The following is a 459625-nucleotide window of genomic DNA, read 5'->3' as shown; positions in this document are numbered from 1 at the left end:
GATGCGGCGGCGAAAGCCGCTTCTCCATTCCCCAGACGCGAGGTACCTGATGCGCATCTCTATCTTCACCGACAATTTCCTGCCGAAAGTCGACGGCATCGTCACCAGGCTCACGATGACGGTGCAGCAGCTCACCGCCGGCGGGGATCAGGTGCAGATCTTCTGTCCAAAAGGTGCGCCTGCCGACTACCACGGAGCCGAAATCGTCGGTCTGCCGTCTGTTCGATTGCCGTCGTACCCAGAAGTGAAACTGGGGCTGCCCACCCGCACCGTCTCCGCTGCACTGGAACGTTTTCAGCCGGATGTGATCCACGTTGTCAACGCATTCGGCTTGCTGGGCGTCGGGGGTATCTGGTTCGCCAAACGCCGGAAGATACCACTGGTCGCCAGCTATCACGTCGATCTGCTCAAGTACGCCGACTTCTACGGGTGGCCCGGGCCGGTGAAGCGAGCCAGCTGGGAACTGCTCAAGGCGGCCCACAATCAGGCGATGCTGACCCTTTGCACCTCGACACCACTGGAGGCGGACCTCCGCGGCAGAGGCGTAAAGCGCGTGGCGATGTGGCAGCGCGGCGTGGACACCGAATTGTTTCACCCACAACGGGCATCGTCGGAATGGCGTAATCGATTGCTGGGGAACCATAGTGACAACGGCGCCCTGCTGCTCTACGTCGGCCGGCTGGCCGTGGAAAAAGAGATCGAACACATGCGCGCGGTGCTTGATGCGTTGCCCGATGCCCGGTTGGCCGTGGTTGGCGACGGCCCGCACCGAAGGCAGCTGGAGAAATTTTTCGCCGGCACCGCAACCACGTTTCTGGGGTACCTGGAGGGTGAACAACTGGCAGCCGCCTATGCCAGCGCCGACGCCTTCGTGCTGACCTCCTGCACCGAGACTCTTGGCCTGGTGCTGCTGGAGGCGATGGCAGCGGGCTGCCCCGTGGTCGCTGCCGACCGAGGCGGCATACCGGACGTAGTCGAAAATGGTGTCACCGGTTTCTTGTATGACCCAGACCGTCCTGGTGACCTACTCGCGCAAAGCAAACGGCTGCTGACCAATGGCGCTTTGCGCCAGGCAATGAGCTGGGGTGCACGGCAGGAGGCGGAGCGATGGAGTTGGACGTCAGCCACCGAACAGTTGAGGCGCAGTTATGTCCGCGCTATCACCGAGGACACCGCGGTCGGGCGCTTGATCGGCAGCCGCGCCGCGTCGGGAACGTGAGGGCCCCGACTACTGCATCCGGGGGCGTCGAGCGTCACCGCTCAGGTGGGGACAGCAGGCGGTTGGCGGCGCTATAGGGGTCGTCATGTCCGTCGACCACGGACTCGGCGAGCAGATCCAGATCCGTCCGGCCCCTTAGCAATGTCTGCGCCAGCGAGAGGATCTGCGCCCGGGCGCGGGCCAGCCGCCGGGCACGGTTGTCAGAGCGGTGGTGGGCGTCGATGGCGGCCACCAGATCCTGGAGTCCGTCGCCACGGGCCGCGACGAGGCTGACGATCGGCGCGCTGGTCTCGGCCCTCAGGTCGCGGACGGTCTGCTCGGCGCCATCGCGGTCGGCCTTGTTGACGGCCACGATGTCGGCGACTTCCAGCAGTCCGGCCTTGGCGGCCTGCACCGCGTCGCCCGCTCCGGGATTGAGGATGACGACGGTGGGGTCGGCGACGGCGGCGATCTCGATCTCGGACTGGCCTACTCCGACGGTCTCCAGCAGGACGACGTGGTAGCCAATGGCGCCGAGCAACAGGATGGCGGCGGGGACGGCGGCAGCGAGGCCGCCGAGATGGCCCCGGCTGGCCACCGAGCGGATGAGCACGTCGGAGTCGTTGATGTGTGCGGTCATTCGGATGCGGTCGCCCAGCAGGGCACCGCCGCTGAAGGGCGACGACGGATCCACGGCCAGTACGGCGACCCGCTGGCCCTGCTCCCGGTAGGCGCCGACCAGCGCGCCGATGGTCGTGGACTTGCCGGCGCCCGGAGGGCCGGTGATGCCGATCACGCGCACCGGCACGGCCGGGCCGATGGCGGTCAGCACCTCGTCCCGGCGTCCACTCTCGACGAGGCTGAGCAGCCGGCCGGCGGCACGCGGAGAACCGTTGCGCGCCTTGATGATCAGATCGGAGACGTCCAGGATTGCGTCCGTTCGGCGGGGCGTGTTTGTTTCGCGAGAACCCCATTCTCGCATCTCTCTCACGCCCCCCGCGAGCAGACGCAAGATCGCACGTTTCCGAAGGAAACCGTGCGATCTTGCGTCTGCTCGCGCCACCATAATGGCACCGTGGACACAATCGAGGTGCCCGGCGGCAGAGTGTGGTTCAAGCGGGTGGGCTCCGGCGACGGCCTGCCCCTGCTGGTGGTGCACGGCGGCCCCGGCCTGCCGCACTACTACCTCAGCTCACTGGAACGCCTGGCCGACGAGCGCGAAGTGATCTTCTGGGATCAACTCGGCTGCGGCAATTCCGAACACCCGTCCGACCCGGGTCTGTGGACCATGCAACGCTCGGTGGCGGAAATGGACGCCGTAGTTCAGTCATTGGGGCTCAGCGCTTTTCACATTTTCGGCAACTCGTGGGGCGCCATGCTGGCACAGCAGTACGTGCTCGATATGCCCTCGGGCGCCGTCAGTCTCACCATCTCCAACAGCGCCGCGTCCATCCCGGTGTTTGCGGAGAATGTGATCCGGCTGAAGTCACAATTGGACCCCGCCACCCAGGACGCGATCGACCGCCACGAAGCCGCGGGCACCACCGATTCCGCGGAATACCAGGCGGCGATCACCACCTGGAACCAGACTTATCTGTGCCGCTCCCAACCCTGGCCCCGAGATCTCTACCTGGCCTTCCAGAACATGGGCGCCGAGATCTTCCACACCATGTTCGGGCCGAGCGACTTCAATATCGTCGGCACCATCCGGGACTGGGATGTGATCGACCGGCTCACCGAGATCACCTTGCCTACCCTGCTGCTCGCCGGCCGCTTCGACGAATGCTCACCGGAGCACATGCGGGAAATGCACGAGCGCATCCCAGGGTCGCGCTTCGAGTTCTTCGAGAACACCGCCCACCTGCCGTTCATCGAGGAGCCGGACCGCTTCGACGAGGTGATGCGTGACTTCCTCGCACAGCACGACCGAGCTTGATCGCCAGCGAATGCGGGTATAGGCGAGCTGTGGTTGGCTACAAACGATGAAGTTGCGGCGTGATCGTAAGAAGGGGGACGCGTTGATGAAGCGTGAGGTCGGGGCCAGCCTGCGCGTCGCCGTAACCGATCCCACGGCTCTTGAGTTCCAGATCGCGGTCGCATCGCTGCCCGGTTTACAGATCAACGAGTCTTTGACAGTGCAACTGGACGGCAAACCGGTCTCGGTGCGCGAAATTCCCGGCGAACACGGAACCCGCATCCACACCGCCGATGTCGGGACGGGTGATCTGCAGGTCACCTACGAGGCGACGGTAACGGGCCGGTCCGATCCGATTGCGGTGCAGGATCTGGACGTGTCGACCTATCTGCGGCCCAGCCGCTACGCCGAGGCCGACAAGTTCTTCGGCTTCGCGGCAACCGAATTCGGTCAGTACACCAACTCGGTGACACTGCTGGAGAAGGTGTCCTCCTGGGTGGGAACCAGGCTCAAATACGTTCCGGGATCAAGTGATCCGATCGACGGCGCGACCGACACCCTGCTAGCCGGCGCCGGGGTGTGCCGCGACTACGCACATCTGGTAGTCGCGTTGCTGCGCGCGGTGAATGTGCCCGCCCGCCTGGTCGCGGTGTACGCACCCGGTTGCGATCCGATGGACTTCCACGCCGTGGCCGAAGCGCTGATCGACGGCCAGTGGCAGGTGGTGGATGCGACATGCCTGGCGCCGCGCCAGACGATGCTGCGCATCGCCACCGGACGCGACGCAGCAGACACCGCCTTCCTGGATAACCATGGCGGCTCAATCGAATTGACAGAATCGGTGATCACGGCGGTGACTACGGACCCGCTGCCCCGCGATTCGGTGGAAGAACTCGTCTCGTTGGGCTGACAGCCGGGGTCAGCGCGCTTGGGCCGTTCGCGCTCGGCACTCGTGAGACGGACCACCGAGTGACAGTCGCCACATTAGGACTGTGCGGAGGGTCCGGCGGGGTACGCGATACAGGACCGCTTCCGAACGAAAGGAGCACAACCATGGCCGACAGTGGACCTGTGGCAGGCATCAAGGGCGTCATCGAGGACGTCATCGGTAAAGCCAAGGAAATCATCGGGATCATCATCAGCAACGATGGTTTGCGCAACGAGGGCCGCGCCCAGCAGGACAAGGCGGAGGCGCAGCGCAACGTGGCGAAGAAAGAGGCGCAGGCTGAGGCCGCTCGTGGCGCCGCCAGCGCCGCCGAAGCGCGGCAGAAGGCCAAGACCTCCAAGTAGAAATTCAGCACCCGGCGTGGGGCGCCTGCTCAGCAGGCGGTCCCCACGCCGGGTGTTGATCAATTCTTGCCGGCGTTGAGCTTGCTGACGATCGCCCGGAAGTCCTCGGTGACGAACGACTGGTGTTCGGCCGACAGCGCGTAGTCCAAGCTGGCGAGCACGGCACGTTCCAGGTGGATGTTGAGCACCCGCTTGGTGCTCTCCACCGCCTGCTGCGGTAGTTCCATGATCTTCTCGGCGCACTCCACCGCCGCAGCTAACGGATCGTCGGCTATGTGATTGGCCAGGCCCAGTTCGACTGCCCGTTGGGCGCGAATCCTGGTGCCAGTCAACGCATATTCCTTGGCCAGCAACAGGCTGATATGCAACGGCCAGGTCAGCGGTCCGCCGTCAGCGGCCACCAGACCCACCTGCACGTGCGGGTCTGCCAGAAACGCATCCGGGGCGATGAAGACGATGTCGCTCAGCGCCACCAGACTGCAGCCCAACCCGACGGCCGGGCCGTTGACGGCCGCCACCACCGGGATCCGGCACCGCGCCATTCCCAGCACGATTTCGCGTCCATCGCGAATAGTCTTGGCGCGCAAGGCGGCATCTTCGGCGAGTTCGGCCAGATATGTGAAATCCCCGCCGGCCGAGAAGGCCTTCCCGCTGCCGGTGATCACCGCGGCGCGCGCCGAGGCGTCGTCCGTCAACCGTTGCCACAGCCGAGCCAGCCCGACGTGCAGGCTGTCGTTGACGGCGTTGAGGTCATCCGGGCGGTTCAGCGTGATGATCCGCAGCGCCCCCTCGGCACGGACGTCGATTTCGCTTGGCATGTCGTACATGTCAGACTCCCAATCCCAGGATTCGCGAGGCGATGATGTTCTTCTGAATCTGTGATGTCCCGCCCATCACGCTCTGCGCACGGCTGTACAGATAGGCGTTGAAAAGGCTCGAGTCACGGGTGCCGCCGACGGCCAGTGCGGCGTGCCCGACGGACTGTTCCACCCACGTCATCAGCAACTTGTCCAGTGAGCCTTCGGGACCGTGGGATACGCCGTCGAGTTGCTCGGACAGCCGGCGCCGGACGTGGTGCGTCAACATCTCGGCCTGCACCGCCGCCCACGCCGCCTCATCACCGACGTCTCCGTCACTTCGCGCCACCAACTCGGCGACCAGCTTGTTGTAGCGGGCCGCGTAACCCAGCGTGGACGGTTCGCGTTCGTGCCCGACGACCGTCATGGCCACGGCCCATCCGTCACCGGGCGCGCCGACCATGCGGTGCGCCGGGACGATGGCCCCGTCGAAGAACACCTGACCGAACTCGTTGGTGACGCCGTTGATCATCTGCAGCGGACGCTGTTGCACGCCAGGCTGTTTCATCGACAAGACAAACGCAGACAGACCGCGGTGCCGTTTGGCACCCGGATCGGTGCGGGCCAGCAGCAGGCACCAGTCCGCGACGTCGGAGTAGCTCGTCCAGATCTTGTGCCCGTGGATCACGTAGTCGTCGCCGTCGCGGGTCGCGGTGGTGGTCAGCGACGCCAGGTCTGAACCCGCACCCGGCTCGCTGAATCCCTGACACCAACGCTCTGAACCGTTGATGATGCCGGGCAGGAAGCGCTGCCGCAGAGCGTCGCTGCCGTGGTGGCCGATGCCCATCACCAGATACCCGACGCTGGGGCGCGGCGGGGCGCCGGCACGCGCGATCTCCTCGTCGACGATCACGTCATAGACCGGCGGCAGTTCCAGCCCGCCGTAATCGCGCGGCCAGGACAGCCCGAAGAACCCCTCTTCGTAAAGGGCACGGTGCCAGTCCGCCTGCTTCGCCCAGTACTCGTCACCCGATCCGCCGAACTCCTGGGCGTGCAGGGAAAGCCAGGTGCGCAGCCGCTGCCGGAACTCGGCCTCCTGCGGAGAGTCACGAAAGTCCACGGCCGACCTCCTTCAGGGTGACCGGCCACAGCTCGGTCGATGTCAACGCGCGGCGCAGATACACATGCGCCAGGCATTCCCACGTGTTGCCGATCCCGCCATGCACCTGGATCGACGCTTCGCACACTGTTCGGGTGGCGCGGGCGCAGTAGAGCTTGGCCACCCGCGCGGCCTGGATCGCGTCGGCCGGCTCGAGTTCGTCCACTGCCCAGGCGGCGTGGCGCAACACGCTCACCGAGCCTTCGATCAGCGCCAGGCTCTCGGCCAGCAGATGGGCGATGGCCTGGTAGGACCCGATCGATTTGCCGTACTGCTCGCGGATTTTCGCGTAGTCGCACGCCAGCGCGTGAGCGCCGCGCGCCGTGCCGACCAGGTCCGCCGCCGTGCCGACCAGTGCCAGGGCAAGCCATCGATCGGCTGTTGGGGAGGACACTTCGCCTAAAGGTGATGGCGTCGAACCGATTTCAGTGCAGGCGCGGGTGAGGTCCGCACCGCAGCCCGCGTCGCCGTCCGCGCCGCCGATATCGGCCGTCAGCACCGTGGTCCCCGAGAGCAGCACAGCGCGCTGATACCCACGGGAGTCGAAGGCCAGCCCGTTGACGCCGACCGTCGCGGCGCCGATGCCGGATTCCAGATACCTTGTCAGGTCGTCGGCAAGCACCGGCCCCAGAAAGGGAGCGTCGACGAGTCGTCGGCCGAATTCCTCTGCAACGAGAGCGACTTCGACCCCCGAGGCCCCGTCCGATCGCAGCGACCGCCACCCGGTCTGGTCGATCTGCTTGTCCAGACGCATGATCCGGCTCTGGTCGGTGAGTTCTTGCACAGCGGCCGGACCGAGATCATCAGCCATCTTGGCCGCGGCGTCGCGCAGTTGCTGTTGTTCAGCGGTCAGGCGTACATCCATAGCTCTCCTTGAGCACTCTGCGCAGCACCTTGCCGGAGGGCAGGCGGGGGATCTCGGTCACGAACACCACCCGGCTCAGGTGCTTGTAGGAAGCGAGTTTCGCATCCACCCGGGCAATGAGTTCCCCGGCGTCGACCGGGATGTGGGTGGTGACGGCGGCGACGACGGCCTCGCCGTTGGCGCCGTCCGGAACGCCGAAGACCGCGCAGTCCTTCACCGCCGGATGGCCGTGCAGCACGGTTTCGATCTCCGCGGGCGCGACCTGGAAGCCCCGCACCTTGATCATCTCCTTGAGGCGGTCGGTGATCCGCAACCAGCCTTCGGCGTCCAGCCACCCGATGTCCCCGGTGCGGTACCAGCCGTCGTCAGACACCTCAGCGGTGGCCGCGGCGGGCAGGTAGCCCGCCATCAGCGAATCGGACCGTGCCTGGATCTCGCCGGCCTCACCAGGACCGGCCGGTTCGCCGGTGTTTAGCGACACCACCCGCAACTCGACGCCGGGCACCGCCCGGCCGACCGAGTCCAGGCGGGCCCCGCTCAGCGGGTTGCAGGTGATGACGGGTAGTTCGGTGGTGCCGTAGGCCGGCACCCAGCCGATGCCGGTGCGCCGGGTCACCGTCTCGGCGATGCTGCGGGTGACTGGCGTGGCACCCCACATGATGTAGCGCAGCGACGACAGGTCGTAGGACTCCAGGTCCGGGTGCGACGCCAGCGCCAACGCGATGGGGGCGACGGCCATTTCGACTGTGATGCGGTCGGTTTCGATGTGCCGCAGCAGCCGGTCGATGTCGAAGCGCGGGTGCAGCCTGACCAGAGCCCCGGTACGCAGCGCGGTGAGGATGTTGAGCAGACCAAGGATGTGTGACGGCGGGGTGGTGACCTGTAGGCGGTCCCGTGCGGTCAATCCCAGTGCGGCACGCCAGTGCCGCACCGCCGCGTCCAGCGACGCGTGGGTGTGCCGGACGGCCTTCGGCAGCCCGGTGGTACCGGAACTGAAGACCAGCGCCGCGTCGCCGTCCGGCCGCACCGCCGTGCTCCCGGCTTCGGCCGGGGTGAGCGGTTCGTCCAGGTGCAGCATGGGTGACAAGCCGTCCAGCACCGGATGGTCCCCAACCGCGTCGGCCGGATCCGTCAGCGCCAGTGCGTGTTCGACCTCGTCGCGTTTCCAGGCCGGGCTGATCAGAACGGCCGCTGCGCCGAGTCGCCAGACTGCGTGCACCGCGGCGATGAACTCCGGCCGGTTGGACGCCATGAGCGCGACTCGCTGCCCGGCCTGGACTCCCCTCTTCCGCAGGGTCGAGCCCAGACTCTCGGTCATCGCACCGAGCTCAGGCAGGCTTAAGTGCCGATCCTCGAACACGAGCGCGGCCGGCTCGGTCACGTCTCGATCCCTCCGGCGGTCTTGAGAAGGTCCTATCGTCAAGTGAGAATACTATTCTCTATAGTGAAGAATACAAGTGCGTGGAAGGTGCGTATGACGGAGGCCGCCGTGGTGACGATTCACCTCGACCGCAGGAAAGTCTCGGTGCCACTGGTGCCCGGTGAGACGTTGCTGGAGACTGCGCGGCGGGCCGGGTTGGACCCGCCGTTCAACTGCGAGGCCGGCAACTGCGGTACCTGCATGGCGCGGCTCACCGAGGGCAGCGCGACCATGCGCGTCAACGATGCGCTCGACGACGACGAGGTGGCCGACGGTTACGTTCTGACGTGCCAGGGCATTCCGGACACCACACCGATCACCGTTCACTACGAGTAGCCAGGAAAGGCCAGCGATCATGGCGAAAGGCATCATCTACGTCGAGACCTATCCGAGTTCGCCGGACCGCGAGCAGGAGTACAACACCTGGTACGACGAGATCCATCTGCCGGAACTGGTGGCCATCGAGGGGATCGTCTCCGCCCGCCGGCTGCGACCGGCCAACGGCGAAGGACCCTATATCGCGCTGTACGAGATCGAAGGCGACGATCTGCAGGCCGTCCTGCAGGGCATGAGCGGAGCCAAGCTGACGATGTCCAGTGCGCTGCAACTGGATCCGCCGCCCATCCCGCGGTTACTCGAGGTGATCACCGAGCACGAAGGCTGACGGCTCACTCCAGCAGTCGTCTGCGCATCGCCTCGGCCACAGCCGCGCCGCGATCCGAGACACCGAGCTTTTCGTAGAGGTTCTGGACGTGGGTACGAACGGTGGTGGGCGCCAGGTGCATCGTCTTCGCCATCTGCGGTACGGAGAGTCCCTCGGCGATCATCCGCACCACCTCCAGTTCCCTCGGGGAGAGTAGCGGCGCATCGCCACGGGCGCGCTGGTGTACCTCTCCCGCCAAACCCCCGACCAACTGGGCGGCGACGTATCTTTCGCCACGCGCACACCGGCACACCGCATCGGCGATCTCGCCGCGCTCGGCCTCCTTGGTCAGGTACCCGCTGGCGCCCGACGCGAGCGCCTTGTAGAGCAGAGCGGTGTCATCGAATGCTGACAGGATGACGAGGCGGGTCGGCAGGCCGTCGCGTTCGACGGCCTGTATCACTTCGAGCCCGTCCAGCCCCGGCATCTTGTAGTCCACCAACGCCACATCGGGGCGGTGTTCCCGGATCGCGGCCAACACTGCCAGACCGTCACTCGCCTCGGCGACGACGCTGATGGTCCCGGTTTCCTTCAGAGCGCGGACGATTCCCTCGCGGTACACCGGGTGATCGTCACCAACCACCACCTTCACCTGGGGCGTGGATCCGGCCATGATGCGCTTCCGCCTTTCCCGAACCCGCAAAACACATAGCCGGCTCACGGCGATTATGGCACCACGGCTCGCGCAACCAAGTCCGCGACCACGTGTTCGAGGCCGCATCCTCCGATCGCATGGTGCGAACATCGTCGGCGAAAGGCTCGATCGGCGGATGGCCGGGCCGTGACTCCCGCTCCTAGCGTCGGAGGGTGTTTCAGACAATCCCCGAGATCGATCCATTCGAGTCGCAGACCGATGGCTATGCGGCAGAACGCGGTTCGCCGGGCAATCGGTGCCGCCAGTTGCTGACCTACGGTTGCGTATACGGAAGTTCGATACAGCTCTGCAGTGTGTCGGCGGTGCTGCCGATCCTGTGCGCAAAGTTCGGCAGCGCCTGGGCCGCCGGCCTGGTCTTCCCCCTGTTCAGCATCGCAATGGTCGCCGGGTTCGCCGCGTCCCCGCTGGTTGTCGGACGGGCGCGCCACCTCAGGCATCTCGTCTTGGTGGGCGGATGCGCATCGATGGGTGCGCTGATCGCCTGCGCCGCCTTTTCGGCAGAGCAGCGGGTGTTCGTCGATGCGGTGTTCCTTATTGTCGCGACGGGTATGGGTGTGGTGCGGGGAATCTGCGACGGCACGTATCGCGAGTTGGTGGCGGCCATGTTGCCGGCGCATCGGCAGGGCGCCCTGATCCTGACCGAGTGCGCGGTGAGCGCCGTGATCATCGTCTTGGCAACGCTTTTGGTGGTACCTGCGTTGTCCGGACCGGGTGATCGCGAACTGACCGTGCTGTCGATCGGCGCGGTGAGCATGTTCGCGGCCTCCGCAGCCGGGATGCTGATCGGCGCGCTCCCTGTCCGTTCCGGCGCCGTCGTGCCGCGATTCGGTGGCGCGATACGCCGAACGTCTGTGATCGTCACGTCGCAGCCGGCGTTTTGGAAGTACGCGATCGCGCAGGCGATCTTCATTCCCATCTCCCTCAGCCCGACGTTCTACGCACTCCACGCGCCGACCGTCGGCGGTCACAGCAACCTGTCCGCCGTTATCGCCAGCAGCGCAGTGGGACTGTTGGTCGGCGCCGTGCTGTGGCGGGTCGTTCACCGCGCTGCGGGGATACGGGGAATGCTCATCGGCAGCACGGGGATGGCGGTGGCCGCCGGCGTCGTCTGCGTAGCGGCCCACCCGCTCGAATTATGTTCGCAGACTTGGGTTCACGGACTCGTCTTCGCGCTTACCGCCGCAAGTAACCAGGCTCTGCTGGCCGCATCCACGGAATGGCTCGGCACCATCGCGAAAGAACGTGATCGCGCCGTTCTCATCGGGTTCACCGCAGCGCTCGCCGCACTGCTCAGGCTGGTGCTCGGCGCGGGAATGTATGCGGCGGCGCAGCAGACGAACGCCTCCTGGCCGGTGATGATGCTGCTGGCGCTCGAGGTCGTCGCCGTCGCCGCGGCACTGCAGGGAACTGGCCGCCGCCGGCCGGCCTCCTCCGATCGTAGGAGGGCGTCCGTCATCTGAACCGAGGATCAACAATCGCCCACCGCGTCACAGCATCGTCCGATACTGCGAAGCGCCGGCGCGACCGACGATCGGTGCATGGATCTCACTCTCACACTGCTTCTTTGGACGATACCCGCCTTCATCCTGTTGTCGATCGTGGAATGGATCGACGACCGGGCCGACGCCGAAAAGGCCACGGAGACCTTTTCGACCCGTGACACCGTCGGCAACTGGATGACCTACCTGATCAACACCGCCGTCAGGATGTTCGGCCACTACTTCCTGCCGTTCTCGACGATCATCGTGGCCAGCGCGCTGACTCCGGTGCACCTTTCGCCGCGCCACTGGTGGGTGTGGGTGGCCTGCCTGGTGGTCACCGACTTCTGCTACTACTGGGCCCACCGCGGCGACCACCGCATCCGGCTGCTCTGGTCGGCACACAGCGTGCACCATTCCAGCACCTACTACAACATCTCGACCAACCTCAGACTCCCCTGGTTTCACCCGGTGGCATACACCATCCGCAGCCTGGCCTGGCTGCCGGCGGCGCTGCTCGGATTCCCGGTGTGGATGATCTTCCTGCTCAACACCGTCGGCCTTCTCTTCCAGATCCCGTTCCATACCGAACGTATCGGAAAGCTCTGGCGGCCTTTCGAGTTCATCTTCAACTCGCCGTCGCACCACCGCGTGCACCACGGCTCCAACCAGGCGTATCTCGACAGGAACTACGGCGGCATGTTCATCATCTGGGACCGGATGTTCGGTACCTACGCCGAAGAAGGCGAGCAGGTCCGCTTCGGTCTGACCCACGAGGTCACCACCCAGAACCCGCTGAAGTTCAACTACTACGAGACCGCGGCGATGGTGCGCGATGTTGCCAAGGCCCGGACGTGGCGGGCCCGCGTGGGGTACGTCTTCGGCCCGCCCGGATGGTCGGACAGCCGGGTTGCCCACGCCGAGACCACCGTCAGTGCTTGAGATCTGGTAGAACGATGGACTTCGGGGCGCTCCCGCCAGAAATCAATTCCGCACGGATGTACACCGGGCCGGGCGCGGGGTCAATGGTGACCGCCGGGGCCGCCTGGGAATGCCTCGCCGACGAGATATCACTGGTGGCGGACTCGCACAGCCGGGTGGTGTCAGGGTTGCTCGCCGGACCGTGGCAGGGAGCGGCGGCGCAGTCGATGGCTGCGACCGCCACCAGCTACGCCGGCTGGCTCAACGCCACCGCCGCGCAGGTCCGTCAGACGGCGGGCCAGGCGCGGGCCGCGGTCTCGGCATACGAGACGGCTTACGCGATGACCGTGCCGCCGGCGGTGATCGCTGCCAACCGTGCGCTGCTGGCCGCGCTGGTGGCCACGAACGTCCTGGGTCAGAATGCCGCGGCAATCTCGGCCGCCGAGATCGAGTACTGCGAGATGTGGGCGCAGGACGCCACGGCCATGTACGGCTATGCCGCGGCGTCGTCGGCGGCGGCCACGCTGACCCCGTTCGCCCCGCCCCCTCGATTCGTTGATCCAGGCGGCCTGGGTGGCCTCGCCGCCGCTGCTGCCCACTCGGCAGCCGCTATAGCCGGGACGCAGACTCGGTCTGATGTTTCGTTCCTGATCCTCTCGGCCATCAGGGAATTGGCCTCACTGGCCACGCCCGGCGCAGTCATACACGCCGAGACGATGGTGCTCAACGAAGTGCGGTCTGGACTGACCTTCGCCAATCCCGCACTGACAACGGTGAACTCGTTGTTCAGCGCGGCGAAGAACTTGGTTCCCGGAGCGGCTGCGGCCAAATCGGCTGCCGCGGTGACGTCGACGGCGAGCAAACTGGCTTCGGCTCCGGCCGGGCTGGAGCGCATGTCGGTGTCGGCTGAACTCGGCGGGGCAACGAGGATCGGAGCCATGTCCGCGCCGCCGAGTTGGGCCGTGGCGACCCCGCCGGCCGGCTCTGTGGTGAACCTGGCCGACGGCGCAGGTGCCGCGGCGGCCGCTGAAGCCGGCGCGACGGCCGGTGTGCCCGCCGGAGCGCCCATGCCGATTGCACCGCGCACCGCCGCGGGAAGTACCGGCGGGCCCCGCCGGTTTCAGCCGGACCGCCCGATGCTGGGCCGCCTGATCTGCGTGCTGTAGCCGCGCGCCACGGCTGTTCCGCCCGGAAATGAGCCCCGGGTTCGCGTCGCCGGCTTGATGTGGCGCGGCAACGAACGAGCCTTGACACATCCTGAATGATGATGTGAGGTCTTGCTTTCGGGGTGGAGGAGCCACGATGACTTCTTGGGCCGCAGGAAGCCCGGCTGCGCCCGGGCACATCGTGTTTGGGCCGGGGCACGGTCGGAATGAGTGACCAGGATCTGGACCGGGTCCGCCGAACCCGCCAACTCAGTGCACTGAAGATCCAGTCTGCGCTGCGCGCGGGACTGGTGGCCCTGATGTTCGTCGCCGTCGAAGTAGGGGTGACACCGCACTGGCGCGAGCAACTCGCGCTGACAATCGGGTACGGCGTTCTGGCAGTGTGCGCGGCGATTGTTGCGTTCTTCGTGCTGGGACCACCCGGGACACCGCAGCGGCTGCAAGCGGTGTACTCGATCGTCGACATCGGCGCGGTGTTCGGGTACAAATTGCTCTCGCCGCCGGGTGCGTACCTACCGCTGATGATCCTGGCCCTGCTGCCGATGATGGTCGTGCTCGATGTGTCGCTGAAGCGTGCCGCCGCGGTACTCGCCGTCGCCGCGGTCGCGTTCAGCATTTCGGTGTACACCGACAACGTGTTGCTACATAAAGTCGGTTGGACCCGGCCGACGCTGGTCGTGCTCATGTTTCTGTTTCTCTGCTGCACCGCGATCTGCGTGGTGTACCTGCAAGTCAGGCATGTGAACGAGATTGCGACGCTGAGCACCTCGCGCGAGCGTCTGCTCGCTCAGACCATGACCGCGTCCGACGAGCAACAGCGCAAGATGTCGGAGTTCCTCCACGACGGGCCGCTGCAGTACCTGCTGGCAGCTCGCCAAGACATTGCCGAACACCTCGGCAAGCATCCGGACGAGCGATTGAGCGATGCCCTGGCGAGCCTGAAGACCGCATCGGATCAGTTGCGGGAAGCCACCTTCGAGCTGCATCCCGCGGTCCTTGAACACTCCGGGTTGGCCGCCGCCATCACACAGCTGACTTCGGTCATGGCCGAGCGCAAAGGCATCGAGGTGACCGCCGACATCGACTACCCGGCATCAAATGAGCGGGATCCCTTACTGTTCGGCGTGGCACGGGAGTTGCTCTCCAACGTCGTGCGTCACTCTCAGGCCACCGAGGTCACCGTGACACTGAACGTCGCCGACCACACCTGCCGGCTCGCCGTGATCGACAACGGCGTCGGCCTGTCGCCGGAACGGGCCGCCGAGCGGCTGGCGCAGGGCCACATCGGCCTGGCCTCCCACCGCACCCGGGTGGAGGCGACCGGCGGCACCATGGAAACGATTGCTACGCAGCGAGGTACCCACATCGAAGTCGTGGTGCCACTGAAGGACGAGTGAGGTCAGGTCAGCCGATATTCATAGTGGGAGGCGGCCGGTATCGAGGTTCATAGTCCGAAACCCGGACCGGGCTGCCGACCAACCGGAAGTCGCCGGCCTGCACAACCACTTCCGGTGTCGCCTCGAGCGCCTCGGGCAAGGTCCGCACGGCCGCAGCCGGCACCCCCAGAGGGCGCAAGCGTCGTTCCCAGCTCGCCGCGGTGTCCGTCGCAAGAGCCGACGTGACCGCCGCCAACACCTCATCGCGCCGCGCAACCCGTTGCGTCATCGTCTCGAATCCGTCGATACCGGCCTCGGCGGCAAAGGATTTCCAGAATCCGTCATGCGTGACGAACAGCGCCAGATATCCGTCCGAAGTCGGAAAGAGTTGAGCGGGAGCGTAATAGGAGTGGGCGCCGAAGGGACGGCGCTGCGGCTCGATGCCGTCGTTGAGGTAGGCGGCCGCGTGGTAGTTCAGCTGCGACAACATCACGTCGCGCAGCGACACGTCCACCTGGCCCCCGCTGCCGGAGACGATCTTGGCCAAAAGACCTAGCGCCGCGCACATTCCGGTGGAGTTGTCTGCCGACGAATAGCCCGGCAGAGTCGGCGGACCGTCGGGATCACCGGTCAGCGCGGCGATGCCGACGCCGGCCTGCACCACGTAGTCGAACGCCGGGTCGTCGCCGCCGTCGAGCCCGAAACCGGTGATGGCGACACACACGATCGTGTCGTTGTGCCGTCGCAGAGCCTCGTAGGTGAGGCCCAGCCGGCGGATGGCCGACGGTTTCAGATTCACCAGCAGCGCATGCGAATTGGCGGCGAGCTCGCCGAGGCGCCGTTGCCCCTCCGGCGAATTCAGATCCAGGCAGATGCTGGACTTGTTGCGATTCAGGCTGGCGAAGTAGCTGTCGGAGACACCCCGGGAGATCTCGCCGCCGACCGGCTCGATCTTGGTGACCTCGGCGCCCAGGTCCGCGAGCAGCATGGTGGCATACGGCCCGGCCAGCATGGTGCCGACTTCCAGGATGCGAATGCCGTCCAGTGGGCCCGTTCCCCCGCTCACCGGAGCTCCGCGGCCAGTTCGGCGATCATCTCCCGCGTCCGGCGTTTCGACGCGATCAGTTCGTCGCGGTTGTCACCGATCGGCAGCAGCCGCACCGAAAGGTCCGTCACGCCGGCATCGGCGAAACGACACATCCGGGCCAGAATCTGTTCCGGGTCTCCGGCCGCACACAGATCGCCGACGTCGCGGGCATCGCCGCGCTCGAGGAGTCGCTGATAGTTGGGCGACACCTCGGCCTCACCCAGGATGCGGTTGGCCCGTTCCTTGGCCGCGTCGACTTCTGAAGGCGCACAGAGACATACCGGGATTCCCGCGACGATCCGCGGCGCCGGGCGCCCGGCATCGGCGGCGGCCTTGGTGATCTTCGGTGCGATGTGATCGCCGATCGCACGTTCGTCGGCCATCCACAACACGGTGCCGTCGGCCAGTTCACCGGCGATCTGCAGCATTACCGGCCCCAGCGCGGCCACCAGCACCGGCATCGCCGGGTCGGCGGAGAGCACTGTCGGATTGTGCACGGCGAACGAATCGTTTTCGACATCAACCGGTCCCGGCCCGGCGATGGCGGCGTTGAGCACCTGCAGGTAGTCGCGGGTGTAGGCGGCAGGCTTCTCATAGGGCAGGCCGAGCATGTCGCGGATGATCCAGTGGTGCGACGGTCCGACGCCCAGCGCCAGCCGGCCGGCCGCCACCGCATGCGTCGAGAGCGCCTGGCGGGCAAGGGCAATCGGATGTTGAGCCTGCAACGGCACCACCGCCGTACCCAGCTCGATGCGTGAACTGTGCGATGCCATCAGCGACACCATGGTGAGGCAGTCGAAATCGTCGGGAACCTGCGGCATCCAGGCGGTATCCAGTCCCGCCGCTTCGGCCCATTCGATATCAGCGACCAGCTTGGCCACCTTGCGGGCCATGTCGCCGCGCTCGGCGCCGATCATCACTCCGACGCGCACGGTTCCTCCTGCGCGGGTTCGGCAGTACCGGTGAGCGCGCGGATGTCGCGCACCAGAACGTCCAGTGCGGTTCCGGTGGGAAAGACCGCGGCCGCCCCGGCGGACAGCAGCTTGGGCACGTCGGCGTGCGGGATCGTGCCGCCGACCACCACCGCGATGTCCGCGGCATCGGCCGCGCGCAGAGCCTCGACGGTGCGTGCGGTGAGGGCCAGGTGGGCTCCCGACAGAATGCTCAATCCCACCACCGCGACGTCTTCTTGCACGGCAATGGACGCGATGTCTTCGATGCGCTGCCGGATGCCGGTGTAGATGACCTCGAAACCCGCGTCGCGCAGGGCGCGGGCGACGATCTTGGCACCCCGGTCATGACCGTCCAGACCGGGCTTCGCGACCAGTATGCGGGCGGCCATCTAGAACACCACCGGCTGCTGGAATTCGCCCCAGACCGTCTTGAGCGCGGAGACCATTTCGCCCACCGTGCAGTAAGCGTTGGCGCAGTCGATCAGCTTGTGCATCAGGTTGTCGGTTCCCTCGGCGCTGCGGGACAGTGCGGCCAGGGCGGATTCGACCGCGGCGCTGTCTCTTTCGGACTTCACCTTGGAGAGCCGTTTGAGCTGGAGATCGCGCCCCTCGGCATCGAGTTCATAGCTGACGACGTCGGGCTCCGGCTCTTGCGACACGAATCGGTTGACCCCGACCACCGGGCGGGCGCCCGACTCGATGTCCTGGTGGATCTTGTAGGCCTCGTCGGCGATCAGGCCTTGCAGGTAACCGTCTTCGATCGCGCTGACCATGCCTCCGTGCTGCTCGAGGTCGGCCATGATCTCGACGATGCGGGCCTCGGTGGCATCGGTCAGGGCCTCGACGAAATAGGAGCCACCGAGCGGGTCGGCGACCTGGGCGACGCCGGTTTCGTAGGCGAGGATCTGCTGGGTGCGCAGCGCCAAAGTGGTGGATTCCTCCGACGGAAGCGCGAACGGCTCGTCCCAGGCGGCGGTGAACATCGACTGGACCCCGCCGAGAACCGCGGCCATCGCCTCGTAGGCGACCCGAACAAGGTTGTTCTGGGCCTGCGGCCCGTACAGCGACGCTCCGCCGCAGACGCAGCCGAACCGGAACATCGACGCCTTGTCCTTGCTGGAGCCGTAGCGCTCCCGCACGATCGTGGCCCAACGCCGCCGTCCCGCACGGTATTTGGCGACCTCCTCGAAGAAGTCGCCGTGCGTGTAGAAGAAGAAGGAGATCTGCGGCGCGAACTCGTCGATGCTCATACGTCCGCGTTCCACCACGGTGTCGCAGTAGGTGACGCCGTCGGCCAGAGTGAAGGCCATCTCCTGTACCGCGGTGGCGCCGGCGTCCCGAAAGTGCGCCCCCGCCACCGAGATGGCGTTGAACCTCGGCACCTCCGCCGCACAGAATTCGATGGTGTCGGCGATCAGCCGCAGCGACGGCTCGGGCGGCCAGATCCAGGTCCCGCGCGAGGCGTACTCCTTGAGGATGTCGTTCTGAATGGTCCCGGTGAGCTTGGCGCGGGGTATCCCTTTCCGCTCTGCCGCGGCGACATAGAAAGCCAGCAGGATGGCCGCCGTGCCGTTGATGGTCATGCTGGTGCTGAGTTTGTCCAGCGGGATGCCGTCGAACAGGATCTCGAAGTCCGCCAGCGTGTCGACCGCGACGCCGACCCGCCCGACTTCCTCACCGAAGTCGGGATCGTCGGAGTCGTAGCCACACTGGGTCGGCAGGTCGAGCGCGACCGACAACCCGGTGCCCCCCTGGTCCAGCAGGTAGCGGTACCGGCGGTTGGATTCCTCGGCCGTGCCGAACCCCGAATACTGCCGGAACGTCCACAACTTGCCGCGGTACCCGGACGCGAAGTTGCCCCGGGTGAAGGGATACTCCCCCGGCGGCGGAGGCTCGGTGCGCCGATCTGCCGGGCCATACACCGGCGCGAGCGGGATGCCCGATGGGGTCTGGGCTGCGTTATCCATCAGTGCATAACGTACTTGCAAAAAAAGAGAATGCCAATACCATAGTCTGAGCTGGCAAAATGCCCCTGTCGCCCGCGCTGATACGCCTGCGCGAATGGTCAGAGACGGGTTTTCGCGGGTCCGGCGCGGTCTGCTGGCGATCGTGTGAACATGAGCACACCGGCCGGGTCCGGAGGGATCAATCCGAGGCTGCCCGACACCGTCGGCCACGTGCATAAACGCCACCGCACTGACCCGGCGAACGCCGGTGGCGGGACCGTCGCGCGAACTGCGGCGGGTCGCAGCGTGATTTAGGCTCAGCACGCGCCTGAAGAAGACGGGCCCGGACGGCGGAACAAACGACCAAGCCGGAACAAACTCCGCCCGCGACAGGTTCGTAATCGGCGGTACCGCCCCTTCTCCCGACGAACAAGCCCGACGAAAAGAGCCGACCTTGAGCTGCAGCAGATTGCCCGCCCCCTCGTCACCCCGGGTGGCGCCGTGGCTCGCCGCGATCGTCATGTCCGTGGCGGCCCTGGCCGGATCACTGGGAGCCGCGCCGCGAGCGTCGGCCGATCCCGGTTGTCCCGACGTCGACGTGGTGTTCGCGCGCGGAACATTCGAGGCGCCCGGCGTCGGTGCCACGGGTCAGGCGTTCGTCGACGCCCTCAACGCGCGCCTGGCCGGCAAGACGGTGGGCGTCGACCCGGTCAACTACCCGGCGTCACTCGACTTCGGCCGAGCGGTCGACGGTGTCGCCGATGCCAGCAGCAAGGTCGAGGCCACCGCGGCCAACTGCCCGAACACCAAGATCGTCCTGGGTGGCTATTCCCAGGGAGCGGCCGTCGCGGCCTACACCACCACCGATTCCGTTCCCGACGGCGTTGCCCTTCCCGACGGGATCGGGCCCATGCCGCCCGGCGTGGCCTCCAAGGTCGCCGCCGTGGTGCTCTTCGCTCCCCCCTCGGACGGGTTCCTGCACCTGGTCGACCGCAGCGCGCCGCCCATCAACATCGGCCCTCTGTACGCCGCCAAGACCCTGCAACTGTGCGCCGACGGGGATCCGGTGTGCGCGCCCGGCGGGCGCGACCGCGCCGCTCACAGCTCCTACCGGGACAACGGGATGGCCAATCAGGCCGCGGACTTCGCCCGCAGCAAGCTGTCCCGGTAAAACCGGCAAAACCTAAACGCGGCAGAGGATCTCACCATTGGGGATCCCCAGCCAACCGTCGGGTGTCGCGGCCCACGCTCGCCAGGCCGCCGAAATCGCCTCCAGCTCATCGGTATCCGCCATGCCCGTGTTCAGCAGCTGGCGCGCCAGATCCGATTGCAGTATTCGATCCGCCCACATTCCGCCCCACCACTCCCGTGTCTCCGGCGTCGCGAAGCACCACATGCCGGCGGTCGGAGTGATGTCGACGAAGCCTGCCTGCTGCGCCCAGGACAACAGGCGTCGGCCCGCGTCTGGTTCGCCGCCGTTCGCACGCGCCGCCGTCTGGTACAACTCGAGCCAGCGGTCCAGCAGCGGAATGCGCGGAAACCAGACGAACCCGGCGTAGTCGGCATCGCGAATTGCCACCACACCGCCCGGCACGCAGACCCGTCGCATCTCGCGCAGCGCCTGCACCGGATCGGCCACGTGCTGCAGCACTTGGTGCGCGTGGACGACGTCGAAGGTGTCGTCGGGAAAGTCGAGCGCGTGCACGTCGGAGGTGACGAATGAGACGTTCGATACGTCGCGTCGCCGCGCCTCCTCACGCGCCAGGTCCAGCGCGTCGTCGGTGAGTTCGACGGCCGTCACCGATCCACCGGGCGCCACCCGGGTGGCCAGGTCCACGGTGATCGTTCCTGGGCCGCAACCGATATCGAGCAGTGACAGCCCCGGTCGCAGATGCGGCAGCAGGTAGCCCGCAGAATCCTTTGCGGTCCGCCGCCGATGGCTCCGCAGCACCGACTCGTGATGCCCATGGGTGTAGACGGCTTGGTGATGCTCGCTCATAGCGGCTCAGCTTAGCGTGCGAATTCATATATCGAGACATATGTCTCAAAATATGAGACGCCTAGTCGAGTGGCACATTCAAGATCGGGCGTTGCACACCGGCGCCGGGACCGTCGAAATGCCACCACTCGCCGGAATAGACGTTCAGCCCCCCGTAGTTCATCGCGTCGCGCAATCGCTTTCGGTTGGCCTGCGCTTCGACGCTGACATCCTGGGTGGCGAAAGCGGTTGCCCGCGCGGTGAAGTCGTCGAAGTCGGTGCCCATGTCGGCCAGGCAGATCCCGCTGACCAGCTGTTTCGCCGGGCATTGCGGTTGCCCGCCGGCGTAGGTGACATCAACCGAGCGCCCGGCCTCGTGACTGGTCGCGTACGGACCGGGCCGTGCCACCCAGGCCGGGTTCGGAACGACCTGGAACATCTTGACCTGGACGTCATGCGGCCGGTAGCAGTCCCAGAACACCAGCACGTGACCCTGCGCACGCAGCGCATTGGCCGCGGCCGCCAACCCGGGCGCCATGGACTGGTGCACCAGGCATCGCGCGTCGGCGGGATACAACTGCGTCTTGGTGAAGTTGTTCGTCGTCGCGTATCGCAGGTCGATGAGCGCGTCCGGGACCACGGCCCGGACGTCGACGAACTCGGCGGCATGCGCCTCCTGGCTCAGCGGCGGCACGCCGGGACCGGACGGGGCCGTGGTATTGACCGGCCGCACGGGCATGGACGCAGTGCGCTCGGCCTGGCAGGCACTCGACGGCGCGACGAGCGCGGCCGCGGCCATCACCACGAGCAGAGGCTTCCGGCAACGCATCACGCCATTCTCCCGGTCCGTCGCGGGGCACCGGGCAGCGCCACGCCCGCCGCCGAACCCCGCGCACCAGTTTCCTCTTGCGTTGAGATTAATTTCAACGTAGCGTGAAACTATGACGAAGGCGCTGAACGGGCCCCAGACCACCGGCCGCGAATACCGCAACCTCAGCGAGCCGCGGCACCGCCGCCGCAGCGAGAACAACGTGCCGGCCACCATGCGGGACGGCGTCACGCTGCTCGCCGACGTCCACCGGCCCGACGCGCAGGGCCGGTTCCCCGCACTGCTCGCGGCGTCGCCGTACCCGCGCCAGATGCAGGACTTCGGCGCCCCGGCGGGGTTCATCGAAGCCGGCGTCACCGACTTCTGGGTGCCGCGCGGTTATGCGCACGTGATCGCCAATCTGCGCGGCACCTGCGGCTCCGGCGGAACTTTCGGCTTCCTCGACGCGCAGGAGCGCCGGGACATGTACGACCTCGTCGAGTGGGTCGCCGCCCAGCCGTGGTGCGACGGAAACGTCGGCATGATCGGCATCAGCTACTTCGCGATGTCTCAGCTCGAAGCCGCCGTCGAGCGACCACCGCACCTCAAGGCGATCTTCCCGGTCGCCGTGACGGCGGACCTCTACGAAGCCGCCAGCCACCACGGCCTGTTCAGCTCGTCCTTCGTCACCCCGTTTCTGGCGATGACCGGCCTGACCGCCGAACGCAGCGACAAGCTGTGGCGCAGTCTGCCCGTGAGCCTGGTCCGCCGGGTGCTGCACACGCCGCGGCTACACAAGAAGTTCGCCACCATGAACGGCGAGTCCGCGGTCACCATGTTGCGCCAGCTGATCAAGCTGCCGCACAACCCTCACCCATGGGATGAGCTGTGGCTCGACGCGGCGGTCAACCACCCCACTCACGACGAGTGGTGGGATGAGCGAAACCTGTTGCCGTTGCTCAAGGAGATCGACATCCCGGTGTATCTGGGGTGCGACTGGGAAAACGTGCCGCTGCACCTGCCGTCCACGTTCGCCGCGTGGAAAGGGTTGTCGGACAACGCCTGCGTGCGGATGGGCATGCTGGACAAATTCGGTTTGACCTGGCCGTGGGAAAGCATGCACAGCGAAGCGCTGGCCTGGTACGACCATTGGCTGAAGGGCCGCGACACCGGCATCGTCGAAGGTCCGCCCGTCCGCTACTTCCTGCCCGAGGCCGGCGAGTGGCGGACCGCCGAGTCCTGGCCGCCGCCGGAAGCCACGCACCGTGAGTTCGCGCTGCGCGCCGACGGGACCCTCGGTGAGGACGAAGGCGAGCCGGGCTCGCGTGACTACCTGGTCTTGGGTTCCGGGCTGGGTCGCGCCAAGCCCAGCGCGATCGACCCACCCGCACTGCTGGCCTGGACCAGCGCCCCACTCACCGACGACGTGGATATGGTCGGGGACATCGAACTGCGCCTGGTCGCTTCCGCAACGGCCATGGACACCGCCTGGATGGTGACGCTGCAGGACGTCGCGCCCGACGGTGAGGTCACCGACGTGACGGCGGGGTGGCTGCGCGCCAGTCTGCGAGAGGTCGACGAGGCGGCCAGCCGTCCCGGCGCTCCGGTGCTGCCGTGCCGAAACCCGCAGGCGGTGCCGATCGGCCAGGACGTGGACTATCGAATCCCGTTGGTTCCCAACGCTCGACGGTTCCAGTCAGGCCACCGCATCCGGCTGGTGCTCACCAGCGACGACCAGGACCCGTCGATCCCGGCGATCATGGGCTTCCGTCACGCCAGCGTCGGCACCAGCAGCCGCAACACCGTCCGCTCATCGTCGCGGCTGCTGGTGCCGGTGTTGAACTAGTCGATGCGCTCGGTGGCCGTCTGCAGGATGGTCCGCGCGATCTGGTCGGCCGGTTCGAGTCCCAACACCCCCACCGACATCAACACCGCTGACTTCTCCCGGTAGATGTGGCTCCACGCGCGGGCATTGATCCGCACGGTCCCCGAATCCGGCCGGTCGATGGTGAAGTCGTAGCGCGGGTCACCCAGTGCGGCACACGCCTGCAGCGAGTTATCGAGCTGGTGCAGAACTCCGCGGGCGGTGCTCGAGTCGGGATAGACGGCGACGGCCTGACTGACGGTCTGGATCATGGCGGGCCCGCCGGGCTTCAGGTCGTCGGTGATGCCGTGATAGCCCGCGCTGCGGAACTCCGACCAACCGGTACCGAATGTGACGTCGCTGATTCCCGCGGCCCGGCACGGCCCCGGCGCATTGATGTCGCCTGCCGGCGGCTGCCGTAGATCCGCGTGCGAATGTGCGGTGAGTTCCTCGTAGTTGGCGATGCGGCGGACTTCCTCGATGCTGACGATCAGCGCATCGGCCCGAGAGACAGCCGGGGTGTCGGGGTGAGCCGATGTGCCGCCATGCGAACACGCTGCGACCACCAAGAGCGCGCAGCCGGAAAGCAGGCCTCGTAGTGGCCTCATCATCGATGACGTCATCACAAGCCGTTCTCTGCGGACTGCAATCCGCGGTCGGCGACGCATTGACTGCGACGATTCCCCGGGCGAGCGCACCCGCCCCTGTCCCCTGCTGTTCGTTGCCGCTGTCCATCCTACGTCGGGGCTCCTACGTTGGGGTTAGAGTCGCCGCGTGCCCAAGATCAGCGCTTCGTCCGTGGAGGAGCACCGCGAGCAGGTACAGCGACGCGTCTTCGAAGCGTTCGCCAGCCTGATGGCACAGCACAGCTTCGACGCCATCACCATGGCCAAGCTCGCCGCAGCGGCCGACATCGGCCGCACCGCCATCTATCACCACTTCGCCGATAAAGACGCAGTGGTGGTCGCTTTCGCTTCGCACGAGACCAGCCGCTACATCGAGGGCCTGCGAGCTGAACTGTCAGGAGTCGACGACCCGGTGACGCGCCTGGCCATCTACATAAGGCATCAGCTCAATGCCGGCGAGCAGTTCCATATGGGACTGGGGCCGCGGCTCTACGGAGCTCTGTCGCACGACGCCATGCACGCCATCCGGGAGCACGTCCTTGCTATCGAGGATGTGCTGCGTGAAATTCTGGCCGACGGCGTGGCCGGCGGCCAGTTCGTCATCGAGGATCAGGACGCCACCATCTCACTGATCCATGCCTGCCTGGGTCCGCGAGACCTCCCGACTGCGACGATCGAGCAATTTGTGCTGCGGGCACTCGGTAGGACACCTTAGGACGAGCGAGGACGGGAGACCTGTGGTAAGTTTCTGACAGGTTGTCAAAATCTTTGACCGTGATGTACCGGGATGTGGAGCCGAGATGCGACGGAAAACCGCCGAGGCCGTCCGCGCCTTCTCCGTTGCGATGAAGGAAGGGTCGACGGCCGAGCACGAGGCCGCAGAGAACTCTCCGTTTGTGTCCGAACTGCTGTCCGGCCGGGTCAACCGCCGCGGCTACGCCGATTACCTGTTGCGGCTGCGGGTGATCTACGAGGCGCTGGAGACCGCGGTGCGGGCTCGCCGCGACGATCCGTTGGTCGCCGCCGTCTACGACCCGTCTCTGGAGCGACTGACGGCCATCGATGCCGACCTGGACTACTGGGCACCCGGCGCCGCGCGCCAGGTCGAATCCCCCGCGGCGCGTATGTATCGGGACCGGCTCGCCGGAGCTTCGTGGGGCGGCGCGCTGGTGGCGCATCACTACACCCGCTACCTCGGCGATCTTTCCGGCGGACAGGCGATCGGCAAGATTCTGGACCGCACGTTCGAACTCGACGGAGCAGGCTTGGCGTTCTTCGACTTCCCGGTGCGGCCGAAGCCCTACAAGGACGCCTACCGGGCAAGGCTCGACGATCTCGGCCTCGGGGACGACGCCATCGATCGCGCGGTGGACGAGGTCCGTGTGGCCTTCAGCCTCAATCAGGCGGTGTTCGCCGAGCTCGCGGAGAACCTGCCCGCCTATCGGGACTGAGACCGGCTGCTCAATTACGCTCTTGTACAGCCATTTTCGCCGCCGCCCGGTGGACCGGCGGGTAACCGACCAGGATGGCCGCCGGTCGTCCTGACGGCGGCGTCTGGGCAGCGCACCGGCGACACCGGCCCTAGCATCGGGCCACTCTGCGACCAATCGATAATTACTAGCGATATAGCAACATCGCCATGAAAAGCGGGTGACGGCGAGGCGTTTGGACTTACCTCACCGGGGTAATACGGTGGCAGCGTTCAACACACGTCTAGAGAGAGGGCCACGGCTGGTGAGCACCAACGTATGCCCCGCGTGCGGATACCCCACGCTGAGCCCCGCATTGTGCGCGTTCTGCCAGCCGGGTGACGTTGCCGCGAATTCTCGCTCACTGCCATCGGTGTTCTCGGGCTACCGCTACACCACGCCTGCCACTACTGACGCTTGGTCTGGTCCCCTGGCCAGTTGACCTTTGCGTCCCGGGTCGATCAAGCCAAACCGATGCTGCCCTGGCGGCGGCTTCCGCCGGCGATTTCTCCGGGGCCGTAGCAACCGGATGGCTCTCATTCATACGTACGACCATTCATACGTTCGACCCCGACCCGGGCCCCTGTCGAGGAACGAAGCCCATCGACAGGGGCCGGGTTTTGCGGCGAGGATCAGCGCAGCGTCCCGGTCCGGGTGCGGCGACCGGTGACCGCTTCGTAAACCGCGATGAAGATGACAGCCAGACCCACGCCGATAAAGAACGGAATCCAGGCGATTCCGCCATTGGCATTGGAGTATCCGAAATGGCTTGCGATAGCCGATCCGAGTAATCCGCCCGCGGCGCCGAGCAGAACCGTCACGATCATGCCGACATTTTGTTTACCCGGCATGACCACTCGTGCCACCACACCGATGATTGCGCCGACAACAAGAGCCAAGACAATTGTTCCGACCATTTCAGTCTCCTGACCTAAGGGCGCCCCGAGCGGGCGCCGCTGTGATGCGGGTTCCCGGATTCTGCGGGCTTATAACCACCCTTTTGGGTGTATCCGCCGATTGCGTTTGATGCATGCCACAGCCGGGTTTACCGGCCCCGACACCGGGGTAGACCGCGACTTGTCCGTCTACACCCGTTCGAGGAGTTCCCGCACATGACCACCAGCATCTGCCCCGCGTGCGGCTACCCCACCCTGCACCACGCCCTGTGCGCGTTCTGCTGTCCGAGCGACGCCCATACCGGCAACCAGGCAATTGGGCGGATGACCTTCACGAGGATGCCCGAGTACGAACAATCTTGGATCACCGTGCGAGACTCCGACTCGTATTCGACTGCGCGTATCGGCGCCTGGCCGGGGCCCATGGCAAGCTGAGCCATCGCACACACATTGCGACCAATAGCCGCGATTAAAAGCGGTCAATTACCCTCGTCTTGCCGGATTAGAATCCCGCATACGAAGCGGATATCGGTAAACCGAACAGCCCGGTATCTCTTCGTGTTGCTTTGTGCCAGCTGAGAATTGGCTGGATGTAGCTTAGGTAACCGCCGATCCACCGGCTTGAGACGCCCCACACGTGGCAGTGTGCTTGTGGTGGGGGAGACGACCGAGTGACGCACGTGCAGACACACCCGCAGATCCTGGCGTCCGCGGCCGCGGACGTGGCGTCCATACGCACGGCGATCAGCGATGCCGCCGAGGCGGCGGCGCGGGCGACAACGGACATGGCGGCTATGGCGGCCGACGAAGTATCAGAAGCGATCACCGGGCTGTTCAACGGCTTCGCCAGGCAGGGTCAGGCGGCCATGGCGCAGGCCGCAGTTTTTCATGACCATTTCGCCCAGCTGCTGGGCGCGGCCGGAGATTCCTACGTCAGTGCGGAGGCCGCCAACCTGAGTGCGCTCGCCGCGCCGCTGACCGGAAGCCCGACAGCGCTGACCCACGCCCTTGCCGCCGGCCCGTACGTCACCTGGGTGATGGACGGCAGCGGAACACCCATCCCATCGCCGGAATTCGTCGCCAACGTCGTCAGCAGGTACGTCGCGCCCAACTTCCCCGCCGGGCTCGTGCGAGCGCTCTACCTTCCGGCGGGCGAGTATCCCGACAGCGGTATCAAGGATCTGACCTCGGATGTGTCGATAGCCCGCGGCGTCGACATACTCACCACCACCATCCGCGAGCAACTCGCCGCTGGCATGGCCGTGAATGTGGTCGGCTACTCGCAGAGCGCCAACATCGCCGCGTTGGCGATGCAGCAGCTGAACCCTACCGGGTCGCCTAGCTCACTACCGATAAACTTTGTGCTGCTGGGAAATTCGATGAATCCCAACGGAGGTTGGGACGCCCGCTTCCCCGGAATCAATTTTCCGAGTCTGGGCTTCACGGCCCTGGGCGCAGCGCCGAGCAATTCTTTCCCCACCACGGCGTACACGATCGAATACGACGGCTGGGCCGACTTTCCGCGATACCCGATCAATCCCCTGTCAACCCTGAACGCGCTGTTCGGCATGGTGACCGTGCACGGTGGATACGACAGCCTCACGGCCGCGCAACTCGCCTCCGCCGTGGTCCTGCCGACGCAGGGGCCGACCACAACCACCTACTACATGATCCCGACCCAGAACCTGCCGCTGCTGGAGCCCCTGCGCTACCTGCCGATTGGCGGGGATCCCATTGCCGATGTCCTGCAACCGATTCTGCGGCCCCTCGTCAACTGGGGGTACGGCGACCCGAACTACGGCTGGTCCACCGGACCCGCCGATGTGCCCACACCATTCGGGTTCCTGCCCCCACCCGAGACCACCGTCGCCCTCGGACCGGCCCTGGTCAACGGATTTCAGGAGGCGGTAACCGCCGGAGCCGCGCACCTGTCCACACCGCCCACTTTGCCTGCGCTGCCGTCCTTTCCGGATGCCCTTTCGTCGTTCTCCGAAGGGCCCGGCACGCTGGCGGTGCCCAGCGTCACCGACCTGCTGCGCGAAATACAATCCGCGAACAGCCAATTCGTCGGGTCGTCGACGACGGCGCTATCGACCGCGTACTCGACGCTGCTGCCGACCGCGGATATCGCCACTGCCGCGCTGATCTCGTTGCCGTCCTACGACTACAACCTGTTCTTGGACGGGCTGATTCAGATGGTCAACGGCCAGCCCGTCGAAGGACTAATGAACGCGATCGGTAACCCGATCGCCGCGAACATGGGGTTGCTCCCGTTCCTGGCGGGGTTGGGACTGGCAAGCTACGCGCTGGCGGGGGATTCGATCCTGACCGGCACTCCCTTCCCCAGTCCCTGATCAAAGGTCAAGCCGCCGAACGATTGCCGCGCCTGCGCGACGAGGTGACCTCCGGGCGCCGGGGCAGCGGACGCAGCCGATGGTCGGACGTGAATATCTGGCGCAGCAGTCCCAGCGCGATGACGACGGTGGTGGTCGCGGTCGAGCCGAGGACGAGAAACATGACCACCGCCTGCACCAGGACGGCCTGCAGCGGCGGCACACCGGCAAGGATGAGACCGGTCATCGCACCGGGCAGGAAGACCAGCCCGGTGGCTTTGGTCGACTCGATCTGCGGGGTGAGCGCGGAGCGCAGGGCGACGCGGACGTAGGGAGTGGCGGCCTGGCGTGACGGTTGGCCGAGTGCGAGCCGAGTTTCCACCTCGTCGCGTTTGTCGCGCAACTCGTCGACCAGACGCCGGGCCACCAGCACCACGGCGGTCATCGAGTTGCCGATCATCATGCCGACGATCGGTACCAGGGTGCGGCTCTGCAACGGAAAGACCCGCAGTCCGAACACCACTCCCAGCGTGACCACCGCGGCGGCGGCGAACGCGACGATGGCAAGCCTGCCGAGCCGGGGCACCTCAGGGACGCGGCGGCGGGCGACGTCGCCGGCGTAGAAAACCATGCCCGCGGTCCAGGCCCACGACCACAACAGCGAGCGGCCCGGCTGCAACAGCCAGGCCAGCACCACCCCGACGATCAGCAGCTGGACCAGGGCACGAGTCGCGGCCCAGAGCACCTGCCGCTCCAGGCCCAGCCGTTGCCACAGCGAGATCCCGGCAGCGAAGGCAACCAGCGCCAGTGACATGACCAACCCGACCCAGGAAACCTGGCCGTTCATTGCGACACCTGCCCCGGGCCGGCGGCGACCGAGGTGATGCCGAGGCAGCGTCCGCGCTCGATGCGCAGCACCCGGTCGGCGATTCGTCCCACTTGTTCGGCGTTGTGGCTGACCCACAGCGCGGTCAACCCCGCGTCCGCCAACTCCCGCACCGCCTGCTCGATTACCCGGGCGGCCTCGGCGTCCTCCGACGACGTGGGCTCATCCAGCAGCAACACCTCGGGCCGGGCAATCAGGGTGCGGGCCAGGCACATTCGCTGCGCCTCACCTCCGGAGAGCGCAGTCGCGTCGCGGTCCAGCCATGACCCCGTCAGCGCTACCCGGGCCAGGACCTCTTCCATCTGCGCCTCCGTTGCTTCCGGGTCGGCGACGTGCAGGTTGTCGGCCACCGTGCCGGGAAACGGGGTCGGGCGTTGAAAACACATCCCGACCTCGCGGCGCAGCCGCAACGGATCCAGATCGGCGATGTCCGCTCCCCGGAACAGCACCCGGCCACCGGTGGGCACCTCCAGGCGATTGCACAGCCGCAGCATCGTCGACTTGCCCGACCCTGAGGGCCCGAACACTGCGGTCACTCCCCCTTCGGGCACGGCCGCGTCGAACCCGTCGAGGGCACGCACTCCGTCGCGCTCAACCTCGACGCCCTCGAAGACGAACAGGGCACGCTCGGGTCTCACTTACGCCAGCTCCGTTCAGTTGATGTTCAGCAGCGACATAAGGCCGTAGTCCATGTGGATCTGCTGGTGGCAGTGCAGCAGCGACAGGCCGGGTTGGTCGGCGACGAAGTCGACCTCCATGGTCTGGTAACCGCCGAGCATGGCGACGTCCTTGCGCACGCCACCGGTGGGTGTCCCGGCGAAGCGGGTGATCTCGAAGGTGTGCCTATGCAGATGCATGGGGTGCAGGTCGTCGGTGGCGTTGCGGAAGCGCAGACGGTACCGCTGGTTCAGTTTCAGATCGAGCATCGGTCCGTCCATGGAGAACGGCGTGCCGTTGAATGTCCAGACGTTGAAGCCGTTGTCGGCGGCGTTGCGCTTCTCGATCAGCAGATCGATCGTGTGGTCCGGCGGGACGCCCGGCGCCGAGCCTGGTTTGGCGAACAGGCGGTAGTCCCAAGTGAACGCGGGAGGTGGCAGCCACCGCGGCTCCCCGCTCTGCCCGGCGTATTCCACGATGATGCCCATTCCGTGACCTCGGTCGTCGTCGGACAGATCACCGAGCACCCACACTCCGGGATTGGTCATCGTGACGAGCGCCGAGATCCGTTCGGCGGCACCGAGCCACAGCACCGGCACCATTGTGGGGTTGGGCACCGGGTTGCCATCCAGGGCGATGACCTCGAATGCATGCCCGGGCAGGGCCAGGCTGCGGGTCTCGGTGGCGCTGCCGTTGAGCACATGCAACAGCACTCGCTGACCGTTCTGCACCCGGATCGGGTCGCCGTGGCCGAGCATGCGTCCATTGACGGCGAACGCGCCGTAGCTGACCTCGTAGCCGTGCGGATCGCCCCGGTTCAGCGACGCGTCCATGGCGGATTCGCCTTTCTGCCTGAGGTCGGGGTCCTCCTCGCCGGCCAGGAAGTCGCTGGCCATGTCTCCCCCGCGGCTGAAGACCGGCTCAAATTCCTTGAGCGTCAAGAAGATCTCCTGGTCGTAGCGGCCTGGATTCTGTTTGGGTTCGATGTAGACCGGACCCACCAGCCCGCTGTACTGACCTCCGGAGAGATCGGCGCGCGGCACCACGTGGGTGTGATAGAAGCGGAAGCCCGCCGGGCCGGGGACGAAGGAGATGCGCCGCATGCCGTGTGCGGGAATGTAAGGGGTGCCCTCCTCGGCGGCGCCGTCGACATCGACACCCACGTGCTGGCCGTGCCAGTGCAGCTGCTCGGGCGTGCCGGTGTCGTTGTAGATGTCCACCCAGGTTCGCTGGCCCTCTTTCAGCCGCAGCAGCGGGCCGGGGAACTGGCCGTTGTAGAGCAGGGTCGACACGATCTGGTCGGGGGCCAACTCAACGGTGCCGGTGCCGATGCGCAGGGTGTGATCGGCCTTGCCGCCGGGTGGAGACGAAGGGGCGGGCCGCGAACAGCCCGTCGTCGCCGTGATCGTCGCCACGGCCGCGGCGCCGCTCCATTTCAGGAAGTCACGCCGACTGCCGCTGCTCATCTCGGCCCGGCGGGGGTGAACAGTTCGACCGGATTGCCGGCCGGGTCGTCGAGCACGATCTGGCGCCCCCCGGGCCCGGCAATGACGTCGCTGCGGAACCTGACCCCCGCAGCGCGCAGCCGCGCCGCCTCTGCATCCACGTCAGGAACGATCAAGTGGATGCGGTTCCAGCCGCCGGGACCGGGTGTCGTGCCGTCCGACATCGGACGGCCCGCCGAACTCGCGGGTCCTGCCAACAACAGTCGCAGGTTGCCGCGGGTGACGTCGGCGAATGCCGGCAGGTGTGCGCTGCGCAGGTTGAAGCCGAGGTGGCCGGTGTAGAAGTCAACGGCGGCCGCTACGTCGTCGACGAGATAGCGGACGCTGACCAGACCTTCATCGAGACTCACGAGCAATCACCTTCTCTGCATGTGTGACAGGGCTTGGGCGAGATAGCCGACCCGCGAGTGCAGATCTGCGGCCACCGCGCGGAACGCGGGATAGCTGGCCCGTCCGGCACCCGCGGCTGCCGGGTCCGCAATGCTCCAGTGAATGGCCTGCCCACCGCCGGGAAACTCCGGGCATATCTCGCGGACCTTGTCGCACACCGTGACGACGCAGTCGAATCGCCGCCTGCGCATCTCGTCGAGGTGCTTGCTGCGCAGTCCGGCCGCGTCGATCCCGTACTCGCCAAGCACCCGCGCGGTGTTGGGGTGTACCGGCTTCGGGCTGCTGCCGGCGCTGGCCACTCGCACGCGCCGCCCGGCGGCCTTCCGCAGCAAGGCCTCGGCGATCTGTGAGCGGCTGCTGTTGCCGGAGCACAGGAACAGCACCCGTACCGGCGCGGACCTACGGATGTCAGCCGCCGGAGGCTCGGAAGCCAAACCCGGATGCAGCGCGGCACCCGTCGCGGCGAGCAGCTGGGCACACTGAACCAGCTCGATGCGGTAATAGCTGTCGCGACCGTCGGCCGAGCTGCGCCGCATCGACACCAGCCCACCGGCGCGCAGCCGGCCCAGGTGATACGACACCGCGTTCTGGGGCTGTCCGACCAACTCGGTCAACTCGCCCACCCGCCGGTCGCTGCGCGCCAGCTCTGACAGCAGCCGCCACCGCAGTGGCTCGCCGGCCAGCCGCAAGAACGCGGGCGGCGAGGCGCCGGCCGCTGCGATGCTGTTCTGCACCAGACCCAAATTACATCAATCAGGATTGATACGTATTCTGCCGGCATGCCAAGACTCAATTTGGCCAACGGAAGTTCGCGCGCGCCAACTCATTCGGCGCCGGCCGGTTTCACAAGGCTGGGATTCCCGCAGCACCGCTCTTCGCCGACCTGAATGGTGTGTTCGAAATAGGTTGCGGTGCTTTGATTTTAGTGGGCCTGCTGACGCGCCTGGCGGCGGTGCCGATGATCGTCGACATGCTGGGCGCGCTGCTGATCACCAAACTGCCGAGTTCGTGGGGCGACACTGTTTCAGGGCGAGCACGGCTGGGGCGACTTCCTCCACGAAACCCGGCTGGATTTGGCGCAGCTGTGCGGCAGCCTGTTCTTGCTCCTCGCGGGGCGGGCGCCTGGTCCCTGGACGCCTACCTGAGGCGCAACGCCCATACGGCGGCGCAGTGAAGAAGTGGCCAGGGGCGGGATCGAACCGCCGACCTTCCGCTTTTCAGGCGGACGGATTAGCCGCTGACCTGCGGTTTATCTGATTCTGTTCGTCGTATGCGCCGCATTGAGCTGCGCTGACGCATTCAGCCTGTCCGGCGAACGGACATAAACCGGACACGGTGCTTGCACTCCCTATCAGGAGCTTCCGTGCTGCCGCCTGAGTTGTGCGCGGTTGCGCGGGCTCCGGGGAGCAGGCATCCCGATGCCCAGCATCGCATCGTCAGCCGTCGTACCGACACCCTCCACGCGGGACTCGACATCGGCATCACAACATCCGCCTTCGCGGCACGGTTCTGCCGGTGCCTCGGTTGACGGTAGGTCGCGAGCGCCCGAGGCCGCCGAGGCCGCAGGGCGCGAGAGCGACAGTGGTCGGCCGGACGTTGACCGCGGCACCGGATTCAACCCGGCCCGGGCCGGCGGGCTTGTTATATGTGCCGAAAATGTCCGCGACCCAATCGTCGACGGGGTCGCGACTGGCGATCTGCGGGCGATCGACGCTCTGGGGCTGCGGTTCCCAAGTCCCGAGATGGTCACCGCAGCTGCTGCACTGTTCGAGCCGGCAGCACCGTGGGCTTCCGGTCCTGACCGTCGAGGCACCGAACCTGAATCGGGGCGTTTTCACATCACCGTCGGACCCGGCGTCGTGCGCCTCGGGTGGACCAATCCCGTCCGCGCAGAGAAAGCCGCCGAGCGGGCCGTCGGTCATCACCAACGTGACGTCGAGTATGCCAAGCTGCAAATCAGAGACGACCTTGCCCGCACGGGCGGGAACGATGATCAGGCCGTCGTGTCTTCGACACGACGGAGTCCTACGGCACGCGACCAGGGGACTGCTGGAGGTGTTATCACCGAGTGGTCCCGCAAATCACGCTCGGCAATGTGCCGCACCTTCGCTGAACTCGATTACAGCCCCCTTGTGGAGTCCGGCCGGGTCCCAGCCATGGTCACTCTCACCTATCCCGGCGACTGGGAGGATGTTGCCCCCGACGGGGCCAGCGTGAAGCGCCACATGGTGGTGTGGCGCAAGCGCTTTCAACGTGAATACGGTGAGCCTGCTCGCTATATCTGGAAACTAGAGTTTCAGCGACGCGGCGCCCCGCACGTTCATCTCTGGATGGCTCCACCGGTATCACCGGGCCGCTCGGGCCGAGCATTCGCTCAATGGCTATCCGAGACTTGGGCACAGATCGTCGACCACCCTGACCCGGTGCAGAAAGCTCGTCACCGGCTCGCCGGAACCGCCATCGACGTGCGGAACGGGCTGAAGGCCTGCGACCCCAAGCGGTTGGCCATCTACTTCACCAAGCACTCATCGCCGAACCTGCACGGCGACAAGGAGTATCAGCACATCGTTCCGGACCTTTGGCGGCGGCCCGGTCACGGCCCCGGCCGCTTCTGGGGTGCGTGCGGACTCAAGAAGGCCGTTGCCGTGGTAGAGATCGCTCAGGACGCGTACCTCACGGCTCGCCGTATCGTCCGGCGCTGGTCGCGCAACCAAGCGGTGTACGGCGATTCTGGCAGCCGCTTCCCCACTTCGGTTGTGCCGCGTACGGCTACGCGCCTCGTCGCCCGGATCGATCGTGACACCGGCGTTGTGGCGTGTCGGAGGGTTCGGCGACGGCGAACACTCTGCAATCAAGGCGGCCTTGCCGGCGGCTACGCGCTGGTCAACGACGGACCATCGTTCGCCTCCCAGCTCGCGACCGCCCTACTCGGTAGGGCCACGACGGCTCACCCGTCGCCTCAGCGCGGGATCTGCGTGTGATTGCGCATGACCTCGGCGGCTGCTTGCGCTGCTCCATTGGCCTCATGAAAAGCACGCTTGGCGCCATCGAACGCCTCCAATACCTCAAGCCAATGATCGTGGTCGATCATTGACCGGTCCAGCTTGCCCGACAGCGAGTGGACAATGTCGGCGATATGCGAGCCCACGAATGCCAGCCGATTGACGATGTGATTGACCACCGCGGGATCGCTGACGCGGGTGCCGAAGTCATCGATATCGCTGGCCAACGTGCACGTTTTCGAGTAAAGGCGTTCTGATAGTGCGACAAAGGGCGCCGCTTCGCCCCATCTTGCGAAGTCGGGCACACCTGGTTCAAGGTCTCCGCTCGGAGCTGTGGGCCAGAGTTGTTTATCCATGGTCCAACCGTATGGGCGCGAGTACGCATTTCGCGACGCCCGGCGGGTTTCAATTTCCCGACGAGTGGATTCTCTGGTAACCCGGGGGGTGCTGCACTGCTCGGCATAATTCAACCCGGTCACTTTTCGTAACTTTCGCAACTTTGCTACGATTGGATGGGCTCCGACGGTGAGATGAGAGGAAGTGAGACCCATGAGCACCGCCTCCGCGGAGATTGTGAGCCCGGTTCCGGCCGATGCCGATGGGCTTGCCGATGTCCTCAGCTTCATGGAGACGCACGAGGCCCGTCACGGGTCCTCTCCTGAGCCTGCCTTCTTCCTATCCGGCGCGGGCGAACACGACCGTGTCGAACTGACCGAGCAGCTTTACGAAGTCCTCAAGCGTGTCGCCCACGCCCTCAGCCACGGCCAGTCAATCAGCATCCTGACTCGTGACCGAGAAATCTCCACCCAGCAGGCCGCCGAGATCCTCGGCCTGAGCCGTCCCACGGTGGTTCGCCTTATCGAGGACGGCGAATTGCACGCGCACGTACCCGGTGCAGTGCGTCGCAAGCTCCGGCTTGCCGATGTTCTCGCCTACCGCGAGGAGCTTCGCGCCCGGCGCAACCGGTTCATTACCGAGAGCTCGGCGGAGTTCGCGGATGCCGACGCCGACGAGGTGACCGAGTTGCTCGCCGAGGCGAAACGCAAGCGTTGACCGTCCGCAGCGTCTGAAAGACTCGCCCACGTGTATCGCGCTGTCCTCGACACCTGAGCACTTGTGCCGAGCCTTCAGCGCGACTTCCTGTTGCAGCTGGCCACCGAGGAAGCTTTGGCGGTCATGGGAGCGGATTCATGGGCTGTCCGCTGTCCGGGCACACCCAGCCCACCCTTTGCGCAGTGTCGGCAGATTCGGCTATGCTGGTCCCAATCGACCCCCTCCCAAGCCTCTCCACGATGCTCAAATGGGAGGGGCCTTTTCGTTCTGGGGTGCCTGTTGAAGCCGAGCCTGTCATGGGATGCACAGGTTGACCTGCTTGTGGAGCGGGGGCTCATCATCGGTGATCAGGAAGCGTGCGCGGCGTTCCTCGCAGCGCACAACTACTACCGGTTCTCCGGATACATGCGCTATTTCCAGATAGCACCTCACCGTGGCGACAACAACTTCAAACCCGACACAGCGTTCGACGACATCCGCGCGATCTACGACGCCGACGAAGCGTTGCGGTCGGTATTGTCACATCGTCTCGGCCGAGCCGAAGTTCTTCTCCGCACCCACACCGCATACGTCATCGCGAATGATCACGGCCCGTGTGGCCGGTACCTTGAAGAGGACTTCTTCACCGACGCCAGCAACTCGGACCCGACCGTCGAGTCGTGCTTGAAGGACATCGAGCGCAGCAGGGAGCGGCATATCCTGCGCTACACGAATGCCGGCAGAGGCGCAGCCGACTTCACCAGCCTGCCCGTCTGGTCGGCCGTCGAGGCGTTCTCGTTCGGCACGTTGTCCAAGTGCATCGAGCGCGGCGGCCAAGGGACCGTGGCTGAGGCGGTCGCTAACAGTCTCGGCGTCGCCAAGGCCGGGTTCCCCTCCCGCGTGCGAGCACTCGTCTACCTCCGCAACCGCTGCGCACACCACAGCCGGTTGTGGAACCACTCCGTCATCGACGCCGGCCCGACTCCGAACAACGTGCGCAACAAGGCCAAGAGGCAAGCGGGGCAGTTCGAGCCCAGGTCGGTGCTCGATGTCATTGCCTCACTCGACGACATCCTCGTTCGCGGGAAGGCCGCCGAGCCTGTGCTGCCCGAACTTCTAGAGCAGCACGACGTGAAGTCAGCGTTCTGGAAGGGTCTGGGTCACCCGGTCAACCCTCGCGATCGTGAAACGTAGCCACGAATCCCACGCGCTGAAGGCGACTGCGGGAGAGTCGTCCTCGGTTACGAAGACCCGCACACGAATCCGTCGCGAGGAGGACACGTTTCCGCAATTGATGCTCTGGCTGTGCTGGTCTCGTAGGCTCGGCAAGTGAGTGCACAGAAGTTCGAGGAGGTTGTCGTGACTTCGCCGACCTTGCCGGCTGAGGTAGAGCGGTTGGTCAAGTCCAGGCAACGGGTGGCTGACCACGGTGAGGTGTTCACCCCGGCTTGGATGGTCGAAGCCATGCTCGACCTAGTCAAGGAGGAATCCGAGCGGATCGACTCCAGGGTGCTCGAACCTGCGTGCGGTGCCGGCAACTTTCTGATCCCCGTACTCGTTCGCAAACTCGCCGCGGTCCAGTACCGGTACGGGAGGAACGAGTTCGAGAAAAGGCATCACGCCCTGTTTGCCCTGATGTGCACCTACGGGATAGAGCTGCTGCCGGACAACGCCCAAGACTGCCGCGACAACCTGGCGTCTGTCTTCAACGGCTTCCTCGGCTTAGATGCCAGCGACGAGTGGGCGCGATCCGCGCGAACAGTGCTTGCCGCGAATATCGTTCAGGGCGACGCGCTGACGATGACCGACCCCGCCGGGACGCCCATCGTGTTCCCCGAGTGGGGCTATCTCGGAAAGGGCAAGTTCCAGCGCCGGGACTTCCGTTACGACTCGCTCACCCAGCGCGCCTCGTTCGAGGGCACACTCTTCGGCGAGCTCGCCCACGAGGACCTGTTCACACCCGTCAAGACGTACCCACTCATGACCGTCGGCCAGATCGCCGAACAACTGAACCTATGAGCCAGGCTGCCTTCGCCCTACGGGCACATAACCCAGATGTTCTGACCTGCATCGCCAACCTCTCCAACGACGAGGTCTTCACCCCACCTGAGATGGCAAACGCCATGCTCGACTTGCTGGCCAAGTCGTGGGCCGCGGCTCACGACGGCGCAGACCTCTGGGCTGATCCGACGGTGACATTCCTCGACCCCTTCACCAAGTCGGGGGTGTTCCTTCGCGAGATAGTCCGCCGCCTCACCGATGGCCTAGCCGGCCGACTCCCTGACCTGGACGAGCGCGTTGACCACATCCTCACCAAGCAGGTATACGCCATCGCAATCACCCGGCTCACCGGGATGCTCGCCCGCCGCAGCGTGTATTGCTCGAAGTACGCGAACGGTCCGCATTCCATCGCCAAGTCCTTCGATACCGAGCACGGCAACATCTGGTTCGAGCGGACCGAGCACACCTGGGCTGGGGGTACACGCGAGTTTCGGGTCGATCCGTTGACTGGTGATGAAATCGCCGTATACACCAAACGCAAGTGCGCCTACTGCGGTGCGGGTGAAGAAGACTACGCACGCGGCAAGGATCTCGAGACGCACGCCTACGCGATCATCCACACCGACGACATCAAGGCTCGGATCACCGAGCTGTTTGGAGAAGACGTGCACTTCGACGTGATCATCGGGAACCCGCCGTACCAGCTCAGCGACGGGGGCTACGGCACCTCGGCTGCGCCGATCTATCAACTGTTCGTCGAGAAGGCCCTCGGTCTCGACCCGCGCTTCGCGGTGTTCGTCACACCCTCGCGATGGTTCGCCGGAGGCAAAGGTCTCGACGAATACCGCAAGTCGATGCTCAGCGACCATCGGATGCGCGAGATTGTCGATTATCCGAAGCTGTACGAGGCGTTCCCCGGGGTCAAGATCCGGGGTGGCGTCTCGTACTTTCTGTGGGACCGCGACTACGACGGACCCTGCACCGTCCAGACGATGTGGGACGGTAAGCCTGTGGGTGAGCCCGCTGCCCGCTACCTCGATGAATACGACGTTCTTGTCCGCCGTAACGAATCCGTTCCGATCCTACAGAAGGTGCGCGCCCAAAAGGAGCCCACCCTCGCAGCGCGGATATCCAGCCGAAAGCCCTTCGGACTACCCACCAACTTTCACGGCAAGAGCGCGCCGGGGGGGCTGCGGAGCCCTGTACAGCTCTTCGGATCTCGGAAGATCTCGTGGGTGAACCGAAGCCAGATCCCCCAGAACGATGCGTGGATCGACGAGTGGAAGGTGCTGATGACGGCGGTTCAGGGCACGAGCGCGGCGGTTGAGACGAAGTTCCTGTCGAAGCCAATCATCGCTGGACCTGGGACAGCATGTAGTGAGACGTACCTCGTAGCCGGGAGATTCTCCAAAGAGGAGGACGCCACGCGATATGCCCGGTACCTGCGTACCCGGTTTGTGCGTTTCCTCGTGTCGCTGCGTAAGTCCACACAGCACGCCACCCGCGACGTCTACGCGTTCGTTCCCGACGTCCCACTGGACCGGGACTGGACCGACGCGCTGCTCTACGAGCGCTACGAACTGACCCCGCAAGAGATCGCGTTCATCGAATCCCAGGTCGCAGAGCACGGTGACACTGACGACGGCACAGAAGATGAAGGCACTGATGACGGCGACGAGTAAGTCCGTCGAGGAGCTTCTCCCCGAGAGACCCGCAGCTCGACTGCGAATCTACGCCTGGACTCCGAACGACCCGCCGAGCGGTTACGCCGGACTCATCAAGGTCGGCCAGACCACGAAGGCGGATGTGAACGACCGCATCCGGGAGTCACAAGGACAGATGCAGCAGGCGTACACACTCCATGTCGACGAGCTCGCCGAGCGCGACGACGGCAGTGTGTTCCGGGATTCGGATGTGCGTCAGCGACTCATCGAGAAGGGCTTCGAGAACCCGGCATTCGGGTCCGCGCGAGAGTGGATGCGGTGTACGCCGGCCGATGTGCTCACGGCGATAACGGAACTCCGCACCGGGCAGCAGCTCTCCGGTACCCACCACCAGACCTTTGCGCCGCGGCTCGAACAGAAGCAGGCGGTCGAGAAGACCTTCGAGTATTACCAGTCGATATGGACCGCAGAGCCGGATAGGGTGCCGCGGTTCCTGTGGAACGCGAAGATGCGGTTCGGCAAGACCTTCGCCTCCTACCAATTGGCGAAACGCCTTGACGCCAAACGGATTCTCGTCGTCACCTTCAAGCCGGCGGTCGCGGACGCGTGGCAGACCGACCTTGAATCACACGCCGACTTCGATGGCTGGCAGTTCCTCTCCGCGGCAGCCGGCGACCTTACCTCCGTGGACCCCACCCGCCCGCTGGTGTACTTCGGCTCGTTCCAGGACCTGATGGGGCGAGACCGGCAAACCGGACTCATCAAGGCGAAGAACGAGTGGGTGCACACCACCAACTGGGACCTGGTGATATTCGACGAGTACCACTTCGGCGCGTGGCGCGATAGCGCGAAGGAGCTGTTCGAGGGGGAAGACGAGGCGGTCAAGCAGAAGGAGATCGCCGCCGAGTTCAACGAGGGCCTCGACTCATTCGAAGAGGAGCTCGACGAGCTAGGTAACAGCGAAGACGACTTCCTCCCGATCACCACCCGCGCCTACCTGTATCTGTCGGGCACCCCCTTCAAGGCGCTCGCGACCGGTGAGTTCATCGAGGAGCAGATCTTCAACTGGACCTACACCGACGAGCAGCGAGCCAAGGCGGAGTTCGCCCGGGACTACCCCGGTGAGTGGAACCCCTATGGCGCGCTACCCGAGATGCGCCTGATGACGTATCAGATGCCCGACGAATTGATCGCTGTCGCTCGCCAGGGCGAGTTCGACGAGTTCGACCTCAACGCGTTCTTCGACGCCACCGGCTCCGGATCCACCGCCGAGTTCATACACAAGACCGACGTCCAGAAGTGGCTCGACATCATCCGGGGCGGGCACTTCCCAACCCAGATCAGTGCTTTGAAGAACGGAACCCGGCCACCGTTCCCCTATTCCGATGCGCGCCTGCTCCCCTACATGCAGCACTCGTTCTGGTTCCTGCCGAACGTCGCGGCGTGCGAGGCGATGGCGAACCTGCTCGCTGAGTCGCAGAACACGTTCTGGCACGACTACAAGATCCTCACCGTCGCCGGGCCGCAGGCCGGGATCGGGCGCAACGCTCTGCCGCCGGTACGCGACGCCATCCGGGACGGCAACGACACCAAGACCATCACCCTGTCGTGCGGCAAGTTGACGACCGGCGTCACGGTCAAGCAGTGGGCGTCCATCCTGATGCTGCGTAACCTCAGCTCGCCCGAGACGTACTTCCAGGCCGCGTTCCGTGTGCAGTCACCCTGGTCGATCAAGAACCCTGAAGGCGACAACCCTTCCGCAGAAACCGTTCTCAAGCCCGTGTGCTTCGTATTCGACTTTGCACCGACCCGCGCGTTGCGGCAGATCGCCGACTACGGGGCAGGTCTGTCGCCCGAGACACCGAACCCCGAACACGCCGTCGAGGAACTAGTCAGCTTCCTCCCGGTGCTTGCGTACGACGGGTCGAACATGACCCAGGTTGATGCCGCCGCGATCCTCGACATCGCAATCGCCGGAACCTCAGCGACGTTGTTGGCGCGCAAGTGGGAGTCCGCGATCCTGGTCAACGTCGACAACGAGACCCTGCGACGGATCATGAACAGTGAGGCCGCGATGGCTGCGGTCATGAACATCGAAGGTTTTCGTGCACTTGGGAGCGCGATCTTCGAGACGGTGGTCAACAAGAGTGAGGCAGTCAAGAAGACGAAGAAGGAGAAGGGCGAGGCGCTTTCCCAGGCCGAGAAGAAGGAGCTCACCGCCGAAGAGAAGGAATACAAGTCCAAGCGGAAACAGATCCAGGAGAAGCTGATCAAGTTCGCTACGCGCATTCCGGCGTTCATGTACCTGACTGACTTCCGCGAGAACACCCTTCAGGACGTCATCACCAAGCTCGAACCGGATCTGTTCAAGGCTGTGACCGGCCTCGGTGTCGGCGACTTCCACCTACTCGTGAACCTCGGAGTCTTCAACGCTACGCACATGAACCAGGCGGTGTTCGCCTTCCGCCGCTACGAGGATTCCTCGCTGGCGTACACCGGCATCGAGTCCCACGAAGGCCTCACACACTATGGCCTCTACGACACAGTGGTGGCGGCTGACGAGGTGGTCTAGGTACGACGCGCGGTTCGACTCGGCGGGCGCAGTAGACAAGCGGAATTCACCGCGGCGAGGCTGGCGGACCGCGCCTTCCCCCGTAGTTACGCTGCATTTGACGGGGAGGAGCACCGGGATGGCGCACTTCAATCCACCGCAAGTTCTGAACGTACGGGGCACACTCTGGTGACGCGCAAGGAGGAATTGCGCAAGCAGGTGGACTACCCGTCGGACCCGCACACCCGCCTCAAGCATGCCTTCTACCGCCGGTACATCGCGTGCTGGATGGGTAAGGTTCTGCAGGGCAGGTGGGCCAAGCCGGGGACCATCATCGACGGGTTCGCTGGCTCAGGGATGTACTCCGATGGTCTCGACGGCAGCGCAATCATGATCGCGAAGTTGTTCCGCGACCACGTCTGCCGCCCAAACTTCCAGCCGCTTACCTATGTGACGAACGACTTGGACCCGCGCCGCTGCGAGGCCCTGGACGGGCGCATGAAAGCTCTTCCGGCAGACGACCGGATTTATCATGTAGCGGTCGGACCGAAGAAGTTCGAGAACATCTTCGCCGCGGCGCGGAAGCAGCACGCGCCGGCAGGGACGCAGACGCTGTGGATCATCGACCCCTATGGGCTCAAGCAGATCCCGTGGTCCATCATCGCGGAGATCGTGAAGGTCCCCAAGAACGACGCCGTGATCACGTTCATGGCCGACGAAGCTCACCGTTACCGCACCAACCCGGCGATGGTCTCAGTCATGAACGGCCTCTACGGCGACGACTCCTGGCAAAACATTGAGGACGGTCTCAGCACAGCGCAGTCCAAGGCCGCGCTCGTTAGGCTCTACTGCGACAAGCTGGAAGCGCTCGGGTGCCACACCTCGTCGTTCGACGTCGACGTCGCTCGCCGGTACACCCGGTACTCGCTGATCTTTGCAACGCACCATCAGGCGGGGCTTGAATGCTGGAACTCCGCCAAGTGGTCTGCGGACCCCACCAGCGGCCGCGGGGCCAGCGCCGCCACAGCGTTTCAGCCGAGCCTGCTCGAACCCGACATTCAGCCCCTGATCGACGACTTTCGGAAGCGTGTCGGTGTTAACGACTTCACTGATCTGGTCAACCAGGCGCAGATCCTCGGTCACACGGAAACTCACGTGCGCAGCGCGCTAGACGAGCTATTCCGAGAAGGGCTTGTAGTCCGGCTGTCTCCGGCCGAGGCTCCGAAGAAGGCCCCGTGGCCAGCGACGAGCCGCATCCGGATCTTCGAGGAAGGACCTGATGAAGGAGACGGCAACGAGGCTTAGCCTGTTGCCGCGCCGGGCATCTCGTCCCACACCTGGCCGTCGAGTTCTCGCCCCGCGGCCTTCGGAGTTCGACCTCCCCACTGCTTGAAGAAGAACGGCACCTCGGCGTCGGTGCACGCATCGCGGATGCCGCGGGCCCAGGACAGCTGCATGGGGCGGTACCCCGGCCCGCTCTCGCCACCGGCGATCACCCAACCGATGCCAGTCAGGTCAATCCCTTCGAGCGGCCCCAGCAGCGGTTCACACGACAGGAACCGGACGGCGGCTGGCACCTCACGGAGATGGTCGACTCGACTCAGGACATCCGAGCTCTCCACCGAAACCCCCATCCAGAGGTTCTGCGGCCAGTCCAGCTTGTCGGCCACGCGCCGCAGCCTCAGACTCCGCTTCGTGAGCACCTGGTAGGTGTGCCGCGGAGTGTCACGGCAGACGTCGAACACGTCGCGGATGAAGTCGATTGGCACCTTCGCGTGGAATAGGTCGGACATCGAGTTGACGAACACCACACGCGAGTGACGCCACCGCCGCGGCTCGTCGAGGGCTTGTGGGTGGACCGTGACGCCGAAGCCGAGGCCGGAGGTGCGCGGGTCGCCGTCCTGCTGGTACTTTGCTGAGCCCATCGCCTTGAGCCGCTTGGCCAGGGTCATCGCGTAGCAGTGGTCACAGCCGGCGGAGACACGGTCGCAGCCGGTGACGGGATTCCAGGTTGCCTCGGTCCACTCGATCGCCGAACGATCCGCCATCGCATGCTCCCCTCAGCTGCGGCTTCTTGCTGCCGACGCCACTCTAAGGTCAGCTGCCGACGGGCCGCGCGGGGCCACTGTTGCCGGTGTGTAGGAAGTGGCTCGCACGTAGGTGTCGGCACGGTATTCGGAGAGGTTTCGCACCAGAAGGTGTGAGGGGCGCGTCCATGTCTCTCAAACCTCAAGGAATCCTCACGGAATCAGGAGAGCCAGGCCATGGCGATCTGCGGCTACTGCAACCATCCCGGATACCACATCCAGTTCCTCCCGCTGGGCGTTGCACCCTCCCAGCTGTGTGGGGACTGCCCGCGCTGCCGTGAGGAACCGGACCCGCGCACAGACCGGTAGCTGAACGCGCTGACCCCGGGACCGATCGATCGGCCCCGGGCTTAGCAGGCGGTCTTGGTCATGGAAACGGTTCTGCACCCCTGCCGCGTAGCGTCCGCGACATGAACCAGAAGAAGACGAACGGTAGCGACCTCAAGACGGTGTTCCCGGAGGTGAACCGTGCGGCGCGCGCCCTCATGTACACGCTGGCCTCAGCCCTGGCCTCCGACTTCGATGAGGCGCGGCGACTCGGATGCACAGACCTCCTGCTGATGACTACCAACATCGTCACCCGCCGCGGCGGCGATCAACACCGCTGAGCTCGGACCTACTCCCCGAACAATTCCGCCGACCATGCTGCGACGGTGGGTTCGAAGCGCTCGGGGAGGTAGGACTCTTCAGGTCGTATGGCGCCGGGCGCGCGTGAAGCTGCCTCGAACAGACACACCGCGCATTCGGCCATGTTGAGCGTCACCGCCAGGGCGTCTGCGGTCAACGGGAACACCGTGCCACTGCGGCCGTAGTCCGTCATCCACTTGTAGCCGTGGATGAAGCTGGAGCCGTAGGAGTAGAACTGCCGGGCGACGTTCTCCACACCGCTGTTGGCGATCTCGCCATCGTCGTGTGCCGGTACGTGGGAGTCGACCCACTGCGCCGACTCCCGGATCATCTTCGTAAATGGCGGGGTTTTCTCGAAGGTGTAGGCGGCCCTCGCCGCGTCTAGCATCGCGTTGTACTTGCGGCGGTGCACCGCGTTCTCCACGAGCATCTGCTTCGGGTAGCGGGACGCGCGGGCGGTCTCGTCCTGTTCACCGATCAGCAGGAACCGGCGCCTCTGCTCCAGTTGCTCCATCTCCTCGGCCATGCACCGGTCCCTGCGGACTTCGCGATTAGGGTCGCCCAGCAGCCAGATGGTCAGCGCCGCGCACTCGATTGCCACCCTGCAGAGTTGGAAGATCTCGGTGACGTGCGGCTGGCGGTGCGACTTGCGTCGGGCAACCAGAATCCCGACGGTGTGCAGACTCTCCGCGGCGCTCATCGCGGGGAATATCGCGTGCTCGGTGACGGCCTGCGGTCCGGCCAACGTCAGCGGATACGCCGCGGCGAAGGCCTCGTCGTCGACGGCGAGTGCGCTCCCCGGTTCCGCGGTACGCGGGTTCAGGCCCCATTGGAAAAGTTCGCCGGCACGCTCACCTCGTTGATCGATGCGCGTCAAGACCCCGTTGTTGGCGAGGTTGAACAATGCCTCTGCTTGCTCAACGTTCAGGCCAAGGTTCGGGATGCTCATGCGAATCACGGTACGAGCTGCCCCCGACAACTCCGACCTAACGACTCAAACCCGTGCAGCGTTCGGTGACTGGATAGTCGCACGTCCGGGCCACGCGAAGAGCGACCGGTAGAACAGATCTCGCCCGTGGGGCTCGGGTGTCGGCGGACATGAAAAACTGCCCACTGGCGGACATGAAAGTGCCCGTTCGCGGCCAATAAGAACTGCCCACCGGCGGATACGAAAGTGCCCGCAGGCGGCCATGAATCTGCCCAGACCTACTTGATGTCGTTCGGCGCGTCTGCGCTGGGGCGGCCTCTCCTGCGGTTTCGATGTCGATGCCTAGTCGACCCGACAACCCCAGGAGAGACCTACTTGAAGTCTGACGGAGAACTCATGGAAATACTCAATGCCTACGACCTGACCGGGTCCTACCGCGCCGCGGCCGAGCTGTGTGGGTGCTCGCACCACACCGTGAAGAAAGCGGTCGAGGATCGCAACGCTGGGCTGCCCCCGGCCACGCGGCGGGCCCGGATGATCGATGATTGGCGCGACCTGCTGGAAACCTGGGTCGCTGATTCGAAGGGCAAGATCCGCGGCGACAAAGCCCACGACAAGCTGGTGGCGTTGGGCTACACCGGCACCGACCGCACCACCCGCCGTTCGTTGGCGGAGATCAAAGCGCAATGGCGCCTTGGCAATACACGCGTGCACCGGCCCTGGATCACCGAGCCAGGACTGTGGCTACAGTACGACTTCGCCGACGGCCCCCTTGTCGCCGGCCGCAAGATCGTGCTGCTCGTGGCGTGGCTGGCGTGGAGCCGCTACCGCGTCGTGGTGGCTTTGCGGGACCGCACCGCACCCAGTGTCTTCGCCGGCCTGGACCGCATCTTTCGCATCGTCGGTGGTGCTCCGACCTACCTGCTCACCGACAACGAGAAGACCGTCACCACTGGACACATCGCCGGAGTTCCGGTCCGCAACCGGGCCGCGGTCACCTTCGGCCGCTACTACGGCCTTTCGGTGCTGACGTGTGAACCCGCCGACCCAGCCACCAAGGGTGGGGTGGAGAACGCGGTGAAGCTCGCCAAAGCCGACATCGTGCCTACTGAGACCAACCTCCTGCCGCAGTACGACTCGTTCGCCGACGTCGAAGCCGCATGCGCCGGTTTCACCACCGAGATCAACGCCCGCGTGCACCGGATCACGGGACGCCGGCCGGCCGAGATGCTCATTCAGGAACGCCCGGCCCTGCACGCGGTTCCTGACCTGCCCCACACCGCCGCGTTGGGGGTGACCCGCCGGGTTCCCGACAACACCCCGATGGTCACCTTCGACCACTGCCAATACTCGCTGCCCGCAACTCTTCTGGGCCAGACAGTGTGGATCCGTGACCACGACGGCACCGATGAGGTGGTGATCTGCGCTCTTGATGGCGGCGGCCCGGTGGAGGTGGCGCGGCATCGCCGCGCCGCCCCCGGTAGTCCCGCCATCAACGATGACCACTTCCCTGAGCATCGGGACAAGGTGCCCGGTGATTACCGGGTGCGGGCCCGCACTGTCAGTGAGCAGACCTTCCTGGCGCTGGGGCCGGGTGCGGCGGTGTGGCTCAAAGAAGCCGCCGCCGTCGGCACCGAACGGATCCTGCAGAAGATGGCCCACGCGGTGGAACTGTCGGCGTTAACCGGCCGCGCCGATGTCGACTGGGCGCTCGGGCATGCTGGCGTGCACGGTCGCTTCGCCACCGGTGACCTTGATTCCATCCTCGCCAGCAAGGGCATGGACACCACTCGCCGCGGCGCCGACGAAGACACCTCCCTGGCGCAAGGAACCAGTGGGTGGAACTTATTCGGCCGCAACGTTATCGACGCTGACGAGGCAGGCATCGCGTGACTACCACCACGACCACCGCGTCGCTACCCGCCGACGTCGAAGCGCTGATGCGTGGGCTGCGGTTGCCGCACGCCCGCGCGATCGCCGCCGACGTGCTGGCCACTGCCCGAGCTCAACGCTGGGACCCCACCGAGGTGATCAAAGCGCTGCTGACCGAGGAGTCCGCCGGCCGGGCCCGGTCCATGCTGGCCGCCCGCCGCAAAGCCGCCGGCTTCCCGACCGGGAAGACATTCGACGTGTGGGACCCCAATGCGTCGTCGATCCCGTTACCGACCCAGCAGGCGCTACAGACCCTGGAGTGGGTGGGTCGTCGGGAGAACCTGGTGGTCTGCGGGCCCGCTGGCACCGGCAAGACGTTCTTCCTCGAAGCGTTGGGGCAGAAGGTCATCGAAGCCGGGATGCCGGTGGCGTGGTTCACCCTCGAGCAGATCGGGGTCCTGGTTCGGGCGCACCGCGCTGACGATTCGTTGGGCAAGGCCGTGGCCAAGATCGTGCGTGCCGAGCTCGTGGTGATTGACGACGTTGGACTGTTGCCCGTCGGTGCCGATGCCGCTGAAGGGCTCTACCGCATCGTCGAGGCCGCCTATGAACGGCGCTCGGTGGCGATCTCATCGAACCTGCACCCCAGTGGTTTCGATGAGCTGATGCCCAAGACGTTGGCGACTGCCACCGTGGACCGGCTGCTGCATCACGCGCACCTGTGCCAGACCAGCGGAGACTCCGTGCGGCTGGCCCAAGCCCTGCACGGGAAGGGAGTCAAACCCTTGAGCTGACAACGGCCTCAACCACCGGTGGCGGACACACCCTAATGGGCAGATTCGTGTCCGCCACTGGGCAGTTCTTATTGGCCACCTACGGGCAGTTCTCATGTCCGCCCACGGGCAGTTTCAGCTGTCCATTGACACTCGGGTTCGGGCGCACCGGGCGGCGTCTGCACGCACCGAGGATCGCATGCGAGCGGTCGCCGCCAGCGACTTATTCCGCAGAATCAGCTCCGTGGATGCCTCGATCAGCCCCGCGCCAGCGCTCATCAACGTTCGGGGAACCGCTCGGCGCTTCGTCACACTGAATCCGTCTTCTCCCTTATAGGGAATCGGCGTTGTAAAGGATCGGCGAATGCGGCGTGAGATGCGTTTCTCGGATGCCGTGGAATGTGAACTCACACGCAAACAGACAGAGTTCACCGGGTAATGAGATCGACCCCATCGTGCGCCCGCGACTGAGGCGCATCCTTGAAGGCATCCAGCACACGCACACCAAACGCTGGAACCATCGCCGACTGCACTTCTTCCGTTGTCATCCAACGGAATTCACTTGTCTCGTCTGTTGCATGGGGCTCGCCAGCGGCAGGCCGACAGCGGTACACCAATGCGACGATCCCGCGGGCCAGATTCTTATAGACACCCGTGAGCCGCTCGACGGTGACCTCAAGGCCGGTTTCTTCCAGCACCTCACGTCGAACCCCAGCCTCGAACGACTCGTCGAGTTCCAGGACTCCCCCCGGCGCCTCCCAGTGGCCGTTGTCTTCGCGCTTGATCACCAGGACGCGGCCATCGTCGCGGACCACGATGCCGGCGACGCTGACCGAGTGCTTCGGTGTGGCTGCCATGCGCAAGACTCCTCTGCGGCCGACTCGATGTGACAAGGGACGTGTCGTGTCCCTAGACTAGTCGCCTAGACATGTACGAGAAGGCTCTCAGGTGCTGCAACTTGGTCAGATTGACCGGGCGGACGATAAGCCGCCGTATCGGCAGATCGCCAGCATGTTGCGTGACGCCATCATCTCTGGCCAGCTAGAAGCTGGCGGACGTCTGCCCTCCGAGGCCGAGTTAATCGAGCATTTCGGGGTCGCGCGGATGACAGTCCGCCAGGCAGTGCAAGAACTGCGCACCGAAGGCTTGGTGATCTCCGAGCACGGTCGCGGGGTGTTTGTGCGCCCCTCTCCCCCAATTAGGCGGCTCGCATCCGATCGCTTCGCCCGGCAACATCGCGCCAACGGCAAAGCGGCATTCACCGTCGAAGCGGAGAAGTCCGGCTACACACCTCAAGTCGACAACATCAGCGTTTCCCGCGAGAGGCCGGATTCGGTTGTGGCCGAACGGCTTCGACTGACTGCAAATGACGAAGTGGTGGTTCGGTCCCGACGTTACCTCGCCGACGGCAAGCCGGTCGAAACGGCAACCTCATACATTCCTGTCGCATTCGCCAAGGGCACCAAGATCGAACAGACCGACACGGGGCCAGGTGGCATCTACGCGCGCCTTGAAGAGGCTGGTCATAGCCTCGCGCGGTTCACCGAGGAGGTCGGCGCCCGAATGCCCACTCCCGAAGAACGCCGTGCCTTGCAGCTCCCGCCAGGGGCGCCTGTTCTAACAGTGGTGCGGACTGCCTATGACACCAAGGACGTGGCCGTTGAAGTCTGCGACACAGTGAAGGTGGCGTCGGCCTACCTGCTGGAATACGACTTCTCAGCGCGCTGAAGCGTCTCGAAACGACCGAATGTGTCAGACGCTTGACTTACTCCTCTAGACGACTAGGTTGAGTAGTCATCTAGTCCAATCCACAAGGAAGGTTCTGCAATGTCTATCCCCAAATGGCTCCAGATCGGTCACGAACAGGTGTTCTCCCTCGGTGCGTTCCTCGTATCCGAGGTGACGCCGATGATCGACTTCGACAAGTCCTCCGGCGAGAACCGCGTCCAAGCGAGGGATCGCGATACCGGCTTGCCGATGTGGCAGGTCGAAGTGCTTGACGGCGACCCGGCGGCACCGAAGCGCAGTCGGACGGTGACAGTCAAGTTCGCTGCACCGACGCAGCCGTCTGCGCCCGCCAAACCCAGTGGGACACCCTTTACCCCAGTGGTTTTCGACGGGCTCATGGCGCTGCCGTACGTTGAGCGGTCGGGCGACTTCTCCCGGATCGCCTGGTCGTTTCGAGCCTCTGGCATGAGGGCACCAGGCAAGCCATCCGCCAGCGCAACGGCCAGCCGGGAATCGGCATGAATCCCGATCCGTACGCACCGCTCGATCCCGACACCCCATTCCGGCTCTACCACGTCCTGAATTTCTTCACCAGTCTCGGCCTCTGGGTGGCGATCGTCGTAGGAGTCACCGCCGCCGCCCTCATCTCCTGGCGACTGCACTCTCCCGAGACGTATGAGGAACGATTCGCAACACCGGCCCGACTTCTACGCTGGCGACTCTGGGCTTACGTCTCCTGGCACAGGCTCTGCAAGCGCTGCGGCCTATCCGCCTCCGAGCAGATCACTCGCCGCAACAAAGAAGGCCAGCAGGTCACCTCCACCCGCTGGTTTCATCCAAAGCTGTTGGGAACAGACGTGTCTCACACCACCCTGCGGCTCACAGTACGGGCACGGATGGGACAGACCGTGGAAGACCTGGAGCGGGCCGTTCCTGCCATCCGTGACGCTGCTGGTGCATATTCGGCACGGGCGGTTGTCGTCTCGCCCGGGACGCTGCGCATCGAGCTGGTCATGCGAGAGCAGTTGTCGACGGTAGGTCACGCAGCGCCGCCAACGGCGGTCGCAACAACACGTATCACGCTCGGACGACGCGAGGACGGTTCCGCCTGGACCCTCCCACTGAGCGGGCGACACACACTCACCGTGGGCTGCTCGGGCGCAGGCAAAGGTTCCGTCTTCTGGGGCATCGCCTGCGGACTCGGTCCTGCTGTGGCCGCCGGGTTTGTTCACCTGATCGGAATTGACCTGAAGTACGGCATCGAGTTGTCAACCGGCGCCGGGCTATTCACCAAGATCGCCACCACAGAGGCCGACGCCGTCCAAACCCTTGCTGGGCTGGAGAAGCTGATGGACAAGCGCGGCCACGAGATGGCGGGCCACACGCGCGAACACAGGCCGACCACGGCCTCACCCCTTGTCGTGCTGCTGATCGACGAGCTGGCCGGGATAACCGCGTACATGAGCGACCCGGCCCTTCGTAAAGAAGCCGCCGCTTCGTTCTCACGGATCCTCACCAAAGGTCGAGCGCTGGGAATCGTGGTTGCCGCATTCCTGCAGGACCCTCGCAAGGAAGTGCTGCCTATGCGAGGACTGTTCACGCAGACCATCGCGCTTCGACTGCGTTCCCGCGACGAAGTCACGATGGTCCTCGGCGATGGGCTGGCCGACAAGGCTCCGGCACACCGAATCAGCCCCGACAGACCGGGTACCGGCTACGTCATCGCCGAGGACGGCCACGCGACGAAGGTCCGATCCGACTTCTGGTCCGACGATCAGATCCGCACCACTGCAAGGCAATACGGGAAATCAAGGACCACCGGAGGGCGGAGCAGTGAATGACTGGTCCATTTCCGAATCAGCTAACGGGTTGCCCCGCAGCCGCACGCGGTACGAGTCAATCCACGCAACGAGGTGACGCCATGGTGATTCACGACCTCCGGGAGGCCCTCGTCGCTAGCGGCAATTTCCCAGAATTGCTTACCGCCGAACAGGTTTCAGCGCTATTAGGCGTTTCCGCTGCAACACTCAACCGCTGGGCCGCACTCCGCGAAACCACCGGCGAACAGATCGGCCCGCCCTGCTACACACTGTCAGAGCGGGTACGCCGCTGGGACTGCGCAGAAGTCCGATCCTGGCTGAAGCAGGTGCGCCGGTAATGGCCGGCAACACCCCTCGCGGCATTCGAAAGCGCCTCAACGCAGCCGGCCAACCCCGCTACCAAGTCCGATACCTGATCCGAGATCCGAACGCTCCATCGGGCTGGGTTGAAACGTCAGCCACCTTTCCGACCCTGCGCGAGGCGAAGGCGTTCAAATCCGAACGTGACAACGAAGCCGCGCTCGGTGCACGTCGATTCGACCCACGCCTCGGACGCACGCCGCTGAACCGGATCTGGACGCAGTTCTCCGGTTCCAAGAAGCCCGCGGTGTCGCCGAAGACCTGGAGCGGGTACGTCCAACACTGGGATCTGCGAATCGCCCCCCGGTTCGGTCACATCCCCGTCGACGAGATCACCCGCGCCGACGTCCAGGCGTTCGTTGACGGCCTGACGGTTGGCCCGTGGGCAAAGGTTTCCACGCTGCGGCTGATGCGCTCAATTCTCGATGTCGCCCACCAAGACGGGCGCATCCACCGCAACCCCGCCCTTGGTGTCTCAGCGGGCCGCATTCCCGAGCGGGATCGCCATCGCTACCTGTCCGCACAAGAAATCCAGACCCTGGCTACCGCATGCGGAGACCAGGGCGACGTCGTGACCATCCTCGCCTACACCGGCTTGCGTTGGTCCGAACTCGTCGGCCTCCGCGTCAAGGACATCGACCTGGCTGCCCGTCGGCTCTACGTCCGACGGGCAGCGCCCGAAGTCGAAGGCCGCATCATCATCGGGCCACCCAAGACCCGCGCCGGTATCCGTACCGTCCCGCTCCCCCAGGTCGTCGTCGACATCCTCAAAACACGGATCGGCGGTCGGGCGCCCGACGAGCCTGCCGTCACCTCATCGAACGGAACAATGTTGCGCTCCAACAACTGGCGCCGCCATACGCACTGGAACAGGGCACTCAAGAAGACTGACCTGGCCCCGCTCACTATCCATGATCTACGTCACACGTACGCCAGCCTGGCCCGAAAATCTGGGGCTGACCTTCGCTACGTCCAGAAGACCATGGGACATTCCACGCCCACCGTCACCGCGAATATTTACAGCGATCTCTACGCCGACGAACTGGACCAGGTGGCAACAAATCTGGATCAGCTTCACGCGGCCGAGACGCAACCACCCAAGACCGGACAAGAACCGGACAAAGAAAACTGACAACCGAGTGCAAGAGCCGTGTCAATGCAGGTAGATCGTGGTGGCCAGGGGCGGGATCGAACCGCCGACCTTCCGCTTTTCAGGCGGACGCTCGTACCGACTGAGCTACCTGGCCGGAAGCCGGCAGGCAGCGTGTGCCTCGCCGTGCTGGCGACCCTGACGGGACTCGAACCCGCGACCTCCGCCGTGACAGGGCGGCGCGCTAACCAACTGCGCCACAGGGCCTTGCTCTACTGCTCTGCTCCGCGGGTAGCCGCGTAGCCAGTACCCCCTACGGGATTCGAACCCGCGCTACCGCCTTGAAAGGGCGGCGTCCTAGGCCGCTAGACGAAGGGGGCCAGAACCGAATCTCTCCGGGGCACTCGCAACGCGATTACTGTTGGGAGCCAAGCCAGCTTAGGTCACCCCGGCCCCAATCCTCAAACGAGCCCTCCGCCGGCACCCAGTATTGTGATTCTCCGCTGCCCCTATAGCTCAGTTGGTAGAGCTACGGACTTTTAATCCGCAGGTCGTAGGTTCGAGTCCTACTGGGGGCACTGAACCCGCCTCGAATCGGCCTCAAACCGCTATGACCTGGTATGCCGGGCCTCCGCAGCCGCAACAAACAGACGAGATCGGACGCTCCGGGTGATTGCCGTCACGCTTCGTTAAGCTCGCGGCTATGCTTCCGGACGTGAATCCCGCTGAGGTACAACCCAACGCCCCCGTAGCCCTGGTGACGCTGGAGATCCGTCACCCGGCAACAGACTCTCTCACCGAGACGGCAAGCCGCGAGCTCAAGCATCTGCTGCTCAACGACCTGCCCATCGAACGCCAGGCCCAGGATGTCCAGTGGGGCATGACCGCCCCCGGTCAGCCGCCACAACCCGTCGCGGACCGCTTCGTGCGCTACTCCAACCGCGAGAACACCACCGCCGCGTCGCTCAAGAACCAGGCGATCGTCGTCGAGACCAGCGCATACAGCAACTTCGACACCTTCCTGGAAATCGCCATGCGGGTGGTCGACGCGCGTTCGGCGGTCTCGTCGATCGTGGGCATCGAGCGCATCGGTCTGCGCTACGTCCTGGAGATCCGCGTCCCCGCCGGTGTCGACGGCCGGATCGAATGGACCAACTGGATCGACGAGAGCCTGCTCGGCCCCCAGCGTCTGGCCCCGGGCGGGCTGACCCTGACCGAATGGCAGGGCGCCGCCGTCTACCGTGAGGCCCAGCCGGGTAAGTCACTCATCGTGCGTTACGGACCGGGCGTCGGTCAGGCACTCGACCCGAGCTACCACCTGCGTCGCGTCACGCCCCCCCAGACCGGTCAGTTCTTCCTGATGGACATCGACAGCTTCTGGACCCCGCCCACCGGCGCTATCCCGGAGTACAACCGCGAGGCCCTGCTCTCGACGTACCGGGATCTCTACGCCCCGGCACAGACGGTGTTCCAGGACATGCTCACCAGCCGGCTGAAGGACGAACTGCTCCGCAGCCAGTAAAGGCGGCCAGCAGGGCCGCTATGGCTGGTACACCGCGCTGGTGTACGTGACGTCGGCGAATGCTTCCGCCAGTTCGTCGTCGGGGTAGTCGAACCCGTTGGCCGCGTGCAGTTCGGCGGTGGTGCGGGGCGTGGTCTGCCAACCGGTACCAGTCAGATGGTCCAGGAGGTGGCTGCGCTCGGCGTGGTAGACGAGGTCGTTGAAGTCGAGTTCGAACCCGAGCGCAGCCATCTTTTCGTGATGGGCGCGCCAGCGCTCGTCCTGGAAGATCCGGGTGTCCGGCACGAACTCGAACGCAAGTCGGCTGCCGGGCGCGCTCAGCGCGGTGATGTTGTCGAACAGCGCATCCTGGGCGTCGTCCGGCAGATACACCAGCAGGCCCTCGGCACTCCACGCCGACGGGGCGGCAGCGTCGAACCCGGCCGCCCGCAGAGCCGAAGCCCAGTCGTCACGCAGGTCGATGGCGACGGTCCGGCGCTCGGCGGTCGGCTCGGCGCCCAGGTCGCTCAGCGTCAGCGTCTTGAACTCGATCACCTCCGGCATGTCGACCTCGTAGACGACGGTGCCGGCCGGCCAAGGCAAGCGGTAGGCGCGCGCGTCCAGGCCCGACGCCAAGATGACCACCTGCGTGACACCGCTGCGGGTGGCGTCCAGGAAGAACTCGTCGTAGAACCTGGTCCGGCAGGCCATGCCCCGGGCCATCCGCTGCGGATCGAACTCGGAGTCGTCGTCAACGGGAATCTGACCGTTCACCAGGCGGGTGTAGACGTCGATGCCCACCGCGCGCACCAGCGGCGCCGCGAAGGGGTCGTCGATCAGCGCGTATTCAGGGTCGGAAGCCAGCGCCCGCTGGGCGGCGACCATGGTTGCCGTCGCACCGACACTCGTCGCAAGGTCCCAGCGATCCCGATCGGTACGCACCATTGCACTCCCTCGACTTCAGAAATATAGATAACCTAGTTACTATCACAGAACCGCCAATGAATCTGCGCGGCTACTCTGCCGGGTGTGACCGACTTCGCACAGCGAACCATCGACCTCGCCCGTCAGAACGTCGCCGAAGGGGGGCGCCCGTTCGCGACGGTCATCGTCCGGAACAGCGAGATCCTCGCTGAAAGCGCCAACAAGGTGGCGCAGACCAGCGATCCCACCGCTCACGCGGAGATCCTGGCGATCCGCGAGGCGTGCACCAAGCTCGGCACCGAGCATCTGGTCGGCACCACCATCTATGTCCTGGCCCACCCCTGCCCGATGTGCCTGGGTTCGCTCTACTACTGCTCCCCCGATGAGGTCGTCTTCCTGACGTCACGCGATGCCTACGAGCCGCATTACGTCGACGACCGCAAGTACTTCGAGCTCGCCACTTTCTACGACGAGTTCGCCAAGGACTGGCGGGACCGCCGCCTGCCGATGCGCGAGGAAACCCGTCCCGCGATCAGAGCCGCGGCGGTGGACGTCTACCGGGCCTGGCAGGAGCGCAACGGAGGGCAGCGCCGGGCGACTGACGTTCCCGGCTGACCCCAACTCACCTTGACACCACACCGGTGATTTAACCTATTATCTACGTATGCACGCAGATAACAGAGCTGGCAGGTTGCCGGACGACCAGGTCGGACTGGTGGTCGAGGTGTTCCGGATGCTGGCCGACGCCACCCGCGTGCAGGTGTTGTGGTCACTGGCCAAGCACGAGATGTCGGTCAACGAACTCGCCGAACACGTGGGCAAACCCGCCGCCTCGGTCTCTCAACACCTGGCGAAGCTGCGCATGGCGCGCCTGGTGCGCACCCGGCGCGACGGCACCACGATCTTCTACAGCCTGGAGAACGACCACGTGCGCCAGCTCGTCATCGACGCCGTCTACAACGCCGAACACGCCGGGCCCGGCGTTCCCGGTCACCATCGGGGCGACAGCGCCGTGAAGGCGATCAAAAGCTAGTCTTCACAACAATTTTCGCGATAAGGAGAAACAAAATGTCCGACCACACCCATGATGAGGCGCACGCCCACGAACACCAGCACGGGGACGTGCACCACAGCCACGCCCACACCACTCACGAGCATGAGCACGTCGCGCACGAGCACGCACATTCACACAGCGACGGCACCGAACACACTCACGAGCACGTGCACCAGTCCGGCCTCGAAGAGGTGCACAGCCACACGCACTGAGCGCTCAGACCTGCGGGCAGTAATGCTTGGGATCGCCCCGCTCATCCAAGGGCGGCAGGTTCCGGGCCGGCGTCTGCGGCAGCGGTGCGTCGGCCGCAATGCGCCCGGACGCGCGGTCGAGGCCGGCACGGGCCCGCGGGTGCTTCCGGTACCGGGGAGGCACGAACGCGAAGATCGCCCGCACCACGCTGCCGAAGCGCCGGTGCAGCCACTCGTCGCGGCCTGACCATCGATAACCCAAGCGCTCCCGGACGGCCGGGTGATACAGGCCCACGGTCAACCACAGAAAGAACGGCGCGGACAGCTTGGTCATGGCCGACCACAGCCAGTCCGGAAGCCACGGCGCGATCGGCGGCTTGCCGTAATTCGTCAGATCGAGGACCACCCGGGTCGCGAAATTATCCTCTAAAACGTTGCGGCACATGTGGTCCCAGTAGGCCTGGAACTCTTCCCAGGACTTCGGCACCGGCCGCATACTCATCCCGTACATCCGGTACCACTGGACGTGTTCGTCGAACAGCTGCCGCTTCTCCGCTTCGGTCAGACCGCCACAGAACCACTCGGCCACGTGCAGCGTCCCGACGAAGAAAGTCGAGTGAGCCCAGTAGAAGACGTCAGGGTTCAGAGCGTGGTAGCGCCGGCCCTGGTCGTCGACGCCCTTGATGTCGATGTGGTAGTCGCGCACCTCGGCCCCCGTGGTCGGGGCCCGGTCACCGTCGAAGACCACCCCGCCGATCGGGTACAGCGACCGCATCACCCGGGGCAGCGGCTCGCGGAGGAAGGTCGAGTGATCCTTTACCGCGGCGCCCAGCTGAGGGTGCATGTTCTGCATGGATCCGGCGAACGGCCCCTGCAGCATGCCGCGCCAGTCGCCGAAGTACTTCCAGGTAAGCGAGTCGGGACCGAGCGGCTGCGGCGGTGCCTCGTAGCCCAGCGGTGATACCGGGCAACCGACGGCCATATCGGCCGGCCGGTCATCGGGGGCGGCCGGCTCGGCGCTGGTCACCGGGCACGTCGCGGACGTATCTTGAGTCACTGGTGTCATTCCTCAGCTGTCGGAAATCTGACTACACGCGTTGTCAGAATCAATTCTAGGAGCGAAGTGCAGGCGGGTCAACGACGAGGCCGCTGGTCAGGCGTCCCTCTGGAGGACCGCCACGCGTTGCGTCGCGACACCCTCATAGCGGCCGGCGTCGAATTGCTCGGAGGCGAAGGCGGCCCCGCACTCACGGTGCGCGCCGCCTGCCGCCAGGCCAACCTGACCGAGCGGTACTTCTACGAGAGCTTCGACGATCGCGAGCATTTCGTTCGCGCGGTCTACGACGATGTCTGCACCCGGGCGATGGCGACGCTGACGTCAGCGAAAACTCCCAGAGAGGCCGTCGAGCAGTTCGTGGCGCTGATGGTCGACGACCCGGTCCGCGGGCGGGTGTTGCTGCTGGCTCCCGCCGTCGAGCCGGTACTGACCCGCTCCGGGGCCGAGTGGATGCCCAACTTCATCGATCTGCTGCAGCGCAAGCTCTCCCGCATAGTCGACCCGGTGACCCAGAAACTGGTCGCGACCAGCTTGATCGGCGCATTGACCGCACTGTTCACCGCGTACCTGAACGATCAACTGGGCGCCACCCGCCAGCAGTTCATCGACTACTGCGTCAACATGTTGCTCGGCACCGCCGCCACCTACGTCGAACAGGGCTCGGCCGAAATCACCGTCGCGTCGCTGCCGCACGATTAACCGACGCAACCCTCGGGCACCCTCTCCGAGGTGGCCGATCAACCTTGACCGCACCGTGATGCGCCACACCGGCGGCAAACTTGATGCTACTGATAGGCACAGATAACATTGACTGCAACCAACAGACACAGATAACTGGAGTTGCCATGTCAGGCGAGCTGACCAATCTGCAGCTGCTACAGGAACTCGAGCCGATGGTCGAGAAGTACCTGAACCGGCACGAGAGCATGCACAAAGACTGGAACCCGCACGACTACATCCCGTGGTCGGACGGGAAGAACTTCTATGCGCTGGGCGGCCAGGATTGGGAGCCCGGACAGTCCAAGCTGTCCGACATCGCCCAGGTGGCGATGGTGCAGAACCTGATGACCGAGGACAACCTGCCGTCCTACCACCGCGAGATCACGATGAACTTCGGGCTGGACGGCGCCTGGGGCCAGTGGGTCAACCGCTGGACCGCCGAGGAGAACCGGCACGGGATCGCACTGCGCGACTACCTCGTGGTCACCCGCGCCGTCGACCCCTACGAGCTGGAGAAGCTGCGCGTGGAGGTGGTGAACCGCGGCTTCAGCCCGGGCCAGAACCACCAGGTGCGCGATGACCTGTTCGCCGAGAGCCTGTTCGACTCGGTCATCTACGTGACTTTCCAGGAGCTGGCCACCCGGATCTCGCACCGCAACACCGGTAAGGCCTGCGACGAACCGATTGCCGACCAGATGCTGGCCAAGATCTCGGCGGACGAGAACCTGCACATGATCTTCTACCGCGACGTCAGCGAAGCCGGGTTCGAGATCGCACCCAACCAGGCGATGAAGTCGCTGCACAAGATCCTGCGCAACTTCCAGATGCCCGGATACCAGGTGCCGGAGTTCCGCCGCAAAGCAGTGCTCATTGCCGTCGGCGGCGTGTACGACCCCCGGATCCACCTCGATGACGTCGTCATGCCGGTACTGAAGAAATGGCGCATTTTCGAGCGCGAGGACTTCACCGGCGAGGCCGCGGCTCTGCGCGACGACCTGGGCGTGCTGGTCAAGGAACTCGAGGCGTCCTGCGACAAGTTCGAGCAGTCCAAGCAACGCCAGCTGGACCGGGAAGTTCGCACCGGCAAGAAGACCACCGCGTTCGAGCTGCACCAGACCGCGGGCAAGCTGACGCTGAGCGGGCGGTAGCGCCCATTGCGCATCGGCACGATCGAGCTCGCCAGCCCCGTCGTGCTGGCACCCATGGCCGGTGTGACGAACGTCGCATTCCGTTCGCTGTGCCGTGAACTGGAGCTGTCGAAGGTAGGCACGGTCAGCGGACTGTATGTCTGCGAGATGGTGACCGCGCGGGCGCTTGTCGAGCGGCACCCGGTCACCATGCACATGACGACGTTCGCGCCGGACGAATCGCCGCGCTCGCTGCAGCTCTACACCGTTGACCCGGACACCACCTTCGCCGCGGCCAAGATGATCGCCGACGAGGGACTGGCCGATCACATCGACATGAACTTCGGCTGCCCGGTTCCCAAGGTGACCAAGCGCGGCGGCGGAGCGGCGTTGCCGTACAAGCGGCGGCTGTTCGGCCAGATCGTCGCCGCGGCGGTGCGCGCCACCGCCGGCACCGACATACCGGTGACCGTCAAGTTCCGCATCGGCATCGACGACGACCACCACACGCACCTGGACGCCGGGCGCATCGCCGAGTCCGAGGGAGCCGCGGCCGTCGCCCTGCACGCCCGAACCGCCGCACAGCGCTACTCCGGCACCGCCGACTGGGACCAGATCGCCCTGCTCAAGCAACAGGTGCGCACGATTCCGGTGCTGGGCAACGGCGACATCTACGACGCCAGCGACGCGCTCGCCATGATGGCCGCCACGGGATGCGATGGCGTGGTCATCGGCCGCGGCTGCCTGGGCCGTCCCTGGCTGTTCGCCGAACTATCGGCCGCGTTCACCGGCATACCGGCCCCGGAACCGCCCGCCCTCGGCGAGGTGACCGACATCATCCGGCGGCACGGCGCGCTGCTGGCCGCCCATTTCGGTGAAGACAAGGGCATGCGCGACATCCGCAAGCACGTCGCCTGGTACCTGCACGGCTTCCCCGCAGGATCCGACCTGAGGCGCGCATTGGCGCTGGTCAAGACACTTGACGAACTCGACGAGCTGCTCGACCGGTTGGACCGTGACGTTCCGTTCCCGGAGGCCGGCAACGGCCCGCGCGGCCGCCAGGGTTCGCCGGCGCGGGTGGCTCTGCCCGACGGCTGGCTCAGCGATCCCGACGACTGCCGGGTGCCCGAAGGCGCCGACGTCATGCACTCCGGCGGCTGATCCGCAAGCCGCGGTGGCTCAACCGAGACACTCTCGAAATCGCGTCTCAGCCGAGAAATCAGTACGATGTGAGCCTTAATGCAATTCCGCGGCGCCGAGTTCGGCGGTGCTGCGTTTATGTGTGCGCGTTGTGCCCGAAAAACCACCCCATCGGTGGGGACGTCCGCATAGTGACATTCGGAGGCCGGTAGGACATGAGTGACGGCGGGAAAGACGCCACTCCTGACCATCGGCGCGCGCGGAGCGCCGGTGATGCTGCTGACTTCCTTACCGCAAACGCACAGGCATTGCCAGGCGCCGCGCCGTGGGAGCGCTTCACGGCGACGTCGGCCGATGACGAACTGAGTCGTTGGTCCGCCGGTTCCGTCACGAAAGCCGAGACTCCCGCCGAACCCGAGGACGGCCCGGCGGGCAGCCACAACGACGGGGTCCTGAGCGTCGCGGACCTGATCGCAAAACTCGGTGCCACCCTTCCCGAGCGCCCCACTCACCATCACGTGGCCGACGAACCAGAGGTGGACGACGAGCCGGCACCCGCCGAAGAACGCGAGCGTGACGACCTGCTCGACACCCAGGTCATCCCCACTCCCGCGTATTCCTTGCAGTTGCTCTCCGAAATCCCCGACCTCGGGGCGGCCAACTATCCGGAGGATTCCGGAGCGGACGAGAAGGCCTCGCGCCGGAAGCGGCGCCGCGCCACCGCACCGGCCAACGTCTCGACTACCCCGAAGCGGAAGTCCCACCGGCGGCCGATGCTGATCGCGGGCCGCTCCGTGGTCGCGGTCGTCGCGCTGCTGTCGCTGGTGCTGACCGGCGGCGCGTGGCACTGGAGTTCGTCGAAGAACAACCAGCTGAACACCGTCAGCGCCTTGGACCCCGGGTCCGCCGACATCGTCGACCCCAACGCCCAGTACGGCGACGAGAACTTCCTGATCGTCGGAATGGACTCCCGCCTCGGCGACAACGCCAATGTCGGCGCCGGCGACACCGAGGACGCCGGTGGCGCCCGTTCGGACACGGTGATGCTGGTCAACATCCCCGCTGACCGCAAGCGCGTGGTCGCGGTGTCGTTCCCCCGTGACCTGGCGATCAACCCCATCCAGTGCGAAGCCTGGAATCCCGAGGACGGCAAGTACGGACCCATCTACGACCCGAAGACCGGCAAGACGGGTCCCCGGATGGTTTACACCGAGACCAAGCTGAACTCCGCGTTCTCCTTCGGCGGCCCCAAGTGCCTGGTGAAGGTGATCCAGAAGTTGTCCGGTCTGAGCGTCAACCGGTTCATCGCCATCGACTTCGTCGGGTTCGGCCGCATGGTCGAGGCCCTCGGCGGGGTCGAGGTGTGCAGCACCACGCCGCTGAAGGACTACGAACTGGGCACGGTGCTCGCCCATGCCGGACGCCAGGTCATCGACGGCCCCACCGCGCTGAACTACGTGCGCGCCCGGCAGGTCACCACTGAGAGCAACGGCGACTACGGCCGCATCAAGCGGCAGCAGCTGTTCCTGTCCTCGCTGCTGCGGACGATGATCTCCGAGGACACGTTGATGAACCTCAACAAGCTCAACAACGTCGTCAATATGTTCATCGGCAACAGCTACGTCGACAACGTCAAGACCAGAGACCTGGTCGAGCTCGGCCGCTCCCTGCAGCACATGGCGGCCGGGCACGTCACGTTCGTCACCGTGCCCACGGGCATCACCGACCAGGACGGCAACGAGCCGCCACGGACCGCGGACATGAAAGCGCTGTTCACCGCGATCATCAACGACGATCCGTTGCCCAAGGAGAACGACCAGAACGCACAGAGTCTGGGTAGCTCGCAGACTTCCGGGTCGGGCGCCAGTACCACCAAGAAGCCGCCGCAACCTCAGCCCCAACCGGCCCCGGCCAATGACACGCACCGCGAGCAGGTGACGACGACCTCCCCGCAGGAGGTTACGGTCCAGGTGTCCAACGGCACCGGCACCGAGGGCCTGGCCGCGACCGCCGCGAGCCAACTCAAGCGCAATGGCTTCAACGTGATGACTCCGGATGACTATCCGAATTCACTGAAGACGACGACGGTGTTCTTCTCACCCGGCAACGAACAGGCCGCCGCTACCGTGGCCGCGGCGTTCGGTAACTCGAAGGTCGAGCGGGTGACCGGGATCGGCTCGGTGGTCCAGGTGGTGCTCGGGCCGGACTTCAGCGCGGTCACCTCGCCGCCGCCCAGCGGTTCCTCGGTGAGCATGCAGGTCAGCCGGAACACCAGCAGCACGCCGACCAGGCTGCCCGAGGATCTGACGGTCACCAATGCGGCAGACACCACCTGCGAATAGCGAGACAACGTTTGTGAACAGGACGTGCCGCTGCACGCCATCGGCTATGTGCAGAACGTAGGCTTTACACATGAGAACCGCCTACCATGAGCAGCTCGCGGAATTATCCGAGCGACTCGGCGAGATGTGCGGGCTGGCCGGGATTGCGATGGAGCGGGCTACCCAAGCCTTGTTGCAGGCCGATCTGGTGCTGGCCGAGCAGGTCATCACCGACCACGAAAGAATATCGGCGCTCAGCGCCCAGGCGGAGGAGAGCGCATTCGTCCTGCTGGCCCTGCAGGCACCGGTAGCCGGTGATCTGAGGTCGATCGTCAGCGCGATTCAGATCGTCGCAGATATCGACCGGATGGGCGCCCTGGCGCTGCACGTCGCCAAGATCGCCCGCCGGCGCCACCCCCAGCATGCGCTGCCCGAGGAGGTCAACGGCTACTTCGCCGAAATGGGCAGCATCGCAGTCGAATTGGGTAACAGCGCCCAAGAGGTGCTGCAAACCCGCGACCCGGAGAAGGCCGCCCGGATCCGCGAAGAAGACGATGCGATGGACGACCTGCACCGGCACCTGTTCAACGTGCTGATGGACCGGGAGTGGAAGTACGGCGTGGCTGCCGCGGTGGACGTCACCCTGCTGGGCCGGTTCTACGAACGCTTCGCCGACCACGCCGTCGAGGTGGCCCGCCGGGTCATCTTCCAGGCCACGGGCAAGTTTGCCGAAGGCGAGCCGAGCCCTACCTCGCACTGACGGGTCGCACGAGGGCGGACGCCGTGTTACCGCCGAGCCCGCATCCGGCGGCTGCCACTCCAACTTTCGCTGCAAATCCGCAGCCTCGGCGCGCAACCCCCGCCGAGCGGGGACGCTCACCCGAATCGGCCGGAGATGTAGTCCTCGGTGGATTTCTGGCTGGGGTTGGAGAAGATCTTCTCCGTGTCGTCGATCTCGATCAGCCGCCCCGGCTTGCCGACGGCCTCCAGGTTGAAGAACGCCGTCTGATCGCTCACGCGCGCCGCCTGTTGCATGTTGTGCGTGACGATGACGATGGTGTACTCCTGCTTCAGCTCGCTGATCAATTCCTCGATCGCCATCGTCGAGATGGGGTCCAGCGCCGAGCAGGGTTCGTCCATCAACAGCACGTCGGGTTGCACGGCGATGGCGCGGGCGATACACAACCGCTGCTGCTGACCACCGGAGAGGCCGCCGCCGGGCTTGTCCAACCTGTCTTTGACCTCGTCCCACAAGTTCGCGCCGCGCAGCGAGTGCTCGGTGGTCTCGTCGAGCACCTTGCGGTTGCGTACGCCCTGCAACTTCAGACCGGCGACCACGTTGTCGCGAATCGACATGGCGGGGAAGGGGTTCGGCCGCTGGAACACCATGCCGATGGCCCGGCGTACGCCGACGGGATCGATGCGCGCGCCGTAGATGTCCTCATCGTCGAGGAGCACGCTGCCTTCCACCCTGCCCCCGGGGACCACCTCGTGCATGCGGTTGAGGGTGCGCAGCACCGTGGTCTTGCCGCAGCCGGACGGGCCGATGAAGGCAGTCACGCTGCGGGGTAGCACCGACAGGGTCACGTCGGCGACCGCATGAAACGACCCGTAGTAGATGTTGACCTCTTTGAGGTCCAACCGTTTGGCCAACTGATGCAGCTCCTGGCTAAGTCTTCTTCGGGGCAAAGGCCTTCGCGACCATCCTGGCCCCGATATTGATGATTGCAATCAACAAGATCAGAGTAAGCGCGGCACCCCACATCCGCTCCGTGGGAACCGGGTCGGCACCGGCGCCGGCGGTCGTCTGGTCATACATCATGCCGGGCAACGACCCCATGAACCCACTGAACATGTCGAAGTTCATAGCGCGCGAATAGCCGACCAAGATCAGCAGCGGCGACGTCTCACCGAGCACCCGCGCCAGCGCCAGCAGAATCCCGGTGAGGATGCCGGACAGGCCGGTCGGAATCACCACTCTGGCGATGGTCTTCCACTTCGGTATCCCGAGCGCGTAACTGGCCTCCCGAAGGTCCACGGGCACTATCCGCAACATCTCCTCGGTCGCCCGCGCGATCACCGGAAGCATCATCAGTACCAACGCCAACGACACCGCGAACTGGGAGCGTGGCAGACCCAGCGCCGCGACCCACACCGCGTAGATGAACAGTGCCGCGACGATCGAGGGCACTCCCGCGAGGATGTCCACCGTGAAGGTGACCAGCCTGGCCAACGGGCTGCGGCCGCCATATTCCACCAGGTAGATGCCCACCAGTACACCGATCGGAATGGAGATCGCCGCGCACGCCAATCCCAGCAGCAGCGTGCCGACGATGGCGTGGTATGCACCCCCGCCGGAATTCAGAGCCGTCGTTCCCGCCTGCGAATGCGTCCACCACGTGCTCGACGCCAGCGCCCTGAACCCATTGACCGCCACCGAACAGAGCAACCAGAGCAGCGGCGCCAGAGCGACCAGCATCGCCAGCGTCACCAGGATGGTGGCGACGGCGTTGGCGATGCGACGACGCAGGCCGCGCCCGGCGAGCGTCCGCCATTTCAGCGGGCGGTCCAGCATCGAGGTCACGACCGCGGCCTTACGGCTCTGGTGCCGGCCACGGCCGCTCGGGCCAGCGCGTTCACCACGAACGTGAGTAGGAAGAGCACCAGCCCCGCGGCCAGGTAGGCCCCCGCCTTGTACTGATTGTCGAATTCGGGTGCGGCGGCGGCGATCTTGGTGGCGAAGGTGGACCCGCCGTCGAACAGCGACCAACCGAACGCCGTCTGCGTGCCGCGCAGGATGATCAGCAGAGCGACCGTCTCACCCAGGGCCTGACCCAACCCCAGGATCGACCCGCTGATGAATCCGGACCGCCCGAACGGCAATACCGTCGTCTTGACCACTTCCCAGCGGGTGGCGCCCAGTGCGAGCGCGGCTTCGATCTCTTCCTGCGGGGTCTGGACGAACACTTCACGGGTGACCGCAGTGATGATCGGCAGGATCATCACCGCCAGGACGATTCCGGCGGTGAAGATGGTGCCGCCGCCGGCCGCCGACGCATTACCGGTCGAGAACAGGAACAGCTGCCCGAGGTGGACGTTGAGCCAGACGGCCACCGGCCGCAACCGGGGCGCCAGCACGTACAGGCCCCAGACCCCGTAGATGATCGACGGCACCGCGGCCAGCAGGTCGACCGTGTACGACAGCGGCGCGGCCAGCCTGCGCGGCGCGTATTGGGTCAGATAGAGCGCCACCCCGAGCGCCACCGGCATCGCCAGGGCCAGCGCGAACACCGAGACGAAGATCGTCACGTGCAGCTGTTCGAGAATTCCGAACCGCATCGCCGAAGGGTCGGTGGTGACCCAGTTGCCGCGGTAAGTGAAGAAGTTGACCTGATTTCGCGCCAGCGCCGGCATGGCATGCCACAGCAGGAAACCGCCGACGCCTGCGATCAGGGCCACGACCGATAAGCCCGCCCCCAGCGAGAGGCGGCGAAAAATCCGGTCCGCCGGCGGCGGCCGGCCATAGCCCCACGGGCTGATCGGGACCACCGGCGGCTCGGGGAAGGGCGCGGCGACGACTTCACCCGAACCCGCGTCGGCTGGGTTTGGCTGTCGGTCCATCAAGTCACTGTTGATCCCGTCGGTGTCCGGTTACTGCAGTGCGTTGATCGCGGTGATCAGGCGCTCCTTGACCTTATCCGGCAACGGGACGTACCCGGCGGAGGTGAGCACGGCCTGGCCCTTGTCGACGGCAGTGGTGAGGAACGCCTTCACCGCGGCGGCCGTATCCGGGTCGTAGCCCTGGGAGCACACGATCTCGTAGGTCGCGAGCACCAGCGGGTAGGCCGTCGGCTCCTGGATGGCGTACATCGAGCCCAGCTCCAGCACCAGATCGTTCCCGCCGGCCGCGAACGTAACGGCGTTGACGGCGTTGCGGGCGGTCTCCTCGGTCAGCGCGACGACGCCGTTGCCCGTGTCGATCTGCGCGAACGGCACCCCGGCGCGATCGGCGAAACCCTTCTCGACATATCCGATTGCCCCCAGAGTGGTCTGCACCGCCTCGACGACGCCGGCCGACCGGGGGGCGCCCTCACCCACGCCGCCCTGGAACTCGGTTCCGATGCCCCGGGACCAGCTCTGCGGCGCCGCGGTGGTCAGGTACTTCTGGAAATTGTCGGTGGTTCCCGACGAGTCCTTGCGGTAAATCGGAGTGATCGTCGTTTTGGGCAGTTCCACACCGGGATTGAGCGCAACCAGCAGCGGGTCGTCCCAGCGCCGGATGCCGCCGCTGAAGATCTTGGCCAACGCATCGGCGTCAACGGCCAGCTTGGGGACACCCGGCAGGTTGTACACCAACGCGATCGGCCCGAACACCAGCGGCAGATCCCATGCCGAACTTCCGTTGCACCGCTGGGCAGCCGGGCCGATCTGGGAGGCGACCAGCGGCGAATCAGATCCGGCGAAGTCCACATGGCCGGCGATGAACTGCTCGCGTCCGGCGCCCGAGCCGGTGGGGTTGTACGCCACCGCCTTCCCGGGACACAGCTGGCCCCACACCTGATTGAACAGCGCGATCGCGATCTGCTGGGCCGTCGAACCCTCAGCGGTCAACGCGTTCTTACCACCGCACGAGCCCTCGCCGGAAACCCTCGAGCTCTGCGTCAGGGCGCCGCGGTTGTCGTCGCTGCCGCAGGCGGTCACGACCGCACCGCAGATGGTCAGCGCCACAGCCGTCGCTCGCAGCACCGACCGGGATTTCACCCACGGGGACATTGCCAGGTAGCGCGGAAACTATGCTTCGCCCGCAAGAAAACATCCGCGGAAAATGCTCAGCCGGCGGCGTACGCGGTGTCGACGCTGTAGACGGCGAACCCCGTCTTCTCATAGGTCCGCACCGCGGCCGCGTTGTCGGACTCCACGTAGAGCATCACGCTGGCGTCGGGCATCTCGGCCAGCCGCGCCGCCAGCGACACCAGACCGATCGAGGTCAGCAACTGCCCCAGGCCGCTGCCCTGGGCCGACGGGTCGACGCCTACTACGTAGACCTCGCCCAGCCCGTCGGGGTCGGGGTGCACTTTGGTCCAGTGAAAGCCGAGCAGTCTGTCGTCACGGTCGAAAGCCAGGAACAGGCCGGCCGGATCGAACCAGGACTCCCCACGCCGCTCTTCGATTTCGCGTTCGGTCCAACCACCCTGTTCCGGATGGTAGGAGAACGCGGCGTTGTTGACCCGCAGCAGTTCGGCGTCGTCCGAAGGGCCCGCGTAGGTGCGGATCCGCACCTCACGCAGCCGCTCAGGTGTCAGGGGCTCGGCGATATCGCGCAGCGGACGCCGCATCTGCAGCAGTTCGCGCACCGCGACCAGGCCCAGCGCAGACGCGGTGGCGCGGGCGGGCTCCAGCGTGCGGTGCGCCCAGAACCGGGTCTGACCGCCGGTCTTGGCGAGTGCCGCGCGCGCCAGTGCCGTGCCGACACCCCCGCGCCGGGCTTGCGGGTGCACCACCAGTTCCGACATGGCGCCGGCCTCGTCTCGGGGCGGGGTGAGGTTCAGATAACCCGTGACTCCGGCGCTGGGATCCTCGGCCACCAGGTGCTCGGTGCGGTCCTGCGACAATTCCCGCAGCACCTGCTCACCCACTGGCGCTACGCCGTCGAATTCGGTTGCGGCCGTTACGAGCTCACGGACCTGACGCTGCTCATCGGGGGTGAGGGCCGGGCGCCATTGCGGCGCGGTCACTGACTGCGCAACGGGTCGGCCAGCGGGTCCATATCGGCGTCGGATTCGTCGTCGTCAGATTCGCGCTCGTCGGGCTCGGCGGCCTGGGCCCGGCCGCGCGCCGGCCGGACCGCCTTGTAGCCCACATTGCGCACCGTGCCGATCAGAGCCTCGTGCTCAGGGCCGAGCTTGGCACGCAGCCGACGTACGTGCACGTCAACCGTGCGGGTGCCGCCGAAGAAGTCGTACCCCCACACCTCATGCAGCAGCTGGGCGCGGGTGAACACCCGGCCCGCGTGCTGGGCCAGGTACTTCAGCAACTCGAATTCCTTGTACGTGAGGTCGAGCGGACGACCGCGCAACCGGGCGGTGTAGGTGCCCTCGTCGATCACCAGTTCGCCCAGGCTCACCTTGCCGACGCTTTCCTGGTCGGCCAGACCACCCCGGCGGCCCACGACGAGGCGCAGCCGCGCGTCGATTTCGGCAGGCCCCGTACTGGGCAGCAGGATCTCGTCCAGGCCCCAGTCGGCGCTCACGGCCACCAGTCCGCCTTCACTCACCACCGCAAGCACAGGTGCGGACCGGCCCGCCGTGCTGAGCAAACGGCACAGGCCGCGTGCCGCGGAGAGATCGTTTCGCGCGTCGACCAGCACGGCGTCCGCGTTACCAGCCTCCAATAGAGAGGACGCCTCCGGCGGCGCGGTCCGCACGCTGTGCGGCAGCAGGGACAACGAGGGTAGGACCGGGTCGGGATACAGCTCCGAGGTCAGCAGTAGTAGCTCCAACACGCCCCTCCAGCGTCGTGGGCAAGGCCTCCCAGATCATCGCGACATATGACGTTAGCGGCAAGATCATCTAACGATAACTTGCCGCGTGTTATTCGGCCTGGCGACGAGGCCTTCCGCGATGCAACGACCGCAAGCCGGACGATTAGCCGATGCCCCCGCCACCTGCGGGCGGGCGCTGCCGGCCGCAAGACCACTGTGAGCAACCCAACACGGCCCGGCGATGTCAGAATGTCCGCGTGCGCAAAGTCCTGACGGGTGCCACCGCGGCGGCGATCGCCGTCGGCGTCATCGCGCTGGGCGCTGTCGGCGTCGACTACGGCGCGAGCATTTACGCCGAGTACCGGCTCTCGACCAGCGTGCGCAGAGCCGCGAATCTGGGGTCTGACCCGTTCGTGGCCATCATCGCCTTTCCCTTCATCCCCCAAGCGATGGCCCACCACTACGACGAGCTGGAGATCAAGGCCGGGGCTGTCGATCACGCGACGGTCGGCAAGGCCACCCTCGAGGCCACCATGCACTCGATCGACCTGACCGATGCCTCGTGGTTGCTCAGACCGGAGGCAAAGCTGCCGGTCGGGAAGCTGGAGAGCCGCATCATCATCGACTCGGTGCACCTGGGCCGATTCATGGGCATCACCGACCTGATGGTCGAGGCGCCTCCTCAGGAATCCAACGACGCGACCGGAGGAACCACCGAGTCCGGTATATCGGGCAGCCACGGACTGGTGTTCAGCGGGACGCCGCAATCGGCCGGCTTCGACCACCGGGTCAGCATCTCGGTGGATCTGGCCATTGCCCCCGAGGACCCCGCCACGCTGGTGATCAGCCCGACCGGGGTGCTCACCGGCCCCGACACCGCCAACCAGGCGGTTCCCGACGACAAACGCGACGCGGTGCTGCGGTCATTCGCCGGCCGGCTGCCCAACCAGAGGCTGCCGTTCGGGGTGGCGCCTAACACCGTCGGAGCGCGCGGGTCCGACGTCATCATCGAGGGCATCACCCGCGACGTCACCGTCACGCTGGAGGGTTTCAAGCAGTCGTGACCTTCGTCAGCTGTGAGCTGTCTGCGGCTGTTGGCTTGATCACTGTTTCATTAGGTAAGCTGACCGACGTGTCAGCCCGCATCGAGCCTGTGCTCACCAAGCGCCGCGCAGTTCAACTGTGCCGCGTCGCGGGTTGTTGCTGTTGCTGTTGCTGCTGAGTAGCCGCGCCTATCTGCGCTGTGCTCGAAGCGGTCAGGGTCCTCACCGTGGCATGTCTTCCTCGCGCAATAGCCGTACCCAGCCCCAAAGCTGTTCATCAGAAGAAATCGAAAGGATCCCCCATGGCACGCTCCGACGTCCTGGTCTCCGCCGACTGGGCTGAGAGCAATCTGGATGCCGAAAACGTCGTTTTCGTCGAGGTGGACGAAGACACCAGCGCTTACGACGGAGGCCACATCCCCGGCGCGATCAAGCTGGACTGGCGAGACGACCTGCAGGACCCGGTCAAGCGCGACTTCGTCGACGCAGAGCAGTTCTCCAAGCTGCTGTCCGACCGTGGCATCGCCAACGACGACACCGTGATCCTCTACGGCGGCAACAACAACTGGTTCGCGGCGTACGCCTACTGGTACTTCAAGCTGTACGGCCACCGGGACGTCAAGCTGCTCGACGGTGGCCGCAAGAAATGGGAGCTCGATGGCCGGCCGCTGTCCAGCGATGTCGTGAACCGGCCCGCCACCTCTTACACCGCGTCGGCGCCGGACAACTCCATCCGCGCCTTCCGTGACGAGGTGATCGCCGCGATCGGCACCAAGAATCTGGTCGACGTGCGCTCTCCCGACGAGTTCTCCGGCAAGATCCTGGCACCCGCGCACCTGCCCCAGGAGCAGAGCCAGCGTCCCGGCCACGTCCCCACCGCCATCAACGTGCCGTGGAGCAAGGCCGCCAACGAGGACGGCACCTTCAAGTCCGACGAGGAGCTGGCCAAGCTGTACGCCGACGCGGGACTGGACGGACAGAAGGAAACGATTGCCTACTGTCGGATCGGGGAACGTTCGTCGCACACCTGGTTCGTGCTGCAGGAATTGCTCGGACACAAGAACGTCAAGAACTACGACGGCAGTTGGACGGAATACGGCTCCCTGGTGGGTGCCCCGATCGAGTTGGGAAACTGACATGTGCTCTGCACCAAAGCAAGGGCTGACGTTGCCGGCCAGCGTCGACCTGGAGAAGGAAACGGTGATCACCGGCCGCGTCGTGGACGGTGAGGGCCAGGCCGTCGGCGGCGCTTTCGTCCGGCTGCTGGACTCGTCCGACGAGTTCACTGCCGAGGTCGTGGCGTCGGCGACGGGTGACTTCCGGTTCTTCGCGGCGCCCGGCTCGTGGACGCTGCGGGCGTTGTCCCGAGTCGGCAACGGCGACGCCGTGATCGCGCCGTCGGGTGCCGGCATCCACGAGGTGGACATCAAGGTCGCCTGACCGGCAGCGGTTCACTCTGCGTTGAGGGCGACGAAGTTCGAGTGCTCGCCACCCTCAACGCAGAGTCAACGACAATCGTGATCGCATAGACTCGTCCCCGTGGTGCTGTTCTTCGAGATCATGCTGGTCCTTGCGACTGTGGTCATCTCCTGGTTCGCGCTCTATGCGCTCTATCGGTTGATCACCGACGAGTCGTGACCTCCAGTGAGGGCGCAGACGCCCCAGACGCCCCCGACGAACTGTCACAGGCGGCCGAGCGGGCGAAACTGACCGCTGCCCGGAATATCCCCGCCTATGACGACCTGCCGCTGCCGGCCGACACCGCGAACCTGCGCGAAGGCGCAAACCTCCACGACGCCTTGCTGGCGCTGCTGCCGCTGGTCGGCGTGTGGCGCGGCGAGGGCGAGGGTCGTGCCCATGACGGCGATTACCGGTTCGGCCAGCAGATCGTGGTCTCGCACGACGGCGGCGACTACCTGAATTGGGAAGCACGCTCCTGGCGCCTCGACGAGGCCGGCGAGTACCACCAGCCGGGGTTGCGGGAAACGGGATTCTGGCGGTTTGTGCCCGACCCCGACGACCCCAGCGAATCACAGGCCATCGAACTGCTGCTGGCGCACTCGGCCGGTTATGTCGAGTTGTTCTACGGGCGCCCGCGTAACCAGTCGTCGTGGGAACTGGTCACCGATGCGCTGGCACGGAGCCGGTCGGGCGTCCTGGTCGGCGGCGCCAAGCGGCTCTACGGCATCGTCGAGGGCGGCGATCTGGCCTACGTCGAAGAGCGGGTGGACGCCGACGGCGGCCTGGTCCCCCATCTGTCGGCGCGGTTGTCCCGTTTCGTCGGCTGAGAGCAACCTCCGTAACGAGTTCTCGCTGTTGCCTTCCCGTGCGCTTGCGCGTGTACTGTTCGCGTCCGAGTGGGCCGCAGGACGGGAGGTTTGATGGGCCAGAAGAGAATCGCCCCGCCCCCGGTGCGCTGGGCCATGTCGGTCCTCGCCGTCCTGTTGATCGCCTATCTGGCCGCGGTGGCGGCCCAGCCGGCGATCCTGGACCTGCTGCCGTCCGGGGTGGGTTGGTTCGGCCGGCCGGGATCGATGCCGACGACCGCGATCGTCGTCGCCGTCCTGGCCGCGGTGTGTGTGATGACCTTCCGGTCCAACGCCAGCCACCGCCTGGTGGGCGTGTCGTTCACCGTGATCGCCGTGCTCATCACCATGAGCGCCATTCTGGGCCTCAGCTCGTACTGGAACTGCCACGACGAGAACCATCCCGCGGTCTTCACCCCGCTGATGCTGACCGCCCAGCTGATCAAAGGCAGCAGCGGCGACTACTCGCTGGGAGGGCATGTCTGCCCCAGCCCGACGCCGGTGGGCCTCGAATTGGCCCGAATGGCAGCCGTTTCGGCGATCTTCACGGGCCTGGGCGGTGTGGTGGTCGGCGTCTTCCGGTCCCAGGTGGACCGGCTACGCGCAAACTTCGCCGATTCCGTCACCGCGATCGTGGGGGTCGACGACGACACCGAATCGATGATCAGCGGCGTCGCGCGGACGTTAGACCGGCGCGGCACCCTGGTCGTCATCACCAGCACCAATGACGACCGTGTACAGCGGGTCCGCCGAATGGGTGCCCGCGTCGTGCTGGTGGACTTCAACACGCCCGCCACGATGGTGACGCTGCGGCTGTGGCGCCACCTGAGCCGGCTCTACCTGATGGCACCCGACCCCGCGATCAACCTGCTGTGGCTGGACCTGATCAGCCGCCGGTTGTCCGAAGTCGCCAACAAGCGACGGCTACCGCTCATCGTGCGCATCGACGATCCCTGGCTCGCCGAGGCCTGGCGTGCCCAGCAGTTCGGCGGCTCCGACACCCGTTGGGCGGCCGACGTCGTCGGCAAGTATGAAGTCACGGCGAGCCGGTTACTGGACGGGATCGTCGCAACCGGCCGGACTAAACGTGTATTCGTCTGTGGCACTTCACAACTGACCTTGGCGCTATGCGCGGACCTGACCCGGCGCGCGCTGGAACGCGACTTCTACACGCCCCCGGGGGCGGTCGCGCTGCCGTCGCTGACACTGGTGGAACGCGACGCCGAGGAATACCTCAAGGATCACGAGTTCTACCGGCAGCAAGCAGGATTCGCTTCCAACGGACCGACGATCGACGCAGTGTCGGAGGGTCCGACGATACCCACCATTCTGCGGCTGATCGGCGACACCGACCCCCACACGAGCGCGGTGATCCTGGTCGACACGCACACCGCGACCACCGGCACCAGGCTGGCCGCCCGTTTCCCCGAGATGCCCGTCTACACCTCCGACCTCAACACCAGCATCGCCGACGACTCGATACAGGTGGTCGGCATGCTGCAGTCGTACTCGCTGGTGCTGGACAGCCGCGAAGGCCAGGTTCAAGACGCCTGGGAGCGGGCGGCCCGGCTGATCCACGAGCGGTACGTCGCCACCATCGACCCCAGTTGGCCGCGGGGCCCCGCCTCGGTGCCGTGGGTCGAACTCGACGAGTTCTACCGCGGCTCGAACCGGCGTCAGGTGCGAAACGCGCTGTGGATGGTCGAACAGATCGCCGGCCACACGTGGAACACGTGGGGCAGCCCCCCTACCCAGCTGTCCGGCCGAGACATGGCGGATTCGCCGCCGCTGGAACAGCTTGCGCTGATGGGCTTCGACCAGCACTCGGCACTGGCCATGGCACAGGCGGAGCACGAGGACTGGTGCCGTTACTACCGCCGCAACGGCTGGAAGTACGGCACGCCGCGCGACGACGCCCGCAAGATCCACGACAAGCTGGTCGACTGGTCCACCGTCGAGAACAACCCCGACCTGCTCAACGCCGCCGTGCGCAGTCTGGCGGCCACGCTGTGGAGCCTTCGTCAGCTCGGTTACCGTTCCCGCCCGCTGTGGCGCACGTTCACCCGCGTCGGGACGGTCTCCGCCGGGCAACGCACCGCGCCGTGGACCTGGACATCGGATTCGGGGCACACCATGCATGCCGACGCCGGCGACTGGGAAGTGCGCTCGGACGGCAAGACCTGGTCGGTGCGCGACGACATCTTCCACGCCACCTACGAACCGGCCGGTGACGGACTGTGGCGCCGGAAGGGACGCGTCCAGGCCCGTCCGGCGCAGCCTGGCGAGTCGATCAACACCTTGGAGGGCCCGACGAACGCAGCCGACGGCGACTGGGTGGTGCGGGGCGCGGAGGGAGAACAGTGGCCCGTGCCCGGTCATGAGTTCGCGAGGCGCTACGCCGAGTTCCAGCCACCGGACGAAGCGCACGTGCCGGCACCGGAATGACCCCGCGGCGGGTTTGCCAGAGTCGATTGCTGCGACCCTTACCATGCGCTACCGTCGCATGACGGATTCGCCGTATCTACTTCCCCCCGCCCTCAATTGAGGAGACAGCCGTGGCCATATTCATCAGCTATTCGAGCCAGGACAGGACGTCGCTCGATGCGCTGACGACCGCGTTGAAGCGGGCCCAGCAGAAGGTCTGGTTCGACCAGGAACTCGGTGGCGGCGACGCGTGGTGGAACGCGATCCTCGAGCAGATCCGCTCTTGCGAGGTGTTCATCGTCGCGCTGTCCAACAACTGGCTGCAGTCCAAGCCCAGCCAGGCCGAGCTGCGCTACGCGCAAGCCCTGAACCGCCCGATCCTGCCGGTCAAGGTGGGGCCGGTAGACAGCGTCCGGGTCAATCCCGTCTCCACGCTGCAGATCATCGACTACCAGAACCCGACCGTCGACGCCGGCATCCAGTTGGTCACCGCGATCCATGCGATGCGCGACAAGGCCGCGCCGCTGCCGTCGCCGTTGCCCGAGGAGCCGCCGCTGCCTTTCGGCTACATCATGCGTCTGGGCAACGACCTGTCCGAGAAGGAACTCACCCCCGCCCAACAGCTGCAGCTGTTGATCGAGCTGCGCACCGGGCTCGACGAGGACGGCGACGACCCGAGCGCGCGCAGCGACATCGCCCAGCTGCTGCGGATGCTGCGGATGCGCCACGACGTCACCTACCGCACTCGGACCGAGATCGACAACGTGCTGGCCGAGATCGAGGCCAAGGATGGTGCGGCGAAGGGCGCGCCGAGTGGGGCGCCGGCCAAGGCGCCGGCTGCCCCTGCGGCGGCACCGGCGGCCGCGGCGGCCGCACCACAGGCCCGCCCCGCCACCGGCCACGCCGCACCCGCGCCCAGCTCCGGAGGGTCGAACAAGAAGCTGCTCATCATCGGCGGCGCCGCGCTGGCCGCTGTGCTGGCCATCGTCCTGATCGTCGTCTTCGCCTCCGGCGGCAATACCCGCAAGCCGACGGCGGCCAACCCCGGCGGCGCTGCGACCGGCGCCTCCAACGGGGCCTCGGCTCCGGCCGAAACCGGGTCCATCCTGCTCGGCGCCGCCGACATCGGAAATGTGCTCGGCGACCCCAACATGAAGGAAAGTGCACACAGCGACCAACTACGCGCTCCGCAGGGCACCTTGTCCGATCAGGAGTGCCTGTCGGCATTCGAACCGTTCCAAGAGTCGGTGTACCGGCCGCACGACCCGACCGCGATCCACACTCAGGTCGTGCAATCGTCCGGTGACGTTCACCGGGTCGTCGAGGCCGTCGCGAAGTTCCCGTCGGCCGAGAAGGCCCGCGCGTTCGTGGAGGCATCCGAGGGGAAATGGCGGGCGTGCGCCAACAAGACCGTCACATTCACCGGTCCGAGCAAGAGCACCGAGTGGAGCTTCGGCGAAGTCAACGGCGCTGCGCCGAAGATCACCATGACCCGCGCGGAAACCGACAACAACACGCGGACGTGCCAGCATGTGCTCGGCGCGGCGGGCGACCTGGTTATCGAGGTTCAGGCGTGCGGTAACGACATCACCGACGGGGGCGCGAAGTTGGCCGACCAGATCATGGCGAGGGCGAACAAGTAGCGGGCCTGAAGAGGGTCCCCAGAAATGGAGCGGCCCCCGAGCGACGCTCCGGTTGGACAGACCGGACGCTCGAGGGCCGGGTGGCTGCGGGAAATTCGCCAGCGCGCGTAAATCGCTGACTCTTCCGAGCCAATGCAGCTAGCGCGCAGCCACCTCACATGTCCATGGAGCTATCAATTTCGCGGACCACCTCCTTCCTTGTGTAAAGCCGACGCTACCGCGACTGTCGCCCGGCGACAACAGATTTAAGCGCTCAGCGATCAATGACGATCGCCGCGTCGACCAGTTCGGCGAAGGTGTCGGTGAACGAAGCCCGCGGCAGCCACCGCCCGTCGAGGGTGTGCACCCGGGCGGCCAGCGTCATGCTCGACACCAGCCAGATGCCTTGCGCCGCGGCCAGATCGGCGGGCCGCAGCGCGCGGTAGTCACAGTCGTACCCGCGGGCGCGCGCGACTTCGAACAGTGCCTGCTGCGTTGTTCCCCGCAGGATCGGATACCAGGGCGGCGGGGTCAACAGGCAGGGGCGGCCGCCATCACCGTCGACGGCGATGACCACCGTGGAGCGCGGACCTTCCAGGATGTAGCCGTCGGTGCTGACGAAGATGACGTCGCCCGCGCCCTGCCGGGCCGCATGGCGTAGGACGGCCATGTTGACGGCGTAGGACAGCGTCTTGGCGCCGGCCAGCAGCCAGGGCATGGTGTCGATGCCGTTGGCCGGCAGCCCGCGATCGAGCGTGATCGCTGCGACGCCGTCGCGGCGCACCGCGGTCACCCGGTCCGGGACGGGATTGACCATCACATAGGCCGTGGGCGCCGCCGGTTCGCTCTCCCGGCCGCGGCTGTACACCAGACGCATCGCGGCCTCATCGTCGGTGATCGTCAGCCACTGCCTGGTCGCGGCCTCAATCGCGCGACGCCAACCGGCCAGGTCCGGTTCGGGCAGGTCCATCAACTTCGCGGAGTGGGTCAGTCGCTGCAGGTGCGACTCGATCAGGCACGCTCTGCCGTCGCGTACCAGCACCGTCTCGAAGACTCCGTCGCCGCGCACCGCTGCGAGGTCATCGGCGTGCAGCAGGGGCGTGTCCGTATCGAGAACCTCGCCGTCCAGAGTGACGACCACACCAGCCATGGGGAGTGAGCCTAATCGGCCGGGCATTCGCCGAGCGTGCGGCTGGCTTCACGGCCGTCGGCGAACGTGCGGCCTGCTTCACGCTCGGCGGGGTGAACGGCGCGCCCGCCGTAGAGTTGATGTGTGAATCCAGTCCCCGCCCCCGATCCCGGGCCCGACGCAGGCGCAATCTGGCATTACGGCGACCCCCTCGGCGAGCAGCGGGCGAGCCAGACCGACGCGATTCTCGTCGACCGCTCACACCGCGCGGTGATCACGCTGACCGGATCCGACCGCCGGGCCTGGCTGCACAACATCTCCACGCAGCACGTCAGTGAGCTACCCGAGGGTGTCAGCACGCAGAACCTCAGCCTGGACGGTCAGGGCCGGGTCGAGGACCACTGGGTGCAGACCGAAATGGGCGACACCACCTACCTGGATACCGAGCCGTGGCGCGGCGAACCCCTGCTGGGCTACCTGCGCAAGATGGTTTTCTGGTCGGACGTGGCCCCAGCCGCCGCCGAGCTGGCGGTGCTGTCGCTGATCGGGCCGGGCCTGGCTGACGCTCCGGTGCTGGCCGCGTTGGGTGTGGACGCCCTGCCGCCGGAATGGTCGGCCGTCCCGCTGCCCGCGGGGGGATTCCTGCGCCGGATGCCGAGCACCACGAACGGCCCGATTGAGCTGGATCTGGTGGTGCCGCGCGACAAGGCGGCCGACTGGCGGCAGCGGCTGACCGGTGCCGGCGTGCGTCCGGCCGGGGTGTGGGCCTACGAAGCCCACCGGGTTGCCGCCCTGCGTCCGCGGCTGGGCGTCGACACCGACGAGCGCACCATCCCGCACGAAGTGCGCTGGATAGGGGGGCCCGGCGAGGGCGCGGTGCATCTGGACAAGGGCTGCTACCGCGGCCAGGAGACGGTGGCCCGCGTGCACAACCTGGGCAAGCCGCCGCGGATGCTGGTGTTGTTGCACCTGGACGGCTCGGCGGACCGGCCGTCGACCGGCGCCGCGGTGCTCGCCGGCGGTCGTGCCGTGGGACGGCTGGGCACAGTGGTCGAGCACGTCGACCTCGGACCGGTGGCGCTGGCGCTGGTCAAGCGCGGCATCCCCGCCGACACGCAACTGACGACGGGGACCGAGGGCGAGGTCGCCGCGGTGATCGACGCGGACTCGCTGCCACCGACGGATGAGGTCGGTGCCGGACGGCTGGCGGTCGATCGGTTACGCGGCGGCGCCCGGTGAGTCAACGTGACATCCGCCATGCGCGGCTGGGCAGGGCGCGCCCACCTTCGGCCTCGGGGCACGGTAAGCTGTCGACAGGACAATAACGACACTAGAGATCGGAGCCGCCTACTCGTAGGCCGCTCCGTTATTTCGCGAGGGGGTCCCCCCATGGGCCGCGGCCGGGCTAAGGCAAAGCAGACCAAGGTTGCTCGAGAACTGAAATACAGCTCCCCGCAGACCGACTTCACGCGGCTTCAGCGCGAGTTGTCAGGTACGAGCACCAGCACCGATGAATCCGACAGCGTCGAGAGCGATTCATGGGACGACGAGGACACCTGGCGTCGCTGATCTGACAGCACCGACCGCGCCAGCCGCGCCTAGCTCCGCAGCTGTTCAGAATCTCGGATGCTGCCCGACGAGCGTCGCGCGCGGGCCTTCCTTTCCACCCTTGCAGATCGTGCCCAGGACCCAGCAGTCCAGATGCCGCGCGGTCAGAATCGCCAATGCGCGGTCGGTGTCTTCGGGCGCGACGACGGCGATCATCCCCACGCCCATGTTGAAAGTCTTCTCCATCTCGGGCCGGGCGACGCGGCCGCGCTGGGCGATCATCGCGAACACCGGTGCGGGCGTCCACGTGCCCCGGTCCACCTCGGCGACCAGACCGTGCGGGATGACGCGTTCGAGGTTTCCGGCCAGTCCTCCCCCGGTGACATGGCAGAAGGTGCGGACCTGGGTCTCCGCGGCGAGCGCCAGGCAATCCTTCGCGTAGATCCGGGTGGGCTCGAGGAGTTCCTCACCCAGCGTGCGCCCGAACTCCTCGACGTAGCCGGCGAGATTCATCCGGTCGATCTCCAGCAGCACCGTCCGTGCCAGCGAGTACCCGTTGGAGTGCAGTCCCGAGGAACCCATCCCGATGATGACGTCGCCGGGTTTGACGCGGTCCGGTCCCAGGACGTCGTCCGCTTCCACGACGCCGACACCGGTGGCCGAGATGTCGTAGTGGTCCGGTTCCATCAGGCCCGGGTGCTCGGCGGTCTCCCCGCCGAGCAGCGCGCAGCCGGCGCGCACACAACCCTCGGCGATGCCGCCGACGATGGCCGCGACCCGCTCCGGGACCGTGCGGCCGACGGCGATGTAGTCCTGTAGAAACAGCGGTTCGGCGCCACAGACGACGAGATCGTCCACCACCATCGCCACCAGGTCGAGGCCGACGGTGTCGTGCTTGTCCATCGCCTGGGCGACCGCCAGTTTGGTGCCGACGCCGTCGGTAGAGGCAGCCAGCACCGGTTCGCGGTAGTCGCCGCGGAGCGCGAACAACCCGGCGAAGCCGCCGAGCCCTCCGCGCACCTCGGGTCTGGTGGCCTTGGTCGCCAGCGGCTTGAACAAGTCGACAGCGCGGTCACCGGCTTCTATGTCCACCCCGGCCGATGCGTAGGTGATGCCCTGGTTGCCCGCGCCGCGTTTGGCGCTAAGTTCGGGATCCGTCATCGCGATAAAGGCTACCGGTCCTAGGCACCGACGGTGACGGTTACCTATGCAGAGCCCGCGTCAGCGTCCGACCGGAACTTCCGGCGCGTCCTGGCCGGCCAGGTCGCCCAGGCCGGCGCCGCGCGCCGCATTGGCCAGCATGTGCTCGATGACGTTCTTGCCCAAAGCGCTCTCGCTGGGCAGTTCGATCGGGTACGTGCCATCGAAGCACGCCGTGCACAACCGCGACGCCGGCTGCTCGGTGGCCGCAATCAGGCCGCGCAGCGAGATGTACCCAAGCGTGTCGGCGTTGATGGCGTGCCGGACGGCTTCGAGCATCTCCCCCTCGTCCTCGACGGCGTTGGCGATCAACTCGGCCGGCGACGGGAAGTCGATGCCGTAGAAGCAGGGCCACTTGACCGGCGGCGACGCGATACGGACGTGCACCTCGACAGCGCCGGCCTCACGCAACATGCGCACCAGCGCGCGCTGGGTGTTGCCACGGACGATCGAGTCGTCGACAACGATGAGCCGCTTGCCGCGGATCACCTCTTTGAGCGGATTCAGCTTCAGGCGGATGCCGAGCTGACGGATGGTCTGGGACGGCTGGATGAACGTGCGCCCGACGTAGGCGTTCTTCATCAGGCCCTGCCCGTACGGGATGCCGGATTCCTGCGCGTATCCCACCGCAGCCGGGGTACCGGACTCCGGGACCCCGATGACCAGGTCGGCGTCGACCGCGCATTCGCGGGCCAGCTGGCGACCGATGTCCAGTCGGGCACCGTGGATCGACCGTCCGCCGATGGTGCTGTCCGGGCGCGCCAGGTAGACGTACTCGAAGATGCACCCCTTTGGCGTGGGGTTGGCGAAGCGGGTGGACCGCACCCCGTCGGCGTCGATGGCAAGCAGCTCACCCGGCTCGATGTCCCGGACGAACGACGCGCCGACGATGTCCAGAGCAGCGGTTTCCGACGCCACCACCCAGCCGCGGTCCAGCCGTCCCAGTGACAGGGGGCGCACCCCGTGCGGGTCGCGGCATGCGTACAGGGTGTTCTCGTCCATGAACGTCAGGCAGAACGCGCCGCGGACGGTCGGTAGCAGTTCCAGTGCGGCCTGCTCGAGGCTGGAGTCGGCGGCTCCGTGGGCCAGTAGCGCACCGAGAATGTCGGAGTCCGTGGTGGCCGGGGCGGGTGCCCGCTTCGCGATCAGCCCCTCGTCCCGGGCACGCGCCATGAGTTCGGCGGCGTTGACCAGATTTCCGTTGTGCCCCAACGCAACCCCGGTGCCCGCGGCGGTATTGCGGAAGACCGGCTGGGCGTTCTCCCAGGTGGTGTCGCCGGAGGTGGAGTAGCGGCAGTGCCCGATGGCGACGTGGCCCTCCATGGCGGCCAGCGTCTGCTCGTCGAAGACCTGACTGACCAGGCCGAGGTCCTTGAAAACCAGCACCTGGGATCCGTCGGCCACCGCGATGCCTGCGGCTTCCTGGCCGCGGTGCTGCAAGGCGTACAGGCCGTAGTAGGTGAGTTTGGCGACGTCTTCACCGGGGGCCCAGACCCCGAATACGCCACACTCTTCACGAGGCGAACTGAAGTCTTCTTCGGGCTGCTGCGCGGTCACGGTGTGGCGGCTCCCTAGGGCGCGGTTGGTGACGCTACGGAGTCTACGGGCACCGCGGGCCGGCCGCGCAATGCCGAACCGCGTGTTGCGCCGGGAAGAATCGGCGTGTCGCGCACGTAACTCCAGGTCAATAGTGGTCAGGGCGCTAAACGCAACAACGGCAGCCAGTGTTCTATTTCACAGGCGCGCGAGCCCGAGAGGGACAGCGCGCCACTGGCCGATGCATCGCTGAACCCCATCAGTCCCGTTGCCACCAACAGCCACGTGCGCGGGTCGGTTTCCACCACGTTGGGCGGCGTCCCGCGGGTGTGCCGCGGACCGGACACGCACTGAACGGCGACGAACGGCGGGATCCGCACTTCCACGCTGGCGCCGGGGGCCAGGTCGGCCAGGGTGCGCGCGGTGAGCCGGACGGCGCCTGCCAGGGCGGCCCGGTCGGGTGCCGGAACGGTTTCGTCACGCAACCAGTCCGCGATAACCGACACGGCCTGCCGTGTCTTTGCCGGATCGGCTTTGGGACGGGCGACCATACCTTAGGGTCTCAGAATCATGGAGCGTCGTCGTTCGGGCGCGCGGCCACCCTACCGAACCATCGGTCTTGTCGCGCTGGTGGCGCTGACGCTCGTCCTGGGCGCGCTCTACTGGCAGTTCCGCGGGAACTTCACCCCGAAGACGAAGCTGACGATGGTCGCTCCGCGCGCGGGCCTCGTGATGGACCCCGGCGCGAAGGTCACCTACAACGGCGTTCAGATCGGCCGGGTGGCCGAGATTTCCGAAATCACCCGCGACGGCGTCCCGGCGGCCCAGTTCGTCCTCGACATCTTCCCCAGGTACATCCCGCAGATCCCGGCGAATGTGGCCGCCGAGATCAAGGCCACCACCGTGTTCGGCAACAAGTACGTGTCGCTCAGTTCGCCGAAAATACCTGTGCCGCAACATATCACGCCAGCAGTCGTGATCGACGCGACCCAGGTGACCACCGAATTCAACACGCTGTTCCAGACTTTGACCGCGATCGCGGAGAAGGTCGACCCGGTGAAACTCAACCTGACGCTCAGCGCGGCCGGTCTGGCGCTGGCCGGCCTTGGCGACAAGTTCGGCACCTCGTTGACCAACGGAAACGCGATCCTGGACGACCTGAACCCGCGGCTGCCCGCGGCCCGCGTGGACGTGCAGCGGCTGGCGGCCCTCGGTGACGTCTACGCCGACGCCGCTCCGGACCTGCTGACGGCACTCGATGCGGCGACGACCACGGCGCGCACCCTCAGTCAACAGCGCACCGACCTCGACGCCGCACTGCTGGCGGCGGCCGGGTTCGCGGCCACCGCGACGCCGGTGTTCGAGCGGTCGGGGCCCTACCTCGCACGGGGGGCCGCCGATCTTCTTCCCACGGCCCAGCTGCTCGATGAGTACAGCCCACAGATTGCGTGCACCATCCGCAACTATGACGAGGTGGCGCCCAGAATCCGAAACGCACTGGGCTTCAACGGCTATGCGCTCGGAGCGACATCTTCGGGCGCGATCTCCGGGGCACCTAACCCGTATATCTGGCCGGAGAATCTGCCACGGATCAACACCAGGGGTGGCCCCGGCGGGAAACCGGGTTGCTGGCAGAAGATCACCAGGGATTTGTGGCCCGCCCCCTATCTGGTGATGGACGCCGGCTACGACCTGGCGCCGTACAACCATTTCGAGCTGGGTTCACCGATGTTTCTCGATTACGTGTGGGGCCGGCAAATCGGTGACTACACAATCAATCCATGACGTCAGTGCCGCGCGCGCTCACCGCTCTGATCGCAACCCTGCTTCCGACGGCAGCGTCGTGCCCGACCAGCAGGACCGGGTTCACTGATCGGGCTCCGACATGACATCAACGTGAACTGACAGTTAAGTCCAGGTATCGGTATTCGACTGAAGCGACTGTCCTGCAACAGTTGTCGTCTCACCGCGCGGTCCCGGCCCAAGTATGCAATTCTGCGGTTGACGAGGTGACTTCAACCTGAGGCGGTGTCCGATGCCAGAGCCCTTTCCCAGCGTCGGTGATCGTTCCGCCGAAGGTGCACCGGTGGTGGTGACCCGCCGCGGCAAGATCGCACGGATGGAGGCGAGCCTCACGCCACACGAGGCACAGATCGAGGATCTGCTATTCCTCCGAAAAACGTTGAACCGCGCCGATATTCCCTACCTACTGGTTCGCGATCACAAGGACCGGCCCATCCTGGCTGTCGACATCCGCTTGCGCGGCGCCGTCGAGCGGGCCCTGGCGGCCGCCTGTGTCGCAGAACCGATGTACGCGAAAAGTGTTGACGGACATCATCTTTTGGCCGAGGGACGGCTGTCCACCGCTGCCGACACGCGCACCCTGCGGTTGTACCGGCACCGGATCGCGCCGGGCGGATTCCGGTACGGTCCGGCGTTCGGTGTCGATCTGCAATTCTGGGCATTCGACGACACCGTGATCGGATGCCCGGTGCCGAACTCACTGACCCGCACGGTCTTACCCCGAGCCGAAGTCACGCCGGCGACCGTCAAGCTCCACGGCTACAAGTGGCCGACCCTGGAAGGAATGTTCACCCCGCACGCCAGCGACGTGGCGTTCGACATCGACCTGGTCTTCTCCTGGGTCGACGGCAGCGACCCGGAATTCCGGGCCCGGCGGGCAGCTCAGCTGTCCGGTCATGTGGTCGGTGAAGGCGACGACGCGGACGCCCGTATCCGTCAGATCGACGAACTGAAATACGCGCTGCGTTCGGTCAACATGTTCGCCCCCTGGATCCGTCGCATCTTCATCGCGACCGATTCGGCGCCGCCGGCGTGGCTAGCCGAACATCCCAAGATCACCATTGTCCCTGCGATCGAGCACTTCTCGGACCCTGCCGCACTGCCGACCTACAATTCACATGCGGTGGAGAGCCAGCTGCACCACATCGCCGACCTCAGCGAGCATTTCCTGTACTCCAACGACGACATGTTCTTCGGCCGGCCGCTGCGGGCCGGCATGTTCTTCTCCCCCGGTGGAATCAGCAAGTTCATCGAAGCCAAGACCCGAATCGGCCTGGGCACCAACGACCCCGGCCGCAGCGGGTTCGAGAATGCGGCGCGGGTGAACCGGCAACTACTCAATGAGCGGTTCGGGCAGCTCATCACCCGTCATCTCGAGCACACCGCCGTCCCGCTGCGCAAGAGCGTGCTGCTGGAGATGGAGCGTGAATTCCCGGCCGAGTTCGCCCGCACTCAGGCCAGCCCGTTTCGCGCCAGCACCGATATCTCAGTGACCAATTCGCTCTATCACTACTACGCGTTGCTGACCGGACGCGCCGTACAGCAGGAGAAGGCCAACGTCCGATACGTGAACACGACCACGCGGGCGGGCCTGGACCTGTTGCCCGAGCTTCGCAAGAGACGCCGCCACCACTTCTTCTGCCTCAACGACAGCAGCTTCCCCGAGGTCTCGGCGGCCGAACGCGCTGCACGGGTCATCGACTTCTTGGAGCGATACTTCCCGATTCCGGCGCCCTGGGAAAAGGTTGCCGGCGGGGTCAGTCCGCCGACTCTCGCGGTGCCGTCGACGTCAGCGCCATCGGAGGGTGCCTGAAAAGTGAGTCGCGACGGGAGGGCTCGATGAAGATGCCCGCCTCGGCGAGGTTTCGTTGCGCCTGACCGGGAGAGACGAACGTGCCTACGGTGTTGCCGCCGCCCAGCGGAATCACGGAGTGCACAACGGTTTCCGGGTAGATGTGCACCAGGTTGCAGGCCTGGGCCCCGTCCCTGCCGCGCGTTCCGCCGACCGCGACCGTGAGGTCCTGGGTGTAGCAGGTAGCGGAGGCGACCGACACCGGAATCCCGACGAAGGTGGCGTTCGTCGAGTAGTGCAGGTGGCCGGCCAGGATGGCGCGAACGTCACTCCCCTTCACCACCCGCCCCAACGGGGCCTGGTCGCGCAGTTCCACGGTGACGGCCATGTCCAGCACGCTGGGGATCGGTGGATGATGCAGGGCCAGTATGGTGCCGTCGGGGGCCGGTGTCGCCAGTTCTTCGGCGAGCCAATCCAATTGAGCCTGCCGGAGCTCACCATGATGGTGGCCCGGCACCGAGGTGTCCAGCGTGATGATGCGCAGTCCGTCGATTCGGCGCACCCGGTCCAGCGGCGCCATGGACGGCACTTCGTCCAGCAGCATGCGGCGCAGTTGCGCCCGGTCGTCGTGGTTGCCCATCACCCAGATGAGTTCGGCGCCCAACTCGGCCGCGAACGGCTCGACCAGGTCGCGGAGCTTGCGGTACGCGGCGGGCTCACCCTTGTCGGCCAGATCACCGGTGAAGACGATGGCGTCGGGGCGCACCCCGGAATGGTTCAGCTGCCCAAGCAGCTCACCCAGCCGGCCGTCGGCATCCACGTCACCGTAGAGCGCACCGTCCCCACCGACGAGGTGGGTGTCGCTGATGTGCAGGAGTACATAATCCGGCCGCGGGTGCTCCGCGGCCCTGAGTCTGTGCACCGCCGGTGCCGCCCTCTCTAGCTGGGGTTTTAACAAGTAATTAACAAGTGTAGGGCGTCAGCCGCCAGATCGCGCGCCATGTGAGCTGTTCCACTGCCGGCGCTGCACGGCGACCACCGCCGCCGCGGCCGCCTCGTTGATGGCAAGGTGCACCAGGATCGGCGCCAACAGACTCCCGCTGCGCTCGGCCAACCAGCCGAACACCCAACCGGCCAGGCAGGTGACCACCGCGATGGGCAGCAGCGGCTCACCCAGCGCGCGTGCGTCGGCGACATGTGACAGACCGAACGCGCCGGCCTGCAGCAACCGCCCGCCGGTGACGCCGAAACCCTCGGCGGCCGTGCGGCCCAGCGCGCCACGAAAGGCGGCCTCCTCGGCCCATACCGTGCCGACCGGTATCTGCCAGCCCAGCCAGCCCGGTACCGACGCGGGCAGTTCGCGCGCTGACATCGACAGGCGCACCTTGGGCACCGGCGTCGTCGCCAAGATGGTGACCGTGACCAGTGCCGCTGCCGTCGAGCCCAGTCGCAGTCCCGTCCACACCTGTGGTGGGCGGAATCCCAACGGCGCGCGGGTCGTCAACACCAGCACGCTGCCGGCGGCGGCCTGCGCCGGCGTCCGGTACGCCGACGGAAGCCGCGGACTGACGAAGCTCCAGCCCACCAGAGCGGCCGCCAGACCCAGTGCGCGAAGCCTTAACCGAAGAATCGCGGCAGCACCGCCTCGGACGTCTCGCGCAACTCGGCCAGCGACACCGTGAACAGCCCCTGCACCTCGACCGCGTCAGACTCCTGATCCACGACGCCGATGCGGACAGCCGGCAGGCCCCGCGCCTCGCACATCGCCCGGAAGCGACTCTCCTCGGTCCGTGGCACCGCGACCAGCGCCCGCCCGGCAGACTCGGAAAAGAGCATGACAAACGGGTCCATTCCCTCGTGCGTTCCTTCGGGAAGCACGATGCGGCAACCGGTTTCACCGGCCAGAGCCGACTCCACAATCGCCTGTGCCAGGCCGCCCTCGGACAGGTCGTGGGCCGCGGTGATCAGTCCGTCGCGCGACCCGGCGGCCAAGACCTCGGCCAACAGCTTCTCGCGCTGCAGGTCGACGGCAGGCGGTAACCCGCCCAGATGATCAGCGGTCACCTGCGCCCAGATAGAGCCGTCGAATTCGTCCCGGGTGTCACCGAGCAGCAGCAGGCTTTCTCCCGGCTCGGTACCCAGGCCGGTGGGGATGCGCCGGCCCACGTCATCGATGACCCCCAGCACCCCGACCACCGGCGTCGGCATGATAGCCGTCGATCCGGTCTGGTTGTAGAAGCTGACATTGCCGCCCGTGACCGGAATCCCCAGAGCCGCACAGCCATCCGCCAGGCCGCGGACCGCCTGGGAGAACTGCCACATGACGCCGGGGTCCTCCGGCGAGCCGAAGTTGAGGCAGTTCGTCACCGCGACCGGGGTGGCCCCGGTGACGGCCACATTGCGGTACGCCTCGGCGAGCGCGAGCTGCGCACCGGTGTACGGGTCCAGCTTGGTGTAGCGCCCCGATGCGTCGGTGGACAACGCGATGCCCCGGCCCGTCGCCTCGTCGATGCGCAACACACCGCCGTCGGCGTGCTCAGCGAGCACCGTGTTGCCGCGCACGTACCGGTCATACTGTTCGGTGATCAACGCGCGGCTGCACAAATGCGGACTGTCAAGCAGCGCAAGCAGAGTCGCACGCAATTCGTCCCCGGTGACCGGCCGGGGCAACTTCTTCGACGAGTCTGCGTTCAACGCGTCCTGCGTGTCGGGACGAGCGACCGGACGCTGGTAGACCGGGCCCTCGTGGGCCACCGTCCGCGGCGGCACGTCGACGACGGTCTGGCCGTGCCAGGTGATGCGGAGCCGATCACCATCGGTGACCTCGCCGATGACGGTGGCCAGCACTTCCCACTTACGGCATACCGCCATGAACGCCTCGACGTTCTCCGGCGCGACCACCGCGCACATCCGCTCCTGAGACTCGCTGCACAAGATCTCGGCGGGAGTCATCTCCTTGGCGCGCAGCGGCACCGTGTCCAGGTCGATCGCCATGCCGCCGTCCCCGGCGGACGCCAACTCAGATGTGGCACAGGACAATCCGGCACCACCGAGGTCCTGAATGCCGATCACCAGGCCGCCGGAATACAGTTCCAGGCAGCACTCGATGAGCACCTTCTCCATGAAGGGGTCACCCACCTGCACCGACGGCAACTTCTTGCGCGAATTCTCAGCGTCAAAGGTGTCCGAGGCCAGCACCGATACCCCGCCGATTCCGTCCAGCCCGGTGCGCGCCCCGAACAGGATGATTTTGTTGCCGGTGCCGGAGGCGAACGCCAGATGCAGGTCCTCCTGCCGTAATACACCGACGCACAACGCATTCACCAACGGGTTGCCGGCATAACACTCGTCGAAGACGGTCTCGCCACCGATGTTGGGCAGTCCCAGTGAGTTGCCGTAGCCGCCGATGCCGCGGACCACCCCGTCGAGGACCCGGCGGGTGTCGGGCGCGTCGGCGGCGCCGAACCGCAGCTGGTCCATCACCGCGACCGGGCGCGCTCCCATCGCCATGATGTCGCGGACGATGCCGCCGACGCCGGTGGCCGCACCCTGGTAGGGCTCCACGTACGACGGGTGGTTGTGCGACTCGACCTTGAAGGTGACCGCCCACCCGTCGCCGATATCGACGACGCCCGCGTTCTCGCCGATGCCGGCAAGCATCCCGGTGCGCATCTCCTCGGTGGTGGTCTCGCCGAAGTAGCGCAGGTGGACCTTGGACGACTTGTACGAGCAGTGCTCGCTCCACATCACCGAGTACATGGCCAGCTCGGTGTCGGTGGGCCGGCGCCCCAGAATCTCGCGGATCCGCTGGTACTCGTCGTCCTTGAGGCCGAGCTCGTGAAACGGCTGCGGCTGGTCGGGGCTGTTCGCGGCGTGCTCGACGGTGTCAGTCACGTGGGGGCTCGTCACGGACCACAGTCTAGGTTCCCGCCGGAAAACCAGCTGACTTCGATCGCTGCGGTCCAGATAATGGGCGGGATGTCTCGCCACTGGCCCCTGTTCGACCTGCTGATCACCACGCCGCGGCTGCAGTTGCGGCTGCCCACCGAGTATCTGATCGACCAGTTGATCGATACCGCACTCGACGGCGTGCACGACCCCACCCGGATGCCGTTCGCGGTGCCCTGGACGCGGGCGCCGCGCGAGCAGCTGCCGTTCAACACGCTGTCGTTCCTGTGGCGGGAACTGGCCCGGTTCAACCCGGATGACTGGCATCTGCCACTGGCTGTGATCGTCGACGGAGCGGCGGTCGGCGTGCAGGGACTCATCGCCAAGGACTTTCCGGTGACGCGCCAGGTGGAAACGGGATCCTGGCTGGGCCTGCGCCACCAGGGAAAGCGTTACGGCACGGAGATGCGTTCAGCAGCACTTTATTTCGCGTTCAGCACGCTGGGTGCGGAAGTCGCGACGTCCGCGTCTTTCGTCGACAATCCGGCCTCGATCGCCGTCTCGCGCCACCTCGGTTACCGAGACGACGGCTCGGAGCAGATGGCGCGTGAGGGCATCACGGTGGAGCAGTTGCGGTTCCGGCTGACCCGCGATGACTGGCAGCGCCGTCACGCGGACAACGTGCGGGTCGAAGGGTTCGACCGCTGTCGAGCATTGTTCGGTTTGAGTTACTGACTCACGATGCAGAACTGGTTGCCCTCCGGGTCGGCGAGCACCACCCAGTGGAAGTTCTCGCCGAAGCTGTGCCGTTCGATCTCGCTGGCACCGGCCGCGGTAAGTCTGGCGACTTCCGACTCGAGATCCTGAGTGTCGAAATCGAGATGGACGCGGTTTTTGCCCGGGGTCGGATCGGGGACCTTCTGAAATCCCAACCGCGGCCCTTCGGCGGTGGCTACCGCGATGAATTCCCCGGGCAGCAGCTCATGTGTTGTGCCGCCGAATTGCTCGGCCCACCAACCAGACAGCGTCGCCGGGTCGGTGCAGTCGAATGTGACCATCTCAAGTTTGAGCGCCATAGGCTCGACACTATGCCTGCGGCGCGAGAAACGCCTGCAGGGCAGCCGCGTACGCAGCGACATCGTGCGCGCCCATCAACTCCCGCGCCGAGTGCATGGCGAGTTGCGGAGCGCCGACGTCGACCGTCGGAATGCCGGTGCGCGCCGAGGCCATCGGTCCGATCGTCGACCCGCAGGGCAGGTCGGCCCGATGTTCGTAGCGTTGCAGCGACACCCCCGCCTGCTCGCAGGCCAGGGCGAACGCCGCGGCTGTGCGTCCGTCGGTGGCGTACCGGAGGTTGGGGTGCACTTTCAGCACCGGGCCTCCGTTGACCGCGATCTGGTGACCCGGTTCGTGGCGTTCCGGATAGTTGGGGTGCGTGGCGTGCGCCATGTCGGCCGACGCCAGCAACGATGCGGGCAGCAACCTCAGAAAGTCCTCGCGGCTGCCGCCGGCGGTCAGCACGATCCGTTCCAGAACGGTGCCCAACAAGTTGGATTGCGCGCCGTGGTCGGATGTCGAGCCGACCTCTTCGTGATCGAACAGCACCAGCACCGGCAGGAACTCGGCGGGCGCCGCGTCCAGGGCCAGCAGCGCTTCCAGTCCCGCGTAGCAGCTCGCCTGGTTGTCCAGCCGCGGAGCGCTCAGCAGGCTGCCGTCGGCGCCGACCACCGACGAGGGCGTCAGGTCGTGCGCCATCAGGTCGGCGGACAGCACATCGTCCGGGACCACTCCGGAATGCTCAGCGACGTAACCCACAAAAGACTCGGCCACGCTACCCACGCCCCAGACCGCGTTCAGGTGTCGTTGCGGATCCAGCGTGAGCGACTTGCGATCCTCCGCCAGGTGGATGGCCAGCTGCGGCACCCGCAGGATCGGCTCGTCGATCCGAACCAGCCGATGACTGATCCCGCTGCCGTCACGCACCGACAAGCGCCCGCTGATGCCGAGGTCGCGGTCCAGCCAGGAGTTCAGCCAGGCGCCGCCGTACGGCTCCAGCGCCACCACCTTCCAGCCGGCCACACAGCGGTCCGGGTGTTGCTTGACGCGCAGGTTCGGGCTGTCGGTGTGCGCTCCGACGATCCGGAACGGGGTGAGACCGGCGCGCCCGCTCCAGGCGACCAGCGATCCAGCGCGCAGGATGAAGTGGCGCCCGGGTTGCTCCGGCCAGCGATCGAACTCGCTGAGTTCGGTGTAGCCGGCGTCGCGCAATCGGGCGGCCGCCGTAGCGCACGCGTGAAACGGCGACGGGGACGCATCAACGAATTCACCCAGGCCCGGGGCGGTGGCCACCATACAGAGAGGTTAAGCACCGCCCCCCGCGCAGGGGCGTTAGGGTCTTGCCTGTGCCCGCTGTTCAGCCGCAGCCCATACTGGCGCCGTTGACGCCAGCCGCGATCTTTCTGGTGGCCACCATCAACGACGGTGGCGAGGAGGCGGTCCACGCCGCGCTGCCCGACATCTCCGGTCTGGTGCGGGCGATCGGCTTCCGCGACCCGACCAAGAGACTGTCGGCGATCGCCTCCATCGGATCCGACGCCTGGGACCGATTGTTCTCCGGCCCGCGGCCCGCGGAGTTGCATCCGTTCACCGAGTTGACGGGCCCGCGCCACTCCGCACCCGCGACCCCCGGCGACCTGCTGTTCCATCTTCGGGCCGAGTCCATGGACGTGTGCTTCGAACTGGCCGGTCGCATCCTCAAGGCGATGGCCGGAGCGGTGACGGTGGTCGACGAGGTGCACGGCTTCCGGTTCTTCGACAACCGCGACCTGCTGGGATTCGTCGACGGAACCGAGAACCCGGACGGTCCGATCGCGGTCAGCGCGACCACGGTCGGCGACGAAGACCCCGACTTCGCCGGCTCGTGCTACGTGCACGTGCAGAAGTACGTGCACGACATGACGTCCTGGGATTCGCTCTCGGTCACCGAGCAGGAACGGGTGATCGGGCGAACCAAGTTGGAGGACATCGAACTCGGCGACGACGTCAAGCCGTCCAACTCTCATATCGCGCTGAATGTGATCACCGACGAAGACGGCACCGAACTCAAGATCGTCCGGCACAACATGCCTTTCGGCGAGGTGGGCAAGGGCGAATACGGCACCTACTTCATCGGCTACTCGCGCACGCCGGCGGTGACCGAGCGCCTGCTGCGCAACATGTTTCTCGGCGATCCACCCGGCAACACCGATCGGGTCCTCGACTTCTCGACCGCCGTTACCGGCGGGCTGTTCTTCTCTCCCACCGTCGACTTTCTCGATGACCCACCGGCGTTGCCGCAATCACCCGCGCCGGCCGCCGCACCGCCTTCGACGTCGCATGACGGCTCACTTTCGATCGGCAGCCTGAAAGGAATCTCCCAATGAACAACCTGTACCGCGACCTGGCGCCGATCACCGAAGCCGCCTGGGCGGAGATCGAAGTGGAAGCGGCGCGGACCTTCAAGCGGCACATCGCCGGCCGCCGGGTCGTCGACGTCAGCGAGCCGGGCGGTCCGGTGACGGCGGCCGTCAGCACGGGGCGCCTGATCGACCTGGAGTCGCCCACCGACGGCGTCATCGCTCATCTGCGCGACAGTCGTCCCCTGGTGCGGCTGCGCGTCCCGTTCACCCTGTCCCGCAACGAGATCGACGATGTCGAGCGCGGCTCCAACGACTCCGATTGGGAACCGGTCAAGGTGGCCGCCAAGAAACTGGCGTTCGTCGAGGACCGCGGGATCTTCGAGGGGTACGCCCCGGCGTCCATCCAGGGCATCCGCAGCTGCAGCTCCAACCCTCCCCTGACCCTGCCGGACGACCCGCGCGACATCCCCGACGTGATCACCCAGGCTTTGACGGAACTGCGCCTGGCGGGCGTCGACGGCCCGTATTCGGTGCTGTTGTCGGCCGACGCCTACACCAAGGTGAGCGAGACCACCGAGCATGGTTATCCGATCCTCGAACATCTCAACCGGCTGGTCGACGGCGACATCATCTGGGCGCCGGCCATCGACGGCGCGTTCGTGTTGACTACTCGCGGTGGTGATTTCGACCTGCAATTGGGCACCGACGTGTCGATCGGCTACCTCAGCCACGACGCCGACACCGTGCAGCTCTACCTGCAGGAGACTTTGACGTTCCTGTGCTACACCGCCGAGGCCTCGGTCGCGCTGACGCCCCCACGGGACTGAGTAGCGTGACGACGTTCGGCGGGTACACGGCCCTGGTCACCGGCGCCACTTCCGGAATCGGCCGTGCGGTAGCGCTGCAACTGGCCCAGCGGGGCGCCGACGTAGTGGTGCACGGGCGCAACGCGGAACGCGGCCGCGAGGTGGTGCAGGAGATCCAAAGTGAGGGCGGCAGCGCACGATTCGTCGCCGCGGAGCTCAACGACGCCGCCCAGGTCCGGCGACTGGCCGCCGCGGCCGGCGACGTCGACATCCTGGTGAACAACGCCGGCGTCTTCATATTCGGCGATACCGTCGACACCGACGACGCCGTCTTCGACGAACATGTGAACGTCAACATGCGCGCCCCGTACCTGCTGGTGCAGGAACTCGCGCCGGGGATGGCGCAGCGGGGCCGCGGTGCGATCGTCAATATCAGCACGCTGGCCGCCTCGGCGCCGAAACGCAAAGGCGGGATCTACGGTGCCACCAAGGCCGCCCTGGAACTGCTGACCAAGGTGTGGGCGGACGAATTCGGGGAATCCGGCGTCCGCGTCAACGCGGTCGCGGCCGGACCCACCGACACTCCCGGAACGGAGGCCACCCCCGGCCTCCTGGAGAAGCTGGCCGGTGTCACCGCACTGCGCCGCATCGCTGATGCCAGCGAAATAGCAAGCGCCGTGGTCTTTCTCGCATCCCCGGATGCCAGCTATGTCAACGGTGCGATCTTCAACGTCACCGGCGGAGAGACGTCGTTCGCCCGGTAGCTACAGGTCCAGCACCAGGTCGGTTTCGGGAGCGGCAGAGCAGATCAGCACTTCACCCGGCTTCGGCGACTCCAGCGGTGGTTGGACATAGGTCGTCGTCCCGGAGACGACGCTGGTGACGCACATGTGGCACACCCCGCTGCGGCACGAGTAACGCGTTGGCACATCGCAGGATTCGGCCATGTTGAGGATGCTGCCGTAGCGCGGTGACCAGTTGACCGTCAGCCCGCTGCGCGCGAAGGTGACGGCCGGGCCCGCGCCCGGAACGCCCGCCGGCTGGTGCGGCGGCCTGGCCACCACACCGACCACACCGGGGTTGATCGCCGCCCGCGCACCGAAGAGTTCACTGTGGATGCTGCCGGGATCGAATCCGAGCCCGGTCAGGGCGGTGCGCATATCCGCCATGAATGACGCCGGTCCACACAGGTACGCGGTGGCGCCGGTCGGCAGGCCCAGCGCGGCGATCGCCTGCCGATTCAGGCGATTCTGGGTTTCGGTGTAGTAGACACGCCGGACCGCTTGCGGCATAACCGCTATCAGCTTGTCGACCTCTGCGGCAAACGCCTCGGTATCCGGGTTCCGGGTGGTATGCAGCCACCAGATACCGGTGCCGCCGCCCGCGGCGGACAGTGCGTGCAGCATGGCCAGCACCGGCGTCACGCCGATCCCCGCCGAGATCAATATCACCGGCTTGTCGTCCTCGATGAGGTAGAAGTCGCCCCGGGGACCGGCTGCTTCGATGACGGCACCGGGTTCGACGTGGCTGTGCAGCCATCGACTCACGACACCGTGTTCCTCGCGTTTGACGCTGATGCGGTACTCGGCGGCGAGGGGATTGCCGGACAGCGAGTAGCTGCGTACCTGAGCGGTTTCGCCGGGTATCCGCACGGTCAGGTACTGACCGGGAAGCGCCGGCAGCAGCGCGGTTCCATCCTCGGAGGTCATAGTGATCGACAGCACGGAGGGTGATTCACGTCGGGTGGCGGTCACTCTCAGTCGACGAAACCCGCTGGGCGTAATCGGCGCAGCGGCCGCAACGCCCGGTGCCGCCAGCATCTCGGTGAATGATTGCTGCCACCCGGGACTCAGCTCGGGGACATCGACGACTTTGCGCAACTGCTCGGGGTTGCGATCCGGAAGGTAGAGCAGCGCGTCGACGTCGGCCACCGTGAGCTCATGCCGGCCACGGCGGGTCCGCACGATGTCGTCGCCGGCCTGCACGCCGCCCTCGGAGATGACGCGGCAATAGAAACCTGGTCGATGCTGAGAGACAAGAAGATTCGGCATTCGCGGATCGCCCAGGCGCATCCCGACCCGAAAACAGGTGACGCGCGGCTGGGTGACCTCGAACTCGGCGTCGCCGATGCGGTAGCGGTCGCCGATACACACCTCGTCGTCCGGGAGCCCGGAGACGGTGAAGTTCTCGCCGAAATAACCCGGTCGCAGGTCATCACGTCCGAGGTATCCCGCCCAGTACTCATAGGACTCCGTCTGGTACACCAACACGGCGCGCTGCTCACCGCCGTGGCCGCCGAGGTCTCCTTGGCCGTCGCCGTCAATGTTGAGGCGGCGCACCATCACCCGCCCGTCGACAGGCGTCTTCCAGATTCCGGTGCGAACCGTCCTGTCGTTCCATTGCACATCTTTGGGCATGCCCACGTTGACCGAAACCAGCTTGGCCATCTGCACTCCTCGCGGGCACCGGATCGGGTGCCGTCACCGACTGACCCTAGTGCCAGCAGGCCATAGTGTGCATAATGGGTTGAGTAACCCAAAATATCTGTCGAGGAGGTCGCCATGCCGACCGTTCACCATCGCTATGCCACCATCAACGGTCACCGCCTGTTCTACCGGGAGGCCGGCGATTCGCACTTGCCTACAGTGGTTCTGCTGCACGGGTTTCCGACCAGTTCGTACATGTTTCGCAACCTCATCCCCGAACTCGCCGACCGCTTCCATGTCGTGGCGCCGGACCACCTGGGCTTCGGATTGTCCGACGCGCCGTCCGTCGACGAGTTCGACTACACCTTCGATGCACTGTCCGACCTGACGGCCGGGCTGCTGAGTACGCTGGGCGTCGACCGCTACGCCGTATACGTACAGGATTACGGCGCACCCATCGGCTGGCGCCTGGCGCTGCGCAACCCGTCCGCGATCACCGCGATCATCAGCCAGAATGGCAATGGTTATGACGCCGGTTTCGTCGAAGGCTTCTGGAAGACGGTCTGGGCATACCAGGACGCCCCGACCGCCGACAACGAGGCGGCCGTGCGGCAGTTTCTCACCCTGGAAGCCACCCGCTGGCAGTACCTGACCGGCGTACCGGATGAGACGCTGGTAGACCCGGAGTGTTGGCATCACGATTTCGCGCTGATCTCCCGGCCCGGCAATGATCTGATACAGCTCAAGCTGTTTCGCGACTATGCGACCAACGCCCCGCTGTACCCACGCCTGCACGAGTACTTTCGCGCGTCCGGCGTTCCGCTGCTGGCAGTGTGGGGCCGCGGTGACGAGATATTCGGCCCGGCCGGAGCCACGGCCTTCACCACAGATCTGCCGCATGCCGAAGTCCATCTGCTCGACGGCGGCCACTTCCTGCTGGAGTCGGCACACGCTGAGGTCGCCGAACTGACCCGTACGTTCCTGGCAGGCAATTGCGCGGCCGCATGACGCGGTCAATGGGCTGAATATCCCAGAACTGCGGCCTGCCACGGGTTAGCCTGGCGCGATGGCCGAACCGGAGGTCGAACAGCGGCTGACCGCCAAGGGGCGCGCCACCCGCGACCGGATCGTGCTGGCAACCGCCGAACTGATCGTCGCGGAGGGCCTGGCGGCGTTCAACATGGACAACGTGCGCAAGGCCGCTTCGGTGAGCGGTTCCCAACTGGCGCACTACTTCACCGACAAGCGCGCGTTGATCCGTGCCGTCATCAGCCGCCAGATCGGAGTCGTCCTGGACTTCCACCGCCAGCCGAAGCTGGGCAATCTGGCGACTTTCGACGACTACGAGCGCTGGCTGGATCTCAACATGCGCTACCTGCGCCGCATCAAATACACCGGCACACCCACCTATCACGCCCTCGCCGCCCAGCTGGCCAAGTCCGATGACTCGACGCGCGCGGCTCTGGCCGCCGGCTATCAGGAGTGGATCGAACTGTTCGAGCAGGCGATCCGGCGAATGAAGGACAACGGTGTGCTGGTGGCCGCGGCGAAACCGCGCGCTCTGGCATCGGTGATGGTGTGCGCACACCAAGGGGGTGGCACCCTGGCGTTCACCTATCGGGAGGAATGGCCGCACGCAGATGCGACCCGGTTTGCCGTCAACTACCTGCGCATGTTCGCCACCGACCCCGCCGAACGCGCGCCCCGACCGCCCCGGCGTCGCCGCGTCCAGCGCGCACAACAACCGACCGACCATGCGGCCCCGCGGCTCACCCAGAAAGGAATGGCCACGCGAGCCCGGATCGTCGACACCGCGGCCGGCCTCGTCTTCGAACGCGGGGTGGCCAACACCAGCATCGACGAGGTGCGCACCCGCGCCGAGGTGAGCGGATCGCAGATCACGCACTACTTCCGGGACAAACGCGATCTCATCCGTCAGGTCATCGCCAACCGCCGCCGAGACTTACGAACGTTTCACACGCAGGACCGGATGGGTGCGCTCGACAACGTCGATGCCTTGCGTGCATGGGCCGAGGCCTGCATGGCCGACGTGGACACCGTATATCGACTCGGCGGATGTGTGTACGGATCACTGGCCGGTGAACTGATCGACGCCGACAGCGAGATTCACAACGACGTCGCCCGTGGTTACGACGAGTGGATCGAAATCTTCTCGACCGGACTGACTTCCATGCTCCGACGCGGAGATTTGCGCTCCGACGCCGACCCGCGCCACCTGGCGGTGTCGTTGGTTGTCGCCCACCAGGGCGGCGCGATGATCACGCACGCTACCGGTCAGGCAGAACCGATGCGCGCCGCACTCACCGCTGCGGTCGATTATGTGTGTTCTTTCGCACCCGACGCGAAACAGGGGCCGGCGCGACGCCGCGCCAAGTCCTGATACCCCTGGGCGTCTCGACTTTATGGGATGAACCGCCCATAATAGTGGGACGAATAGCCCATTTGTCTCGGGAGGGAGACGCCGATGGAGACCATCTCGCGGGGGACCGGCACACTGCCCACGGCACCGGCCGTCGTACGTGAGACGCGTAGCGAAACAACGATGCGCGCAATCATTTTGGACGGCTTCGGCGGACTCGACAGTCTGGTGTACGCCGACATTCCCAAGCCGCTGCCCAAGGACGGCGAAGTGGTCATCGAAGTCAAGGGTTTCGGCATCAACCACGCGGAGATGCACATGCGGCGCGGCGAATGGGCTGAAGCCGCCGAAGTGAGCGGTATCGAATGCGTCGGCGTCGTCGACGCCTGCCCGGGCGGCGAGTTCCCGGTCGGCGCGAAAGTGGCGGCGCTGATGGGCGGCCTGGGCCGCACCATCAACGGCAGCTATGCCGAATACACACGGGTCCGCGCGGCCAATGTCGCGCTGATCGAATCCGACCTGCCCTGGTCGCAACTGGCCGCGCTGCCCGAGACCTATGCCACGGCCTGGACCTGCCTGTTCCGCAACCTACAGGTGAAGGCTGGACAGACGCTGCTGATACGTGGCGCGACATCGTCTTTCGGCCAGGCTGCGCTGAAGATGGCGGTCGCTGCCGAAGCCCGCGTCATTGCCACCACCCGCAGCCGCGGACGCATCCCGATGCTGGAGGAACTCGGTGCCGCGCGCGTCGAGCTGGAGCGAACCGATCTCGCCGCCCACCTGCCGGAATCCGCACAGCTACACGCCGTCCTCGACCTGGTGGGCAACAGCACCATCCTCGACTCCCTGGACATGCTGCGTCGCGGCGGCACAGCCTGTCTCGCCGGATGGCTGGGCGGCCTGGACCCGATCGGGGATTTCAACCCGCTGCTGCGCATGGCCAGCGGTGTGAACTTGAACTTCTTCGGCAGCTTCGTCTTCGGCACGCCCGGCTTCCCGCTCTCCGACGTGCCACTACAGGGCATCGCGAAGCAGGTGGCCGACGGCGAACTCGACGCGACACCGTCGCGGGTCTTCTCCTTCGATGAGATTCACGATGCGCACCGCGTCATGGAAGCCGGTGAAGCCGGCGGCAAGATGGTGGTAGTCATGGATCGTGAGTGACGCAGAGGAGGCTGTCGGGTGGCCGCACCGCGCGTGCTCGTGTTCGACGTGAATGAGACTCTGCTCGATATCGAGTCGATGGCGCCGTTGTTCGACGACCTGTTCGGCGACCGACGGGTATTGCGGGAATGGTTCAACCAACTCGTCATGTATTCGATGACGGCGACGCTGTCCAACAGCTACGTCGACTTCGCGACTCTCGCCGGCGGGGTGTTACGGATGCTCGGGGCCGTCCACCGTGCTCAGGTCACCGACGGCGACGTCACCCGCCTCACCGCGAGCATGGTTGTCATGCCCGCCTACGCGGACACGCTCGATGGACTCAACCAACTGCGCGACAACGGTTTTCGGCTCGTCACACTGACTAATTCGCCCCACCCGCCGGGCACTCCGACCGCATTGGAAAACTCCGGGCTCGCCGGCCTCTTCGAGCGGCGGTTCACCGTCGACGCCTGCCAGGCTTTCAAGCCGGCACCACCGGTTTACCGCTACGTGTGCCGGGAACTCGGGGTTACACCAGCCGATTGCCTGATGGTGGCCTCACACGTGTGGGACCTGTTGGGCGCCCGGAACGTCGGTTTCGGCACCGCACTGATCACCCGTCCGGGCAATGCACCACTACCGGTCGAAGGGCTGCCGCAACCGGACTTCGTGGCCGCCGACCTGCCCTCGCTCGCCCGGCAACTGACACCGAGAGGACCCGATTGACCATGCCAGTAGACGAATACGACGTGATAGTGCTCGGCGCCGGCCCGGTGGGGCAGAACGCCGCGGACCGGGCGCGGGCCACGGGGTTGAGCGTCGCGGTCGTCGAACGCGAACTCGTCGGGGGCGAATGCTCCTACTGGGCCTGCGTCCCGAGCAAGGCGCTGCTGCGTCCGGTCCTCGCCGTCGCTGACGTCCGTCGGGTGGACGGCGCACGCGAGGCGGTGGCCGGTCAGATCGACGCCGCCGGCGTGTTCGGCCGGCGCAATCGGTATGTGAGCGACTGGGACGACGCCGGCCAGGCCGACTGGGTGGACGGCATCGGCGCCACGCTGATCCGCGGCCACGGGCGATTGGCAGGCCCCCGCCGCGTCACCGTCACCGCTTCGGGCGGTGAGCAGATGTCCCTCACTGCACGACACGCGGTCGTCATCTGCACCGGCACCCGTCCGGCGCTCCCCGACCTGCCCGGCATCGGTGAAGCCCGGCCGTGGACCAATCGTCAAGCCACCGACAGCAGTTCGGTACCGGGCCGGCTCGCGATCGTCGGCGCGGGCGGTGTCGGCGTCGAAATGGCCACGGCATGGCAGGGATTGGGAGCATCGGTGACCCTGCTGGTCCGGGGCTCCGCGCTGCTGGGCCGGATGGAACCCTTCGTCGGTGAACTCGTCGGTGAGGGACTGGCCGCGGCCGGAGTCGACGTGCGCCTGGGCGTTTCGGTCCGGGCACTGAGCCGGCCGGACGCGGAAGGGCCCGTGCGTCTCACACTTGACGACGGCAACGACCTGGAGGTCGACGAAATCCTGTTCGCCACCGGACGGGCGCCGTTGACCGGCGACATCGGTTTGGAATCAATCGGTTTGGACCCAGGCAGCTGGCTCGAGGTCGACGACACCTGCCGGGTGACGGCAGTCGACGACGGATGGCTCTACGCCGCCGGCGACGTCAATCACCGCGCGCTGCTGACCCACCAGGGCAAGTACCAGGCCCGGATCGCCGGCGCGGCCATCGGCGCCCGCGCCGCCGGACGGCCCCTCGACACCGCGCCGTGGGGTGAGCACGCCACCACTGCCGATCACCATGCCGTGCCGCAGGCATTCTTCACCGACCCCGAAGCGGCAGCCGTCGGACTCACCGCGGAGCAGGCCGCCCAAAACGGCCTTCGCGCCAAGATCATCGATGTCGAGATCGGCGAGGTGGTGACCGGCGCGAAATTGTTCGCCGACGGCTACACCGGCCGGGCCCGCATGGTGGTCGACGTCGACACGCGCCACGTGCTGGGCGTGACCATGGTGGGCCCCGGGGTCACCGAGCTGTTGCACGCGGCCACCATCGCCGTTGCGGCTCAGGTTCCGATCGAGCGGTTGTGGCACGCCGTGCCGTGCTTTCCCACGATCAGTGATGTGTGGCTGAGACTGCTTGAGGCGTATCGAGACTCGTTTATCGTGGTGGTCTGAGGAGAAGGAGCCACGATGGACGGATTCCATCCCGACTTCACCGCCCATGATGTCGACGAGCGTCGTAAACGCGTTCATCACATCCGGGCGTCCGAACTCGATTCGGACACCGCCCAGACAGCCGGCTTGCAACGCTTCGCCGCCATCAGCGGCAAATCGGTTGGCGCGCAGCAACTGTGGATGGGCGAGACCTACATCGAGCCGGACACGGCGTCGGGCAACCATCACCACGGCGAGTCCGAGACAGCGATCTATGTGCGAAGCGGCCACCCGGAGTTCGTCTTTCACGATGGCATGGAGGAAGTGCGCATCAAGACCGGACCCGGTGACTACATCTTCGTGCCACCGTTCGTGCCGCACCGCGAGGAGAACCCGGACCCGACCACGCCGGCCGAGGTGGTCATCGCCCGAAACAGCCAGGAGGCGATCGTGGTGAACCTGCCGGAGCTCTACCCCCTGTGAGATGCGCTCAGTAGACGGCTATCTCGATCAGATTGCCGTCGATGTCCCGGCAGTAGTGCGACGTCATCGGTCCTGATGCGCCGGTTCTGGTCACCGGTCCCGCCACGATGTCGACGCCACAGGCGCTCAGGTGCGCACGCACCTCGTCCGGGCTCGCTCGGGTGATCAGGCACAGGTCTTCGGATCCTGCCGCTTCAACCGAGCCGGTAACCCACTCGGGATCGTCGGCGAGCGCGCCGACCGGGCGCAGGTTGATCTTCTGATCGCCGAAACGCAGCGCCGTTCTGCCGGACTCACCGAACGTCTCGCGCGTCATGCCCAGCACCCGCTCGTACCACCGCGCGGTGGCCTCGACGTCGCGGCAATTGATCACCACATGGTCAAAGCGTTCTATGGTGATGCCCACCCTCCCATTACAGCACTTGACGCGGGCCCGTATAAGACGTTTTAATACGTCCTATGACATCTGGCTCGGACCGACTGGACCTCGATGCTGCCGAGCTACGAATTTCGCGGGGTAGCGTCCCGGCGACCACCCAGCTCGCCGAGGCCCTGAAGGCGCAGATCCTCGCACAACGCCTACCCGAGGGCGGGCGGCTGCCCAGCGAGAAGGAATTGATCGATCGAACCGGACTGAGCCGGGTGACCGTGCGGGCCGCGGTGGGAATGCTGGAGAACCAGGGATGGCTGGTCCGGCGCCAGGGATTGGGCACGTTTGTCGCCGAGCCTGTCAAGCAGGAGCTCACATCCGGCGTCCGTACCATCACCGAGGTGTTGTCCGACTCCGGCATCACGCCGCTGGTGGATGTGCTTTCCCACGGCATCACCGCTGCACCGCAACGGATCTCAGACATCCTGGGTGCCCACGAGGTGCTCTGCGTGCGCCGGCGCTTCCGGGCCGGAGACGAACCGCTGGCCGTCGTCACCGCGTACCTGCCGACTGGATTGGGCCAGGCCGTCGAGCCACTACTCGAAGGCACGCCGCCGACCGAGACCACCTACTCGATGTGGGAGCAGCGACTGGGCGTGCGCATCGGTCGCGCGACCTACGAGATCCATGCCGCGGGCGCGTCGGACGACATCGCCGCCGCGCTGGGCCTCCCGGCCGGCGCTCCCGTCCTCGTTGTCGACCGGATCACCTACGCCGAGGACGACAAACCCCTCGAAGTCGTGGTGTTCCACCATCGTCCCGAGCGGTACAGGTTCTCCGTCACATTGCCACGAAGGATCGACGGTCCCGGGGCCGGACTCGTCGAAAGTGGGCACTGACCAATGACTTCCGATACCCGATTCGGGCTCATCCTGGCGCTCACCGTCAACGGCCTGGCAGTTAGCTCCTATCCCGACATGGTCGCCGTCTCGCAGAAGGCGGAACGATACGGCTTCGATTCGGTGTGGTTGTGCGACCACTTCCTCACGATCAGTCCCGACGATTACGTCAAAGATGCCGGTTTTACCGGCGAATCGGGCGAGGCGCAGTCCGGCCCGCCGCCCACCTCGCTTCCGCTGCTGGAGTGCTGGACGGCGCTCAGCGCGCTGGCACGCGACACCACCCGGCTACGGCTGGGCACCAGCGTGCTGTGCAATTCCTACCGCCACCCTTCGGTGCTGGCGAAGATGGCCGCGACGCTCGACGTCATCTCCGGTGGACGCCTCGATCTCGGGATGGGCGCCGGTTGGTTTAAGCGCGAGTTCGATGCCTACGGGATTCCGTTTCCGCCGGTGCGCGAACGGGTCTCGGCGCTGGCCGAGGCGCTGGAGGTGATGAAGGCGGTGTGGACGCAACCCAATCCCAGCTTCACGGGCGAGTTCTACAGCTTGAACGGCGCGATCTGCGATCCGCCTCCGGTTCAGCGGCCACATCCGCCGCTGTGGATCGGCGGGGAGGGCGATCGGGTGCAACGGATCGCTGCCCGGTCCGCCCAGGGTCTCAACGTGCGGTGGTGGTCGCCTCAACAAGTGACCCGGCGTCGCGACTTTCTGGACCGGGCCTGCGAGTCGGCGGGCCGGGACCCGGCAACGCTGTGCATGTCGGTCACGGTGCTGCTCGCGCCGACTGACTCCGCGGAAGAGGAGGCACGCATCCGTACCGAGTTCGCCTCCATCCCCGAGTCGGGTCTGATCGTCGGATCACCCCAGCGCTGCATCGAGCGTCTCGGTGAGTATCGACGCTGCGGTATCGACCGGTTTCTCGTTACGATCCCGCACGTCGTCGAGTCCCAGTACCTGGACATCGTCGGCAGCGACATCATGCCGCGGTTTGCAGCCGGCTGAGCCGAGTCGCTCAGCGAATTCTCAACTGATTCTTCGGATTCCCTGGCCTTGGCTCAAGGATCCACATAGTCGGCTCCCGGAGCATGGGACCATGTCTGAGCCCATGGGCGAGCCGCTGAACACCAACCTGATCGAACGCTACCTGTGCACCCGGGCGCGGCGTTACTTCCGCGGCCGGCACGATGGCGAGTTCTTCTTCGTCCTCAACGCCGCCCTGCGCTTGCATATCCATCTCGAGATCCCGCCCATGCACCCGGACGTGTTCACCATCCGCGTCACCCCCGCGTGCTTCTACCCCGCCTCCGAACGCCCCCGGTTGGCAGCGCTCGCCGGCGCCTGGAACGAGCAGCATCGCGACGTCACCGCGATCGTGCACGGATCGTCCGACCCGCAGCGCATCGGTGTCATGGCCGAGCAGTCCCGGTGGATCGGGGAGCGGGTTCGCTTCGACGATCTGGCGGCGTTCGCGGACCGGGCCACCGCGGCGGCCATCGATCTCTTCAGCCGGTTGACCGTCGCCGCGGAATTACCCTCGCCCCCTTTGCTACTCGACGCGAGCTGACCCGGTCAGGCGGTCAGGACCGCGTCGAGCGCCGAGTAGAACAGCCCCAGGCCGTCGTCGGAGGGGCCGGTCAACGCCTCGATCGCGTGTTCGGGGTGCGGCATCAAGCCCACAACGCGCCCGTTGGCCGAGCTGATGCCGGCGATGTCGTGCAGTGAGCCGTTGATGTTCTCGCGGTAGCGGAAGACCACCCGCCCGTCGCCTTCCAGCTGTTCGAGCACCTGCTTGGGCGCGACATAGCGGCCTTCGCCGGACTTCAGCGGTATCAGCAGGTCGGCGTCGGACTCGAAACGCGACGTCCAGGCGGTCGAGGTGGAAGCGACGCTCAACCACACGTCACGGCAGACGAAGTGCAACCCGATATTGCGCGTCAGGGCACCCGGGAGCAAACCCGCCTCGCAAAGAACCTGAAAGCCGTTGCAGATTCCCAGCACGGGCATGCCACGGCCGGCGGCCGCTACCACTTCCCCCATCACCGGAGCGAATCTGGCGATGGCGCCGGCGCGCAGATAGTCGCCGTAGGAGAAGCCGCCGGGAACCACCACGGCGTCGACGCTCTTGAGATCGGCATCCGCGTGCCACAGGCTGACCGCCTCGGCGCCCACCATGCGTGCGGCTCGCGCGGCATCGACGTCATCGAGGGTGCCCGGGAAGGTGATGATGCCGATCCGTGGCGTCACTGTGGGTCCCGGCTGATGGTCCAGTCCTCGATCACCGTGTTCGCCAGCAGCGATTCGGCGATTTCGGCGAGCTGGGAGTCATCTACCGTGTCGTCGACCTCTAACTCAAATCGCTTGCCCTGACGGACATCTGAGATTCCGGGGTGGCCCAGCCGCCCCAGAGCACCGACAATCGCCTGACCCTGCGGGTCAAGGATCTCCGCTTTGGGCATCACATGCACGACCACCCGGGCCACTGCGTTCCTCCTCAGCTCTGACGCCTCCGCGTCCGGGCCAACTCTACCGACCCCCGCGACACCTAGGCGACCAGAACCAGGCCGTCGCCGCCCAGCTCGGTGACGCGGCGCTGCGGGTCCCCGTCCGGATCCAGAGCGGCGTCGCTACGCGCGGTCCAAGCGTTGACCTCGAATTCGCGGCCGGCCAGGTCAGACGCGGCGCGGGCGGCGCGGGCCGCCGCGATGAATTCCTCGATCCGGGGATGGTCGAGCGCGACATTCATGGCGTCGCATCGTTCGCCGGCGATCCTGGCCAGGCTCAAGCTGTTGACCCCCAGCAGCACCGGCGGACGAGGGGAAGGGAGCGGGAAGCCAACCCAGCGGTCGGCCCGATCGGGGTCCCACTGAGCATCGCACAGGTCCAGAACGTGGACCAGGTGGCGGTGGCGCTCGCGTATCGAGTCGTACAGCGGGATGTTGAGCAGATCGTGCTCCCGGGCCCACGAGCTGCCGGGAGCGGCGCCCGCGCCGAGGCCGAAGACGAACCGACCGTCGCTGATCTCCTGCACCGACGCGGCCGCTGCGACCGCGACTCCGGCCGGCCGGTTCGCGGAGTTGACCACCAGGGTGCCGATGCCGATGGTGGAGGTCGCGGCCGCCAAGGCGCCGGCCAGCGTGAAGCACTCCAACATCCGGGTTCCAGACAACATGGCACCGGATATGTGGTCGAAAACCCACGCCCTGCCAAAGCCTTCGGCTTCGGCCCGCCGGACCTGGTCGCGAAGTTGCGGCCAGGGGTGGTTGGCCGCGCTATAGAGGACGTCGAGTTTCATTGGCTCCGTCGGCTTTTCAGTTAGGGGCAGGAGGCGATGTAGGCCTCGCACAGCGGTGCGGTCAGGGCGTCGAGGATGGCGGCATCGCTGAGCACCGGCCAGTCCACCCGAGGGGTCCCGGCCGCCCAGAGTGTGAGTTCGCTGATCGTGCTGCTCGCCACGTGCGCGACCAGGTAGGTGTGCATGATGACCGGACCGCTGATGACGGCGGCCATCCGGGCAGGTTCGTCGTCGGTCACCGACGGCGACTGCGCGGGAGCTCCCAGCTGGCATCCGCGCAACGCGGCGACGGCGGTGCCGAACACCGACGCGGCGAGCGCACCCCCGCGGGCGGTGTCCCCACGCCAGTGCAGGATCTGCGCGTGTAGCTGCCACTGCCCCTCCGGTCGGGCCACCGTGGCCCGCGCCGCCACCGCGGAATTGCGGCTGTCCTGCGGAAACGCCATGGTGTTGCACACCTGCTCGAACTTGAACTGTGGGGTTGCTCCGCCCGTCATCGCGGTGTCGACACCGGCCAGCGCCGGCCAGTTGTACACCGAGTGCAGGGGTATCGACCGCTGACCGATCCAGGCGCTGCCCGGGATCTGATCGCATACCGGCGGGCAGGTTTCCGGCTCGGAATGGGCAGGGGTCGCGGCGACGAGCGCGATCGCGAAGCTGCCGGCGACCATCATGGTCGCCAGAAACACCCTCAGCTGTACAGCCCCCATCAAGGCACAATCGTAGACATGCAACTGACGCATTTCGGACATTCCTGCTTACTCGCCGAGTTCGGTCAGACCAAAATTCTTTTTGATCCCGGCACTTTCGCGCACGGCTTCGAAGGGATCACCGGGTTGTCGGCCATTCTGATCACCCACCAGCATCCCGACCACGTCGACGTCTCGCGGCTGCCCGCGCTGCTCGAAGGCAACCCGAACGCCGTGCTGTATGCCGACCCGCAGACCACCGAGCAACTCGGCGAGCCGTGCCGGGCGGTGCACGTCGGTGACGAGCTCTCGGTCGGCCAGCTCAGTATCCGGGCGGTGGGCGGACGGCACGCCGTCATCCATCCGGAAATACCGGTGATAGAGAACATTTCGTTTCTGGTGGGCGACGGCGAACACCGCGCCCGGCTGATGCATCCCGGTGACGCATTGTTCGTTCCGGAGGAACCGGTCGACGTCCTGGCCACGCCGGCCGCCGCCCCGTGGATGAAGATCTCGGAGGCCGTCGACTATCTGCGCGCCGTGGCGCCTGAGCGCGCGGTACCCATTCACCAGGGGGTGATCGCGCCCGAGGCACGGGGTATCTACTACGGCCGGCTCACCGAGATGACCACCACCGATTTCCAGGTGCTGCCGGAAGAAAGCGCAGTCACGTTCTGACGCCGAGCAGACGCAAAATCACCCGGGAGCGTATGCTCCACGGTGATTTTGCGTCTGCTCGCGCGAGGAAGGTCAGGTGATGTCGTCGGCGACACGGCGGCCGGCGGCGCGACCGGAGAAAATGCAGCCACCCAGGAAGGTCCCTTCCAAGGCTCGGTAACCGTGCACCCCGCCGCCACCGAAGCCCGCGGCCTCGCCCGCCGCGTACAACCCGGTGATCGGGGTGCCGTCGGACTTCAGCACCCGGGAATCCAGGTCGGTCTCGATGCCGCCCAACGTCTTTCGAGTCAGGATATGCAGTTTGACGGCGATCAGCGGCCCGGCTTTGGGGTCGACCAGCCGGTGTGGCGCCACCACCCGGCCCAGCCGGTCGCCGAGATAACCTCGGGCGGCGCGGATCGCGGTGATCTGACCGTCCTTGGTGAACTTGTTGGCCACCTCACGATCGCGCGAGGTGACCGCGGCCTCGACAGTCTCGTAGTCCAGCGGCTCCACATCGGGCAGCCCGTTCATGGCCTCGACCAGTTCCGGCAGCGTCGCGGCGCTGACGAAGTCCACCCCGCGGTCGATGAACGCCTGCACCGGCGCCGGCGGGCCGGACCGGGCCCGCGCCCGCACCAGACGACGCACGCTCTGCCCGGTCAGGTCGGGGTTCTGCTCCTGACCCGAGAGTGCGAACTCCTTCTCAATGATCCTGGCGTTCAACACAAACCACGTGTAGTCGTAGCCGCTCGCGGCGATGTACTCCAGCGTCCCCAACGTATCGAAACCCGGGAAAAGCGGCACCGGCAAGCGATTTCCCCCGCCGTCCAGCCACAGCGACGACGGACCGGGGATGATCCGGATGCCGTGCTGCGGCCAGATCGGGTCGTAGTTGGTGATGCCCTCGGTGTAGTGCCACATCCGGTCGGGGTTGATCACCCGCGCACCGGCCTTCTGGGCGATGCCGATCATCCGGCCGTCGACGTGGGCCGGCACGCCGCTGAGCAACTGCTTGGGCGCCCGTCCCATCCGGCGCGGCCAGTTCTTTCGCACCAGGTCGTGGTTGCCCCCGATGCCCCCACTCGTCACCACTACCGCTGAGGCCCGAAACTCGAACTTGCTCACAGCCTTTCGTGACGATGCCACCCCGCGTGGCTCATCGGAGGGCTCCAGGACGGTGCCCCGAACCCCGGTCACCGCGTCGCCCTCCACGATCAGCCGGTCGACCTGGTGGCGATGCGCGAACCGCACGTTCGGCCGGTTGCGCAGCTGCCGCGCGAAAATCTCCACCAGAGCGGGACCGGTGCCCCAGGTGATGTGGAAACGCGGCACCGAATTGCCGTGTCCCTGCGCGTCATAGCCACCGCGCTCGGCCCAGCCGACCACCGGGAAGATCTTCAGCCCGCGGGCCCGCAGCCAACTGCGCTTCTCCCCCGACGCGAAATCGACGTAGGCGTGCGCCCATTGTTCCGGCCAATAGTCCTCGGGACGGTCGAAGGCGGCCGTCCCCAGCCAGTCCTGCAGGGCGAGTTCGTGACTGTCGCGGATTCCGAGCCGGCGCTGCTCGGGGCTGTCGACGAAGAACAGGCCGCCGAATGACCAGTAGGCCTGACCACCGAGGTTGGCGCTGTTCTCCTGATCCACGATGAGCACCCGCAGGCCACGGTCCACCAGTTCGCACGCCGCCACCAGCCCGGCGAGGCCGGCCCCCACGATGATCGCGTCAGCAGTGAAGGCATCCGAACCCGCATCGCTCATGTCGAAACAGGGTAGTGCCCCCGCTGCGGTGCCACCGGCCGAGCGTCAGGCGGCGTCCAGCACCGCTCTGCCGGAACGCCAGCTGTACACCGAAGGCACGCAGTCCTGCAGCAGCGCCAGGTCGACGGCATCCAGCATCGCCTGCCGGGGCCCGGGCTTGCGCAGGTGACGGGCCGCCACGGCGATCCGTACCACGCCCCCGCGCCGCGCGATCCGGTCGGCGGACAACACCACCATCCGGCACCACCACGGCTCCGCCAGGAACCCTTCGCCGATACCGAGCACCCGGGCCCGCACCGTGTGATCGCGGACCAGGTCGGTCATTCCGTACGCGTCGGCGACGAAACGAAAACCGTTGTTCGGCAGTGCCTTGACGACTCCCGGGGAGACGAGCCAGCCGGGTGCCGCAAACAGCCGGGTACGCAGGCCGAGATGCTCGAGTACCCGGTCGGCGGCCTTGATGCGCAAGTTGGCTTCGTGGGCGTGCAGCGTGGCGAACTCACCACGTCGCTTCTTGGTGGCGGCCTCGTTGTAGCCGTGCAGCACCAGGGCATCGCCGCGGGCACGCCGCTCGGTCAACCACTCCACGGTTCGCGGGTCGCGGTCGAGCCGGTAGTCACTGCCCAGCCGCGGCGCCACAAGCAACGACACCGGCACCGAACGGGCATCCATCTGCGCGCAGAAGTCGGCGACATCGCCCAACGTTTGCTCGCCGATCCCTGAAACCGAGACGATCAGTTTTCCAGACATATTTGCAGTTTGCCGAGCACAAGTGTCGAAGCGGTGAAGGACACACGGACGGCAGACGTATATCCGGCCTTTGATCTGCTCGAACGGGCCTCCCCATGAGGCGGGCGTCACAATCAATTAGATATGCTCAGCAACGCCATGGAAAAGGCGCCATCCGCACCGGCCGACGCCGCGTTGCCCACCACCGCGACGGGAAAGTCGACGGCAGAGTCGACCGCGCCCGACTATCCCGACAAGCTCGACGCGGCGACCCTCCGCGTCGCCGGGGTGTGCATCCTGGCCTCGGTGATGATGTCGGTGGACACCACCGTCGTCAGCGTCGCGCAGCGCACGTTCATCGTTCAGTTCGAATCCACCCAGACCGTCGTCGGCTGGACCATGACCGGCTACACGCTGGCCCTGGCCACCGTGATTCCGCTGGCCGGCTGGGCGGCCGACCGCTTCGGCACCAAACGCCTGTGGATGGGTTCGGTGGTGGCGTTCATGGTGGGGTCTCTGCTGTGTGCGATAGCGCCGAGCATTCTGCTGCTGAACATATTCCGGGCGGTCCAGGGGATGTGCGGCGGCATGCTGATGCCGTTGGGGTTCACGATCTTGACGCGCGTCGCGGGCCCGAAGCGGCTGGGACGTCTGATGTCGGTGCTGGGCATCCCGATGCTGCTCGGCCCCATCGGGGGACCGATCCTCGGCGGCTGGCTGATCAACGCCTTCAGTTGGCCCTGGATATTCCTGATCAATCTGCCAATCGGGTTGTGCGCGTTCATCCTTGCCAAGTTCCTGTTCCCGCGGGACGATCCGGCGCCTTCGGAGACGTTCGACGTCATCGGCGTGCTGTTGCTGTCACCCGGGCTCGCCACGTTTCTGTTCGGGGTGTCCTCGATCCCTGGCCGCGGCACACTGGCCGACCGCCATGTGCTCATACCGGTGATCATCGGCTTGGCGCTGATCACGGCCTTCGTCATGCATGCGTGGTACCGGGCAGATCACCCGCTCATCGACCTGCGACTCTTCCGGGTTCCAGCGGTCACCCAGGCCAATGTCACCGCGTTCATCTTCTCGATCGCCTTCTTCGGGTCCATGCTGCTGCTTCCCAGCTATCTGCAGCAGGTGATGGGACAGACTCCGATGCAGTCCGGGTTGCACCTGATTCCGCAGGGGCTCGGCGCCATGCTGACCATGCCGTGGGCGGGCGTCTTCATGGACCGCAAAGGGCCCGGGAAGAGCGTGCTGTTCGGCATCTCGCTCATCACGGTCGGGTTGGCCTTCTTCACCTTCGGGGTCGCCCGGCAGGCCGCTTTCTCACCCGTCCTGCTGCTGGGACTGGGCATCATGGGCATGGGCATGGGTTGCACGATGATGCCGCTGTCCGGGGCGTCGGTGCAGGCACTGAACCCGCACCAGATAGCCCGCGGTTCGACGCTGATCAGCGTCAACTTCCAGGTGGGCGGCTCGATCGGGACCGCGTTGATGTCGATGGTGCTGACCAGCCAGTTCAATCGCAGTGAGAACATCACCGCGGCAAACGAATTCGTGCGCCGCAAGCAGGAGGCCGCGCGGCGCGGGGTGCCGCTGGACCCGTCCGCGGTGCCGCAGCGGACCCTGAGCGCTGACTTCGCCACCAATCTGCTGCACGATCTGTCCCACGCCTACACCGTGGTGTTGGTGATAGCGGTCGCCCTGGTGGCCACCACGTTCGTCCCGGCATCGTTTCTGCCGAAAAGACCGGCCGTCTAGTCCTGCGCAGTCGTCAACAGCCACGAGTACTGGAAAGCGGTTTCCTTCCACCGTTCATAGCGGCCGCTGATTCCACCGTGTCCGGCTTTCATCTGGGTCTTCAACAGCACCGGACTGCCTTGCGAACCGGCACCGTCAGTGTTCGCGTGGCGCAGCGCGGCCACCCACTTGGCGGGTTCGACGTAGTAGACCCGGGTGTCGTTCAGCGACGTCATCGCCAGGATCGCCGGATACCGCTTGGCCTCCACGTTCTCGTACGGCGAATAGGACTTCATATACGCGTAGACATCGCTGTCGGCCAACGGGTTTCCCCACTCATCCCATTCGGTGACAGTCAGCGGCAGCGAGGGATCCAGGATGGTGGTCAACGGGTCGACGAAGGGCACCTGCGCCAGGATGCCGGCGAACAGTTCCGGCGCCATATTGGCCACCGCGCCCATCAGCAACCCACCGGCACTGCCCCCCAGCGCCACCAGTTGCCGCGGGGTGGTCAGCCCGGTGTCGACGAGATGCTGTGCCACCGCGATGAAGTCGGTGAAAGTGTTCTTCTTTTCCAGCAGCTTGCCGTGCTCATACCACAACCGGCCCATCTCACCGCCGCCGCGGACATGGGCTATGACGAACACCATGCCGCGGTCCAGCAACGAAAGCCGGGCAATCGAGAACCGCGGGTCCTCGCAGATCTCGTAAGCGCCGTAGCCGTAAACCAGTGCCGGAGCAGGAAATTCGATGCCTGCCCGATAGACGATCGAGATCGGCACCCGGGTGCCGTCTGCCGTCAGCGCCCAGTCGCGGCGCTCGACGTAGTCCTCACGGCGGTAACCACCCAACACCGGTTGTTCTTTGAGCAGGGTGCGTTCCCCGGTGGCCAGGTCGAGGTCGTAGATCCGCACCGGTGTGACGAACGATCCGGCTCCCACCCGCAGCCTGGGTGAGCGCCAGTTCGGGTTGGCCCCCAGCCCGGCCGACATCAGTTCGGAGTCGAACGCGATCTCCTGCGGCTCATCGTAACTGCCGTCGGAGCTGAACGGCCACAACTGGATTCGCGGCAGCGCTGCCCGGCGATAGCTGACCACCAGGTGGTCGGCGAAGGCATCCACGCCGTCGAGACGGACATCGTCGCGGTGCGGGATGAGGGTGCTCTGCCGGGTCGGGTCGGCGACGGGCGCCTCGACCAGGGTGAAGTTCACCGCGTCCTCGTTGTGCAGGATCAGGAACCTGTCCTGTCCGCCCACCACGGCGTGCTCCACCGAGTACTCGACGCCCTCGCGCCGCGGCAACACGACGGTGAACTCGGCGTCAGGTTCGGCCGCGTCGGCGTAGCGCACCTCCGAGGTGACCGACGAGCCGGCCGCGATCAGCACATAGGCATTGCTGCGGGTGCGGCCCACGCCCACCCAGAACCGTTCGTCGGGTTCGTGATAGACGCGCTCGGACGGCGCGCCCGAACCGAGCCGGTAACGCCACACCGTGTCGGGACGCCAGGCCTCGTCGACGGTGCTGTAGTAGACGGTGCGGTTGTCGGCCGCCCAGGTAGCACCCGCGCCGATATCGGCGATCTCGTCGGGATATACCTCGCCGGTGCGTAAGTCCTTGAATCGCAACGTGTATCGTTCGTCGCCCTTGACGTCGACGGAGTAGGCCAGCAGATTGGCATCGAGGCTGACACTGGCGGCACCCAGTGCGAAGAAATCGTGACCGTCGGCTTCGATGTTCTCGTCAAGGAGGACCTGCTCGCCGGGAATCTCGGTGTGCTCGTCGAACTGCGGAGGTGTCCAGTCGTCGGGATCACTGACCGGGCAGCGGCAATGGACACCGTACTGCTTGCCTTCGAAAGTCCGGGCGTAGTACCACCAGTCGCCGCGCCGGGTCGGGACCGACAGGTCGGTCTCCTTGGTGCGCGACTTGATCTCGTCAAAGATCTGCTGCCGCAGGGACTCCAGGTGGGCGGTGCTCTGGTCGGCGTACTCGTTCTCGGCTTCGAGGTAGCCGATGACCTCAGGGCTGTCCTTGTCCCGCAACCACTCGTACGGGTCGATGAAGACATCGCCGTGGAATTCGCGGCGTGTCTCTACCCGTTTGGCGACGGGCGGCACCGGCGCGTCGGTCATGCACCGATCCAGTCTTCGAAACGTAGGCCCGAAATCCGTTCGTAGGCTTCGATGTAACGCCCGCGGGTGGCTGCGACGATGTCGTCCGGCAGCGGCGGCGGCGGTTCAGTGCCATGTCGGTCCCAGCCCGACTCGGGGCTGGTGAGCCAGTTACGGACGAACTGCTTGTCGAAGCTGTTCTGCACCACGCCGGGCCGGTATTCATCGGCCGGCCAGTACCGCGAAGAGTCGGGGGTGAAGATCTCGTCGGCCAGCAGCAGGTTGCCGTTGCGGTCGGTGCCGAACTCGAACTTGGTGTCCGCGATGATGATTCCCCTGGTCAAGGCGTGGTCGGCGGCCTGTACGTAGATCTGCAGCGTGCGGTCCCGCAGTTCGTTGGCCGCCACGGCGCCCACCAGTTCGATCACCCGGTCAAACGAGATGTTCTCGTCATGGCTACCCAGCGCCGCCTTGGTGGCCGGGGTGAACAACGGCGCGCTGAACTTGCTGGCTTCGACCAACCCGGGCGGCAACGCGATACCGCAGACCTTCCCGGTGGCCTGGTAGTCCAGCAGTCCCGAGCCGGTCAGGTAGCCGCGGGCAACGCACTCCACCTCGAGCATCTCCAGCCGGTGCACCAGCAGCGCCCGACCGAGCACCTCCTCGGGGATGCGGGGGTCGTCGGGCGGGCCGGCCAGGTGATTGGCCGCGTCCACGAGCCCGAAGAAAAAGACGCTCATCGCGGTCAGGATGCGGCCCTTGTCGGGAATCACGCTGTCCAGGATGAAGTCGTAGGCGGAGATCCGGTCGCTGGCGACCAGCAACAGGTGGTGGTCGTCGACCCGGTAGATCTCCCGAACCTTGCCACTGGCCACATGCTGGTAATCGGACAACGGGGGTCGCATCGGGTCAGCCTATCGGGCGAGCCGGCACCATTTGGGGCCGAGCTGTGCTGGTATCGGAGACATGACGAGGTACCTGCCGTACTCCACCCGGCCCTTCCGCCTGTTCGGTCAACTGATCAGCGACATCACCATTTCGCTGTGGACCGTGATCTGGGTATTCGTCGGCATCGCGGTGCACGACGCGATCGCGACGATCGCGGAGGCCGGCCGACAAGTGGAGAGCGGCTCCAAGGACCTGGCCGGCAACCTGGCGTCGGCGGGGCACGGTGCGCACAACGTCCCGTTGCTCGGGGATGCGCTCGGCAAACCGCTCGACGCGGCCAGCCAGGCGGCGCTGGACGTGGCCGGCGCTGGTCACAGCCTCGATTACACCGCGAGCTGGCTGGCCTGGGTGCTGGCGCTGGCGGTCGCGTCGCCCCCGATTCTGGCGGTGACTGTGCCGTGGCTGTTGCTGCGGTGGCGATTCTTCCGGCGCAAGTGGGTGGTGACCGCGTTGGCGGCGACGGCGGCGGGACAGCAACTGCTGGCGCTGCGGGCGTTGGCCAACCGGTCGCCGGCGAAACTCGCGGCGGTCAGTGCCGACCCGGTCGGCGGCTGGCGCCACGAGGACCCGATGGTCATCCGCGGCCTGGCCGCACTGGAACTGCGCGCCGCCGGGATCAGGTTGCGAATGCCCTGAGCCGGCCACGAACACGTCGGGTGGCGGCCTCCCTAACCCTGGTGCAATTCCACGACCAGGTGCCGGATGCCGGTGTGCCGGTTGCTGCGGGTCCACTCCGGCGGTTCCACCAGCCGGACTGCCCCGAACCGTGACAGCAGCTCCTCGTAGAGCACGCGGAGCTCGAGCCGGGCCAGGTTTGCCCCGAGACAGTAGTGCACCCCCTGCCCGAAGCCCAGGTGCGGATTGGGTTTACGGGTGATGTCGAATTGGGCCGCGCGCTCGAAGACGGCGTCGTCGCGGTTGGCGGAGCCTTCCCAGATCTGCACTTTCTGACCCGCCGCGATCGCGTGTCCCCCGAGGGTCACGTCGCGGGTGGCGGTGCGCCGCTTGGACGGTGACGGCGAGGTCCACCGGATGATCTCCTCAACTGCCGTCGGCAACAACCCGAAATCGGCTCGCAGCGCGCGTAATTGATCGGGATGCTCCGCCAGTGCCAGTAGCCCGCCCGCGACGGCGTTGCGCGTCGTCTCCGCTCCGGCGCTGAACAGCAGACTGAAGAACAGGTAGACCTCGAGATCGGAAAGAGCCTGGGAGTCGTCGTCTTCGACCATGGCGTTGGCCACCACCGACAGCATGTCGTCGGTCGGCTGCGCACGCTTGGCGGCGATCAACTCCTGACCGTAGGTGTACATCCGCGACCCGGCTTCCTCGATCGACAGCTGCGACAGCGACGCTTTGCGCGAGCCGCCGAAGTCGAATTGCGGCTCAATGGCCTCGAACAGCCAATGTCGTTCGCTCTCGGGAACTCCCAGCAGAATGCAGATCATCTGCATCGGCAACTCGGCGGCGATGTCGACCAAAAAGTCGAACGGCTCGCCGGGCACCACCTCGTCCACCAGACGGCGGGCCCGGGCCCGCAGGTCGTCCTCGACGCGACGGATCATCCGGGGCGTGAGCCCGGAGCTGACCAGTCGCCGGATCTGCGAATGCCTCGGGTCGTCCATCATGTTGAGCACCTGACCCGCGATCGCCAGATCCTGCAGCAGCGTGCCCCCGAACGGACGGGCACCACCCGTGACGGACGAGTAAGTCACCGGATCACGCAGCACCTCAAGGGTTTCCGCGTGGGTGGCCACCGACCAGAAGCCTTCCTCGTCGGGCGTGTTGTCGGTGGGCTCGTGCCAGAACACCGGCGCCTCGCGGCGGTGGACGGCGAACAGATCGTGCGGGAAGCCGTGGGCGAAGTTGTCCAGATCGGTGAAGTCGATGCTGGTTACCGCGGCGGTCACAGGATCGCCCCCGGCGTGTATTTGGCCGCCTCCGGATGGCGTCCCACCAGTTCCTCCACCAGCGCGGCCACCGCGTCGACCTGGTCGCCGGCCGCGCCGACGAAAGCCTCCTTGTCGGCCAGTGCGGCGTCGAGCGCCGTGCGGTCCAGCGGCAACCGCTCGTCGGCGGCCAACCGGTCCAACAGATCCGGCTCCGCGCCGCGTTCCCGCATGGCCAGTGCCGTGGCCACCGCGTGTTCGCGGATCACGTGGTGCGCGGATTCGCGTCCCACACCCGCACGCACTGCGGCCATCAGCACCTTGGTGGTGGCCAGGAAGGGCAGGTACCGGTCCAGTTCACGCTGGATCACCGCCGGGTAGGCCCCGAACTCGTCAAGCACCGTCAGGAATGTCTCGATCTGACCGTCGATGGCAAAGAAGCTGTCCGGCAATGCAACTCGACGCACTACCGAGCAGAAGACGTCGCCTTCGTTCCACTGCGAGCCGGCCAGCTCGGCGGCCATCGAGGCGTACCCGCGCAGCACCACCTGCAGTCCGTTGACCCGTTCGCAGCTGCGGGTGTTCATCTTGTGCGGCATCGCCGACGAACCGACCTGACCTTCGGCGAATCCCTCGGTGACCAGCTCATGCCCGGCCATCAGCCGGATGGTGTGCGCCAGCGAAGACGGTCCCGCGCCCAGTTGGACCAGCGCGGACAGCACGTCGTGGTCCAGCGAACGCGGGTACACCTGACCGACGCTGTGCAATACCGTTGTGAAGCCGAGGAATTCGGCCACCTGTTGCTCAAGCTCGGCGAGTTTGCCCGCGTCGCCGCCGAGCAGGTCGAGCATGTCCTGGGCGGTGCCCATCGGCCCCTTGATACCGCGCAGCGGGTAACGGTCGATCAGTTCCCGCAGCCGGGTCAGCGCGATCAGCGTCTCCTGCGCGGCCGAGGCGAACCGCTTGCCCAGGGTGGTGGCCTGAGCGGCGACGTTGTGGCTACGCCCGGCCATCACCAGGTCGCGGTAGGCCACAGCCCGCTCGGCAAGCCGCGCCACCACCGCCACCCCGTGGCCGAACACCAGTTCCAGCGACTGCCGAATCTGCAGCTGCTCGACGTTCTCCGTCAGGTCCCGGCTGGTCATGCCCTTGTGCACGTGCTCGTGGCCGGCAAGGGCGTTGAATTCTTCGATACGGGCCTTGACGTCGTGGCGCAGCACTCGCTCACGCGCCGCGATGGAGGCCAGATCGACGTTGTCCAGGACCCGCTCGTAGTCGGCGATCGCTTCCTGCGGCACGTCGACTCCGAGCCCCGCCTGCGCCCGCAGCACCGCCAGCCACAGCCGCCGCTCGGCTACCACCTTGGCCTCGGGCGACCAGATTGCCACCATCTCGGCGCTTGCGTACCGGTTGGCCAGCACGTTCGGAATGCTCACGAACACACAGCTTACGGTCGGGCCGGGGACGGACCGAGTCCCGCTCCGGCGGGGTTGGGGAGTTGCGGGAGTGCCATGATGCGGACATGTACTTCGCGGGCGTCGACCTCGCCTGGGCCGGCCGAAACCCGACCGGCATCGCGGTGGTCGATGACGACGGGGTCCTGGTCAGCGTCGGCGCGGTCCGCACTGACGATGACGTGCTGGACACGTTGCGTCCGTGGGTGCGCGCCGAGTGCTTGGTGGGTTTCGATGCACCGCTGGTGGTGACCAATCCGACCGGTCAGCGTCCGGCCGAGACGGCGCTCAACCGGGATTTCCGCAGGTTCGAGGCGGGGGCGCACCCATCCAATACCGGCAGACCCGAATTCGCCGACGGACCACGTGCAGCGCGGCTGGCGGCGGCGCTGGACCTGAACCTCGACCCGTATTCACCCGCGCCGCGACGGGCCCTCGAGGTGTATCCGCACGCGGCGACGGTCGCCCTGTTCCGGCTGCCCCGCACGCTGAAGTACAAAGCCAAGCCGGGCCGGGACCTCGGGCAGCTCCGGTCGGAGTTGCTGCGGCTGATGGATCTCGTCGAGACACTGGCCGACGCGCCGCTACCACTGCACGTCGGTGACCACCCCGACTGGGTCCGGCTGCGTCACGCCGTGGTGACGGCGCAGCGCAAAAGCCACCTGCGGCGCGCGGAGGACCCCGTCGATGCCGTGGTCTGCGCCTATGTGGCGCTCTATGCGCAGCGTCGCCCCGACGACATCACCATCTACGGAGACGCGGCAAGCGGCTATATCGCGACGCCGTCGTTGTCCAAAGACGTGCTGACGATCCGCACCGGGGGTTGATCGACCGGCGCCAGCACTTCGATCAGGTCGATCACCGTCGCCATCGCCGCGGCGCGCGGGTCGCGTCCTTCCACCAGCGCGGAGACCACCGAACCGTCAACGGCGCAGATCAGGGTGCACACCAACTCGATCTGGACCGATCTGCCCGATCGTTCGATGGCCTCGGCGACCGCCTCGGCGCGCTGCCGCAGGCTGCGCCGCATGCTTTCCCGCAAGGCGGGAAGACGGGTACAGGCAATATGACGCTCATATCGCGATATCAGCTGCTCGGCGAGCCCCGGTCCGGATACGTCCCCCACCAGCAGATCGACCAGCACGTCCGCGGTGGTCTCCGGCCCCCGGCGGCGCCGGGACAGGCCGTTGACCCGGGCCCGTAACTGCGCCACCTCGATCATCCCGATGTGCTCGACCGCGCGGGCGATCAAATCATCGAGCGACGAGAAATAGTAGGTAGTAGACGCCAGTGGCAGGCCGGCTCGCCGGGCGACCGCCCGGTGGCGTACCGCTTCGAACCCGCCTTCGCCGAGCAGCTCGGCGGCGGCGCTCACCAACGCGTACCGCCGTCGTTCTCCTTTAGGAGTAACTGCTGCTGCTGTCACGCCCACCCATGCTGCCAGCCAAAGTGGTACTGCATTGCCATTTTCGCGAAACGAACATGGCATGATTGCCCGCATGCCAGACATCAGCCGCCGCGCCGTACTGCGCCTCGGCGCTGCCGCCGCATGCGGTGCGGGCGGCGCATATGCGCTCGACGTGCTGTTTCAGCCGCGCAAGTCGGGCGCCGCCCCGGTTTCCTGGACTGGGACAAACGTTCCATTGGCGCCGGTACGGCCACTGGATCCGGCACCACCGGCGCAGGCGGCTCCGACGATGCTGACGGGCTCGTTCGTCTCGGCAGCCCGGGGGGGCATATCGACCAACTGGGCGATCGCGCGTCCGCCCGGACAGACCAAGCCGCTGCGACCGGTCATCGCGTTGCACGGTAAAGGTAACGACGCCGCCGCCGTGATGGCCGGGGGTGTCGAGCAAGGCCTGGCGCAGGCGGTCAACGCCGGGTTGCCGCCGTTTGCGGTCGTCGCCGTCGACGGCGGCGGCGGTTACTGGCACAAGCGGGCCGACGGCGACGACGCCGGGGCGATGGTGCTCAACGAGTTGATCCCGATGCTGGACAGCCATGGCCTGGACACCTCCAGGGTGGGATTTCTGGGTTGGTCGATGGGCGGCTACGGCGCGCTGCTACTCGGTGGCCGGCTCGGCGCCGGTCGCACCGCGGCGATCTGTGCGGTGAGCCCCGCGCTGTGGACGTCCTCGGGCGCGGCGGCGCCCGGCGCCTTCGACGGGCCCGACGACTATGCAGCCAATTCGGTGTGGGGTATGCCGGCCCTGGGTTCCATCCCGATCCGCATCGACTGCGGCGACAGCGACCCGTTCTATTCGGCGACCAAGCAGTTCATCGCTCAGCTACCGAATCCTCCGGCCGGCGGTTTCTCGCCGGGCGGACACGACGGGGGGTTCTGGAGCTCGCAGCTGCCGGCCGAGATGACGTGGATGGCGCCGATATTGACGGCGTAGCCCCGCGGCGATCGCAAGCGCGACGACGCCGGGCGACGCGGGTCGCCGCCATCTGCCGTCGCGTGGATACCGTCGTCATGTGAACGCACCGTTCGGCTGGCACAATCCGTACCCCTGGCCTCGCACGCCCGTACTCGGCGCCAACGTCGTCTGCACCTCCCAACCGCTCGCCGCTCAGGCCGGCCTGTCGATGCTGGCCGCCGGCGGCAACGCGGTCGACGCGGCCATCGCCACCGCGATCACCCTGACGATCGTCGAACCGGTGTCCAACGGCATCGGATCGGACGCTTTCGCGATCGTTTGGGACGGCAAGGAGTTGCACGGACTCAACGCGTCGGGACGCTCACCCGCGGCGTGGACACCGGAATACTTTGGTGGTCAGGGTGTTCCGGCCTTCGGCTGGAATTCGGTGACGGTCCCCGGAGCCGTGTCGGGATGGGCGCAGCTGCACGAGCGGTTCGGCAGGCTGTCGTTCGATCGGCTGTTCGCGCCCGCTATCTCCTACGGCCGCAACGGCTTCCTGGTGTCTCCGATGGTGGCCTCGCAGTGGCGGGCGCAGGTTCCCGTCTTCGCATCGCAGCCCGGGTTCGCCGCCGCGTTCCTGCGGGGTGGACGAGCACCCCAAGCCGGGGAATTGTTCACTCTCCCGGACCATGCGACCACGCTGGAGAAGATCGCGGCATCTGGCGGCGAGGCGTTTTACCGGGGCGAGTTGGCCGCCAGGCTCGAGGCACACTCAACCGCGCACGGCGGCGCGATGCGGGCCAGCGACCTGGCGGCACACCAGGCCGACTGGGTCGGCACCATCAGTGGTCAGTATCGGGGCTATACGCTGCATGAGATACCGCCCAACGGTCAGGGCATCGTCGCTCTGATCGCGCTGGGCATTCTTGAACACTTCGACATGTCCTCGTTGCCGGTCGATTCCGCCGATAGCGTCCACCTGCAGATCGAGGCGTTGAAGCTGGCGTTCGCGGACGCTCACGCGTGTGTCGCCGACATCGACCACATGACCGTGCCCACTGCACGACTTCTCGATGAGGAGTATCTCAGTCAGCGGGCCGCGCTGATCGACCCCCGGCGTGCACAGCCCGTTTGGACCGGAACACCCAGGGGTGGAACGGTTTATCTGACCGCCGCCGATGCCTCCGGAATGATGGTGTCGATGATCCAGTCGAACTACCTGGGATTCGGCTCCGGCGTGGTGGTGCCGGGCACCGGCATAGCGCTGCAGAACCGGGGCGCGAATTTCGTTGCGACTCCCGGACATCCCAATCAGATCGGTCCGGCCAAGCGTCCCTTCCACACGATCATCCCCGGCTTCGTCACCAGAGACGGAACACCGGTGCTGAGTTTCGGGGTGATGGGCGGGCCGATGCAACCGCAAGGTCACCTGCAGGTGCTGGTGCGCATCGCCGATCACGGCCAGAACCCGCAGGCAGCCTGCGACGGCCCGCGCTTTCGCTGGGTGGATGGCATGCAAGTGGCCTGCGAGAACGGATTTCCCCGGGCGACGCTCGACGACCTGCGGCAGCGCGGGCATGATCTGCTCACCGTCGACGACTACAACGCGTTCGGTAGTTGCCAGGCGATCTGGCGTCTGGGCGAAGGGTATCTCGCGGCCAGCGACCCACGACGGGACGGGCAAGCTGCCGCATTCTGATTCGCCACTCGGACTGACGGCAAGCTCACAGGAAACGATGAGCCAATCGTCGGTATGCGCTGGGTAATCTCGAGTCCGGTTGTTTCCGTTAAGGGGCGGTGCGGTGGTGGGCTCAGTTCATCCGAGGCCCGGAGATGTGTTTGCCGGGTACACAATTGACCGGTTGTTGGGGTCTGGAGGCATGGGCGAGGTGTATCTCGCCCAGCATCCACGGCTGCCGCGCCGGGAGGCGTTGAAGATCCTCAACGACGACATCTGCGCCGACCCGGCCTACCGGCAGCGATTCATCAAAGAAGCCGATCTGGCTGCGGCGCTGTGGCATCCGAACATCGTGCGCATCAACGACCGAGGCGAATCCGACGGGCAACTGTGGATCGCGATGGACTTCGTCGACGGCACCGACGTCGCCAGCCTGCTGCGCGAACAATATCCGGCCGGCATGCCCGTCGATCAGGTCGACGTGATCATCACCGCGATCGCCGCCGCACTCGATTACGCCCACCACCACCATGACGTGGTGCACCGCGATGTCGGGCCGGCCAACATCCTGCTCGCCGCCCCGGGCACCGACGAACAACGAATCCTGCTGGGCGACTTCGGTATCGCCCGCACCATCGGCGACACCGGCGGGCTGACCGCGACCAACATGATGATCGGCACCTTCCCCTACGCCGCGCCCGAACAACTCACCGACGAACCCATCGACGGCCGCGCCGACCAATACGCCCTGGCCGCCACCGCCTACCACCTGCTGACCGGCGCCCCACTGTTCCCCCACACCAACCCCGCCGTCGTCATCAGCCGCCACCTCAACACCCCACCGCCGGCACTGGCCGAAACCCGCCCCACACTGGCCGCCTTCGACCCCGTCTTCGCCACCGCCCTGGCCAAAGACCCCACCGACCGATACACCCGATGCAGCGACTTCGCCCAGGCATTCAGCCGCGCCGCCCACACCCTGACCCCGGCCACCAACACAGCACGCACCATGCCCAGACCCCTGGCCGTCAGAACACCCACTACGACAACCCCACCACCGCGACGACGACCCCGCGCCCTCGCCGCCGCGGCGGTAATCATCGCCCTGGCCGGCGTCAGCGCCGGTGGCTATGAGCGCGCTTCTTCCGGCGGCAGACCACTCGCCTCATCCCCGGGGGCTTCTCAACATGCCGTCGCGCTGGCGTCACCGCCGGTTGCCCCCGCACCGCCGCAACCGCCCTCCCCGGCACCGGTTCCCGCCACTCCTCGCGCGGCGGCAGCTGCCGCCGTGCCCGCTCCGGCCGCGCCGCGAGTCAAAGCACCCGCTCCCGCGCCGCAGCGGGCAGCGGTCGATCGCGACCAGACATTCGTCAACCAGCTTTCCAGCATTCCCGGCCTCACCGTCACCGACCCGGCGACGGCCGCCGCAACGGGCCGCGCCATCTGCAAGAGTCTGAAGAACGGGTCCACCCCCAACGATTCCGTGCAGGCCACCGTGAACGGCAACAGTGGCCTCACGCCCGCACAGGCCGCCGCGGGCGTCAACGCCGCCATCGGCGTCTATTGCCCGCAGTATCCGCATTAGGCCTTCTAATGCGTTGAGCCGTTTCGTCTCTCGCGGACACCGGTCCGATCCCGCAGCGCGCAGGCCGCTGTCGCCACGGCAGCCCCAAGGTGAACTAAAGGTAAACTCATAGGAAACTAAGCGTGACTGCACGGTGAATCGGCGGGTAATATCGAATCGGCAATTGCGGGCTGACGCGGGTGCCGCGTCGGCATTCCTGTAACGGATGGTGCGATGATTGGCTCAATTCCCTCCGGCATGGGCTTGAGTGCCGGAGATGTGTTTGCCGGGTACACAATTGACCGGTTGTTGGGGTCTGGAGGCATGGGCGAGGTGTATCTCGCCCAGCATCCACGGCTGCCGCGCCGGGAGGCGTTGAAGATCCTCAACGACGACATCTGCGCCGACCCGGCCTACCGGCAGCGATTCATCAAAGAAGCCGATCTGGCTGCGGCGCTGTGGCATCCGAACATCGTGCGCATCAACGACCGAGGCGAATCCGACGGGCAACTGTGGATCGCGATGGACTTCGTCGACGGCACCGACGTCGCCAGCCTGCTGCGCGAACAATATCCGGCCGGCATGCCCGTCGATCAGGTCGACGTGATCATCACCGCGATCGCCGCCGCACTCGATTACGCCCACCACCACCATGACGTGCTGCACCGCGATGTCGGGCCGGCCAACATCCTGCTCGCCGCCCCGGGCACCGACGAACAACGAATCCTGCTGGGCGACTTCGGTATCGCCCGCACCATCGGCGACACCGGCGGGCTGACCGCGACCAACATGATGATCGGCACCTTCCCCTACGCCGCGCCCGAACAACTCACCGACGAACCCATCGACGGCCGCGCCGACCAATACGCCCTGGCCGCCACCGCCTACCACCTGCTGACCGGCGCCCCACTGTTCCCCCACACCAACCCCGCCGTCGTCATCAGCCGCCACCTCAACACCCCACCGCCGGCACTGGCCGAAACCCGCCCCACACTGGCCGCCTTCGACCCCGTCTTCGCCACCGCCCTGGCCAAAGACCCCACCGACCGATACACCCGATGCAGCGACTTCGCGCACGCATTCAGCCGCGCCGCCCACACCCTGACCCCGGCCACCAACACAGCACGCACCATGCCCAGACCCCTGGCCGTGAGAACACCCACAACGACAACCCCACCACCCGCGACACCACCACGGCGACGCCGGCGCATCTTCGCCGCTGCCGCAACGGCAGTGGCTCTCATCGGCGTCGCCGCCAGTGACTACCAGATCGACGACAGATCCGACACCGGCGCACCCGCCGCGTCTGCCGCTGCCGCGCAACCTCGGCTGGCGGTCGAGAACGTGCCACCCCCCGCGGCACCCGCGCAGCCGGCGGCATCACCGCCGAATGAGGCTGCCCCAAGCCGGCTTCCCGCCCCGTCCCCCGCTCCGCCAGTTGCTCCGCCGCGACCGCCCCTACCGGCCGCTGCATCAGCGCCGGTCGCTTCGGCGCCCGCTCTGCCGTCACCGCCGAAAGCGCCGGCACCTCCTCCGCAACGGCCGCCGGACCCGGACCAGGCCTTCGTCAACATGGTGTCCGGCATTCCCGGCCTCACCGTGACCGACCCGGCCACGGCCGCCGCGACCGGCCGCGCCGTGTGCACGAGCCTGCAAAACGGCGCGACACCAAACGATTCCGTTCAGGCGACCGTGAACGGCAACAACACCGTGACCCCCGCCCAGGCCGCCGCCGGGGTCAACGCCGCGATCACCGTCTACTGCCCGCAATATCAGCAATAGGCACGCCTGCTACTGGAGGCTGATCTCGCCTTCAGCCGCGCGCCGACCGATGTCGGTGCGAAAGTGGCCGCCGGGCAACCGAATCGAACCCAGGATCTCGTACGCACGGGCACGCGCTTCGGCCAGGTCCGCTCCGGTACCGACCACTGACAGCACTCGTCCCCCGGACGAGACGATCGCTCCGTCGTCACGGCGTGCGGTGCCGGCGTGCAGGATCCCGTCGGCTTCGGAGCCCACGATCACGTCGCCGACCCGCGGCCGCCCGGGATAGTTCTCGGCCGCCAGCACCACGGTCACTGCCGCGCCATCGCGCCAACGCAACTGCTCGAAGTCAGCCAGCTTTCCGCTGCCGGCGGCATGCAGTAGCTGGCCGAGCGGCGATTCCAGTAGAGCCAGCACCGCCTGAGTCTCCGGATCGCCGAAGCGGCAATTGAATTCGACCACAGCTGGACCGCTGGAGGTGATCGCCAGACCGGCGTAGAGCAGGCCGTTGAACGGGCTGCCGCGCCGGACGAGTTCGGCCGCAACGGGTTCGACGACCCGGCTGACGATCTCGCGGTAGACGTCGTCGGGCAGCCACGGCAGCGGCGCGTAGGCACCCATGCCACCAGTGTTGGGGCCGGCATCGCCGTCGCCGACCCGTTTGAAGTCCTGGGCAGGCAGCAGTGGCACCACGGTCGCGCCGTCGAGCACGCAGAACAACGAGACCTCGGGTCCGTCCAGGAACGACTCGAGCAGCACCGGATGACCCGACTCCAGCAGGCCGGCGGCGTGGGCACGAGCGGCGTCGCGGTCCGCGGTCACCACGACGCCTTTGCCGGCAGCCAGCGAGTCGTCCTTGACCACCCAGGCCGGGTCACCCGCAGGTGGCCCGAAACGTTCGAGGGCGGCGTCCAGATGCGCCGGGTTGTCGACGATCTCACTGGCCGCTGTCCGGACCCCGGCCGCGGCCATCACCTCCTTGGCGAAGGCCTTGGACCCCTCGATCCGCGCCGCGTCCTTGCCGGGACCGAAGCACACGATGCCGGCGGCGCGCAGGGCGTCCGCCACCCCCAGCACCAACGGCACCTCGGGTCCGATCACCACCAGGTCGGCCTCGACCTTGCGCGCCAGGCCCACGACCTGATCAGCGGAGGTGACATCGACGTCGTACTGCTCGGCCAGCCGGGCGGTGCCCGCATTGCCAGGGGCAACGATCAGCCCTGTGACCTGCGGGTCTCTACTGAGCGCCAGCAGGAGGGCATGTTCACGGGCACCGGAGCCGATCACCAGGACGCGCACGACAGGTCAGACTATCTGACGCCGAGCAGACACAAAATCGCACGTTTCGCGAAGCGAACGTGCGATTTTGTGTCTGCTCGCCAGGCTTCGGGACATCCCGCTAGACAATCTTTTCCAGCAGGTCCCTGAGGTCGTGCTGCTGCCTCACGGTAAGCCGGCCGAGGCGCTTGTCGAACTCCTCCGACAACAGCGCCAGACCCTTGGTGGCGGCCCGGCGTCCCTCCGGGGTGAGCAGCAGGCGATGGCGCCGCAGGTCGGTGGGGTCGATTTCGCGGCGCACGAATTTCGCCGCTTCCAGCCGTTTGAGGTAGAGCGTGACGGTTGCCTTGGGCATGCTCAACGCTGTCGCGAGTTCGGCCGGGTAAGGGTGCTCGTCGATCTCGGCGAGCAGGAACAACTCTTTGGACTCCAGCCCCAGCGCGCTGATGCGGGGTTCCGCGCACGAGATGACGGACAGCAGGACCCGATAGTTGAGCGACCAGATCTTGGCCGCGTCGACTGCAGACATCGACTTGCCAGATCGTTCAGTCGTGAACTAGTTTATTGATGAACAATCGCATAGTCGAACAACTTACCAGAAAGCGGGCGCTATGCCTCTGGATCAATACGTGACACTCGGTCGATCGGGATTGCGGGTCAGCCCGTTGTGCCTGGGCGCGATGACCTTCGGTGAAGATCTCGGCTGGGGCACCAGCGTCGAAGAGTCTCAACAGATCATCGACCGGTACCTCGAACTCGGCGGCAACTTCATCGACACCGCCAACTTCTACACGCGCAGCCACTCCGAGAAGATCATCGGCGATCACATCGGGCGGCATCCGGAACGGCGCGACCGCGTGGTGATCGCCACCAAATTCAGCGGCAATCTATACCCTGGCGACCCCAACGGCGGCGGGTCCGGCCGCAAGTCGGTGATCAAGGCCTGCGAGAACTCGTTGCGACGCTTGCAGACCGACTACATCGACCTCTACTGGCTGCACATGTGGGATCAGAACACGCCCATCGAGGAGACCATGGCCGCACTCGACGACCTGGTTCGGGCCGGCAAGGTGCGTTATCTCGGTGTGTCGGACACCCCGGCGTGGAAGATCGTGGAAGCCAACCTGATTGCCCGCTTCCGCGGCTGGTCCTCGTTCGTCGGCTTGCAGATCGAGTATTCGTTGCTGGAACGCACCGTCGAGCAGGAACTCGTCCCGATGGCTGCGGAGTTCGGGCTCGGCATCACTCCCTGGTCGCCACTGAAAGGCGGTGTGCTGAGCGGAAAGTACACGCGCGCCAATGCCGACCGACAAGAGTCCGGCCGCGGTGCCATGGTCGACACCTTCCTCAACGAGGAGACGTACGCCCTGATCGACGAACTCGAGGTCATCGCCCGAGCGCACGACACCGCGGTTTCCAGCGTTGCGCTGGCGTGGCTGCAGGCAAGGCGCGCGGTGACGTCCATCATCATTGGGGCACGCCGGCTTTCGCAGTTCGACGAGAACGTGCGGGCGGTGGACGTGAACCTCACGGCCGACGACATCGCGCGGCTGGACGCTCTGACCAGGCCGGCTTTCGGTTTTCCGCAGAGCATGATCGAGATGGCGCCGGGCATCCTCAACGGCGGCACGTCGGTCAATGGCGTGTCGGCGCCGATCTCGGAGTACGTGATGCCGGCGGGAGGTCGCCCCTACTGACAGCTAGTCGCCCGCGTTCATCTTCAGGGCGCGCTCGACGTTGGCCTTCTTGTCTTCCTCCGCACCCTTGGCCGCGGCCTTACGCCGCCTCGCCACGACCGTGTCGACGGCGCCATTGAGCGCCGAACCCAGCGGGAAACCAAGGTAATGCGTGAGGAACAGAGCCATCTCCTTCAGCTCGGTCTCGCTGAGTTCCTCGTTGAGCAGTGCGGCGTTGATCTGGATCTCGGCCAGGTCGCGATTGCCGACAGCGGTGACCGCGGTCAGGGTCATGATGCGCTTGTCCCGCATCGACAAGCCGGGCCGGGTCCAGATGGAACCGAACAGGTGGTCCACCGTCAGGTCGAAGTAGGGGTCGCCCTCGATGTTGGGCATCTCCCAGCCGTAGACCTCGTTCATCTTGTCCAGGCCCTTACGGCGCAGTTCGTCCATCACGCGTCCTTCTCTTCGTCGTGCGGTACTCCGAGGCCCGGGGCCAGCCGTTCCAGCGCCAGCTCAGCCAACGGCAGGTTGACCGAAACCGATTCGGCCAGGGCCAGTGCCAGACTCAGGTCCTTCTCGCCCAAACCACGGGTGTGCATGAACCCGTCGTACAGAAAATGTCCTGGCTCAAGATCTTTCGTGTCGTCGCGATACATGATCGAACCGGCTCCCCCGGTCAGCTTGTCCGTGTGACGCACCACGTTGCCTAAGTCCTGCAGATTCAAGCCGGCGGCTTCGGCCAGCTTCCACGCCTCTCCCACCGCCGCGTACGTGGTGAAGGTGAGCATGTTGCGCGCCAACTTCATCCGCGTGCCCGCTCCGGGCGGCCCGGCATGTACTACCAGCTCCGCCCAATGCTCGAAAGGTTCCTTGACACGGGCGAATACCTCATCGCTGGCCCCGACCATGGTTGCCAGCTGACCGAAACGCGCGGCCCGACCGCCACCGCTGACGGGCGCATCGATGACATGAATGTCCTGCGGTTGCAGCTCACGCGCCAACTCCTCAGCGGTGGTGTCGCTGATCGTGGAGTGGATCGCGATGATGGTGCCAGGCTTGGCGCCGGCAACCAGCTCACGCACCACGTCGCGGACTTGTTCATCGTTGAGCACCGTCACGCTGATGATGTCGGCCTCGGCGACGGCGGTAACGCTATCGGCGAGGTGGGCACCCCGTTCAGAGAAGGGGGCCATCGCTTCGGCACGGATGTCGTAGACCGTTAGTCCGCCCGGCCACTCGCTCATCTTCTTGGCCATCGGGGCGCCCATGTTCCCCAGACCGATGTATCCCAGCTTCAGATGAGAGCTCATGACCGGATGATCTGTCCGCCGTCGACGTTGAAGATCTGCCCGGTGATCCAGCGGGCCTGATCACTCAACAGGAACAGGCACATGCCCACCAGGTCCTCCGGAGTTCCCATGCGCGACAAAGGAAGACCCTTGACGATGTCGTCGACGATCTCCTTGGGCGTGGTGGTCCGATTGGCCTCGGTATCGATCGGTCCGGGTGCGATCGCGTTGATCCGGATGTTCTGGCCGCCCAGTTCCCGGGACAGTTGTTGGGTGAGGCCGTTGATCCCGACCTTGGCCAGGCCATAGAAGTTGGCGTACAGCCACGCCGCCGTGGACGACTGGTTGACGATCGCCCCTCCCCCTCGCTTGGCCATCTTCTTGTAGACCGCGCGCGTGCACCACAGGGCGCCATCGAGATTCACGCTCATGAATCTCTTGTAGTACTCCGGGTCCACGGTGAGCAGGAAGTCCAGTTTCATCCCACCGAAGATCGCGGCGTTGTTGACCAGGTAGTCGATGCCGCCGAACTCGGCCAGGGTGCGATCGGCCATCGCTTTGGCCGAGGCCGGGTCGGACACATCCACCGGGACGCTGATGGCGGTACCGCCGTCGGCGACGATCTGCTTGGCCACCCCCTCGGCCGCTTCGGCATTGATGTCGGCCACCACCACCGCGGCGCCCGCACGGGCCAGCGCCTCGACGTATGCCTGGCCGATACCGCCGCCGGACCCGGTGACGATGGCTACCTTGTTTTCGAACTGCACGCTGGTCTCCCTAATTCACTTTCAAATAGCCGAAGTCGCAATGGTTTTGATTTCCAGGTATTCTTCGAATCCGGCCAGGCCCATTTCGCGGCCGTTGCCGGACTGCTTGTATCCGCCGAATGGCGCGTCCGCGGAGTACCAGACACCGCCGTTGACATTGACGGTGCCAACCCGCATCCGCGACGCGAACCGGGCGGCCCGGTCTGCGTCCGCACTGAAAACGGTGCCGGACAAGCCATATGGCGAGTCGTTGGCAATGCGCAGCGCGTCCTCGTCACCGTCGTGCGCGATCACGGTGAGCACGGGCCCGAAGATCTCCTCCCGGGCGACCCGGGCGTCGTTGCCCAGACCCGCGATCACGGTGGGTTCGATGAAGTAGCCGACATCGCGTGACGCCGGCCGGCCACCACCGCAGGCGAAGGACCCGCCCTCGGCGATCGCCGAGTCCAGGTAACTCTGCACGCGGTCCCGCTGGCGCGCGGAGATGACTGGGCCGCAGACGGTTCCGGGGTCGTTAGGATCGCCCGGTTTGATTCCCCCCATGGTTCCCGCTGCAGCCGCGACGGCGTCGTCGTAATGCGCTCGCGGAACGACCAATCGGGTGGTGATCGCACAACCCTGCCCGGCGTGCATGGACGCGGTGAACCCCGCCATTGCGCACGCACCGGCCAGATCGGCGTCGTCGAGCACCACAAACGCCGACTTCCCACCCAGCTCCAGGAACACCTTCTTGATGGTGGCGGCCGCGTCACTCATCACGCTACGGCCGGTGGCGGTGGAGCCGGTGAACGAAATCATGTCCACCCGAGGGTCCTTGGCGAGCAACGCGCCCACGCTGTGGTCGCTGGAGGTGATGATGTTGACCACGCCCGGCGGAATGTCGGTGTGCTCGGCGATGAGCTCGCCGAGTACCGCCGCGCACCAGGGAGTGTCGGGCGCCGGCTTCAACACGATCGTGTTGCCCGCCGCGAGAGCCGGACCCAACTTGGCAAGGTTGATCTGATGCGGGAAGTTCCACGGCGTAATGGCGCCGACGACACCCACTGCCTCCCGGGCGATGGTGCGCCGGGTCGGGATGCCCATCGGGGCCGCCTGCCCGAGATCCTGGTTCCAGACATAGTTTTCGGCGGTGTCGGCCGCGAACGCCAGGTCGTTGACCGGACCCTCCAGCTGGGCCATCGAGGTGAGCATCCGCGGCGCGCCGACTTCGGAAATCGTCAGCTCGCGCAACTCTTCGGTGTGCTGCTGCATCGCTTCGCGCAACTGCCGGATGCACCGCACCCGCAGTTCGGTGTTGCGTGACCAGTCGGTGTCGTCGAAGGCACGCCGCGCCGCGTCGATGGCGCGGCCCATGTCTTGAGCGTTGGCGTCCGCCGCTACGCCCAGCACCTCCTCGGTAGCCGGATTGGCAGTGGGGAAGGTGCCCGCGCTGCCTTCCGAGAACTTGCCGTCGATGAACAGTGCACTCACGCCGTCGGCCAACAGGGCCATCTACCACTCCCACCACATGCGCTCAGCCGTCCGCAGCCGAGTCCTCATCCTGAATGGACAACTGTCCGATATCGTTCCTTCGAACCATAGCGCCGCAGTCGCCACGGGTGCAAGAGCCGATCCGCAGGCCAACGGCAATTCGCCAGCTCTATGTACTTGACGTGCATATTCGCGTACGGGGCTTGCTTCACGCCGCGGCCATCCTCTAGTTTGGACATGTGTCCAGTGATGCTGTGGTTTCGGTAGCCGACCAGGCTCAGCACCCGGCCGGCAGGACCCCGCGGAACCGCCGCCAGGAGGAAACCTTCCGCAAGGTGCTGGCCGCCGGCATGGAGACCATGCGGGAGAACTCCTACGCGGACCTGACCGTCCGCATGGTGGCCGCCAAGGCGAAAGTGGCGCCGGCCACCGCGTACACGTACTTCTCGTCCAAGAACCACCTGATCGCCGAGGTCTACCTCGATCTGGTGCGGCACGTGCCGTTCTTCACCGACGTCAACGTCGCGATGCACACCCGGGTGGACCAGGCGTTGCGGCACCTGGCGCTGGTCGTCGCCGACGAACCCGAAGTGGGCGCGGCGTGCACGGCCGCGTTGCTGGGCGGCGGCACAGACCCCGCGGTACGCGCCGTCCGCGACCGGATCGGCGCGGAGATCCACCGCCGCATCGCCTCGGCCATCGGACCCGGCGCCGAGGCCGGCACGGTGTCCGCGCTGCAGATGGCCTTCTACGGCGCTCTGGTCCAGGCCGGCAGCGGCGAGTTCACCTATCACGAGATCGCCGACCGGTTGGCGGACGTGGTGAGCCTCATCCTGACCGGAGCCGAGAAAGGCGGTGATGCATGACGATTCACGTGGGGGATCCGGAATTGATACTGGACCCATACGATTACGACTTCCACGAGGACCCGTACCCCTACTACCGGCGGTTGCGCGACGAGGCCCCGCTCTACCACAACGAATCGCTCGGTTTCTGGGCCGTGTCGCGGCACACCGACGTGCACCAAGGCTTCCGCAACAGCACCACGCTGTCCAACCGCGACGGCGTTTCACTGGACCCGGTGTCCCGGGGGCCGCACGCGTCGAAGACGATGTCGTTCCTGGCCATGGACGATCCGGCCCACCTTCGGCTGCGAACCCTGGTGTCTAAAGGGTTCACCCCCAGGCGAATTCGCGAACTCGAGCCCCGGGTAACCGAACTCGCCGTGCAGCACCTCGACGTCATGCTGGACAAAGCCGCCTCCGGCGGCACGGTGGACTACGTCGCCGAGTTCGCCGGCAAGCTCCCGATGGACGTGATCTCGGAACTGATGGGCGTGCCGCTGGAAGACCGTGACCGCATCCGCGCCTGGGCCGACGGCGTCATGCACCGCGAGGACGGCGTCACCGACGTGCCGGCCTCGGCGATCGAGGCGTCGATCAACCTGATCGTTTACTACCAGAGCATGATTGCCGAACGCCGCAAGAAGCTGACCGACGACCTGACTTCGGCGCTGCTGGAAGCCGAGATCGACGGCGACCGGCTGACCGACGAGGAGATCCTCGGGTTCATGTTCCTGATGGTCATCGCGGGAAACGAGACGACCACCAAACTCCTTGCCAACGCCGCTTTCTGGGGCCACAAGAACCCCGGGCAACTGACGCCGGTCTATGACGACCTGTCTCGGATCCCGCTGTGGGTCGAGGAAACGCTGCGGTACGACACGTCCAGCCAGATCCTGGCCCGTACCGTTTCCGGTCCGCTGGAGTTATATGACACCACCATCCCCGAAGGCGACGTGTTGTTACTGTTGCCCGGTTCGGCCCATCGCGACGAGCGCGTGTTCGACCAGCCTGACGATTTCCTGATCGGCCGTGACATCGGCTCCAAGCTCTTGAGTTTCGGCAGTGGCGCCCACTTCTGTCTGGGGGCCCATCTGGCCCGGATGGAGGCGCGGGTGGCGCTGACCGAGTTGTTCAAGCGAATCCGCGGATACGAGGTGGACGAGGCCAACGCCGTCCGCGTCCACTCCAGCAATGTCCGCGGATTCGCTCACCTGCCCGTCACCGTGGAGGTTCGCTGATGCCCCGCTTTGAGCCGCATCCCGCACGCCGACCCGCTATCGTCGCGGGCGCGTCCTCGGGTATCGGTGCCGCGACCGCGATTGAGCTTGCCACTCATGGCTTTCCGGTGGCGCTGGGAGCGCGGCGGGTGGAGAAGTGTCAGGAACTCGTCGACAAGATCCGCGCAGCGGGCGGCGAAGCGGTGGCACTGCCACTGGACGTCACCGACCCGGAATCGGTCAAAGACTTCGTGCGGCAAGCTACCGAACAGCTCGGAGACATCGAGGTGCTGGTCGCCGGCGCCGGTGACACGTATTTCGGCAAGCTGCACGAGATCGACAGCGAGGCTTTCGAATCGCAGCTGCAGATCCACTTGATCGGGGCGAATCGGCTTGCCACGTCCGTGCTTCCGGGGATGCTCGAGCGCCAGCGAGGCGACCTGATCTTCGTGGGTTCCGATGTCGCGTTGCGGCAGCGCCCGCACATGGGAGCCTACGGGGCGGCCAAGGCCGGACTGATCGCCATGGTCACCAACCTGCAGATGGAACTGGAGGGCACCGGCGTGCGTGCGTCGATCGTCCACCCCGGCCCGACCAAGACGGGAATGGGCTGGAGCCTGCCTGCCGAGTTGATCGGCCCGGCGCTCGAGGACTGGGCCAAATGGGGCCAGGCACGGCACGACTACTTCCTGCGGGCTTCCGATCTGGCGCGGGCGATCACCTTTGTCGCCGAGACGCCGCGGGGCGGGTTCGTGGTGAACATGGAGCTTCAGCCCGAAGCGCCGTTGACGACCACCAAAGAGCGCCAGCAACTGAAAGTCGATGAGAAAGCCCTGAATTCATGACCACCACACTTAACGTGCCGCGGGTGTCCGGCGGCGAAGAAGAACACGGCCATCTCGAAGAGTTCCGCACCGACCCGATCGGCCTGATGCAGCGGGTGCGCGACGAATGCGGCGACGTCGGCTGGTTCCAGCTGGCCGGCAAGCACGTCATCCTGCTCACCGGCGCCGGCGCCAACGAGTTCTTCTTCCGTTCGGCCGACGAGGATCTGGACCAGGCCGAGGCCTACCCGTTCATGACACCGATCTTCGGCAAGGGCGTGGTGTTCGACGCCAGCCCGGAGCGGCGCAAGGAAATGCTACACAACTCGGCGCTGCGTGGCGAGCACATGAAGGGCCACGCCGTAACCATCGAGGGCGAAGTGCGAAAGATGGTGGCCGACTGGGGTGACGAAGGCGAGATCGACCTGCTCGACTTCTTCGCCGAGCTGACCATCTACACCTCGACCGCCTGCCTGATCGGGTTGAAGTTCCGCAACCAGCTGGACTCCCGGTTCGCGCACTTCTACCACCAGCTGGAACGGGGCACCGACCCGCTGTGCTACGTCGATCCCTATCTGCCGATCGAGAGCTTCCGCATCCGCGACGAATCCCGCGTGGGCCTGGTGGCGCTGGTGCAGGAGATCATGGACCAGCGAATTGCCAACCCGCCCACGGACAAAAGCGATCGCGACATGCTCGATGTGCTGGTGTCCATCAAGGACGAGGACGGCAACCTCCGGTTCTCCGCCGACGAGGTCACCGGCATGTTCATCTCACTGATGTTCGCCGGCCACCACACCAGTTCGGGCACCTCGGCCTGGACGCTGATCGAGTTGATGCGCCACCCCGAGGCCTACGCGGATGTCGTCAAGGAACTCGACGAACTGTACGCCGACGGCCAGGAGGTGAGTTTCCATGCGCTGCGCCAGATCCCGAAGCTGGAGAACGTGCTCAAGGAGACACTGCGGCTGCACCCGCCGTTGATCATCCTGATGCGGGTGGCCCAGGGCGAGTTCGAGGTGGAGGGATACCCAATTCACAAGGGCGACTTCGTCGCCGCGTCCCCGGCGATCTCCAATCGGATCCCGGAAGACTTCCCCGATCCCGACGCTTTCGATCCCGACCGTTATGAGAAGCCCCGGCAGGAAGACCTGGTCAACCGCTGGACCTGGATTCCGTTCGGCGCCGGTCGGCACCGCTGCGTGGGCGCCGCGTTCGCCCAGATGCAGATCAAGGCGATCTTCTCGGTTCTGTTGCGCGAGTACGAGTTCGAGATGGCGCAGCCCGCCGACAGCTACCACAACGACCACTCCAAGATGGTGGTGCAGCTGGCCCGGCCCGCCAAGGTCCGCTACCGCAAGCGCGCTCAGGCATAACCGCAAGGGAATCCAAGATGGCATTCAGGATTGAAGCGGATCTGGACCTGTGCCAGGGGCACGCCATGTGTGAGCTCGAGGCACCGGACTACTTCCGGGTGCCCAAGCGCGGCAAGGTCGAGATCATCGACGCCGAGCCGCCGGAAGACGCCCGCGACGAGGTCGAGCGGGCCGTCGAATCTTGTCCCACCCAAGCCCTGTTCATCAAAGAGAAGGAAAGCTGATGGCGTCACACCCGCGCGAGGTCCTGGAAGACTGGGTAGAACGCTGGCTGGAGGTCAACCGGGAGGCCGAGCGGAACGGCGACTGGAAACCGCTGGCCGACTTCTATGCCGACGACGCGACCTACGGCTGGAACATCGGCCCCAAAGAGGACGTGATGTGCGTCGGCATCGACGAGATCCGCGACATCGCCCTGGGCCTGGAAATGGAGGGGCTGGAGAACTGGCAGTACCCGTACCAGAAAGTCCTCATCGACGACAAGCAGGGCGAGATCGTCGGGTTCTGGAAGCAGGTCGCCATCGACTCCGACGGCGGCCGCTCGGAGATCTACGGCATCGGCGGTAGCTGGTTCCGGCTCAACGCCGACGCCAAGATCGAGTGGCAACGCGACTTCTTTGACTTCGGCCACGTCCAGGCCCTGTACCTGGACCTGATGAAGGCCGGAAAGCTGTCCCCGGGGATGCAGAAGCGCATCGAGCGCAGCCTGGCCGGCGAGAAATTGCCGGGGTACTACCCCCTGGGTGAGGCGCCGGCACCCATCTGGTGAGCCGGCCCAACCGTCAGCCGCACCCAACCAAGCATTTGATTTGTTAAACGCGCTATGCTGACACCTCAGGAGTGCCCTGTGGCACTCATCACCACCGTGCCGGGCATCATGGGGCCAGGCACTACTCAATTCAAAGGCGAAATGGGGTCAGGTCCACCGTGAAGACAAAAGGCGCACTGATCTGGGAATTCAACCAGCCGTGGTCCATCGAGGACATCGAAATTGGCGACCCCGCCAAGGACGAGGTCAAGATCCAGATGGAAGCGGCCGGCATGTGCCACTCGGATCACCACCTGGTGACCGGCGGCATCCCGATGGCCGGCTTCCCCGTACTCGGTGGCCATGAGGGCGCCGGCATCGTCACCGAGGTCGGCCCCGGCGTGGAGGACATCGCCCCGGGCGACCACGTCGTGCTGTCCTTCATCCCGTCCTGTGGGCAGTGCCCGACCTGTCAGTCGGGCATGCGCAACCTGTGCGACCTGGGCGCCGGACTGCTGGCCGGCGCGGCCGTCAGCGACGGCACCTTCCGCATCCAGGCCCGCGGCCAGAACGTCTTCCCGATGACGCTGCTCGGGACCTTCTCCCCGTACATGGTCGTGCACCGCAGCTCGGTGGTGAAGATCGACCCGTCCGTCCCGTTCGAAGTGGCCGCGCTGGTCGGTTGCGGCGTCACCACCGGTTACGGCTCGGCGGTCCGCACCGCTGACATCCGGCCGGGCCAGGACGTCGCGATCGTCGGCGTCGGCGGAGTCGGCATGGCCGCCCTGCAGGGCGCGGTCGCCGCGGGCGCGCGCTACATCTTCGCGATCGACCCGGTGGAGTGGAAGCGCGACCAGGCGCTGAAGTTCGGTGCCACCCACGTCTACCCCGACATCAACGCCGCTCTGATGGGCATCATGGAGGTCACCTACGGGCTGATGGCCCACAAGGTGGTCGTGACCGTCGGCGAGCTGCACGGTGCCGACATCGACAACTACCTCAACATCACCCAAAAGGGCGGCACCTGCGTGCTGACCGCCATCGGCAGCCTGCTCGACACCAACGTCAACCTCAATCTCGCGATGCTGACGCTGATGCAGAAGAACCTGCAGGGCACCATCTTCGGCGGCGGGAACCCGCAGTACGACATCCCGCAGCTGCTGTCGATGTACAAGGCCGGCAAGCTGAACCTGGACGACATGGTCACCACCCAGTACCGCCTCGAGCAGATCAACGAGGGCTACCAGGACATGCTGGAGGGCAAGAACATTCGCGGCGTCATCCGCTACACGGACGCTGATCGGTAACCCTGGTCCTGAGTGACCAGCTTTCCGCACCTGTTGGCGCCGGGGCGAATCGGCGCCATGACGGTGCGCAACCGGGTGGTCATGTCTCCGATGGAGACGATGTACGGCACCCCGGACGGATTACCGTCTGAGCGCACCCGTGACTACTTCGCCGCCCGCGCCAGGGGCGGTGTCGGTCTGATCACGCTGGGCGCCACCGGAGTTGACCCGCAGCACCCGGAAACGCCGGGCGGTCTGCACCTGGGCACCGACGACGCTGTGCACGCGCACCGGGCATTGGTGGACGAGGTGCACGAACACGGCGCCAAGATCCAACCGCAGATCGTGCACGCCGGGCCCGACGGACTGGGACCGGAGATGTTCGGCGCGACGTCGCTGGGGCCGTCGGTAATTCCGTCGTACCTCACCGGCCGTCCGTCGGTGGAGATCACCAGCGCGCAACTCACCGCGGTGCTCGATCTGTTCAAAGCCGCCGCGCGGCGGGCCGTCGAAGCGGGCTACGACGGTATCGAGCTGCACGCCGCACACGGCTACATGCTGCTGGGATCCTTCCTTGCGCCGCAACGAAATCGACGCACCGACTGCTACAGCGGCCACACCGCGCACGGCAGGCTGCGGGTGGTGCTGGAGGCGCTGTCCGCGATCCGCTACGAAATCGGCGACGCCCTGCCGATCACCTTGCGCATCTCCGGGTACGAACGCGTCGCGGGCGGGCGGCCCATCTACGAAACCGCCCGGATGGCACCGGAACTCGTCGCGGCGGGAGTCGATGCGTTCCACGTCAGCGGCGGTGTGATCGACCGGCTGGTCACCGGCATGGTCAACGGCGCCGACGACGGTGACGAGGTCAACGTGGGCGCCGCTGCTGCCGTCAAGCAGGTCGTCGACGTCCCGGTGATCGCCGTCGGCCGCATCCACGACCCCGTCCGGGCTGAGCAGATCCTGGCCGACGGGCGCGCCGACTTCATCGCCATGGGCCGGCCGTTGCTGGCCGATCCCGACCTGCCGGCCAAGCTCGGACGCGGACAGCCGGAGCGGGTTCGCAAGTGCATCTCCTGCGAAAACTGCATCGACGCAATGGAACAACGCTTCTCGGTCGACTGCGCGGTGAATCCCCGGACCGGCAGGGAACGCGCGCTCGCGGCGCCTGCCGCGGCTCGCGCCAAACGGGTGGCGGTGATCGGTGGTGGACCGGCGGGGCTGGAAGCGGCGCGGGTGGCTGCCGAACGCGGGCACCGTGTGACACTTTTCGAGCGTGGCCGGCAACTGGGCGGAGCACTGCGCTGGGCAAGCATGCTGCACCCCGAGAACCAGCCATTCCTGCGATACCTGCGCCGGGAGATCGAACTGAGCGGCACCGAAGTGCTTCTGGGGCGCAATGTTTCGGCATACGACGTCGCCGCGTCGGCACCGGACGCGGTCGTGGTGGCCACCGGTGGCCGGGTCGCCGTGCCGGCCCTGCCGGGCGCCGACCTACCGCATGTGCACACCGGCCCAGGTCTGCGGAAAATGCTTGACGGCCGGCGGTTTGTGCGGCCAGGCGCGGTGCGGATGGCCAGCCGCGCGTGGATGCCGTTCGGTCGCCGGGTGACCATCATCGGTGGCGACCTGGTGGCCCTCGAGTTGGCTGAATTCCTTGCGGCGCGTGGACGATTGGTGTCGATACTGGAGGGCGGCAAGGACATCGCCCCCGAGATCGGCACCAAGCGCAAGACCGAACACACCGACCGCCTGGACCGGTTGGGCGTCACCGTCCACGTCCGCGCCGAGGTCGAGCGAATCACTCGGGACGCGGTGGTGTTCACACCGGCCGGCGGCGTCAGGCGACAACTGGCCACCGACAGCGTCGTCATCGCGGGCAGCGTCGAACCGGACACCGGAATGTTCGACGCACTGACTGACGCCCTGCCCGGTACCCCTATTCACGCCGCCGGTGACTGCACCGGGCTGGGCCTGATCCGCAAAGCCACCGAAGACGGCGCTCGCGCCGCGTGTGCAATCTAGAGAAGGAGATCCGCAATGACGCAAACCACCCAATCCCCCGCACTGACCGCGTCGCAGTCGTCCTGGCGCTGCGTGCAGGCCCACGACCGGGAGGGCTGGCTGGCGCTCATGGCCGACGACGTGGTCGTCGAGGACCCGATCGGCAAGTCCGTCACCAACCCGGACGGCACCGGAGTTAAGGGCAAGGAAGGCGTCGCCACCTTCTACGACACCAACATCGCGGCGAATCAGCTGACGATCACCTGCGAGGAGACCTTTCCCTCCAGCTCGCCCAACGAGATCGCCCATATCCTGGTGCTGCACAGCAAGTTCGAGGGCGGCTTCACCAGCGAGGTGCGCGGCGTGTTCACCTACCGCGTCAACGACGAAGGGCTGATCGACAGCATGCGCGGGTACTGGAACCTCGAGATGATGAAGTTCGCGCAGGAGTGAGGCCACGCTCGGCAATCAGCCGATGCGCCCGATTCCGGTGATGTTTCCCTGCATGATCTTGCCGCCCATCAGCACCATGCACGCCGTCTGAATCGGGTCGCTGAGGATCGTGGCCGACTTCGGCTGCTGATGCACCACTCTGCCGGTGGACGGGTCGATGACCGCGTAGGCGAACACGTCCAACGGCGTGGTCTGGTCGAACCCGATCCGGGTGATCGTGTAGATCAGGCCGTCGCCGGTGGACAGGTGCGGCAGCGCGGCGCTTCGAACCTTGCTCTCCCACACGGTATGACAACCCGGACCCGGACTGTCCATGTCCACCCGGGTCATCCCGCCGACGAACGGCGCCGTCGGCGGCACCGCCGGACCCGCGCCCGGCGGGACGGCCGGATAGGGGTAGCCGTACGTGCTGGCGATGAACATCGAGTTGCCGGCTCCGATCGGCGAGTTCTCGCTGCCCGGTCCACCCTGCGTGAGAACGGTCTGCTGGCAGACCACGTTGCCGGTGCCGGATTGGTAGACCATGGCGTGCACCTGCGGCTCGGCGTTATCGACGATGGTCACGTAATCGGCACCGGTGGGACCGAAATAGGTTGGGGTGGAACCGGTTCCCCAGCTCAATTGGCCGGGCTTGCGGGCGGGTCCGCGGTCGTAGTTCTGGCTCCACATGACCTGGGGATTGCCACCGCCGTTGAGGTTGATCTCGTAGATCGCGAAGGTCGTGGCCACGGCGATGCGGTTGAGCGGCGATGCCGAGATGCTGTTGGCCACTTGCTGTCCGGCGGGCAGCTGCAGACTGGCAACGCCCCCAGCGGCTTTCGCGACGCCGACCACGCCGCCGGCGGTCGCGAACCAGACATTGCCCTGATAGTCGGGCACGACGCCGACGGAGCTGTCGCCGGGCGGTATGACGCTGGACAGGTCGGTGTTCTGGGTGACGCCCAACTGCCAGCGGCCCCGTTCATCCTTCGCATGCGTGATGCGCAGCAAGCGGTTGTTGCCGTCGATCAGCACCATCTCGTTGTTGTTGTCCAGGTAGGCATAAACGCCGCCGAGCAGGCCGCCTTTGACAATGTCCATGCTGGCCAACGGAATTATCTGCGGGAGGATGCCGCCGGGATCGATCAGATGCAGCACCGGAGCCTGCTGGGTGATCGTGGTGCACAGCGCCAGCACCAGACCGTCGGTGCCCTGGGTGATCGTCGGGCAGGCGGCCAACAACGGGTAGGCGAAGACCGGCGCCAGGCGTGCACCGGGACCGGGAAGCGGTCCCGCATCTGCCGATCCGGCGTCGTTGTGCATCGAGGCCAGGCCGTTCGGCGCCATGTACGGGTTGGGCGGGCCCAGCGGCCCGAACGCATCGGCGGCCCGGGCCGGCGTGATTGCGGGTACCAGGGACACCGCGCATGCGGTCAGCACCGCCACCGGAATCGCCAGCAGCGCTTTGGGAAAACGCACCAAGGTCGCCTCCCGTTAATTAGGTCACCTGGGATTTTGGCGGTCCTTGAACACGACACGGCAACGGTGCGTTAACAATTCGGCTGCGCCGCCGCGCGGCGCTAGACCCGGTCGGGGATGTACACCCCGGTTCCCTGCGCCATGTTGGCCAGGGTTTCATAGGCCATCCACATGAATCCTTCGTCGCCCCAATGCTTTCCGAAGCTGTTCTGGATTCGCACGGCGCCGGAACTCTTGTTGTCGTCGTACGCGGTGATGACCATGACGTGACCGGCCTTCTTGCCGGAGGCGTTCAGCATCCACTGCCCGTTGCCGACGTACGGGGACGGAGTTCCGCGATAGCGCGGGAAGTCGGTGTACAGGTTGACGCCGAACGCGACCGGCGAGCCCTTTGCGATGACCGCCCTCAGGTGGTTCAGCCCGTCGGGTCCGGTGATCCTGATCAGTTTGTGCCCCGGAATCCGAAACATCGGGTCCGGGTCGATGGTGCGCGCACCGTAGTCGGACCAGTTGGCCTCACACGACGTAGTGGACTTTCGCCTGCCGATGTTGGGCGCCACCGCCAGGGACGGCGTCCCACCGTTTTCCTGTAACCAGTTCAGGCACTTGACCATTTGGCCGCCCTTACACGTGTTCTCGGTGAGCTTGTTCGCCAGCTGATACCGGATGTAGGCGTAGTCGGGGCCGGCGCGGCGGGCCGGAGTGCTTGGCGGAGTGCTGCTTTCGCGCGCGGCGTGGAACGTCGTCAGGCCGTACACCGTGGCCCACACGAAACAGTTCGGCATGGTCTGCCTGCCCACTGGCGGCAACCACTCCGCTTTCACCGACGCCTGCGCCGGGAGGGTGCCAGGAGACTTGGGCGTCTCGGGGGTTCCTGGCTCCGAGACGTCGGAATCGTAGCCGTAGGAGGTCAGCTCGTAGGGCTCGTCTTCTTCGGCACCGCAGGCCGGCAGCGACGCACCGAGGGCGCCGGCCGCCGCCAGCGCGAGCATGGTGCGTCGCGCGATCCGTACCTGCACGCGGATGACCTTATTGCCTGGGCCGAACCTATGCTGGGGCAATGGCATCGATCTTCACCAAGATCATCAACCGTGAAATCCCCGGGCGCTTCGTCTACGAGGACGACGACGTCGTCGCGTTTCTGACGATCGAGCCGATGACGCAAGGCCACACCCTGGTGGTGCCGCGCGCGGAGATCGATCAATGGCAGAACGTGGACCCGCCGGCATTCGCCCGCGTCATGGAGGTGAGCCAGCTGATCGGGAAGGCCGTGACGAAGGCCTTCTCGGCCGACCGGGCCGGTGTGATCATCGCCGGGCTGGAGGTGCCGCACCTGCACGTCCACGTCTTCCCCGCCCGCAACCTCAGTGACTTCGGGTTCGCCCACGTCGACCGCAACCCCTCACCCGAGTCGCTGGACGAGGCGCAGGCCAAGATCAAGGCGGCGCTGGCTGAATTAGTTCGTCACTGATTCTGCGTCCAGGGCGCGGCCGTGCGGCGTGTCGTCACCCTCAGCGCAGGCTCAACGTGTTCAGCGCAGGCTCAGACGGCCGTCAGCTGACCTGAGCGACCACTTCGCTGACCCGGGGCAGCTCCACACGGAAGCAGCATCCCTCCCCCGGCGCCGTCGTCACGCGGACGGTGCCGCCGTGGGCTTTCACCAACGAGTCGACGATCGACAATCCCAGCCCGGTGCCGCCGCTGGCCCGCGCCCGCGACGAATCCGTCCGGTAGAAGCGCTCGAAGATCCGGTCCGCGTCCTCCTGGCTCATGCCGGGCCCCTTGTCGACGATCTCGAGGACCGCGTCATCGCCGTCGGTGCCGACCCGGATGGTGACGTCAGCCGTCACCGGCGTGTGCTGGATCGCGTTCGCAATGAGGTTGCTCAGCACCTGACGCAGGCGCGGCTCGTCGCCCAACACCTCCGGGGTGCCGGGCCCGTCGAACACCTCCAAGGTGATGGCGCGCTGGGGGTCGATGGCGCGCCCGTCGTGCACGGCATCGCTGGCCAGCGCCAGCAGGTCCACCCGGTTGTGTTCCAGCGGACGCTGCACATCCAGGCGGGCCAGCATCAGCAGGTCGTCGACCAGCAGGCCCATTCGGCTGGCCTCGCTCTCGATCCGCGACAGCAGCATCGAGACGTCGCGCGCTGCGCCCTGGCGGTACAACTCGGCGAACCCGCGGATGGTGGTCAACGGGGTGCGCAGTTCGTGGCTGGCGTCGGTGATGAACCGCCGCATCCGTTCCTCGGAATCGCGCGCGGTTTCGGCTGACGATTCCGAGGACGCGACCGCTTCCTGAATCTGCGACAGCATTCCGTTGAGCGCCGAGGAAAGTCGGCCCACTTCGGTGCGCGGGTCACGTTCGGTGACGCGGCGGTCCAGCTGTCCCCCGGCGATCGCCGCCGCGGTCTGCTCGACTTCGGCGAGTGGCCGCAGACTGCGGTGCACCACCACGAAGCTGGCGATGCCGACCACGATCAGCACCGCGGTGCCGATCCCGGCCTGCAACCAGACCAGCGACCGGACAGTGTGGTCGACGTCGGACAGGTCTATGGCCACCGTCGTGATGCCGCCCTGTGGCCCGCGCACCGTCACCGCGCGCCACTGGATGTCCGAATCGCTGACCGAGGGCAGCGTCGTCGGATAGGGGCCGACGTCGTTGTTGGCGGGCAACGCGGGCTCGGCGTTGCGGTCGTTGATCGCCGTCATGGGGTGGCCATCGGGGCTGATCGCCCGCACGTAGAACTTCGACGGCGGCCGGGCCGGATCGAAACCCTGCCCGTTGGACGTCGTGTGCTTCCACGGAGCCTGCGCCCAGGTGCGGGTCGCGTCCATCAAGGTCGAATCGATGCGGCTGACCAGGCTGTGGCGCAGGATCGAGGTCACCGCGATCCCCGACCCCAGCAGTCCGCACAAGACCAGCACCAGGGTTGCTGCTACCAGGCTTACCCGTAAGGGCACGCCGCGGCGGTACCGACCGGCCATCTCAGCGCGGTTCGCGCAGCACGTAGCCCACCCCGCGCAGGGTGTGCAGCAGCCGCTTCTCCCCGGTGTCGATCTTGCGACGCAGATACGACACATACGACTCCACGACGTTGACGTCACCGCCGAAGTCGTAGCGCCAGACGTGGTCGAGGATCTTCGGCTTGCTTAACACGGTGCCGGCGTTGATGACGAAGTAGCGCAGCAGCGTGAACTCGGTGGGCGACAGCGAGACCGGCTGGCCGGCCTTCCACACTTCGTGGGTTTCCTCATCGAGCTCGATATCGGCGAACGTCAGCCGGGCATTGCGCGGTTCGTTGGTGCTGCCCTTGCCGGCGCGGCGCAGGATTACCCGCAATCGGGCGACCACCTCTTCGAGGCTGAACGGCTTCGTCACGTAGTCGTCGCCACCGAGGGTCAGGCCGGCGATCTTGTCCTGCAACGAGTCTCGTGCCGTCAAGAACAGCGCGGGGGCATCGATGCCGTCGGCGCGCAGCCGGCGCAGGACTCCGAACCCGTCCATGCCGGGCATCATCACGTCGAGAATCACCGCGTCGGGCTTGGCTTCGCGGGCCCGGTCCAGGGCCTGAGCGCCGTTGGTGGCGGTGATGACCTCGAATCCCTGGAACTTCAAGCTCACCGAGAGCAGCTCGACGATGTTGGCCTCATCGTCCACGACAAGGATGCGAGCCTCCGGCTTGGTGGTCTCGCCGCCGGGGTGTCCCAGTGTCACGTCAATCTCCCGAACTTGAGTATTAGCTTCCGAATCATTGAAAACTTCCTGAAAGGTCGGTGCAAGTAATCTGCTAGCAGTCTGCCAGGAGTCGCCGGGTGGCCTTGGGACCTGCGCGGTGTCGTCCGGGCTTTGGACGCGAATAGACTCTCAGAATGAACCTCGTCAAAGCCCTCATGGGTGTTGCGACCGCTCCGGCGCGGGCCGGGTTGGCCGCCGCGGAAGCGAGCCTGAACCTAGCCGGGGTGGGGGTGAGCCTGGCCAAGCAGGCGCTGGGCGACACCAGCGGCCCGAGCGGTTCGAGCTCTTCGAACGCGATGGCCCACATGCTGGGCATCGACGACACGCTGGCGCGCGCCAACCGGCTCGCAAGCCTGCTGGACGACGACATGCCATTGGGGCGAGCGATTGCGCCCAACGGTCCGATGGACCGGATGCTGCGTCCGGGCGGCGTAGTCGATCTGCTGACCGCCGAAGGCGGGCTGATCGATCGGTTGACCGCCGAGGGGGGTGGACTGCAACGCGCGCTGCAGCCGGGCGGCCTGGCCGATCAGCTGATGGGCTCCGACGGAATGATCGAGCGGGTGCTGGCCGAGGACGGGCTGGCCGACAAGCTGCTCTCCGAGGGCGGCCTGATCGACACCCTGACAGCGAAGAACGGGCCACTGGAGCAGTTGGCCAATGTGGCCGACACCCTGGCCCGTCTGGCACCCGGGATGGAGGCCTTGGAACCGGCCATCGCCACCCTGCAGGACGCGGTCATCTCGCTGACCATGGTGGTCAATCCGTTGAGCAGCATCGCCGACCGCTTCCCGCTCCCGGGTCGACGGCCACGTTCGTCGTCGCGACCGGTGCGCTCGCAACGCATCGTCGAGGGCGAGCCGTGACCGGTTAGGCTGGCACCGGTTTTACCGGCCTCCTTAGCTCAGTGGTAGAGCACTCGCCTTGTAAGCGAGCGGTCGTCAGTTCAATCCTGACAGGGGGCTCCATTGCCGCACGGGGTTTGCCGTGCGCGTTGACGTCGGCGAAGATAAATCCGGAAAACCGGGGTTATCTCGCCGGGGGTGACACGACGTGGACGATCGGGACGGGCCCGCATTGATCGACGCGCTGCTGGATCGCGCGGTGGCGGCACTCGGCACCGGTGATCACGCCGCGGCGACGGCGTTGGCGGGGCAGGTACTTGCCGCCGACGAGGGCAATGCCGACGCCGAGGAACTGCTCGCCGCTCCGGCCCGCGGTGGCGAGATTCGGCGGCTGACAATCCTTTTCGCCGATCTGGTGGATTCCACCGCGCTGTCGACCCGAGTCGAGCCGGAGACGTACCGCCTCGTGGTGGGCCGGTATCGCGAACAGGTGCTGAACATCGTCAACCGCTTCGGGGGTCACATCGGCTCCACCGCGGGTGACGGTTTGCTGGCGGTGTTCGGCCACCCGGTGGCACATGAGGACGATGTGCGTCGCGCCGTCCTGGCCGGCTTGGAGATCACCCGTGCCGTCCCCCGATTGAGCGCTAAGGCGAAGGCGCGCTTCGGCTTTGAGATCAGCGTGCGAGTCGGTGTGCACCGCGGCGTGGTGTATCTGGACACCACTCAGGCCGACGTCTACGGGTTGGGCGCCAACCTGGCGGCCCGAGTGTGCAGCCTGGCGACGCCGGGTACGGTCGTCATCTCCGATCCGGTCGCCCGCCTGGTGCACGACGCGTTCGACCTGGAGGCCCGCCCCGCCGCTCCGGTGAAGGGCGTCGAAGGCCTGATCGACCACCACCGGGTGCTCGGCGAAAGGTCTTCACCGGCGCGGGTTGCGCCCGGCCCGTTCGTCGGCCGGTCCGGCGAATGGCAGCACCTGCAGACGAGCTGGGCGCGGGCCCAGGCCGGACAATTGAGCACGCCCGTGGCTTTCTGCGGTGAGCCCGGCATCGGCAAGAGCAGGCTGGCGGCCGCGGCTCAGGCGCTGGTCAGTCAAACCGGGAACACCGTGATCGAGCTGATCGGCTCGCCCTTCCACGCCGAAGCCGGCCTGTATCCGGTACGCGCCCTGATCGAACGCCGTTGCGGCATAGGCCGTCTCACCGATCCGGCGGACCGCCTGGCGCTGCTGAACGCCGAACTGGCCAGACTCGGACTGGATCCCGGGCGTTTCGTTCCCTTGCTGGCGCCGGTGCTGGGCATCGACGCCCAACACGGCTACCAACCCGCTGCCGACGAAGGCCGCGAGCTCTACGATCTGATCGCCGAGGCGGTGCAGGACTATCTTCTGGCCTGCCTGGACGGCGCGCCCGGACTGGTGATCGCCGAGGACGCGCACTGGTTCGATCCCACCAGCCTCGAGGTGCTCGGCGGGCTGCTGGATGCGGCAGGCGGACACCTTCTGCTGGTCGTCACCGGACGGGACAAAGGATGGTTGCCGGACAGCTGGCGAGCGACGGTTTTCGACCTCGAACCCTTGACCGAGCAGGAGTCCGATGAGCTGATCGTCGCACTCAACCCGGGCCTGACGCCGCAGGAGCGGGCCACCGTCCAATCCCGCTGCGACGGCGTGCCTTTCTACATCGAGCAGGTGGTGTCCGGAATCACCCAGGTCGGCGTGCCGGAGGCGCTCTACGAGCCGTTGTTCGCCCGGCTCCGGGCAAGTGCCGAGGTGGTGCCGGTGGTCGAAGCAGCGGCGGTCATCGGTCGCTACATCGATACCGGCCTGCTCAGAACCGTGGTCGACATGGACGCCGACGACCTGCAACGCGTCATTGACGAGCTTGCCGACGCTCGGGTGCTCGAACGGTGGAGTACCGACGGCTGGCGCTTCCGCCACGAGCTGCTGCGCGAGGTCGCCACCGAGTTGGCACCACCCAGCTTGCGCAGGACGCTGCACGCCCGGGTCGGCGACGCCCTGTGCAGCTTCGGCGGCGAGCCGGACTGGGGCCTGGTCGCGGGCCACTACCGGCAGGCCGAACGCTTCGACGACGCCGCCTCCGCATACCAGCAGGCCTCGGCAGCCGCGCGGCGCCGCGGCGCCCTCACCGAGGCGCGCTCCCACCTGAGCCAGGCCCTCAACCAGCTCGACCAGTGCCCGCCCAGCCCTGACCGCGACCGCCGTGAGATCGCGTTCCGGTTAGGGCGGGGATTCCTCGCCGGCAGCGCGGTCAGTCCGTCGAGTCCCGTGGTAGCCCCTGACCTGGAGCGATGCCTGGAACTGATCGGGGCCGACGTGCCGGTCAACAATCAGGGGAAGACGTCGACCGCGGAAGAACTGTTCTCGACCTTGGGCGTGCTGACCGGCTACTACACCGGCCGCGCCGATCTGAGCCGCGCGACCAAAGCACTTGAACTGCTGCGCGCCGCCTTGGAGCAGTGGCAGCCGGGATCCTGGCCACGCACCCACGCGTGGGCCGGGGTGCTGGCGTTTCTGCGTGGTGAATTCGATGCTGCGCGAGAACAATTGGAGTTGGCCACCGACCCGGGCCAGGCCAACGATCGCAGCACGGAGACGGTGGGCTACCTGCCGATAGACCCGATCGTGGCGGCACACATTCACCTGGCTCTGGTCCGACTGGTACAAGGCAGCCTGCCGGCGGCCGAGGCGGAGTTGGCGCACGCCGCGCGATCGGTCGAGGGCATGGGATTCCCGCAAGGCCCCTACAGCCTTGCGTATCTGCGGTTCGTGGAGATCTGGGTGCGGATCGAAACCGGCCAGTTCGAACGTGCCTCGACGCTCGCGGCCCAACTGGTCGAGGACGCAGCACGGCACGGTTTCAATCAATGGCGCCTCCGTGGCACCATTCAGCAAGCCGTGGCGAATGCTCTGGCGACTTCGGAAATCAACGACCGGATCGCGGAGATCACCGGCTTCGTCGACGAATTGCGCTCCGCGGATCTCAACGTGTATCTCACCTTCTTCGAGGGCGCGCTCGCGCGGTTGATGATCGCGGCAGGACGCCCGGACAGTGCGCGGCTCGACGCCGCGCTGGCGATGGCCCGCGAGACCGGCATGTCCTTTTACGACGCCGAGCTGGTGCGGCTTCGATCGCGCACTCAGACCGATCCCGCGGCGCGTCGTGCCGACCTGGAGAGCGCCCTGCGGCTGGCCCGCCACCAGGGCGCCAGTCTATTCGAATTACGCTGCGCCCTGGACTATTTCGAACTTCGTGGGCCGGACGCCAGCGTCGCCCTCGCCGATGCGATGAGCCGCGTGCCGGCCGACAGCGAGTTGTCCGAATCGCTGCGGGCCAACGATGCACTCGCCGCGAACCCGCGATGAACTGACGAACGGCTGTTGCCCCTGGCAAGATGCTCCTGTCTCCGGTCACCGAGCAAGGGGAAGTCGGCATGTCGTTCGTCATCGCTGGTGCTGAGCAGATTGCGGCCGCGGTCGCAGACGTGTCGGGCATCGAGGCGGCGGTCACGCGAGCCAATGCAGCGGCGGCCCTGCCGACTACCGCGTTGTTGGCGGCCGCTGATGACGAGGTGTCGGCGGCGATCGCCGAATGGTTCGGTGAGTATGGCCTGCAATATCTTTCGGTAAGCAGTCGGGTGCTTCAGGCGCAGACCCGGTTCGCACAGCTGTTGAGCGGTGCGCAGATTTCCTACAGCACCGCCGAGGCGGCGATCACCGCGTCATTGGCGAGCTCGGCCGGAGTGCCGAGCCTCGTCGACGACGTCCTGGGCGTAATCAATGCGCCCGCGAACTTCCTGCTGGGGCGCCCGTTGATCGGCGACGGCGTCGACGGCACCCCGGGCACCGGGCAAGCAGGTGGGCCGGGCGGGCTCCTGTGGGGCAACGGCGGGGCCGGCGGGTCAGGTGCGGTTGGCCAGCGGGGCGGGACCGGCGGCAGTGCCGGGTTGATCGGCAACGGTGGCGTGGGCGGTGAAGGCGGTCTCGGAGGCGGCGCCGGGGGCACCGGCGGCACCGGCGGCTGGTTGCTGGGCAATGGCGGGTCCGGCGGCGCCGGCGGTGTCGGACTGGGCCCCCTCGCCGCCGGGCCGGGCGGGTTGGGCGGGCGCGCGTTGTCGTTCTTCGGTGCGCCGGGGGCAACCGGCAGCGTCGGCGAGCACCCGGCCGTACTGCAAGTGTCTCAGCAGCAGGCACTGGCTCTGCTCACTACGGCGCCAGACGTGAACTTCCTGCTCATCGGCACCGACGGCACGAACCTGGCCGCGATCCTGGCCGACCCCGCCGGGACCCCCAACTTCCACGCGTTCATGAAGCAGAGCGTCACCTCCGCATCCACGATCGTCGGGCACACCACCATCTCCAACCCTTCCTGGACGACCATTCAGACCGGCGTCTGGATGGAGACCGCCGGCGTGAGCAACAACGTCTTCACCCCGTGGACCTACGACACCTGGCCGACCGTGTACAACCAACTCGAGGCCACCTGGGGCGACCTGGTCAACACGACGGTCATCGCCAACGGCGAGGGCACCACGAGCGGCATCAACACCCGGATCGCCGGCGCCGGATCGCATCCCGCCGACCACATCGAATTCGTCCCGCAGGTCCCGGGCGACACGGATTGGATTGCAACGCAGAACCTGGTCGGCCAGAAGGCGCAGGCCGCAATCCTGGCCGCCGACCCCACCAAGGGCAATCTCATCTTCGCGTCCTTCGCCGGAGTCGATAACAACGCGCACCAGTACGGCGGTGACTCACCGCAGTACGCTGCGGCGCTTCGAAACCTGGACTACAACCTCGGTGAGCAAACCATCGGCGGTGGCGGCCTGCTGGGAGCGGTGGCGCAGTGGGAGCACGACAACGGCGAACAGTGGTCGACGCTCATTGTCACCGACCACGGTGAGATCGGCCCCGACCAGTTCGGACGTGGACACGGTTTCCAATCTCCGCGTGAGACAGCGACTTTCCTCATCTTCGATCAGGCCGGCAACGATCTGCTCGACGGGTGGATCAACAACTCCTGGCAGACCGTCAGTGTGACGCCGACGATCATGGATGACTTCGGCCTGTCACCCCTGTCGTACATGCAGGGTGCGCCGCTGACGTCGCCTGCTTTCCAAGGCACCTACGCAAATCCCGGCCCCAACCTGTTCAGCGTGCTCAGCGCCTCCTTCGCCGCACAGGGTTATCCCGATCCCGTGACCAACTACGTTCTCGACTCGCGCACGGTCGCGGCCACGATCCCCTATCTGGCGTACGGCCCGATTCAGAACATCGTCGATGCGGTGCCAGAACTCTTGAAGGTGCCCGTCTCCTGGATCGGCGCCGGCATTTACCAGTCGCTGAACATCCCGGCACAGATCTGGTGCCGGTTCACCGGCGTGACCGGCAACCAGATCATCCCGCCGGTGCTCAACCCCTTCCTCACCTAGGCATTGGCAGGGCATCACCTAGGGATTGCCAGGGCATACGCAGGCACGCTTGCTGCACCGCGGCTCGCACCCCAGCAGTCCTAGTTGGTGGTGGGCGGTGGTTGGGGTTGGAAGGGGGTGTACCACTTCCATTGGGCGCGTTCGCCGGTGGGCCCGGGGTAGGGGGCGACGTCGGGTGGGGGGCTGGTGGGTGGTCGGGCCAGGGAGCCGGGGAGCAGGATGTCGCCGTCGCGGTCGGTAATGGTGAGGTGGTCGGCGTCCCCGGAGATGGTGATCTCGCCTCGGTGGTGTAGGCGGTGGTGATAGGGGCACAGCAGGATCAGGTTGATCAGTTCGGTGGGGCCGCCGTGTTCCCAGTGCCGGATGTGGTGGGCGTGCAGGCCGCGGGTGGCCCCGCAGCCGGGCACCGCGCAGCAGGGGTGGCGGTGTTCCAGGGCGCGGCGCAGCCGCCGGTTGATCGTGCGGGTGGTGCGCCCGGCGCCGATCGGGCGGCCGTCGCGGTGAAACCACACCTCATAGGAGGCATCACAGGTGAGGTATTGGCGGTCGCCCTCGGTGAGTAGCGGGCCCAGGTGCAGTGCGGCGGCGGGCTTGTCGACGTCGAGGTGCACCACCACCGTGGTGTGCGCGGCGTGTGGGCGGGCGGTGGCCTCAGCGTCCCAGCCGGCCTCGATCAGCCGCAGAAACGCATCCATGGTGTCGGGCATCGGCGGCGCGGACTCCGAAGCAACCTCGGGGCGGTCGTGTTTCCACTGGGTGATTAGGGCCTCGCGATGGGCGGCCAGTGCGGCCTCGAATTTCGCCGCTTCGGTGTGCGGCAGGGTGATCCGCCAGCACGTGGAATCTTCGGTGCTGGTTTTGCTGATCGCCGGGGGCGGGCGCCGATCCGGTTTCGGGCGCGGCTCGCCCTTGATCGCGGTGCGCAACTGGCTGACCGTGGCATAGCGGGCCAACTGCTCATAATGGGCGTCCGAGCCGTCCCCGGCGCGGGCGGCGATCACCCCGACCTGATCCAGCGACAACCGTCCTTCGCGCAACTGGGACGCACACCGCGGAAACTCCCCCAGCCGGCCAGCCACCGTCGTGATCGTCTGCGCGTTCCCCGGAGAGCATCCCAGCTTCCAGGCCACCACCGCGGCCACCGAACGCGCCCCGGTCATCCCACACAACCCGTCGCGATCCACCTCCGCGACGATCTCCACGATCCGCCCGTCGATCGCGTTGCGCTGACCCGCCAACTCCGCCAACTCCTCGAACAACACATCCACACGCTTCACCGCAGGCACTTCCATGGGCGCTGGCGGGTAGGTCACCGACATAACCCCATCCTCCCACCGGGGTATGACAACTTTCGGCCACCGAACCGACTCCCCAAGCGGGACAGCCGGATTGACCAACGCAGCTACGTCATTCGTGCCCGAGCGACCTGCGCGGCACCGTTGCCGGTGATCAGCCACAGCGTGGCGAGCTGACCGATCAACTCGTCCACCGACAGGTCGACGTCACCGTTGACGAAGGCCAGGATCGCCTCGGCCGTCCCGCCGACGATGAACGACGGCGCCACCTTGGCCAGCGGGTCTGCCTCCAGCTCGACATCGTGCACCGCGCGACCGTGGGCGACCAACACCTCGGTCAGCCGGCGCATCACCGTGTTGCGGTGAGCCTGCAGCTCGGGTGAGGAAGCGACGCCACCGAGCAGCACCCGGGCCCGTCGGGGATCGTCGACCAGGACGCGCACGGCCGCCGCCACCCCGGCCAGCGCCTGGGCCTCCAATGGCTGCTCGATCACCGCCCCGACGGCCGCCAGGGTTGCCGTGCGCACCTCGTCCGCGATGTCGTCGACGACCGCAGCAGACAGCGCATCAACATCGCCGAAGCTTTCGTAGAAGTACCTCTTATTCAAACCGGCTGCGGCGCAGAGCTTGTCGACTGTGACGCTGCGCCATTCATTGCGTGCCATCGCGTCCATCGCCGCGTCCAACAGTCGCCGGCGGCGCTGCCGTCGGCGTTCCGGCGCGGACTGCCCACCGTAGGCCCGCTGAGTTGACTCGGACACCGTCAAATCCTCGCAGGCGTTGACAACACCGACAAACTCTGGCACGTTTTCGTACCAGATATTTGGCACCATTTCGTACCAGAATTGCGGGACCGGAGGATCATGACGAAACCAGCAGCCACCAACACCAAGACGCCCGAACGCAACACGTCGGTACTCAACGACCTCCGGCAGCTGGCACGCACCTCCCCCGTGCTGGCGCGCCGCCAGGGATGGGACTACCTGCGCGAACTCGGCAACAGCGGTCGGCGCGAGCAGCTGGCCACCCTGTTCGCCCGCGGCGAGGCCCCCGACGGACCGCACGGGGCGCTGGAAGGACTGATCGTCGGCAGCCTGTTCGGCATCCCGGAGGCCTACCTGGCCAACCCGCTGCTGAAGATCGATCCGACCTGGCGCGGCAAGACATTCACGGCAGACACCGGTTTCAATCGCCTGGCCCCGCTGGCCAGGTACGCGATGCCGGTGATCGCCCCGCTCTACCGGGGCTTGCACCGACAAGGTTCCGAGATGGTGGGCTTCGGCTTCGATCACCGCATCGAAACCGCCGCGATCTCGCCCTACAACACCGTGCGAGCACTCGACTACAGCCCCGAGAAATACTGCAATCCCAGCGTGCGGACATTCCCCATCAAGCGGACCCGCGACGAGATAGTGGAACTGTTACCCGGTCTGTACCTGGGGCGGGCGCTGCTGACGATGCACAGCGGCGAGGTGCGGCTCATCGCCTATTTCGCGTTGCGGGAATTCGCCGATGAGAGCGCAACCCGATGATCAAGCTCAGGGGCGCGGTCGTCTGCGTCACCGGAGGCGCACGCGGGATCGGTCGTGCCACCGCCAATTCGCTTGCAGCGCGCGGAGCGACCGTATGGATCGGTGACCTGGACGCCGACGAGTGCTTCCGCACCGCCGGCGAGATCGGGGTCCGGGCGGCACATCTGGACGTTACAGACGAAGCCAGTGTCGCCGCGTTCCACCGCGCCGCATCCGCGGACGGGCCGGTGGCGATGCTGGTGAACAATGCCGGCATCCAGTACATGGGTTCTTTTGTGGAACAGAAGCTTTCGGCTTACCACCGCGAGGTGGCGGTGAACCTGGTGGGCGTCATCAATGGGATGCACGAATTCCTGCCCGAGATGCTCGAGCGCAACTACGGTCACATCGTCAACGTGGCGTCGATGGCGGCCAAGGTCACCACTCCCGGAATCTCCGTCTACTGCGCCACGAAGTATGCGGTGGCCGCCCTTTCGCGCGCGGTGCGCGCCGAGATCGCCGACACCGACGTCACCATCACCACGCTGATGCCGACAGCCGTGCACACCGAGTTGACTGCGGGGGTGTCGCTGAACCTGCTGCCTACCAGGCAACCCGAGCAGATCGCCGAGACCATTGCGGACAGTGCGCGGCGACCCGGGCGGGAGGTTACCGTGCCGTGGTGGCTGGCGCCCTTCGGAGCCATCGAAGAAGTGACACCCGAACCGTTGATGCATCGCCTCAAGCGGATTGCGACCGGCAACGAGCCGCCGGGCCACTTCGACGAACAACGCCGCCGCGGTTACCTGGACCGGATCGGCTAGAAAGCTTTTAGAAGGACGCAAGAAAGGCACAAGGCCTGCCCCACAAACTCACTTCACCAGGAAATATCCGTCCACACCGAAGTGACCAAGCAGGCCAACATGACCACTCTCCGAACGATCGATCTGCACGGCGAACGTGTCGCATACCGCGACGAAGGCGCCGGCGAGGTGCTGCTGCTGATCCACGGGATGGGCGGCAACTCGAACAACTGGCGCGAGATGATCCCCGCGCTCGCCAAGAAGTATCGCGTCATCGCACCGGACCTGCTGGGCCACGGCCAGACCGCCAAGCCGCGGGCCGACTACTCGCTGGGTGCCTTCGCGGTGTGGTTACGGGATCTGCTTGACGCTCTTGGCATTCCGCGGGTGACGATCGTCGGCCACTCGCTGGGCGGCGGCATCGCGATGCAGTTCGCACACCAGCACCGCGACTACTGCGAACGGCTGATCCTGATCAGCAGCGGCGGACTGGGCAACGAGGTGAACCGGACATTGCGGCTCGCTTCACTGCCCGGTTCGGGGGTCCTGCTGCAATTGGCGTCCGCCAAGCCGGTGATCAAAGCCCGGATGGCGCTTGCGGCCGTCGGCAACCGATCCGACCTCAGCCACCACTGGGAGGCCCACGCCGCACTGGCCAACCGGGAAAACCGGCAGGCGTTCCTGCGCACCCTGCGCGCCGTGGTCGACGGCCGCGGACAGGCGGTCTGCGCGCTGAACCGCCTGCACTTCAACGCCGACCGGCCGGTGCTGATCATCACCGGTGATCAGGACCCCGTGATCCCGGTCGCCCACGCACACGCGGCCCACCAGGCCATGCCGCACAGCCGGCTGCACGTCATCCCCGGCGCCGCCCACCATCCCCACACCGAGTGCGCCCAGACGGTGGCACGGCTCATCCACGACTTCATCGGCTCCGACAAGGAGCACGCGGAGGCTGCCGTGTCGCTGGCCGACTGGTCGGCCGCCGGGCCGCGCATCAGCCGGCGGCGCCCGAGGCGACACCTGCGGGCGGTGCCGAACACAGACGAATCCCTCTGTGGCTGAGAACCTGCAATCCCTGGTCGGCGGCAGCCGGACTTGTGTGAAACATATGACTATTCTCTGAGTCTCGTCGGCCACGGCCCAGTCGCTTCACTTTGCGGCTTCAATCTGTTGGCAAGATCGTGACGTTCGGCTCAGGGAGGGTTGTGGACGACGAGGGCACGCCGTTCGGCCGTTATCGGCTGATCGAGCTGATTGGCCGCGGTGGCATGGGTGAGGTCTGGCGGGCCTTCGACACAGAGACCCAACGCGTGGTCGCCGTCAAGGTGCTGTCGGCGAACCTCGCCAACGACCCGACCTTCGTACAGCGGTTCCGCCGCGAGGCGCTGGCCGCCGCGGGGCTCAACGACCCGCATGTCATCCCGATCCACCACTTCGGCGAGATCGACGGCCGCCTGTACGTCGACATGCGCCTGATCAACGGCCGCGATCTGCAGAGCATCATCGCCGAGGGCCTCATGGATCCGGGACGCGCAGTCAAAATCATCGAGCAGATCGCCTCGGCACTGCACGGCGCGCACCAGATCGGGCTGGTGCACCGGGACGTCAAGCCGTCCAACATCCTGGTCACCCCCAACGACTTCGCGTACCTGATCGACTTCGGGATCGCCAGCGCCGCAGGCGAAGCACGGATGACCCATACCGGCAGCGTGATCGGCACCTGGGCCTATATGGCCCCCGAACGGCTCAACCAAGGCCAAACAGACCCGCGCAGCGATACCTATTCGCTCGCCTGCGTGCTGCACGAGTGCCTGACCGGCAGTCAGCCATACCCGGGGACCAGTATCGAACAACAGATCGGCGGCCATCTCGGGTTGCCGACGCCGCGGCCCTCAGCTGTCCGCAGAGGCCTGCCTATCCAACTCGACGGCGTGATCGCGATCGGGATGGCCAAGAATCCCGACCAGCGCTACTCGACTCCCGTCGAGATGGCCGCGGCGGCCCGTGCAGCGATCAACCAACCGGGCGCGGCGCCCGCCCACCACCACACGCCGCCACCGGTGCAGGCCAGCGTGCCGCGGAACTACTATCCCGCGGCGCCGGTTTCCAACGCCGATGCGACCCAGTACCGGCAATATGTGCCGCCGGGCGGTTCCGATGTCCCGCCCAGCACCAGTCCGCCGCCCGTCAGCCCGCACCGGCCTGCGGCGACCACATCGTCCCCACCGAACCGGAAGCGTCGACGCGTCCTGGTGGCGAGCGGCATTCTCGCGGCGATCGCCGTCATCGCCCTGGTCGCCGTCTTCGCGCTGATCCCGGGCGACAAGACTGGTCCCACGACTACCCCCCTCGCCAATTCCGGGCCCATAACCGGTTCCTACGCCGTCAGCTTCGGCCCCAGCATCGGCCTGTCGGGTAAGCCAGAGCCGGGCATGGAACCACCCGGCCAGGAGACGTGGAAGCTGCGGTCGGTGTGCGGCGCGAAGGGGTGCGTGGCTACGGCGGCCAGAAGTGACGGCTCCTTCAAACACCCGACGAACCTGGTATTCGACGACATCAACGGACGCTGGATCGCGGTGGCGCTCGACACCGAGAGATGCGGCAACGAAGACATCGAAGAGTGGCATTGGATCTACCTGTTACCGCGTCCGGACGGCAGCCTGGCGGGCGAGTGGATCGACGACTCCGTCAAGTGCTACAGCAAACGAAGCGTGACATTCACCCGCACCGGCGACGCTGACATCGCCGGCCTGCCCGACCCGGCCACGCTGCCCGCCCGGGTGGCGTCCCCGGCGCTTGGATTGCGCGGTTTCTACCGATCGCGCGTCACAACTGCGACCGGCCAGCCCAAGCTAGGCGACCAAGACTTCAGCGTGGACACGTTCTGCCTGCGCGCCGGGGACCGATGCCTGAGCCGGTTCGTGCTGACCGATTTCACCGACCACCAGCTGTTCATCTTCGCCAACAACGCCTGGACGGAGAACTCCGAGGAAGACGCCCCCTGCCCGGCCGGCGGAACGAGTCACGTCCGGATGACCGGTGTCTTCCCGCTTCCCAAACCGGCTCAGGACCCGATCACGTCGCTCTCCGGCCACGGCATGGAGGACGTTTCGGGTAGCGCGTGCAAGGGCGGCCCCTACGACCAGGTCTTCACCCGGATCAGGGACTGAGCCGGCTAGACCGGGACGGGCAGCCCGGTCAGATCGCTGAGGCTGGGATGCATCAGCGAGTCGATGAAGTCCTCGGCCACCGCCAAGGGGAAGTTGGCGGTGGCGGTGCCGACCCCTTCGAGGCCGTCGCGGACCGCGATCGCGAACGTCGTCGGATCGCCGGAAAGCAAGCCCGCGAAGGCATTCCACGCCGCCACCTGCGGCGGCACGATCAGGTTCCGGAAGTCGACGAACAACTTGGTCGGCAGATTCGCCGGTCCGACGGGCACGCCGTCCCAGCTGACCAGGTTCCAACCACCCTTGGGATCGCCCTGCATGACGACAACGCTGGTGTTGTTGAGCTGATGGGTGAGCAGCAGTAAGGGGTTCGGGTTGTTGACGTTCATCAACGTGCCGACCTCGATCGTGAAGGCGCTCGAGTACGCCGCCTCGGTGATGTGACCGGTCACCGGCGAGACGACCGGGTTGCCCATCGCGGTGTTGTACATCGTCTGCACCGACTGGGTGAAGGCGTTGTTGAACAAGATTCCGTTGACGTTCGTGGAACCCGGCGCCAGCATCGGCACCAGGGGGAAGCCGAGCGTCCACGCGACCGGGCCGATCAGATAGAGGATGCCCGCGGGGCTGATCTGCGGCAGGCCCTCGAAGATGCCCGCGTTGATCTCGTTCAGTCCGGCAAGAATCTGCGGGTTGGCGGTCAGGTAACTCGCGGTCTGCTGCGTCCGCAGCAACTCGGACGCGAATATCCCAGCGTAATTGTTCGGCGGCGCAAGCACATTCGCGATGGCCTGGGCCTGCTGCTGACCCAGCGCGGTGAGCGCCACGCCTGGGACCGCGGTGTCGATCCAGCCCTGGGCATTGGCAATCGACTGGGCATGGCGCACGAAGTCGATCTGGATGAGCGTGCCCGGCCCCGCGGTGGGCAGCGCGCCCGTGCCGGGGACGCCGACGAACAACCCGCCACGACCGGCGAAACCACCGCCTGCGGCGTCGCCGCCGTTGCCGAAGAACAGCGCCTGCCCACCGCCGCCTCCGGTACCGCCCGCCCCGCCCAGACCGCCGTTGCCCATCAGCCAGCCGCCGACACCGCCCGTGCCGCCGATCGCCCCACCGAACCCGGCGCCGCCGGCGCCGCCATTGCCGATCAGGCCGGCGTTGCCGCCGGTGCCGCCCGGCGTCACGCCTGCTGTCGGCGAGTAGCCCGTGCCACCGTCACCGAACAGGAAGCCTCCGGCCCCGCCGGTGGGGTGTGCCGCGGTGCCGGCGGCACCGTGGCCGATCAGCCCCCGTCCGAACAACAGAGTCGTCGGCGTGTTGATGATCGGGTCCAGCGTCTGACCCAGCGGACTGGCGATCCAGGCGTCGCCGGCCAGGTGGACCGGACCATAGACCAAGGTCTGAAACCCTTTCGCGACAACCGAATCCAGTGCACCCAGCGCAGCGGCGGCCGCGGCCTCGGCACCCGAGTACGACGCCGCGGCGACGCCCAGGTTTTGCACGAATTGCTCGTAGTACGAGGCCGCCTCAACGGCCGCCGCCTGGTACTGCGAGCCGTGCGTGCCGAACAATGCCGCGACAGCCGCCGACACCTCGTCAGCGGCCGCTGCCGCCAACTCGGTCGTCGGCAGTACCGCCCCGAGATTTCCGGCCCGCAGTGCCTCGCCGATCTGAGCCAAATCCGTTGCCGCCGTCGTCAACAAGCCCGGCCCCGTGGTCACATATGACATCGCCCACCCTCGTTGGTATCGCGCTTAGCCTCATCATCGCGCCCCGCGCCGGGAAATGAGCGCATATCAGAAAACTGGGTGAACAAACGGTGATCGAGCGGTTGCCGCTACGCTTTTCGGCTCTTTCGGTCAAGAAACGCCTGCATGTGCCGCTGCGGTTCGCCGGTCAGGAACGCCGTTCCGAACTCCGCCACGCTGTCTTCGACAGCTGCGTGCAGCGACATGTCGAACCACTTGTTCAGTAACCGCTTCTGTTGCCGAACCGCGGCCGGCCCGAATCCGCCGAGTCTTGTTGTGAGCTGGGCGATGCGGGCATCCAACGCGTCGGGCGCGACGGCCTCGTGGACCAGGCCCCAGGCCAGTGCCGTGGCGGCGTCGATCGTCTCGCCGGTGAGCAGCATCCACGCCGAATGTCCGGCGCCGATCAGCGCCGGCATCAGGGCCGCGTGGATCACCGAGGGGATTCCGACGGCCACCTCCGGCATGCCGAACCGGGCGCCGGTTTCGGCGATTCGCAGATCGCAGGACATCGCGACCTCCAGACCACCGCCCAGGCAGTAGCCCGCGAGGCGGGCGATCACCGGGACGGGGCATTCGCGAATCGCCTCGCACAGGCCGGCGAGCCGGCGGATGAACACCTGGCCGCTGTCCTGGTCGAGCTTGACCATCTCGTTGATGTCGGCGCCGCCGATGAACGCGCTGTCACCCGAGCCGCGCAGCACCACCACGCGCACGTCAGGATCTTGACCGGCCGTTTGCAGCGCTTCGGTGAGCGCCGAAATGGCTGGACTGCCAATGATATTCAGCGTTTTGGAGTTGATCAGCTCGATAGTGGACACGCCACCCTCATGTCTGAGCCGGACGTAGCTGGTTTCCGTCATGGTCACGCGCCGGAGCTGGCGTCCTCCAACTCGTCGAGCGCCTCCCCGGTGTAGACGGCCAGTCGCTGTAGGTGTGGCAGCGTGTCGCGGCAGCCGATGAACCCGAAATTCAGCGTGCTCGCGTAACTCTGCAGGGTGATGTTGAGCGCCTGGCTGTGCGCGACGAGGGAGACCGGGTAGGACGCCTCCATCCGACTGCCCCGCAGATACAGCACGTCCTGCGGGCCGGGCACGTTGCTGACGCAGAGGTTGAAGGCATGCGGCAGAGGCGTTTTCACCCCGCTGAGCGCGCTGGCCAACTGCATGGTGAACGGTGCCATCAACGCTGCGGTGTAAGCCAGGATCGCGTCCCGGTTCATCTTCGCCAACTCGGCCTTGGCCATGCGGGTCGTCGCGGTCACCGTTGCCAACCGCTCCAGCGGATCTTCGATGTTGGTGCCCAGCGAACCAAGGATCGCGGCGACGGCGTTGCCGCCGCCCTCGTCGTCCTTCGGGCGCACGTTCACCGGCAACATCGCGATCAGCGACTTCTCCGGCAACTCCCCCAACTCGTCGAGAAAGCGCCGCAGGCTGCCGCCGCAGATGGCCAACGCGACATCATTGACCGTCGAATCATTAGCTGCGCCAATCTTTTTGAGACGATCGAGCTCGTACTGCTGAGTGGCGAAACGACGGTTGCGGCTGATCCGGGTGTTGAGGATGCAGTGCGGTGCCTGCACCGAGCCGATCAGGTTGCGGTACTCGTTGTCGCTGCGCAGCTGGGTGTTGATCAGCGCCTTGGTGAGATCGAATGTGGACCGTCCCGCACCCGCAACCGAACCGAGCGCGCTGCCCACCCCGCTGACCATCCCGCCGAGGTTGCCCACCACACCGCCGAGGCTGTTGAGCAGACCGCCCGCGATACCGCCGGCGGAATCCTCCTTGGTCGGCGAGACCCGGCCAGGGGTGGGGATGTTGAAGAACAACGGATGCGTGGTGTCGTGCGGGTCGGTCGACAGACTGCGGGCCAGCATCTTCTGCCCGGTGTAACCGTCGATCAGCGCGTGGTGCATCTTGACGTAGATCGCGAACCGTCCACCCTCGAGGCCCTCGATGAAGTGCATCTCCCACGGTGGACGACGCAGGTCCAGGGCGTTACTGTGCAAGCGCGACACCAGGATTCCGAGTTCGCGCTCGTCACCGGGACTGGCCAGAGCGGAACGCCGGACGTGGTAGTCCAGGTCGAACTTGTCGTCATACACCCAGGACTGGATCGGGCTCAGCAACAGGTCCGGATGGCTGAGCTTCAGATTCCACGGCGCGACGACTTCATTCGCCTTGCTCTCGTCGACGAGCTGACGCAGGAAGTCGCGCGGCGCATCGGGCGGCGGGGTGAACGGCATCAGCCCACCGACGTGCATCATCGTGCTGGACGTCTCGCCGTAGAGGAACAACATGTCTTGCGGGCCCAGCCGCCGGGCGGTCTTGCTCACGGGCTACTCCTTCTCGGTGTCACCGGTGATTGTGACCGTAGCCCAAAGTCAGCCCGCCGGACCCTCCGATTTCACTTCGCGCCGCTTCCAGGGGCGGCGCCGGGAGCGGTCACCGACCCGAGCATCACGCTCGCGTCGGCGCAATCATGTTCTGGCGCAACCAGATACCCGCTGGAAGAAGCGTCAGTACAGCGGGACCCAGACGCCGAAGAACCAGTAACCCCAGCCGCCGTACTGCCAGTTGAACACGGGTAGGACGGTGAAGGTGTTGTAGTTGAACTGGCCGAAGTCATTGCGCCCGTAGTTGACGTCGCGCGCCGGACCGTCCCACGGACGGTTCCAGCCGCCGGGGGGCGGCGCACCGTTCCAGCCTCCGGGCGGCGGCGGGCCTTCCCAGTTGGGCGGCGGGTGGCCGGGGGCCGGGCCGTCGTTCCAGCGGTAGCCGCGCAGCGGCGGCGGTGGCGGCGCGCCCCGTCCCGGGAAGGCGAAGCCGGCGGGGAGATCGGTGGGACCGCCGAACTGGTTGCTGGCCCGCACCAGGTTCTCTCGCGGAATGAAGGGCGGGTGCGGCGGTTGAGTGGGCGGCGCGTTGATGATCACGTTGATCTGGATCTGCGCCGCGCTGGTGGTGGTGGTCTGCCCCGCCGCGGTGGTGGTGGCTGAACTGCCCGAAGTCGAGCTCTGGCCGGCCGGCGTCGTCGTCGTCTGCCCGCTCGTCGTCGTCTGACCGGTGGTGGTGGTCTGACCGGTGGTGGTGGTTTGTCCACTCGCCGTGGTGGTGGTGGTCACGGCGGCCGAGGTCGTGGTCTGCGAAGCCGGTGGCGTCGTCGTGGTTGCCGGCACCGTCGTGGTCGCGGCCGGCGGCGTCGTCGTGGCCGGTGCCGCGGTGGTGGCGGGCGGCGCGGTGGTAGCCGGTGGCGCGGTGGTGGCAGGCGGTGCGGTGGTGGCGGGGGCCGCGGTCGTGGCGGGAGCCACGGTGGTCTGCGGCGCCGGCGCGACGGTAGTCGCCGGACCCGGTGTGTCCGGCGCCAGCGGCAGCGGTCCCAGCGGAGCAGAGTTTGCGAGCCCGGAGTCCAGCATCACCGCGGCGAAGCTGAGGCTTACCGCCATCGCCGCCGCACCGGCAACGCGTTTTACATCCATGGCTGGGTCCTTTCTTGGGTCCTTTCTTGGGTCCCTTTTCGGGTCCTACTAGGTCCCTTCCCGGGCTTCGCAAACCTGCACTATGGGCAGGTCACGCTCATTTCAAAAGTCTTGGACACCGGCTTCGGGTCGGTCGGATTGGACATGTCGACGCCGGAGGCAGTGCCCTTGATGCCATAGGCCTTGCCGTCCACCGCGGCTCCGGCGTTGGTGGCTTGATTGGGCGCCGCGTCCGAGAAGCCCATCGTGATCCCGTTGACGTTGCCCAGGCCCACGGAGTGGACGATCGGCGGGTTGCCGGTGCTGACCACCGCGCCGACGCCGTTCGCCACGTCGCCGATACCGATGTTGATGTTGGAACCCGCCGTCGTGCAGGTCACGGGTCCCGACACATTCAGCGTCTGACCGTCGACGACCACCTTTGGGGCGGGCGGACCCGCCGGTGGAGAACTCGGTTGGCCCGTGTCGGATTTGTTGCTCGAGCATCCGGCGCAGGCCGCCGCCGCGATCGCCACGCTGGTAACACCAACCCAGATCTCTCGCTTCACCACTGTCTCCTTGCGACCGGTGCAACGACGTCGACGCGCTTCGCGACGACGCGTGGCGGCCGAGTACCCGCAGGTCACAATTTGCAAACAAGGTCATTCGGTGTTCACAAGAAAGTCAGCAGCCGCCGTCAGTCGGTGATGTGACGCTCCAGGAAATCCAGCACGGCCCCGGCGAAGATGTCGTTGCGGTCGCCGGCAACCATGTGTCCGGCACCGCGGACGTCGGCGAACTCGACCTGTGGGAAGCGCTCGAGGAACTCCTCGGCGCGCTCCTGGCTGACCAGGTCACTCATTTGGCCTCGAATCAGCAACATGGGCAAGCCATTTCGCAGGATGACCGCGACGGCGGCGTGCATGCGATCGGCGTCGGTGACCTCGAACGGCGGGAAAGCCGCAGTGCCGCTGATGAATTGGGGATCCCAGTGCCAGTACCACCGATCGCCGCGACGACGCAGATTGGTGGTAAGACCGTCCAGGTCGGTGGGCCGCGGCCGGTGCGGGTTGTACTCGGCGATCGCGTCGGCCACCTCTTCAAGCGACCCGAAACCCGACTCCACCCGGTCGGACATGAAGGCGTGAATCCGGTTGGCTCCCGACTGCTCCATGTTGGGCACGATGTCGACGAGCACGACGGCACTGGCCAGTTCCGGCGCGATCTCGCCGGCCAGGAGCATCGAGGTGAATCCACCAAGGGAGGCGCCCACGAGCACCGGCCGCGGCGGCAGGGTGCGCAGCACCTCAACCACGTCGGCGGCGAAGCTGGTCACCCGGTAGTCGCCTTCGGCGGACCAGTCGGATTCACCGTGGCCGCGCAGGTCAACGGTGACTGCTTGGTACCCGCGACGGGCGACGGCGGCGGCGGCCCGGCCCCACGATCGGCGGGTCTGCCCGCCGCCGTGCAGAAACACCACCGCGCGGGCCGCTTGATCACCTTGGCGATCGGCAACGATACGAACGCCACCCATCCCCTCGATGGCGAGCGGCTCGGGTTCGGTGGACATCAGTGGGGATCCTACGGTCATCGCAGCAGCCCCCTGATTTCACCTGGACGCGACCGGCTGGCGGGCAAGCCGGCACGTCCCGTTCTCAGCCTCGGGAACCGCCTGGCACCAGCTTCCGCAGCCGGCCGACGATGCGCGTCAGCGGATTTCCCCCCGCGCGCCGCGAGTCGTTGATCCTGTCCAGCGTCTGCTCACCTTTGACGGCGTAGTCCTTGACGCTTTCGTCGCCTTCTTCAGCGCGCATACCTGGCTCCGTTCTTGATCAGCTTCGTTCGGCGCAAACCGCTCCGGTGGTCAGCACCTCGCACGGCGTGCCCGGTCCCAGCTCGGCAGGGACACCCCAGTCGCCTACCCGCCGTGCCGGTGCGTCCAAACAAACCGGCGGCCAACGCGCGGCGTTTCAATCGGTCGCGTTCCGCCCGGATTCGCCGCGCTGATCGCCAACCGGCTTGGCAGAAGGGTCACCCGACCCGAACTGCAGGACCGCGTTGGCCAGGGGGTAGTCGCCGCCGTCGGTGCGCGACTGGATGTAGCGACGGACTCTCTCGTTGCCGAACAACGCCGCGCCGGCCTGGTCCATGAACTGCCGGATCTCGTCGGTGTCGAGCAAGACCAACTCGTCCTCGCCGCGCCAGCCGAAGGCGATCTGCAGTGCCCGGGCAGAGAGGCCGAAGGCCTCGCCCATGACGGTCAACTCGGCGAAATTGGGGAAATCGTCGGCTTCCTTGCGCCGCGAGTAGGTGGCTTTGGCCAGGTTGAGGGCAGTGGCGATCTCGCCGTCGGGAACATCCCGGTTCAGCAACCACTCCAGGACACGGCGAAGATCCCGGCCGGCCTTGTTCGTCCTGGGCATCTCAAAAACGCTACCCGGTGACCGGTAGACAGTCAAAGTACAGCGCTAACGGTCTGAACTTCTGATATTCGGTATCTTAGACTAATTTTGAGAAGATGTTTCATTTTTGAAACTCACGAGTTAGATTGGGGCTGAGCAACTGCTTCGTCACACGGGACCAGATCAGCGGGAGACACCATGCACAACCGTTCGGGCGACGGCCGCACCCAGTCATCTTCACGACGTTCTACCGGTAGGCGTTCTACCGGTAGGCGGCTGGCGATTATCGCCATCGCCTCGGTGGGGGCCGCGGTCATGGTTGCCGGCAGCGCCTACGCCGACCCGGTGGAAAACGCCCCTGTCGACGGCGTCGACACGAGCAGCCCCTCCTACCAGCTGGGCTACCACCAGACATTCAGCGACTACGAGATCGTCGCCAGTCGGATGCGCGCGGAGGGATTCGGCCTGGAAGACATCGAGATCTCCAGCCGAGTCGATGCCGTGTGCGCCAACGAAGGGCAGTCCGTGCAGAGCACCCCAGAGCTGACCGGCCCCGAATTCATGCGGGGCTGCGCCGACGCGGTGGAAAGCCTGGTCCAGGCCAAAATCGCGTCCTGAGGCGAGCTCTCGGCGTCAGCCCCCGGTGCGGTTGAACTTCATGTCGTAGGGGCCGCCCTTACAGGCGCTGCCCGACTCATCTTTGGTGCCGCCGCCGGTGAGCAACATGATCGGGTCCTGCTCCGGCTCCGGGAGCGGGAAGGTGCCCTTGATCCTGACGTGCGACGTCCCGCCGGCCGGACAGGACGCGTCGTACTCGTCGTCCCGCGTCCATACATTGTTGGCAAACAACAGCAGTTGGGTGCCGCTACTGCCGTTTCGGACGAACCGGCTCAGACAGCGGTCACCGGTGCGGAGACAGATGGTGTCGACGTTGTAGTCGGCTTCCTGCGGCTTGGGCGCGTTGGCGCCGGTGTAGGTCGTCACCAGATGGTAGAAGCCGTGCAGCGCCTCCGCCGGCGAGATCTGGCGCGCGGACTGCTCGGCAGGGTTGGGCAGGCTATTGAGGTCGGCGTCTCCGACCCGGGTGAACGTCACCGACCGCTTGCTGTAGCAGTCCAGAGAATCGGTGATCCATTCGCCGACCATGGTGCCGTCGGCGTGTGGCTGCAGCCAGACGTAGTTCCACTTCTCGATCGGCTTGTCATTGCAGTTTCCGCCCTCGAGTGCCACCGCGATCCAGCGCCCGCGAACGTCGTCGAACACCAGTTTCGGGATGTGGTTGTAGGGCCCGTCGGTACGCTGCGCGGTCGCGACGCACCCACTGTTGTTGTTGCCGGTGCAGGCCGACCGCAGCACCCAGGTTTCCTTGGCCGGCGGTTCGGAGTTGGCCACCTCTTTCCCCGCCAGGGACAGCTTCGGGCCGAAGTCAGCGGTGTAAGTGCCGGTGAATGGACCGCCAGTGCTCGGCGCGCCGGAGGGCTCCGCCGTGCCCGAATGCTCGGTGGATTGATTGTCGCCACTCTTGCCACCACCGCTCAGCGCGATGCCGGCGACGACGGCGATGACCACCAGCAACACGCCCGCGCCCGCGAGGATCAGCGGGGTGCGGCGCTTCTTGCCCGGTTTGGCGGGCGGGCTTTCCACGGAAGACGGTGGCGGGGCCGTTAGCTGCGGCTCGCCGCTCAACCGGAACTGGGTCGGCTCCTCGTTGCCGTGCCGAGGCTGGCTGGGGTCGAAGTTGGGCCGGCGCTGGGTCGGGTCGGTGGGCGGGCGCTGCGGGCTGGGCTCGGCAGGCGGCCGGTACAGCTTCGGATCCGACGACGGTCGATAGGGACTCGGCTCCGGAGGCGGTCGGCGCTGCGGCTCGGGCGGCGGCCGGCGCTGCGACGGGTCGACATAACCGGGGCCACCGCGCCGCGGCGGGGGTTGCCTGGGTGGCGGCGGACCGGGCGGCGGCTGCTTGGGCGGGGGCGCCAGCTGGGTTCGCTGCTGCACGGGCTCGGGCCGCCGCAACGGGATCGGCCGGGTCCCGGTGACCGCTTCCCGGGCGGCCGCGGCCATGTCCGTCACCGTCGGATAGCGCTGCTGAGGGGTCTTGGCCATCGCGGTGGCGATGACATTGTCGAGTTCTTCGGGTATGCCGCGCCTGATGGTGGACGGCCGCGGCGGCGGCAGGCTGAGGTGCCCACCGATCTGCTGTTCCAAGCTGCCGCCGGGGAACGGTTGACTGCCGGTGAGGCATTCATGCAGCACGCAACCCAGGGCGTAGGTGTCGCCGCTCGGGTCGGTCTGACCGGTGGTCACGCGTTCGGGTGCCATGTAGGCCCAGGTGCCGATGACGTTGCCGGTACCGGTCATGTGCGAATCCCCCGAGGCGCGGGCGATGCCGAAGTCGATCAGGTAGGCGAAGTCGTCTTCGGTGACCAGGATGTTGGACGGTTTGACGTCGCGGTGCACCAGGCCGATCCGGTGGGCGGCCCGCAGCGCCGAGGCGATCTGCTCAATGATGTTGACCGCGCGCTCGGGCTCCAGCGGGCCCTCGGAGATGATGGCCTGCAGGTCTCTGCCGACGACCAACCGCATGTCGACATACAGCCGGCCCTCGATTTCGCCGAAATGGTGGATCGGCACCACGTGGGGGTCGTTGAGCCCGGCGGCCGCCAGCGCTTCCCTACGGAACCGCTGCTCGAATGTCGGGTCATTGGCCAGGTTTGCGGGCAGCACTTTCACCGCAACGACACGTTGGGTCTCGGTGTCGTAGGCACGCCACACCTCGCCCATACCGCCGCGGCCCAGCAACTCGATGAACTGGTAGCGGCCGAATGTCGTACCTTGCACTCCGCCCCCCTCAGCGAAAGTCTCGGTGGATACTCAGCAAAAAACATTAGAGCCGCACCAGCGGGGATGCACGGCCGTATTGACTAGCTAATCACGAAACGATTGCAGCCGGGATAGCGAGGCGCGGCACGGCCGGAAAAGCGCAGACTGAAACGTAGAGCCAGGAACTCCCGATGTAGGTCCAGGGGGTGCGCACATGCCATTCGAGACACCATCGCCGGTCACCGAACTGACGCAGGAACTGCGCCTTGCCACCACCATGACCGGAGGGGTCAGCCTGGCCATCTGGATGGCCGGGGTAGCCCGCGAGATCAACCTGCTCACGCAGGCGTCGCAGTGGCGCCGGGAGGGCGGCCCGTTTCCCGCCGACAGCCGACTCAGCAAGGAGTCGGCCGCGTCGCTGCGGCTCTACGCGAGCCTCATCGATCTGCTCGACGTGATCGTCGACGTCGACATCCTGTCCGGGACGAGCGCGGGCGGCATCAACGCGGCGCTGCTGGCGTCGTCGCGGGTGTCGGGGTCGGACTTGGGTGGGTTCCGTGAGCTCTGGCTCGACCTCGGAGCCCTGACCGACCTGTTGCGCGACCCGCGCGACAAATACACCCCGTCGCTGTTGTACGGCGACGAGCGCATGTTCGCCGCACTGGCCACGCAGATCCCCAAGCTGGCGCCAGGGCCTTTTCCGCCGGCGGAGTTTCCCGGCGGCGCGCGTATCCCGTCCACCACGCTGTATGTCACCACCACGCTGCTGACCGGCGAGGCCAGTCGGTTCACCGACTCGTTCGGAACCCTTGTCCAGGACGTCGACCGGCGCGGCCTGTTCACCTTCACCGAAAGTGACCTGGCCCGACCCGGCACCGTCGGGGCCCTGGCGCTGGCCGCGCGCAGCTCCGCGTCGTTCCCCATCGCGTTCGAACCGTCGTACCTGCCCTTTAACAGGGGCACCCCGGCCAAGGGGAAGGTGCCGGCGCGGCCGCCGATGGCGCCGTACACCAACATCACGCGGCCGCACTGGGCCGCCGACGGGGGCCTGCTCGACAACCGGCCGATCGATGTGCTGCTCAAGCGCATCTTCGATCGGCCGGCCCGCCGTCCGGTGCGCCGGGTGCTGCTGTTCGTGGTGCCGTCGGCGGGCCCGGCGCCGGATTTGGTGGCCGAGGCGGCACCGGATGACGTCGACGAACCCCTGGGACTCATCGATGGGCTGCTGAAGGATTTGGCCGCCATCACCACGCAGTCGATCGCGGCCGACCTGCGTGCCATTCGGGCTCATCAGGACCGGATGGAAGCCCGCACGGACACCAAGCTGCGGCTGGCCGAGCTGGCGGCGGCGCTGCCGCACAGCTCGCGATTGCTCACCCCTCGCCTGATGGCCGACTACACGGCGCGGGAAGCCACCCGGCTCGCACAGACGCTGACGGATGCGTTGCTGCGCCAGCTGGGTACCTGGCCTCCCGCGCCGGCGACGATGCGGAACGCGGAGCGTTCCGAGGAGGAGCGGCGCCATCAGACCGCGCCGGCGACGATGCGGAACGCGGAGCGTTCCGAGGAGGAGCGGCGCCATCAGACCGCGCCGAGTGATCTCGCCGAGAGCATTCCGAAGAACTGGGAACCCGAGCTCGCCGTCGGCGGTGACTCCGACCGGGCCTGCCGGCAGCGGATCACCACGGCGATCGTGAGTCGCTGGACGCTGCCGAAGGACCAGGCACTGCCGCGCGGGCCCGCGGACCTGGCCCGGTATGGCCAACCGGCACACGACCTCGCGAAGTCGTGTGCGATCGCCGTCGTACTCGCCGCCTACCAGCTGGCGCGGTCCGATGACGACGTCGCGGCCCTGGCCGAACTCACCAAGGGGATACACGCGGCGTGGCCGCCCCCGGCGCCGGTTGAGCTGGGAACGCTGGTGCGCGAGGTGTGCACCGATGCGACGGTCCGGCACGGATCCCTGACGGACGCCGCGGCCTTGATCGCCGCGGAATATCTGCACCGGATCACGGTGCCGGCCGTCGGCTGGAGCAACCTCGGCCAAGTCCTGTTCGACAACTTCGGCACGCTGAATATGTTGGCGGCCAACGGTTCAGCCGCCAGCGACGCGGCGGCCCCGCTGCGCACCTACCTGAGGTATCTGGACCTGGCGGAGGACGGGGACACCACAGCATTGGCGCTGTTCGACCTCGCTGCGGCGCAGCGCGCGATGCTTCCCGCCGAGGCGGACATCGAACAGTCCGTGGAGCTCGTCCAGGTGAGCGCGGACTCGCGCAGCCTGCTCGCACCGGACTGGCAGACCGCGCAGCGCAAGCTCACCGGTATGCAGTTCCACCACTTCGGCGCGTTCTACAAGCGGTCGTGGCGGGCCAATGACTGGATGTGGGGTCGGCTCGACGGCGCCGGCTGGCTGGTTCATGCGCTGCTGGACCCGCGGCGGGTGCGGTGGATGGTGGGGCACCGCGCAGCGGTGCGAGGAGAAGCGGCGCCGGTAAAAGGCGCCGGCGGCGCGCAATGGTTTCTCGAGCGACTCAAAGAGCTTGGGGCACCGGCCTTTCCGAAAGCCGGTTATCGGCTGCCGACGGTCGGCGAGGAATCGGAGCGGCTGACCGAGGACATGTTGCTCGCCGAACTGGCCTTCCTCGACGACCCGTCTGCGGACCTACCGCCCAGCCTGCCCCGGACCTCGCTGTGGTTGGCGCAAGCGTGGCAGCAACGAGTTCTCGACGAGGAACTCGATGAACTGGCCGCCACCGTGATCGACACCGAACCGGGCGAACGGCCCGACTGGAGCCCGGCCACCTCGCGCAAGTGGGCTCAGCAGGTACTGGCCGCCGACCCCGGGCCGGCGAAATATGCTCTGCTGAACGAGGATCCGGTGGCGGCCGAGACCTTCGCCACCGACAAGGGTTCGCCGCTGATGGCGCACACGGTGGCCAAAGCGGCCGCGACGGCATCTGGGGCGGCGGGCTCGGTCCGGCAGCTGCCCGCAGTGGTCAAGCCACCGTTGGCCACCCTGCGGACGGTGGCCCTCGGCGGGTACCGGGTGGTGTCGCTGACCCGCGGGGTGGCCAAGTGGACGTTGATGGCCGGCGCAGCGCTACTCGTGCTGGGCACGGCGGCGGCGATCGCATCCGACGGTACGTTCGGCGCGCTGGGCCTTGCCGCGGCCGGCATCGGCGCCTACCTCCTGGTCCTGGGAACCTGGCAGTTCTCCACCCGGCTGCTGTTCGCGCTGCTGTCGACAACGCTTGTCAGCGCGGTACTTTCGCTGGCCACGCCGACGGTGCGCCACCGGCTTTTCGGCGACGCGACGCATCCCGGCTGGGTGGGCGCCCACGCCTATTGGCTGGGCGCGCAGTGGTGGCACCCCCTTGCCGTCGTCGGCGCGCTGGCACTCAGCGTCACCCTGGCGGCCGTCGCCAAGCCGTCAAAACCCTCGTCGCGCCGCCGCCGGGCCCGGTAGCCGGGTCACTTCAGGGCGCTGATTCCGTTGTAGAGCACCATTAAGCCGATCAGCACCAGGACGGCGGCGAGCATCGCGGCGTGGTTCTTCTGCATCCATTCCTTGAGACGGTTCAACGGCTCATCGAGACGGTCGCCGGCGGCGGCATATCCCAGGATGGGGATCGCCACCGTCGACCCGGACAGCACGATGAACACCGCGGCGAAGAGCCATTTGCCGCCGATCCCCAGCCCGCTGGTGCCGATGGCCAGCCCGCCCGCCAGACAGAGGATCGACACCTCGAGCCGGACCACCGTGAGCACCAACGCCGTAATGCCGGCCCGCTTCGGAGTGATGGTGTCGAACGCCCGCATCCACCGCGGCGCCTCGCCGTGACCGTGGCGAGTCAGCCACCGATAGATGCCGAACAAAATCAGTGCCGAACCCATCACGACGCGCAGCCAGGACGCCCACGCCGGTGGCGACTTGTGCAGGCCGGCGAACAAGCCGGATCCGGCCACGAAGAGTGCCGTGAGCGCGGTCAGCCCCAGCATCCAACCACCGAGAAACGCCAGGCTCGTCGGCCGTGGCCGCGGCGAATGCAAGACCAGCACCGCCGGGATGATCGTCAGCGGAGAAACGGCGATGACCAGAGCCAGCGGAATGAGGGTGGCAAGCAGTGAGCCCCAATTTCCTGTCACGGGCAGCAATCTTCGCATTCAACACGCGTGCTCACCCGTCAAACGGGGCGCGTGCGCACGATCGGATCCTCCTTATGGGCTTTCACCGGGGCCGAGCTCGGCGGCAGCGTGAGCAGGTTGCCCCGCAGGCTGCCGCGGGCGGTACGGACGGTGACCAGGATCCAGGTCAGCAGCAGACCCAGGTAGGCGACGGCGGCCGCGACCTTGAACGCCGGAAGGTGAGTGTGCGCGGCCAGTTGAGAGGTGCCGGTGACAAAGGTGCCCACCGGAAAGGTGAGACTCCACCACGTCAGGGCGAAGGGCATCCCGCGCCGCAACGTACGCACCGTCAGCGCGGTGGCCAGCGATATCCACAACACGGCGAACCCCCACACCGGCACCCCGAAGATGACGGCGAAGTCGTTCATCGCCGCCGCAAGTTGGTGATCGACCGCACCGGTTGCGGCCGCCGTCGCGAGAAGCCCTGCGGCCGTGATGGATTGGCCGAGCGGACCCAGCACGATCCACAGCGTCGGCACCCGCGCCGAGCCGGAGGTGCCGTACAGCACCAGCCTGCTCCAAATCATCGCGATGATGTTCAACGAGGCGATCAGGGACAGGCCGAACATCGCGTAACACCCGTAGAGCATGGTCTCGCGGCCGGTTCCCGGCGGCATGTGTGGCAGTAGCAGCGCGCCCGTCGCGGCCGACACCATCGGCGGCACCACCGGCATCAGCCAGCCGCCGAACGCGGCGTCGGGTTCGACATGCAGTTGGGTGAACATCAGGAACGGGATACTGACGGCGGTGAACAACCCGCCGGCCGTGCCCGCCGTCCACAGCACCCAGTCCAGGTCGACGGCAACCCGCCGGCCGATCAGGTCCCCGCCCACCAGCACCGCGCCGGCGCCGACGGTCATCAACGCCATCGGCGCGGCACCGTAGAAGTGGGCCATCTGCGGATTGCGGGCATGCGTGCGGGCCACCGTCGGGTTGCGCAGCCAGTGGCCGCCGACCAGGACGATCAGCACCGCCAGCAGGACCGCGGCGAGCACCCAGACACCGCTGGTGAACCCCCGCAGGCCGGGCACGTGTACCGGCAGTGTGGCCCCGGCGATGGCCACGATCCCGGTGCCCATCACCGAGGCGAACCAGTTGGGCCCGATATTGCCCAGAACCTCGACGCGTGGGTGCGATTCTTTGGGTAGCGAAGGCGCGTCGTCGGGGCTGGGGTTGGCCATAGCTGAGCAACCTACTGCCGACGATCACCCGCCGGCGCAATTGGGCAGAACATGTCGGGTGAACAGTTTCTGAAGGCGGCGCCGTGATTACGGTCGCCTACACTGCCGTGGGTGCAGCCCTGGCGAAAGCTCGCGATTCGATGACAAAGCCGCTGGTGATCGGAATCTCCGTGCTGCTGGTGGTGGCGGCCCTGGCCATGCCGATCAAGCAGCGGTGCGGGGCCCCGGGCCGCTCCTGCGCCACCGCGGTAGACGCTAATGGCGACGTACACTATTACTACGAAGTGGAACCATTCGGCATATTCCTTATCGAAAGTGTGATTGGTTCGAATATCCCGTTGTATTACACGTCCGGCGAGGAGATCGAGAGGGTCCGCTGAATGGCAGGGCATGCGCGCATAGCAGCACTGGTCGTGTCGGCGATGCTGATCGGCGGTGCCATCGCGTCGGTGCCGGTGACCGATATCGCCCTCGTCACCGCGCACGAGAACTTCTGCGGCGCCGGCTACCTGTGCCCCGCCGACCCGGCGCCCGACGGCGGCGACCAAGCCACCGCGGAACGCCGAATCACTGACGGCTATGTCGCCAAGCAGGCGGGTTGCACCCCCGACCTACCGGCCAATCCGCAATCGGTGACCTGGGATCCGCCCGGGTTCACCCCCAACACCGGTGGATCGGGAACCATCAACGATTCGGATCCGCAGCTCGGTGGCCACTTCGTCGCCGACTACGTCAACGGCCGCTGGCACATCGACTACCAGTACTGCTGAGAATCAGCCGCGGCACGCCTGCGCCGCGAAGCGCACCGTCGTGACCGACGGCGTGTTGAACTGCGCGTCGAGCGTCAGGTCGGGCTGCACCGGTTGGTTGACGACGCCCAGGCGGGTGAGGTCCAGCAGGATCTGGACGGTATCCGGCGCCACCCGGCGGGCATTGGTGTCCCGGTCGGGCCGCATCCGCGCGTCGGTCCCCTCGGCAGCCAGAGTGCTGGTGATGGCCAGGTCGTCGGTGTCCTGTTCGGGACCCAGTTCGGCGAACTTGCGGCCGTTATTGGCCACGCTGTAGGTCAGGACGTAGCCGACGAACTTGGTCGATTGCGTTCCCGTGGGCGACGGCGGCAGCGGCTTGGCGAAGTGAATCGTCAGCTGCAGCACGCTGCTGCGGGGGTGCTTCACCTCGACGCCGGACACGGTGATGCTGTCGGGTGGCTTCGGCCCTTCCTGTAGCCGGCAGTTCAGCCGGCCGGGCAGGCCGGCCCAGTCATCGCGCGGCGGGTCGGACCACAGGGTCCAACCGATGCCGGCCAGTGCCACCACCAGGACGACCGGCAGCGCCACCCGAAGCGGTGCCGGCAGAACGTCCCACCGCGGACGCAGCCCGGTCAGCTGCTTAGTCCCCTTGGGCCGCCGGTGCGTCGTCCAGCGCTCACCGTCCCAGTAGCGCTGACCCGGCGAACCGTCGGGATCGACGTACCAGCCTGCCGGCGGTGCAGTCGGCACGGTCAAGCTCCATTCGATCGGCGGAAGTCAGGGGTGGGCGTGCTGATGGCCGGCGCCTAAGGCGGCGAATCCAGCGATTCCGGCGGCCAGTCGAGCATCTGCACCTTGTCGCCCTTCCACTGGAACCCGACCGTGGTCAGGATCCCGTCGGTGCAGGTGGAGCAGCTCTGCTGGGTCCGATACGTGAGGACGACGGTGTCGTTGGTGGACGCCGGACCCTCCAGCTCGGTGAAGGGGTAAGCCCTAGGGGTGGCGGTCCCGACGTACCCGCCGCGGTGAAACAGCAGCGCCAGGTCGGGCGAACTGCTGGTGCCGTCCTGCACCGTCACCACGATCGCGGACAGGTCCGCGCACGCGTTGTAGTTGCTGGCCGAGGCGTTGCGGTCCCATTGCTTGCCGGTCTTGCGGTCCGGAGCAACCTGGCCCAGCGCCGCGGTCAGGGCCGCGGCTTCGTCCGGCCCGCAGGCGGCGGGGTTGCCCGCGACGGAGGTCGTCGGCGCCGCCGTGGTCGAGGAGGATGGCGCCGATCTGGCCGCGCGTGGGTCTCGGTCGTCGCCGCCGAATGCGAACAACGTCACCGCGCCCACGCACACCAGCACGACCAGCGCGGCGACCACCCAGCCGATGCGTCCCCGGCCGGGTGCGCTGGTATCCAGGTCGTCGGACGGGTCATACGCCGGGGGCGGCCAGTCCGGGTCGACCTCCCCAGCAACCATCTTTGAACAGACCCTTCCGACCCGATCGTGCCTAAACAGCTCTAAACGACCGCCGAGCTTGGCGGATTGTAGCCTGAAATGGCTGGTAGCGACATTTTAGCGACGCCGCCGCCGGCGGCGTGTCCAGGTGAATCTGCCCACATCAGCAACTTTTTGTTGGGGGGTTCGCAGCAAGCTACCGCATACTAGACGGCATGCGTCGAACGACCTCACCGCAAACCGCCGGCCCGCTGCCGGCCGGTGCGCCGGTGTCTGGTCGGGGCCGCTAGTGGGGCGTTCCGGCGGCGCACACCGCCTACAGAAGAATCAACGTGCGCGCGGGAACCATTCGCAGCTTCGCCGACGGCTGTCGCGGGGCTTCATGACGCTGGTGTCGGCGGTGGCGCTGGGCATGACCGGCGCCGGCTATTACGTGGCCCACGGCGCGCTCGGCGGCATCACCATTTCGCAGGCTCTGACCGCCGAAGACCCTCGGTCCACCGGTAACACGATGAACATCCTGCTGATCGGGCTGGACTCCCGCAAAGACCAGGAGGGCAACGACCTGCCCTGGTCGATCTTGAAGTACCTGCACGCCGGCGACTCCGATCAGGGTGGCTACAACACCAACACCCTGATACTCGTGCACGTCAGCGCCGACGGGAAGGTCGTCGCGTTCTCCATTCCACGCGACGACTGGGTGCCCTTCAGCGGGGTTCCCGGCTACAACCACATCAAGATCAAGGAGGCGTACGGGCTCACCAAGCAGTACGTCGCCAACCAGCTCGCCAACCAGGGCGTGAGCTCCCAACACGAACTCGAGACGCGGGGACGCGAAGCCGGGCGGGCCGCCACACTGCGCGCGGTACGCAGCCTCACCGGAGTTCCCATCGACTACTTCGCCGAGGTCAACCTGGCCGGTTTCTTCGACCTGGCCCAGACGCTGGGCGGCGTCGAGGTGTGTTTGAACCATCCCGTCTACGACTCGTATTCGGGAGCCGACTTCCCGGCCGGCCGGCAGCGCCTCGACGCGTCGCAGGCGCTGTCCTTCGTGCGACAGCGGCACGGCCTGGAGAACGGCGATCTGGACCGGACCCACCGCCAGCAGGCCTTTTTGTCCTCGGTCATGCACGAACTGCAGGACACCGGTACCTTCACGAACTTCGACCGACTCAACAGCCTGATGGCCGTCGCGCGCAAGGACGTCGTGCTGTCCGCCGGCTGGGATGAGGCGCTGTTCCGCCGGATGGGCGACCTGGCGGGCGGGAACGTCGAGTTCCGGACGCTGCCCGTGGTGCGTTACGACAACATCGACGGCCAGGACGTCAACATCATCGACCCGGCCGCCATCAAGGCCGAGATCGCCGCAGCCCTCGGAACGGATTCGCCGACGACAGCACCGAGCACCACGAGCGCCAAGCCGAACCCGTCGACCATCGTCGACGTCGTCAACGCCGGGAGCATCAGCGGCCTGGCGACCCAGGTGTCCAACGCGCTGAAGAAGCGCGGCTACACCGCCGGGCAGGTCCGCGACCGGCAATCGGGCGACCCGTCGACGACCACGATCCAATACGGCGCGGGCGCGGAAACCGATGCGCAGAGCATGGCCACCCTGCTCGGTGTCGACGCACCCAAGCAGGCCGACGCCTTGATCGCACCCGGGCACATCCGGGTCACCGTGGACACCAACTTCTCCATGCCGGCCGCCGACGAGTTGTCGGATACGACCAGCACGACGAGCACGACCACGACGACCACCACAACCACCAAGCCGAGCAGCAGCGGCTACTACTACAACGGCACCTACACCAATTACCCGACGCCCGATCGGGGAAAGCCGATCGACGGCGGCGGGGTGCCCTGCGTCAACTGAGGCCCGCGACGCAGCGCCGTCAGGCGTGCGTTCCGCCGTCGATGCGGATCTCGGTGCCGGTGATGAACTTGCCGTCCTCGGACACCAGCATGGCGATGACGCCGGCGATCACCGACGGGTCCGCCATGCCGGCGCCGCTGGACTTCTCCGTGGTGGGCAGGATCGGCAGCAACCTGCTGAACAGCGACCAGTTGGCGTCTTTCGGGATGTAGCCGCCGGTGGCGTCGGTGATGCCGGACTTGATACTGCCCGGGGCCACGCAGACCGCGCGGAGTCCGGCGGCGGCGTATTCCAGGGCCAGCGAGTGGGTGAATGCCTGCACGCCGCCCTTGCTCGCGGCGTAGGCCGCCATGTACGGGTGCGCAAAGCTCGCCGAGGTGGAGCTGAAGTTGACGACGGTGCTGCGCGGGTTGTCCAGCAGCGCCGGTAACGCTTCGCGGACCATCAGGAACGTGCCGGTCAGGTTGACGGTGATGATGCTGTTCCACAGCTCGAGGCTGGTCTGGTGGGTGTGCGCGGCGCGCAGGATGCCGGCTGCGTTGACCAGTGAGTCGAGCCCGCCGAGGGTGTCGATGGCACTGCGCACTCCGGCGGTGACCGAACGCTCGTCGGCGACGTCGATGACGCTGGTGGTGAACCGCTCGGCGGACTCCGCCGCCCGGTCCCGCGTGGTCACCAGGCCGTCCACCACGACGTCGGCGCCCACCACCGTGGCCCCCTCGTCGAGCAGGCGCAGCGCGGTGGCCTGCCCGATCCCCGATCCGGCGCCGGTCACCAGGATCCGCTGACCATCCAGTCGCTTCATGCCGGAAGCGTAACGCGCGCAGGGAACCTCAGTTCACCGTCGCCGAGAACGAGTCGACACCCAGTCCGACGCCGCCGCTCCACGGTTCGAAGCCGGCCTGGATGCTGGTCAGGTACCACGAGTCGGTGATCGACTCCATCGTGGCGGTGTGGTCGATGAAGTCCATCGCGTCGAAGGTCCACACCTCGATGGGCTGGTTCGCGACGTACGACATGACATTGTTCTGGCCGTTGCTGCCGTCCCACACCGTGAAGGTTTTGCCGTTGATCGTCGTGCTGCCTACCGGGGAGCCGACCGGCTGGATGGGGCCCTGGTGGTTGAACCAGACCATGATCTCCTGGTTGTTCACTCCGGTGGTCTTGGGTGTGGGGTCCAGCCAGATGTCGTAGGCCGCGTCCCAGGTTCCCCCGGTGACGTAGTTGTAGTCGATGCTGGTGGTCGCGCTGTTGATCTGACCCAGCTGAATGGGCAGGTTGGTGCCCGTCGACGCGTTGCCGTAGTGCACGCCCGCGTAGACCGACGGGTAGCCCAGCGGGGCGCCGTTGGTGGGGGCGGAGCCATTTTCGGTGGTGATGGTGAACCCGGTCTGGCTGACCGTGATGGCCTGGCCGCCCGGGTTGTTCCAGGCGTTGTTCTGCACCACGTAGCCGCCGGTGATCGTCGTCGATCCGTACTGGGTGGAGATGACGGTTCCACCGGTCGGGAGCGTCGGCGGAGTGGTCGGGGTGGTCGGGGTGGTGGGGGTGGTGGGGGTGGTCGGCGTCGTGGTGCCGGGGGTGCCGGCGATCAGCGGATTGGTCGGGGGCGCGTAGGCGCCGGTGTGGGCAGCCTGGAACCCGACCTCGACGGAGGTCCCGGGCGCGATCGTCGCGTTGTAGCTCGCCGGCGTCACGGTGTACTGCTGTGTTGTCGTCGGGGCGAGTTGGCCGCCCCAGGCACTGGACACCGACGAGCCGGTGGGCATGGTGAATTGCAGCTGCCAATTGTTTATCGGCGTGGCCGTGGAATTGGTGATTGTGTACTTGCCGATGAAACCGCCGTCCCATTGCGAGGCCGTCGTGTACGTCGCGGACAGACCGGCCGGGGTGGTGGGCGTGGTCGGCGTTGTGGGCGTTGTGGGCGTGGTGGGCGTCGTCGGGGTGGTGGGCGTCGTCGGGGTGGTGGGCGTCGTGGGCTCGGTCGGGGTCGACGTGGACGGGGTGGCCGGAGCCGGGCGGCCCGTCAGCAGGCTGACCACACCCTGCAACTGGGCCTGCACCTGCTGCTCCGCGCTGCGCAGCGAGGCCGCGACCGCCGTCTCGGTGCCGGCATACCACTGCGCGCCCGCGTTCAGCGCTTGCACGATTTGGGCGTTGACGGCGGCCACCACCTGCGCGCTGATCGCCTGGTACTGCCTGGCTTGCAGGTTGAGGAATCCGTTGACCGCGGCCGATATCTCGTCCACGCCGAGCGCCGCGAGTTGGGTGGTGGGCGCCGCGGCCGCGGTGTTGGCCGCCGTCAGCGTCGAGCCGATACCGGCGAAATCCGCCGCCGCGGCCGCCAGCAGCCCTGGCTCGGCAATCACATACGACATGTCTAATTCCTTAAATCACGAGCAATATTTGCCTATAACAGGCATATATCGAAAGGATAACGAACACATCGGCCGAAAGTAGCACGCACTGGTCTACGGGGTGTTCAGAAACGGCGAATTTGAACACGCAGGGCGGTGTTGTCAAAAAACTTCACAAATAATCGGGAATGCGCAACGGGCGTACCAAATTGGCCCGCAATTACTTAGCGCACCGCAATAAAGCGCGGCTCGGGCGGCTCGGGCGGCCTACACCACTCCGCGCAGTGCGTCGGCGCCGAACATCTGCTCCATCATCGAGGAGTAGTCCGGTCCGCGCCGCACCATGTGGCCGCCGTCGACGTTGATGCACTGGCCGGTGATGAAGCTGGCCGCATCGCTGAGCAGGAACATGGCCAGGTTGGCGACGTCCTCGACCTCACCTATCCGGGGCAGCGGCGTGCAGAGCGCGTAGTCGCCGCTGATCTCCGGCGACTGGATGACGCTGGCGTCCACCAGGTCGGTGCGGATCAAACCGGGACGGATGCTGTTGGCCCGCACCCACGACGCCCCGAGCTCATCCGCGGCCAGCTGCATCATGTGGTCGATGGCCGCCTTGGTGACCCCGTACGGCCCGAACCAGCGGTGCGTGTTGCTGGCGGCGATCGAAGAGATGGCGACGAAGGACCCTCCCCCGCCGCGCACCAACTCCCGCGCGGCGTGCTTGAGCACATACATGGTGCCGTTGACGTTCAGGTCGACGGTGCGCCGCCAGGCTTCCGAATCGGTGTGGGTGATCGGTCCGACCGTCAGCGAGCCGCCCGCGCTGTGCACCACCCCGTACAGTCGGCCGTGCCATGCCGTTGCGGCGTCCACGGCCCGGACGACCTCGTCTTCGTTGGTGACGTCGGCCGGTTCGTAGCGAATCGAGCCGGACAGTTGCAGCCCTTCGATCTCGGCGACGGCCTCGGCCAGCCGGTCGGCGTTTCGGCCGACGATCATCACCGATGCGCCGCCGTCCACCAGCCCGGTCGCCACCGCCTTGCCGATACCGCTGCCGCCGCCGGTGACCAGGTATGTCCGGTCGGTGAATGAAAGCTGCACTGAGAGCCCCTCGCGCCGAAACTGAAACAGGTTCTAACTATCGAACCATGCGCGCTACGGGATATCGCGGCGGGCAACCTTGGTCGGCCGGGCGGTGCGCCAGTCCTCGACGTCGGGCGGCAAGCCGACCGGGAATCTGTTCTCGTTGTGCGCCGCCCAGTGCGCGTGCCCGAGTTCGTGGACGTGGAAAGCGTGGCGCAGCGCCTCGGTGAAGCCCATGGCGTCGGCCGCCGCGTTGACCGAGGCCTTCACCAATAGCGACGCCATGGTGGGTCGTTCGGCGATGCGCCGCGCGAACTCAAGGGTCTTCTCCTCGAGGTCGTCGAGCGGGAAGACCTTGGACACCATGCCCAGCCGGTAGGCCTCGTCGGCATCCAGCGAATCACCGGTCAGCAGTAGCTCTTTCGCCTTGCGCGCGCCGAATTCCCAAGGGTGCGCGTAATATTCGACGCCCGGCATGCCCAGCCGCACCGCGACGACGTCGCTGAACTTGGCGTTGTCGGCGGCCACGATCAGGTCGCACGCCCAGATCAGCATCAACCCGGCCGAGATGGCGTTGCCCTGCACCTGGGCGATGGTGATCTTGCGCAGGTCGCGCCAGCGACGGGTGTTCTCGAAGAAGAAGTGCCACTCCTGGTGGTAGAGCTTCTCAACGATCGGCTCGAGGGTGGCGCCGTGCGAGCGCAACGTCGGATGCTGGTGCGGCCCAGGCTTGCGCTCCAGCATCGCCTCCTCCGACCCGAGGTCGTGGCCGGCGGAGAAGTTGCGGCCGCGCGCCGCCAGGATCACCACACGCACGGTGTCGTCGGCCTCGGCACGCGCGAACGCCTCGTCCAGCTGCACCAGCAGGGTGCGGTTCTGCGCGTTGTGGGCGTCCGGGCGGTTCAGCCAGATCCGCGCGATACGGCCCTCGTCCAGCGTTTCGTAGACCACCATCTGCGGCGTCTCGGCGTTCTGGGACTCAGCGCCGGCGCTGGTCTGATCGGAAAGTGTCATTCCGCCCACCTCACTTGTCACGGGGCTCACTTGTCACGGGGCTTGGGCTTTACACATTACGGCGAGTGTGTAACCGGGATACGGCTGGGTTGCCGACTGGGGACGGGCCCATAGCACGTCTTGGCTTAGCATTGACCAATGCCAACAAAAACGGACCATGGTGACATCGGCGACGTGGAACCGCTGGCCGACAGCACCGCAAGTCAGGCCCGGCGCGTGGTCGCCGCGTACGCCACCGACGCCGATGAGTGCCGCGTCTTTCTGTCCATGCTCGGTATTGGTCCGGCGAAGCACGAAAACTAATGGCTGCCAGGAGCGGCCGGTCTGCGAAGGCAGGCTTCGGCGACTCCGACTTCGTGGTGGTGGCCAACCGGCTACCCGTCGACATGGAAAGGCTGCCCGACGGCAGCACCACGTGGAAGCGCAGCCCCGGCGGCCTGGTCACGGCTCTCGAGCCGCTGCTGCGCAAACGCCGCGGCGCCTGGATAGGGTGGCCCGGCCTGGTCAGCGACGATGTCGCTGAGCCGGACGAGAAGCCGATCGTCCAGGACGAACTTCAACTTCATCCGGTCTGGCTGAGCGCCGCGGATGTCGCGGACTATTACGAGGGTTTCTCGAACGCCACCCTGTGGCCGCTGTACCACGACGTCATCGTCAAGCCGATCTACCACCGCGAATGGTGGGACCGCTACGTCGACGTCAACCGCCGGTTCGCCGAAGCCACGGCACGTGCGGCCGCCGAGAACGGCACTGTCTGGGTCCAGGACTACCAGCTGCAACTGGTGCCCAAGATGCTGCGGAGCCTGCGGCCTGACCTGACCATCGGCTTCTTCCTGCACATCCCCTTCCCACCGGTGGAACTGTTCCGGCAGCTGCCGTGGCGCACCGAAATCGTCGAGGGTCTGCTCGGCGCCGATCTGGTGGGATTCCATCTGGCCGGCGGCGCCCAGAATTTCCTGGTGCTGGCCCGGCAACTGATCGGAGCCAACACCTCGCGGGGTTCGGTCGGGGTGCGGTCGCGCTTCGGCGAGGTGGAGTACGAGTCCCGCGTCGTGCGGGTGGGCGCGTTCCCGATCTCTATCGACTCCGGCGAGCTCGACCATGCCGCCCGGGACCGCAACATCCGGCGCCGGGCGCGGGAGATCCGCGCCGAACTCGGCAACCCGCGCAAGGTGCTGCTCGGCGTCGATCGGCTCGACTACACGAAGGGCATCGACGTTCGGCTCCGCGCCTTCAACGAGCTGCTGGAAGAGGGCCGCGCCAAGCGGGACGACACCGTGCTGATCCAGTTGGCCACGCCCAGCCGCGAGCGCGTCGAGAGCTACCAGATCCTGCGCAACGACATCGAGCGGCAGGTGGGCCACATCAACGGCGAGTACGCCGAGGTCGCCCACCCGGTGGTGCACTACCTGCACCGACCGGTCCCCCGCGACGAACTCATCGCCTTCTTCGTGGCCAGCGACGTCATGCTGGTCACCCCGCTGCGGGACGGGATGAACCTGGTGGCCAAGGAGTACGTCGCCTGCCGCAGCGACCTGGGCGGCGCCCTGGTGCTGTCCGAATTCACCGGCGCCGCAGCAGAACTCCGTCAGGCGTATCTGGTCAACCCGCATGACCTGGAAGGTGTCAAGGACGCGATCGAGGCGGCGCTCACCCAGACTGAGGACGAGGGCCGCCGCCGGATGCGCGCGATGCGCCGCCAGGTGCTCGCCCACGACGTAGACCGTTGGGCCCGTTCATTTCTCGACGCGCTGGCGTCGGGGGCCGAAGACACGCAACCGACCGCGCGGACCTGACCGCCCGATTCCTTGGTTTTCGCGGCCAATCGCTGTGATACTCAGATACAGCGCGTGGAACCTGAAGGCAGGAAGGGAGAGCACCGTGAAGATCCGTCGTGGGCTGGCCGCCGGTGCGGGCGTAGCCCTGGCCGTTTCGACCGGGTTCGTGCTGCAATCGGGTGACCCGGCGCATGCGGTCGCACCCCCGGCGGATGGCGTGTACACCTTCAACGGGCCCGGGGTTCCCGCGACTTGGACGATCGGCGTGCTGTGTATTCAGGTCAACGGCAGCCGCTATTACAAGGACTATGACAACCCGGACATCATGGCGGACTTCTGTGCTCTCAACGTGGTCAGCGCAACGCCCCAGGCGCCGATCACCACCCAGGACCAACTGCAGAACTTCACTGGCAGAGCCCGGCTGACCAACGGACTGTGGACATTCCAGGTCGACAAGGCCAACGGCGTTTCGTGCCCGGGCGGCGGGACCGGCCCGACCCAGGAAACCTACGCCTTCGACAACGAGACGATGGCCGGTACGCACACCATCTTGCACGGCGCGGTCTGCGGCCTGCAGTCGGACATGAAGAAAGAACCGTTCTCACTGCAGCTCATCGGACCCCCGGCGAGCCCGATCGAGCGCTATCCGTTGCGGTGCAACGACATTGCGATGTGCTTCTAAAGGAGCGCCCGGCTAGATCGGCGTGATGTAGGAGATCAGCCACTTACCGCCGATGCGCTTGAATTCGACGCGCAGCCGGCTGCCGTCATAGTGCGGCTCGCGTGACTTGTCCGTCACGATGCGGTTCATGTACACCATCGCGGTCGCCGAATTGCGCTTGGCGGCCATGACTCCCACGCCCACCACGTCTGCCTGGACCACCATCTCCCGCTTCTTCGCCTCGGGAATGATCTGCGCGTTGACGACTTTCTTGAACTCCTGGCGGTAGTCCGGCGTCAGCAACGGATACACGTCGTTGAGGCTGCGCTCGATGGTCTGGAAGTCGTAGCCGAAGAACTGCGGGATCTCCTTCTCGGCCAGCTTCGGCAGCTCCGCCCGGGCGGCCTGTTCGCCCCGGGTCTCGACCCGATCCCAGTAGAACCAGCCGCCGATCGCCGACAACGCCACCACCGCGACGACCGCCAGGGCGCCGGCGACCGGGAGAAGCCACCGCAGCCGGCGCATCAGTTCCCTCCGTTGGGATACATCAGGTCGTACGCGGTCATCTGGCCGCGCTCGTCCTGGTGCACGATGACCCGCAACCGGTACGGCTCGGACGGTTTGTTGACACCGTCGATGTCCGCGACGGTCACCCGCACCGCGACCAGCACCGACGCGTTGTCGCTGACGTTGTCGATACCTTCCAGGGCGGCACCGTTGATGACCGCCTCGGAGGTTGCGTTGGTCTTGCGGTACAGCTGCTTGAGGAACTCGACGTTCTCGCTGCCGAACTTGCTGCGCAGCGGGCCGCTGGTGCCGTTGACGAACCGGGTGACCGATTCGTCGATGGTCTCCTGCGTGTAGCTGTACATGTTGACGACGGTCTGGGAGGCCGTGTCGACGAAGCGCTGCTCGCGGGCCTGCCGCGCGTCGGCCGCGCGGTGCTGTCCGGCCAGAACCACGACACCCCACACCAGTCCGGCGATCACCAGAACCGAGGCGGCCAGGGACACCCAGCCGACCATCCGGCCGTTCGGTCGGCGCCGCCGGGGCGGCCGGGCGCTGATGGACTTGGCCTTCTTCGTGGGGCCCTTGGGTGCGGTCTTGGTCTTGACCGCGGTGTCGTCGGCACGGACCTCGCCGTCGTCGGCCACCGGGGCGCTGACTACCGCGTCCTTCGGCGGACCCGCCGCGCGTGACGCCCGGCGGCGGACGCGCTGGGTCGTCGCGTGTTCTTCTGTCACCACTGGATCCACTAAGAGTTTTTCGGCGCGAGCATGAGGTCCACCCAGCTCTCGGCGTTGGAGGTCCCGGTAACGCCGGACGCGAAGATACCAGTGCCGCCCGCCGGATCCTTGAACCGGCCGGTAGACGGGTCATAGGTGGTGGTGTAGGCAGCCCCGTTGGCTTCCGCCGGACCCGTGCCGACCGGTGGCCCCGGCGGCTCGATGAACTTGGGGTAGGGCAACTGCGGGGGTACCGGCGGATAGTCCGGCGGGTGCCACGACGGGTTACCCGGGGGCGGCGGGACGTTGTTGGGCGGCGGCGGGTCGTAGGCAGGCTGATGCGGCGCCGGACCCGGGCCGGGCGTAACCCCGGGCGGCGGCGGACCGACGATCGGGGTCCCCGGATCGGGATCGGCTCCCGGCGGGATGAACGGGAAGTGGTTGGGCGGCAGCACGTTCAGCCCGTTGGTGACCGGGGTGCCGTACGGGATCGGCGGTCCGCGCCACGGGTTGGTGCCGATCGGCACATACCCGCGGGGGTCGCGGCACAACTGCACCGTCGGTGCCCGCTTACCCGGGAACTCCTGGCACGGATAGTTACGGGCGCCACGCACGGTGCTCGGGTCGTTCTGCGCGGTCTTGCAATACATGTCGCGCGGGACTTCCCGAACCGTCTCGTCGGCAGGCGACCGGATCAACGGCGAGGGCAGGAAGCCGGTATTGCATGGCGGTGGGTCGTTGAGGTCGATCTTGAAGTCCAACTTCGCGCCCTCGTCTTGGGGTTGTCCGCCGGCCGCGGTGGTGATCGCGGCGAACAGTGCTGGAAAAACCACCAGAAGCTGCTCGATCGTCTTGTGATAGATCACGCCAACCCGGCCCAGGTTAGCCATGTTGGCCGCCAGCGCCGGGAAGGACGGGCGGATACCGCTGAAGGTCTCGTTGGCCTCGTCCAGCGCTCCCGGCGCGGTGGCCAGCGTGTCACGCAACCGCGGATCGGCCCGGCGCACCTCGGACGTGAAGCGCGCCAGTCCGTCGGACAGCGACTTGATGTCGGCACCGGCGCGGACCTGGGCCTGCAGGAACGGCCCGGCCTGGTCGATCAGCTGGGAGATCTGCGGGTAGTTGGTGTTGGCCTCGTCGACCAGCAGCCGCGCCGACTCGACCAGTCTGGCCAGCTCCGGTCCGGTGCCGTTGGTCGCCAGGAACGCCTCGTGCAGCACCTCGCGCAACCGGGTGTCACCGAGGCTGTTGACCAGTGTCTCCGCCTTCTTCAGCAGGTCGGCGACGTCCTGGCCGATGCGGGTGTTGGCCCGGTCGATCTTGGCACCGTTGCGCAGCTTGCCCGGCACGGGGTTGGTCGGCGGCACCAGGTCGATGTACTGCTCGCCGATCGCCGACACACTCTTCACGGAGGCGACGACGTTCGACGGGATAGGGGTCCCGCTGTTGAGTCGCATATCGGCCGTGACGCCATTGGGGTTCAGTTGCACTGACTCCACCCGGCCCACCGCGACACCGCGATAGGTGACATTGGCGTTCTTGTAGATGCCGCCGCCTGCGGCGAAATCGGCGCTTACGCCGTAGGTTCCGATGCCGAACGTGGACGGCAGCCGCAGGTAGAAGATGGCCATCACAGTCAGCGTGATCACGGTGATCGCCGCGAATATGGACAACTGGATTTTGGTGAGCCTGTCGATCATCGTCCTCGCCCCTACTGTCCTGCCGCCGCGCCGGGCGGAATCTTGAACGGGTCGGCGGCTTGTCCGGACAGGTTGGCCATTTCGCCCACCAGGAAGTCGGGCGCGTTGAGGACCTCGTCCATATGCATCATGTTGGGATCGAGGGCATAGCTGGTGGTGAAGAACGTCTCGCCGAGGCGGCGCAACGTGAGGTCATATGTGGTGAACACGTTGAGGTAATCGCCGCGCACCGCCTGCTTGATGCCGAAATTGGGGAACGGAAACGTCAGCATGAGCTGCAGCGAGGTGACGAAGTTCTTGCGGTTGTCGCTGAGCGCTTTGACCACCGAATACAGGTCTTTGAGGTCGGCGGCAAAGTCTGTCTTGGTCTTGGACAGCACGTTCGAGGTGACCTGAGCCAACCGGTTCAGCGCGCCGAAGGCCTGGACGATGTTGTCGCGGTTTTTGTTCAGCACGCGAAGTGCCTCGGGCAAGCTGTCCAGCGCCCGGCCCAGATTGTCCTTGTCGCGCGCCAGGATCGAGGAGAACCGGTTGAGTCCCTCGACCGCGGAGATGATGTCGTTGACCTGCTTGTTGAGACCCGACGTCAACTCGGCCAGTCGTGGAACCAGGTCGACGAACTGGCCCTGCCGGCCTGCCACCGCGCGATAGGTTTCGTCGGTGATCTCCTCCAGCGCACCGACATTGCCCTTGTTGACCACCACACCGAGGGCCGAGAAGACTTCCTCTGTGGTCGGGAAGCGGCCCGTCCTGGACTCAGGGATGCGCGATCCGTTGCCCAGCTTGCCCGTCGCCGGTTGATCGGTCGGGGGGGCCAGATCGATGTGCAGCGAACCCAGCAGCGAAGTCTGGGCGACCTTGGCGACCGCGTTGGCCGGCAGCACCACGTTTTTGTCCAGCGCCAACTTTACTGCGGCATAGAAGGATCCATCGGACCGCTGCTCGGCCGAGATCCCTGAAACACTGCCCACAGTGACGTCGTCGACCATCACCGGCGAGTTCTGCGGAAGTGTCGCTACGTCCGGCATTTCAACGGTTATCCAGTATCCGCCGCTACCATGGCCGGCCGTTCCGGGCATGTTCAGGGAGTTGAGCCCGCCGAACGCACAACCGGAGAGCACCGTGCTGCTGGCGACTATTGCGGCACCGCGCAACCAGATTCGTCTCATCGGCCCCCTCCTTGCTCGGCGGGCAGCGGGCCCGCGGGCGATGCCGGTGCCGCGGGCGCGGGACCCGGAGCGGGTCCGTACCCTGGCGGCGAACCCGGGCCCGGGCCGGGCCCGGGAACCGCCGGGACGAGCAGGTTCTGCAGGTCCGTGGTGTTGCCGGGCGCCGGTCGGCCCGAACCCTTGGCCGGAATCCAGGTCAATTCGGGAACCGGGGTCTCCGCCTTGGCCTGGGTGGCTGGTGTGTCGTAGATGATCTGACCCTTGTACGCGGTAATGGTGTTGAGCGGGTGGAACATGACCGGCGGATAGTTCACGGTGAGGCGGCGCAGCGCCGGACCCAGCCGCTCCCGGCAGATCTCGGCGCGCTTGAAATACTCGGGCGAGGAGGGCCCACCGGCGGTGTCGAAGGAACCACCGCAGATGAATTGCACCGGATTCGCGAACTCGGGCAGCGACAACAGACCGTTGAGGGTGCCTTGCGCCGGGTCGTAAATGTTGTAGAAGTTGGTGATACCGGGACCCGCCACGTGCAGAATCTGTTCGATGTTCTCGCTCTGGTCGCTCAGGGTCTGGGTGAAACCGGTGAGCTGGTTAACCGTCTCGACCAGTGTGGAGTTGTTCTCGTGCAGGAATCCCCGTACGTCCGAGAGCGCCTGGTTGAGTGAACCCAGAGTGTGGTCGAGATCCCGAGAGCTGTCGGCGAGCACCTGAGAGACCGAGGCCACGTGCCCGGCGAACTGTACGATCTGCTCGTTGCTCTGCGACAGCGCGTCGACGAGCACCTGCAGGTTCTTCACCGTGGCGAAGATGTCGCTGCGCGAATCCCCAAGGCGCCCAGCCACTTGCGCAAGCTGGGTCAGGGCGCTGTGGAACGAGTCGCCGTTGCCGTTGAGGGTGTCCGCGGCCTGGTTGATCGCCGCACCCAACGAACCCTGCATCTCGCCGGCCGCCGGGCTGAGCGAGACGGACAGCTGGGTCAGCGCTTCCTTGACCTCGTCCCACTCCACCGGGACCGCGGTGCGGGTCAGGTCGATGCTGGCGCCGTCCGGCAACGAGGGGCCGCCGGTGAAAGCCGGAGTGAGCTGAATGAACCGCGCCGCCACCAGGTTCGGCGACATGATCACGGCCTTGGCGTCGGCCGGGATCTTAACGCCGTAGGACACCTTCATGGTGACCTTGACGTCGGCGGCACGCGGTTCGATGGACTCGATCTCCCCCACCGGCACGCCCAGAATGCGCACCTGGTCCCCGGGGTAGAGCCCGACTGCCGAGGAAAAGTACGCGGTCAGCTTGCGGCCGCCACCGCCGGCTGAGAACAGGACATAGGCGCTGCCGACAACCACCGCCACGAGCACGATGACGGTGACGGTCCGCAGGCCCTTGCTGCCGAAGCGTTTTGCTGTCGTCATGGCGATTTCGGCCTGATCGTCCAGCGCTCCTGGATCATTCCGCGCAGGTAGTCGGCGAAGCTGTCCGGCAGCTTGCCCGGTTGGAAGACCACGTCGAACATGGTTGCCACCAGCGGCGCCGGGATGGCGCCGTATACGTTGACGTTGAAGCCGGGCCCGGAGCCGACCACTTCGCCGAGCGTGGTGGCGTAGGTCGGCAACCGCTTGAGGGCCTCGGTGATGTAGTCACGGCGTTCGTTGAGGTTGGCCAGCACCTGGTTGAGTTTGCTCAGAGCCGGACCGAACTCCCTGCGGTTGTCGTTGACGAAGCCCGACAGCTGCGCGGACACGTCATCGATCCCGGAGATCAACGCACTCAACGCGCTGCGCCGCTCGTCCAGCGCGGCGAACAATTGGTCGCCCTGGTCCACCAGTTTCTTGACCTGTCCGGCTCGGTCGGACAGCACCGCCGTCACCGACTTGGCGTGCGCCAGCAGACCTTGTAGCGCCTCGTCGCGGCTGTTGAGGGTGCGCGACAGCGTCGTCACGCCGTCCAGCGCGCCGCGTAACCCGGGGGTGGCGTCGTGCAGCGTCTCGGTGAGCACCTTGAGCGCGTGTTCGAACTGGGGCTTGTTCAGGTTGTTGGCGTTCTGACCGAGGTCCTCGAGGGCCCCGGCCAGGGTGTAGGGCGTGGTCGTCCGGCTGAGCGGAATGGTGGTGGCGTTGCCGGAGCCGGCCGGGCTCACCGAGACCGAGCGCTCGCCCAGGATGGTGTCGGTGCGGATCGCGGCCAGCGACTGGTCGCCGACGACGACGTGCCGGTCGACGCTGAAGGTGACCTTGGCGGTGTCACCAGCCAGCGCCACGTCGGACACCTTGCCCACCTTGACGCCCGAGACCAGCACGTTGTTGCCGGGTGTGATGCCGCCCGCGTCGCTGAAGTACGCCGTGTAGGTCTTGCCCTGCGGCCAGAACGGCAACCCCGAGTAACCGAATGCGATGAGGACGACGAACGTCACCACCGCCAGGCCGATGATGCCGGTGCGGAGCGGATCCTGGTCACGCTTACTACTTGGCAAAGGCGCACCTCCCCTTGCTGGAATCCACTTGGCCGCCGAGACCCAGCCGTATGTCGGAGCCCGCCGGCCCGTTGATCTTGATCGTCACCGAGCAGAAGTAAATATTGAAGAACGATCCGTAAGACCCCAGCGCGGACAGGCGCAAATAATCCTCGCCCAATTGCTCGACGTCGTTGTTGATCTCGGCTTTGCGCGTGTCCAACTCGGTGGCTAGCGGCCGGACGTTTTCCAGTACGCCCTGCAACGGGCGGCGCGAGTTCCGCAGCAATTCGGTCAGATCCGTCGTCGTCGACGCCAACGGCGGGATGGCCCCAGCGATGGTGTCCTTGTTGTTAGCGAGCCCCTCGATCAGCTGCTGCAGCTGGTCCACGCTGGCCGAGAATTGGGCACTACGCTGGTCGACGGTGCCCAGCACCGTGTTGAGGTTGGTGATCACGTCGCCGATCAGCTGGTCGCGCTTGCCCAGCGCGTTCGAGAAGCTGCTGGTGTCGGCGAGCACGTTGGCCAGCGCGCCGCCCTGCCCCTGCAGCAGCTCGATGACGGCGCTGCTGATCGTGTTGATCTTGTCTGCATCCAGGCCTTTCAGCACCGGCTTGAGCCCACCGAGTAGCGCGTCGAGATCCAGCGCGGGCTGGGTGTGCTGGGAGTTGATGGTTCCGCCCGGCGGCAGCTTGCGCAGCTCCCCGGGGCCCGAGGTGATCTCCAGGAAGCGGTCGCCGACCAGGTTCTCGTAGCGGATCACCGCCCGGCTCGACCAGTACAGCGTGTAGCGGGCGTCGACACCGAACTCCACGTCGACCGTGTTGTCGGGGTTGAGCTTGACACCCGACACGGCGCCCACCGGCACACCCGCGATCCGCACCTTCTGGCCGCCCTTGAGCTTGGACGCGTCCAGGAAGGTGGCGTGGTAGGTGCTCTCCGAGCCGAACCGGAAGTCACCGAACACCACCACCAGGGCGGCGCTGGCGAGCACCATCGTGACCACGAAGATACTGACCTTGATAACCATCGAGCGGTGCGACGGCATTGTCCCGGAGGCCATCAGAAGTCATCCCGTTCGGCGAAGGAGCCGTGGAAGAGAAACTGCAGCGTCGACGGCGCGTCGAACTGCACCTCAGTGAAAGGTTCGTAGGGGATCAGCGCATTGTCGGTGACCAGGAACGGCGAACGGTAGAACGACGAGCCGGTCTGCTTGGTCGGGATGTCCGGCAGGCCGCGGCAATTGGGACCTCCCGAGGCGTTGACCAGCGGCAGGGCCTCCGGATACGTGTAGGCAGGTGCGCCCAATATGAAGCTCGACGAGGTGAACAGGCCGGCTTTGACGGTACCGATCAATGGGGCATACTCCTTGATGCCGCGGTCGATGCCGGCGAAGAGGCAGCCGAACTCCGGCGAGTAGTCCGCCGCCACCTTCAGCGGGGCGCGTAGCCGGTTGATGGTGTCGATCAGGTTCTGCTCGGCCGGTGCCAGCGTCTCGTACCCGTTGTTCGCCAGGCCGATCGCGGCCAACAGCGTGGTGTTGAGGTTGGTCTGCTCGTCGACGACCGTCTTGCTGATCGTCGGCAGGTTTGCGAACACCGTGTTCAGGTCGGGTGCGGCGTCCCCGTAGATGTTGGTCACGATGCCGGCCTTGCGGAAGTCCTCCTGCAGCGTCGGCAGCTTCGGATTCGCCTGGCGGGTCAGCGTATTGAGCCCGGACAGCAACGCCCCCAGGTCGTCGCCGTGGCCGCGCAGGCCTTCCGACAGCGCACTGAGCGTGCCGTTCAACTCGACCGGGTCGACCTTGTGCAGCAGGTTGATCAGCGACTGGAACAGCGTGTTGACCTCCAGCTGCACCGCGGAGGCCTCCACCGTGGAGTTCGGGCGCAGCGACGTCGCGGCCGCGGTCTGCGGCGGGATGAACTCCACCGACTTGGCGCCGAAGATGGTGTTCCCCGCGATGTGCACCGTGGCGTTAGACGGGACGAAGTGCAGATCGTCGCTGTAGATGGCCAGCTTCAAGCGCGCCTGGTCGCCGCTGTAGCTGATGTCTTCGACCTTGCCGATCTGGATGCCGCGGAACTTCACCTTGGCACCCGGCTCCATCACCAGTCCGGCGCGCTTGGACGCGACGGTCACGGTCTCGGTCGAGGTGAACGCCGCGGTGTAGGACAGGTAGGTCAGGACCGCCGCCGCCACCATCAAACCGGCAAGCGTGGCCGCAGCGATCCGCCCGGCGGTACGTCGTGATCCCATGCCTGCCATCGCCGCTACCCGGAGAGGTTGAAGTTGCCGGTCGCTCCGTAAACCGCGAGCGAGATGAGCAGGGTGATGACGACGACGACGATCAGCGAGGTACGCACCGCCTGACCGACGGCGATGCCGACGCCGACCGAACCGCCACTGGCGTTATAGCCGTAGTAGGTGTGCACCAGCATGACCGCGATCGACATGGCGATGGCCTGCGCGAAAGACCACAGCAGGTCCGACGGGATCAGGAAGGTGTTGAAGTAGTGGTCGTACAGGCCCGCGGACTGGCCGTTGATAAAAACGGTCGTGAACCGGGCGGCGAAGAACGCGGCCAGCACCGACAGCGAGTACAGCGGGATGATCGCGACCAGTCCGGCGATCAGCCGCGTCGACACCAGGTAGGACACCGAGTGCACCGCCATGCATTCGACGGCGTCGATCTCTTCGGAGACCCGCATCGCGCCGAGCTGGGCGGTGGCGCCGGCGCCGATGGTGGCGGCCAGCGCGATGCCGGCGATGACCGGCGCGACCACGCGGACGTTGAGGAACGCCGAGAGGAAGCCGGTCAGGGCCTCGATGCCGATGTTGCCCAGCGAGGAATAGCCCTGCACGGCAATGACACCGCCGGAGGCCAGCGTCAGGAAGGCGGCGACGCCGACGGTGCCGCCGATCATGATCAGCGCACCAGCACCGAGCGTCATCTCGGCGATCAGCCGGATGGTCTCTTTGCGGTATTTGGTGACAGCGTTGGGGATGTAGCGCACGGTTTCGCCGTAGAACAGCGCCTGCTCCCCGAAGTTGTCGACCGGAGCGGCAAACCTCGAGAAGAAGCGCTTGAAGCGGAGGGTGGCGTCGTAGCTCATCGCATGATCACCATCGCTCGTCCGCCGTCATGTGTTACCCCGTCCCCCTACTTGGCCGAGATTCTGACGCCGATGGCGGTCATGACGACGTTGATGACAAAGAGGCAGATGAAGGCGTAGACGACCGTTTCGTTGACCGCATTGCCGACTCCCTTGGGACCGCCCTTGACGGTCAGACCGCGGTAACAGCCGACCAGACCCGCCATGACTCCGAACAGCAGCGCCTTGACTTCGGCGAGGATGAGCTCGCGCAGTCCGGTGAGCACAGTCAGCCCGTTGATGAACGCACCGGGGTTGACGCCCTGCAGGAAAACGGAGAAAGCGTAGCCCCCGGACAGGCCGATGACGCACACCAGTCCGTTGAGCAGCAGGGCGACCAGCGTGGAGGCCAGCACCCTGGGCACCACGAGTCGCTGGATGGGGTCGATGCCGAGCACCCGCATCGCGTCGATTTCCTCGCGGATGGTGCGGGCACCCAGGTCCGCGCAGATCGCGGTGGCCCCGGCGCCGGCCACCACCAGCACGGTGACGATCGGTCCGAGCTGGGTGATGGTGCCGAATGCCGTTCCGGCGCCGGATAAGTCGGCCGCGCCGATCTCGCGCAGCAGGATGTTCAGGGTGAAGGCGACCAGCACGGTGAACGGAATCGACACCAGCAGCGTGGGAACCAGCGACACCCGCGCGACCATCCAGGTCTGGTCCAGGAACTCCCGCATCTGAAACGGCCGCCGGAAGGCGGCCCGTGCGGTCTCGATCGACATCTCGAAGAAGCCGCCGACTGCGCGGGCCGGCACGGCAACTTTCTGCAACAAGCCCGGTCCCCCCAATCTGTTGCTCGCGGCGAAATACTGTCTGCCCTGAACACACCGTTGGATGACTCGTTGCTTGGTGTGAGCCGGCTCATACTAACTAGAACAAGTTCTGAGTGTCGATGAAGCTCGAAAAATTTTGTGGCAATTATGCCTAGCTGGTATTTCCCCTCTACCTAAGCCGTCTATGCGGTTCCGGCGCCTGTCAGTCCATCAGGCCGGTCGCGGCGAAGTTCACTTCCGGGTCTCGCTCGGCAAAGTAGTCCTTCAGTGTCGCGCTCAACTGCGCGGGCTCCCAGGCCGCGCCGCCGGCGTCGAACTGGTGCTCGGCCGTCGGCGCCGCCACCAGTGTCACGCGCGGACCGTACACGATGAAAACCTGGCCGTTGACCGCGGCGGCCTCCGGCGACGACAGGAATTGCACCAGGCTCACCACGTGCTCGGGCGACAGGGGGTCTATCTCGGCGTCTTCCGGTGCCGCGCCGAACACGTCGGCCGTCATCGCCGTGCGTGCCCGGGGGCAAATCGCGTTGGCGCACACGCCGTATCGGCCCAGTGCCCGTGCCGCGGACAGCGTCAGCGCGGTGATGCCGGCTTTGGCGGCGCCGTAGTTGGCCTGCCCCACCGGGCCGACCAGCCCGGCCTCCGACGAGGTGTTGACGATACGGCCGAAGACGCGGCCGTCGCCTTCTTTTGCCTTGCTACGCCAGTAGGTGGCGGCGTTGCGGGTCAGCAGGAAGTGACCGCGCAGGTGCACGGCGATCACCTGATCCCAGTCCTCGTCGCTCATGTTGAACAGCATCCGGTCGCGGGTGATGCCGGCGTTGTTCACGACGATGTTCAGGCCGCCCAGCCCGTCGGCGGTGGCCACGAGCTCGTCGGCGGTTTCGCGGCGGCTGATGTCACCGGCCACCGCCACTGCCTTGGAACCCGCCGAGCTGATCTCGTCGAGCACGTCGGAAGCGTCCAGGCCCGAGGCGATGTCGTTGACGACGACGGTGGCGCCCAACCGGGCCAGGCCGATCGCCTCGGCGCGACCCAGGCCCGCGGCGGCACCGGTCACCACCGCGACCTTGCCGGAGAGATCGGTCGCGTTCGTATTCGCTGCAGTCAATTTATGAATACCTCTAGTTTCTTCGTCAGTCCTCGCGCAACAGTGCCGCGCGTGGGCATTCCGCGATCGCCTGCTCGGCCAGATCCTCCTGATCCGGCGGGATCGGATCGCTCTTCACCACGGCGTAGTCCTCGTCGTCCAGGTCGAAGATATCGGGTGCAATTCCCAAGCACACCGCGTTACCTTCACACCGGTCACGGTCGACAATCACTCGCACGGCACCCTCCTTGGCAGCTGGGCTGGAGTGAGGAAACACCCCTGGTCCGAACTCGATCAATTTGTAGCACCACCATAGGGCCCCGATACCCGTGACCATAGGGTCGCTGGATTCCCAGACTAGAACGTGTTACAACCGGGAGAACGAATGGGTGGCCCCCGGCGTGGGTTTCGGTGGCCGGCATATAGAGACGATCGCTCGATCGGAGGCGGCGGGAATGCGCATCAGTTACACCCCCGAACAGGAGGAGTTGCGTCGCGAGCTGCGGTCCTACTTCGGCAAGTTGATGACACCGGAGCGTCGGGAAGCGCTGAGCTCGGTGCAGGGCGAGTACGGCACCGGCAACGTGTACCGCGAGACCGTCGCGCAGATGGGCAAGGACGGGTGGCTGACCCTGAACTGGCCCAAGGAGTACGGCGGCCAGGACCGGGAGCCGATGGACTCGCTGATCTTCACCGACGAGGCGGCGATCGCGGGCGCTCCGGTGCCGTTCCTGACGATCAACAGCGTGGCCCCGACGATCATGGCCTTCGGCACCGACGAGCAGAAGAAGTTCTTCCTGCCCAAGATCGCAGCGGGCGAGTTGCATTTCTCCATCGGCTATTCGGAGCCGGGCGCGGGCACCGACCTGGCCAACCTGCGCACCACCGCCGTCCGCGACGGGGACGAGTACGTCGTCAACGGCCAGAAGATGTGGACCAGCCTGATCGCCTACGCGGACTGGGTATGGCTCGCGGTACGCACCAACCCGGAGGCCAAGAAGCACCGCGGCATCTCGATGCTGGTGGTGCCGACCACCGCCGAAGGCTTCTCGTGGACGCCGGTGCACACCATGGCCGGTCCCGACACCAGCGCCACCTATTACAGCGACGTGCGGGTGCCGGTGACAAACCTGATCGGCGAGGAGAACGCGGGCTGGAAGCTGGTGACCAACCAGCTCAACCACGAGCGGGTCGCGCTGGTCTCGCCGGCCCCGATCTTCATGTGCCTGCGGGAAGTTCGGGAGTGGGCCCAGAACACCAAAGACGCCAGTGGCGGGCGGCTGATCGACTCGGAATGGGTGCAGCTGAACCTGGCCCGGGTGCACGCCAAGGTCGAGGTGCTCAAGCTGATCAACTGGGAGCTCGCGTCGTCGTCGAGTGAGAACCTCTCTCCCGCGGACGCTTCGGCCGCGAAGGTGTTCGGGACCGAGCTGGCCACCGAGGCCTACCGGCTGCTGATGGAGGTGCTGGGCACCGCGGCGACGCTGCGTCAGGACTCCCCCGGCGCCCTGCTGCGCGGCCGCGTCGAGCGGATGCACCGGGCCTGCCTGATCCTGACTTTCGGCGGCGGCACCAACGAAGTCCAGCGCGACATCATCGGCATGGTTGCCCTGGGGCTGCCCCGGGCCAACCGCTGAATTTTCCGGCAGGAGAAGGATATTCATGGATTTCTCGACAACCGAAGCGGCACAGGACCTGGGCGGCCTGGTCGACACCATCGTCGATTCGGTGTGCACGCCCGCACACCAGCGCGAGCTGGACAAGCTTGACCAACGATTCGACCGCGACCTGTGGCGCAAGCTGATCGACAGCGACATCCTGACCAGTGCGGCCGCCACCCAGGTGGGCGGCGACGGTTTCGGGGTCCTCGAGCAGGTGGCGATCCTGGTCGCGCTGGGACATCAATTGGCGGCGGTGCCCTACCTCGAGTCGATCGTGCTGGGCTCCGGTGCGCTGGCGCGGTTCGGCTCCGAGGAGTTGCAGCAGAGCTGGGGCTCCGAGGCGGTGCGCGGCGAGAAGATTCTGACGGTCGCGCTGGACGGCGAGATGGGCGACGGTCCCGTGCAGGCTGTCGACGGTCGGCTGACGGGCAGTCGCACCCAGGTGTTCTACGGTCCCGCGGCCGATGCCTTTCTGGTGCCCGCCGAAACCGATTCCGGCACAGCGGTTTTCCTGGTCGCCGCCGATGACCCCGGGGTGACGGTGACGCCGCTGCAGACCACCGGACTGGGCAGCGTCGGCCACCTGGCGCTGGACGGCGTTTCGGTGGACGAGGCGCGCCGGGTGGGCGGACCCGAGGTGGTGCTCTGGCTGCGCACCATCTCGACCCTGGGCCGCAGCGCCTACCAACTCGGTGTGCTGGAGCGCGGCCTGCAGATGACGGCCGAATATGCCCGCACCCGTGAGCAATTCGATCGTCCGATCGGCAGCTTCCAGGCGGTGGGTCAGCGTCTGGCCGACGGCTACATCGACGTCAAAGGCCTGCGGTTGACGCTGACCCAGGCCGCGTGGAAGGTCGCCGAGGACATCCCGGCGGAGATCGACGTGGCGTCCGCGGCGTTCTGGGCGGCCGACGCCGGCCACCGGGTGGCGCACAGCATCGTGCACGTGCACGGCGGTGTCGGTGTCGACACCGATCACTCGGTGCACCGATACTTCTTGTCGGCCAAGGAAACCGAGTTCGCGCTGGGCGGAGCCACCGGGCAGTTGCGGCAGATCGGCCGCGAACTCGCGGAGACTCCCGCTTGAATCCTGTCCCGCGCCGAGTGTGAAGCCAGCCGCACGCTCGACGCCGAGGGTGCAGCCAGCCGCACACTCGCGATGAACGGGGAGTGACTTGAACGAACTGACGGTCACCGCGCTGCTGCGACCGCTGGCCGAGATCGGCGACCGCGGCGTGTTCTTCGAGGACTCGTTCACCAGTTGGCGGGACCACCTCCGCGACGCCGCCGCCCTGGTGGCGACACTGCGGGAGCGCCTGGACCCGGCCCGGCCGCCGCACGTCGGCGTGCTGCTGGAGAACACGCCGTTCTTCTCGGCGGTGCTGGCCGCGGGCGGGCTGTCCGGCATCGTGCCGGTGGGGCTGAATCCGGTGCGCCGCGGGGCGGCGTTGGCCCGTGACATCAAGCACGCCGACTGCCAGTTGGTGCTCGCCGATACGAACTCGGCTGGGGCGCTGGACGGTATCGATCACCTCAATGTCGACTCAACTGAGTGGGCCGAAGAGGTTGCCGCCCATCGTGATGCCGAGCTGCAATTCCAATCAGCCTCTGCCGCTGACCTTTTCATGCTGATCTTCACTTCGGGAACCAGCGGCGAGCCGAAGGCGGTGAAGTGCAGCCACGGCAAGGTGGCGGGAGCCGGCATGGGGATGGCTCAGCGCTTCCGGCTCGGCGCCGACGACGTCTGCTACGTGTCGATGCCGCTGTTCCACTCCAACGCGGTGCTGGTCGGCTGGGCGGTGGCCGCGGCATGCCAGGGCTCGATGGCCCTGCGGCGCCGGTTTTCGGCGTCCGGCTTCCTGCCGGATGTGCGCCGGTACGGCGCCACCTACGCCAACTACGTGGGCAAGCCGCTGTCTTACGTGCTGGCCACGCCCGAGCAGCCCGATGACGCCGACAACCCGTTGCGCGCCGTCTACGGCAACGAGGGGGTGCCACGGGACATCGAGCGGTTCGGCACCCGGTTCGGCTGCCGCGTGCAGGACGGCTTCGGGTCGACCGAACTCGGTGTGGCGATCGCCCGCACCCCGGATACCCCGCCGGGTTCCCTGGGCCCGCTGCCGGACGGCGTGCAGATCGTCGACCCGGAGACCGGCGCCCCGTGCGCCCCGGGAGTGGTCGGTGAACTGGTGAACACCAAGGGCGCCGGCGGTTTCGAGGGATACTACAACGACCCCGCCGCCGAGGCCGAAAGGATGGCCGGCGGCATTTATCACAGCGGCGACCTCGCGTACCGGGACGAAGCGGGCTACGCCTACTTCGCCGGCCGGCTCGGCGACTGGATGCGCGTCGACGGCGAGAACCTGGGCACCGCCCCGATCGAACGGGTGCTGCTGCGCCACCCCGCGGTGACCGAGGTGGCGGTCTACCCGGTACCGGATCCGGCGGTGGGCGACCAGGTGATGGCGGCCGTCGTCATCGCACCGGGCGCCGAGTTCGATCCGGACCAGTTCCGGGCGTTCCTGTCCGAGCAGGCCGATCTCGGGCCCAAGCAGTGGCCGTCGTACGTGCGGGTGAGCGCCGGGCTACCCGGCACGATGACCTTCAAGGTGCTCAAACGGCAACTTTCGGCCGAGGGCGTCGATTGCGGCGAACCGGTGTTCGCGATTCCCCGCTGACCTCGGCTGCTACCCCAGCAGGGACGGCACCACCGCGTCGATCAGGTGTGGGCCGGGCTCGGCGAACGCGTCGCGCAATGCCTGGGCGAACTCCTCACAGGTGGTCGCGCGCCGCGCGGGTACCCCCATGCCTTCGGCGATCTTGACGAAATCCATTGTGGGCCGGGATATGTCGAGCAGGTCTTTGGCCTTCGGGCCGGGTCCGGCTTCGACACCCACGCGTTGCAGCTCCAACCGCAGAATGTCATAGGCACCGTTGTTGTAGATGACGGTGGTGACGTCCAGCAGTTCCCGCGCCTGGCTCCACAGCCCTGAGATCGTGTACATCGCCGACCCGTCGGATTCCAGGCAGACCACCGGACGGTCCGGCGCTGCCACCGCGGCACCGACCGCGGTCGGGATGCCGTAACCGATGGCCCCGCCGGTCAGGGTCAGCCAGTCGTGGGCCGGCGCTCCGGCGGTCGCCGCCGGCAGCAGCAGACCCGAGGTGTTGGATTCGTCGACCACGATGGCCCGTTCGGGCAGCAGTGCGCCGATCACCTCTGCAGCCGACGCGGACGTCAGGGCCCCCGACGGCAGCTGGGGACGGTTGGCGGGCGCGGTCGCCGCGGTCGTCCCCGGCGCCACCTCGTCGGCCAGTGCTGCCAAAGCGGCGGCGGCACCGTCATATTCGGCCAGGACGTGCACTTCGCAGCCGGACGGGACCAGGTCGCTAGGCATCCCGGGGTAGGCGAAGAACGAGACCGGCGACCTTGCCCCGGCCAGCACCAGATGCTTGGCGCCGTCGAGTTGAGCCGCCGCGGCTTCGGCGAAGTAGCCCAGCCGGTCGATGGCGGGCACGCCCGCGCCACGCTCCAGTCGGGTCGGGAACGTCTCGCACAGTAGGCGGGCGCCGGTGGCTTCGGCGATCCGCGCGGCCGCCGATAGTCCCGGTTCGCGGGTGGCGTCGCCGCCGACCAGGACGATGGTGGGTTCACCAGCGCGCAGCACCTCGGCTACCGCGCGCACGTCGGCGCTCGATGTTGTCGGCGACGCGGCGACGGTGGCCGGCTGGGCGCCTTCGGACCAGGAGGCGTCGGCGGGCAGGATCAGCGTCGAGACGAAAGACCCTGACGTGCTGGCCTCGATGGCCTCGGCGGTGTCGGCGCCGACGTCCGCTGCCGTCGCCGTTCTGCGCACCCACCCCGACACCGTGCCGGCGAGGGCGTCGATGTCGGATTCCAGTGGGGCATCGTACTTTTTGTGGTAGGTGGCGTGATCGCCGACGACGACGACCATCGGCACCCGCGCGCGCCGGGCGTTGTGCAGGTTGGCCAGACCGTTGCCCAGCCCGGGTCCCAGATGTAGCAGCACGGCGGCCGGGCGACCGGCGATGCGGGCGTACCCGTCGGCCGCACCGGTGGCAACGCCTTCGAAAAGCGTTAGCACGCCTCGCATTTGATCGACGGTGTCCAGCGCCGCGACGAAGTGCATCTCCGAGGTGCCCGGGTTGGAGAAGCAGACGTCGACTCCGCCGTCGACCAAGGTGTTAATCAGAGCCTGCGCACCGTTCACCTGTCCACCTTTCGTTGCAACCTGAAGACCCGCTCGGCATTGTCGTGCAGGAAGTCTCGACGAGCCTCGTCGCTGAGGCCGAGATCGTCAAGACCCGCCAGTGCGTGCGCGTGGGCGATCATCGGATAGTTGGTGCCGAACAGGACTTTGCGCTGTCCGGTACCGGTTTTCATGAACCTGATCAGCTCGTCCGGGAGTCGCCGGATGGTATAAGCCGACGTGTCGATGTAGACGTTCTCGTGCTTGCGGGCCACCGCGACCATCTCCTCGGTCCACGGGTAGCCCACGTGTCCGCACACGATCACCAGATCCGGGAAGTCGAGCGCAACCTGATCGATATAGGGGATCGGGCGGCCGGTTTCCGACGGCCGCAACGGTCCGGTGTGCCCGACCTGGGTGCAGAACGGGATGCCGGACTCGACGCACTGAGCGAACAGCGGATAGTAGCGGCGGTCGGTGGGCGGGGCGTTCCACAGCCACGGCACCACCCGCAACCCGACGAACCCTTCATCGACCCGGCGGCGCAGTTCGCGGACCGCTGGCATCGGGCGGTCCAGATCGGCCGTCGCCAGACCTTTGAATCGATTGGGGTGCAGGGCAATCCATTGTGCGACCTCGTCGTTGGACACCAAATCCTGGCCGGCCGGCCCGAGCCATGCGCTGAGCAGCCCGAGTTCGACGCCCGCGTCGTCCATCGCGGCGACGGTGACCTCGATCGGAATTTCCGCGTCGGGCATGGACCCACCGGTCCAGCGACGCAGCGAGGCCAACATGTCGCTGCGCAGGAACCGCTGCGTCGGATGCTGCATCCATACATCGATCGTCATCGCGGTTCGACCCTAGCGCCTCGGTGTTCAAGCACCCAGCGCGGAACGGGCAGCGGCGCTCGTCTGGCGCACGTATCCGCCGCCGAAAAGCACCACGTGCGCCAGCAGCGGGTACAGCTGATGCAGCCCAATCCGGTTGCGCCAGCCAGGTTTCAGCGATCGGGCCTGCTGGTATCCGGCCAGCACCGCATCTAGGTGTGGACAGCCGAACAGTGCGAGCATGGCCAGATCGGTCTCGCGGTGGCCGCCGTGCGCGGCCGGGTCGATCAGCACCACCCCGTCCCGGGTCCACATCACGTTGCCGCTCCACAAGTCCCCATGCAGCCGGGCCGGAGGATCTTCGTCGTCGAAGTCTCCCGCTGCGCACCGGGCCAGCACCCCGTCGATTGCCTGCCGCGTCGAGCTGTCGAGCCGGTCGGCAGCCAGCTCGGTCATCGGTGCCAGCCGCTCGTCGGCGTAGAAGCTGCCCCAGCGCGGGTGCGGTCGCAAAGACATGGGCAGGGGTTGCGACAGCGGGCCGAAGAATCCGGGCCCCTCCCACCCGTCGGGACCCACGCCGAAGGCCGATGCCCCCGCATCGTGCATGACCGCAAGCCGGGCTCCGAACTCGCGCGCCGCATCGGGGCTCGGCGGCACCGAATCGAGCCGGCGCAGGGTCAGGCTGGTGGCGTCGACGTCCAGCACCGGCGCGCAGGGCACTCCCCCGTCGACGCCGGAGAGCCAGCGCAACCCGGCCGCCTCGCAGGCGAAGAAGCCAGCCGGCGCGGCCGGATTGCGCTTGACGAAATTGTTCACGACGCGGCCGACGGGCCTATCCAGGGCATGCTTTCGGACTGTAGACGGCGCCGCCTTCGAAGCGCCGCGAAGACACGAAACCCCTTGCGCATTCTGGAATCCCGTTCGGTGATTGACGCTGAATTCGTCGGGGAGATTTGATGGCTTATTGGACTTTTGCCGAATAAGATCCCGAGCTACGCGTCATTTCCGCGGGTTTCTATCCAGCGTTGGTTGGGAGCTGTGCCATGTCGTTCGTGTCGATCGCCCCGGAATTCGTAGCGACCACCGCCGGGGATCTGGCGAGAGTGGGATCGGCGCTGAACGCGGCGAACACCGCCGCCGCGGTTCCCACCACCGAGTTGCTGGCCGCCGCTGCCGATGACGTGTCTGCCCAGATAGCCGCACTGTTCGGCGGCTACGGCCGCGATTACCAAGCGATCAGCGAGCGGCTCGCGGCGTTTCAGGAGCAGTTCGTGGCGACCCTCAGGGTCGGGACGAATGCCTACGCGACCGCGGAGTCATTCAATGCCGAACAGGCACTGCTGGGGCTGATCAACGCGCCCACCCAGACGCTGCTCGGTCGCCCGCTGATCGGCGACGGGGCGAACGCCACCACACCGGGCGGCAGTGGTGGTGATGGCGGCATCTTGTACGGCAACGGCGGCAACGGTGCCGCGGGAGCGGCCGGGCAGGCCGGTGGCGCCGGCGGTGCGGCCGGGCTGTGGGGTAACGGCGGCGCGGGTGGCGCCGGTGGCTCGGGCGGAGGAACAGGTGGCGCGGGCGGTGCCGGCGGCTGGCTGGTCGGTGTCGGCGGCTCTGGCGGGATCGGTGGCGTGGGCGGGGGCACCGGCGGAGCAGGCGGTAGCGGCGGATTCCTTTGGGGCGGTGGCGGTGCCGGCGGTAACGGCGGGTTTGGCGGCGGCGCGGGCGGGACCGGTGGTCGCGCCGAATTGCTGTTTGGCGCAGGCGGAGCCGGCGGACACGGCGGCGCCGGTGCCGACGCCGGCGCAGGTGGACGAGGCGGTGTAGGCGGTGACGGCGGCTGGTTTGCCGGCGGCGGGGCCGGCGGCAACGGCGGGGCCGGCGGCGTGGGTAGCGACAGCTTCGCCACCGGCGGCACGGGTGGCACCGGTGGCGCCGGAGGCGACGGTGGCGCCGGTGGCCGCGGCGCACTGTTCCTCGGCGCAGGCGGACAGGGCGGCCTGGGTGGTTCGGGTGGAGTCGGCGGTGGCGGCGGCCAAGGCGCCGACGGAAGCGTTGCCGGTCTCGGCGGGGTCGGTGGTGTCGGAGGCACCGGTGGTAACGGCGGCGCCGCCGGCGCAGGCGGGGCGGGTGGCGCCCGTCAACTGTTCAGCCTCGACGGTGCCGCCGGCGGCGCGGGCACGGGCGGTACCGGCGGAGCCGGCGGTGCCGGCGGGGCCGGCGTATCCGGCATGGACTCCCCCGCCGGCAGTGGGTTTGTTGGAGGCACCGGCTTCGCCGGCGGTGCCGGTGGAGCGGGTGGCGCGGGCGGCAATAGCGGCGCCGGCGGTGTGAACGGCTCCGGTGGCGTCGGTGGCGTCGGGGGCGTCGGAGGTGTGGGTGGCGCGGGCGGATCGGGCACTCTCGCGGGGTCTGCCGGTGGTAGCGGTGGACAGGGTGGCACGGGCGGCAGCGCCGGCGCCGGAGGCGCGGCCGGCACCGGAGGCTCCGGAGGCGTGGCGGGCAAGGCAGGCACAGGCGGCACCGGTGGTGGTGGCGGCACGGGCGGGACCGGCACCGCGGGGGCCAACGGCATCGCCGGACTCGGTGGCAGTGGCGGGAGTGGGTTCGCCGGCGGCGACGGCGGAGCCGGTGGCCAGGGCGGCAGCAGTTTCGCGGGCGGGACGAACGGGTCCGGCGGGGCGGGCGGCAGCGGCGGCCGCGGTGGGGCCGGCGGTACCGGCGCGGACAACCTCACCGGCTTTGGTGGAGTCGGCGGCGACGGCGGCATGGGCGGCGGTGGCGGTAACGCCGGAACCGGCGGGCTGGCCGGAACGGGTGGTAGCGGGGGCGGCGTGGGCAGCTCCGGCGACGGCGGCGACGGCGGTGCCGGTGGGGCGGGCGGCAAGGGATCCGCGGGGATCGTCGCCGGACAGGACGGCTTCGCCGGCGGCAAGGGCGGGTTGGGCGGTGCGGCCGGTAGCGCCGATGCCGGTGGCACCAACGGCAGCGGCGGAGCCGGCGGCCGCGGCGGCGACGGCGGCGCAGGCCGGGCTGCCGCGGCCGGTTCCGGGTTGCAGGGCGGCGCCGGCGGTGCCGGCGGGATGGGTGGCGACGGCGGCACCGCCGGCTTCGGCAGCGGCGCGGCCGCCAGCGGCGGACTTGCAGGTAGCGGTGGCAACGGCGGGACCGGCGGCGCCGGCAGCGCCGGCGGTGCGCTCGCCGTCAACGGTGGGACGGGCGGCGCGGGCGGCCACGGCGGCCAGGGCGGCATGAGCGGTCTGAACACCAACGTCTCCAGCTCGGTCAGCGGCGCCGGCGGTAACGGGGGCCAGGGCGGCGCTGGGGGCGCCGGCGCATCCAACACGCTGGGTCCGGCGGGCAATGGCGGCGACGGGGGCGCCGGAGGTGACGCCGGATCGGGCGGCGTTGCCAACCTGGGCGGGCTCGTCGGTAGCGCCGGAACGGGCGGCACCGGTGGCGCGGGTGGCGCGGGTGGGAACGGCGCGAGCGTCGCACTTGACGGCTTCGGTGGCGGAAAAGGCGGCCAGGGCGGGGCGGGCGGCAGCGCCGACGCCGGCGGCGCCAACGGCAGCGGCGGCCTTGGCGGCCGCGGCGGCGACGGCGGGGCCGGTAAGGCGGCCCCAGCCGGCACCGGAGGCACCGGAGGCAGTGGCGGGCTCGGCGGAGAGGGCGGCAACGGAGGCAATGCGGGCACCGGTGCCGGTGCTGCGGGTGCCGGCGGAACGGCGGGCGGCGGCGGGACCGGCGGGGCCGGCGGCGCCGGCGGCAGCGGGGCCCTCAACGGCGGGGGTGGGCTGGGCGGCCACGGTGGCCAAGGCGGCCAGGGCGGAGTGGGCGGTCTCGACACGTCTGGCGTCACCAGTGCTGCCAGCGGCACCGGCGGTAACGGGGGCCAAGGCGGAGCTGGTGGCGGCGGCGGAGCGGGCACCCTGACAACGGCGGGCAGCGGCGGCGACGGCGGCGCCGGTGGTGACGCCGGCACCGGTGGTTTGGCGAACCTGGGCGGGGTAGCCGGTACCGCCGGCGCCGGTGGTACCGGCGGGTCCGGTGGCGCCGGTGGTACCGGTGCCGCCGGCAGCGGTCCCGGCCAGGGCGGCTTCGGGGGTGGTCGCGGCGGGCAGGGCGGCGCCGGTGGTAGCGCCGACATCGGGGGTGCCAACGGCAGCGGCGGCGCCGGTGGCCGCGGTGGCGATGGCGGCGCCGGCGCGACAGCGGCAGCCCTGACCAGTGGCGCTGGCGGCCAGGGCGGCACAGGCGGACAGGGCGGCGACGGCGGAAGCGCCGGCTCCGGCCTCGGCGCCCCCGGTGCCGGAGGGGCGGCGGGGGCCGGCGGCAACGGCGGTGCCGGTGGTGCGGGCGGTAGCGGCGCAGCCAATACCGCAGGAGGCTTTGGTGGCAACGGCGGCCAGGGCGGCCAGGGCGGTGTCGGAGGCCAGCACACCGGCGGCTTCAGCAGCGTTGCCAGTGGTACCGGTGGCAACGGCGGCCAAGGTGGCGCCGGCGGAGCAGGCGGAGCCGGCACGCTGATGACCGCCGGCGCCGGCGGCACCGGCGGGACCGGAGGCGACGCGGGTCAGGGCGGCGCGGCCAACGTCGGCGGCTTCACCGGCAGCGCGGGTGTGGGTGGCGCAGGCGGGATTGGTGGTGACGGCGGTGCCGGCACCGGCGGCACGGGGCCCGGCCAGTCCGGGTTCAACGGGGGCGACGGAGGCCTGGGCGGCAACGGCGGCAGCGCTGACCTCGGTGGCACCAACGGTGCCGGTGGGGCGGGTGGCCGCGGCGGCGACGGTGGGGCCGGCAAGGCCGCCACCGTCGGGACCGGCGGCCAGGGCGGCAACGGGGGAAGCGGTGGCACCGGCGGCTTCGGAGGTAACGCCGGTTCCGGCAGCGGCGCAGTCGCCGCCGGCGGGGCCGCGGGAACCGGTGGAAGCGGCGGCGCGGGCGGTGCGGGTGGCAACGGTGCACTCAACGCCGCCGGCGGCTCCGGGGGCGCCGGTGGGCGCGGCGGCGACGGTGGCGTCGGCGGGTTGGATACCGGAGGTCTCGGCAGCGCGATCGGCGGCACCGGCGGCAACGGCGGACTCGGCGGAGCGGGCGGCACCGGCGGGGCCGGCACCTTGTCCGCCGCCGGCAGCGGTGGCAACGGGGGCGCGGGCGGCGACGCCGGCGCCGGTGGCGTGGCAAACCTCGGTGGATTTGCCGGGAAGGCAGGCGTCGGGGGCGCGGGCGGAGCCGGTGGCACCGGCGGCACCGGTGCCGCCGGAACCGGCACAAGTCAGGCAGGCTTCGACGGTGGCCAGGGTGGTCAGGGCGGAAACGGCGGCACCGCCGATACCGGCGGCACCAATGGCGCCGGTGGCGCCGGCGGCCGCGGCGGCGATGGCGGAGCCGGCAAGACGGGCCCTGCAGCAACGACCGCCACCGGCGGCGACGGAGGCAGGGGCGGCGCCGGCGGCGACGGCGGCAACGCGGGTAACGGTGCGGGTGCGTCCGCGGATGGCGGCGCGGCCGGGGCGGGTGGCAGCGGCGGCGCGGGCGGAGCCGGCGGGAGCGGCGCCCTCAACATCACCGGTGGGTTCGGCGGCAACGGCGGACAGGGCGGACAGGGCGGCATCGGGGGTTTGAATACGGGCGGGTTCAGCAGCGTTGCCAGCGGTACCGGTGGCAATGGCGGGGTGGGCGGCGCCGGCGGCGCGGGTGGCACCGGCACGCTGGGCACCGCGGGCAATGGTGGAACCGGCGGGCGCGGTGGTGACGCCGGCAGCGGCGGCTTCGCCAACACCGGCGGCATCGCCGGCAACGCGGGGGTGGGCGGCGCCGGCGGGGCCGGTGGTGCCGGCGGCAACGGCGCCGCCGCCAGCGGGGCGGGCCAGGCCGGTTATGCCGGCGGCATCGGCGGATTTGGCGGAAACGGTGGCAGTGCCGACGTGGGCGGCACCAACGGCGCCGGCGGCGCGGGCGGGCGCGGCGGCGACGGCGGGGCGGGCAGGGCCGCGGCGGCCGGTACCAGCGGCACCGGTGGTGCCGGTGGCAACGGCGGAGACGGCGGCTTCGCCGGCAATGCGGGTTCTGGTGCGGGCGCTTCCGCACTCGGCGGCGCGGCCGGTGCGGGAGGCAACGGCGGGGCCGGCGGCACAGGAGGCAGCGGGGCGTCCAACGTCGCCGGCGGCGACGGCGGCGCAGGCGGTCGAGGCGGCCAGGGCGGCGTCGGTGGCGTCGACACCGGCGGGTTCAGCAGCGCCGCCGGTGGCGCCGGCGGCAACGGCGGCCAGGGCGGTGTGGGCGGCCTCGGCGGCGCCGGCACCGTCGGCACGGCGGGCAACGGCGGCAGTGGCGGCGCGGGCGGCGACGCGGGCGCCGGTGGGCTGGCCAACCTCGGCGGAGTCGGTGGTAATGCCGGCGTCGGCGGCACCGGTGGGGCCGGCGGTAACGGTGGCACCGGTGCCGCCGCCGGCGGCGCCGGTCTGGCCGGGTTCGACGGCGGCCAGGGCGGCCAGGGCGGTAACGGCGGCCTGGCCGATGCCGGCGGCGTCAACGGTGGCGGAGGCGCGGGCGGACGCGGCGGCGACGGGGGCGCCGGTCGCGCCAACAACGCCCTCAGCAGCGGCGGCGGTGGTCAGGGCGGTGCCGGCGGCGCCGGTGGCGGCGGCGGCAACGCAGGCTCGGGAAGCGGTGCCGTCGCGACTGGCGGCGCGGGAGGCACGGGCGGCAACGGCGGCGCCGGCGGGGCGGGTGGTAGCGGCGCCGTCAACAGCAACGGCGGCGACGGCGGCGCCGGGGGCCAGGGCGGCCAGGGCGGCATGCGCGGTCTGAACACCGGCGGCTTCAGCAGTGCCGTCAGCGGCACTGGCGGCAACGGCGGTCAGGGGGGTGCCGGAGGCGCCGGCGGCGCCGGCGCGTTCAGCGGTGGCGGCACCGGCGGCACGGGCGGGGCCGGCGGTCAGGCCGGTGCCGGCGGTGCGGCCAATGCGGGCGGAGTCGCCGGCAACGCCGGCAACGGCGGCAACGGTGGTCAAGGCGGCGCCGGAGGCGCCGGCGCCGGCGGTGCCGGAGCAGGCCAGTGGGGTCTTGCCGGCGGTCAGGGCGGCCAGGGTGGCGCCGGCGGCGGCGCAGACACCGGCGGGATCAACGGCAGCGGCGGCGCCGGCGGCCGCGGCGGCGACGGCGGAACCGGCGTCGTCGGCACCACGTCCTCCGTGGGTGGCGGCGGCGGAGAAGGCGGCGCCGGGGGCGGCGGCGGCAACGCAGGCTTCGGCATCGGCGCGTCGGGCAGCGGCGGTGTGGGCGGAGCCGGGGGCAACGGTGGGTCCGGCGGTGCCGGCGGCAACGGCGCGCTCGACCTCAACGGCGGCGACGGCGGAGCCGGCGGCCGGGGCGGCAGCGGCGGCGTCGGCGGTCTGAACACCGACTTCACCACAAGCGCCGTCAGCGGCGCCGGTGGCAACGGCGGCCTGGGCGGCGCCGGCGGCAAGGGCGGCGCGAGCAGTTCGTTCGGAGTGGCCGGAACCGGGGGAACCGGCGGCGCCGGTGGCGAGGCGGGCGCGGGCGGTTTCGCGAACGCCGGCGGGGTGAGGGGCAACGACGGCGTCGGTGGCACAGGTGGTGCGGGCGGTGCCGGTGGCCGGGGCAGTGATGGCCCCTTCACGAGCCAGCCCGGTTCCAGCGGCGGCCAGGGAGGTGCCGGCGGCTCAGGCGGTAGTGCGGGCTTCGGCGGGGCCAACGGCGCCGGCGGAGCTGGTGGCCGCGGTGGTGACGGCGGGGACGGCTTCGAGGGCACGGGCAACGCCGGCGGCACCGGTGCACCCGGCGGCAACGGCGGCGACGGCGGCGGGGGCGGCAACGGCGGTAACGCCGGCAGCGGTAGCGGCACCGCCGCCAGCGGCGGTGCGGCGGGCACCGGCGGTAACGGCGGTGCCGGCGGTAAAGGCGGTATCAGCACCTTGGGCGCCACGGGTAGCCAGGGCGGGCAAGGCGGCCAGGGCGGCCAGGGCGGTACGGCCGGTGCGAACTCCTTCGGGGTCAACGGCGCCGGGGGTACCGGCGGGAATGGTGGTCAGGGTGGTTCGGGCGGCGTCGGGGGCACGGCCGCTGACAGCGTAGGCGGCAACGGTGGGGTCGGCGGCAACGGCGGCGCGGCCGGCGCCGGCGGCGGCGCGGGCTTCGGTGGCACCGTCGGCAACGCCGGCGTCGGCGGCAACGGCGGCACCGGTGGGGACGGTGGCGCGGGCAGCGTCGGCGTCGGCGGCGGACTCAGCGCCGGCTTCGACGGCGGCGTCGGCGGTCAAGGCGGTGCCGGCGGCGATGCGGGCGGCGGCGGAACCAACGGCAGCGGCGGCGCGGGCGGCCGCGGTGGCGAAGGCGGAGCCGGGACCCAACCGCTACCCGTTGCCGCTGGTCAGGGTGGTAACGGCAGCAACGGCGGCAACGGCGGCGCGGGCGGCAACGGCGGCCTTGCAGGCTCTGGCGCCGGCGCGGCAGGCAAGGGTGGCGCTGCCGGCGACGGCGGCGACGGCGGAGCCGGCGGAGCCGGTGGTCAGGGCGGCGGAGGCGGATTTGCCTTCGGCGGCACCGGCGGCACCGGTGGGAACGGCGGCCAGGGAGGCGTGGGCGCGCAAGCCGTCGGCACCAACGCCTCCGGTGGAGATGGCGGCAACGGCGGCGCAGGTGGCGTGGGCGGCGCCGGGGGTCTCGGCGGACTCAATTCCAACGGAGGCAGCGGCGGCCTGGGCGGCAACGGCGGTGCGGGCGGCATCGGCGGCTCGCCCACTGGCAGCGGCAACGGCGGTACAGGCGGCGACGGAGGAGACGGAGCCGACGGCGGCGTCGGCGGCGACGGCTCAGGGTTCTTCGCCACGGGCGGTACGGGCGGCAACGGCGGCAGTGGCGGCAATGGCGGCGACGGCACCGGTGCGCCCGGCGGGCAGGGCGGCGACGCCGGCGATGGCGGCCTCGGCGGCAACGGCGCCGGCGGAGGCAGCAACGGTGGCACGGGCGACCCGGGCACGCCAGGGAGCCCAGGCGTCTGACCTGTCCAACCCGTCACACTTACGGTCGGCCTCCGCAGCGTCACGTTTGCTGACCCATCGAGCCCCGCCCGTCTCAGCCTCTTGAGCACCGTTGGGCAGGTCCCTGCGTCATCGACCGAGGATCAGAGCGGCTATCCGCTGAACGTCGCTGCAGGTCACAATACGAAAATCACGTTCCAGACCCGATACCGGGCGAATTTATCAAGATCACACTATAAGTACTGACATCACTCAAAACGGTGACATAGAGACTGTGAAACCATAAGATCCGCGCAAGCGATCCCGGCGTGGGGCGGAATTGTGAACTAGTCCCCTGCTACCTGGAGCCGCTTCAATGTCGTTCCTCTGGGTCTCCCCCGGCGCTGTGGCTGCCGCTGCCACGGATCTGTCGAGACTCGGATCGTCGGTTGCTGACTCCAACGCAGCCGCGGCAGTCCCGACAACGCAGGTCCTGGCTGCTGCCACCGACGAGGTATCGCTGCGCATCGCCGCGCTGTTCGGTGCGCACGGTCGCGAATATCAGGCCGTCAGCGCGTTCGTCGAGCAGCTGCAAGCTCAATTCACCCAGGCGCTGAGGGCCGGCGCGGGTTCGTACGTGTGGACCGAAGTTGAGAACGCCCAGCGCGCCGTCCTCGGCGTGATCAATGCGCCCACGATGACGCTGCTCGGCCGGCCGTTGATAGGTGACGGTGCCAATGCCACCACCCCGGGCGGTGCCGGCGGGGACGGCGGAATCCTGTTCGGCAACGGCGGCGCCGGCGCGGCAGGCGCTGTTGGACAGGCCGGCGGAGCGGGCGGATCGGCGGGCTTGTGGGGCAATGGTGGGCCGGGCGGTGCGGGGGGAGCGACCGCCAGCGGCGGGGCCGGCGGCAATGGCGGGTGGCTGCTCGGCGTCGGCGGCACCGGCGGGATGGGCGGGACCGGCGGGGGCACCGGCGGCGCGGGCGGCAACGGCGGACTGTGGTGGGGCGGCGGCGGCACCGGCGGCACCGGTGGGGTCGGCGGCGGCACCGGGGGTGCCGGTGGGCGTGGTGAATGGTTCTTCGGCGCGGCCGGTGACGGTGGTGCGGGTGGCTCCGCAGGAGGAGCCGGCGGAGCCGGCGGCGACGGTGCGTTGGTCTGGGGCGGCGGGGGCGCCGGCGGCAGCGGCGGGTATGGCGGCGGCACGGGCGGAGCCGGCGGACGTGCCGCGCTGCTGTTCGGATGCGGCGGCGCCGGCGGGGCCGGTGGTATCGGCACGACCGGCGTACTCGGCGGTGACGGCGGGGCCGGTGGGGCCGGTGGCACCGGTTGGTTGTTCAGTGGCGGCGGTGCCGGAGGGGCCGGCGGGGCGGGCGGCACCGGTATTGCCGGAACGGACGGCGGCGCACTGGGTGGGCTCGGCGGGAACGGTGGCGCCGGCGGCGCCGGCGGCGTCGGCGGTCACGGCGCGTTGTTGTTCGGTCCCGGTGGCCACGGTGGGGCGGGCGGTGCCGGTGGTGTCGGCGGGGTTGGCGGGCGCGGTGGTGATGGCGCTCTCGGCGGCATTGGCGGAACCGGCGGCACGGGTGGTACCGGCGGTCTCGCCGGAGCCGGTGGCGCCGGCGGTGCGGGTGGGTTCTTGAGCTTTGGCGGCGCAGCAGGCGGTGGAGGGGCGAACGGCACCGGCGGTGCGGGCGGAGCGGGTGGTGCGGGCGCCACCGGATTCGACGCCGCAGTTGGTTCCGGCGCTGTCGGGGGTTCCGGTTTCGCCGGTGGCGCGGGCGGGACCGGCGGCGCGGGCGGTGGTAGCGGCCCTTCACAGGGAGCGGGTGGCGCCGGTGGCCAGGGCGGAGTCGGCGGCGGGGGCGGCTCGGGCGGCTCGGGTTCGTCCGGTGGTGTCAATAGCGCCGGGGTGGCCGGTGGCCAGGGTGGAACCGGAGGGTCCGGCGGAGCCGCGGGACTCGGTGGAGCCGGGTCGGTCGCGGGGGCTGCGGGCCTTGCCGGCGACGGCGGCGCGGGCGGTAGGGGCGGATCCGGCGGATCCGGCGGCGCCGGGCTGGACGCCGTCGCGGCCGGCGCTCAGGGCGGTCAGGGTGCTGCCGGCGGGGCCGGAGGGCAGGGCGGTACGGGCGGTGCCGCGGGTACCGGTGTTGGCGGGCATCAGGGCGCTGGTGGGGTCGGTGGTCAGGGTGGCCGCGGCGGTGTCGGAGGGGCCGGGGCCGACGGTGCGGACGGCAGCGATCCTCTGGCGGCCGCTCAGGCCGGCGGTCAAGGCGGGACCGGAGGCACCGGCGGTGCCGCGGGCGCCGGTGGGACGGGATCCACCAGTGGAGCGACGGGTACCGCCGGGGACGGTGGGTCCGGAGGTGCGGGCGGCAACGGCGGCAAAGGTGCTGACAACGCCACTATCGCCGCGGCCGGCGCGCAGGGTGGCCAGGGGGGAGCCGGCGGCGCCGGCGGCACGGGAGGCACCGGTGGCGCCGCGGGTGCCGGGACGGGCGGACAACAAGGCGCGGGCGGGGCCGGGGGCGACGGCGGGGTCGGTGGCGTTGGCGGCCAGGGCGGTACCGGTGCGCAGGGCACCGATCCCCTGGTGGCGGCTCAGGCTGGCGGGCAAGGCGGAACCGGCGGCACCGGCGGAGCGGCGGGGGCGGGCGGTTCCGGTTCGGCGAAGGGCGCGTCGGGAAACGCGGGTGATGGCGGCGCCGGTGGGGTGGGTGGCACCGGCGGTACCGGCAGCGACAACAACACGATCGTCGCGGCCGGCGCCCAAGGAGGGCAGGGCGGCACCGGCGGTGCCGGCGGCCAGGGCGGCAGCGGAGGCGCTGCCGGGTCCGGGGGCGGCGGTCAGCAGGGCGTTGGGGGTAGAGGCGGGGTCGGCGGCGCCGGTGGAACCGGAGGCCTCGGTGGCACCGGAGCCACCGGCACCGACCCGCTGAGCGCCGCACAGGCGGGTGGGCAGGGCGGCACCGGCGGGACCGGCGGCGCGGCAGGGCTGGGCGGTACGGGATCGAGCACGGGTGCGAGCGGCACCGCAGGTAACGGCGGCTCCGGTGGTGTCGGCGGGACCGGCGGTGACGGCGCAGACAACCCGGCGGTCGCGGCGGTCGGTCAGCAGGGTGCTCAGGGTGGAACCGGCGGCGACGGCGGGCGTGGTGGTGTCGGCGGGGCGGCCGGTTCTGGTGGCGGCGGCCAGCAGGGCGCGGGCGGTAAGGGCGGCGTCGGTGGGGTCGGTGGCCGGGGCGGTGCCGGTGGGGTCGGCGTCGACAACAGCGCCAATCCCGGGGTTGCCGGCGGGACCGGCGGTGCTGGCGGCGTCGGTGGCACCGGTGGTGCGGCCGGTGTGGGCGGATCAGGGTCGAGCACCGGCGCGGCCGGCACTGCCGGGGATGGTGGGGTTGGCGGTCTCGGCGGTGGTGGCGGCAAGGGCGGTGCTGGAAGCACCGGGTTGGCCGGTGGCGGTGCTGGTGGCCAGGGTGCTGCTGGTGGTGACGGCGGGCACGGGGGTGCCGGCGGGGCGGCTGGGGCTGGTGGCGGCGGCCAGCAGGGCGCGGGCGGTAACGGCGGTGTCGGAGGGGTCGGTGGTGTCGGGGGCCTCGGCGGTACCGGTACCGACAACAGCGCCAACCCGGGCATGGCCGGCGGCGCCGGCGGCACGGGTGGCGTGGGCGGTATCGGTGGTGCCGCTGGTGTCGGCGGGTCCGGATCGAGCACCGGTGCCTCGGGCAGCGCTGGTGATGGCGGGACCGGCGGCACCGGCGGTACCGGGGGTAGGGGCGGTACCGGGAGCACCGGGCTGGCCGGCGGCGGCGCTGGTGGTCAGGGTGCCGCTGGCGGCCAGGGCGGCCAGGGCGGTGCCGGCGGCGCGGCTGGTTCCGGCGGTGGCGGGCAACAAGGCGCCGGCGGCCGGGGCGGAGGCGGCGGCGTTGGTGGCGTCGGCGGCGGGGGCGGTGTCGGTACCGATAACAGCGCGAACCCCGGCGTCGCGGGCGGTGCGGGCGGCATCGGTGGTGTCGGCGGCACCGGTGGCGCGGCCGGCGTCGGGGGCTTCGGCTCGACTGTCGGCGCGTCGGGCACCGCTGGTGATGGCGGGCTCGGCGGCGGCGGCGGTGTTGGCGGCAGGGGCGGCGTCGGGAGCACCGGGCTCGCCGGTGGCGGTGCTGGTGGTCAGGGTGCCGCTGGTGGCCAGGGCGGCCAGGGTGGCGCCGGCGGCGCGGCTGGTTCCGGCGGCGGCGGGTTGCAGGGCGCTGGGGGTCAGGGCGGTGTCGGTGGGGTCGGCGGGACCGGTGGCCATGGCGGAACCGGCATCGATAACAGCGCCAACCCGGGCGTGGCCGGTGGCGCGGGTGGCACCGGCGGCGTCGGCGGCGTCGGTGGTGCGGCCGGCCTTGGTGGCTCGGGGTCGAGCACCGGAGCGGCGGGCACGGCTGGTGACGGCGGCGTCGGCGGCGTCGGCGGGACCGGCGGTCGCGGTGGTGCCGGAACCACTGGGACCAGCGGCGGCGGTATTGGTGGCCAGGGCGCGACCGGTGGAGATGGCGGACAGGGTGGTGCCGGCGGCGCGGCCGGATCTGGGGGCGGCGGGCAGCAAGGAGCCGGCGGCCAGGGCGGCATCGGCGGGGTCGGCGGCGTCGGCGGCCACGGCGGTGTCGGCATCGACAACAGCACCAACCCCGGCGTCGCCGGTGGCGCGGGCGGCATCGGCGGCGTGGGCGGTACCGGTGGTGCGGCCGGCCTTGGCGGCTCGGGGTCGAGCACCGGAGCGTCCGGCGCGGCCGGTGATGGCGGGTTAGGTGGCGGCGGTGGGGCCGGGGGTCGCGGCGGCGCCGGCAGCCTTGGTGCCAGCGGCGGCGGTGTTGGTGGCCAAGGCGCAGCGGGTGGCGACGGCGGCCAGGGCGGTGCCGGCGGCGCGGCTGGTTCCGGTGGCGGTGGCCAGCAAGGAGCTGGCGGGCAAGGTGGTGTCGGCGGCGCCGGCGGAACCGGCGGCCACGGCGGTGTCGGTACTGACAACAGCGCCAACCCGGGCGTGGCCGGCGGTGCGGGTGGGGTTGGTGGTGTCGGCGGCACCGGCGGCGCGGCCGGTCTCGGCGGCTCCGGCTCGACTGTCGGCGCGTCGGGCACCGCTGGTGATGGCGGGGTCGGCGGCGGTGGCGGTGTTGGGGGTAGGGGCGGTGCCGGGAGCACCGGGCTGGCCGGTGGAGGTGCTGGTGGTCAGGGTGCCGCTGGTGGCCAGGGCGGCCAAGGTGGTGCCGGCGGCGCGGCCGGTTCCGGCGGCGGCGGGCAACAAGGCGCCGGCGGTCAGGGCGGTATCGGCGGGGTCGGCGGCGTCGGCGGTCATGGCGGTGCCGGTACCGACAACACCGCCAACCCCGGCGTCGCCGGCGGTGCGGGTGGCGTCGGTGGTGTCGGCGGCACCGGTGGCGCGGCCGGCCTCGGCGGCTCCGGATCAAGCACCGGCGCGAGCGGCACCGCCGGTGACGGTGGTCTCGGCGGTGGGGGCGGTACCGGCGGTCGAGGCGGTGCCGGAAGCCTCGGTATCAGCGGTGGCGGGACCGGGGGCCAAGGTGCCGCGGGCGGTGACGGCGGCCAAGGTGGTGCCGGCGGCGCCGCCGGATCCGGCGGCGGCGGGCAACAAGGCGCCGGCGGCCAGGGCGGCATCGGCGGAGTCGGCGGCCAGGGCGGCCACGGCGGTACCGGTACGGACAACAGCGCCAACCCCGGCGTCGCCGGTGGCGCGGGTGGCACCGGCGGTGTCGGCGGCACCGGTGGCGCGGCAGGCCTCGGCGGCTCCGGATCAAGCACCGGCGCGAGCGGCACCGCCGGTGACGGCGGGGTTGGTGGCATCGGCGGAGTTGGTGGTCAGGGCGGTGTCGGCAGCACCGGCACCACCGGTGGCGGCACCGGGGGCCAGGGCGCGGCCGGCGGCGACGGGGGCCAAGGTGGTGCGGGCGGCGCGGCCGGGGCCACCAACGGTGGCACTGCCGGAACCCAAGGAGCCGGCGGCCAGGGCGGCATCGGCGGGGTCGGCGGCGTCGGCGGTCATGGCGGTGCCGGTACCGACAACACCGCCAACCCCGGCGTGGCCGGCGGTGCGGGTGGCACCGGTGGTGTCGGCGGCACCGGTGGCGCGGCCGGCCTCGGCGGCTCCGGATCAAGCACCGGCGCGAAAGGCACCGCCGGTGACGGCGGGCTTGGCGGCACTGGCGGGGTTGGTGGCCAGGGCGGTGTCGGCAGCACCGGCACCACCGGTGGCGGCACCGGGGGCCAGGGCGCGGCCGGCGGCGACGGCGGCCAAGGCGGTGCCGGCGGCGCGGCTGGTTCCGGCGGCGGCGGACAGCAAGGAGCCGGCGGCCAGGGCGGCGCCGGCGGGGTCGGCGGAATCGGCGGCGGCGGTGGCGTCGGCACCGACAACAGCACCAACGCCGGTGTCGCGGGCGGTGCGGGTGGCGTCGGCGGTGTCGGCGGTACCGGTGGCGCGGCAGGCCTCGGCGGCTCGGGGTCGACCGCGGGAGCGTCCGGCGCGGCCGGTGATGGCGGGGTCGGTGGCGTCGGCGGGGCCGGCGGTCGCGGCGGTGCCGGAAGCCTCGGCACCACCGGCGGCGGCACAGGCGGCCAGGGCGCGACCGGTGGAGATGGCGGACAGGGTGGTGCCGGCGGCGCTGCCGGATCCGGCGGCGGCGGGCAACAAGGCGCCGGCGGCCAGGGCGGTATTGGCGGGGTCGGCGGCGTCGGCGGCGGCGGCGGTGCCGGTACCGATAACAGCACCAACCCCGGCGTGGCCGGTGGCGCGGGCGGCGCCGGCGGCGTGGGCGGTACCGGTGGTGCGGCCGGCCTCGGGGGCTCGGGGTCGACTGTCGGCGCGTCGGGCACCGCTGGTGACGGCGGGGTCGGCGGCGGTGGCGGTGTTGGGGGTAGGGGCGGTGCCGGGAGCACCGGGCTGGCCGGTGGCGGTGCTGGTGGTCAGGGTGCCGCTGGTGGCCAGGGCGGACAAGGTGGTGCTGGCGGCGCGGCTGGTTCCGGCGGCGGCGGGCAGCAAGGAGCCGGCGGTCAGGGCGGCATCGGCGGGGTCGGCGGCGTCGGCGGTCATGGCGGTGCCGGTACCGACAACACCGCCAACCCCGGCGTCGCCGGCGGCGCGGGTGGCGTCGGCGGGGTCGGCGGCACCGGTGGCGCAGCAGGCCTCGGCGGCTCCGGATCAAGCACCGGCGCGAGCGGCACCGCCGGAGACGGCGGCCAAGGCGGTATCGGCGGGACCGGCGGCCAGGGCGGACAAGGCAGCCTTGGTGCCAGCGGCGGCGGGACCGGCGGGCAGGGCGCGGCCGGCGGTGACGGCGGCATCGGCGGCGCCGGCGGCGCAGCTGGGTCAGGCGGAGGCGGGCAGCAAGGCGCCGGCGGTCAGGGCGGTATCGGCGGGGTCGGCGGTATCGGCGGCGCCGGCGGTGTCGGCACCGACAACAGCACCGACCCCGGTATCGCGGGCGGTGCGGGCGGTATCGGTGGTGTCGGCGGCACCGGTGGCGCGGCAGGCCTCGGCGGCTCCGGATCAAGCACCGGCGCGAGCGGCACCGCCGGTGACGGCGGCCAAGGCGGTATCGGCGGGACCGGCGGCAAAGGCGGACAAGGCAACACCGGCACCAGCGGCGGCGGGACCGGCGGGCAAGGTGCGGCCGGTGGAGACGGCGGCCAGGGTGGTGCTGGCGGCGCGGCCGGCGCCACCAACGGCGGCACCGCTGGTATCCAGGGCGCCGGCGGTCAGGGCGGCATCGGCGGAGTCGGCGGCCAAGGCGGCCACGGCGGCGTCGGCACCGACAACAGCGCCAACCCCGGCGTGGCGGGCGGTGCGGGCGGTATCGGTGGTGTCGGCGGCACCGGTGGCACGGCCGGCCTCGGAGGGGCCGGATCAAGCACCGGCGCGAGCGGCACCGCCGGTGACGGCGGGGTTGGTGGCATCGGCGGAGTTGGTGGCCAGGGCGGTGTCGGCAGCACCGGCACCACCGGTGGCGGCACCGGCGGGCAAGGTGCGGCCGGCGGTGACGGCGGCCAGGGCGGTGCGGGCGGCGCAGCCGGGGCCACCAACGGCGGCACTGCCGGAACCCAAGGCACCGGCGGCCAGGGCGGCATCGGCGGAATCGGCGGCGTCGGCGGCCACGGCGGTACAGGCACTGACAACAGCACCGACCCCGGCGTGGCGGGCGGTGCGGGCGGTATCGGTGGTGTCGGCGGCACCGGCGGCGCGGCCGGCCTCGGAGGGGCCGGATCAAGCACCGGCGCGAGCGGCACCGCCGGTGACGGCGGGGTTGGTGGCATCGGCGGAGTTGGTGGCCAGGGCGGTGTCGGCAGCACCGGCACCACCGGCGGCGGCACCGGCGGGCAAGGTGCGGCCGGCGGTGACGGCGGCCAGGGCGGTGCCGGCGGCGCAGCCGGGGCCACCAACGGCGGCACTGCTGGTATCCAGGGCGCGGGCGGCCAGGGCGGCATCGGCGGAGTCGGCGGAATCGGCGGCCACGGCGGTACAGGCACTGACAACAGCACCAACCCGGGCGTGGCGGGCGGCGCGGGCGGTATCGGTGGTGTCGGCGGCACCGGTGGCGCGGCCGGCCTCGGAGGGGCCGGATCAAGCACCGGCGCGAGCGGCACCGCCGGTGACGGCGGGGTTGGTGGCATCGGCGGAGTTGGTGGCCAGGGCGGTGTCGGCAGCACCGGCACCACCGGTGGCGGCACCGGCGGGCAAGGTGCGGCAGGTGGCGACGGCGGCCAGGGCGGTGCGGGCGGCGCATCCGGGGCCACCAACGGCGGCACTGCTGGTATCCAGGGCGCGGGCGGCCAGGGCGGCATCGGCGGAGTCGGCGGAATCGGCGGCCACGGCGGTACAGGCACTGACAACAGCACCAACCCCGGCGTGGCCGGCGGCGCGGGCGGCATCGGCGGTGTCGGCGGCACCGGCGGCGCGGCCGGCCTCGGCGGCTCCGGATCAACCACCGGCGCGAGCGGCACCGCCGGTGACGGCGGGGTTGGTGGCATCGGCGGAGTTGGTGGCCAGGGCGGTGTCGGCAGCACCGCCACCACCGGTGGCGGCACCGGCGGGCAAGGTGCGGCCGGCGGTGACGGCGGCCAGGGCGGTGCCGGCGGCGCAGCCGGGGCCACCAACGGCGGCACCGCCGGCACCCAGGGCGCCGGGGGTCAGGGTGGTATCGGCGGGGTCGGCGGAACCGGCGGCGCCGGTGGTGTCGGCACCGATAACAGCGCGAACCCCGGTATCGCGGGCGGTGCGGGCGGTATCGGTGGTGTCGGGGGCACCGGTGGCGCGGCAGGCCTCGGCGGCTCCGGATCGAGCACCGGCGCCTCCGGCACGGCCGGTGACGGCGGCCAAGGCGGTATCGGCGGGACCGGCGGCCAGGGCGGACAAGGCAGCCTTGGTGCCAGCGGCGGCGGCACCGGCGGGCAAGGTGCGGCCGGTGGAGACGGCGGCCAGGGCGGTGCCGGCGGCGCAGCCGGGGCCACCAACGGCGGCACCGCCGGCACCCAGGGCGCCGGGGGTCAGGGCGGCATCGGCGGAATCGGCGGCCAAGGCGGCGCGGGTGGCGTCGGCACCGACAACAGCACCAACCCCGGCGTCGCGGGCGGTGCGGGCGGCGTCGGTGGTATCGGTGGCACGGGTGGCGGGGCCGGACTTGGTGGTTCCGGTTCGAGCACCGGCGCGGTGGGCATGGCTGGTGATGGCGGGGTTGGTGGCGTCGGCGGGGCCGGCGGTAGGGGCGGTGCCGGGAGCACCGGGCTCGCCGGCGGCGGCGCTGGTGGTCAAGGCGCGGCCGGTGGCGACGGCGGCCAGGGCGGTGCCGGAGGCGCGGCCGGATCTGGGGGCGGCGGGCAGCAAGGAGCCGGCGGCCAGGGCGGCATCGGCGGAGTCGGCGGCCAAGGCGGCCAAGGCGGCGTCGGCACCGACAACAGCACCAACCCCGGCGTGGTCGGCGGCGCGGGTGGCATCGGTGGTGTCGGCGGCACCGGCGGCGCGGCCGGCCTCGGCGGCTCCGGATCAACCACCGGCGCGAGCGGCACGGCCGGTGACGGCGGCCAAGGCGGTATCGGCGGGACCGGCGGCCAAGGCGGACAAGGCAACACCGGCACCAGCGGAGGCGGGTCCGGCGGCCAAGGTGCGGCCGGCGGCGACGGCGGCCAGGGCGGTGCAGGCGGCGCAGCTGGCGCCACCAACGGCGGCACCGCCGGTATCCAGGGCGCGGGCGGCCAGGGCGGCATCGGCGGAGTCGGCGGCCAAGGCGGCCACGGCGGCGTCGGCACCGACAACAGCACCAACCCCGGTATCGCGGGCGGTGCGGGCGGTATCGGTGGTGTCGGGGGCACCGGCGGCGCGGCCGGCCTCGGAGGGGCCGGATCAACAACGGGAGCCTCCGGCACTGCTGGTGACGGCGGAACCGGCGGCGTCGGCGGGACCGGCGGCCAGGGCGGACAAGGCAGCACCGGCACCACCAGTGGCGGCACCGGCGGGCAAGGTGCGGCTGGCGGTGACGGCGGCCAGGGTGGTGCCGGCGGCGCATCCGGAGCCACCAACGGCGGCACCGCCGGCACCCAGGGCATCGGCGGCCAGGGCGGCATCGGCGGAGTCGGCGGCCAAGGCGGCCACGGCGGAACCGGCACCGATAACAGCGCCAACCCCGGTATCGCGGGCGGTGCGGGCGGTATCGGTGGGGTCGGCGGCACCGGTGGCGCAGCAGGCCTCGGCGGCTCCGGATCAAGCACCGGCGCGAGCGGCACCGCCGGAGACGGCGGCCAAGGCGGTATCGGCGGGACCGGCGGCAAAGGCGGACAAGGCAACACCGGCACCACAGGCGGCGGGACCGGCGGGCAAGGTGCGGCCGGTGGAGACGGCGGCCAGGGTGGTGCTGGCGGCGCGGCCGGCGCCACCAACGGCGGCACCGCCGGCGCCCAAGGAGCCGGCGGACAGGGTGGTATCGGCGGAGTCGGCGGAACCGGCGGCGCCGGCGGTGTCGGCACCGATAACGGCGCCAACCCCGGTATCGCGGGCGGTGCGGGTGGCGTCGGCGGTGTCGGCGGCACCGGTGGCGCGGCAGGCCTCGGCGGCTCCGGATCAACCACCGGCGCGAGCGGCACCGCCGGAGACGGCGGCCAAGGCGGTATCGGCGGGACCGGCGGCAAAGGCGGACAAGGCAACACCGGCACCACAGGCGGCGGGACCGGCCGGCAAGGCGCCGCCGGCGGCGACGGCGGCCAGGGCGGCGCCGGCGGTGCAGCTGGAGCCACCAACGGCGGCACCGCCGGCACCCAAGGAGCCGGCGGACAGGGTGGTATCGGCGGAGTCGGCGGCCAAGGCGGCGCGGGTGGCGTCGGCACCGACAACAGCACCAACCCCGGCGTCGCGGGCGGTGCGGGCGGTATCGGTGGCGTCGGCGGCACCGGTGGCGCGGCCGGCCTCGGCGGGGCCGGATCGAGCACCGGCGCGAGCGGCACCGCCGGAGACGGCGGCCAGGGTGGCGGCGGCGGGACCGGCGGCCAAGGCGGTACAGGCAGCACCGGCACCACGGGTGGCGGGACCGGCGGGCAAGGTGCGGCTGGCGGTGACGGCGGCCAAGGCGGTGCTGGCGGCGCATCCGGGGCCACCAACGGCGGCACCGCCGGCACCCAGGGCGCGGGCGGCCAGGGCGGTATCGGCGGGGTCGGCGGTATCGGCGGCGGCGGTGGTGTCGGTACGGACAGCAGCGCCAACCCGGGCGTGGCCGGTGGCGTGGGTGGCATCGGTGGTGTCGGCGGCACCGGTGGCGCGGCAGGTCTCGGAGGGGCCGGTTCGAGCACCGGCGCCTCCGGCACGGCCGGTGACGGCGGCCAAGGCGGTATCGGCGGGACCGGCGGCCAGGGCGGACAAGGCAGCCTAGGTGCCAGCGGCGGCGGGACCGGCGGGCAAGGCGCGGCTGGCGGTGACGGCGGCCAGGGTGGTGCCGGCGGCGCAGCCGGGGCCACCAACGGCGGCACCGCCGGCACCCAGGGCGCGGGCGGTCAGGGCGGCATCGGCGGGGTCGGCGGAATCGGCGGCCACGGCGGTGCGGGTACGGACAGCAGCGCCAACCCGGGCGTGGCCGGCGGTGCGGGCGGTATCGGTGGTGTCGGCGGCACCGGTGGCGCGGCCGGCCTCGGCGGCTCCGGTTCGAGCACCGGCGCCTCCGGCACGGCCGGTGACGGCGGCCAAGGCGGTATCGGCGGGACCGGCGGCCAGGGCGGACAAGGCAGCCTAGGTGCCAGCGGCGGCGGGACCGGCGGGCAAGGCGCCGCCGGCGGCGACGGCGGCCAAGGAGGCGCCGGCGGCGCGGCCGGCGCCACCAAGGGGGGCACCGCGGGTATCCAGGGTGCCGGTGGTCAAGGTGGCGTCGGCGGGGTCGGCGGCGAGGGCGGCACCGGCGGAACCGGCACCGACAACAGCGCCAACCCCGGCATTGCCGGCGGAGCGGGCGGAACCGGCGGTATCGGCGGCACCGGCGGCGCAGCCGGCAAGGGCGGCACCGGGTCCACTACCGGTGCGGCCGGCACAGCCGGCAGCGGCGGCGCGGGTGGCACCGGCGGCATAGGCGGCAAGGGCGGCACCGGCACCACCGGCACGACCGGGGGCGGCCCCGGCGGCCAAGGCGCGCTCGGCGGCGACGGCGGCCAGGGCGGGGCCGGGGGCGCCGCGGGGGCCACCAACGGCGGCACCGCCGGAATCCAGGGCGCCGGCGGCCAGGGCGGCTTCGGCGGCACCGGCGGTAAAGGCGGCACCGGCGGCATCGGCACCGACAACAGCGCCAACCCCGGCGTCGCCGGGGGTACCGGTGGAACCGGCGGCATAGGCGGTGCCGGCGGCGCAGCCGGCAAGGGTGGCACCGGCTCCTCCACGGGCGCGGCCGGCACATCCGGGAGCGGCGGCACCGGCGGCACCGGCGGCACCGGCGGGAAGGGCGGACAAGGCAGCACCGGCACGACCGGAGGCGGGACCGGCGGCCAAGGCGCCCTCGGCGGCGACGGCGGCCAGGGCGGGGCCGGCGGCGCAGCCGGAGCCACCAACGGCGGCACCGCCGGACTCCAAGGGGCTGGCGGCCAGGGCGGCTTCGGCGGCACCGGCGGTAAAGGCGGCACCGGCGGCATCGGCGTCGACAACAGCGCCAACCCTGGCGTCGCAGGTGGTGCGGGTGGCATCGGTGGTGTCGGCGGCACCGGTGGCGCGGCCGGCCTCGGCGGCTCCGGATCAACCACCGGCGCGAGCGGCACCGCCGGAGACGGCGGCCAAGGCGGTGCTGGTGGGACCGGCGGCCAAGGCGGTAAAGGCAGCACCGGCACCACAGGTGGCGGCACCGGCGGACAAGGCGCGGCCGGCGGTGACGGCGGCCAAGGTGGCACCGGCGGCGCGGCCGGCGCCACCAACGGCGGCACCGCCGGCACCCAGGGCATCGGCGGCCAGGGCGGCATCGGCGGAGTCGGCGGCCAAGGCGGCCACGGCGGAACCGGCACCGACAACAGCACCAACCCCGGCATCGCCGGCGGGGCCGGCGGAACCGGCGGTATCGGCGGCACCGGCGGCGCAGCCGGCAAGGGCGGCACCGGCTCCACCACGGGTGCGGCCGGCACAGCCGGTAACGGCGGCACCGGCGGTCTGGGAGGCACCGGCGGCAACGGCGGACAAGGCAGCACCGGCACCACAGGCGGCGGCACCGGCGGACAAGGCGCCGCCGGCGGCGACGGCGGCCACGGCGGAATCGGCGGCGCGGCCGGCGCCACCAACGGCGGCACCGCCGGCACCCAGGGAGCCGGCGGCCAAGGCGGCACCGGCGGCCAAGGCGGCCAAGGCGGCCACGGCGGAACCGGCACCGACAACAGCACCAACCCCGGCATCGCGGGCGGCGACGGCGGAACCGGCGGCATCGGCGGCACCGGCGGCGCAGCCGGCAAGGGCGGCACCGGATCAACCACCGGCACCTCCGGCACAGCCGGAGACGGCGGCACCGGCGGCAGCGGCGGCATAGGCGGCAACGGCGGACAAGGCAGCACCGGCACCACAGGTGGCGGCACCGGCGGCCAAGGCGCGGCCGGTGGCGACGGCGGCCAAGGTGGTGCCGGCGGCGCAGCCGGAGCCACCAACGGCGGCACCGCCGGCACCCAGGGCATCGGCGGCCAGGGCGGCATCGGCGGAATCGGCGGCCAAGGCGGCCACGGCGGTACAGGCACCGACAACAGCGCCAACCCGGGCGTGGCCGGCGGCGCAGGGGGCATCGGCGGTGTCGGCGGCACCGGCGGTGGGGCTGGCCTCGGCGGCTCCGGATCAAGCACCGGCGCGAGCGGCACCGCCGGAGACGGCGGCACCGGCGGTATCGGCGGGACCGGCGGCCAAGGCGGACAAGGCAACACTGGTACCACCGGTGGTGGCACGGGCGGCCAAGGCGCCCTCGGCGGCGACGGCGGCCAAGGCGGTGCCGGCGGCGCAGCCGGATCCGGCGGAGGCGGGCAGCAAGGAGCTGGCGGCCAAGGCGGCACCGGCGGCCAAGGCGGCCAAGGCGGCCACGGCGGAACCGGCACCGACAACAGCACCAACCCCGGCATCAAGGGTGGCGACGGCGGAACCGGCGGTATCGGCGGCACCGGGGGCGCAGCCGGCAAGGGCGGCACCGGATCCACCACGGGTGCGGCCGGCACAGCCGGTGACGGCGGAACCGGCGGCAGCGGCGGCACCGGCGGCAACGGCGGACAAGGCAGCACCGGCACCACAGGCGGCGGCACCGGCGGCCAAGGCGCCGCCGGCGGCGACGGCGGCCAAGGAGGCGCCGGCGGCGCGGCCGGCGCCACCAAGGGGGGCACCGCGGGTATCCAGGGTGCCGGTGGTCAAGGTGGCGTCGGCGGGGTCGGCGGCGAGGGCGGCACCGGCGGAACCGGCACCGACAACAGCGCCAACCCCGGCATTGCCGGCGGAGCGGGCGGAACCGGCGGTATCGGCGGCACCGGCGGCGCAGCCGGCAAGGGCGGCACCGGGTCCACTACCGGTGCGGCCGGCACAGCCGGCAGCGGCGGCGCGGGTGGCACCGGCGGCATAGGCGGCAAGGGCGGCACCGGCACCACCGGCACGACCGGGGGCGGCACCGGCGGCCAAGGCGCGCTCGGCGGCGACGGCGGCCAAGGCGGGGCCGGGGGCGCCGCGGGGGCCACCAACGGCGGCACCGCCGGAATCCAGGGCGCCGGCGGCCAGGGCGGCTTCGGCGGCACCGGCGGTAAAGGCGGCACCGGCGGCATCGGCACCGACAACAGCGCCAACCCCGGCGTCGCCGGGGGTACCGGTGGAACCGGTGGCATAGGCGGTGCCGGCGGCGCAGCCGGCAAGGGTGGCACCGGCTCCTCCACGGGCGCGGCCGGCACATCCGGGAGCGGCGGCACCGGCGGCACCGGCGGCACCGGCGGGAAGGGCGGACAAGGCAGCACCGGCACGACCGGAGGCGGGACCGGTGGCCAAGGCGCCCTCGGCGGCGACGGCGGCCAGGGCGGGGCCGGCGGCGCAGCCGGAGCCACCAACGGCGGCACCGCCGGACTCCAAGGGGCTGGCGGCCAGGGCGGCTTCGGCGGCACCGGCGGTAAAGGCGGCACCGGCGGCATCGGCGTCGACAACAGCGCCAACCCTGGCGTCGCAGGTGGTGCGGGTGGCATCGGTGGTGTCGGCGGCACCGGTGGCGCGGCCGGCCTCGGAGGGGCCGGATCAACCACCGGCGCGAGCGGCACCGCCGGAGACGGCGGCCAAGGCGGTGCTGGTGGGACCGGCGGCCAAGGCGGTAAAGGCAGCACCGGCGCCACAGGTGGCGGCACCGGCGGGCAAGGCGCGGCCGGCGGTGACGGCGGCCAAGGTGGCACCGGCGGCGCGGCCGGGGCCACCAACGGCGGCACCGCCGGCACCCAGGGCATCGGCGGCCAGGGCGGCATCGGCGGAGTCGGCGGCCAAGGCGGCCACGGCGGAACCGGCACCGACAACAGCACCAACCCCGGCATCGCCGGCGGTGCCGGCGGAACCGGCGGTATCGGCGGCACCGGCGGCGCAGCCGGCAAGGGCGGCACCGGATCCACCACGGGTGCGGCCGGCACAGCCGGTGACGGCGGAACCGGCGGCAGCGGCGGCACCGGCGGCAACGGCGGACAAGGCAGCACCGGCACCACAGGCGGCGGCACCGGCGGCCAAGGCGCCGCCGGCGGCGACGGCGGCCAAGGCGGAATCGGCGGCGCGGCCGGCGCCACCAACGGCGGCACCGCCGGCACCCAGGGAGCCGGCGGCCAAGGCGGCACCGGCGGCCAAGGCGGCCAAGGCGGCACCGGCGGAACCGGCACCGACAACAGCACCAACCCCGGCATCGCGGGCGGCGACGGCGGAACCGGCGGTATCGGCGGCACCGGCGGCGCAGCCGGCAAGGGCGGCACCGGCTCCACCACCGGTACTGCCGGCACAGCCGGTGACGGCGGCACCGGCGGCAGCGGCGGCATCGGCGGCAACGGCGGACAAGGCAGCACCGGTACCGCAGGTGGCGGCACCGGTGGCACCGGCGCGGCCGGTGGCGACGGTGGCAACGGCGGCGCCGGCGGTGCAGCCGGAGCCACCAACGGCGGCACCGCCGCAAACCAAGGAGCCGGCGGCAAGGGCGGTACCGGCGGAGTCGGCGGCCAAGGTGGCCAAGGCGGATTTGGCACCGATAACAGCACAAAGTCGGGTGTCGCTGGTGGATCTGGTGGCCTGGGTGGCGTCGGCGGCACGGGCGGCGCTGCGGGGAAGGGCGGAACCGGCTCGACCACGGGTGCGGCCGGCACAGCGGGCAGCGGCGGCGTGGGTGGCATCGGCGGAACCGGCGGGCAAGGCGGGCAAGGCAGCATCGGCGCGATCGGCGGCGGCATCGGCGGCACCGGCGCGGCCGGCGGCGACGGCGGCCAAGGCGGCACCGGCGGCGCGGCCGGCGCCACCAACGGCGGCACCGCCGGAAACCAAGGCATTGGCGGCCAGGGTGGCGTCGGCGGCAAGGGCGGCCAGGGCGGTACCGGCGGTATCGGCACCGACAACAGCACCAACCCCGGCATCGCAGGCGGAGCGGGCGGCTCCGGTGGCACCGGAGGCACCGGCGGTGGGGCCGGCCTTGGTGGCAGTGGCTCGACCGGCGGTGCGTCCGGCACGGCCGGTGACGGCGGCATCGGAGGCACCGGCGGCACCGGCGGACAGGGCGGGCAAGGCAGCATCGGCGCGATCGGCGGCGGCATCGGCGGCACCGGCGCGGCCGGCGGCGACGGCGGCCAAGGCGGCACCGGCGGCGCGGCCGGCGCCACCAACGGCGGCACCGCCGGAAACCAAGGCATCGGGGGCCAGGGTGGCTTCGGCGGCAAGGGCGGCCAGGGCGGCCAAGGCGGCATTGGCACCGACAACAGCACCAACCCCGGCATCGCCGGCGGAGCAGGTGGCACGGGTGGCGGCGGCGGCACCGGCGGCGCAGCCGGCCTCGGCGGTAGCGGTTCCATCACCGGCGCGGCCGGCAGTGCCGGTAACGGCGGCACCGGGGGCACCGGCGGCACCGGCGGACAGGGCGGACAGGGCAGCACGGGTGCGATCGGCGGCGGCACCGGCGGCACCGGCGCCGGCGGCGGGGACGGCGGCCAGGGCGGCACCGGCGGCGCGGCTGGGAAAGCTAACGGCGGGTTCAATGGCGCCCAGGGCGCCGGCGGCCAGGGTGGCTTCGGCGGCAAGGGCGGCCAGGGCGGCCAGGGGGGCATCGGCACCGACAACAGCGCCAACCCCGGCATCGCCGGCGGAGCGGGCGGCACCGGTGGCAGCGGCGGCACCGGCGGCGCAGCCGGCCTCGGTGGCACCGGTTCCACCACCGGCGCGGCCGGCACAGCCGGTAACGGCGGCACCGGGGGCACCGGCGGCACCGGCGGACAGGGCGGACAGGGCAGCACGGGTGCGATCGGCGGCGGCATCGGCGGCCAAGGTGCCGCCGGCGGGGACGGCGGCCAGGGCGGCACCGGCGGCGCGGCTGGGAAAGCTAACGGCGGGTTCAACGGCGCCCAGGGCGCCGGCGGCCAAGGCGGCTTCGGCGGCACCGGCGGTAAAGGCGGCACCGGCGGCATCGGCACCGACAACAGCGCCAACCCCGGCATCGCCGGCGGAGCGGGCGGCACCGGTGGCAACGGTGGCACCGGCGGCGCAGCCGGCCTCGGTGGCACCGGTTCCACCACCGGCGCGACCGGCACAGCCGGTAACGGCGGCACCGGGGGCACCGGCGGCACCGGCGGACAGGGCGGACAGGGCAGCACGGGTGCGATCGGCGGCGGCATCGGCGGCACCGGCGCCGACGGCGGGGACGCCGGCCAGGGCGGCACCGGCGGAGCCGCCGGCAAGGCCAACGGCGGCTTCAACGGCGCCCAGGGCGCCGGCGGCCAAGGCGGCTTCGGCGGCACCGGCGGTAAAGGCGGCACCGGCGGCATCGGCACCGACAACAGCGCCAACCCCGGCATCGCCGGCGGAGCGGGCGGCACCGGTGGCACCGGCGGAACCGGCGGCGCAGCCGGCCTCGGCGGCACCGGTTCCACCACCGGCGCGGCCGGCACAGCCGGAAACGGCGGCACCGGCGGCACCGGCGGCACCGGCGGACAGGGCGGACAAGGCAGCACCGGCACCACAGGCGGCGGCACCGGCGGCCAAGGTGCCGCCGGCGGGGACGCCGGCCAAGGCGGCACCGGCGGCGCTGCCGGCAAGGCCAACGGCGGCTTCAACGGCGCCCAGGGCGCCGGCGGCCAAGGCGGCTTCGGCGGCAAGGGCGGCCAGGGCGGCCAAGGCGGTACCGGCACCGACAACAGCGCCAACCCCGGCATCGCAGGCGGGGCCGGCGGCACCGGTGGCACCGGCGGAACCGGCGGCGCAGCCGGCCTCGGCGGCACCGGTTCCACCACCGGCGCGGCCGGCAGTGCCGGAAACGGCGGCACCGGCGGCACCGGCGGCACCGGCGGACAGGGCGGACAAGGCAGCACCGGCACCACAGGCGGCGGCACCGGCGGCCAAGGTGCCGCCGGCGGGGACGCCGGCCAAGGCGGCACCGGCGGAGCCGCCGGCAAGGCCAACGGCGGCTTCAACGGCGCCCAGGGCGCCGGCGGCCAAGGCGGCTTCGGCGGCACCGGCGGTAAAGGCGGCACCGGCGGCATCGGCACCGACAACAGCGCCAACCCCGGCATCGCCGGCGGAGCGGGCGGCACCGGTGGCACCGGCGGAACCGGCGGCGCAGCCGGCCTCGGCGGCACCGGTTCCACCACTGGCGCGGCCGGCACAGCCGGAAACGGCGGCACCGGCGGCACCGGCGGCACCGGCGGACAGGGCGGACAAGGCAGCACCGGCACCACAGGCGGCGGCACCGGCGGCCAAGGTGCCGCCGGCGGGGACGCCGGCCAAGGCGGCACCGGCGGCGCTGCCGGCAAGGCCAACGGCGGCTTCAACGGCGCCCAGGGCGCCGGCGGCCAAGGCGGCTTCGGCGGCACCGGCGGTAAGGGCGGCACCGGCGGCAACGGCACCGCCAGCAGCAACCCCACCGTCGCCGCCCAAGCCGGGGGCCAAGGCGGCACCGGAGGCACCGGCGGCGCCGCCGGCAAGGGCGGCAACGGCTCCTCCACCGGAACGGCCGGCACCGCCGGCAACGGCGGCACCGGCGGACTGGGCGGCAACGGCGGCAAGGGCGCGGACAACGCCACCGTCGCAACCGCTGGTCAGCAGGGCGCTCAAGGCGGCACCGGCGGACAAGGCGGCCAGGGCGGGACTGGTGGCACCGCAGGTGCCACCAACGGCGGCACCGCCGGAACCCAGGGCGCCGGCGGACAAGGCGGCACCGGCGGCACCGGCGGTAAAGGCGGCACCGGCGGCAACGGCACCGACAGCAGCAACCCGACCACCGCCGCCCAAGCCGGCGGCCAAGGCGGCACCGGAGGCACCGGCGGCGCCGCCGGCCTTGGTGGCACCGGCTCCACCACCGGAACGGCCGGCACCGCCGGCAACGGAGGCACCGGCGGACTGGGCGGCAACGGCGGCAAGGGCGCGGACAACGCCACCGTCGCAACTACCGGACAACAAGGTGCCCAAGGCGGCACCGGCGGAGCCGGCGGCCAGGGCGGCACGGGTGGCGCGGCTGGAGCCACGAACGGCGGCACTGCAGGCATCCAGGGCGCCGGCGGCCAAGGCGGTATCGGCGGAACGGGCGGCAAGGGTGGCACCGGTGGCAACGGCACGGACAACAGCGCCAACCTCGCCGTCGCCGGCGGCACGGGTGGTCAGGGCGGTACCGGCGGCACCGGTGGCGATGCAGGCAAGGCCGGCATCGGCTCCACCTCCGGCGCCGCGGGAACCGCGGGCAACGGCGGCGTAGGCGGCCTGGGCGGTAACGGCGGGAACGCGGGCAACGGCACCGCGGGTAGCAGCGGGGGCGGCATAGGCGGTACGGGTGCAGTCGGAGGGCAGGGCGGCCAGGGCGGCACCGGCGGCACGGCCGGAGCCCCCAACGGCGGCACCGCTGGCAACCAAGGCGCCGGTGGTCAGGGCGGCAATGGCGGCACCGGCGGCACGGGCGGCACCGGCGGCCAAGGCGCCACCGACACCGGCAGCGGCGCAGGCACCGGCGGTACTGGCGGCCAAGGCGGCAAAGGCGGCGCGGCCGGCGCCGCAGGAACCGGCTCGACCCCCGGTGTCCAGGGCAACGGCGGCAACGGCGGTAAGGGCGGCGACGGCGGTCAGGGCGGCACCGGCAAGGCAGGCGCCAACGCCGCTAGTGCCGGCAATGGCACCATCGGCGGCACTGGCGGCACCGGCGGCCAAGGCGGGAACGCCGGGACCGGCCTCACCAACGGCGTCAATGGCAGCGGCGGCAACGGCGGTGCAGGCGGCACCGGCGGGCAAGGCGGTACGAGTACGACGGCCGGCGGCAACGGAGGCAGTGGCGCTCAGGGCGGCACCGGCGGCACGGCCGGGATCGCGGGCACTGGCGGCACGGGCGGCACAGCGGGCAACGCAGGCAACGGCGGTACCGGCGGAAACGGCGGTGCCGGCACAGCGGGCACGTCCGGCACCGCGGGCAGCGGAGCTGCTGGAACCAACGGCGGCCAGGGTGGCACCGGCGGCCAGGGCGGCAGCGGCGGCAACCCGATCGGCACCGGCGGGGCGGGCGTCGGCGGCAACGGCGGTCAGGGCGGGGCCGGCGGCGCAGGCGGCAACGGCGGTAGCGGCTCCGCCGTTCTGGCCGGCGGCAATGCCGGCAACGGCGGCGCGGGCGGAACCGGCGGCGCCTCAGGCGGCGGTGGAACGGGCGCGAACCGGGGCACCGGCGGCACCGGTGGCGCCGGCGGGTCAGGCGGTACCGGTGGCGACGGCGGAATTGTGACTGCCTCAGGTGCAGCTGGCAAAGCGGGTGGAAATGGTGGAGCGGGCGGCGCCGGTGGACAGGGCGGGGCCGGGCTGACCAGCACCGGCATCAACGGCAGCGGCGGTGTCGGGGGCAACGGCGGTGGCGGCGGAGCTGGCAGCAGTGGCGTCAGCAACGCCGGCACCGGCGCTGGCGGCGCGGGCGCCAACGGTGGAACCGGCGGTAACGGCGGTGCCGGCGGCAATGTCGGGGGTGGAGGTACCGGCGGCGACGGTGGTCAGGGCGGCAGCGGTGGAACCGGTGGTACCGCCGGTAACGGGGGTAACGGAGGCAACGCTCCCGCAGTCTCAGGGACCAACAACGGCGCCACCGGTGGCACCGGTGGCGGTGGTGGCCAAGGCGGAAACGGCGGCAACGCCGGCAACGGCGGCAACGGCAGCGCGACTGGTAAGGGCGGAAATGCCGGTATGGCCGGTAATGCCGGCATCAACGGCAACGGCGGCAACGGCGGCAACGGCGGCAACGCGACCGGGTCGGGCAACGGCGGCAAGGGCGGCACCGGCGGCAACGGGGGCAACAGCGGGGCCACAGACCAGGTCGGCGGCAATGGCGGCACCGGCGGCTCAGGTGGAACCCCAGGCACCGCCAGCGCAGGTGGAGCCGGCTCCGTCGGCGGCCAGGGCGGCAGGGGCGGGGCCGGCGGCAGCGCTGTCACCGGTACCGGTGGCGCCGGAGGCACCGGTGGAATCGGTGGCGACGGCGGCAACGGTGGCACCGGCGGCACCGGGGGCACCAGCCTTTCAGCGACACCCGGCACCAACGGCGGACGAGGTGGGGCCGGTGCCAACGCCGGGGCCGGTGGACAAGGTGGCGACGGCGGCGCCTCCAGCAAGGGCATCGGTGGCGCCGGCGGCATCGGCGGCGCGGGGGGCAGCAATCTCGGGGGGGCAAACGGCGGTAACGGCGGCACCGGCGGCGGTAGCGGCTTCGCCGGCGGCACAGCCGGCAACGGCGGTGACGGCGGGTTGAACGGGGTCGGCGGCACGGGCGGCAATGGGGGCACCGGCGGCAAGGGCGCCACTCAGGCGGGCGCCGGCGGCGCAGGTGGTGCCGGCGGTCAAACCGGCGGCGGCAGCGGCTCAGCCAGCTCCACGATCGGCAACGGTGGTGCCGGCGGCACCGCGCCCGTGGGTGGCACCGGCGGCACCGGCGGCAAGGGCAGCACGGGCGGGGCCGGTGGCACCGGTGGCACCGGTGGCGCCAGCGGCAGCGGTAACACCGGCAAGTCCGGTACCGGAGGCGCTGCCGGCGCTGTGGGCGGTACCGGCGCGGCACCGAGCGGCAACAATGGCGGCAAGGGCGGCAGCGGGGGCCTGGCCGGTCTCAGCGGTGGCACCGGCGGCGCCGGCGGCGCCCCCTAGAGGTCAGCCCAAGTCAGGCAGTCACGTGCGCGGCGTGCACGTCATCCGCCGGCCGCGCTTCGGTCTGCTCCTTGGCCCAGCGGTAGTCCGGCTTACCGGCCGGTGACCGCTTCACCTCGTCGACGAACCAAAGACTGCGCGGCACTTTGTATCCCGCGATTTCCGAACGCACGAAGCTGTCCAGTTCGGCGAGCGTCGGCCGGGCGCCCTCCCGAGCCTGCACCACAGCCGCCACATGCTGGCCGTAACGCGGGTCCGGCACGCCGACCACCAGCGCGTCGAACACGTCGGGGTGGCCCTTCAGCGCGGCCTCGACCTCTTCGGGGTAGATCTTCTCGCCACCGCTGTTGATCGACACTGAGCCCCGGCCCAGCATCGTGACCGAGCCGTCCTCTTCGACCAACGCGTAGTCGCCCGGAATCGCATAGCGCACACCGTTAATCGTCTTGAACGTCTCGGCGGTCTTCTTCTCGTCCTTGTAGTAGCCGACGGGAATGTTGCCCTTCTTGGCAATGAATCCGCGCACGCCCGAGCCGGGCTTGACCTCATTGCCCTCTTCGTCGAGGACGACGGTGCGGTGATCGATGGTGACCCGAGGCCCACCGCTGTGCGGCGCGTCCTTGGCAACGATGCTGGTACCGCCAAAGCCGGTCTCCGACGAGCCGATTGAGTCCGTGATGACCCGATTCGGCAGCAGCTCAAGGAACTTCTCCTTGATGCTCGGCGAGAACAACGCAGCCGTGCTGGCGAGCAGAAAGAGCGACGACAGGTCGTAATCGTTGTCCTTCTGCAGGGCGTCCAGCAACGGACGGGCCATCGCGTCACCGGTGAAGAACAGCAGGTTCACTTTGTGCTTGTGAATGGTTTCCCACACCTGCTCGGCATTGAATTCCGGTGCCAGCACGGTGGTTTGGCCGGAGAAGATCGACATCCAGGTCGCCGACTGGGTGGCTCCGTGGATCATCGGCGGAATCGGATAGCGGACCATCGGCGGATTCGCGGCGGCAGCCTTGGCCAGGTCGTACTCGTCCTTGACGAATTCCCCTGTGGCGAAGTCGGTTCCGCCGAGCAGCACCCGGTAGATGTCTTCGTGGCGCCACATCACGCCTTTCGGGAAGCCGGTGGTGCCGCCCGTGTAAAGCAGGTAGATGGCATCCGCGGTGCGGTCGCCGAAGTCGCGCTCAGGTGAGCTGTCAGCGATCGCGGAGTAGAACTCGACGCCGCCGTAACGCTGGTAGTCCAGGTCGCTGCCGTCCTCGACGACCAGCACCGTCTTGACGTTGGGAGTGTCCGGCAGCACGTTGGCGACCCGGTCGGAGTACTGGCGCTCGTGCACCAGCGCCACCATGTCCGAGTTGTCGAAGAGGTAGCGAAGCTCGCCTTCGACGTACCGGAAGTTGACGTTGACCAGGATGGCGCCCGCCTTGATGATCCCCAGCATCGCGATCACGATCTCGATGCGGTTGCGGCAGTAGAGGCCGACCTTGTCGCCTTCGCGCACACCCTGGTCGATCAGGTAGTGCGCGAAGCGGTTGGCCTTCTCTTCCAATTGGGCGTACGTCAGCTGCTCGTCACCGCAGATGAGAGCAACACGGTCCGGCACAGCGTCGATGGCGTGCTCGGCAAGGTCAGCAATATTCAGAGCCACGGCCACCAAATTAGAACGTGTTACATTTCTTGACAAGCTCACACCCCATGTCGAGGAAGAGGCGGTAGCCGTGGCGGAGCAGCCAGCAAACGAATCCGGACCCGACGCGCTAGTGGAGCAGCGCGGTCACACGCTTATCGTGACGATGAACCGGCCGCACCGCCGCAATGCTCTGAGCACCGAAATGATGCAGATCATGGTAGAGGCGTGGGACCGCGTCGACAACGATCCCGATATCCGCTGCTGCATCCTCACGGGTGCCGGTGGCTACTTTTGTGCTGGCATGGATCTCAAGACCGCAACCCAGAAGCCGCCGGGCGACTCCTTCAAGGACGGCAGCTACGACCCGTCACGCATCGACGCCCTACTCAAGGGTCGTCGCCTCACCAAACCCCTGATCGCCGCAGTCGAAGGACCGGCGATCGCCGGCGGAACGGAGATCCTGCAGGGCACCGATATCCGGGTGGCCGGCGAGAGTGCCAAGTTCGGCATCTCCGAGGCCAAGTGGAGCCTGTATCCGATGGGCGGGTCAGCAGTGCGGCTGGTGCGGCAGATCCCCTATACCGTGGCCTGCGACCTGCTGCTGACCGGACGGCACATCACCGCGACCGAGGCCCTCGAGATGGGGCTGATCGGGCACGTCGTCCCGGATGGTCAAGCGCTGACGAAGGCGCTCGAACTCGCAGAGATCATCGAGAACAACGGGCCGTTGGCGGTGCAGGCGATCCTGCGTACCATCCGCGAGACCGAGGGCATGCACGAGAACGAGGCCTTCAAGATCGACACCCAGATCGGCATTCAGGTCTTCCTGTCCGACGACGCCAAGGAAGGCCCGCGCGCGTTCGCCGAAAAGCGCAAGCCCGAGTTCAAGAACCGCTGACCCCTCCCCTCGCCTCGCCGAGCGTGACGTGAGGGCGGGTTTCCGGCCGGATTTCATCCCTCAGATCACGTTCGGCGCGGATGTCGGTGCGCCGATGGACACTGCCACCCATGACGAGACCGTTCATCGGCAGCGAGGCGCTGAGATCCGGCGAGGTGACGCGTCACAGCCTGCGCCGACGTTTCGTCGCCCTCCATCCCGACGTCTACGCGCCGCCCGACGTCCAAATAACTGCCCGGGAGCGCGCCTACGCGGCCTGGCTCTGGTCGAAGCGGCGCGGCACCGTGGGCGGTCAGTCCGCCTCGGCACTGCACGGCGCAAAATGGGTCGACCCTCGCGCGCCCGCACAATTGCTATACCCACACCGGCGCCCGCCGCCCGGCATCATCATCTGGTCTGATCTGGTCGCGCCGGACGAAATACAGACAATCGCCGGTGTCGCTGTCACCACTCCCGCTCGCACGGCATTCGACCTCGCCTGCCGCTATCCACTCGTCAAGGCCGTCGCGGCCATCGACGCCCTCGCACGGGCCACGAGACTCCAAACAGCTGATTTGGAGCCAATACTCGAACGCAATAAGGGCCACCGCAACATCCGCAACGCGCGAAAGGCCCTGGCCCTCATCGACCCCGGCGCCCAGTCACCAAAAGAGAGCTGGCTGCGACTCCTCGTCATCGAAGCCGGCTATCCGCCGCCGCAGACCCAGATCCCGATCTACGGCAGCTACGGCGAACTCGTCGGCATCGTCGACATGGGATGGGAGGCATTCAAACTCGCGCTCGAATATGAGGGCGAGCACCATCGGACAGCAGCGCAGTTCGCGAAGGACGTTGCCCGCTACGACACGATGACGACCGATCTCGACTGGCTGATCATCCGCGTCACCAACCAGGACACCCCAGGGGGCGTCCTTGGCCGACTGGCGGCGGCGTGGTTACGCCGAACGTGTGATGAGGGCGGAAAAATCGCCTGAAACCAACCCTCAGATCACGCTCGGCGCAAAAGCAAAAGCAAAAGCAAAAGCAAAAAGCAAAAACGCCTACCCCAGCACCGGCGCGCTCGGCGTGAACACCACCGGCATCGACTCGAGGCCGGACACGAAGTTCGCCGGCCGCAACGGCAACGCGGACTCGTCGGCCAACCGCAGGTCAGGCAACCGCTGCAGCACCCGCGACGTCATCAACGACAACTCCAGACGGGCCAGCTGGTTACCCATACAGAAATGCGTGCCGAACCCAAAAGCCAAATGACTGTTCGGGTTTCGCCGGATGTCGAACTTCTCCGGTTGATCGAATACCGACTCGTCGAAGTTCGCCGCCTCGAACAACAGCATGATCTTCTCTCCGGCGCTCAACGACGTGCCATGAAAATCGGTGTCCGCGGTCAGAGTTCGGCACATGTTCTTCACCGGTGAAGTCCAGCGCAGCATCTCCTCGATGGCACCAGGTAGCAACCCGGGGTCGCCCACCAGATCCGAGAACTGGTCCTGGTTACGCACCAGTTGCTCGGTCCCCCCGCTCAACGTGTGCCGGGTGGTCTCGTCACCGCCGATCAGAATCAGCAGCGTCTCCATCACAATCTCTTCGTCCGACATCCGCTGACCCTCGACCTCGGCGTTGATCAGGATCGAATACAGGTCGTCGGTCGGCTCCGCACGGCGCTTGCCGATCAGGTCCATCGTGAACGCCGTATAGCCGGCGAACGCCTCCATCACCGTCTGGAACTCCACCGAGGTCGGGTCGATGTGGGACGACAGCCCGCACACCAGGTCGTCCGACCACTTCAGCAACATCCCCCGCTCGGACGGCAGCACGCCCAGCATGTCGCCGATCACCGCCATCGGCAGCGGCGCGGCGATGTCGCGGACGAAGTCGCACTCCCCGCGCTCACACACCGCGTCGATCAAGGTGTCGCACAACTCCGCAATCGACGCCTCCTTGTCCTTCACCCGCTTACGCGTGAAGCCGGCATTCACCAGCTTGCGCCGCACCAGATGCGCGGGGTCGTCCATGTCGATCATGTACGGCATACCGGGCTGATCGGGGCGGATGCCGCCGGTGCTGGAGAACAGCTCCGGGTTGCGCTCGGCGTCCAGAATCGCCTGATACGTTGTCGCGCCTGCCAATCCGTTGCGGTCCCGGAACACCGGCTGGTTCGTCCGCATCCAGCGGTACGCCTCCCGCGCCCCGACGCCGTCGGCATAGAAGTTGCCGTCGGCCAGATCGATGTTGAGGATCGTGTCCGGAATCGTTGACGTCATCTACAGCCTCCAGTTTTCTGCCTCGAGCCCATTACAGTAAGCCCCATGCCTGTCTCGCAACACACCATCGCCGGAACCGTTCTCACCATGCCGGTCGTCATCCGTAAAGCCGACCAGCATTCCGCGATGTTCTCGGTCAAGGCCGACGCCGCCCAACGGCTGATCGACTACAGCGGCCTGGAAGTCTTCCAATACCTGCCCGGCCGGGCGATTCTGGTGCAACTGCTGGTCCGCTACATCGACGGCGACCTCGGCAAGTACCACGAGTACGGCACCGCGTTCCTGGTCAACAAGCCGGGTACCCACGCAACAGGCATCCGCGCGATGGCCGACGCCGCCACCTTCATCCACCAGCTGCCTGTCGACCAGGAATTCACCCTCGAGGCCGGCCGCACCATCTGGGGCTACCCAAAGATCATGGCGGACTTCAATGTTCGCGAGGGGCGCAAGTTCGCGTTCGACGTCAGCGCCGACGGGCACCTCATCGCCGGTATCGAGTTCAGCCCCGGCCTGCCGCACCCGGCGCCCAAGCCCCAGACGTTGACGACGTACTCCTGCCTGGACGGCGTGACCCGCGAGACCACCTCGACCATGCAGACAACCGGCGTCCGGACCCGGCTCGGCGGCGCGAAGCTCCGCCTCGGCGACCACCCCTACGCCAAAGAATTGGCGACCCTGGGGCTGCCCAAGCGAGCACTGATGACGCAGTCGGTCACCAACGTAGAGATGTCGTTCGGCGACGCACGCGCCGTCTGAGACCATCCGGCCAATCTAGAACGTGTTCTAACGCCCCCGCAAGCCGCTGCCTCAGGTCAGTGCCGCGAGGTCCCGTACCTGCTCAACGCTTCGGGCACCCACCACCATCATGGTGACGCCGGACGCCTCCCAGGCCACGATCTGCTTACGCACGTAGTCCATGTCGCCGACGATCATGGCGTCGTCGACCAGCTCGTCCGGAATGACCTTGGCCGCCTCGTCCTTGCGATTGGACCGGAACAACTTGGTCACCTCGTCGACCACCTCGGAGTAGCCCATGCGGCGGTAGACGTCGGCGTGGAAGTTGGTGTCCTCGGCGCCCATGCCGCCCATGTAGAGCGCCAGGTACGGCTTGACCGCCTCGAAAGTCCCGGCGCGGTCCTCGGTCACCACCACCTGCGCCGTCGCGCACACCTCGAAGTCCTCGCGGCTGCGGCGGGCACCGGGCCGGGCGAATCCCTCGTCCAACCATTCGTTGTAGGTGTCCGCCATCCGCGGCGAATAGAAGATGGGCAACCAGCCGTCGCAGATCTCGGCCGCCAGCGCCACGTTCTTCGGGCCTTCCGCACCCAGCATGATCGGGATATCGGCGCGTAAGGGGTGGGTGATCGGCTTCAACGGCTTACCCAAACCCGTTGTGCCCTCACCGGTCAGCGGCAACGGGTAGTGCGGCCCGTCGCTGGTCACCGGCTTCTCCCGGGCCCAGACCTGGCGCACGATGTCGATGTACTCGCGGGTGCGGGCCAGCGGCTTGGGAAACCGGGCTCCGTACCAGCCCTCGACCACCTGCGGCCCGGACACACCCAGGCCGAGGATGTGCCGGCCGCCCGACAGATGGTCCAGCGTCAGCGCGGCCATCGCGCAAGCGGTCGGGGTACGCGCGGACAACTGCACCACCGAGGTGCCCAGCCGCACCCGCTGCGTCTCCCGGCCCCACCAGGCCAGCGGCGTGTAGGCGTCCGAGCCCCACGCCTCGGCGGTGAACACGGCGTCGAATCCGGCTTCCTCGGCGGCCGCGACGAGCTCCGCGTGGTTCTCCGGCGGCTGAGCGCCCCAATACCCCAGTTGCAACCCGAGCTTCATAGCGCGCCTCCCGAAGACCTTCCAATGGACCTAGTTGAAACCATTCTTAGAACCTGTTCTACTCGAATGCGTGACAGCCAGTTCAAGCGGCCCGGCCCTGATCGATCACCCTGAGCCGCCCCTCTCCGCACCGTTGACATTGGCCTTCGACTACACCCGTTCGGTGGGTCCCACGCTCGGCAAGTTTTTCACCGCACTGCGTGAGCGCCGCGTCCTGGGAGTACGCGGCTCCGACGGCCGGGTGCACGTGCCGCCGCCGGAGTACGACCCGGTCACCTACGAACCGCTGGGCGAGATGGTACCGGTGGAAAGCGTCGGCACCGTGGTCTCCTGGACCTGGCAACCCGCGCCGATCGGCGGCGAACCGCTGGATCGCCCGTTCGCGTGGGCACTGATCAAGCTCGACGGCGCCGACACCCCGATGATTCACGCGGTCGACGCGGGCTCGCCGGACGCGGTCAAGACCGGTGACCGGGTACACGTGCACTGGGCCGACGAGACCGTCGGCGCCATCACCGACATCGCCTACTTCGCCCCCGGTGACCAGGCCGAGGACGTTCCGCAACCGCAGGCCGGATTGGACCCGGTCACCATGATCGTCACGCCCGTCTCGCTGACAATTCAGCACACCGCGTCCCACGAGGAGAGCGCCTATCTGAGGGCGATCGCCGAAGGAAAACTGTTGGGCGCCAAGACAGGTGAGTCCGGTAAGGTCTACTTCCCGCCGCACGGCGCCGACCCGGCCACCGGCCTGCCAACCACCGAATTCGTCGAACTGCCGGACAAGGGCACGGTGACGACGTTCGCGATCATCAACATCCCGTTCCAGGGCCAGCGCATCAAGCCGCCCTACGTGGCGGCCTACGTGTTGCTCGACGGCGCCGATATTCCGTTCCTGCACCTGGTCGCCGACGTCGACGCGCACGAAGTGCGCATGGGCATGCGCGTCGAGGCGGTCTGGAAGCCCCGCGAGGAGTGGGGATTCGGCATCGACAACATCGAATACTTCCGGCCTACCGGCGAACCGGACGCCGAATACGACACCTACAAGCACCACCTGTAAAGGGCACAGCTACACATGAGTGATCGCAATGTCGCGGTGGTCGGCTTCGCCCACGCGCCGCATGTCCGCCGTACCGACGGCACCACCAACGGCGTCGAGATGTTGATGCCGTGCTTCGCGCAGCTGTATCAGGATCTCGGCATCAACAAGTCCGACATCGGCTTCTGGTGCTCAGGGTCGTCGGATTATCTTGCCGGACGGGCATTTTCGTTCATCTCGGCGATCGACTCGATCGGTGCCGTACCGCCGATCAACGAGTCGCACGTCGAGATGGACGCCGCCTGGGCACTGTACGAGGCCTACATCAAGATCCTCACCGGCGAGGTCGAGACGGCGCTGGTATATGGCTTCGGCAAGTCATCGGCGGGCATTCTGCGCCAGATCCTGACCCGCCAGACCGACCCCTACACCGTTGCGCCGCTGTGGCCCGACTCGGTGTCGATGGCAGGGTTGCAGGCCCGCATCGGCCTGGACTCCGGTAAGTGGACGCCCGAACAGATGGCTCAGGTCGCGCTGGACTCGTTCGCGCAATCCGAGCGCAACGATTCCGAGAAGCCCGCGAAGAGCATCGACGAACTGCTGTCCCGCCCGTTCTTCAACGATCCACTGCGCCGCCACGACATCGCGCCGATCACCGACGGTGCCGCGGCCATCGTGCTGGCAGCCGGGGACAAAGCCCGGGAGCTGCGCGAAAACCCGGCCTGGATAACGGGAATCGAGCACCGCATCGAAACCCCGGTGCTCGGCGCCCGCGACCTCACCGCCTCGCCGTCCACCGCGGTATCAGCGAAAGCCGCCACGAACGGCGACGCCGCCGTGGACGTCGCCGAAATCCATGCGCCGTTCACCCACCAGCACCTGATCCTCGCCGAGGCCATCGGCTTGACCGACAAGACGAAGGTCAACCCGTCCGGCGGCGCGCTGGCGGCCAACCCGATGTTCGTCGCCGGACTGGAACGCATCGGCCTGGCGGCACAACATATCTGGAACGGATCGGCACAGCGGGTCCTCGCGCACGCCACCAGTGGCCCTGCGCTGCAACAGAATTTGGTCGCGGTCATGGAAGGACAGAACTGATGGCCGGCGCAGGAGCGCACCTTGCCGCGGTACTCGGCACCGGGCAGACGAAATATGTCGCGAAGCGCAAAGACGTTTCGATGAACGGCATGGTCCGCGAGGCCATCGACCGGGCACTGGAAGACTCCGGCTGCACCTTCGAGGACATCGACGCCGTCGTCGTCGGTAAGGCGCCCGACTTCTTCGAGGGCGTCATGATGCCGGAGCTGTTCATGGCCGACGCCATGGGCGCGACCGGCAAGCCACTGATCCGGGTGCACACCGCGGGTTCGGTGGGTGGCTCCACCGGCGTGGTGGCGGCCAGCCTGGTGCAGTCCGGCAAGTACCGCCGGGTGCTGGCGATGGCCTGGGAGAAGCAGTCGGAATCCAATGCCATGTGGGCACTTTCGATCCCGATCCCGTTCATCAAGCCGGTGGGTGCCGGCGCCGGTGGGTATTTCGCCCCGCACGTCCGGTCCTACATCCGCCGCTCCGGAGCGCCGCTCAACATCGGTGCCATGGTCGCGGTAAAGGACCGGCTCAACGGGGTACGCAACCCGCTGGCCCACCTGCACCAGCCCGACATCACCCTGGAAAAGGTGATGGAGTCGCCCATGCTGTGGGACCCGATCCGTTACGACGAAACGTGCCCGTCCTCAGACGGCGCCGCCGCCGTCGTCATCGGCAACGAGGAAACGGCCGACGCCAAGGTGGCTGAGGGGCGCCCCGTGGCGTGGATCCACGCCACCGCCTTGCGCACCGAGCCGCTGCAGTTCTCCGGCCGCGACCAGGTCAGCCCGCAGGCCAGCCGCGACGCGGCCGCCGCACTGTGGAAGGCGGCCGGAATCACCAGCCCCATCGACGAGATCGACGCCGCCGAGATCTACGTGCCGTTCTCCTGGTTCGAGCCGATGTGGTTGGAAAGTCTCGGTTTTGCACCCGAAGGCGAGGGCTGGAAGCTGACCGAAGCCGGCGAGACCGCCATCGGTGGACGCATCCCGGTCAACCCGTCGGGCGGCGTGCTGTCTTCCAACCCGATCGGCGCGTCCGGACTGATCCGGTTCGCCGAAGCCGCCATCCAGGTGATGGGCAAGGGCGGCGACCATCAGGTGCCAAACGCCCGGAAAGCATTGGGCCACGCGTACGGCGGCGGTTCGCAGTATTACTCGATGTGGGTCGTCGGCAGCGAGAAGCCGGGGAAACCGCGAAATGAAGTACACGCTCAGCATCGCGTTCAGCCCGATCGACCAGCTGACCGAACTCGCCAAGACCGCGGAGGAAGTCGGGTTCGACTCCATCGCGCTACCGGATTCGATCTTCTACTTCGAGCAGCAGTCCGTCGACTATCCCTACACCGCTGACGGCAAACGGATGTTCGACGAGCACTCCCCCTGGGTTGATCCGCTCATCCTGGCGGGCACGTTGGGTGCGGTCACCTCCAAGCTGCGGTTCTACACCAATGTGCTGAAGCTGGGTTCCCGCAACCCGCTACTGCTGGCCCGGCAGGTGGGCTCGGTGGCTAACCTGACCAACAACCGCTTCGGCTTCGGCGTGGGAATCGGCTGGGCACCGGAGGAATTCGAGTGGTGCGGGGTGCCGTACGCTCGTCGCGGCAAGCGCGTCGACGAGATGATCGAAGTGATCAAGCTGGTGTTGGCCGGCGGGATGGTCGAATTCCATGGCGAGTTCTACGATTTCGACCGCCTGCAGATGAGCCCCGCCCCCAGCGAGCCGGTGCCGTTCTATGTCGGCGGCCACACCGACGTCGCCCTCAAGCGGGCCGCCCGGGTCAGCGACGGCTGGACCAGCGCGATGATGACCCATGCGGAACTGGACGAGACCATCAAGAAGCTCAAGGCGTTGCTGGCCGAAAACGGCCGCGCGGACGACCCTTTCGAATACCAGGCCGTCTGTATGGACAAGTTCGGCGTTGACGGCCATCGAGAGCTGGCCGAGATCGGGGTGACCGACTACATCACGATTCCGTGGGTGTTCGACGGACTGGCGTTCGACGCGCCGCTGGACAAGAAGCAGGACTCGATGAAGCGCTTCGCCGACACCTACATCCACTCCGGCTGGCAGGACAGGTGACGAACCCGGCGCACGAGGCCGGCCGACGCTCCCGCGAGGCGGTGGCCGCCCGCGACAAGGACGCGTGGCTGGCCGTCTTCGCCGACGATGCCATCGTCGAAGATCCCATCGGCCCATCGGCTTTCGACCCTGCGGGCCGGGGGCACCGAGGCCTTGAAGCGATATCGGCGTTCTGGGACAAGGCCATCGCGCCCACCACGAAGATCGAGTTCTTCTTCCGCGACACCTACCAGTGCGGCAACGAGGAAGCCAACGTCGGGCACATTCTGATCACCACCGGCGACTACCAGACCACTGCCGAAGGCGTTTTCACGTACAGGGCCAACGACGACGGCCAGATGGTGGCACTGCGCGCGTACTGGGAGATGGAACGCGCCGTCGCCAGGGTGCGGAAAATATAGATTTTTTTTATTCTGGGCGCGCCTAGAATTCGCGGCATGACTCTCGAATTGCGCTATGACCGTTGGTTTCTCCCGCTGTCGGTCCCGCTTGGGCTGGGGCCGAAGCGCAGCCAGGTGCGGATCCAGGACGGGACCCTACGCGTCAAGTTCGGCTGGGGATTCGACGCCGCCGTTCCACTGTCATCCATCGTGGACGCCAAACCCAACCACGAGCGGGTGTTGTCCTGGGGCGCCCACGGCTTCCGGGGCCGCTGGCTGGTCAACGGGTCCTCGACAGGGATTGTGGAGTTGACCATCGATCCGCGGGCGCGCGCACGCGTCATGGGAGTGCCCATCAAGCTCAGGACGTTGTACGTCAGCGTGACCGACCCCGATGCGCTGATCAGCGCCGTCAGCTCACCACGCCTAGTCTGACGCGGCCGGGGGAGCCTCGACCGGTTCCACACCCGCGATATGCCGCTGCGCCAGGTCCCGATAGGTCTGCGGGTTGACGTTGACCCACATCTCGGCGCCGGTGCCCTCGATCGGCCCCTTCACCTTCGCGGGCGCACCGGTGACCAGCATTCCGGCCGGAATCTGGGTGCCACCCACCACCAGCGCACCAGCCGCAACCATGCAGCGCGCGCCGATCACGGCGCCATCCAGCACCGTCGCGTGATTGGCGATCAACGCCTCGGACCCGATGTGCGCCCCGTGGATCACGCACAGATGAGCAACCGTGGCCCCAGGACCGACGTCCACCGGGATGCCCGGCGGCGCGTGCAATACCGACCCGTCCTGCACGTTGGCGCCCTCACGGATCACCACAGGCGCGTAGTCGCCGCGCAGCACGGCGTTGTACCAGACCGACGCCCCCGCCTCGACGGTGACGTCGCCGATCAGAGTCGCGGTAGGGGCCACGAACGCGGTCGGATCGACCTTCGGCGAACGGCCTTCGAAAGAGAACAGCGGCATTGATTACATATACCCCAACGTGCATATGCCGTGGCAGGACTCGCCGTCGTTGCGCTCCCCCGCCCCAAAACTGTAACGTGTTCTAGTTAGTACCCGCGAGCTGGAGGTGACAGGTGAGTACCGACACAAGTGGCGTTGTCGGTCGGGAAGGTGTCCGGGAGATCGATGCGGGCGCGTTGCCGACCAGATATGCCCGGGGCTGGCACTGCCTGGGCGTGGCCGAGGACTTCCGTGACGGCAAACCGCACTCCGTTCAGGCGTTCGGCACCAAGCTGGTCGTCTTCGCCGACTCCAGCGGCGACATCAAGATTCTGGACGGCTACTGCCGCCACATGGGCGGCGACCTGTCCGAAGGCACCATCAAGGGCGACGAGGTCGCGTGCCCCTTCCATGACTGGCGGTGGGGCGGTGACGGCCGCTGCAAGCTGGTGCCCTACGCCAAGCGCACCCCCAAGACCGCCCGCACCCGGGCGTGGACAACCGACGTCCGCGGCGGGTTGCTGTTCGTCTGGCACGACCACGAGGGCAATCCGCCGGACCCCGCGGTCCGGATCCCCGAGATTCCGGAAGCCCACAGCGACGACTGGACGAACTGGCGCTGGAACCGGATCCTCATCGAGGGATCCAATTGCCGCGACATCATCGACAACGTCACCGACATGGCGCACTTCTTCTACATCCATTTCGGGTTGCCGACGTACTTCAAGAACGTGTTCGAGGGCCACATCGCATCGCAGTACCTGCACAACGTGGGCCGTCCCGACGTCAACGACCTGGGCACCTCGTACGGTGAAGCGGAATTGGACTCGGAGGCGTCCTATTTCGGGCCGTCATTCATGATCAACTGGCTGCACAACAGCTACAGCGGCTACAAGTCCGAGTCGATCCTGATCAACTGCCACTACCCGGTGACGCAGGATTCCTTCGTGCTGCAGTGGGGTGTGATCGTCGAAAAGCCCAAGGGCCTGGACGAGAAGATGAGCGACAAGCTGTCCCGCGTCTTCACCGAAGGCGTCAGCAAGGGGTTCATGCAGGACGTCGAGATCTGGAAGCACAAGACCCGTATCGACAACCCGTTGCTGGTCGAAGAGGACGGGGCCGTCTACCAGATGCGCCGCTGGTATCAGCAGTTCTACGTGGATGTCGCCGACGTCACCCCGGAGATGGTGGAGCGCTTCGAGATGGAGGTCGACACCGCCCGCGCCAACGAGTTCTGGAACGCCGAGGTCGCCGAGAACCTGAAAGCCAAAGAGGCCGAAGCGGTTTCCGACGACGTGGTTTCCGGCGAAGTACCGGCCGAACAGCACTGACCGTCATGTCTGACGACAAGCCGGCGGTTCCCGACGTCGATCGGCTCGCCAGGTCGATGTTGATGCTGCTCGGTGATCACCATGATCACGACGAGCCGCACGCCTCCGACGGAGGGTCCGGTTCGTGGTCCAAGTCTCGGGATTTCGCCGATGATCCGCAGCGGGCCGCCGCTGTGGCCGAGGCCAGCCGTGCGGACCGGGAGCGCTATCTGACGGGTGGGCTACGTCCGGTGGACTGCCGGTTCTGCCACGTCACCGTGTCGGTGCGCTGGTTGGGTCCGGGTCACACTGCGGTGCAGTGGAATACCGAGGCTTCGCAGCGTTGTGCGCACTTTGCAGAGGTTAGGGCCTGCGGCGGGAACACCGCACGCACCCGGTCCTGCCCCCGGCTCTCCGACAGCATCGAACACGCGGTGGCCGAAGGGATCCTGGAGACGGCCGAGTAGTTGAAGCCCGCGGGTCACAGCCCCGCGAAGCGCTGCTTGACCTCTTCGGCGGTCAGCCCGTAATCGGCCAGCGAGTACTTGTGCTTGGGGGCCCGCGCACCGGTCTGACTCTCGGCGTGGCTGTCCTCCATGGCCTTTCGCGCCTCGTCCGTCAGCGTCAGCCCGAAATGGCGATACACCGAGGCAACCGTGCCCAACGGGTCGGCGATCAGATCGTGGTAGTCCACATCGCAGAACTGGGCTGCATCATGCTTGGCACGAACGGTGTTGAACCGCTCCAGACCGCGCGACCAGGTTTCCATTGCGTCCGCGCCGATCCGGTCAGGTGTGAAGTTCGTCGACCAGTCCTCGGCGGTGTGCTGTGCCAGTGAGCACATCGACGCCATGATCGTTTCCACCGGCCGGTGAGTTTGAATCACCAGGGCGTCGGGATAGGTCGCCATCAGCGCGTCGAGCGCGAACAGGTGGCTGGGATTCTTGAGCACCCAACGCTTGTCGGTGTCGTTCAACCCAATCAGTTGGAGGTTGCGGCGGTGTCGCTGGTATGACGGGGTCCAATCCTGTTTGGCCAGCCACTGGGCGTAGCTGGGGATGTGGGCCAGCGTCTCGTAGGACACCGAGTGCAGTGACTGACGCAGTAGCTGCCAGCACTCCTCGAGCTCGTATGCCGCCATAAAATGCAGGCCGGTGTATTCCGGGTTCTCCGCATGGGCCTTAGTGAACTGCGCATTGAGCTGGCTGTACCAGGGATTCGAGTCCCAGGTATCCCGGGGCGGACGCGGCTGCGGGAATTCGGCCAGCCACAGGTGCAGTCCCTGGTGGGCCGGGTCGGCGCCCAGCAGCCGGTGCAGGACCGTCGTTCCGGTACGCGGCAGCCCGGTCACGAAGATCGGCCGCTCGATGGCCACGCCGGCGTAGTCGGGATACTGCTTCCACGCCGATTCGGAGAGCAGCCTGGCCACCAGCGCGCCGCGCAGGAAGAACCGATTCATCTTGCTGCCCAACGCCGTCAGGCTCGCTTCGCGCTTGTATGCGTCCAGCAGCACGCTCAGCGCTTCACGGTAGTTGTCGTCATCGGCGCCGAAGTCGTCCAGCCCGGTCAGTTTGGTCGCCGATGCATGCAGGTCGTCGACGGTGCCTACGTCGGTGCGCTCCATCAGGTGTGGTACTCCCCGCAGTTGACGTCCAGCGTCTGCCCGGTGATGCCGCTGGACAGGTCGCTGGCCATGAAAAGGATCGCCGATGCCACCTCGTCTTCGGTGGGGAGCCGCTTCAGATCCGAGTTCGCGGCGGTGGCCTGATAGATCTGGTCGGCGGTGGTGCCGTATTTACCGGCCTGATGGTTGAAGTAACCCTGCAAAGTGTCACCCCAGATATAGCCCGGTGCAACGGAATTGACGCGGATACCCTGCTCACCGAGCTCGGTCGCCAGCGACTGCGACATGGACAACAACGCAGACTTGGCCATCTTGTACGCGCCGTATTTGGCCTGCGAGTGCCTGATCACCATGGAGTTGACGTTGACCACGGAGCCCTTCGACGCCGCCAGCGCCGGCGTGAAGCCCTGAATAAGCCGCAACGCCCCCAGGGCACTGAGTTCGATCGCGTCCCGGATGTGCTGAAAGGTGGTGCCGGCCAACGGCTTCATCGACGGGACCCGGAACGCGTTGTTGACCAGCACGTCGACCTTGCCGTACGCCTCCAGGGAAGCGTCCACCAGGTTGCTCACCTGGTCGTCGTCGGTGATGTCGGTGGGCACCGCGACCGCCTTTCGGCCCAGGTCGACGACCTGCTTGGCGACGTCGTCCAACCGGTCGGCGCTGCGCGCCGCCAGCACCAGGTCGGCCCCTTCGAGCGCACACCGCCGCGCCAATGTGGTGCCCAGGCCCGGACCGACGCCGCTGATCACCACCACCTTGCCGTCCAGCAAATCGGTCATCCCAGCATCCTTGCCGCAATCTGCAACTGGCGCAGTGCGATACGCGCCCGCCAGTCGTCCTCGGAAATCTTGTTGTGCTCGAAGTACGGCAACGAAGCCGGTACCGCGTCGACGTCGACCAATTCCACCGTCGGGCCGTCCGCCTCGGTGAGCTCCCGGGACACCCGCTGCCACCGGAACTGCAGGAACCCGCGACGATGGCCGAGCGTCTCAACCCAGTTGGTCACACCGGGATTCTGGTCGCTGACCACGATCCGGACCTTCCCGTCCGGATCCGCTTGTGCCTGAGTGTTGTTCAGCGACGTCTGGTGGTTGATGTAGTCCAGCGAGATGTACCACATGCTGCCCAGCTGGAAGCCGAGGTACGGGGCGTCACTGACCGGAACCGTGATCACCAGGGCCTGGTTCGGTTGCAGGTCGAAGTGACCGACCGACGAGTACTGGGTCGCCAGCCCGCCTGGGGTCAGCCGCGGCGGCACCATCGTGTTGACGGGGATCTTGAGATAGAACCACTGCGGGAACTGCAGCCACGTCTTCACCCGGTTGACCAGCTGCTTACCCGCTGTGGCATAACGCTTTTCGATCAGTTCCCGAGTCAGCGGCGGCGGCGCGGTGCCCGCGGTGTCCAACCGCTCGATGGTCAACGTGCCACGGGTCGCCGACCAGTCACCGTAGACCTCGCGCATGACGAGTTGCCCTGCGCTGGTTGGCCGTAACCGCCACTCGAAGCTGCCGTCGGGTGCGATGTCGAGTTCCCGGTCGTCGAACGCGGCTTGGCTGGCGGGCACGTTGTCGTCGGTGTATTCGCCCCCGAGCAGTTGGAAACTCAGGTCGGTGGTGGTGCCGCGGACACCGCGAACCACGTAGTCGCGGTCGGCGTGCACCCGGGTTCCGAAGTACAGCGTGTCCGGGTTGTCCAGTCCCATCTTGGTGAACGGCCCGGTTCCAGACTGCAGGAAGGGATGGTCGCGCTCGTAGTCGAAGGCCAGATGCATACAGCCGGCCATGCAGCCGGCCAGGTATTGCAGGCCTTCGAATAGGTCGGCTTCGGTTTCGATATGCGGGGCGGCGGCCACGAGTTGCTCAGCTTCCGCGATCGCTTCGTTGAGCGGATCAGAAAACACGTAACTGACGCTAGAACGTGTTCCTATTTTGAGTCAACCGCGAACATTTGCGCGTGTCGCACGCGACGCCCGGCGACGAAGCCTGATCACGTTAGGAGGTGCACTCGTTGGCCAGTGTGATTAAGAGTTGGCGCTGGTTCGGGTGCCGGTTGAGGTAGTCGATCACATCTGTGCCCGACCCAGCCTGGGCCTGAAGCGTGGCCTTCACGTCGGGATGGCGGTCCAGGTAGCCCTGGATCTGTTCGGACGCCGTCTGACCGAACGTAGTGTTGCACTGCTGGCCAGGATCGGCGCTGGCCACAGGCACAGTGATCAAGGCAGCCGCGGCGACACTCAGCAGACCACCGGCCAGAAGACCTTTGCTCACGGTCATCGGATCGCTCCTTCAATACGGTCGTAATCACATCCGATGTCTTCGAGGCTACGCGTGCCGCGGAGCGACGAACACGGGCAGAAAACGACCCGACTAAGCTGGATTCACATGAATACGCGCGGTGGGGAGTTCCGTGGCGGTCGTCGAATGGGCGGCCCTGTTCCAACTGGTCCGCAGACCGATCCATTGCCGCGCGAGACGGCGGCACCCGATTTCGCTCTCGAACCCTCGCAGCGTCGCCGCCCTTCGTTGATGACATTGGGCGTGGGGCTGGCAATCCTGCTGGCAGTGGCCGCGCTGGTGATGTCCCTGATCGCGCTGCTGACCGATTCCGCGCCCGCGCCGGCGGCAAGTGCGCCGAAAATGCCGGTAGCCGACGCCGATAAGGCGTTGTGCCAGGCGATCGGACCCTTGATGAAGGAGAACGACGACCGCAGTAACGCGTTTCTGGCTACGGGTGAGGCCGGTTCGCCGGAACGGGACGCCGCTCTGCCGAAGTTCGTCACCGACACCCGGGACTGGGCGCGCCGCACCCAACAGGCCCTCGACGCGCATGACAACCCCCCGCGCCTGACCACGCGCGCGCTCCAGCGCTACATCGATGACATGCAGTTGTTCGTCGCCAGCGTGCGCCCCGGCGCGGGCACTCAGTACGACGAGGCTGCGTGGACCGACAGCATCGTGGCGTACGGCGGGGTGTTATCCACCTGCCAGCAAATCGGAATCGGCTGGTAGAACCGGGGTCAGTAGGGCTGGAGCGGAACCCACACCCCATATAGCCAGAAACCCCATTGCTGGTAATAGGGATCCCACAGCGGCAGCACCGAGTAGCCCAGGTAATTCAGCGTCGGTGCCACCCAGCCTGCCGGAGGTGGCCAGGGTCCCAGCCCCCGAACGGGAGCAGCGCATCCCGAAGGGGCGCACCCCAACCGCGCGGAGGCGGCGGTGGCGGGCCCCAACCCCATGGCGCGCGTCCCAGACCCCACGGCGCAGGACCACCGTGCCAAGGTGGCGGCAATAGATGCAGGCCCGGGCTCCGGAAGGCGACGTTCCAGAGCAGGTCCCCGATCGGGGCGCCAGGACCCCTGAAGTCGCCGCGGAAGTGCCACGCCGGGCCGCCGCGCCAGCCGAGACGCCAGTTCAGGTTCCCGCGCGGCCAGTTAAGTCCTCGCAGGTTGATGCCCAGGTCTCCGCGCGGACCCCACCACCGGGCAAAGGGTGGCGCGGCCAGACCACGGAAGGCTGCCCGGAAGTTTCCGGGGGCCATGCCGTTCAGTCGCAATCCGCCCCGGAAGTCTGCGCGCGGGCCGCCCGGGCCACGGAAAGCGCCACGGAAGTCGGCCGCCGGTGCGCCTGTTCCGCGGAACGCCCCTCGGAACTCGCCGCCTGGACCGCGCGAGCCGCCGCTGAAACCCACATTTGGGCCTGCGCCGGGTACGCCCAAACCGCCACGCAACTGCGTGGCCGCCGGTCCGGGGTTTTGTCCTTGCGGTCCGCGGGGGCCTCCGCCCTGACCGGGTGCAGTCGCAGGTCCACCGCCGCGCGGGGCCGGTCCGCTACCACCGGTCTGCGGCGCTGGGCCGCCACCACCGGGGCCACCTCCACCGGGACCACCCCCACCGGGACCAGCACCGTGTGGCGCCGGCCCACCACCGGCCTGCGGCGCAGGGCCGCCACCGCCACCGGGACCACCACCACCGGGTCCGCCGCCACCGGGGCCGCCACCGCCGTGCGGCGCCGGTCCGCCACCGGCCTGCGGCGCAGGACCGCCACCGCCACCGGGACCACCGCCACCTCCGGGGCCGCCGCCACCGGGGCCGCCGCCACCGCCGCCTCCGCCGCCTCCGCCGCCTCCTCCGCCGCCGCCGGGCTTGGCGCTGGCGAGCGGCGTGTCGAGACCGACGATCGGAATGCCGAGAGGATTAACGGCAACTACGGAGAACGCGGCAGCTATCGCGAAACCGGCTGCCAGCTTCTTCATCTTCATGATCCGCCCCACGAGAAATCTCTATCGCTAGAGTTCCCCAACCCTTGCGGTCTATTTTACGCCGCGGCGTGGCCTCACTGACTCTGCCCGACGGCAAACGTCGACGCGGCCGGCATTGCGCTAGTGGAAGAAGCCGGACTGGAAGTCCCCCGTGTTGAAGAAACCCGAACCTCTCAGGCCCGCGTTGAAGATTCCCGTCACCAACTCACCCGCGTTGCGGATACCGGCGACGTTCGGGCCGCGGTTACCGATACCCGCCGAGGCCTGCGCGGTCTGCGCATTCAGATAGCCGGTGACGTTGTCGCCTGCGTTCTGAATGCCGGAGGTCCCATTGCCCGAGTTGAAGAAGCCGGAACTGCCCGACGCGGTGTTGCCGAAGCCCGAGTTCGGACCCGGGCCGGTGCCGATCATTCCCACGCCCGTGTTGAGGTCGCCCGCATTGAAAACTCCGGTATTGGTCATGCCCGAGTTGGCCCAACCGGTGTTGAATACGCCCGAGTTGAAGTCGCCGGTGTTGTATCCGCCGCCATTGAAATTGCCGGTGTTCAGGATGCCTGCATTGAAACTGCCGGCGTTCAGTTCACCCGCGTTGCCATAACCAAAATTAGCTAATCCTGCGTTCCCGCCGCCGGTGTTCAGCTGACCCGCATTACCGAATCCTGTATTGAGGGAACCGGAATTCCAGAAGCCAGTGTTGTGACCGCCGGGAAGGAAGCCTCCGTCGGCACCCGAGTTGCCGAACCCTACGTTGCCACTGCTCGAGTTACCGATTCCGACATTCCCGTTGCCGGAATTGAAGAAACCGATGTTGCCGTTCCCGGAGTTGAAGAGACCGATATTGCCGATGCCCGAGTTCAAGCCGCCGATGCCGACCTGGTTGTCACCGGTCAGACCGATGCCGAAGTTGTTGTTGCCGGTGTTCCCGAATCCCCTGTTGCCGGATCCGCTGTTACCGAAGCCCCAATTGTTGTTGCCGGTATTCCCGCTGCCTACGTTACCGTTACCGCTGTTGCCGTTTCCGACATTGGCATTGCCCGTATTACCGAAGCCGTTGTTGGAGCTCCCGGTGTTGCCACTTCCGACGTTGTTGCTGCCGTAGTTTCCGTTTCCGAAGTTGGCGTTGCCTTTTTCGCCGGCGAAGGAACCGTTACCGAAGCCGATGTTGCCACTGCCGAAGTTTCCGCTGCCGATATTGTTACTACCCCAGTTGCCGCTGCCGAAGTTGCTGTTGCTGGTCTCGGTGCCGAAAAATGTGCCGTTGCCACTACCGAAGTTGAAATTGCCGCGGTTCGCGCTGCCGACGTTGCCATCACCGGTGTTGCCGCTGCCCAGGTTTCCGTGGCCGACATTCCCGAGCCCCAGGTTGGGCAACGTCTGCAACGTCTGCTCCAATTGCTCGAGAGGCGACAACGCGGCGGCCGCCAGGGACGCCCCGGAGTGATAGCCGAACATCGCCGCCACGTCCGCGGCCCACATCTCCTCATAGACGCCCTCGGCAGCCGCGATTGCGGGCGCGTTGAGCCCGAGCCAGTTGGAGCGCACCAGTTGCACAAAAGCGCTGCGGTTGGCCGCTATTGCAAGCGGATGGACCATCGCAGCACGGGCAGCCTCGAAGGCGGCTACCACGGTCTTGGCCTGAGCGGCCGCTTTCGTGGCCTGGACGGAGGCAGCGCTCAGAAAACCCGCGTAAGGTCTGGCGGCGGTAGCCATCGCCGCTGAGGCCGGCCCCTGCCAGGCGCATTCGGCGAGTCCCGATGTCACTGATGAGAACGACGTCGCCGCCGATCCCAACTGATCGGCTAACCCGTCCCAGGCGGTCGCGGCCTGCAACATCGGCGCAGCGCCGGCACCGATAAACATTCGCAACGAATTGATTTCCGGCGGCAGGAACGCAAAATTCATCGGTACCCAGTCCCTTCGGTGGCGGCCCCGAAACCGCCAAACACAACAGAAACTAGATGATCCCGGGCCGACCTTTCCGGGTTTTGCTCAATTCATCTCGTGACGCGGTCAACGGGACGCGGCAGCGCCACTCTCCTGTTCGCGCTTGATTTCCAGTGCGATGTCGATCAGCTGGTCTTCCTGGCCGCCGATCAGCTTGCGCTGGCCCGCCCGGTGCAACAGCTGGTGAGCCGGAACGCCGTAACGCTCGGACTGACGCACCGCGTGCTTGAGGAAACTCGAGTACACCCCGGAATAGCCCATGATCAGCGCGTTGCGATCCAGCAGGCACTCGGCCGGCATGGCCGGGCGCACCACGTCTTCGGCGGCGTCGGCGATGTCGAAGAAGTCGATGCCGGTCTTCACGCCGATCTTGTCGAACACCCCGATCAGCGCCTCCACCGGGGCGTTACCCGCTCCCGCACCGAACCGGCGCACGCTGCCGTCGATCTGCTTGGCGCCGGCCCGCACGGCTTCCACCGAGTTGGCCACCCCGAGGCCGAGGTTCTCGTGCCCGTGGAAGCCGACCTGCGCGTCCTCGCCGAGTTCGGCCACCAGCGCCGACACCCGGTCAGCGACGCCGTCGAGCACCAGGGCGCCGGCCGAGTCCACGACATAGACGCACTGGCAACCGGCGTCGGCCATGATGCGGGCCTGCGCGGCCAGTTTCTCCGGTGGAATGGTGTGCGACATCATCAGGAACCCGACGGTTTCCAGCCCCAATTCGCGAGCCAGCCCGAAATGCTGAATGGAGACGTCGGCTTCGGTGCAGTGGGTGGCGATGCGGCAAATCGAACCGCCATTGTCCTGCGCTTCTTTGATGTCCTCTTTGGTCCCGACACCGGGCAGCATCAGAAATGCGATTTTCGCTTCCTGCGCAGTCTCGGCGGCGAGCTTGATCAACTCCTGCTCGGGCGTCTTGGAGAAGCCGTAGTTGAACGACGACCCGCCCAGTCCGTCCCCGTGGGTCACCTCGATCACCGGCACCCCGGCGGCGTCCAACGCCGTCACGATGGAGCGGACCTCGTCCTTGGTGAACTGGTGACGCTTATGGTGGGACCCGTCGCGCAGCGACGTGTCGGTGATCCGGACGTCCCAGGCACCTTCGAAAATGTGGCCAGTCATCGTGCGCCTCCACTCACAGCCAGCGTCTCCTTGGCGATCTCCTCGCCGACCTTCGTCGCGGCCGCCGTCATGATGTCCAGATTGCCCGCGTACGGCGGCAGGTAGTCTCCGGCGCCCTCGACCTCGACGAACGTCGTCACCACGTGATTGCCACCGTTGACCACCGACGGTTCGTCGAACTGCGGATCGTTGAGCAGTCGGTATCCGGGCACGTAGGTCTGCACCTCGGCGACCACGTCACGGATGGACTGGGCGATCGCGTCCCGGTCGGCGTCCTCGGGGATCGCGCAGAAGATGGTGTCGCGCATGATCATCGGCGGATCCGCCGGGTTCAGAATGATGATCGCCTTGCCGCGGGCCGCACCACCGATGTTCTGCACGCCGCGCGACGTGGTCTTGGTGAACTCATCGATGTTGGCCCGGGTGCCCGGCCCTGCGGACACCGAAGCCACCGACGCCACGATCTCGGCGTACGGCACGTCGACGACGCGACTCACGGCGTACACGATCGGAATCGTCGCCTGTCCCCCGCAGGTGATCATGTTGACGTTCGGAGCGTCCAGGTGCGCGCGCAGGTTCGCCGGTGGGATCACCGCCGGACCGACGGCGGCCGGGGTCAGGTCGATGGCCCGGATGCCGACCGCCTCGTACTTGGGCGCCGCCGCCTTGTGGACGTAGGCGCTGGTCGCCTCGAACACCAGGTCGGGCTTCTCGTCCTGTTCCAAGAGCCAGTCGGCGCCCTTGTGACTGGTCTCCAGCCCGAGCTTGCGCGCCCGTGCCAGGCCCTCACTCTCCGGGTCGATGCCCACCATCCAGCGGGGTTCCAGCCAGTCGGATCTCAGCAGTTTGTACAGCAGATCGGTGCTGATGTTTCCCGATCCGACAATGGCCACACTCGCCTTTGCAGGCATACCAACGCTCCTAACGCCATGGTCGTGACCCGCTTTGCTCGGCTTCGCCGCGCTCACGATCACTCCGTGTCGAGATTATTCAAAAGACAGACGAACGGCACCCAGCCCCGCGAAGTCGGCGACGAACTCGTCGCCGGCCCGCGCGTCGACGGCGAAGGTGCACGATCCGGGTAACACGATGTCACCCTTCTTCAGCCGCACGCCGAAACTTTCCACCTTGCGGGACAGCCAGGCCACGGCGGTGACGGGATTGCCCAGAACCGCGTCACTGCGGCCCTCGGCGATCAACTCGCCGTTGCGGGTCAGCTTCGCGTCGATCGCCTTGACGTCGACATCTGCCGGCGAGACGCGCGCGGCGCCCAGTACGAAGCCCGCGGAGGAGGCGTTGTCGGCGATGGTGTCGCAGATCTTGATCTGCCAGTCCTTGATCCGGGTGTCGATGAGCTCGATCGAGGGGACCAATGCCTCGGTGGCGGCGAGCACGTCCTCTTCGGTGCACTCGGCACCCGGCAGGTCGCCGGACAGAATGAAGCCGACCTCGACCTCCACCCGCGGCAGCAGGTACCACGACGTCGGCACCGGGACGTCCTCGAAGACCTGCATGTCGTCGAGCAGGTGCCCGTAGTCAGGCTCGTCGACGCCCATCATCTGCTGCATCACCGGCGACGAGAGCCCCACCTTGTGACCCACCACCCGGGCACCCTCGGCGACCCGGCGCCGGATGTTGAGCAACTGGATCTCGTAGGCGTCGACGACGTCGATGTCGGGGTACGCGGGCGTCAACGGAGCGATTCCCTCACGGCTCCGCTCGGCCTGTGCCAGGTCGGCGGCAAGCGCTTCTCGGGTCGCATCACTGAGCATTTACCGAAGTTCCTTCGTCCGCGTGACCGGGCCAGTAGCGCCCAGCCCGGGCAATTCTATAACGTGTTCTACATGACAGCACAGGAGTACGACGTCGTCGTGGTGGGTAGCGGCGGCGCCGGTATGGTGGCTGCCCTCACCGCCGCGCACCGCGGCCTCTCGACAGTAGTCATCGAGAAGGCACCGCACTATGGCGGTTCGACCGCCCGCTCGGGGGGCGGCGTGTGGATCCCGAACAACGAGGTCCTGCGGCGCGACAAAGTGAAGGACACCACGGAGGCGGCCCGCACCTACCTGCACGGCATCGTCGGTGATGTGGTGGAACCCGAGCGCATCGACACCTACCTACAGCGCGGGCCGGAGATGCTCTCGTTCGTCCTCGAGCACACGCCGCTGAAGATGTGCTGGGTACCGCGTTACTCGGACTACTACCCCGAGGCGCCGGGCGGGCGGGCCGGCGGCCGGTCGATCGAGCCGAAGCCGTTCAATGCCCGCAAGCTCGGTCCGGACGAGGCGGGACTGGAACCTGCCTACGGCAAGGTGCCGCTCAACGTGGTCGTCATGCAACAGGATTACGTGCGGCTCAACATGCTCAAGCGCCACCCACGCGGTGTGCTGCGCAGTTTGAAGGTCGGCGGACGCACCATGTGGGCCAAGGCCACCGGCAAGAACCTGGTCGGCATGGGGCGCGCTTTGATCGGCCCGCTGCGAATCGGGTTGCAGCGAGCCGGAGTTCCGGTCGTACTCAACACCGCGCTGACCGACCTCTACGTCGAGGACGGGGTGGTGCGCGGCGTTTACGTCCGCGATGCGGGCGCTCCGGAATCCGCGGAGCCGCGGCTGATCCGGGCCCGGCGCGGGGTGATCCTGGCGTCCGGTGGTTTCGAGCACAACGAGCAGATGCGGGTGAAGTATCAGCGCGCCCCCATCACCACCGAGTGGACGGTCGGCGCCAAGGCCAACACCGGTGACGGCATTGTTGCAGGCGAAAAGCTAGGCGCTGCACTGGATTTGATGGAAGACGCGTGGTGGGGGCCGACGGTGCCGCTGGCGGGCGCCCCGTGGTTCGCCCTCTCGGAGCGCAACTCGCCGGGGTCGATCATCGTCAACATGTCCGGCAAGCGGTTCATGAACGAATCGATGCCCTACGTCGAGGCGTGCCATCACATGTACGGCGGCCAGTACGGACAGGGCCCCGGCCCGGGCGAGAACATCCCGGCCTGGCTGGTCTTCGACCAGCAGTACCGGGAGCGGTACATCTTTGCGGGATTGCAGCCCGGGCAACGTATTCCGCGCAAGTGGATGGAGTCCGGCGTGATCATCCAGGCCGACACTCTGGAGGAACTGGCCGGGAAGGCGGGCCTGCCCGTCGACGAATTCACCAAGACCGTGGCGCGTTTCAACGGCTTCGCCCGCTCAGGCGTTGACGAGGACTTCCACCGCGGCGAGAGCGCGTACGACAAATATTACGGCGATCCGACCAACAAGCCGAACCCGAACCTGGGCGAACTCACGCATGCGCCTTACTACGCCGCCAAGATGGTGCCGGGCGACCTCGGCACCAAGGGCGGCATCCGCACCGATGTGCACGGGCGCGCCCTGCGCGACGACGGCAGCGTCATCGACGGCCTTTACGCCGCAGGCAATGTCAGCGCACCGGTGATGGGGCACACCTATCCGGGTCCGGGCGGCACGATCGGTCCCGCCATGACATTCGGGTACCTGGCGGCACTACACATCGCAGGAGCACGCTGATATGCCGATCGACGTCGAAGTCGCACTGGCCGCGGAACTGGATCCCATCGAATTCTCTTGGACCAGTAGCGATATCCAGCTTTACCACCTCGGCCTGGGCGCCGGGTCCGACCCGATGGACCCGCGCGAACTGCGCTACCTGGTCGACGACACCCCGCAGGTGCTACCCACTTTCGGCAACGTCGCCGCCACGTTTCACCTGACCAAGCCGCCCACCGTGCAGTTCCCCGGCATCGACATCGAGCTGAGCAGGGTGTTGCACGCGTCGGAGCGAGTGGAAGTGCCTGGGCCACTTCCGCCTTCGGGTTCGGGCAAGGCGGTCACGCGGTTCACCGATATCTGGGACAAGGGCAAGGCCGCGGTGATCTGGAGTGAGACGACGGTGACCGGGCCCTCCGGGGATGTGCTCTGGACGCAGCGGCGGTCGATCTTCGCCCGCGGCGAGGGTGGTTTCGGTGGCGAGCGTGGGCCCTCGGGCTCGGACGCCGCGCCCGACCGCGCGCCCGACCTGGAGCTCGCCATGCCGCTGTTGCCACAGCAGGCGCTGCTGTACCGGCTGTGCGGCGACCGCAACCCGCTGCACTCCGATCCCCAATTCGCCGCTGCCGCAGGCTTTCCCCAGCCAATCCTGCACGGGCTGTGCACTTACGGCATGACCTGCAAGGCGATCACGGATGCGTTGCTGGACGGGGACGCCTCGGCCGTGGCGGCCTACGGCGCGCGCTTCGCGGGTGTGGCGTATCCCGGCGAGACTCTGCAGGTGAACGTTTGGAAAGAGGACGGCCGTTTCCTGGCCGGCGTTGTCGCGCCGGCGCGGGACAACGCCGTGGTGCTGTCCGGCGTCGAACTCGTCCCGACCTAGCCCCTCCGCTGATCGCCGAACGTGAAGCTGGTCTCACGTTCGGCGCCGACAGTGAAGCTAGCCTCACGCTCGGCGGGCCAGAGCGTCACGCACCCGACGGACAATCGCCGCCGGCCGATCCCCGGCCAGCACCCGGACAACGATCCAGCCGAGTCGTTCGAGGCCTTCTCGTCGCCGGCTGTCCCACCTGTACTGCCGCTGATCGGTCCGGTGCTGTTCACCGTCGTACTCGACCGCGACCTTCAGCGACGGCCAACCCATGTCGAGATACGCAAAAACCTCGCCGAACTCGTCGCTGACCGGAATCTGCGTCTGAGGTCGCGGCAGACCGGCATCGATCAAGACGAGGCGCAACCAGGATTCCTTCGGCGATTGCGCGCCCGTATCGAACAAAGTCGCCGCGCGCCGTGCCCGGACAATGCCGCGGCGGCCGACGTACCTGTCGATCAACAATTCGAGGTCGGCCGGCTTGACCTCTGTTGCCTGGGCCAGCGCGTCAATGGCGGCCACCGCCGCCATGGTCGGGTACCAACAGCCGAGATCGAGGGCGGTGCGAGCGGGTGTTGTCACCGAGACACCGTCGATCACCTCGATCTCATCCTTCTCGATGTGATCGCCCCGCGGTTGTATGCCAGGCAGTCGGTGCCGGTTGTCACAGATCAGCTCGACCGGTCGCGCATCGTCGACCCAGTTGCTTCCGTGCATCGCCGCCGCGGAGAAGCCTGCGACGACGCCACACCGACCACTCCACAGCCAACCCGCGTGAGCCCGCAGTTCGGCCGTGATTTCGATGTGCGGATCGACGTAGACATCCCGGAACAACCGCCGGTAGCCCGTCAGCAACTGACTTTTGGTCAGAGTTCCCGCGGCGATCGCCTCGCTGCCGAGAAATGGCACTCTCATAGCCGAAGCGTTGCAAGTGCCGCCGTCTGGGTCACTTCATGCATCCCCAGCCCCGCCGAGCGTGAAGCTGGCTTCACAGTCGATGCCCAACGTGAAGCTAGCTTCACGTTGGGCAAACCGGCAAGCCCTAGCCCAGGATCAGCCCCGACGTAGGCACACCCGTCCCCGCAGTCACCAGCACATGCTCGACGTCCGGCACCGGGTTCACCGACGTCCCCCGCAATTGCCTTACGCCCTCGGCGATTCCGTTCATGCCGTGAATGTAGGCCTCACCGAGTTGCCCGCCGTGGGTATTGATCGGCAGTCGCCCGCCCACCTCGATCGCACCGTCGGCAATGAAGTCCTTGGCCTCACCGCGGCCGCAGAAGCCCAACTCCTCCAACTGAATCAGCGTGAACGGTGTGAAATGGTCGTACAGCACCGCGGTCTGAATGTCCGAAGGCTGCAAACCGGACTGCGACCACAGCTGCTCACCCACCACGCCCATCTCGGGCAGCCCGATCTCGGGCCGGTAGTAGCTCACCATCGTGTACTGGTCCGGGCTGGATCCTTGCGCAGCCGCCTCGATCACGGCCGGCCGGTGCTTGAGGTCGCGCGCCCGCTCAGGCGACGTCACTACGATCGCCACCGCACCGTCGGTCTCCTGGCAGCAGTCCAGCAGCCGCAACGGCTCGGCGATCCACCGCGAATTCTGGTGGTCCTCAATGGTTATCGGCTTCTCGTAGAAGTAGGCCTTCGGGTTGTTCGCGGCGTGCCGACGGTCGGCCACCGACACGGCGCCGAAGTCCCGGCTACCAGCCCCCGACCAGTGCATGTACCGCCGGGCAATCATCGCTACCTGCGCGGCCGGAGTCGAAAGCCCGTGCGGATAGGAGAACGAGTTGTCCACACCCGTCGAGTCAGCGTTCTCGGTCAACCTCGTCTGCACCTGGCCGAACCGCATGCCGGAGCGTTCGTTGAACGCGCGGTAGGCCACCACCACGTCGGCCACCCCCGTGGCCACCGCGATCGCGGCCTGCTGCACGGTCGCACACGCCGCCCCGCCGCCATACCCGATCTTGGAGAAGAACTTCAGATCACCGATCCCCGCGGCACGCGCCACCGCCACCTCGGTGTTGGTGTCCATGGTGAAGGTGGTCAGGCCGTCGACGTCCGACGGCGACAGTCCCGCGTCATCCAGCGCGTCCAAAACGGCCTCTGCGGCCAGCCGCAACTCGGACCGGCCGGAGTTCTTGGAGAAGTCGGTGGCGCCGATCCCGACGATCGCTGCCTTACCGGACAACATCTAAGCGTCCCCCATCGTCAGCGTCACCGTCGCAATGACGTGATTGCCAAGGCTGTTGGCGCCGATGACCTTTACCGTGATCAACCCGTCCTCGACTGCGGTCACCTCACCGGAGAACGTCACCGTGTCATAGGCGTACCACGGCACTCCGAGCCTCAGGCCGATCGACTTGATCCGCGCCGACGGCCCAGCCCAGTCGGTGATGAATCGCTGCACCAGACCGGTGTCGGTCAGAATGTTGACAAAGATGTCCTTCGAGCCCTTGGCTTGCGCCAGGTCGCGATCGTGGTGGACATCCTGAAAGTCTCTGGTAGCCAGGGCCGTCGAGATGATGAACGTCGGCGTCCCTTCGAGCTTCAGCTCAGGCAGCTGCAACCCGACCTCGAAAACCGGCGCGCTCATGCGTCCGGCTCCCAGGCGTACAACGTCCACTCCGGCCCCGAATCTCCGGCCGGAAAGTCGATATACGTTGCGCGCACCGGCATTCCGATCTCCACCGCGGCGGGATCGACACCCCGCAACTCGCCCAGCATCCGGACGCCTTCCTCCAGTTCCACCAGCCCGATCACGAAAGGCAATGTGCGGCCGGGCACTTTCGGCGCATGATGCACGACGAAGCTGTACACCGTGCCACGCCCGCTGGCCACCGCATACTCAACAGGCGCGGCGGGGTCCTGCCAGACCGCCGGCACCGGCGGATGCTGCAACGAGCCGTCGGCAAGTTTCTGGATCCGCAACTCGTGCGCCTTGACGCCCTCCCAGAAAAAGGCAGTATCGCGCGACGACGCGGGACGCATCATGGCGTCCGCGTCCAGGTCCTCTGGGACCTCGGAAGCAGACGCCCCACCAGCCGGTTTGAATTTCAAGATGCGCCAGTTCATCTCGGCGACGTCTTCATCGCCGACCCGCCAGGTGATGAGTTGGTTGATAAAGAAGCCCTCACCGAGCGCGGTCTGCTTGGGGCCCACCACATCGCGCATTTCCGAAGCGATGGTTACCTGCTCGCCGGGCCGCAGATACCGGTGGTAGGTCTGCTCACAATTGGTCGCGACAACACCGATGTATCCGGCGTCGTCGAACAGTTGCATGATCGGACCCATGGGATCGTCGGTCGGGCGCTCACCCCCCTGGCCGAACATCGTCCACACCTGAATCATGGCCGGCGGGGCGACAATTCCCGGGTGGCCCGCTGCGCGCGCCGCTGCCTCGTCCACATAAATCGGATTGCGATCGCCCAACGCCTCGACCCAGTTATTCACGGTCGGCTGGTTCACCGGATCCCGCGCTTCGCGCGGCTTAGCGACGACCGTCGCGACTACCTTCGCGATGGCCTCCTGAAGTTCGCTCATCGAGGCACCCTCGGCACCTTGAGACCCGCTGCCGCGATCATCTCGCGCATGACTTCGTTGACGCCGCCGCCGAAGGTGATCACCAGGTTGCGTTTGGTCTGCGAGTCCAGCCACTCGAGCAGTTCCGCCGTTTCCGGCTCGGCCGGGTTCCCGTACTTGCCGACGATCTCTTCGGCCAGCCGTCCGATGTACTGAATCTTCTCGGTGCCAAAGACTTTCGTCGACGCCGCATCGGCCACGTTGATGTCCTCGCCGGCCGCCGCAACCTGCCAGTTCAGCAGCTCGTTGACCCGCCACATCGCGTAGATCTCTCCGAGCGCCCGCTTGACGTCGTGATGGTCGATCGGGGTGACACCATTGCCACCGGGCTTGGACGCCCACTCATGCAGGCGGTCGTAGATGCCGGCGGTGCGGCCGGCCGGACCGAGCATCACCCGCTCGTTGTTGAGCTGGGTGGTGATCAGCCGCCATCCGCCGTTCTCCTCACCCACCAGCATGTCGGCCGGCACCCGCACGTCGTTGTAGTACGTGGCATTGGTGTGATGCGCACCGTCGGACAGGATGACCGGCGTCCAGGAATACCCCGGGTCCTTGGTGTCGACGATCAGAATCGAAATGCCTTTGTGCTTCACGGCTTCCGGATCGGTGCGGCAGGCCAGCCAGACGTAGTCGGCGTCGTGTCCGCCGGTCGTCCACATCTTCTGGCCGTTGACGATGTACTCGTCGCCCTGGCGGACCGCCGAAGTCCGCAACGACGCCAGGTCGGTGCCGGCTTCCGGTTCGCTGTAGCCGATCGCGAAGTGCACCTCGCCGGCGAGAATGGCCGGCAGAAACTTCTTCTTCTGCGCCTCGGTGCCGAACTGCTGCAGTACCGGTCCCACCGTCTGCAGCGTCACCGCGGGCAGCGGCACGTCGGCGCGGTGCGCTTCGTTGACGAAGATGGACTGCTCGATCGGCCCGAATCCCAAGCCGCCGTACTCTTTCGGCCAGCCCACGCCGAGCTTGCCGTCCTTGCCCATCCGGCGGATCACCGCACGATAGGCCTCGTTGTGGCGGTCCTGCTCCATCGCCTTCGCCTCGTCGGACGAAATCAGGTTGGTGAAGTATTCGCGCAGTTCCGCCTGCAGCTGCCGCTGCTCCGGGGTGAGGTCGATAAACATCTAAACTCCAACCAAATCGAGACGGTGCGAAGGCCCACCCAGAAGCCGGGTCAGGTCCTTGATCGTGGAGTAGTACCGGTGCATCGGGTAGGTGATGTCCATACCCATGCCGCCGTGCAGGTGATGGCAGGTCTGCATCACCGGCGGCGCCTGCGAGGCCAGCCAGTACCCGAGCACATCCAGGTCGGAGCCGGCGTCGCGACCCTCGGCCAGTTTCCAGATCACCGCCTTGGAGGCTAAATCAATTGTGCGCGAGGCAATGTAAACCTCCGCCAACTGCGCCGCGACGGTCTGGAAGGTTGACAACGGCTTGCCGAACTGCTTGCGCCCGGCCACATAGTCGGCGGTCAGTCGCAGCGCCCCCGCCACCAATCCGGCGGCATAAGCACCAATCATGCCCAGTACCAGCTGGTTCACCCGCACCGCCGACGCGCCCGCCAACACGTCGGTGTCGGCGACCGCGACGTCGGAGAAACTCACCGTGTACTCGTCGGCGCCACTGGACGTCGGAGTACGGACCAGCCCCACTCCATCGGCCTTCGGCGACACCACCACGACGCCACTGTCGGCCGTCACCAGGATCCAGTCCGCCGACTCCGCATATCCGACACCGACTTTCACGCCCGACAACCGGCCGCCCGACAATGACACCGTCGGCCGGTCCGGCAGTGCGGACCCAGGTTCGTTGAGGGCGGCGGTCAACACCCCGCCCTTCGCTACCCCGGCCAGGAACCGGTCCTGCTGCTCCTCGGACGCCAGGTCGAGCAGCGGCACCACACCGAACCCCAGGGTGACCAGTGCCGGTGTGATGGCGCCGTGCCGGCCGGTTTCGGTGAGCACCGTGCCCACCTCGGCCAGTCCGACCCCGTCACCGCCGAGACGCTCCGGCACCGCCAACGCCGCTACTCCGCCGTCAACCATTGCGGCCCACGACAATTCGCGGCTCAATACCGAGGTCACGACGTCGGCGACGGCCTCCTGCTCTGCGCTGAGATTGAAGTCCATCGCGATCAGTGCGCCGCCGCGCTGTTGCCGGTGTAATCGACCTGCCAGTGCTTGATTCCGTTGAGCCAGCCGGAGCGCAACCGCTCGGGCTCACCGATCGGCGTGAGGTCCGGCATGTGGTCGGCGACCGCGTTGAAGATCAGGTTGATCGTCATGCGGGCCAGGTTGGCGCCGATGCAGTAGTGGGCGCCGGTGCCGCCGAAGCCGACATGCGGGTTGGGGTCGCGCAGGATGTTGAAGGTGTGCGGGTCGTCGAAGACGTCCTCGTCGAAATTGGCCGAGCGGTAGGACATCACCACCCGCTGGCCCTTCTTGATCTGTACGCCGCCCAACTCGGTGTCCTCACTGGCGGTGCGCTGGAAGGCCGACACCGGTGTGGCCCAACGGATGATCTCGTCGGCCGTGGTCGACGGGCGCTCCTTCTTGAAGAGCTCCCATTGATCGGGGTTGTTCGCCATGGCGATCATGCCGTGGGTGATCGAGTTGCGGGTGGTTTCGTTGCCGGCGACCGCGAGCATGATCACGAAGAAGCCGAACTCGTCATCCGACAGCTTCTCGCCGTCGATATCGGCCTGGATGAGCGTCGTGACGATGTCGTCGGTGGGGTTCTGGTTCCGCTCCGCCGCCATCGCCATGGCGTACATGATCAGCTCCATCGACGACTGCGCGGGATCGACGGTGGCGTATTCCGGGTCGGTGCCACCGGTCATCTCGTTGGACCAGCGGAAGAGCTTGTCGCGGTCCTCCTGGGGGACGCCGAGCAGGCCCGCGATCGCCTGGAGCGGCAGCTCGCACGCCACCTGCTCGACGAAGTCGCCGCTGCCCGCGGTCGCCGCCGTCTTGGCGATGTTTTGGGCGCGCTGTGCCAGCTCGGCCTCCAGCCGTCCGATAGCCCGCGGAGTGAAGCCGCGGGAGATGATCTTGCGCAGCCGGGTGTGGTGGGGTGCGTCCATGTTGAGCATGACGCTGCGCTGCAGTTCGACCTGCTCGCGCTTCATCTCCGGTGGCCACGTCGGGATGGCGCCGTTCAGCCAGCTGGAGTAGACGTCGCTGCGCCGCGACACCTCCTTGACGTCGCCGTGGCGGGTGACGAGCCAATATCCGTGGTCCTCGAACCCACCCGCGCCGCCGGGGATGTCGACCCAGTGGATCGGCTCCGCCTTGCGCAGCGCGGCAAGCTCCTCGACGGGCAATCCCGCGAGGTTGACGTCGGGGTCGAGGAAGTCGAAATCGGCGGGAATGTTGGGGGGTGCCATGTAGGGTGCGCTCCTTTTACAACACTATTTGCAACGTGTTCTAGTGCCAGTAAAACACGGCTCCTGCGCAGATAAAAGGCAGGTAACCATCCTCGCTTGTCATAGTAATGAAACGTGTTCTAGCCTGGTTTCATGGGTAACCCGGTAATCGTCGAAGCCACCCGCAGCCCCATCGGGAAGCGCAATGGATGGCTGTCAGGACTGCACGCCACCGAACTACTCGGGGCGGTACAGAAGGCACTGGTCGAGAAGGCCGGGATTGATGCGGGTGACGTGGAACAGCTCGTCGGTGGCTGCGTGACGCAGTTCGGCGAACAGTCCAACAACATCACCCGGGTGGCGTGGCTGACGGCCGGGCTGCCCGAGCACGTCGGCGCCACCACCATCGACTGCCAGTGCGGTAGCAGCCAGCAGGCCAACCACCTGGTCGCCGGATTGATCGCGACCGGCGCCATCGACATCGGCATCGCCTGCGGCATCGAGGCGATGAGCCGGGTGGGCCTGGGCGCCAACGCCGGCCCCGACCGCGGGGCGATCCGCGCGGCATCCTGGGACATCGACATGCCCAATCAGTTCGAGGCCGCCGAGCGCATCGCCAAGCGACGCGGCATCACCCGCGAGGAGATCGACGCGTTCGGCTTGGCCTCCCAGGCGAAGGCCAAGCGGGCGTGGGAAGAGAACCGGTTCGACCGCGAGATCTCCCCGATCGTGGCCCCGGTGCTCGACGAGAACAAGCGGCCGACCGACGAGCGCGCACCGGTCACCCGCGACCAGGGCCTGCGCGAGACGACGTTGGAAGGGCTCAGCCAGCTCAAGCCGGTGATGGAGGGCGGCATCCACACGGCGGGCACCTCGTCGCAGATTTCCGACGGCGCCGCGGCGGTGCTCTGGATGGACGAGGACAAGGCCAAGGCCCTCGGGTTCCGCCCGCGCGCGAGAATCGTGAGCCAGGCGAACGTCGGCGCCGAGCCCTACTACCACCTCGACGGTCCCGTCCAGTCCACCGCCCGGGTGCTGGAGAAGGCCGGCATGAAGATGGGTGACATCGACATCGTCGAGATCAACGAAGCCTTCGCGTCGGTGGTGCTGTCCTGGGCTCGGGTCCACGAGCCCGACATGGACCGGGTCAACGTCAACGGCGGTGCCATCGCCCTGGGCCACCCGGTGGGCGCCACCGGCGCCCGGTTGATCACCACCGCGCTGCACGAACTGGAGCGCACCGATCAGAGCACCGCGTTGATCACCATGTGCGCGGGTGGTGCCCTGTCGACCGGGACCATCATCGAACGCATCTAGCTCCGTGCACGTCTCCGAGGAAAGTCGCATCGCGGCCGCACAGAGCTACATCGACGCGCTGGTCAGCCATGACGCCGAGGCCGTTCCGTTCGCGGCCGGCTGCACCCGCACCGAACTGGGGCTGCGCAATGGCTTCTCCGGAAATCATTTGCGCCGCGGGCTCAATCGCGGACTGCAGTACCGCGTCATCGCCGATGCGACGCCGCCGCAGTACCGCATCGAAGGCGACGAGGTGCACGCCCGGTACGACGTGCTGAGCAAGGCGGCGCTCGCTGGCCGACGGGTCGCGGCGCGGGTCGACGAGACGTTTGTCATCCCGGCCGAGAGCACCACCGGCAAGGCAGAGATTCACCACATCAGGGCCCGCTTCACGCCGTTCATCCAGCACTAGGATCACTTTCATGCCGAAACCCCGTCCAAAGTTTCAGGATTCGCCCCTGACCGATCACCTCATCAAGTGGATGTCGCGGCTGAATACCTGGATGTACCGCCGCAACGGCGGCGAGGGCCTCGGCGGCACGTTCCAGAAAATCCCGGTCGCGCTGCTGACCACCACCGGCCGCAAGACCGGGGAACCTCGCGTGAGCCCGCTGTACTTCCTGCGCGACGGCGACCGGGTCGTCGTGGCGGCGTCGAAGGGCGGGGCGGCCAAGAACCCGATGTGGTACCTCAACCTCAAGGCCAACCCGAAGGTGCAGGTGCAGATCAAGACAGAAGTGCTGGACCTCACCGCTCGCGACGCCACCGACGAGGAACGCGCCAAGTACTGGCCGAAGCTGGTGGATATGTATCCGAGCTACGAGGACTACCAGTCCTGGACCGATCGCACGATCCCGATCGTTATCTGCGACCCCTAGGCTGCATTGATTCTGCGCCTACGGCGTAGCCCACTCGCACATTCGCACCCTGGGCGCAGAGTCAACCGAGAAATTACGCCCCGTAAACCGGGACCGGCGTCCGCGACTTGGCCAGCAGGTCGGTGACCACCGGACCCAGCTCAGCGGGATCCCACTTCGCGCCCTTGTCGATCTGCGGTCCGTGCGCCCAGCCCTCGGCGACCCGGATCAGCCCGCCCTCGACTTCGAACACCTTGCCGGTAACGCCGCGGGATTCGACACTGCCCAGCCAGACCACCAGCGGCGAGACGTTCTCCGGGGCCATGGCGTCGAATCCGCCGTCCTCCGGCGCGGCCATGGTCTCGGCGAACACGGCCTCGGTCATCCGGGTCCGGGCGGCGGGCGCGATCGCGTTGACCGTGATGCCGTAGCGCCCGAATTCGGCTGCAGCGACCAGAGTCAACGCGGCGATCCCGGCCTTGGCGGCCGAGTAGTTGCCCTGCCCGACGCTGCCCTGCAGGCCGGCACCCGAGCTGGTGTTGATGATGCGAGCATTCAGGTCATCGGGGCCGACGGTGCCGGCTTTGATCTGCCGGCGCCAGTAGCCTGCCGCGTGCCGCAACGTCGCGAAGTGCCCCTTGAGGTGCACGCGGATGACGGCGTCCCACTCACTTTCGCTGGTGTTGGCCAACATTCGGTCGCGAATGAATCCGGCGTTGTTGACCAGCACGTCGAGTCCGCCGAAGGTGTCGACCGCCGTGTCGATCAGGTTCTGCGCACCCGTCCAGTCGGCGATGTCGTCACCGTTGGTGACGGCTTCCCCACCGGCAGCGGTGATTTCGTCGACCACCTGCTGCGCCGGGCTTTCGCCGGCCGAACCGTCCAGTCCCACCCCGATGTCGTTGACCACCACGCGCGCACCTTCGGCGGCGAACGCCAGGGCGTGCGCACGGCCGATGCCGCGGCCCGCGCCGGTAACGATGACGACCCGTCCGTCAAGCAAACCCATACTTACCTTCTCCCTCTACTTGATCGCGCTGGCGTTCGTTGTGGCCAGATAGTGCGGCGGCTCGCCGCCACCGTGCACCTCCAGCGTCGCCCCGCTGATGTACGAGGCCACGTCACACGCCAAAAAGGCTGCGGCCCAACCGATATCCTCTGGCTTGGCCAGTCGGCCAAGTGGCACATTCTTCGAAATCGCGGCGATCGACTCGGCGTCACCGTAGAAAAGGTCGGCCTGCTCGGTTTCGACCATGCCGACCACGCATGCGTTGACCCGGACCTTCGGCCCCCATTCCACCGCCAGCGTCTCGGTCAAACTCTCCAAGCCGGCCTTGGCCGCCCCGTAGGCCGCGGTGCCCGGGCTCGGCCGCCGGCCACTGAGACTGCAGATGTTGACGATCGACCCGCCGCCGGGCTGGATCTGCATCACGTCATTGGCGAACTGCGAAACCACCAGGCCGCCAATCAGATTGAGCTCGATGATCTTGCGGCTGAATTTCGGACTGGATCCCGCGGTCAACACGTAGGGCGAACCACCGGCGTTGTTGACGACGACATCGAGCGAGCCGTGCCGCTCGACTATGGAGTCGATCAAGCCCTTGACGGCCTCTTCGTCGCGCACATCGCAACTGTGGAACTCGTGCGGAAAGCCCTCGACCGGCCGCCGGGCGCAGGTCACCACCGTCGCGCCCTGCTCGGCGAATACCGAACTGATACCGGCACCGACGCCGCGAACGCCACCCGTCACCAGCACCACACGCCCGGCCAAACCCAGATTGATGCCGCCGGGGGCTGATTGGGGTTGGGTCACTGTGCTAGCGTACCAAGCAAGTGCTTGCTTAGGTAACTGACCCAGCAGACTCAGCAGGAAGTGCCATGACGATCACCTCCACAACGACAGAACCCGGGATAGTCGCGGTCACCGTCGACTACCCGCCCGTCAACGCCATTCCCTCGCAGGGATGGTTCGAACTCGGCGACGCCATCACGGCTGCCGGACGGGACCCACAGACGCACGCGGTGATCCTGCGCGCCGAGGGCCGCGGCTTCAACGCCGGTGTCGACATCAAGGAAATGCAGCGGACCGAAGGATTCACCGCGCTGATCGACGCGAACCGCGGCTGCTTCGCCGCGTTCCGCGCGGTCTACGAATGCGCGGTCCCGGTCATCGCCGCGGTGAACGGCTTCTGCGTCGGCGGGGGGATCGGCCTGGTCGGCAATGCCGACGTCATCGTCGCCTCCGACGACGCGATCTTCGGCCTCCCGGAAGTGGAGCGCGGTGCGCTCGGCGCGGCCACTCACCTGTCCCGCCTGGTCCCCCAGCACATGATGCGGCGCTTGTTCTTCACCGCCGCCACCGTGGACGCCGCGACGCTGCACCACTTCGGTTCGGTGCACGAGGTGGTGCCGCGCACCGAGCTGGATGAGGCCGCGCTGCGGGTGGCCCGCGACATCGCCGCCAAGGACACCCGGGTCATCCGCGCCGCCAAGGAGGCGCTCAACCTGATCGATGTGCAACGCGTCAATTCGAGTTACCGCATGGAACAAGGGTTTACGTTCGAACTCAACCTGGCCGGTGTCGCCGACGAGCACCGCGATGCATTCGCCGGCACGGCGAAGGGCAAGAAGGAATGAGCGATAAGCGCACCACCCTCGACGACGCCGTCTCGCACGTGCGCAGCGGCATGACCATTGGCATCGCCGGTTGGGGATCACGCCGCAAGCCAATGGCTTTCGTGCGCGCCCTGCTGCGCACCGACGTCACCGACCTGACCGTAGTCACCTACGGCGGACCGGACCTGGGCCTGCTGTGTTCGGCCGGCAAGGTCAAGCGGGTCTATTACGGATTCGTCTCGCTTGATTCGCCGCCCTTCTACGACCCTTGGTTCGCCAAAGCCCGCACCAGCGGCGCCATCGAGGCCCGCGAGATGGACGAGGGCATGCTGCGCAACGGCCTGCAGGCGGCCGCGCAACGACTCCCGTTCCTGCCGACCCGTGCGGGACTCGGCAGCGCGGTGCTGGACTTCTGGGAGGGTGAGCTGCAGACGGTCACCAGCCCGTATCCCACCGACGGCGGGTACGAGAAGCTGATCGCGATGCCCGCGCTGCGCCTCGACGTCGCCTTCGCGCACCTCAATCTCGGCGACCAGAGGGGCAACGCCGCCTACACCGGCATCGACCCCTACTTCGACGACCTGTTCCTGATGGCCGCCGACCAGCGCTTCCTGTCGGTGGAACGCGTCGTCTCCACCGAGGAACTGGTCAAATCGGTTCCGCCCCAAGCGCTGTTGATCAACCGGATGATGGTCGACGGCGTAGTCGAGGCACCCGGCGGCGCGCATTTCACCACCGCCGCACCCGATTACGGCCGGGACGAGAAGTTCCAGCGCCACTACGCCGAGGCTGCGTCCAGCGAAGAGGGCTGGCAGCAGTTCGTGGCCACGTATCTGTCCGGCAGCGAAGAGGATTACCAGGCCGCCGTGCGCAAGTTCGCCGAGGAGGCAGCGAAATGACCGGCACCCGAGCCGAAGTGTGCGCGGTCGCCTGCGCCGAGTTGTTCAGAGATGCCGGCGAAATCATGATCAGCCCGATGACCAACATGGCCTCGGTGGGCGCCCGGCTGGCACGACTGACATTCTCCCCCGACATCCTGCTCACCGACGGCGAGGCGCAACTGCTGGCCGACACCCCAGCGCTCGGCAAGACCGGACCGGTCGAGGGCTGGATGCCGTTCGGCCGGGTTTTCGAGACGCTGTCCTGGGGACGGCGCCATGTGGTGATGGGCGCGAATCAGGTTGACCGCTACGGCAATCAGAACATCTCAGCGTTCGGCCCGCTGCAGCAGCCGACCCGGCAGATGTTCGGGCTGCGCGGCTCGCCGGGCAATACGATCAACCACGCCACCAGCTACTGGGTCGGTAACCATTCCAAGCGGGTGTTCACCGATACGGTCGATATCGTCTGCGGGATCGGCTACGACAAGGTGGACCCGGACAACCCGGCGTTCCGGTTCGTCAACGTCTTCCGGGTGGTGTCCAATCTCGGCGTTTTCGACTTCGGCGGACCGGAGCACACCATGCGGGCATTGTCGCTGCACCCCGGTGTCGCGCCCGACGACGTGCGCGCAGCCACGTCGTTCGACGTGCACGGTCTCGACGAGGCGGATGAAACCCGGCAGCCGACCGACGACGAGCTGCGGCTGATCCGGGAGGTCATCGACCCGAAGGCATTGCGCGACAGAGAGATCCGGTAGTGAAGCTCAAGACACCGCTGACCGAGCTGGTCGGCATCGAGCACCCGGTGGTGCAGACCGGGATGGGCTGGGTGGCCGGCGCGCGGCTGGTGTCGGCGACGGCCAACGCCGGCGGATTGGGCATCCTGGCCTCGGCCACCATGACACTGGACGAGCTGGCCACCGCCATCGGCAAGGTCAAGGCCGCCACCGACAAGCCGTTCGGCGTCAACATCCGCGCCGATGCCGCCGACGCCGGTGATCGCGTCGAACTGATGATCCGCGAGGGCGTCAAGGTCGCGTCGTTCGCGCTGGCACCCAAGCCCGAATTGATCGCCCGCCTCAGAGAGGCCGGCGCGGTGGTCGTTCCGTCGATCGGTGCGGCCAAGCATGCCCGCAAGGTGGCCGGTTGGGGTGCCGACGCGATGATCGTGCAGGGCGGTGAAGGCGGCGGGCACACCGGCCCGGTCGCCACCACCCTGCTGTTGCCGTCCGTCCTGGACGCGGTCAAGGGCACCGGCATCCCGGTGATCGCCGCCGGCGGCTTCTTCGACGGACGCGGACTGGCGGCGGCACTTTCCTACGGCGCGGCCGGGGTGGCCATGGGCACCCGATTCCTACTCACCTCGGATTCCACGGTGCCCGACGCCGTCAAGCGGCGGTACCTGGAGTCGGCCCTGGACGGCACGGTGGTCACCACCCGCGTCGACGGCATGCCGCACCGGGTGCTGCGCACCGGCCTGGTGGAGAAGCTGGAAAGCGGCTCGCGGGCAAGGGGTTTCACCGCAGCGGTGCGTAACGCCGCCAAGTTCAAGCAGATGTCGCAGATGAGCTGGCGGTCGATGATCACCGATGGCCTGGCCATGCGGCACGGCAAGGAACTCACCTGGTCGCAGGTCGTGATGGCGGCCAACACCCCGATGCTGCTCAAGGCCGGACTGGTCGAGGGCAACACCGACGCCGGTGTCCTGGCGTCCGGGCAGGTGGCCGGCATCCTGGACGACCTGCCGTCGTGCGCCGAGTTGATCGAGTCGGTCGTGGCCGAGGCGATCGAGCATCTTCAGGCCGCATCGAAGCTAGTGGAGTAGTTGACGCGTGTCGACTAGGCTCTTTCAGCTATGTCGACCGTCGAGCAGGAACAAGCGACCTCCGGGTCCGCCGCGACGCACGCACTGCCCGATCCGGGTGAAGCGGTGCCCAAGCTTGCGCTACCCACGATCGGGATCTTCCTCGCGTCGCTGACCGCCTTTGCGACCTGCACCGTCGGCTACATCAACGGATGGTCGCCCTGGTGGGTGACCATTCCGGTGAACGCCGCGGTGACGTTCGTGATGTTCACCGTCGTGCACGACGCGTCGCATTACTCGATCAGCTCGGTTCGCTGGGTCAACGGCCTGATGGGGCGGCTGGCCTGGCTCTTCGTCGGTCCGGTCGTCGCGTTCCCGTCGTTCGGGTACATCCACATCCAGCATCACCGGCACTCCAACGACGACGACCAGGACCCGGACACCTTCGCCTCACACGGCAAGTGGTGGCAGTTACCGCTGCGCTGGTCGATGGTGGAGTACTTCTACCTGCGCTACTACCTGCCGCGCGCCCGCAGCCGCCCGGTCATCGAGGTCGCCGAGACGGTCCTGATGATGGTGCTGTCGCTGACCGGGTTAGCCGTGGCGATCGTCACCGGAAACTTCTGGATCCTGCTCGTCGTGTTCCTGATCCCGCAGCGCATCGGGCTCACCATCCTGGCGTGGTGGTTCGACTGGCTGCCCCATCACGGCCTCGAAGACACGCAGCGCACCAACCGCTACCGGGCGACCCGCAATCGCGTCGGCGCCGAATGGCTGTTCACTCCGGTTCTGCTGTCGCAGAACTACCACCTGGTGCACCACCTGCACCCGTCGGTGCCCTTCTACCGCTACCTGCGGACGTGGAAGCGCAACGAAGAGGCCTACCTGGAGCGCAACGCCGCCATCAACACGGTCTTCGGCCAGCAGCTCAACCCCGACGAGTACCGGGAGTGGAAGGAACTCAACGGCCGGCTGTCCAAGCTGCTTCCGGTGCGGATGCCCTCGCGATCCAGTTCGCCGCACGCCGTGCTGCACCGCATCCCGGTCGCGTCGGTGGACCCCATCACCGCCGACAGCACCCTGGTCACCTTCGCCGTGCCCGAGGACCTGCAGGACGCGTTCCGGTTCGAACCGGGTCAGCATGTCACGGTGGTGGGCGCTGAAGGCGTGCGCCGCAACTACTCGATCTGCGCGCCGGCGACGCGCGCGCAGCTGCGGATCGCGGTCAAACACATTCCCGGCGGCGCCTTTTCGACGTATGTGGCCGAGCAGTTGAAGGCCGGTGATGTGCTCGAGCTGATGACCCCGACCGGCCGCTTCGGCACCCCGCTGCATCCCTTGCACCGCAAGCACTACGTCGGCCTGGTGGCCGGCAGTGGTATCACACCGGTGCTGTCGATTCTGGCGACCACCTTGGAGATCGAGACTGAAAGCCGGTTCACGCTGATCTATGGCAACCGCACCAAGGAATCGACCATGTTCCGGGCCGAGCTCGACCGGCTCGAGTCGCGGTATGCCGACCGTCTCGAGATCCTGCACGTGCTCTCCGGGGAGTCGTTGCACACGCCCGAACTCCGTGGCCGGATCGACCGCGACAAACTCAACCTGTGGCTGACCGGCAACCTGCAGCCGGACCACGTCGACGAGTGGTTCATCTGTGGCCCGATGGAGATGACCACCGCCGTTCGCGAGACGTTGCTGGAGCACCGGGTGGACGCCGAGCGCATTCACCTGGAGCTCTTTCACGGATTCGAAACCGGTTCTGCCGCAGGGCATTCCTACGAGAGCGCGACGGTGACGTTCCGGCTGTCCGGGAAGCAGTGGACGTACGACCTGACCCCCGGCGACTCGATCCTCGAGGGCGCGCTGCAGGTGCGCGACGACGCGCCGTATGCCTGCATGGGCGGCGCGTGCGGAACCTGCCGGGCGAAGTTGATCGAGGGCAATGTCGAGATGGACCACAACTTCGCGCTCGGGCAGGCCGAGCTGGACGCCGGGTACATCCTCACCTGCCAGTCGCATCCGACGACGCCGTTCGTCTCGGTCGACTACGACGCCTGAGGATCGCTTTTCCCGTTCCGCCCAGTGTGAATCTCATGACGCGACACGCCGCTCAGAGCGTCGTCGAATTCCCACTCGCGGGAGCGACCGGCGCCACCGCCTTTCTGGCGCCACCCGCACCCCGAGTCCTTTCGCCGAGCGTGAATTCTGCGACACAACACGCCGATTCGGCGTCATAAAACTCACACTGGCGCGGCGTGCGGGGTCACGGGGCCCGGGGTCACCAGCGCCATCCGGCCGCCTGCATCGCCGCCACGACGCGGCCGATGAAGGTCGCCTCCCGATAGCGGAGCAGGTCGTTGCTCACTCTGACGATTTTCCAGCCCAAATCGGCCAACGCGGTATACCGGTCGATGTCCCGGTCACGTTGGGAAGGATCCGTCCAGTGCTGGGGGCCGTCGTATTCGATGCCGACGCGCAACTCCTCGTAGCCCATGTCGACGCGCGCCACGAAGTCCCCGCATTCGCCGCATACCCTGATCTGCGTCTGGGGTTTCGGCAGCCCCGCATCGATCAACGCCAATCGGGTCCGCGTCTCCTGCGGTGATTCGGCCCCGCCGTCGACCAACGGCAATATCCGGCGAAGTCTGACCAGACCACGCGCGCCTCGATGCTCGACGATCACAGCTTCCACGTCGGCAACCTTCAGATCGGTCGCGTTCACGAGAGCATCGAGGCGCTGGACCGCGTACAACCGCGTCGCGGTTCGTCTGCCGATATCGAAGGCTGTGCGGGCGGGGGTGGTCACCGCAATTCCGTCTACGGTCACCACTTCGTCCGGTGTCAGGGTATCGGAATGAACCACGGTGCGCGGCGGCGGTTTTCGATTGTCGTGTACCAACTCGGCATGGAGTGACGGGCTGACCCACTTGGCGCCGAGTAGTGCTGCCGCCGAGTTGCCGGCGACCACCGCGCGACGGCGTGACCACAACCACGCGGCATGCGCGCGCTGGCCGGCCGTCAGCTCAATACCGGCTGGGCCATACACACCCGGATAAATGGGCTCGTACAGCGTCCGCATGGCACGCTCGGGAATGGCCCCAGCAGCTAGCGCTTCAACGCCGAGAAACGGCCAGTCCATGCCGGGATGCTGTCACCCGACGGACGATCCCCGCGGTCGCCCATCCCCACCCCGCCCGAGTGTGAACTTCACGACGCGACTCGCCGAGGAAGCGTCGTGAAAGTCGCACTCGACGCTGCGCGACGACCTAGAGGCGCTCGATGATGGTCACGTTCGCGGTGCCGCCACCCTCGCACATCGTCTGCAGCCCGTAGCGGCCACCGATGCGCTCCAGGGTGTTCAGCATGGTGGTGAAGAGCTTGGCGCCGGTGGCGCCCAACGGGTGCCCGAGTGCGATCGCGCCGCCGTTGGGGTTGACCTTCTCCGGGTCCGCCTTGATCTCCTTGAGCCAGGCCATGACAACCGGCGCGAACGCCTCGTTGATCTCGACGGTGTCGATGTCGTCGATGGACAGGCCCGTCTTCTCCAGCGCGTAACGGGTGGCCGGGATGGGCCCAGTGAGCATGAAAACCGGGTCCGCACCGCGGGTGCTGATGTGGTGGATGCGGGCGCGCGGCGTCAGCCCGTGATCTTTGACCGCCTGCTCGGACGCCAGCAGCACCGCGGAAGCTCCGTCGGAAATCTGGCTGGCCATCGCCGCGGTCAACCGGCCACCCTCGACCAGGGTCTTCAACCCGGCCATCTTCTCCAGCGACGATTCCCGCGGACCCTCGTCGACCCTGAACGCACCGGTTTCGGTTTCGACAGACAGGATCTCGTTGTCGAAGTTGCCGCCGCGGATCGCCGCGAATGCCCGCTCGTGGCTGTTCAGCGAGTACTGCTCCATCTCTTCCCGCGACAGGTTCCACTTCTCGGCGATCATCTCCGAACCGCGGAACTGCGAGATCTCCTGGTCGCCGTACCGGTGCAGCCACTGCTTGGATTCGTTTGTGGGCGAGGTGAATCCGAACTGTTCGCCGACGGTCATCGCCGACGAGATCGGAATCTGGCTCATGTTCTGCATGCCGCCGGCCACGATCAGATCCGCGGTGCCAGACATGATCGCTTGCGCGCCAAAGGAAATGGCCTGCTGGCTGGAGCCACACTGCCGGTCGACGGTGACACCGGGTACCTCTTCTGGATAGCCGGCGGCCAGCCACGACAGGCGCGCGATGTTTCCGGCCTGGCCGCCGATGGCGTCCACGCAACCGGCGATCACGTCGTCGACGGCGGCCGGGTCGACGTCCACCCGGTCCAGCAGTCCACGCCACCCGAGGGCACCGAGGTCGACGGGATGAACACCGGCCAACCCACCCCCACGCTTGCCGACCGCGGTACGCACCGCGTCGATGACATAGGCCTCGGAATACCCAGCCATGCTCAATTCCCTTCTTTCGCGATTCCGCCCAAAACAATGGCGAGATATTTCTGACCCACCTGCTGCGCGGTCAGCGGTCCACCGGGTTGATACCAGCGCACCGAGACCCACGTGGTGTCACGGATGAAGCGGTAGACCAGGTCTACGTCCAGGTCGGGCCGGAAGTAGCCCTCCTCGATGCCCTGGTGAAGCAGGTCCACCCACATCTTGCGCTGCTGCTTGTTGCGCTCGTCAAGGTAGGAGAACCGTGGCTGCAACGAAAGTCGTTGCGCCTCATCCTGATAGATGACGACTTGGGCGTGCCGATGCTCGATCGCCTCGAACGACGCCATAAACAGGCCCTTGAGTCGTTCCAGTGGGTTGGGTTCGTTGGCGACGATCTCGCGGTAGCGTGCGAACAGCCAGTCCAGGAACCCGCGCAGCAGCTCGTCGACCATCTCCTCTTTGGAGGCGAAGTGGTGGTAGAGACTGCCGGAGAGGATGCCGGCCCCGTCGGCGATGTCACGCACGGTCGTCGCGCGTAAGCCGCGTTCGGCGAACATCACCGCGGCGAGTCCCAGCAACTCGTCTCGGCGACTGTTAGCCTGGCCGGCCACGCGCTCCACCGGAACAGGGTATCAACCAAGCGCTTGCTTCGGCCAATGGCGGGTCCGTTAGGACTCGACCACTGTCGGCGGGGCCGTCTGAAGTCTCTGATGTTCTTCGGCCCCCGACCTGCGCCAACGCGGCAAGCAGTAACTGCCTGGTCAGGCCTAGCGGACGAATTGTGTTTCAGCGGCCGCGCAAAATCGGTCGCCAGTGAAGCCAAAAGCAATCGTAGTTTGAATTCATCTACTAAAAGGGTGGCTCGCGGCTGGCGGCCCGTTTCAATTCGTGGCTGGGCCAGCGTAGTTCGCAACTGTTATTGCAGACCGTGGGTAGGGTTTAGCAACTACCGGACGCCCCCTGACGTGAGAGAACGTCCTCTTCGCGCCAAAGTTCGAAAACTTTTAGCAAAACGGAAACAAGTTCGATAACGGAGTCGTATCGTCTCTCGCGTCGGGTTTGCTCGTCCCGGGCGACGGGGTTAACGGAGGTCAGCGCTGTGAACTTTTCGGTCCTTCCACCAGAGATCAACTCTTTGCGGATGTTCCTCGGCGCTGGGTCAGCGCCCATGCTCGAAGCCTCGGCGGCGTGGTCGGGTCTGGCCGAAGAACTGGGATCCGCGGCCGACTCGTTTTCCTCGGTGACCGCCGGGCTGACCAGCCAGGCCTGGCAAGGCCCGGCAGCGGCGGCGATGACCAAAGCAGCCGCCCCTTACTCCACATTCCTGCGGGCCGCTTCCAGTCGCGCCCTCACCGCCTCCGTCGGCGCCAAAGAGATCGCCAGCATTTACGAGGCGTGTAAGTCCGCCATCGTTCACCCCGAGGTCATCGCGGCCAACCGGAAAGCCTTCGTCCAAGCGGTCCGCACCAACGTCTTTGGATTCAATGCACCGTTCATCGCCGCTGCCGAAGCTGCCTATGAGGAATTCTGGGCCACCGACGTCGCCGCCATGGTCGGCTACCACGGCGGAGCGTCAACAGTGGCCGCGCAACTGTCGTCCTGGCAGCAGACGCTCAAGGGCCTGCCCGGTATCGGTCAACTCCTCGGCGGCACGCCCGGTGTAGGCACCGCCGCACCCGGCGACCCTAACCTGGGCGTCGGCAACAAGGGTGGCGGCAACATAGGCAGCGGCAACAATAGCGGCACCGGCGGCGGCAACATCGGTAACGGAAACACCGGCAGTGGCAACTTCGGCGGCGGCAACATCGGCAACAGCAACATCGGCAGTGGCAACGCCGGCAAAAACAACTTCGGATTCGGAAACACCGGCAACGGAAACTTCGGCTTTGGAAACGCTGGCGGTGCCGGCACGGATCCCGGCCACAATATCGGTTTCGGTAACAGCGGCAACAACAACACCGGGTTCGGCAACACCGGCAACGGCAACCAAGGCGCCGGAAACACCGGTAACAACAACATCGGCTTCGGCCTCAAGGGCAGCGGTTTGGTGGGTGTGGGCGGTGCCTTCTACGACACAGCCACCGGCCAGTTCCACTTCGACGGCCTCAATTCCGGCACCGGAAATATCGGATTGTTCAACTCTGGTACCGGCAACATCGGCTTCTTCAACTCCGGTGACGGCAATGTCGGCCTCTTCAGTTCCGGCCACAACCTTCTCCCCGCTGATCTGGGCAAGATCCAAGGCCTTGGTATCGGAAACTCCGGGTTCGGCAACATCGGCATCGGCAACGCCAGCTCAGGGAACTTCGGTATCGGCAACTCGGGCTCGGCCTTTGGCGGCCTGAATACTGGAATTGGAAACTCCGGAAGCTTCAACACCGGCTTCGGAAACGCCGGTGGGTGGAATACCGGTTGGAACAACTCCGGCGCGGGCAACACGTTTGACGGGAACTCGGGCAGCTACAACACCGGCCTCTGGAATTCCGGCAACCTCAATACCACCGTCGGATCCAGCACAGATGTCGCCGGCGCCACCAAGTCGGGCTTCAACAACACGGGCACTCTTGTGTCGGGCTTCAACAACAACGTTGGCGCAGGAAATATTGCAACCTCAGGTTTCTTCAACACCGCACTCGGCGGTAACGCCGGGAATGGATGGCTGTCTGGATTCTTCAACACCGGAGTTCCGATGAGCCAGCTTCCCCTCTTCGCGCCTCCCAGCACCGCTAGCGGCTTTGCTTCTGGCTTCTTCAACACGGGATCATTCGGCGGCGGCTTCTTCAGCATCACGCAGCTGTTGAAGAACCTCTAACACAGTCGCGTAGCGAGCGGCAGAGAATGCCCGCCGAGGCACCCCGCCTTGGCGAGCATTCTTTGCTGAACCAGGGCCTCGCAACCTTGCTTCACTCAGAAATTGACAAGTCATTTCGCCGTATGGTCCATGCGTCGGGATCAATTTGGTCACGGGCGGCGGAATTAACGGCGTCTGGACCCTCGGAACCGGAAACAAGGGCAACAGCAGCGTCTTTAACACCGCCAGCGGCGGCTCGGCCCTCAACGGCTACAGCTCCGGCTTCTTCAACACCGGCGTCCCTGGCACCGCTACCTGTCGTTGGTGGCCGGACTGAACTCCGGTCTGTTCAATCGGGGCTCCGGAATCTCCGGAAGCTTCAACCTCAGCCGGCCCTGAACGGCCCAGCCTGCACCCCCCGCCACCTGCACGAATTTATTAGCCAACATAAACTTTTGCGAAATGCCATGTGGCGTAGCCAAAGTGGCCGTAGTGTCAGTTGAGGTTTACACGACGGTGGTCATGGGGGTCCGCCGCGCATCAGCTGGGGGGCCAAAAGCGTGTCGAACTTTGCGGTGTTGCCGCCTGAGGTCAATTCGTTGCGGATGTTTATCGGTGCGGGCTCGGCGCCGATGATCGAGGCGGCGACCGCCTGGGCCGGTCTAGCCGACGAACTGTCCACCGCCGCGGAGTCGTTCTCAACGGTCACCTCCGGACTTACCGGCCAGGCCTGGCAAGGCCCGGCCGCGGCGGCGATGGCAGCGGCTGCGGCGCCGTACGCCGGTTTTCTCAATGCCGCGGCGGCCAAGGCGCTGCTCGCGTCCGGCCAGGCCAAAGCGGTGGCAAGCACTTTCGAAACCGCCCGCGCGGCCACGGTCCATCCGCTTGCGGTCGAGGCAAATCGCAACGCATTCGTTCAACTGGTGCGCTCGAACTTCTTGGGGCTCAACGCGCCGGCGATCGCGGCGGCCGAGAGTAACTACGAAGAGATGTGGGCCGCAGACGTCTCGGCGATGACGGGCTACTACACCGGCGCGTCGGCGGCGATCACCGACCTGATCCCGATTCCCGCTGGGCTGCAACAAATTATCAATACGCTGCCCAATCTGGGCCTCGGCAATCTGGGCAACGCCAACATCGGGGGCGGCAACGTCGGTGGCGGCAATGTCGGCAACGGGAACCTCGGCAGCTCGAACCTGGGTGGCGGCAACAACGGCAGCAAGAACATCGGCAGCGGCAACGTCGGCGACGGCAACATCGGTGGCGGCAACTTCGGCCAGAACAACATCGGCTTTGGAAACAGCGGGCTGGGCAACGGTTTTCGGTTCGCCGGCGACGGTGACAACAACGTCGGTTTCGGCAATAGCGGCAACCACAACTTCGGGCTGGGCAACAGTGGCGACCGAAACGTGGGCGGCGGCAACACCGGCAACCACAACATCGGTTTCGGCCTCACCGGCGACAACCTGGTCGGTCTCGGCAATATCTACTTCGACCGGTCGACCGGCCAGTTTGTGTTCAACGGCCTGAACTCCGGCAGCGGCAACATCGGTCTGTTCAACTCCGGTAACAACAACATCGGCTTCTTCAACTCCGGCGACGGCAACGTCGGCCTCTTCAGTTCCGGCTCAAACGTATTCGCGCCGGGCAGCCTGAACAACATCGGCCTGGGCAACTCCGGCACCGGCAACCTCGGACTGGCCAACGCCGCCTACGGCAACACCGGCTTCGGCAATGGAGGCAGCGTCAACACCGGCTTCGCCAACGGGGGCAGCGTCAACACCGGCTTCGGCAACGCGGGAAGCTGGAACACCGGCTGGGACAACGCCGGTCTGGCGAATACCGGAACCGGGAATTCGGGTGATGTCAACACCGGGCTGTGGAACTCGGGCGACGCGAACACCTGGGTGGGCGCGACCACCGACAGCGGCGCCACCAATTCCGGTTTCCTGACCGCCGGCGAGGGCACATCGGGATTCTTCAACTCCGCCAGTGGCCCAGCGAGCGGCTACCTCTCCGGGATCGGGAACACCGCCGGCGGCGCCCCCGATGTGAACGGCAGGGGGTCGGGCTTCTTCAACTTCGGCCTGCCGACCCCGGTGAGCACCGATCCCCTCGACGGCGTATCAGCCGGCTTCAACTCCGGACTGCTCAACTTCGGTTCCCAGTTGTCCGGGATCTTCAGCCTCGGTCGCCTGCTGGGCTAGCCCCCAGCTACGCCGAGGGTGAAATCCACGACGCGACACGCCGATTGGCCGTTGTACCGTTCACACTCGACGAGGCGCTCAGGGCAACTCAGCGAACGGAGACTTGCGGCGGGTCCTGCGCGACATCGGATTTGACGCTCATGAAGCTCCGGACGACTCCGGTCTTGTCGCCACCCGATTTGGTCCTGGCCGTCAGCGGGAACAGCACGTCGCCGCTGTAACGCGCCTCGAGGTGATAGGGGTCGAAGAAGCTGAGCTTGAGCGCACTGGTGTCCGGCGGTCCCCAGGTGACGGTGCCGTCCACGATGTCTGGATCGCGGGCACGCTGAGGGCAGTTGGGCGGCGCCAGTTGCGTGGACTTCGTGCAGTCGGACAGGGCCGCAGTGATTGCCGCCATGGTCGCCGACTGCCCTGCGTCGCTGAGGGCGAAGTCGAAGTCGTTGAAGTAGCCGCCCGACGCCGAGAGCCCGTCAAGCAGGTACAACTTCTTCTGTTTGACAGCAAGATTCCCGTTGTTGCTCGACGCGTCGATGTAGCCCGGGAACACATACACCGGGGCGGTGCCGACGGGACTGCCGAAGAAGAGCAGGGTCTTGAGCGCGTCATTGTCGACGGTGCCGAGCGGCTCGATCTTGGTCGCCGCGTGCTCGAGCTTCCATGACTTGCCGGACTTCTTGACCGACATCGTGACGTCGGAGGTGTTCTCCCCGAATTTCGCCACCACGTGCACCCGGGCGAATCCCAGGCTGTGCTCGGAGTCGTCGCTGAGAATCTTGACGCCGCTGATGGGCCAGCGCGCAATCTGCTTCTTGAGGATGGCGTCGGTCAGGAATTGGTCGGATCCCGGTTGGTCGCTGCTGTAGCTCAACGCCGCGGCGGCGTCTCCCCGCGCCAGCGCGTCCAGGTACCCCTTCACTGCATCACCGGCTTTACCCAATCCGCTGTCGCCGGTCGACGCCAGCGACACGACGAGCACCACTGCGAGGATCACCGTCGCGGCAGCACACAGGGCGATGATGAGCGGCTTGCGGTTCCGTCCAGGCGCAGGACCGAACTGACCAGGCATCGGAGGGCCCCCCGGCCACGCGTGCTGGCCCGGCGGAGGCGGGGGACCTGGCGGGAACATCGGACCCGGAGGCGATGCCGGCCCCGGAGGGGCAGGCCACGCCGGCGGGATCGGCGCAGGGTTGGGAGGCAGCCAGGCAGCCTGGGTCGCGCCGTCCGCGGGATTCGGCGGATGTTCCCATGGTCCCGGATCCGGCCTGTAGGTCACTGAACGACCCCTACCAGCAATGAAACTCTGCGCATCAATTCCCCCGGGTGTGAACGGCGTCGACCAGACAGAACACCGTGTGAACTGTCTCTTAGTCTAAGACGCACTCAAGGGTTAAAAATGCGCGGATTTTTCCGCGCCCACCTCAGGCGTGCTGATTGGAAACCGAAATCACTTCGCCGGTCAGATAACTCGAGTAATCGCTGGCCAGGAAGGCGATCGTGGCGGCCACTTCCCACGGTTCGGCGGCACGCCCGAACGCTTCCTGAGCCTCCAGCCGATCCAACAGCTCGGCCGAGGTGGTCTTGTCCAGAAACTTGTGCCTGGCGAGACTGGGCGACACCGCATTGATTCGCACCCCGTACTCAGCGGCCTCGATTGCGCTGCAACGAGTTAACGCCATCACGCCGGCTTTGGCGGCAGCATAGTGCGACTGCGAGTGCTGGGCGCGCCAGCCCAGCACGCTGGCATTGTTGACGATCACACCACCGTGCGGTGCGTCGCGGAAGTACCGCAATGCCGCCCGGGTGGCCCGGAACACCGACGTCAGCGAGACGTCCAGCACGCGGTCCCACTCCTCGTCGGTCATATCCGCCACCGGCGTCTGCCCGCCCAGCCCGGCGTTGTTGACCAGCACATCGAGCCGCCCGAACCGAGCCGTGCACGACGCGATCAACGCGTCGACCTGGGCGGTGGACGTCACATCGCACACCACGTGCTCCACCCGGCCCAAACCCAGAGCGGCCAATTCCGAGGCGGTCTCCCCCAGCCTGCGCTCGTGGTGGTCGGAGACCAGCACATCGGCACCCTCCGCCAGCGCCCGGCGCGCCGTGGCCGAGCCGATGCCGGTGCCCGCGGCAGCGGTCACCACCACCACTTTGCCCTGCAGAAGCCCGTGTCCCGCAATCTCTTCCGGGACTTCCGACAAGCTCACCCTTTGACCTCCCTCGGCAGACCGAGCACCCGCTCGGCAATGATGTTGCGCTGAATCTCGTTGGATCCGCCGTAGATGGTGTCGGCTCGAGTGAACAGGAAAAGCCGCTGCCATTCGTCGAACTCGCCGTCGTCCAGCGTCAGTCCGGGCTTGCCGACAACGTCCATCGCGAGCTCGCCCAGCGAGCGATGCCAATTGGCCCACAACAACTTCGACACGTTGTCCTGACCGGGTCGCTCGACATCCATAGTGGCCAGGGCATACGACCGCATGGCACGCAAACCCGCCCAGGCGCGGGTCAGCCGCTCCCGGATGAACGGATCGTCGGCGGCGCCGGTGCGCTGGGCGAGCGCCGCCAGATTGGAAAGCTCACGGGCATAGACGATCTGCTGGCCCAACGTCGAGACACCGCGCTCGAAGGTCAGCGTCCCCATCGCGACCCGCCATCCGTCGCCCGGCTGGCCGACCACCAGCGACGCGTCAGTGCGGGCGTCGTCGAAGAACACCTCGTTGAACTCGGCGGTACCGGTGATCTGAATGATCGGCCGCACCTGAACACCGGGTTGATCCAGCGGCACAAGAAGATAGGACAACCCCGCGTGCCGCTTGGAACCCTTCTCGGTGCGCGCGACCACGAAACACCACTGGGACAGGTGCGCCAGCGACGTCCAGACCTTCTGGCCGTTGATCACCCACTGGTCGCCGTCGAGCTCGGCCGTGGTCGAGACATTGGCCAGGTCACTGCCGGCACCCGGCTCGGAGTATCCCTGACACCACAGCTCAGTCACGTCGAGGATGCTCGGCAGGAAGCGCTGCTGCTGCTCAGGGGTCCCGTAAGCGATCAGCGTCGGGCCGAGCAACTCCTCACCGAAGTGATTGACCTTGTCCGGGGCATTGGCGAGGGCGTATTCCTCGTAGAACGCGACTCGGTGTGCGGTCGAAAGCCCGCGGCCGCCGTGCTCTACCGGCCATCCCAGGCAGGTGAGCCCCGCCTTCGCCAGGTGCTGGTTCCAGGCCCGGCGTTCTTCGAACGCTTCGTGTTCCCGCCCCGGCCCGCCGAGACCCTTTAATGCCGCGAATTCGCCGACCAGATTGTCGGCCAGCCACTGGCGGACCTCCGCCCGGAACTCTTCGACGTCCTGCATCCCTGTAGGCTAACCTACCAAGCACTTGCTTTGTTAGGAGCCTCCGATGACCAGCGATCCCCGGACGATCCCGGCGGCGCTGGATCGTTTTGCGCGTGAACTGCCCGACCACGACGCACTGATCACCGACGACCGCAGCTTCACCGCCGCTGCCCTGCGCGACGAGGTGCACCGGGCCGCAGCCGCGCTCATCGCGCTCGGCGTCGAACCGCAGGACCGGGTGGCCATCTGGTCACCGAACACCTGGCACTGGGTGGTGGCATGCCTGGCCGTCCACCACGCAGGCGCGGCGATGGTGCCGCTGAACACGCGTTATACCGCCGCTGAAGCGTCCGACATCATCGCGCGCACCGAGGCGCCGGTGCTTTTCGCGGCAGGTGAGTTCCTCGGCACCGACCGGGCCGCCACCCTCGACCGAGCGGCGCTTCCCGCGCTCCGTCACGTCGTGCGGATCCCGATCGACAAAGAGGACGGCACCTGGGACGACTTCATCGCCGGCGGTACCAATCTCGCCGCCGTCGAAGCCCGCAGCGCCGCCGTCTCCCCCGACGACGTCAGCGACATCCTGTTCACCTCCGGCACCACCGGCCGCAGCAAAGGCGTGCTGTGCGCGCACCGGCAGTCGCTGGCGGCGTCGGCCTCCTGGGCCGCCAACGGCAAGATCACCAGCGCCGACCGCTACCTCTGCATCAACCCGTTCTTCCACAACTTCGGCTACAAGGCCGGCATCCTGGCCTGCCTGCAGACCGGCGCCACGCTCATTCCGCACCTGACGTTCGACCCGCTACGGACACTGCAGGCCATCGAGCAGCACCGCATCACCGTGCTGCCCGGGCCACCCACGATCTATCAGACCCTGCTCGATCACCCCGCACGTGCTGACTACGACCTCAGTTCGCTGCGGTTCGCGGTCACCGGTGCGGCCACCGTGCCGGTGGTGCTGGTGGAGCGCATGCAATCCGAACTCGACATCGACATCGTGCTGACCGCCTACGGGCTGACCGAGGCCAACGGCATGGGCACGATGTGCCGCGCCGAGGACGACGCGGTGACGGTCGCGACCACCTGTGGACGCCCGTTCGCCGGTTTCGAATTACGCATCAACGGTGCAGACGGCGACACGGGCGAAGTGCTGCTGCGCGGACCCAACGTCATGTTGGGCTACCTTGACGATCCCGAAGCCACCGCTGCGGCAATAGATTCCGACGGCTGGCTGCACACCGGCGACATCGGAATGGTCGACGACGCCGGCAACCTGCGCATCACCGACCGACTCAAGGACATGTACATCTGCGGCGGGTTCAACGTCTACCCCGCCGAGATCGAACAGGTGCTGGCCCGGATGGAGGGCATCGCCGACGCCGCGGTGATCGGCGTCCCGGACCCGCGCCTGGGTGAGGTAGGGCGAGCGTTCGTGGTCACCCGGCCCGGCGCAGCCCTAGACGAGGCATCGGTAATCGCCTACACCCGTGAGCATTTGGCGAACTTCAAAGCGCCGCGATCGGTGCGGTTCGTCGACGCGTTGCCGCGCAATGCCGGCGGCAAGGTGCTCAAACCACAACTGCGAGAAAGGGCCTGAGATTGGACCCGAGATGGATCTAGCTCTCGACGAAGAAACGCTGGCCTTTCAGGCCGAGGTGCGCGACTTTCTCGCCGCCAATCGCGAGCACATCCCGACGAAGTCCTACGACAACGCGGAAGGCTTCGCCCAGCACCGCGTTTGGGACAAGGTGCTGTTCGACGCCGGCCTGTCGGTGATCAACTGGCCCAGGAAATACGGTGGCCGCGAAGCGCCGCTGCTGCACTGGGTGGTCTACGAGGAGGAATACTTCCGCGCCGGCGCGCCCGGCCGTGCCAGCGCCAACGGCACCTCGATGCTGGCACCCACCCTGTTCGCGCACGGCACCGAAGATCAGCTGGACCGGGTGCTGCTGAAAATGGCCAGCGGCGAACAGATCTGGGCCCAAGCCTGGTCGGAGCCCGAGTCTGGCAGCGACCTGGCATCGCTACGGTCCACCGCCACCAAGACCGATGGCGGCTGGCTACTCAACGGGCAGAAGATCTGGAGCTCGCGGGCACCGTTCGCGGACATGGGTTTCGGGCTGTTCCGCTCCGACCCTTCCGCCCAGCGGCACAACGGGTTGACCTACTTCATGTTCGACCTCAAGGCCGAAGGCATCACCGTGCGCCCGATCGTCCAACTCGGTGGTGACACCGGCTTCGGGGAGATCTTCTTCGACGACGTCTTCGTGCCCGACGACGACGTCATCGGCACCCCCAACGACGGCTGGCGTGCGGCCATGAGCACCTCGAGCAACGAGCGTGGCATGTCACTGCGCAGCCCGGCCCGATTCCTGGCCGCCGCCGAGCGGCTGGTCAGCCTGTGGAAGGACAGCGGTTCACCGCCCGAGTTCGCCGAGAGAGTGGCGGACGGGTGGATCAAGGCACAGGCCTACCGGCTGCAGACCTTCGAAACCGTCACCCGGCTGGCACACGGCGGAGAGCTCGGCGCGGAATCCTCTGTCACCAAGGTGTTCTGGTCAGACCTGGACGTCGAGTTGCACCAGACCGCGCTCGACCTCCGGGGCGCCGACGGCGAGCTCGCCGGGCCCTGGACCGAAGGCCTGCTGTTTGCCCTCGGCGGCCCGATCTACGCCGGCACCAACGAGATTCAGCGCAACATCATCTCCGAACGACTGCTGGGCCTACCCCGGGAGAAGCGCTGATGGAATTCGCAATCGACGAACAGCAGCGCGACTTCGCTGCCAGCATCGACGCCGCCCTGGGTGCCGCCGATCTACCCGCCGCCGTGCGCGCCTGGTCAGCCGGCGACACCGCACCCGGACTCAAGGCCTGGGAGCAACTGGCCAACCTCGGCGTGACCGCGCTGATCGTGCCGGAGCGCTACGACGGCATCGAGGCCTCGCCGGTGGATCTGGTGGTCGCGATGGAGCGCCTCGGCCGCTGGTGCGTGCCGGGTCCGGTCACCGAATCCATCGCCGTGGCACCGATTCTGCTTGCCGATGACCAGCGCAGCGCCGAGCTGGCGTCCGGTGAGCTGACCGCCACCGTCGCGCTGCCGCCGGAAGTCCCGCGTGCGGTCGACGCCGACAGCGCCGGTCTGGTGTTGCTGGCCGGTCGGGGCAGCGTGACCGTGGGGACACCGGGCACGCGACACGACTCCGTCGATCCCAGCCGCCGCCTCTATGACGTCACCGCCACCGGCGACGCCTGGTCGGCAGATACCGAGAAGGCCTACGAGTTCGGCGCATTGGCTACCGCCGCCCAGCTGATCGGTGCCGCCGAGGCACTGCTGGCCGGCAGCGTGGACTACGCGAAGCAGCGCACGCAGTTCGGCCGGGTGATCGGCTCGTATCAGGCGATCAAGCACAAACTCGCCGACGTGCACATCGCGATCGAGCTGGCCAGGCCGCTGGTGTACGGCGCGGCGGTGTCGCTGCAACCGCGCGACGTCAGCGCGGCCAAGGTCGCCGCGGGTGAGGCGGGGCTGCTTGCCGCGCGTTCTGCTCTGCAGACCCACGGCGCCATCGGCTTCACCCAGGAGCACGATCTGTCGCTGCTGCTGTTGCGGGTGCAGGCACTGCGATCGGCCTGGGGTACACCGGAATCGCACCGACGCCGAGTATTGGAGGCGCTGTCATGACCACCTCGGACGAACGGGAGATGCTGCGGGAAACCGTGGCGGCCCTGGTCACCAAACATGCCGGTCCGGCAGCCGTGCGCTCCGCCATCGAGTCCGAGCGCGGGTACGACGAGTCGCTGTGGCAACTGTTGTGCGAGCAGGTCGGCGCGGCGGCCCTGGTAGTCCCCGAGGAACTGGGTGGGGCCGGCGGCGAACTGGCCGACGCCGCAACGGTTCTCCAGGAATTGGGCCGCGCGCTGGTGCCCTCGCCCCTGCTCGGCACCACGCTGGCCGAACTGGCCCTCCTGACCGCACCGTCGCCGGACGAAGAGACGCTCGGCGCACTCGCTGAGGGCAGTTCCATCGGGGCGCTGGTGCTGGACCCGGACTACGTGGTCAACGGCGACACAGCCGACGTCGTGGTCGCCGCCGCCGACGGCCGGCTGACCCGGTGGACCCGGTTCAACGCGCACCCCGTCGCCACCATGGATCTGACCCGCCGGCTCGCCCGGCTGGAACCCCAGGACACCGAGCCGCTGGGTGACGACCCGGGCCTGGCCGACATCGCCGCAATCCTGTTGGCGGCCGAGCAGATCGGCGCCGCGGAGCGCTGCCTGGACCTCACCGTCGAGTACGCCAAGAGCCGCGTGCAGTTTGGCCGTCCCATCGGCAGCTTCCAGGCGCTCAAGCACCGGATGGCCGACCTGTACGTCGCGGTCTCGGCGGCGCGCGCGGTCGTAGACGAGGCCTGCGCCGCGCCGTCGGCCACCAACGCCGCCACCGCGCGCCTGGCGGCCACCGAGGCGCTGAATACTGTTACGGCCGAGGGGATTCAGCTGCACGGTGGCATCGCGATCACCTGGGAGCATGACATGCATCTGTATTTCAAACGCGCGCACGGCAGTACGCATTTGCTGGACTCGCCGCAACAGCTGCTGAGCCGACTGGAATCCGAAGTACTCTCGACATCGTGAACCAGGTCGCGCTGCGCGCCGGAATCCCACCGTTCTATGTGATGGACGTGTGGCTGGCGGCCGCCGAGCGTCAGCGCACCCACGGCGACCTGGTGAACCTGTCGGCCGGCCAACCCAGCGTGGGCGCCCCCGAACCGGTGCGCGCCGCCGCCGCGGCGGCCCTGCATCTCAACCAGTTGGGCTACACGGTGGCACTCGGTATTCCGGAGTTGCGCGCGGCCATCGCGGCCGATTACCAGCGTCAGCACGGCATCTCCGTGGAGCCCGACGCGGTGGTGGTCACCACGGGTTCCTCCGGCGGATTCCTCCTCGCGTTCCTGGCGTGCTTCGACCTCGGCGACCGCGTCGCAATGGCCAGTCCCGGTTACCCGTGTTATCGAAACATTTTGTCGGCGTTGGGATGTGAGGTGGTGGAGATTCCCTGCGGGCCGGAGACGCGATTCCAGCCCACCGCGGAGCTGCTCGCCGAGCTGGATCCCCCGGTTCAGGGTGTCATCGTCGCCAGCCCGGCCAATCCCACCGGCACCGTCATTCCGCCCGAAGAACTCGCCGCGATCGCCTCGTGGTGCGACGAGTCCGGCGCCCGGCTGATCAGTGACGAGGTCTACCACGGACTGGTGTACAAGGGCGCGCCGCAGACCAGCTGCGCTTGGCAAACTTCGCGAAATGCGGTGATCGTCAACAGTTTTTCCAAGTACTTCGCGATGACCGGATGGCGGCTCGGCTGGCTGGTGGTGCCGACTGAGCTGCGCCGCGCAGTGGACTGCCTCACCGGTAATTTCACGATCTGTCCGCCGGTGCTGTCGCAGATCGCCGCGGTGTCGGCTTTCAGCGCCGACTCGATCGCCGAGGCCGAGGCCAATCTGCAGCACTATTCCGTCAACCGCACGATGCTGCTGGACGGATTGCGCCGCATCGGTGTCGACCGCCTGGCACCCACCGACGGCGCGTTCTACGTCTACGCCGACGTCTCCGACTTCACCACCGACTCGTTGACGTTCTGCTCGAAGCTGCTGGAAGAGACGGGCGTTGCGATCGCGCCGGGCATCGATTTCGACCCGGCGCGGGGCAACTCCTACGTCCGGCTGTCGTTCGCCGGACCTACCAGCGACATCGAAGCGGCCCTAAGCCGAATCGGTTCCTGGCTGCCGAGCCAGTAGGACGTCCACGCGGGCCTCGAGCCCGGCGGGATTCGGCACATCGATGCCGAACCGCTCGCGCAGGGTGCTCACCACCGTGGCCGCGTCGTCCAGCAGGATCTTCTCGCTGCCGTCGGCGCGGTGAATCGTCAACACGCGTCCGGCCAGGTTCAATCGCGCGTCGTCGGTGACCGCGGCCACCATCAGACCGGTCACGAAGTGTGACGACGGGTGCGTCGAGACGTACCAGCTTCCGACCGTCAGATCGATTTGCGGCCGGGTCTGGGTGGTGAACTCGTATAACGGCTGCCACTGCTCACGGACCCGGGCCTGCAGGACCAGTCCGTCACCGCGATCTTCCAGACGGAACGGCTCATGCGGCGTCTGCTGCTCGCCGCCGATCGCCAGACGCAGCGGCGCGGTGGGCGTCTGCCCGCCGAAACCGACGTCGACCAGGTACGGCCCATCGGAGTCGGGGAAGCTCACCGCCAGCAGGGTGTGCGTCTGGGCAGGAACGGGCGCGCCCGGCGGATTCATCCAGATCACCCGCCCCCCGAACCTGCGGACCTGAAAACCCAGGTCCGCCAACACATACCCCATCAAGCCGTTCTGCTCGTAGCAGTAGCCGCCGCGGCGGCGACGAACAAGCTTGTCGGCCAACGCATCCACGCTCAGATCGTCGACGGGTATGCCCATGAAGGGGTCGAGATTCTCGAACGGAATGGTGCGGGTATGAGCGGTCACCAGAGCCTGCAGGACCTCGAGGGTCGGCTCGGTGGCACCGTCGTAACCGACTCGGTCGAAGTACGCGTTCAGATCCACAGCCATGAAGCCATTCTGGCCTGAATGGCGACTACGCAGGGCCGGGTTCGCTACTGTTGACCTCGCGAAACAACCATCGCTGCGGAGGGGAAGCGTCGAATACATGCCAGAGGAAACCGACGGCGCGCCCGTCTCAGGCGGCATCGCTGACGAACTCACCGCGGCCGGGTTCGAGGACGCCCGGCAAGTCGGCCGTGGCGGCGCCGGGGTGATCTACCGCTGCTACGAGACGGCGCTGGGACGAAACGTTGCGGTCAAGGTCTTGCCCTCGCACTTCGACGAGGAGAGCAGGGAACGATTCCTGCGTGAGGGCTACGCCATGGGCGGGCTCTCCGGGCACCCGAACATCGTCCACATCCTGCGCGTCGGCATGACGGTCAACAACCGCCCCTACATCGTGATGCCCTACCACGCCGCGGATTCCCTTGCGGTCCGGCTGCGACACGAGGGTCCCGTGCCGTGGCCCGAGGCTTTGCGCATCGGGGTGAAGCTCTGCGGGGCACTGGAAACGGCACACCGCAACGGCACGCTGCACCGCGATATCAAGCCCGCGAACGTGCTCATCAACGATTACGGCGAACCGCAACTGAGCGACTTCGGGATCGCCCACATCGAGGGCGGCTACGAGACGGCGACCGGCTTCTTCTCCGGGACCATCGACTACACCGCTCCGGAAGTGATGACCGGTAATCCAGCCACGGTGGCGGCGGACATCTACTCACTGGGCGCCACCATTTACGCGCTGATCGCCGGTAACGCCGCCCATGAGCGTCGCAAGGGCGAGGACCTGATCGCGCAGTACCTGCGAATCAGCTCGACAGGTATCCCGGACATGCGTCCGGACGGCATCCCCGACGCCGTGTGCTCGGCCATCGAGCATGCGATGTCCGTTGATCCGGAGCAACGGCCGGGATCAGCGGAGGCATTCGGCCGCGAGTTGCAGGCCGCGCAGCGCGCCAGTGGGCTGAAGCCGGACGCGATGGCCATCACCAGCATGGGCGACAACACCGGGCGCACGTCGGTCGCAACGCCCGGCGCCTCAGTGACTCCGCCGGCGGCGACCGGGGTTACGCGGCAGATCCCCCCGCCGGGCCCGGACGAAGGCCCCACTTCCGCGATCAGCCGGTCGATTCCACCGCCGGTCGCCGAGCCTGCCGTTGCGCAGAACCCGGCCGAGGCGGCGAGAATCCTGCGCGATGCGCACGGCACCCATACGCAAGCGCAGGTCCCGCCGACGCCCGTCACAACGCCTCCGGGCAAGTCAGCGAACAACAACAAGAAGCTTCTACTGATCGGCGCGGCGGTGCTGGTCGTGCTGCTGTTGGTCGCCGGTGGTGTCTTCCTTGCAGTCTCGAAGGACAACAAGAGCACCAGCGCCAGCAGTCAACCGCGGACCCAGGCGCCGGTGGTGTGGAAGCCGATCACCAATGCGCGCATGGCGCGCGACGCGGTGGCGACAACGCAATCCGACGGCACCATCTGGATATTCGGTGGCGTCGGAAGCGACGGCAACGTCACGGGGCGACACGAGGGATACGACCCGGCCATCGACGAGTGGAAGGGCGGCGACGACCTGCCCGTCCCGGTTCAGCGCGCCATGGCGGTGACGTGGCAGGGCAACCCGGTGGTGCTCGGCGGCTGGAAGACCACCGGCACCAAACCTGTTGCGACCGATCAGGTCTGGCGGGTCGTCAACAGCCACTGGGTGGAGTTGCCGCATCTTCTGCAGCCCCGGGCGGCCGCGGCCGCGGCGGTCGTCGGCGACCGGATCATCGTCACCGGTGGCGTAGACGCGGGCGGTGCGCTGCTGAACACGACCGAAGTCTTCGACGGCAATTCCTGGACGCTGGGCGCGCCGCTGCCGACGCCGCGCCAGCTGCTCGCCGCGGCCACCAACGGCAAATTGGTGTACGCCGTCGGCGGCGCGAGTGGAAGCACGGATTCGGCCGCGGTCGAGGCCTATGACCCGGACGCGAAGACGTGGTCCACGTTGCCGCCGTTGCCGCGACCGCGCAGCGACCTCGGCGTAGCGATCGCCGACGGACGCCTGGTGGCGGTCGGCGGCCAGTCGGGCGGCGAAGTCCTCAAGAGCGTGTCGGTGTTCGACCTGATGGCCAAGACCTGGGACGGATTGCCCGACATGGCAACCGCACGGCACGGGATGGCTGTCGCCGCCGTCGAGAAGACGGTGTACGTGATCGGCGGGGCGACCGGGCCGGGCGATCAGCAGGTGGTTTCCGCGGCCGAAGCGCTCACCCTGCCGGCACGCAAGACGCAGCCCGCTGCGCAGTGGCGCAGCCTGCCGGACGCCAAGAGTCCGCGGCTGATGATGGCGTGGACGGTGCAGGGCGACAAAATCTGGGTGATCAGCGGGTTGTACAACGGCACCGTTCTGACCACGGTCGAAAGCTATGACCCGCGCAGCGGGGTCTGGGAGACCGGTCCGCCGTTGCCCATCGGGCTGCATCACGCGACGGCGGCGACGTACCGCAACGAGGTGGTGGTGCTCGGCGGCGCCAGCGACAACATCGCCGACGCCTCCAACAAGGTCTTCGCGCTGCGCGGTGGCAGCTGGGTCGAGTTGCCGAGCCTGACCCACGCCCGGGCCGCGCCGGCCGCCGCGGTGGTCGGGGACAAGCTGGTGGTCGTCGGTGGGCAGAACGCCAAGCAACTGGTGACCCAGACCGAGGTCTTCGACGGTACGTCGTGGAAGGACGCGGCCAAGATGCCGACGCCGCGCGAGCACCTCGCGGCGGTGTCGGACGGCACGTACATGTACACCGTGGGCGGCCGGTTCCTGTCGGCCGACAAGAATTCCGCGGCGTTCGAGCGGTACGACCCGCAAGCGGACGCCTGGACCAAGTTGGTCGACATGCCGACTCCGCGCGGAAGTTACGGCGCCACATTCATCGACGGGCGGGTCGTGGCGGTCGGTGGTGAGGAGCCGACGCAGGTGCTGGCCGTGGTGGAGTCCTACGACATCGCCGACGGCAAATGGTCGACGCTGCCACCGATGCCGACCGCGCGCCACGGCGAGGCGGTGGCGACCGTCGGGCACACCATCTACGTGATCGGCGGCGCGAACCGGCCGTCCCACGAGGGCGGTACCGCCACCGTCGAGGCACTGGACTTCATGTAGCACTTTTGGGGGCTTGTTTTATTTTTGTGGAATATGGGGATTCGCTCCAGACGGCCGCATACAGCAAACCGCCTAGCAATGGAGCTCACCATGAGTACCAGCAACATCGTGTTGATCGTGATCGCCGCACTGGTCGTCATCGCGGTGATCGTCGCACTGGTCGTCGTGTCCACCCGGGCCAAACGGCGCCGGCAGATTCAGCAGGCCGAGGAGATCCGCGAGCAGGCCAGAGTGGAGTCCGCCCGGGTCGAGCGCCGTGAGGCGCTGGCGGAGGAAACAGCCGCCCGGGCACGTGCCGCTCAGGCGGAGGCGGAGGCCAAAGCCGCCGAAGCCAAGCGTCTGCAGGATCGGGCGGCCGCGCATCAGAGCGAGGTCGCGACGTCGCGTGAACAGTTGGACGAGCAGTGGAAGCGCGCCGACACCATCGACCCGAACACCAGGCTGGAGAACGCCGAGCAGTCCCAGGCGCGGGACGAGGTTGTCACCCGCGAGGGTGCCTACGACGACACCGATCACTACCGCGGGGCGCGTACCTAGCCTGGGAAACGCGGCGACAGGCCGTCAGTCGAAGAACAGCTCGCCGAAGCTGTTCTTCGGCTGACGTCCTGAAAGCTGTTGCACCACCCACTGATTCATTGAGACGCCCTGTTCGGTGGCCTCGATAGCGAGCCGGGTGTGTAAAGCGCGCGACGTCCTGACGACGAACGTGCCGCTGTAGCCACGCTCGGTCAGCGGCGGGGGTGCCTCCCTGCCCTCCTCCCGGCAGGCCTTGAGGTGCAGTTCGACTGCTTTCGTCACCCGTGCGACAGCCTGCCGAGCCGCTGGCGCCCGTTCGGTCAGAAACGGCAACTCCAGGCACCTGGCCAGGTATTCGTGGGCTTCCGAACACCATTCGACGCGGAACGTGTAGCGGTTCACGTTGAACTGAGTAACACGGGGGCGTTACTGTCACCAGTCACCATTGACGACGGCCCCGCCTCCCTGAACACAACAGTCACAGTGGCACCGCGAAACTTGGGCACAAGTCCCTCTACAAGTTGATATCGCCGGTGATATCGACGTCCCACCCACGCAACCCGCAGCCCATCGCTCCAGCACTGAGTGATATCGAAGGCGATATCACATTCGAAACGGACTCATCCCTCGTGTTTAGAGGCGGAAGTGACATGTGTGACCACTGTCGTGCGTGGCGGTCCGATTCGCGCTACACCTCAGCGGCCCGGCGGCGGACCGGGGTCCAGCGGGCCGATCGGATCCGCACTCGCGTGGCTGCCCGTCTTGGGGCCGATGTCAGACACCTGCCACCCCGACCCGGCTTTGTTCACGGTGACCTGCAGCAGGATCAGCGACACCCGCGACTTGGGGTTCTGCAGGTTGCGTGTCGTCTGGGCAGCGGACACCACCACCTGATACACCTGCCCGGGCTGGGCCACCGGATCGGTCGCAAGCACCTCACCCGAGGACGTGACCTGCGCCTGCATCATGATGCCCTTGAGTAATTCGGTGGCGTTGACGTACTTGTCCTTCAACGTCTGCGACACCCCCTCTTCGACGGAGCGGAAGAAGGCGTCGGGATCCTCGAAGGTGTAGGTCAGCGACTTCAGCGCGTAGTCCCTGGCGAGCTTGGCCGCGGCCTCGCGATCGGAGTCAGCTTGCCGCACTGAGGCCAGTTCACCGGTCACGGCCCGGTATTTGTCGAACCCGAACCACCCGGCCGCGACGACCGCGGCGAGGACCAGCACAACGACTCCGAACCGCCTGCCGCGCAACCGCTTCGGGTGATCCTCGACAGGGACCTCGGCGGCGGCTTCGACCGCCTCGTCGACCATCTCTTCCTCGTCGATCAACGTGTCATTCATCGGTGTCCTTCCGGGATATTCACCTGCACGCGAACTCCGCCTGCATCGCTGAAAGTCGACTCCCACACGTCGACGAAGTGCCCTGCGTCGACTTTGAAACCGCGCAGCGGCGCGGTGGCCGGCTCCAAGGCCGCCGCGAACGTGCTCAGCGGCCCCGACAACATGTCGAGGTACTGCCTGAGGTTGGCCACCAGAGTGGGGACCGGAGCGCCGGGGGCGAACGCGCCATCGGCGGCGTGGGCATACGCATCGACCTCGCGGGTCAGCTTGGCCAACGCCAGGATCGAACTGGGTAGCAGCCGACCGCTTCTGCTCAGCACTCCGCCGACATCCTGGTCGCTGATGTTGTTGGTCAGCGTGGCGAGGTTGCCGAAGAGCGCGGCAAGTATCTGCTTGTTGTCCCGCTCGATTGTGGCCGCTCCACCGGCGGTGGCCGCAAGCGAGTCGATGGCGGCGTCGTTCCCGGAGAACACCTGCGACACAGTGCCGACGATGTTGTTGACGTACGTCGGGTTGAGTACCGAGAGCAACGCATTGGCCTTGTTGAGCAGGTCGCTGACGGTGACGGCAGACGCCACCCGCGCGGACGGAATCACCGCGCCGTCGCTGAAATAGGGCGGGGCAAGGTGAGTCGGCCGGAAGTCTATGTACTGCTCACCGACCAGGGAAAGATTCTGGATGCTTATCGCGCTGTCCGCCGGAATCGGATGTCCCCGGTCGAGTTCGATCGACACCTTCAGTCCGCTTGGGCTGGTATGGATCCCGCTCACCTTGCCGACCCGGATGCCGCGCATGGTCACCTGCGACGTCGGCATCAACCCACCGGAGTTGTCGAGCAACAACGTGAGCCGGGTGGGCTGGGCGGTGGGCTCCACCTTGAGCACTCCGATTGCCAGATAACCCGCACCCAGCAACGTGGCGAACGCGAGAATCACCACGGTGACACCGGCATTGAACTTCATGGCAGCATCCCCATCGTCTTCATCGCCGCGATCGCCGCGTCCGCCCGCGCTCCGGGGTCGACCGAGACGCTCAGACGAGGACCACCGTTGCTGTAGAACGGAATCAACTTGTCACGGATCAGCGCGACCATCTTGTCGGCCATCGCGGGCAGCGTGACGTCGGCCGAAGCGATGGTCCGCACCGTCGGCGTGATGTAGGACAGCATCTGCAGGAAGTCAGGGGCGTTGGGAACGAACAACTCTCCGCCGTAGCGGCCCAGGTCCTGCGCGCACACCAGCAATTGCACGATGCCGGGCAACACCGCGGACATCGCCCGCAGTCGCACCGGCCCCTCGTTGATCAGGCGGTCGAACGCTCCGGTCTCACTGAGTAACCCATTGCTGACACGTTCTGTGCTGGTGAGGATTTCGTCGATCTTGTCCTGGTTGGCGGCCAGGTCGCGCAGCATTCCCGCCAGCTTCTGGCGCATCCGGTCCAACTCGGCCGGGTCCTTGGAGAACGCCTTGTTGAAGTTGGCCACCGATTCTTCCAGCGTGTTCAATGAGCCGCCGGACACCAGGGTCGACACCGACCGCAGGATGTCCTCGACATTGTCGGCCGGCACGGTGTTCCGTAGCGGGATGGTGTCGCCGTCGTGCAGGTGGGCCGGCGCCGGGTTCTCGGCCGGCAACAACGCAATGTAGATGTCGCCCAACACCGTTGCCTGCCGCAACTCGGCCCGGGTGTTCTGCGGCAACTTGACCCTGTCGTTGACGTCGACGTAGGCGACCGCCGTGCTGCCGACCAGCGAGACACGGTCCAGGACACCGACCTGAACGCCGCCCAGGTCGACCTTGGCCCTCGCCGGCAGGTTCAGCACGCTGGAGAATTCAATCTTGATGGTGTACTTGCTGATCGGCACATAGGCCCCTGGCACCGGCAGCCGGGTGGGGTCGAGTGAGCAGCCCGAGAGCAGGCACGCGCAGGCCACCGAAGCCGCGACAAGCCAACGCCGAATCATGATGCCGCCCCGAGCAACAGATCGGTCAGCCCGAGGGTGACCGCATCGTTGTTCGCGCCGGGTGCGCACGCCGCCTCGGCGCCCGGCACGTTGCGTTGCCGCAGCACGTCGCAGATCGTGCTCGCCTGCGACGGCGACATCGACACCTGCGGCGGGATGTACGTGACGTTGTGCGACCCCCAGGCCGGCTGATACTGCGACGCAATCCAATTGGTGACCGGCGGCAAAGCATTGATGAAGCCGACGATCTGGGGGGTGTAAGCGGTGAGGACATCCCTGAGCCAGGGAACCAGCTTGTCGCCGATGTTGTTGTAGGCCCTGGGCCCGAACCGGTTCAAGGCGTCGACCAGCAAAGGCAACGCGTGCCCGAGATGCGCGAGCGCGGACCCGAACCCGTTCGACAGCCCCTCGATCATGCGCAGGCTCTCGGGCAAGGTCTGCAGCACGGTGGTGAAAGTGTCCCAGTGCGCCAGCAGGTCTGAGGTGAGAATCTCGCTGTTGGCCAGTAGTTGCCGGTATTCGGCATCGGCGTGGCCGGGATCGCCCACCAGGGTGACCAGATCCCGCAGCGTCTGATTGGTCTGCGGGCCGGTTCCTTCCAGGGAACGGCTCAACGCCGCCAGGCTCTGGTTGATCGCCTGAGCGCCGGGCGCCTTCGCCGGGTCCGGCCCGTCACCGAGGATGGCACCGGCGAGCTTATCGACAGCGGAGAAGGTTTGACTGACGCTGATCGGCGTCTTCGTCGATTCCAGCTTGATGCACTGGGCCCCGGAGAACTTCGGCCCGCCGGCGTAGGGCTTGGTGAGCTCGACGTGCCGGTCGGCGACGATCGACTGCGAGTACGTCAGCGCTCCCACATCGGCCGGCAATTCGAGGTCACCTGGCACGGTGAAGTCCACCTGCACGTAGTCCGGCTTGTTCGAGATCGCCGTCACCGAGCCCACGTCGATGCCCAGCAACTGCACCTTGTTCCCGGGATAAAGCCCCACCGCGTCACTGAATTCGGCGCACAACGCCCGGGTGGCAGGTGCCATCACCTTGGCCCCGGTGACCGCGAGAGCGACGACTCCGGCCACCACGGCAAGCACCGCGGCGCCGATCCATCCGAATTTCTTCATATCAGCACTGCTTCACCATGTTGGGCAGACAGACAGCGGGGGCTCGTACCACCCGGTTGCTCTGGTCCACGACGACACCGTGCCCCTGCAGCATCGGCAGCAACACATTGACGATCTGAGACAGGCCCTCGGTGGCCTTGCCGACCCGCTCCGGGCGCGCCACCAGCGCGGTGACGATGTCGTCGATGCCGTTGACCGAGGGGGCCAACTCCCGGTTGTAGAACACCATCGCCCGGTCGATGATGCGGGTCAATTCGCTGAGCAGCGTGAAAAACTCGACGATGTCGACCGACTTGGTGGTGTATCGCTGCCCCACCAGCGCGAACTGCTCGATCAGGGCCGTGAGTTGCTGACGTCCATTGGCGAACGCGCCGGCGGCGTCGTTGACGAAGTCGAGGCCGCGGTGGAAATCACCACTCATCTTGCTCAGCGATCCGGTCAATTCGTTGGCGGACTGCAGGATCTCGCGCAGCGCGTTGGGATACTTGTCGGTCGCGTTGGCGAGTTCGGTAAAGGTGTCGTGGATGACCTGACCGTTGACGTCGCGCAGAAACGGGGTGGCGGCCTGGATGATGTCGTTGCCCTCGAACGGCGTTTTGACCCGCTGAGGCGGAATGACATTGTGGCCCAACGGCGTACGACCCTGAGGGTCGAGAGCCACGTAATGCCCGCCCAGCGGGGTCAGTAGGCGGATATCCAGCGTCGAATCGGACCCGACCGCCACCGAGCGGTCGACGTCGAACGTCATCTCGACGAGTGTCCGGCTCAACCGCACCCCGGTCACCTTGCCCACCGGCACGCCGGCTACGCGAATCTCGTCGCCGACGCGCACGCCGCCGGAGGTCGCCGCGTGTGCGGTGTAGCCGGCCTGCCCCGCCGGATTGACATAAGCCAACCCGGTGGTGACCAGCGCGACCACGATTGCGAACACACCGACAATGCCGAGACGGCGGTTGCGTACGGCCTCGCCGCGATCATCGAGCGCACGACGGCTCCGCACGCCCATCATCGGCACACCACCAAACCCTGTTGGGCGAACGACACTTCACCGACGCCGGGGAGCCGCACCTCGCCGTTGGAGCAGGTGTACGCCGGCCGTTCGTCGTCGACCAGAGAGTCACGCAGCCCCTGAATCAGGGTGGGAGTCAAAGACAGCCCGGCGATCACGGTAGGTGTCTGTGGGAACATCCGGGTGGCCATTCCGTACAGCGGCGACGTCGAGGCGTCGAACCCGCGTTCGGCGGTCTGTAACACCTGTACGAGGCTGCGCATCATCGGCAGTTCGATATCGATCGAGGTACGGAACTGCTCTGCTTTGGATGTGAAAGTCGCCAGCGCATCGTTGAGCGCGTTGATGAGGTTGAACAACTGCTGCGACTTACCACCGAGATCATGTGACAGGTCACTGAGGTTGTGCAGCAGCAGAGTGATGACGGCCTGCCGGTTGACGGCGTACTTGGATATGACGTCGAGATCCCGTAGGACCGGGCCGATTCCGGTGTCGTCGCCCTGAATCAAACGCAGCAGGTTCTCGCCGAACTGGTTGAGCTGAGCTGCGTCCAGCGTCTGGAACACTGGCCGGAAACCGTTGAAAAGCTTGGTGATATCGAATGACGGCACCGTCTGCCCCACCGGGATGGCCGAACCTTCGGGCAGTCGCTGGCCGGCCCGTTCGCCCGAGGAAGCGGTCTGCACCAGTTCCACATAGCGTTGTCCCAACAGATTCTGGTAGCGCACCGCCGCAATGGTGTTGCGATACAGCGGATGTTCGTTGAGGGCACTGAAATCGACTCTGGCGGTGCGGCCCTCGAGCTGGATCCCCTCCACCTTACCGACCTGCACTCCGGAGATGCGGACGTCGTTGCCCACGTCCAGCCCGGAGACATCGGTGAACGTTGCCGAGTAGTGGGAGACTGCCCCGTTGACCGGACTCCGCAATGCGGTGAGCAGCAGGATCGCGCACACCGTGGCGACCGCGGTGAACGTCGTCAGCCAAAACACCGGCCTGGCCAGTTTCTTCATCGGCGCGGTCCACCGTCCAGCGATACCTCGGTGCGCAGGCGCACCTGGCCGTCGACCACGATCAGGGCGCCGTCCGCGCGATCGACCAGGCTGGACAGCCGGTCATAGGCGGGAGCAAGGCTGCCCGCGGCGAAGGACGCCGGTATGCCGACATTCATGATCGCGTTGACCATCTGCACGATCCAGGCGCTGTTCTGCCCGGCGAGGTGTCCGACGTCGACCAGCAACTGCCCGGTCTGCTGAAAGACCAGGTTGGTCCGCTCCACACCACCGGGTCCGACGAGTGGGGTCAGACCGTCTACCAGGTTGGTGCTCAGCCCGACCACCGGAAGCGCGTCGCCCAGGCCGGTCACGAACGATGCCAGCACCGAAAGCGATTGGGCAACAGGCATGGTGTTGGTGTCGGCGATGATCTTGGCCAGATCCGACCCGGCTCTGGCCAATGGCTCGACGATGTCGGCGTGTCGTCGCAGCACCTCGATGACGTGCTCGAATTCCGGGTTGTCGAAACTGCGGCTCAGCTTCTGCCCCTGCCGCAACAATCCGGTGATCGACGCTGCCTGCACGTCGGCGCTCATCACCAGCGTCTGGTTTGACCGCAGCGGCGGACCGTTTCCGTCACTGACGAGTTCGACTGCCGCCGTGCCGAATACGTTCGACGAGGTGAACCTGGCTTTGGTGTCGGTGGTCAGCGCCCCGGCCTGCCGCGGGTCGAGCACCACCGTCATCCGCTGCCGGTTGTAGCCGACCGATTCCAGTTCCTTCACCGAGCCGATAGCCAGGCCATGGAACTTGACCTCCGCGCCGGGGGCCAGGCCTTCGCCGATCGTATTGGCGATCACAGTGAGCTTGAACGTGTCGTCGTAGGTCCCCTGGGCGGTCTGGTAGAGCACGGCGCCGATCAGTGCCAGCACCACCGCGACGATCAGGCCGCGGATCCTCAGACTGGTTACGGTCGCTCGTCGCGCGACCAGGTCTCGAATCGTCATCTGCTACCCCGACAACCGAAGGCCAGGATTGTTGCCCCAGAACACCAGCGTCAGCACCATGTCGGCGACGACCACCGAAATCAGGCTGGCCCGGATAGCACGTCCCGAGGCCTGGCCGACGCCCTCGGGGCCGCCCGCCGCGTAATAGCCCTCATAGCAGTGGATCGCCACGATCAGCAGCACGAAGATCGCCGCCTTGACCACCGAGAGCAGCACGTCGGACGGTTGGATGAAGGCGTCGAAGTAGTGGTAGTAGGTGCCGGAGGACTGATGGTGCACCACGTTGACCACCAGGGAGCAGAACAGGTAACTCAGCACCAGTGACATCAGGTAGAGCGGGATGATGGTGATGACGCCGGCGACGACACGAGGGGTCACCACGTAGGGAATCGACGAAATGCCCTGCACCTCAAGAGCATCGATCTCCTCGGATATCCGCATCGAGCCGATTTCGGCAGTCATCCGGGTGCCCGCCTGCGCGCCGAACCCGATCGCCGCGATCATCGGAGCCATCTCCCGGGTATTGGCGTAGGCGGAGATGAAGCCGGTGAGCGGGCCCATGCCGACCATGTCCAGGGCGGCATAGCCCTCGATGCCGACCGACGCGCCGATTGCGGCGCCCATGAAGATCAGCACACCGACGGTCCCCCCACCGACGATCAATGATCCGTTGCCCCAGATCATGTCGACGAGGATCGCCCCGGTGTGGCGGCGGTATCTGGTCACGGTCCGCGGTATCGCGCCGAGCGCCATGATCAAGAAGCTGGCCTGGTGCCCCAGCCGTTCGAAGAAGGACAGGCCCCGATTGGCCACCCCCAGAGGCAGCCGCAACACCGCCGCCATTCCACCTGGCCGGTACCGGGCCGGCCTGGCCACGTACCCCGCCATCAGCCCACCTTCGTCGGCATGAGCGTGGTGACCAGTTCGGTGATCACCAGGTTCAGCACGAAGACGGCGACCACGCCCAGCACGACGGCGGCATTCACCGCGTCAGCCACTCCGCGCGGACCACCCCGGGCCTCCAGCCCACGCTGACAGGAGATCAGCGTGACGATCACACCGAAGAGCCAGGTCTTCAACAGCGCAACGACGAGATCGGCTGTGGTGGCGAAAGATCCGAACGATGCGATGTAGCTGCCCGGCGTCCCGGACTGGAAACTCACATTGATCACGTAGCCGGCCGAGAGTCCCATGAAGATGATGAAGACACACAACAGCGGCGCTACCAGGATCATCGCCGCCAGCCGCGGGGTGACCAGACGCTGCACCGGGTCGATGCCCATCACCCGCAGCGCATCGACCTCGTCCCGGATGCTGCGCGCGCCGAGGTCGGTGGTGACCGCCGCGCCGGCCGCCCCGCCCAGCAGCAGGGCGGCAACGATCGGTGCGGCCTGCCGGATGACACCGAGGCCGCCGGCCGCGCCGGAGATCGATGTCGCACCGACCTGCTGAATGACGCTGCCCACCTGCACCGCGACGATGACGCCGAACGGAATGGAGATCAGCAGCGCGGGAATCGCGGTGACGCTGACGATGAACGCCGCCTGGTTCAGCGTGTCCCGCCACGGGTGACGCAGCCGGAACAGATCGGTGATCAGGTACACGGCCGACTGCACGGCCAGCTCGAAGAACCGGCCGAGCGTCTGCAGCGACCCGTCAGCCTTCTGCACAGCCCGGCGCCCCGCACGGACGATCCGCGGACTGTCACGGCGCCGCACGACCGGCGCTTCGGGTGCGACCGTCGCATCCGTCGGCGCACCGACCACAACTGGGCAGGCAGACGAAAAAGACATGACGGTTCCCCGGGATCACACGGAAGTTTGCGCTAACAGACGTTGTTAGTGGATCGCACAGTACAACACATTGCGTTATTAAAGCGAGTCCCGATGGTTATTTCCTCCGGCGTCGCGATCGAGTGTCCAGGGCTTTGACATATGGAGGTTATTTTCAAATGTAAAGGTACTTTACGTGGCTGCGGTGGGCCCTCGATAAGCGCCGCCGAGTCAAGACCGCAAACTTTGTCCGCCAATTTGGGAAGAACTGTGGTTTGGGAGCCGCCGCGGGTTTAGGCTGCGCTACATTTACCGGTCCCCGACATTGGAGGTTGCCCTCATGGAGGCAACGCCCTTCCGAGCGGCCCCGCAGCCCGCCGCTTCTTTGGCCACTCCCCACGACGCACTTCGCAGCGAGTACGACGTGGTGATCCTGGGCTCCGGCTACGGCGGCGCCATCACCGCCGCGCGCCTCGGTGTCGCGAATGCACGGGCGGGCGGCAAGCTGCGCATCGCCGTCCTGGAGCGCGGTTCCGAGCATCCGACCGGCACGTTCCCGGAGACCGAGAAGGCGGCCGCGGCCGAACTGCGCTCTCCGCTCAACCCACTCGGGTTGATCGAACTCGAACGGTTCAAGACCATCGACGTCATCCATGCGAACGGGCTCGGCGGCACGTCGTTGATCAACTTCAACGTGGCGATCGTGCCGGATCGCGAAGTGTTCCTCGCGTCGTGGCCGAAAGAATTCCAACGGCTGGTGGACCAGGAGCGTGAGGGGGTCGGCGGGCTCGACGAGTACTACGGGCGAGCGCGGCGCATGCTCGGCGCGGTGCCTTACGCGGAGAACGTGCCGCTGCGGCGGGTCGACGCGTTCACCCAGATCGCAAAGAACGCCGGAGCCCAGCTACAGCTGCTCAACCTCACGGTCAGCACGGAGGACCGGATCACGAAATACGGCGTCCAGCGACGTCGCTGCCCCAATCACGGCGGCGACGGCACCGGCGACAACACGGGGTCGAAGAACACCCTGATGACCAACTACCTGCCGATGGCCGCGCACTTCGGCGTCGAGTTGTTCGCCGGCATCGAGGGTCTGCGCGTCGAGCCGGCTGACGACGGCCGGTGGCGCGTCATCACCCGTCGCACGAATGGGAAGGGGGGCGAAGAGACCGCCGTCGTCGCCCGGCACGTCGTGGTGTCGGCGGGCACGCTCGGGAGCAACGGCATCCTGCTGCGTTCGGGTCAGGCCGGTTTGCGGTTGTCCACCCGCCTCGGCAAGAACTTCAGCGGCAACGGCGACAACTTCGGCATCGCCTACAACACCGACATGCAGACCGACACCCAGACCTGGGCCACCACCGACGGGCCACCCCGCTCTCTGCTGGCCTGCGGACCCAGCATCACCGCCGCCATGCGCTTCGGCGCGGACCAGTCCGACCTGCGTAAACGCTTCACGGTGCAGGATCTGTCACTGCCTCGCGCGCTGATCGACAGCTTCCGCTTCGGGTTGATGGGCTTGGCCGCGACCAGCTACCGCGACTACCGCAAGGCCAAGCTCGACCGGTGGCGCCGCGACATCACATTCAACACCGACGGGGCGATGAACCACTCGCTCGGCTTCCTGATCATGGTGCACGACAACTCCGACGGCGAGCTGGTGCTGCGCAAGAACGGCACCGTCAAAATCGACTGGCCCGGGGCGCCCACCGAGCTCGTCTACAGGGACGTCGACGCCGTCATGCGGCCGGCCGTCGAGGCCATCGGCGGGACCTACATCAAGAACCCGCGGTGGGACAAGCGGTTCCTGGGCAAGCATCTGATCACCGCGCACCCGATGGGTGGGTGCACCACCGCGGACAACGTCGACGCGGGCGTCGTGGACCATGCCGGACGGGTGTTCCGGCCGGACGGCGGTACCTACGACGGGCTCTACGTCTGCGACGCGTCGGTGATCCCGCGAGCCATCGGGGTCAACCCGTTCCTGACCATCTCGATGTTCGCCGAGCGGACCGCCGAACTGATGCGCGAGGACCTGGGTCTGCCCGGTTATGACCCGGCCGTCGAAGGCGACGACCGGGCCTAGAGCCAGGCTTGCACTAGGTGCGCAGCGCGAAGAAGCCGATCATCTCGTAGCGGTCGCGCGGCAGGCGGAACAAGATCTTGCCCAGGTAGGTGCCGGGCACCACCTCGACCAGCTCGTCCCGAATGCTGCGGATGATGACGTAGGGGTTCTCTTTGACGTCGGCGTAATCGATGACCATGACTTGGACGTCCGGGTCCAGCTTGCCCGCGTCCTGGTAGGTCTTGAAGTCGAAGGCGAGCTTGCCGTCGGCGGCGTCCTTCATCTTGTACAGCGGCCACAGCAGCTTGGAGGGAAGCTTGGCGTTGGAGGTCATCCGGTTGTCGCCGGTGCCGGCCGCCAGATCGAATCGCTTACCCTGCCACGGCATCCACAGGCTGGTGACGAAGCGGGCCGCAGCGTCGACGACCTGATTGGTCGTGGTCATCACCAGGATGCCGTCGGTCGGTCCGTCCAGGTCACCCGGCGGCGTTCCCTTGCGGAAGATCGCGTCGAGTTCAGCTGCCGCGCCGTCACTGTCCGACTTCGCCCGTTCCTTCAGGTCGACGATCCATTGCCAAGCTTCCTCTGCCGCGTCTCTCTTCCGGAGTTCGGAGACGCGGGTTTCGGTTGCTTCAATTGACATTTCATACCCTCACTGTGATCGGGCCCCCATAGGTAATCCAGGCGGAGCGCAATGGCCCAGATGTTAACTCTGTAATAGCCGAAATGGAACAGCTTTTTCAAAAGACACTTTTGTCTAAGCTGCGACAAATTGCGGTCAAACCGGTGGACGAATTCACAGTATCGTCAATTGTTCGTGACCCGCGTAAAGGCGGTTGACACGACGGCTACAGCCAGGTGTCATCCGTGGTGGTGGTCAAAAACGCCTCCAGGTCGTCCCGCCACTGCGCCGGCGTCGTTTTGTCCGGCTCGATTCCGGTATAGGAGCCGCGGTAGAACAGCAACGGGCGCGGCTTGATCTTCGGCACTTCGGACAGCGAGCTGACAGCGCCGAAAACGACGAAGTGATCACCGCCGTCGTGCACCGACGCCACCGTGCAATCGATGTAGGCCAGTGACCCGTCGATAATGGGCGATCCGAGTTCTGATGCGCGCCAATCGATTCCGGCGAACTTATCGGGCTCTTTGGATCCGAACCGGGCCGAGACATGCTGCTGCGACTCGGTCAGCACGTTGACGCAGAACCGGCCGCTGGCCTCGATGGCCTGCCAGGACCGCGACACCTTGGTGGGGCAGAACAACACCAGGGGCGGGTCCAGCGACAGCGCGGCGAACGACTGGCACGCGAAGCCGATCGGCACGTCGTCGTGCATGGTGGTGATGATGGTGATTCCGGTGCAGAACTGACCGAGCACGGAACGGAAGGCGCGCGGGTCAATCGGCGCAGCAGTCATTCCTCGAGGCTAGCCACGCATGCCGACGCTGAAGTCGTGACCCCACAGGCTCACCGCGGTGCTCTCCCGCGCAATCCAGTCGTCGTCTTGCACTTTCCGGCCCTCACAACCGAATTCGACGTCGAACCCACCCGGCGTCTTCATGTAGAAGGACAGCATCAGGTCGTTGACGTGCCGGCCCAGGGTGGCCGACATGGGCACCTTGCGGCGCAGCGCGCGATCCAGGCACAGGCCGACATCGTCGGAGTTCTCCACCTCGACCATCAGGTGGACGATGCCCGACGGCGTCGGCATCGGCAGGAAGGCCAGCGAGTGGTGCCGGGGATTGCAGCCGAAGAAGCGCAGCCAGGCAGGCGCCCCATCGGCGGGCCGGCCGACCACCTGCGGTGGCATCCGCATCGAGTCCCGCAACTTGAAGCCGAGTACGTCGCGGTAGAAGTGCAGCGCCTCGGCGTCGTCGCGGGTGGTCAGCACCACGTGACCCAGGCCCTGCTCCTCGGTGACAAACCGGTGGCCGTAGGGGCTGACCACACGACGGTGCTCCAGGGCGGCGCCGTGGAAGACGGCCAGCGGATTGCCGGACGGGTCGTTGAACAGGATCAGCTCATCGACCCGGCGCTCGGCCAGCTCGGCGGCGGTGGCTTCCTTATACGGCGTGCCCTCCACCTCGAGCCGATTCCGGATCTCTTGCAGCCCTGCGGCATTGGCGCATTCCCAGCCGGCCTCGGCCAGCCGGTCCTGCTCGCCGGGCACGATCACCAGCCGGGCCGGAAAGTCGTCCATCCGGAGATAGAGCGCACCGTCGACCGTGCCTTTGCCTTCGACCATGCCGAGCACCTTCAGGCCGTAGTCGCGCCAGGCGGCCATGTCGGTGGCTTCGATGCGCAGATAGCCCAGCGACCGGATGCTCATCTCGCACCTCCTAAGAAATCGATAGTCAGTTTGTTGAACTCGTCGAACTTCTCCACCTGAGCCCAGTGTCCGCACTGCCCGAACACGTGCAACTGGGCCCTCGGGATGGTTTTCAGCGCCACCAGGGCGCCGTCCAGCGGGTTGACCCGGTCTTCACGACCCCAGATCAGCAGCACCGGCTGACGCAGCTTGTACACCTCGCGCCACATCATGCCGAGCTCGAAGTCCGCCCCGGAGAACGACATTCCCATCGCCCTGGTCGCCTGCAGCGACTCCGGGGTGCTGGCCAGCTCGAAGCGCTGGTCGATCAGCTCGGGCGTGATCAGCTTCTGGTCGTGCACCATGATCCGCAGGAACGCCTCGAGGTTCTCCCGGGTGGGCTGCATCGAGAACTTCCCCAACCGCTTGACCCCCTCGGTGGGGTCGGGCGCGAACAGGTTGACGCTCAGACCACCCGGCCCCATCAGAACGAGCTTGCCGGCCCGGTCGGGGTAGTCCAGCGCGAAGCGCACCGCGGTGCCGCCGCCGAGTGAATTCCCCACCAGCGGAACGCGTCCCAGCTCCAACTGGTCGAACAGACCCTTGAGGGCCCGGGCCGCGTACCGGTTGAACTGCCCGTGTTCGGCGCGCTTGTCGGAATGCCCATAGCCCGGCTGGTCCACGGCCAGCACGTGGAATTGCTGTGCCAGGACCGCGATGTTGCGGGAGAAGTTGGACCAACTCGACGCGCCGGGTCCGCCGCCGTGCAGCAGCACCACCGTCTGGTCGTTACCGGCCCCTGCCTCGTGATAGTGCAGCTTCAGCGGGCCGTCGACGTCGACTTCCGCAGTGCGCGAAGTGGATTCGAACGTTATTTCCTCGGTGGCAGTCATCCCTAGACCATGGTGTCGCCGGGCGGCAACCCGAACTCGTTGTTCCCGAAGATCACGTAGGCCCGCTCGGGGTCGTTGGCAGCGTGCACCCGACCGGCGTGCGCGTCACGCCAAAACCGTTGCACCGGAGCGTCACTGGCGAGCGCTGTGGCCCCGGATGCCTCGAACAGCCGGTCGATCGAAGCGATCGCGCGTCCGGTGGCGCGCACCTGGTCGCGGCGGGCCCGGGCGCGCAGCTCGAACGGGATCTCCTTGCCGGCCGACAGCAGCGCGTACTCGTCGGAGACGTTGCCGCTCAGTTGACGCCAGGCTGCGTCGATGTCGCTGGCCGCCTCGGCGATGCGGACCTTGGCGAACGGGTCGTCCTTGGCCTTCTCGCCGGCAAACGCGGCGCGCACCCGCTTGCCCTGGTGCTCCACGTGCGCCTCGTAGGCGCCGTAGGCCATGCCAACAATCGGCGCCGAAATGGTCGTGGGATGCATTGTGCCCCAGGGCATCTTGTAGACCGGAGCGGTGTTGGTCTGATACCCGCCGGCGGTGCCGTCGTTCATCGCCTTGTAAGACAGGAACCGGTGCCGGGGCACGAAGACGTCCTTGACGACGACGGTGTTGCTGCCGGTGCCCTTCAGCCCGACCACGTGCCACACGTCGTCGATACGGTAATCGCTGATCGGGATCAGGAAGGAGCCGAAGTCGACCGGTCGGCCGTCCTTGATGACCGGACCACCGAGGAAGGCCCAGGTCGCATGGTCGCAGCCGGAGGACCAGTTCCACGATCCGTTGACCAGGTAGCCGCCGTCGACCACGACCCCGGCGCCCATCGGTGCGTACGACGAGGAGATGCGGGTCCTGGAATCCTCACCCCAGACCTCTTCCTGGGCCTGCTGGTCGAACAGTGCCAGGTGCCAGTTGTGCACACCGAGGATCGAGCTCACCCAACCGGTGGAACCGCACGCGCTGGCGAGCCGGCGCACCGCCTCGTAGAACAGGGCCGGGTCGCACTGCAGGCCGCCCCACTGCTCGGGCTGCAGCAGGGTGAAGAAGCCGACTTCGTCCAATTCCGCAACGGTCTCGTCGAGCAGGCGGCGCCGGTCTTCGGTGGCCTGAGCGCGCTCCCGGATCCGCGGCAGCAGATCGTCGATGGCAGCTAGGACCGTCTGCGCATCACGCTGTTGAATAGTGGTCACTGACGTATGCCTCCTGGGAGTGCTGACTTACACAAAGACTAGAACACGTTCCGATTTGTGTCGAGCAGGGTATTCCTGCGGCTGGTAGAGATGCGAATCGGGTTTTCTATAACATGTTCTAGTTAACACCGAAGAGAGGAAGCGCCTTGACCGAGGCGGATCTGGACCAAGCCCCCGACGAGCCGCTGGGCGACCATGTCCTGGAGCTGCAGATCGCTGAAGTTGTCGCCGAAACCGACGACGCGCGGTCGTTGGTGTTCGAGGCACCGAGCGATGTTCCCGTCCCGGCCGAGCGGCTGCGTTATGCGCCCGGTCAGTTCCTGACGCTGCGGGTGCCCAGCGACCGCACCGGCTCGGTGGCGCGCTGCTACTCGTTGTGCAGCTCCCCGTTCACCGACGACTCGCTGACGGTGACGGTGAAGCGGACGGCCGACGGCTACGCGTCCAACTGGCTGTGCGAGCACGCCCATAAGGGCATGCGCCTCCACGTGCTCGCCCCCTCGGGCACCTTCGTGCCCAAGACGCTGGACGACGACTTCCTGCTGCTCGCCGCCGGCAGCGGCATCACCCCGATCATGTCCATCTGCAAATCGGCGCTGTCCGAGGGCAGCGGGCAGGTGACGCTCGTCTACGCCAACCGCGACGACCGCTCGGTGATCTTCCGCGACGCGCTGCGCGAGTTGGCCACCAAGTACCCGGACCGGCTCACGGTGGTGCACTGGCTGGAATCGCTGCAGGGCCTGCCGAGTGCGGCCGCGCTGGCCGCGCTGGCCGCCCCGTTCACCAGCCGCCCGGCCTTCATCTGCGGGCCCGGGCCCTTCATGGAGGCGGCGCGCCTGGCCCTGGAGGCGCTGAAAGTCCCTGCGCAACAGGTGCACATCGAGGTGTTCAAGTCGCTGGAGTCCGACCCCTTCGCTGCGGTGAAGATCGAGGACGACGGCGACGAGGCGCCAGCCACCGCGGTGGTGGAACTCGACGGAGAAACCCACACCCTGTCCTGGCCGCGCAGTGCCAAGCTGCTCGACGTGCTGCTGGCCCAGGGCCTGGATGCGCCGTTCTCGTGCCGGGAGGGCCACTGCGGAGCGTGTGCCTGCACCCTGCGCAGCGGCAAAGTGAGCATGGAGGTCAACGACGTGCTCGAACAGCAGGACCTCGACGACGGGCTAATTCTGGCCTGTCAATCTCACCCGGAATCTGATTCGGTAGAAGTGACCTACGACGAGTAGTCGCGGGGATAAGTTCTGCTTGGCGATCGGTGGAAGGGGAGCACGATGAAGCGGCTGTTACCGGGTCTGGCGCTGGGTGGGCTGCTGATGGCGTTGGTGACTGCTCCGGTGGCTTCGGCCGCCAGCAACACCGCGACCACCCTCTTCCCCGTCGACGAAGCTACCCAGATTCAGACGCACAGTTTCGTCGACTGCCACGGCAACGGCAGCTGCGACTTCGTCGCGGGAGCGAACCTGATGACGCCCGACGGGCCGGCGGGTTTCCCGCCGGGGCTGTGGGCGCGGCAGACCACCGAGATTCGCTCCAACAGCCGGGTGGCCTACCTGGACGCCCATGCGACCAGCCAGTTCGAGCGGGTGATGAAAACCGGTGGGGGCGATGTCATTACCACCGTTTACTTCGGCGAGGGACCGCCGGACAAGTACCAGACCACCGGCGTCATCGACTCGACGAGCTGGGCGACCGGCCAGCCGATGACCAACGTGATGGTGTTCGTGTGCACCCACATGCAGGTGGTCTATTCGGGCGTCAACCTCACCTCGCCGAGCACCTGCGCGCAGACGAACTTCGCTTGATTCGCCGAGATTGCCATCACGGCTGCGACTGGACGCCGAACTACAGCCGTAGCGGCCATCTCGCGGTGAAGCCGATCTAGCGGGGCAGCCCCAGCAACCGCTCCGCGGCCACCGTGAGCAGGATCTGCTCGGTGCCACCGGCGATGGTCAGGCAGCGGGTGTTGAGGAAGTCGAACACCGGGCGGTTGCGCACCAGCCCGCCGCCTTCGGACACGTCCATGGTGAATTCGGCGAGCTCCTGCCGGTAGCGCACGCCGATCAACTTCCGCACGCTGGACTGCGCGCCGGGGTCCTTCCCCCCGACCGCCAACTGGGCGATGCGCTGGTCCAGCAGCGCCCCGGCCTGTGCCAGCAGGATCAGCCTGGCCAACCGGTCCTGTTGCGCCGCATCGAGATCCATCGAAGCCAGCACCCGCAGCAGCTCTTCCATGGGATTGCCCAGCGCGGTTCCGGTGGCCATCGCGATCCGCTCGTTCGCCAGCGTGGTCCGGGCCAGCTTCCAGCCGTCGTTGACCGAACCGACCACCATCTCGTCGGGAACGAACACGTTGTCCAGGAAGACCTCGTTGAACAGCGAGTCGCCGGTGATTTCCCGCAGCGGCCGGATCTCGATGCCCGGCGCTTTCATGTCGACCAGGAAGTAGGTGATGCCCTTGTGTTTCGGGACGTCCGGGTCCGTCCGGGCCAGGCACACCCCCCACGCGGCCTTCTGCGCGGCGGACGTCCACACCTTCTGCCCGGTGAGCAGCCAGCCACCGTCCCCGCGGACAGCCTTGGTGCGCAGGGACGCCAGGTCCGAACCGGCGCCCGGCTCGGAGAAGAGCTGACACCACAGGAAGTCACCACGCAGCGTGGCGGGCACGAATCGTTCGATCTGCTCCGGCGTGCCGTGCTCGAGGATGGTCGGCGCCGCCCACCAGCCGATCACCAGGTCCGGTCGCTCGACGCCGGCCGCGGCCATCTCCTCGTCGATCAACAACTGCTCGGCCGGTCCCGCGCCACGCCCATACGGCGCCGGCCAGTACGGTGCCTGCAGCCCCGCCTCCGCTAACGCCACCTGTCGTTTCTCGGCCGGCAGCGCGGCCACCTCAGCGACGGCCGCAGCGATCTCCGCGCGTTGTCCTTCGACTTCCGTCAGGTCGATGGACAGCTTGCGCCGCACCCCGTCCTGGGTCAGCGCGGCAACCCGGCGCAGCCAGTGCTCCAGTCCACCCAGAAAGCGGCCGATGCTGTGGGCGCGGCGCAGGTAGAGATGCGCGTCGTGCTCCCAGGTGCAGCCGATTCCGCCGAGTACCTGGATGCAGTCCTTGACGTTGGCTTTGGCCGCGGCGATGCCGATGCTCGCGGCCGCCGCCGCGGCGATGGCGAACTGCTGGGAGTCCGAGTCGGACGCCGCCCGCGCTGCATCACTGGCGGCCACCTCGGCCTGCTCGGCACGGCAGAGCATCTCCGCGCAGATGTGCTTGATCGCCTGGAAGCTACCGATCGGCTTGCCGAACTGCTCGCGCACCTTGGCATAGGCAACCGCGGTTTCCAGTGCGTAGCGGGTGATACCGGCGGTCTCGGCGGCCAGCAGGGTCGCCGCGAGATCCCGAAGATCGGGAGCCTCCACGACCGTGACTGCGACCGACGTCAGCTCCACCCGCGCCAGTGGCCGGGAGAAGTCTGCGGCCTCCAACGGTTCCAATGCCACCCCGTCGGCGTCCAGATCGATGAGCACCCACGAGTCGCCGGCAGGCAGCAGCAAGATCCCGCCCGCCACGGCGCCCAGCGCCCAGGGAACCGAGCCGGACACCGTCCCGCCATCGAGCTGCACGTCCCCCTCGAGCGCCAGCCCGGCAAAGCGCTCACCGGCCATCAGGGTGCCCAACAGCTCAGGATCGGTGACGACGAGGGTGGCCAGCGCGGTCGTGGCGACCGGCCCCGGCACCAATGCCTTGGCGGCCTCCTCGACCATGGCGCACAGGTCGGAGATACTCCCGCCGGCCCCGCCCTCGTCCTCGGAGACCGCGACACCGAACAGCCCCAGGTCGGCCAGGCCGGCGAAGACCGGCCGCCAGGCGTCGGGGTCGCCCTGCTCCGCGGCGCGGACGGCCAGGCTCGCGGTCTCCCCCGACGCTGCAGTGCGGGCCCAGTCGCGCACCAGCTCGCGTGCCGCGAACTGTTCATCGGTGACGGTCGCTACCACCAGCAGTCCTCCGCGTCATCAAATTCACTTGCCAAGATATCTTTTCTCTACACTAGAACGTGTTCTAATAGTGGAATCGATCGACCGTCAAGTCGGTGATCATCAGGCCAGTACACGACGTTGGCCCGGCGTTAGGGAGGTGGGAGATTTACGCGAAGAATGCGTATCGTTTGCGATCAAATCGCCCGCACGAGGAGCTGCCTGCCACATGTCGCCCGACGGCCAACCGCGCGAGGTTGTGAACATGGCCGTACTGGCTGAGTCCGAACTGGGCTCGGAAGCACAACGCGAGCGCCGCAAAAGGATCCTGGACGCCACCATGGCGATCGCGTCGAAGGGCGGTTACGAGGCGGTGCAGATGCGTGCCGTCGCCGACCGCGCCGACGTGGCGGTCGGGACGTTGTACCGCTACTTCCCGTCGAAGGTGCACCTGCTGGTGTCGGCGCTGGGCCGTGAGTTCAGCCGCATCGACGCCAAGACCGACCGCTCCGCGATGGCGGGCGGCACGCCGTTCGAGCGACTGAGCTTCATGGTCGGCAAGCTCAACCGTGCGATGCAGCGCAATCCGCTGCTGACCGAGGCGATGACGCGCGCCTACGTCTTCGCCGACGCGTCGGCGGCCAGCGAAGTCGACCAGGTCGAGAAGCTGATCGACAGCATGTTCGCCCGCGCCATGAGCGACGGCGAGCCGACCGAGGATCAGTACCACATCGCCCGGGTGATCTCGGACGTGTGGCTGTCCAACCTGCTGGCGTGGCTCACCCGTCGGGCTTCGGCCACCGACGTGAGCAAGCGGCTGGATCTGGCCGTGCGCCTGCTGATCGGCGATCACGAGAACTGCTAGGAGTCAGCGGGTCGCGACCAATCTGACTAGGCGGGCGGTCCCGAGGTGCGCCCCCGGATCAGTTCGGTGGCGAGCAGTTCGACCGCCGGCAACCCGGACCGCGGCGGCTTGAGCACCAGCTCACCCGCGCGGCGCCCCTTCTGCAGGCTGGGTTGCGCCACCGTGGTCAGGCCGCGGCTCAGCGCGTCCTCGACCCCGTCGAACCCGGTGACCGTCAGCTGGCCGGGGACGTAAATGCCATGTGCGCGAAGGTAATCCATCGCCGACAGGGCGAGAATGTCGGCAGTGCACATCAGCGCTGTGATGCGGGGATTTGCCTCCAGGGCAACCTTGGCGGCGTCGCCGCCGGAGGTCGGCAGATGCTCGTAGCTTTCCACCACGGTCAGCGAGTCGGGATTGACGCCGGCTGCCGTCATCGCCTCCCAGACGCCGATGATGCGTTCGCGCTGTACGTCGAAGGTCGGCGACTTCAGCCGCTCGGCGTCCACCAGGCCCTGACGCCGGTCCCGGCCCAGGCGCATGGTCAGCAGTCCGATCTCCCGGTGCCCCAGACCCAGCACATACTCGGCCAACTCGCGCATCGCCGCCCGGTCGTCGATGCCCACCCGGGACACCCCCGGCAGGTCCACGGGCTGATCGACCACCACGACCGGAAGCCGCCGCTGCAGGACCACCTGAAGATAGGGATCGTCGTCGCGCACGGAGTAGACCACGAACCCGTCCACCCCGGCACCCAGCACCGCCGACGTACCGTCCTCGATGCTGCGGCTGGGGCCGACCGCCACCAGGAGCAGGCCCTGGCCCAGCTCCTCGCACGACTGCGCCACTCCCGCAACGAAATCGCGCGCCGCCGGGTCGCTGAACGAGTAGGTCAGCGGCTCGGTCATCACCAGACCCACCGCACCGGCCTTGCGGGTGCGCAGCGAGCGTGCCACCGGGTCGGGCCCCGCATAGCCGAGCCGCTTGGCCGTGGCGAACACCCGGTCTCGGAGTTCTGGCGAGAGCTGATCCGGCCGGTTGAAGGCGTTCGAGATCGTGGTGCGCGACACTTTGAGCTCGGCTGCCAACGACGCCAGAGTCGCCCGCCTGCGCGGAATGGGACTCACGTTCGGTGACGCTACAGCGAGCCCCGGGCACCGCATCGACCGACTTTCTAATGGAAACGATTTTCATTAGTATTATGGGTCGGCCAACCGGCCAGGCGAGAGGATGCGACGTGCGGATGTGGCTTGCGGTCTGCCTGATCTGCTGCGCCGCACTAACAGGCTGCGCCACCGGCGGTCCGGAACACCCGGGTGCGGTGGCCGTGGTGGCTTCCACCGAGGTGTGGGGCAGTGTGGCCCGCACCGTCGCCGGCGGCCACATCACCGTCAAGTCCATCCTGACCGGCGCGGACTCCGATCCGCACTCCTATCAGGCCACCCCCGCCGACGCGGCGGCACTGGCCGACGCCGACCTGGTCGTCTACAACGGCGGCGGATACGACCCCTGGGTCGACCGGGTGCTGGCCGGACACCCCGGAATCCATGCCGTCGACGCCTACTCGTTCCTGGGGCCGGTGAACGAGGCACCCGACGAGCATGTTTTCTACAACCTCGCCGTCGCCAAAGCGGTCGCGATCACCATCGCGGAACGGCTGGCAATGATCGACCCGCCCAACTCAGCGGACTACCGCGCCAACGCGGCCCAGTTCGGCCGCGGCGCCGATGCGATCGCCACCTCCGAGCGCGCGATTGCCACCGCGTACCCGTCCGCCGGCGTCATCGCGACCGAGCCGGTCGTGCACTACCTGCTGGCCGCCGCGGGACTGATCAACCGCACCCCCGTCGGCTTCGAGATGGCCAACGAGAACGACGCCGATCCCGCGCCCGCGGATATGGCGTCCGCCCTGGAGTTGATCAACCAGCGACGGGTGGTGGCGCTGCTGATCAACCCGCAGACCGCCACCGCCGCCACCGCCGATCTGCAGGCCGCCGCTGAGCATGCCGGCGTGCCGGTGACCGAGGTTTCCGAGACCCTGCCCAGCGGCTCGGATTACTTGAGCTGGCAACGCAATACCGTCACCCAACTGGCCACCGCGCTGCAGGCGAACAGCTGACATCTGTGAGCCGCCAAGTAGTCGCGCTGGCCGGTGCCCGGCTGGCCTTCGGTAACCGTGTGCTGTGGGACCACCTCGAGTTGTCGGTGGCGGCCGGCGAATTCGTCGCGGTGCTGGGACCCAATGGGACCGGCAAGACCTCCCTACTCAAAGTGCTGCTGGGGCAACAGCCGTTGAGCGCGGGGACGGTGCGGGTGAACGGATCGGCCGGGTATGTGCCGCAACATCATCCGATCGACCGCGAGGTGATGCTGCGCGGACGCGACCTGGTCGGTCTCGGCGTGGACGGGCACCGCTGGGGTGCGCTGCCGCTGCGTGCCGCGGACCGAACCCGTCGTCGCGACGCCGTGCGACTGGCCCTGCACCAGGTCAACGGCGAACGGCTGGCCGACATCCGGGTGGGCCTGATGTCCGGGGGCGAGCTGCAGCGGGTGCGTATCGCGCAGGCGCTGGCCACCGATCCGGTGCTGATGCTGTGCGACGAACCGTTGCTGACCCTGGATCCGGCCAACGCCAAACTGGTCGCGGAGCTGATCAACCGGCGCCGGCGTGACGCGGGGACGGCCGTCATCGTGGTCACCCATGAGCTCAACCCGATCCTGCCGTACGTGGACCGGGTGCTGTATCTGGTCGACGGCCGGTTCCGCATCGGCAGCGTCGAGCAGGTGATGACGGCGGCGACGCTCTCCGAGCTGTACCGGGCCGACATCGAGGTGGTCAAGGTCAAGGACCGCTATTTCGTCTTAGGCGCTCCGGAAGGCGCTCCGGAAGGCGCTCCGGACGGGCAGGTCTGATGAACGAGCGCCTCACCGAGATGCTGGACCACCTGTTCGCCTTCGACCTGACTGCCCATCTGCTCCGGCATGACTTCGTGCAGCAGGCGCTGCTCGCGGGGGTCCTGCTGGGATTGGTCGCCGGACTGATCGGCCCGTTCATCGTGATGCGCCAGATGTCGTTCGCCGTGCACGGCTCGGCGGAATTGTCTTTGACCGGAGCGGCATTCGCACTGCTGGCCGGTTTCGAGGTAGGGATCGGTGCGCTGGTCGGCAGCGCGCTGGCGGCGGCCCTGTTCGGAATCCTGGGCCAGCGCGCCCGGGAGCGGGACTCGGTGATCGGCGTGGTGCTGGCCTTCGGCCTGGGTCTGGCGGTGCTGTTCATCCACCTCTACCCGGGCCGAACCGGGACCAGCTTCGCGTTGCTCACCGGCCAGATCGTCGGGGTCGGCTACTCGGGGCTGGTCATGCTGGCGGTGGTGTGTGCGCTGGTCATGGTGGTCCTCGGCATCTGCTACCGCCCACTGCTGTTCGCCACCGTCGACCCGGACGTCGCCGCGGCCCGGGGCGTCCCGGTGCGCCTGCTGGGCATCGTATTCGCGGCGCTGGTAGGCGTGGTGGCCGCACAGGCCGTCCAGGTCGTCGGAGCGCTGCTGGTGATGTCGTTGCTGATCACCCCGGCCGCGGCGGCCGCCCGGGTGGTCAGCAGGCCGGCGGCCGCGATAGGCACCTCCGTGCTGTTCGCCGAGCTCGCCGCGGTCGGGGGGATCGTGTTGTCACTGGCGCCGGGAGTTCCGGTGTCGGTGTTCGTGGCGACCATCTCATTCCTCATCTACGTGATTTGCTGGTTAGTCGGGCGACGCCGCTGAAGAGCATTTAAGCTGGTAGAACGCTCGAACTTGGGGGGGAACCAGTGCGCTTGCAGATCGCCGCGCTGGCCGGCGCGTGCATGCTGACCGCCGGTTGCACCGACGTCGTCGACGGCACCGCTGTCGCCGGGGAGAAGGCCGGCCTGGCTAACCAGACGCCGATACCGGTGAGCGCGCTCGACGACCTGATGCTGGACGCCAGCCAGGTCAACAGCGCACTCGGCGCCACGTCGATGAAGGTCTGGTTCCAGGCCAAGGTGATGTGGGACTGGAGCAAGAACGTCGACGACAAGAACTGCCTGGCCGTCGACGGGGCCGCGCAGGGCAAGGTGTACGAGGGCACCGGGTGGACATCCATGCGCGGCCAGCGCCTGGACGACAGCATCGACGACTCCAAGAAGCGCAAGCACTACGCGATTCAGGCCGTGGTGGCCTTCCCGAACGCCCAGGACGCCAGCAACTTCTACAACTCCTCGGTGCAGAGCTGGAAGTCGTGCTCGAACCGCCGGTTCAACGACGCCAGCCCCAACCAGCCCGCCACCGTCTGGTCGGTGGGCGACGTGACCAACGACAACGGCCTGCTGACCAGCTCGCAGGTCCAGGAGGGCGGGGACGGCTGGAGCTGTCAACGCGCCCTGACCGTTCGCAACAACCTGGCCATCGACGTCGTCACATGCGCCTATAACGAGAGCGGTCCCTCCGCGACGAGCATCGCCAACCAGATCGCCACCAAGGTCGCCAAGTTGTAGCGTGCCCGGCCTTCTAAGCTGGCCAGGTGGCCCGCATTGACCTCAACGCCGACCTGGGCGAAGGATTCGGCGTCTGGCAGCTGGGCGACGACGAAGCCATGCTCGGGATCGTCAGCAGCGCCAATGTGGCGTGCGGCTTCCACGCCGGCGACCCGGCCGGGCTGCTGCGGGTATGCCGGTCGGCCGCCGAGCGCGGCGTGCGGATCGGCGCGCAGGTGAGCTACCACGACCTGGCCGGCTTCGGCCGACGCTTCATCGACGTCGCCGCAGAGGACCTGCTGGCCGACGTGGTCTTCCAGATCGGCGCTCTGCAGGCCATCGCGCAGGCGGCCGGCTCCACGGTGGCCTACGTCAAGCCCCATGGGGCGCTGTACAACTCGATAGTCTCGCACCGCGATCAGGCGGCTGCCGTCGCCGAAGCGGTTGCGACGGTGGACGCTTCGTTACCGGTGCTGGGCATGGCGGGTTCGGCGTTCTTCGACGAAGCCGACCGCCGCGGTTTGCGTACGGTCGCCGAGGTGTTCGCCGACCGCGCCTACCTTCCCGACGGCCGACTGGTCCCGCGCCGGGAACCCGGTGCCGTACTGGATGATCCGGTGGACATCGCCCGCCGGGTGGTGAACATGGTCAATGCCGGCGAGGTGACCGCAACCGACGGTACGGTGCTGCGCGTCACAGCGGAATCTGTTTGCGTACATGGTGATTCGCCCGGTGCCGTGCAGATCGCGACCGCCGTCCACGAACAGCTCCGCACCGCCGGGGTCGAGATCGGAGCATTCTGCTGATGCGACTGAAACTCGGCCGCCCCGACCTCACTCAACATGCCGGAAAATTCAATGTTCCTGCGGCAGGACAGGATTCGCCACTCTGGGTGACCTGGATGGGGGTGGCCACACTACTCGTCGACGACGGCGCCTCGGCGTTGATGACCGACGGCTACTTCTCCCGCCCCGGTCTGGCCTCGGTGGCAGCCGGGAAGGTGGCACCGTCGGAGGCCCGCGTCGACGGGTGTCTGGCCCGGGCCAAGATATCGCGGCTCGCCGCCGTCATCCCGGTGCACACGCATATCGACCACGCGCTCGACTCCGCCCTGGTGGCCGACCGCACCGGCGCCCAACTCGTCGGCGGCGAATCGGCGGCCAATCTGGGCCGCGGACACGGACTCCCGGCAGAGCGGATCGTCGTGGCGGCGTCCGGTGTGCCAATGACCCTGGGCGCCTACGACGTAACGCTGATCGAGTCGCACCACTGCCCGCCCGACCGGTTTCCGGGCGCGATCAGCGCTCCGGTGCGACCGCCGGTGAAGGCCTCGGCCTACCGCTGCGGCGAAGCATGGTCGGCACTGATACAACACCGGCCGTCCGGCCGGCGGCTGCTCATTCAGGGCAGCGCCGGTTACGTCGCGGGTGCGCTGGAAGGCGTGAGTGCCGATGTCGTCTACCTCAGCGTCGGACAGCTCGGCCTGCAACCTCGGTCCTACATCACCGAATACTGGGATCAGACGGTGCGGGCGGTGGGCGCGCGCCGCGTCATCGGCATCCATTGGGACGACTTCTTCCGTCCGCTGACAGAGCCGTTGCGGGCCTTGCCTTTTGCGGGTGACGACCTGAACGTGTCGATGCGGCTGCTGGACGGGCTGGCTGCGCGGGACGGCGTTGTCCTGCAGTTGCCCACCGTCTTCCGGCGCGAAGACCCCTGGGCATAGACGTTGCTACTAGTCCTCTCGCTGGTGTTGCTGGCGGTCGTTCTGGGGTTTGCTGTCGCGCGTCCCAGGGGCTGGCCGGAAGCGGTGGCAGCCGTTCCGGCCGCGGCTGTGCTGATCGCGGTCGGGGCGATCTCGCCGCACCAGGCGGGTGCCCAGGTGTCCGGACTGGCGCGGGTGGTCGCGTTTTTGGGCGCCGTACTGGTGCTGGCCAAACTTTGTGACGACGAGGGCCTGTTCGAGGCCGCCGGAGCGGCGATGGCGCGCGCCAGCTCCGGATCCCAGGGATTGCTGCGCCAGGTGTTCGTCATCTCCGCGACCATCACCGCGGTGCTCAGCCTCGATGCCACCGTGGTGCTGTTGACCCCGGTGGTGCTGGCCACCGTTCGCCAGCTCCGGACTCCGGTGCCCCCATATGCGTATGCCACCGCTCATCTGGCCAACACCGCCTCGCTCCTGCTCCCGGTGTCGAATCTGACCAATCTGCTCGTCTACCGCGGCGCGAACATCTCCTTCACCAAGTTCACCCTGCTGATGGCCCTGCCATGGCTGAGCGCGGTCGCTACCGTCTACCTGGTCTTTCGGCTGTTCTTCGCCCGGGACCTGCGCACCCAGCCCGATCCCGAACATTCGGCGCCGCCACCGCGGCCGCCGGTATTCGTCCTGGCCGTCGTGGCGCTGACGCTGGTGGGATTCGCCGTGGCCGAATGGTTGGACATCGCACCCGCCTGGGCGGCGTTGGCCGGCGCTTCGGTGCTGGCGGTGCGCAGCCTGCGGCACCGGCGCACCACGGTGGGCGAGATCGCGGCTTCGGTCAACATCCCGTTCCTGGTTTTCGTCCTCGCGCTGGGCATCGTCGTGCAGGCCGTCATGCTCAACGGGATGACCGCCAAAATGTCCGCGTTGGTGCCGCACGGATCAGGCCTGGCCGCACTGCTGGGCATCGCGGCGCTGGCCGCCGTGTTGGCCAATGTCGTCAACAACCTGCCCGCCACGCTGGTACTGGTGCCGCTGGTGGCTGTCAGCGGACCGGCGGCCGTGCTGGCGGTGCTGATCGGGGTCAACATCGGGCCCAACCTGACCTACGTCGGTTCCCTGTCCAATCTGTTGTGGCGCCGGGTACTGCGCCAGTACCAGGTGCAGGCCGGAGCCGGCGAATACACCCGGCTCGGCTTGTGCACCGTGCCCGCCGCTCTGGTGGTGGCGGTGCTCGCACTCTGGGCGAGCGTCCAGGTCTTCGGGGTCTGACTTTTCGGGTGCGACCAGACGCAAAATCGCATGAAACGCGGACGTTTCATGCGATTTCGCGTCTGCTGGCCGTGCTAACCCGCCGCCGGCGGCCTCGTCATGAACGTCAGCCGGTGCCCATAGGCCGGAGTCCTGCGGCCGTTGCCGGCATTCACGAACTGCCCGAACGGCGGCGCCACCGGCACATTGCTGCCGACGGCCCCCTCTGCCGCTGCCGAGATCGAGGTGGCATTGCTGATCGCCGTCACCCCGGACCCGGCGGGGGCGGTCGCCGACGTCCAGCTCACCGGGACCGACAATCCGCTGCCGAGCGGAACCGCCTTGCCAAGGCCTGCCGCCACACCACCGACGCTGCCGGAGAGTTTGGGCAGGGCCCCGGCCGCGCCCCCAACGGCCGCCGGGACCTTCGGGAACGCGGGAGCCACATCATTCGCAAAGGAGCCGAGCTTGGCGAAACCGGCCATTTCGTCGCCAAGAAACAGCGTGCTCTGCAGCTCGTATGCCACTGAGTTCAGGTAGGGCGAGATGTACTTGCTGTAGAGCGGGACCAGGTCGTCGAACGGCGTATTGGCGACGATCCACTGGTCGATCGCGTTGAACTGACCGTTGAGTGGCGAAGACAGCGTCTGCAGCACGTCGCCCAACCGCGGCATGATTTGTGCTCCTACGCTGTTGAGCTGGGCTTGTACAGCTTGACCCGCGCCCTTGAACGCCCCGACGGCCTGGTCGACCAGGTTGAGCGGGTCGGTAGCGTCGGCGGGCTGAGGCAGCTCGTTGAGCTGAGTTGCCGCCGCCGAGCTACCGGCATAGTTGTACATCGCCGCCGCGTCCTGAGCCCAGAACTCCATGTAGAGAGCCTCAGTGGCCGCGATCGCCGGAGTGTTTATTCCCAGAAAGTTGGTCGCGACCAACACGGCCAGCAGTGCGCGGTTTGCCGCGATCACCGGCGGCGGAATCGACGCCGCGAAAGCCGTGTCGAAGGCAGCCGCGGCCGCGAAGGCCTGGGCGGCGGCCTGCCCGGCCTCAACGGCACCGCTGTCCAGCCAAGTGATGAACGGCGTCACCGCCGACAGCAGCGACTCCGACGCAGGCCCCAACCACGGACCGTTGGTGAGCTCGGCGATCACCGACCGATGGCCGGCCGCGGCGGTTTCGAAGTCGCCGGCCAGGCCACTCCACGCCGCCGCGGCAGCCAACATCGGGCCAGCCCCCGGACCGGCATATATGCGCCCGGAATTGATTTCGGGCGGCAACAGACCATAATCGACCATCGCTTGTTATCCCCGTTGCGTTGATCGGCCCGGTTAACCGGCGGCTGGCGGCTTGGCCATGACCGAGGGCTTGAACCCGTATTGCGGGGCATTGCGGCCGTAACCGCCGTTGACGAACTGTCCGAACGGCGGTGCCATCGGAAAGCTGTTACCGCCTTCGACCGCGGCCGGGATCGCCGATGCGATGCCTGGATTGGTCGTCGCGTGCCACGGGACCCAGTTCGCGGGAACCGCCAAGCCACCGATCGCCGTCGCCTTGCCCAGGCTGCCGGCCACGCCACCGAGACCGGCGCCCAGGTTGCCCGCCGCCTGGCCAGCAGCAGCCGCCGCTGCAGGGGCCGCCTCGGCGGCAGCCGAAGCGGCGGCCTTCGCGGCGGCAGCGGCATCCTTGTTGAGCGTGTTCGCAATGCCCGCGAGGCCGGTGAAACCGCTGGTGTTCTGCCCGATCGTCTGCGTCGACTGGGTCAGGGCCGCGACTGAGTTGATGTACGGCGAGATGTACTTGCTGTAGAGCGGGACGATGTCGTCGAGCGGGGTGTTGGCCATGATCCACGCGTCGATCGCTGCACCCTGACCGTTCAACGGCGTGGACAAGGTCTTGACTACGTCGCTCACTCGGGGGCCCACCGTTGCGCCGAGGTTATTCAGCTGGGTTTGAACACCCGAACCCGCGGCCTTGACCGCCCCGATCCCCTGATCGAGGAAGCCGATCGGGTCGACCGCGTCGGCCGGTGCCGCCAGCGGCGTCAAATTCGTTGCGGCTGCGGCGCTTCCGGCGTAGTTGTACATCGCTCCCGCGTCTTGCGCCCAGAATTCGCCGTATTGGGCTTCGAGCATCGAGATCGCCGAACTGTTCTGGCCGAGCAGGTTTGTGGCGATCAACTGCTGGAGCATGGCGCGGTTGGCCGTAATCAGCGGCGGCGGGACGCTGCCCGCGAACGCCCTCTCGTATGCGGCCGCCGCGGCGGCCGCCTGCGTCGCGGTCTCGGCAGCCTGCTCGGAACTGTTGCTGAGCCAGGTGATGAAGGGCGAGACAGACGAAACCAGCTTCGCGGAAGCCGGCCCCAGCCAGGGACCGCTCGTCAGCGCCTCGATCACCGAGCGGTGCCCCGAGGCCGCCGCCGCGAAGTCGGCGGCCACGTTGTTCCAGGCCACCGCCGCGCTCACCAGTGAGGCTGCCCCGGGCCCGGCGTAGATCCGCGCCGAGTTGATCTCGGGCGGCAGCATTCCGTAGTCGACCATTGCTCTTACTCCCCTATCGCCTCAGGCCGCTCAGTGGGCCAACGCGGCGTTGGCCGCCTCGGTCTCGGCGTAGCTGGCCCCATTAGTTGCCAGGTTCGCGGCGATCATCGCCTGGATCCTGGACGCCTGCGCGCTCAGTTCCTGGAATCGCTGGCCGTGCGACGCGAACTGAGCCGCGGTCAGGATCGACACCTCGTCGATGGCCGCGGGAATCACCCCGGTGATGGGCCCGGCAGCGGCTGCGCTGCCCACGTTCATCGCCGCACCCAGGGACTGCAGGGTGCTGGAGGCGGCGGTCAAGTGCTCGGGCAGTGTGCGTACAAAAGACATGAGAATTCCTCCGGCGGTTGTGTGGAATTGGGGCTCAACACTCAGATGAGTTGTCCGTGTATTGCCGTTGATCTTCAGATGGCGCCTACGGTTATCGCTCGATCTGACACCAGAAAGCGCGGAATACTACACCGCTGGTTGTCACTGGTCCATAGCTTTCGGGCCAACCCATGCGAAAGACAGTAGATCCATAGCGAAGACACAGAAACCGATAACGCCAACTATTCACCGCTTGCAAACTTTTGTTCAGCGTGCGTTAAACAAGAAGGCAGAATTTAAATCATGACCTGCGGAAATGGGGTCGAGTGCCGTCCCCGGCAGACCGTCTGGCCGACCTCCGAATTCTTTGAGTTCACTATGCCGACACGATTCCTGTGAGTTCTCACAGAATCATGGAGCGCAGGGTTCCGCCCTCCTCGATCGGTGATGCTGTGACGCCGTGCGGCGGCGTCGCTCAGCTTCTGCGTTGCCGCGCGATTTCGGCGAGCACCACGCCGGCCGCCACCGCGGCGTTCAGCGACTCGGCCTGCCCGGCCATCGGGATGGAGACCACCTCGTCGCAGTTCTGCCGCACCAGGCGGGACAAGCCTTTGCCTTCCGAGCCCACGACGACCACCATCGGGTCGGTGCCGTCCAGGTCGTCCAGCACCGTGTCACCACCGGCGTCCAGTCCGACGACCCGCAATCCGCGATCGGCCCAATCCTTCAGTGTCCTGGTCAGATTGGTCGCCCGCGCTACGGGGATCCGGGCCGCCGCCCCGGCGCTGGTGCGCCACGCGACGGCGGTCACCGAGGCGGATCGCCGTTGCGGTATCACCACACCGTGCCCGCCCAGGGCCGCCACCGAGCGCACGATCGCGCCGAGGTTGCGTGGGTCGGAGATGTTGTCCAACGCGACCAGTAACGCCGGCGGGCTTTCCAGGGCGCTGGCGACAAGGTCATCGGGGTGGGCGTAGTCGTAGGGCGGAACCTGCAGAGCGATCCCCTGGTGAAGATGGTTGGCCGTCATCCGGTCGAGATCGCTGCGCGGCACCTCCAGAATCGCGATGCCCTTGTCGGCGGCGCGTGCCACGGATTCGGTCACCCGCTCGTCGGCCTCCACTCCAAGCGCGACGTAGAGCGCGGTCGCGGGAACCCCGGCGCGCAGGCATTCCACCACCGGGTTCCGGCCGAGCACGGTCTCGACCTCGTCCACCGGCTTGGCCGGCCGCTGCTGTTGGGGTTTGGCGCGTCTGGCGGCGGGGTGGTTGGGACGCAGGTGCGCGGGCGGTGTGGGACCACGGCCTTCCAGGCCGCGACGGCGCTGCCCGCCAGAGCCGACCGTGGGCCCCTTCTTGGAGCCGGCTTTCCGGATCGCACCCCGACGCTGTGAATTACCGGCCATTTATTTGACGTCACCGCCCAGCGTCCACTGCGGTCCGTCGGCGGTGTCGGTGACCTCGATGCCGGCTTGTTTGAGCCGGTCGCGAATCTCATCGGCCAGCGCCCAGTTGCGCTCCTCGCGCGCCTTCTTCCGATTCTCGAGTTCGGCCTGGACCAGCACGTCGACCGCAGCGAGAGCGGCGGACGTCTCGTCGCGGGTCTCCCAACGCTCATCCAGGGGGTCGCAGCCCAGGATTCCCATCATGGCGCGGATGGCGGACGCGCTCTTCAAAGCACCTTCGTGATCTCCGGCGTCGAGCGCACGGTTGCCGTCGGCGCGCGTGTGGTGGATCTCCGCCAGCGCCATCGGCACCGCCAGGTCGTCGTCGAGCGCGGCCGCAAATCGCGGAGTCCACTCGCCGGGACACACCGTCCCCACCCGGCTGCGCACGCGGTGCAGGAACTCCTCCACGCCCACATACGCTTTGACCGCATCCTGCAGCGCGGTCTCGGTGTACTCGAGCATCGATCGGTAGTGCGCGCTGCCGAGGTAGTAGCGCAGCTCGGCGGGCCGAACCCGTTGCAGCATCGCCGGGATGGATACCACGTTGCCCAGCGACTTGCTCATCTTCTCGCCGCCCATGGTCACCCAGCCGTTGTGCAGCCAGAAGCGTGCGAACCCGTCGCCCGCCGCACGGCTCTGGGCGATCTCGTTCTCGTGGTGCGGGAAGATGAGATCCATGCCGCCACAATGGATGTCGAATTCGGGTCCCAGGTAGGTGCGGGCCATCGCCGAACACTCGATGTGCCAGCCCGGGCGTCCGCGTCCCCACGGCGACGGCCACGACGGCTCACCGGGCTTTGCGCCCTTCCACAAGGTGAAGTCGCGCTGGTCGCGCTTGCCGGTGGCCGCGCCCTCGCCCTGATGCACATCGTCGATCCGGTGGCCGGACAACTGCCCGTAGTCCGGGTAGCTCAGCACGTCGAAGTACACGTCACCCGCCGCCGGGTAGGCGTGCCCCGTTTCGATCAGGCGCTCCATTAATTCGACCATCTGGGTGATGTGCCCGGTCGCCCGCGGTTCCGCCGAGGGCGGCAGGACGTCGAGCGCGTCGTACGCCGCGGTGAACGCCCGCTCGTGCGTGGCGGCCCACTCCCACCAGGGGCGTCCGGCCGCCGCGGCCTTGTTCAGGATCTTGTCGTCGATGTCGGTGACATTGCGGACGAACGCCACGTCATACCCGCGGGCCGTCAGCCAGCGGCGCAGGATATCGAAGGCAACGCCGCTGCGGACATGGCCGATGTGCGGGAGCCCCTGTGGGGTGGCGCCGCACTGGTAGATGGAGACGTGCCCCGCGCGCAGCGGCACGAAATCACGCACGGCTCCCGTCGCCGTGTCATGAAGCCGCATTTGGGCACGATCGGTCACGACGTGCCAGCTTACTGCCTGCACCTGCGGGACCCCGGCGGCCGGTGTTCATCGGAGCGGAATGACAAGGGCCGTCGCGATGGCGGCGAGACCTTCTCCCCGCCCGGTGAGGCCGAGTCCGTCGGTGGTGGTGGCTGCCACCGACACCGGTGCGTTGAGCAGCCGGGAGAGCACCGCCTGGGCCTCGTAGCGGCGCCAGCCGATCTTCGGACGGTTACCGATCACCTGTACCGCCGCATTGCCGACCATGAAGCCGTTCTCGGTCAGCAACTCAAGAACGTGGCGCAGCATCTCGGCACCGCTGACACCCTTCCAGCGGGGGTCATCGACGCCGAACACGCCTCCGATGTCGCCAAGACCGGCGGCGGACAACACCGCGTCGCAGAGCGCATGGATCGCCACGTCGCCGTCGGAGTGCCCCGAACAACCGTCGGCACTGGGGAACAGCAGGCCTACCAGCCAACACGGTCGCCCGGGTTCGATCGGGTGCACGTCGACACCCATACCGACGCGCGGCGTCTGCATCACTGCCGCACTATAGCCTTGGCCAGCATCAAGTCGAGCTGCGTGGTGATCTTGAACGCAAGCGGGTCGCCGTCGACGACCTGAACCTGCCCGCCCATGTGCTCGACGAGGGATGCGTCGTCGGTGAAATCGCCGGAGTCGGCGGATGCCTGCTCGAAGGCGCGCAGCAGCACTTCGGTGGCGAACCCTTGCGGTGTCTGTACCGCACGCAGGCCCGCCCGTTCCGGCGTGCCCAGGACCACCCCGTTGGCGTCGACGGCCTTGATGGTGTCGGAAACCTGCAACCCCGGCACCACCGCGCCGTGTCCGTCCCGCAGCGCCTGCACCACTCGCGCGATCAGCGGCGGTGGCGTCAGCGCCCGGGCCGCATCGTGCACCAAGACGAACTCGGGCCCTGTGTCGATCACTGCCGACAAAGCCAGCCGCACGGATTCGGTGCGGCTGGCTCCGCCGGCCACGATGGTGGCGAGATGTCCCAGGATCAATTTGGCCTCGTCGGTGCGATCCGGAGGGACCGCGACGACTACGGTGTCGACGACGCCGGACGCACGCAGGCCTGCTACGGCCCGCTCAACAAGCGACTGTCCTTCGAGCTGATAGAACGCCTTGGGTACGCCGGCAGCCAGCCGGCGCCCAGAACCTGCGGCCGGAACGACCGCGACTACGTTTCCGTTCAGGAGGCGGCAGCCAGGACCTCGTCCAGGATGGTGTCGGCCTTGGCCTCATCGGTGCTCTCGGCCAGCGCCAACTCGCCGACCAGAATCTGCCGGGCCTTGGCCAGCATCCGCTTCTCGCCCGCCGACAGGCCGCGCTCCTGGTCACGGCGCCACAGGTCACGAACGACCTCGGCCACCTTGTTCACGTCGCCGGAGGCGAGCTTCTCCAAGTTGGCCTTGTAGCGACGCGACCAGTTGGTGGGTTCTTCGGTGTGCGGAGCACGCAGGACCTGGAAAACCTTGTCCAGGCCTTCCTGGCCGACGACGTCGCGGACGCCGACGTATTCGGCGTTATCGGCGGGCACTCGAACAGTCAGGTCACCCTGCGCAACTTTCAAGACGAGATACTCTTTTGGTTCCCCTTTAATGGTCCGAGTTTCGATCGCCTCGACTAACGCAGCACCGTGGTGTGGGTAGACGACGGTGTCACCGACCTTGAAGATCATATGATTCGAGCCCCTTTCGTTAGTTCATTCTAACACGCCGCCTCCACGCGTGTAGATCAACGGTGCAGGTCAGGGGCACGCTGCGCGCAATTTAGGGGTTGACAGGCGAGCTTAGACGTGCAGTGGGGCCGCGCCGCGGCCACGTCCAGCCCGGCGTCACAAGCGCCTCCGAGCCCGCGCGCCTGCGCCCGGATGCGGCGGCCCCAACGGCCGGGCCGGTCGACACCGGGCATCCCGCCGCTACCGTCATCGGTACCGTGCTACTACTCTGCATAGTTGAAATTGCGCCTGAATTGCGACGGGGCCGACCAGGAGGCATTGCGTGAACCACTCCAACATCCGCCTGCCATTCCGCCCGGCAAAGCTGACCGCGTGGTTGGCCGCTGTCGCGCTGGCCGTGGTCGCGCTCAGTGGTTGCGGAACCGGACAAATATCCCAGACTGCGGCACAGGAGCCCGCCGTCAACGGCAACCGGGTCACGATCAACAATGTCGCGCTGCGCGACATCCGCATCCAGGCCGCGCAGTCCGGCGACTTCCTGCAGCCCGGCAAGTCAGTCGACCTGGTCCTGGTGGCGATCAACAACTCACCGGACGTCAACGACCGGCTGACCGGCATCACCAGCGACATCGGCAACGTGACGGTGTCCGGTGACGCCAAGCTGCCGGCCGGCAGGTTGTTGATCGTCGGCACCCCGGAGGGTCAGGTCGTGGCACCGGGACCGTCCGATGGCAACGGGGCGGCCAAGGCGACCGTCAACCTGTCAAAGCCGATCACCAACGGACTGACCTACAAGTTCACCTTCAAGTTCGAGAGGGCAGGCGAAGCCAGCGTGCAGGTGCCGATTTCGGCCGGCATGCCCCAAATGCACGAGGGTTCGACCCACCCCTGACCGGCCGGTCGGCGTTCCTTCCCGGGAACTGTCACACCCTCCCGATACCGTCACGGGGTGGCCAACGCGCGATCGCAATACCGATGCTCGGAATGCCGCCACGTAAGCGCCAAATGGGTCGGGCGCTGCCTGGACTGCGGCAACTGGGGGACCGTGGAAGAGGTGGCCGTACTGGCCGCCGTCGGCAACGGCAAGCGCTCGGTGCCGTCCGGGTCGCGGGCGGTGCCGATCAGCGCGGTCGAGCCGAATAAGAGCCGGCATCAGACCACAGGTGTGGACGAACTGGACCGCGTGCTGGGCGGCGGCGTGGTTCCCGGTTCGGTGACGCTGTTGGCGGGCGATCCCGGCGTCGGCAAGTCCACCCTGCTGCTCGAGGTCGCGCACTGCTGGGCGCAGCGGGGACGGCGCGCGCTCTATATCTCCGGCGAAGAGTCCGCCGGCCAGGTGCGACTGCGGGCCGACCGGATTGGTTGCGCCGGCGCCGCTTTCGACGAGATGTACCTGGCCGCCGAATCCGACCTGCACACGGTGCTGGAGCACATCGAGACGGTGCGGCCGGCGCTGGTCATCATCGACTCGGTGCAGACGATGTCCACCACCGAGGCCGACGGCGTCGCCGGGGGCGTGACCCAGGTGCGAGCGGTGACGGCCGCTCTGACCGCGGCCGCGAAGGCCAACGGTGTCGCGATGATTCTGGTCGGACACGTCACCAAGGACGGAGCCATCGCAGGGCCTCGCTCGCTGGAGCACCTAGTCGACGTTGTGCTGCACTTCGAGGGCGATCGCAACGGGTCGCTACGGATGGTCCGCGGCATCAAGAACCGGTTCGGGGCCGCTGACGAGGTGGGATGTTTCCTCTTGCACGACAGCGGCATCGAAGGGGTCGCCGATCCGTCGAACCTTTTCCTGGATCAACGGCCAAACCCGGTTCCGGGAACCGCGATCACGGTGACCCTGGACGGCAAACGACCGCTGATCGGCGAAGTCCAGGCGCTGCTGGCCACCCCGAACGGCGGCTCGCCGCGGCGGGCCGTCAGCGGCATCGACCACTCCCGCGCCGCGATGATCACGGCGGTGCTGGAAAAACACGCCCAGCTGCGTCTTTCCGTCAACGACATCTACCTGTCCACCGTCGGCGGCATGCGGTTGACCGACCCCTCGTCAGATCTGGCGGTGGCCACCGCGCTGGCCTCGGCCTACGTCAACCTGGCGCTGCCCACCACCGCGGTGATGATCGGTGAGGTCGGTCTGGCCGGTGATCTTCGCCGGGTGCACGGCATGGACCGGCGGCTGGCCGAAGCCGCTCGTCAGGGCTTCACCATCGCGCTGATCCCGCCGGGTTGCAAGACCATTCCCGCCGGTCTGCGCGCCCTGAGCGCGGCCACCATCGGCGAGGCGCTGCAGCATCTGATCGGCATCGCCGAGCACCGCCCTGCCGCCGAAGTGGGGTGGCAACCACTCGAGAGGCCCCGGTAGGGGTCCCCTCGCCCGGGCCGCCGTAGCAGAATGCTCGCTGTGACACGTACGACCCTGCGTGAGGCCGTCGCCCGACTGGCTCCGGGCACCGGGCTTCGCGACGGCCTGGAACGCATCCTGCGCGGACGCACCGGCGCCCTGATCGTGCTCGGCCACGACGAGAACGTGGAGGCCATCTGTGACGGCGGCTTTCCGCTCGACGTCCGCTACGCGCCCACCCGGTTGCGCGAGCTTTCAAAGATGGACGGCGCGGTGGTGCTGTCGACCGACGGCAGCCGCATCGTCCGGGCCAACGTGCAGTTGGTGCCGGACCCCTCGATACCCACCGACGAATCCGGCACCCGGCACCGGTCGGCCGAACGGGCGGCCATCCAAACCGGCTACCCGGTGATCTCGGTGAGTCACTCGATGAACATCGTGACCGTCTACGTCGGCGGCGAACGCCACGTCCTGACCGACTCCGCGACCATCCTGTCGCGCGCAAATCAGGCCATCGCGACCCTCGAGCGCTACAAGACCCGGCTCGACGAGGTCAGCCGGCAGCTGTCGCGGGCCGAGATCGAGGACTTCGTGACGCTGCGCGACGTGATGACGGTGGTGCAGCGTCTGGAGTTGGTCCGCCGCATCGGGCTGGCGATCGACTACGACGCCGTCGAGCTGGGCACCGACGGACGCCAGTTGCGGTTGCAGCAGGAGGAGCTGCTGGGCGGCAACGACATCGCCCGGGAGCTGATCGTCCGCGACTATCACGCCAATCCCGACCCGCCGTCCAAGGCGCAGATCGCCGAGACGCTCCACGAACTGGATGGGCTGTCCGACACCGAGCTGCTCGATTTCACCTCGCTGGCCAAGGTGTTCGGCTACCCGACCACGGCCGAGGCACAGGATTCGGCGCTGAGCCCGCGCGGCTATCGCGCGATGGCCGGGATCCCCCGGCTGCAGTTCGCGCACGTCGACCTGCTCGTGCGCGCGTTCGGGACGTTGCAGGGGCTACTGGCCGCCAGCGCCAACGACCTGCAATCCGTCGACGGCATCGGCGCCATGTGGGCCCGCCACGTGCGCGAGGGCCTGTCCCAGCTGGCCGAGTCGACGCTGACGGATCATTAGCCGCCCTGCGCCGGCGGCGCCTCCGGCGGCGGCGCGAGCGCCGGTCCCGGGGCGGGCGCCGGGCCCGGCGGCTGCGGCGGCTGGTTCAGCACAAAGGGCAGCGGCTGCGAGCGCAGGTTACCCAGCTGGACGACCAGGTTGTAGGTGCCCGGCCCGATCGCCGGCCGCGGCAGCGGGCACTTCGGCGCGGAACCCATACCGGTCCAGGTCACCGCGGTAGTGACCTGCTCGCCAGGGGTGAACGTCTTGACCAGGGTCTCATTGGACGGCGCGCAGTCCAGGTTGGACCACAGGCGCTTGTTGTCCAGTGAGTACACGTACGCCGCCAGCACCGCGGCACCCACGTCGCGCTTGCAGGAAACCAGTCCGATGTTGGTCACCACCATGGTGAATTTCGGCTGGTCGCCGATGTAGTACTGGGGCGAGTTGGTGAGTCCCTTGACGGCCAGGGTCGCATCGGGGCAGTCGTCGCCGTCCTTGAGCACCGGCGGCGGTTGCACCGCGGCGGTGGGGGTCGCCGACTCCGGGTTGAGCACGCCCGGAGAAGCACCCGGGGCGGGAGCCTCGGTTTGCCCGGCCGGCTGCTGCGTCGCCGGTGCCTGCGGCGCATTTGAGCCGGGAAGGCTCTGAGCGGAGGCGGGCTTGTCGGCGGGCTTGGCCCCGGCGTTGCTACTGACGAAGGCGATGACGATGGCGACAGCTATCCCGACCACCACAACCGCGATACCCAGGGCTAGTCCCCTGCGCCGCCAGTAGATCTCGGTCGGTAGCGGGCCACGCGGTTCCAGATCCAGCACATTTCCACGGTAGGGCCAGGTCACGCATCTTTGCCTGACCCGGCTCGGCGTGTCGCGTGGTTAGCCGGACTGTCCGAGTGTAAGGAGTCGCTAGACGGCCTGTTCCTGTGGCGCCTGCTCGCCGATGTCGCCGATGTGGTCGACCAGCTCCGCCCTACCCTCGGCGAGCTGATACGTGACGCCGGCGAGCGCCAGCGTGCCGTCGGCAACACGGTCCGCGATCGTCGAGGAACGGGCCGCGAGTTGCTTGAGCGTCTCACTCACATGCCGTTCCTCGAACTCGTCGACACGACTCAACCCGTCGCGCCGGCCGGCCAGCACCGACGGAACCACGCGTTCCACCACGTCGCGGACGAAGCCGCCCGGGATCGCGCCGTTGTCCAGGGCGTCGATGGTCGCCTTCACGGCCCCGCAGCTGTTGTGGCCGAGTACGACGATCAGCGGGACGTTGAGTACTGCGACCGCGTACTCGATGGATCCGAGCACCGCCGAGTCGATGGCCTGCCCCGCGGTACGGACCACGAAGACGTCGCCGAGGCCTTGGTCGAAGATGAGTTCGGCGGCCACCCGGCTGTCGGCACAACCGAAGATTACGGCGGTCGGCTTCTGGCCGCCGGCCAGACTGGCTCGGTGGTCGATGCTCTGGCTCGGGTGGGCGGGCTTGCCGGCGACGAATCGCTCGTTACCCTCTTTGAGTGCTTTCCAGGCGCTTATCGGGTTGCTGTTGGGCATGTCAGCCATTCTGCCGGAACTGCCCGGGTCAAGCCCAGTGAACATATCGGTCACCAATCTTGTCGCTTGGTACGAGCGGTCGCGTCGGGACCTGCCCTGGCGTGAGCCGGGAGTCAGCGCCTGGCAGATCATGGTCAGCGAATTCATGCTGCAGCAGACGCCGGTATCCCGGGTGCTGCCGATCTGGACCGAGTGGGTGCGCCGCTGGCCCACCCCGTCGGCGACGGCGGCGGCCAGCGCCGCCGACGTGCTGCGGGCCTGGGGAAAGCTGGGCTATCCCCGGCGGGCGAAGCGCTTGCACGAGTGCGCCGTCGTCATCGCCCGCGAGCACGGCGACATCGTCCCCGACGACGTGGACACGTTGCTGACGCTGCCGGGTGTCGGTAGCTACACCGCCCGGGCGGTGGCCTGCTTCGCATATCGCCAGCGAGTTCCAGTGGTGGACACCAATGTTCGGCGCGTGGTGGCCCGCGCCATTCACGGGCGGGCCGACGCGGGCAACCCGTCGGTCACCCGCGATCATGCCGATGTCGAAGCTCTGCTGCCCAATGATGCTGTCGCTCCTACGTTTTCGATCGCACTGATGGAGCTTGGCGCGACGGTATGCACGTCGCGCACACCCAAGTGCGGCCTGTGTCCGCTGCCGGCCTGCGCGTGGCGCGACGCGGGGTCTCCGGCCGGCGACACGCCGCCACGGCGGGCGCAGTCTTATGCCGGCACCGACCGGCAGGTTCGCGGTCGGTTGCTAGATGTGTTGCGCGACAACAACTCTCCGGTCACCCGAGCACAGTTGGACGTGGCGTGGCTGACCGATACCGCACAGCGCGATCGCGCTCTGTATTCGCTGCTTGTCGACGGCCTGGTCACCCAGACGGCGGACGGGCGATTTGCGTTGGCGGGCGAGGGACAGTAGCCCAGTCGGCGTCACAGCAGCGACGTCCGGCCGTCAACATGCCTGGCTTTACCCGGATCTCGCGCACCCGCGTAGACCGTTACATGAAATATATTTCGTGATGTTTGACAGACGTATTTTGTCTCACGTAATCTGCATCGCATGTACCCCAGACATCTGATAGCCACGAAGGGCGGTGGCTGACCAATGACCGCCGTCCTCCTCACCGTTCTGATTGCGCCTCTGCTCGCATCCGTCACCGCCCTGCTGGCCGGTGACCGGCATCCCCGGCTGGTCGGCCGATTCGGCGCCGCGACCGCCGCTTCGGGACTGGTCGCGGCCGCTGCATTGAGCGTTCAGGTAGTGCTGCACGGGCCGATACACGCCTCGCTGCGTACCGACCACGGCACCCTCATCGGCGAGGTGAGCGCCGGGCGGCTCAGCGCCCTGCTTCTGGTGCTGGTGTACGGAGTGAGCACGGTCGTTCAACTGTTCGCCCTGCGCTACCTCGCCTGCGACCGCCGGTCGGGCTGGTTCACCGCCGGGACCGGACTGCTCACCACCGCGTCCGCGGGCCTGATGATTTCGGGAACTCTGATCGCTTTGGCCCTCTGCTGGACGTTGGCCGGGACAGCGTTGTGCCTGCTCCTTGCGACTTACTGGGAATTGCCGGCCGCCCGCGACGGCGTGCGACGGACCGCAACCGCGTTCGCGGCGGGCGATCTCGCGCTGTGGTCGGCGGTCGGACTGGTGACCGCGCAGTGGGGCAATCGAAGCCTGTCCGAGTTGACCGTCAGCACAGACGCGTCACCGACGATGCTGGTCGCCGCGGTACTGATCGTGGTGGCTGCGCTGTCGCGGTCCGCGCAGATTCCGTTTCACCGCTGGTTGCCGGCCACCCTCGCGGCACCCACCCCGGTGTCGGCCTTGCTGCACGCCGGTGTGGTCAACGCCGGGGGTGTGCTGCTGGTCCGGTTGAGCCCGATCGTGAGCGGATCGGCGCCGGCTATGGGTATAGCGTTCACCGCCGGCATGCTGAGCATGGTCTACGGGGCCCTGGTCATGCTCACCAAGTCCGACATCAAGGGCTCGTTGGCATATTCGACGATGGCCCAAATGGGCTTCATGATCTTGACCTGTGGCTTGGGCCTGTCCGCCGCGGCGGTCTTCCACCTGGTCGGTCATGGCTTCTACAAGGCCACGCTCTTCCTGTCCTCAGGCTCGGCGATCGCCAAGCGGCGCCAGAAGGCCGCTCGCCCACCCGCGCCGCCGCTGAGCCCTACCCGACGTGCAGCGGTACTCGTCACTGCGATGCTGGTGCCCGCGGCCGCACTGTACGCAGCCGACGCCGTGATGCCGTTGCACACCGCGGAGCACGGTTCGGCAGAGGCGCTGGTGATCTTCACCTGGGCCACCGCCGCGGCGGCACTGATGGGCTGGCTGGCGCGATCACCCCATTGGCCGGCAGTCTTCGCCGCCGGTGTGGCGCTGCTCGGCGCGGGCGTCGGCTACCTGGCGCTGGTCAACCTGGTGACCGGGTTCCTGTCTCCCGATCTGCCGCCGGTCGCCGTGCCATCGGCCTCTTCGTTGGGCATCGCCGCAGCGGCGGTCGTACTCGGCGCCCTGGCCCTGCTGCGCCAAGCTCCCCCGGATGGCTGGGCCGGCCGTCTGCAGCGTGCCCTCTACACCAAAGCGCTGGTAGCAGGACATGTCTCAGCGATACGCCCACAGCAGATCCCCACCCCGACCCACTTGACCGCACAGCTGACAGGAGCGCACCGATGACCATCGTCGCTGAACACGTCTCGATCGACGCGCTGCGTGCCCAGCTACGCAGCGAGGTGAATCTGGCCGCGCGGGTGGTTCCCACCCACTACCCGCTGGAGACCTTCATCGCCGTCAACCCGCTGGCCGGACTGGAAGGTATGCCCTTCGAGCAGGCGGTGCTGCGCGCCGGTGACCTCTACGGTGTCGCGGGACTGCTCGATGAGACCGCCTACCGCGACCTTTACCACCGCGGGCGGATCACCGACGCCGACCTCGAATCGGCACTGCGGCTGCGTTACCCCACCCTGCTGGACGGAGAATCCATCCAGCTGGGTGCCCGGCGCGTGACACCTGCCGAGTTGTTGCGCGACGACCTGCTCAACGGCCTCGTCGCGCCCAAGCCGGTGCGCCGCAACAAGATGCGCAGTGAGCAACTCGCACCGCAGGTAGCCGCGGAGGTGGACGCTCAAGCCGCCAAATGGAGTACGGCATTCTTCGGATCGCCCGCGGCGGCTTGGCCGATGCCCGCGCGTGAACGAGGCTTCTTCCACGCCTGGCGGACTCTGGCGGCCGGCGATCAGAAATTGAGACGAAAAGTCCGCACCGCCTTGCGCGAGGTGCCCGAACGAGCCGACGACGCTGCGCTGCAGGCGCTGCGGCAACTGGGCGTCACCGAGGACGAACGCATCACCTACCTGCAGGCACATCTGACCCGCCTTCCCGGTTGGGCGGCGTACGTCCGTTGGTATGCCGAGCGGATGGTCGGTGCGGACCTCCTCGACTACCTGGCCCTGCGTCTGACCTATGAAGCATTGCTGCTGCCTGACAACGCTTCTGAGCCGGCCGCCGAGGTCGACGCCATCGACCGCCCAGCCATCGCCTCCGCGGAGCAGCGGGCAGCGGATCTCGCGCGGATCTGGGGCCTGAAGGAGTTGAGTGACGATGAGCTGGCTCCGGCCGCAAGGATATTGGCAGCTCTTCCGGTCACGACCCGGCCGGTGGTTTGGCAACAGGCCTACGAGGCGCACTACCGCGACGCACTGCTGAAGTCCTTGAGCGGCAGCACTGCGCAGGGGTGCCACGGGCGGCCGCACACCCAACTTGTGTGCTGCATCGACGCTAGGTCGGAAGGCCTGCGCCGGCGCATCGAAACCAAGGGTGGATACGAAACCCTCGGCTTTGCAGGGTTTTTCGCGGTCGCCATCCGGTTCACCGACCTGGTCGGCGGGGCGCCCAACGAGCTGTGCCCGGTTCTGATTCGTCCCCAGCACGAAGTCCGCGAAAGCCCGGCTCCCGAAGGTGTGCGTGCGGCCAAGCGGCTACGAGACGGCAGTGTCGTCATGGCCGGCGCCGAGGCCGCCTTCAACACCGCCAAGCAGGCACTGCTGGCGCCGTTCACCCTGGCCGAGGCCTCTGGCTGGGCCGCCGGTCCATGGGCTGCCGCAAAGACGCTGAGCCCGAAAGCCAGCGGCACCCTGCGCCGGCGCCTACGCGACCGGCTGGCCCCGCCCGCACCCACCATTCTCTCCGTCAACGACAGCGTCGATCTGGCACAACGGGCCCTCTACGCTCAAGTGGCGCTCACCACCATGGGCCTCACCAGCGGATTCGCCCGGCTGGTAGTGATGTGCGGACACGGCAGCACCACCGAGAACAACCCCTACCAGGCTGCGCTGGACTGCGGGGCGTGCGGCGGGCAACCGGGTGGCCCCAACGCGCGAACCGCGGTCGCCATCCTCAACAACGCCGACGTCCGTACGGAGTTGCGCGATATGGGGATCTCGATTCCAGAAGACACCTGGTTCGTCGCCGCTCTGCACGACACGGCCACGGACCGGGTTTGTGTCCTGGACGAGCACCTGGTCCCGGCGAGTCATGTGGCGGACCTGCGCCGGCTGAGCGCCGATCTCGAGGTGGCCGGTGCGGAGTTGGCCGCCGAGCGCTGCGCCGTCCTACCCGGCGGGCCGGCCCGGCCGGACCCGACGCGGGCAGCGCGGCACGTCGCCAACCGCTCCGCCGACTGGGCCCAGGTCTTTCCCGAATGGGGGCTGGCAGGCAACGCTGCCTTCATCGTCGGGCCCCGCGACCTCAGCAGCGGCCTCGACCTGGGGCGACGGACCTTCCTGCACTCCTACGAAGCTGACGTCGACCCGGACGGCAGCGCGTTGGAGACGATCCTGACCGCGCCCATGGTCGTGGCCCAATGGATCAGTTGTCAGTACTACTTCTCGACAGTTGCGCCGGAGTTGTTCGGAGCGGGGACCAAGACGGTCCACAACGTGGTCGCCGGCGTGGGCGTACTCGCCGGCCACGGCGGTGACCTGCAGCTGGGGCTACCTCGCCAATCGGTTACCGACGGTCAGACGTTCGGGCACGAGCCGATGCGCCTGCTGACCGTCGTCGAGGCCCCGCTCGAGCGGATCGACATGATCGTCGACCGCAACCCCGTCCTCCAGCATCTGTTCGGAAACGACTGGGTAGCCCTCGCGGCCCGCGAAAAGCCCGGAGACGACTGGCAGCGCTGGACTCGCAACGGGTGGCGGAGCTGGGAATCGGGAGTCGAAAAGCACAACGCAACTGAGGAGGTATTGCCATGCCACTGAATGGCCTGACAAAAATGACGAAAATCGAAGTGGTGGTGGGCGGCGATCACGCGTCCGCGGTTCGCGACCAATTCCACAGCGCAGGCGCCACCGGGTTCACCAGTGTCTCGGGCGTCTCTGGGCTCGGGCATCACGGCTATCACCAGGGCCGGCTGCTCTTCAACCAGCAAGCGGCACTCGAAATGCTCATCACCGTCGTGCCGGACACCAAGTCAGAGGCACTGGTAGCCGGATTACGACGGCTTCTCGAGGGTTCGCCGGGGGTCATGTTCGTGACCGACACCTACGTCAGCCGGCCCGAGTACTTCAGCTGAAACCAACCACAGAAAGGTAACGATAATGTCCAACCCCACTGCCGCCTGGCAGGGCCTGCAAGCCGGAAATCAGCACTTCCACAACACCTTGCGCAAGCAGCACAGCGTCGCCAACGGGCAGCCGCCCGCCGCCGTCGTGTTCCGCTCCTCGGATTCCGACGTGCCGAGCCAGGTGGTGTTCGGTCAGGGCTGGGGCTCGATCATCGACATCAGCAACTGGGGACACGTCATCGACACCGGCGTGCTGGCGACCCTCGAGCACGCCGTCGGCACCCTCAAGACGCCGCTGATCGTCATCCTCGGCCACTCGGACTCCAGCGCCATGCAGACGGCCCTCGATGCCTGGAACAACGCCAACTTCCCCGACGGCGCCACGCGTGCCGTCGTCGAACAGGCGGTTTCCTCCCTGGCCCGCACAGACGCCGGCATCAATACCGCCGACGATCTGACGGCCGCTCACGTGGCGCACGTCGGGGTGTCGCTGCTGCACAAATCGCCGCTGGTCGCCAAGGCGGTCGACAGCGGACGGTGCGCGATCGTCGCCGCCCTGCTCGACCGTGCTGACGGTCGGGTGCAGGTCTGCGGGACCATCGGGCAGGTTTCCGACAACGAGACACCGTTGCTGCGGGTCGTGTGAGAAGTGCGAGCTGCCGGGCCCGGCGGATTCCGCCGGGCCCGGCCGCCTGCTGGGACCTCTGATGAACGCACCCATTGACTCCTACGCCGGGACGGTGATCGCGATGGGCACCATGCACGGCAAAGAGCGGCAGGTGGCGCCGGCCTTCGCCGCAGAGATCGGTGCCCGGGTGATCGCCCCGCCAGGCATCGACACCGACCAGTTCGGCACCTTTGCCGGTGAAATCACCAGGACGCTGGCGCCGGTGGCAGCGGCCTCGGCAAAGGCCAGGTTGGCCATGAGCGCGGCCGGAGTGCCCTACGGAGTGGCCAGCGAAGCCAGCTACGACAGGTGGTACGGCATGCTGGCCGTGCACCAGGAGATCCTGGTGTTCGTCGACGACACCCGGGGCATTCAACTGGTGGAAGGTGTGAACATCCCGCGTACTCCCGGCTCGCCGAAATTGGTCATGAGCGGCCATGAAGCCGTCGACGCCGCGCGACGCTTCGGGTTCCCCGAGCAGGGAGCGGTCGTCAAAGCCACCGTCGAGGGGAATACGCGCGTTTTCGGCAAGGGACTGACGGATGCGTTCGCTCTCGTCGAGATCGTCGACAACGCCGTGGCGGCCGCAGACAACCGGTGCGCCCTGCTGGAACCCGACCTCCGGGCACATCACAACCCGGGGCGCCGGGAAGTCCTGTCCGCCTTGGCCAATCGACTGGCCGGCCGGCTCGCCACCCCGTGCCCAGGGTGCATGTCCCCTGGATACGGGCGGGTCGCGGTCCGCGAAGGGTTACCGTGCCGAGCATGCGGGTCGCCCACCACACTCGTCGCGGCCGACATACTCGGCTGCCCGGCGTGTGACCACCACAGCGAGGAAACCCGCGGCGGGCTGGCGGAGCCACGCTACTGCCCGGAATGCAACCCCTGACCGCAATCGGTTCCAGCGCCAGATCAGGAGAGCGCGGTGACCAACTCACCGACGGTGTGGTTGGCTTCGAGTGGGTGTCGCAGCCTGCCTTCGGGGTTTACTTCGTAGACGTTGCGGCGGCCGACCTTCGACTTGATCAGGTAACCCTCGGCGGTCAGGTCGGTCAAGATGGCCTGTACCGAGCGCTCGGTGATACCGACCCGCAGGGCCAACTCGCGCGCCGTCAGCTCTTCGCCGGAGGAGATGCATATCAGGACATGAGCGTGGTTGGTCAGAAACGTCCAGCTTCGGTCCTGCGGTTCGAGCACAGGCGGAGCGACTCCCCTGCGCTTTCCGGCCACAGACTTCCCGGCAACAGCCACCGCTCGATGATACCCATGCCTGATTCACGTAAACGGCTTCGCCAATTCACCCGCGCGTCGGAACCGGCTTGAACCGCTCGGCTGTCGACGGCGCCGACCGTAGCGCTGGGAGTTACCGCTTTTCGCCGGCCAGGAAGGATTCCACGGCCTGCCGGTATGCCTCGGGCGCCTCGTCGTGCACCAGGTGGCCGGCCTCCGGGACCGCTAGATACGTTGTCGGGAAATCCCTTTGCGCCATCTGACGCATCTGGCCCGGCGGCGTGACGGTGTTGCCCGCCTCGATCAGCAGTGCCGGCGCGTATACGCCGCGCCACTGCGCCCAGTAGTCGCGGGTGCCCCACTCCGCGGCGATCTCAATCCATCGCTGGGGGTGCCCGTGCAGGCGCCAGCCCGTGTCGGTACGGTCGAACGCCTCCAGGAAGTACTGGCCGGCGACCGGACCGAATTCGGCGAATACCCTTTCGGCAGAATCGAATTCAACCGGCAGCGCGTGCAGCCACGGCTCCCACGGCCCGGTGGTCCGCCCGACGAAATCCGGGGCCATGTCCTCCACCACCAGCGCGCTCACCAGTTCCGGCCGCTCGGCGGCCAGACACCATGAGTGCAGGCCGCCCATCGAATGCCCGATCAGGACGACCTGGGCGTTCAGCGAGCCGACCGCGTCGCCGAGATCGGCGACGAACCGTTCGGTGCTGATCGGGTAGGGGTCGTCGACGTCCCGCCCCCGGTGCCAGGGGGCGTCGTATGTGTAGACCGCGCCCAGCCGGGTGAGCCACGGCAGCTGTCGCGGCCAGGTGGTGCCGCGTCCCATCAGTCCGTGTACCAGAACCAGCGGCCTGCCCGCTCCGCCGCGGTGGGTCAGCAGATCGGCGGCCATGTTCGGCACGGTAGCCTAGCCACATGCCAGTGGTGAAAATCAACGCAATCTCGGTGCCCGCCGGCGCTGGCCCCGAACTGGAAAAACGCTTCGCTCATCGCGCGCACGCGGTGGACAACCAGCCCGGATTCCTCGGCTTTCAGCTGCTGCGTCCGGTCAAAGGTGAAGACCGCTACTTTGTGGTGACACAGTGGGAGTCTGATGAAGCGTTCCAGGCCTGGGCGAACGGGCCCGCGAGAGAAGCCCATGCAGGAGAGCGTGCCAACCCTGTGGCCAGCGGTGCGTCCCTACTGGAATTCGAGGTTGTGCTCGACGTTGCCGGGACCACCGAGGCTGGGTAGGCGGCGCGCGGCGCCGCGCCGGGCGCTGGCGTTGAGCGCCGCTGCCGCGCTCGTGGTGACGCTCACTCCGGGGTGCTCCTCCTCACCCACTCCGTCGGCGAACGCGGCGAACGTGGGGCACCGAATCGACACCAGCACCCCACCGGGTCTGCGGGCCCAGCAGACCATGGACATGCTGAACTCCGAGTGGCCTATCGGCCCGGACGGCGTGCGCACGCTGGCCACCGCCGACAAGGTCGAATCCGTGGAAGCCTCCATGGAGAGCCTGTGGTGGGACCGGCCGTTCACCCTGGATTCGGTATTCCTCGGGGCCAACGTGGCGACGCTGCAACTGATCTCCTCTTACGGCGCGCGCCAGGACATCCGGATCCACACCGGCGATACCGGCGAGGTCGACCGGTTCGAAGTCGACACCCAACCGCCACCGCCGATCAACAACTGGTCGGACGTGGACGCGGTGCTGAGTAAGACCGGCGCCCGGTATTCCTATCAGGTGGCCAGGGTCGACAACGGTCAATGCGACCGGGTGGCGGGCGCCAACACCGCCCAACCCCTGCCGTTGGCATCCATTTTCAAGCTGTACGTACTACACGCCGTCGCGACCGCGGTCACGAACGGCAAGGTCTCCTGGGACGACCAGTTGACGGTGACCGCCAAGGGCAAGGCCGTCGGTTCCTCGGGCCTGGAACTGGCGGTGGGCGACCATGTTTCGGTGCGCAAGGCCGCCGAGAAGATGATCGCCACCAGTGACAACATGGCCACTGACATGTTGATCGAGCGAGTGGGAACACGCGCCATCGAGCAAGCCCTGGCCAGCGCAGGGCACCACGATCCGGCCAGCATGACGCCATTCCCCACCATGTACGAGTTGTTCTCGATCGGCTGGGGACAGCCGGACGTGCGTGAGCAGTGGAAGAACGCCACCCAGCAGGAACGGGCCGCGCTACTGGCGCAGGCGAATTCGACTGAGTACAAGCCCGATCCATTTCGCGCGCATACGCCCGCCTCGGCCTACGGCGCCGAGTGGTATGGCAACGCCGAGGACATCTGCCGGGTTCACGTGGCATTGCAGTCCGACGCCGTGGGCGCGGCCGCGCCGGTGCGGCAGATCCTGTCCGCGGTAGCCGGCATCCGCTTGGACCCCAACGTGTGGCCGTACATCGGCGCGAAAGCCGGCGGGCTGCCCGGGGATCTGACGTTCAGCTGGTATGCGGTCGACAAGACCGGCCAGCCCTGGGTGGTCAGTTTCCAGTTGAACTGGCCGCACGACCACGGGCCGACGGTGACCAGCTGGATGCTGAAGGTCGCCCAGCAGGTCTTCGCGCTGGTGGCGCCCCGCTGACTAGACTCGCAGGGTCCAGACCCCGCCCCGGCGATGCAGCACGGTATGGCCGGCGGGGGCAACATCGATGCGCCAGAACGATTTCGGTGGTGCGCTCAGGGCCACCAGGATCGCCGCTCGGATGACCGCGGGGTGAGTGACTGCTACCGTCCGGACCGCGTCGTCCAGCTGCTGCAGCCAACCGGCGACCCGCTCGACCAGTTCGACGATCGATTCCCCGCCGTGCGGCGCCGCGGCCGGTTCGGTCAGCCAGTCCCGCAGGCCTGCGGGCGGAATGTTCTGCAGCTCTTGGCCGCGCCACTGTCCGCAGTCCAGGTCGGCCAGCCGGGGCTCGACGAAGGCATGCAGACCAAGCAGCTCCGCGGTTTCGCGCGTCCGCAGTTCGGGCCCGGCGAAGGCCCGCTCAGCGGTGACCGGACCCCCGGCCTGACGGCGACCGATCTCGCTGAGCGATTCGTCGACCGGGAAACGCCCCGCCGACATCGCGTCCGTCATCGCGTGCGAAATCAGCGTCAGCCGGGCGGTGGGCCGGGTCACGCCGCTACGCTCTGCGCCCTTGTTCCCTCACCCAGGAGCCGGCCGGCCAGCACCGCGAACACCAACCCCATGCCAGTCCACATCACCAGCTGGGTGCCCAGCGATACCAGCCTGAATTCATAGAGGTCGTCGGCGGGAAAGCCGGGCGGCACCTCGGCGACGTTCGGCAAGGCCAGCGCGACGGCCGCTGCCGCGAGCACATAGGCACCAGCCGCGAGCAGCCTGGCAGTGAACTCACCGAAGCGCGCCACCAGAATCCGGGCCAGCCAGACGGCGCCGATCGCCAGCCCCACCGAAGCCAGCACCATCACCACGAACCACAGGGTGCGCGACCCGATGGTGTCCGCCTGCCCCACCGCAGGCGGATTGGGCGGGTACTTCAGGAACGGCAACAGATATACCGCGACAAACGCCGCGGCCGCCAACTGCAGTGAAAGCGACTGCGGCGCAACGCGTCCCGCTTTCGGGTAGTACACGCAGAACACCACCGCGAACAATGCGCCCACCGCGATGCCGAAGATCAGCACGCCGAAACCCAGACCGGCGTTGCCCTGGACACCGCGCGAGAACAGCTCCGCGCCGTGCTCGTGCACACCCTGAGCGTGCGCGGCTTCGACACGGCCTGCTTCGAACTCGATGGCACGGCCGATGACCGGCTCGGCGAATAGTCGGCCGAACACAAACGCCAGCACTGCACCGACCGCACCCGCCAGCACACCGCGCGCTATCAGACGCTTCTCCACGGCTGTGGGTCAGTGGCAGGGGAAGCCGAGCAAATGCCTTGCGTCGTGGAAGAACTCGTGCACGTGGGTGTCGCTGCCGAACAGCGACAAGGCGCCCTGGTCGATGCCGACGAAGTAGATCGCCAAGAGTGCCAGGAACGCTGTCGCCGCGAACCACATCGCCGCATTGGCAGCCGAGAGGTCAACCGACCCGACCCGCGTCGTCTCAGAACTCGCCACGATCAACTCCTTCTGGGATCTCGCGCCCCACTCGGATAATTCCAGCTGGTGACGGGCGCCGGGTCTGACTCTCGACAGTGGCGCGACCGTTCTGGAATCTCACCAGATTCCGGTGCCCGTCAGCATTGGCAGTCTATGCCCGCCTTAACCCGAGGTGCCAGGACCACCGGCGCCGGCCTTGGCCAGATCCGGCTCGGCCGGCGGCTTGCGCGTTCCGGTGAAGGTGAACACGGCGTCCTCGCCGCTGCCCTCGCCGTCCCAGTTGTCGACATCGACGGTGACGACCTGTCCCGGACCGACCTCCTCGAAGAGGATCTTCTCCGAGAGTTGGTCCTCGATCTCGCGCTGGATGGTGCGCCGCAGCGGGCGGGCACCCAGCACCGGGTCGAAGCCGCGCTTGGCCAGCAGTGCCTTGGCCTTGTCGGTCAGCTCCATCTCCATGTCCTTGGTCTTGAGCTGCTTGCCGACGCGTTCGATCATCAGGTCGACCATCTGGATGATCTCGTCCTTGGTCAACTGGTGGAAGACGATGATGTCGTCGATGCGGTTCAGGAACTCCGGGCGGAAGTGCTTCTTCAGCTCGTCGTTGACCTTCTGCTTCATCCGCTCGTAGTCGTTGGCGCCGCCACCCTGGGTGAACCCGAGGCCGACGGGCTTGGAGATGTCGGATGTCCCCAGGTTGGAGGTGAAGATCAGCACGGTGTTCTTGAAGTCGACCGTACGGCCCTGGCCGTCGGTGAGCCGGCCGTCCTCGAGCACCTGCAACAGGCTGTTGTAGATCTCCTGGTGCGCCTTCTCGATCTCGTCGAACAAGACAACCGAGAACGGCTTGCGCCGCACCTTCTCGGTGAGCTGACCGCCCTCCTCGTAGCCCACGTAGCCCGGAGGGGCACCGAACAACCGCGACGCGGTGAAGCGGTCGTGGAACTCGCCCATGTCGATCTGGATGAGCGCGTCGTCGTCGCCGAACAGGAAGTTGGCGAGCGCCTTGGACAGCTCGGTCTTACCGACACCGGACGGGCCGGCGAAGATGAACGAGCCAGACGGGCGCTTCGGGTCTTTCAGCCCGGCGCGGGTACGACGGATCGCCTTGGAGACCGCCTTGACCGCGTCCACCTGGCCGATGATCCGCTTGTGCAGCTCCTCCTCCATGCGCAGCAGTCGGGTGGTCTCAGCCTCGGTGAGCTTGAAGACCGGGATGCCGGTCCAGTTGCCCAGCACCTCGGCGATCTCGTTGTCGTCCACCTCGGCAACCACATCCATGTCGCCCGAACGCCACTGCTTCTCGCGCTCGGCGCGCTGGGCAACCAGTTGCTTCTCCCGGTCCCGGAGACTGGCGGCCTTCTCGAAGTCCTGGGCGTCGATCGCCGATTCCTTCTCCCGGCGGGCATCGGCGATCTTCTCGTCGAACTCACGCAGGTCTGGCGGCGCGGTCATCCGGCGGATCCGCATCCGGGCGCCGGCCTCGTCGATCAGGTCGATCGCCTTGTCCGGCAGGAACCGGTCGTTGATGTAGCGGTCGGCCAGGGTGGCCGCGGCCACCAGCGCCCCGTCGGTGATGGACACCCGGTGGTGCGCTTCGTAACGGTCCCGTAGACCCTTGAGGATCTCGATCGTGTGTGCCACCGTCGGCTCGCCCACCTGCACCGGCTGGAACCGGCGCTCGAGCGCGGCGTCCTTCTCGATGTACTTGCGGTACTCGTCGAGTGTGGTGGCGCCGATGGTCTGCAGCTCGCCGCGGGCCAGCTTCGGCTTGAGGATGCTGGCGGCGTCGATGGCGCCCTCGGCGGCACCCGCACCGACCAGCGTGTGCAGCTCGTCGATGAACAGGATGATGTCGCCGCGGGTGTTGATCTCCTTGAGCACCTTCTTCAGGCGTTCCTCGAAGTCACCGCGGTAGCGGGAGCCCGCGACCAGCGATCCCAGGTCAAGGGTGTAGAGCTGCTTGTCCTTGAGCGTCTCGGGAACCTCGCCGTGCACGATCGCCTGCGCGAGACCCTCGACCACGGCGGTCTTACCGACGCCGGGTTCGCCGATCAGCACCGGGTTGTTCTTGGTACGCCGGGACAGCACCTGCATGACCCGCTCGATTTCCTTCTCGCGGCCGATGACCGGGTCGAGCTTGCCTTCCATGGCCGCGGCGGTGAGGTTACGGCCGAACTGGTCGAGCACCAGCGAGGTGGACGGGCTGCCGGATTCACCGCCCCGGCCACCGGTGCCGGCCTCTGCGGCTTCCTTGCCCTGGTAGCCGCTCAGCAGCTGGATCACCTGCTGGCGCACCCGGGTCAGTTCAGCGCCGAGCTTGACCAGCACCTGGGCCGCAACGCCCTCACCCTCGCGGATCAGGCCCAGCAGGATGTGCTCGGTGCCGATGTAGTTGTGGCCGAGCTGCAACGCTTCACGCAGGCTCAGCTCGAGAACCTTCTTGGCCCGCGGAGTGAACGGGATGTGCCCGGACGGCGCCTGCTGGCCTTGGCCGATGATCTCCTCGACCTGGCTGCGCACGCCTTCCAGCGAGATCCCCAGTGACTCCAGCGACTTGGCCGCGACACCTTCGCCCTCGTGGATCAGACCCAGGAGAATGTGCTCGGTGCCGATGTAATTGTGGTTGAGCATCCGGGCCTCTTCTTGCGCCAGGACGACGACCCTGCGGGCCCGGTCGGTAAATCTTTCGAACATCGTCGGTTACCTGCTCTCCCTCACCATTAGGTACTCCGCCTCGGAAAGGCGTCTGCCGGCTTTTGCCGACCTTTTGTCGACTCCGGCCCCGACACCGCGTACCTGTCGTCCACTGTAATGGTCGGCCTGCCACGCTTCATACCTCGCAGTGCGCAGCGGTGGCCGGACGTGACTGGTCTTGTCTGGTCGTGACTGGTCGTGACTGGTTCAACCTGGTTTAACGAGGAAAAGCCCCATTGCGTTACCCGCATTGGGCAACGATCAGTTCGCCACTAGCGAAAAGAAAAATCCGGCGCCCAGGCTCTGAAGCCTGGGCGCCGGCAAGAGTGTGCCTAGGTGGCCGCGTGGAACGCGTCGATGACGTCGGCCGGGATACGCCCGCGGGTCGACACGTTGTGCCCGTTGCGGCGCGCCCATTCGCGGATCGCGGCGCTCTGCTCGCGGTCGATGGCGCCGCGGCCACGGCCCGAACCGGAACGCCCGCGCCGCCTACCGCCCACACGACGCCCCGCCGCAACCCATTGCTTCAGGTCATTGCGCAGCTTCGTCGCATTCTTACTGGAAAGGTCGATCTCATAGGTCACCCCGTCAAGCCCGAATTCGACCGTTTCGTCGGCGGAGCCGGCACCGTCGAAATCATCGACCAAGGTGACGGTCACTTTCTTCGCCATTGGCTTACCCTCACGTTTCTTCCTGTGCAGTTACAGATCCAGTTTGGATAGACTCCCCACTGACCTAATCTGCCATAGGAACGGAAAATACTCAATCCAGACACGACTTTGTGCAGTTCAGTTGGAGTGCGGGCGAACAATCGGGAACAAAACTGTCTCCCTAATTGACAGGCCGGTCAAACACATCAACAACCGATCGATACCCATTCCCGTTCCAGTGCAGGGCGGCATCCCGAACTCCAGGGCAGCCAGAAAATCTTCGTCGAGTTGCATGGCCTCGTCATCCCCGGCGGCTGCGGCACGGGCCTGATCAGCAAATCTCTCTCGTTGCACTACCGGGTCGTTTAATTCCGAGTACCCAGTGGCCAGCTCCATTCCCCGCACGTACAGGTCCCACTTCTCGGTCACGCCGCGGATACTGCGGTGGTGGCGGGTCAATGGCGTTGTCTCCACCGGAAAATCCCTGACAAAAGTGGGCGCGGTGAGCGTGTTGCCCACGGTGTGCTCCCAGAGTTCCTCGACGAGTTTGCCGTGACCAAAACCACGGTTGTCGGGAATCTCCACGTCCAGTTGCGCCGCGATGTCGCGTAACCGTTCGACCGGCGTCTCCGGCGTGATCTCTTCACCCAGCGCTTTGGACAGCGAGGAATACATCTGCAGAGTTGCCCATTCTCCGTCGATGTCGTAGACAGTGCCGTCGGGCATCGGGAGTTGTCTGGTCCCGATCGCCTCATCGGCCACCTCTTGAATAAGCTCCCTAGTGACGACTGCCGAATCGTCATAGGTCCCGTAGGTCTGGTACGTCTCCAACATGGAGAATTCCGGGGAATGGGTGGAATCGGTTCCTTCGTTTCGGAAGACTCGATTTAGTTCGAAGACCCTGTCGAAACCACCGACGATGCAGCGCTTCAGGAACAGTTCCGGCGCGATCCGCAGGTAAAGGTCGATGTCGAGCGCATTGGAATGGGTGATGAACGGCCGTGCGGCGGCCCCGCCGGCCAGCGTCTGCAGGATGGGAGTTTCGACCTCGAGGAACCCGCGGCGCTCGAGTGCATTTCTGATGGCGCGTATAACAGCGATCCGCTGGCGCGCCACCGAACGCGCCTGCGGCCGGACGATCAGGTCGACATACCGCTGCCGGACCCGCGCCTCTTCACTCATCTCTTTGTGGGCCACGGGCAGGGGCCGCAGCGACTTGGCCGCCATCTGCCAGGAATCGGCGAGGACGGACAGTTCGCCTCGGCGTGAACTGATCACAGTGCCGTGCACGAAGACGATGTCGCCGAGGTCGACGTCGGCCTTCCACGCGTCCAGAGATTCCTGACCCACCTTGTCGAGGCTGACCATCGCCTGCAGCTGGGTGCCGTCTCCGTCCTGAAGTGTCGCGAAGCACAATTTTCCGGTGTTGCGAGCGAACACCACACGTCCCGCGACACCGACCACGTCATCGGTCGAGGTGTCGGTGGGCAGGTCAGGGTGGGCCGCGCGAACCTCGGCCAGCGTGTGCGTCCGCTCAATCGCCACCGGGTACGGGTCGTGACCCTCTGCCAACAGGCGGGCACGCTTGTCCCGCCGGATCCGGAACTGCTCGGGAAGGTCCCCTGAGGGATCTCTGTCGGGATCGCTATCGGCGGCACTCACGACGTGCCAGCTTAAATGAGATCGCGCCGGCGCTCAGCGCGCGGTCTTGAGCCGGCCGCGCTGGGCATCGCGGTTGCGTTCGAAAACCAGCCGCAGCCCGTGCAGTGTCAGATGCCGGTCGTAGTGCTCCACCGTGTGCAGTTCGGGCAGCAACAGCGGTGCGGTGTGCCCGGTGGCGACCACAGCTACGTCGTCATCGGCCGAGAATCCGGTGACGTCGTCGCGAATGCGTCCCACCAGGCCGTCGACCAAACCGGCGAACCCGAAGACCGCACCGGCCTGCATGCACTCGACGGTGTTCTTACCGACCACGGATCTGGGGCGGGCCAGCTCGACCCGGCGCAGGGCCGCCGAGCGGGCCGCCGCGGCATCCGAGGACACCTGCACACCGGGCGCGATCGCGCCACCGAGAAACTCTCCCTTGGCCGACACCACATCCACGCAGATCGACGACCCGAAGTCGACCACGATGGCGGCCCTGCCGAACTTATGGAAGGCAGCCAGACAGTTGACGATGCGGTCGGCGCCCACCTCTTTCGGGTTGTCCACCAACAGCGGAATACCGGTGCGCACCCCCGGCTCGATCAGCACGTGCGGCACGGACGGCCAGTACTGCTCGAGCATGATCCGCACCTCATGCAGCACCGACGGCACGGTGGACAGCCCCACGGCGCCGGTGAGGCGCTCGGCATCCTCACCGATCAGACCGTCGATGGTCAGCGCCAGCTCGTCCGCGGTGACTTCCGACTCGGTGCGGATGCGCCACTGCTGAACGACTTTGGCGTTGTCTTTGACGCCCGATATCAGGCCGACGACCGTGTGGGTGTTGCGGACGTCGATCGCCAGCAGCACGGTTACCGCACGCCGATCCGCGGGTCGAGCAACTCGTCAACACCATCGGGCACATAGGCGGGGTCACTGCCCAGGTCGATCTGCTTGTTGTCGGCGTCGACGAACACGATCCGCGGCTGGTAGGCGCGCGCCTCGGCGTCTTCCATGGTGCCGTAAGCGATCAGGATCACCAGATCCCCCGGGTGGACGAGATGTGCTGCAGCACCGTTGATTCCGATCACGCCGGTGCCACGTTCACCCGTGATGGCGTAGGTGACCAACCGGGCGCCGTTGTCGATGTCGACGATCGTGACCTGTTCACCCTCGAGCAGGTCGGCGGCGTCCATCAGGTCGGCGTCGATGGTCACCGATCCGACGTAGTGCAGATCGGCCTGAGTGACGGTGGCGCGGTGGATCTTCGACTTCAACATCGTCCGTAACATCAGTTCCTCCAATGCGATTGAGCGTCCGGCCCACTGGTGGTGCCGGCGAGATTGCCGATTTGAATTGCCACATTGTCCAGCAGTCTGGTGGTGCCGAGCCGGGCCGCGATCAACAGCCGGCCGGATCCGTTGGTTGGCACCGGACCCAGCTCGGTGTCCCGCAGTTGCAGATAGTCGACCACCAGTTCCGGCGTGGCCTGCAGCACCGCATGCGCCGCGTCCAGGGCGGCCTGGACGCCATAGGTCGCGGCGTGCGCGCCCGCGCTCAGCGCCGCCGAAAGGGCAACGGCCGCTTCACGTTGCGCCGGATCGAGGTAGCGGTTGCGGGACGACATCGCCAGCCCGTCGCGTTCCCGAACGGTCGGGACGCCCACCACCTGCACGTCGATGTTCAGGTCGGCGACCATCTGCCGGATCAGCACCAGCTGCTGGTAGTCCTTCTCGCCGAAGAACGCCCGGTCCGGCCGCACGATCTGCAGAAGTTTGAGAACGACCGTCAGCACGCCGGCGAAATGGGTTGGGCGCGCGCCACCTTCGAGCTCGGCAGCCAGCGGACCCGGCTGCACGGTGGTACGCAGGCCGCCGGGATACATACCCGAAGCCGACGGCGCGAAAACGATGTCCACCCCCTCGCCCCGCAACAGTTCCACATCCTGGTCGAGGGTGCGCGGGTAGGCGTCGAGGTCCTCGCCGGCGCCGAACTGCAACGGGTTGACGAAGATCGACACCACCACCACCGAACCCGGGACCCGTTTGGCGGCACGCACCAGGGTCAGGTGACCTTCGTGCAGCGCTCCCATGGTGGGCACCAACATGATTCGCCGGCCGGTATGCCGCAGCGCGCGGGTGACGTCGCTGACGTCGGCCGGCGCCGAATACACGTTGAGTTCGCCCGGCTTGAAGGCAGGCGGCTTCTTGTTGCCGATCACCGGGCCAGCACCTCGACGACATCTTCGGGAGCGTGCGCACGCTGCGCGGTACGCAGCGCATTCACCCGGTACGCGTGGGCAAGGTCCGGGTCCGCATCCCCGAGCGCATTCAGGTGTCCGGCGACGGCGGCCGCGTCGCCGCGGGCAACCGGGCCGGTGAGTGCGGCCTGACCGCGCTGCAACGTGTTCTCCAGCGCTGCGCGGGCCAGCGGGCCGACGATGCGTTCGGCGATACCGCCCGGCTGGTCGTCGACGCGCTGTTGTCCCAGCAATTCGTCCCCTGCCAGGGCGGCCCGCAACGCCTCCAGCGCGTCTGCAAGCACGGTCACCAGATGATTGGATGCGTGGGCCAACGCGGCGTGGTAAAGCACTCGGGCCTCCTCGCGCACGCAGAACGGCTCGCCGCCCATCTCCAGTACCAACGACTGGCCGATGGCATATCCGACTTCGTCGGCCGCCGTTACACCGAAACAGGTGTCGGGCAGTCGGGCGATGTCTTCGTCCGAGCCGGTGAAGGTCATCGCCGGGTGAATCGCCACCGGGATGCAACCCTGCCGGGTCAACGGGTCCAGGATTCCGATGCCGTTGGCACCGGAGGTATGCACCACGATGGTGCCCGGCCGGACCGCGGAGGTGGCAGCCAAACCGGCCACCAGGCCGGGCAGCTCGCTGTCGGTGACGGCCAGAACCAGCAACTCGGCAGCCGCGGCGACATCCGGCGGCGAAAGTACCGGCGTATCGGGCAACCGGCGCTGCGCCCGCTGCAGGGAGGCCTGGGAAATGGCGCTGCAGGCCACCACGACATGGTCGGCGCGCTCCAGCGCGACACCCAGCGCCGAGCCGACCCGACCCGCCGAGATGATTCCCACCTTCAGCCTGGCCGGGCGCAGTCCGTCGAACTGCTCCATCGCAGACGACCTCACAGATTTCTTTCGTACGTTCCAGTCCCGCTGCTGGGGTACCGGACGGTCACTACGACTGTAGTCGATCCGTCAGAGCGAGCACAGCGTGTCAGGCGTCACGCCGGCGTCGCCGGCCGCCTCCGCTCGGCTGCACCTGGAACCTCGCCAGGAGGTCGGCAGCCGACTGACCACCGCTTTGCGCGTCCTCCTGGCTCTCGACCGCTTCCTCGGCACTGCGATGCCGGGGAGCCGGCGGTGCGGGAGCAAGACGGGGCGGCGCGGGTGGCTGCGGGGCCTGTTCGGGCTGCCAGTCCCGGGGACGCGCGAGATTGCCGACACCGAAGTCCCGGTACTCCGCGGAATGCCGGGACCGCGAACGTCGGCCGCCGTACTGCGGCGCGGGCTCGTCGGGAGCGGCCCCGAGGGCGCCGGCCTCCGGCTCGTCGGGCTCGGCCCGGTAACGCCTTCTACGGCCTTCCGGCTCGGCGGGTGGCGGGACTGCGGGAGCATCTGCCGGCGTCCAGCGGCTGCCGGGCGCGCCCGAAGGCAGCCACTGACCCTCGGCAGGCGCAGGCTGCCAGGCTGCCGGCTGAGGTTGCGGCCGGGGCGCCGGCGGCTGAAACTGCGGCTGGGGCTGCGGCTGCGGCTGGGATTGCGGCGGCGGGGGCGGCGGGGGACGGTGTCGCGGCTGGAACGGCACGGACGACGGCGGCGGGTACTCCCGGACGTTGGCGGGCTGCCGCGGCGGCAACAACGGTTCCTCGGGAACGTCGATGATCGCGGCTTCCTCCTCGCGCGCGGGCTCCTCGTCCGGCTCTTCGTGGCGGACGGCGGTCACCCGGTCGCTGGCCACCCAGTCGGCGGGTGGGCTCTCGCCGTTGGAGGCGGCGCCGGACGACCGATCGGTCAACGCGCGCGCCGCTTCCCTGTTCAGGGTCTCGAGGGCCGGACGGTGTTCGAGGTCGGTGTCGAACAAGATCTCCAGGTTGGTCCGTAACGCGGACAGTTCCGCTCTTAGTGCCGCGATCTCGTCGGCCGCCTGAGCCCGTATCTCTGCGGCCAGCTCGCGGCGCAACTGCGACTCCACCGTCAACTCGTACTCGCGGCGTGCCGAGATTTCGCGGTCCAGCTGCAGGTCGTACACCAGCTTCATGTCCCGGGCCCGCGCCTGGTCGGCCTCGGCCTGGCGCCGGTACAGCACCGACACGAAAGCGCCGGCCACGGCAGCCCACAGCGCCAGGATCACAGCGAGCTTGAGAAGTTCCACCCGATCGGTGAAAACCAGTGCGGAACTGGCCGCGATTGCCAGGACCAGCAACGTCGTCAAGAGCACCCACCCCGGCCTGCGGCCGCCGCGCCGGACCCGGGCGCCGCGGGACAGAACGGTCATGGCCCCTGACTGTACCCGGGCGAGGTCACTTGGCGTGTCGCGCCAGTCCGGCGATTCTCGGCGCGAGTTGCCAGGCGGCGCGGGTGGCTAGGTCTCCGCCCCCTCGCCGGGCTCACCGGAATCCTGCGGAGGTGACTTGCAGCAATGCTGTAGCCACATCGCCGCGACCACCAGTGCCAGCGCGCTGACTGCCGCCACGACCGCGCCGCCGGTGTCCTCGGCGGCAGCTCGCATCCAGGACCGTCGCGGCAGGAAGTACACCAGCACCCCTACCCACCACCCGAGCATCACCGCGCCCACCCAGGCCGAGGCCTTGGCGACCATCAGGCTGCGCGCCACCGCGAGCGGATGCAGCCAACCGGGTGCGTCGCCGATCTCACCTTCGTTGATCTTGGCGCGCACGGTGCGCGCCCACAGGCCCTCCGCGACGGCCACCACCAGCAACGAAACTCCGCTCCACACGGTGATCGGCGGAAAGTACCGGTACAACACGGTGATCAGCAGATAGCCCACGAACGCAGCACCGAGTACCACCACCGTGAGGTCGCGTTTGCGGGTCGGGCCCATCAGGTGTCCAGCGCCAGTGCGGTCGGGCGCACTCCGGCAGCGTCGCCGTCCAGATCGGCGAGCAGGTCCCGCACGGGCCGGGAGAGTTCGGCGTTCGGATCCACGTCCAGCCACGGCACCAGCACGAATGCCCGCAGATGGGCCCTCGGGTGCGGCAATGTCAGCTCGTGGTCGTCGACGGTGATCTGCCCTTGCGTTTCGTAACAGGCGACCAGGTCGACGTCGAGGGTGCGCGGCCCCCAGCGCAACTCCCGCACCCGCCCGGCGGCCTGCTCGATCTCATGAGCCCGGCGTAACCAGGCATGTGCGTCACGGTCGGGGTCCTCGGCGATCAATACGGCGTTGAGGAACGGTTCCTGGTCCACACCGCCCCAGGGGTCGGTCTCATAGATGGACGACACCGCGCGGACCGTGTCGCCGAGTCCGTCGACGGCCGACTGCAGATTGGCGAGGCGATCACCCAGGTTGGAGCCGATGGACAGCACGACGCGTGTCATACGACCGAGCCCGCCTGAATGACCGATCCCCGACCGCCGCGCCGGGACCGCCTGGTCACCACGGCCACGTCGTCGAAATCCCGCGGAATGGGCGCCTGGGGCTTGTGCACCGTCACCTCGACCGCGTGGACCCGCTCGTCGGCGATCACCTGTTCGGCGATCTCGGCCCCGACCGTTTCGATCAGATTCCGCGGCGTCCCGCCGACGATATCGGCGGCCAACTGCGCCAGCACGCCGTAGTCGTAGGTGTCGGCCAGTTCATCGCTGGCCGCGGCACCGGCCAGATCGATCCATACCGTGATGTCGACGACGAAGTCCTGGCCGTCGCGCCGCTCGTGCTCGAACACGCCGTGACGGCCCCGAATCTTGAGACCTCGCAACTCGATTCGGTCAGCCACCGGTCATCGTCCCTTCCCCGCCCTGCCAGGCCTCGACAACCTTGCGGGCGTCGACCGACGCCCGCACGTCATGCACCCGCACACCCCAGACCCCGTGCAACACCGCCAGTGCGGAGATCACCGCCGTCGCCGTCTCCCGGCCGTCGGCCGGTCGCGGTGTGCCGTCGGGTGCGGCCAGCAACGTGCCTAGGAACCGTTTGCGGGACGCGCCGAGCAACACCGGAAGCCCGGTGGCCACCAACGTCGGCAGACCGTGCAGGAGCGCCCAATTGTGTTGTCCCGTCTTGGCGAATCCCAACCCGGGATCGATCACGAGGTTGTCCGGGTCGACACCCGCCGCCACCGCGTGGTCCACGCTGGCGAGCAGGTCGTCGCGGACGTCGGCCACCACGTCCCCGTAGTCCGGCACCCGATGTGGGTGGTCCGCCGATACTGGCCGCCAGTGCATCAGCACCCATGGCACACCGGCCTCGGCCAGAAGTGGGGCCATGGCCGGATCGGCCCTGCCGCCGGAAACGTCGTTGACGATCTGTGCACCGTTCGCCAGCGCCGCCTGCGCCACCCGCGCGTGCATGGTGTCGATGCTGACAGTAATCCCCTGCGCCGCAAGTCTTTTCACAACAGGGACGATGCGGGCGGTCTCCACCTCGGGATCTACCCGGGTCGCGCCGGGCCGGGTCGACTCTCCCCCGACGTCGATGATGTCCGCGCCTTCGGCTGCCAGTGCCAGACCGTGTTCGACGGCGCCGTCGGGATCGAGGTAGCGTCCGCCGTCGGAGAACGAGTCGTCCGTGACGTTCAGCACCCCCATCACCTGCACGGGTGCCGGACTCACTTACGCAGAATGAGATCGAGCGCTTCAGCCCGGGAGGCCGCGTCGGACTTGAACTGACCGCGCACCGCAGACGTGGTCGTGGTGGCGCCCGGCTTGCGGACCCCGCGCATCGCCATGCACAGGTGTTCGGCCTCGATCACCACGATGACCCCGCGCGGATCCAGCTTCTGCACCAGGGCGTCGGCGATCTGGCTGGTGAGCCGCTCCTGCACCTGCGGACGCTTGGCGTAGAGGTCGACCAGCCGGGCGATCTTCGACAGGCCGGTCACCCTGCCGTCCACACCGGGGATGTAACCGACGTGGGCCACCCCGTGGAAGGCCACCAGATGGTGCTCGCAGGTGGAGTACATCGGTATCCCTTTGACGAGCACCAACTCGTCGTGATTCTCGTCGAACATCGCGTTGAGCACCGAGGTGGGCTCGGTGTAGAGCCCGGCGAAGATCTCCCGGTAGGCACGCACCACCCGAGCCGGAGTGTCACGCAGGCCGTGGCGGTCGGGATCCTCGCCGAGCGCGATCAGCAGTTCGCGAACCGCCGCCTCGGCGCGGGCCTGGTCGAACGGCCTGGCACCGGTTTCTCTGGATTCCAGCTGCGTCATGAAACGCTCCGTTATTCAGCCGTGAGCAGGCGGGTTGGACCGAGTCACATCCTTGTCCAGCTGACCGGAGGGCTCCTCGGCGTCGGACTCATCCGGGTTGGGATAACCGGGTGCAGACTGTGGCCGGCTGGATGACGGCGGCGGCCAACCGGGTGCATGCCACCCGGCCGGAGCACCGTAGTCGGGCTGGGTGGTGGCGTGCGAGCCGTTGGCTCCGTTACCGCCGCCGTTGCCCTTTTCCGCCTGGGCCTCTTCGGCCGCCTTGCTGGCGCGGGCGATTGCCAGCTTGAACGCCGGCTCCGGCACCGGTTGCGGCCACGGTTCGCCGCGCTCGATCGCCAGCTCGCCGGGCGTCTTGATCGGCGGCTTGTCCGAGGGGATGCGGCCACCGAAGTCGTCGAACATGGTGAGCCGCGGGCGCTTCTCGACGTCGCCGAAGATCGCTTCCAGCTCGGGCCGGTGCAACGTCTCCTTTTCCAGCAGCTCACCGGCCAGGGTGTCCAGCACGTCGCGGTACTCGGTGAGGATCTCCCAGGCTTCGGTGTGTGCTGCCTCGATGAGCTTGCGCACCTCTTCGTCGATCTCGCGGGCGACCTCGTGCGAGTAGTCCGACTGGGTGCCCATCGAGCGGCCCAGGAACGGGTCACCGTGCTCGGTGCCGTATTTGACCGCGCCCAGGCGGGCACTCATGCCGTACTCGGTGACCATCGCCCGGGCGATCTTGGTGGCCTGCTCGATGTCGGACACCGCGCCCGTGGTCGGCTCGCGGAACACCAGTTCCTCCGCCGCGCGCCCGCCCATCGCGAAGACGAGCTGTGCGATCATCTCCGAGCGGGTCCGCAGGCCCTTGTCCTCCTCGGGCACGGCGACCGCGTGGCCACCGGTGCGGCCCCGGGCCAGGATCGTCACCTTGTAAACCGGGTCGATGTCCGGCATCGCCCAGGCCGCCAGGGTGTGCCCGCCCTCGTGGTAAGCGGTGATCTTCTTCTCTTGCTCGCTGATGATGCGGCCCTTGCGGCGGGGGCCGCCGATGACCCGGTCGACCGCCTCTTCCAGCGCCGGGCCGGTGATGACCGTGCCGTTCTCCCGCGCGGTCAGCAGTGCCGCCTCGTTGATGACGTTGGCCAGGTCGGCACCTGTCATGCCGACGGTGCGCTTGGCCAGCCCGTCCAGGTCGGCGTCCGGACCGATCGGCTTGCCCTTGGAGTGCACCCGCAGGACGGCGCGGCGACCCGCCAGGTCCGGGTTCGTCACCGGGATCTGGCGGTCGAAGCGGCCGGGGCGCAACAGCGCGGGGTCCAGGATGTCGGGCCGGTTGGTGGCCGCGATCAGGATGACGCCGGCGCGGTCACCGAAGCCGTCCATCTCGACCAGCAGCTGGTTCAGGGTCTGTTCGCGCTCGTCGTGACCGCCGCCCAGACCGGCGCCTCGCTGACGGCCCACCGCGTCGATCTCGTCGACGAAGATGATGCACGGGCTGTTTTGTTTTGCCTGCTCGAAAAGGTCCCGGACGCGCGATGCGCCCACGCCGACGAACATCTCGACGAAGTCGGAGCCGGAGATGGTGAAGAACGGCACGCCCGCTTCGCCGGCCACGGCGCGGGCCAGCAACGTCTTGCCGGTACCGGGCGGGCCGTAGAGCAGCACGCCTTTGGGGATCTTGGCGCCCAGGGCCTGGTACCGCGACGGGTTCTGCAGGAAATCCTTGATCTCGTAGAGCTCCTCGACCGCCTCGTCGACGCCGGCGACGTCGGCGAACGTGGTCTTGGGCATGTCCTTGGACAACTGTTTGGCGCGCGACTTACCGAAGCCGAAGCCCATCCGGGCGCCACCCTGCATCCGGGAGAACATCACGAAGAGGCCGACCAGCAGCAGCAACGGCAGCACGTAGACAAGCAGTTCGCCGATCAGGCTGCCTTCGTTGACCACTGTGCTGACCTTGGCGTTTTTCGCGGTCAGCGCCTTGAAGAGGTCGACACCGTAGCCCGTCGGGTACTTGGTGATGACCTTGTCGGAGTTCTCGGTGTCGTTGTTGCCCTTCTTCAGGGTCAACCGCAGCTGCTGTTCGCGGTCGTCGATCTGCGCGCTCTTGACGTTGTCGCTGTTGATCTGGGTCATCGCCACCGAGGTGTCGACGGGTTTGTAACCGCGGGTGTCATCGCTGAAGTAAAAGAACGACCAGCCGAGCAGCACCAGCACAGCAACTGCCGTAACGGTGCGGATCACGTTTCTACGGTTCATCAATCATCGGCCGAGGGGGCCAGGTCCTTCCGATAAACGCAGCTGGAAATGTCCAGGTTACCGCCAGTGGCGATTGGTAGCTCCGGCAGAGCCGGAGCGCAGCAGATCGCCACCATTGTTGCCGTGGCGATTGGTAGCTCCGGCAGAGCGGGTCGCCGATGTCTCTTGGTCAACGATTGCGAGTTCCCGACCCCTCGCCGAGCGTGCGGCCAGCTTCACGTTCGCAGCCGAGCGTGCGGCCAGCTTCACGTTGGCGGAGGGGTTACTTGTCGCGGAGCGTCAGTCGTAGTAACGCGCCTCGACCACGTTGCCGTCCGGGTCGGGGAAGTAATAACCCTGCGGCGCCCAGCCGCGCGCCCCGAAGCTGTGGTTGAGCCGCGCGCCGGTGTCCACGCCCTCGGCCTGCAGGCGACGATCCAGCGCGTCGTACTCGTCCTTGGTCATGGCCAGGCATACGTGATTGACCGGATGACCCGCACTGCCCTCCACTTTCGTCATGGCCTCGGTTCCCGCGGCGCCTTCGGACGGCAGTAGGTCGATGATGGCGTCCTCGCATACCCGCACGCTGGGAAATGGGGCCTCGCCGGCAAGGAATTCCTCGAAGCGCACCGGCGCGAGCCCGACCACCCTGGTGTAGAAGTCCATGGCCGTGGCGGGATCCTTTGTCCACAGCACCACATGGTCCAGCCGCATGACGCCATGATGCGCGGCCGCGCCGCCGATAACCACCGACGGCCCCCTTCTCACGCCGGTGCTGTTGTGATTTGGTGAAACGATGGGCTCATCAACCGAACGGTTAGTTGACACCAACGGCGTGCGGTTGCGAGTGGTCGAGGCAGGCGATCGCGGCGCACCTGTCGTGGTGCTGTGCCACGGCTTTCCCGAGCTGGCCTACTCATGGCGGCACCAGATCCCGGTACTCGCCGATGCCGGTTACCACGTGCTCGCGCCCGATCAGCGAGGCTATGGCGGTTCGTCGTGCCCGGATGCGATCGAGGCCTACGACATCCACCAGCTGACGGCTGACATCGCCGGCCTGCTCGACGATGTCGGCGCCGAACGCGCGGCGTGGATCGGTCACGACTGGGGCGCCATGGTGGTGTGGAACGCCGGCCTCCTGCACCCCGACCGGGTCGCCGCGGTGGCGGCGTTGAGTGTGCCCCCCGTCCCCCGCGCGAAGCGGCCCGTGACCGTGGCCCTGCGGCGCACCTTCGGCGACAACTTCTTCTACATCCTGTACTTCCAGGAACCCGGGGTCGCCGACGCCGAACTCAACGGCGACCCCGCCCGGGTGATGCGCAGGATGATGGGCAGTTTGCAGTTGACGGGCGACCAGGGTGCGGCACTGCGCATGGTCGCACCCGGACCGGAAGGTTTCATCGACCGGCTCCCGGAACCCGAAGGACTGCCTGACTGGATCAGCCAGGACGAAATCGACCACTACGTCGCTGAATTCACTCGCACCGGCTTCACGGGCGGTCTCAACTGGTACCGCAACATGGACCGCAACTGGGAGACGACACCGGAACTCGACGGCGCGAAGATCACGGCGCCGTGCCTGTTCATCGGTGGCACCGCAGATCCGGTACTGGCATTCACTCGCAGCGACCGCGCCGCGGAGGTGGTCAGCGGTCCCTACCGCGAGCTCATGATCGACGGCGCCGGGCACTGGTTGCAACAGGAACGACCCGGCGAAGTGAACTCCGCCTTGCTGGAATTCCTCAAAGGAGTGGAATGGTAAGCGCACCAATGCGATTCGGCGTCTTCATCACGCCGTTTCACCCCACCGGGCAATCTCCGACGGTGGCGCTGGAATACGACATGGAGCGGGTCGTCGCACTGGATCGCCTGGGCTACGACGAGGCGTGGTTCGGCGAACACCATTCCGGCGGCTACGAATTGATCTCCTGCCCGGAGGTTTTCATCGCTGCCGCCGCGGAACGCACCAAGCACATCCGGCTGGGCACCGGCGTGGTGTCCCTGCCGTATCACCACCCGCTGATGGTGGCCGATCGCTGGGTACTGCTGGATCATCTGACCCGGGGCCGCGTCATGTTCGGCACCGGTCCGGGCGCGCTGCCGTCCGACGCCTACATGATGGGCATCGACCCGGTCGACCAGCGCCGCATGATGCAGGAATCCCTGGAGGCGATTCTGGCATTGTTCCGCGCCGCACCCGAGGAACGCATCGACCGCCACACCGAATGGTTCACGCTGCGCGACGCCCAGTTGCACATCCGTCCCTACACCTGGCCGTATCCCGAAATATCAACGGCCGCAATGATATCGCCGTCCGGCCCGCGACTGGCCGGCGCGCTGGGCACCTCGCTGCTGTCGCTGTCCATGTCGGTACCCGGCGGATTTGCGGCGCTGGAGAACACCTGGGACGTGGTCTGTGAGCAGGCCGCGAAGGCCGGCCGCGCCGAGCCGGACCGCACCGACTGGCGGGTCCTGAGCATCATGCACATCGCCGACACGCGCGATCAGGCGATCGAAGACTGCACCTACGGGTTGCTGGATTTCGCCAAATACTTCGGAGCCGCCGGCTTCGTGCCACTGTCCAACACCGTGGAAGGCGCCCAGTCTCCGCGCGAGTTCGTCGAAGATTATGCGGCCAAAGGTAATTGCTGCATCGGAACCCCCGAGGACGCGATCGCACATATCGAGGGTCTGCTGGAGCGCTCCGGCGGCTTCGGCACGCTGCTGTTGCTCGGTCACGACTGGGCATCGCCACAGGCAACCTTCCACTCCTATGATCTGTTCGCCCGCAAGGTCATTCCCCACTTCAAGGGCCAGCTCGAGGCACCCCGCGCCTCGCATGAATGGGCTAAGGACAAACGAGAGGAGTTGATCGGGCGCGCCGGCCAGGCCGTCGTGCAGGCGATCACCCAGCATGTCGCCGAACACGACGGGGCCGCCAACTGATGCGTGCGTCGGTTTTGCGCGACGGGCGAATGGTCTACCGCGACGACGTGCCGGACCCTGTTCCCGGGCCCGGGCAGGTGCTCGTCGGGGTGCGGTGTTGCGGAATCTGCGGCTCGGACCTGCATTTCGCGACCCACGGCGCCGACGTTGTGTCGCTGAGCAATCAGCTCGCCCGCGGGCGGGGTGGCATGGACCTAGATCTCGGTCAAGACGTCTTCATGGGCCATGAGTTCAGCGCCGAGGTACTCGAAGCCGGACCCGATACGGAGACTCATCCACCCGGGACCCTGGTGACGTCGATCCCGGTGGTGTTGTCCGAGAAGGGTATCGAGCCCATTGTCTTCAGCAACACCACGCTCGGCGGCTATGCCGAGCGGATGTTGCTGTCGGCACCGCTGTTGCTCCCCATTCCCAACGGCCTGGACCCCAGGCACGCCGCACTGGCCGAGCCGATGGCGGTTGGGCTGCATGCGGTGAACAAGTCCGGCATCGCGACCGACGAGACCGCCCTGGTGATCGGCTGTGGGCCGATCGGCATCGCGATCATCGCAGCGCTGCGAGTACGCGGCGTCGAAACCATTGTGGCAGCCGACTTCTCGTCGAAGCGCCGCGAGCTGGCGGTGAAAATGGGTGCTCACCGGGCGGTGGACCCGGCGCAGGGATCGCCGTTCGACACCGTCAGAGCGCGCGTGGTCTTCGAGGCGGTCGGGGTACCCGGCATCATCGACGACATCATGCAGCGGGCGCGTAGCGGTACCCGACTGGTGGTGGCGGGCGTATGCATGCAGCCCGACACAGTGCACCCGTTCTTCGGCATCGCAAAAGAGATCAACCTGCAGTTCGTCAACGCCTACACGCCGGAAGAGTTCGCCGACTCGTTGCGCGCGATCGCCGAGGGCCACATCGATGTCGCGCCGATGATCACCGGTGAGGTGGACCTGACTGGGGTAGGGGCAGCCTTCGACGATCTCGCAGATCCGGAGCGGCACTGCAAGATTCTGGTCACGCCGTAGGAATCGCCGCCAACGACAACGGCGGCGGCAGGGTCATCTGCCGCCGCCGCGAGTCAGGCTCAGGCCCAGCTGGACCCAACAGCGCTGTCGGTCTGCGCCATGTTCCCACTAGCGGTCTGTACCTTTTGGCCGTGTGCGTTGGCCTGCTCGTAGATCACCTGGAAGTTGCGGCCCAACTGGGCGATGAACTCCTGGCAAGCCACCGAACCGGCGCCGCCCCAGAAGTCACCGGCAGCCAGCACATCGCGAACGATGGCCTGGTGCTCGGCCTCGAGGTTGGCGGCCTGGGCGCGGATGAGCGCGCCGTGGGCGTCGACGTCGCCGAACTGGTAATTGATCGTCATTGCTCGAAGTCCTTTTCTTAGCTGCTGAGTATCTGCTGGGATGCCTGCTCTTGGTGCTCGTAGTTGTTCGCGTCACGGATCAACCCGTCGCGCACACCGTGCAGCATGTTCACGATGTTGCGGAACGCCGTGTTCATCTGGCCCATCGTGTCCAGCGAGGTCGCCGAGGCCAGACCGCTCCAGCCCGCACCCGAGATGTTCTGCGAGGACGCCCACATGCGACGGGCCTCGTCCTCGACGGTCTGGGCGTGGGTCTCGAAACGGCCCGCCATGTCCCGCATTGCGTGCGGATCGGTCATAAAGCGCGCGGTCATTTGCATTTCTCCTTAGGCAATAGTGATCGAACTGATGCTTGATCATTGGCCGATCGAGGCAGTCCATCTCCCCGGCCGCTGAAATCTGCAGGTCGGCAATACGCGCCGCACCCACCTTGGTTATCCCCCGGATGGCGGCGCTGCGATCACGGTCGGCTTGAACCCGTACCGAGGAGCGGCGAAGTTCGCCACGGTGCGAGCCGCTCCCCCGCCGGGCACCATCGGCACCCCACCGAACGCGCTGGTTGCCCCTTCCGCGGCGGCCCCGGAACTGAGGCCGGTTAGAGCCACATTGAGGGGCGCAGCTGCCGGGGTCGTGGCTGCCCATGACGCCGGCACCGATAGAGCTCCGGCCTTGGCCGCGCTACCCACAGCCCCGGCGATCCCACCCAGACCCGCGTGCGGAATGGCGGCCGCGGCCGCGGGCAGCGCGCTCGCCGCCGCCTCGGCGCCGGCTTTCGCGGCCGGAGCCATACCTTTGAATGCCGATTCAGCCAGCCCGACGTAGTCCTTGAACTGCGTCACCATGAGCCGAGCCGGGGACACCCACCTGTTGAACACGTCGAAGGCGAGGCTGGCATCCACGGTTGCCGATCCAGTAGCGCCTTCCACTATGTCGCCCATGAGTCCGTTGATAGTCAGTCCGTCGCCGGTGGCATTCCAGGTGTGCCCAGTCAGACCCAACGCTTTCAATGGATCGGTGAGCCAGGGCGCTTCGTTTGTGATGCCCGCCATCTGCATCAGCGCCTGGGGCACCGCGTTGAGGCCCTGCGCGTTTGCGGCCGAGGTGAGGGCGTTGGCAGTCGCGTTGAACTGTGCGCTCACCCCGGACAGGCTGTCGGCGATTTGAGTCGGACTGAAAGGCGTCAAGGCAGTGGCCTGCGCGGTCGCGCCCGAGTAGCCGTACATCGCGGCAGCGTCTTGCGCCCACATCTCGCCATACAGCGCCTCGGTCGCGGCGATTGCAGCGGTGTTCTGCCCAAGGAAGTTCGTCGCCAGCAGTACTCCCAGCAGCGCTCGGTTGGCCGCGATTTCCGCGGGTGGCACTGTCGCGGCGAAGGCCGCTTCATAGGCACTCGCCGCCGCGACGGCCCGGGCGCCCGCATCCTGCGCCAGGCCCGCAGTGTTGGTCAGCCAGGAGATCTGCGGCCAGGATGCACTGGCCATGGCAGCGGCCGAGGACCCCTGCCAGGGCCCGTCCATGAGGCTGGTGAGCACCGCGGTGTACGCAGAGGCCACTGTCTGCAACTCGCCGGCTAGCGATTCCCAGCCGGCGGCAGCGGCCAGCATGGGTCCCGACCCAGGGCCTGCGTACATCAACGCGGAATTGATCTCCGGCGGCAGTTGCGCGAAATCCATGATTAACCGACCAGAGCCTGATTGGCGGCCTCAGTCACCGCGTATGAACCGGCGCTGATCCCAAGCGTTGTCGCCAACTGCTCCTGAACCGCCGCAGCCTGGGCGCTGATCTCCTGAAAAAGCCTGGCGTGCGTGGCGAACTGCGAAGCGGCAAGCATCGAAACCAGGTCCGACGCGGCCGGCACGACCCCGGTCGTGGGAACAGCCGCGGCCGCGTTCCCAGCCCGCAGCATCGCGTTGATCGACAGCAACTCCCCCGCAGCACCGGCCAATTCGTCAGTTTGGGCCAGCATGATCGACATGACATTTCCTCCTGGTGTCCCCGCAAATCAATGACTTTCAGCGGTGGCACGACCCCGTCGTCGCAGCACCTCCGAAGTGATCCGACGTCACGTTAAGACAGATATGCGGGCCCACCACAGAGTTCGCACAGCCTGTTCATTGTGGAGTTAGCAGCTATTCATTTGCTGAGTTATATCCGCAGGAGGCCCGATGTGTTTCTATGAATTAAATATTTTTCATATATGATTTGAACTTGATATGATTTGCGCAGATTCTGTTGGCAGAATCAGAAATCTGTACTAATGAGGCGGCGTACGACGCCCTTCGTAGGCAACGCAGCCGGAATTACTCCCGACACCGGCCCTGCAACAACGACGGCGCGCGGCCGACTGCAGCATCGGCCAGTTTCGAGTCGCCTCCAGAGCAGTGCATTTGACCCCGTCGCGTGTTGCGCGACTCGGGGGACCTCGCGTGGCCAAGGCACGGACCACCGTCGCGTCAGCTGCATGGCAACCAGCCGTATGAAATCAGCCTGCGGCCCTGTCAATCACAAAAACGGGTACTACCGCCAGGGTGCGTTGTTGGTGAAGCAGACGTGCGATTCGCTTCAGCTAAGACAAGTGATGGTCGTCACCATTTCGTTTGCTGACGTCGCGAACTCAGGCATCGGTCGCGCCTCGCGGCAGCTAATATGAATGCCAGGTGAACGAACGGTGTCTCGACGCGAGACACGCACGCAAACCGCCTCGGTCGGCCTTGGGACTAGAGTGCAACCATGCGTTTTGTCCGTAGGTCGATGGCCGCGGGCCTCGCTCTCCTCGCGCTGTCGGCCTGCGACTCGCACAACGCGCCGCCGGCTCCCGGGGCCAATCCGCGCCAGGTGACCGTCGTCGGGTCCGGCCAGGTGCAGGGCGTCCCGGACACCCTGACCGCGAATGTCGCCATCGAATTCACCGCGGCCGACGTCACGACGGCGATGAACCAGACCAATGAGCGGCAGCAAGCCGTGATCAACGCGCTGATAGGCGCCGGCCTGGATCGCAAGGACATCCGCACCACCAACGTCAGTCTGCAGCCGCAGTACGCCAAGCCCGAGCCGGCCGGGACAGCCACCATCGCCGGCTACCGCGCCGACAACGCGATCGAGATCAAGATCCACCCGACGGACGCGGCGTCGAAGCTGCTGGCCCTGGTCGTCAGCACGGGCGGTGACGCGACCCGCATCAGCTCAGTCAATTACTCGATCGCCGACGACTCGCAGCTGGTCAAGGACGCGCGGGCGCGCGCATTCGACGACGCGAAGAACCGCGCCCAGCAGTACGCCCAACTCTCCGGCCTGAGCCTGGGCAAGGTGCTGTCCATTTCGGAATCTTCTGGTTCGGCGTACGCGCCCGGGCCAAAACCGGCACCGCGCGAGTCGATGGTGCCGCTCGAACCCGGCCAGCAGACGGTCAGTTTCTCGGTGACCGCGGTGTGGGAGCTCAGCTAGTCATTGGTAGACCCGCGGGTCCAGGGTTCCGATGTAGGACAGGTCGCGGTAGCGCTCGTCGTAGTCCAGGCCGTACCCGACCACGAAATCGTTGGGAATGTCGAAGCCCACGTAGGTGATGTCGACGTTGGCGCCCACCGCTTCGGGCTTACGCAGCAGCGTGCACACCCGCAGTGAACGCGGATGACGGCTGGTCAGGTTGCGCAACAACCAGGACAGCGTCAGCCCGGAGTCGACCACGTCTTCCACGATCAGCACGTCGCGGTCGTGAATATCGCGGTCGAGGTCCTTGAGAATGCGCACCACTCCCGACGATGACGTCGAAGAGCCGTAGGAACTCACCGCCATGAACTCGAACTGGGTGGGCAGTGGAATCGCGCGCGCCAGATCCGTCACAAAGAGCACGGCGCCCTTGAGAACGGTGATCAACAGCAGGTCCTGGCCGGTGGTGGCGGCCAGATCCCGGTAGTCCTCGCCGATCTGTTGACCGAGCTCGGTGATGCGGCCCTGAATCTGCTCCTGGGTGAGCAGCACCGACTTGATGTCCCCCGGGTACAGCTCCGCCGTCACGTGCACAGCGTGCCACGCTTACCTGAGAAGAACCAACGTAGGCGTCAAATTACCTGCTGGCGCAACATAAGTACGCCGTCGCGCCGGCCCGCGAACAGACGCTGACCGCGCAGCTTGGACCCCACCGCCACTCCGCCCTGGCCGCGCCACGCGGTGACCAATGTGTCCACCCCGCGGATCTGCTTGTCGGTCAAACCGATCGCACCGCCGGCCAGCAACCACCCTCGGATCACCCGTCGGCGCACCGGCGCGGGCAGCGCGGCCAGGGCCGTGGTGTCCAACCCGGCGCCGGTCGTGACGGTAGGCCGCGCGTCGGCGGCGATCGCGTCGATCAGGTCGGTGTCCTCACGCAACGCCGTCGCCGTGCGGGCCAGCGCCTCGGCGACACCGCCGCCCAGCACGTCCTCCAGCAAGGGCAGCACCTCACTGCGCAGCCTGGCCCGGGTGAACCGGCGATCCACGTTGTGGGGATCCTGCCAGGGGGTCAGGCCGAGTTCGGCGCAGGCGTCGTGGGTCACCGCCCGTCGCACGCTCAGCAGCGGCCGGCACCAAGGCGGATCGTGTGGACGCATGCCGGCGATCGATCGCGCTCCCGAACCGCGGCCGAGCCCCAGCAACACCGTCTCGGCCTGATCGTCGAGCGTGTGAGCCAGCAGCACCGGCCCGTCCCGGCGAGACTGCAGCGCGGCATAGCGGGCGGTGCGGGCGGCGGCTTCCGGGCCGCCATCACCGGTCACCTCGACCCGCAGCACCTCCGCCGAACGACACCCCAGCGAAACAGCTTGCGCCCGTGCCGTTTCCGCAACCAAAGCGGAGTCAGCCTGTAAGCCGTGGTCGACGATCAACGCGGTGGTGGGCCGCAGTTCCGCGGCAACCGCGGTCAACGCCAACGAATCCGGCCCGCCGGACAGAGCCACGGCCCAGCGATCGGTATCAGCCAGATAGCCCTGCGCGAATTCGCTTACCGCCCTGCGCAGTCGGGCTACAGCACCCTGTCGATCCATCGCTGCGGGTGCTCGATCTCGGTGGGCTTGGGCAACGTCTCGGGACCCGTCCAGATCGCGTTGAACCGCTTCATCCCCACCCGGTCCACCACGTGGTCGACGAAAGCCTTGCCGCGGGTGTACTGACTGAGTTTGGCCTCGAAGCCCAACAGTGCACGCACCAGCCGCTGCAACGGCGGCTGCTTGCGCAGGCGGCGTTCGTCGAACTTGCGGCGGATCGCGGCGACCGACGGCACCACCACCGGCCCGACCGCGTCCATCACGTGCTCGGCGTGCCCTTCCAGCAAGGTTCCCAGGACCAGGAGTTGGTCCAGCGCCTGCCGTTGCGGCTCGGACTGAACCGCGCGCACCAGGCCCAGGATCCCCTCGGGCTGGGCCTCGTCGCGTCCCCGATTGCGGACGAACTCCGCGAGCCGGCCGGCCACCTCGCGGAGGTCTTCGGTCGGCTCCTGAGTCAGCAGACTCAGCGAGCTCGACATGTGCCCGGCGATCCACGGGTTGGCAGTGAACTGCACGCGGTGGGTCACTTCATGCAGGCACACCCACAGCCGGAAATCGGAGGGGTCCACCTTCAATTGGCGTTCCACGCCGATGACGTTGGGATACACCAGGAGCAGGGTGCCGGAGTCGGGACTGGTGAACGGGTCGTACTGCCCGAGGATGCCGGAGGAGACGAACGCCAGCACGGCACCCGTCTGGGCGCCGGTCAGCCGGCCGGTGACGAAACTGTGCGGCTTCTCGGCGCCGTTGGTCATGGCACGCATCGACTCGGCGGCCGCCCGGATCCATTCCCGCCGGTCCACGATGCGGGCCGGCGGCACCGTGTCCGCGGTGATCAGACCGGTGACTTCGCGAACCGGCGGCTCGGCCTGCTCGGCCGCCCGGCTCAACTCCTCCATCACCTGTCGACGCGTGTAATCAGAGGTGACCGGACCCCCGCGGGCCAGCTTCTCTCCCACCGTGGCGGCGAACCCCCAGTCGACGGCGTTGCCCATCGAAAGGCCGGACGACCGGGACGTCGAAGGGCTCATGTCGTGCACCCGCAGAACCACAGCTTGGTGGCCAGCGCGTCCATCGCGTTGCGGCCGTTGGGTCCGGCGTCGTTGGAGATGAAGGCGAAGGTCAGGACCCGTCCGCTGGCATCGTTGAGCAACCCGACCAGCGAGTTCACCGCCGTCAGTGAGCCGGTCTTGGCGCGCAGCCAACCGGCCGGACCCATAGTGGTGGAGCGGTCCAGGAAACGTTCGCCGAGCGTGCCGCTGCCGCCGGCGATCGGCAACAGATCCAGTAGCGCCCGCAACGACGGCTGATCGGGTCCGGCCGCGGCCTGCATCACCCCGTCGAGCGTCCGGGCCGTCAGACGGTCGTTCACCGACAGCCCGCTGGAGTCCACCAGCGCGGCTCCGCCGGTGTCGACGTGGGCGGTGTTGAGCCTGCTGGTGACGGCGTCGACCGCGCCGGTGAAGCTCTGAGGCCGGTTGATCGCGGCGGCCACCTCACGGCCGATGCACTCAGCCATCACGTTGTCCGAGGCGTTCATCATCTGCGAAAGCCGCTGGATCAGCGGCGCCGACTGCACCACCGCCAGTTGCCGGGCCCCGGCAGGCGCGCTGGCGACGGTCACCGCCGCCGGGTCCAGGCCCAGGGCGATCGCCAGCTGGCGTCCGGCGTCCAGCGCCGGGGTTTTGGAACGTCTCGAGTTGACCGTGGTCGGCTGGATCCGCCCGGCGTCGATCATCGCGGACTCGATCGGCGCCACGTCACCGTTGTCGATGTCTGCCGGGTCCCAGCCGGGCGCCAACCCGGGACCGCTGAACGCCGAGGTGTCGACCTGCACGGCCGTCGGGGTCATGCCGCTGCGGTGCACCTGTTCGACCAGGTCACTGATGCGCGCCGCACCCCGGTACCAGGTCTCGACACCGGGCGGCGCCGCCGACAACGTCGGATCCCCGGCACCGACCAGCACCACCGGCCCCTGGGCGGCCTGACCCGCCGCCACCACCCGGGTGCTGATCCGGGCCTGCCGGTCCAGGGTGAGCAGGGCCGCCGCCGCGGTCAGCACCTTGTTCGTCGATGCCGGCACCATCGGCAGGTCGTCGAGTTGCCGCCACAGTTCCTTGCCCGTGATCGCGTCGGTGATCCGCCCGCCCAGCCGGCCGAGATTCGGGTCGGCCACGGCGGCGGCCAGCGCTGCCGTCACCCCTCCGGCGCTGGGCACGGGCGCATTGTCGGCGACCGGAGTCACCCCCGCCTTGACCGTCGGTGGCCGCGGCGGCGGAACCGGGGACCGCGCCCCGCCGGCGCCGTGCCCGCCGGTGGTGAACAGCACGGCGGCCGCTACGACGGCAGCGACGAACGCAAGCACCACCAGCCCGACCAGCAGGTGGGTGGACTTGCGCCAGCTTTTGGGGCCCATGTAGATCGCTGCACTCCTGTCTTTTCGTGTCCCATTCTGCCGAATCGGCCGCCAGGCAGTGCCGCGGCACCTGCTCGACTACTGTGTACCCGTGCAATTCGACGTGACCATCGAAATTCCCAAGGGTCAGCGCAATAAGTACGAGATCGACCACGAGACCGGACGCGTGCGCTTGGACCGCTACCTCCACACCCCGATGGCCTACCCGGCCGATTACGGCTTCATCGAGGACACCCTCGGTGAGGACGGGGACCCGCTGGACGCGCTGGTGCTGCTGCCCCAGCCGGTGTTCCCGGGGGTGCTGATCGAGGTGCGGCCGGTGGCGATGTTCCGCATGGTCGACGAGAAAGGCGGCGACGACAAGGTGTTGTGCGTGCCGGCCGGTGACCACCGGTGGGACCACGTCCAAGACATCGACGACGTTCCCCCGTACGAGCTGAACGACATCAAGCACTTCTTCGAGCACTACAAGGACAACGAGCCGGGCAAGTTCGTCGAAGCCGCCGACTGGGTCGGCCGGGCCGAGGCCGAGGCCGAGGTTCAGCGTTCGATAGAGCGATTCCAGGCCGAAGGGCACTGAAGCTTCCGTCCGATAGTGTCGCCACGGTGACGGACGGCGCGGGCACCCCGGGAGCCACCGGAGCCTCCGTGGGACCGATCGCGCGCGGCAGTGTCGCACGGGTTGGCACCGCGACGGCGGTGACCGCGCTGTGCGGCTATGCGGTGATCTACCTCGCCGCGCGCGACCTCGCGCCGAGCGGCTTCTCCATCTTCGGCGTCTTCTGGGGCGCGTTCGGGCTGGTCACCGGGGCCGCTAACGGCCTGCTGCAGGAAACGACCCGGGAAGTCCGCGCTATGCAGTATCTGGACGTGCTCCCGGACGGCGCCCGCACCCATCCGCTGCGGGTCGCCGGCCTGGTCGGGCTGGCCTCAGCCTCCGTGATCGCGGCCAGCGCGGTGCTGTGGAGCGGCCGGGTCTTTGTCGAGGACCGCTGGTTGTCGGTCGCGCTGCTCAGCGTCGGTCTGGCCGGGTTCTGCCTGCACGCGACGCTGCTCGGCACGCTGGCCGGCGTCAACCGGTGGGGCCAGTACGGCGCCTTGATGGTGACCGACGCCGTCATCCGGGTGGCGGTCGCGACGGCGACCTTCGTACTCGGCTGGGGCCTGGTCGGGTTTCTGTGGGCGACGGTTGCCGGCTCGGTGGCCTGGCTGATCATCCTGGTTTCCTCACCTGCGGCACGGACAGCAGCGCGCGTACTGACGCCCGGCAGCACCGCGACGTTTCTGCGTGGTGCGGCCCACTCGATCACCGCGGCGGGGGCCAGCGCCATCCTGGTCATGGGATTTCCGGTGCTACTCAAGCTGACGTCGACCGAGCTGGGCGCCCAGGGCGGCGTCGTGATCCTGGCGGTGACGCTGACCCGGGCGCCGCTGTTGGTCCCGCTGACGGCAATGCAGGGCAACCTGATCGCGCATTTCGTCGACGAACGCAGCCACCGGTTGCGGGCCCTGATCTCACCCGCCCTACTCATCGGCGGCATCGGCGGGCTGGGAGTGCTGCTAGCCGGCCTGATCGGTCCGTGGTTGTTGCGCTCCGCGTTCGGTGCGCAGTATCAGGCCAGTAGCGCGCTGCTGGCCTGGTTGACGGCCGCCGCGGTGGCCATCGCGCTACTGACGCTCACCGGCGCCGCGTCGGTGGCCGCTGCGCTGCACCGCGCGTACTCGCTGGGGTGGGTCAGCGCCACGGTGGCCTCCGGGCTGCTGCTGGCGCTGCCGATAGCACTGGAGACGCGCACCGTCATCGGTCTGCTGTGCGGTCCCATGGTGGGAATCGCCGTCCATCTGATCGCGCTCGGGCGCGGCGAACGCGTGTAATTTTGGCCTTGAAATGGCCCTGAAAATGGATTACTCCGACGCCTGGATCATCGTCCCCGCCTTCAACGAAGCCGTCGTCATCGGCGAGGTTGTCGCCGAACTGCGAACCGCCTTCGACCACGTCGTGTGCGTGGACGACGGCAGCGCGGACGGCACCGGCGAGATCGCGCGGCAGGCCGGTGCGGTGCTGGTGCGTCATCCCATCAATCTGGGCCAGGGGGCGGCGATCCAGACCGGCGTCGAGTACGCCCGGATCCAGTCCGGCGCCAGGGTGTTCGCCACGTTCGACGCCGATGGCCAGCACCGCGTCAAGGACGTTGTCAGGATGATCGACCGGCTGAACCAGGGCGACGTCGACATCGTGATCGGCACCCGATTCGGCGGGCAGGTCGCCAACCGGCCGCCATTGCTCAAGCGGTTGGTGTTGCAGACGGCCGCGCGGCTGAGCCGCCGGGGCCGCCGGCTCGGTCTCACCGACACCAACAACGGCCTGCGGGTGTTCAACAAGACCGTCGCCGACGGGATGAACATCACCATGAGCGGAATGAGCCACGCCACCGAGATCGTCATGATGATCGCCGAAAACCATTGGCGGGTGGCCGAAGTGCCGGTCGAGGTGCTCTACACCGAATACTCCAAGTCGAAGGGGCAGCCGCTGCTCAACGGCGTCAACATCATCTTCGACGGATTCCTGCGAGGGAGGATGCGGCGATGAACTGGATCCAGGTGTTGCTGATCGGGTCGATCATCGTGTTGCTGGTGTTCCTGCTGCGGTCGCGGCGCAGCGCGCGGGCACGCGCTTGGGTGAAGGTGGGCTACGTCCTGTTCGTGCTGCTCGGGGTATACGCGGTGCTGCGACCGGACGACACTACGGTGGTGGCGCACTGGTTCGGGGTGCGGCGCGGCACCGACCTGATGCTCTACGGGCTGATCATGGCGTTCAGCTTCACCACGCTCAGCACCTATATGCGGTTCAAAGACCTGGAACTGCGCTACGCCCGGCTGGCCCGCGCGATCGCGCTCGAGGGAGCACAGGCGCCCGAGAGCTAAGCGTGCTTGTGCTGCCGGAAGTACTCCACAGTACGGCGCACACCCTCATCCAGAGCCACCTGTGGCCGCCAGCCCAAAACCTCTGCAGCTAAGGCGATGTCGAGACATGAACGCTTCAGGTCGCCCAGCCGCGGCGGATGGAACTCCGGGTCGTCCGGGCCGCCGACCGCCGCCGCGACGGCGGTGTGCAGCTGACGGTCCGAGGTCTCGATACCGGTGCCGACGTTGAAGCGCTGCCCGCCTCCGGCCGCACCGGACGCCTTGACGAAGGCGTCGACGACATCGTCGACGAACACGTAGTCGCGGGTGTTGGAGCCGTCGCCGAAGACTTTGGTCGGCCTGCCTTCCAACAGGGCCTGGGCGAAGATCGCGACCACGCCGGCCTCACCGTGCGGGTCCTGGCGCGGCCCGTAGACGTTGGCGGGCGCGATATGCGAGCAGTCCAGGTCGTAGAGGTGCCGGAAGGTGTTCAGGTAGATCTCCCCGGACACCTTCCCGGCGGCATACGGCGAGAAAGGGTCGGTCGGCACCGTTTCGGGTGTCGGGTACTGCGGCGGCACGCCGTAGATGGACCCACCCGAGGAGGTGTGCACCACCTTGCGCACCGCGGCGCGCTGGGCCGCCTCGGCCAGCCGGATGGTGCCGATCACATTGACCGACGCGTCGAACTGCGGGTTGGCCACCGAGTGCCGGACGTCAATCTGCGCGGCCAGGTGAAACACCACCTCGGGCCGATGCTCACCGAGGATGGCGTCCAGGTCCGATGTCACGATGTCGGCCTCGACGAAGACGTGTTCGGGGTTGTCGGCCAGGTGCTCGATGTTGGTCGCCCGGCCGGTCGCGAAGTTGTCCAGGCCGACCACCGTGTGCCCGTCGGCCAGGAGACGGTCGACTAGCGTCGACCCGATGAAACCGGCTGCCCCGGTGACCAGTGCTCGCACCGGCCCACCATACAGAGTCGCCGTGGTGGCAGCCGCGCTGATCATCGCGCAGCTGGTCGTTCGTGCCGTGCTGGCCTTCCGCGGCTACTTCTATTGGGACGATTTGATTCTCATCGGCCGGGCCGGCACCCAGGGCCTGCTTTCGCCGTCGTACCTGTTCGACGACCACGACGGGCACGTGATGCCGGGCGCCTTCCTGATGGCCGGGGTGATCGTCCGGCTGGCGCCGCTGGTGTGGACGTGGCCGGCGATCAGCCTCGTGGTGCTGCAGTTGCTCGCGTCGCTGGCGCTGTTGCGGGCGTTGTACGTGATCCTGGGCTGGCGGCCGGTGCTGCTGGTTCCGCTGACATTCGCACTGTTCACCCCGTTGGGGATACCGGGGTTCGCCTGGTGGTCGGCGGCGCTGAACTCGCTGCCCATGCTGGCTGCGCTGGCCTGGGTGTGCGGCGACGCCGTGTTACTGGCCCGTACCGGCAACCAGCGCTACGCGGTGACCGGTGTGCTGGCCTACTTCGGTGGCCTGCTGTTCTTCGAGAAGGCGGCGGTGATCCCGTTCGTCGCCTTCGCGGTGGTGGCGCTGATCTGTCACCTTTCCGGTGCCGCCGCATTGCGCACGGCGTGGCGCGGCGGCGTCCGGTTATGGGTGGGGTCGCTGGCACTGACCGCCGGCTGGGTGGCGCTGTATTTGACGGTGGTGAATCAACGGCGCTGGAGTTCGGACCTGGCGATGACATGGGCGCTGTTGCGACGGTCGATCACCCACGGCATAGTGCCGGGTCTGGCCGGCGGCCCCTGGGACTGGGCCCGCTGGGCGCCGGCCTCGCCCTGGGCCACGCCACCTCCGGCGGTGATGCTGCTGGGCTGGGCGGTTCTGCTTGGGGCGCTGGTCATTTCACTGTTACGCAAGCAGCGCATCGGGTTGGTGTGGCTCACCGCGGTCGGTTACGCGGTCGCCTGCCAGGTGCCGATCTATCTGATGCGGTCGTCGCGGTTCACCGCTTTGGAACTCGCGCAGACGCTTCGGTATTTTCCGGACCTGGTCTTCGTACTCGCGCTGCTGGCCGCGATCGCGTTCACGGCACCGAACCGGGAGTCGTCCGGTTGGCTGGACTGGTCGCGGCTCCGTACCGCGCTGACATCTGTTGTGGCACTGGCGTTTCTGACCAGCAGCCTGTATTCGACGGCGACGTTCCTGACGTCGTGGCGGGACAACCCGGCCGAGCCCTACCTGAAGAACGCCCAGGCCGGGCTGGCGGCCGCCGACACCCCGTTGTTGGACCAGGAAGTCGATCCGTTGGTGCTGCAGCGGGTCGCCTGGCCGGAGAACCTGGCCAGCCACATGTTCGCACTGCTGCGAGACAGACCCGAATTCACCTCGGCCACAACACAATTGCGGATGCTCAACAGCAAGGGCCAGCTGGTCGACGCGCGGGTGACCTGGGTGCGGACCATCACACCGGGCCCGGTACCCCGGTGCGGCTACTTCGCCCAGCCCGACCAGCCGGCACGACTGGTTCTGGACGGCCCGTTGTTGCCCGCCGACTGGACCGTCGAATTGAACTACCTGGGCAACAGCGACGGCTCGATGACGCTGGCGCTGTCCGAGGGACCTGAGGTCAAGGTGCCGGTGCATCCGGGACTCAACCGCGTCTACGCCCGGCTGCCCGGCGCCGGGGACGCGATCACGGTCCGGGCCACCACCGCCGCGCTCTCCCTGTGCCTGGCGTCGGGACCGGTGGGATTTCTGGCGCCGCTCTGAGCGGCGGGATGAAACGTTCTGACCAGCGAAGCCGATACGCTGATTGTCGATCAGTCCGAGCGGGAGGGCAGCGTTGTCGCACGTGTTCGCGGTTCCGGAGCTGATGGCCTCGGCGGCAACGGATCTGGCGGGCATCAGGTCGGCGCTGCGCGCCGCCGACGCGTCCGCTGCGCTGCCCACCTCGGCGGTGCCGGCCGCCGGCAACGACGAGGTGTCGGCGGCAGTGGCGGAGCTGTTCTCCGGCTACGCGCGGCAGTATCAAGCGCTGAGTGCCCAGGCCGAGTCATTCCACCAGCGGTTTGTGCAGTTGCTGACCTCAGGTGCCGGGGCCTATGCGTCCGCGGAGGCCAGCAACGCCGGACCGCTGCAGCCGGTGCTCGACCTCATCAATGCGCCGACCCAGGCGTTGCTCGGGCGCCCGCTGATCGGCAACGGCGCCGACGCGACGACGCCGGGCGGGGCCGGCGGGGCGGGCGGGCTGCTGATCGGCAATGGCGGGAACGGGGCGCCCGGTGGGGCGGGGCAGGCGGGCGGTGCAGGCGGAGAGGCCGGATTGATCGGCAACGGCGGTGTGGGCGGGATCGGCGGTAGTGGCGCTGCCGGCGGCGCCGGCGGCGCCGGCGGATGGCTGCTGGGCAATGGTGGCCTAGGCGGATCGGGAGGGCTGGGCGGGGGTAACGGCGGTGCCGGCGGGGTTGCCCGGGTCATCGGCTTCGGCGGTGCCGGCGGCGCGGGCGGAATCGGCGCACTGAGCGCGACGGGCGGCGGTGGCGGCGCGGGGGGTCAGGGCGGGTTCCTGTTCGGCGGCGGCGGCAACGGCGGCGCAGGCGGATTGGGTGGCGCGGCGGACGGCAGCGGGGTGGGCGGTGACGGCGGCATCGGCGGAGCGGGCGGGGCCGCGGGTCTGGTGTACGGCAACGGTGGTGTCGGCGGCTCCGGCGGCCAGGGCGGCGAGGCTTTCTCCTCCCCGGGCGGCGTCGGAGGCAACGGTGGCGCCGGCGGAGCGGGCGGTGACGCCGGCTGGGTGGGTACCGGCGGGAACGCCGGCGGCGGCGGCGCGGGCGGAATCGGCGGCGTGACCGGGTCCGGCGGTGACGGCGGCAATGGCGGGGCCGGTGGCTCAGCCAAGGTGATCGGCACCGGCGGCAACGGAGGGGCCGGTGGCGTGCCCAGTCCGCCATTCGGCGTCCCGTCCGGCGGAACCGGCGGGCCCGGCGGCGCCAAGGGCGTCGTCTTCGGCGCGGTCGGCCTGCCCGGGCCCAACGGCTGAGCCGTCCCCGCCTGGCTAGCATCCCAGTCATGACTCGCTACGAGACCCTCGACTTCGCCCAAGACGGGCCGGTGACACGGATCGCGCTCAACCGGCCGGACGCGGCGAACAGCATCAACGACGTGATGGGCCGCGAATTGATGGATGCGGCGAGCCGCTGCGATGTCGCCGGGACGAAGGTCGTGCTACTCACCGGCAACGGCCGGTTCTTCTGCGCCGGCGGAGATCTGGGCGCCATGGCACGCTCGCCGCTGGGTCCGGGCCGGTTCGTGAAGGGCCTGGCCGATGACCTGCATCGGGCGGTCTCGACGTTCGCCCGCATGGACGCGGTCCTCATCGTCGCCGTCAACGGCGCGGCGGCCGGAGCCGGATTCAGTCTCGCGCTGATCGGCGATCTCGTGCTGGCCGCCGAATCGGCGAGCTTCACGATGGCCTACACCAAGGCGGGGCTGAGCCCCGACGGCAGCTCGTCCTACTACCTGCCGCGGCTCGTCGGGGTGCGGCGCACCCAAGAGCTGATGTTGACCAACCGGCGGCTCTCGGCAGCGGAAGCGGCGCAGTGGGGACTGGTCACCGAGGTGGTGCCCGATGACACGCTGGTCGGCCGCGCCGACGCTCTTGCCGCGCAAATGAGTTCTGCCGCAAAGCTTTCCAGTTCATCAGTGAAAAAGCTGCTGCTGCTCAGTTTCAGCAACGGCCTGGAGGAACAGATGGAGATCGAAGGGCGGATGATCGCAGCATGCGCCGGTAGCGCCGACGGCCAGGAGGGCATCGACGCGTTCCTCAACAAACGCCGGCCCGAGTTCGCCTAGGAGGGCCAGAGCAGCGCAGGAATGGCCCCGGGCGGCGGCCAGGCGTGGTCGTTGCGGTAAGCCCATGTCTCCCAGGGATTGTCGTAGTAAGCGATCGTCGTGATCACGCGGGACAGGTCTTCTTCGGGGTGCAGCAACCAGTATCCGTTCGCGACGAGGGTGCCGCCCGTGGTCCAGGCGGAGTAGCTGGCCGAGAACAGCGGGCCGAACAATCTGTTCTGCCAGACATGCAGCGCTTCGTGGTTGAGCATGAGGTCCGCGGCCTTCGGGCTGTAGCCGAGATTGCTGGTGACGTTGCCGAACGTGGTGGCATACCCGGACAGGCCGATACCGCCGCGGTAGACGTGCGAGCCGGCCAGTGCGCTCAGCGCCGGGTCGTAGTTGGAGTTCGGCGTGAACTCGTTGACGATCTGCACGCCGTAGCCCAATGCCGTGCCCGGGGCGCCCCAGGTGTAGTCCAGGATTAACGCGGCCCAGCCGCGTGGGTCGCTGAAGTCGTAGATGGCGAACTGGCGGCGGATGAACCCGGTCGCATCCATCAGCGCCGAGTTCGTGGCCTCGGCAGCCGCATATGACTCCGCCGCCGCCTGGATCGACTGCCCGAACTGCTGCAGCAACGTTCGGGTTTGCACGCCGAGCGCCTGAAACTGCTGTCCGTATCCGGCGAACAGCTCTGCCACCGCCGTCGAGATCTCGTCGGCCGCGGCAGCGGCAAGGGCGGTGGTCGGCCGGGCAGCGGCCAGCCGCGCCGCGTCGAGGCCCGAGGCAACGCCGTCGACGTCCGCTGTCCCCGTCGTCAGCGACCCTGGCGCCACGACCAGCTGCGACATTCGGTGTCCTCCCCCTGACCCGTCGGAACGACTCCTGATTATGGACGTCAGAAACCGGCGCATCCGGCATTTGATGAATCCGGCGTGGGAGGTCGAGCCGTGGAGCCGCCTAGGAGAATCGAACTCCTGACCTATTCATTACGAGTGAATCGCTCTACCGACTGAGCTAAGGCGGCGTGCCCTCGCGGGCGGCACGAGTCTAACGCAGTTGCTGACCGATGGTGGCAACCATGGCGTCGACGGCGAACTTGGGCTTGACGTTGATCGCCAAGGCTTCCCGGCACTCCAGCACGGCTTCGATGCAGCGCAGCAGCCGCTCGGGGGTGGCGTGGCCGGCCAGCGACGCCACCCGCTCGGCCATGTCGGGGTGATTCGCGCGGACGTGACCCGCGTGCGCCGAGACCACCAGCGCGTCCCGGAAATACGTGGCCAGGTCGATCAGCGCCCGGTCCAGGGCGTCGCGCGAGGCCCTGGTCTGGCGGGATTTCTGCCGTCGCTCCAGGTCTTTGATCGCCCCCGCCGCACCGCGCATCGCCCCAGCCGCGCCTTTCCCGGTGCCACCGGCTCCCAGCGCGGTGCGCAGTTCCTCCGTCTCGACCTCGGCCCGTCCGGCGGTGAGCGCCAGCGCCTCAGCTTCGGCGGCGGCCACCAGTTCCTCGGCAGCGGTGTAGGCGCGGGCCGGCCGCGCGGCGTCGCGAACCAGCTCCAGCGCCTGCTGACGACGCTGCCGGGCCTCGGGGTCGGTGGCCAGCCGGCGCGCCCGCCCGACGTGCCCGCCGCTGACGGACGCTGCCCAGCCGGCGGTGTCGGCGTCCAGACCGTCGCCGTCGATCAGCACCTGTGCGATCGCCTCGGTCGGTGGTGTCACCAGCGCCACGTGCCGGCACCGGGAGCGCAGCGTGACAGCGATGTCCTCGGGGTCCACCGAAGGCGCGCACAGCAGGAAGACCGTTGACGGCGGCGGTTCCTCGACGACCTTCAACAGCGCGTTGCCGGCGCCTTCGGTCAACCGGTCGGCGTCCTCGATCACCACGATCTGGTGACGACCGGTGGTGGGACGACGGGACGCGACCTGGACGATGCCACGCATCTCGTCCACGCCGATGGACAGGCCCTCGGGAATGACCCGCCTCACGTCGGCGTGGGTGCCCGCCATCGTCGTCGTGCAGGCGCGGCAACCCCCGCACCCCGGTTCGTCGTCTGACGTGCACTGCAGCGCCGCCGCGAAGCACAGGGCGGCCACCGAACGGCCCGAACCCGGCGGACCGGTGATCAGCCATGCATGTGTCATATTCCCGGCGCCGGGTGCTGCGTGACCCTGATCACTCCGGGAATCACCGCGTGCGGACCTGGCGGCGGCGAGCAGTTCGGCTTCCACCGCCTGCTGGCCTACCAGCCGCGTAAACACCCCGGTCATCATCGGCAACAGTAGTAAGGCCTCCCGACAGAGACCGATCAGCATCCGTTTTGCGATAAATCCGTGATCTTTCGGCAACTTTCGCCCACGTCGCGCGACGTGCCAGGGATATTTTTAGTTTCCGACGAGTCCCCGGTGACCGATACGGTGGGAGCGTGACCACGGCAGCGACACTCCCCCGGCGAATCAGCGCATTCGCCCGCTGGGTGGTGCGCACGCCGTGGCCCGTGTTTTCGCTGAGCATGCTGCAGGCCGACATCATCGGAGGCCTGTTCGTGCTCGGGTTCCTGCGTTACGGGCTGCCGCCGCATGACCGGATCGAGCTGGGCGACCTGCCGAAGCTGAACGTCGCGATCTTCATCAGCTCGGTGATCTTCCTGTTCTTCGCCGGGTTCGCCTGGAATCTCAAGCTGCTGGTCCCGGTGTTCCGGTGGCAACGCCGCGACAATCTGCTGGTCGAAGCCGACCCGTCCACCACCGAACTGGCCCGCACCCGCGCTCTGCGGATGCCCTTTTACCGCACCTTGACCAGCGCGGCGTCCTGGGCTGTCGGGAGCATCGTATTCATCATGGCCAGCTGGTCGGTGGCCCGCCAGGCCGCGCCGGTGGTGGTGGTCGCTACCGCGCTGGGCGCCACCGCGACCGCGATCATCGGCTACCTGCAGTCCGAACGGGTACTGCGTCCCGTCGCCGTCGCCGCGCTGCGCAGCGGCGTACCCGAGAGCGTGCAGGCGCCCGGCGTCATCCTGCGCCTGATGCTGACCTGGGTGCTGTCCACGGCCGTCCCGCTGCTGGCGATCGTCCTGGCGGTCGTCTCCGACAAGATCGCGCTACTGCACGCCTCCCCGGAGAAGCTGTTCAACCCGATCCTGCTGCTGGCCCTGGCGGCCCTGGGCATCGGGGCGGCCAGCACGCTGCTGGTGTCCATGTCGATCGCCGACCCGCTGCGCCAGCTCCGTTGGGCACTCTCGGAGGTGCAGCGCGGCAACTACAACGCGCACATGCAGATCTATGACGCCAGTGAGCTGGGCCTGCTGCAGTCCGGCTTCAACGACATGGTGCGCGACCTGTCCGAACGGCAACGGCTTCGCGACCTGTTCGGCCGCTACGTGGGCGAGGACGTGGCCCGGCGGGCGCTCGAGCGGGGCACCGAGCTGGGCGGCCAGGAGCGCGACGTCGCGGTGCTGTTCGTGGACCTGGTCGGCTCCACCCAGCTGGCCGCGTCACGACCGCCGGTCGAGGTGGTGCATCTGCTCAACGAATTCTTCCGGGTAGTGGTAGACACGGTCGGCCGGCACGGCGGGTTCGTCAACAAGTTCCAGGGCGACGCCGCGCTGGCGATCTTCGGCGCCCCGATCGAGCACCCCGACGGCGCGGGGGCCGCGCTGGCCGCCGCCCGCGAGTTGCACGACGAGCTCATCCCGGTGCTGGGATCCGCGGAGTTCGGCATCGGCGTTTCAGCGGGCCGCGCCATCGCCGGCCACATCGGGGCGCAGGCACGCTTCGAGTACACCGTCATCGGCGACCCGGTCAATGAGGCCGCCCGGCTCACCGAGCTGGCCAAGCTCGAGGCGGGCCACGTGCTGGCGTCCGCGATCGCCGTCAGCGGCGCGCTGGACGCCGAGGCACTGTGCTGGGACGTGGGTGAGGTGGTCTTTCTGCGCGGCCGCGCCGCGCCCACCCAGTTGGCGCGCCCCTTGAAACTGACCGAGCCGGAAGCCGGTGCCCGCGACTCGCAAGAGGTATCCAGCGACGTGAGCCGCTAGCTCCGCTTGGCGGCCTTCTTGGCCGGAGCCTTCTTCGCGGGAGCCTTGCGGGCGGTCTTCTTCGCGGTCCGTTTCACCGGCCCGCGGGCCCGCCGGTCGGCCAGCAACTCGGCAGCCCGCTCGTCGGTGATGGACAGGACGTCATCGCCCTTACGCAGGCTCGCGTTGGTTTCACCGTCGGTGACATACGGGCCGAAACGGCCGTCCTTGATCACCATCGGCTTGCCCGAAGCGGGGTCGTTGCCCAGCTCACGCAGCGGAGGCGCCGAAGCCGCCTGGCGCCCCGAACGTTTGGGCTCGGAGTAGATCTTGAGCGCTTCGTCGAGGGTGATGGTGAACATCTGATCCTCGGTCGCCAGGGAACGAGAATCGGTGCCGCGCTTCAGATATGGGCCGTAGCGCCCGTTCTGGGCGGTGATCTCCTCGCCGGAGGCGGGGTCTACACCGACCACCCGCGGCAGCGACAGCAGCTTCAGCGCGTCCTCGAGAGTCACCGTCTGAAGGTCCATGGTGCGCAACAACGAACCGGTGCGCGGCTTGGGTCCGGTGGGCTTCTTGCCTCTCTTCGCCCCGGCCCCGGCGCCGCCGTCGTCGCCCTCGGACTTCGGCAGCACCTCGGTGACGTACGGCCCGTATCGGCCGTCCTTGGCCACGATCTCGTGGCCCGTCTGCGGGTCCACGCCCAATACCCGTCCCTCCTGGGGAGTGGCGAACAGCTCCTCTGCCACTTCTAGGGTCAGCTCGTCGGGAGTCAGCGAGTCGTTGAGGTTGGCCCGTTGCGGGGTCGGTTCACCATCGTCACCGGTCACGGTGCGTTCCAGATACGGCCCGTTCTTGCCGACGCGCACGTAGACGGCGCGGCCCTCGGCGTCGTCAAACACTTTGATGGAGTTGACTTCTCGAGCGTCGATGCCTTCAAGGTTGACACCGACGAGCTTCTTCAGGCCGCCGGAGCGGGCCACCGAGTCGGGCACACCATGGTCGCCGCCGAAATAGAAGTTGTTGAGCCAGTTGGTACGTCGCTCGTTGCCGGAGGCGATAGCGTCGAGCTCGTCCTCCATCGCCGCGGTGAAGTCGTAGTCGACCAGCCGGCCGAAATGCTGTTCCAGCAACCCGATCACGGCGAAGGCGATCCAGGACGGCACCAGGGCGCTGCCCTTCTTGTACACGTAGCCGCGGTCCTGAATGGTCTTGATGATGGACGAGTAGGTAGACGGGCGGCCGATGCCCAGCTCCTCGAGCGCCTTCACCAGCGACGCCTCGGTGTAGCGCGCGGGCGGGTTGGTGGAGTGGCCGTCCGGTGTCAGCTCGATGGCGGCCAGCCGCTGCCCCGGCGTCAGGTTGGGCAGCCGGCGCTCGGCGTCGTCGGCCTCGCCTCCCGCCAGTTCGTCGACGGTTTCCACGTAAGCCTTGAGGAAGCCCGGGAAGGTCAGCGTGCGCCCGGACGCGGAGAACACCACCTGCTGCTCACCGGCGCGGCCTTCGATCCGCAGGCTCAGCGTGGTGCCCCGAGCATCGGCCATCTGCGAGGCCACGGTGCGCTGCCAGATCAGCTCGTAGAGCCGGAACTCGTCACCGTCGAGCTCGCGGCGCACGGCGTCCGGGGTCGCGAACGTCTCGCCGGCGGGCCGGATGGCCTCGTGCGCCTCCTGGGCGTTCTTCACCTTGCGGGTGTACTGGCGCGGCGACGGCGACACGTACTCCTCGCCGTAGAGCTGCCGCGCCTGGTTGCGGGCAGCGGTGATGGCCGACTGCGACAGGGTCGTGGAGTCGGTACGCATATAAGTGATGTAGCCGTTCTCGTACAGCCGCTGCGCGATGCTCATCGTGCGTTCGGAGGAGAACCGGAGCTTGCGGCCGGCCTCCTGCTGCAGCGTCGAGGTCATGAACGGCGGGTACGGACGGCGGGTGTACGGCTTCTCGTCGGCCGAGGCGACGCTGAGCTGCGCACCCTGCAGGTTGGTGGCCAGCGCCGTCGCGGCCGCCTCGTCGAGCACTACCACTTCGTCGGCCTTGCGCAAGACGCCCAGTGAGTCGAAGTCGCGGCCGGTGGCGACCCGAAGGCCGTCCACGTTGGTCAGGCGCGCGGCGAAAGTGGGCGGTTGCGCCTGCGGGTCGGACACGCTGGCGTCCAGCCTGGCCAGGATGTCCCAGTAGGACGCGCTGCGGAAGGCCATCCGGTCGCGTTCGCGCTGCACGATGATGCGGGTCGCCACTGACTGGACCCGGCCGGCCGACAGTTTGGGCGCCACCTTCTTCCACAGCACCGGACTGACCTCGTAGCCGTACAGCCGGTCCAGGATGCGGCGGGTCTCCTGCGCGTCGACCAGGTCGATGTCCAGGTCGCGGGGGTTTTCGGCGGCCTCGAGAATGGCCGGTTCGGTGATCTCGTGGAAGACCATCCGCTTGACGGGGACCCGGGGCTTGAGGGTCTCCATCAGGTGCCAGGCGATCGCTTCGCCCTCGCGGTCACCATCCGTCGCCAGGTAAAGCTCATCGACGTCCTTGAGCAGGCCTTTCAGCTCGGTGACCGTGCTCTTCTTCTCCGGACTGATGATGTAGAGCGGTTCGAAGTCGGCGTCGACGTTCACCCCCAGCCGCGCCCACGGCTCGGATTTGAACTTCGCCGGCACGTCGGCGGCCGCCCGGGGCAGGTCGCGGATGTGCCCTCGAGACGACTCGACAATGTAATTGGATCCCAGGTAACCAGCGAGTTTGCGCGCCTTGGTGGGCGACTCCACGATCACGAGTCGCCGGGTGCTGCCGTTTCTGCCGCTGCTAGCCCTCCTGGGGGCCCGGTCAACCAACTGCGCCTACGCTCCATCTCCTGTATCGGTCCCTGGGCGGAACCGTCTCGCAGAAACAATGACAGGGCGGCTCCCTGATATTCCGGGTTTCCGGTCAACCATTAGGTACGCCGCCTATCGTCGCCCCGCGGGCAACTGACAATTTCGCACCCTTGGGCGGGCCTGCGCAAACCGGCCCGCCGGGACGGGGGTCGCGACCGGCCCTCAGACGCGGGGCCACTGCGCTGCCGCACCGGGTCCGTCAGGGGCCTCTCCGACATTCTCTACCAGGCGCGATAGTCTTCGTCGGCCGCTGATCCGAAGCGCGGGGCGGGCACCGCGGGTACCTATCAAAGTGGGCGCGATCCCGACCCTCATCAGAGCCGATGCCAGCGGTGAATGGGTGTCCGGCGCGTGCGGGTCCAGCCCGAGCAGATAACGGTCAGCTTCCGGGCTGCCCGCCGCCAGGGTCCAGGCGCGCAACTCACGCGGACCCGGCAACCAGCGCGGTGGAACCGTCTTCACCGCGCCTCGCGTCCATTCAGTGGCGAGACTGCGCAGTGCGGGGTCCGCCGCCGTCCGCACCAACGGGTGGTCTTCGTCGGTCCGGGTGATCTCGGCAACCAGGCCGGCCGCCCGGATCATGTCGGCCAATGCCGAAGCACGCCAGGATTCGTCGACGACCACCGACAGCCTCGCACCGGCGCCCACCAGCACAATCTGGCCCGGTGCCGCCAGCAGCCCGCACAAGTCCCCGACCGCGGGCGGCACGGACTCCGCGGCGAAGAAGGAAAGCTGGCTCACGCCACAGACAGTAGGCCAGCGAGCGGACCCACGGCGGGTCCGCGTCGGCGCGGCGGTCCGGTACCGGTGCCCCAGAAACGAAAACCCCCGGACTGCTCCGGGGGTTCCGTTTGGGAATCTGCTCGAATCAGAGCGAGCGGACTCCGGTGGCCTGGGGGCCCTTAGGGCTGTGGCCGATCTCGAACTCGACCTTCTGGTTTTCTTCGAGGGTGCGGAAGCCCGTCCCCTGGATCTCCGTGTAGTGGACAAACACATCCGCGGATCCATCTTCGGGGGCGATGAAGCCGAAGCCCTTCTCCGCGTTGAACCACTTCACAGTTCCCTGTGGCATCTCTCGATCTTTCCTTTTCTTTCTGGGTGCGGGGCGCCGCCTTTCGATGCCCCGGGCCAGCCGCGACCGCCATACCTCGCGGAGTCGCCGGAACTTCACCCGACAGATAACCTCGCAGGAACCGCGACCGCAACGTCGATCCTGCGAAAGTTTTACACGAACACAGAAGCTGCGACCGCACTCAGTCAACCATGTTCAACGCGTCGGCGACAGTCTCTAGGCCCAGACAGACCGCCGAATGGCGGCTCAATTTACGTCAGCGTCATCACCGGGGGCCGCACCCGGCCGCGGCGGGGCCGAGAAAGGTAGCTGATGGCAAGTTTCGGCAGTGAGCTGCTTGCCGCCGCGCTTGCCGGTACCGCGGTCGACGAGCAACCTCTGCGTCACACCGCCGAGCTGCCGCCCCGCCCCGGCCGGCCACAGGGCTGGCCGGACTGGGCACGGCCCGAGGTGGTGCACGCATTCAACGACCGGGGAATCGCAGCGCCGTGGTCGCATCAGGTGCAGGCGGCCGAGCTGGCGCACGCCGGTCGTCATGTGGTGGTGAGCACCGGCACCGCGTCGGGCAAGTCGCTGGCCTATCAGCTGCCGGTGCTCAACGCCCTGGCCAGTGATCCGAGGGCCCGGGTGCTGTACCTGTCCCCCACCAAGGCGCTGGGCCACGATCAACTGCGCGCCGCCCAGGCGCTGGTCACCGCCGCTGCCCTGACCGACGTCGCGCCCACTGCCTACGACGGCGACAGCCCCACCGAAGTGCGGCGCTTCGCCCGCGAGCGCTCGCGCTGGATCTTCTCCAATCCCGACATGATCCACCTGTCGATCCTGCGCAACCACGCCCGGTGGGCGGTGCTGTTACGCGGCCTGAAGTTCGTGGTGGTCGACGAATGTCATTACTACCGAGGTGTTTTTGGTTCCAACGTAGCGATGGTGCTACGTCGCCTGTTACGCCTGTGCGCGCGTTATTCGTCCTACCCGACTGTCGTCTTCGCAAGCGCCACAACAGATTCCCCCGGTACCACGGCGACCGAGCTGATCGGCCAGCCGGTGACCGAGGTCACCGAGGACGGCTCGCCCCAGGGGGGCCGCACCGTCGCCTTGTGGGAGCCGGCCCTGCTGACCGACCTGGTGGGCGAGAACGGGGCCCCCGTTCGGCGATCCGCGGGGGCCGAGGCATCCCGGGTGATGGCCGACCTGATGGTCGAGGGCGCCCAGACTTTGACGTTCGTGCGGTCGCGACGGGCGGCAGAGCTGACCGCGCTCGGCGCACAAGCGCGCCTGAGTGACACTGCACCGCAATTGGTTTCGACGGTGGCGTCCTACCGCGCCGGATACCTGGCCGAGGACCGCAAGGCGCTGGAGAACGCGTTGGCCGAAGGCCGCTTGCGAGGGGTGGCCACCACCAATGCGCTGGAGCTCGGAGTCGACATCGCGGGCCTGGACGCGGTGGTGCTGGCCGGGTTTCCCGGAACGGTCGCGTCGTTCTGGCAGCAGGCCGGGCGCTCGGGACGGCGCGGCCAGGGTGCACTGGTGGTGCTCATCGCCCGCGACGACCCGTTGGACACCTACCTCGTGCACCACCCGTCCGCATTGCTGGACAAGCCGGTGGAAAGGGTCGTCATCGACCCGCGCAACCCCTACATCCTCGGTCCGCAACTTCTCTGCGCGGCAACCGAACTGCCGCTCGAGGAGGCCGAGGTACGGTCGCTGGACGCGGTGGAGGTGGCCGAGGGACTGGTCGACGACGGCCTGCTGAAACGGCGGGGCAGCAGGTATTTTCCAGCGCCGGGGATGGAACCCCATGGTGCGGTTGATATTCGGGGTTCCATCGGTGGCCAGATCGTGATCGTCGAATCCGACACCGGGCGCCTGCTGGGCAACACCGGCGTCGGGCAGGCTCCGGCCTCCATCCATCCGGGCGCGGTTTATCTGCACCAGGGCGAGAGCTACGTCGTCGACTCTCTCGATCTCGAGGAGGGCATCGCGTTCGTCCACGCCGAGGATCCCGGATACGCCACGTTCGCGCGGGAGGTCACCGACATCGCGGTGACCGGGCAGGGCGAGCGTTCCGTCTTCGGCCCGGTCACCCTGGGTCTGGTGCCGGTGACCGTCACCCACCAGGTGGTCGGGTATCTGCGCCGGCGCGGAAACGGCGAAGTGATCGACTTCGTCGAACTCAGCATGCCGCAGCATTCGCTGCCGACGATGGCAGTGATGTACACCATCGATCCGGAGGCATTGGAGCGCAACGGCATTGAGTTGCCGCGCGTGCCGGGGTCGCTGCACGCCGCAGAACATGCCGCCATCGGACTGCTGCCGTTGGTGGCAAGCTGCGACCGCGGAGATATCGGCGGGCTGTCGACCGCGCTCGGCCCAGAAGGTCTGCCGACGGTGTTCGTCTACGACGGCCATCCGGGCGGCGCGGGGTTCGCCGAACGCGGTTTTCACCGGGCCGACACCTGGCTGGGGGCCACCGCCGCGGCGATCCAGGCGTGTGAATGCCCGAACGGTTGCCCTTCGTGTGTGCAGTCGCCCAAGTGCGGCAACGGCAACGATCCGCTGGACAAGGCGGGTGCGGTGCAGGTGCTGCGCCTGGTGCTGGGTGCGCTCGGTCGGTTTGAGTGAGTTGTGCTCCCCCAATAGGGGGAAGAAATTTCGTACCGCGAACCCGCCTCTTGACCGAGGGTGCAGCGGCCCCTGCTGAGCAACGGTGATAACCGGAGTACCGGCCGCACTGGCGCAAAGGGGATCGAAGCAATGTCGTACGTACTGGCTGGCACAGAGGCGGTGGCGGCAGCAGCAACTGACGCGGCACGGATCGGTTCGTCGCTGCTGTCGGCGAACGCGGCGGCAGCATCCGCGACGACGTCGGTGGTGGCCGCGGGCGCCGATGAGATCTCGGCGGCGCTGGCCGAGCTGTTTTCCGGGCATGGGCGCGCCTATCAACGGCTGAGCGCGCAGCTGATGACGTTTCACGACCAGTTTGTGCAGACCCTCAATTCGAGTGCCGACAGCTACGCCAGAGCCGAGGCGGCCAATGTCTCGCCGCTGCAGTCGGTACTGGACGCCGTCAACGCGCCGATTCAGGCGGCCACCGGGCGGCCGCTGATCGGCAACGGCGCGAACGCGGCCCCCGGCAGCGGGCTCGATGGCGGGGACGGCGGGTGGCTGATCGGCAGTGGCGGTGCCGGTGGGGCCGGCGCGCCCAATACCAGCCAGAACGGCGGCAAAGGTGGTTCAGCCGGCCTGATCGGCGCCGGCGGCGCCGGGGGTGCGGGGGGCACGTCCGCAATGCCTGGTGGCGGGGCCGGCGGGGTCGGCGGGAACGGCGGAAACGGCGGGTGGCTCTGGGGCAACGGCGGCGCCGGTGGAGCCGGCGCGATGGCGGGCGGTGGCGGCTACGGCGGCAATGGCGGCGCGGGCGGGGCAGGCGGATTGTTCGGTGGCGGAGGAGCCGGCGGTACCGGCGGGCAAGGCAGCTACGACAACGGCGGGACCGGCGGCGCGGGCGGAGCCGGCGGACTACTCTCCGGGCTGGTAGGAGCCAGCGGCGGAAACGGCGGTGCCGGCGGTTACAGCGGCGCCAGCGGGGGCGCCGGGGGCGCCGGAGGGGCCGGCGGGTTAGTCGCCGGGTCCGGCGGGTCGGGCGGGGCCGGCGGTTACGGCGGCAACGGCGGCGTCGGCGGCGCGGGCGGAAACGCAGGTCAGCTGTTCGGTCACGGTGGTGCCGGCGGGCAGGGCGGTGACGCGATCACGAATGCTGGTCGGGGCGGCGCAGGCGGCAATGCCGGACTGCTGTTCTCCACCGGGGGTGCCGGCGGGGACGGCGGATCCAGCTACTTCAGCGGCGGCGGTGCCGGCGGGTCCGGCGGCAGCGGCGGTCTGATCGGCTTCGGTGGAAGCGGCGGCGCCGGTGGCTTCGGCGGCGGGGGTGTATGGGGATATGGCGGCCCGGGTGGCGCAGGTGGTGACGGCGGCCACGGTGGTCTGCTGTTCGGCAACGGCGGCGCCGGCGGCGCGGGCGGCGAGGGTGGCATCGGCAACGCCGGCAACGACGGCAATGGCGGAGATGCGGTACTGATCGGCAATGGCGGCAACGCCGGCACCGGTACGGTCGCCGGCACCGGCGGTACCGGTGGGACGGTGCTGGGTCTGGACGGCTTCAACGCCTTGCCCAGTGGCGACCCGGTGCACGTCGTGCAGCAGCAGATACTCCGCGCGATCAACGCGCCCGTGCAGTCGCTGACCGGACGCCCGTTGATCGGCAACGGCACACCAGGTGCGGCGGGTAGCGGGGCTGACGGCACTGCCGGCGGATGGCTGCTTGGTGATGGCGGTGCCGGCGGAGCGGCAGAGAGTGGCAGTGGACTGAACGGCGGCGCGGGCGGGGCAGCCGGACTGTTCGGCACCGGAGGCAACGGTGGGAGCGGCGCTGCGCCTCCGACCGGCACCGGCGGAACGGGCGGCGCCGGCGGCGCCGGCGGATGGATTTCCGGTAATGGCGGAATCGGAGGCATGGGTGGAGGTGGGCACAACTTCCTCGGTGAGGTTGGCGGCATCGGTGGGGTCGGGGGCGCCGGCGGCGCCGGCGGCCTGTTCGGCGCCGGTGGACGGGGTGGCGTTGGCGGCCTCTGCCTCACTGGAATCGGCATCGGTGGCACCGGCGGGGCCGGTGGAACGGGCGGACTGCTCGGCCCGCTGTCTGGCGGGGGTGCCGGCGGCGACGCGGGGTTCGGCATCAGCTCGGGTGGCATCGGTGGCAGGGGCGGCGATGCCGGGCTGCTGGGCGGCTCGGGTGGGGCCGGCGGGTTCGGCGGGCCCGGTGAGAACGAAGCGGGCGGGGCCGGCGGGGCCGGCGGCAACGGCAGTCTGGTTTTCGGCGACGGCGGGGCCGGCGGTGCGGGTGGGTCGACGCACGGACCCGAGTTCAAACCCGGTGGTGCCGGCGGCAACGGCGGCGCCGGTGCGCGGCTGTTCGGCAGTGGTGGCGCCGGCGGCGCCGGCGGAAACACCTATCTCCAGAAAGGCGGCGTCGGTGGCGCCGGCGGCGCCGCCGGTCTGCTCGGCGGCGGTGGCGCCGGCGCGGCCGGTGGCTTCGGCATCTCTGATCAGTCCGGTGACGGCGGTAGGGGCGGGGCCGGCGGGACGTGGTTGGGCTTCGGCGGCGCCGGTGGCGCCGGCGGTCCGGCCAGCCGCTCCATCGGAGGAATCGGCGGCTCCGGCGGGGCTGCCGGGTGGTTCGGCGGCGGCGGCAACGGCGGAAATGGCGGGACCGGCGACATCATCGGATTGGCCGGCATCGGGGGCCCCGGCGGCAAGGCGTGGGGTCAGGCCGGGCTGGACGGGTTGTCTTGAGCGAGCGCCGGACGCCCGGCGGGAATCTCGAAAATTCAGTGGTTTCATTTTCCGGAAAAGGCGCTACGGTGCTCATATCCATCGCTGCACGGCGAGGGAAAACAGACACTGGCCGAGTCTGTCGTTGTAGACCGATTGGGAGGTGTCATGTCGTTTGTGAACGCGGCGCCCGACCGCTTGGTGGCAGCGGCTCGCAATCTTGCCGGTATCGGTTCAACGCTCAGTGCTTCCAACGCAACCGCGGCGGCCCCGACATTGGCCGTCTCAGCCGCCGCCAGCGACCAGGTATCGGCCGCGGTCGCTGCGTTCTTCTCGGGGCATGCCCAGGGCTATCAGGCTCTCAGTGCCCAGGCCGCGAAATTCCACAACCAGTTCGTCCAGGCACTCAGCGCCGACGCGAATTCTTACGCATCGGCCGAGTCGGCCAACGCCGCTCAAATGCGTCAAGGCCTCGGTGCCGTACCGGAGGCCGCCCCGGTCGGCGTCGGTGAAACGGTCAAGGCGGCTACCGCGGCGCCCCCGGTCCCCAGCGGAGTCGCGTCCGCTGCCGATGCGATCCGCGGCCGCACCGCGAATCCGCGTCCGGGCACAGCGGTTGCGCCGGTAGGCGGTACTGCCGCCAAGGGCCAGGGCACCGGCTCGTCCGCCGAAGGCGGTACGCCCGGCGGGAACTGCGGCAGCGGGGGACTGTTGCTTCGCGCCGCCATGGTGAGCGAGCCTGCCGCCGGTTGGCCGGCGAGTGCTGTCAGAACCGGCGCTTCAGGAGGACTGCTGAGCCGGCTGGTCGACTCCGACGGCTCAAACGACCGGTCCGGCGCCGGCGCACGCAACGGCGTTTGGCTCGACGGCATCCGCGGCGCCGGTCTGATGGATGGCGCGAACGGGGCGGCCGTCATCCGGCGCGCCTCTGGCTCCGGCGGACTGTCAGCCGGCCGAATCGGCCCGCAACAGTAAACATCAAACACACCGGCCGTATCTCCGGGTGATCAAGCGCGGCATACGGCCGGCACTGTAGTGAACTCCCCTGGCGGACAGAAAGTTTGAGCAATTGTGAAATAAAGCTTGAATTGCGATTTCGAGTGGTCGTCACCGGTCCCGCCGTTTGCTAATTTGCGTCGGGAAAGCAACCGTCAACGATTTGAATGGCGGAAAAACCATGTACCACGGCATTGCGGGCGACAACGACCGGGTCGCACAGACCGCCACATCCGGCCGACCCTTCCGAAGCCGCCCTACCAGGAAGCCACCCCTGTCGAGACGCCTTGCGATGCAACGTATTCCATGCTGCCCGATCAGCAATGGAAGACGATCGGCGTGATCTCGAACACGGATTGCGTTGCGCAATCCGGTGGACGGCGACCGACCCCTCGACGGTCGACCTCCACGGATCTGCTTTATGCGATCGACAACACAGTCCGAGGTCGCACAGCCAAAACGCGAATGCAGCAGCAACGTACCCGGGTTCGAGCCGCGAACGCAACACACAAGTGGGCCATTTCACGAAAAAATTTCGAGCAAAATCCTTCTGACGGTATGACAAACCGCACAGCCGTGGGGACGCGTGTTGCGCCCGCCGAAAATACCTACCACGCCGCTCAACCGACGGCCGGCCACCTGTCGACTGTAGGCGCAAATGCCCTTCGCACAACGGATTTGACGCCGCCGTCAGGATTCCCCCGCAAGCTCACCTGCGTCTCTCGCCCGGAAGGCAGACATGTCGTATCTGATTCTCGCTCCCGACCTACTCACAACTGCGACAGCGGATCTGGCCCATATCGAATCCCGGATCGGTGCTGCCAATGCCATCGCCGCCGCCCACACCGCTTCGATTGTGGCCGCGGCCGAGGACGAGGTGTCGACCACAGTCGCGGCCCTGTTCGGCACACACGCCCGGGAGTTTGTGGCGCTCAGCGCTGACGTCTCGGCGCTCCATCAACGGTTTGTGCAGACGCTCGGGTCTGCCGCGACGTCGTATGCCGGTGCTGAGGCGGCCGGCGCTTCGCCACTTCAGGCGGTGCTGAACGTGATCAACGCGCCCACCCAGGCACTGCTGAACCGCCCGCTGATCGGTAACGGAGCCAACGCCGCGCCCGGAAGCGGCCTTCACGGCGGGGATGGCGGACTGCTGTTCGGCAACGGCGGGGCCGGCGGTTCCGGCGCTTACAACCAGAACGGAGGCAAGGGCGGGGCCGCCGGGCTGTTCGGAACCGGCGGCGCCGGCGGCGCGGGCGGGGCGGCACTGCTTGGAGTGGCGGGGACGGGCGGCGCTGGCGGCACCGGCGGACTGTTGTTCGGCCAGGGCGGTGCCGGCGGTACGGGCGGCGGAACCAGCGGTTTCGTGGAGTCGGTCGTCGTGGGGGCCGGCGGCGCCGGGGGTGCCGCTGGGCTGTTCGGCACCGGGGGCACAGGCGGCACCGGCGGCCGCGGCAACGGCCTGCTGGCCGGCGGCGCGGGTGGGGCCGGTGGCCCCGGTGGGCTGTTCGGTAACGGCGGCACCGGCGGCACCGGCGGTAATGGCACACCCGGTGGCGGCAACGGGGGTACGGGCGGTGCGGGCGGACTCTTCGGCGACGGCGGGGTCGGCGGTTCGGGCGGGCAGGGCGCGATGGGCGGCCACGGTGGAACTGGTGGAAACGGCGGGCTGCTGTCCGGCAACGGAGGTGTCGGCGGCCTGGGCGGCTTCGCCGGCGGTGGTGGCACCGGTGGCACGGGAGGCACCGGGGGCCAGGCCGGCCTGGTCGGCGACGGCGGCGTCGGCGGGGCCGGCGGCAGCGCAACTAGCGGCAGCGCGGGTGCCGGCGGCGGGGGCGGAGACGGTGGCCTGTTCTACGGGGACGGCGGAACGGGCGGCCAGGGTGGCAGTTCGGCGTTCGGCAGCGGTGGCGCAGGCGGTGGCGGCGGCAATGCCGTGGGACTGTTCGGCGCCGGGGGCAGCGGCGGAGCCGGTGGCGGCACCCCCGGCGGGCCACTCGGCGGCAATGGCGGGACGGGCGGTACCGGCGGAATGCTTGTCGGCCCGGGCGGCACCGGCGGTGCCGGCGGAGTGGGCCAACACGGCGGCGCGGGAGGGTCGGGCGGCGGCGCGCGAAACATCGGCAACGGTGGGTCCGCCGGCGCCGGAGGGGTGGGCCTGTTCGGCGGCGCCGGGGGCGACGGCGGCAGTGCGGGAACGCTCTACGGAAACGGTGGAGCAGGTGGCGCCAGCGGCGACGGCAACCAGACCGGCGGCGGCCCGGGGGGCAACGGTGGCAACGCGGGGCTGATCGGCAACGGGGGCAACGGGGGTGCCGGCGGCAACGTGCCGACCATCGGTTTTGTCGGCTACCACGGCGGTAACGGCGGCAACGCGGGGCTGATCGGCAACGGAGGTAATGGCGGCAACGGTGGTTTCGGCCCAGCGTCGACGGGAGCCGGCGGACTCGGTGGCGCCGGTGGTCAGCTGCTCGGGCAGACCGGGATCGATGGGCAGTAACCGAAGACAACCTGCTGTATCTCCCTTGACTGCAACGAGATTCCGCAGCAATTCGCATCCGCGCACCCGAAGCGAAGGTGCCGCGTACCACACCCCGCCCTGTCAACGAGGCGACATGCGATCGCCTAAGCTGCACCCTATGAGCCACGACTGGTTGCTCGTGGAGACGCTGGGGGACGAACCCGCCGTCGTAGCGCAGGGACGGCAACTCAAGAACCTCGTACCGATCACCAACTTTCTGCGCCGCAGCCCCAACCTTGCGGCCGTCAAGACGGCTATTGCCGAGTCGGTGCAGACCGGACAGGCGCTGACCAGCATCACCCCCAAGAGCGACCGGGTCATCCGCACCGAACCGGTGATGATGTCGGACGGCCGCATGCACGGCGTGCACGTGTGGACCGGACCGATCGACGAGGAACCGCCTGAGCGACCCGTGGTGGGCCCGTTGAAGTGGGACCTGACGTGCGGAGTGGCCACCGATACGCCGGAGTCACTGGCCAACAGTGGTAAGAACGCCGAGGCCGAGGTCACCTACGGCAGAGCCTTCGCCGAGGACCTGCCATCCCGGGAGCTCAACCCCAACGAAACCAAAGTCCTGGCCATGGCGGTAAAGGCCGAGCCGGGTCAAACACTATGCAGTACTTGGGATCTGACGGACTGGGAGGGAAATCCCATCCGGATCGGCTTCACCGCCCGCAGCGCGCTGGAGCCGGGACCCGACGGCCGTGACCACTTGGTGGCCCGCGCGATGAACTGGCGCGCAGAACGCACAGGCCCGCCGGTCGTCGCCGACGACCTGGCCCAGCGGATACTCAACGGCCTGGCGCAGGCGGGCGTGCATCGCGCGCTCGTCGACCTCAAGAACTGGACGTTGCTGAAATGGCTGGACGAGCCGTGCTCGTTCTACGACTGGCGCGGCAATGAGGGCAAGCAACGCGTCCATCCTGATGACGAAGCTGTATTACGCTCGATGACACAGGAATTCGCCGACGGCGCGACCAGTCGAGTGCTTCGGCTGCCGGGCAATGACACCGAGTGGGTGCCGGTACACGTCACCGTCAACAGGGTGGAACTGGAACCCGAAACCTTCGCCGGGCTCATCTCGCTGAGGTTGCCGACTGAGGAAGAAGTGGCTGCGGCGGGATTTTCGACGGACTAGACGACCGGCATCGTGGCCGACCATGCGCCGGACTGAACTGCGGCGCTCGGTCAGCGCACCGGTCCCGCCCGCGCAGCGGCCCGTGCGGCGCCCACCGCAGGCACGGCCACTTCGACGCTCACGACCACGTCGAGGTCTTGCACCGTGCACTCCACATCGCGAACCCGCATCTGGCGGACGACCGACGTCGCGCGCGCACAGGCAACCGAAACCCCTTGCGGCAGCGCGGCGGCCCCGGCCAGGGCACCGAGGTCGGCCGCCGCCTGCGCCCGATGACGCGCCGCCACCACCGACCCGAGGTAGACCCCCGCGGCCGTGACGAACAGCAATACAGCGACCGCGGCAACGGCGACCACCGTGACCGAGCCGCGATCATCCCGGCTCCTCCGCCGATACCGCTCTGGCAGCGATATCCAGCGCAGGCAACAGCTTTGACCGCGCCACGACGGTAGCGACCAGATAACCACCTTGATGTTCCAGCCGAACCTGCGCACCCGGTGGCGCCATTTGTCGCGCCACTGCCACGGCGTTGCGGTGGTCGCCGCGCGCCGCCAAGCGGGCCGCTTCACGTGCCGCGTCGACACAGCGCACCTGCATCGACACCGCGGTGAGCCCGGCCAGGCACAGCACGAGCACCACCACCAGGGCAGAGATCGCGAAGGCCGCCTCGACGGTGCTGGAACCCGCACTGCCGGCTAGACCTTGGTGCTCAACGCACGACCGATGATGTGGTTGAGCGCGGACACAACCGAGTCCCCGGTCACGACCGTGTACAGGATCGCCCCGAACGCCGCGGCCGCAATCGTGCCGATGGCGTACTCGACCGTAGACATGCCGGACTCGTCGCTCGCCAGCATCGTCAACCGTGCCGCGATCACCCGAAACGTATTGCGCATCATCATATTCCTTCCTCATATCAACCCCGACTGCAGAACATCGCCGGCCAACCCGGCCACCACCGGAACGATGCCGAGGCACACGAAAGCCGGCAGAAAACACAGACCCAGCGGACCCGCGATCAGCACCCCGGCGCGCTCGGCGGCCGCCGCCGCCGCGGCCGCCGCGTCGTGACGAGACTGCACCGCGAGCTCGGCAACGCCATCGGCGAGAGCGGCGCCCGAAGTCGACGATCGCCGTGCCAACCGCAGCAGGCTGTCGAGCTGCCCGTCGGCGGGGCTCAGACCCGTCGGCGTCGACCACGCAATGGACGAGTCGGCACCCAGCGCCAGCAGATCGGCGGCGCGCCGCAACACCGATGCCAGCCGCGGCGGCGCGGAGGCCGCGGTCGCCGACGCAGCCGTCGCGACAGCCATACCCGCCAGCAGACACACCGCAAGGACGTCCAGGCTCGAAGCCATCCCCAACGGGTCCGGGCCACGCTGACCCTCTCGAGCGTGGCGGAACGACCTCGACGGCAGCCCCGCACGAGCGCGGACCACCGTCGGGCCTGCGCCCGCCAGCAACGCAACCGCCAGCAGCACCGCCGCGACACTCATGCCGCGGCCGCGCGATCGGCGATGCGGTCCGACCACCACAACCCAACGCAGGTCAGCGTCACGCCCGCCATCAGAAAGCTTCCGCCCGCGTGGCCGCCGAACAGGAACCGCACCGGCCGGGCGCCGATCAGCTGGCCGAGCAACAAACCCAACATTGGCAACCCCGCCAGGATGGCGGCAGTAGCGCGGGCACCGGCCAAACCCGACCCGACTACCGCCGAGAACCGTTGCCGCTCAACAATATCGCGCTGCGCAGCGCGCATCAGCGTGGCGATCGCCAGGCCGTGGTCGTTGGCCAGCTGCCAGCACGCCGCAAGGCGCTCCCAGTGTTGCGGCTGCGCCGATGATTCCGCCACGGCGCGCAGTCCAGCCACGACGTCGGCGCCCAGCCGCGCCCGCGCCGCGACCACCCGCATCCCCGTCGACACCGCACCGGTGGTCTCCGCGGCGGCAACGTCGAACGCATGGACCGGATGGACGCCCACTCGCAGCTCGCCGACCAGCACGTCGAGAGCCGCTTCCAGCGTCCGACCTTCTTCGGCGCCGCGCCGACCGTGGGAGCGGCGCCGGTAACGGAGGCCGGCGACGGCGCTCACCAAAGCGCCCGACAGGACGGTCGTCCACGGCAGCAGGAAAGCCGCCGCCGCGCAGACTCCCCCGCAGCACCAGCCGACAGTCCGCGGGCCGACCTCGGTTCGCCGGCCCGCCGGCAACGCGGAAACCAGTCGGGCTCGCGACGACGCCGATGACACCAGCAGCGCCGCCGACAACAGCAGCGCGGAAAGTTGCAGCCCCGTCACGCCGGAATCCTGTTCCGCAGGGCCGCATCCAACTCTGCGGCGGCGTCCCCGCTGCCGCGGTCCGCGTGCCACGCTGTGATCGCCCGGACCAGCCCCCTCTCGTGTCGGCGCAGCAGCGCGATCTCGCCGAGTCGTCGCCGTCCCGCCCGATCCCGGGTCATGTGCAGCAGCACCTGAACCGCGGCCGCGAGCTGGCTGTGCAGCGCGCTGCGGTCGAGCCCCCCGAGTGCGCCCAGCGCCTCCAGCCGGGCCGGAACCTCGTCCGGGCTGTTGGCGTGCACGGTGCCCGCTCCCCCTTCGTGCCCCGTGTTGAGTGCTGCCAACAGGTCGACCACCTCGGCTCCCCGCACTTCCCCGACGACCAGACGGTCGGGACGCATCCGCAAGGCCTGGCGGACGAGCTGGCGCACCGTGACCTCGCCGGCGCCCTCGACGTTGGCGCATCGCGCGATGAGCTTGACCAGATGGGGATGGTGCGGGGCAAGCTCGGCGGCGTCCTCGACGCATATGATCCGCTCGCTCGGCGAGACGGCGCCCAGGATGGCCGCAAGCAACGTGGTCTTGCCGGCCCCCGTCCCGCCGCAGACCAGAAATGACAACCGTGCGGCGATGATGCCGGACAGCAGTTCGGCGGCCCGTGGCGCCACGGTGCCCGCGGCCGCCAGCGCCGCCAGGTCCTGGGTTGCCGGCCGGAGTACCCGCAATGACAGGCACGTTCCCCGGGCTGCCACCGGCGGCAGGACGGCGTGCAATCGCACCGCGAAATGGCCGGCTCCGATCCCGGTCAGCTGTCCGTCCACCCACGGCTGCGCATCGTCGAGTCGCCGGCCGGCGGCCAATGCCAGCCGTTGCGCCAGTCGCCGCACGGCGGCCTCATCGGCAAATCGAATATGGCTGCGCTGCAAACCATTTCGATTATCTATCCAAATCTCGTCCGGTGCCGTCACCAGCACGTCGGTGGTGTCGCCGGCGCGCAGCAACGGATCGAGGATGCCGGCACCGGTCAGTTCCGTCTGCAGCAGCCGAAGATTGGCCAGCACCTCTGTGTCGCCGAGTATCCCTCCGGATTCGGCGCGGATCGCCGCGGCGACCACGGCGGGCCTCAGCGGACCCGGCTCGGCGGCCAGCCGCTCCCTCACCCGCTCGATCAACGATCCGTTCATGCCGCGCTCCCGGCGGGGGCCCGCCGGCTGCTGGGCAACACGGCGAGCACCGAGCGGGCCGCCGCAGCCAGCGCGGAGCGGCGCCCCAAGCGCAGGCCGCGGTGCTCCAGCCGCTCGGCCAATCCCGGCTCGGCACGCATCGATGCCAGTAGTGGCGCGCCCGCGATGTCGGCGACCTCGGCCGCGCGCAATCCCCCCGGCGCCGGCCCGCGGACGACCAGTCCGAGATTGGGATTGATCGCCCGCAATACCGGTACAACAGCCGCAGCAGCCGCGCATGCCCGAACGTCACACCGACTGACCAGCACAACCAGCTCGACACTGTCCAGGGCCGCATGGGTCGCCTCAGTCAACCGCCGCGGAAGATCGCACACCACGGTGACGCCGCCGCGGCGGCCCGCCTCGACGATCGCCGCAACCGGATCTGCCTCCAACTCAAAGGCCCGCCGAGTACCCGACAGAACGCTTACTCCCTGGTGTCGCGGGAGCGCTTCGCGGATCGCCGGCCAATTCAGCCGTCCACCGGCAAGGGACAGGTCAGGCCACCGCAACCCGGGTGTGGACTCCCCTCCCACCAGCAGATCTATGCCACCACCCCATGGGTCGAGGTCGAGCAGCAGTGCGTCGCCCGCGGTCTGCGCCAATGCGGCGGCCAGCAGGGAGGCACCCGCGCCGCCGCAGCCTCCGATGACGGCCACGCCGTCTCCGTAGCGGCGGTCGTCACGCGCCGACTCCGCGGCTTCGGCGAGTTCGCCGACCAGCTGGTGTTCCTCTTGCGGCAGCTGCAGCACCCGCTCAGCGCCCACTGCCACCGCCGATGCCCAGGCAGCGGCGTCGGCGTCGCAGCTGCTCAACACGCTGACGTGGGCACGTCGTGGCAATGCGGCCCGGCCGTACCGGTGCGCCGCCTGCTGATCGAGGACCACCGCCGCAGCCGCTGACCATGACTTCCTGCTCACCGAACTTCGCTCGCCGGCATGCACCACCCGCAGCCCGACGGCTGCGGCGACCCGGTCGATTTCCTCGCGCAGGTGCGGCTGCGACAGGATCGCCAGCACTCCCGATCCGGTGGGTTCGGAGGGGCAACCGCCCGGAGAAACTTCGTTCACCCCTCCACCGTGCGGCGCCGACGGTATTGGACACCAGTGCCAAAGCGGGATCTGTGGAGAAAGACCGGTCTGTGCACCAAGGCGTTCGCTGGGCCCCCGTCGGCACGGGGACAAAGGCCGTCTCCGCAACGCATCGGTTGCGGGATTTCGCCGTGGGCGAGAAAGATTTTTACCCCAGAAAAGGGACGACCCCCGCCAGGGGGGAGGAGGCGGAGGTCGTCGTGTATCAGCCCCGGGGGGTCGGGCTGATACACCCTCGGCTCAAGGCCGAGTAATGCTTACTATACACATGCCAGCCGGGAGTCACGCAAGTACTCGGCGCAAGGAAATAAGTGGCTTGAACCGTGTAAATGCGGTGGGCAGAAAGACAACAGCCGTATTCAGCCGCCCACTTTGAGGCCCAACATCGCGGCGACAAGGCTTCGTCGACCTATGCTGGACTGGTGACCGCCCCCGACGAGGCCGCGCCCCAGCAAATCTCGCCGCAAACATCGGAGCCGGCGCCGCCCAGTGCCCGCACCGCCGCCTTCTTCGACTTGGACAAGACCATCATCGCCAAGTCGAGCACCCTGGCGTTCAGCAAACCCTTCTTTGCGCAGGGTCTGCTTAACCGGCGAGCGGTGCTGAAGTCGAGCTACGCGCAATTCATCTTCCTGCTTTCCGGCGCCGATCATGACCAGATGGATCGGATGCGCACCCACCTGGCGAACATGTGCATGGGCTGGGATGTCGCGCAGGTGAAATCGATCGTCGGCGAGACGCTGCACGACATCGTCACACCACTGGTGTTCGCCGAAGCCGCGGATCTGATCGCCGCACACAAGCTCTGCGGGCGTGACGTCGTCGTGGTGTCCGCGTCGGGGGAGGAGATCGTCGGGCCCATCGCCCGCGCCCTGGGCGCCACCCATGCGATGGCGACCCGGATGGTGGTGGAAGACGGAAAGTACACCGGCGAGGTCGGCTTCTACTGCTACGGCGAAGGCAAGGTGCAGGCGATCCGCGAGTTGGCCGCCCGCGAGGGTTACCCGCTCGAACACTGCTACGCGTATTCCGACTCGATCACCGACCTGCCGATGCTCGAGTCCGTGGGCCACCCGTCGGTCGTCAACCCCGACCGCGGCCTGCGCAGGGAAGCCCTCGAGCGGGGTTGGCCGGTGTTGTCGTTCTCACGACCGGTATCGCTGCGGGACCGGATCCCGGCACCCTCGGGCGCCGCGATCGCGACGACCGCCGCGGTCGGTGTCACCGCGGCGGCGGCGGGCGCGGTCACGTATGCCTTGTTGCGGCGCTTCGCTTTCTAGCAGCCGGCCGCGTCAGCAAACACTTAGTGCGCGCAATTAATTTGCGTTGCACAACTTTGACACGTTTAGGCCTTGCTGTGCCTGAGGTCTAGTAGTACAAAGGAGTCACGGCAGCCTGGTGAGGCCAAGGTCGATCCGGAAGAGAAGGTTCGATCTCCCAACCCGGGCACCCAGCACGGTTCCCGGCACCCACGCGGAGTCATAGCCACTGATATGGCAGAAGTGTTGCGGGCCTGCGTAATTGCGAAGAACAGATTGCCCCGACGGCCCTTTGGGTGGGGTCGCAGCAGGAAGTGTCGCAAACGCGCCGAGGCCACCCACGCAGCCCAGAAATGCACGCTTGGTAACCGAGAACTGTGTTGGCGGGCGGCGATTCGATAATTTCGGATCGCCGCCCGCTTTGCATTTGTGCGTCCTTATTCTGGCCATCTGCCAGCTACCGCCGGGGCACCGCCTCCGCAATCGCAAGCGCCTCCTGCGCGCCGGACCTCAGCGCCCGGCAACACAGCACCAGCCAGCCCGCCACGCCGTCGGCGGTGCCCGACGCGAACTTAGCCGCGGCACCGCGGTACGCGGCCGGCTGACGCATCCAATTGACCTCCGGCACACCGAGCCCGTGCGGGTCCAACCCGGTGGCGATGGTGACCAGACGCGACACTCCGCGTGCCACCAACCCGTCGGCGCTGCCGAAGGGCCGCAGCGTCAATAATTCGCCGTGCGCCACCGCAGCAACCACCGGCGCCGACGCCTGAGTGGGTCGGCTGACCACCTCGGCGAGCAACTCTAGCCGCCGGCCGATGTCGGGATCGACGCGCGGCCGGCCCAGCCGTTCGTCGTCAACCAGGTCGGCGGCGGCGAGCATGTGCAGCCGGGCGAGTGCTTGCAGTGGCGCCTTCTGCCATACCGCGACAAGTGCTCCCCCGCCGCCCTCCAGGGCCTGTGCCACCCGGAGCGCACCACCGAACACCGGGTCGCTCACGCCCTCAGCATCCGCGACGTCGTCCAGCCGAACCGGGCCCCCGTCGAGCACCGAGGATGCCCGCGCCGCACGGAGGGAGGCCTCTGCGGCAGTCACAGGCCAGCCACGCAGGTTGGCCCGATGCCGGTGGGCGCGGCCAAGCGCCTCGCGCGCCCGGTCGCTCGCTTCGGCGACGCCGGGCAGATCCATCAGCGGAGCCAGCGGGTCAGTCACAGGTTGCCAACCTATCGGGGCCCTCCCGGTGTCCCGGGAATGGCCTCCAGAAGCTGCCGGGTGTAGTCGTGGGCGGGCCTGGTGAACACCGCGTCGGTGGGAGCGTGCTCCACCACCTGGCCGCCTCGCATCACCAACACGTCATCGGAGATTTGCCGGACCACCGCCAGATCGTGGCTGATGAACAGATAGGTGAGCCCCAAGTTGGCCTGCAGCTCGGCCAGCAGGTCGAGAATCTGCGCCTGCACCAGGACGTCGAGCGCCGACACCGCCTCATCACAGACCAGGACATCGGGCCGCAGCGCGAGCGCCCGCGCGATGGCGACCCGCTGCCGCTGGCCCCCGGAAAGCTCGCGGGGCAGCCGGTGGAACACCGACGACGGCAACGCCACCTGCTCGAGCAGTTCGCGCACCTTCTGTTCCCGTTGGCGACGATCGCCCACCCGGTGAATACGTAGTGGCTCCTCGATGGCGCGGAACACCGAGTACATCGGATCCAGACTGCTGTAAGGGTTCTGGAAGACCGGCTGAATCCGGCGGCGGAAGGCCAGCGTCTGGCGCACCGCGCTGACGTCGGTTCCGCCGAAAACGACGCTGCCAGAGGTCGGTTGCAGCAGGCCGAGAACCATCCGCGCCACGGTCGACTTACCGGAGCCGGATTCCCCCACGATCGCCAGCGTGCTGGCACGCCGAACCCGGAACGAAACCCTATCAACCGCAAGGAATTCCGTTCGCCGCCAGGGCAGACCGCGAGTCTCGGGGTAGGTTTTGGTCAGCTCCGAAACCACCACGATGTCGTCCTGTGCGCCGACATGTTCGGCCGCCTCGGCGGCCACCCGCTCCCGGACCTCGGTGGAGCGTCTGTCGCGTGCGGTCACGGACGGAGCCGCGGCCACCAGACGCTGGGTGTACTCGTGCGCCGGCTCACGCAGAATGGACTGCGCGGCACCGGATTCCACCACCCTGCCGCGGTGGATGACCACCACCTGCTCAGCCCGCTCGGCGGCCAGCGCCAGGTCGTGGGTGATGAGCAGCAACGCGGTACCCAGTTCATCGGTGAGCCGCTGCAGGTGGTCGAGGACCTGGCGCTGTACGGTGACGTCCAGTGCCGACGTCGGTTCATCGGCGATCAGCAACCGGGGCCGCCCCGCCAGGCCGATCGCGATCAGTGCGCGCTGACACATGCCGCCGGACAGTTGGTGTGGGTATCGTCCGGCCTGCTTGGCCGGGTCCGGCATGCCGGCGTCGGCCAGTAACTGCACCGCGCGCCGTCGCGCATCGCGGTCATCGGTGTTGACGCGCAACGCCTCCCGGACCTGGAAGCCGACCTTCCACACCGGATTGAGGTTGGTCATCGGATCCTGCGGCACGTACCCGATTTCGCGGCCCCTGATGGAGCGCATCGACCGCCGGTCGGCGCCGGTGATGTCGCGCCCGTCGAACGTGATGCGCCCACCGGTGATTCGCCCCCCCGGTGACAGCAGCCCCAGGATCGCGGCCGCCGTGGTGGACTTCCCGGAGCCGGATTCGCCGACGACGGCCACGGTCTGACCGCGACCGACCCTGAGATCGACGCCGCGCAGCACCGGCTCGTCGGTACCGAACCGCACCTGCAGGCCCTCGACCGCCAGCAGAACCTGCCCCGTCATGCCCGCCACGCCCGTGACGCCGGATCCAGCCCATCGCGTAGCGCGTCACCCATCATCATGAACGCCAGCACCGTAATCGCCAGCGCCCCAGCGGGATAGAACAGAATGGCGGAGCCCGCCCGCAGCCGCATCTGTGCCACATTGATGTCCCCGCCCCAGGACACCACCGACGTCGGCAGCCCAACACCGAGATACGACAGGGTGGCCTCGGTGACGATGAAGACGCCGAGCGCGATCGTGGACACGGCGACCACCGGGCCCATCGCATTGGGCACCACGTGCCGGAGCAGCGTTCGAAAACGACTCAGGCCCAGGGCCTCCGCTGCCAGCACGTAGTCGCTGCCCCGCACTTCGAGCACCGAACTTCGAGCGATGCGTGCCACCTGCGGCCACCCGAAAAGGGCAAGTATCGCGACCACGGTCCAGACCGTGCGGTGGTGCATGACCTGCATCAGCACGATGGCGGCCAGCAGCAACGGCAGTGCGAAGAAGACGTCGGTGACCCGGGAGACCAACGCGTCGACCCAGCTTCCGTAGAACCCCGCCAACGCACCCAGCGTCCCCCCGACGACGAACACGGCCAGCGTCGCGCCCAACCCGACGGTGACCGACGCCCGCGCACCGTGAATGGTCCGCGAATAGATGTCGTGGCCCTGTAGGTCGGTACCGAACCAGTGCGCCGCCGACGGGGGAAGCAGGCTCTGGGCCGGATCGGCGTAGCCGGGGTCGACGCCGGTGAACAACGCCGGGAACGCGGCAACCAGCAGGATCAACAGGATCAGCGCGGCGGCGATGACGAACTTGGGGCGTTTATACATACCGGATCCGTGGGTCCAGCGCCGCATACAGCAGGTCCACCAACAGATTGCTGACCAGATAGATCAGCACCAGCACCGTCACGATCGACACGACCGTGGGCGCCTCCTGGCGGGTGACCGCCTGATACAGCACGCCGCCGACGCCGTGAATGTTGAAGATCCCCTCGGTGACGATCGCGCCGCCCATCAGTGCCCCGAGATCGGCGCCGAGAAAAGTGACCACGGGGATCAGCGAGTTGCGCAGTATGTGGACCGTCACCACCCGGGGCCGGGACAGCCCCTTGGCCGTTGCGGTCCGCACGTAGTCGGCATGCGCATTGGCGGCGACCGCGGACCGCGTCAACCGCACCACGTAGGCGAACGACACCAGGCCCAGCACGATTCCGGGCAGCAGCAACCGCCCGAACGTGGCGCGGCCGCCGACGGTGACCGGTGCCCAGCCAAGCCTGACGCCGAATACGAACTGCGCCAGAAATCCCAGCACGAAAATCGGGATGGCGATGATGACCAGCCCGGTGACCAACACAGTGGCGTCGAAGATGCCACCCTGACGAAGTCCGGCGATCACCCCGAACCCGATGCCCAGCACGCCTTCCACCACCAGCGCGATCAGCGCCAACCGGATCGTCACCGGAAAGGCATGCGCCAGAACAGCACTGACCGGCAGACCGGAATAAGCGCGGCCCAGGTCACCGTGCACCAGGCCGCCCAGGTAGCGCAGGTACTGCACTACAAACGGGTCGTCGAGGTGGTAGCGGGCGCGCAGTTGGGCGGTCACCTCCGGGCTCAGCGGCCGATCGCCGGCGATCGCCGCCACCGGGTCGCCCGGCAGCAGGAACACCATCCCGTAGATCAACAGCGTGGCGCCCAGGAAGACCGGGACCATGAGGGCGATCCGGCGCAGGATGTACCAGCCCATTTTCAGCCCTTCACGATGTTCTCGTAGTCGGGCAGCCCGTTCCAGGTGGGCTTGACGTTGCTGACCTGGCTCGACCATCCGATGACACTGATGTAGTACCACAACGGGACGGCGGGCATGTCGTGCAACAGGATTCGTTGCGCCGCGTTGGCCAGCACGTCCGCCTGGTGCAGGTCCGGCGCCGCCTCGGCAGCCTTCAGCGCGGCATCGAATTCCGGGCTGGAGTATCCGACGTCGTTGGATCCGGCTCCGGTGGCGTAGAGCGGCGCCAAAAACTCGATCATCGATGGATAGTCGCCGATCCAGCCGGCGCGGAACGCGGAGTCGATGGTGCGGTTGGTGATCTGGGTGCGGAAGCCGGCAAAGGTCGGTTGCGGTGCCCCGACCGCGTCGATGCCCAGCGTGTTCTTGATGCTGTTGGCCACTGCGTCCACCCACTCCTGATGGCCGCTGTCGGCGTTGTAGGCGATGGCGTATCTGCCCGTCCACGCCGATATCGCGTTCGCCTGCGCCCATAGTTGCTGCGCCCGTTGCGGGTTGAAGTCCAGCGCGTCGTTGCCGGGGATGTTCGGATCGAAGCCCGGCAACGAGCTCGCGGTGAAATCGCGCGCCGGACTACGTGTTCCATTGAAAATCTGCTGGCAGATCTGCGGGCGGTTGATGGCCGCCGATATCGCCAGCCGGCGCAGCCTCCCTTCCTCGCCGCTAAAATGCCGCAGCCGCAACGGAGTATCGAGCGACTGACTGACGGCCACCGGCCCCTTGACGGCATTGCCACCCAGGTCGCGCTGGTAGATGGTCAGCGCGCTGGACGGAATCGTATCCAGCACATCGAGATTGCCCGAGAGCAGGTCAGCGTAGGCGGTGTCCAGGTTTGCGTAGAACTCGAACCGCAAGCCCTTGTTCCGGGGCATGCGGTTGCCGTGGTAATCGGGATTGGCTGCCAGATCGAGCTTGACGTTGTGTTCCCAGGCCGGCCCGTCGGGGCCGTCGGCCAGCTTGTAGGGACCGTCGCCCACCGGATGGCGGCCGAAAGCCGCCATATCGCGGAAAGCCGAGGAGGGCAACGGATAAAACGCGTTGTGGCCCAGGCTCAGCATGAAGTCGATGGTCGGCGCCCGCAACAGCACGGTGAATTCGAGATCGCTCACCACGCGCAGCCCGGACATGGTGGTCGGCTTGCCGTCACCGGGAGCCTGCGATAGACCGTCGAATCCTTCGATCGGGCTGAAGAACTGCTGCTGCAGTTGAGCATTGACCCCGGACGCCCCGTAATTCCAGGCGTCGACGAACGAGTGGGCCGTCACCGAAGAGCCGTCGGTGAACGTCCAGCCCGGTTTGAGGACGATTCGGTAGTTGATGTTGTCGGGTGTCTCGATCGATTGCGCGACTTCGAGCGAGGGCCGCCCGGCCGAGTCGTAGGACACCAGGCCGGCGAACAGTCGGTCGACGATGCGGCCGCCGTTGCTGTCGTTGGTGCCGGTCGGGATCAGTGGGTTGGGCGGTTCGCCGCCGTTGACCACCACCGCGTCGGGGGTGAGCATGCCGCCGCCGCATCCGGCCAGGCAACCGGCCACCAACAGGGCCGCCAGCACCGTCCGCATCATCCGACGCACACCAGCGACCCTAGAGCCTAAGACGGCGGCACCGGCTCGATCGTCACCTGCGTGACCGGATGCACCTGCAACTGGCAGCCCTCGATGGCTGCCGCCACGGTGACGCTCTCACCCCCACCGGGAGGGGTGACGCTCAGCTGCGTGTAGTTCGGGCAGGGGTCGCCGCCGGCATTGACCGACATGCCCTCGACCACCGCCTCCGCGCGCTGCGACGGCGACACCGTAACGGTGGGGGGCACATCTGAGCCGTTGGGCAGGCCTCCCATGTATCCGCGCAGGGTGGGTTGCGCCGTGATGGGCGGCCCGCCGCTGCCCGACTCCACTGTGGGATAACCGGAAAGTGTGCACGGCGCCGCACCGGGAGCCGGGGCGAATATCAGTGTCACCGCGCGGTGGCCGACGGCGGCCTCGGGCCCGGCGGCAGTGACGACGAGCTGCCCGGCCGGGCACGGCGCGAGGTCGGCCGGAGCCGCCCAGGCGGGCGCGGCGGCGAAACTTGCCGTGGCGGCCAGAGCGGCCGGGATCCGAAGTGCGGTAGCCATGCCCCGAATTGTGCGGCAGGCGGTCTCCCGGTGACGAATCGAAGCCCTCAGGCTCCCGCGCCGGCGCGGAGTTACGCTCACATCCGTGACCGCGACCGAAGAGGGACACCCCACGGCCTACCCGCCCCCGACGCAGTTCGCCGAACAGGCCAACGCCCGCCCGGAACTCTACGAACAGGCCGAAGACGACCGGCTGGCGTTCTGGGCGGCGCAGGCCGACCGGCTGTCCTGGGCGACGCCGCACACCGAGGTCCTGGACTGGTCCGACGCGCCGTTCGCCAAGTGGTTCGTCGGCGGCAAGCTCAACGTCGCCTACAACTGCGTGGACCGGCACGTGGAGGCCGGCAACGGTGACCGGGTCGCCATCCACTGGGAAGGCGAACCGCAGGACCACCGCCGCACCCTGACGTACGCGCAGCTGCAGCAGGAAGTGTGCAAGGCCGCCAACGCGCTGACCGAACTGGGCCTGGTCGCCGGTGATCGGGTCGCCATCTACCTGCCGCTCATTCCCGAGGCGGTGATCGCGATGCTGGCCTGCGCACGCCTGGGCGTCATGCACAGCGTGGTGTTCGGCGGCTTCACCGCGCACGCGCTGCGGACCCGGATCGCCGACGCCGACGCCAAGCTGCTGATCACCGCCGACGGGCAGTTCCGCCGGGGCAAACCGGCGCCGTTGAAGGAGGCGGCCGACGAGGCCGTCTCGGTCGACGACAGTCCCGTCGAACATGTTCTGGTGGTGCGGCGCACCGGAATCGATGTGTCGTGGAACGAAGACCGAGACCTCTGGTGGCACGACGTCGTGGACAAGGCTTCGCCCGAGCACGACCCCGAGGCATTCGACGCCGAGCAGCCCCTGTTCCTGCTGTACACGTCTGGCACCACCGGCAAGCCCAAGGGCATCGTGCACACCAGCGGCGGGTACCTGACGCAGTGCGCGTACACGATGCACGCCATCTTCGACGTCAAACCGGAGACCGATGTGTTCTGGTGCACCGCCGACATCGGCTGGGTCACCGGGCACACCTACGGTGTCTATGGTCCGCTGTCCAACGGCATCACCGAAGTGCTCTACGAGGGCACGCCCAACACGCCAACCGAGCACCGGCACTTCGAAATCATCGAAAAGTACGGCGTCACAATCTATTACACGGCGCCGACGCTGATCCGCACCTTCATGAAGTGGGGCCGCGAGATCCCCGACGCCCACGATCTGTCGAGTATCCGGCTACTCGGTTCGGTCGGGGAGATCATCAACCCCGAGGCGTGGCGGTGGTACCGCGACGTCATCGGCGGCGGCCGGGTGCCGGTGGTGGACACCTGGTGGCAGACCGAAACCGGGTCGGCGATGATCTCGCCGCTGCCCGGCGTCAGCGAGGTCAAACCGGGTTCGGCCATGACCCCGCTGCCCGGCATCTCGGCGAAGATCGTCGACGACCACGGCGACCCGCTGCCTCCGGACGTCGAAGGGGAAACCCACGTCACCGGCTATCTGGTACTGGACCAACCCTGGCCGTCGATGCTGCGCGGCATCTGGGGCGACCCGGAGCGGTACCGCAAGACCTACTGGTCGAAGTTTGCCGACCAGGGCTACTACTTCGCCGGCGACGGCGCCCGCTTCGACCCGGACGGCGCGATCTGGGTGCTGGGCCGCATCGACGACGTCATGAATATCTCCGGGCACCGCATCTCCACCGCGGAGGTGGAGTCGGCACTCGTCGGGCACCGCGGGGTGGCCGAGGCCGCGGTGGTCGGCGTGACCGACGACACCACCGGCCAGGCCATCTGCGCGTTCGTGGTGCTGCGCTCCAACTACGAGGTCAGTGAGGGCACTGTCGAGGAGTTGCGCGCCGAGGTTGCCCACGAGATCTCGCCGATCGCCAAGCCGCGCGAGGTGCACATCGTGCCGGAATTGCCGAAAACCCGCAGCGGCAAGATCATGCGCCGGTTGTTGCGCGACATCGCCGAGAACCGCGACCTGGGTGATACGTCAACGCTGTTGGATCCCAACGTGTTCGACGCGATCCGCGAGGCGAAGTAACTCAGCCGATCGGCACGAAGCCCGAGCCGGGCCGGTTCTTGGCGACGATGTCGTCCAGGTCGGTGTTGATCGACATCACCACCGCCGGGGTGTGCAAGGGAATGTATTTGGTGACGCAACTGGGCAGACTGTCGCTGAAGGCGCCGTGGATCATCCCGACCAGCAGGTTGTCGACGGTCACCGGGGCACCGGAGTCGCCCGGCCCGCCGCAGACCTGCATCAGGATGCTGCCCGGGTCCTGGCCCGGCCCCCAGGTGACGCCGCACGAGTTGCCGGTGGTGCGGCCTTGCTTGCAGGCAACCTGTCCGAAAACCGGTTCCGGGCCGATGCCGTTGATCGCGAATCCGTTGACGTTGTTGACCGGGTTCACCTTGGCCGGGTCGAATTTGATCACCGCGTAGTCCAGGCCGTCGTTACCGGCCACCATGGTGCCGACCTGGCCATGACCTTCGGCGCCCTCCGCGGCGACCGGCGCACCTGGTCCGCCGCAGTGCGCCGAGGTGAAGCCGATCAGGTCACCGAACTTGTCGTGGCCGATCGTGGTCAGCGTGCACAGCGTGCCGGTGTTGACGACGATGCCCGATCCGCCGCCGAGTGCAACCTTGTCGTCCGCGGAAGCGGTGTTAGCCGGCAAAAACAGAAGGCCCAGGAGAACGGCCAGGACGGCCGCGGCAGAACCCGATTTCAAGGCGGGTTTCAAGCCGCATCGCGCCTTCTGCAAAGTGGTACCCCGTTCGGTTGTCAAAGATTGGAGTGAGGAATCTCAGACCAGTGGGCCAGTGTAGAGGATCAACGCATCCAGTCCGCCGCACTGCGACGGCCCTCGGCTGGCCTCGTCCGGTGCCGGGCCGCATGGCAACATAAACCGCGACGACGCGCGCTGCGCGGCCCGCAGGGACACCGGCAAGCGCGAAACGGAGAGGACCGTCTGTGAGCAAACCCGATCGCAAGAACGGTGTGCCGAGCACGCTGACCACGATCCCGCTGACCGACCCGCATGCCAGGGCCGGGGAGCCGTCGGTCGGTGACCTGATCAAAGACGTCACAGCCCAGATGTCGACCCTGGTGCGCGCCGAGGTCGAGTTGGCCCGCGCGGAGATCACCCGCGATGTCAAAAAGGGCCTGACCGGCAGCGTCTTCTTCATCTCCGCGCTGGTGGTGCTGTTCTACTCGACGTTCTTCTTCTTCTTTTTCCTGGCCGAGCTGCTGGACAACTGGGTGTGGCGCTGGGCCGCGTTCCTCATCGTCTTCGGGATCATGGTCGTCGTCACCGTGGCGCTGGCACTGTTCGGCTTCTTGAAGGTGCGCAGGATCCGCGGGCCGCAAAAGACCATCGAATCCGTCAAAGAAGCTCGCACCGCCTTCGCCCCGGGCCACGACAAGACACCGGCCGGCCCCAGACAACTCCCCGAACACCACGGCAAGCACGAGAAGCCGGAGACTGGCGCTCCCACCGATCCCTCGGGCTGGTAGATGCCGGCTCCAGATCCGTCGATCGTCCGCATCGACGGGCCTTGGCGCCATCTGGATGTGCACGCCAACGGCATCCGGTTCCACGTCGTCGAAGCGAACGACGACAGCTCCAGTGGCGCGGCCACCGGTCGGCCGCTGGTCATGCTGCTGCACGGGTTCGGGTCCTTCTGGTGGTCGTGGCGCCATCAGCTTCGCGCCCTGGCCGGAGCCCGGGTGGTCGCGGTCGACCTGCGCGGTTACGGCGGTAGCGACAAACCACCCCGCGGCTACGACGGGTGGACGCTGGCCGGCGATACCGCCGGACTCATTCGGGCACTTGGACATTCGTCGGCGACGCTGATCGGGCACGCGGACGGGGGGCTGGCCTGCTGGGCCACCGCACTGTTGCATTCGCGGCTGGTGCGCGGCATCGCGCTGGTCAGTTCGCCGCATCCGGCGGCGTTGCGGCGGTCCACGCTGACCCGCCGGGACCAGGGCCGCGCCCTGCTGCCGACGCTACTGCGGTATCAGGCGCCGCTGTTGCCCGAGCGACTGCTGACCAGACACGACGGCGCCGAGATCGAGCGGCTCGTGCGCAGCCGCAGCGGCGCCAAATGGGTTGCGTCCGAAGATTATTCGCAGACAGTGCGGTACCTGCGCCAGGCCATCCAGATCCCCGGCGCCGCGCACTGCGCGCTCGAATATCAGCGGTGGGCGGTGCGCAGCCAGTTACGCGGTGAAGGCCACCGGTTCATCAAATCCACCACCGCACAGCTGGGGGTGCCGTTGCTGCACATCCGCGGTGACGCCGATCCCTACGTCCTGGCCGCACCGGTCGAGCGCACCCAGCGCTACGCGCCGCACGGCCGCTATGTCTCCGTCGCCGGGGCCGGGCATTTCAGCCACGAAGAGGCGCCGGCGGAAATCAACCGGCACCTGACGCGCTTCCTGCAGAAGGTGCAGCAGGTCAGCTGACGCAGGCTCCGGTGCCCACCGGCGCGGTGGCACCGATCTTGGAGAGCTGGCCGGCCACCTCCTCGGCCGTCAGCACGAACCCGGTGTCGGCGTCGTCGACTGCCGCACCGAACACCACGCCGAGCACCCGGCCGTCGAGGTCGATCAGCGGCCCGCCGGAATCTCCCTGCTCCACGTTGGCCCGGATGGTGTAGACGTCGCGGGTGACCTGCTGGGGGCTGCGGTAGATGTCCGGCCCGCTGAGCTTGATGACTTCCCGGATCCGCGCGGGGGTGGCGGTGAAATTCCCGCCGCCGGGATAGCCGAGCACGACCACATCGGTGCCGGTTTTCGCGGGGGCGTCGTCGAACACCAGCGGCGCCGACGGCAATCCTGGTACGGCCAGGATCGCGATGTCCACCTGCGGGTCGTAGGAAACCACCGTGGCGTCGTAGTTCTTGCCGTTCGCCTGCAACGAGACGCTGCTGGAGCCCGCCACCACGTGCGCGTTCGTCATCACCCGCTCGGGTGCGATGACGAACCCGGTGCCTTCGAGCACCTTCTGACAGCTCGGCGCCAGGCTGCGCACCTTGACCACGCTTGGCGCGGCCGCCGCCACCACGGGGTTGTTGGCCAGCGCAGGGTCAGGGGAGGCGACCGGGATCACCGGGGTCCGGCTGAACGGCTCCAACACAGCGGGCAGGCCGGAGGTGTTCAGCAGCGCCGAAAGGCGCTTGGGCACCGTCTTCAGCCAGGTCGGCGCGACCTCGTTGACTTCGGCGAGCACGCGTGAACCCCGCACCGCGGCGGCCAGTTCCGGCTGATCTTTCGATTGGGTCAACGGGGTCGCCAACAGCCAGGCCGCCGTCAGTACCACCATCAACTGGACGCCGACGCCGATGACGGAGTCGATGGTGCGGATCGGCCGGTTGCGGATCGCGCCCCGCACCGCCCGGCCCAGCACCACACCGGCGACCTCGCCGACCACCACCAGCGCCAGGATCAGGAACAGCGCCGCGAACAACTTCGCCCGCGGAGCCGCGATGTGGCTGACGATGTGCGGCGCCAGCAACACGCCGGCCACCGCGCCCAGCACCACCCCGGCGAACGAGAGCACCGACCCGAGGGCTCCGGAGCGCCACCCGGAGATCGCGGCGATGAAAGCCACCGCCAGAACGGCGATGTCCAGCCATTGCGAGGGCGTCATCGAATTCATCGCGCCCCACCCCGCAACCCGTCGGAGTCACCGACCAACACCATCGCGTCGTCGAGTTCGCGGATGTCGTCGGTGTCCCAGGGCTGGGCCCACCCCGCTACGTCGAGAACCGCAGAGATCACCTGGCCAGTGAAGCCCCACACCAGCATCTGGTTCAGCAGAAACGCCGGTCCCGCCCAGCGGCGCCCCAAGGTGCCCCGGTAGACCATCAGCCGATTTTCCGGGTTGATGAAGGCGCGCACCGGAACCCGGGCCACGATCGCCGTCTCGGCGTCGTTGACCACCGTCACCGGGCCGGGATCCGGCGAGTAGGCCAGCACCGGGACGACGTGAAATCGCGACGGAGCGATGAAAGTGCGTTCCATGGTCACCAGCGGGTGCAACCTGTTGACGTCGATACCGGTCTCCTCGCGGGCTTCCCGCAAGGCCGTGGCGACGGGGCCTACGTCGCCGGGGTCTGATGCGCCCCCAGGGAATGCGGCCTGGCCGGCGTGGTGACGCAAGGTGGAGGCCCGCACGGTCAGCAGCAGGTCGGCGTCGTCGGGGACGCCGCCGGCAGGCCCGGCCTCCGGCCCCGAGAACAGCACCAGGACGGCGGCATCCCGCCCGCCACGGCCCAACGACTTGGCCGCCGTCACCATTGCCAGGACGTCGGCCGGCAACCGGCGGCGGAATGCCTCGGGAATCTGGTCGACGTTGTCGATCAGCGGCCGCAACCAGGCTGGGCCGGCATCAGGAGTGAGCGCGACTATCCCCCGCTCGCGCGCGGTTCCCGCTGCAGTCACCGGCACCTCATCTGATTCGCTCACCCCGCCTCACTCCCCGACCGCGGCCGCAATCTCGTCGGCGCTGTCGAATGCCCGCGGCAGGGTCTGCGCAACGCTACCGTCCGGCCGCAGCACCACCGTCGCGGGCATCACGTTTGCCACCCGCAGCGCAGCCGCCACCCGTCGGCGGCCATCCTGCAGCGTCGGCAGATGAACGCCCAGTTCGGCCAGTCGCAGCAGGGCGGCCGTCTCGTTCTCATCCTGATGCACCGTCACCACCATCACGTCGGACCCCACTCGACGTTGATACTCGGCCATCGCCGGCAGTTCGGCAGCGCAAGGCCTACACCAGTAAGCCCAGAGGTTGATCACCACCCGCCGCCCGGCCAGCGCCTTCGCCACGTCAACAGGGGCACCGTCGGCCGCGCACTCGACCACCACACCCTGCAGGACGGGGACGCCCGACCCCGCGGACGGCGCCGGGCAGGGCGCCAGGTCCGCCCGTTGTCGCGGACCGGCCAGCGCCTCGACCGTGTCCGCATCCCGATGTCCACGCCCGGCCGGCCCCGCGGTGCTGGTCTTGGGCACGGCGTCGTCGCGCAGTTGCGCCACCAGCGCCACCACGAGCGCGGCCACCACCGCTACGACCGCGATGGTCCAGCGGGCAGCACCGGAGAGCCCGTTCATGCCTGGAGCGGTTACAACCCGGCCAGGGCCAACAGGTGGTCGGTCTCCGGGCCCTGGACCAGTGGGGCGGCCAGCAGCGGGTCGGTGGGGCCCAGGCCGTAGGAGGGACAGTCCTTGGCCAGCACGCACACCCCGCACGCCGGTTTGCGGGAGTGGCACACCCGGCGGCCGTGGAAGATCACCCGGTGGCTGAGCAGGGTCCATTCCTTGCGCTCGATCAGCTCGCCGACGGCGTGCTCCACCTTGACCGGGTCTTCTTCGGCGGTCCACCGCCACCGGCGGACCAGCCGACCGAAATGGGTGTCGACGGTGATGCCGGGGATGTTGAAGGCGTTGCCGAGGATGACGTTCGCTGTCTTCCGGCCGACGCCGGGCAGCGTCACCAGCTCTTCCATGGTGTTCGGCACTTCACCGTCGAACCGCTCGACGAGGGCCTGTCCCAGTCCGATGAGCGAGGTGGCCTTGTTGCGGAAGAAGCCCGTCGGGTGGATCAGGGCCTCCAACTCTTCGCGATCGGCCTGCGCATAATCCAGTGCCGTCCGGTACTTCACGAACAACGCGGGCGTGGTCAGATTCACGCGCTTGTCGGTGCTCTGGGCCGAAAGTATGGTCGCGACCGCGAGTTCGAGCGGCGAGGTGAAGTCGAGTTCGCAGTAGACGTGCGGAAATGCCTGCGCCAGCGCCCGATTCATTCTGCGCGCCCGTCGCACCAACCCGGTGCGGGTTTCATTGGCGAAGCGCTTGGCGACGGCTTTCTCCACCGTCTTTTCCTTGGCGGGGGACGACTTTGCCGCTGACACCTACGACAGAGTACTGATTTCGTGATCTGGCTGAGATCTTGACCATGTTTACTCTTTTTGTGTTGTGGTTGCTGGTGGCCTGCATCCCCGCCTTGCTGATGCTGGCGGCGCTCGGGCTCGGGCGGCTGGAAAAGTCCCTCGACCACGACGCCGTGACCGCCTCCGATGTCGCCGATTTCCTCGACCACGCCCAAGCCGTCGACGTCCGTACGCTGGCCCGCGAAGGCATGCCGGAGGCGCTGGAGTTGCTGCACCGCCGTCAGGCCCTCGGACTGGAAGCCACACCGCAGCCCAAAGCGCTGAACGGCAGGCATCACGTCGAGACATACTTTGCTGCCGACATGGTCGGACGTATCGAATCGGGCCTGCCAACCCGCATCGGGGCCACCTGGGGCGGGCGGTATCGGGCCAACACGCAATTTACGGTGACTCGACACGTTAATCGTGTGTAGCGTTGGCAGGCCGCACCGTTTGGCCTACCTTTAGACTCGTGTCGGCCGTCACAGGTTGGCCAGCCCGTATCTACTTCGTTAGAAACTGAAGAGGCAAGAAGAGGCAACGTGGACGAGATCCTGGCAAGGGCCGGAATCTTCCAAGGGGTTGAGCCCAGCGCAGTCGCGGCACTGACCAAGCAGCTGCAGCCCGTCGACTTTCCCCGTGGACACACCGTATTCGCCGAGGGTGAACCGGGTGACCGGCTCTACATCATCGTCGCGGGCAAGGTGAAGATCGGTCGACGCTCACCCGATGGACGGGAGAACCTGCTCACGATCATGGGCCCGTCGGACATGTTCGGCGAGCTGTCGATCTTCGACCCGGGCCCGCGGACGTCCAGCGCGACGACGATCACCGAGGTGCGCGCGGTGTCGATGGACCGCGACGCGCTGCGGGCGTGGATCGCCGACCGTCCGGAGATCGCCGAGCAGCTGCTGCGCGTGCTGGCCCGCCGGCTGCGGCGCACCAACAACAACCTCGCCGACCTGATCTTCACCGACGTGCCGGGCCGAGTGGCCAAGCAGCTGCTGCAGCTCGCTCAGCGTTTCGGCACGCAGGAGGGTGGCGCCATGCGGGTCACCCACGACCTGACGCAGGAGGAGATCGCCCAGCTGGTGGGCGCGTCCCGGGAGACGGTCAACAAGGCGCTGGCCGACTTCGCGCACCGTGGCTGGATACGGCTGGAGGGCAAGAGCGTGCTGATCTCGGACTCCGAACGCCTGGCGCGCCGGGCGCGCTAACCTGCGCGCAGCGCGGGCCATCAGGTCCGCGACACTGACACGACGCACACGACACGCCGGCGCGCGGGTGCCTGGTTTCAAACTCGGCGCGACGGCCCATTCCGGAATCTGCTCGGGCTACTGAGTCCGCAGGTAGTCCAGCTGGACCTGCACCGACCACTCGGCAGCGTCCCAGAGCTTCACGTCGACGTCGGTGTAGACGTGCTCGACGACCTGGCGTGCGCCGGCATCCTCACCCAGCTCCCGCAGCGCCGAACGTACCTGTTCGAGCCGCTCGTTCCGGTGCGCCAGATAGCCCTGCGCCACCGTATCCAGATCAGGCAGTTCCGGCCCGTGTCCCGGCAGCACGACCCGCCGTCCCAGGCCGCGCAGCCGCCGCAGCGATTCCATATAGGCGGTCAGGTTGCCGTCTTCCTTGTCCATCACGGTGGTGCCGCGCCCCAGCACGGTGTCGGCGGTCAGCACCGCGTCGTCGAGCACGAACGACAATGAATCAGCGGTGTGGCCGGGCGTGGACATGACGGTGATCTTCAGGCCGGCGGCGTCGATCACTTCGCCGTCGACCAGTTCGCCGCCGAACCCGCGCAAGAACCCGCTGCCCGCCGAGCGCACCGTCGCGCCGGTTCGCTCGACCAGCTTGTCGATGCCATCGGTGTGGTCGCCGTGCCGGTGGCTGATCAGCACCAGCACGACACGGCCCTGCTCGGCGACCCGCGCGATGTGCTCGTCGTCGTCGGGCCCCGGGTCCACGACCACCAACTCGTCGCTGCGGGGACCGCGGAGCACCCAGGTATTGGTGCCCTCCAGCGTCATGAGACCGGGGTTGTCGCACAGCAACACCGAGGCAGTGTCGGTGACCGCCCGCAGTTGGGCGTAGGCGGGATGGGCGAGCGCTGACCCGGCCACGGCCGTTACCCGACCTCCACGATCAGTTCGACCTCCACCGGTGCGCCCAGCGGCAGCTCGGCCACCCCGACCGCTGACCGGGCGTGCTTGCCGTTCTCGCCGAACACCTCTGCGAGCAGTTCGGAGGCCCCGTTGATGACCCCCGGCTGACCGTGGAAGCCCGGCGCGGACGCGACGAACCCCACCACCTTGACCACCCGGGTCACCGAGTCCAGACCCACCAGCGAATCGACGGCGGCCAGAGCGTTGAGCGCACACACCCGCGCCAGCGCCTTGCCCGCGTCGGGAGCGACGTCGGCGCCGACTTTGCCGGACGCACCCAACTTGCCGTCCACGAACGGCAGCTGGCCCGCGGTGTAGACGAGGTCGCCGGTGCGCACCGCCGGAACATAGGCCGCCAGCGGGGCGACCACCTGGGGAAGCGTGAGGCCCAGCTCCGCCAGGCGGTCTTTAGCGCTCACTTCGGCCGCTTGAGGTACGCGACGTGCTGCTCTCCGGTAGGGCCGGGCAACACCGCCACCAGCTCCCAGCCGTCGGCGCCCCACTGGTCGAGGATCTGCTTGGTGGCGTGGGTGAGCAGCGGAATCGTCGCGTACTCCCATGTGGTGGGTTGGGTCATGGTCGCGAGCTTATCCGGCAAAACAGCAACGGCTAGCATGCGATGGTGGCTAACACATCGAGCGGCGGTAGCTCCGTCGGGTGGCCTTCGCGGTTGTCGAAGGCCCGCCTGCATTTCGTGACCGGCAAGGGCGGTACCGGCAAGTCGACGATCGCGGCCGCCCTGGCCCTGACCCTCGCCGCCGGCGGACGCAAAGTGCTGCTGGTGGAAGTCGAAGGGCGCCAAGGGATTGCGCAACTATTCGACGTCCCGCCGCTGCCCTACCAGGAGCTCAAGATCGCGACCGCCGAACGCGGGGGCCAGGTCAATGCACTGGCCATCGACATCGAGGCCGCCTTCCTGGAATACCTCGACATGTTCTACAACCTGGGCATCGCGGGCCGGGCGATGCGCCGCATCGGCGCCATCGAGTTCGCCACCACCATCGCGCCCGGCCTGCGCGACGTGCTGCTCACCGGCAAGATCAAGGAGACGGTGATCCGCATGAACAAGGGCGCCAAGACTCCCGTCTACGACGCGATCGTGGTCGACGCCCCGCCGACCGGGCGCATCGCACGCTTCCTCGACGTCACCAAGGCGGTGTCGGATCTGGCCAAGGGTGGGCCGGTGCATTCCCAGGCCGAAGGCGTGGTCAAGCTGCTGCACTCCGACCAGACGGCCATCCACCTGGTGACGCTGCTGGAGGCGCTGCCGGTGCAGGAGACCCTGGAGGCCATCGAGGAGCTCGCGGAGATGGAACTGCCGATCGGCAGCGTCATCGTGAATCGCAACATCCCGGCCTATCTCGGCAACGACGACCTGGCGAAGGCCGCCGAGGGCGTGGTGGACGCCGACGCCGTGCGATCGGGGTTGGCGATGGCCGGAATCGAGCTCGAAGACGCCGACTTCGCGGGCCTGCTGACCGAGACCATCGAACACGCCACCCGGATCAGCGCGCGCTCGGAGACTGCGCAGCAACTCGATTCGCTGCAGGTGCCCAGGTTGGAACTGCCGACGATCTCCGACGGAGTCGACCTGGGCAGCCTCTACGAACTTTCGGAAGTACTTGCGCAACAAGGAGTCCGGTAACCATGACACAGGCACACAAGCCGGAAACCCTTGACATGGCCGCGATCCTGGCCGACACGACCAACCGTGTGGTGGTGTGCTGCGGTGCGGGCGGTGTCGGCAAGACCACTACCGCCGCGGCGATCGCCCTGCGCGCGGCCGAATATGGGCGCACCGTAGTGGTTTTGACGATCGACCCGGCCAAGCGACTCGCACAAGCGTTGGGAGTCAACGACCTTGGCAACACACCGCAGCGCGTACCGTTGGCGCCGGAGGTGCCTGGCGAGCTGCACGCGATGATGCTCGACATGCGCCGCACCTTCGACGAGATGGTGGTCCAGTACTCGGGATCCGATCGGGCACAATCGATTTTGGACAACCAGTTCTATCAGACGGTCGCCACGTCACTGGCCGGCACGCAGGAATACATGGCCATGGAGAAGCTGGGCCAGCTGCTGGCACAGGACCGGTGGGACCTGGTCGTAGTGGACACCCCACCGTCGCGCAACGCACTGGACTTTCTGGACGCGCCAAAGCGCCTGGGCAGCTTCATGGACAGCCGGCTGTGGCGACTGCTGCTGGCGCCCGGCCGCGGCATCGGGCGGCTGGTCACCGGCGCGATGGGCCTGGCGATGAAGGCGATGTCGACGATCCTGGGCTCGCAGATGCTGGGTGACGCGGCGGCGTTCGTGCAGTCGCTGGACGCGACGTTCGGCGGCTTCCGGGAGAAGGCCGACCGTACCTACGCGCTACTGAAGCGCCGCGGCACTCAGTTCGTGGTGGTCTCGGCCGCCGAGCCCGACGCGCTGCGCGAGGCGGCCTTCTTCGTCGACCGGCTGTCGCAGGAAGGAATGCCGCTGGCGGGGCTGGTCCTCAACCGGACCCATCCGCTGTTGTGCTCACTTCCGGTCGAGCGCGCCATCGACGCCAACGAGAAGCTGGAATCGGAAACGTCCGAGCAGGCGGCCCTGGCTTCGGCGGTGCTGCACATTCACGCCGATCGCGGCCAGACGGCCAAGCGAGAGATCCGCCTGCTGTCCCGCTTCACCGGAGCCCATCCCCACGTGCCGGTAATCGGGGTGCCCTCGTTGCCGTTCGACGTCTCGGACCTCGAGGCGCTGCGCGCCCTGGCCGACCAGATCACTTCGGCTTGATCCGCCGTTGACCTGCGGCGATACCTCCGCAGCGGTGGGTTATTTGACGCCCATTCAACGGTGGCCGCGAACAACATACGTATCTATAGCCCCAAAAACCTCTCTGACCTGCGCGAATACCTCGCGGTAGATATTTCGTCGAGCTAAGCTGTAACAATAAAGTAATGATGGAAGCGGTCTCCTACCGGCTCCGTGGCCGCCGCTGACGCCTCTGCCGGCCGGGCGGGTAACCGGGCGCCGGAGGCTGTCGGGTTACGCCGGCAGCCGACTCTGTAAAGCCGTCGCGACCAGCGACGATACCGGGCACTCCGGGCGTTATTTGACGCCGATTCAACGGCGGTCGACAGACGTCGACCGCAGCCCAACACAAAAATGCCCTCTGACCTGCTTAAATGGCTGAACGCGAAAACAGCGTCCAGCTAAGCTGTAATAAAAAAGTAATGAGGAACACACCCGCCGCCGGGCGGGAACCGCGGCCGGTTCAGATGATGTTGCGGCGCTTGCGCTTGTCGAAGTAGTCCGACCAGGACACGACCTCTGGGTGCTGCTTGAGCAGTGCGCGCCGCTGACGCTCGGTCATGCCGCCCCAGACGCCAAACTCGACCTTGTTGTCCAGCGCGTCGGCACCGCATTCCTGCATTACAGGGCAGTGCCGGCAGATAACCGCGGCCTTGCGCTGGGCGGCTCCGCGCACGAACAGCTCGTCGGGGTCCGTCGCCCGGCACAACGCCTGCGACACCCAGGTGATGCGCTCTTCAGCCTCGACGCTGCGGAGCGGGTTACCTACGGACGTGAGGTTGGTCCTTCGTGCACCCGGACGTGTTCCTGACACGAGCTGATCCCTTCCTTCCGGCCGCCGCCTGCGGCCGCCCTCTTCGGGTACCAGCCGACGATGCGATTCCAGCCACAATGTGCACATCGGTGTTACCTGAATCTCACTGCGTATCTAAGTTAGGGGTTGACACCGCAATTGCGCAACAGTCCGATAACGCTTTTTCTGGGACGTCCGTGCCGTCTTCCGCCGACCGGCCGGGGAAAACAGGAGCGCCCTCTCCCGCTTTGGGCCTCTGACCAGTGCAGTCGCAGCAGATTCACAGTTCCCAGGGGTAGCGGACCTGCTCAACAGCTGCTAAAGAAATTTTTTTCCAGCCGGACGGCGCGGGGGCGTGACGAGGGGTCGCTACTGTAGTACGCATGTCCGAGCGACCCCCGGTAGCACTCACGCTGCTGAAGCTCGCAGGTTTCTGTCTGCTTGCCAGCGTGGTGGCCACCGCGCTGATGTTCCCGCTCGCCGGTGGCGTCGGGCTGATGTCCAACCGCGCCTCCGAGGTCGTCGCCAACGGTTCGGCTCAACTCCTCGAGGGACAGGTGCCGGCGGTGTCGACCATGGTCGACGCGAAGGGCAACACCATCGCGTGGCTGTACTCTCAGCGCCGCTTCGAGGTGTCCTCGGACAAGATCGCCAACACCATGAAGCTCGCGATCGTATCGATCGAGGACAAGCGGTTCGCCGATCACAACGGCGTGGACTGGAAAGGCACCTTGACCGGCCTGGCGGGCTACGCCTCCGGTGATGTGGAGACCCGCGGTGGCTCCACCATCGAGCAGCAGTACATCAAGAACTATCAGCTGCTGGTCACGGCGCAGACCGACGCGGAGAAGCGCGCGGCCGTCGAGACCACCCCGGCGCGCAAGCTGCGCGAGATCCGGATGGCGCTCACGCTGGACAAGACCTTCACCAAGCCGGAGATCCTCACCCGCTACCTGAACCTGGTGTCCTTCGGGAACAACTCGTTCGGCATCCAGGACGCCGCGCAGACCTACTTCGGGGTGAACGCGATCGACCTGAACTGGCAACAGGCGGCGCTGCTGGCCGGCATGGTGCAGTCGACCAGCGCCCTCAACCCCTACACCAATCCCGAAGGCGCGCTGGCCCGGCGCAACCTGGTGCTCGACACGATGATCGAGAACATCCCCCAGGAGGCCGATGCGCTGCGCGCGGCCAAGACCCAGCCGCTCGGGATCCTGCCGCAGCCCAACGAACTGCCACGCGGCTGCATCGCCGCCGGCGATCGCGCCTTCTTCTGCGACTACGTGCAGGAGTATTTGTCGCGTGCGGGCATCAGCAAGGAACAGGTCGCCCGCGGCGGCTACCTGATCCGCACCACGCTGGATCCCGATGTTCAGATCCCGGTCAAGTCGGCCATCGACAAGTTCGCTCCCCCGACGCTGAGCGGCATCTCGAGCGTGATGAGCGTGATCCTGCCGGGCAAGACATCGCACAAAGTGGTGGCGATGGCCAGCAACCGGAAGTACGGCCTGGACACCGAGGCCGGCGAGACGATGCGACCACAACCGTTCTCCCTGGTCGGTGACGGTGCCGGGTCGATCTTCAAGATCTTCACGACGGCGGCCGCACTCGACATGGGCATGGGCATCAACGCCCAGCTCGACGTCCCGCCCCGCTTCCAGGGCAAGGGTCTGGGCAGCGGTGGCGCCAAGGGCTGCCCGAAGGACACCTGGTGCGTTATCAACGCCGGCAACTATCGCGGCAGCATGAGCGTGACGGACGCGCTGGCCACCTCGCCCAACACCGCGTTCGCCAAGCTGATCTCGCAGGTGGGTGTATCGCGGACGGTCGACATGGCCATCAAGCTCGGCCTGCGCTCCTACGCCAACCCGGGCACGGCCCGCGACTACAACCCCGACAGCAACGAGAGCCTGGCCGACTTCGTCAAGCGGCAGAACATCGGCTCCTTCACCCTGGGCCCCATCGAGGTCAACGCGCTGGAGCTGTCGAATGTCGTGGCCACGCTGTCCTCCGGCGGCATGTGGTGCCCGCCGAACCCGATCGACAAGCTGATCGACCGCAACGGCAACGAGGTCTCGGTCACCACCGAGACCTGCGAGCAGGTAGTGCCGGAAGGGCTGGCCAACACCCTCGCCAACGCGATGAGCAAGGACGCGGTGGGCAGCGGCACGGCGGCCGGGTCCGCCGGCGCGGCGGGCTGGACCCTGCCGATGTCCGGCAAGACCGGCACCACCGAGGCGCACCGGTCCTCGGGTTTCGTCGGCTTCACCAACCGCTATGCGGCGGCCAACTACATTTACGACGACTCGCCCTCGCCGACCGACCTGTGTTCGGCCCCGCTGCGGCACTGCGGCAGCGGTGACCTGTACGGCGGCAACGAGCCCGCGCGCACCTGGTTCACGGCGCTGCAGCCGATCGCCAACAACTTCGGCGAGGTGCATCTGCCGCCCACCGACCCGCGCTACATGGACGGTTCACCGGCCGGACGGGTGCCGAGCGTGGCCGGTCTGGACGTCGACCAGGCGCGGCAGCGCCTGAAGGACGCCGGCTTCCAGGTCGCCGATCAGCCGAACTCGGTCAACAGCAGCGCCAAGTACGGCGAGGTGGTCGGAACCTCGCCCACCGGCCAGACGATTCCCGGCTCGATCGTGACGATCCAGGTCAGCAACGGCATCCCGCCACCACCACCGCCGCCGCCGGAAGGCGGGCTGCCGCCGGAGGTCGTCGGATCGCAGGTGGTCGAGATTCCGGGCCTGCCGCCGATCACCATTCCGTTGTTGGCGCCTCCGCCGCCGGCACCGCCGCCTCCGTAGGCGCCCCATAGGCACTCCGTAGGCGCTGATCACGCGAAGAGCCGCGCGTCGGGTCGGTTCCCGGCAGTAAACTGCCTGGCATGGCTGACGTACATCGCGGGGCACTTCCCGTCGTGTTAAGGACCGGCGCCGCAGCGCTCGGCTCGGCGGTCGCCGGGATCGGCTACGCCGCCTTCGTCGAGCGCAACGCGTTCGTGCTCCGCGAGATCACGATGCCGGTGCTGAGTCCGGGCTCCACCCCGCTGCGGGTGCTGCACATCAGTGACCTGCACATGACGCCCAACCAGCGGCGCAAGCAGGCCTGGCTGCGCGAGCTGGCCAGCTGGGAGCCCGACCTGGTGGTCAACACCGGTGACAACCTGGCCCACCCCAAAGCCGTGCCCGCGGTGGTACAGGCCCTGGGTGACCTGTTGTCCCGGCCCGGTGTCTTCGTCTTCGGCAGCAACGACTACTTCGGGCCGCGGCTGAAGAACCCGATGAATTACCTGACCAACCCGGATCACCGAATCAAGGGCGAACCGCTGCCCTGGCAGGATCTGCGCGCGGCGTTCACCGAGCGCGGCTGGCTGGACCTCACGCACACCCGGCGCGAGTTCGAGGTGGCGGGCCTGCACATCGCCGCCGCCGGTGTCGACGACCCACACATCGACCGGGACCGCTACGAGACGATCGCGGGGCCGGCCAGCCCGGCCGCCAACCTGCGGCTGGGGCTTGTGCACTCCCCCGAGCCCCGGGTGCTGGACCGGTTCGCCGCCGATGGCTACCAGCTGATCATGGCCGGCCACACCCATGGCGGTCAGCTGTGTCTGCCGTTCTACGGCGCACTGGTCACCAACTGCGGCCTGGACCGCTCCCGGGCCAAGGGCCCCTCGCAGTGGGGCTCCCATACCCGGCTGCACGTCTCCGCGGGCATCGGGACGTCACCGTTCGCGCCGGTGCGGTTCTGCTGCCGGCCCGAGGCGACCCTGTTGACGCTGATCGCCACCCCGATGGGCGGCCGGGATTCGACCAGCAACCTGGGGCGCTCGCAGCCGACCGTGTCCGTGCGTTGACGCCGACGCGCATCGCGGTCCGCAGTCTCTCCCGGGACTGGACCGACAATGCGATCCGGTTGATCGAGGCGGATGCCCGTCGCAGCGCGGACACACATCTGCTGCGCTACCCGCTGCCGGCCCGGTGGGGTGACGAGGCCGGAGTGGAGCTCTATCTCAAGGACGAGACGACCCACATCACCGGAAGCCTCAAGCACCGGCTCGCCCGATCCCTGTTTCTCTACGCGCTGTGCAACGGCTGGATCGGTGAGGGCACCACGGTGGTGGAGGCGTCCTCGGGTTCCACCGCGGTGTCAGAGGCCTACTTCGCGGCGATGCTGGGCCTGCCGTTCGTGGCGGTGATGCCGGCGGCGACCAGCGCCGCCAAGATCGCGTTGATCGAATCGCAAGGTGGCCGTTGCCATTTCGTGCAGAAGTCGAGCGAAGTCTATGCCGAGGCGGCCCGCGTCGCCGCCGAGACCGGTGGCCATTATCTGGACCAGTTCACCAACGCCGAGCGCGCCACCGACTGGCGCGGCAACAACAACATCGCCGAATCGATCTACCTGCAGATGGCTTTCGAGTCCCACCCGATACCCGCCTGGATCGTGGTGGGCGCCGGCACCGGGGGTACCAGCGCCACGATCGGCCGCTACATCCGGTATCGACGGCACGCGACCCGGTTGTGCGTGGTCGACCCGGAGAACTCCGCCTTCTTTCCGGCCTTCGTCGAGGACCGGCTCGACGTGGTGACCGGCGCATCGTCGCGCATCGAGGGCATCGGCCGACCCCGGGTGGAACCGTCGTTTCTCCCGTCGCTGGTCGACCGGATGGTCTCGGTGCCCGACGCGGCATCGGTCGCCGCCGCTCGCCATGTCAGTGCGGTGCTGGGCCGCCGGGTGGGGCCGTCGACGGGCACCAATCTCTGGGGCGCGTTCGGTCTGCTGGCAGAGATGGTGGCCGCGGGTCACCGGGGTTCGGTGGTCACGCTGCTGGCCGACAGCGGGGACCGCTATGCCGACACCTATTTCGACGACGAGTGGGTTGCCGCCCAGGGACTGGATCCCAGCCATGCCGCCCGGGCGCTGGTCGAATTCGAGCGCTCCTGCCGTTGGGACTGAGCCGCCGACCTGCCGTTTGGGAGGTGGCTGCTCCGGTGCGATAGGCTGTCGAGGCTTCAAGCGGGGTGTGGCGCAGCTTGGTAGCGCGCTTCGTTCGGGACGAAGAGGCCGTGGGTTCGAATCCCGCCACCCCGACTCATTTCTGTACCTGTCATTCCTGTACCGACCAAAATGCGTCGGACCGAAACCGCGTTTCCACGGTTCCGGTCCGACGCAACTAGCTCAGCGCACAGATGAGTGCGCTAGAACCAGACTCTTCGGCCTCCAACCGGGCGCCCAACCGCACCCAGAATCCACAGAATCACACCGACGAGCACGAGAATGCCGCCGATTGTGTAGAGAATTGGGATACCGGCGAAATAGCCGATCAGCAGCAAAATAATTCCCAGGATGATCACGTCGCGCCCCTTCTGTTGAACGCTGTCTAATTGGCAGATCCAACTTCCGTGTACCCCGCGATTTGTGGGTCCAATCACAACGCTCTGTTACAGATCCACATCGGATGAGCGTGCGGCGCGAGGGCGGAAGCGCACTCGCGTTCCGCGGCGCGGTGCCAGCATGATGGACCGGCGCACCACTTGTTCCGGCCGGGAATCGACCACACTGAACTCGCCCTCGCGGAGCAGCACGTGCAGCACCGTAATCAGCTCGCGCATCGAGAAGGCGGCGCCGAGGCATCGTTTGACGCCGCCACCGAATGGAAGCCAGGCATACGTCTGCGGCCGGACACCCAGAAATCGCTCCGGCCGGAATTCGCGGGGACGCTCGTAGACCGCTGGGTTGCGGTTGATCGCGACGATGTGCACCACGATCCGGGTCCCGGCCGCTACCAGGTAGCCGCCCAGCCGGATGGGCTGCGCCGCCACCCGGGAGGTCAATGGAGCGGGCGGGCGTATCCGCAGCGTCTCGTCGATCACCGCCGTGGTGAACTCCTCACCGCCGCCCACCGCTTCTTCCCGCACTCGCCGCAGCGCGTCGGGATGGTGCAATAACAGATCGAAGACCCAGGCCAGCGTGGTCGCTGTGGTTTCATGCCCGGCCAGCATCAGAGTTATCAGATCATCGCGAATCTCGGTGTCCGACAGCGTTTTCCCGTCCTCGCCGCGGGCGCACATCAGCACTGCGAGGAGGTCGCGCCGGTCGGCCAGCCCGGGGTCGTCGCGGCGGGCGGCGATCAGCGGCATCACGACGCCGTCGATCTCGCGATTGGCCCGCGCCCGGGCCGGCCACACCCGCAGCGTGCCGAGGCCGCGCAGCGCGTAGCGGACGGTCAGCTGCTCAGACACGCCCAGGTTCAGCAGTCGTTCGAACGGCCGGCCCAGCCGCTGCACTTCGTCGGGGTCCTCGACGCCGAAGATGACCCGGACGATCACATCCAGCATCAGCGCCCGCGCGGCCTGCAGCAGTTCGAATGGGCGGTCAACGGGCCACCTGCGCATCGCCGCTCGCGTCGACGCCTCGATCACCGGGACGTAGGTGTTCAGCGCTGCGCCGTGCAACGGCGGTGTCAGCAGCTTTCGCCGCCGCAGATGCTCTGGCTCCTCCTGCACGAACATCGATCCGGACCCGTAGATCGCCGCTGCCGGTCCGACTCCTTCACCCCCGAGCAGAACGTCGGTCGGCGCGGTGAAGACCTCCTTGGCCAGGGCCGAGTCCGAGACGATCGCCACCTCGCCCAGGCTGAGGATCGGCATCGTCATGATCGGCCCGTACCGGCGGATCAGTCGCATCATCCGGCGCTCGCCACCCACCAGGTAGGCCAGCGCGTAGATGGCGGCGAAAGCGCTGCGGAACCCACGCGGCGCGGGCAGTCCGGGTGGCGGGCTCACGCGCAGCGATTGTCCTCCTCGCCGCGACGAGAGCGAAGCGTCACACGCAGTCGGCGCAGATCTGCCGTCCACCGCTGGTGTCGCGCAACCGGTTGCGGTGCTGCACCAGGAAGCAGCTCGAGCAGGTGAACTCGTCAGACCGCTGGGGGATCACCACGACCGACAGTTCCTCGCTGGACAGGTCCGCGCCCGGCAGCTCGAAGAACAGCGAGTCGTTCGGGTCGTCGTCGACGACCGTCGTGGCCAGCTTCGGCATCGGTCCCAACTCACGGAGCGTGGAGCGGTCCGAGGCGTCGGTGTCGGTCACGCGGCGTGCGTCGTAGTCGCTGACGGTCGTCATGGCAGTTCCTTCCTGCGGAGGGCCGGGCCGTCCACCGCGTGGTCGCCCGTTGGCACAGGCAGTACCCCATTCCGAAGCGGCCCACACCCCTTCCGCAGGAAGATTTCTCAGATGTGCTATGCGTCAGGGCGCGGTGAGTTGCAACGCCGGCCAGTTGCCGGGGTACAGCACCGCCTGGTGCGCCAGCGCGCGCTGCCGACGCATGTCGGCACGCTGGTTGCGCGCCACCCAGGCCAGCCCCAGCCAGGGCGACATGATGGCCACCACCAAGGACACCCCGGCCAGCAGCTCGTGGCCCACAGCCATCGCCGCCAGGCCGATGACCAGGCCGACCGCCCAGGTCCCGGCGGCCACCAATCCGGGCACGCTCACGGCCCGCTCGCCTGCCTCGCTGGTCGTGGCCGGCCCATGCACGAGCGCGTCTGTCCCGATGTAAACCATGCTCACTCCCAGTGCTGACGGAAAACTTGTTAGAGATACTATATCCTACGGATACAGTTTCCGCACCGGCCAATTTTGGGCGGCGAATCCCGGTCATGACGCACCACGCTGTTGAGTTCCTGGATTGCGGGTATAAGGCGACGGTGAGTGATACCGCCGTGTTGATCATCGACATGTTCAACGATTACGACCATCCCGACGCCGAACCGCTGGCCGACAACGCCGCCGGCATCATTGATCCCCTGGTCGGGCTGGTCAACGACGCCCGCGACCACGACGGCGTCGACCTGATCTACGTCAACGACAATCACGGCAACTTCACCGCTGACCGCCAAGCCATCATTTCCAGCGCCCTGAACGGCAAGCGGCCCGAACTGGTCAAGCCGCTGGTGCCGCCGGACGGCACCTACGTCCTGACCAAGGTCCGTCACAGCGTCTTCTACTCCACCGCTCTGGACTATCTGCTCGATCGCTTGAAGACGCAGCGTCTGGTGCTGGCCGGCCAGGTCACCGAGCAGTGCATCCTCTACAGCGCACTGGACGGTTATCTGCGCCACTACGAGGTGGTGGTGCCGCCCGACGCTGTCGCCCACATCGACGAGGAACTCGGTGCGGCTGCGCTGAAGATGATGGAGCGCAACATGAGCGCCGAGCTGGTGGAGGCGGCGCACTGCCTGCCTTAAACGCACACCAAGACCACGCAGAAACCCGCAGACCAAAGGAGGCCGTGATGACCGGTGGCAAGGAAAAGAGCGAAGAAGACGTGGCGGGCGACGAGCACGTCGCCAATTCCCGCAAAGGGCGCGAGGACGACGGCGACTATGTGGGACGCACCGCCGCCGACGACGACTTCGACGCCGGGATGACGGGCGCGGAGGCGCGCAGCCAGCAGGACTGACTCACCTGTGCAGGTCGGCCACCAGTGGCCGGTGATCAGAGATCGGCATCAGATCGGCGACCGGCGCGCCGGCACGCAACTCCTTGTCGTCGGTGACTATGTGGTCGAGCTGACGGGTCGGCGCGTCGGCGGGAAACGTCGCCGCGGAAGCCAGCGGACGCATACGTGTCCAACGGTGCACGGGGGCCGGCGTGAGGTTGAGGTCACCGACCAGCAGCCGCGGCCCGGGCAGGCCGCGCAGGTCGCGGACCAGCCGGCGCAGCTGGCGCACATTCCACGCCGGCACGAAAGACAGGTGGGTGTTGGCCACCGTCATCAGCCCCAACGGCGTCCGCAGCCGGGCGATCACCGCCGCCCGCGGCTCCTCGTCGACGATCATCACCTTGTTGGGCCCGGGCAGGTACATCGGGAAGCGCATCGGGATGCGGGGTAGCCGCACCACCTGCCAGCTGGTCGCCGGGAACCGCGACAGCAACGCGATGCCGTAGGCCGCGGTCCCGGGTTGCTCCCGCCCGGTGGCGGCCATCCAGGTCGCCCCCGGCGTTCCCGAAATGGCGGCCACAAACCTGTGCTCCACCGCGCCCATCGCCTCGGCCGCGGCCGCGGTCAGATCGGCCCGACCGGACCGCGGCTGGTCGAAGTCGACTTCCTGCAACGCCAGGATGTCGGGATCGAGTCGACGCACGCAATCCCGCAGGCGCTGCGGATCGACCCCGTCACCGAGCGTGCGGCCGTGCAGGATGTTGAAGGTCGCTATCCGCATGTCTGCTCCGGTACGCCGGGCACCTGCTCCCGCGCCGCCACCGAGCGTCCGTCGCCGGTGTCGAAAACGTCGATGACGACGTCGTCGTCGCGGTACCGGCCCAGCGGTGCCAGTCCGGGCGTATCGGCGATGACGGCGTGGGCGGCATCCCCGGTGAGCGGGTAGTCGGACACCGGGTGGCGCCAGTGGGCGGCGATGACTGTGGCGCCGGGCAGCAACCGGGGACATTCCCGTCGCAAGACTTCGGCCAGCGTGTCCGCCGACAGGTAGTAGGCGATTTCGCTGAGCACGAGCAAGTCGAACGGCCCGTCCGGCCAGGGTTCGTCCACGGACCCGCGAGACAGCGTGACGCCGTCGCGGCGCCCGCTCTCCCGCAGCCGCGCATCAGCCGTCCGGAGGGCAGCGTCGGCCACGTCGACGGCGGTAATCCGGTCGCAGCGCTGCGCCAGCCGATCGGCCAGCGTCCCGACCGAGCAGCCGGGCTCGAAGGCATGCCGGTATCGCCGTCCCGGGAGCAGCGCCAGCGTGATCGCGTACTTGCGCTCTTCGTACCAGCGCGTCGACAGCTGCCACGGGTCGTCAGCGCCGGTATACATCCGCTCGAAGTAGCTGTCCGGCAGGCGCGCGGTCATCGGAAGACCAGCTCGCCGACACGCAGCGACCGCTGCAAGACGAACGGCGGGAGTACCGGATCCGGACCCTCGAATTGGCTCTGAAAGCATTGCGCTGCTTGGCTTTTCCGCTCTACTGCCCACGGCTCGAGTGGTACCGAAGCCGCGCGGCCCCAGGGCACGTCGGGGTCCTCGGGAACCGCCCAGTGCCACATCCACACCGGATACTCCAGCAAAACGACACCGGTGTGTGCGCACGCAGTTGCCGCCGCCCGGCCCACTGCCTCGTGATCGGGGTGACCATCACCACGCCACGTGGCCGCGCACCAGGTGCCGGGAGCAGACCCGTCCAGAAGCTCGGCGAGCAGGCCGGCGAGATGGTCCTCGTGTTCGGCCAACCGCCCATCCGGTAAGCCGAGCGACAATGGGGTGCCCACACCCAGAACGTTTGCGGCACTGCGCAGCTCGGCACGGCGCGCCTCCTCGATGCGCACCCGCTCCGACACCGTCACGTCCGGCCGCGCGGCCCCGCCGTCGCTGACCGAGACCACCCGGACGGTGACGCCCGCGGCGGCGAGTTGCGCGATCGCGGCCCCCAGACCCAGCGTTTCGTCATCGGGGTGCGCGGCGACGACGGTCAGGGAGTCGCACCCGCTCAGGTCCAACTCGGGCGGCCGGCTTGCACCCAGCCAGACGTGTGCCGGGGTGCCGCCGCCGGCCAGCGGTGTGGCCGCGAACCGCGGCCCGTTGGTAGGCGGCGCGGCCCTCAACGGCTGGGCCGGCCGGCCAAGCGGCCGAGTTCGGCGAGGTCGCGCTCGGCGTGGCTCTGCCGTATGTAGATGGTCAGGTCGGCCACCCGCTGCGCATGCCGACCGTCCTGGCACAGCGGGCCGGGCCCGAGTGCCCGCCCGGTGCGGGTGATCGCTTCGTCGACCGCGTGTTCCACCACCGCCCGGACGCGCCGCGCCAGCAACTGAGCCGTACCTGCCCGGTCGAACGGGTCCGCGTCGATCTGCGCCGCCGCCGCGGCCAGCATCGCGTCGCCGGCGGCCAGCGCGGCGTCGACGGCTCCGAGGTGCGCCAGGGCGTAGGCGTCGGCCGATTCGCTGCGAGAGCAGCGATACAGCGGGTCGGCCACCCGGCGGGCACCGCCGAGCCAACAGGCGGCCACACCGATCGCCCCGTGCCAGAAGCCAGCACGGTTCAGGTAATCGCCGGGCTCACCGACCAGGATGGCGTGGACGTTGTTGAACTGCACCGAGCGGGTGTCACTGCCCGCCATTCCCGGGTTCCACCACGTGCTGGGCAGTGGCTTCACCCCGGCGTCGGTGAGGGTGACGGCGAACAGCCCCCGCTCGCCATCCTCCAGTTGCGCGGAGACCAGCGCGTTGGTGCAGAATCCTGCGCCCGAGCACCACACCTTGGTGCCGTTGAGCAGGAACTCGTCTCCCGAGACGCTGGTGGCGATCAGCTTGGCGTCAGAGGCCTCGGCCGCCCACACCCCCCACAGCTGGCTCGGCTCGGGTGGCTTACCGCCCAGTTCGTGCAGGATGGCGACGGCATCGACATGGGCCTCGGCGATACGGGCCGCCGCGATGTCGTCCTGCGCCAGACGTGTCAGCTGCTGCAGGCGTTCTGCGGTGTATCCCGCCGCCGGCAAGGGCAGTTCCAATCGTCCAGATTCCAGCCAATGTTGAATTAATCCGGCGGTCATGCGACATCCCCCGTCGCGCTTTCAGAAAGCGTGCTCAAATGATCAGCAAATCCGCGTGGCGCCCGAGCCTGGATTCGTGCCGAAGTAATAACCGATCGTGCGGTGTCCCGGCAAATTCGGTAGCCAGCATGCTCGAACCGCGCTACCAAGTCAACATCCTCACCGGAGGGCAGGGCCCGGAAGCCACCGACGCGCCAGTACGCCCGTGCGCTGAAGCCCATGTTGGCGCCGTGGATATGGTCGTGGTCCTCACCGACCCGCGACTCGTAGGCGTCCTCGTACTGGTCCACTACCTCGCTGCGGTGCTGTTGCCAGTCGGTCACCCGGACCAGTCCCAGGAACATGTCCGCGCCACAGTCGAGCTGCCGCACCAGCCAATCGGGGCTTACCGTGCTGTCTGCATCCGTGGTGGCGTACCAGCAATTCCCATCTGGCACGCACAGGTCGCTGGCGTAGTCGAATCCCGCGCCCCGCGCCGCGCCCACATTGCGGGACTCGACGCGCACGAAGTGCACGTCGGTCCCGTAGTCACCGGCGAGCGCGTCGCTCTGGTCTTCGTTGGCGTCGAGCACGACGACGACGGTGACCGGGGTGGAGACGCACAGGGCCGCGGTGAGTACCGCGGACAGACAGTCCGGCAGATTCTCCTGTTCGTTGTGCGCTGGTATCACAACAGCAACCTGGTCGTAGGTGCGCGACGCTGCGGCTGACATAATGAATCTAATTTCCCGTTTGCTTACCGACTAAACGGTTGAGCGACAGCACAACCCGGCATCAGGTTGCGGTCATCGCAGGCCGGGTATGCCCAAGCGACCATGAATCCGACGCCCGAGCCTCCCGGCCTTCGCTGCACCGAACTGCGCGAAGCATTGCGCTGCGCGGTATCCGCGCTCAAGGAGCACGGGCCGCCGTTCGCGCTCGCGGGCAGCTACGCACTGTGGGCGTACGGCGCCCCCGAACCGACTCACGACGTCGACATCGTGGTGGCCGAGGCGGACGTGCCGGCGGCCGTCACAACGCTAGGCAAAGCTGGATTCCGAATCGAACGTCCGCCGGAGGACTGGCTGTTCAAGGCCCACTCCGGCGAGACGATGGTCGATGTGCTGCACCGGGTCAATGGTGAGATCGTGACGCCGGAAGCCCTGGCCTGTGCAGAGCAGCGCGTCGTCCTGGCCATCTCGACCCCGGTGCTGCCGCCTACCACGGTGTTCATCCAGAAACTGCGCGCCCTCACCGAGCATCACTGCGATTTCGCGAAGCTGATTCCGCCCGCGCGGGCGATCCGGGAAGAGCTGGACTGGGACCACATCGCCGCCGAGACGGCCGACAACGACTTCGCGGCCGCGTTCCTGGTGCTGGTTCAACGCCTGGGACTCACCGAGTAGAACCGGTGAATGCGGGTACCTACCAGCACTATGGACCCGCAACTGAGTCGTGGACTCCGCCGTGACCAGGACCTCGAAGAAGTGGTCGACGAGCTTCAACAGAACGTAACCGACGAACGCCGGGAGCAGGACGTGCCCGGCAATGCGACCGAACGCGAGGAGGCTCCGACGCTGGGTTCGGGGGACGAGCCGCCGGACTAGTGATTGCGCAGCTTTTCGACCAGTTTGTCTTTCGTCAGGCTCGAATACCCGGACATACCCAATTCTTTGGCGCGCTTCTTCAACTCCGGCACTGTCCAGTCCGCATACGAACCGGACTTGCCGCCTTTACGCGCGACTTTCGACTTCCCTTGTCCGGCCGCGGCGTTGGAGATCCGCGCGGCCTTCTCTTTCGAGTCGCCCTTCTTGCGCAAGTCTTCGTAGAGCTTTTCATTCTTTATCGACGAATTCGGCACGACTGCCACCTCCTACGATGTTTTCGCAGGCAGAATGCCCGGTTGGACCCCGGTCAAACCGCCTCCCCGGTCGGTGAAATGATCTGCCGGACCGGATTTTTAACAAGCTCGGGAACGAATCGCCCGGCCAGCGACGTCACAGCTCCGGTGGCCCAGGCGGCGATGCCCGGCTTTTCGTCACAGGTCAGGGCCTCGTAGGCCTGGCGGGCAAGCTCGGCGGGGTCGTCACCGAGTGGCCTGCCGCGCAGCGGGAACAGGAGGTCGGCGACACCACCGGCGGTGACCGGTTCCGGCATCAGCGCGACGATCTTCACCCCGGAATCGCTCAACTCGGCATTCAGCTTGTCGGCGAACGCGCGCAGAAACGCTGCGGTCGCGAAGTGCACGGCAGTATCGAACCCGGGCATCCGGTCCTCGGGGGACGCTGTCAGAACGATTCTGCCGCGGCCGAACATCGCCATCCTCTCGGACACTCGGCGGGCCAGTGCCATGGTTCCGCGTACACAGCTGTCCACCTCTTCCAGGGCGCCGTCGAGAGTGCCGTCGGACAACGAAGCGTCACTCACCGAGGTTGTCAGGGCCGCCGCGGTAAGCGGGCGGCCGGCTGCCATGACGCGACGATGCAGCAGGTAGGCGTTCTCGGCGATGCACAGGTCGATCTGCTCGGCCTGCACGTCGGTGCCGAACACACTCAGTGATGCTGCCGCCGTGTGTATTTCGTCGTATCGGTCGGCAATGATCAGGTCGTAGCCGCGCCGAGCCAGTTGTCCGGCCAGGGCGAAACCCACGCCGCAGCCGGCACCGGAAATCAAAGCCAATCCTGCACTCATCAACAGTCCCCAATGTGTCCCGTAGCCTGTTGCTACCCGGGGAAGCGCGACGCAAACGGTTCGGCTCATCGCAGCTCGGATGTTTTCGCGCAGCGGCTAATCGGGTGCGCCGCTCGGCCGCCCTGTTTCAGGTAATAGATACCGGGAACCCGTTGATGCGTTGCCGCCCCACTTGGTCGCGGCAACTACGAGTAGATGGGAAAACGCATGAGCGACAAGGACAGTGGACCCGAATCAGGCGCCAAGGGTGTCGCCGAGGGAATTAAGGGCAAGGCCAAGGAGGCCATCGGCACCGTCACCGGCAGCGATGACCTGAAGAACGAGGGCGAGGCTCAGCAGGACAAGGCAGACGCCCAGCGTGACGTCGCAAAGAAAGAGGCTGAAGCCGAATCCGCACGCGGGGGCGCCGAAGCCGCCGAGGAGCGGCAGAAGTCCAACCAGTAGCAGGCCTCCTGCAGCGGCCCTGGCCATTCGGCCAGGTCCGCACCTGTCTCAGCCCGACCACCACTAGCCACCAGACCGATCAGCGTCATACCTGGTCATCGTTCGCTAAACACTCTTTGCGGCCAGTTTCTGTTGGCCCCGGGCGGGTACGACAAATGCAATGCACGTGACCAATATTGATGGCGACCTGGCCGGCGTGGTCGCGATCGGCGCTTCCGCAGGAGGCGTCGAAGCGCTGACCCGGTTGGTGGGCGGGCTGTCGGCGGATTTGCCGTACGCATTTCTTGTCGCGTTGCACATGCCTCCCGCGGCCCCAAGCGTCCTGGCCCGCATCCTCAACCGCAGCGGGCCGTTGGCCGCCGTCACCGCCGAGCAAGGTTGCGAACTCAAACCGGCCCATTTGTACGTAGCGGTCCCGGACCATCATTTGCTGGTCGCCGGACATCGGATACTGCTGTCGCAGGGGCCGACCGAGAACGGACACCGACCGGCGATCAATGCATTGTTCCGTTCCGTAGCAGTCGGTTTCGGCGCTCGCGCCATAGGAGTACTGCTCTCGGGGGTGCTGGATGACGGCGTGCGGGGTCTGGAAGCGATCCGCGCCCGCGGCGGCACCACGATTGGCCAGGAACCGGACGATGCGCTGTTTCCCGCCCTGCCGAGCGCAGCGGCCGACGCCGGGGTCCTCGATCAGCAGGTCGCGGCGGCAGACATCGGAAACGTGCTCCGCGAATTGGCCCTGCGCGAGGTCGACGACACCGACCCCGACCCGGACGCAGCGCTTGAGCTGGAAAACCGGATCGCCATGGCGTCCCGCTTCGGCACCGAATTCACAGCCGAGAATCTCGGCCCCGCCTCGGGTTACACGTGCCCCGACTGCAACGGGTCCCTCGTCACCGTCAGTGAAGGAAGCTTCCGTTGCCGGGTGGGACATGCCTGGTCACAGGAGTCTCTGCTCGCAGCGCGCGGCGACGAAGTGGAGACCGCGCTGTGGGTGGCGTTGCGCAGTTTGCGGGAGAAGGCCGACCTGGCCAGAACGCTGGCTGAGCGGGCAGGCCGTGGCCCGATGCGTCGGCGCTATACCCAGATCGCCGATGAGACGGATCGGGCGCTCGCGGTGCTCAGCGAGCGACTGACAGACGTGCATATCCCTCAAGGAGCCGTCGATGACTAACGTCAGTCGCTCGGTCATGGTTGCCATGGACCGCCGTGGCGACTCGGCCGTCCTGCGCGCCGATGGTGTGCTGGACAGCTCCACTTACCAGGGTCTGCGTGACAGTGTGATCAAGGCGGCACTCGACGAACCCAAAGCGGTCATCGTCGACGTCAACGGACTGGCTGTGCCCTCGCCCTCGGCGTGGTCGGTCTTCACCAGCGCCCGCTGGCATGTGAACATCTGGCCCGACGTGCCGATCATGCTGGTGTCCAGCAATATTCGTGACCGTCGAGCCATCGCCAGCTGCGGCGTGGCCCGCTACGTGCCAGTGCATCCGACCTGCGACGCCGCCCTCGTGGCCGCCGACGACTTCAGCTGGCACAGTCGCCGCCGGGGACGTGCCGAACTTCCCCGCGGCCGGGCCGCTATGCGCCTGGCGCGCAGCATGATTGACGGGTGGCTCACCGCCTGGTCATGCGACCGGCTGATACCGGTGGCCGGCACCGTCGCGACGGTCTTCATCGAGAACGTGCTCGAGCATACCGACAGCGCGCCGGTCCTGATCGTGGAAAGTTGCGACGACACCGTGACGGTCGCCGTAGAAGATTGCAGTCACCGACCGGCGATCAGGCACGAAGACACGGGCTGTGGCGCCGACCTCGTTTCCGGGCTGGCGATCGTATCGGTTTTGTCTCGCGCCTGGGGCAGCACGCCGACGTCATCCGGCAAAACCGTGTGGGCCCTGGTGGGATCCGAAAATCGGCTCTGACCCCGCGAGTAGTGTTCGAGTTCTTCGGCAACGCGAGGCGGACGGCACCCCATGAGCGGCACGACTGACGAATCCTTCGAAACTCTGCTGCGGTACGTGCGCGATTCCCGCGGCTTCGACTTCACCGGCTACAAGCGGGCGTCGCTGATGCGCCGGGTCCGCCACCGGATGGAACAGGCCGGCTGCGCCACTTTCGAAGAGTATCTCGACCTCCTGCAGGCCAGCTCGGACGAGTTCGCCTCGCTGTTCAACACCATCCTGATCAATGTAACCGCCTTCTTCCGCGATCCACCGGCCTGGGACTTCATCGCCCACGACGTCATACCGCGACTGTTGGCCGAGCGCGGTCCCGGCGACCCCATTCGCGTGTGGAGTGCGGGGTGCGCCTCCGGCCAGGAGGCGTACACGCTGACCATGCTGCTGGCCGAGGCGATGGGTGCCGATGCCTTCCGGCAACGCGTCAAGATCTACGCCACCGATGTCGACGAGGAGGCACTGCGTGAGGCGCGGGCGGCGTCCTACGACGCCAGGGCCGTCGAGTCGGTGCCACCGGAGTTGCTGCAGCGCTACTTCGAACATGTCAACGGCCGCTACCTGTTTCACAAGGAGCTGCGCCGGGCCGTCATTTTCGGCCGCAACGACCTCGTGAAGGATGCACCCATCTCCCGCGTGGACCTACTGGTGTGCCGCAACACGCTGATGTACCTGAACGCCGAGACCCAGCGAAATGTGTTGAGCCGGTTGCACTTCGCTCTCGCACCACACGGAATCCTGTTTCTCGGGCATGCCGAGATGCTACTCAGCCACAGCGACAAGTTCACCCCGCTGAATCTGGAGAACCGGATCTTCCTGAAGGCCGCCGAACCGCGCGGCGGCCTTGACCGATATGACCCGACTGTCGCGTTCTACGAACGTCACGGAGATGTTTCGGGCTTAACCAACCTGCGCGAGTTGGCGTTTCGCGCCAGCCCAGTGGCTCAGATCGTGGTGACCGGCGAGGACACCGTTGCGATGATCAATCAGCAGGCCGAGACCGTTTTGGGCCTGTCGGCGCGCGACATCGGCCGGTTGCTCCGCGACCTCGAGGTCTCCTACCGCCCGGTCGAGTTACGCTCCTATCTGGAGCAGGCCAAGGTCGAGCGGCGCCCCGCACGCATTCCGGACGTGAAATGGCAACGCCCAGGCGACGACACGGTGTGGATGGAAATCCACTTCAACCCCCTGGTGGACGCCGACAACGGGCTGCTCGGCGTTTCGATCGCCTTCTTCGACGTCACCGCCACGCGGACGCTCCTCGACAAGGTCGTGCAGACCAATCGACAGCTCGAGGCGGCCTACGAGGAACTGCAATCCACCAACGAGGAACTCGAGACCACCAACGAGGAACTGCAGTCGACGGTCGAGGAACTCGAGACCACAAATGAGGAACTGCAGTCCACCAACGAAGAACTCGAGACGATGAACGAGGAGTTGCAGTCCACCAACGACGAGCTGCACACCATCAACGACACGTTGCGTGAACGCAGCGGGCAGTTGGACGACGCGAAGAATTTTCTGGACGCGTTGATCACTTCGGTGCGGATCGGACTGGTAGTGGTGGACCGCGAGATGCGGGTGGTGGTGTGGAACCGCGGCTGTGAGGACCTCTGGGGCCTTCGAGCCGACGAAACAATCGGCAAGAAGCTGACGGCTCTGGATTTCGGGCTTCCGGTGGAAGACGTGCGGCCGCTGATCGGTAACGCGTTCGTCGATCCGGACAGTTCTGGCGAGGCCGTGGTCGACGCCGTCAACAGGCGGGGCCGCCCTACTCGGGTGCGGGTGAGGTGTACGTCGTTTCCCGACCCGGACGGGGGTGTCGGCGGTTCGCTGCTGTTGATGGAGGTCCTGGGCTGATTTCTGCCCGATTCCCGCCTCATTCGGCCATGTCCGGCACCCGCAGGCCCTGTCCAGTTCGCGAATCGCTTGCTCCAAGCCGTTTGCCCGGCACCGGGCTCGGCAACCCAACAACACGTGAGGATCGCCATTGTCTGGGGCGACGACGTCTGCGCTGGTAATCAGGATCTCGTCGGTAATGAGCTAGAAGATGATTTCGGAAGGTTGCGCGCGGCGCTGACCGCCCATGGTCACACCGTAACGGCCCACCCCCGTGCCGGCGTCGGCCCGGCTGCGCCGGTAGCGCCGGCCAAGGTGCTGCCGTTTGTCGGCGATTGGGCGGCAGACCTGTCCCACGAGTGGTCCGCCGACCCGCCCGACATCGTGCACGGCTTCGGATGGCTGGGGGGACTGGCCGCGCAGTTGGCCGGCCGCCGTAATCATCTGACTACCGTGCAAAGCTTTTACGGCCTGGCCGCCACGGTTTCCGGCCCGCACAACGGACAGTCCGCCGATTCCGAACGCGCCCGCCTCGAACCGTTGCTGATCCGCGGCGCTGCCTGGGTGACCGGCGGCAGCAGCGAGGAACTGGATGTACTGACGCGGCTGCGTCGCAATCGGGCCCGCACCTCCCTGCTGTCTACCGGGATCGACGTCGAGCGCTTCGCCTGCACCGATCCGACCTGGGTGGAAAACGATAGCTTCAGGATCGTGCAGGTCGCCCCGAATCTGCAGCCCTGCAATGGATTCGACAGGACCATTCGGGTTCTGCCGCACGTACCGGACAGCGAACTGGTGATCGTGGAGACATCCACCAACGACGCCCGCAATAAGCGCGAACGGGCAAAACTCAAGCGCATGGCCACTCAACTCGGCGTGAGCAATCGCGTCCACTTCGCGGGTTGCTCTGCACCCCAAGATGTTCCGCCACTGCTCTGGTCCGCCGATGTGGTCGCGTGCACGCCGCGGGTGGCGCCACTGGCCACGTCGGCGTTGCAGGCCATGGCCAGCGGCCGGGTCGTCGTCGGGACGGCGGTGGGGGCCCTGATGGACACCGTGATCGGGAATGTCACCGGCCTGCTGGTGTCTCCGACAAAGCCGCACGAACTGGCCGGTGCGTTGAAAGTCATGCAGCAACAGCGCTTTCAGCGTCAGAGCATGGGCTCGGCCGGCCGCTCCCGGGCGATGTCGCGATTCACCTGGGACCGAATCGCCCAAGACGCGCTGAGCATCTACCAACAGGCAAGCCACGTGAAGATCAGCGCCATAGCCTAGGGAAACGAACATATGACAACCGCGCCTTACCTACCGGACACCGCCGACCGATCGCAGGAGGGTCGCCCGCCGGAGGCGGTCCGGTACGCGAAGTTCCACACCTCGGACTCCGAGGCGGCGAAACGCTTTTTCGCCGAGGCCTACCAACCGGGCTGGCGGACCAGCAGCCTGCCCGGTGGCTCGTCGGTCACCCATCAGCGCTTCGAGTCCGAACCCGTCACCATCGACGAGGTGCTGGTCGAGGGCCGCGTGGGCTGCGAAATCCGCGCCACCGACGCTGTGGTGGTGATTCACCCGCGCGCGGGCTCGCTGACACTGGCCGGCGACCCCGGCACCAGGATGGATAGCCCGGTGATCGCCGCCGAGGGTCTACCATGCGCCATTCAGGCGAACACGGCCCGCTTTCACATCGTACGGATGGATCTGCGGCACCTGACCCAGGTCGCGGCGGAGAAGACGGGACCGCTGCCCCAGAAAATCCGCTTCGCCAGCTGCCGCCCCCGCTCGATGGCGGTCGCCCGCACGTGGACCCAGGCGCTGGACTACGTCATCGCCAGCCTGTCCTACGCCGAAACCGCCCAGCAGCCACTGGTCGTCAACGCGGCAGGCAACCTGCTCGGCGCCGCTTTGCTGGAGTGTTTCCCATCCAACATGAGCGACGGCCAGGACCTGCTGCGGAACCCTGCGGTGCCACCGACGTTGAAGGGCGCGATTTCGTTCATTCACCGCCATGCCGGGGACGGCATCGGGGTCAATGACGTCGCAGACGCACTGCGCATGACGTCCCGCGCGGTTCAGTACCTGTTCCGGCAGCATCTGGACACCACGCCCACCGAGTATCTGCGCCGCGTGCGCCTGCACCGCGCCCATCAGGAGCTGATCGACAGCGACCGGTCCACCACCACCGTCAGCGAGGTAGCCCACCGGTGGAGCTTCGCCCACACCGGCCGGTTCGCCGCGCTGTATCGCAAGACCTACGGCCAGAGCCCGCACGCCACGCTTCAGCAGTAACGGCGCTACAAACCTTCGCGGGTACGCAGTAGCCGGTCGACCCGGTCGGCCGCGTTGTCGTTCAGTACGTCCTGAGACGTGATCTCGTCAACGACCCGCTCGGCAATGTCGCGCAGCTTGACGTTCGACTCCTGCGAAAGCTTCACCAGCAGGTCGAACGCCGACTCGGCGTTGACCCCGTACCGCAGCATCAGGATTCCCATCGCCTGGTTGATCACCGCGCGTCGCGAATCGACCGCCAGCAGCGCCTCACTGAGGTGCTTCTGCAGGTCAGCGTCGAACTGATCGGTGACGTCGATGTAGAAACCGCCGATGCCGAGCAGTCGGCCGTCCGGCCCCCCGAACCGGTCGCCCACCACTACCACCAGATGGGTTTCGCCCCGGGTGTCGACGATGCGATGCCTGCTGCTGAACGCGGCGCCGTGCCGGCGCACCTGCTCGATCAACTCTGGAACTGTCGGTTTGTCGTCGGGATGCTTGTGTTTGAGCAACAACTGCGTCGTCGGCTGCACGCTGCCCGGCTCATAGCCGTGCATCCGTGCCACCTCTTCCGACCACTCCCAACGGTCTTCTCGGGCCAGGTAGCGAAATCTCCCCACCAGTGGCCACCGGCGACCCCTCTTTCGCCGCGTATCTGCGCACACCAGGGTCATGATATTCCGAACCGGGCGCCACGTCTGAACTTCGGTGTCTGCCCGATTCGCTTTCCGGACAAAATCCAGAATGCGAATGTTGTTGCGCTAGGCCGTCTTGGCCAAGGCTAGTGGACGAGTTCTGTTGTTGCCCTTTGCTATTCGCCGGATCATCTCCCGGGTGGCCTTTTCCAGCACGCCTTGCGCGACGTCCGGGCGATCAGCCCGCGCGGCGCGCCGCACGGCAGAGGTGATGGTGATGCCCTCCCGGTAGCCGCTGACCACCCGAGGGTCCACGTAGGAACTGCGAGCCACTGCGGGTGTGTTGCCCAGTTCCTCGGAGACCTCCCGCATGACCGCTGCCTCGACCCGCTTGGCGACCCGCTGGGATACCGCCGGGTCCGCGTCCGCGAAGGCTGTGGCGGCCAGCACGGTGCCATGCCAGGTCCGGAGGTCTTTCACGCTGTAGTCGGAACCAACGAGCTCTTTGAACCGGGCATTGAGGTCGTCGCTGTGCACGTCAACCCACTCGGAGCCGTTGCGCCACATCAAAAATCGGCCGTTGCTGCAATCGGTCCTGCGTAACAGCGCGCGCACCGCACGCACCAACTCGGCGTTCTCGATCTCATACTGGCGCTGCACCCCGCTCTTGGCGGGGTAGTCGAAGGCCACCGAGTCGCGGCGCAGCGTGACATGCTCACAGAGCAGGGTGGCCAGGCCGTACGATTCGTTCTCCTCCGCGTACTGCTCGCCGCCGGCGCGGAAGTAGCCCAGGTCAAGCAGGTGCAGGCCCAGGGCAAGCACCCGGTCGCGGGTCAGTCCGCGCCCGGCCAGGTCGCGGGCGATGCGCTCGCGCCAGGCCGGCAACTCCCTGGACAGCTCGAGCACCCGATCGAACTTCTCCTCCGCCCGTTCCTGCTGCCACCGCTGGTGGTAGAGGTACTGGCGCCGCCCCGCCGCGTCCGTGCCGACGGCCTGGATGTGTCCGTTGGGGTATGGCGCGATCCACACCTTCTTCCACGCCGGCGGAATGACCAGGTCCTTGATGCGCTGCAACGCGTCGGCATCGGTCAACCGCTCCCCGTCGGGGCCGTAATAGGCGAACCCCTTGCCACGGCGTTTACGCGTCAGCCCGGGCTTGGCTAATTCACTGCGGCGCAGCCGCATCGGCATCCTCCGCTGTCCCCGACGTCACGTCGGCTGAACGGTGGATAACCCGCACGGCCGGGGCTCACACCTGCCGGCCGCGAGTTCGTAGCAGCAACGGCACGAACCACCACGAGATCGCGAACAGCGCGAGCGCACACGCACCGGCGATGAGCCCGGCGGCGGTGCCGGCCACCGAGTCGAAGATCAGCACCGTCACACCGGTCAGGGCGAGGCCAAGCAGCAAGAGCCCGCCGTAGGCGCAACGGTGTGCCGCCGACACCAGGATCGAGATGCGATGCCGGCGGAACAGTAGGCGGTGCAAGCCCACCGGTGCGATCAGAAGCACCGTCGCGGCCACCGAGCACCCGACCGTAGCCAGATACACCATGCGCATGTCCCTGCCCAGCACCTCGAAGCGGGCCTGGAAGGGCAAGGTGAGGAGAAAGCCGGTGAGCAGCTGCACGCCGGTCTGTACCACGCGTAGTTCCTGCAGCAGGCTTGCCCAGTTGCGGTCGAGCCGCTCGAGTTCCGTTTCTCCCCGCTCGCGGTGATCCCACTGCTGGTCCCGTTCCGGATGATCGACATCCATGGCGTGATCATTGCACCAGGCAGATACGGAACGACCCGCCACTCCGTTGTGGCGGGTCGTCGCGTCTTGACCGGACAATCAGCCGGCCATGAATTCCTGGTAGGCCGATTCGAGGTTCGGCGGCAGGGCCGACACGTTGCACTGACGTTCGGTGTCGCCGATCGGCGCCAGGATGCCCCGCAGGTCGTAGTACTCGTTGGGGTGCGAGGTGAAGTAGCCGCGAAGGTTGGCGGCCGCTTCCCCGCGCGGCTGCCCGTACGCCGCGGTGACCACCTCGTTGGCTCCCGGGTGGCCGGCGAGGTACTGCTCTGCCGCGCCCCGCGCCGACATGACGGTGGAGTTGACGCCTTGAGGGCTGCAGTCGGGTGCCGCCGCGGCCGACGGCGCGCCGGCGATACCCATGGCGATTCCCCCGAGCAGACAACCGGCGCTGATACCGGCAATGCGGCGGCGAGCGACGATACTGCTGAATTTCATGATGTTTGTTCCTCCGATGAGTGAACCGATCGTTGGGGTCCCGATCCCCTGAAATCCAAGGTAGCGAAATCGAAAACGGTTCAGCCGATGCTCTTTCCGGCCATCAAACGAATGCGGCAGGCGAATGCCGAAAATAATGTGACGCAAGAAACTCGAGGGACAAATTCAGGCGGGCAAACCCTTAGAGAACGCAGGAGTTTCTTAAGGGATCGTGACCTGGTTTGTGACGCAACCGTTACCCGCGGGAGCCCTATCAGCGGTTGAGCTTGCCTTCCCGCGCACCGGTCAGGGCGTCGTCCAGCGTCGGATACAAGGGGAATGTCTTGTCCAGGCCGGTGAGGTGAATCGGCCTTCTGGTCGCCGGTCCGCGCGCCACCACACCGAACTCCGCCGCATCGCCGAGCTTCTCGTAGGTCGCCGCCAGGATCTTCAACCCCACCGAACCGAGGAATTCCACCGCGGACAGATCGATGATCAGCGCCGAGGGACCGTCCACCACCACGCCGCCGATGGCCTCCTCCAAGGCCGGCGCCGTGACCAGGTCAATTTCGCCACCGATGCTGAGTACGACGATGCCGTCATGGTCTGCGACCGTGGCGGTGATCGAATCAGGAGCTGACAACTGGCGATCCTTCAGTCCGGGCCTCACGAGTGGCGAGTGTGCTGCAAGCCTAACCTGCCGTGCTTACCGCAAGTAGTGGAAGACCTCAAGAAGTCTCTCGTCGTCGTTCAAGCTACTCTCCCCATAGCGGCCACTGGAGGGCTCGGAGGGGTTGGAGGGGCACATGTCAGATTTGCCGTCAGATTCCAGCAGCACCGGTAACAGCGTCTCCTCGGAAGGTTTGCTACCGCAGCTCGTTCAGCACCTCCGGCGAAATCGGACCGCGCTGCGCGAAGAATGGGCTCGCCGCATCACCGAGGCGGAACTGCTGACCGCGATGACCCCGGAGGAGATCTTCTCCGAGGCGACCGCCGTCTACGACAACTACGTGGAGGTGCTCGAGACCGGCAGCGTCGAGGCGCTGCAGGACTACGCGCGCGACCTCTCCGAACGCATCATCCCGCGGGGTGTGGAGACCGATGAGGTGCTGGGCATCGTGCTGCTGCTGCGTGACGTGCTGGCCCGGTCGCTGTTCGAGAAATATCAGGCTGAGTTCGACATGCTCAACCAAGTGCTGGACGCCTATGAGCCGGCGGCCAACCGCATCGCCAACACCGTGGGCGTCAGCTTCGTGCAGGAACGCGAGCGCATCATCCGCCAGCAGCAGGAGGCCATCCGCGAGCTTTCCACGCCGGTGTTGCAGGTCCGCGAACAGCTGCTGATCCTGCCGATCATCGGTGTGCTCGACAGCCAGCGCGCCCGGCAGGTCACCGAGCAGCTGCTGCGCGCCATTCGCGCCAACCGCGCCAAGGTGGTCGTCATCGATATCACCGGTGTGCCCACCATCGACTCCACGGTGGCCAACCACCTGGTGCAGACGGTCGACGCGTCGGGACTGATGGGTGCGAGCGTCATCATCACCGGCCTGTCCTCCGAGATCGCGCTGACCCTGGTGACCATCGGGCTGGACCTGTCGAAGATGAACGCGGTAGGCGACCTGCAGGGCGGCATCGAAGAAGCCGAGCGTCTGCTCGGGTACGAAGTCACCCGCACCGGCGAGTAAGTCGGCGATCAGCCCATGCCCGTACCGATCCTGAAGCAGGGCGCGATCCTGATCGCGACCGTCCAGGCCGCCTTGACCGACTCCGACACCGAGCGGCTGCGCGAAGACCTGATGGAGCGGGTGAGCCGGTTCCGCGCTCAGGGGATCGTCGTCGACGTGACGGCCATCGACGTGATGGACTCGTTCGCGGCCCGGTCGTTGCGCACGATCGCGCACATGACCCGGTTGCGCGGGGCGACCACGGTGATCGTGGGTCTACAGCCGGAAGTGGCGTTCGCCATGGTGCAACTCGGCCTGGCTTTCGACGACATGAGCACCGCGCTGGACCTCGAGGAGGGCATAGCGCTGCTCAACAAGCAGGTGGGGCTGGGCAGATCGATGATCGGGCGCGACGGTGGCGGGTGAGACCGTGGTCGCCATCAACACCTCCGACGACATCGTCGCCGCCCGCAAAGCCGGCCATCAGCTCGCCCTCGATCTGGGGTTCTCCCTGACCGACGTCACGATGATCGCCACCGCGATCTCCGAAATCGCCCGCAACATCACCAGCTATGCCGGCCACGGCGAGGTTCGCGTCGCCGTCGCTGAGCGGGAAGGCCGCAAGGCGCTGGTGGTGCGGGCCGAAGACGAAGGCCCCGGTATCGCCGACATCGACCGCGCGATGGAAGACGGATACACCACCGGGCGCGGCCTGGGCATGGGCCTGCCGGGAGCACGGCGACTGATGGACCGCTTGATCGTCGAGTCCTCGCTGGGGCGCGGAACGGTCATCGAGATGTGGAAATGGGTTCCGGCCCGTGCCTGACCGGTTCCGGTCGGCGGGTCGGTTCGGTCCGATCGAGTGGGCGACAGCCGGTCGCCCCCGTCCAGGCGAGCAACTCTGCGGCGACCAGGCCGTCGCGGTGGACGTCGACGGCGGGGCCGCGTTGTTCGGTGTGCTGGACGGTCTGGGCCACGGACCGGCGGCCGCCGGCGCCGCGCTTGCGGGCGTCGAGGCACTCACGAATGCCAGGGGACAACGGCTGGAAGTTCTGGTCGCGCTCTCCCACCGGGTGCTGACCGGCACCAGGGGTGCCGCGATGTCTCTGGCCCGCATCGATTTTCAGACCAGCCAGCTGAGCTGGACCGGGATCGGCAACGTCCGGGCGAACCTGGTGGCCAAGAGCGTCGGAGGAGTCCAGATCCGGTCCAGCGCCCGGCTGGTCGGCGGCATCGTCGGCTACCGAATCCCGGAAACCCGGCCCGCGCAGGTGGTTTCGATACGCACTGGCGATCTCCTGCTGATCACCAGCGACGGCATCTCTGATGACTACCTCGACCATCTCGACTTCGCGGCATCCGCCGCCGACATCGCCGAACAGGTCTTGGCGAAGCACGCCAAGGAAACCGACGACGCCATGGTGCTGGCCGCGCGTCACCGGGGTATCTCGATATGACGTACCCCGGCGAATTCCACGACCAGTACCGGGCCGCGCTGCGGACCTATCTCGAGACGCCCAACGAGGACAGCCTGGCGGTAGGGCACGAACTCGGGCGCTGGGCACTGCAGGAACAGATCAGCATGCTCGACATCATCGAGAACACGTTCTGGCTGCTCGACGAACTCTCCAAGACCGAACCGGTCGACCGCGGCACCGCACTGGAGTTCGTGCTGCAGACACTGGCGCCCCTGGACGTCGCAACTCGCGGATTCATCGACGGCACAAGGCGATACGCAGAGGAACGGGCTCGCGCCGAAGACCTCGCCGACCGCGACAGGTTCCGCACAGCATTGGTGAACTCGTTGCAGGAGGGATTCTTCGTCGCCGACGAGGACGGCGGGGTCGTCGAGGTCAACAACGCCTTCGCCGACATTCTCGGATACGGCGCCGACGGACTGCCATATCCGTGGCCCCAGCCGTGGCTGGTGGACCGCGAAGGCACCTACGCCGAGCAGCAGCGGGTGCGCGAACTGGGCAGTGCCGAGTACGAGATCCCGGTCCGCCACCAGGACGGACACCTGGCCTGGGTTGCGGTCAGCATCAACGCGGTTCGCGGGCCCGACGGCGGGCCGGACGTCTACGTCGGAACGATCCGTGACGTCACCGCGCGGCGCGCCTTCGCCGCCCGGGAAAGCGCGGTCATGCGCCTGGCCACCTCGGTGAGTGTCGCCAAGAGCGTGGCCGAGGTGCTCGAGATCACCCTCGAGGAGAGCCGCGCCGCGGTCGACGTGCGCCGGGTGGTCGCGGTGATGTGGCCGTCGGGCGAAGGCGAACCGACTGTCGTGGTGGCGGGCGATCCGCCCGAATCCACCTGGCGTGCAATGAATCCCGAGCTTCGGGAGATTTTCCAGGAAGCCCGCCATCAGCTCCCGCTGACTGC

The 459625-nt window shown here is 67.5% G+C and carries 422 protein-coding genes, 8 tRNA genes and 6 pseudogenes (1 of these 436 running past the window's edge); 205 read left to right on the top strand and 231 right to left on the bottom strand.

All coding sequences use genetic code 11. From position 1 onward, the window contains the following. Positions 1–49 precede the first annotated feature (49 nt). Complete coding sequence (locus ACNQS7_RS24215; protein ID WP_418014524.1) at positions 50–1219, top strand: glycosyltransferase family 4 protein; 1170 nt, start codon at positions 50–52, stop codon at positions 1217–1219. Between the two features lie 34 nt (positions 1220–1253). On the opposite strand, the gene ACNQS7_RS24210 is transcribed toward ACNQS7_RS24215, so the two are convergent. Then, a complete protein-coding gene (locus tag ACNQS7_RS24210; RefSeq protein ID WP_418016124.1) occupies positions 1254–2126 on the bottom strand; it encodes an ArgK/MeaB family GTPase in 873 nt (290 codons plus the stop codon). A gap of 147 nt (positions 2127–2273) precedes the next feature. Between ACNQS7_RS24210 and ACNQS7_RS24205 the strand changes: the two genes are divergently transcribed. The 3 genes from ACNQS7_RS24205 to ACNQS7_RS24195 all read left to right on the top strand — a co-directional run bounded on the left by ACNQS7_RS24205 (position 2274) and on the right by ACNQS7_RS24195 (position 4403). Then, positions 2274–3134, top strand: a complete 861-nt coding sequence (locus tag ACNQS7_RS24205; RefSeq protein WP_418014522.1) for a proline iminopeptidase-family hydrolase — start codon at positions 2274–2276, stop codon at positions 3132–3134. Between the two features lie 85 nt (positions 3135–3219). Then, positions 3220–4023 (top strand): transglutaminase-like domain-containing protein, encoded by an 804-nt coding sequence (locus tag ACNQS7_RS24200; protein WP_418014521.1) that lies wholly within the window; start codon positions 3220–3222, stop codon positions 4021–4023. Between the two features lie 143 nt (positions 4024–4166). Beyond that, positions 4167–4403 carry a CsbD family protein gene (locus tag ACNQS7_RS24195; RefSeq protein ID WP_055581371.1) on the top strand — a complete coding sequence of 79 codons (237 nt, stop codon included), beginning with the start codon at positions 4167–4169 and terminating at the stop codon, positions 4401–4403. 59 nt (positions 4404–4462) lie between these two features. Here the strand turns inward: ACNQS7_RS24195 and ACNQS7_RS24190 are convergent, their stop codons facing one another. From ACNQS7_RS24190 to ACNQS7_RS24175, 4 genes are read right to left on the bottom strand one after another with little or no spacing between them, the layout of a single operon-like run. Continuing rightward, entirely contained in the window at positions 4463–5230 is a 768-nt protein-coding gene (locus tag ACNQS7_RS24190; protein ID WP_418014520.1) for an enoyl-CoA hydratase/isomerase family protein, read from the bottom strand. A 1-nt stretch (position 5231) separates the two neighbouring features. After that, positions 5232–6320 carry an acyl-CoA dehydrogenase family protein gene (locus ACNQS7_RS24185; RefSeq protein ID WP_418014519.1) on the bottom strand — a complete coding sequence of 363 codons (1089 nt, stop codon included), beginning with the start codon at positions 6318–6320 and terminating at the stop codon, positions 5232–5234. After that, positions 6307–7224, bottom strand: coding sequence for an acyl-CoA dehydrogenase family protein (locus ACNQS7_RS24180; protein WP_418014518.1), 918 nt, complete (start codon positions 7222–7224; stop codon positions 6307–6309). The genes ACNQS7_RS24185 and ACNQS7_RS24180 overlap by 14 nt, the downstream gene beginning before the upstream one ends. After that, the gene (locus ACNQS7_RS24175) at positions 7202–8605 is read right to left on the bottom strand and encodes a class I adenylate-forming enzyme family protein (RefSeq protein WP_418014517.1); all 1404 of its coding nucleotides are present in this window, start codon (positions 8603–8605) and stop codon (positions 7202–7204) included. The genes ACNQS7_RS24180 and ACNQS7_RS24175 overlap by 23 nt, the downstream gene beginning before the upstream one ends. Before the next feature lie 93 nt (positions 8606–8698). On the opposite strand from ACNQS7_RS24175, the gene ACNQS7_RS24170 reads away from it, so the two are divergent. Both ACNQS7_RS24170 and ACNQS7_RS24165 read left to right on the top strand, forming a co-directional pair. Next, positions 8699–8980 carry a 2Fe-2S iron-sulfur cluster-binding protein gene (locus ACNQS7_RS24170; RefSeq protein WP_055581376.1) on the top strand — a complete coding sequence of 94 codons (282 nt, stop codon included), beginning with the start codon at positions 8699–8701 and terminating at the stop codon, positions 8978–8980. 19 nt (positions 8981–8999) lie between these two features. After that, positions 9000–9308, top strand: a complete 309-nt coding sequence (locus ACNQS7_RS24165; protein ID WP_418014516.1) for a hypothetical protein — start codon at positions 9000–9002, stop codon at positions 9306–9308. 4 nt (positions 9309–9312) lie between these two features. On the opposite strand, the gene ACNQS7_RS24160 is transcribed toward ACNQS7_RS24165, so the two are convergent. Then, positions 9313–9960, bottom strand: a complete 648-nt coding sequence (locus ACNQS7_RS24160; RefSeq protein WP_418014515.1) for a response regulator transcription factor — start codon at positions 9958–9960, stop codon at positions 9313–9315. Positions 9961–10154: 194 nt separating this feature from the next. On the opposite strand from ACNQS7_RS24160, the gene ACNQS7_RS24155 reads away from it, so the two are divergent. The 4 genes from ACNQS7_RS24155 (at position 10155) to ACNQS7_RS24140 (ending at position 14964) form a co-directional block, all read left to right on the top strand. Beyond that, positions 10155–11462, top strand: coding sequence for a hypothetical protein (locus ACNQS7_RS24155; protein WP_418014514.1), 1308 nt, complete (start codon positions 10155–10157; stop codon positions 11460–11462). Between the two features lie 78 nt (positions 11463–11540). After that, entirely contained in the window at positions 11541–12422 is an 882-nt protein-coding gene (locus tag ACNQS7_RS24150) for a sterol desaturase family protein (RefSeq protein ID WP_418014513.1), read from the top strand. Positions 12423–12436: 14 nt separating this feature from the next. Next, positions 12437–13567 carry a PPE family protein gene (locus tag ACNQS7_RS24145; RefSeq protein WP_418014512.1) on the top strand — a complete coding sequence of 377 codons (1131 nt, stop codon included), beginning with the start codon at positions 12437–12439 and terminating at the stop codon, positions 13565–13567. A 206-nt stretch (positions 13568–13773) separates the two neighbouring features. Continuing rightward, positions 13774–14964 (top strand): sensor histidine kinase, encoded by a 1191-nt coding sequence (locus ACNQS7_RS24140; RefSeq protein WP_418014511.1) that lies wholly within the window; start codon positions 13774–13776, stop codon positions 14962–14964. A 7-nt stretch (positions 14965–14971) separates the two neighbouring features. Here ACNQS7_RS24140 and ACNQS7_RS24135 read toward each other — a convergent pair whose 3' ends face one another. The 4 genes from ACNQS7_RS24135 to ACNQS7_RS24120 are packed head-to-tail and all read right to left on the bottom strand — an operon-like array spanning position 14972 to position 18950. Continuing rightward, a complete protein-coding gene (locus ACNQS7_RS24135; protein WP_418014509.1) occupies positions 14972–16009 on the bottom strand; it encodes a CaiB/BaiF CoA transferase family protein in 1038 nt (345 codons plus the stop codon). Then, the gene (locus tag ACNQS7_RS24130) at positions 16006–16962 is read right to left on the bottom strand and encodes an LLM class F420-dependent oxidoreductase (protein ID WP_418014508.1); all 957 of its coding nucleotides are present in this window, start codon (positions 16960–16962) and stop codon (positions 16006–16008) included. Before ACNQS7_RS24130 ends, ACNQS7_RS24135 begins: the two co-directional genes overlap by 4 nt. Next, the gene (locus ACNQS7_RS24125; RefSeq protein WP_055581385.1) at positions 16947–17372 is read right to left on the bottom strand and encodes a cobalamin-dependent protein; all 426 of its coding nucleotides are present in this window, start codon (positions 17370–17372) and stop codon (positions 16947–16949) included. The genes ACNQS7_RS24130 and ACNQS7_RS24125 overlap by 16 nt, the downstream gene beginning before the upstream one ends. After that, entirely contained in the window at positions 17373–18950 is a 1578-nt protein-coding gene (locus ACNQS7_RS24120) for a methylmalonyl-CoA mutase family protein (RefSeq protein WP_418014506.1), read from the bottom strand. A gap of 150 nt (positions 18951–19100) precedes the next feature. On the opposite strand from ACNQS7_RS24120, the gene ACNQS7_RS24115 reads away from it, so the two are divergent. Both ACNQS7_RS24115 and ACNQS7_RS24110 read left to right on the top strand, forming a co-directional pair. Further along, entirely contained in the window at positions 19101–19244 is a 144-nt protein-coding gene (locus tag ACNQS7_RS24115; protein WP_418014505.1) for a hypothetical protein, read from the top strand. 205 nt (positions 19245–19449) lie between these two features. After that, positions 19450–20100 carry a cutinase family protein gene (locus ACNQS7_RS24110; RefSeq protein WP_418016123.1) on the top strand — a complete coding sequence of 217 codons (651 nt, stop codon included), beginning with the start codon at positions 19450–19452 and terminating at the stop codon, positions 20098–20100. Positions 20101–20112: 12 nt separating this feature from the next. On the opposite strand, the gene ACNQS7_RS24105 is transcribed toward ACNQS7_RS24110, so the two are convergent. After that, complete coding sequence (locus tag ACNQS7_RS24105; RefSeq protein ID WP_418014504.1) at positions 20113–20928, bottom strand: class I SAM-dependent methyltransferase; 816 nt, start codon at positions 20926–20928, stop codon at positions 20113–20115. 61 nt (positions 20929–20989) lie between these two features. Next, the gene (locus ACNQS7_RS24100; protein ID WP_418016122.1) at positions 20990–21706 is read right to left on the bottom strand and encodes a M15 family metallopeptidase; all 717 of its coding nucleotides are present in this window, start codon (positions 21704–21706) and stop codon (positions 20990–20992) included. Between the two features lie 142 nt (positions 21707–21848). Here ACNQS7_RS24100 and ACNQS7_RS24095 point away from each other — a divergent pair, with 142 nt between their 5' ends. Next, on the top strand, positions 21849–23561 hold the full coding sequence (locus ACNQS7_RS24095) for a CocE/NonD family hydrolase (RefSeq protein WP_418014503.1): 1713 nt from the start codon (positions 21849–21851) through the stop codon (positions 23559–23561). On the opposite strand, the gene ACNQS7_RS24090 is transcribed toward ACNQS7_RS24095, so the two are convergent. Continuing rightward, a complete protein-coding gene (locus ACNQS7_RS24090) occupies positions 23558–24190 on the bottom strand; it encodes a sensor domain-containing protein (protein WP_418016121.1) in 633 nt (210 codons plus the stop codon). The two genes, ACNQS7_RS24095 and ACNQS7_RS24090, sit on opposite strands and share 4 nt — an antisense overlap. A 163-nt stretch (positions 24191–24353) precedes the next feature. Here ACNQS7_RS24090 and ACNQS7_RS24085 point away from each other — a divergent pair, with 163 nt between their 5' ends. Next, on the top strand, positions 24354–24920 hold the full coding sequence (locus ACNQS7_RS24085) for a TetR/AcrR family transcriptional regulator (RefSeq protein WP_418014502.1): 567 nt from the start codon (positions 24354–24356) through the stop codon (positions 24918–24920). An 85-nt stretch (positions 24921–25005) separates the two neighbouring features. Further along, entirely contained in the window at positions 25006–25656 is a 651-nt protein-coding gene (locus ACNQS7_RS24080; RefSeq protein WP_055581390.1) for a heme oxygenase (biliverdin-producing), read from the top strand. A gap of 650 nt (positions 25657–26306) precedes the next feature. Here the strand turns inward: ACNQS7_RS24080 and ACNQS7_RS24075 are convergent. Continuing rightward, on the bottom strand, positions 26307–26591 hold the full coding sequence (locus ACNQS7_RS24075) for a GlsB/YeaQ/YmgE family stress response membrane protein (RefSeq protein ID WP_055581392.1): 285 nt from the start codon (positions 26589–26591) through the stop codon (positions 26307–26309). Between the two features lie 195 nt (positions 26592–26786). Between ACNQS7_RS24075 and ACNQS7_RS24070 the strand changes: the two genes are divergently transcribed. Together ACNQS7_RS24070 and ACNQS7_RS24065 are read left to right on the top strand one after the other, a co-directional pair. Continuing rightward, positions 26787–27005: a hypothetical protein gene (locus ACNQS7_RS24070; RefSeq protein ID WP_418014501.1), complete on the top strand. Its 219-nt coding sequence runs from the start codon at positions 26787–26789 to the stop codon at positions 27003–27005. A gap of 236 nt (positions 27006–27241) precedes the next feature. Continuing rightward, positions 27242–28924 (top strand): PE family protein, encoded by a 1683-nt coding sequence (locus ACNQS7_RS24065; protein ID WP_418014500.1) that lies wholly within the window; start codon positions 27242–27244, stop codon positions 28922–28924. A 7-nt stretch (positions 28925–28931) separates the two neighbouring features. Here the strand turns inward: ACNQS7_RS24065 and ACNQS7_RS24060 are convergent, their stop codons facing one another. Genes ACNQS7_RS24060 through ACNQS7_RS24040 form a run of 5 tightly spaced genes read right to left on the bottom strand, consistent with a single transcriptional unit; the run spans position 28932 to position 33075 of the window. Then, on the bottom strand, positions 28932–29750 hold the full coding sequence (locus ACNQS7_RS24060; protein ID WP_418014499.1) for an ABC transporter permease: 819 nt from the start codon (positions 29748–29750) through the stop codon (positions 28932–28934). Beyond that, complete coding sequence (locus ACNQS7_RS24055) at positions 29747–30427, bottom strand: phosphate ABC transporter ATP-binding protein (protein ID WP_418014498.1); 681 nt, start codon at positions 30425–30427, stop codon at positions 29747–29749. The genes ACNQS7_RS24060 and ACNQS7_RS24055 overlap by 4 nt, the downstream gene beginning before the upstream one ends. A gap of 15 nt (positions 30428–30442) precedes the next feature. After that, on the bottom strand, positions 30443–31912 hold the full coding sequence (locus ACNQS7_RS24050) for a multicopper oxidase family protein (protein WP_418014497.1): 1470 nt from the start codon (positions 31910–31912) through the stop codon (positions 30443–30445). Further along, complete coding sequence (locus tag ACNQS7_RS24045; RefSeq protein WP_418014496.1) at positions 31909–32301, bottom strand: VOC family protein; 393 nt, start codon at positions 32299–32301, stop codon at positions 31909–31911. The genes ACNQS7_RS24050 and ACNQS7_RS24045 overlap by 4 nt, the downstream gene beginning before the upstream one ends. 6 nt (positions 32302–32307) lie before the next feature. Beyond that, positions 32308–33075, bottom strand: coding sequence for an ArsR family transcriptional regulator (locus ACNQS7_RS24040; protein ID WP_418014495.1), 768 nt, complete (start codon positions 33073–33075; stop codon positions 32308–32310). A 104-nt stretch (positions 33076–33179) separates the two neighbouring features. Here ACNQS7_RS24040 and ACNQS7_RS24035 point away from each other — a divergent pair. Beyond that, positions 33180–33515: pseudogene (locus tag ACNQS7_RS24035) on the top strand (DoxX family protein); the annotation flags it as partial. A gap of 5 nt (positions 33516–33520) precedes the next feature. On the opposite strand, the gene ACNQS7_RS24030 reads toward ACNQS7_RS24035, so the two are convergent. After that, positions 33521–33585, bottom strand: a tRNA-Phe gene (locus ACNQS7_RS24030). A gap of 174 nt (positions 33586–33759) precedes the next feature. Here ACNQS7_RS24030 and ACNQS7_RS24025 point away from each other — a divergent pair. Then, positions 33760–35322 (top strand): hypothetical protein, encoded by a 1563-nt coding sequence (locus ACNQS7_RS24025; protein WP_418014494.1) that lies wholly within the window; start codon positions 33760–33762, stop codon positions 35320–35322. On the opposite strand, the gene ACNQS7_RS24020 is transcribed toward ACNQS7_RS24025, so the two are convergent. Then, complete coding sequence (locus ACNQS7_RS24020; protein ID WP_256100839.1) at positions 35301–35699, bottom strand: hypothetical protein; 399 nt, start codon at positions 35697–35699, stop codon at positions 35301–35303. The two genes, ACNQS7_RS24025 and ACNQS7_RS24020, sit on opposite strands and share 22 nt — an antisense overlap. Positions 35700–35892: 193 nt before the next feature. On the opposite strand from ACNQS7_RS24020, the gene ACNQS7_RS24015 reads away from it, so the two are divergent. The 6 genes from ACNQS7_RS24015 to tcmP all read left to right on the top strand — a co-directional run bounded on the left by ACNQS7_RS24015 (position 35893) and on the right by tcmP (position 43896). Further along, positions 35893–36396: a helix-turn-helix domain-containing protein gene (locus ACNQS7_RS24015; RefSeq protein WP_256100838.1), complete on the top strand. Its 504-nt coding sequence runs from the start codon at positions 35893–35895 to the stop codon at positions 36394–36396. A 279-nt stretch (positions 36397–36675) separates the two neighbouring features. Continuing rightward, positions 36676–37569, top strand: coding sequence for an Abi family protein (locus ACNQS7_RS24010; protein ID WP_418014493.1), 894 nt, complete (start codon positions 36676–36678; stop codon positions 37567–37569). A gap of 135 nt (positions 37570–37704) precedes the next feature. Continuing rightward, positions 37705–38394, top strand: coding sequence for an N-6 DNA methylase (locus ACNQS7_RS24005; protein WP_256100836.1), 690 nt, complete (start codon positions 37705–37707; stop codon positions 38392–38394). After that, positions 38391–40058 carry an Eco57I restriction-modification methylase domain-containing protein gene (locus ACNQS7_RS24000; RefSeq protein ID WP_256100835.1) on the top strand — a complete coding sequence of 556 codons (1668 nt, stop codon included), beginning with the start codon at positions 38391–38393 and terminating at the stop codon, positions 40056–40058. Before ACNQS7_RS24005 ends, ACNQS7_RS24000 begins: the two co-directional genes overlap by 4 nt. Next, positions 40006–42612 carry a DEAD/DEAH box helicase family protein gene (locus tag ACNQS7_RS23995; protein WP_256100834.1) on the top strand — a complete coding sequence of 869 codons (2607 nt, stop codon included), beginning with the start codon at positions 40006–40008 and terminating at the stop codon, positions 42610–42612. Before ACNQS7_RS24000 ends, ACNQS7_RS23995 begins: the two co-directional genes overlap by 53 nt. 168 nt (positions 42613–42780) lie before the next feature. Continuing rightward, on the top strand, positions 42781–43896 hold the full coding sequence (gene tcmP, locus ACNQS7_RS23990) for a three-Cys-motif partner protein TcmP (RefSeq protein WP_256100833.1): 1116 nt from the start codon (positions 42781–42783) through the stop codon (positions 43894–43896). On the opposite strand, the gene ACNQS7_RS23985 is transcribed toward tcmP, so the two are convergent. After that, positions 43893–44639, bottom strand: coding sequence for a DUF5131 family protein (locus tag ACNQS7_RS23985; RefSeq protein WP_256100832.1), 747 nt, complete (start codon positions 44637–44639; stop codon positions 43893–43895). The two genes, tcmP and ACNQS7_RS23985, sit on opposite strands and share 4 nt — an antisense overlap. A 449-nt stretch (positions 44640–45088) precedes the next feature. Between ACNQS7_RS23985 and ACNQS7_RS23980 the strand changes: the two genes are divergently transcribed. After that, positions 45089–45286, top strand: a complete 198-nt coding sequence (locus ACNQS7_RS23980) for a hypothetical protein (protein ID WP_256099920.1) — start codon at positions 45089–45091, stop codon at positions 45284–45286. 8 nt (positions 45287–45294) lie between these two features. Here ACNQS7_RS23980 and ACNQS7_RS23975 read toward each other — a convergent pair whose 3' ends face one another. Continuing rightward, positions 45295–46254, bottom strand: a complete 960-nt coding sequence (locus ACNQS7_RS23975) for a hypothetical protein (protein ID WP_418014492.1) — start codon at positions 46252–46254, stop codon at positions 45295–45297. Between the two features lie 354 nt (positions 46255–46608). On the opposite strand from ACNQS7_RS23975, the gene istA reads away from it, so the two are divergent. Both istA and ACNQS7_RS23965 read left to right on the top strand, forming a co-directional pair. Next, a complete protein-coding gene (istA, locus tag ACNQS7_RS23970; protein WP_240258325.1) occupies positions 46609–48126 on the top strand; it encodes an IS21 family transposase in 1518 nt (505 codons plus the stop codon). A gap of 47 nt (positions 48127–48173) precedes the next feature. Continuing rightward, on the top strand, positions 48174–48899 hold the full coding sequence (locus ACNQS7_RS23965) for an ATP-binding protein (protein ID WP_240263800.1): 726 nt from the start codon (positions 48174–48176) through the stop codon (positions 48897–48899). Between the two features lie 407 nt (positions 48900–49306). Here the strand turns inward: ACNQS7_RS23965 and ACNQS7_RS23960 are convergent, their stop codons facing one another. Then, positions 49307–49735 (bottom strand): NUDIX hydrolase, encoded by a 429-nt coding sequence (locus tag ACNQS7_RS23960; RefSeq protein WP_256099922.1) that lies wholly within the window; start codon positions 49733–49735, stop codon positions 49307–49309. Between the two features lie 91 nt (positions 49736–49826). On the opposite strand from ACNQS7_RS23960, the gene ACNQS7_RS23955 reads away from it, so the two are divergent. The 5 genes from ACNQS7_RS23955 (at position 49827) to ACNQS7_RS23935 (ending at position 53918) form a co-directional block, all read left to right on the top strand. Then, positions 49827–50606: a GntR family transcriptional regulator gene (locus ACNQS7_RS23955; protein ID WP_418014491.1), complete on the top strand. Its 780-nt coding sequence runs from the start codon at positions 49827–49829 to the stop codon at positions 50604–50606. A gap of 99 nt (positions 50607–50705) precedes the next feature. Next, positions 50706–51128: a plasmid replication, integration and excision activator gene (locus tag ACNQS7_RS23950; protein ID WP_256099924.1), complete on the top strand. Its 423-nt coding sequence runs from the start codon at positions 50706–50708 to the stop codon at positions 51126–51128. Then, positions 51125–52447: an FtsK/SpoIIIE domain-containing protein gene (locus tag ACNQS7_RS23945; protein WP_418014490.1), complete on the top strand. Its 1323-nt coding sequence runs from the start codon at positions 51125–51127 to the stop codon at positions 52445–52447. The genes ACNQS7_RS23950 and ACNQS7_RS23945 overlap by 4 nt, the downstream gene beginning before the upstream one ends. A gap of 80 nt (positions 52448–52527) precedes the next feature. Next, on the top strand, positions 52528–52764 hold the full coding sequence (locus tag ACNQS7_RS23940; RefSeq protein ID WP_256099926.1) for a helix-turn-helix transcriptional regulator: 237 nt from the start codon (positions 52528–52530) through the stop codon (positions 52762–52764). After that, positions 52764–53918, top strand: a complete 1155-nt coding sequence (locus ACNQS7_RS23935) for a tyrosine-type recombinase/integrase (RefSeq protein ID WP_418014489.1) — start codon at positions 52764–52766, stop codon at positions 53916–53918. Before ACNQS7_RS23940 ends, ACNQS7_RS23935 begins: the two co-directional genes overlap by 1 nt. Before the next feature lie 38 nt (positions 53919–53956). Here the strand turns inward: ACNQS7_RS23935 and ACNQS7_RS23930 are convergent. The 3 genes from ACNQS7_RS23930 to ACNQS7_RS23920 all read right to left on the bottom strand — a co-directional run bounded on the left by ACNQS7_RS23930 (position 53957) and on the right by ACNQS7_RS23920 (position 54256). After that, positions 53957–54033 (bottom strand) — tRNA-Phe (locus ACNQS7_RS23930). A 33-nt stretch (positions 54034–54066) separates the two neighbouring features. After that, positions 54067–54143, bottom strand: a tRNA-Asp gene (locus ACNQS7_RS23925). 40 nt (positions 54144–54183) lie between these two features. Further along, positions 54184–54256, bottom strand: a tRNA-Glu gene (locus tag ACNQS7_RS23920). 125 nt (positions 54257–54381) lie between these two features. On the opposite strand from ACNQS7_RS23920, the gene ACNQS7_RS23915 reads away from it, so the two are divergent. Further along, positions 54382–54454: transfer RNA gene (locus tag ACNQS7_RS23915), tRNA-Lys, on the top strand. 125 nt (positions 54455–54579) lie between these two features. Then, positions 54580–55398 (top strand): TIGR04255 family protein, encoded by an 819-nt coding sequence (locus ACNQS7_RS23910; RefSeq protein ID WP_418014488.1) that lies wholly within the window; start codon positions 54580–54582, stop codon positions 55396–55398. Positions 55399–55416: 18 nt separating this feature from the next. Here ACNQS7_RS23910 and ACNQS7_RS23905 read toward each other — a convergent pair whose 3' ends face one another. After that, positions 55417–56322, bottom strand: coding sequence for an SAM-dependent methyltransferase (locus ACNQS7_RS23905; protein ID WP_418014487.1), 906 nt, complete (start codon positions 56320–56322; stop codon positions 55417–55419). 84 nt (positions 56323–56406) lie between these two features. Between ACNQS7_RS23905 and ACNQS7_RS23900 the strand changes: the two genes are divergently transcribed. From ACNQS7_RS23900 to ACNQS7_RS23890, 3 genes are read left to right on the top strand one after another with little or no spacing between them, the layout of a single operon-like run. Beyond that, a complete protein-coding gene (locus tag ACNQS7_RS23900; protein ID WP_418014486.1) occupies positions 56407–56916 on the top strand; it encodes a nucleoside deaminase in 510 nt (169 codons plus the stop codon). A 49-nt stretch (positions 56917–56965) separates the two neighbouring features. Next, on the top strand, positions 56966–57334 hold the full coding sequence (locus ACNQS7_RS23895; protein ID WP_055581465.1) for an ArsR/SmtB family transcription factor: 369 nt from the start codon (positions 56966–56968) through the stop codon (positions 57332–57334). Positions 57335–57369: 35 nt separating this feature from the next. Further along, positions 57370–57567: a zinc transporter Slc39a7 gene (locus ACNQS7_RS23890; RefSeq protein ID WP_418014485.1), complete on the top strand. Its 198-nt coding sequence runs from the start codon at positions 57370–57372 to the stop codon at positions 57565–57567. Positions 57568–57571: 4 nt separating this feature from the next. Here the strand turns inward: ACNQS7_RS23890 and ACNQS7_RS23885 are convergent, their stop codons facing one another. Beyond that, the gene (locus ACNQS7_RS23885; RefSeq protein WP_418014484.1) at positions 57572–58603 is read right to left on the bottom strand and encodes an oxygenase MpaB family protein; all 1032 of its coding nucleotides are present in this window, start codon (positions 58601–58603) and stop codon (positions 57572–57574) included. Positions 58604–58669: 66 nt separating this feature from the next. Here ACNQS7_RS23885 and ACNQS7_RS23880 point away from each other — a divergent pair, with 66 nt between their 5' ends. The 5 genes from ACNQS7_RS23880 (at position 58670) to phoU (ending at position 64671) form a co-directional block, all read left to right on the top strand. After that, complete coding sequence (locus tag ACNQS7_RS23880; RefSeq protein ID WP_418014483.1) at positions 58670–59302, top strand: TetR/AcrR family transcriptional regulator; 633 nt, start codon at positions 58670–58672, stop codon at positions 59300–59302. Positions 59303–59448: 146 nt separating this feature from the next. Further along, positions 59449–60471: an acyl-ACP desaturase gene (locus tag ACNQS7_RS23875; RefSeq protein ID WP_055581469.1), complete on the top strand. Its 1023-nt coding sequence runs from the start codon at positions 59449–59451 to the stop codon at positions 60469–60471. Between the two features lie 6 nt (positions 60472–60477). Beyond that, positions 60478–61611, top strand: coding sequence for a tRNA dihydrouridine synthase DusB (dusB, locus tag ACNQS7_RS23870; RefSeq protein ID WP_418014482.1), 1134 nt, complete (start codon positions 60478–60480; stop codon positions 61609–61611). Positions 61612–61805: 194 nt separating this feature from the next. Continuing rightward, positions 61806–63932: an LCP family protein gene (locus ACNQS7_RS23865; protein ID WP_418014481.1), complete on the top strand. Its 2127-nt coding sequence runs from the start codon at positions 61806–61808 to the stop codon at positions 63930–63932. A 70-nt stretch (positions 63933–64002) separates the two neighbouring features. Further along, positions 64003–64671 carry a phosphate signaling complex protein PhoU gene (gene phoU, locus ACNQS7_RS23860; protein WP_065045307.1) on the top strand — a complete coding sequence of 223 codons (669 nt, stop codon included), beginning with the start codon at positions 64003–64005 and terminating at the stop codon, positions 64669–64671. A 116-nt stretch (positions 64672–64787) separates the two neighbouring features. Here phoU and pstB read toward each other — a convergent pair whose 3' ends face one another. From pstB to ACNQS7_RS23830, 6 genes are read right to left on the bottom strand one after another with little or no spacing between them, the layout of a single operon-like run. Beyond that, on the bottom strand, positions 64788–65564 hold the full coding sequence (pstB, locus tag ACNQS7_RS23855; RefSeq protein WP_065162424.1) for a phosphate ABC transporter ATP-binding protein PstB: 777 nt from the start codon (positions 65562–65564) through the stop codon (positions 64788–64790). A 16-nt stretch (positions 65565–65580) separates the two neighbouring features. Further along, positions 65581–66495 carry a phosphate ABC transporter permease PstA gene (gene pstA / locus ACNQS7_RS23850; protein ID WP_418014480.1) on the bottom strand — a complete coding sequence of 305 codons (915 nt, stop codon included), beginning with the start codon at positions 66493–66495 and terminating at the stop codon, positions 65581–65583. After that, positions 66492–67532, bottom strand: coding sequence for a phosphate ABC transporter permease subunit PstC (gene pstC, locus ACNQS7_RS23845; RefSeq protein WP_418014479.1), 1041 nt, complete (start codon positions 67530–67532; stop codon positions 66492–66494). The genes pstA and pstC overlap by 4 nt, the downstream gene beginning before the upstream one ends. Before the next feature lie 30 nt (positions 67533–67562). Continuing rightward, positions 67563–68684 (bottom strand): phosphate ABC transporter substrate-binding protein PstS, encoded by a 1122-nt coding sequence (pstS, locus tag ACNQS7_RS23840; RefSeq protein ID WP_418014478.1) that lies wholly within the window; start codon positions 68682–68684, stop codon positions 67563–67565. Positions 68685–68740: 56 nt separating this feature from the next. Further along, positions 68741–69646, bottom strand: coding sequence for a mycothiol synthase (gene mshD / locus ACNQS7_RS23835; RefSeq protein WP_418014477.1), 906 nt, complete (start codon positions 69644–69646; stop codon positions 68741–68743). Next, positions 69643–70413 (bottom strand): winged helix-turn-helix transcriptional regulator, encoded by a 771-nt coding sequence (locus ACNQS7_RS23830; protein WP_156452888.1) that lies wholly within the window; start codon positions 70411–70413, stop codon positions 69643–69645. The genes mshD and ACNQS7_RS23830 overlap by 4 nt, the downstream gene beginning before the upstream one ends. 236 nt (positions 70414–70649) lie before the next feature. Here ACNQS7_RS23830 and lmeA point away from each other — a divergent pair, with 236 nt between their 5' ends. From lmeA to ACNQS7_RS23795, 7 genes are all read left to right on the top strand, one after another. Then, positions 70650–71456: a mannan chain length control protein LmeA gene (gene lmeA / locus ACNQS7_RS23825; protein WP_418014476.1), complete on the top strand. Its 807-nt coding sequence runs from the start codon at positions 70650–70652 to the stop codon at positions 71454–71456. Further along, positions 71453–71614, top strand: coding sequence for an Ms5788A family Cys-rich leader peptide (locus ACNQS7_RS23820; RefSeq protein ID WP_418014475.1), 162 nt, complete (start codon positions 71453–71455; stop codon positions 71612–71614). The genes lmeA and ACNQS7_RS23820 overlap by 4 nt, the downstream gene beginning before the upstream one ends. Before the next feature lie 123 nt (positions 71615–71737). Then, positions 71738–72571, top strand: a complete 834-nt coding sequence (locus tag ACNQS7_RS23815) for a sulfurtransferase (protein ID WP_418014473.1) — start codon at positions 71738–71740, stop codon at positions 72569–72571. 1 nt (position 72572) lies between these two features. After that, a complete protein-coding gene (locus ACNQS7_RS23810; protein WP_418014472.1) occupies positions 72573–72875 on the top strand; it encodes a DUF1416 domain-containing protein in 303 nt (100 codons plus the stop codon). A 194-nt stretch (positions 72876–73069) separates the two neighbouring features. Next, complete coding sequence (locus ACNQS7_RS23805; protein ID WP_418014471.1) at positions 73070–73723, top strand: FABP family protein; 654 nt, start codon at positions 73070–73072, stop codon at positions 73721–73723. Between the two features lie 93 nt (positions 73724–73816). Then, on the top strand, positions 73817–76186 hold the full coding sequence (locus ACNQS7_RS23800) for a RyR domain-containing protein (RefSeq protein ID WP_418014470.1): 2370 nt from the start codon (positions 73817–73819) through the stop codon (positions 76184–76186). A 110-nt stretch (positions 76187–76296) separates the two neighbouring features. Continuing rightward, positions 76297–77808 (top strand): sensor domain-containing protein, encoded by a 1512-nt coding sequence (locus ACNQS7_RS23795; protein WP_418014469.1) that lies wholly within the window; start codon positions 76297–76299, stop codon positions 77806–77808. A 253-nt stretch (positions 77809–78061) separates the two neighbouring features. On the opposite strand, the gene ACNQS7_RS23790 is transcribed toward ACNQS7_RS23795, so the two are convergent. Continuing rightward, on the bottom strand, positions 78062–78928 hold the full coding sequence (locus ACNQS7_RS23790; protein ID WP_418016120.1) for an aminodeoxychorismate lyase: 867 nt from the start codon (positions 78926–78928) through the stop codon (positions 78062–78064). 132 nt (positions 78929–79060) lie between these two features. On the opposite strand from ACNQS7_RS23790, the gene ACNQS7_RS23785 reads away from it, so the two are divergent. After that, entirely contained in the window at positions 79061–80155 is a 1095-nt protein-coding gene (locus tag ACNQS7_RS23785) for a YgfZ/GcvT domain-containing protein (RefSeq protein WP_418014468.1), read from the top strand. Between the two features lie 150 nt (positions 80156–80305). Continuing rightward, on the top strand, positions 80306–80485 hold the full coding sequence (locus ACNQS7_RS23780; protein WP_055581485.1) for a DUF3073 domain-containing protein: 180 nt from the start codon (positions 80306–80308) through the stop codon (positions 80483–80485). A gap of 45 nt (positions 80486–80530) precedes the next feature. On the opposite strand, the gene purM is transcribed toward ACNQS7_RS23780, so the two are convergent. The 3 genes from purM to ACNQS7_RS23765 all read right to left on the bottom strand — a co-directional run bounded on the left by purM (position 80531) and on the right by ACNQS7_RS23765 (position 83751). Next, a complete protein-coding gene (gene purM / locus ACNQS7_RS23775) occupies positions 80531–81625 on the bottom strand; it encodes a phosphoribosylformylglycinamidine cyclo-ligase (protein WP_310774217.1) in 1095 nt (364 codons plus the stop codon). 60 nt (positions 81626–81685) lie between these two features. After that, complete coding sequence (gene purF / locus ACNQS7_RS23770) at positions 81686–83221, bottom strand: amidophosphoribosyltransferase (protein ID WP_055581487.1); 1536 nt, start codon at positions 83219–83221, stop codon at positions 81686–81688. Between the two features lie 137 nt (positions 83222–83358). Then, positions 83359–83751: a sterol carrier family protein gene (locus ACNQS7_RS23765; RefSeq protein WP_310774219.1), complete on the bottom strand. Its 393-nt coding sequence runs from the start codon at positions 83749–83751 to the stop codon at positions 83359–83361. Between the two features lie 19 nt (positions 83752–83770). Here ACNQS7_RS23765 and ACNQS7_RS23760 point away from each other — a divergent pair, with 19 nt between their 5' ends. Together ACNQS7_RS23760 and ACNQS7_RS23755 are read left to right on the top strand one after the other, a co-directional pair. Next, on the top strand, positions 83771–84985 hold the full coding sequence (locus tag ACNQS7_RS23760) for an MCE family protein (protein ID WP_418014467.1): 1215 nt from the start codon (positions 83771–83773) through the stop codon (positions 84983–84985). 250 nt (positions 84986–85235) lie between these two features. Next, entirely contained in the window at positions 85236–86816 is a 1581-nt protein-coding gene (locus ACNQS7_RS23755) for a stealth family protein (RefSeq protein ID WP_418014466.1), read from the top strand. Here the strand turns inward: ACNQS7_RS23755 and ACNQS7_RS23750 are convergent. Genes ACNQS7_RS23750 through purL form a run of 3 tightly spaced genes read right to left on the bottom strand, consistent with a single transcriptional unit; the run spans position 86761 to position 90689 of the window. Further along, positions 86761–87717, bottom strand: coding sequence for a phosphodiesterase (locus ACNQS7_RS23750; RefSeq protein WP_418014465.1), 957 nt, complete (start codon positions 87715–87717; stop codon positions 86761–86763). The genes ACNQS7_RS23755 and ACNQS7_RS23750 overlap by 56 nt on opposite strands. Before the next feature lie 57 nt (positions 87718–87774). Beyond that, positions 87775–88425 (bottom strand): CPBP family intramembrane glutamic endopeptidase, encoded by a 651-nt coding sequence (locus ACNQS7_RS23745; protein WP_418016119.1) that lies wholly within the window; start codon positions 88423–88425, stop codon positions 87775–87777. After that, positions 88413–90689, bottom strand: a complete 2277-nt coding sequence (gene purL / locus ACNQS7_RS23740; protein WP_418016118.1) for a phosphoribosylformylglycinamidine synthase subunit PurL — start codon at positions 90687–90689, stop codon at positions 88413–88415. The genes ACNQS7_RS23745 and purL overlap by 13 nt, the downstream gene beginning before the upstream one ends. A gap of 84 nt (positions 90690–90773) precedes the next feature. Here purL and ACNQS7_RS23735 point away from each other — a divergent pair, with 84 nt between their 5' ends. Beyond that, positions 90774–91418 (top strand): GNAT family N-acetyltransferase, encoded by a 645-nt coding sequence (locus tag ACNQS7_RS23735; protein WP_418014464.1) that lies wholly within the window; start codon positions 90774–90776, stop codon positions 91416–91418. Here ACNQS7_RS23735 and ACNQS7_RS23730 read toward each other — a convergent pair. Both ACNQS7_RS23730 and ACNQS7_RS23725 read right to left on the bottom strand, forming a co-directional pair. Next, positions 91412–91759: a VOC family protein gene (locus ACNQS7_RS23730; protein WP_055581494.1), complete on the bottom strand. Its 348-nt coding sequence runs from the start codon at positions 91757–91759 to the stop codon at positions 91412–91414. The two genes, ACNQS7_RS23735 and ACNQS7_RS23730, sit on opposite strands and share 7 nt — an antisense overlap. Positions 91760–91769: 10 nt before the next feature. Next, a complete protein-coding gene (locus ACNQS7_RS23725) occupies positions 91770–93035 on the bottom strand; it encodes a M18 family aminopeptidase (RefSeq protein WP_418014463.1) in 1266 nt (421 codons plus the stop codon). A gap of 44 nt (positions 93036–93079) precedes the next feature. On the opposite strand from ACNQS7_RS23725, the gene ACNQS7_RS23720 reads away from it, so the two are divergent. From ACNQS7_RS23720 to ACNQS7_RS23710, 3 genes are read left to right on the top strand one after another with little or no spacing between them, the layout of a single operon-like run. Further along, positions 93080–94105 (top strand): Dyp-type peroxidase, encoded by a 1026-nt coding sequence (locus ACNQS7_RS23720; RefSeq protein WP_418014461.1) that lies wholly within the window; start codon positions 93080–93082, stop codon positions 94103–94105. Then, a complete protein-coding gene (locus tag ACNQS7_RS23715; protein WP_418014459.1) occupies positions 94102–94908 on the top strand; it encodes a family 1 encapsulin nanocompartment shell protein in 807 nt (268 codons plus the stop codon). Before ACNQS7_RS23720 ends, ACNQS7_RS23715 begins: the two co-directional genes overlap by 4 nt. A gap of 5 nt (positions 94909–94913) precedes the next feature. Then, complete coding sequence (locus ACNQS7_RS23710) at positions 94914–95651, top strand: SDR family NAD(P)-dependent oxidoreductase (protein ID WP_418014458.1); 738 nt, start codon at positions 94914–94916, stop codon at positions 95649–95651. On the opposite strand, the gene ACNQS7_RS23705 is transcribed toward ACNQS7_RS23710, so the two are convergent. Beyond that, entirely contained in the window at positions 95652–97334 is a 1683-nt protein-coding gene (locus tag ACNQS7_RS23705; RefSeq protein WP_418014457.1) for an MOSC domain-containing protein, read from the bottom strand. Positions 97335–97448: 114 nt separating this feature from the next. On the opposite strand from ACNQS7_RS23705, the gene ACNQS7_RS23700 reads away from it, so the two are divergent. The 6 genes from ACNQS7_RS23700 to ACNQS7_RS23675 all read left to right on the top strand — a co-directional run bounded on the left by ACNQS7_RS23700 (position 97449) and on the right by ACNQS7_RS23675 (position 103481). Next, complete coding sequence (locus ACNQS7_RS23700) at positions 97449–98321, top strand: alpha/beta fold hydrolase (RefSeq protein ID WP_418014456.1); 873 nt, start codon at positions 97449–97451, stop codon at positions 98319–98321. 58 nt (positions 98322–98379) lie between these two features. Beyond that, positions 98380–99714, top strand: a complete 1335-nt coding sequence (locus tag ACNQS7_RS23695) for a TetR/AcrR family transcriptional regulator (protein ID WP_418014455.1) — start codon at positions 98380–98382, stop codon at positions 99712–99714. 162 nt (positions 99715–99876) lie between these two features. Further along, positions 99877–100857 carry a zinc-binding alcohol dehydrogenase family protein gene (locus tag ACNQS7_RS23690; protein ID WP_418014454.1) on the top strand — a complete coding sequence of 327 codons (981 nt, stop codon included), beginning with the start codon at positions 99877–99879 and terminating at the stop codon, positions 100855–100857. Positions 100858–100875: 18 nt separating this feature from the next. Next, positions 100876–101565: a haloacid dehalogenase type II gene (locus tag ACNQS7_RS23685; RefSeq protein ID WP_418014453.1), complete on the top strand. Its 690-nt coding sequence runs from the start codon at positions 100876–100878 to the stop codon at positions 101563–101565. Between the two features lie 2 nt (positions 101566–101567). After that, entirely contained in the window at positions 101568–103019 is a 1452-nt protein-coding gene (locus ACNQS7_RS23680; RefSeq protein ID WP_418014452.1) for a dihydrolipoyl dehydrogenase family protein, read from the top strand. 15 nt (positions 103020–103034) lie between these two features. Then, on the top strand, positions 103035–103481 hold the full coding sequence (locus ACNQS7_RS23675) for a cupin domain-containing protein (RefSeq protein ID WP_418014451.1): 447 nt from the start codon (positions 103035–103037) through the stop codon (positions 103479–103481). A gap of 7 nt (positions 103482–103488) precedes the next feature. Here the strand turns inward: ACNQS7_RS23675 and ACNQS7_RS23670 are convergent, their stop codons facing one another. Continuing rightward, positions 103489–103887: a VOC family protein gene (locus tag ACNQS7_RS23670; RefSeq protein ID WP_418014450.1), complete on the bottom strand. Its 399-nt coding sequence runs from the start codon at positions 103885–103887 to the stop codon at positions 103489–103491. A 53-nt stretch (positions 103888–103940) separates the two neighbouring features. Between ACNQS7_RS23670 and ACNQS7_RS23665 the strand changes: the two genes are divergently transcribed. The 3 genes from ACNQS7_RS23665 (at position 103941) to ACNQS7_RS23655 (ending at position 106317) form a co-directional block, all read left to right on the top strand. Beyond that, entirely contained in the window at positions 103941–104750 is an 810-nt protein-coding gene (locus ACNQS7_RS23665; RefSeq protein WP_418014449.1) for a GntR family transcriptional regulator, read from the top strand. A 3-nt stretch (positions 104751–104753) separates the two neighbouring features. Further along, positions 104754–105755 (top strand): TIGR03619 family F420-dependent LLM class oxidoreductase, encoded by a 1002-nt coding sequence (locus ACNQS7_RS23660; protein ID WP_418014448.1) that lies wholly within the window; start codon positions 104754–104756, stop codon positions 105753–105755. 91 nt (positions 105756–105846) lie between these two features. Next, positions 105847–106317, top strand: a complete 471-nt coding sequence (locus ACNQS7_RS23655; RefSeq protein ID WP_418014447.1) for a hypothetical protein — start codon at positions 105847–105849, stop codon at positions 106315–106317. A 5-nt stretch (positions 106318–106322) separates the two neighbouring features. On the opposite strand, the gene purQ is transcribed toward ACNQS7_RS23655, so the two are convergent. The 4 genes from purQ to ACNQS7_RS23635 form a co-directional block, all read right to left on the bottom strand. Further along, positions 106323–106997, bottom strand: coding sequence for a phosphoribosylformylglycinamidine synthase subunit PurQ (gene purQ, locus ACNQS7_RS23650; RefSeq protein ID WP_418014446.1), 675 nt, complete (start codon positions 106995–106997; stop codon positions 106323–106325). Further along, the gene (purS, locus tag ACNQS7_RS23645; protein WP_055581507.1) at positions 106994–107233 is read right to left on the bottom strand and encodes a phosphoribosylformylglycinamidine synthase subunit PurS; all 240 of its coding nucleotides are present in this window, start codon (positions 107231–107233) and stop codon (positions 106994–106996) included. Before purS ends, purQ begins: the two co-directional genes overlap by 4 nt. A gap of 62 nt (positions 107234–107295) precedes the next feature. Continuing rightward, positions 107296–108045 (bottom strand): LLM class flavin-dependent oxidoreductase, encoded by a 750-nt coding sequence (locus ACNQS7_RS23640; protein WP_418014445.1) that lies wholly within the window; start codon positions 108043–108045, stop codon positions 107296–107298. Positions 108046–108065: 20 nt separating this feature from the next. Continuing rightward, positions 108066–108797 (bottom strand): ATPase, encoded by a 732-nt coding sequence (locus ACNQS7_RS23635; protein WP_418014444.1) that lies wholly within the window; start codon positions 108795–108797, stop codon positions 108066–108068. Between ACNQS7_RS23635 and ACNQS7_RS23630 the strand changes: the two genes are divergently transcribed. Further along, the gene (locus ACNQS7_RS23630) at positions 108774–109412 is read left to right on the top strand and encodes an MBL fold metallo-hydrolase (RefSeq protein WP_418014443.1); all 639 of its coding nucleotides are present in this window, start codon (positions 108774–108776) and stop codon (positions 109410–109412) included. The genes ACNQS7_RS23635 and ACNQS7_RS23630 overlap by 24 nt on opposite strands. Before the next feature lie 72 nt (positions 109413–109484). Here ACNQS7_RS23630 and ACNQS7_RS23625 read toward each other — a convergent pair whose 3' ends face one another. Next, positions 109485–111152: an FAD-binding dehydrogenase gene (locus ACNQS7_RS23625; RefSeq protein WP_418014442.1), complete on the bottom strand. Its 1668-nt coding sequence runs from the start codon at positions 111150–111152 to the stop codon at positions 109485–109487. A gap of 45 nt (positions 111153–111197) precedes the next feature. Continuing rightward, a complete protein-coding gene (locus ACNQS7_RS23620) occupies positions 111198–111902 on the bottom strand; it encodes a DUF2334 domain-containing protein (RefSeq protein ID WP_418014441.1) in 705 nt (234 codons plus the stop codon). Between the two features lie 123 nt (positions 111903–112025). On the opposite strand from ACNQS7_RS23620, the gene ACNQS7_RS23615 reads away from it, so the two are divergent. Further along, positions 112026–113636 (top strand): DHA2 family efflux MFS transporter permease subunit, encoded by a 1611-nt coding sequence (locus tag ACNQS7_RS23615; protein ID WP_418014440.1) that lies wholly within the window; start codon positions 112026–112028, stop codon positions 113634–113636. Here ACNQS7_RS23615 and ACNQS7_RS23610 read toward each other — a convergent pair. Further along, a complete protein-coding gene (locus ACNQS7_RS23610) occupies positions 113633–115747 on the bottom strand; it encodes a S9 family peptidase (protein ID WP_418014439.1) in 2115 nt (704 codons plus the stop codon). The two genes, ACNQS7_RS23615 and ACNQS7_RS23610, sit on opposite strands and share 4 nt — an antisense overlap. Continuing rightward, on the bottom strand, positions 115744–116631 hold the full coding sequence (locus ACNQS7_RS23605) for a phosphoribosylaminoimidazolesuccinocarboxamide synthase (RefSeq protein ID WP_418014438.1): 888 nt from the start codon (positions 116629–116631) through the stop codon (positions 115744–115746). Before ACNQS7_RS23605 ends, ACNQS7_RS23610 begins: the two co-directional genes overlap by 4 nt. 61 nt (positions 116632–116692) lie before the next feature. On the opposite strand from ACNQS7_RS23605, the gene ACNQS7_RS23600 reads away from it, so the two are divergent. Next, a complete protein-coding gene (locus tag ACNQS7_RS23600; protein WP_055581516.1) occupies positions 116693–117310 on the top strand; it encodes a hypothetical protein in 618 nt (205 codons plus the stop codon). A 32-nt stretch (positions 117311–117342) separates the two neighbouring features. On the opposite strand, the gene ACNQS7_RS23595 is transcribed toward ACNQS7_RS23600, so the two are convergent. Both ACNQS7_RS23595 and purB read right to left on the bottom strand, forming a co-directional pair. After that, positions 117343–118581 (bottom strand): cytochrome P450, encoded by a 1239-nt coding sequence (locus ACNQS7_RS23595; protein WP_418014437.1) that lies wholly within the window; start codon positions 118579–118581, stop codon positions 117343–117345. Beyond that, entirely contained in the window at positions 118578–119996 is a 1419-nt protein-coding gene (gene purB, locus ACNQS7_RS23590) for an adenylosuccinate lyase (protein ID WP_418014436.1), read from the bottom strand. Before purB ends, ACNQS7_RS23595 begins: the two co-directional genes overlap by 4 nt. An 86-nt stretch (positions 119997–120082) precedes the next feature. On the opposite strand from purB, the gene ACNQS7_RS23585 reads away from it, so the two are divergent. Further along, positions 120083–120841, top strand: a complete 759-nt coding sequence (locus tag ACNQS7_RS23585) for a DUF429 domain-containing protein (RefSeq protein ID WP_418014435.1) — start codon at positions 120083–120085, stop codon at positions 120839–120841. Here ACNQS7_RS23585 and ACNQS7_RS23580 read toward each other — a convergent pair. Then, positions 120784–121446 carry a TetR/AcrR family transcriptional regulator gene (locus tag ACNQS7_RS23580; RefSeq protein ID WP_055581519.1) on the bottom strand — a complete coding sequence of 221 codons (663 nt, stop codon included), beginning with the start codon at positions 121444–121446 and terminating at the stop codon, positions 120784–120786. The genes ACNQS7_RS23585 and ACNQS7_RS23580 overlap by 58 nt on opposite strands. A gap of 55 nt (positions 121447–121501) precedes the next feature. On the opposite strand from ACNQS7_RS23580, the gene ACNQS7_RS23575 reads away from it, so the two are divergent. The 4 genes from ACNQS7_RS23575 to ACNQS7_RS23560 all read left to right on the top strand — a co-directional run bounded on the left by ACNQS7_RS23575 (position 121502) and on the right by ACNQS7_RS23560 (position 127401). Then, complete coding sequence (locus ACNQS7_RS23575) at positions 121502–122413, top strand: alpha/beta hydrolase (protein ID WP_418014434.1); 912 nt, start codon at positions 121502–121504, stop codon at positions 122411–122413. 79 nt (positions 122414–122492) lie between these two features. Continuing rightward, a complete protein-coding gene (locus ACNQS7_RS23570) occupies positions 122493–124076 on the top strand; it encodes a gamma-glutamyltransferase family protein (protein WP_418014433.1) in 1584 nt (527 codons plus the stop codon). Positions 124077–124239: 163 nt separating this feature from the next. Further along, on the top strand, positions 124240–125640 hold the full coding sequence (locus ACNQS7_RS23565) for a serine/threonine-protein kinase (RefSeq protein WP_418014432.1): 1401 nt from the start codon (positions 124240–124242) through the stop codon (positions 125638–125640). A gap of 237 nt (positions 125641–125877) precedes the next feature. Then, positions 125878–127401: a serine/threonine-protein kinase gene (locus tag ACNQS7_RS23560; protein ID WP_418016117.1), complete on the top strand. Its 1524-nt coding sequence runs from the start codon at positions 125878–125880 to the stop codon at positions 127399–127401. 9 nt (positions 127402–127410) lie between these two features. Here the strand turns inward: ACNQS7_RS23560 and purD are convergent, their stop codons facing one another. Both purD and ACNQS7_RS23550 read right to left on the bottom strand, forming a co-directional pair. Continuing rightward, complete coding sequence (purD, locus tag ACNQS7_RS23555) at positions 127411–128682, bottom strand: phosphoribosylamine--glycine ligase (protein WP_418014431.1); 1272 nt, start codon at positions 128680–128682, stop codon at positions 127411–127413. 100 nt (positions 128683–128782) lie between these two features. Beyond that, a complete protein-coding gene (locus ACNQS7_RS23550) occupies positions 128783–129190 on the bottom strand; it encodes a MarR family winged helix-turn-helix transcriptional regulator (protein ID WP_418014430.1) in 408 nt (135 codons plus the stop codon). An 82-nt stretch (positions 129191–129272) separates the two neighbouring features. Here ACNQS7_RS23550 and ACNQS7_RS23545 point away from each other — a divergent pair, with 82 nt between their 5' ends. Next, a complete protein-coding gene (locus ACNQS7_RS23545; protein ID WP_418014429.1) occupies positions 129273–130358 on the top strand; it encodes an aldo/keto reductase in 1086 nt (361 codons plus the stop codon). Between the two features lie 3 nt (positions 130359–130361). On the opposite strand, the gene ACNQS7_RS23540 is transcribed toward ACNQS7_RS23545, so the two are convergent. The 4 genes from ACNQS7_RS23540 to ACNQS7_RS23525 are packed head-to-tail and all read right to left on the bottom strand — an operon-like array spanning position 130362 to position 133887. Then, entirely contained in the window at positions 130362–130790 is a 429-nt protein-coding gene (locus tag ACNQS7_RS23540) for a carboxymuconolactone decarboxylase family protein (protein WP_418014428.1), read from the bottom strand. Continuing rightward, positions 130790–131650, bottom strand: coding sequence for an NAD(P)-dependent oxidoreductase (locus ACNQS7_RS23535; protein WP_418014427.1), 861 nt, complete (start codon positions 131648–131650; stop codon positions 130790–130792). The genes ACNQS7_RS23540 and ACNQS7_RS23535 overlap by 1 nt, the downstream gene beginning before the upstream one ends. Next, complete coding sequence (locus tag ACNQS7_RS23530) at positions 131647–132396, bottom strand: SDR family oxidoreductase (protein WP_418014426.1); 750 nt, start codon at positions 132394–132396, stop codon at positions 131647–131649. The genes ACNQS7_RS23535 and ACNQS7_RS23530 overlap by 4 nt, the downstream gene beginning before the upstream one ends. 21 nt (positions 132397–132417) lie before the next feature. Next, on the bottom strand, positions 132418–133887 hold the full coding sequence (locus ACNQS7_RS23525) for an aldehyde dehydrogenase (protein ID WP_418014425.1): 1470 nt from the start codon (positions 133885–133887) through the stop codon (positions 132418–132420). Between the two features lie 218 nt (positions 133888–134105). Between ACNQS7_RS23525 and ACNQS7_RS23520 the strand changes: the two genes are divergently transcribed. From ACNQS7_RS23520 to ACNQS7_RS23480, 9 genes are all read left to right on the top strand, one after another. Then, a complete protein-coding gene (locus tag ACNQS7_RS23520) occupies positions 134106–134732 on the top strand; it encodes a TetR/AcrR family transcriptional regulator (RefSeq protein WP_065050206.1) in 627 nt (208 codons plus the stop codon). Beyond that, on the top strand, positions 134729–135949 hold the full coding sequence (locus ACNQS7_RS23515) for a cytochrome P450 (RefSeq protein WP_418014424.1): 1221 nt from the start codon (positions 134729–134731) through the stop codon (positions 135947–135949). The genes ACNQS7_RS23520 and ACNQS7_RS23515 overlap by 4 nt, the downstream gene beginning before the upstream one ends. Continuing rightward, positions 135949–136773, top strand: coding sequence for an SDR family oxidoreductase (locus tag ACNQS7_RS23510; RefSeq protein ID WP_418014422.1), 825 nt, complete (start codon positions 135949–135951; stop codon positions 136771–136773). The genes ACNQS7_RS23515 and ACNQS7_RS23510 overlap by 1 nt, the downstream gene beginning before the upstream one ends. Next, on the top strand, positions 136770–138128 hold the full coding sequence (locus tag ACNQS7_RS23505; RefSeq protein WP_418014421.1) for a cytochrome P450: 1359 nt from the start codon (positions 136770–136772) through the stop codon (positions 138126–138128). Before ACNQS7_RS23510 ends, ACNQS7_RS23505 begins: the two co-directional genes overlap by 4 nt. A 17-nt stretch (positions 138129–138145) precedes the next feature. After that, the gene (locus ACNQS7_RS23500) at positions 138146–138352 is read left to right on the top strand and encodes a ferredoxin (protein ID WP_065162368.1); all 207 of its coding nucleotides are present in this window, start codon (positions 138146–138148) and stop codon (positions 138350–138352) included. Next, positions 138352–138897 carry a nuclear transport factor 2 family protein gene (locus ACNQS7_RS23495; RefSeq protein WP_418014420.1) on the top strand — a complete coding sequence of 182 codons (546 nt, stop codon included), beginning with the start codon at positions 138352–138354 and terminating at the stop codon, positions 138895–138897. The genes ACNQS7_RS23500 and ACNQS7_RS23495 overlap by 1 nt, the downstream gene beginning before the upstream one ends. A 158-nt stretch (positions 138898–139055) precedes the next feature. Further along, positions 139056–140183, top strand: a complete 1128-nt coding sequence (locus ACNQS7_RS23490; protein WP_418014419.1) for an NDMA-dependent alcohol dehydrogenase — start codon at positions 139056–139058, stop codon at positions 140181–140183. 12 nt (positions 140184–140195) lie between these two features. Further along, positions 140196–142187, top strand: coding sequence for an FAD-dependent oxidoreductase (locus ACNQS7_RS23485; protein WP_418014418.1), 1992 nt, complete (start codon positions 140196–140198; stop codon positions 142185–142187). Between the two features lie 15 nt (positions 142188–142202). Then, positions 142203–142619: a ketosteroid isomerase family protein gene (locus tag ACNQS7_RS23480; protein ID WP_418014417.1), complete on the top strand. Its 417-nt coding sequence runs from the start codon at positions 142203–142205 to the stop codon at positions 142617–142619. 15 nt (positions 142620–142634) lie between these two features. Here ACNQS7_RS23480 and ACNQS7_RS23475 read toward each other — a convergent pair whose 3' ends face one another. Both ACNQS7_RS23475 and ACNQS7_RS23470 read right to left on the bottom strand, forming a co-directional pair. Then, positions 142635–144077 (bottom strand): hypothetical protein, encoded by a 1443-nt coding sequence (locus ACNQS7_RS23475; RefSeq protein WP_418014416.1) that lies wholly within the window; start codon positions 144075–144077, stop codon positions 142635–142637. A gap of 101 nt (positions 144078–144178) precedes the next feature. Next, positions 144179–145096 (bottom strand): C1 family peptidase, encoded by a 918-nt coding sequence (locus ACNQS7_RS23470; RefSeq protein WP_418014414.1) that lies wholly within the window; start codon positions 145094–145096, stop codon positions 144179–144181. Between the two features lie 41 nt (positions 145097–145137). On the opposite strand from ACNQS7_RS23470, the gene ACNQS7_RS23465 reads away from it, so the two are divergent. After that, positions 145138–145548 carry an HIT family protein gene (locus ACNQS7_RS23465; RefSeq protein WP_418014413.1) on the top strand — a complete coding sequence of 137 codons (411 nt, stop codon included), beginning with the start codon at positions 145138–145140 and terminating at the stop codon, positions 145546–145548. A gap of 82 nt (positions 145549–145630) precedes the next feature. On the opposite strand, the gene ACNQS7_RS23460 is transcribed toward ACNQS7_RS23465, so the two are convergent. Continuing rightward, positions 145631–147064: a sensor histidine kinase gene (locus ACNQS7_RS23460; RefSeq protein ID WP_418014412.1), complete on the bottom strand. Its 1434-nt coding sequence runs from the start codon at positions 147062–147064 to the stop codon at positions 145631–145633. 1 nt (position 147065) lies between these two features. Continuing rightward, positions 147066–147794, bottom strand: a complete 729-nt coding sequence (gene phoP, locus ACNQS7_RS23455) for a two-component system response regulator PhoP (protein ID WP_418014411.1) — start codon at positions 147792–147794, stop codon at positions 147066–147068. A 155-nt stretch (positions 147795–147949) separates the two neighbouring features. Between phoP and ACNQS7_RS23450 the strand changes: the two genes are divergently transcribed. The 4 genes from ACNQS7_RS23450 (at position 147950) to ACNQS7_RS23435 (ending at position 154114) form a co-directional block, all read left to right on the top strand. Next, on the top strand, positions 147950–148681 hold the full coding sequence (locus ACNQS7_RS23450) for a hypothetical protein (RefSeq protein ID WP_065050233.1): 732 nt from the start codon (positions 147950–147952) through the stop codon (positions 148679–148681). Positions 148682–148708: 27 nt separating this feature from the next. Next, positions 148709–148783, top strand: a tRNA-Thr gene (locus ACNQS7_RS23445). Between the two features lie 85 nt (positions 148784–148868). Further along, entirely contained in the window at positions 148869–152048 is a 3180-nt protein-coding gene (locus tag ACNQS7_RS23440) for an ATP-binding protein (protein WP_418014410.1), read from the top strand. 68 nt (positions 152049–152116) lie between these two features. Beyond that, positions 152117–154114: a PE domain-containing protein gene (locus tag ACNQS7_RS23435; protein WP_418014409.1), complete on the top strand. Its 1998-nt coding sequence runs from the start codon at positions 152117–152119 to the stop codon at positions 154112–154114. An 80-nt stretch (positions 154115–154194) separates the two neighbouring features. Here ACNQS7_RS23435 and ACNQS7_RS23430 read toward each other — a convergent pair whose 3' ends face one another. After that, entirely contained in the window at positions 154195–155433 is a 1239-nt protein-coding gene (locus ACNQS7_RS23430) for a DUF222 domain-containing protein (protein WP_418014408.1), read from the bottom strand. Positions 155434–155516: 83 nt separating this feature from the next. Continuing rightward, a complete protein-coding gene (locus ACNQS7_RS23425; protein WP_418014407.1) occupies positions 155517–156170 on the bottom strand; it encodes a TetR/AcrR family transcriptional regulator in 654 nt (217 codons plus the stop codon). A gap of 102 nt (positions 156171–156272) precedes the next feature. Between ACNQS7_RS23425 and ACNQS7_RS23420 the strand changes: the two genes are divergently transcribed. The 4 genes from ACNQS7_RS23420 (at position 156273) to ACNQS7_RS23405 (ending at position 160896) form a co-directional block, all read left to right on the top strand. Next, positions 156273–156941 (top strand): hypothetical protein, encoded by a 669-nt coding sequence (locus ACNQS7_RS23420; protein WP_418014406.1) that lies wholly within the window; start codon positions 156273–156275, stop codon positions 156939–156941. Continuing rightward, positions 156938–157744, top strand: a complete 807-nt coding sequence (locus ACNQS7_RS23415; protein WP_418014405.1) for an SDR family NAD(P)-dependent oxidoreductase — start codon at positions 156938–156940, stop codon at positions 157742–157744. The genes ACNQS7_RS23420 and ACNQS7_RS23415 overlap by 4 nt, the downstream gene beginning before the upstream one ends. Before the next feature lie 99 nt (positions 157745–157843). Further along, a complete protein-coding gene (locus tag ACNQS7_RS23410) occupies positions 157844–158788 on the top strand; it encodes an alpha/beta fold hydrolase (protein WP_418014404.1) in 945 nt (314 codons plus the stop codon). Positions 158789–158931: 143 nt separating this feature from the next. After that, entirely contained in the window at positions 158932–160896 is a 1965-nt protein-coding gene (locus ACNQS7_RS23405; RefSeq protein ID WP_418014403.1) for a serine/threonine-protein kinase, read from the top strand. A 5-nt stretch (positions 160897–160901) separates the two neighbouring features. Here the strand turns inward: ACNQS7_RS23405 and ACNQS7_RS23400 are convergent, their stop codons facing one another. The 8 genes from ACNQS7_RS23400 to ACNQS7_RS23365 all read right to left on the bottom strand — a co-directional run bounded on the left by ACNQS7_RS23400 (position 160902) and on the right by ACNQS7_RS23365 (position 168521). Continuing rightward, the gene (locus tag ACNQS7_RS23400; RefSeq protein WP_418014402.1) at positions 160902–162623 is read right to left on the bottom strand and encodes a PE domain-containing protein; all 1722 of its coding nucleotides are present in this window, start codon (positions 162621–162623) and stop codon (positions 160902–160904) included. Positions 162624–162730: 107 nt separating this feature from the next. Further along, on the bottom strand, positions 162731–163504 hold the full coding sequence (locus tag ACNQS7_RS23395) for an enoyl-CoA hydratase (protein ID WP_418014401.1): 774 nt from the start codon (positions 163502–163504) through the stop codon (positions 162731–162733). A 2-nt stretch (positions 163505–163506) separates the two neighbouring features. After that, positions 163507–164976, bottom strand: coding sequence for a WS/DGAT/MGAT family O-acyltransferase (locus ACNQS7_RS23390; RefSeq protein ID WP_065045451.1), 1470 nt, complete (start codon positions 164974–164976; stop codon positions 163507–163509). Between the two features lie 183 nt (positions 164977–165159). After that, positions 165160–166056 (bottom strand): MAP_0585 family protein, encoded by an 897-nt coding sequence (locus ACNQS7_RS23385; protein ID WP_338100660.1) that lies wholly within the window; start codon positions 166054–166056, stop codon positions 165160–165162. 143 nt (positions 166057–166199) lie between these two features. Continuing rightward, positions 166200–166667 (bottom strand): lipoprotein LpqH, encoded by a 468-nt coding sequence (locus tag ACNQS7_RS23380; protein ID WP_065045450.1) that lies wholly within the window; start codon positions 166665–166667, stop codon positions 166200–166202. Between the two features lie 128 nt (positions 166668–166795). Further along, a complete protein-coding gene (locus ACNQS7_RS23375) occupies positions 166796–167668 on the bottom strand; it encodes an alpha/beta fold hydrolase (RefSeq protein WP_418014400.1) in 873 nt (290 codons plus the stop codon). Positions 167669–167753: 85 nt separating this feature from the next. After that, positions 167754–167912, bottom strand: coding sequence for a hypothetical protein (locus ACNQS7_RS23370; RefSeq protein WP_156296608.1), 159 nt, complete (start codon positions 167910–167912; stop codon positions 167754–167756). A 156-nt stretch (positions 167913–168068) separates the two neighbouring features. Continuing rightward, a complete protein-coding gene (locus ACNQS7_RS23365; RefSeq protein ID WP_418014399.1) occupies positions 168069–168521 on the bottom strand; it encodes a hypothetical protein in 453 nt (150 codons plus the stop codon). A gap of 177 nt (positions 168522–168698) precedes the next feature. Between ACNQS7_RS23365 and ACNQS7_RS23360 the strand changes: the two genes are divergently transcribed. Next, on the top strand, positions 168699–169118 hold the full coding sequence (locus ACNQS7_RS23360; RefSeq protein ID WP_418014398.1) for a hypothetical protein: 420 nt from the start codon (positions 168699–168701) through the stop codon (positions 169116–169118). A gap of 15 nt (positions 169119–169133) precedes the next feature. Here the strand turns inward: ACNQS7_RS23360 and ACNQS7_RS23355 are convergent, their stop codons facing one another. Further along, the gene (locus ACNQS7_RS23355; RefSeq protein WP_418014397.1) at positions 169134–171338 is read right to left on the bottom strand and encodes a serine/threonine-protein kinase; all 2205 of its coding nucleotides are present in this window, start codon (positions 171336–171338) and stop codon (positions 169134–169136) included. Between the two features lie 196 nt (positions 171339–171534). Between ACNQS7_RS23355 and ACNQS7_RS23350 the strand changes: the two genes are divergently transcribed. Continuing rightward, positions 171535–174789 carry a patatin-like protein gene (locus ACNQS7_RS23350; protein WP_418014396.1) on the top strand — a complete coding sequence of 1085 codons (3255 nt, stop codon included), beginning with the start codon at positions 171535–171537 and terminating at the stop codon, positions 174787–174789. Between the two features lie 5 nt (positions 174790–174794). On the opposite strand, the gene ACNQS7_RS23345 is transcribed toward ACNQS7_RS23350, so the two are convergent. After that, entirely contained in the window at positions 174795–175487 is a 693-nt protein-coding gene (locus tag ACNQS7_RS23345; RefSeq protein ID WP_065045447.1) for a GAP family protein, read from the bottom strand. A 20-nt stretch (positions 175488–175507) separates the two neighbouring features. Continuing rightward, entirely contained in the window at positions 175508–176689 is a 1182-nt protein-coding gene (locus ACNQS7_RS23340; protein ID WP_418014394.1) for a TDT family transporter, read from the bottom strand. Positions 176690–176829: 140 nt separating this feature from the next. Between ACNQS7_RS23340 and ACNQS7_RS23335 the strand changes: the two genes are divergently transcribed. Together ACNQS7_RS23335 and ACNQS7_RS23330 are read left to right on the top strand one after the other, a co-directional pair. Next, complete coding sequence (locus ACNQS7_RS23335; protein ID WP_065045454.1) at positions 176830–177069, top strand: hypothetical protein; 240 nt, start codon at positions 176830–176832, stop codon at positions 177067–177069. After that, positions 177070–177459 carry a hypothetical protein gene (locus ACNQS7_RS23330; RefSeq protein ID WP_065045445.1) on the top strand — a complete coding sequence of 130 codons (390 nt, stop codon included), beginning with the start codon at positions 177070–177072 and terminating at the stop codon, positions 177457–177459. It abuts the gene before it with no gap. A gap of 3 nt (positions 177460–177462) precedes the next feature. On the opposite strand, the gene ACNQS7_RS23325 is transcribed toward ACNQS7_RS23330, so the two are convergent. Together ACNQS7_RS23325 and ACNQS7_RS23320 are read right to left on the bottom strand one after the other, a co-directional pair. Continuing rightward, positions 177463–178188 (bottom strand): DUF2510 domain-containing protein, encoded by a 726-nt coding sequence (locus ACNQS7_RS23325; RefSeq protein WP_418014393.1) that lies wholly within the window; start codon positions 178186–178188, stop codon positions 177463–177465. 56 nt (positions 178189–178244) lie between these two features. Further along, on the bottom strand, positions 178245–178904 hold the full coding sequence (locus tag ACNQS7_RS23320; protein WP_418014392.1) for an LppP/LprE family lipoprotein: 660 nt from the start codon (positions 178902–178904) through the stop codon (positions 178245–178247). Between the two features lie 268 nt (positions 178905–179172). Here ACNQS7_RS23320 and ACNQS7_RS23315 point away from each other — a divergent pair, with 268 nt between their 5' ends. Beyond that, a complete protein-coding gene (locus ACNQS7_RS23315) occupies positions 179173–180756 on the top strand; it encodes an LCP family protein (RefSeq protein ID WP_418014391.1) in 1584 nt (527 codons plus the stop codon). 19 nt (positions 180757–180775) lie between these two features. On the opposite strand, the gene ACNQS7_RS23310 is transcribed toward ACNQS7_RS23315, so the two are convergent. The 5 genes and pseudogenes from ACNQS7_RS23310 to ACNQS7_RS23290 all read right to left on the bottom strand — a co-directional run bounded on the left by ACNQS7_RS23310 (position 180776) and on the right by ACNQS7_RS23290 (position 185150). Then, the gene (locus tag ACNQS7_RS23310) at positions 180776–181561 is read right to left on the bottom strand and encodes an SDR family NAD(P)-dependent oxidoreductase (RefSeq protein WP_418014390.1); all 786 of its coding nucleotides are present in this window, start codon (positions 181559–181561) and stop codon (positions 180776–180778) included. A gap of 28 nt (positions 181562–181589) precedes the next feature. Next, positions 181590–182150: pseudogene (locus ACNQS7_RS23305) on the bottom strand (GH12 family glycosyl hydrolase domain-containing protein); the annotation flags it as partial. 198 nt (positions 182151–182348) lie between these two features. Then, a pseudogene (locus ACNQS7_RS23300) lies at positions 182349–183134 on the bottom strand (cellulose binding domain-containing protein); the annotation flags it as partial. Between the two features lie 246 nt (positions 183135–183380). Further along, the gene (locus ACNQS7_RS23295; RefSeq protein WP_418014389.1) at positions 183381–184214 is read right to left on the bottom strand and encodes an SDR family oxidoreductase; all 834 of its coding nucleotides are present in this window, start codon (positions 184212–184214) and stop codon (positions 183381–183383) included. Positions 184215–184268: 54 nt separating this feature from the next. Beyond that, positions 184269–185150 carry an enoyl-CoA hydratase gene (locus ACNQS7_RS23290; protein WP_418016116.1) on the bottom strand — a complete coding sequence of 294 codons (882 nt, stop codon included), beginning with the start codon at positions 185148–185150 and terminating at the stop codon, positions 184269–184271. 198 nt (positions 185151–185348) lie between these two features. Here ACNQS7_RS23290 and ACNQS7_RS23285 point away from each other — a divergent pair, with 198 nt between their 5' ends. From ACNQS7_RS23285 to ACNQS7_RS23275, 3 genes and pseudogenes are all read left to right on the top strand, one after another. After that, positions 185349–185513, top strand: coding sequence for a hypothetical protein (locus ACNQS7_RS23285; RefSeq protein WP_120794132.1), 165 nt, complete (start codon positions 185349–185351; stop codon positions 185511–185513). Next, a pseudogene (locus tag ACNQS7_RS23280) lies at positions 185455–187006 on the top strand (alpha,alpha-trehalose-phosphate synthase (UDP-forming)). Before ACNQS7_RS23285 ends, ACNQS7_RS23280 begins: the two are co-directional and overlap by 59 nt. A gap of 85 nt (positions 187007–187091) precedes the next feature. Beyond that, positions 187092–187670 (top strand): hypothetical protein, encoded by a 579-nt coding sequence (locus ACNQS7_RS23275; RefSeq protein ID WP_418014388.1) that lies wholly within the window; start codon positions 187092–187094, stop codon positions 187668–187670. 12 nt (positions 187671–187682) lie between these two features. Here the strand turns inward: ACNQS7_RS23275 and ACNQS7_RS23270 are convergent, their stop codons facing one another. The 12 genes from ACNQS7_RS23270 to ACNQS7_RS23215 all read right to left on the bottom strand — a co-directional run bounded on the left by ACNQS7_RS23270 (position 187683) and on the right by ACNQS7_RS23215 (position 199443). Beyond that, a complete protein-coding gene (locus ACNQS7_RS23270; protein WP_156296614.1) occupies positions 187683–188174 on the bottom strand; it encodes a mammalian cell entry protein in 492 nt (163 codons plus the stop codon). After that, on the bottom strand, positions 188174–188905 hold the full coding sequence (locus ACNQS7_RS23265) for a mammalian cell entry protein (RefSeq protein ID WP_418014387.1): 732 nt from the start codon (positions 188903–188905) through the stop codon (positions 188174–188176). The genes ACNQS7_RS23270 and ACNQS7_RS23265 overlap by 1 nt, the downstream gene beginning before the upstream one ends. Then, the gene (locus ACNQS7_RS23260; protein ID WP_418014386.1) at positions 188905–190575 is read right to left on the bottom strand and encodes a virulence factor Mce family protein; all 1671 of its coding nucleotides are present in this window, start codon (positions 190573–190575) and stop codon (positions 188905–188907) included. Before ACNQS7_RS23260 ends, ACNQS7_RS23265 begins: the two co-directional genes overlap by 1 nt. An 11-nt stretch (positions 190576–190586) precedes the next feature. Further along, the gene (locus tag ACNQS7_RS23255) at positions 190587–191744 is read right to left on the bottom strand and encodes a virulence factor Mce family protein (protein WP_256101584.1); all 1158 of its coding nucleotides are present in this window, start codon (positions 191742–191744) and stop codon (positions 190587–190589) included. Continuing rightward, positions 191741–193153 carry a virulence factor Mce family protein gene (locus tag ACNQS7_RS23250; RefSeq protein WP_256101583.1) on the bottom strand — a complete coding sequence of 471 codons (1413 nt, stop codon included), beginning with the start codon at positions 193151–193153 and terminating at the stop codon, positions 191741–191743. Before ACNQS7_RS23250 ends, ACNQS7_RS23255 begins: the two co-directional genes overlap by 4 nt. After that, positions 193150–194211, bottom strand: coding sequence for a virulence factor Mce family protein (locus ACNQS7_RS23245; protein WP_256101582.1), 1062 nt, complete (start codon positions 194209–194211; stop codon positions 193150–193152). Before ACNQS7_RS23245 ends, ACNQS7_RS23250 begins: the two co-directional genes overlap by 4 nt. Beyond that, a complete protein-coding gene (locus ACNQS7_RS23240) occupies positions 194201–195253 on the bottom strand; it encodes an MCE family protein (protein WP_418014385.1) in 1053 nt (350 codons plus the stop codon). The genes ACNQS7_RS23245 and ACNQS7_RS23240 overlap by 11 nt, the downstream gene beginning before the upstream one ends. Continuing rightward, positions 195253–196455, bottom strand: a complete 1203-nt coding sequence (locus ACNQS7_RS23235; protein WP_418014384.1) for an MCE family protein — start codon at positions 196453–196455, stop codon at positions 195253–195255. Before ACNQS7_RS23235 ends, ACNQS7_RS23240 begins: the two co-directional genes overlap by 1 nt. A 5-nt stretch (positions 196456–196460) precedes the next feature. After that, positions 196461–197303 carry an MlaE family ABC transporter permease gene (locus ACNQS7_RS23230; RefSeq protein ID WP_120794141.1) on the bottom strand — a complete coding sequence of 281 codons (843 nt, stop codon included), beginning with the start codon at positions 197301–197303 and terminating at the stop codon, positions 196461–196463. 47 nt (positions 197304–197350) lie between these two features. Further along, positions 197351–198115: an MlaE family ABC transporter permease gene (locus ACNQS7_RS23225; protein WP_418014383.1), complete on the bottom strand. Its 765-nt coding sequence runs from the start codon at positions 198113–198115 to the stop codon at positions 197351–197353. A 202-nt stretch (positions 198116–198317) separates the two neighbouring features. Next, positions 198318–199235 carry a 3-oxoacyl-ACP reductase gene (locus tag ACNQS7_RS23220; RefSeq protein ID WP_133450133.1) on the bottom strand — a complete coding sequence of 306 codons (918 nt, stop codon included), beginning with the start codon at positions 199233–199235 and terminating at the stop codon, positions 198318–198320. 16 nt (positions 199236–199251) lie between these two features. Continuing rightward, positions 199252–199443 carry a ferredoxin gene (locus ACNQS7_RS23215; protein ID WP_256101578.1) on the bottom strand — a complete coding sequence of 64 codons (192 nt, stop codon included), beginning with the start codon at positions 199441–199443 and terminating at the stop codon, positions 199252–199254. Between the two features lie 217 nt (positions 199444–199660). Here ACNQS7_RS23215 and ACNQS7_RS23210 point away from each other — a divergent pair, with 217 nt between their 5' ends. The 3 genes from ACNQS7_RS23210 to fadD17 all read left to right on the top strand — a co-directional run bounded on the left by ACNQS7_RS23210 (position 199661) and on the right by fadD17 (position 203544). Further along, on the top strand, positions 199661–200842 hold the full coding sequence (locus ACNQS7_RS23210; protein WP_256101577.1) for an acyl-CoA dehydrogenase: 1182 nt from the start codon (positions 199661–199663) through the stop codon (positions 200840–200842). A gap of 25 nt (positions 200843–200867) precedes the next feature. After that, positions 200868–201953, top strand: a complete 1086-nt coding sequence (locus ACNQS7_RS23205; RefSeq protein ID WP_256101576.1) for an acyl-CoA dehydrogenase family protein — start codon at positions 200868–200870, stop codon at positions 201951–201953. A gap of 88 nt (positions 201954–202041) precedes the next feature. Then, entirely contained in the window at positions 202042–203544 is a 1503-nt protein-coding gene (gene fadD17 / locus ACNQS7_RS23200; RefSeq protein ID WP_418014382.1) for a long-chain-fatty-acid--CoA ligase FadD17, read from the top strand. Positions 203545–203553: 9 nt separating this feature from the next. On the opposite strand, the gene ACNQS7_RS23195 is transcribed toward fadD17, so the two are convergent. From ACNQS7_RS23195 to ACNQS7_RS23185, 3 genes are read right to left on the bottom strand one after another with little or no spacing between them, the layout of a single operon-like run. Then, positions 203554–205098: an acetolactate synthase large subunit gene (locus ACNQS7_RS23195; protein WP_418014381.1), complete on the bottom strand. Its 1545-nt coding sequence runs from the start codon at positions 205096–205098 to the stop codon at positions 203554–203556. Continuing rightward, positions 205095–205925: an amidohydrolase family protein gene (locus ACNQS7_RS23190; RefSeq protein ID WP_418014380.1), complete on the bottom strand. Its 831-nt coding sequence runs from the start codon at positions 205923–205925 to the stop codon at positions 205095–205097. The genes ACNQS7_RS23195 and ACNQS7_RS23190 overlap by 4 nt, the downstream gene beginning before the upstream one ends. A 27-nt stretch (positions 205926–205952) precedes the next feature. After that, positions 205953–206720 (bottom strand): fructosamine kinase family protein, encoded by a 768-nt coding sequence (locus ACNQS7_RS23185; protein WP_418014379.1) that lies wholly within the window; start codon positions 206718–206720, stop codon positions 205953–205955. 227 nt (positions 206721–206947) lie between these two features. On the opposite strand from ACNQS7_RS23185, the gene ACNQS7_RS23180 reads away from it, so the two are divergent. Together ACNQS7_RS23180 and ACNQS7_RS23175 are read left to right on the top strand one after the other, a co-directional pair. Next, complete coding sequence (locus ACNQS7_RS23180; protein ID WP_418014378.1) at positions 206948–214933, top strand: PE family protein; 7986 nt, start codon at positions 206948–206950, stop codon at positions 214931–214933. A gap of 334 nt (positions 214934–215267) precedes the next feature. After that, the gene (locus ACNQS7_RS23175; protein WP_418014377.1) at positions 215268–237719 is read left to right on the top strand and encodes a PE family protein; all 22452 of its coding nucleotides are present in this window, start codon (positions 215268–215270) and stop codon (positions 237717–237719) included. A gap of 13 nt (positions 237720–237732) precedes the next feature. Here the strand turns inward: ACNQS7_RS23175 and ACNQS7_RS23170 are convergent, their stop codons facing one another. Then, positions 237733–239373, bottom strand: a complete 1641-nt coding sequence (locus tag ACNQS7_RS23170; RefSeq protein WP_418014376.1) for an acyl-CoA synthetase — start codon at positions 239371–239373, stop codon at positions 237733–237735. 64 nt (positions 239374–239437) lie between these two features. On the opposite strand from ACNQS7_RS23170, the gene ACNQS7_RS23165 reads away from it, so the two are divergent. Both ACNQS7_RS23165 and ACNQS7_RS23160 read left to right on the top strand, forming a co-directional pair. Next, the gene (locus tag ACNQS7_RS23165) at positions 239438–240247 is read left to right on the top strand and encodes a crotonase/enoyl-CoA hydratase family protein (RefSeq protein WP_055582018.1); all 810 of its coding nucleotides are present in this window, start codon (positions 239438–239440) and stop codon (positions 240245–240247) included. 110 nt (positions 240248–240357) lie between these two features. Next, positions 240358–241221, top strand: a complete 864-nt coding sequence (locus ACNQS7_RS23160; RefSeq protein ID WP_418014375.1) for a type IV toxin-antitoxin system AbiEi family antitoxin — start codon at positions 240358–240360, stop codon at positions 241219–241221. A 66-nt stretch (positions 241222–241287) separates the two neighbouring features. On the opposite strand, the gene ACNQS7_RS23155 is transcribed toward ACNQS7_RS23160, so the two are convergent. Continuing rightward, a complete protein-coding gene (locus tag ACNQS7_RS23155; protein WP_418014374.1) occupies positions 241288–242508 on the bottom strand; it encodes a cytochrome P450 in 1221 nt (406 codons plus the stop codon). Positions 242509–242553: 45 nt separating this feature from the next. Between ACNQS7_RS23155 and ACNQS7_RS23150 the strand changes: the two genes are divergently transcribed. Next, entirely contained in the window at positions 242554–243264 is a 711-nt protein-coding gene (locus ACNQS7_RS23150) for an acetoacetate decarboxylase family protein (RefSeq protein ID WP_418014373.1), read from the top strand. Positions 243265–243315: 51 nt separating this feature from the next. Here the strand turns inward: ACNQS7_RS23150 and ACNQS7_RS23145 are convergent, their stop codons facing one another. Continuing rightward, on the bottom strand, positions 243316–244347 hold the full coding sequence (locus ACNQS7_RS23145) for an LLM class F420-dependent oxidoreductase (RefSeq protein WP_418014372.1): 1032 nt from the start codon (positions 244345–244347) through the stop codon (positions 243316–243318). Positions 244348–244417: 70 nt separating this feature from the next. Here ACNQS7_RS23145 and ACNQS7_RS23140 point away from each other — a divergent pair, with 70 nt between their 5' ends. The 6 genes and pseudogenes from ACNQS7_RS23140 (at position 244418) to ACNQS7_RS23115 (ending at position 249372) form a co-directional block, all read left to right on the top strand. Then, a complete protein-coding gene (locus ACNQS7_RS23140; RefSeq protein ID WP_418014371.1) occupies positions 244418–245410 on the top strand; it encodes a Zn-ribbon domain-containing OB-fold protein in 993 nt (330 codons plus the stop codon). Between the two features lie 15 nt (positions 245411–245425). Then, entirely contained in the window at positions 245426–246487 is a 1062-nt protein-coding gene (locus ACNQS7_RS23135) for a thiolase domain-containing protein (RefSeq protein WP_055582012.1), read from the top strand. After that, positions 246487–247662: pseudogene (locus ACNQS7_RS23130) on the top strand (thiolase domain-containing protein); the annotation flags it as partial. The gene ACNQS7_RS23135 and the pseudogene ACNQS7_RS23130, both read left to right, overlap by 1 nt. Before the next feature lie 13 nt (positions 247663–247675). Further along, positions 247676–248557, top strand: coding sequence for a TIGR03619 family F420-dependent LLM class oxidoreductase (locus ACNQS7_RS23125; protein ID WP_418014370.1), 882 nt, complete (start codon positions 247676–247678; stop codon positions 248555–248557). Beyond that, positions 248554–248958 carry a nuclear transport factor 2 family protein gene (locus ACNQS7_RS23120; RefSeq protein ID WP_418014369.1) on the top strand — a complete coding sequence of 135 codons (405 nt, stop codon included), beginning with the start codon at positions 248554–248556 and terminating at the stop codon, positions 248956–248958. Before ACNQS7_RS23125 ends, ACNQS7_RS23120 begins: the two co-directional genes overlap by 4 nt. Before the next feature lie 36 nt (positions 248959–248994). Further along, a complete protein-coding gene (locus tag ACNQS7_RS23115; protein WP_418014368.1) occupies positions 248995–249372 on the top strand; it encodes a hypothetical protein in 378 nt (125 codons plus the stop codon). Here ACNQS7_RS23115 and ACNQS7_RS23110 read toward each other — a convergent pair. After that, entirely contained in the window at positions 249364–249912 is a 549-nt protein-coding gene (locus tag ACNQS7_RS23110; RefSeq protein ID WP_418014367.1) for a gamma carbonic anhydrase family protein, read from the bottom strand. The two genes, ACNQS7_RS23115 and ACNQS7_RS23110, sit on opposite strands and share 9 nt — an antisense overlap. A 113-nt stretch (positions 249913–250025) precedes the next feature. On the opposite strand from ACNQS7_RS23110, the gene ACNQS7_RS23105 reads away from it, so the two are divergent. Continuing rightward, positions 250026–251222 (top strand): Rieske 2Fe-2S domain-containing protein, encoded by a 1197-nt coding sequence (locus ACNQS7_RS23105; protein ID WP_418014366.1) that lies wholly within the window; start codon positions 250026–250028, stop codon positions 251220–251222. A 5-nt stretch (positions 251223–251227) separates the two neighbouring features. After that, positions 251228–251668, top strand: coding sequence for a hypothetical protein (locus tag ACNQS7_RS23100; protein WP_418014365.1), 441 nt, complete (start codon positions 251228–251230; stop codon positions 251666–251668). Between the two features lie 14 nt (positions 251669–251682). On the opposite strand, the gene ACNQS7_RS23095 is transcribed toward ACNQS7_RS23100, so the two are convergent. The 4 genes from ACNQS7_RS23095 to ACNQS7_RS23080 form a co-directional block, all read right to left on the bottom strand. Beyond that, positions 251683–252825, bottom strand: coding sequence for a sulfotransferase family protein (locus ACNQS7_RS23095; RefSeq protein WP_418014364.1), 1143 nt, complete (start codon positions 252823–252825; stop codon positions 251683–251685). Beyond that, on the bottom strand, positions 252825–253607 hold the full coding sequence (locus tag ACNQS7_RS23090; RefSeq protein ID WP_310774507.1) for an SDR family oxidoreductase: 783 nt from the start codon (positions 253605–253607) through the stop codon (positions 252825–252827). Before ACNQS7_RS23090 ends, ACNQS7_RS23095 begins: the two co-directional genes overlap by 1 nt. Then, entirely contained in the window at positions 253604–254731 is a 1128-nt protein-coding gene (locus ACNQS7_RS23085; RefSeq protein WP_418014363.1) for a hypothetical protein, read from the bottom strand. The genes ACNQS7_RS23090 and ACNQS7_RS23085 overlap by 4 nt, the downstream gene beginning before the upstream one ends. A 91-nt stretch (positions 254732–254822) precedes the next feature. Continuing rightward, entirely contained in the window at positions 254823–255104 is a 282-nt protein-coding gene (locus ACNQS7_RS23080; protein WP_418014362.1) for a hypothetical protein, read from the bottom strand. Between the two features lie 252 nt (positions 255105–255356). Between ACNQS7_RS23080 and ACNQS7_RS23075 the strand changes: the two genes are divergently transcribed. Beyond that, positions 255357–255839: a hypothetical protein gene (locus tag ACNQS7_RS23075; protein ID WP_418014361.1), complete on the top strand. Its 483-nt coding sequence runs from the start codon at positions 255357–255359 to the stop codon at positions 255837–255839. Between the two features lie 106 nt (positions 255840–255945). Here the strand turns inward: ACNQS7_RS23075 and ACNQS7_RS23070 are convergent, their stop codons facing one another. The 5 genes from ACNQS7_RS23070 to ACNQS7_RS23050 form a co-directional block, all read right to left on the bottom strand. Then, positions 255946–257103: a hypothetical protein gene (locus ACNQS7_RS23070; protein ID WP_418014360.1), complete on the bottom strand. Its 1158-nt coding sequence runs from the start codon at positions 257101–257103 to the stop codon at positions 255946–255948. Between the two features lie 108 nt (positions 257104–257211). Beyond that, positions 257212–258993, bottom strand: a complete 1782-nt coding sequence (locus tag ACNQS7_RS23065; RefSeq protein WP_418014359.1) for a PPE family protein — start codon at positions 258991–258993, stop codon at positions 257212–257214. Between the two features lie 108 nt (positions 258994–259101). After that, positions 259102–260157: a 4-hydroxy-2-oxovalerate aldolase gene (dmpG, locus tag ACNQS7_RS23060; RefSeq protein ID WP_418014358.1), complete on the bottom strand. Its 1056-nt coding sequence runs from the start codon at positions 260155–260157 to the stop codon at positions 259102–259104. Next, complete coding sequence (locus ACNQS7_RS23055) at positions 260154–261068, bottom strand: acetaldehyde dehydrogenase (acetylating) (protein WP_418014357.1); 915 nt, start codon at positions 261066–261068, stop codon at positions 260154–260156. The genes dmpG and ACNQS7_RS23055 overlap by 4 nt, the downstream gene beginning before the upstream one ends. A gap of 75 nt (positions 261069–261143) precedes the next feature. Then, positions 261144–261929 (bottom strand): 2-keto-4-pentenoate hydratase, encoded by a 786-nt coding sequence (locus tag ACNQS7_RS23050; RefSeq protein ID WP_418014356.1) that lies wholly within the window; start codon positions 261927–261929, stop codon positions 261144–261146. A 72-nt stretch (positions 261930–262001) separates the two neighbouring features. On the opposite strand from ACNQS7_RS23050, the gene kstD reads away from it, so the two are divergent. Both kstD and ACNQS7_RS23040 read left to right on the top strand, forming a co-directional pair. Further along, positions 262002–263684 carry a 3-oxosteroid 1-dehydrogenase gene (gene kstD / locus ACNQS7_RS23045; protein WP_418014355.1) on the top strand — a complete coding sequence of 561 codons (1683 nt, stop codon included), beginning with the start codon at positions 262002–262004 and terminating at the stop codon, positions 263682–263684. A gap of 1 nt (position 263685) precedes the next feature. Beyond that, positions 263686–264546, top strand: a complete 861-nt coding sequence (locus ACNQS7_RS23040) for a MaoC/PaaZ C-terminal domain-containing protein (protein WP_418014354.1) — start codon at positions 263686–263688, stop codon at positions 264544–264546. A 63-nt stretch (positions 264547–264609) separates the two neighbouring features. Here ACNQS7_RS23040 and ACNQS7_RS23035 read toward each other — a convergent pair whose 3' ends face one another. The 7 genes from ACNQS7_RS23035 to ACNQS7_RS23005 form a co-directional block, all read right to left on the bottom strand. Continuing rightward, positions 264610–265449 carry an endonuclease domain-containing protein gene (locus ACNQS7_RS23035; protein ID WP_418014353.1) on the bottom strand — a complete coding sequence of 280 codons (840 nt, stop codon included), beginning with the start codon at positions 265447–265449 and terminating at the stop codon, positions 264610–264612. Positions 265450–265576: 127 nt separating this feature from the next. After that, positions 265577–266734 (bottom strand): lipid-transfer protein, encoded by a 1158-nt coding sequence (locus tag ACNQS7_RS23030; protein WP_418014352.1) that lies wholly within the window; start codon positions 266732–266734, stop codon positions 265577–265579. Next, entirely contained in the window at positions 266735–267136 is a 402-nt protein-coding gene (locus ACNQS7_RS23025) for a MaoC family dehydratase (protein ID WP_418014351.1), read from the bottom strand. It abuts the gene before it with no gap. Further along, positions 267133–268083: a bifunctional MaoC family dehydratase N-terminal/OB-fold nucleic acid binding domain-containing protein gene (locus tag ACNQS7_RS23020; protein ID WP_418014350.1), complete on the bottom strand. Its 951-nt coding sequence runs from the start codon at positions 268081–268083 to the stop codon at positions 267133–267135. The genes ACNQS7_RS23025 and ACNQS7_RS23020 overlap by 4 nt, the downstream gene beginning before the upstream one ends. After that, entirely contained in the window at positions 268080–269243 is a 1164-nt protein-coding gene (fadE29, locus tag ACNQS7_RS23015; RefSeq protein WP_055581950.1) for an acyl-CoA dehydrogenase FadE29, read from the bottom strand. The genes ACNQS7_RS23020 and fadE29 overlap by 4 nt, the downstream gene beginning before the upstream one ends. Beyond that, positions 269244–270248: an acyl-CoA dehydrogenase family protein gene (locus ACNQS7_RS23010; RefSeq protein ID WP_418014349.1), complete on the bottom strand. Its 1005-nt coding sequence runs from the start codon at positions 270246–270248 to the stop codon at positions 269244–269246. A gap of 5 nt (positions 270249–270253) precedes the next feature. Further along, on the bottom strand, positions 270254–271504 hold the full coding sequence (locus ACNQS7_RS23005; RefSeq protein ID WP_310774540.1) for a cytochrome P450: 1251 nt from the start codon (positions 271502–271504) through the stop codon (positions 270254–270256). Positions 271505–271636: 132 nt separating this feature from the next. On the opposite strand from ACNQS7_RS23005, the gene ACNQS7_RS23000 reads away from it, so the two are divergent. Genes ACNQS7_RS23000 through ACNQS7_RS22990 form a run of 3 tightly spaced genes read left to right on the top strand, consistent with a single transcriptional unit; the run spans position 271637 to position 273657 of the window. Beyond that, complete coding sequence (locus ACNQS7_RS23000; RefSeq protein WP_055581947.1) at positions 271637–272800, top strand: steroid 3-ketoacyl-CoA thiolase; 1164 nt, start codon at positions 271637–271639, stop codon at positions 272798–272800. Positions 272801–272804: 4 nt separating this feature from the next. Continuing rightward, entirely contained in the window at positions 272805–273191 is a 387-nt protein-coding gene (locus ACNQS7_RS22995; RefSeq protein WP_418014348.1) for a hypothetical protein, read from the top strand. Between the two features lie 10 nt (positions 273192–273201). Then, positions 273202–273657 (top strand): nitroreductase family deazaflavin-dependent oxidoreductase, encoded by a 456-nt coding sequence (locus ACNQS7_RS22990; RefSeq protein ID WP_418014347.1) that lies wholly within the window; start codon positions 273202–273204, stop codon positions 273655–273657. 73 nt (positions 273658–273730) lie between these two features. Here ACNQS7_RS22990 and ACNQS7_RS22985 read toward each other — a convergent pair whose 3' ends face one another. Then, on the bottom strand, positions 273731–274645 hold the full coding sequence (locus ACNQS7_RS22985) for an SDR family oxidoreductase (RefSeq protein ID WP_418014346.1): 915 nt from the start codon (positions 274643–274645) through the stop codon (positions 273731–273733). 15 nt (positions 274646–274660) lie between these two features. After that, positions 274661–275419, bottom strand: a complete 759-nt coding sequence (locus ACNQS7_RS22980; RefSeq protein ID WP_418016115.1) for an SDR family oxidoreductase — start codon at positions 275417–275419, stop codon at positions 274661–274663. A 95-nt stretch (positions 275420–275514) separates the two neighbouring features. Here ACNQS7_RS22980 and echA20 point away from each other — a divergent pair, with 95 nt between their 5' ends. The 5 genes from echA20 to ACNQS7_RS22955 are packed head-to-tail and all read left to right on the top strand — an operon-like array spanning position 275515 to position 280998. Beyond that, entirely contained in the window at positions 275515–276273 is a 759-nt protein-coding gene (gene echA20, locus ACNQS7_RS22975) for a (7aS)-7a-methyl-1,5-dioxo-2,3,5,6,7,7a-hexahydro-1H-indene-carboxyl-CoA hydrolase (protein ID WP_418014345.1), read from the top strand. Next, positions 276270–277151 carry a cholesterol ring-cleaving hydrolase subunit IpdA gene (gene ipdA, locus ACNQS7_RS22970; protein WP_418014344.1) on the top strand — a complete coding sequence of 294 codons (882 nt, stop codon included), beginning with the start codon at positions 276270–276272 and terminating at the stop codon, positions 277149–277151. Before echA20 ends, ipdA begins: the two co-directional genes overlap by 4 nt. Then, positions 277148–277891, top strand: coding sequence for a cholesterol ring-cleaving hydrolase subunit IpdB (ipdB, locus tag ACNQS7_RS22965; protein WP_418014343.1), 744 nt, complete (start codon positions 277148–277150; stop codon positions 277889–277891). Before ipdA ends, ipdB begins: the two co-directional genes overlap by 4 nt. After that, complete coding sequence (gene ipdC, locus ACNQS7_RS22960) at positions 277891–278958, top strand: (3aS,4S,5R,7aS)-5-hydroxy-7a-methyl-1-oxo-octahydro-1H-indene-4-carboxyl-CoA dehydrogenase (protein ID WP_418014342.1); 1068 nt, start codon at positions 277891–277893, stop codon at positions 278956–278958. Before ipdB ends, ipdC begins: the two co-directional genes overlap by 1 nt. A gap of 30 nt (positions 278959–278988) precedes the next feature. Then, entirely contained in the window at positions 278989–280998 is a 2010-nt protein-coding gene (locus tag ACNQS7_RS22955; protein WP_418014341.1) for a fatty acid desaturase, read from the top strand. A gap of 220 nt (positions 280999–281218) precedes the next feature. Here ACNQS7_RS22955 and ACNQS7_RS22950 read toward each other — a convergent pair whose 3' ends face one another. From ACNQS7_RS22950 to kstR2, 3 genes are all read right to left on the bottom strand, one after another. Next, entirely contained in the window at positions 281219–282079 is an 861-nt protein-coding gene (locus tag ACNQS7_RS22950; RefSeq protein ID WP_418014340.1) for a DUF559 domain-containing protein, read from the bottom strand. Positions 282080–282206: 127 nt separating this feature from the next. Next, positions 282207–283376, bottom strand: a complete 1170-nt coding sequence (fadA6, locus tag ACNQS7_RS22945) for a steroid 3-ketoacyl-CoA thiolase FadA6 (RefSeq protein WP_418014339.1) — start codon at positions 283374–283376, stop codon at positions 282207–282209. A gap of 2 nt (positions 283377–283378) precedes the next feature. Then, a complete protein-coding gene (kstR2, locus tag ACNQS7_RS22940) occupies positions 283379–283981 on the bottom strand; it encodes a TetR family transcriptional regulator KstR2 (RefSeq protein ID WP_418014338.1) in 603 nt (200 codons plus the stop codon). A gap of 521 nt (positions 283982–284502) precedes the next feature. Between kstR2 and ACNQS7_RS22935 the strand changes: the two genes are divergently transcribed. The 3 genes from ACNQS7_RS22935 (at position 284503) to ACNQS7_RS22925 (ending at position 288359) form a co-directional block, all read left to right on the top strand. Next, on the top strand, positions 284503–286173 hold the full coding sequence (locus ACNQS7_RS22935) for a PPE domain-containing protein (RefSeq protein ID WP_418016114.1): 1671 nt from the start codon (positions 284503–284505) through the stop codon (positions 286171–286173). Positions 286174–286318: 145 nt separating this feature from the next. Continuing rightward, the gene (locus ACNQS7_RS22930) at positions 286319–286489 is read left to right on the top strand and encodes a hypothetical protein (RefSeq protein WP_418014337.1); all 171 of its coding nucleotides are present in this window, start codon (positions 286319–286321) and stop codon (positions 286487–286489) included. Between the two features lie 223 nt (positions 286490–286712). Next, positions 286713–288359 (top strand): PPE family protein, encoded by a 1647-nt coding sequence (locus ACNQS7_RS22925; RefSeq protein WP_418014336.1) that lies wholly within the window; start codon positions 286713–286715, stop codon positions 288357–288359. A gap of 88 nt (positions 288360–288447) precedes the next feature. On the opposite strand, the gene ACNQS7_RS22920 is transcribed toward ACNQS7_RS22925, so the two are convergent. The 3 genes from ACNQS7_RS22920 to ipdE1 all read right to left on the bottom strand — a co-directional run bounded on the left by ACNQS7_RS22920 (position 288448) and on the right by ipdE1 (position 291711). Continuing rightward, positions 288448–289425: a hypothetical protein gene (locus tag ACNQS7_RS22920; protein WP_418014335.1), complete on the bottom strand. Its 978-nt coding sequence runs from the start codon at positions 289423–289425 to the stop codon at positions 288448–288450. Between the two features lie 352 nt (positions 289426–289777). Continuing rightward, on the bottom strand, positions 289778–290566 hold the full coding sequence (ipdF, locus tag ACNQS7_RS22915) for a (5R,7aS)-5-hydroxy-7a-methyl-1-oxo-2,3,5,6,7,7a-hexahydro-1H-indene-carboxyl-CoA reductase (RefSeq protein ID WP_418014334.1): 789 nt from the start codon (positions 290564–290566) through the stop codon (positions 289778–289780). Next, entirely contained in the window at positions 290563–291711 is a 1149-nt protein-coding gene (ipdE1, locus tag ACNQS7_RS22910; RefSeq protein WP_418014333.1) for an acyl-CoA dehydrogenase IpdE1, read from the bottom strand. The genes ipdF and ipdE1 overlap by 4 nt, the downstream gene beginning before the upstream one ends. Before the next feature lie 46 nt (positions 291712–291757). On the opposite strand from ipdE1, the gene fadD3 reads away from it, so the two are divergent. From fadD3 to ACNQS7_RS22885, 5 genes are read left to right on the top strand one after another with little or no spacing between them, the layout of a single operon-like run. Continuing rightward, positions 291758–293290 carry a 3-((3aS,4S,7aS)-7a-methyl-1,5-dioxo-octahydro-1H-inden-4-yl)propanoate--CoA ligase FadD3 gene (gene fadD3, locus ACNQS7_RS22905; protein ID WP_418014332.1) on the top strand — a complete coding sequence of 511 codons (1533 nt, stop codon included), beginning with the start codon at positions 291758–291760 and terminating at the stop codon, positions 293288–293290. A gap of 13 nt (positions 293291–293303) precedes the next feature. Further along, complete coding sequence (locus tag ACNQS7_RS22900) at positions 293304–294437, top strand: acyl-CoA dehydrogenase family protein (RefSeq protein ID WP_418014331.1); 1134 nt, start codon at positions 293304–293306, stop codon at positions 294435–294437. Beyond that, positions 294437–295375 (top strand): acyl-CoA dehydrogenase family protein, encoded by a 939-nt coding sequence (locus ACNQS7_RS22895; protein WP_418014330.1) that lies wholly within the window; start codon positions 294437–294439, stop codon positions 295373–295375. Before ACNQS7_RS22900 ends, ACNQS7_RS22895 begins: the two co-directional genes overlap by 1 nt. Continuing rightward, positions 295372–296328: an acyl-CoA dehydrogenase family protein gene (locus ACNQS7_RS22890; RefSeq protein ID WP_418014329.1), complete on the top strand. Its 957-nt coding sequence runs from the start codon at positions 295372–295374 to the stop codon at positions 296326–296328. Before ACNQS7_RS22895 ends, ACNQS7_RS22890 begins: the two co-directional genes overlap by 4 nt. Continuing rightward, a complete protein-coding gene (locus ACNQS7_RS22885) occupies positions 296322–297488 on the top strand; it encodes a pyridoxal phosphate-dependent aminotransferase (RefSeq protein ID WP_418016113.1) in 1167 nt (388 codons plus the stop codon). Before ACNQS7_RS22890 ends, ACNQS7_RS22885 begins: the two co-directional genes overlap by 7 nt. Here the strand turns inward: ACNQS7_RS22885 and ACNQS7_RS22880 are convergent. After that, positions 297453–298295, bottom strand: coding sequence for an arylamine N-acetyltransferase family protein (locus ACNQS7_RS22880; protein WP_418014328.1), 843 nt, complete (start codon positions 298293–298295; stop codon positions 297453–297455). The two genes, ACNQS7_RS22885 and ACNQS7_RS22880, sit on opposite strands and share 36 nt — an antisense overlap. 97 nt (positions 298296–298392) lie before the next feature. On the opposite strand from ACNQS7_RS22880, the gene ACNQS7_RS22875 reads away from it, so the two are divergent. Both ACNQS7_RS22875 and ACNQS7_RS22870 read left to right on the top strand, forming a co-directional pair. Beyond that, a complete protein-coding gene (locus tag ACNQS7_RS22875) occupies positions 298393–301428 on the top strand; it encodes a protein kinase domain-containing protein (RefSeq protein ID WP_418014327.1) in 3036 nt (1011 codons plus the stop codon). A 90-nt stretch (positions 301429–301518) separates the two neighbouring features. Next, positions 301519–301965, top strand: a complete 447-nt coding sequence (locus tag ACNQS7_RS22870) for a hypothetical protein (RefSeq protein WP_418014326.1) — start codon at positions 301519–301521, stop codon at positions 301963–301965. Between the two features lie 24 nt (positions 301966–301989). On the opposite strand, the gene ACNQS7_RS22865 is transcribed toward ACNQS7_RS22870, so the two are convergent. The 10 genes from ACNQS7_RS22865 to ACNQS7_RS22820 form a co-directional block, all read right to left on the bottom strand. Next, positions 301990–302346 carry a type II toxin-antitoxin system HicB family antitoxin gene (locus ACNQS7_RS22865; RefSeq protein WP_418014325.1) on the bottom strand — a complete coding sequence of 119 codons (357 nt, stop codon included), beginning with the start codon at positions 302344–302346 and terminating at the stop codon, positions 301990–301992. A gap of 293 nt (positions 302347–302639) precedes the next feature. Beyond that, the gene (locus ACNQS7_RS22860) at positions 302640–303287 is read right to left on the bottom strand and encodes a hypothetical protein (RefSeq protein ID WP_418014324.1); all 648 of its coding nucleotides are present in this window, start codon (positions 303285–303287) and stop codon (positions 302640–302642) included. Beyond that, positions 303284–304249, bottom strand: coding sequence for an MlaD family protein (locus ACNQS7_RS22855; RefSeq protein ID WP_418014323.1), 966 nt, complete (start codon positions 304247–304249; stop codon positions 303284–303286). Before ACNQS7_RS22855 ends, ACNQS7_RS22860 begins: the two co-directional genes overlap by 4 nt. Further along, positions 304246–305250: an MlaD family protein gene (locus ACNQS7_RS22850; RefSeq protein WP_418014322.1), complete on the bottom strand. Its 1005-nt coding sequence runs from the start codon at positions 305248–305250 to the stop codon at positions 304246–304248. Before ACNQS7_RS22850 ends, ACNQS7_RS22855 begins: the two co-directional genes overlap by 4 nt. Beyond that, positions 305247–306368: an MlaD family protein gene (locus ACNQS7_RS22845; RefSeq protein ID WP_418014321.1), complete on the bottom strand. Its 1122-nt coding sequence runs from the start codon at positions 306366–306368 to the stop codon at positions 305247–305249. The genes ACNQS7_RS22850 and ACNQS7_RS22845 overlap by 4 nt, the downstream gene beginning before the upstream one ends. 1 nt (position 306369) lies before the next feature. After that, complete coding sequence (locus ACNQS7_RS22840; RefSeq protein WP_418014320.1) at positions 306370–307299, bottom strand: MlaD family protein; 930 nt, start codon at positions 307297–307299, stop codon at positions 306370–306372. Positions 307300–307373: 74 nt separating this feature from the next. Next, positions 307374–308390: an MlaD family protein gene (locus ACNQS7_RS22835; RefSeq protein WP_418014319.1), complete on the bottom strand. Its 1017-nt coding sequence runs from the start codon at positions 308388–308390 to the stop codon at positions 307374–307376. Next, positions 308387–309379 (bottom strand): MlaD family protein, encoded by a 993-nt coding sequence (locus ACNQS7_RS22830; RefSeq protein WP_418014318.1) that lies wholly within the window; start codon positions 309377–309379, stop codon positions 308387–308389. The genes ACNQS7_RS22835 and ACNQS7_RS22830 overlap by 4 nt, the downstream gene beginning before the upstream one ends. A gap of 3 nt (positions 309380–309382) precedes the next feature. Further along, on the bottom strand, positions 309383–310267 hold the full coding sequence (locus tag ACNQS7_RS22825) for an MlaE family ABC transporter permease (protein ID WP_418014317.1): 885 nt from the start codon (positions 310265–310267) through the stop codon (positions 309383–309385). Continuing rightward, positions 310267–311172: an MlaE family ABC transporter permease gene (locus tag ACNQS7_RS22820; RefSeq protein ID WP_418014316.1), complete on the bottom strand. Its 906-nt coding sequence runs from the start codon at positions 311170–311172 to the stop codon at positions 310267–310269. Before ACNQS7_RS22820 ends, ACNQS7_RS22825 begins: the two co-directional genes overlap by 1 nt. 319 nt (positions 311173–311491) lie before the next feature. On the opposite strand from ACNQS7_RS22820, the gene ACNQS7_RS22815 reads away from it, so the two are divergent. Next, positions 311492–313234, top strand: a complete 1743-nt coding sequence (locus tag ACNQS7_RS22815; protein ID WP_418014315.1) for a GMC oxidoreductase — start codon at positions 311492–311494, stop codon at positions 313232–313234. Between the two features lie 13 nt (positions 313235–313247). On the opposite strand, the gene ACNQS7_RS22810 is transcribed toward ACNQS7_RS22815, so the two are convergent. From ACNQS7_RS22810 to hsaA, 5 genes are all read right to left on the bottom strand, one after another. Beyond that, positions 313248–313856 (bottom strand): hypothetical protein, encoded by a 609-nt coding sequence (locus tag ACNQS7_RS22810; protein WP_418014314.1) that lies wholly within the window; start codon positions 313854–313856, stop codon positions 313248–313250. A 205-nt stretch (positions 313857–314061) separates the two neighbouring features. Beyond that, positions 314062–314628, bottom strand: a complete 567-nt coding sequence (gene hsaB, locus ACNQS7_RS22805; protein ID WP_418014313.1) for a 3-hydroxy-9,10-secoandrosta-1,3,5(10)-triene-9,17-dione monooxygenase reductase subunit — start codon at positions 314626–314628, stop codon at positions 314062–314064. A 9-nt stretch (positions 314629–314637) separates the two neighbouring features. Beyond that, on the bottom strand, positions 314638–315540 hold the full coding sequence (gene hsaC / locus ACNQS7_RS22800) for an iron-dependent extradiol dioxygenase HsaC (RefSeq protein ID WP_310774607.1): 903 nt from the start codon (positions 315538–315540) through the stop codon (positions 314638–314640). Continuing rightward, positions 315537–316412 (bottom strand): 4,5:9,10-diseco-3-hydroxy-5,9,17-trioxoandrosta-1(10),2-diene-4-oate hydrolase, encoded by an 876-nt coding sequence (gene hsaD / locus ACNQS7_RS22795; RefSeq protein ID WP_055577660.1) that lies wholly within the window; start codon positions 316410–316412, stop codon positions 315537–315539. The genes hsaC and hsaD overlap by 4 nt, the downstream gene beginning before the upstream one ends. 2 nt (positions 316413–316414) lie before the next feature. Next, positions 316415–317599, bottom strand: coding sequence for a 3-hydroxy-9,10-secoandrosta-1,3,5(10)-triene-9,17-dione monooxygenase oxygenase subunit (hsaA, locus tag ACNQS7_RS22790; protein ID WP_418014312.1), 1185 nt, complete (start codon positions 317597–317599; stop codon positions 316415–316417). A gap of 146 nt (positions 317600–317745) precedes the next feature. Here hsaA and ACNQS7_RS22785 point away from each other — a divergent pair, with 146 nt between their 5' ends. Together ACNQS7_RS22785 and ACNQS7_RS22780 are read left to right on the top strand one after the other, a co-directional pair. After that, entirely contained in the window at positions 317746–318825 is a 1080-nt protein-coding gene (locus ACNQS7_RS22785) for a 2Fe-2S iron-sulfur cluster-binding protein (RefSeq protein WP_418014311.1), read from the top strand. A 45-nt stretch (positions 318826–318870) separates the two neighbouring features. Then, positions 318871–319401, top strand: coding sequence for a hypothetical protein (locus ACNQS7_RS22780; RefSeq protein ID WP_418014310.1), 531 nt, complete (start codon positions 318871–318873; stop codon positions 319399–319401). Between the two features lie 76 nt (positions 319402–319477). Here the strand turns inward: ACNQS7_RS22780 and ACNQS7_RS22775 are convergent, their stop codons facing one another. After that, entirely contained in the window at positions 319478–321589 is a 2112-nt protein-coding gene (locus ACNQS7_RS22775) for an acyl-CoA dehydrogenase family protein (protein WP_418014309.1), read from the bottom strand. A 244-nt stretch (positions 321590–321833) separates the two neighbouring features. On the opposite strand from ACNQS7_RS22775, the gene kstR reads away from it, so the two are divergent. After that, positions 321834–322433, top strand: coding sequence for a cholesterol catabolism transcriptional regulator KstR (kstR, locus tag ACNQS7_RS22770; protein ID WP_055577694.1), 600 nt, complete (start codon positions 321834–321836; stop codon positions 322431–322433). Positions 322434–322459: 26 nt separating this feature from the next. Here kstR and ACNQS7_RS22765 read toward each other — a convergent pair whose 3' ends face one another. After that, the gene (locus ACNQS7_RS22765) at positions 322460–323539 is read right to left on the bottom strand and encodes a substrate-binding domain-containing protein (protein WP_310774615.1); all 1080 of its coding nucleotides are present in this window, start codon (positions 323537–323539) and stop codon (positions 322460–322462) included. Positions 323540–323655: 116 nt separating this feature from the next. Between ACNQS7_RS22765 and ACNQS7_RS22760 the strand changes: the two genes are divergently transcribed. From ACNQS7_RS22760 to ACNQS7_RS22730, 7 genes are all read left to right on the top strand, one after another. After that, positions 323656–324531 carry a metal ABC transporter solute-binding protein, Zn/Mn family gene (locus ACNQS7_RS22760; RefSeq protein ID WP_418016112.1) on the top strand — a complete coding sequence of 292 codons (876 nt, stop codon included), beginning with the start codon at positions 323656–323658 and terminating at the stop codon, positions 324529–324531. A 5-nt stretch (positions 324532–324536) separates the two neighbouring features. Further along, positions 324537–325325 (top strand): metal ABC transporter ATP-binding protein, encoded by a 789-nt coding sequence (locus tag ACNQS7_RS22755; protein ID WP_418014308.1) that lies wholly within the window; start codon positions 324537–324539, stop codon positions 325323–325325. After that, positions 325325–326173 carry a metal ABC transporter permease gene (locus ACNQS7_RS22750; RefSeq protein ID WP_418014307.1) on the top strand — a complete coding sequence of 283 codons (849 nt, stop codon included), beginning with the start codon at positions 325325–325327 and terminating at the stop codon, positions 326171–326173. The genes ACNQS7_RS22755 and ACNQS7_RS22750 overlap by 1 nt, the downstream gene beginning before the upstream one ends. A gap of 80 nt (positions 326174–326253) precedes the next feature. Then, positions 326254–326922: a sensor domain-containing protein gene (locus tag ACNQS7_RS22745; protein ID WP_418016111.1), complete on the top strand. Its 669-nt coding sequence runs from the start codon at positions 326254–326256 to the stop codon at positions 326920–326922. A 26-nt stretch (positions 326923–326948) separates the two neighbouring features. Next, a complete protein-coding gene (locus ACNQS7_RS22740; protein WP_418014306.1) occupies positions 326949–327707 on the top strand; it encodes a LamB/YcsF family protein in 759 nt (252 codons plus the stop codon). After that, on the top strand, positions 327707–328627 hold the full coding sequence (locus tag ACNQS7_RS22735; protein WP_418014305.1) for an MBL fold metallo-hydrolase: 921 nt from the start codon (positions 327707–327709) through the stop codon (positions 328625–328627). Before ACNQS7_RS22740 ends, ACNQS7_RS22735 begins: the two co-directional genes overlap by 1 nt. Before the next feature lie 3 nt (positions 328628–328630). Continuing rightward, positions 328631–329872 (top strand): SLC13 family permease, encoded by a 1242-nt coding sequence (locus tag ACNQS7_RS22730; protein ID WP_418014304.1) that lies wholly within the window; start codon positions 328631–328633, stop codon positions 329870–329872. A gap of 74 nt (positions 329873–329946) precedes the next feature. Here the strand turns inward: ACNQS7_RS22730 and ACNQS7_RS22725 are convergent, their stop codons facing one another. From ACNQS7_RS22725 to carD, 8 genes are all read right to left on the bottom strand, one after another. Continuing rightward, on the bottom strand, positions 329947–331143 hold the full coding sequence (locus ACNQS7_RS22725) for a PPE family protein (RefSeq protein WP_418014303.1): 1197 nt from the start codon (positions 331141–331143) through the stop codon (positions 329947–329949). Positions 331144–331176: 33 nt separating this feature from the next. Continuing rightward, positions 331177–332385 carry a PPE family protein gene (locus ACNQS7_RS22720; RefSeq protein WP_418014302.1) on the bottom strand — a complete coding sequence of 403 codons (1209 nt, stop codon included), beginning with the start codon at positions 332383–332385 and terminating at the stop codon, positions 331177–331179. A gap of 30 nt (positions 332386–332415) precedes the next feature. Continuing rightward, the gene (locus ACNQS7_RS22715; RefSeq protein ID WP_055577646.1) at positions 332416–332715 is read right to left on the bottom strand and encodes a PE family protein; all 300 of its coding nucleotides are present in this window, start codon (positions 332713–332715) and stop codon (positions 332416–332418) included. Between the two features lie 454 nt (positions 332716–333169). Continuing rightward, on the bottom strand, positions 333170–334099 hold the full coding sequence (gene rlmB / locus ACNQS7_RS22710) for a 23S rRNA (guanosine(2251)-2'-O)-methyltransferase RlmB (protein WP_418014301.1): 930 nt from the start codon (positions 334097–334099) through the stop codon (positions 333170–333172). Next, positions 334100–335506, bottom strand: a complete 1407-nt coding sequence (gene cysS / locus ACNQS7_RS22705; RefSeq protein WP_418014300.1) for a cysteine--tRNA ligase — start codon at positions 335504–335506, stop codon at positions 334100–334102. A 48-nt stretch (positions 335507–335554) separates the two neighbouring features. Next, positions 335555–336034, bottom strand: coding sequence for a 2-C-methyl-D-erythritol 2,4-cyclodiphosphate synthase (gene ispF / locus ACNQS7_RS22700; protein ID WP_156452462.1), 480 nt, complete (start codon positions 336032–336034; stop codon positions 335555–335557). After that, positions 336031–336708 (bottom strand): 2-C-methyl-D-erythritol 4-phosphate cytidylyltransferase, encoded by a 678-nt coding sequence (ispD, locus tag ACNQS7_RS22695; RefSeq protein ID WP_418016110.1) that lies wholly within the window; start codon positions 336706–336708, stop codon positions 336031–336033. Before ispD ends, ispF begins: the two co-directional genes overlap by 4 nt. Then, positions 336705–337193 (bottom strand): RNA polymerase-binding transcription factor CarD, encoded by a 489-nt coding sequence (gene carD, locus ACNQS7_RS22690; protein WP_055577642.1) that lies wholly within the window; start codon positions 337191–337193, stop codon positions 336705–336707. Before carD ends, ispD begins: the two co-directional genes overlap by 4 nt. Before the next feature lie 322 nt (positions 337194–337515). Between carD and ACNQS7_RS22685 the strand changes: the two genes are divergently transcribed. Genes ACNQS7_RS22685 through disA form a run of 3 tightly spaced genes read left to right on the top strand, consistent with a single transcriptional unit; the run spans position 337516 to position 340668 of the window. Next, complete coding sequence (locus ACNQS7_RS22685; protein WP_418014299.1) at positions 337516–338085, top strand: hypothetical protein; 570 nt, start codon at positions 337516–337518, stop codon at positions 338083–338085. A 57-nt stretch (positions 338086–338142) separates the two neighbouring features. Continuing rightward, the gene (gene radA / locus ACNQS7_RS22680; RefSeq protein WP_418014298.1) at positions 338143–339561 is read left to right on the top strand and encodes a DNA repair protein RadA; all 1419 of its coding nucleotides are present in this window, start codon (positions 338143–338145) and stop codon (positions 339559–339561) included. 30 nt (positions 339562–339591) lie between these two features. Then, complete coding sequence (gene disA / locus ACNQS7_RS22675) at positions 339592–340668, top strand: DNA integrity scanning diadenylate cyclase DisA (protein ID WP_156452461.1); 1077 nt, start codon at positions 339592–339594, stop codon at positions 340666–340668. On the opposite strand, the gene ACNQS7_RS22670 is transcribed toward disA, so the two are convergent. Next, the gene (locus tag ACNQS7_RS22670; RefSeq protein ID WP_418014297.1) at positions 340665–341465 is read right to left on the bottom strand and encodes a hypothetical protein; all 801 of its coding nucleotides are present in this window, start codon (positions 341463–341465) and stop codon (positions 340665–340667) included. The genes disA and ACNQS7_RS22670 overlap by 4 nt on opposite strands. Positions 341466–341555: 90 nt before the next feature. Beyond that, positions 341556–342197, bottom strand: coding sequence for a carbonic anhydrase (locus ACNQS7_RS22665; protein ID WP_418014296.1), 642 nt, complete (start codon positions 342195–342197; stop codon positions 341556–341558). On the opposite strand from ACNQS7_RS22665, the gene ACNQS7_RS22660 reads away from it, so the two are divergent. The 6 genes from ACNQS7_RS22660 to ACNQS7_RS22635 all read left to right on the top strand — a co-directional run bounded on the left by ACNQS7_RS22660 (position 342196) and on the right by ACNQS7_RS22635 (position 349320). Then, positions 342196–343110 (top strand): A/G-specific adenine glycosylase, encoded by a 915-nt coding sequence (locus ACNQS7_RS22660; RefSeq protein WP_418014295.1) that lies wholly within the window; start codon positions 342196–342198, stop codon positions 343108–343110. The two genes, ACNQS7_RS22665 and ACNQS7_RS22660, sit on opposite strands and share 2 nt — an antisense overlap. 186 nt (positions 343111–343296) lie before the next feature. Continuing rightward, complete coding sequence (locus ACNQS7_RS22655) at positions 343297–344874, top strand: proton-conducting transporter membrane subunit (protein WP_418014294.1); 1578 nt, start codon at positions 343297–343299, stop codon at positions 344872–344874. Continuing rightward, positions 344871–347459: a DUF2309 domain-containing protein gene (locus tag ACNQS7_RS22650; protein WP_418014293.1), complete on the top strand. Its 2589-nt coding sequence runs from the start codon at positions 344871–344873 to the stop codon at positions 347457–347459. The genes ACNQS7_RS22655 and ACNQS7_RS22650 overlap by 4 nt, the downstream gene beginning before the upstream one ends. 14 nt (positions 347460–347473) lie before the next feature. Beyond that, positions 347474–347773 carry a P-II family nitrogen regulator gene (locus ACNQS7_RS22645; protein ID WP_231513242.1) on the top strand — a complete coding sequence of 100 codons (300 nt, stop codon included), beginning with the start codon at positions 347474–347476 and terminating at the stop codon, positions 347771–347773. Between the two features lie 25 nt (positions 347774–347798). Further along, entirely contained in the window at positions 347799–348410 is a 612-nt protein-coding gene (locus ACNQS7_RS22640; protein WP_418014292.1) for a carbonic anhydrase, read from the top strand. A gap of 61 nt (positions 348411–348471) precedes the next feature. Next, complete coding sequence (locus ACNQS7_RS22635; RefSeq protein WP_418014291.1) at positions 348472–349320, top strand: DUF6671 family protein; 849 nt, start codon at positions 348472–348474, stop codon at positions 349318–349320. 23 nt (positions 349321–349343) lie between these two features. On the opposite strand, the gene ACNQS7_RS22630 is transcribed toward ACNQS7_RS22635, so the two are convergent. Then, complete coding sequence (locus ACNQS7_RS22630) at positions 349344–349661, bottom strand: helix-turn-helix transcriptional regulator (protein ID WP_055577631.1); 318 nt, start codon at positions 349659–349661, stop codon at positions 349344–349346. Positions 349662–349794: 133 nt separating this feature from the next. Beyond that, entirely contained in the window at positions 349795–350568 is a 774-nt protein-coding gene (locus tag ACNQS7_RS22625) for an alpha/beta fold hydrolase (RefSeq protein WP_418014290.1), read from the bottom strand. A 14-nt stretch (positions 350569–350582) separates the two neighbouring features. Here ACNQS7_RS22625 and mhuD point away from each other — a divergent pair, with 14 nt between their 5' ends. Together mhuD and ACNQS7_RS22615 are read left to right on the top strand one after the other, a co-directional pair. Continuing rightward, the gene (gene mhuD, locus ACNQS7_RS22620) at positions 350583–350900 is read left to right on the top strand and encodes a mycobilin-forming heme oxygenase MhuD (protein ID WP_310774633.1); all 318 of its coding nucleotides are present in this window, start codon (positions 350583–350585) and stop codon (positions 350898–350900) included. Next, positions 350863–352242, top strand: a complete 1380-nt coding sequence (locus ACNQS7_RS22615; RefSeq protein WP_418016109.1) for a serine hydrolase — start codon at positions 350863–350865, stop codon at positions 352240–352242. Before mhuD ends, ACNQS7_RS22615 begins: the two co-directional genes overlap by 38 nt. Here the strand turns inward: ACNQS7_RS22615 and ACNQS7_RS22610 are convergent, their stop codons facing one another. From ACNQS7_RS22610 to ACNQS7_RS22525, 18 genes are all read right to left on the bottom strand, one after another. Continuing rightward, positions 352243–352779: a histidine phosphatase family protein gene (locus ACNQS7_RS22610; RefSeq protein ID WP_418014289.1), complete on the bottom strand. Its 537-nt coding sequence runs from the start codon at positions 352777–352779 to the stop codon at positions 352243–352245. Then, the gene (locus ACNQS7_RS22605) at positions 352776–353522 is read right to left on the bottom strand and encodes a CbtA family protein (RefSeq protein ID WP_418014288.1); all 747 of its coding nucleotides are present in this window, start codon (positions 353520–353522) and stop codon (positions 352776–352778) included. Before ACNQS7_RS22605 ends, ACNQS7_RS22610 begins: the two co-directional genes overlap by 4 nt. Positions 353523–353531: 9 nt before the next feature. Continuing rightward, the gene (locus ACNQS7_RS22600) at positions 353532–353744 is read right to left on the bottom strand and encodes a CbtB domain-containing protein (RefSeq protein ID WP_418016108.1); all 213 of its coding nucleotides are present in this window, start codon (positions 353742–353744) and stop codon (positions 353532–353534) included. Between the two features lie 141 nt (positions 353745–353885). After that, positions 353886–356420 (bottom strand): ATP-dependent protease ATP-binding subunit ClpC, encoded by a 2535-nt coding sequence (clpC1, locus tag ACNQS7_RS22595; protein ID WP_055577627.1) that lies wholly within the window; start codon positions 356418–356420, stop codon positions 353886–353888. Positions 356421–356752: 332 nt separating this feature from the next. Next, complete coding sequence (lsr2, locus tag ACNQS7_RS22590) at positions 356753–357091, bottom strand: histone-like nucleoid-structuring protein Lsr2 (protein ID WP_055577626.1); 339 nt, start codon at positions 357089–357091, stop codon at positions 356753–356755. 117 nt (positions 357092–357208) lie between these two features. After that, positions 357209–358732 (bottom strand): lysine--tRNA ligase, encoded by a 1524-nt coding sequence (lysS, locus tag ACNQS7_RS22585; RefSeq protein WP_418014287.1) that lies wholly within the window; start codon positions 358730–358732, stop codon positions 357209–357211. A gap of 33 nt (positions 358733–358765) precedes the next feature. Continuing rightward, positions 358766–359584: a type III pantothenate kinase gene (locus ACNQS7_RS22580; protein ID WP_418014286.1), complete on the bottom strand. Its 819-nt coding sequence runs from the start codon at positions 359582–359584 to the stop codon at positions 358766–358768. Between the two features lie 2 nt (positions 359585–359586). Further along, positions 359587–360006, bottom strand: coding sequence for an aspartate 1-decarboxylase (gene panD, locus ACNQS7_RS22575; protein WP_418014285.1), 420 nt, complete (start codon positions 360004–360006; stop codon positions 359587–359589). Then, complete coding sequence (gene panC / locus ACNQS7_RS22570; protein WP_418016107.1) at positions 360006–360932, bottom strand: pantoate--beta-alanine ligase; 927 nt, start codon at positions 360930–360932, stop codon at positions 360006–360008. Before panC ends, panD begins: the two co-directional genes overlap by 1 nt. Further along, a complete protein-coding gene (locus ACNQS7_RS22565; RefSeq protein WP_418014284.1) occupies positions 360932–361843 on the bottom strand; it encodes a Rossmann-like and DUF2520 domain-containing protein in 912 nt (303 codons plus the stop codon). The genes panC and ACNQS7_RS22565 overlap by 1 nt, the downstream gene beginning before the upstream one ends. Positions 361844–361946: 103 nt before the next feature. Beyond that, positions 361947–363227: a DUF6779 domain-containing protein gene (locus ACNQS7_RS22560; protein WP_418014283.1), complete on the bottom strand. Its 1281-nt coding sequence runs from the start codon at positions 363225–363227 to the stop codon at positions 361947–361949. Positions 363228–363314: 87 nt separating this feature from the next. Further along, complete coding sequence (locus ACNQS7_RS22555; protein WP_418014282.1) at positions 363315–363794, bottom strand: DUF3180 domain-containing protein; 480 nt, start codon at positions 363792–363794, stop codon at positions 363315–363317. Continuing rightward, the gene (gene folK / locus ACNQS7_RS22550) at positions 363794–364291 is read right to left on the bottom strand and encodes a 2-amino-4-hydroxy-6-hydroxymethyldihydropteridine diphosphokinase (RefSeq protein ID WP_418014281.1); all 498 of its coding nucleotides are present in this window, start codon (positions 364289–364291) and stop codon (positions 363794–363796) included. The genes ACNQS7_RS22555 and folK overlap by 1 nt, the downstream gene beginning before the upstream one ends. Further along, the gene (gene folB / locus ACNQS7_RS22545; RefSeq protein WP_418014280.1) at positions 364288–364689 is read right to left on the bottom strand and encodes a dihydroneopterin aldolase; all 402 of its coding nucleotides are present in this window, start codon (positions 364687–364689) and stop codon (positions 364288–364290) included. Before folB ends, folK begins: the two co-directional genes overlap by 4 nt. Further along, positions 364682–365524 carry a dihydropteroate synthase gene (gene folP, locus ACNQS7_RS22540; RefSeq protein WP_418014279.1) on the bottom strand — a complete coding sequence of 281 codons (843 nt, stop codon included), beginning with the start codon at positions 365522–365524 and terminating at the stop codon, positions 364682–364684. Before folP ends, folB begins: the two co-directional genes overlap by 8 nt. Then, positions 365521–366123 (bottom strand): GTP cyclohydrolase I FolE, encoded by a 603-nt coding sequence (gene folE, locus ACNQS7_RS22535; RefSeq protein WP_055576838.1) that lies wholly within the window; start codon positions 366121–366123, stop codon positions 365521–365523. The genes folP and folE overlap by 4 nt, the downstream gene beginning before the upstream one ends. Before the next feature lie 15 nt (positions 366124–366138). Next, positions 366139–368364, bottom strand: coding sequence for an ATP-dependent zinc metalloprotease FtsH (gene ftsH / locus ACNQS7_RS22530; RefSeq protein ID WP_418014278.1), 2226 nt, complete (start codon positions 368362–368364; stop codon positions 366139–366141). Between the two features lie 279 nt (positions 368365–368643). Beyond that, entirely contained in the window at positions 368644–369057 is a 414-nt protein-coding gene (locus ACNQS7_RS22525; RefSeq protein WP_418016106.1) for a VOC family protein, read from the bottom strand. A gap of 82 nt (positions 369058–369139) precedes the next feature. Between ACNQS7_RS22525 and ACNQS7_RS22520 the strand changes: the two genes are divergently transcribed. From ACNQS7_RS22520 to ACNQS7_RS22510, 3 genes are read left to right on the top strand one after another with little or no spacing between them, the layout of a single operon-like run. Beyond that, positions 369140–370105, top strand: coding sequence for an alpha/beta fold hydrolase (locus ACNQS7_RS22520; protein ID WP_418014277.1), 966 nt, complete (start codon positions 369140–369142; stop codon positions 370103–370105). Then, positions 370099–371289 (top strand): LLM class flavin-dependent oxidoreductase, encoded by a 1191-nt coding sequence (locus tag ACNQS7_RS22515; RefSeq protein ID WP_418014276.1) that lies wholly within the window; start codon positions 370099–370101, stop codon positions 371287–371289. Before ACNQS7_RS22520 ends, ACNQS7_RS22515 begins: the two co-directional genes overlap by 7 nt. Next, positions 371289–372302, top strand: a complete 1014-nt coding sequence (locus tag ACNQS7_RS22510; protein WP_418014275.1) for a zinc-binding dehydrogenase — start codon at positions 371289–371291, stop codon at positions 372300–372302. The genes ACNQS7_RS22515 and ACNQS7_RS22510 overlap by 1 nt, the downstream gene beginning before the upstream one ends. Before the next feature lie 59 nt (positions 372303–372361). On the opposite strand, the gene ACNQS7_RS22505 is transcribed toward ACNQS7_RS22510, so the two are convergent. The 4 genes from ACNQS7_RS22505 to ACNQS7_RS22490 form a co-directional block, all read right to left on the bottom strand. Next, the gene (locus ACNQS7_RS22505) at positions 372362–372646 is read right to left on the bottom strand and encodes a WXG100 family type VII secretion target (RefSeq protein ID WP_418014274.1); all 285 of its coding nucleotides are present in this window, start codon (positions 372644–372646) and stop codon (positions 372362–372364) included. Between the two features lie 17 nt (positions 372647–372663). Further along, positions 372664–372960, bottom strand: a complete 297-nt coding sequence (locus ACNQS7_RS22500) for a WXG100 family type VII secretion target (RefSeq protein ID WP_418014273.1) — start codon at positions 372958–372960, stop codon at positions 372664–372666. 120 nt (positions 372961–373080) lie between these two features. After that, on the bottom strand, positions 373081–374322 hold the full coding sequence (locus tag ACNQS7_RS22495; RefSeq protein WP_418016105.1) for a PPE family protein: 1242 nt from the start codon (positions 374320–374322) through the stop codon (positions 373081–373083). Continuing rightward, positions 374322–374621 (bottom strand): PE family protein, encoded by a 300-nt coding sequence (locus tag ACNQS7_RS22490; protein ID WP_418014272.1) that lies wholly within the window; start codon positions 374619–374621, stop codon positions 374322–374324. The genes ACNQS7_RS22495 and ACNQS7_RS22490 overlap by 1 nt, the downstream gene beginning before the upstream one ends. Before the next feature lie 755 nt (positions 374622–375376). Between ACNQS7_RS22490 and ACNQS7_RS22485 the strand changes: the two genes are divergently transcribed. Further along, positions 375377–376090 (top strand): SIMPL domain-containing protein, encoded by a 714-nt coding sequence (locus ACNQS7_RS22485; protein ID WP_418014271.1) that lies wholly within the window; start codon positions 375377–375379, stop codon positions 376088–376090. Here ACNQS7_RS22485 and hpt read toward each other — a convergent pair whose 3' ends face one another. From hpt to dacB, 4 genes are read right to left on the bottom strand one after another with little or no spacing between them, the layout of a single operon-like run. Beyond that, entirely contained in the window at positions 376091–376666 is a 576-nt protein-coding gene (gene hpt / locus ACNQS7_RS22480) for a hypoxanthine phosphoribosyltransferase (protein WP_310774651.1), read from the bottom strand. A 38-nt stretch (positions 376667–376704) separates the two neighbouring features. Continuing rightward, positions 376705–377664 (bottom strand): tRNA lysidine(34) synthetase TilS, encoded by a 960-nt coding sequence (gene tilS, locus ACNQS7_RS22475; protein ID WP_418014270.1) that lies wholly within the window; start codon positions 377662–377664, stop codon positions 376705–376707. After that, the gene (locus tag ACNQS7_RS22470) at positions 377643–378695 is read right to left on the bottom strand and encodes a zinc-dependent metalloprotease (RefSeq protein ID WP_418014269.1); all 1053 of its coding nucleotides are present in this window, start codon (positions 378693–378695) and stop codon (positions 377643–377645) included. The genes tilS and ACNQS7_RS22470 overlap by 22 nt, the downstream gene beginning before the upstream one ends. Beyond that, positions 378692–380080 (bottom strand): D-alanyl-D-alanine carboxypeptidase/D-alanyl-D-alanine-endopeptidase, encoded by a 1389-nt coding sequence (gene dacB / locus ACNQS7_RS22465; RefSeq protein WP_418014268.1) that lies wholly within the window; start codon positions 380078–380080, stop codon positions 378692–378694. The genes ACNQS7_RS22470 and dacB overlap by 4 nt, the downstream gene beginning before the upstream one ends. A 91-nt stretch (positions 380081–380171) precedes the next feature. On the opposite strand from dacB, the gene ACNQS7_RS22460 reads away from it, so the two are divergent. From ACNQS7_RS22460 to ACNQS7_RS22445, 4 genes are read left to right on the top strand one after another with little or no spacing between them, the layout of a single operon-like run. Then, positions 380172–380660, top strand: a complete 489-nt coding sequence (locus ACNQS7_RS22460) for an inorganic diphosphatase (protein WP_418014267.1) — start codon at positions 380172–380174, stop codon at positions 380658–380660. Continuing rightward, complete coding sequence (locus tag ACNQS7_RS22455; RefSeq protein WP_418016104.1) at positions 380657–381955, top strand: hypothetical protein; 1299 nt, start codon at positions 380657–380659, stop codon at positions 381953–381955. The genes ACNQS7_RS22460 and ACNQS7_RS22455 overlap by 4 nt, the downstream gene beginning before the upstream one ends. Positions 381956–381968: 13 nt before the next feature. Beyond that, complete coding sequence (locus tag ACNQS7_RS22450) at positions 381969–382670, top strand: glycosyltransferase family 2 protein (protein ID WP_418014266.1); 702 nt, start codon at positions 381969–381971, stop codon at positions 382668–382670. Continuing rightward, positions 382667–383005, top strand: coding sequence for a DUF2304 domain-containing protein (locus ACNQS7_RS22445; protein WP_055577009.1), 339 nt, complete (start codon positions 382667–382669; stop codon positions 383003–383005). Before ACNQS7_RS22450 ends, ACNQS7_RS22445 begins: the two co-directional genes overlap by 4 nt. On the opposite strand, the gene ACNQS7_RS22440 is transcribed toward ACNQS7_RS22445, so the two are convergent. Beyond that, on the bottom strand, positions 383002–383946 hold the full coding sequence (locus ACNQS7_RS22440) for an NAD-dependent epimerase/dehydratase family protein (protein ID WP_418014265.1): 945 nt from the start codon (positions 383944–383946) through the stop codon (positions 383002–383004). The genes ACNQS7_RS22445 and ACNQS7_RS22440 overlap by 4 nt on opposite strands. On the opposite strand from ACNQS7_RS22440, the gene ACNQS7_RS22435 reads away from it, so the two are divergent. The 3 genes and pseudogenes from ACNQS7_RS22435 to ACNQS7_RS22425 all read left to right on the top strand — a co-directional run bounded on the left by ACNQS7_RS22435 (position 383912) and on the right by ACNQS7_RS22425 (position 387787). Further along, complete coding sequence (locus ACNQS7_RS22435) at positions 383912–385705, top strand: hypothetical protein (protein WP_418014264.1); 1794 nt, start codon at positions 383912–383914, stop codon at positions 385703–385705. The genes ACNQS7_RS22440 and ACNQS7_RS22435 overlap by 35 nt on opposite strands. A gap of 73 nt (positions 385706–385778) precedes the next feature. Then, positions 385779–386972, top strand: a pseudogene (locus tag ACNQS7_RS22430) (PE family protein); the annotation flags it as partial. 32 nt (positions 386973–387004) lie between these two features. Beyond that, a complete protein-coding gene (locus tag ACNQS7_RS22425; RefSeq protein ID WP_418014263.1) occupies positions 387005–387787 on the top strand; it encodes an enoyl-CoA hydratase/isomerase family protein in 783 nt (260 codons plus the stop codon). Here the strand turns inward: ACNQS7_RS22425 and ACNQS7_RS22420 are convergent. The 3 genes from ACNQS7_RS22420 to ACNQS7_RS22410 form a co-directional block, all read right to left on the bottom strand. After that, on the bottom strand, positions 387784–388617 hold the full coding sequence (locus tag ACNQS7_RS22420; protein WP_418014262.1) for a PE family protein: 834 nt from the start codon (positions 388615–388617) through the stop codon (positions 387784–387786). The two genes, ACNQS7_RS22425 and ACNQS7_RS22420, sit on opposite strands and share 4 nt — an antisense overlap. A 100-nt stretch (positions 388618–388717) precedes the next feature. After that, a tRNA-Thr gene (locus ACNQS7_RS22415) sits at positions 388718–388793 on the bottom strand. 23 nt (positions 388794–388816) lie between these two features. After that, positions 388817–390034 carry a DNA polymerase III subunit delta' gene (locus ACNQS7_RS22410; protein WP_418014261.1) on the bottom strand — a complete coding sequence of 406 codons (1218 nt, stop codon included), beginning with the start codon at positions 390032–390034 and terminating at the stop codon, positions 388817–388819. A 110-nt stretch (positions 390035–390144) separates the two neighbouring features. Here ACNQS7_RS22410 and ACNQS7_RS22405 point away from each other — a divergent pair, with 110 nt between their 5' ends. Beyond that, the gene (locus ACNQS7_RS22405; RefSeq protein ID WP_418016103.1) at positions 390145–391800 is read left to right on the top strand and encodes an adenylate/guanylate cyclase domain-containing protein; all 1656 of its coding nucleotides are present in this window, start codon (positions 390145–390147) and stop codon (positions 391798–391800) included. On the opposite strand, the gene topA is transcribed toward ACNQS7_RS22405, so the two are convergent. The 3 genes from topA to cspA all read right to left on the bottom strand — a co-directional run bounded on the left by topA (position 391797) and on the right by cspA (position 395721). After that, positions 391797–394607 (bottom strand): type I DNA topoisomerase, encoded by a 2811-nt coding sequence (gene topA, locus ACNQS7_RS22400; RefSeq protein WP_418014260.1) that lies wholly within the window; start codon positions 394605–394607, stop codon positions 391797–391799. The genes ACNQS7_RS22405 and topA overlap by 4 nt on opposite strands. A gap of 204 nt (positions 394608–394811) precedes the next feature. After that, on the bottom strand, positions 394812–395390 hold the full coding sequence (locus ACNQS7_RS22395; RefSeq protein WP_418014259.1) for a hypothetical protein: 579 nt from the start codon (positions 395388–395390) through the stop codon (positions 394812–394814). A 127-nt stretch (positions 395391–395517) separates the two neighbouring features. Then, positions 395518–395721, bottom strand: a complete 204-nt coding sequence (gene cspA / locus ACNQS7_RS22390; RefSeq protein ID WP_003419650.1) for a cold shock protein CspA — start codon at positions 395719–395721, stop codon at positions 395518–395520. 312 nt (positions 395722–396033) lie between these two features. On the opposite strand from cspA, the gene ACNQS7_RS22385 reads away from it, so the two are divergent. The 5 genes from ACNQS7_RS22385 to ACNQS7_RS22365 all read left to right on the top strand — a co-directional run bounded on the left by ACNQS7_RS22385 (position 396034) and on the right by ACNQS7_RS22365 (position 405704). Beyond that, the gene (locus ACNQS7_RS22385) at positions 396034–398343 is read left to right on the top strand and encodes a DEAD/DEAH box helicase (protein ID WP_418014257.1); all 2310 of its coding nucleotides are present in this window, start codon (positions 396034–396036) and stop codon (positions 398341–398343) included. 132 nt (positions 398344–398475) lie between these two features. Then, a complete protein-coding gene (locus ACNQS7_RS22380) occupies positions 398476–401073 on the top strand; it encodes a PE family protein (protein WP_418014256.1) in 2598 nt (865 codons plus the stop codon). Positions 401074–401220: 147 nt separating this feature from the next. Further along, positions 401221–402027 carry a PE family protein gene (locus ACNQS7_RS22375; protein WP_418014255.1) on the top strand — a complete coding sequence of 269 codons (807 nt, stop codon included), beginning with the start codon at positions 401221–401223 and terminating at the stop codon, positions 402025–402027. Between the two features lie 760 nt (positions 402028–402787). Next, positions 402788–404545: a PE family protein gene (locus tag ACNQS7_RS22370; protein ID WP_418014254.1), complete on the top strand. Its 1758-nt coding sequence runs from the start codon at positions 402788–402790 to the stop codon at positions 404543–404545. Between the two features lie 139 nt (positions 404546–404684). After that, positions 404685–405704, top strand: a complete 1020-nt coding sequence (locus ACNQS7_RS22365; RefSeq protein ID WP_418014253.1) for a PAS domain-containing protein — start codon at positions 404685–404687, stop codon at positions 405702–405704. A gap of 50 nt (positions 405705–405754) precedes the next feature. On the opposite strand, the gene ACNQS7_RS22360 is transcribed toward ACNQS7_RS22365, so the two are convergent. Genes ACNQS7_RS22360 through ssd form a run of 7 tightly spaced genes read right to left on the bottom strand, consistent with a single transcriptional unit; the run spans position 405755 to position 410212 of the window. Continuing rightward, on the bottom strand, positions 405755–406060 hold the full coding sequence (locus ACNQS7_RS22360) for an Rv3654c family TadE-like protein (RefSeq protein WP_418016102.1): 306 nt from the start codon (positions 406058–406060) through the stop codon (positions 405755–405757). 16 nt (positions 406061–406076) lie between these two features. After that, positions 406077–406358 (bottom strand): TadE family type IV pilus minor pilin, encoded by a 282-nt coding sequence (locus tag ACNQS7_RS22355; protein ID WP_418016101.1) that lies wholly within the window; start codon positions 406356–406358, stop codon positions 406077–406079. A gap of 41 nt (positions 406359–406399) precedes the next feature. After that, on the bottom strand, positions 406400–406600 hold the full coding sequence (locus ACNQS7_RS22350) for a DUF4244 domain-containing protein (protein WP_418014252.1): 201 nt from the start codon (positions 406598–406600) through the stop codon (positions 406400–406402). A 15-nt stretch (positions 406601–406615) separates the two neighbouring features. Continuing rightward, complete coding sequence (locus ACNQS7_RS22345) at positions 406616–407200, bottom strand: type II secretion system F family protein (RefSeq protein WP_418014251.1); 585 nt, start codon at positions 407198–407200, stop codon at positions 406616–406618. After that, a complete protein-coding gene (locus ACNQS7_RS22340; RefSeq protein WP_418014250.1) occupies positions 407197–408000 on the bottom strand; it encodes a type II secretion system F family protein in 804 nt (267 codons plus the stop codon). The genes ACNQS7_RS22345 and ACNQS7_RS22340 overlap by 4 nt, the downstream gene beginning before the upstream one ends. Next, on the bottom strand, positions 407997–409163 hold the full coding sequence (locus tag ACNQS7_RS22335; protein WP_418014249.1) for a TadA family conjugal transfer-associated ATPase: 1167 nt from the start codon (positions 409161–409163) through the stop codon (positions 407997–407999). The genes ACNQS7_RS22340 and ACNQS7_RS22335 overlap by 4 nt, the downstream gene beginning before the upstream one ends. Then, positions 409160–410212: a septum site-determining protein Ssd gene (ssd, locus tag ACNQS7_RS22330; protein ID WP_418016100.1), complete on the bottom strand. Its 1053-nt coding sequence runs from the start codon at positions 410210–410212 to the stop codon at positions 409160–409162. Before ssd ends, ACNQS7_RS22335 begins: the two co-directional genes overlap by 4 nt. A gap of 503 nt (positions 410213–410715) precedes the next feature. Here ssd and ACNQS7_RS22325 point away from each other — a divergent pair. Then, positions 410716–411573: an HAD-IB family hydrolase gene (locus ACNQS7_RS22325; protein WP_418014248.1), complete on the top strand. Its 858-nt coding sequence runs from the start codon at positions 410716–410718 to the stop codon at positions 411571–411573. Between the two features lie 436 nt (positions 411574–412009). On the opposite strand, the gene ACNQS7_RS22320 is transcribed toward ACNQS7_RS22325, so the two are convergent. The 6 genes from ACNQS7_RS22320 to ACNQS7_RS22295 are packed head-to-tail and all read right to left on the bottom strand — an operon-like array spanning position 412010 to position 418309. Continuing rightward, positions 412010–412741 carry an oxidoreductase gene (locus tag ACNQS7_RS22320; RefSeq protein WP_418016099.1) on the bottom strand — a complete coding sequence of 244 codons (732 nt, stop codon included), beginning with the start codon at positions 412739–412741 and terminating at the stop codon, positions 412010–412012. A gap of 35 nt (positions 412742–412776) precedes the next feature. Beyond that, positions 412777–414414, bottom strand: a complete 1638-nt coding sequence (locus ACNQS7_RS22315; RefSeq protein ID WP_418014247.1) for a dipeptide ABC transporter ATP-binding protein — start codon at positions 414412–414414, stop codon at positions 412777–412779. Next, positions 414411–415259, bottom strand: a complete 849-nt coding sequence (locus ACNQS7_RS22310) for an ABC transporter permease (protein ID WP_418014246.1) — start codon at positions 415257–415259, stop codon at positions 414411–414413. Before ACNQS7_RS22310 ends, ACNQS7_RS22315 begins: the two co-directional genes overlap by 4 nt. Beyond that, a complete protein-coding gene (locus ACNQS7_RS22305) occupies positions 415225–416151 on the bottom strand; it encodes an ABC transporter permease (RefSeq protein ID WP_418014245.1) in 927 nt (308 codons plus the stop codon). The genes ACNQS7_RS22310 and ACNQS7_RS22305 overlap by 35 nt, the downstream gene beginning before the upstream one ends. Before the next feature lie 2 nt (positions 416152–416153). Further along, positions 416154–417758 (bottom strand): peptide ABC transporter substrate-binding protein, encoded by a 1605-nt coding sequence (locus ACNQS7_RS22300; protein ID WP_418016098.1) that lies wholly within the window; start codon positions 417756–417758, stop codon positions 416154–416156. A gap of 26 nt (positions 417759–417784) precedes the next feature. Continuing rightward, positions 417785–418309, bottom strand: coding sequence for a DUF4232 domain-containing protein (locus ACNQS7_RS22295; RefSeq protein ID WP_418014244.1), 525 nt, complete (start codon positions 418307–418309; stop codon positions 417785–417787). Positions 418310–418394: 85 nt separating this feature from the next. On the opposite strand from ACNQS7_RS22295, the gene acs reads away from it, so the two are divergent. Beyond that, entirely contained in the window at positions 418395–420347 is a 1953-nt protein-coding gene (gene acs / locus ACNQS7_RS22290) for an acetate--CoA ligase (protein WP_418014243.1), read from the top strand. Between the two features lies 1 nt (position 420348). Here the strand turns inward: acs and ACNQS7_RS22285 are convergent, their stop codons facing one another. Next, positions 420349–421035 carry a S1 family peptidase gene (locus tag ACNQS7_RS22285; RefSeq protein WP_418014242.1) on the bottom strand — a complete coding sequence of 229 codons (687 nt, stop codon included), beginning with the start codon at positions 421033–421035 and terminating at the stop codon, positions 420349–420351. A gap of 242 nt (positions 421036–421277) precedes the next feature. On the opposite strand from ACNQS7_RS22285, the gene ACNQS7_RS22280 reads away from it, so the two are divergent. After that, a complete protein-coding gene (locus ACNQS7_RS22280) occupies positions 421278–421820 on the top strand; it encodes a phage holin family protein (protein WP_418014241.1) in 543 nt (180 codons plus the stop codon). Next, positions 421821–422774 carry an alpha/beta fold hydrolase gene (locus ACNQS7_RS22275; RefSeq protein ID WP_418014240.1) on the top strand — a complete coding sequence of 318 codons (954 nt, stop codon included), beginning with the start codon at positions 421821–421823 and terminating at the stop codon, positions 422772–422774. It abuts the gene before it with no gap. On the opposite strand, the gene marP is transcribed toward ACNQS7_RS22275, so the two are convergent. From marP to nth, 4 genes are read right to left on the bottom strand one after another with little or no spacing between them, the layout of a single operon-like run. Continuing rightward, on the bottom strand, positions 422767–423960 hold the full coding sequence (gene marP / locus ACNQS7_RS22270) for an acid resistance serine protease MarP (RefSeq protein ID WP_418016097.1): 1194 nt from the start codon (positions 423958–423960) through the stop codon (positions 422767–422769). The two genes, ACNQS7_RS22275 and marP, sit on opposite strands and share 8 nt — an antisense overlap. Positions 423961–423965: 5 nt before the next feature. After that, the gene (locus ACNQS7_RS22265) at positions 423966–424778 is read right to left on the bottom strand and encodes an NUDIX hydrolase (RefSeq protein WP_418014239.1); all 813 of its coding nucleotides are present in this window, start codon (positions 424776–424778) and stop codon (positions 423966–423968) included. Between the two features lie 6 nt (positions 424779–424784). Next, a complete protein-coding gene (locus ACNQS7_RS22260) occupies positions 424785–425423 on the bottom strand; it encodes a TlpA family protein disulfide reductase (protein WP_418014238.1) in 639 nt (212 codons plus the stop codon). Positions 425424–425434: 11 nt separating this feature from the next. Then, positions 425435–426115: an endonuclease III gene (gene nth, locus ACNQS7_RS22255; RefSeq protein WP_310787233.1), complete on the bottom strand. Its 681-nt coding sequence runs from the start codon at positions 426113–426115 to the stop codon at positions 425435–425437. 152 nt (positions 426116–426267) lie between these two features. Between nth and ACNQS7_RS22250 the strand changes: the two genes are divergently transcribed. Both ACNQS7_RS22250 and crp read left to right on the top strand, forming a co-directional pair. Further along, positions 426268–426675 (top strand): hypothetical protein, encoded by a 408-nt coding sequence (locus ACNQS7_RS22250; protein WP_418016096.1) that lies wholly within the window; start codon positions 426268–426270, stop codon positions 426673–426675. A 108-nt stretch (positions 426676–426783) separates the two neighbouring features. After that, positions 426784–427458 (top strand): cAMP-activated global transcriptional regulator CRP, encoded by a 675-nt coding sequence (gene crp, locus ACNQS7_RS22245; protein ID WP_036362963.1) that lies wholly within the window; start codon positions 426784–426786, stop codon positions 427456–427458. A gap of 117 nt (positions 427459–427575) precedes the next feature. On the opposite strand, the gene ACNQS7_RS22240 is transcribed toward crp, so the two are convergent. Genes ACNQS7_RS22240 through ACNQS7_RS22230 form a run of 3 tightly spaced genes read right to left on the bottom strand, consistent with a single transcriptional unit; the run spans position 427576 to position 428983 of the window. Continuing rightward, the gene (locus ACNQS7_RS22240) at positions 427576–428364 is read right to left on the bottom strand and encodes an MBL fold metallo-hydrolase (RefSeq protein WP_418014237.1); all 789 of its coding nucleotides are present in this window, start codon (positions 428362–428364) and stop codon (positions 427576–427578) included. A 5-nt stretch (positions 428365–428369) separates the two neighbouring features. Continuing rightward, on the bottom strand, positions 428370–428825 hold the full coding sequence (locus ACNQS7_RS22235) for a RidA family protein (protein WP_418014236.1): 456 nt from the start codon (positions 428823–428825) through the stop codon (positions 428370–428372). Continuing rightward, entirely contained in the window at positions 428822–428983 is a 162-nt protein-coding gene (locus ACNQS7_RS22230) for a DUF4177 domain-containing protein (protein ID WP_120794267.1), read from the bottom strand. Before ACNQS7_RS22230 ends, ACNQS7_RS22235 begins: the two co-directional genes overlap by 4 nt. Before the next feature lie 42 nt (positions 428984–429025). On the opposite strand from ACNQS7_RS22230, the gene ACNQS7_RS22225 reads away from it, so the two are divergent. Beyond that, positions 429026–430051, top strand: coding sequence for an ArsA-related P-loop ATPase (locus ACNQS7_RS22225; RefSeq protein WP_418014235.1), 1026 nt, complete (start codon positions 429026–429028; stop codon positions 430049–430051). A gap of 2 nt (positions 430052–430053) precedes the next feature. Then, positions 430054–431184: an ArsA family ATPase gene (locus ACNQS7_RS22220; RefSeq protein ID WP_055578621.1), complete on the top strand. Its 1131-nt coding sequence runs from the start codon at positions 430054–430056 to the stop codon at positions 431182–431184. A 481-nt stretch (positions 431185–431665) separates the two neighbouring features. On the opposite strand, the gene ACNQS7_RS22215 is transcribed toward ACNQS7_RS22220, so the two are convergent. Next, the gene (locus tag ACNQS7_RS22215) at positions 431666–432016 is read right to left on the bottom strand and encodes a WhiB family transcriptional regulator (protein ID WP_055578650.1); all 351 of its coding nucleotides are present in this window, start codon (positions 432014–432016) and stop codon (positions 431666–431668) included. A 362-nt stretch (positions 432017–432378) separates the two neighbouring features. Here ACNQS7_RS22215 and ponA2 point away from each other — a divergent pair, with 362 nt between their 5' ends. The 4 genes from ponA2 to ACNQS7_RS22195 all read left to right on the top strand — a co-directional run bounded on the left by ponA2 (position 432379) and on the right by ACNQS7_RS22195 (position 437095). Continuing rightward, on the top strand, positions 432379–434808 hold the full coding sequence (gene ponA2 / locus ACNQS7_RS22210) for a transglycosylase/D,D-transpeptidase PonA2 (protein WP_418014234.1): 2430 nt from the start codon (positions 432379–432381) through the stop codon (positions 434806–434808). A gap of 80 nt (positions 434809–434888) precedes the next feature. Further along, positions 434889–435860 carry a metallophosphoesterase gene (locus tag ACNQS7_RS22205; protein ID WP_055578623.1) on the top strand — a complete coding sequence of 324 codons (972 nt, stop codon included), beginning with the start codon at positions 434889–434891 and terminating at the stop codon, positions 435858–435860. Beyond that, entirely contained in the window at positions 435857–436960 is a 1104-nt protein-coding gene (locus ACNQS7_RS22200; RefSeq protein ID WP_418014233.1) for a PLP-dependent cysteine synthase family protein, read from the top strand. Before ACNQS7_RS22205 ends, ACNQS7_RS22200 begins: the two co-directional genes overlap by 4 nt. Before the next feature lie 61 nt (positions 436961–437021). Next, positions 437022–437095: transfer RNA gene (locus ACNQS7_RS22195), tRNA-Pro, on the top strand. 107 nt (positions 437096–437202) lie between these two features. Here the strand turns inward: ACNQS7_RS22195 and ACNQS7_RS22190 are convergent. The 4 genes from ACNQS7_RS22190 to ACNQS7_RS22175 form a co-directional block, all read right to left on the bottom strand. Then, positions 437203–437358, bottom strand: a complete 156-nt coding sequence (locus ACNQS7_RS22190) for a hypothetical protein (RefSeq protein ID WP_120794271.1) — start codon at positions 437356–437358, stop codon at positions 437203–437205. Between the two features lie 87 nt (positions 437359–437445). After that, positions 437446–438927 carry a cytochrome P450 gene (locus tag ACNQS7_RS22185; RefSeq protein WP_418016095.1) on the bottom strand — a complete coding sequence of 494 codons (1482 nt, stop codon included), beginning with the start codon at positions 438925–438927 and terminating at the stop codon, positions 437446–437448. Continuing rightward, positions 438830–439129, bottom strand: coding sequence for a DUF4193 domain-containing protein (locus ACNQS7_RS22180; RefSeq protein ID WP_065046066.1), 300 nt, complete (start codon positions 439127–439129; stop codon positions 438830–438832). The genes ACNQS7_RS22185 and ACNQS7_RS22180 overlap by 98 nt, the downstream gene beginning before the upstream one ends. Before the next feature lie 123 nt (positions 439130–439252). Next, the gene (locus tag ACNQS7_RS22175) at positions 439253–439570 is read right to left on the bottom strand and encodes a hypothetical protein (RefSeq protein WP_418014232.1); all 318 of its coding nucleotides are present in this window, start codon (positions 439568–439570) and stop codon (positions 439253–439255) included. A gap of 143 nt (positions 439571–439713) precedes the next feature. On the opposite strand from ACNQS7_RS22175, the gene ACNQS7_RS22170 reads away from it, so the two are divergent. Together ACNQS7_RS22170 and ACNQS7_RS22165 are read left to right on the top strand one after the other, a co-directional pair. Continuing rightward, positions 439714–440253, top strand: coding sequence for an isochorismatase family cysteine hydrolase (locus ACNQS7_RS22170; protein ID WP_418014231.1), 540 nt, complete (start codon positions 439714–439716; stop codon positions 440251–440253). Positions 440254–440300: 47 nt separating this feature from the next. After that, positions 440301–440468, top strand: coding sequence for a hypothetical protein (locus tag ACNQS7_RS22165; protein ID WP_418014230.1), 168 nt, complete (start codon positions 440301–440303; stop codon positions 440466–440468). 1 nt (position 440469) lies between these two features. Here the strand turns inward: ACNQS7_RS22165 and ACNQS7_RS22160 are convergent, their stop codons facing one another. The 5 genes from ACNQS7_RS22160 to ACNQS7_RS22140 are packed head-to-tail and all read right to left on the bottom strand — an operon-like array spanning position 440470 to position 444227. After that, a complete protein-coding gene (locus ACNQS7_RS22160) occupies positions 440470–441231 on the bottom strand; it encodes an endonuclease/exonuclease/phosphatase family protein (protein ID WP_418014229.1) in 762 nt (253 codons plus the stop codon). Continuing rightward, positions 441222–441863 (bottom strand): SAM-dependent methyltransferase, encoded by a 642-nt coding sequence (locus ACNQS7_RS22155; RefSeq protein ID WP_418014228.1) that lies wholly within the window; start codon positions 441861–441863, stop codon positions 441222–441224. Before ACNQS7_RS22155 ends, ACNQS7_RS22160 begins: the two co-directional genes overlap by 10 nt. Beyond that, complete coding sequence (locus tag ACNQS7_RS22150; RefSeq protein WP_418014227.1) at positions 441860–442612, bottom strand: PIG-L deacetylase family protein; 753 nt, start codon at positions 442610–442612, stop codon at positions 441860–441862. The genes ACNQS7_RS22155 and ACNQS7_RS22150 overlap by 4 nt, the downstream gene beginning before the upstream one ends. Further along, entirely contained in the window at positions 442609–443556 is a 948-nt protein-coding gene (locus ACNQS7_RS22145; RefSeq protein WP_055578629.1) for an acyl-CoA dehydrogenase family protein, read from the bottom strand. Before ACNQS7_RS22145 ends, ACNQS7_RS22150 begins: the two co-directional genes overlap by 4 nt. Then, positions 443553–444227 carry a glycosyltransferase gene (locus ACNQS7_RS22140; protein ID WP_418014226.1) on the bottom strand — a complete coding sequence of 225 codons (675 nt, stop codon included), beginning with the start codon at positions 444225–444227 and terminating at the stop codon, positions 443553–443555. The genes ACNQS7_RS22145 and ACNQS7_RS22140 overlap by 4 nt, the downstream gene beginning before the upstream one ends. Before the next feature lie 144 nt (positions 444228–444371). Here ACNQS7_RS22140 and ACNQS7_RS22135 point away from each other — a divergent pair, with 144 nt between their 5' ends. Both ACNQS7_RS22135 and ACNQS7_RS22130 read left to right on the top strand, forming a co-directional pair. Next, positions 444372–444941 (top strand): nucleotidyltransferase family protein, encoded by a 570-nt coding sequence (locus ACNQS7_RS22135; RefSeq protein ID WP_418014225.1) that lies wholly within the window; start codon positions 444372–444374, stop codon positions 444939–444941. 30 nt (positions 444942–444971) lie between these two features. Beyond that, positions 444972–445142, top strand: a complete 171-nt coding sequence (locus ACNQS7_RS22130; RefSeq protein ID WP_418014224.1) for a hypothetical protein — start codon at positions 444972–444974, stop codon at positions 445140–445142. Here ACNQS7_RS22130 and ACNQS7_RS22125 read toward each other — a convergent pair. Both ACNQS7_RS22125 and ACNQS7_RS22120 read right to left on the bottom strand, forming a co-directional pair. Beyond that, the gene (locus tag ACNQS7_RS22125) at positions 445139–445396 is read right to left on the bottom strand and encodes a DUF7218 family protein (protein WP_055578653.1); all 258 of its coding nucleotides are present in this window, start codon (positions 445394–445396) and stop codon (positions 445139–445141) included. The two genes, ACNQS7_RS22130 and ACNQS7_RS22125, sit on opposite strands and share 4 nt — an antisense overlap. Before the next feature lie 53 nt (positions 445397–445449). Then, entirely contained in the window at positions 445450–446226 is a 777-nt protein-coding gene (locus ACNQS7_RS22120) for an SDR family NAD(P)-dependent oxidoreductase (protein WP_418014223.1), read from the bottom strand. 207 nt (positions 446227–446433) lie between these two features. Between ACNQS7_RS22120 and ACNQS7_RS22115 the strand changes: the two genes are divergently transcribed. From ACNQS7_RS22115 to ACNQS7_RS22090, 6 genes are all read left to right on the top strand, one after another. Further along, complete coding sequence (locus ACNQS7_RS22115) at positions 446434–446670, top strand: CsbD family protein (protein ID WP_133437993.1); 237 nt, start codon at positions 446434–446436, stop codon at positions 446668–446670. Between the two features lie 166 nt (positions 446671–446836). After that, positions 446837–447844 carry a chemotaxis protein CheB gene (locus tag ACNQS7_RS22110; RefSeq protein ID WP_418014222.1) on the top strand — a complete coding sequence of 336 codons (1008 nt, stop codon included), beginning with the start codon at positions 446837–446839 and terminating at the stop codon, positions 447842–447844. Then, positions 447837–448595: an STAS domain-containing protein gene (locus ACNQS7_RS22105; protein WP_418014221.1), complete on the top strand. Its 759-nt coding sequence runs from the start codon at positions 447837–447839 to the stop codon at positions 448593–448595. Before ACNQS7_RS22110 ends, ACNQS7_RS22105 begins: the two co-directional genes overlap by 8 nt. Positions 448596–448646: 51 nt before the next feature. Next, entirely contained in the window at positions 448647–450488 is a 1842-nt protein-coding gene (locus ACNQS7_RS22100; protein WP_418014220.1) for a CheR family methyltransferase, read from the top strand. Between the two features lie 117 nt (positions 450489–450605). Beyond that, positions 450606–451742, top strand: coding sequence for a glycosyltransferase (locus ACNQS7_RS22095; RefSeq protein WP_418014219.1), 1137 nt, complete (start codon positions 450606–450608; stop codon positions 451740–451742). Between the two features lie 12 nt (positions 451743–451754). Next, the gene (locus tag ACNQS7_RS22090) at positions 451755–452753 is read left to right on the top strand and encodes a helix-turn-helix transcriptional regulator (RefSeq protein WP_418014218.1); all 999 of its coding nucleotides are present in this window, start codon (positions 451755–451757) and stop codon (positions 452751–452753) included. A gap of 5 nt (positions 452754–452758) precedes the next feature. Here the strand turns inward: ACNQS7_RS22090 and ACNQS7_RS22085 are convergent, their stop codons facing one another. From ACNQS7_RS22085 to ACNQS7_RS22065, 5 genes are all read right to left on the bottom strand, one after another. Next, positions 452759–453352: a PAS and ANTAR domain-containing protein gene (locus tag ACNQS7_RS22085; protein WP_418014217.1), complete on the bottom strand. Its 594-nt coding sequence runs from the start codon at positions 453350–453352 to the stop codon at positions 452759–452761. A gap of 141 nt (positions 453353–453493) precedes the next feature. Further along, complete coding sequence (locus ACNQS7_RS22080) at positions 453494–454552, bottom strand: DNA topoisomerase IB (RefSeq protein ID WP_418014216.1); 1059 nt, start codon at positions 454550–454552, stop codon at positions 453494–453496. Positions 454553–454616: 64 nt separating this feature from the next. Then, a complete protein-coding gene (locus ACNQS7_RS22075) occupies positions 454617–455123 on the bottom strand; it encodes a DUF6328 family protein (protein WP_418014215.1) in 507 nt (168 codons plus the stop codon). Positions 455124–455201: 78 nt separating this feature from the next. Beyond that, the gene (locus ACNQS7_RS22070) at positions 455202–455600 is read right to left on the bottom strand and encodes a heme-binding protein (protein WP_418014214.1); all 399 of its coding nucleotides are present in this window, start codon (positions 455598–455600) and stop codon (positions 455202–455204) included. A 253-nt stretch (positions 455601–455853) separates the two neighbouring features. Then, the gene (locus tag ACNQS7_RS22065) at positions 455854–456222 is read right to left on the bottom strand and encodes an STAS domain-containing protein (protein ID WP_055578654.1); all 369 of its coding nucleotides are present in this window, start codon (positions 456220–456222) and stop codon (positions 455854–455856) included. A 163-nt stretch (positions 456223–456385) separates the two neighbouring features. Between ACNQS7_RS22065 and ACNQS7_RS22060 the strand changes: the two genes are divergently transcribed. The 5 genes in view from ACNQS7_RS22060 to ACNQS7_RS22040 are tightly spaced (at most 31 nt apart) and all read left to right on the top strand, a layout consistent with a single transcriptional unit that may run on beyond the window. Continuing rightward, the gene (locus tag ACNQS7_RS22060; RefSeq protein WP_418014213.1) at positions 456386–457264 is read left to right on the top strand and encodes an STAS domain-containing protein; all 879 of its coding nucleotides are present in this window, start codon (positions 456386–456388) and stop codon (positions 457262–457264) included. 15 nt (positions 457265–457279) lie between these two features. Next, a complete protein-coding gene (locus tag ACNQS7_RS22055; protein ID WP_418014212.1) occupies positions 457280–457669 on the top strand; it encodes an STAS domain-containing protein in 390 nt (129 codons plus the stop codon). Then, positions 457659–458069 (top strand): anti-sigma regulatory factor, encoded by a 411-nt coding sequence (locus ACNQS7_RS22050; protein ID WP_418014211.1) that lies wholly within the window; start codon positions 457659–457661, stop codon positions 458067–458069. Before ACNQS7_RS22055 ends, ACNQS7_RS22050 begins: the two co-directional genes overlap by 11 nt. 31 nt (positions 458070–458100) lie before the next feature. Continuing rightward, positions 458101–458700: a SpoIIE family protein phosphatase gene (locus ACNQS7_RS22045; protein ID WP_418016094.1), complete on the top strand. Its 600-nt coding sequence runs from the start codon at positions 458101–458103 to the stop codon at positions 458698–458700. Then, positions 458697–459625, top strand: the beginning of a protein-coding gene (locus ACNQS7_RS22040) for a SpoIIE family protein phosphatase (protein ID WP_418014210.1). The gene runs 1291 nt beyond the window's last position; only the first 929 of its 2220 coding nucleotides appear in the window; the start codon lies at positions 458697–458699; its stop codon lies beyond the right edge, outside the window. The genes ACNQS7_RS22045 and ACNQS7_RS22040 overlap by 4 nt, the downstream gene beginning before the upstream one ends.

Source organism: Mycobacterium sp. 23, from assembly GCF_048287075.1.
GTDB classification, from domain to species: Bacteria; Actinomycetota; Actinomycetes; order Mycobacteriales; family Mycobacteriaceae; genus Mycobacterium; species Mycobacterium gordonae_B.
Note: the sequence above shows the minus strand (reverse complement) of the source record. Positions and strands in the feature narration are given on the sequence as shown.

Excerpts from the sequence above, each read along its gene's own strand:
- ACNQS7_RS24215 (WP_418014524.1), top strand. The coding sequence starts at position 50 with ATGCGCATCTCTATCTTCACCGACAATTTCCTGCCGAAAGTCGACGGC.
- ACNQS7_RS24200 (WP_418014521.1), top strand. The coding sequence starts at position 3,220 with ATGAAGCGTGAGGTCGGGGCCAGCCTGCGCGTCGCCGTAACCGATCCC.
- ACNQS7_RS24195 (WP_055581371.1), top strand. The coding sequence starts at position 4,167 with ATGGCCGACAGTGGACCTGTGGCAGGCATCAAGGGCGTCATCGAGGAC.
- ACNQS7_RS24190 (WP_418014520.1), bottom strand. The coding sequence starts at position 5,230 with ATGTACGACATGCCAAGCGAAATCGACGTCCGTGCCGAGGGGGCGCTG.
- ACNQS7_RS24180 (WP_418014518.1), bottom strand. The coding sequence starts at position 7,224 with ATGGATGTACGCCTGACCGCTGAACAACAGCAACTGCGCGACGCCGCG.
- ACNQS7_RS24170 (WP_055581376.1), top strand. The coding sequence starts at position 8,699 with ATGACGGAGGCCGCCGTGGTGACGATTCACCTCGACCGCAGGAAAGTC.
- ACNQS7_RS24165 (WP_418014516.1), top strand. The coding sequence starts at position 9,000 with ATGGCGAAAGGCATCATCTACGTCGAGACCTATCCGAGTTCGCCGGAC.
- ACNQS7_RS24160 (WP_418014515.1), bottom strand. The coding sequence starts at position 9,960 with ATGGCCGGATCCACGCCCCAGGTGAAGGTGGTGGTTGGTGACGATCAC.
- ACNQS7_RS24150 (WP_418014513.1), top strand. The coding sequence starts at position 11,541 with ATGGATCTCACTCTCACACTGCTTCTTTGGACGATACCCGCCTTCATC.
- ACNQS7_RS24145 (WP_418014512.1), top strand. The coding sequence starts at position 12,437 with ATGGACTTCGGGGCGCTCCCGCCAGAAATCAATTCCGCACGGATGTAC.
- ACNQS7_RS24140 (WP_418014511.1), top strand. The coding sequence starts at position 13,774 with ATGAGTGACCAGGATCTGGACCGGGTCCGCCGAACCCGCCAACTCAGT.
- ACNQS7_RS24125 (WP_055581385.1), bottom strand. The coding sequence starts at position 17,372 with ATGGCCGCCCGCATACTGGTCGCGAAGCCCGGTCTGGACGGTCATGAC.
- ACNQS7_RS24120 (WP_418014506.1), bottom strand. The coding sequence starts at position 18,950 with ATGGATAACGCAGCCCAGACCCCATCGGGCATCCCGCTCGCGCCGGTG.
- ACNQS7_RS24115 (WP_418014505.1), top strand. The coding sequence starts at position 19,101 with ATGAGCACACCGGCCGGGTCCGGAGGGATCAATCCGAGGCTGCCCGAC.
- ACNQS7_RS24110 (WP_418016123.1), top strand. The coding sequence starts at position 19,450 with ATGTCCGTGGCGGCCCTGGCCGGATCACTGGGAGCCGCGCCGCGAGCG.
- ACNQS7_RS24105 (WP_418014504.1), bottom strand. The coding sequence starts at position 20,928 with ATGAGCGAGCATCACCAAGCCGTCTACACCCATGGGCATCACGAGTCG.
- ACNQS7_RS24100 (WP_418016122.1), bottom strand. The coding sequence starts at position 21,706 with ATGGCCGCGGCCGCGCTCGTCGCGCCGTCGAGTGCCTGCCAGGCCGAG.
- ACNQS7_RS24095 (WP_418014503.1), top strand. The coding sequence starts at position 21,849 with ATGACGAAGGCGCTGAACGGGCCCCAGACCACCGGCCGCGAATACCGC.
- ACNQS7_RS24090 (WP_418016121.1), bottom strand. The coding sequence starts at position 24,190 with ATGATGAGGCCACTACGAGGCCTGCTTTCCGGCTGCGCGCTCTTGGTG.
- ACNQS7_RS24080 (WP_055581390.1), top strand. The coding sequence starts at position 25,006 with ATGCGACGGAAAACCGCCGAGGCCGTCCGCGCCTTCTCCGTTGCGATG.
- ACNQS7_RS24075 (WP_055581392.1), bottom strand. The coding sequence starts at position 26,591 with ATGGTCGGAACAATTGTCTTGGCTCTTGTTGTCGGCGCAATCATCGGT.
- ACNQS7_RS24070 (WP_418014501.1), top strand. The coding sequence starts at position 26,787 with ATGACCACCAGCATCTGCCCCGCGTGCGGCTACCCCACCCTGCACCAC.
- ACNQS7_RS24060 (WP_418014499.1), bottom strand. The coding sequence starts at position 29,750 with ATGAACGGCCAGGTTTCCTGGGTCGGGTTGGTCATGTCACTGGCGCTG.
- ACNQS7_RS24050 (WP_418014497.1), bottom strand. The coding sequence starts at position 31,912 with ATGAGCAGCGGCAGTCGGCGTGACTTCCTGAAATGGAGCGGCGCCGCG.
- ACNQS7_RS24025 (WP_418014494.1), top strand. The coding sequence starts at position 33,760 with ATGCCCAGCATCGCATCGTCAGCCGTCGTACCGACACCCTCCACGCGG.
- ACNQS7_RS24020 (WP_256100839.1), bottom strand. The coding sequence starts at position 35,699 with ATGGATAAACAACTCTGGCCCACAGCTCCGAGCGGAGACCTTGAACCA.
- ACNQS7_RS24015 (WP_256100838.1), top strand. The coding sequence starts at position 35,893 with ATGAGCACCGCCTCCGCGGAGATTGTGAGCCCGGTTCCGGCCGATGCC.
- ACNQS7_RS24000 (WP_256100835.1), top strand. The coding sequence starts at position 38,391 with ATGAGCCAGGCTGCCTTCGCCCTACGGGCACATAACCCAGATGTTCTG.
- ACNQS7_RS23985 (WP_256100832.1), bottom strand. The coding sequence starts at position 44,639 with ATGGCGGATCGTTCGGCGATCGAGTGGACCGAGGCAACCTGGAATCCC.
- ACNQS7_RS23980 (WP_256099920.1), top strand. The coding sequence starts at position 45,089 with ATGAACCAGAAGAAGACGAACGGTAGCGACCTCAAGACGGTGTTCCCG.
- ACNQS7_RS23975 (WP_418014492.1), bottom strand. The coding sequence starts at position 46,254 with ATGAGCATCCCGAACCTTGGCCTGAACGTTGAGCAAGCAGAGGCATTG.
- ACNQS7_RS23965 (WP_240263800.1), top strand. The coding sequence starts at position 48,174 with ATGCGTGGGCTGCGGTTGCCGCACGCCCGCGCGATCGCCGCCGACGTG.
- ACNQS7_RS23960 (WP_256099922.1), bottom strand. The coding sequence starts at position 49,735 with ATGGCAGCCACACCGAAGCACTCGGTCAGCGTCGCCGGCATCGTGGTC.
- ACNQS7_RS23950 (WP_256099924.1), top strand. The coding sequence starts at position 50,706 with ATGTCTATCCCCAAATGGCTCCAGATCGGTCACGAACAGGTGTTCTCC.
- ACNQS7_RS23945 (WP_418014490.1), top strand. The coding sequence starts at position 51,125 with ATGAATCCCGATCCGTACGCACCGCTCGATCCCGACACCCCATTCCGG.
- ACNQS7_RS23940 (WP_256099926.1), top strand. The coding sequence starts at position 52,528 with ATGGTGATTCACGACCTCCGGGAGGCCCTCGTCGCTAGCGGCAATTTC.
- ACNQS7_RS23935 (WP_418014489.1), top strand. The coding sequence starts at position 52,764 with ATGGCCGGCAACACCCCTCGCGGCATTCGAAAGCGCCTCAACGCAGCC.
- ACNQS7_RS23910 (WP_418014488.1), top strand. The coding sequence starts at position 54,580 with ATGCTTCCGGACGTGAATCCCGCTGAGGTACAACCCAACGCCCCCGTA.
- ACNQS7_RS23905 (WP_418014487.1), bottom strand. The coding sequence starts at position 56,322 with ATGGTGCGTACCGATCGGGATCGCTGGGACCTTGCGACGAGTGTCGGT.
- ACNQS7_RS23895 (WP_055581465.1), top strand. The coding sequence starts at position 56,966 with ATGCACGCAGATAACAGAGCTGGCAGGTTGCCGGACGACCAGGTCGGA.
- ACNQS7_RS23890 (WP_418014485.1), top strand. The coding sequence starts at position 57,370 with ATGTCCGACCACACCCATGATGAGGCGCACGCCCACGAACACCAGCAC.
- ACNQS7_RS23875 (WP_055581469.1), top strand. The coding sequence starts at position 59,449 with ATGTCAGGCGAGCTGACCAATCTGCAGCTGCTACAGGAACTCGAGCCG.
- ACNQS7_RS23865 (WP_418014481.1), top strand. The coding sequence starts at position 61,806 with ATGAGTGACGGCGGGAAAGACGCCACTCCTGACCATCGGCGCGCGCGG.
- phoU (WP_065045307.1), top strand. The coding sequence starts at position 64,003 with ATGAGAACCGCCTACCATGAGCAGCTCGCGGAATTATCCGAGCGACTC.
- pstC (WP_418014479.1), bottom strand. The coding sequence starts at position 67,532 with ATGGACCGACAGCCAAACCCAGCCGACGCGGGTTCGGGTGAAGTCGTC.
- pstS (WP_418014478.1), bottom strand. The coding sequence starts at position 68,684 with ATGTCCCCGTGGGTGAAATCCCGGTCGGTGCTGCGAGCGACGGCTGTG.
- ACNQS7_RS23815 (WP_418014473.1), top strand. The coding sequence starts at position 71,738 with ATGGCACGCTCCGACGTCCTGGTCTCCGCCGACTGGGCTGAGAGCAAT.
- ACNQS7_RS23810 (WP_418014472.1), top strand. The coding sequence starts at position 72,573 with ATGTGCTCTGCACCAAAGCAAGGGCTGACGTTGCCGGCCAGCGTCGAC.
- ACNQS7_RS23800 (WP_418014470.1), top strand. The coding sequence starts at position 73,817 with ATGGGCCAGAAGAGAATCGCCCCGCCCCCGGTGCGCTGGGCCATGTCG.
- ACNQS7_RS23780 (WP_055581485.1), top strand. The coding sequence starts at position 80,306 with ATGGGCCGCGGCCGGGCTAAGGCAAAGCAGACCAAGGTTGCTCGAGAA.
- purM (WP_310774217.1), bottom strand. The coding sequence starts at position 81,625 with ATGACGGATCCCGAACTTAGCGCCAAACGCGGCGCGGGCAACCAGGGC.
- ACNQS7_RS23765 (WP_310774219.1), bottom strand. The coding sequence starts at position 83,751 with ATGGTCGCCCGTCCCAAAGCCGATCCGGCAAAGACACGGCAGGCCGTG.
- ACNQS7_RS23760 (WP_418014467.1), top strand. The coding sequence starts at position 83,771 with ATGGAGCGTCGTCGTTCGGGCGCGCGGCCACCCTACCGAACCATCGGT.
- ACNQS7_RS23755 (WP_418014466.1), top strand. The coding sequence starts at position 85,236 with ATGCCAGAGCCCTTTCCCAGCGTCGGTGATCGTTCCGCCGAAGGTGCA.
- ACNQS7_RS23735 (WP_418014464.1), top strand. The coding sequence starts at position 90,774 with ATGTCTCGCCACTGGCCCCTGTTCGACCTGCTGATCACCACGCCGCGG.
- ACNQS7_RS23730 (WP_055581494.1), bottom strand. The coding sequence starts at position 91,759 with ATGGCGCTCAAACTTGAGATGGTCACATTCGACTGCACCGACCCGGCG.
- ACNQS7_RS23725 (WP_418014463.1), bottom strand. The coding sequence starts at position 93,035 with ATGGTGGCCACCGCCCCGGGCCTGGGTGAATTCGTTGATGCGTCCCCG.
- ACNQS7_RS23715 (WP_418014459.1), top strand. The coding sequence starts at position 94,102 with ATGAACAACCTGTACCGCGACCTGGCGCCGATCACCGAAGCCGCCTGG.
- ACNQS7_RS23705 (WP_418014457.1), bottom strand. The coding sequence starts at position 97,334 with ATGGCCAAGCTGGTTTCGGTCAACGTGGGCATGCCCAAAGATGTGCAA.
- ACNQS7_RS23700 (WP_418014456.1), top strand. The coding sequence starts at position 97,449 with ATGCCGACCGTTCACCATCGCTATGCCACCATCAACGGTCACCGCCTG.
- ACNQS7_RS23695 (WP_418014455.1), top strand. The coding sequence starts at position 98,380 with ATGGCCGAACCGGAGGTCGAACAGCGGCTGACCGCCAAGGGGCGCGCC.
- ACNQS7_RS23690 (WP_418014454.1), top strand. The coding sequence starts at position 99,877 with ATGCGCGCAATCATTTTGGACGGCTTCGGCGGACTCGACAGTCTGGTG.
- ACNQS7_RS23680 (WP_418014452.1), top strand. The coding sequence starts at position 101,568 with ATGCCAGTAGACGAATACGACGTGATAGTGCTCGGCGCCGGCCCGGTG.
- ACNQS7_RS23675 (WP_418014451.1), top strand. The coding sequence starts at position 103,035 with ATGGACGGATTCCATCCCGACTTCACCGCCCATGATGTCGACGAGCGT.
- ACNQS7_RS23665 (WP_418014449.1), top strand. The coding sequence starts at position 103,941 with ATGACATCTGGCTCGGACCGACTGGACCTCGATGCTGCCGAGCTACGA.
- ACNQS7_RS23660 (WP_418014448.1), top strand. The coding sequence starts at position 104,754 with ATGACTTCCGATACCCGATTCGGGCTCATCCTGGCGCTCACCGTCAAC.
- ACNQS7_RS23655 (WP_418014447.1), top strand. The coding sequence starts at position 105,847 with ATGTCTGAGCCCATGGGCGAGCCGCTGAACACCAACCTGATCGAACGC.
- ACNQS7_RS23640 (WP_418014445.1), bottom strand. The coding sequence starts at position 108,045 with ATGAAACTCGACGTCCTCTATAGCGCGGCCAACCACCCCTGGCCGCAA.
- ACNQS7_RS23630 (WP_418014443.1), top strand. The coding sequence starts at position 108,774 with ATGCAACTGACGCATTTCGGACATTCCTGCTTACTCGCCGAGTTCGGT.
- ACNQS7_RS23635 (WP_418014444.1), bottom strand. The coding sequence starts at position 108,797 with ATGTCCGAAATGCGTCAGTTGCATGTCTACGATTGTGCCTTGATGGGG.
- ACNQS7_RS23625 (WP_418014442.1), bottom strand. The coding sequence starts at position 111,152 with ATGAGCGATGCGGGTTCGGATGCCTTCACTGCTGACGCGATCATCGTG.
- ACNQS7_RS23620 (WP_418014441.1), bottom strand. The coding sequence starts at position 111,902 with ATGTCTGGAAAACTGATCGTCTCGGTTTCAGGGATCGGCGAGCAAACG.
- ACNQS7_RS23615 (WP_418014440.1), top strand. The coding sequence starts at position 112,026 with ATGCTCAGCAACGCCATGGAAAAGGCGCCATCCGCACCGGCCGACGCC.
- ACNQS7_RS23610 (WP_418014439.1), bottom strand. The coding sequence starts at position 115,747 with ATGACCGACGCGCCGGTGCCGCCCGTCGCCAAACGGGTAGAGACACGC.
- ACNQS7_RS23605 (WP_418014438.1), bottom strand. The coding sequence starts at position 116,631 with ATGCGACCCCCGTTGTCCGATTACCAGCATGTGGCCAGTGGCAAGGTT.
- ACNQS7_RS23600 (WP_055581516.1), top strand. The coding sequence starts at position 116,693 with ATGACGAGGTACCTGCCGTACTCCACCCGGCCCTTCCGCCTGTTCGGT.
- ACNQS7_RS23585 (WP_418014435.1), top strand. The coding sequence starts at position 120,083 with ATGTACTTCGCGGGCGTCGACCTCGCCTGGGCCGGCCGAAACCCGACC.
- ACNQS7_RS23575 (WP_418014434.1), top strand. The coding sequence starts at position 121,502 with ATGATTGCCCGCATGCCAGACATCAGCCGCCGCGCCGTACTGCGCCTC.
- ACNQS7_RS23560 (WP_418016117.1), top strand. The coding sequence starts at position 125,878 with ATGGGCTTGAGTGCCGGAGATGTGTTTGCCGGGTACACAATTGACCGG.
- ACNQS7_RS23550 (WP_418014430.1), bottom strand. The coding sequence starts at position 129,190 with ATGTCTGCAGTCGACGCGGCCAAGATCTGGTCGCTCAACTATCGGGTC.
- ACNQS7_RS23545 (WP_418014429.1), top strand. The coding sequence starts at position 129,273 with ATGCCTCTGGATCAATACGTGACACTCGGTCGATCGGGATTGCGGGTC.
- ACNQS7_RS23540 (WP_418014428.1), bottom strand. The coding sequence starts at position 130,790 with ATGGACGAACTGCGCCGTAAGGGCCTGGACAAGATGAACGAGGTCTAC.
- ACNQS7_RS23535 (WP_418014427.1), bottom strand. The coding sequence starts at position 131,650 with ATGAGCTCTCATCTGAAGCTGGGATACATCGGTCTGGGGAACATGGGC.
- ACNQS7_RS23525 (WP_418014425.1), bottom strand. The coding sequence starts at position 133,887 with ATGGCCCTGTTGGCCGACGGCGTGAGTGCACTGTTCATCGACGGCAAG.
- ACNQS7_RS23515 (WP_418014424.1), top strand. The coding sequence starts at position 134,729 with ATGACGATTCACGTGGGGGATCCGGAATTGATACTGGACCCATACGAT.
- ACNQS7_RS23510 (WP_418014422.1), top strand. The coding sequence starts at position 135,949 with ATGCCCCGCTTTGAGCCGCATCCCGCACGCCGACCCGCTATCGTCGCG.
- ACNQS7_RS23505 (WP_418014421.1), top strand. The coding sequence starts at position 136,770 with ATGACCACCACACTTAACGTGCCGCGGGTGTCCGGCGGCGAAGAAGAA.
- ACNQS7_RS23500 (WP_065162368.1), top strand. The coding sequence starts at position 138,146 with ATGGCATTCAGGATTGAAGCGGATCTGGACCTGTGCCAGGGGCACGCC.
- ACNQS7_RS23495 (WP_418014420.1), top strand. The coding sequence starts at position 138,352 with ATGGCGTCACACCCGCGCGAGGTCCTGGAAGACTGGGTAGAACGCTGG.
- ACNQS7_RS23480 (WP_418014417.1), top strand. The coding sequence starts at position 142,203 with ATGACGCAAACCACCCAATCCCCCGCACTGACCGCGTCGCAGTCGTCC.
- ACNQS7_RS23465 (WP_418014413.1), top strand. The coding sequence starts at position 145,138 with ATGGCATCGATCTTCACCAAGATCATCAACCGTGAAATCCCCGGGCGC.
- ACNQS7_RS23460 (WP_418014412.1), bottom strand. The coding sequence starts at position 147,064 with ATGGCCGGTCGGTACCGCCGCGGCGTGCCCTTACGGGTAAGCCTGGTA.
- ACNQS7_RS23450 (WP_065050233.1), top strand. The coding sequence starts at position 147,950 with ATGAACCTCGTCAAAGCCCTCATGGGTGTTGCGACCGCTCCGGCGCGG.
- ACNQS7_RS23435 (WP_418014409.1), top strand. The coding sequence starts at position 152,117 with ATGTCGTTCGTCATCGCTGGTGCTGAGCAGATTGCGGCCGCGGTCGCA.
- ACNQS7_RS23430 (WP_418014408.1), bottom strand. The coding sequence starts at position 155,433 with ATGTCGGTGACCTACCCGCCAGCGCCCATGGAAGTGCCTGCGGTGAAG.
- ACNQS7_RS23420 (WP_418014406.1), top strand. The coding sequence starts at position 156,273 with ATGACGAAACCAGCAGCCACCAACACCAAGACGCCCGAACGCAACACG.
- ACNQS7_RS23415 (WP_418014405.1), top strand. The coding sequence starts at position 156,938 with ATGATCAAGCTCAGGGGCGCGGTCGTCTGCGTCACCGGAGGCGCACGC.
- ACNQS7_RS23410 (WP_418014404.1), top strand. The coding sequence starts at position 157,844 with ATGACCACTCTCCGAACGATCGATCTGCACGGCGAACGTGTCGCATAC.
- ACNQS7_RS23400 (WP_418014402.1), bottom strand. The coding sequence starts at position 162,623 with ATGTCATATGTGACCACGGGGCCGGGCTTGTTGACGACGGCGGCAACG.
- ACNQS7_RS23395 (WP_418014401.1), bottom strand. The coding sequence starts at position 163,504 with ATGACGGAAACCAGCTACGTCCGGCTCAGACATGAGGGTGGCGTGTCC.
- ACNQS7_RS23385 (WP_338100660.1), bottom strand. The coding sequence starts at position 166,056 with ATGCTGGACTCCGGGCTCGCAAACTCTGCTCCGCTGGGACCGCTGCCG.
- ACNQS7_RS23375 (WP_418014400.1), bottom strand. The coding sequence starts at position 167,668 with ATGTCCACCGAACCCGAGCCGCTCGCCATCGAGGGGATGGGTGGCGTT.
- ACNQS7_RS23370 (WP_156296608.1), bottom strand. The coding sequence starts at position 167,912 with ATGCGCGCTGAAGAAGGCGACGAAAGCGTCAAGGACTACGCCGTCAAA.
- ACNQS7_RS23365 (WP_418014399.1), bottom strand. The coding sequence starts at position 168,521 with ATGCCCAGGACGAACAAGGCCGGCCGGGATCTTCGCCGTGTCCTGGAG.
- ACNQS7_RS23360 (WP_418014398.1), top strand. The coding sequence starts at position 168,699 with ATGCACAACCGTTCGGGCGACGGCCGCACCCAGTCATCTTCACGACGT.
- ACNQS7_RS23350 (WP_418014396.1), top strand. The coding sequence starts at position 171,535 with ATGCCATTCGAGACACCATCGCCGGTCACCGAACTGACGCAGGAACTG.
- ACNQS7_RS23345 (WP_065045447.1), bottom strand. The coding sequence starts at position 175,487 with ATGCGAAGATTGCTGCCCGTGACAGGAAATTGGGGCTCACTGCTTGCC.
- ACNQS7_RS23340 (WP_418014394.1), bottom strand. The coding sequence starts at position 176,689 with ATGGCCAACCCCAGCCCCGACGACGCGCCTTCGCTACCCAAAGAATCG.
- ACNQS7_RS23335 (WP_065045454.1), top strand. The coding sequence starts at position 176,830 with ATGACAAAGCCGCTGGTGATCGGAATCTCCGTGCTGCTGGTGGTGGCG.
- ACNQS7_RS23330 (WP_065045445.1), top strand. The coding sequence starts at position 177,070 with ATGGCAGGGCATGCGCGCATAGCAGCACTGGTCGTGTCGGCGATGCTG.
- ACNQS7_RS23320 (WP_418014392.1), bottom strand. The coding sequence starts at position 178,904 with ATGGTTGCTGGGGAGGTCGACCCGGACTGGCCGCCCCCGGCGTATGAC.
- ACNQS7_RS23310 (WP_418014390.1), bottom strand. The coding sequence starts at position 181,561 with ATGAAGCGACTGGATGGTCAGCGGATCCTGGTGACCGGCGCCGGATCG.
- ACNQS7_RS23290 (WP_418016116.1), bottom strand. The coding sequence starts at position 185,150 with ATGGTGGTCTACGAAACGCTGGACGAGGGCCGTATCGCGCGGATCTGG.
- ACNQS7_RS23285 (WP_120794132.1), top strand. The coding sequence starts at position 185,349 with ATGCCAACAAAAACGGACCATGGTGACATCGGCGACGTGGAACCGCTG.
- ACNQS7_RS23270 (WP_156296614.1), bottom strand. The coding sequence starts at position 188,174 with ATGCGCCGGCTGCGGTGGCTTCTCCCGGTCGCCGGCGCCCTGGCGGTC.
- ACNQS7_RS23260 (WP_418014386.1), bottom strand. The coding sequence starts at position 190,575 with ATGATCGACAGGCTCACCAAAATCCAGTTGTCCATATTCGCGGCGATC.
- ACNQS7_RS23255 (WP_256101584.1), bottom strand. The coding sequence starts at position 191,744 with ATGAGACGAATCTGGTTGCGCGGTGCCGCAATAGTCGCCAGCAGCACG.
- ACNQS7_RS23250 (WP_256101583.1), bottom strand. The coding sequence starts at position 193,153 with ATGACGACAGCAAAACGCTTCGGCAGCAAGGGCCTGCGGACCGTCACC.
- ACNQS7_RS23240 (WP_418014385.1), bottom strand. The coding sequence starts at position 195,253 with ATGGCCTCCGGGACAATGCCGTCGCACCGCTCGATGGTTATCAAGGTC.
- ACNQS7_RS23235 (WP_418014384.1), bottom strand. The coding sequence starts at position 196,455 with ATGGCAGGCATGGGATCACGACGTACCGCCGGGCGGATCGCTGCGGCC.
- ACNQS7_RS23230 (WP_120794141.1), bottom strand. The coding sequence starts at position 197,303 with ATGAGCTACGACGCCACCCTCCGCTTCAAGCGCTTCTTCTCGAGGTTT.
- ACNQS7_RS23210 (WP_256101577.1), top strand. The coding sequence starts at position 199,661 with ATGCGCATCAGTTACACCCCCGAACAGGAGGAGTTGCGTCGCGAGCTG.
- ACNQS7_RS23205 (WP_256101576.1), top strand. The coding sequence starts at position 200,868 with ATGGATTTCTCGACAACCGAAGCGGCACAGGACCTGGGCGGCCTGGTC.
- ACNQS7_RS23190 (WP_418014380.1), bottom strand. The coding sequence starts at position 205,925 with ATGACGATCGATGTATGGATGCAGCATCCGACGCAGCGGTTCCTGCGC.
- ACNQS7_RS23180 (WP_418014378.1), top strand. The coding sequence starts at position 206,948 with ATGTCGTTCGTGTCGATCGCCCCGGAATTCGTAGCGACCACCGCCGGG.
- ACNQS7_RS23175 (WP_418014377.1), top strand. The coding sequence starts at position 215,268 with ATGTCGTTCCTCTGGGTCTCCCCCGGCGCTGTGGCTGCCGCTGCCACG.
- ACNQS7_RS23160 (WP_418014375.1), top strand. The coding sequence starts at position 240,358 with ATGACGAGACCGTTCATCGGCAGCGAGGCGCTGAGATCCGGCGAGGTG.
- ACNQS7_RS23155 (WP_418014374.1), bottom strand. The coding sequence starts at position 242,508 with ATGACGTCAACGATTCCGGACACGATCCTCAACATCGATCTGGCCGAC.
- ACNQS7_RS23150 (WP_418014373.1), top strand. The coding sequence starts at position 242,554 with ATGCCTGTCTCGCAACACACCATCGCCGGAACCGTTCTCACCATGCCG.
- ACNQS7_RS23145 (WP_418014372.1), bottom strand. The coding sequence starts at position 244,347 with ATGAAGCTCGGGTTGCAACTGGGGTATTGGGGCGCTCAGCCGCCGGAG.
- ACNQS7_RS23135 (WP_055582012.1), top strand. The coding sequence starts at position 245,426 with ATGAGTGATCGCAATGTCGCGGTGGTCGGCTTCGCCCACGCGCCGCAT.
- ACNQS7_RS23125 (WP_418014370.1), top strand. The coding sequence starts at position 247,676 with ATGAAGTACACGCTCAGCATCGCGTTCAGCCCGATCGACCAGCTGACC.
- ACNQS7_RS23115 (WP_418014368.1), top strand. The coding sequence starts at position 248,995 with ATGACTCTCGAATTGCGCTATGACCGTTGGTTTCTCCCGCTGTCGGTC.
- ACNQS7_RS23110 (WP_418014367.1), bottom strand. The coding sequence starts at position 249,912 with ATGCCGCTGTTCTCTTTCGAAGGCCGTTCGCCGAAGGTCGATCCGACC.
- ACNQS7_RS23100 (WP_418014365.1), top strand. The coding sequence starts at position 251,228 with ATGTCTGACGACAAGCCGGCGGTTCCCGACGTCGATCGGCTCGCCAGG.
- ACNQS7_RS23095 (WP_418014364.1), bottom strand. The coding sequence starts at position 252,825 with ATGGAGCGCACCGACGTAGGCACCGTCGACGACCTGCATGCATCGGCG.
- ACNQS7_RS23090 (WP_310774507.1), bottom strand. The coding sequence starts at position 253,607 with ATGACCGATTTGCTGGACGGCAAGGTGGTGGTGATCAGCGGCGTCGGT.
- ACNQS7_RS23080 (WP_418014362.1), bottom strand. The coding sequence starts at position 255,104 with ATGACCGTGAGCAAAGGTCTTCTGGCCGGTGGTCTGCTGAGTGTCGCC.
- ACNQS7_RS23075 (WP_418014361.1), top strand. The coding sequence starts at position 255,357 with ATGACATTGGGCGTGGGGCTGGCAATCCTGCTGGCAGTGGCCGCGCTG.
- ACNQS7_RS23065 (WP_418014359.1), bottom strand. The coding sequence starts at position 258,993 with ATGAATTTTGCGTTCCTGCCGCCGGAAATCAATTCGTTGCGAATGTTT.
- dmpG (WP_418014358.1), bottom strand. The coding sequence starts at position 260,157 with ATGACTGGCCACATTTTCGAAGGTGCCTGGGACGTCCGGATCACCGAC.
- ACNQS7_RS23055 (WP_418014357.1), bottom strand. The coding sequence starts at position 261,068 with ATGCCTGCAAAGGCGAGTGTGGCCATTGTCGGATCGGGAAACATCAGC.
- ACNQS7_RS23050 (WP_418014356.1), bottom strand. The coding sequence starts at position 261,929 with ATGCTCAGTGATGCGACCCGAGAAGCGCTTGCCGCCGACCTGGCACAG.
- kstD (WP_418014355.1), top strand. The coding sequence starts at position 262,002 with ATGACAGCACAGGAGTACGACGTCGTCGTGGTGGGTAGCGGCGGCGCC.
- ACNQS7_RS23040 (WP_418014354.1), top strand. The coding sequence starts at position 263,686 with ATGCCGATCGACGTCGAAGTCGCACTGGCCGCGGAACTGGATCCCATC.
- ACNQS7_RS23035 (WP_418014353.1), bottom strand. The coding sequence starts at position 265,449 with ATGAGAGTGCCATTTCTCGGCAGCGAGGCGATCGCCGCGGGAACTCTG.
- ACNQS7_RS23030 (WP_418014352.1), bottom strand. The coding sequence starts at position 266,734 with ATGTTGTCCGGTAAGGCAGCGATCGTCGGGATCGGCGCCACCGACTTC.
- ACNQS7_RS23025 (WP_418014351.1), bottom strand. The coding sequence starts at position 267,136 with ATGAGCGCGCCGGTTTTCGAGGTCGGGTTGCAGCTGCCTGAGCTGAAG.
- ACNQS7_RS23020 (WP_418014350.1), bottom strand. The coding sequence starts at position 268,083 with ATGAGCGAACTTCAGGAGGCCATCGCGAAGGTAGTCGCGACGGTCGTC.
- fadE29 (WP_055581950.1), bottom strand. The coding sequence starts at position 269,243 with ATGTTTATCGACCTCACCCCGGAGCAGCGGCAGCTGCAGGCGGAACTG.
- ACNQS7_RS23010 (WP_418014349.1), bottom strand. The coding sequence starts at position 270,248 with ATGGACTTCAATCTCAGCGCAGAGCAGGAGGCCGTCGCCGACGTCGTG.
- ACNQS7_RS23005 (WP_310774540.1), bottom strand. The coding sequence starts at position 271,504 with ATGGCACCCCCCAACATTCCCGCCGATTTCGACTTCCTCGACCCCGAC.
- ACNQS7_RS23000 (WP_055581947.1), top strand. The coding sequence starts at position 271,637 with ATGGGTAACCCGGTAATCGTCGAAGCCACCCGCAGCCCCATCGGGAAG.
- ACNQS7_RS22990 (WP_418014347.1), top strand. The coding sequence starts at position 273,202 with ATGCCGAAACCCCGTCCAAAGTTTCAGGATTCGCCCCTGACCGATCAC.
- ACNQS7_RS22985 (WP_418014346.1), bottom strand. The coding sequence starts at position 274,645 with ATGGGTTTGCTTGACGGACGGGTCGTCATCGTTACCGGCGCGGGCCGC.
- echA20 (WP_418014345.1), top strand. The coding sequence starts at position 275,515 with ATGACGATCACCTCCACAACGACAGAACCCGGGATAGTCGCGGTCACC.
- ipdA (WP_418014344.1), top strand. The coding sequence starts at position 276,270 with ATGAGCGATAAGCGCACCACCCTCGACGACGCCGTCTCGCACGTGCGC.
- ipdB (WP_418014343.1), top strand. The coding sequence starts at position 277,148 with ATGACCGGCACCCGAGCCGAAGTGTGCGCGGTCGCCTGCGCCGAGTTG.
- ACNQS7_RS22955 (WP_418014341.1), top strand. The coding sequence starts at position 278,989 with ATGTCGACCGTCGAGCAGGAACAAGCGACCTCCGGGTCCGCCGCGACG.
- ACNQS7_RS22950 (WP_418014340.1), bottom strand. The coding sequence starts at position 282,079 with ATGGACTGGCCGTTTCTCGGCGTTGAAGCGCTAGCTGCTGGGGCCATT.
- fadA6 (WP_418014339.1), bottom strand. The coding sequence starts at position 283,376 with ATGGCTGGGTATTCCGAGGCCTATGTCATCGACGCGGTGCGTACCGCG.
- ACNQS7_RS22935 (WP_418016114.1), top strand. The coding sequence starts at position 284,503 with ATGTTCCTCGGCGCTGGGTCAGCGCCCATGCTCGAAGCCTCGGCGGCG.
- ACNQS7_RS22920 (WP_418014335.1), bottom strand. The coding sequence starts at position 289,425 with ATGCCTGGTCAGTTCGGTCCTGCGCCTGGACGGAACCGCAAGCCGCTC.
- ipdE1 (WP_418014333.1), bottom strand. The coding sequence starts at position 291,711 with ATGCAGGACGTCGAAGAGTTCCGGGCGGAGGTCCGCCAGTGGCTGGCC.
- fadD3 (WP_418014332.1), top strand. The coding sequence starts at position 291,758 with ATGACCAGCGATCCCCGGACGATCCCGGCGGCGCTGGATCGTTTTGCG.
- ACNQS7_RS22900 (WP_418014331.1), top strand. The coding sequence starts at position 293,304 with ATGGATCTAGCTCTCGACGAAGAAACGCTGGCCTTTCAGGCCGAGGTG.
- ACNQS7_RS22895 (WP_418014330.1), top strand. The coding sequence starts at position 294,437 with ATGGAATTCGCAATCGACGAACAGCAGCGCGACTTCGCTGCCAGCATC.
- ACNQS7_RS22890 (WP_418014329.1), top strand. The coding sequence starts at position 295,372 with ATGACCACCTCGGACGAACGGGAGATGCTGCGGGAAACCGTGGCGGCC.
- ACNQS7_RS22880 (WP_418014328.1), bottom strand. The coding sequence starts at position 298,295 with ATGGCTGTGGATCTGAACGCGTACTTCGACCGAGTCGGTTACGACGGT.
- ACNQS7_RS22875 (WP_418014327.1), top strand. The coding sequence starts at position 298,393 with ATGCCAGAGGAAACCGACGGCGCGCCCGTCTCAGGCGGCATCGCTGAC.
- ACNQS7_RS22870 (WP_418014326.1), top strand. The coding sequence starts at position 301,519 with ATGAGTACCAGCAACATCGTGTTGATCGTGATCGCCGCACTGGTCGTC.
- ACNQS7_RS22860 (WP_418014324.1), bottom strand. The coding sequence starts at position 303,287 with ATGAATGACACGTTGATCGACGAGGAAGAGATGGTCGACGAGGCGGTC.
- ACNQS7_RS22855 (WP_418014323.1), bottom strand. The coding sequence starts at position 304,249 with ATGAAGTTCAATGCCGGTGTCACCGTGGTGATTCTCGCGTTCGCCACG.
- ACNQS7_RS22850 (WP_418014322.1), bottom strand. The coding sequence starts at position 305,250 with ATGATTCGGCGTTGGCTTGTCGCGGCTTCGGTGGCCTGCGCGTGCCTG.
- ACNQS7_RS22845 (WP_418014321.1), bottom strand. The coding sequence starts at position 306,368 with ATGAAGAAATTCGGATGGATCGGCGCCGCGGTGCTTGCCGTGGTGGCC.
- ACNQS7_RS22835 (WP_418014319.1), bottom strand. The coding sequence starts at position 308,390 with ATGAAGAAACTGGCCAGGCCGGTGTTTTGGCTGACGACGTTCACCGCG.
- ACNQS7_RS22830 (WP_418014318.1), bottom strand. The coding sequence starts at position 309,379 with ATGACGATTCGAGACCTGGTCGCGCGACGAGCGACCGTAACCAGTCTG.
- ACNQS7_RS22825 (WP_418014317.1), bottom strand. The coding sequence starts at position 310,267 with ATGGCGGGGTACGTGGCCAGGCCGGCCCGGTACCGGCCAGGTGGAATG.
- ACNQS7_RS22820 (WP_418014316.1), bottom strand. The coding sequence starts at position 311,172 with ATGTCTTTTTCGTCTGCCTGCCCAGTTGTGGTCGGTGCGCCGACGGAT.
- ACNQS7_RS22815 (WP_418014315.1), top strand. The coding sequence starts at position 311,492 with ATGGAGGCAACGCCCTTCCGAGCGGCCCCGCAGCCCGCCGCTTCTTTG.
- ACNQS7_RS22810 (WP_418014314.1), bottom strand. The coding sequence starts at position 313,856 with ATGTCAATTGAAGCAACCGAAACCCGCGTCTCCGAACTCCGGAAGAGA.
- hsaB (WP_418014313.1), bottom strand. The coding sequence starts at position 314,628 with ATGACTGCTGCGCCGATTGACCCGCGCGCCTTCCGTTCCGTGCTCGGT.
- hsaC (WP_310774607.1), bottom strand. The coding sequence starts at position 315,540 with ATGAGCATCCGGTCGCTGGGCTATCTGCGCATCGAAGCCACCGACATG.
- hsaD (WP_055577660.1), bottom strand. The coding sequence starts at position 316,412 with ATGACTGCCACCGAGGAAATAACGTTCGAATCCACTTCGCGCACTGCG.
- ACNQS7_RS22780 (WP_418014310.1), top strand. The coding sequence starts at position 318,871 with ATGAAGCGGCTGTTACCGGGTCTGGCGCTGGGTGGGCTGCTGATGGCG.
- kstR (WP_055577694.1), top strand. The coding sequence starts at position 321,834 with ATGGCCGTACTGGCTGAGTCCGAACTGGGCTCGGAAGCACAACGCGAG.
- ACNQS7_RS22760 (WP_418016112.1), top strand. The coding sequence starts at position 323,656 with ATGTGGCTTGCGGTCTGCCTGATCTGCTGCGCCGCACTAACAGGCTGC.
- ACNQS7_RS22750 (WP_418014307.1), top strand. The coding sequence starts at position 325,325 with ATGAACGAGCGCCTCACCGAGATGCTGGACCACCTGTTCGCCTTCGAC.
- ACNQS7_RS22745 (WP_418016111.1), top strand. The coding sequence starts at position 326,254 with ATGCTGACCGCCGGTTGCACCGACGTCGTCGACGGCACCGCTGTCGCC.
- ACNQS7_RS22735 (WP_418014305.1), top strand. The coding sequence starts at position 327,707 with ATGCGACTGAAACTCGGCCGCCCCGACCTCACTCAACATGCCGGAAAA.
- ACNQS7_RS22725 (WP_418014303.1), bottom strand. The coding sequence starts at position 331,143 with ATGGTCGATTATGGTCTGTTGCCGCCCGAAATCAATTCCGGGCGCATA.
- ACNQS7_RS22720 (WP_418014302.1), bottom strand. The coding sequence starts at position 332,385 with ATGGTCGACTACGGAATGCTGCCGCCCGAGATCAACTCGGCGCGGATC.
- ACNQS7_RS22715 (WP_055577646.1), bottom strand. The coding sequence starts at position 332,715 with ATGTCTTTTGTACGCACACTGCCCGAGCACTTGACCGCCGCCTCCAGC.
- rlmB (WP_418014301.1), bottom strand. The coding sequence starts at position 334,099 with ATGGCCGGTAATTCACAGCGTCGGGGTGCGATCCGGAAAGCCGGCTCC.
- carD (WP_055577642.1), bottom strand. The coding sequence starts at position 337,193 with ATGATCTTCAAGGTCGGTGACACCGTCGTCTACCCACACCACGGTGCT.
- disA (WP_156452461.1), top strand. The coding sequence starts at position 339,592 with ATGCTCGCTGTGACACGTACGACCCTGCGTGAGGCCGTCGCCCGACTG.
- ACNQS7_RS22660 (WP_418014295.1), top strand. The coding sequence starts at position 342,196 with ATGTCAGCCATTCTGCCGGAACTGCCCGGGTCAAGCCCAGTGAACATA.
- ACNQS7_RS22665 (WP_418014296.1), bottom strand. The coding sequence starts at position 342,197 with ATGCCCAACAGCAACCCGATAAGCGCCTGGAAAGCACTCAAAGAGGGT.
- ACNQS7_RS22655 (WP_418014294.1), top strand. The coding sequence starts at position 343,297 with ATGACCGCCGTCCTCCTCACCGTTCTGATTGCGCCTCTGCTCGCATCC.
- ACNQS7_RS22650 (WP_418014293.1), top strand. The coding sequence starts at position 344,871 with ATGACCATCGTCGCTGAACACGTCTCGATCGACGCGCTGCGTGCCCAG.
- ACNQS7_RS22645 (WP_231513242.1), top strand. The coding sequence starts at position 347,474 with ATGACGAAAATCGAAGTGGTGGTGGGCGGCGATCACGCGTCCGCGGTT.
- ACNQS7_RS22640 (WP_418014292.1), top strand. The coding sequence starts at position 347,799 with ATGTCCAACCCCACTGCCGCCTGGCAGGGCCTGCAAGCCGGAAATCAG.
- ACNQS7_RS22635 (WP_418014291.1), top strand. The coding sequence starts at position 348,472 with ATGAACGCACCCATTGACTCCTACGCCGGGACGGTGATCGCGATGGGC.
- mhuD (WP_310774633.1), top strand. The coding sequence starts at position 350,583 with ATGCCAGTGGTGAAAATCAACGCAATCTCGGTGCCCGCCGGCGCTGGC.
- clpC1 (WP_055577627.1), bottom strand. The coding sequence starts at position 356,420 with ATGTTCGAAAGATTTACCGACCGGGCCCGCAGGGTCGTCGTCCTGGCG.
- lsr2 (WP_055577626.1), bottom strand. The coding sequence starts at position 357,091 with ATGGCGAAGAAAGTGACCGTCACCTTGGTCGATGATTTCGACGGTGCC.
- panD (WP_418014285.1), bottom strand. The coding sequence starts at position 360,006 with ATGTTACGGACGATGTTGAAGTCGAAGATCCACCGCGCCACCGTCACT.
- ACNQS7_RS22565 (WP_418014284.1), bottom strand. The coding sequence starts at position 361,843 with ATGGAGCAGTTCGACGGACTGCGCCCGGCCAGGCTGAAGGTGGGAATC.
- ACNQS7_RS22560 (WP_418014283.1), bottom strand. The coding sequence starts at position 363,227 with ATGACCGTTCTGTCCCGCGGCGCCCGGGTCCGGCGCGGCGGCCGCAGG.
- ACNQS7_RS22555 (WP_418014282.1), bottom strand. The coding sequence starts at position 363,794 with ATGGGCCCGACCCGCAAACGCGACCTCACGGTGGTGGTACTCGGTGCT.
- folK (WP_418014281.1), bottom strand. The coding sequence starts at position 364,291 with ATGACACGCGTCGTGCTGTCCATCGGCTCCAACCTGGGTGATCGCCTC.
- folE (WP_055576838.1), bottom strand. The coding sequence starts at position 366,123 with ATGACGCAGCTGGAATCCAGAGAAACCGGTGCCAGGCCGTTCGACCAG.
- ftsH (WP_418014278.1), bottom strand. The coding sequence starts at position 368,364 with ATGAACCGTAGAAACGTGATCCGCACCGTTACGGCAGTTGCTGTGCTG.
- ACNQS7_RS22525 (WP_418016106.1), bottom strand. The coding sequence starts at position 369,057 with ATGCGGCTGGACCATGTGGTGCTGTGGACAAAGGATCCCGCCACGGCC.
- ACNQS7_RS22520 (WP_418014277.1), top strand. The coding sequence starts at position 369,140 with ATGGGCTCATCAACCGAACGGTTAGTTGACACCAACGGCGTGCGGTTG.
- ACNQS7_RS22515 (WP_418014276.1), top strand. The coding sequence starts at position 370,099 with ATGGTAAGCGCACCAATGCGATTCGGCGTCTTCATCACGCCGTTTCAC.
- ACNQS7_RS22510 (WP_418014275.1), top strand. The coding sequence starts at position 371,289 with ATGCGTGCGTCGGTTTTGCGCGACGGGCGAATGGTCTACCGCGACGAC.
- ACNQS7_RS22505 (WP_418014274.1), bottom strand. The coding sequence starts at position 372,646 with ATGACGATCAATTACCAGTTCGGCGACGTCGACGCCCACGGCGCGCTC.
- ACNQS7_RS22500 (WP_418014273.1), bottom strand. The coding sequence starts at position 372,960 with ATGACCGCGCGCTTTATGACCGATCCGCACGCAATGCGGGACATGGCG.
- ACNQS7_RS22490 (WP_418014272.1), bottom strand. The coding sequence starts at position 374,621 with ATGTCGATCATGCTGGCCCAAACTGACGAATTGGCCGGTGCTGCGGGG.
- ACNQS7_RS22485 (WP_418014271.1), top strand. The coding sequence starts at position 375,377 with ATGCGTTTTGTCCGTAGGTCGATGGCCGCGGGCCTCGCTCTCCTCGCG.
- tilS (WP_418014270.1), bottom strand. The coding sequence starts at position 377,664 with ATGGATCGACAGGGTGCTGTAGCCCGACTGCGCAGGGCGGTAAGCGAA.
- ACNQS7_RS22470 (WP_418014269.1), bottom strand. The coding sequence starts at position 378,695 with ATGAGCCCTTCGACGTCCCGGTCGTCCGGCCTTTCGATGGGCAACGCC.
- dacB (WP_418014268.1), bottom strand. The coding sequence starts at position 380,080 with ATGGGCCCCAAAAGCTGGCGCAAGTCCACCCACCTGCTGGTCGGGCTG.
- ACNQS7_RS22450 (WP_418014266.1), top strand. The coding sequence starts at position 381,969 with ATGGCCCTGAAAATGGATTACTCCGACGCCTGGATCATCGTCCCCGCC.
- ACNQS7_RS22445 (WP_055577009.1), top strand. The coding sequence starts at position 382,667 with ATGAACTGGATCCAGGTGTTGCTGATCGGGTCGATCATCGTGTTGCTG.
- ACNQS7_RS22435 (WP_418014264.1), top strand. The coding sequence starts at position 383,912 with ATGAAACCGGCTGCCCCGGTGACCAGTGCTCGCACCGGCCCACCATAC.
- ACNQS7_RS22425 (WP_418014263.1), top strand. The coding sequence starts at position 387,005 with ATGACTCGCTACGAGACCCTCGACTTCGCCCAAGACGGGCCGGTGACA.
- ACNQS7_RS22420 (WP_418014262.1), bottom strand. The coding sequence starts at position 388,617 with ATGTCGCAGCTGGTCGTGGCGCCAGGGTCGCTGACGACGGGGACAGCG.
- ACNQS7_RS22410 (WP_418014261.1), bottom strand. The coding sequence starts at position 390,034 with ATGACCGGGGTGTTTACGCGGCTGGTAGGCCAGCAGGCGGTGGAAGCC.
- cspA (WP_003419650.1), bottom strand. The coding sequence starts at position 395,721 with ATGCCACAGGGAACTGTGAAGTGGTTCAACGCGGAGAAGGGCTTCGGC.
- ACNQS7_RS22385 (WP_418014257.1), top strand. The coding sequence starts at position 396,034 with ATGGCAAGTTTCGGCAGTGAGCTGCTTGCCGCCGCGCTTGCCGGTACC.
- ACNQS7_RS22380 (WP_418014256.1), top strand. The coding sequence starts at position 398,476 with ATGTCGTACGTACTGGCTGGCACAGAGGCGGTGGCGGCAGCAGCAACT.
- ACNQS7_RS22375 (WP_418014255.1), top strand. The coding sequence starts at position 401,221 with ATGTCGTTTGTGAACGCGGCGCCCGACCGCTTGGTGGCAGCGGCTCGC.
- ACNQS7_RS22370 (WP_418014254.1), top strand. The coding sequence starts at position 402,788 with ATGTCGTATCTGATTCTCGCTCCCGACCTACTCACAACTGCGACAGCG.
- ACNQS7_RS22365 (WP_418014253.1), top strand. The coding sequence starts at position 404,685 with ATGAGCCACGACTGGTTGCTCGTGGAGACGCTGGGGGACGAACCCGCC.
- ACNQS7_RS22350 (WP_418014252.1), bottom strand. The coding sequence starts at position 406,600 with ATGCGCAATACGTTTCGGGTGATCGCGGCACGGTTGACGATGCTGGCG.
- ACNQS7_RS22345 (WP_418014251.1), bottom strand. The coding sequence starts at position 407,200 with ATGAGTGTCGCGGCGGTGCTGCTGGCGGTTGCGTTGCTGGCGGGCGCA.
- ACNQS7_RS22335 (WP_418014249.1), bottom strand. The coding sequence starts at position 409,163 with ATGAACGGATCGTTGATCGAGCGGGTGAGGGAGCGGCTGGCCGCCGAG.
- ACNQS7_RS22320 (WP_418016099.1), bottom strand. The coding sequence starts at position 412,741 with ATGGATCTGCCCGGCGTCGCCGAAGCGAGCGACCGGGCGCGCGAGGCG.
- ACNQS7_RS22315 (WP_418014247.1), bottom strand. The coding sequence starts at position 414,414 with ATGACGGGGCAGGTTCTGCTGGCGGTCGAGGGCCTGCAGGTGCGGTTC.
- ACNQS7_RS22310 (WP_418014246.1), bottom strand. The coding sequence starts at position 415,259 with ATGCGGCGCTGGACCCACGGATCCGGTATGTATAAACGCCCCAAGTTC.
- ACNQS7_RS22305 (WP_418014245.1), bottom strand. The coding sequence starts at position 416,151 with ATGGGCTGGTACATCCTGCGCCGGATCGCCCTCATGGTCCCGGTCTTC.
- ACNQS7_RS22300 (WP_418016098.1), bottom strand. The coding sequence starts at position 417,758 with ATGATGCGGACGGTGCTGGCGGCCCTGTTGGTGGCCGGTTGCCTGGCC.
- ACNQS7_RS22295 (WP_418014244.1), bottom strand. The coding sequence starts at position 418,309 with ATGGCTACCGCACTTCGGATCCCGGCCGCTCTGGCCGCCACGGCAAGT.
- ACNQS7_RS22275 (WP_418014240.1), top strand. The coding sequence starts at position 421,821 with ATGCCGGCTCCAGATCCGTCGATCGTCCGCATCGACGGGCCTTGGCGC.
- marP (WP_418016097.1), bottom strand. The coding sequence starts at position 423,960 with ATGACGCCCTCGCAATGGCTGGACATCGCCGTTCTGGCGGTGGCTTTC.
- ACNQS7_RS22260 (WP_418014238.1), bottom strand. The coding sequence starts at position 425,423 with ATGAACGGGCTCTCCGGTGCTGCCCGCTGGACCATCGCGGTCGTAGCG.
- nth (WP_310787233.1), bottom strand. The coding sequence starts at position 426,115 with ATGAATCGGGCGCTGGCGCAGGCATTTCCGCACGTCTACTGCGAACTC.
- ACNQS7_RS22250 (WP_418016096.1), top strand. The coding sequence starts at position 426,268 with ATGTTTACTCTTTTTGTGTTGTGGTTGCTGGTGGCCTGCATCCCCGCC.
- ACNQS7_RS22230 (WP_120794267.1), bottom strand. The coding sequence starts at position 428,983 with ATGACCCAACCCACCACATGGGAGTACGCGACGATTCCGCTGCTCACC.
- ACNQS7_RS22225 (WP_418014235.1), top strand. The coding sequence starts at position 429,026 with ATGGTGGCTAACACATCGAGCGGCGGTAGCTCCGTCGGGTGGCCTTCG.
- ACNQS7_RS22220 (WP_055578621.1), top strand. The coding sequence starts at position 430,054 with ATGACACAGGCACACAAGCCGGAAACCCTTGACATGGCCGCGATCCTG.
- ponA2 (WP_418014234.1), top strand. The coding sequence starts at position 432,379 with ATGTCCGAGCGACCCCCGGTAGCACTCACGCTGCTGAAGCTCGCAGGT.
- ACNQS7_RS22205 (WP_055578623.1), top strand. The coding sequence starts at position 434,889 with ATGGCTGACGTACATCGCGGGGCACTTCCCGTCGTGTTAAGGACCGGC.
- ACNQS7_RS22180 (WP_065046066.1), bottom strand. The coding sequence starts at position 439,129 with ATGACGACCGTCAGCGACTACGACGCACGCCGCGTGACCGACACCGAC.
- ACNQS7_RS22175 (WP_418014232.1), bottom strand. The coding sequence starts at position 439,570 with ATGGTTTACATCGGGACAGACGCGCTCGTGCATGGGCCGGCCACGACC.
- ACNQS7_RS22165 (WP_418014230.1), top strand. The coding sequence starts at position 440,301 with ATGACCGGTGGCAAGGAAAAGAGCGAAGAAGACGTGGCGGGCGACGAG.
- ACNQS7_RS22160 (WP_418014229.1), bottom strand. The coding sequence starts at position 441,231 with ATGCGGATAGCGACCTTCAACATCCTGCACGGCCGCACGCTCGGTGAC.
- ACNQS7_RS22155 (WP_418014228.1), bottom strand. The coding sequence starts at position 441,863 with ATGACCGCGCGCCTGCCGGACAGCTACTTCGAGCGGATGTATACCGGC.
- ACNQS7_RS22145 (WP_055578629.1), bottom strand. The coding sequence starts at position 443,556 with ATGACCGCCGGATTAATTCAACATTGGCTGGAATCTGGACGATTGGAA.
- ACNQS7_RS22135 (WP_418014225.1), top strand. The coding sequence starts at position 444,372 with ATGAATCCGACGCCCGAGCCTCCCGGCCTTCGCTGCACCGAACTGCGC.
- ACNQS7_RS22130 (WP_418014224.1), top strand. The coding sequence starts at position 444,972 with ATGGACCCGCAACTGAGTCGTGGACTCCGCCGTGACCAGGACCTCGAA.
- ACNQS7_RS22120 (WP_418014223.1), bottom strand. The coding sequence starts at position 446,226 with ATGAGTGCAGGATTGGCTTTGATTTCCGGTGCCGGCTGCGGCGTGGGT.
- ACNQS7_RS22115 (WP_133437993.1), top strand. The coding sequence starts at position 446,434 with ATGAGCGACAAGGACAGTGGACCCGAATCAGGCGCCAAGGGTGTCGCC.
- ACNQS7_RS22105 (WP_418014221.1), top strand. The coding sequence starts at position 447,837 with ATGACTAACGTCAGTCGCTCGGTCATGGTTGCCATGGACCGCCGTGGC.
- ACNQS7_RS22100 (WP_418014220.1), top strand. The coding sequence starts at position 448,647 with ATGAGCGGCACGACTGACGAATCCTTCGAAACTCTGCTGCGGTACGTG.
- ACNQS7_RS22090 (WP_418014218.1), top strand. The coding sequence starts at position 451,755 with ATGACAACCGCGCCTTACCTACCGGACACCGCCGACCGATCGCAGGAG.
- ACNQS7_RS22080 (WP_418014216.1), bottom strand. The coding sequence starts at position 454,552 with ATGCGGCTGCGCCGCAGTGAATTAGCCAAGCCCGGGCTGACGCGTAAA.
- ACNQS7_RS22075 (WP_418014215.1), bottom strand. The coding sequence starts at position 455,123 with ATGGATGTCGATCATCCGGAACGGGACCAGCAGTGGGATCACCGCGAG.
- ACNQS7_RS22070 (WP_418014214.1), bottom strand. The coding sequence starts at position 455,600 with ATGAAATTCAGCAGTATCGTCGCTCGCCGCCGCATTGCCGGTATCAGC.
- ACNQS7_RS22060 (WP_418014213.1), top strand. The coding sequence starts at position 456,386 with ATGTCAGATTTGCCGTCAGATTCCAGCAGCACCGGTAACAGCGTCTCC.
- ACNQS7_RS22055 (WP_418014212.1), top strand. The coding sequence starts at position 457,280 with ATGCCCGTACCGATCCTGAAGCAGGGCGCGATCCTGATCGCGACCGTC.